Source organism: Acidicapsa borealis, assembly GCF_059115245.1.
The window spans coordinates 3,626,549-4,087,921 of record NZ_JCACNY010000001.1 but is presented as its reverse complement, the minus strand read 5'-3'; the positions used below and the strand labels follow the sequence as shown (position 1 = coordinate 4,087,921).

Annotated in this window: 379 protein-coding genes, 3 tRNA genes, 4 pseudogenes and 1 riboswitch (2 of these 387 only partly in view); of the genes and pseudogenes, 204 read left to right on the top strand and 182 right to left on the bottom strand. The window is 57.5% G+C overall.

The window, feature by feature from the left end; all coding sequences use genetic code 11:
• The 7 genes from AC5S27_RS16775 to acpS all read right to left on the bottom strand — a co-directional run.
• Positions 1 to 885, bottom strand: partial view of a lactonase family protein gene (locus AC5S27_RS16775; protein WP_493935714.1) — the 5' portion only. 315 nt of this gene lie to the left of the window's left edge; 885 of the gene's 1,200 nt are visible here — the first part of the coding sequence; its start codon is at positions 883 to 885; its stop codon lies beyond the left edge, outside the window.
• Between the two features lie 209 nt (positions 886 to 1,094).
• Positions 1,095 to 2,297: a lactonase family protein gene (locus AC5S27_RS16770; protein ID WP_493935713.1), complete on the bottom strand. Its 1,203-nt coding sequence runs from the start codon at positions 2,295 to 2,297 to the stop codon at positions 1,095 to 1,097.
• Positions 2,298 to 2,439: 142 nt separating this feature from the next.
• The gene (locus AC5S27_RS16765) at positions 2,440 to 3,789 is read right to left on the bottom strand and encodes a beta-propeller fold lactonase family protein (RefSeq protein WP_493935712.1); all 1,350 of its coding nucleotides are present in this window, start codon (positions 3,787 to 3,789) and stop codon (positions 2,440 to 2,442) included.
• A gap of 309 nt (positions 3,790 to 4,098) precedes the next feature.
• Positions 4,099 to 6,231 (bottom strand): M13 family metallopeptidase, encoded by a 2,133-nt coding sequence (locus AC5S27_RS16760; protein ID WP_493935711.1) that lies wholly within the window; start codon positions 6,229 to 6,231, stop codon positions 4,099 to 4,101.
• Positions 6,232 to 6,329: 98 nt separating this feature from the next.
• Entirely contained in the window at positions 6,330 to 8,519 is a 2,190-nt protein-coding gene (locus AC5S27_RS16755) for a M13 family metallopeptidase (RefSeq protein WP_493935710.1), read from the bottom strand.
• Positions 8,520 to 8,643: 124 nt separating this feature from the next.
• Complete coding sequence (locus AC5S27_RS16750; protein WP_493935709.1) at positions 8,644 to 9,720, bottom strand: MlaD family protein; 1,077 nt, start codon at positions 9,718 to 9,720, stop codon at positions 8,644 to 8,646.
• Between the two features lie 160 nt (positions 9,721 to 9,880).
• Positions 9,881 to 10,270: a holo-ACP synthase gene (acpS, locus tag AC5S27_RS16745; RefSeq protein WP_493935708.1), complete on the bottom strand. Its 390-nt coding sequence runs from the start codon at positions 10,268 to 10,270 to the stop codon at positions 9,881 to 9,883.
• Between the two features lie 187 nt (positions 10,271 to 10,457).
• Here acpS and AC5S27_RS16740 point away from each other — a divergent pair, with 187 nt between their 5' ends.
• Positions 10,458 to 10,853 (top strand): hypothetical protein, encoded by a 396-nt coding sequence (locus AC5S27_RS16740; RefSeq protein WP_493935707.1) that lies wholly within the window; start codon positions 10,458 to 10,460, stop codon positions 10,851 to 10,853.
• Between the two features lie 15 nt (positions 10,854 to 10,868).
• Here AC5S27_RS16740 and recG read toward each other — a convergent pair whose 3' ends face one another.
• The gene (gene recG / locus AC5S27_RS16735; protein ID WP_493935706.1) at positions 10,869 to 13,145 is read right to left on the bottom strand and encodes an ATP-dependent DNA helicase RecG; all 2,277 of its coding nucleotides are present in this window, start codon (positions 13,143 to 13,145) and stop codon (positions 10,869 to 10,871) included.
• Positions 13,146 to 13,255: 110 nt separating this feature from the next.
• On the opposite strand from recG, the gene AC5S27_RS16730 reads away from it, so the two are divergent.
• Entirely contained in the window at positions 13,256 to 13,816 is a 561-nt protein-coding gene (locus AC5S27_RS16730; protein ID WP_493935705.1) for an SRPBCC family protein, read from the top strand.
• A gap of 25 nt (positions 13,817 to 13,841) precedes the next feature.
• Here the strand turns inward: AC5S27_RS16730 and AC5S27_RS16725 are convergent, their stop codons facing one another.
• On the bottom strand, positions 13,842 to 14,468 hold the full coding sequence (locus AC5S27_RS16725; protein ID WP_493935704.1) for a TetR/AcrR family transcriptional regulator: 627 nt from the start codon (positions 14,466 to 14,468) through the stop codon (positions 13,842 to 13,844).
• 94 nt (positions 14,469 to 14,562) lie between these two features.
• The gene (locus tag AC5S27_RS16720) at positions 14,563 to 15,366 is read right to left on the bottom strand and encodes an SDR family NAD(P)-dependent oxidoreductase (protein WP_493935703.1); all 804 of its coding nucleotides are present in this window, start codon (positions 15,364 to 15,366) and stop codon (positions 14,563 to 14,565) included.
• A 174-nt stretch (positions 15,367 to 15,540) separates the two neighbouring features.
• Between AC5S27_RS16720 and AC5S27_RS16715 the strand changes: the two genes are divergently transcribed.
• From AC5S27_RS16715 to AC5S27_RS16705, 3 genes are all read left to right on the top strand, one after another.
• Positions 15,541 to 16,854, top strand: a complete 1,314-nt coding sequence (locus tag AC5S27_RS16715; protein WP_493935702.1) for a metal-dependent hydrolase family protein — start codon at positions 15,541 to 15,543, stop codon at positions 16,852 to 16,854.
• A gap of 72 nt (positions 16,855 to 16,926) precedes the next feature.
• Positions 16,927 to 17,310, top strand: coding sequence for a type II toxin-antitoxin system RelE/ParE family toxin (locus tag AC5S27_RS16710; protein ID WP_493935701.1), 384 nt, complete (start codon positions 16,927 to 16,929; stop codon positions 17,308 to 17,310).
• A 1-nt stretch (position 17,311) separates the two neighbouring features.
• Complete coding sequence (locus AC5S27_RS16705; RefSeq protein ID WP_493935700.1) at positions 17,312 to 17,629, top strand: helix-turn-helix domain-containing protein; 318 nt, start codon at positions 17,312 to 17,314, stop codon at positions 17,627 to 17,629.
• Between the two features lie 74 nt (positions 17,630 to 17,703).
• Here the strand turns inward: AC5S27_RS16705 and AC5S27_RS16700 are convergent, their stop codons facing one another.
• The 5 genes from AC5S27_RS16700 to smpB all read right to left on the bottom strand — a co-directional run bounded on the left by AC5S27_RS16700 (position 17,704) and on the right by smpB (position 24,435).
• Positions 17,704 to 19,245, bottom strand: a complete 1,542-nt coding sequence (locus AC5S27_RS16700; RefSeq protein ID WP_493935699.1) for a leucyl aminopeptidase — start codon at positions 19,243 to 19,245, stop codon at positions 17,704 to 17,706.
• A 62-nt stretch (positions 19,246 to 19,307) separates the two neighbouring features.
• Positions 19,308 to 20,486: a glycoside hydrolase family 18 protein gene (locus AC5S27_RS16695; protein ID WP_493935698.1), complete on the bottom strand. Its 1,179-nt coding sequence runs from the start codon at positions 20,484 to 20,486 to the stop codon at positions 19,308 to 19,310.
• 165 nt (positions 20,487 to 20,651) lie between these two features.
• Positions 20,652 to 23,381 (bottom strand): ABC transporter permease, encoded by a 2,730-nt coding sequence (locus tag AC5S27_RS16690; RefSeq protein ID WP_493935697.1) that lies wholly within the window; start codon positions 23,379 to 23,381, stop codon positions 20,652 to 20,654.
• Positions 23,382 to 23,383: 2 nt separating this feature from the next.
• Entirely contained in the window at positions 23,384 to 23,728 is a 345-nt protein-coding gene (locus AC5S27_RS16685; RefSeq protein ID WP_493935696.1) for a PadR family transcriptional regulator, read from the bottom strand.
• A gap of 158 nt (positions 23,729 to 23,886) precedes the next feature.
• The gene (gene smpB / locus AC5S27_RS16680; RefSeq protein WP_493935695.1) at positions 23,887 to 24,435 is read right to left on the bottom strand and encodes an SsrA-binding protein SmpB; all 549 of its coding nucleotides are present in this window, start codon (positions 24,433 to 24,435) and stop codon (positions 23,887 to 23,889) included.
• A 109-nt stretch (positions 24,436 to 24,544) separates the two neighbouring features.
• Here smpB and AC5S27_RS16675 point away from each other — a divergent pair, with 109 nt between their 5' ends.
• Genes AC5S27_RS16675 through AC5S27_RS16660 form a run of 4 tightly spaced genes read left to right on the top strand, consistent with a single transcriptional unit; the run spans position 24,545 to position 28,819 of the window.
• On the top strand, positions 24,545 to 27,055 hold the full coding sequence (locus AC5S27_RS16675; RefSeq protein WP_493935694.1) for a secretin GspD/PilQ domain-containing protein: 2,511 nt from the start codon (positions 24,545 to 24,547) through the stop codon (positions 27,053 to 27,055).
• 16 nt (positions 27,056 to 27,071) lie between these two features.
• On the top strand, positions 27,072 to 27,569 hold the full coding sequence (locus AC5S27_RS16670; RefSeq protein ID WP_493935693.1) for a type II secretion system protein: 498 nt from the start codon (positions 27,072 to 27,074) through the stop codon (positions 27,567 to 27,569).
• Positions 27,570 to 27,571: 2 nt separating this feature from the next.
• Entirely contained in the window at positions 27,572 to 27,991 is a 420-nt protein-coding gene (locus AC5S27_RS16665; protein ID WP_493935692.1) for a type II secretion system protein, read from the top strand.
• A gap of 54 nt (positions 27,992 to 28,045) precedes the next feature.
• The gene (locus AC5S27_RS16660; RefSeq protein WP_493935691.1) at positions 28,046 to 28,819 is read left to right on the top strand and encodes a hypothetical protein; all 774 of its coding nucleotides are present in this window, start codon (positions 28,046 to 28,048) and stop codon (positions 28,817 to 28,819) included.
• On the opposite strand, the gene yihA is transcribed toward AC5S27_RS16660, so the two are convergent.
• The 13 genes from yihA to AC5S27_RS16595 all read right to left on the bottom strand — a co-directional run bounded on the left by yihA (position 28,816) and on the right by AC5S27_RS16595 (position 41,744).
• Positions 28,816 to 29,409, bottom strand: a complete 594-nt coding sequence (yihA, locus tag AC5S27_RS16655) for a ribosome biogenesis GTP-binding protein YihA/YsxC (protein ID WP_493935690.1) — start codon at positions 29,407 to 29,409, stop codon at positions 28,816 to 28,818. The genes AC5S27_RS16660 and yihA overlap by 4 nt on opposite strands.
• A 43-nt stretch (positions 29,410 to 29,452) precedes the next feature.
• Positions 29,453 to 30,793: an MATE family efflux transporter gene (locus AC5S27_RS16650; RefSeq protein ID WP_493935689.1), complete on the bottom strand. Its 1,341-nt coding sequence runs from the start codon at positions 30,791 to 30,793 to the stop codon at positions 29,453 to 29,455.
• Positions 30,794 to 30,834: 41 nt separating this feature from the next.
• A complete protein-coding gene (locus AC5S27_RS16645; RefSeq protein ID WP_493935688.1) occupies positions 30,835 to 31,557 on the bottom strand; it encodes a hypothetical protein in 723 nt (240 codons plus the stop codon).
• 18 nt (positions 31,558 to 31,575) lie between these two features.
• Complete coding sequence (locus tag AC5S27_RS16640; RefSeq protein ID WP_493935687.1) at positions 31,576 to 32,385, bottom strand: hypothetical protein; 810 nt, start codon at positions 32,383 to 32,385, stop codon at positions 31,576 to 31,578.
• A gap of 101 nt (positions 32,386 to 32,486) precedes the next feature.
• Positions 32,487 to 34,898 carry an endopeptidase La gene (gene lon / locus AC5S27_RS16635; RefSeq protein ID WP_493935686.1) on the bottom strand — a complete coding sequence of 804 codons (2,412 nt, stop codon included), beginning with the start codon at positions 34,896 to 34,898 and terminating at the stop codon, positions 32,487 to 32,489.
• A gap of 154 nt (positions 34,899 to 35,052) precedes the next feature.
• Entirely contained in the window at positions 35,053 to 35,472 is a 420-nt protein-coding gene (locus tag AC5S27_RS16630; protein WP_493935685.1) for a type II toxin-antitoxin system VapC family toxin, read from the bottom strand.
• Positions 35,472 to 35,729, bottom strand: coding sequence for a hypothetical protein (locus tag AC5S27_RS16625; RefSeq protein ID WP_493935684.1), 258 nt, complete (start codon positions 35,727 to 35,729; stop codon positions 35,472 to 35,474). The genes AC5S27_RS16630 and AC5S27_RS16625 overlap by 1 nt, the downstream gene beginning before the upstream one ends.
• Positions 35,730 to 35,776: 47 nt before the next feature.
• Positions 35,777 to 37,057: an ATP-dependent Clp protease ATP-binding subunit ClpX gene (gene clpX / locus AC5S27_RS16620; protein ID WP_493935683.1), complete on the bottom strand. Its 1,281-nt coding sequence runs from the start codon at positions 37,055 to 37,057 to the stop codon at positions 35,777 to 35,779.
• Positions 37,058 to 37,089: 32 nt separating this feature from the next.
• Positions 37,090 to 37,680, bottom strand: a complete 591-nt coding sequence (gene clpP, locus AC5S27_RS16615) for an ATP-dependent Clp endopeptidase proteolytic subunit ClpP (RefSeq protein WP_493935682.1) — start codon at positions 37,678 to 37,680, stop codon at positions 37,090 to 37,092.
• A 142-nt stretch (positions 37,681 to 37,822) separates the two neighbouring features.
• Positions 37,823 to 39,256 carry a trigger factor gene (gene tig, locus AC5S27_RS16610; protein ID WP_493935681.1) on the bottom strand — a complete coding sequence of 478 codons (1,434 nt, stop codon included), beginning with the start codon at positions 39,254 to 39,256 and terminating at the stop codon, positions 37,823 to 37,825.
• A 275-nt stretch (positions 39,257 to 39,531) separates the two neighbouring features.
• A complete protein-coding gene (locus AC5S27_RS16605; RefSeq protein WP_493935680.1) occupies positions 39,532 to 39,780 on the bottom strand; it encodes a CPCC family cysteine-rich protein in 249 nt (82 codons plus the stop codon).
• Between the two features lie 151 nt (positions 39,781 to 39,931).
• Positions 39,932 to 40,438 (bottom strand): hypothetical protein, encoded by a 507-nt coding sequence (locus AC5S27_RS16600; RefSeq protein WP_493935679.1) that lies wholly within the window; start codon positions 40,436 to 40,438, stop codon positions 39,932 to 39,934.
• Between the two features lie 112 nt (positions 40,439 to 40,550).
• Positions 40,551 to 41,744: an aldose 1-epimerase gene (locus AC5S27_RS16595; protein ID WP_493935678.1), complete on the bottom strand. Its 1,194-nt coding sequence runs from the start codon at positions 41,742 to 41,744 to the stop codon at positions 40,551 to 40,553.
• A 172-nt stretch (positions 41,745 to 41,916) separates the two neighbouring features.
• Here AC5S27_RS16595 and AC5S27_RS16590 point away from each other — a divergent pair, with 172 nt between their 5' ends.
• The 5 genes from AC5S27_RS16590 (at position 41,917) to AC5S27_RS16570 (ending at position 46,146) form a co-directional block, all read left to right on the top strand.
• Complete coding sequence (locus AC5S27_RS16590) at positions 41,917 to 42,615, top strand: uracil-DNA glycosylase (RefSeq protein ID WP_493935677.1); 699 nt, start codon at positions 41,917 to 41,919, stop codon at positions 42,613 to 42,615.
• 81 nt (positions 42,616 to 42,696) lie between these two features.
• Positions 42,697 to 43,977, top strand: a complete 1,281-nt coding sequence (locus AC5S27_RS16585) for a metal-dependent hydrolase family protein (RefSeq protein WP_493935676.1) — start codon at positions 42,697 to 42,699, stop codon at positions 43,975 to 43,977.
• Positions 43,978 to 44,077: 100 nt separating this feature from the next.
• Positions 44,078 to 44,770 carry a hypothetical protein gene (locus AC5S27_RS16580; protein ID WP_493935675.1) on the top strand — a complete coding sequence of 231 codons (693 nt, stop codon included), beginning with the start codon at positions 44,078 to 44,080 and terminating at the stop codon, positions 44,768 to 44,770.
• A 2-nt stretch (positions 44,771 to 44,772) separates the two neighbouring features.
• Positions 44,773 to 44,973 carry a hypothetical protein gene (locus AC5S27_RS16575; RefSeq protein WP_493935674.1) on the top strand — a complete coding sequence of 67 codons (201 nt, stop codon included), beginning with the start codon at positions 44,773 to 44,775 and terminating at the stop codon, positions 44,971 to 44,973.
• 99 nt (positions 44,974 to 45,072) lie between these two features.
• The gene (locus AC5S27_RS16570; protein ID WP_493935673.1) at positions 45,073 to 46,146 is read left to right on the top strand and encodes an isoaspartyl peptidase/L-asparaginase family protein; all 1,074 of its coding nucleotides are present in this window, start codon (positions 45,073 to 45,075) and stop codon (positions 46,144 to 46,146) included.
• A gap of 362 nt (positions 46,147 to 46,508) precedes the next feature.
• Here the strand turns inward: AC5S27_RS16570 and AC5S27_RS16565 are convergent, their stop codons facing one another.
• The gene (locus tag AC5S27_RS16565; RefSeq protein ID WP_493935672.1) at positions 46,509 to 46,895 is read right to left on the bottom strand and encodes a TonB family protein; all 387 of its coding nucleotides are present in this window, start codon (positions 46,893 to 46,895) and stop codon (positions 46,509 to 46,511) included.
• 412 nt (positions 46,896 to 47,307) lie between these two features.
• Here AC5S27_RS16565 and AC5S27_RS16560 point away from each other — a divergent pair, with 412 nt between their 5' ends.
• The 12 genes from AC5S27_RS16560 to AC5S27_RS16505 all read left to right on the top strand — a co-directional run bounded on the left by AC5S27_RS16560 (position 47,308) and on the right by AC5S27_RS16505 (position 70,135).
• Positions 47,308 to 48,573, top strand: coding sequence for an efflux RND transporter periplasmic adaptor subunit (locus tag AC5S27_RS16560; RefSeq protein ID WP_493935671.1), 1,266 nt, complete (start codon positions 47,308 to 47,310; stop codon positions 48,571 to 48,573).
• 22 nt (positions 48,574 to 48,595) lie between these two features.
• A complete protein-coding gene (locus AC5S27_RS16555) occupies positions 48,596 to 49,306 on the top strand; it encodes an ABC transporter ATP-binding protein (RefSeq protein WP_493935670.1) in 711 nt (236 codons plus the stop codon).
• Positions 49,307 to 49,404: 98 nt separating this feature from the next.
• Complete coding sequence (locus AC5S27_RS16550) at positions 49,405 to 51,882, top strand: ABC transporter permease (protein WP_493935669.1); 2,478 nt, start codon at positions 49,405 to 49,407, stop codon at positions 51,880 to 51,882.
• A gap of 50 nt (positions 51,883 to 51,932) precedes the next feature.
• Positions 51,933 to 54,413 (top strand): ABC transporter permease, encoded by a 2,481-nt coding sequence (locus tag AC5S27_RS16545; protein ID WP_493935668.1) that lies wholly within the window; start codon positions 51,933 to 51,935, stop codon positions 54,411 to 54,413.
• Between the two features lie 13 nt (positions 54,414 to 54,426).
• Entirely contained in the window at positions 54,427 to 56,919 is a 2,493-nt protein-coding gene (locus AC5S27_RS16540) for an ABC transporter permease (RefSeq protein WP_493935667.1), read from the top strand.
• Positions 56,920 to 56,934: 15 nt separating this feature from the next.
• The gene (locus AC5S27_RS16535; RefSeq protein WP_493935666.1) at positions 56,935 to 59,388 is read left to right on the top strand and encodes an ABC transporter permease; all 2,454 of its coding nucleotides are present in this window, start codon (positions 56,935 to 56,937) and stop codon (positions 59,386 to 59,388) included.
• A gap of 29 nt (positions 59,389 to 59,417) precedes the next feature.
• On the top strand, positions 59,418 to 61,952 hold the full coding sequence (locus tag AC5S27_RS16530; protein ID WP_493935665.1) for an ABC transporter permease: 2,535 nt from the start codon (positions 59,418 to 59,420) through the stop codon (positions 61,950 to 61,952).
• A gap of 26 nt (positions 61,953 to 61,978) precedes the next feature.
• Positions 61,979 to 62,686 carry an ABC transporter ATP-binding protein gene (locus AC5S27_RS16525; RefSeq protein WP_493935664.1) on the top strand — a complete coding sequence of 236 codons (708 nt, stop codon included), beginning with the start codon at positions 61,979 to 61,981 and terminating at the stop codon, positions 62,684 to 62,686.
• Positions 62,683 to 64,713 (top strand): TolC family protein, encoded by a 2,031-nt coding sequence (locus AC5S27_RS16520; protein WP_493935663.1) that lies wholly within the window; start codon positions 62,683 to 62,685, stop codon positions 64,711 to 64,713. Before AC5S27_RS16525 ends, AC5S27_RS16520 begins: the two co-directional genes overlap by 4 nt.
• A 30-nt stretch (positions 64,714 to 64,743) precedes the next feature.
• Positions 64,744 to 66,135 (top strand): sigma-54-dependent transcriptional regulator, encoded by a 1,392-nt coding sequence (locus AC5S27_RS16515; protein ID WP_493935662.1) that lies wholly within the window; start codon positions 64,744 to 64,746, stop codon positions 66,133 to 66,135.
• The gene (locus AC5S27_RS16510; RefSeq protein WP_493935661.1) at positions 66,125 to 67,582 is read left to right on the top strand and encodes a sensor histidine kinase; all 1,458 of its coding nucleotides are present in this window, start codon (positions 66,125 to 66,127) and stop codon (positions 67,580 to 67,582) included. Before AC5S27_RS16515 ends, AC5S27_RS16510 begins: the two co-directional genes overlap by 11 nt.
• A 102-nt stretch (positions 67,583 to 67,684) precedes the next feature.
• Positions 67,685 to 70,135: an ABC transporter permease gene (locus AC5S27_RS16505; RefSeq protein WP_493935660.1), complete on the top strand. Its 2,451-nt coding sequence runs from the start codon at positions 67,685 to 67,687 to the stop codon at positions 70,133 to 70,135.
• Between the two features lie 47 nt (positions 70,136 to 70,182).
• Here AC5S27_RS16505 and AC5S27_RS16500 read toward each other — a convergent pair whose 3' ends face one another.
• Both AC5S27_RS16500 and AC5S27_RS16495 read right to left on the bottom strand, forming a co-directional pair.
• Entirely contained in the window at positions 70,183 to 72,840 is a 2,658-nt protein-coding gene (locus AC5S27_RS16500) for an ABC transporter permease (RefSeq protein WP_493935659.1), read from the bottom strand.
• Positions 72,837 to 73,181: a PadR family transcriptional regulator gene (locus AC5S27_RS16495; RefSeq protein ID WP_493935658.1), complete on the bottom strand. Its 345-nt coding sequence runs from the start codon at positions 73,179 to 73,181 to the stop codon at positions 72,837 to 72,839. The genes AC5S27_RS16500 and AC5S27_RS16495 overlap by 4 nt, the downstream gene beginning before the upstream one ends.
• Positions 73,182 to 73,371: 190 nt before the next feature.
• Between AC5S27_RS16495 and AC5S27_RS16490 the strand changes: the two genes are divergently transcribed.
• Positions 73,372 to 73,902, top strand: coding sequence for a DUF1003 domain-containing protein (locus tag AC5S27_RS16490; protein WP_493935657.1), 531 nt, complete (start codon positions 73,372 to 73,374; stop codon positions 73,900 to 73,902).
• Positions 73,903 to 73,969: 67 nt separating this feature from the next.
• Here the strand turns inward: AC5S27_RS16490 and AC5S27_RS16485 are convergent, their stop codons facing one another.
• Together AC5S27_RS16485 and AC5S27_RS16480 are read right to left on the bottom strand one after the other, a co-directional pair.
• Positions 73,970 to 74,623, bottom strand: coding sequence for an alpha/beta hydrolase (locus AC5S27_RS16485; RefSeq protein WP_493935656.1), 654 nt, complete (start codon positions 74,621 to 74,623; stop codon positions 73,970 to 73,972).
• Positions 74,620 to 75,582, bottom strand: a complete 963-nt coding sequence (locus AC5S27_RS16480) for a ring-cleaving dioxygenase (RefSeq protein ID WP_493935655.1) — start codon at positions 75,580 to 75,582, stop codon at positions 74,620 to 74,622. The genes AC5S27_RS16485 and AC5S27_RS16480 overlap by 4 nt, the downstream gene beginning before the upstream one ends.
• A gap of 61 nt (positions 75,583 to 75,643) precedes the next feature.
• On the opposite strand from AC5S27_RS16480, the gene AC5S27_RS16475 reads away from it, so the two are divergent.
• From AC5S27_RS16475 to AC5S27_RS16465, 3 genes are all read left to right on the top strand, one after another.
• A complete protein-coding gene (locus AC5S27_RS16475; RefSeq protein WP_493935654.1) occupies positions 75,644 to 76,105 on the top strand; it encodes a hypothetical protein in 462 nt (153 codons plus the stop codon).
• A gap of 88 nt (positions 76,106 to 76,193) precedes the next feature.
• Positions 76,194 to 76,676, top strand: coding sequence for a MarR family winged helix-turn-helix transcriptional regulator (locus AC5S27_RS16470; protein ID WP_493935653.1), 483 nt, complete (start codon positions 76,194 to 76,196; stop codon positions 76,674 to 76,676).
• Entirely contained in the window at positions 76,673 to 77,377 is a 705-nt protein-coding gene (locus AC5S27_RS16465; RefSeq protein WP_493935652.1) for a pirin family protein, read from the top strand. The genes AC5S27_RS16470 and AC5S27_RS16465 overlap by 4 nt, the downstream gene beginning before the upstream one ends.
• A gap of 159 nt (positions 77,378 to 77,536) precedes the next feature.
• On the opposite strand, the gene AC5S27_RS16460 is transcribed toward AC5S27_RS16465, so the two are convergent.
• The 4 genes from AC5S27_RS16460 to AC5S27_RS16445 all read right to left on the bottom strand — a co-directional run bounded on the left by AC5S27_RS16460 (position 77,537) and on the right by AC5S27_RS16445 (position 82,087).
• A complete protein-coding gene (locus tag AC5S27_RS16460) occupies positions 77,537 to 78,442 on the bottom strand; it encodes an alpha/beta fold hydrolase (protein WP_493935651.1) in 906 nt (301 codons plus the stop codon).
• A complete protein-coding gene (locus AC5S27_RS16455; protein WP_493935650.1) occupies positions 78,426 to 79,826 on the bottom strand; it encodes an NAD(P)/FAD-dependent oxidoreductase in 1,401 nt (466 codons plus the stop codon). The genes AC5S27_RS16460 and AC5S27_RS16455 overlap by 17 nt, the downstream gene beginning before the upstream one ends.
• Before the next feature lie 144 nt (positions 79,827 to 79,970).
• The gene (locus AC5S27_RS16450; protein WP_493935649.1) at positions 79,971 to 81,044 is read right to left on the bottom strand and encodes a sulfite exporter TauE/SafE family protein; all 1,074 of its coding nucleotides are present in this window, start codon (positions 81,042 to 81,044) and stop codon (positions 79,971 to 79,973) included.
• A 461-nt stretch (positions 81,045 to 81,505) separates the two neighbouring features.
• Positions 81,506 to 82,087, bottom strand: a complete 582-nt coding sequence (locus AC5S27_RS16445) for a beta-class carbonic anhydrase (RefSeq protein ID WP_493935648.1) — start codon at positions 82,085 to 82,087, stop codon at positions 81,506 to 81,508.
• 134 nt (positions 82,088 to 82,221) lie between these two features.
• On the opposite strand from AC5S27_RS16445, the gene AC5S27_RS16440 reads away from it, so the two are divergent.
• Entirely contained in the window at positions 82,222 to 82,491 is a 270-nt protein-coding gene (locus AC5S27_RS16440; RefSeq protein ID WP_493935647.1) for a DUF6644 family protein, read from the top strand.
• Between the two features lie 180 nt (positions 82,492 to 82,671).
• Here the strand turns inward: AC5S27_RS16440 and AC5S27_RS16435 are convergent, their stop codons facing one another.
• Positions 82,672 to 83,670 carry an aldo/keto reductase gene (locus AC5S27_RS16435; RefSeq protein WP_493935646.1) on the bottom strand — a complete coding sequence of 333 codons (999 nt, stop codon included), beginning with the start codon at positions 83,668 to 83,670 and terminating at the stop codon, positions 82,672 to 82,674.
• 174 nt (positions 83,671 to 83,844) lie between these two features.
• Here AC5S27_RS16435 and AC5S27_RS16430 point away from each other — a divergent pair, with 174 nt between their 5' ends.
• Together AC5S27_RS16430 and AC5S27_RS16425 are read left to right on the top strand one after the other, a co-directional pair.
• Positions 83,845 to 84,726 (top strand): DUF305 domain-containing protein, encoded by an 882-nt coding sequence (locus AC5S27_RS16430; protein WP_493935645.1) that lies wholly within the window; start codon positions 83,845 to 83,847, stop codon positions 84,724 to 84,726.
• Entirely contained in the window at positions 84,723 to 86,753 is a 2,031-nt protein-coding gene (locus AC5S27_RS16425) for an LVIVD repeat-containing protein (RefSeq protein ID WP_493935644.1), read from the top strand. Before AC5S27_RS16430 ends, AC5S27_RS16425 begins: the two co-directional genes overlap by 4 nt.
• A gap of 163 nt (positions 86,754 to 86,916) precedes the next feature.
• Here AC5S27_RS16425 and AC5S27_RS16420 read toward each other — a convergent pair.
• Positions 86,917 to 87,165 (bottom strand): annotated as a pseudogene (locus AC5S27_RS16420) (PQQ-dependent sugar dehydrogenase); the annotation flags it as partial.
• Between the two features lie 174 nt (positions 87,166 to 87,339).
• Between AC5S27_RS16420 and AC5S27_RS16415 the strand changes: the two are divergent.
• The 3 genes and pseudogenes from AC5S27_RS16415 to AC5S27_RS16405 all read left to right on the top strand — a co-directional run bounded on the left by AC5S27_RS16415 (position 87,340) and on the right by AC5S27_RS16405 (position 92,214).
• On the top strand, positions 87,340 to 88,374 hold the full coding sequence (locus AC5S27_RS16415) for a uroporphyrinogen decarboxylase family protein (RefSeq protein ID WP_493935643.1): 1,035 nt from the start codon (positions 87,340 to 87,342) through the stop codon (positions 88,372 to 88,374).
• A 219-nt stretch (positions 88,375 to 88,593) separates the two neighbouring features.
• Positions 88,594 to 89,154, top strand: a pseudogene (locus AC5S27_RS16410) (LamG-like jellyroll fold domain-containing protein); the annotation flags it as partial.
• Positions 89,155 to 89,280: 126 nt separating this feature from the next.
• On the top strand, positions 89,281 to 92,214 hold the full coding sequence (locus AC5S27_RS16405; protein WP_493937327.1) for a glycoside hydrolase family 2 protein: 2,934 nt from the start codon (positions 89,281 to 89,283) through the stop codon (positions 92,212 to 92,214).
• Positions 92,215 to 92,346: 132 nt separating this feature from the next.
• Here AC5S27_RS16405 and AC5S27_RS16400 read toward each other — a convergent pair whose 3' ends face one another.
• Positions 92,347 to 94,221, bottom strand: coding sequence for a glycoside hydrolase family 2 protein (locus AC5S27_RS16400; RefSeq protein WP_493935642.1), 1,875 nt, complete (start codon positions 94,219 to 94,221; stop codon positions 92,347 to 92,349).
• A gap of 179 nt (positions 94,222 to 94,400) precedes the next feature.
• Here AC5S27_RS16400 and AC5S27_RS16395 point away from each other — a divergent pair, with 179 nt between their 5' ends.
• The gene (locus tag AC5S27_RS16395) at positions 94,401 to 96,266 is read left to right on the top strand and encodes a PQQ-binding-like beta-propeller repeat protein (RefSeq protein ID WP_493935641.1); all 1,866 of its coding nucleotides are present in this window, start codon (positions 94,401 to 94,403) and stop codon (positions 96,264 to 96,266) included.
• Between the two features lie 131 nt (positions 96,267 to 96,397).
• Here the strand turns inward: AC5S27_RS16395 and AC5S27_RS16390 are convergent, their stop codons facing one another.
• From AC5S27_RS16390 to AC5S27_RS16380, 3 genes are read right to left on the bottom strand one after another with little or no spacing between them, the layout of a single operon-like run.
• Positions 96,398 to 97,156, bottom strand: a complete 759-nt coding sequence (locus AC5S27_RS16390; RefSeq protein WP_493935640.1) for a PIG-L deacetylase family protein — start codon at positions 97,154 to 97,156, stop codon at positions 96,398 to 96,400.
• 7 nt (positions 97,157 to 97,163) lie between these two features.
• Entirely contained in the window at positions 97,164 to 98,606 is a 1,443-nt protein-coding gene (locus AC5S27_RS16385; protein WP_493935639.1) for a PIG-L deacetylase family protein, read from the bottom strand.
• Between the two features lie 57 nt (positions 98,607 to 98,663).
• Positions 98,664 to 102,080, bottom strand: a complete 3,417-nt coding sequence (locus AC5S27_RS16380) for a TonB-dependent receptor (RefSeq protein WP_493935638.1) — start codon at positions 102,078 to 102,080, stop codon at positions 98,664 to 98,666.
• A gap of 468 nt (positions 102,081 to 102,548) precedes the next feature.
• Between AC5S27_RS16380 and AC5S27_RS16375 the strand changes: the two genes are divergently transcribed.
• The 8 genes and pseudogenes from AC5S27_RS16375 (at position 102,549) to AC5S27_RS16340 (ending at position 110,614) form a co-directional block, all read left to right on the top strand.
• Complete coding sequence (locus AC5S27_RS16375; protein WP_493935637.1) at positions 102,549 to 103,835, top strand: MFS transporter; 1,287 nt, start codon at positions 102,549 to 102,551, stop codon at positions 103,833 to 103,835.
• Positions 103,836 to 103,844: 9 nt separating this feature from the next.
• Complete coding sequence (locus tag AC5S27_RS16370) at positions 103,845 to 105,488, top strand: Gfo/Idh/MocA family protein (protein ID WP_493935636.1); 1,644 nt, start codon at positions 103,845 to 103,847, stop codon at positions 105,486 to 105,488.
• Between the two features lie 57 nt (positions 105,489 to 105,545).
• Positions 105,546 to 106,142, top strand: a complete 597-nt coding sequence (locus AC5S27_RS16365) for a hypothetical protein (protein WP_493935635.1) — start codon at positions 105,546 to 105,548, stop codon at positions 106,140 to 106,142.
• Positions 106,136 to 106,210: pseudogene (locus AC5S27_RS16360) on the top strand (twin-arginine translocation signal domain-containing protein); the annotation flags it as partial. The gene AC5S27_RS16365 and the pseudogene AC5S27_RS16360, both read left to right, overlap by 7 nt.
• A 51-nt stretch (positions 106,211 to 106,261) precedes the next feature.
• The gene (locus AC5S27_RS16355; RefSeq protein WP_493937326.1) at positions 106,262 to 107,476 is read left to right on the top strand and encodes a Gfo/Idh/MocA family protein; all 1,215 of its coding nucleotides are present in this window, start codon (positions 106,262 to 106,264) and stop codon (positions 107,474 to 107,476) included.
• 4 nt (positions 107,477 to 107,480) lie between these two features.
• A complete protein-coding gene (locus AC5S27_RS16350; RefSeq protein ID WP_493935634.1) occupies positions 107,481 to 108,149 on the top strand; it encodes a discoidin domain-containing protein in 669 nt (222 codons plus the stop codon).
• 52 nt (positions 108,150 to 108,201) lie between these two features.
• Positions 108,202 to 109,791, top strand: coding sequence for a flippase activity-associated protein Agl23 (locus AC5S27_RS16345; RefSeq protein ID WP_493935633.1), 1,590 nt, complete (start codon positions 108,202 to 108,204; stop codon positions 109,789 to 109,791).
• Positions 109,784 to 110,614, top strand: a complete 831-nt coding sequence (locus AC5S27_RS16340) for an FAD:protein FMN transferase (protein ID WP_493935632.1) — start codon at positions 109,784 to 109,786, stop codon at positions 110,612 to 110,614. The genes AC5S27_RS16345 and AC5S27_RS16340 overlap by 8 nt, the downstream gene beginning before the upstream one ends.
• Before the next feature lie 189 nt (positions 110,615 to 110,803).
• Here AC5S27_RS16340 and AC5S27_RS16335 read toward each other — a convergent pair.
• A tRNA-Gly gene (locus AC5S27_RS16335) sits at positions 110,804 to 110,878 on the bottom strand.
• Positions 110,879 to 111,256: 378 nt separating this feature from the next.
• On the opposite strand from AC5S27_RS16335, the gene pabB reads away from it, so the two are divergent.
• Complete coding sequence (gene pabB, locus AC5S27_RS16330; protein WP_493935631.1) at positions 111,257 to 113,212, top strand: aminodeoxychorismate synthase component I; 1,956 nt, start codon at positions 111,257 to 111,259, stop codon at positions 113,210 to 113,212.
• A 36-nt stretch (positions 113,213 to 113,248) separates the two neighbouring features.
• On the opposite strand, the gene AC5S27_RS16325 is transcribed toward pabB, so the two are convergent.
• The 3 genes from AC5S27_RS16325 to AC5S27_RS16315 form a co-directional block, all read right to left on the bottom strand.
• Complete coding sequence (locus AC5S27_RS16325; protein ID WP_493935630.1) at positions 113,249 to 114,334, bottom strand: YeiH family protein; 1,086 nt, start codon at positions 114,332 to 114,334, stop codon at positions 113,249 to 113,251.
• Between the two features lie 15 nt (positions 114,335 to 114,349).
• Complete coding sequence (locus tag AC5S27_RS16320; protein ID WP_493935629.1) at positions 114,350 to 114,484, bottom strand: hypothetical protein; 135 nt, start codon at positions 114,482 to 114,484, stop codon at positions 114,350 to 114,352.
• A 266-nt stretch (positions 114,485 to 114,750) separates the two neighbouring features.
• Positions 114,751 to 115,719: a deoxyhypusine synthase family protein gene (locus AC5S27_RS16315; protein WP_493935628.1), complete on the bottom strand. Its 969-nt coding sequence runs from the start codon at positions 115,717 to 115,719 to the stop codon at positions 114,751 to 114,753.
• 148 nt (positions 115,720 to 115,867) lie between these two features.
• Between AC5S27_RS16315 and AC5S27_RS16310 the strand changes: the two genes are divergently transcribed.
• Positions 115,868 to 116,839, top strand: a complete 972-nt coding sequence (locus AC5S27_RS16310) for an aldo/keto reductase (RefSeq protein ID WP_493935627.1) — start codon at positions 115,868 to 115,870, stop codon at positions 116,837 to 116,839.
• A gap of 57 nt (positions 116,840 to 116,896) precedes the next feature.
• On the opposite strand, the gene AC5S27_RS16305 is transcribed toward AC5S27_RS16310, so the two are convergent.
• From AC5S27_RS16305 to AC5S27_RS16285, 5 genes are all read right to left on the bottom strand, one after another.
• On the bottom strand, positions 116,897 to 119,293 hold the full coding sequence (locus AC5S27_RS16305) for a GH92 family glycosyl hydrolase (protein WP_493935626.1): 2,397 nt from the start codon (positions 119,291 to 119,293) through the stop codon (positions 116,897 to 116,899).
• A 66-nt stretch (positions 119,294 to 119,359) separates the two neighbouring features.
• The gene (locus tag AC5S27_RS16300) at positions 119,360 to 120,259 is read right to left on the bottom strand and encodes a DNA-3-methyladenine glycosylase family protein (RefSeq protein WP_493935625.1); all 900 of its coding nucleotides are present in this window, start codon (positions 120,257 to 120,259) and stop codon (positions 119,360 to 119,362) included.
• On the bottom strand, positions 120,256 to 120,870 hold the full coding sequence (gene pnuC / locus AC5S27_RS16295; RefSeq protein ID WP_493935624.1) for a nicotinamide riboside transporter PnuC: 615 nt from the start codon (positions 120,868 to 120,870) through the stop codon (positions 120,256 to 120,258). The genes AC5S27_RS16300 and pnuC overlap by 4 nt, the downstream gene beginning before the upstream one ends.
• Positions 120,867 to 121,976 (bottom strand): phosphotransferase enzyme family protein, encoded by a 1,110-nt coding sequence (locus tag AC5S27_RS16290; RefSeq protein ID WP_493935623.1) that lies wholly within the window; start codon positions 121,974 to 121,976, stop codon positions 120,867 to 120,869. The genes pnuC and AC5S27_RS16290 overlap by 4 nt, the downstream gene beginning before the upstream one ends.
• Positions 121,977 to 122,310: 334 nt before the next feature.
• Positions 122,311 to 125,937: an Ig-like domain repeat protein gene (locus AC5S27_RS16285; protein ID WP_493935622.1), complete on the bottom strand. Its 3,627-nt coding sequence runs from the start codon at positions 125,935 to 125,937 to the stop codon at positions 122,311 to 122,313.
• Positions 125,938 to 126,101: 164 nt separating this feature from the next.
• Between AC5S27_RS16285 and AC5S27_RS16280 the strand changes: the two genes are divergently transcribed.
• Entirely contained in the window at positions 126,102 to 127,166 is a 1,065-nt protein-coding gene (locus tag AC5S27_RS16280; RefSeq protein WP_493935621.1) for an acyltransferase family protein, read from the top strand.
• A gap of 30 nt (positions 127,167 to 127,196) precedes the next feature.
• Here AC5S27_RS16280 and AC5S27_RS16275 read toward each other — a convergent pair whose 3' ends face one another.
• The 5 genes from AC5S27_RS16275 to AC5S27_RS16255 form a co-directional block, all read right to left on the bottom strand.
• Complete coding sequence (locus AC5S27_RS16275) at positions 127,197 to 129,194, bottom strand: M1 family aminopeptidase (RefSeq protein WP_493935620.1); 1,998 nt, start codon at positions 129,192 to 129,194, stop codon at positions 127,197 to 127,199.
• Between the two features lie 195 nt (positions 129,195 to 129,389).
• Positions 129,390 to 130,613: a lipid-A-disaccharide synthase gene (gene lpxB / locus AC5S27_RS16270; RefSeq protein WP_493935619.1), complete on the bottom strand. Its 1,224-nt coding sequence runs from the start codon at positions 130,611 to 130,613 to the stop codon at positions 129,390 to 129,392.
• A complete protein-coding gene (locus tag AC5S27_RS16265; RefSeq protein WP_493935618.1) occupies positions 130,610 to 131,101 on the bottom strand; it encodes a PIN domain-containing protein in 492 nt (163 codons plus the stop codon). The genes lpxB and AC5S27_RS16265 overlap by 4 nt, the downstream gene beginning before the upstream one ends.
• 6 nt (positions 131,102 to 131,107) lie before the next feature.
• Positions 131,108 to 131,407, bottom strand: coding sequence for a UPF0175 family protein (locus AC5S27_RS16260; RefSeq protein ID WP_493935617.1), 300 nt, complete (start codon positions 131,405 to 131,407; stop codon positions 131,108 to 131,110).
• A gap of 45 nt (positions 131,408 to 131,452) precedes the next feature.
• Positions 131,453 to 133,441: an ABC transporter ATP-binding protein gene (locus tag AC5S27_RS16255; RefSeq protein WP_493935616.1), complete on the bottom strand. Its 1,989-nt coding sequence runs from the start codon at positions 133,439 to 133,441 to the stop codon at positions 131,453 to 131,455.
• Positions 133,442 to 133,633: 192 nt separating this feature from the next.
• On the opposite strand from AC5S27_RS16255, the gene AC5S27_RS16250 reads away from it, so the two are divergent.
• Positions 133,634 to 134,215: a hypothetical protein gene (locus AC5S27_RS16250; protein WP_493935615.1), complete on the top strand. Its 582-nt coding sequence runs from the start codon at positions 133,634 to 133,636 to the stop codon at positions 134,213 to 134,215.
• 337 nt (positions 134,216 to 134,552) lie between these two features.
• Here AC5S27_RS16250 and AC5S27_RS16245 read toward each other — a convergent pair whose 3' ends face one another.
• From AC5S27_RS16245 to AC5S27_RS16235, 3 genes are all read right to left on the bottom strand, one after another.
• Positions 134,553 to 135,074 carry a GNAT family N-acetyltransferase gene (locus AC5S27_RS16245; RefSeq protein WP_493935614.1) on the bottom strand — a complete coding sequence of 174 codons (522 nt, stop codon included), beginning with the start codon at positions 135,072 to 135,074 and terminating at the stop codon, positions 134,553 to 134,555.
• Complete coding sequence (locus tag AC5S27_RS16240; RefSeq protein WP_493935613.1) at positions 135,062 to 135,349, bottom strand: type II toxin-antitoxin system TacA family antitoxin; 288 nt, start codon at positions 135,347 to 135,349, stop codon at positions 135,062 to 135,064. Before AC5S27_RS16240 ends, AC5S27_RS16245 begins: the two co-directional genes overlap by 13 nt.
• Positions 135,350 to 135,413: 64 nt before the next feature.
• Positions 135,414 to 136,064 (bottom strand): hypothetical protein, encoded by a 651-nt coding sequence (locus tag AC5S27_RS16235; RefSeq protein ID WP_493935612.1) that lies wholly within the window; start codon positions 136,062 to 136,064, stop codon positions 135,414 to 135,416.
• Between the two features lie 320 nt (positions 136,065 to 136,384).
• Here AC5S27_RS16235 and AC5S27_RS16230 point away from each other — a divergent pair, with 320 nt between their 5' ends.
• Positions 136,385 to 138,043 carry a PAS domain-containing protein gene (locus AC5S27_RS16230; RefSeq protein WP_493935611.1) on the top strand — a complete coding sequence of 553 codons (1,659 nt, stop codon included), beginning with the start codon at positions 136,385 to 136,387 and terminating at the stop codon, positions 138,041 to 138,043.
• 9 nt (positions 138,044 to 138,052) lie between these two features.
• Here AC5S27_RS16230 and AC5S27_RS16225 read toward each other — a convergent pair whose 3' ends face one another.
• Positions 138,053 to 138,295: a helix-turn-helix transcriptional regulator gene (locus AC5S27_RS16225; protein WP_493935610.1), complete on the bottom strand. Its 243-nt coding sequence runs from the start codon at positions 138,293 to 138,295 to the stop codon at positions 138,053 to 138,055.
• A 261-nt stretch (positions 138,296 to 138,556) separates the two neighbouring features.
• Positions 138,557 to 138,952 carry a hypothetical protein gene (locus tag AC5S27_RS16220; RefSeq protein ID WP_493935609.1) on the bottom strand — a complete coding sequence of 132 codons (396 nt, stop codon included), beginning with the start codon at positions 138,950 to 138,952 and terminating at the stop codon, positions 138,557 to 138,559.
• A gap of 105 nt (positions 138,953 to 139,057) precedes the next feature.
• Here AC5S27_RS16220 and hemW point away from each other — a divergent pair, with 105 nt between their 5' ends.
• From hemW to AC5S27_RS16200, 4 genes are all read left to right on the top strand, one after another.
• Complete coding sequence (gene hemW, locus AC5S27_RS16215) at positions 139,058 to 140,290, top strand: radical SAM family heme chaperone HemW (RefSeq protein ID WP_493935608.1); 1,233 nt, start codon at positions 139,058 to 139,060, stop codon at positions 140,288 to 140,290.
• 184 nt (positions 140,291 to 140,474) lie between these two features.
• Positions 140,475 to 140,822: a hypothetical protein gene (locus AC5S27_RS16210; RefSeq protein ID WP_493935607.1), complete on the top strand. Its 348-nt coding sequence runs from the start codon at positions 140,475 to 140,477 to the stop codon at positions 140,820 to 140,822.
• 334 nt (positions 140,823 to 141,156) lie between these two features.
• Positions 141,157 to 142,227: a threonine aldolase family protein gene (locus AC5S27_RS16205; RefSeq protein WP_493935606.1), complete on the top strand. Its 1,071-nt coding sequence runs from the start codon at positions 141,157 to 141,159 to the stop codon at positions 142,225 to 142,227.
• Between the two features lie 139 nt (positions 142,228 to 142,366).
• Positions 142,367 to 142,657 carry a YXWGXW repeat-containing protein gene (locus tag AC5S27_RS16200; protein WP_493935605.1) on the top strand — a complete coding sequence of 97 codons (291 nt, stop codon included), beginning with the start codon at positions 142,367 to 142,369 and terminating at the stop codon, positions 142,655 to 142,657.
• A 155-nt stretch (positions 142,658 to 142,812) separates the two neighbouring features.
• On the opposite strand, the gene AC5S27_RS16195 is transcribed toward AC5S27_RS16200, so the two are convergent.
• From AC5S27_RS16195 to AC5S27_RS16185, 3 genes are all read right to left on the bottom strand, one after another.
• Positions 142,813 to 144,276 carry a hypothetical protein gene (locus AC5S27_RS16195; RefSeq protein ID WP_493935604.1) on the bottom strand — a complete coding sequence of 488 codons (1,464 nt, stop codon included), beginning with the start codon at positions 144,274 to 144,276 and terminating at the stop codon, positions 142,813 to 142,815.
• Between the two features lie 85 nt (positions 144,277 to 144,361).
• Positions 144,362 to 145,144 (bottom strand): helix-turn-helix transcriptional regulator, encoded by a 783-nt coding sequence (locus tag AC5S27_RS16190; protein WP_493935603.1) that lies wholly within the window; start codon positions 145,142 to 145,144, stop codon positions 144,362 to 144,364.
• Positions 145,145 to 145,169: 25 nt separating this feature from the next.
• Positions 145,170 to 145,736: a VOC family protein gene (locus AC5S27_RS16185; RefSeq protein ID WP_493935602.1), complete on the bottom strand. Its 567-nt coding sequence runs from the start codon at positions 145,734 to 145,736 to the stop codon at positions 145,170 to 145,172.
• A 72-nt stretch (positions 145,737 to 145,808) separates the two neighbouring features.
• On the opposite strand from AC5S27_RS16185, the gene AC5S27_RS16180 reads away from it, so the two are divergent.
• Positions 145,809 to 146,798 carry a glycosyltransferase family 2 protein gene (locus tag AC5S27_RS16180; protein WP_493935601.1) on the top strand — a complete coding sequence of 330 codons (990 nt, stop codon included), beginning with the start codon at positions 145,809 to 145,811 and terminating at the stop codon, positions 146,796 to 146,798.
• 109 nt (positions 146,799 to 146,907) lie between these two features.
• Here AC5S27_RS16180 and AC5S27_RS16175 read toward each other — a convergent pair whose 3' ends face one another.
• The gene (locus tag AC5S27_RS16175) at positions 146,908 to 147,858 is read right to left on the bottom strand and encodes an AraC family transcriptional regulator (protein WP_493935600.1); all 951 of its coding nucleotides are present in this window, start codon (positions 147,856 to 147,858) and stop codon (positions 146,908 to 146,910) included.
• Positions 147,859 to 148,006: 148 nt separating this feature from the next.
• Between AC5S27_RS16175 and AC5S27_RS16170 the strand changes: the two genes are divergently transcribed.
• Genes AC5S27_RS16170 through AC5S27_RS16155 form a run of 4 tightly spaced genes read left to right on the top strand, consistent with a single transcriptional unit; the run spans position 148,007 to position 150,513 of the window.
• The gene (locus tag AC5S27_RS16170) at positions 148,007 to 148,771 is read left to right on the top strand and encodes an SDR family NAD(P)-dependent oxidoreductase (RefSeq protein ID WP_493935599.1); all 765 of its coding nucleotides are present in this window, start codon (positions 148,007 to 148,009) and stop codon (positions 148,769 to 148,771) included.
• A gap of 37 nt (positions 148,772 to 148,808) precedes the next feature.
• Positions 148,809 to 149,657, top strand: coding sequence for a carboxymuconolactone decarboxylase family protein (locus AC5S27_RS16165; RefSeq protein WP_493935598.1), 849 nt, complete (start codon positions 148,809 to 148,811; stop codon positions 149,655 to 149,657).
• A 33-nt stretch (positions 149,658 to 149,690) separates the two neighbouring features.
• Entirely contained in the window at positions 149,691 to 150,080 is a 390-nt protein-coding gene (locus AC5S27_RS16160; RefSeq protein WP_493935597.1) for a DUF2255 family protein, read from the top strand.
• 34 nt (positions 150,081 to 150,114) lie between these two features.
• Positions 150,115 to 150,513 carry a (R)-mandelonitrile lyase gene (locus tag AC5S27_RS16155; protein WP_493935596.1) on the top strand — a complete coding sequence of 133 codons (399 nt, stop codon included), beginning with the start codon at positions 150,115 to 150,117 and terminating at the stop codon, positions 150,511 to 150,513.
• A gap of 106 nt (positions 150,514 to 150,619) precedes the next feature.
• Here AC5S27_RS16155 and AC5S27_RS16150 read toward each other — a convergent pair whose 3' ends face one another.
• Both AC5S27_RS16150 and AC5S27_RS16145 read right to left on the bottom strand, forming a co-directional pair.
• Positions 150,620 to 150,955, bottom strand: coding sequence for an RcnB family protein (locus tag AC5S27_RS16150; protein WP_493935595.1), 336 nt, complete (start codon positions 150,953 to 150,955; stop codon positions 150,620 to 150,622).
• Positions 150,956 to 151,150: 195 nt separating this feature from the next.
• Positions 151,151 to 152,584 carry an MFS transporter gene (locus AC5S27_RS16145; RefSeq protein WP_493935594.1) on the bottom strand — a complete coding sequence of 478 codons (1,434 nt, stop codon included), beginning with the start codon at positions 152,582 to 152,584 and terminating at the stop codon, positions 151,151 to 151,153.
• A 362-nt stretch (positions 152,585 to 152,946) separates the two neighbouring features.
• On the opposite strand from AC5S27_RS16145, the gene AC5S27_RS16140 reads away from it, so the two are divergent.
• The 4 genes from AC5S27_RS16140 to AC5S27_RS16125 are packed head-to-tail and all read left to right on the top strand — an operon-like array spanning position 152,947 to position 156,768.
• Complete coding sequence (locus AC5S27_RS16140) at positions 152,947 to 154,398, top strand: alpha-L-fucosidase (protein ID WP_493935593.1); 1,452 nt, start codon at positions 152,947 to 152,949, stop codon at positions 154,396 to 154,398.
• A gap of 59 nt (positions 154,399 to 154,457) precedes the next feature.
• Complete coding sequence (locus AC5S27_RS16135; protein ID WP_493935592.1) at positions 154,458 to 155,024, top strand: methyltransferase family protein; 567 nt, start codon at positions 154,458 to 154,460, stop codon at positions 155,022 to 155,024.
• A 36-nt stretch (positions 155,025 to 155,060) separates the two neighbouring features.
• Positions 155,061 to 156,029 (top strand): quinone oxidoreductase family protein, encoded by a 969-nt coding sequence (locus AC5S27_RS16130; protein ID WP_493935591.1) that lies wholly within the window; start codon positions 155,061 to 155,063, stop codon positions 156,027 to 156,029.
• 19 nt (positions 156,030 to 156,048) lie between these two features.
• Positions 156,049 to 156,768 carry a Sir2 family NAD-dependent protein deacetylase gene (locus tag AC5S27_RS16125; protein WP_493935590.1) on the top strand — a complete coding sequence of 240 codons (720 nt, stop codon included), beginning with the start codon at positions 156,049 to 156,051 and terminating at the stop codon, positions 156,766 to 156,768.
• 40 nt (positions 156,769 to 156,808) lie between these two features.
• Here the strand turns inward: AC5S27_RS16125 and aqpZ are convergent, their stop codons facing one another.
• The 3 genes from aqpZ to AC5S27_RS16110 form a co-directional block, all read right to left on the bottom strand.
• On the bottom strand, positions 156,809 to 157,507 hold the full coding sequence (gene aqpZ, locus AC5S27_RS16120; protein WP_493935589.1) for an aquaporin Z: 699 nt from the start codon (positions 157,505 to 157,507) through the stop codon (positions 156,809 to 156,811).
• 110 nt (positions 157,508 to 157,617) lie between these two features.
• Positions 157,618 to 159,912, bottom strand: coding sequence for a TonB-dependent receptor (locus tag AC5S27_RS16115; protein WP_493935588.1), 2,295 nt, complete (start codon positions 159,910 to 159,912; stop codon positions 157,618 to 157,620).
• Between the two features lie 107 nt (positions 159,913 to 160,019).
• The gene (locus AC5S27_RS16110) at positions 160,020 to 160,457 is read right to left on the bottom strand and encodes a hypothetical protein (RefSeq protein WP_493935587.1); all 438 of its coding nucleotides are present in this window, start codon (positions 160,455 to 160,457) and stop codon (positions 160,020 to 160,022) included.
• A 156-nt stretch (positions 160,458 to 160,613) separates the two neighbouring features.
• Between AC5S27_RS16110 and AC5S27_RS16105 the strand changes: the two genes are divergently transcribed.
• Positions 160,614 to 161,906 (top strand): homoserine dehydrogenase, encoded by a 1,293-nt coding sequence (locus AC5S27_RS16105; RefSeq protein ID WP_493935586.1) that lies wholly within the window; start codon positions 160,614 to 160,616, stop codon positions 161,904 to 161,906.
• Between the two features lie 118 nt (positions 161,907 to 162,024).
• Positions 162,025 to 162,528 carry a hypothetical protein gene (locus AC5S27_RS16100; RefSeq protein WP_493935585.1) on the top strand — a complete coding sequence of 168 codons (504 nt, stop codon included), beginning with the start codon at positions 162,025 to 162,027 and terminating at the stop codon, positions 162,526 to 162,528.
• An 18-nt stretch (positions 162,529 to 162,546) separates the two neighbouring features.
• On the opposite strand, the gene AC5S27_RS16095 is transcribed toward AC5S27_RS16100, so the two are convergent.
• Genes AC5S27_RS16095 through AC5S27_RS16080 form a run of 4 tightly spaced genes read right to left on the bottom strand, consistent with a single transcriptional unit; the run spans position 162,547 to position 165,754 of the window.
• The gene (locus AC5S27_RS16095; protein ID WP_493935584.1) at positions 162,547 to 163,458 is read right to left on the bottom strand and encodes a DMT family transporter; all 912 of its coding nucleotides are present in this window, start codon (positions 163,456 to 163,458) and stop codon (positions 162,547 to 162,549) included.
• Positions 163,458 to 163,724 carry a BrnA antitoxin family protein gene (locus AC5S27_RS16090; RefSeq protein WP_493935583.1) on the bottom strand — a complete coding sequence of 89 codons (267 nt, stop codon included), beginning with the start codon at positions 163,722 to 163,724 and terminating at the stop codon, positions 163,458 to 163,460. Before AC5S27_RS16090 ends, AC5S27_RS16095 begins: the two co-directional genes overlap by 1 nt.
• Complete coding sequence (locus AC5S27_RS16085; protein ID WP_493935582.1) at positions 163,721 to 163,996, bottom strand: BrnT family toxin; 276 nt, start codon at positions 163,994 to 163,996, stop codon at positions 163,721 to 163,723. The genes AC5S27_RS16090 and AC5S27_RS16085 overlap by 4 nt, the downstream gene beginning before the upstream one ends.
• 48 nt (positions 163,997 to 164,044) lie before the next feature.
• Entirely contained in the window at positions 164,045 to 165,754 is a 1,710-nt protein-coding gene (locus AC5S27_RS16080; RefSeq protein WP_493935581.1) for an amidohydrolase, read from the bottom strand.
• A gap of 137 nt (positions 165,755 to 165,891) precedes the next feature.
• On the opposite strand from AC5S27_RS16080, the gene AC5S27_RS16075 reads away from it, so the two are divergent.
• The gene (locus tag AC5S27_RS16075) at positions 165,892 to 166,863 is read left to right on the top strand and encodes an amidohydrolase family protein (protein ID WP_493935580.1); all 972 of its coding nucleotides are present in this window, start codon (positions 165,892 to 165,894) and stop codon (positions 166,861 to 166,863) included.
• An 18-nt stretch (positions 166,864 to 166,881) separates the two neighbouring features.
• Here AC5S27_RS16075 and AC5S27_RS16070 read toward each other — a convergent pair whose 3' ends face one another.
• Together AC5S27_RS16070 and AC5S27_RS16065 are read right to left on the bottom strand one after the other, a co-directional pair.
• Positions 166,882 to 167,349, bottom strand: coding sequence for a metallophosphoesterase family protein (locus tag AC5S27_RS16070; protein ID WP_493937325.1), 468 nt, complete (start codon positions 167,347 to 167,349; stop codon positions 166,882 to 166,884).
• A gap of 2 nt (positions 167,350 to 167,351) precedes the next feature.
• Positions 167,352 to 168,176, bottom strand: a complete 825-nt coding sequence (locus AC5S27_RS16065) for an ABC transporter permease (RefSeq protein WP_493935579.1) — start codon at positions 168,174 to 168,176, stop codon at positions 167,352 to 167,354.
• 120 nt (positions 168,177 to 168,296) lie between these two features.
• On the opposite strand from AC5S27_RS16065, the gene AC5S27_RS16060 reads away from it, so the two are divergent.
• The 3 genes from AC5S27_RS16060 (at position 168,297) to AC5S27_RS16050 (ending at position 171,044) form a co-directional block, all read left to right on the top strand.
• Complete coding sequence (locus AC5S27_RS16060; protein WP_493935578.1) at positions 168,297 to 169,097, top strand: CAP domain-containing protein; 801 nt, start codon at positions 168,297 to 168,299, stop codon at positions 169,095 to 169,097.
• A 340-nt stretch (positions 169,098 to 169,437) separates the two neighbouring features.
• Positions 169,438 to 170,829, top strand: a complete 1,392-nt coding sequence (locus AC5S27_RS16055; protein ID WP_493935577.1) for an NAD(P)/FAD-dependent oxidoreductase — start codon at positions 169,438 to 169,440, stop codon at positions 170,827 to 170,829.
• 140 nt (positions 170,830 to 170,969) lie between these two features.
• Positions 170,970 to 171,044: transfer RNA gene (locus AC5S27_RS16050), tRNA-Asn, on the top strand.
• A gap of 146 nt (positions 171,045 to 171,190) precedes the next feature.
• Here the strand turns inward: AC5S27_RS16050 and AC5S27_RS16045 are convergent.
• Positions 171,191 to 172,375 (bottom strand): alpha/beta hydrolase-fold protein, encoded by a 1,185-nt coding sequence (locus AC5S27_RS16045; protein ID WP_493935576.1) that lies wholly within the window; start codon positions 172,373 to 172,375, stop codon positions 171,191 to 171,193.
• Positions 172,376 to 172,980: 605 nt separating this feature from the next.
• Here AC5S27_RS16045 and AC5S27_RS16040 point away from each other — a divergent pair.
• Together AC5S27_RS16040 and AC5S27_RS16035 are read left to right on the top strand one after the other, a co-directional pair.
• On the top strand, positions 172,981 to 173,490 hold the full coding sequence (locus AC5S27_RS16040) for a hypothetical protein (RefSeq protein WP_493935575.1): 510 nt from the start codon (positions 172,981 to 172,983) through the stop codon (positions 173,488 to 173,490).
• A gap of 85 nt (positions 173,491 to 173,575) precedes the next feature.
• Positions 173,576 to 174,250, top strand: coding sequence for an RNA polymerase sigma factor (locus tag AC5S27_RS16035; protein WP_493935574.1), 675 nt, complete (start codon positions 173,576 to 173,578; stop codon positions 174,248 to 174,250).
• A 56-nt stretch (positions 174,251 to 174,306) separates the two neighbouring features.
• Here the strand turns inward: AC5S27_RS16035 and AC5S27_RS16030 are convergent, their stop codons facing one another.
• The 3 genes from AC5S27_RS16030 to AC5S27_RS16020 are packed head-to-tail and all read right to left on the bottom strand — an operon-like array spanning position 174,307 to position 176,970.
• Positions 174,307 to 175,149 carry a cytochrome c oxidase assembly protein gene (locus tag AC5S27_RS16030; RefSeq protein WP_493935573.1) on the bottom strand — a complete coding sequence of 281 codons (843 nt, stop codon included), beginning with the start codon at positions 175,147 to 175,149 and terminating at the stop codon, positions 174,307 to 174,309.
• 4 nt (positions 175,150 to 175,153) lie between these two features.
• On the bottom strand, positions 175,154 to 176,692 hold the full coding sequence (locus AC5S27_RS16025) for a cytochrome b N-terminal domain-containing protein (RefSeq protein WP_493935572.1): 1,539 nt from the start codon (positions 176,690 to 176,692) through the stop codon (positions 175,154 to 175,156).
• Positions 176,680 to 176,970, bottom strand: a complete 291-nt coding sequence (locus AC5S27_RS16020) for a QcrA and Rieske domain-containing protein (RefSeq protein ID WP_493937324.1) — start codon at positions 176,968 to 176,970, stop codon at positions 176,680 to 176,682. Before AC5S27_RS16020 ends, AC5S27_RS16025 begins: the two co-directional genes overlap by 13 nt.
• On the opposite strand from AC5S27_RS16020, the gene AC5S27_RS16015 reads away from it, so the two are divergent.
• Positions 176,917 to 177,117, top strand: coding sequence for a hypothetical protein (locus AC5S27_RS16015; RefSeq protein ID WP_493937362.1), 201 nt, complete (start codon positions 176,917 to 176,919; stop codon positions 177,115 to 177,117). The genes AC5S27_RS16020 and AC5S27_RS16015 overlap by 54 nt on opposite strands.
• A gap of 272 nt (positions 177,118 to 177,389) precedes the next feature.
• Here the strand turns inward: AC5S27_RS16015 and AC5S27_RS16010 are convergent, their stop codons facing one another.
• From AC5S27_RS16010 to coxB, 5 genes are all read right to left on the bottom strand, one after another.
• A complete protein-coding gene (locus tag AC5S27_RS16010; RefSeq protein WP_493935571.1) occupies positions 177,390 to 178,076 on the bottom strand; it encodes a c-type cytochrome in 687 nt (228 codons plus the stop codon).
• 62 nt (positions 178,077 to 178,138) lie between these two features.
• Complete coding sequence (locus tag AC5S27_RS16005) at positions 178,139 to 178,945, bottom strand: hypothetical protein (RefSeq protein WP_493935570.1); 807 nt, start codon at positions 178,943 to 178,945, stop codon at positions 178,139 to 178,141.
• Between the two features lie 97 nt (positions 178,946 to 179,042).
• A complete protein-coding gene (locus AC5S27_RS16000) occupies positions 179,043 to 179,639 on the bottom strand; it encodes a cytochrome c oxidase subunit 3 (protein WP_493935569.1) in 597 nt (198 codons plus the stop codon).
• A 29-nt stretch (positions 179,640 to 179,668) separates the two neighbouring features.
• Positions 179,669 to 181,327 carry a cytochrome c oxidase subunit I gene (gene ctaD, locus AC5S27_RS15995; protein WP_493937323.1) on the bottom strand — a complete coding sequence of 553 codons (1,659 nt, stop codon included), beginning with the start codon at positions 181,325 to 181,327 and terminating at the stop codon, positions 179,669 to 179,671.
• Positions 181,328 to 181,405: 78 nt separating this feature from the next.
• The gene (gene coxB / locus AC5S27_RS15990; protein ID WP_493935568.1) at positions 181,406 to 182,410 is read right to left on the bottom strand and encodes a cytochrome c oxidase subunit II; all 1,005 of its coding nucleotides are present in this window, start codon (positions 182,408 to 182,410) and stop codon (positions 181,406 to 181,408) included.
• 572 nt (positions 182,411 to 182,982) lie between these two features.
• On the opposite strand from coxB, the gene AC5S27_RS15985 reads away from it, so the two are divergent.
• Both AC5S27_RS15985 and AC5S27_RS15980 read left to right on the top strand, forming a co-directional pair.
• Positions 182,983 to 183,432 carry a MauE/DoxX family redox-associated membrane protein gene (locus tag AC5S27_RS15985; protein WP_493935567.1) on the top strand — a complete coding sequence of 150 codons (450 nt, stop codon included), beginning with the start codon at positions 182,983 to 182,985 and terminating at the stop codon, positions 183,430 to 183,432.
• Positions 183,429 to 184,412, top strand: coding sequence for an NAD-dependent epimerase/dehydratase family protein (locus tag AC5S27_RS15980; RefSeq protein ID WP_493935566.1), 984 nt, complete (start codon positions 183,429 to 183,431; stop codon positions 184,410 to 184,412). Before AC5S27_RS15985 ends, AC5S27_RS15980 begins: the two co-directional genes overlap by 4 nt.
• Positions 184,413 to 184,576: 164 nt before the next feature.
• Here AC5S27_RS15980 and AC5S27_RS15975 read toward each other — a convergent pair whose 3' ends face one another.
• The 5 genes from AC5S27_RS15975 to AC5S27_RS15955 all read right to left on the bottom strand — a co-directional run bounded on the left by AC5S27_RS15975 (position 184,577) and on the right by AC5S27_RS15955 (position 191,087).
• Positions 184,577 to 185,542 carry an NADP-dependent oxidoreductase gene (locus AC5S27_RS15975; protein ID WP_493935565.1) on the bottom strand — a complete coding sequence of 322 codons (966 nt, stop codon included), beginning with the start codon at positions 185,540 to 185,542 and terminating at the stop codon, positions 184,577 to 184,579.
• Positions 185,543 to 185,583: 41 nt separating this feature from the next.
• Positions 185,584 to 187,191: a DHA2 family efflux MFS transporter permease subunit gene (locus AC5S27_RS15970; protein WP_493935564.1), complete on the bottom strand. Its 1,608-nt coding sequence runs from the start codon at positions 187,189 to 187,191 to the stop codon at positions 185,584 to 185,586.
• A gap of 11 nt (positions 187,192 to 187,202) precedes the next feature.
• Complete coding sequence (locus AC5S27_RS15965) at positions 187,203 to 188,492, bottom strand: HlyD family secretion protein (RefSeq protein ID WP_493935563.1); 1,290 nt, start codon at positions 188,490 to 188,492, stop codon at positions 187,203 to 187,205.
• A 34-nt stretch (positions 188,493 to 188,526) separates the two neighbouring features.
• Positions 188,527 to 189,870 carry a TolC family protein gene (locus AC5S27_RS15960; protein ID WP_493935562.1) on the bottom strand — a complete coding sequence of 448 codons (1,344 nt, stop codon included), beginning with the start codon at positions 189,868 to 189,870 and terminating at the stop codon, positions 188,527 to 188,529.
• A 746-nt stretch (positions 189,871 to 190,616) separates the two neighbouring features.
• Positions 190,617 to 191,087: an Rrf2 family transcriptional regulator gene (locus AC5S27_RS15955; protein ID WP_493935561.1), complete on the bottom strand. Its 471-nt coding sequence runs from the start codon at positions 191,085 to 191,087 to the stop codon at positions 190,617 to 190,619.
• 124 nt (positions 191,088 to 191,211) lie between these two features.
• On the opposite strand from AC5S27_RS15955, the gene hmpA reads away from it, so the two are divergent.
• Complete coding sequence (gene hmpA / locus AC5S27_RS15950; RefSeq protein ID WP_493935560.1) at positions 191,212 to 192,471, top strand: NO-inducible flavohemoprotein; 1,260 nt, start codon at positions 191,212 to 191,214, stop codon at positions 192,469 to 192,471.
• 177 nt (positions 192,472 to 192,648) lie between these two features.
• Here the strand turns inward: hmpA and AC5S27_RS15945 are convergent, their stop codons facing one another.
• Complete coding sequence (locus tag AC5S27_RS15945; RefSeq protein ID WP_493935559.1) at positions 192,649 to 194,334, bottom strand: GMC family oxidoreductase; 1,686 nt, start codon at positions 194,332 to 194,334, stop codon at positions 192,649 to 192,651.
• A gap of 1,085 nt (positions 194,335 to 195,419) precedes the next feature.
• On the opposite strand from AC5S27_RS15945, the gene AC5S27_RS15940 reads away from it, so the two are divergent.
• Positions 195,420 to 195,890, top strand: a complete 471-nt coding sequence (locus tag AC5S27_RS15940) for a cupin domain-containing protein (protein ID WP_493935558.1) — start codon at positions 195,420 to 195,422, stop codon at positions 195,888 to 195,890.
• A 275-nt stretch (positions 195,891 to 196,165) separates the two neighbouring features.
• On the opposite strand, the gene AC5S27_RS15935 is transcribed toward AC5S27_RS15940, so the two are convergent.
• The gene (locus AC5S27_RS15935) at positions 196,166 to 196,633 is read right to left on the bottom strand and encodes a DUF4126 family protein (protein WP_493935557.1); all 468 of its coding nucleotides are present in this window, start codon (positions 196,631 to 196,633) and stop codon (positions 196,166 to 196,168) included.
• Positions 196,634 to 196,820: 187 nt separating this feature from the next.
• On the opposite strand from AC5S27_RS15935, the gene AC5S27_RS15930 reads away from it, so the two are divergent.
• The 3 genes from AC5S27_RS15930 (at position 196,821) to AC5S27_RS15920 (ending at position 201,554) form a co-directional block, all read left to right on the top strand.
• Positions 196,821 to 197,450: a response regulator gene (locus tag AC5S27_RS15930; RefSeq protein ID WP_493935556.1), complete on the top strand. Its 630-nt coding sequence runs from the start codon at positions 196,821 to 196,823 to the stop codon at positions 197,448 to 197,450.
• Positions 197,451 to 197,526: 76 nt separating this feature from the next.
• Positions 197,527 to 198,627, top strand: a complete 1,101-nt coding sequence (locus AC5S27_RS15925; RefSeq protein ID WP_493935555.1) for a LamG domain-containing protein — start codon at positions 197,527 to 197,529, stop codon at positions 198,625 to 198,627.
• Entirely contained in the window at positions 198,624 to 201,554 is a 2,931-nt protein-coding gene (locus AC5S27_RS15920; protein WP_493935554.1) for a sensor histidine kinase, read from the top strand. The genes AC5S27_RS15925 and AC5S27_RS15920 overlap by 4 nt, the downstream gene beginning before the upstream one ends.
• On the opposite strand, the gene AC5S27_RS15915 is transcribed toward AC5S27_RS15920, so the two are convergent.
• The gene (locus AC5S27_RS15915; RefSeq protein WP_493935553.1) at positions 201,520 to 201,972 is read right to left on the bottom strand and encodes a hypothetical protein; all 453 of its coding nucleotides are present in this window, start codon (positions 201,970 to 201,972) and stop codon (positions 201,520 to 201,522) included. The genes AC5S27_RS15920 and AC5S27_RS15915 overlap by 35 nt on opposite strands.
• A gap of 872 nt (positions 201,973 to 202,844) precedes the next feature.
• Here AC5S27_RS15915 and AC5S27_RS15910 point away from each other — a divergent pair.
• Complete coding sequence (locus AC5S27_RS15910) at positions 202,845 to 202,994, top strand: universal stress protein (protein ID WP_493937322.1); 150 nt, start codon at positions 202,845 to 202,847, stop codon at positions 202,992 to 202,994.
• Here AC5S27_RS15910 and AC5S27_RS15905 read toward each other — a convergent pair.
• Positions 202,963 to 203,580 (bottom strand): hypothetical protein, encoded by a 618-nt coding sequence (locus AC5S27_RS15905; RefSeq protein ID WP_493935552.1) that lies wholly within the window; start codon positions 203,578 to 203,580, stop codon positions 202,963 to 202,965. The genes AC5S27_RS15910 and AC5S27_RS15905 overlap by 32 nt on opposite strands.
• A 230-nt stretch (positions 203,581 to 203,810) precedes the next feature.
• Positions 203,811 to 204,269, bottom strand: coding sequence for an RpiB/LacA/LacB family sugar-phosphate isomerase (locus AC5S27_RS15900; protein ID WP_493935551.1), 459 nt, complete (start codon positions 204,267 to 204,269; stop codon positions 203,811 to 203,813).
• A gap of 322 nt (positions 204,270 to 204,591) precedes the next feature.
• Between AC5S27_RS15900 and atpD the strand changes: the two genes are divergently transcribed.
• The 14 genes from atpD (at position 204,592) to glgX (ending at position 217,710) form a co-directional block, all read left to right on the top strand.
• Positions 204,592 to 206,067, top strand: a complete 1,476-nt coding sequence (atpD, locus tag AC5S27_RS15895) for a F0F1 ATP synthase subunit beta (RefSeq protein WP_493935550.1) — start codon at positions 204,592 to 204,594, stop codon at positions 206,065 to 206,067.
• Positions 206,064 to 206,456 (top strand): F0F1 ATP synthase subunit epsilon, encoded by a 393-nt coding sequence (locus tag AC5S27_RS15890; protein ID WP_493935549.1) that lies wholly within the window; start codon positions 206,064 to 206,066, stop codon positions 206,454 to 206,456. Before atpD ends, AC5S27_RS15890 begins: the two co-directional genes overlap by 4 nt.
• Positions 206,446 to 206,790, top strand: coding sequence for an AtpZ/AtpI family protein (locus tag AC5S27_RS15885; protein ID WP_493935548.1), 345 nt, complete (start codon positions 206,446 to 206,448; stop codon positions 206,788 to 206,790). Before AC5S27_RS15890 ends, AC5S27_RS15885 begins: the two co-directional genes overlap by 11 nt.
• Complete coding sequence (locus tag AC5S27_RS15880) at positions 206,783 to 207,091, top strand: N-ATPase subunit AtpR (protein ID WP_493935547.1); 309 nt, start codon at positions 206,783 to 206,785, stop codon at positions 207,089 to 207,091. The genes AC5S27_RS15885 and AC5S27_RS15880 overlap by 8 nt, the downstream gene beginning before the upstream one ends.
• Positions 207,088 to 207,804: a F0F1 ATP synthase subunit A gene (locus AC5S27_RS15875; protein ID WP_493935546.1), complete on the top strand. Its 717-nt coding sequence runs from the start codon at positions 207,088 to 207,090 to the stop codon at positions 207,802 to 207,804. Before AC5S27_RS15880 ends, AC5S27_RS15875 begins: the two co-directional genes overlap by 4 nt.
• Before the next feature lie 16 nt (positions 207,805 to 207,820).
• Positions 207,821 to 208,102, top strand: coding sequence for a F0F1 ATP synthase subunit C (locus AC5S27_RS15870; protein WP_493935545.1), 282 nt, complete (start codon positions 207,821 to 207,823; stop codon positions 208,100 to 208,102).
• Between the two features lie 3 nt (positions 208,103 to 208,105).
• Positions 208,106 to 208,951 carry a F0F1 ATP synthase subunit delta gene (locus tag AC5S27_RS15865; RefSeq protein ID WP_493935544.1) on the top strand — a complete coding sequence of 282 codons (846 nt, stop codon included), beginning with the start codon at positions 208,106 to 208,108 and terminating at the stop codon, positions 208,949 to 208,951.
• Positions 208,948 to 210,513, top strand: coding sequence for an alternate F1F0 ATPase, F1 subunit alpha (locus AC5S27_RS15860; RefSeq protein WP_493935543.1), 1,566 nt, complete (start codon positions 208,948 to 208,950; stop codon positions 210,511 to 210,513). Before AC5S27_RS15865 ends, AC5S27_RS15860 begins: the two co-directional genes overlap by 4 nt.
• On the top strand, positions 210,510 to 211,406 hold the full coding sequence (locus AC5S27_RS15855) for a F0F1 ATP synthase subunit gamma (protein ID WP_493935542.1): 897 nt from the start codon (positions 210,510 to 210,512) through the stop codon (positions 211,404 to 211,406). The genes AC5S27_RS15860 and AC5S27_RS15855 overlap by 4 nt, the downstream gene beginning before the upstream one ends.
• A gap of 275 nt (positions 211,407 to 211,681) precedes the next feature.
• The gene (locus AC5S27_RS15850) at positions 211,682 to 212,305 is read left to right on the top strand and encodes a phosphoketolase family protein (protein WP_493935541.1); all 624 of its coding nucleotides are present in this window, start codon (positions 211,682 to 211,684) and stop codon (positions 212,303 to 212,305) included.
• A complete protein-coding gene (locus AC5S27_RS15845; protein ID WP_493935540.1) occupies positions 212,223 to 212,543 on the top strand; it encodes a hypothetical protein in 321 nt (106 codons plus the stop codon). Before AC5S27_RS15850 ends, AC5S27_RS15845 begins: the two co-directional genes overlap by 83 nt.
• Positions 212,536 to 215,064, top strand: coding sequence for an alpha-glucan family phosphorylase (glgP, locus tag AC5S27_RS15840; protein WP_493935539.1), 2,529 nt, complete (start codon positions 212,536 to 212,538; stop codon positions 215,062 to 215,064). Before AC5S27_RS15845 ends, glgP begins: the two co-directional genes overlap by 8 nt.
• A gap of 36 nt (positions 215,065 to 215,100) precedes the next feature.
• Entirely contained in the window at positions 215,101 to 215,502 is a 402-nt protein-coding gene (locus tag AC5S27_RS15835) for a hypothetical protein (RefSeq protein WP_493935538.1), read from the top strand.
• Positions 215,503 to 215,586: 84 nt separating this feature from the next.
• Positions 215,587 to 217,710 (top strand): glycogen debranching protein GlgX, encoded by a 2,124-nt coding sequence (gene glgX / locus AC5S27_RS15830; protein ID WP_493935537.1) that lies wholly within the window; start codon positions 215,587 to 215,589, stop codon positions 217,708 to 217,710.
• A gap of 256 nt (positions 217,711 to 217,966) precedes the next feature.
• On the opposite strand, the pseudogene AC5S27_RS15825 reads toward glgX, so the two are convergent.
• Positions 217,967 to 218,746 (bottom strand): annotated as a pseudogene (locus AC5S27_RS15825) (class I fructose-bisphosphate aldolase); the annotation flags it as partial.
• A 124-nt stretch (positions 218,747 to 218,870) separates the two neighbouring features.
• On the bottom strand, positions 218,871 to 219,422 hold the full coding sequence (locus AC5S27_RS15820) for a general stress protein (protein WP_493935536.1): 552 nt from the start codon (positions 219,420 to 219,422) through the stop codon (positions 218,871 to 218,873).
• Positions 219,423 to 219,788: 366 nt separating this feature from the next.
• Between AC5S27_RS15820 and AC5S27_RS15815 the strand changes: the two genes are divergently transcribed.
• The 3 genes from AC5S27_RS15815 (at position 219,789) to AC5S27_RS15805 (ending at position 221,807) form a co-directional block, all read left to right on the top strand.
• Positions 219,789 to 220,406 (top strand): hypothetical protein, encoded by a 618-nt coding sequence (locus AC5S27_RS15815; protein WP_493935535.1) that lies wholly within the window; start codon positions 219,789 to 219,791, stop codon positions 220,404 to 220,406.
• A gap of 236 nt (positions 220,407 to 220,642) precedes the next feature.
• The gene (locus AC5S27_RS15810) at positions 220,643 to 221,245 is read left to right on the top strand and encodes a BON domain-containing protein (protein WP_493935534.1); all 603 of its coding nucleotides are present in this window, start codon (positions 220,643 to 220,645) and stop codon (positions 221,243 to 221,245) included.
• Positions 221,246 to 221,411: 166 nt separating this feature from the next.
• Positions 221,412 to 221,807 (top strand): carboxypeptidase-like regulatory domain-containing protein, encoded by a 396-nt coding sequence (locus AC5S27_RS15805; protein WP_493935533.1) that lies wholly within the window; start codon positions 221,412 to 221,414, stop codon positions 221,805 to 221,807.
• A gap of 131 nt (positions 221,808 to 221,938) precedes the next feature.
• On the opposite strand, the gene AC5S27_RS15800 is transcribed toward AC5S27_RS15805, so the two are convergent.
• From AC5S27_RS15800 to AC5S27_RS15780, 5 genes are all read right to left on the bottom strand, one after another.
• Complete coding sequence (locus AC5S27_RS15800; RefSeq protein ID WP_493935532.1) at positions 221,939 to 222,685, bottom strand: Crp/Fnr family transcriptional regulator; 747 nt, start codon at positions 222,683 to 222,685, stop codon at positions 221,939 to 221,941.
• Between the two features lie 358 nt (positions 222,686 to 223,043).
• Positions 223,044 to 223,478, bottom strand: a complete 435-nt coding sequence (locus AC5S27_RS15795; protein WP_493935531.1) for a VIT1/CCC1 transporter family protein — start codon at positions 223,476 to 223,478, stop codon at positions 223,044 to 223,046.
• 40 nt (positions 223,479 to 223,518) lie between these two features.
• Entirely contained in the window at positions 223,519 to 224,439 is a 921-nt protein-coding gene (locus AC5S27_RS15790; RefSeq protein WP_493935530.1) for an NADP-dependent oxidoreductase, read from the bottom strand.
• A gap of 70 nt (positions 224,440 to 224,509) precedes the next feature.
• Positions 224,510 to 225,079, bottom strand: a complete 570-nt coding sequence (locus AC5S27_RS15785; RefSeq protein ID WP_493935529.1) for a thiol-disulfide oxidoreductase DCC family protein — start codon at positions 225,077 to 225,079, stop codon at positions 224,510 to 224,512.
• A 20-nt stretch (positions 225,080 to 225,099) separates the two neighbouring features.
• Positions 225,100 to 225,420, bottom strand: a complete 321-nt coding sequence (locus AC5S27_RS15780; RefSeq protein WP_493935528.1) for a thioredoxin family protein — start codon at positions 225,418 to 225,420, stop codon at positions 225,100 to 225,102.
• A 367-nt stretch (positions 225,421 to 225,787) separates the two neighbouring features.
• Between AC5S27_RS15780 and AC5S27_RS15775 the strand changes: the two genes are divergently transcribed.
• Complete coding sequence (locus tag AC5S27_RS15775) at positions 225,788 to 226,060, top strand: hypothetical protein (protein ID WP_493935527.1); 273 nt, start codon at positions 225,788 to 225,790, stop codon at positions 226,058 to 226,060.
• Positions 226,061 to 226,409: 349 nt separating this feature from the next.
• On the opposite strand, the gene AC5S27_RS15770 is transcribed toward AC5S27_RS15775, so the two are convergent.
• The 4 genes from AC5S27_RS15770 to AC5S27_RS15755 form a co-directional block, all read right to left on the bottom strand.
• A complete protein-coding gene (locus AC5S27_RS15770; protein ID WP_493935526.1) occupies positions 226,410 to 227,240 on the bottom strand; it encodes a PRC-barrel domain-containing protein in 831 nt (276 codons plus the stop codon).
• A 130-nt stretch (positions 227,241 to 227,370) separates the two neighbouring features.
• Complete coding sequence (locus AC5S27_RS15765) at positions 227,371 to 227,631, bottom strand: hypothetical protein (RefSeq protein WP_493935525.1); 261 nt, start codon at positions 227,629 to 227,631, stop codon at positions 227,371 to 227,373.
• A gap of 52 nt (positions 227,632 to 227,683) precedes the next feature.
• Positions 227,684 to 228,133, bottom strand: a complete 450-nt coding sequence (locus AC5S27_RS15760; RefSeq protein ID WP_493935524.1) for an ATP-binding cassette domain-containing protein — start codon at positions 228,131 to 228,133, stop codon at positions 227,684 to 227,686.
• Positions 228,134 to 228,668: 535 nt separating this feature from the next.
• Positions 228,669 to 234,668 carry a choice-of-anchor D domain-containing protein gene (locus AC5S27_RS15755; protein ID WP_493935523.1) on the bottom strand — a complete coding sequence of 2,000 codons (6,000 nt, stop codon included), beginning with the start codon at positions 234,666 to 234,668 and terminating at the stop codon, positions 228,669 to 228,671.
• Positions 234,669 to 235,234: 566 nt separating this feature from the next.
• On the opposite strand from AC5S27_RS15755, the gene AC5S27_RS15750 reads away from it, so the two are divergent.
• The 4 genes from AC5S27_RS15750 to AC5S27_RS15735 all read left to right on the top strand — a co-directional run bounded on the left by AC5S27_RS15750 (position 235,235) and on the right by AC5S27_RS15735 (position 238,833).
• A complete protein-coding gene (locus AC5S27_RS15750) occupies positions 235,235 to 235,555 on the top strand; it encodes a hypothetical protein (protein ID WP_493935522.1) in 321 nt (106 codons plus the stop codon).
• A 152-nt stretch (positions 235,556 to 235,707) separates the two neighbouring features.
• The gene (locus AC5S27_RS15745) at positions 235,708 to 235,923 is read left to right on the top strand and encodes an NAD-binding protein (protein WP_493937321.1); all 216 of its coding nucleotides are present in this window, start codon (positions 235,708 to 235,710) and stop codon (positions 235,921 to 235,923) included.
• Positions 235,924 to 236,029: 106 nt separating this feature from the next.
• A complete protein-coding gene (locus tag AC5S27_RS15740; RefSeq protein ID WP_493935521.1) occupies positions 236,030 to 237,379 on the top strand; it encodes a M16 family metallopeptidase in 1,350 nt (449 codons plus the stop codon).
• Between the two features lie 11 nt (positions 237,380 to 237,390).
• Positions 237,391 to 238,833 carry a M16 family metallopeptidase gene (locus AC5S27_RS15735; protein ID WP_493935520.1) on the top strand — a complete coding sequence of 481 codons (1,443 nt, stop codon included), beginning with the start codon at positions 237,391 to 237,393 and terminating at the stop codon, positions 238,831 to 238,833.
• Positions 238,834 to 239,004: 171 nt separating this feature from the next.
• Here AC5S27_RS15735 and AC5S27_RS15730 read toward each other — a convergent pair whose 3' ends face one another.
• The gene (locus AC5S27_RS15730) at positions 239,005 to 240,780 is read right to left on the bottom strand and encodes a tetratricopeptide repeat protein (protein WP_493935519.1); all 1,776 of its coding nucleotides are present in this window, start codon (positions 240,778 to 240,780) and stop codon (positions 239,005 to 239,007) included.
• Between the two features lie 267 nt (positions 240,781 to 241,047).
• Here AC5S27_RS15730 and AC5S27_RS15725 point away from each other — a divergent pair, with 267 nt between their 5' ends.
• The 4 genes from AC5S27_RS15725 to AC5S27_RS15710 all read left to right on the top strand — a co-directional run bounded on the left by AC5S27_RS15725 (position 241,048) and on the right by AC5S27_RS15710 (position 245,396).
• Positions 241,048 to 241,758, top strand: coding sequence for a PASTA domain-containing protein (locus AC5S27_RS15725; protein WP_493935518.1), 711 nt, complete (start codon positions 241,048 to 241,050; stop codon positions 241,756 to 241,758).
• A 63-nt stretch (positions 241,759 to 241,821) separates the two neighbouring features.
• Positions 241,822 to 242,451, top strand: coding sequence for a hypothetical protein (locus tag AC5S27_RS15720; RefSeq protein ID WP_493935517.1), 630 nt, complete (start codon positions 241,822 to 241,824; stop codon positions 242,449 to 242,451).
• Between the two features lie 187 nt (positions 242,452 to 242,638).
• Positions 242,639 to 243,382 (top strand): hypothetical protein, encoded by a 744-nt coding sequence (locus AC5S27_RS15715; protein ID WP_493935516.1) that lies wholly within the window; start codon positions 242,639 to 242,641, stop codon positions 243,380 to 243,382.
• A 553-nt stretch (positions 243,383 to 243,935) separates the two neighbouring features.
• Positions 243,936 to 245,396 carry a glycoside hydrolase family 27 protein gene (locus AC5S27_RS15710; protein ID WP_493935515.1) on the top strand — a complete coding sequence of 487 codons (1,461 nt, stop codon included), beginning with the start codon at positions 243,936 to 243,938 and terminating at the stop codon, positions 245,394 to 245,396.
• A 141-nt stretch (positions 245,397 to 245,537) separates the two neighbouring features.
• On the opposite strand, the gene AC5S27_RS15705 is transcribed toward AC5S27_RS15710, so the two are convergent.
• Positions 245,538 to 246,998: a hypothetical protein gene (locus tag AC5S27_RS15705; protein ID WP_493935514.1), complete on the bottom strand. Its 1,461-nt coding sequence runs from the start codon at positions 246,996 to 246,998 to the stop codon at positions 245,538 to 245,540.
• Positions 246,999 to 247,140: 142 nt separating this feature from the next.
• On the opposite strand from AC5S27_RS15705, the gene AC5S27_RS15700 reads away from it, so the two are divergent.
• The 9 genes from AC5S27_RS15700 (at position 247,141) to AC5S27_RS15660 (ending at position 259,023) form a co-directional block, all read left to right on the top strand.
• The gene (locus AC5S27_RS15700) at positions 247,141 to 250,755 is read left to right on the top strand and encodes a choice-of-anchor tandem repeat GloVer-containing protein (protein ID WP_493935513.1); all 3,615 of its coding nucleotides are present in this window, start codon (positions 247,141 to 247,143) and stop codon (positions 250,753 to 250,755) included.
• A gap of 676 nt (positions 250,756 to 251,431) precedes the next feature.
• Positions 251,432 to 252,184: a bacteriorhodopsin-like gene (locus tag AC5S27_RS15695; RefSeq protein WP_493935512.1), complete on the top strand. Its 753-nt coding sequence runs from the start codon at positions 251,432 to 251,434 to the stop codon at positions 252,182 to 252,184.
• A gap of 113 nt (positions 252,185 to 252,297) precedes the next feature.
• Positions 252,298 to 253,176, top strand: coding sequence for a polyprenyl synthetase family protein (locus AC5S27_RS15690; protein WP_493935511.1), 879 nt, complete (start codon positions 252,298 to 252,300; stop codon positions 253,174 to 253,176).
• The gene (gene crtI, locus AC5S27_RS15685) at positions 253,177 to 254,655 is read left to right on the top strand and encodes a phytoene desaturase family protein (RefSeq protein WP_493935510.1); all 1,479 of its coding nucleotides are present in this window, start codon (positions 253,177 to 253,179) and stop codon (positions 254,653 to 254,655) included. It abuts the gene before it with no gap.
• The gene (locus AC5S27_RS15680; RefSeq protein ID WP_493935509.1) at positions 254,652 to 255,569 is read left to right on the top strand and encodes a phytoene/squalene synthase family protein; all 918 of its coding nucleotides are present in this window, start codon (positions 254,652 to 254,654) and stop codon (positions 255,567 to 255,569) included. Before crtI ends, AC5S27_RS15680 begins: the two co-directional genes overlap by 4 nt.
• Positions 255,500 to 256,723: a lycopene cyclase family protein gene (locus AC5S27_RS15675; RefSeq protein ID WP_493935508.1), complete on the top strand. Its 1,224-nt coding sequence runs from the start codon at positions 255,500 to 255,502 to the stop codon at positions 256,721 to 256,723. Before AC5S27_RS15680 ends, AC5S27_RS15675 begins: the two co-directional genes overlap by 70 nt.
• A complete protein-coding gene (locus tag AC5S27_RS15670) occupies positions 256,720 to 257,604 on the top strand; it encodes a Brp/Blh family beta-carotene 15,15'-dioxygenase (protein WP_493935507.1) in 885 nt (294 codons plus the stop codon). The genes AC5S27_RS15675 and AC5S27_RS15670 overlap by 4 nt, the downstream gene beginning before the upstream one ends.
• Before the next feature lie 127 nt (positions 257,605 to 257,731).
• A complete protein-coding gene (locus AC5S27_RS15665) occupies positions 257,732 to 257,986 on the top strand; it encodes a hypothetical protein (protein WP_493935506.1) in 255 nt (84 codons plus the stop codon).
• Positions 257,987 to 258,078: 92 nt separating this feature from the next.
• Positions 258,079 to 259,023, top strand: coding sequence for a cupin (locus AC5S27_RS15660; protein WP_493935505.1), 945 nt, complete (start codon positions 258,079 to 258,081; stop codon positions 259,021 to 259,023).
• Here the strand turns inward: AC5S27_RS15660 and AC5S27_RS15655 are convergent.
• Genes AC5S27_RS15655 through AC5S27_RS15635 form a run of 5 tightly spaced genes read right to left on the bottom strand, consistent with a single transcriptional unit; the run spans position 259,020 to position 263,520 of the window.
• The gene (locus AC5S27_RS15655) at positions 259,020 to 260,024 is read right to left on the bottom strand and encodes an ROK family protein (protein ID WP_493935504.1); all 1,005 of its coding nucleotides are present in this window, start codon (positions 260,022 to 260,024) and stop codon (positions 259,020 to 259,022) included. The genes AC5S27_RS15660 and AC5S27_RS15655 overlap by 4 nt on opposite strands.
• A 28-nt stretch (positions 260,025 to 260,052) precedes the next feature.
• Positions 260,053 to 260,760, bottom strand: a complete 708-nt coding sequence (locus tag AC5S27_RS15650) for a ribulose-phosphate 3-epimerase (RefSeq protein WP_493935503.1) — start codon at positions 260,758 to 260,760, stop codon at positions 260,053 to 260,055.
• Positions 260,760 to 261,587: an alpha/beta fold hydrolase gene (locus AC5S27_RS15645; RefSeq protein ID WP_493935502.1), complete on the bottom strand. Its 828-nt coding sequence runs from the start codon at positions 261,585 to 261,587 to the stop codon at positions 260,760 to 260,762. Before AC5S27_RS15645 ends, AC5S27_RS15650 begins: the two co-directional genes overlap by 1 nt.
• Positions 261,572 to 262,444, bottom strand: coding sequence for a sugar phosphate isomerase/epimerase family protein (locus tag AC5S27_RS15640; RefSeq protein ID WP_493935501.1), 873 nt, complete (start codon positions 262,442 to 262,444; stop codon positions 261,572 to 261,574). Before AC5S27_RS15640 ends, AC5S27_RS15645 begins: the two co-directional genes overlap by 16 nt.
• Positions 262,444 to 263,520, bottom strand: coding sequence for a Gfo/Idh/MocA family protein (locus AC5S27_RS15635; RefSeq protein ID WP_493935500.1), 1,077 nt, complete (start codon positions 263,518 to 263,520; stop codon positions 262,444 to 262,446). Before AC5S27_RS15635 ends, AC5S27_RS15640 begins: the two co-directional genes overlap by 1 nt.
• Positions 263,521 to 263,684: 164 nt before the next feature.
• Between AC5S27_RS15635 and AC5S27_RS15630 the strand changes: the two genes are divergently transcribed.
• Positions 263,685 to 264,902, top strand: coding sequence for an ROK family protein (locus AC5S27_RS15630; RefSeq protein WP_493935499.1), 1,218 nt, complete (start codon positions 263,685 to 263,687; stop codon positions 264,900 to 264,902).
• Positions 264,903 to 265,107: 205 nt separating this feature from the next.
• Here AC5S27_RS15630 and AC5S27_RS15625 read toward each other — a convergent pair whose 3' ends face one another.
• A complete protein-coding gene (locus tag AC5S27_RS15625) occupies positions 265,108 to 266,733 on the bottom strand; it encodes a putative N-acetylmannosamine-6-phosphate 2-epimerase (RefSeq protein WP_493935498.1) in 1,626 nt (541 codons plus the stop codon).
• A 160-nt stretch (positions 266,734 to 266,893) separates the two neighbouring features.
• On the opposite strand from AC5S27_RS15625, the gene AC5S27_RS15620 reads away from it, so the two are divergent.
• The 3 genes from AC5S27_RS15620 to AC5S27_RS15610 all read left to right on the top strand — a co-directional run bounded on the left by AC5S27_RS15620 (position 266,894) and on the right by AC5S27_RS15610 (position 271,192).
• Positions 266,894 to 267,928, top strand: coding sequence for an L-rhamnose/proton symporter RhaT (locus AC5S27_RS15620; RefSeq protein WP_493935497.1), 1,035 nt, complete (start codon positions 266,894 to 266,896; stop codon positions 267,926 to 267,928).
• A 37-nt stretch (positions 267,929 to 267,965) separates the two neighbouring features.
• Positions 267,966 to 270,062: an FAD-dependent oxidoreductase gene (locus AC5S27_RS15615; RefSeq protein WP_493935496.1), complete on the top strand. Its 2,097-nt coding sequence runs from the start codon at positions 267,966 to 267,968 to the stop codon at positions 270,060 to 270,062.
• 83 nt (positions 270,063 to 270,145) lie between these two features.
• Positions 270,146 to 271,192 (top strand): aldo/keto reductase, encoded by a 1,047-nt coding sequence (locus AC5S27_RS15610; RefSeq protein ID WP_493935495.1) that lies wholly within the window; start codon positions 270,146 to 270,148, stop codon positions 271,190 to 271,192.
• A 35-nt stretch (positions 271,193 to 271,227) separates the two neighbouring features.
• On the opposite strand, the gene AC5S27_RS15605 is transcribed toward AC5S27_RS15610, so the two are convergent.
• The 8 genes from AC5S27_RS15605 to larE form a co-directional block, all read right to left on the bottom strand.
• On the bottom strand, positions 271,228 to 272,028 hold the full coding sequence (locus AC5S27_RS15605) for a class II aldolase/adducin family protein (RefSeq protein WP_493935494.1): 801 nt from the start codon (positions 272,026 to 272,028) through the stop codon (positions 271,228 to 271,230).
• Between the two features lie 128 nt (positions 272,029 to 272,156).
• Positions 272,157 to 273,485 carry an MFS transporter gene (locus AC5S27_RS15600; RefSeq protein WP_493935493.1) on the bottom strand — a complete coding sequence of 443 codons (1,329 nt, stop codon included), beginning with the start codon at positions 273,483 to 273,485 and terminating at the stop codon, positions 272,157 to 272,159.
• Between the two features lie 36 nt (positions 273,486 to 273,521).
• The gene (locus tag AC5S27_RS15595) at positions 273,522 to 274,499 is read right to left on the bottom strand and encodes a molybdopterin-dependent oxidoreductase (RefSeq protein ID WP_493935492.1); all 978 of its coding nucleotides are present in this window, start codon (positions 274,497 to 274,499) and stop codon (positions 273,522 to 273,524) included.
• Positions 274,496 to 275,263 (bottom strand): cytochrome b/b6 domain-containing protein, encoded by a 768-nt coding sequence (locus AC5S27_RS15590; RefSeq protein ID WP_493935491.1) that lies wholly within the window; start codon positions 275,261 to 275,263, stop codon positions 274,496 to 274,498. Before AC5S27_RS15590 ends, AC5S27_RS15595 begins: the two co-directional genes overlap by 4 nt.
• A 33-nt stretch (positions 275,264 to 275,296) precedes the next feature.
• Complete coding sequence (locus AC5S27_RS15585; protein ID WP_493935490.1) at positions 275,297 to 276,415, bottom strand: SMP-30/gluconolactonase/LRE family protein; 1,119 nt, start codon at positions 276,413 to 276,415, stop codon at positions 275,297 to 275,299.
• Between the two features lie 15 nt (positions 276,416 to 276,430).
• Positions 276,431 to 277,186: a nickel pincer cofactor biosynthesis protein LarB gene (larB, locus tag AC5S27_RS15580; RefSeq protein WP_493935489.1), complete on the bottom strand. Its 756-nt coding sequence runs from the start codon at positions 277,184 to 277,186 to the stop codon at positions 276,431 to 276,433.
• A complete protein-coding gene (gene larC / locus AC5S27_RS15575; RefSeq protein ID WP_493935488.1) occupies positions 277,183 to 278,580 on the bottom strand; it encodes a nickel pincer cofactor biosynthesis protein LarC in 1,398 nt (465 codons plus the stop codon). Before larC ends, larB begins: the two co-directional genes overlap by 4 nt.
• A complete protein-coding gene (larE, locus tag AC5S27_RS15570) occupies positions 278,577 to 279,515 on the bottom strand; it encodes an ATP-dependent sacrificial sulfur transferase LarE (protein WP_493935487.1) in 939 nt (312 codons plus the stop codon). The genes larC and larE overlap by 4 nt, the downstream gene beginning before the upstream one ends.
• A gap of 146 nt (positions 279,516 to 279,661) precedes the next feature.
• On the opposite strand from larE, the gene AC5S27_RS15565 reads away from it, so the two are divergent.
• The 10 genes from AC5S27_RS15565 (at position 279,662) to AC5S27_RS15520 (ending at position 290,376) form a co-directional block, all read left to right on the top strand.
• On the top strand, positions 279,662 to 280,459 hold the full coding sequence (locus tag AC5S27_RS15565; protein WP_493935486.1) for a sulfite exporter TauE/SafE family protein: 798 nt from the start codon (positions 279,662 to 279,664) through the stop codon (positions 280,457 to 280,459).
• A gap of 199 nt (positions 280,460 to 280,658) precedes the next feature.
• The gene (locus AC5S27_RS15560) at positions 280,659 to 281,336 is read left to right on the top strand and encodes a response regulator transcription factor (RefSeq protein WP_493935485.1); all 678 of its coding nucleotides are present in this window, start codon (positions 280,659 to 280,661) and stop codon (positions 281,334 to 281,336) included.
• Entirely contained in the window at positions 281,317 to 282,786 is a 1,470-nt protein-coding gene (locus AC5S27_RS15555; protein ID WP_493935484.1) for a sensor histidine kinase, read from the top strand. Before AC5S27_RS15560 ends, AC5S27_RS15555 begins: the two co-directional genes overlap by 20 nt.
• Before the next feature lie 84 nt (positions 282,787 to 282,870).
• Positions 282,871 to 283,569 carry a VIT1/CCC1 transporter family protein gene (locus AC5S27_RS15550; protein ID WP_493935483.1) on the top strand — a complete coding sequence of 233 codons (699 nt, stop codon included), beginning with the start codon at positions 282,871 to 282,873 and terminating at the stop codon, positions 283,567 to 283,569.
• A gap of 72 nt (positions 283,570 to 283,641) precedes the next feature.
• Entirely contained in the window at positions 283,642 to 285,528 is a 1,887-nt protein-coding gene (locus tag AC5S27_RS15545) for a hypothetical protein (protein ID WP_493935482.1), read from the top strand.
• A 364-nt stretch (positions 285,529 to 285,892) separates the two neighbouring features.
• Positions 285,893 to 286,975: a type III polyketide synthase gene (locus AC5S27_RS15540; RefSeq protein ID WP_493935481.1), complete on the top strand. Its 1,083-nt coding sequence runs from the start codon at positions 285,893 to 285,895 to the stop codon at positions 286,973 to 286,975.
• Positions 286,965 to 287,690, top strand: coding sequence for a methyltransferase domain-containing protein (locus AC5S27_RS15535; protein WP_493935480.1), 726 nt, complete (start codon positions 286,965 to 286,967; stop codon positions 287,688 to 287,690). The genes AC5S27_RS15540 and AC5S27_RS15535 overlap by 11 nt, the downstream gene beginning before the upstream one ends.
• Before the next feature lie 100 nt (positions 287,691 to 287,790).
• The gene (locus tag AC5S27_RS15530) at positions 287,791 to 288,426 is read left to right on the top strand and encodes a DUF2306 domain-containing protein (RefSeq protein WP_493935479.1); all 636 of its coding nucleotides are present in this window, start codon (positions 287,791 to 287,793) and stop codon (positions 288,424 to 288,426) included.
• 200 nt (positions 288,427 to 288,626) lie between these two features.
• The gene (locus AC5S27_RS15525; RefSeq protein ID WP_493935478.1) at positions 288,627 to 289,757 is read left to right on the top strand and encodes an NAD(P)/FAD-dependent oxidoreductase; all 1,131 of its coding nucleotides are present in this window, start codon (positions 288,627 to 288,629) and stop codon (positions 289,755 to 289,757) included.
• 55 nt (positions 289,758 to 289,812) lie between these two features.
• Entirely contained in the window at positions 289,813 to 290,376 is a 564-nt protein-coding gene (locus AC5S27_RS15520; RefSeq protein ID WP_493935477.1) for a YceI family protein, read from the top strand.
• 647 nt (positions 290,377 to 291,023) lie between these two features.
• Here the strand turns inward: AC5S27_RS15520 and AC5S27_RS15515 are convergent.
• A complete protein-coding gene (locus tag AC5S27_RS15515; protein WP_493935476.1) occupies positions 291,024 to 291,374 on the bottom strand; it encodes a hypothetical protein in 351 nt (116 codons plus the stop codon).
• A gap of 22 nt (positions 291,375 to 291,396) precedes the next feature.
• On the opposite strand from AC5S27_RS15515, the gene AC5S27_RS15510 reads away from it, so the two are divergent.
• From AC5S27_RS15510 to AC5S27_RS15495, 4 genes are all read left to right on the top strand, one after another.
• Positions 291,397 to 293,040, top strand: a complete 1,644-nt coding sequence (locus AC5S27_RS15510) for an outer membrane beta-barrel protein (RefSeq protein ID WP_493935475.1) — start codon at positions 291,397 to 291,399, stop codon at positions 293,038 to 293,040.
• Positions 293,041 to 293,331: 291 nt separating this feature from the next.
• Positions 293,332 to 294,411 carry an efflux RND transporter periplasmic adaptor subunit gene (locus AC5S27_RS15505; RefSeq protein ID WP_493935474.1) on the top strand — a complete coding sequence of 360 codons (1,080 nt, stop codon included), beginning with the start codon at positions 293,332 to 293,334 and terminating at the stop codon, positions 294,409 to 294,411.
• A gap of 99 nt (positions 294,412 to 294,510) precedes the next feature.
• Positions 294,511 to 297,687, top strand: a complete 3,177-nt coding sequence (locus AC5S27_RS15500; RefSeq protein WP_493935473.1) for an efflux RND transporter permease subunit — start codon at positions 294,511 to 294,513, stop codon at positions 297,685 to 297,687.
• Positions 297,677 to 298,975 carry a TolC family protein gene (locus tag AC5S27_RS15495; RefSeq protein ID WP_493935472.1) on the top strand — a complete coding sequence of 433 codons (1,299 nt, stop codon included), beginning with the start codon at positions 297,677 to 297,679 and terminating at the stop codon, positions 298,973 to 298,975. The genes AC5S27_RS15500 and AC5S27_RS15495 overlap by 11 nt, the downstream gene beginning before the upstream one ends.
• 78 nt (positions 298,976 to 299,053) lie before the next feature.
• Here AC5S27_RS15495 and AC5S27_RS15490 read toward each other — a convergent pair whose 3' ends face one another.
• Together AC5S27_RS15490 and AC5S27_RS15485 are read right to left on the bottom strand one after the other, a co-directional pair.
• Positions 299,054 to 299,761: a response regulator transcription factor gene (locus AC5S27_RS15490; RefSeq protein ID WP_493935471.1), complete on the bottom strand. Its 708-nt coding sequence runs from the start codon at positions 299,759 to 299,761 to the stop codon at positions 299,054 to 299,056.
• A 451-nt stretch (positions 299,762 to 300,212) separates the two neighbouring features.
• Complete coding sequence (locus AC5S27_RS15485; RefSeq protein WP_493935470.1) at positions 300,213 to 300,575, bottom strand: hypothetical protein; 363 nt, start codon at positions 300,573 to 300,575, stop codon at positions 300,213 to 300,215.
• Between the two features lie 284 nt (positions 300,576 to 300,859).
• Here AC5S27_RS15485 and AC5S27_RS15480 point away from each other — a divergent pair, with 284 nt between their 5' ends.
• Positions 300,860 to 302,314, top strand: a complete 1,455-nt coding sequence (locus tag AC5S27_RS15480; RefSeq protein ID WP_493935469.1) for an ammonium transporter — start codon at positions 300,860 to 300,862, stop codon at positions 302,312 to 302,314.
• A gap of 9 nt (positions 302,315 to 302,323) precedes the next feature.
• Here AC5S27_RS15480 and AC5S27_RS15475 read toward each other — a convergent pair whose 3' ends face one another.
• The 6 genes from AC5S27_RS15475 to AC5S27_RS15450 all read right to left on the bottom strand — a co-directional run bounded on the left by AC5S27_RS15475 (position 302,324) and on the right by AC5S27_RS15450 (position 309,882).
• On the bottom strand, positions 302,324 to 303,307 hold the full coding sequence (locus tag AC5S27_RS15475) for a serine/threonine protein kinase (RefSeq protein WP_493935468.1): 984 nt from the start codon (positions 303,305 to 303,307) through the stop codon (positions 302,324 to 302,326).
• Positions 303,307 to 304,107: a PP2C family protein-serine/threonine phosphatase gene (locus AC5S27_RS15470; protein WP_493935467.1), complete on the bottom strand. Its 801-nt coding sequence runs from the start codon at positions 304,105 to 304,107 to the stop codon at positions 303,307 to 303,309. The genes AC5S27_RS15475 and AC5S27_RS15470 overlap by 1 nt, the downstream gene beginning before the upstream one ends.
• Positions 304,108 to 304,162: 55 nt before the next feature.
• Positions 304,163 to 305,941 carry an APC family permease gene (locus AC5S27_RS15465; RefSeq protein WP_493937320.1) on the bottom strand — a complete coding sequence of 593 codons (1,779 nt, stop codon included), beginning with the start codon at positions 305,939 to 305,941 and terminating at the stop codon, positions 304,163 to 304,165.
• Between the two features lie 867 nt (positions 305,942 to 306,808).
• The gene (locus AC5S27_RS15460) at positions 306,809 to 307,912 is read right to left on the bottom strand and encodes a phosphotransferase enzyme family protein (protein ID WP_493935466.1); all 1,104 of its coding nucleotides are present in this window, start codon (positions 307,910 to 307,912) and stop codon (positions 306,809 to 306,811) included.
• Complete coding sequence (locus tag AC5S27_RS15455) at positions 307,909 to 308,826, bottom strand: nucleotidyltransferase family protein (RefSeq protein WP_493935465.1); 918 nt, start codon at positions 308,824 to 308,826, stop codon at positions 307,909 to 307,911. Before AC5S27_RS15455 ends, AC5S27_RS15460 begins: the two co-directional genes overlap by 4 nt.
• Positions 308,827 to 308,955: 129 nt before the next feature.
• Positions 308,956 to 309,882 (bottom strand): EamA family transporter, encoded by a 927-nt coding sequence (locus AC5S27_RS15450; RefSeq protein ID WP_493935464.1) that lies wholly within the window; start codon positions 309,880 to 309,882, stop codon positions 308,956 to 308,958.
• Between the two features lie 77 nt (positions 309,883 to 309,959).
• Between AC5S27_RS15450 and AC5S27_RS15445 the strand changes: the two genes are divergently transcribed.
• From AC5S27_RS15445 to AC5S27_RS15430, 4 genes are all read left to right on the top strand, one after another.
• A complete protein-coding gene (locus AC5S27_RS15445) occupies positions 309,960 to 310,820 on the top strand; it encodes an SMP-30/gluconolactonase/LRE family protein (protein WP_493935463.1) in 861 nt (286 codons plus the stop codon).
• Between the two features lie 100 nt (positions 310,821 to 310,920).
• Complete coding sequence (locus AC5S27_RS15440; RefSeq protein ID WP_493935462.1) at positions 310,921 to 311,772, top strand: fumarylacetoacetate hydrolase family protein; 852 nt, start codon at positions 310,921 to 310,923, stop codon at positions 311,770 to 311,772.
• Between the two features lie 53 nt (positions 311,773 to 311,825).
• Positions 311,826 to 312,674, top strand: coding sequence for an N-acyl homoserine lactonase family protein (locus AC5S27_RS15435; RefSeq protein ID WP_493935461.1), 849 nt, complete (start codon positions 311,826 to 311,828; stop codon positions 312,672 to 312,674).
• 107 nt (positions 312,675 to 312,781) lie between these two features.
• Complete coding sequence (locus AC5S27_RS15430) at positions 312,782 to 314,542, top strand: alpha-L-fucosidase (RefSeq protein ID WP_493935460.1); 1,761 nt, start codon at positions 312,782 to 312,784, stop codon at positions 314,540 to 314,542.
• A gap of 114 nt (positions 314,543 to 314,656) precedes the next feature.
• On the opposite strand, the gene ispG is transcribed toward AC5S27_RS15430, so the two are convergent.
• Complete coding sequence (ispG, locus tag AC5S27_RS15425; protein ID WP_493935459.1) at positions 314,657 to 315,919, bottom strand: flavodoxin-dependent (E)-4-hydroxy-3-methylbut-2-enyl-diphosphate synthase; 1,263 nt, start codon at positions 315,917 to 315,919, stop codon at positions 314,657 to 314,659.
• Between the two features lie 139 nt (positions 315,920 to 316,058).
• On the opposite strand from ispG, the gene AC5S27_RS15420 reads away from it, so the two are divergent.
• The 5 genes from AC5S27_RS15420 (at position 316,059) to AC5S27_RS15400 (ending at position 328,326) form a co-directional block, all read left to right on the top strand.
• Positions 316,059 to 316,382, top strand: a complete 324-nt coding sequence (locus AC5S27_RS15420; RefSeq protein WP_493935458.1) for a hypothetical protein — start codon at positions 316,059 to 316,061, stop codon at positions 316,380 to 316,382.
• 174 nt (positions 316,383 to 316,556) lie between these two features.
• Positions 316,557 to 316,633 (top strand) — tRNA-Arg (locus AC5S27_RS15415).
• Positions 316,634 to 319,131: 2,498 nt separating this feature from the next.
• Complete coding sequence (locus AC5S27_RS15410) at positions 319,132 to 320,823, top strand: hypothetical protein (RefSeq protein WP_493935457.1); 1,692 nt, start codon at positions 319,132 to 319,134, stop codon at positions 320,821 to 320,823.
• 281 nt (positions 320,824 to 321,104) lie between these two features.
• Positions 321,105 to 321,311, top strand: a riboswitch (cobalamin riboswitch).
• A 39-nt stretch (positions 321,312 to 321,350) separates the two neighbouring features.
• Positions 321,351 to 323,891, top strand: a complete 2,541-nt coding sequence (locus AC5S27_RS15405; RefSeq protein ID WP_493935456.1) for a TonB-dependent receptor — start codon at positions 321,351 to 321,353, stop codon at positions 323,889 to 323,891.
• A gap of 289 nt (positions 323,892 to 324,180) precedes the next feature.
• A complete protein-coding gene (locus AC5S27_RS15400; protein WP_493935455.1) occupies positions 324,181 to 328,326 on the top strand; it encodes a carboxypeptidase-like regulatory domain-containing protein in 4,146 nt (1,381 codons plus the stop codon).
• 369 nt (positions 328,327 to 328,695) lie between these two features.
• Here the strand turns inward: AC5S27_RS15400 and groL are convergent, their stop codons facing one another.
• A complete protein-coding gene (groL, locus tag AC5S27_RS15395) occupies positions 328,696 to 330,369 on the bottom strand; it encodes a chaperonin GroEL (RefSeq protein ID WP_493935454.1) in 1,674 nt (557 codons plus the stop codon).
• A gap of 93 nt (positions 330,370 to 330,462) precedes the next feature.
• Positions 330,463 to 330,771 carry a co-chaperone GroES gene (locus tag AC5S27_RS15390; protein WP_493935453.1) on the bottom strand — a complete coding sequence of 103 codons (309 nt, stop codon included), beginning with the start codon at positions 330,769 to 330,771 and terminating at the stop codon, positions 330,463 to 330,465.
• Between the two features lie 420 nt (positions 330,772 to 331,191).
• Between AC5S27_RS15390 and AC5S27_RS15385 the strand changes: the two genes are divergently transcribed.
• The 3 genes from AC5S27_RS15385 to AC5S27_RS15375 all read left to right on the top strand — a co-directional run bounded on the left by AC5S27_RS15385 (position 331,192) and on the right by AC5S27_RS15375 (position 334,927).
• Positions 331,192 to 331,791 (top strand): carboxypeptidase-like regulatory domain-containing protein, encoded by a 600-nt coding sequence (locus AC5S27_RS15385; protein ID WP_493935452.1) that lies wholly within the window; start codon positions 331,192 to 331,194, stop codon positions 331,789 to 331,791.
• Positions 331,792 to 331,828: 37 nt separating this feature from the next.
• Positions 331,829 to 332,575 (top strand): SDR family NAD(P)-dependent oxidoreductase, encoded by a 747-nt coding sequence (locus AC5S27_RS15380; protein ID WP_493935451.1) that lies wholly within the window; start codon positions 331,829 to 331,831, stop codon positions 332,573 to 332,575.
• A gap of 177 nt (positions 332,576 to 332,752) precedes the next feature.
• Complete coding sequence (locus tag AC5S27_RS15375) at positions 332,753 to 334,927, top strand: hypothetical protein (RefSeq protein ID WP_493935450.1); 2,175 nt, start codon at positions 332,753 to 332,755, stop codon at positions 334,925 to 334,927.
• Between the two features lie 35 nt (positions 334,928 to 334,962).
• On the opposite strand, the gene AC5S27_RS15370 is transcribed toward AC5S27_RS15375, so the two are convergent.
• From AC5S27_RS15370 to AC5S27_RS15355, 4 genes are read right to left on the bottom strand one after another with little or no spacing between them, the layout of a single operon-like run.
• Positions 334,963 to 335,814 carry a tyrosine-protein phosphatase gene (locus AC5S27_RS15370; protein ID WP_493935449.1) on the bottom strand — a complete coding sequence of 284 codons (852 nt, stop codon included), beginning with the start codon at positions 335,812 to 335,814 and terminating at the stop codon, positions 334,963 to 334,965.
• Positions 335,815 to 335,829: 15 nt separating this feature from the next.
• The gene (gene purQ, locus AC5S27_RS15365; RefSeq protein ID WP_493935448.1) at positions 335,830 to 336,525 is read right to left on the bottom strand and encodes a phosphoribosylformylglycinamidine synthase subunit PurQ; all 696 of its coding nucleotides are present in this window, start codon (positions 336,523 to 336,525) and stop codon (positions 335,830 to 335,832) included.
• Positions 336,526 to 336,567: 42 nt separating this feature from the next.
• Positions 336,568 to 337,152 (bottom strand): DUF1990 domain-containing protein, encoded by a 585-nt coding sequence (locus tag AC5S27_RS15360; RefSeq protein WP_493935447.1) that lies wholly within the window; start codon positions 337,150 to 337,152, stop codon positions 336,568 to 336,570.
• A gap of 21 nt (positions 337,153 to 337,173) precedes the next feature.
• Entirely contained in the window at positions 337,174 to 338,181 is a 1,008-nt protein-coding gene (locus tag AC5S27_RS15355) for a hypothetical protein (protein WP_493935446.1), read from the bottom strand.
• Between the two features lie 224 nt (positions 338,182 to 338,405).
• Between AC5S27_RS15355 and AC5S27_RS15350 the strand changes: the two genes are divergently transcribed.
• The 5 genes from AC5S27_RS15350 (at position 338,406) to AC5S27_RS15330 (ending at position 343,681) form a co-directional block, all read left to right on the top strand.
• Positions 338,406 to 339,968, top strand: coding sequence for a histidine kinase N-terminal 7TM domain-containing diguanylate cyclase (locus AC5S27_RS15350; protein WP_493935445.1), 1,563 nt, complete (start codon positions 338,406 to 338,408; stop codon positions 339,966 to 339,968).
• Between the two features lie 123 nt (positions 339,969 to 340,091).
• Complete coding sequence (locus AC5S27_RS15345; RefSeq protein ID WP_493935444.1) at positions 340,092 to 340,841, top strand: YebC/PmpR family DNA-binding transcriptional regulator; 750 nt, start codon at positions 340,092 to 340,094, stop codon at positions 340,839 to 340,841.
• Positions 340,842 to 341,013: 172 nt separating this feature from the next.
• Positions 341,014 to 341,640, top strand: a complete 627-nt coding sequence (locus tag AC5S27_RS15340; RefSeq protein WP_493935443.1) for an acyloxyacyl hydrolase — start codon at positions 341,014 to 341,016, stop codon at positions 341,638 to 341,640.
• Between the two features lie 29 nt (positions 341,641 to 341,669).
• Positions 341,670 to 342,587 (top strand): glutamate formimidoyltransferase, encoded by a 918-nt coding sequence (gene ftcD, locus AC5S27_RS15335; RefSeq protein WP_493935442.1) that lies wholly within the window; start codon positions 341,670 to 341,672, stop codon positions 342,585 to 342,587.
• A 137-nt stretch (positions 342,588 to 342,724) separates the two neighbouring features.
• Positions 342,725 to 343,681, top strand: a complete 957-nt coding sequence (locus AC5S27_RS15330; protein ID WP_493935441.1) for a hypothetical protein — start codon at positions 342,725 to 342,727, stop codon at positions 343,679 to 343,681.
• 73 nt (positions 343,682 to 343,754) lie between these two features.
• On the opposite strand, the gene AC5S27_RS15325 is transcribed toward AC5S27_RS15330, so the two are convergent.
• The 4 genes from AC5S27_RS15325 to AC5S27_RS15310 form a co-directional block, all read right to left on the bottom strand.
• Positions 343,755 to 345,623 carry a sensor domain-containing diguanylate cyclase gene (locus AC5S27_RS15325; protein WP_493935440.1) on the bottom strand — a complete coding sequence of 623 codons (1,869 nt, stop codon included), beginning with the start codon at positions 345,621 to 345,623 and terminating at the stop codon, positions 343,755 to 343,757.
• 124 nt (positions 345,624 to 345,747) lie between these two features.
• Positions 345,748 to 346,116 (bottom strand): hypothetical protein, encoded by a 369-nt coding sequence (locus AC5S27_RS15320; protein WP_493935439.1) that lies wholly within the window; start codon positions 346,114 to 346,116, stop codon positions 345,748 to 345,750.
• Positions 346,113 to 347,138 (bottom strand): UDP-3-O-(3-hydroxymyristoyl)glucosamine N-acyltransferase, encoded by a 1,026-nt coding sequence (lpxD, locus tag AC5S27_RS15315; protein ID WP_493935438.1) that lies wholly within the window; start codon positions 347,136 to 347,138, stop codon positions 346,113 to 346,115. The genes AC5S27_RS15320 and lpxD overlap by 4 nt, the downstream gene beginning before the upstream one ends.
• A 46-nt stretch (positions 347,139 to 347,184) precedes the next feature.
• Positions 347,185 to 347,739 carry a DUF6982 domain-containing protein gene (locus tag AC5S27_RS15310; protein ID WP_493935437.1) on the bottom strand — a complete coding sequence of 185 codons (555 nt, stop codon included), beginning with the start codon at positions 347,737 to 347,739 and terminating at the stop codon, positions 347,185 to 347,187.
• A gap of 212 nt (positions 347,740 to 347,951) precedes the next feature.
• Between AC5S27_RS15310 and AC5S27_RS15305 the strand changes: the two genes are divergently transcribed.
• Positions 347,952 to 349,841 (top strand): tRNA nucleotidyltransferase/poly(A) polymerase family protein, encoded by a 1,890-nt coding sequence (locus tag AC5S27_RS15305; RefSeq protein WP_493935436.1) that lies wholly within the window; start codon positions 347,952 to 347,954, stop codon positions 349,839 to 349,841.
• A gap of 828 nt (positions 349,842 to 350,669) precedes the next feature.
• Positions 350,670 to 354,191 (top strand): DNA polymerase III subunit alpha, encoded by a 3,522-nt coding sequence (gene dnaE / locus AC5S27_RS15300; protein WP_493935435.1) that lies wholly within the window; start codon positions 350,670 to 350,672, stop codon positions 354,189 to 354,191.
• 84 nt (positions 354,192 to 354,275) lie between these two features.
• On the opposite strand, the gene AC5S27_RS15295 is transcribed toward dnaE, so the two are convergent.
• Positions 354,276 to 356,357 carry an alkaline phosphatase family protein gene (locus AC5S27_RS15295; RefSeq protein WP_493935434.1) on the bottom strand — a complete coding sequence of 694 codons (2,082 nt, stop codon included), beginning with the start codon at positions 356,355 to 356,357 and terminating at the stop codon, positions 354,276 to 354,278.
• Between the two features lie 474 nt (positions 356,358 to 356,831).
• Between AC5S27_RS15295 and AC5S27_RS15290 the strand changes: the two genes are divergently transcribed.
• The 4 genes from AC5S27_RS15290 (at position 356,832) to AC5S27_RS15275 (ending at position 361,417) form a co-directional block, all read left to right on the top strand.
• Entirely contained in the window at positions 356,832 to 358,373 is a 1,542-nt protein-coding gene (locus AC5S27_RS15290) for a hypothetical protein (protein WP_493935433.1), read from the top strand.
• Between the two features lie 18 nt (positions 358,374 to 358,391).
• Positions 358,392 to 359,426: an aldo/keto reductase gene (locus AC5S27_RS15285; RefSeq protein ID WP_493935432.1), complete on the top strand. Its 1,035-nt coding sequence runs from the start codon at positions 358,392 to 358,394 to the stop codon at positions 359,424 to 359,426.
• Between the two features lie 95 nt (positions 359,427 to 359,521).
• Positions 359,522 to 360,370 (top strand): acetyl-CoA carboxylase carboxyltransferase subunit alpha, encoded by an 849-nt coding sequence (locus AC5S27_RS15280; RefSeq protein ID WP_493935431.1) that lies wholly within the window; start codon positions 359,522 to 359,524, stop codon positions 360,368 to 360,370.
• Between the two features lie 3 nt (positions 360,371 to 360,373).
• A complete protein-coding gene (locus tag AC5S27_RS15275) occupies positions 360,374 to 361,417 on the top strand; it encodes a CPBP family glutamic-type intramembrane protease (protein WP_493935430.1) in 1,044 nt (347 codons plus the stop codon).
• Between the two features lie 95 nt (positions 361,418 to 361,512).
• On the opposite strand, the gene AC5S27_RS15270 is transcribed toward AC5S27_RS15275, so the two are convergent.
• Positions 361,513 to 363,435, bottom strand: a complete 1,923-nt coding sequence (locus AC5S27_RS15270; protein WP_493935429.1) for a CocE/NonD family hydrolase — start codon at positions 363,433 to 363,435, stop codon at positions 361,513 to 361,515.
• Positions 363,436 to 363,664: 229 nt separating this feature from the next.
• On the opposite strand from AC5S27_RS15270, the gene AC5S27_RS15265 reads away from it, so the two are divergent.
• Together AC5S27_RS15265 and AC5S27_RS15260 are read left to right on the top strand one after the other, a co-directional pair.
• Complete coding sequence (locus AC5S27_RS15265) at positions 363,665 to 365,029, top strand: hypothetical protein (protein ID WP_493935428.1); 1,365 nt, start codon at positions 363,665 to 363,667, stop codon at positions 365,027 to 365,029.
• Between the two features lie 230 nt (positions 365,030 to 365,259).
• Positions 365,260 to 365,439: an Rcat domain-containing protein gene (locus tag AC5S27_RS15260; protein ID WP_493935427.1), complete on the top strand. Its 180-nt coding sequence runs from the start codon at positions 365,260 to 365,262 to the stop codon at positions 365,437 to 365,439.
• Between the two features lie 66 nt (positions 365,440 to 365,505).
• Here AC5S27_RS15260 and AC5S27_RS15255 read toward each other — a convergent pair whose 3' ends face one another.
• From AC5S27_RS15255 to lysS, 4 genes are all read right to left on the bottom strand, one after another.
• Positions 365,506 to 366,051 carry a DinB family protein gene (locus AC5S27_RS15255; protein ID WP_493935426.1) on the bottom strand — a complete coding sequence of 182 codons (546 nt, stop codon included), beginning with the start codon at positions 366,049 to 366,051 and terminating at the stop codon, positions 365,506 to 365,508.
• Positions 366,052 to 366,094: 43 nt separating this feature from the next.
• Positions 366,095 to 366,916: a TIGR00282 family metallophosphoesterase gene (locus AC5S27_RS15250; protein WP_493935425.1), complete on the bottom strand. Its 822-nt coding sequence runs from the start codon at positions 366,914 to 366,916 to the stop codon at positions 366,095 to 366,097.
• A gap of 372 nt (positions 366,917 to 367,288) precedes the next feature.
• Positions 367,289 to 367,585, bottom strand: coding sequence for a CPCC family cysteine-rich protein (locus AC5S27_RS15245; protein ID WP_493935424.1), 297 nt, complete (start codon positions 367,583 to 367,585; stop codon positions 367,289 to 367,291).
• Positions 367,586 to 367,619: 34 nt separating this feature from the next.
• Positions 367,620 to 369,110 (bottom strand): lysine--tRNA ligase, encoded by a 1,491-nt coding sequence (gene lysS / locus AC5S27_RS15240; RefSeq protein WP_493937319.1) that lies wholly within the window; start codon positions 369,108 to 369,110, stop codon positions 367,620 to 367,622.
• A gap of 515 nt (positions 369,111 to 369,625) precedes the next feature.
• On the opposite strand from lysS, the gene AC5S27_RS15235 reads away from it, so the two are divergent.
• The 9 genes from AC5S27_RS15235 to AC5S27_RS15195 all read left to right on the top strand — a co-directional run bounded on the left by AC5S27_RS15235 (position 369,626) and on the right by AC5S27_RS15195 (position 378,332).
• Positions 369,626 to 369,904 carry an AtpZ/AtpI family protein gene (locus AC5S27_RS15235; RefSeq protein ID WP_493935423.1) on the top strand — a complete coding sequence of 93 codons (279 nt, stop codon included), beginning with the start codon at positions 369,626 to 369,628 and terminating at the stop codon, positions 369,902 to 369,904.
• Positions 369,901 to 370,329 carry a hypothetical protein gene (locus tag AC5S27_RS15230; protein ID WP_493935422.1) on the top strand — a complete coding sequence of 143 codons (429 nt, stop codon included), beginning with the start codon at positions 369,901 to 369,903 and terminating at the stop codon, positions 370,327 to 370,329. The genes AC5S27_RS15235 and AC5S27_RS15230 overlap by 4 nt, the downstream gene beginning before the upstream one ends.
• A 93-nt stretch (positions 370,330 to 370,422) precedes the next feature.
• The gene (gene atpB, locus AC5S27_RS15225) at positions 370,423 to 371,130 is read left to right on the top strand and encodes a F0F1 ATP synthase subunit A (protein WP_493935421.1); all 708 of its coding nucleotides are present in this window, start codon (positions 370,423 to 370,425) and stop codon (positions 371,128 to 371,130) included.
• Between the two features lie 143 nt (positions 371,131 to 371,273).
• Complete coding sequence (locus AC5S27_RS15220) at positions 371,274 to 371,573, top strand: ATP synthase F0 subunit C (protein ID WP_493935420.1); 300 nt, start codon at positions 371,274 to 371,276, stop codon at positions 371,571 to 371,573.
• Between the two features lie 315 nt (positions 371,574 to 371,888).
• Positions 371,889 to 372,830, top strand: coding sequence for a sugar transferase (locus AC5S27_RS15215; RefSeq protein WP_493935419.1), 942 nt, complete (start codon positions 371,889 to 371,891; stop codon positions 372,828 to 372,830).
• Between the two features lie 44 nt (positions 372,831 to 372,874).
• The gene (locus AC5S27_RS15210; RefSeq protein ID WP_493935418.1) at positions 372,875 to 374,293 is read left to right on the top strand and encodes a formimidoylglutamate deiminase; all 1,419 of its coding nucleotides are present in this window, start codon (positions 372,875 to 372,877) and stop codon (positions 374,291 to 374,293) included.
• Between the two features lie 15 nt (positions 374,294 to 374,308).
• Positions 374,309 to 375,970, top strand: a complete 1,662-nt coding sequence (gene hutU, locus AC5S27_RS15205; protein WP_493935417.1) for a urocanate hydratase — start codon at positions 374,309 to 374,311, stop codon at positions 375,968 to 375,970.
• 2 nt (positions 375,971 to 375,972) lie between these two features.
• Positions 375,973 to 377,220, top strand: coding sequence for an imidazolonepropionase (gene hutI / locus AC5S27_RS15200; RefSeq protein ID WP_493935416.1), 1,248 nt, complete (start codon positions 375,973 to 375,975; stop codon positions 377,218 to 377,220).
• Positions 377,217 to 378,332, top strand: a complete 1,116-nt coding sequence (locus AC5S27_RS15195; protein ID WP_493935415.1) for a M20/M25/M40 family metallo-hydrolase — start codon at positions 377,217 to 377,219, stop codon at positions 378,330 to 378,332. Before hutI ends, AC5S27_RS15195 begins: the two co-directional genes overlap by 4 nt.
• Before the next feature lie 6 nt (positions 378,333 to 378,338).
• Here the strand turns inward: AC5S27_RS15195 and AC5S27_RS15190 are convergent, their stop codons facing one another.
• From AC5S27_RS15190 to AC5S27_RS15180, 3 genes are all read right to left on the bottom strand, one after another.
• On the bottom strand, positions 378,339 to 379,730 hold the full coding sequence (locus AC5S27_RS15190; protein WP_493935414.1) for an NAD(P)/FAD-dependent oxidoreductase: 1,392 nt from the start codon (positions 379,728 to 379,730) through the stop codon (positions 378,339 to 378,341).
• Between the two features lie 30 nt (positions 379,731 to 379,760).
• Positions 379,761 to 380,171 (bottom strand): EamA family transporter, encoded by a 411-nt coding sequence (locus AC5S27_RS15185; RefSeq protein ID WP_493935413.1) that lies wholly within the window; start codon positions 380,169 to 380,171, stop codon positions 379,761 to 379,763.
• An 89-nt stretch (positions 380,172 to 380,260) separates the two neighbouring features.
• Positions 380,261 to 381,730 (bottom strand): aldehyde dehydrogenase family protein, encoded by a 1,470-nt coding sequence (locus tag AC5S27_RS15180; protein WP_493935412.1) that lies wholly within the window; start codon positions 381,728 to 381,730, stop codon positions 380,261 to 380,263.
• A gap of 502 nt (positions 381,731 to 382,232) precedes the next feature.
• On the opposite strand from AC5S27_RS15180, the gene AC5S27_RS15175 reads away from it, so the two are divergent.
• Entirely contained in the window at positions 382,233 to 385,430 is a 3,198-nt protein-coding gene (locus tag AC5S27_RS15175) for a choice-of-anchor D domain-containing protein (protein WP_493935411.1), read from the top strand.
• Positions 385,431 to 385,614: 184 nt separating this feature from the next.
• Here the strand turns inward: AC5S27_RS15175 and pucL are convergent, their stop codons facing one another.
• Genes pucL through AC5S27_RS15150 form a run of 5 tightly spaced genes read right to left on the bottom strand, consistent with a single transcriptional unit; the run spans position 385,615 to position 390,972 of the window.
• Positions 385,615 to 386,457, bottom strand: a complete 843-nt coding sequence (gene pucL, locus AC5S27_RS15170; protein WP_493935410.1) for a factor-independent urate hydroxylase — start codon at positions 386,455 to 386,457, stop codon at positions 385,615 to 385,617.
• A gap of 19 nt (positions 386,458 to 386,476) precedes the next feature.
• Positions 386,477 to 386,806: a hydroxyisourate hydrolase gene (uraH, locus tag AC5S27_RS15165; protein ID WP_493935409.1), complete on the bottom strand. Its 330-nt coding sequence runs from the start codon at positions 386,804 to 386,806 to the stop codon at positions 386,477 to 386,479.
• Positions 386,803 to 388,188 carry a 2-oxo-4-hydroxy-4-carboxy-5-ureidoimidazoline decarboxylase gene (uraD, locus tag AC5S27_RS15160; RefSeq protein WP_493935408.1) on the bottom strand — a complete coding sequence of 462 codons (1,386 nt, stop codon included), beginning with the start codon at positions 388,186 to 388,188 and terminating at the stop codon, positions 386,803 to 386,805. The genes uraH and uraD overlap by 4 nt, the downstream gene beginning before the upstream one ends.
• On the bottom strand, positions 388,178 to 388,669 hold the full coding sequence (locus AC5S27_RS15155; protein ID WP_493935407.1) for a (2Fe-2S)-binding protein: 492 nt from the start codon (positions 388,667 to 388,669) through the stop codon (positions 388,178 to 388,180). Before AC5S27_RS15155 ends, uraD begins: the two co-directional genes overlap by 11 nt.
• Positions 388,666 to 390,972, bottom strand: coding sequence for a xanthine dehydrogenase family protein molybdopterin-binding subunit (locus AC5S27_RS15150; protein ID WP_493935406.1), 2,307 nt, complete (start codon positions 390,970 to 390,972; stop codon positions 388,666 to 388,668). Before AC5S27_RS15150 ends, AC5S27_RS15155 begins: the two co-directional genes overlap by 4 nt.
• Before the next feature lie 191 nt (positions 390,973 to 391,163).
• Between AC5S27_RS15150 and AC5S27_RS15145 the strand changes: the two genes are divergently transcribed.
• The 5 genes from AC5S27_RS15145 to AC5S27_RS15125 all read left to right on the top strand — a co-directional run bounded on the left by AC5S27_RS15145 (position 391,164) and on the right by AC5S27_RS15125 (position 394,632).
• Positions 391,164 to 391,877: a molybdenum cofactor biosynthesis protein gene (locus tag AC5S27_RS15145; protein WP_493935405.1), complete on the top strand. Its 714-nt coding sequence runs from the start codon at positions 391,164 to 391,166 to the stop codon at positions 391,875 to 391,877.
• Positions 391,874 to 392,863 (top strand): VWA domain-containing protein, encoded by a 990-nt coding sequence (locus AC5S27_RS15140; protein WP_493935404.1) that lies wholly within the window; start codon positions 391,874 to 391,876, stop codon positions 392,861 to 392,863. Before AC5S27_RS15145 ends, AC5S27_RS15140 begins: the two co-directional genes overlap by 4 nt.
• 77 nt (positions 392,864 to 392,940) lie before the next feature.
• Entirely contained in the window at positions 392,941 to 393,234 is a 294-nt protein-coding gene (locus AC5S27_RS15135; RefSeq protein ID WP_493935403.1) for an RNA chaperone Hfq, read from the top strand.
• Positions 393,231 to 394,133: an inositol monophosphatase family protein gene (locus AC5S27_RS15130; protein ID WP_493935402.1), complete on the top strand. Its 903-nt coding sequence runs from the start codon at positions 393,231 to 393,233 to the stop codon at positions 394,131 to 394,133. The genes AC5S27_RS15135 and AC5S27_RS15130 overlap by 4 nt, the downstream gene beginning before the upstream one ends.
• 238 nt (positions 394,134 to 394,371) lie before the next feature.
• Positions 394,372 to 394,632, top strand: coding sequence for a 4Fe-4S dicluster domain-containing protein (locus AC5S27_RS15125; protein WP_493935401.1), 261 nt, complete (start codon positions 394,372 to 394,374; stop codon positions 394,630 to 394,632).
• Positions 394,633 to 394,701: 69 nt separating this feature from the next.
• On the opposite strand, the gene AC5S27_RS15120 is transcribed toward AC5S27_RS15125, so the two are convergent.
• On the bottom strand, positions 394,702 to 395,097 hold the full coding sequence (locus tag AC5S27_RS15120) for a type II toxin-antitoxin system VapC family toxin (RefSeq protein WP_493935400.1): 396 nt from the start codon (positions 395,095 to 395,097) through the stop codon (positions 394,702 to 394,704).
• Entirely contained in the window at positions 395,094 to 395,402 is a 309-nt protein-coding gene (locus AC5S27_RS15115; RefSeq protein WP_493935399.1) for an AbrB/MazE/SpoVT family DNA-binding domain-containing protein, read from the bottom strand. The genes AC5S27_RS15120 and AC5S27_RS15115 overlap by 4 nt, the downstream gene beginning before the upstream one ends.
• 91 nt (positions 395,403 to 395,493) lie before the next feature.
• Between AC5S27_RS15115 and recO the strand changes: the two genes are divergently transcribed.
• The 3 genes from recO (at position 395,494) to glyS (ending at position 399,448) form a co-directional block, all read left to right on the top strand.
• Positions 395,494 to 396,231, top strand: a complete 738-nt coding sequence (gene recO / locus AC5S27_RS15110) for a DNA repair protein RecO (RefSeq protein ID WP_493935398.1) — start codon at positions 395,494 to 395,496, stop codon at positions 396,229 to 396,231.
• An 85-nt stretch (positions 396,232 to 396,316) separates the two neighbouring features.
• The gene (locus tag AC5S27_RS15105) at positions 396,317 to 397,288 is read left to right on the top strand and encodes a glycine--tRNA ligase subunit alpha (RefSeq protein WP_493935397.1); all 972 of its coding nucleotides are present in this window, start codon (positions 396,317 to 396,319) and stop codon (positions 397,286 to 397,288) included.
• Between the two features lie 63 nt (positions 397,289 to 397,351).
• Complete coding sequence (gene glyS / locus AC5S27_RS15100) at positions 397,352 to 399,448, top strand: glycine--tRNA ligase subunit beta (RefSeq protein WP_493935396.1); 2,097 nt, start codon at positions 397,352 to 397,354, stop codon at positions 399,446 to 399,448.
• A gap of 25 nt (positions 399,449 to 399,473) precedes the next feature.
• Here glyS and AC5S27_RS15095 read toward each other — a convergent pair whose 3' ends face one another.
• The gene (locus tag AC5S27_RS15095; protein WP_493935395.1) at positions 399,474 to 400,538 is read right to left on the bottom strand and encodes an alpha/beta fold hydrolase; all 1,065 of its coding nucleotides are present in this window, start codon (positions 400,536 to 400,538) and stop codon (positions 399,474 to 399,476) included.
• Between the two features lie 104 nt (positions 400,539 to 400,642).
• Between AC5S27_RS15095 and AC5S27_RS15090 the strand changes: the two genes are divergently transcribed.
• From AC5S27_RS15090 to AC5S27_RS15070, 5 genes are all read left to right on the top strand, one after another.
• Positions 400,643 to 401,266, top strand: coding sequence for a hypothetical protein (locus AC5S27_RS15090; RefSeq protein ID WP_493935394.1), 624 nt, complete (start codon positions 400,643 to 400,645; stop codon positions 401,264 to 401,266).
• Positions 401,267 to 401,324: 58 nt separating this feature from the next.
• The gene (locus AC5S27_RS15085; RefSeq protein WP_493935393.1) at positions 401,325 to 403,934 is read left to right on the top strand and encodes a hypothetical protein; all 2,610 of its coding nucleotides are present in this window, start codon (positions 401,325 to 401,327) and stop codon (positions 403,932 to 403,934) included.
• 57 nt (positions 403,935 to 403,991) lie between these two features.
• Positions 403,992 to 404,720: an LPS export ABC transporter ATP-binding protein gene (lptB, locus tag AC5S27_RS15080; RefSeq protein ID WP_493935392.1), complete on the top strand. Its 729-nt coding sequence runs from the start codon at positions 403,992 to 403,994 to the stop codon at positions 404,718 to 404,720.
• 132 nt (positions 404,721 to 404,852) lie between these two features.
• On the top strand, positions 404,853 to 406,565 hold the full coding sequence (locus AC5S27_RS15075; RefSeq protein WP_493935391.1) for an RNA polymerase factor sigma-54: 1,713 nt from the start codon (positions 404,853 to 404,855) through the stop codon (positions 406,563 to 406,565).
• A 141-nt stretch (positions 406,566 to 406,706) separates the two neighbouring features.
• Positions 406,707 to 409,136 carry a M1 family metallopeptidase gene (locus tag AC5S27_RS15070; RefSeq protein ID WP_493935390.1) on the top strand — a complete coding sequence of 810 codons (2,430 nt, stop codon included), beginning with the start codon at positions 406,707 to 406,709 and terminating at the stop codon, positions 409,134 to 409,136.
• A gap of 17 nt (positions 409,137 to 409,153) precedes the next feature.
• Here the strand turns inward: AC5S27_RS15070 and AC5S27_RS15065 are convergent, their stop codons facing one another.
• Entirely contained in the window at positions 409,154 to 410,647 is a 1,494-nt protein-coding gene (locus tag AC5S27_RS15065) for a retropepsin-like aspartic protease (protein ID WP_493935389.1), read from the bottom strand.
• Between the two features lie 208 nt (positions 410,648 to 410,855).
• Between AC5S27_RS15065 and AC5S27_RS15060 the strand changes: the two genes are divergently transcribed.
• Positions 410,856 to 413,345 carry a protein kinase domain-containing protein gene (locus AC5S27_RS15060; protein WP_493935388.1) on the top strand — a complete coding sequence of 830 codons (2,490 nt, stop codon included), beginning with the start codon at positions 410,856 to 410,858 and terminating at the stop codon, positions 413,343 to 413,345.
• A gap of 18 nt (positions 413,346 to 413,363) precedes the next feature.
• Here the strand turns inward: AC5S27_RS15060 and AC5S27_RS15055 are convergent, their stop codons facing one another.
• Positions 413,364 to 414,263, bottom strand: a complete 900-nt coding sequence (locus tag AC5S27_RS15055) for a DUF92 domain-containing protein (RefSeq protein ID WP_493935387.1) — start codon at positions 414,261 to 414,263, stop codon at positions 413,364 to 413,366.
• A gap of 228 nt (positions 414,264 to 414,491) precedes the next feature.
• Between AC5S27_RS15055 and AC5S27_RS15050 the strand changes: the two genes are divergently transcribed.
• Complete coding sequence (locus tag AC5S27_RS15050; protein WP_493935386.1) at positions 414,492 to 416,012, top strand: YncE family protein; 1,521 nt, start codon at positions 414,492 to 414,494, stop codon at positions 416,010 to 416,012.
• A gap of 184 nt (positions 416,013 to 416,196) precedes the next feature.
• On the opposite strand, the gene AC5S27_RS15045 is transcribed toward AC5S27_RS15050, so the two are convergent.
• Positions 416,197 to 417,012 (bottom strand): anti-sigma factor domain-containing protein, encoded by an 816-nt coding sequence (locus AC5S27_RS15045; protein ID WP_493935385.1) that lies wholly within the window; start codon positions 417,010 to 417,012, stop codon positions 416,197 to 416,199.
• A 2-nt stretch (positions 417,013 to 417,014) separates the two neighbouring features.
• A complete protein-coding gene (locus tag AC5S27_RS15040; protein ID WP_493935384.1) occupies positions 417,015 to 417,542 on the bottom strand; it encodes an RNA polymerase sigma factor in 528 nt (175 codons plus the stop codon).
• Between the two features lie 165 nt (positions 417,543 to 417,707).
• Here AC5S27_RS15040 and AC5S27_RS15035 point away from each other — a divergent pair, with 165 nt between their 5' ends.
• Positions 417,708 to 418,505 carry a TlyA family RNA methyltransferase gene (locus tag AC5S27_RS15035; protein ID WP_493935383.1) on the top strand — a complete coding sequence of 266 codons (798 nt, stop codon included), beginning with the start codon at positions 417,708 to 417,710 and terminating at the stop codon, positions 418,503 to 418,505.
• A 39-nt stretch (positions 418,506 to 418,544) separates the two neighbouring features.
• Positions 418,545 to 419,474 (top strand): NAD(+)/NADH kinase, encoded by a 930-nt coding sequence (locus tag AC5S27_RS15030; RefSeq protein WP_493935382.1) that lies wholly within the window; start codon positions 418,545 to 418,547, stop codon positions 419,472 to 419,474.
• A 1-nt stretch (position 419,475) separates the two neighbouring features.
• Here the strand turns inward: AC5S27_RS15030 and AC5S27_RS15025 are convergent, their stop codons facing one another.
• The gene (locus tag AC5S27_RS15025) at positions 419,476 to 420,429 is read right to left on the bottom strand and encodes a S1/P1 nuclease (protein WP_493935381.1); all 954 of its coding nucleotides are present in this window, start codon (positions 420,427 to 420,429) and stop codon (positions 419,476 to 419,478) included.
• Positions 420,430 to 420,725: 296 nt separating this feature from the next.
• Between AC5S27_RS15025 and AC5S27_RS15020 the strand changes: the two genes are divergently transcribed.
• Positions 420,726 to 422,300, top strand: coding sequence for a S10 family peptidase (locus AC5S27_RS15020; RefSeq protein WP_493935380.1), 1,575 nt, complete (start codon positions 420,726 to 420,728; stop codon positions 422,298 to 422,300).
• 552 nt (positions 422,301 to 422,852) lie between these two features.
• Positions 422,853 to 424,205, top strand: coding sequence for an amidohydrolase (locus tag AC5S27_RS15015; RefSeq protein ID WP_493935379.1), 1,353 nt, complete (start codon positions 422,853 to 422,855; stop codon positions 424,203 to 424,205).
• Between the two features lie 9 nt (positions 424,206 to 424,214).
• Here the strand turns inward: AC5S27_RS15015 and AC5S27_RS15010 are convergent, their stop codons facing one another.
• The 3 genes from AC5S27_RS15010 to AC5S27_RS15000 are packed head-to-tail and all read right to left on the bottom strand — an operon-like array spanning position 424,215 to position 428,082.
• Positions 424,215 to 424,796 carry a hypothetical protein gene (locus AC5S27_RS15010; protein ID WP_493935378.1) on the bottom strand — a complete coding sequence of 194 codons (582 nt, stop codon included), beginning with the start codon at positions 424,794 to 424,796 and terminating at the stop codon, positions 424,215 to 424,217.
• A complete protein-coding gene (locus tag AC5S27_RS15005) occupies positions 424,793 to 426,685 on the bottom strand; it encodes a two-component system sensor histidine kinase NtrB (protein ID WP_493935377.1) in 1,893 nt (630 codons plus the stop codon). The genes AC5S27_RS15010 and AC5S27_RS15005 overlap by 4 nt, the downstream gene beginning before the upstream one ends.
• Positions 426,682 to 428,082: a sigma-54-dependent transcriptional regulator gene (locus AC5S27_RS15000; RefSeq protein WP_493935376.1), complete on the bottom strand. Its 1,401-nt coding sequence runs from the start codon at positions 428,080 to 428,082 to the stop codon at positions 426,682 to 426,684. Before AC5S27_RS15000 ends, AC5S27_RS15005 begins: the two co-directional genes overlap by 4 nt.
• 191 nt (positions 428,083 to 428,273) lie before the next feature.
• On the opposite strand from AC5S27_RS15000, the gene AC5S27_RS14995 reads away from it, so the two are divergent.
• Positions 428,274 to 428,597 carry a rhodanese-like domain-containing protein gene (locus tag AC5S27_RS14995; protein ID WP_493935375.1) on the top strand — a complete coding sequence of 108 codons (324 nt, stop codon included), beginning with the start codon at positions 428,274 to 428,276 and terminating at the stop codon, positions 428,595 to 428,597.
• A 27-nt stretch (positions 428,598 to 428,624) separates the two neighbouring features.
• Here AC5S27_RS14995 and AC5S27_RS14990 read toward each other — a convergent pair whose 3' ends face one another.
• The gene (locus AC5S27_RS14990) at positions 428,625 to 429,314 is read right to left on the bottom strand and encodes an acyloxyacyl hydrolase (RefSeq protein ID WP_493935374.1); all 690 of its coding nucleotides are present in this window, start codon (positions 429,312 to 429,314) and stop codon (positions 428,625 to 428,627) included.
• Positions 429,315 to 429,591: 277 nt separating this feature from the next.
• Between AC5S27_RS14990 and AC5S27_RS14985 the strand changes: the two genes are divergently transcribed.
• From AC5S27_RS14985 to ribB, 9 genes are all read left to right on the top strand, one after another.
• Positions 429,592 to 430,968: a dipeptidase gene (locus tag AC5S27_RS14985; RefSeq protein WP_493935373.1), complete on the top strand. Its 1,377-nt coding sequence runs from the start codon at positions 429,592 to 429,594 to the stop codon at positions 430,966 to 430,968.
• A 3-nt stretch (positions 430,969 to 430,971) separates the two neighbouring features.
• The gene (gene mobA, locus AC5S27_RS14980) at positions 430,972 to 431,670 is read left to right on the top strand and encodes a molybdenum cofactor guanylyltransferase (protein ID WP_493935372.1); all 699 of its coding nucleotides are present in this window, start codon (positions 430,972 to 430,974) and stop codon (positions 431,668 to 431,670) included.
• A 4-nt stretch (positions 431,671 to 431,674) separates the two neighbouring features.
• The gene (locus AC5S27_RS14975) at positions 431,675 to 432,643 is read left to right on the top strand and encodes an ABC transporter ATP-binding protein (protein WP_493935371.1); all 969 of its coding nucleotides are present in this window, start codon (positions 431,675 to 431,677) and stop codon (positions 432,641 to 432,643) included.
• Between the two features lie 565 nt (positions 432,644 to 433,208).
• Positions 433,209 to 434,729: a sugar transferase gene (locus AC5S27_RS14970; RefSeq protein ID WP_493935370.1), complete on the top strand. Its 1,521-nt coding sequence runs from the start codon at positions 433,209 to 433,211 to the stop codon at positions 434,727 to 434,729.
• 91 nt (positions 434,730 to 434,820) lie between these two features.
• Entirely contained in the window at positions 434,821 to 436,473 is a 1,653-nt protein-coding gene (locus tag AC5S27_RS14965) for an NAD+ synthase (protein ID WP_493935369.1), read from the top strand.
• Between the two features lie 79 nt (positions 436,474 to 436,552).
• A complete protein-coding gene (locus AC5S27_RS14960) occupies positions 436,553 to 437,536 on the top strand; it encodes a DsbA family protein (protein WP_493935368.1) in 984 nt (327 codons plus the stop codon).
• A 147-nt stretch (positions 437,537 to 437,683) separates the two neighbouring features.
• Positions 437,684 to 438,481, top strand: coding sequence for an ABC transporter ATP-binding protein (locus AC5S27_RS14955; protein ID WP_493935367.1), 798 nt, complete (start codon positions 437,684 to 437,686; stop codon positions 438,479 to 438,481).
• Positions 438,478 to 441,174, top strand: a complete 2,697-nt coding sequence (locus AC5S27_RS14950; RefSeq protein ID WP_493935366.1) for a CPBP family intramembrane glutamic endopeptidase — start codon at positions 438,478 to 438,480, stop codon at positions 441,172 to 441,174. Before AC5S27_RS14955 ends, AC5S27_RS14950 begins: the two co-directional genes overlap by 4 nt.
• A gap of 79 nt (positions 441,175 to 441,253) precedes the next feature.
• Positions 441,254 to 442,468, top strand: coding sequence for a 3,4-dihydroxy-2-butanone-4-phosphate synthase (ribB, locus tag AC5S27_RS14945; RefSeq protein ID WP_493935365.1), 1,215 nt, complete (start codon positions 441,254 to 441,256; stop codon positions 442,466 to 442,468).
• Positions 442,469 to 442,569: 101 nt separating this feature from the next.
• Here ribB and AC5S27_RS14940 read toward each other — a convergent pair whose 3' ends face one another.
• From AC5S27_RS14940 to AC5S27_RS14915, 6 genes are all read right to left on the bottom strand, one after another.
• A complete protein-coding gene (locus AC5S27_RS14940) occupies positions 442,570 to 443,733 on the bottom strand; it encodes an acyltransferase family protein (protein WP_493935364.1) in 1,164 nt (387 codons plus the stop codon).
• Positions 443,734 to 443,850: 117 nt separating this feature from the next.
• Positions 443,851 to 444,474, bottom strand: coding sequence for a M48 family metalloprotease (locus AC5S27_RS14935; RefSeq protein ID WP_493937318.1), 624 nt, complete (start codon positions 444,472 to 444,474; stop codon positions 443,851 to 443,853).
• Between the two features lie 166 nt (positions 444,475 to 444,640).
• Positions 444,641 to 445,027, bottom strand: coding sequence for a tetratricopeptide repeat protein (locus AC5S27_RS14930; RefSeq protein ID WP_493935363.1), 387 nt, complete (start codon positions 445,025 to 445,027; stop codon positions 444,641 to 444,643).
• Between the two features lie 42 nt (positions 445,028 to 445,069).
• Positions 445,070 to 445,888, bottom strand: coding sequence for a flagellar motor protein MotB (locus tag AC5S27_RS14925; protein WP_493935362.1), 819 nt, complete (start codon positions 445,886 to 445,888; stop codon positions 445,070 to 445,072).
• Positions 445,885 to 446,655, bottom strand: a complete 771-nt coding sequence (locus AC5S27_RS14920; RefSeq protein ID WP_493935361.1) for a flagellar motor protein — start codon at positions 446,653 to 446,655, stop codon at positions 445,885 to 445,887. The genes AC5S27_RS14925 and AC5S27_RS14920 overlap by 4 nt, the downstream gene beginning before the upstream one ends.
• Positions 446,656 to 446,708: 53 nt before the next feature.
• Positions 446,709 to 447,284: a flagellar FlbD family protein gene (locus AC5S27_RS14915; protein ID WP_493935360.1), complete on the bottom strand. Its 576-nt coding sequence runs from the start codon at positions 447,282 to 447,284 to the stop codon at positions 446,709 to 446,711.
• A gap of 45 nt (positions 447,285 to 447,329) precedes the next feature.
• Here AC5S27_RS14915 and AC5S27_RS14910 point away from each other — a divergent pair, with 45 nt between their 5' ends.
• The 3 genes from AC5S27_RS14910 (at position 447,330) to fliS (ending at position 450,918) form a co-directional block, all read left to right on the top strand.
• The gene (locus AC5S27_RS14910) at positions 447,330 to 448,598 is read left to right on the top strand and encodes a flagellin N-terminal helical domain-containing protein (protein ID WP_493935359.1); all 1,269 of its coding nucleotides are present in this window, start codon (positions 447,330 to 447,332) and stop codon (positions 448,596 to 448,598) included.
• A gap of 154 nt (positions 448,599 to 448,752) precedes the next feature.
• On the top strand, positions 448,753 to 450,435 hold the full coding sequence (fliD, locus tag AC5S27_RS14905) for a flagellar filament capping protein FliD (RefSeq protein ID WP_493935358.1): 1,683 nt from the start codon (positions 448,753 to 448,755) through the stop codon (positions 450,433 to 450,435).
• 33 nt (positions 450,436 to 450,468) lie between these two features.
• Positions 450,469 to 450,918 (top strand): flagellar export chaperone FliS, encoded by a 450-nt coding sequence (gene fliS, locus AC5S27_RS14900; RefSeq protein ID WP_493935357.1) that lies wholly within the window; start codon positions 450,469 to 450,471, stop codon positions 450,916 to 450,918.
• Positions 450,919 to 450,943: 25 nt separating this feature from the next.
• Here fliS and AC5S27_RS14895 read toward each other — a convergent pair whose 3' ends face one another.
• On the bottom strand, positions 450,944 to 451,432 hold the full coding sequence (locus AC5S27_RS14895; RefSeq protein ID WP_493935356.1) for a hypothetical protein: 489 nt from the start codon (positions 451,430 to 451,432) through the stop codon (positions 450,944 to 450,946).
• A gap of 655 nt (positions 451,433 to 452,087) precedes the next feature.
• Between AC5S27_RS14895 and AC5S27_RS14890 the strand changes: the two genes are divergently transcribed.
• Positions 452,088 to 452,306, top strand: a complete 219-nt coding sequence (locus AC5S27_RS14890; RefSeq protein WP_493935355.1) for a hypothetical protein — start codon at positions 452,088 to 452,090, stop codon at positions 452,304 to 452,306.
• Between the two features lie 85 nt (positions 452,307 to 452,391).
• On the opposite strand, the gene AC5S27_RS14885 is transcribed toward AC5S27_RS14890, so the two are convergent.
• The 5 genes from AC5S27_RS14885 to AC5S27_RS14865 form a co-directional block, all read right to left on the bottom strand.
• A complete protein-coding gene (locus AC5S27_RS14885) occupies positions 452,392 to 455,034 on the bottom strand; it encodes a TonB-dependent receptor (protein ID WP_493935354.1) in 2,643 nt (880 codons plus the stop codon).
• A gap of 183 nt (positions 455,035 to 455,217) precedes the next feature.
• Positions 455,218 to 455,949 carry an HAD family hydrolase gene (locus AC5S27_RS14880; RefSeq protein ID WP_493935353.1) on the bottom strand — a complete coding sequence of 244 codons (732 nt, stop codon included), beginning with the start codon at positions 455,947 to 455,949 and terminating at the stop codon, positions 455,218 to 455,220.
• Positions 455,950 to 455,969: 20 nt separating this feature from the next.
• Positions 455,970 to 456,482 (bottom strand): hypothetical protein, encoded by a 513-nt coding sequence (locus tag AC5S27_RS14875; protein WP_493935352.1) that lies wholly within the window; start codon positions 456,480 to 456,482, stop codon positions 455,970 to 455,972.
• 24 nt (positions 456,483 to 456,506) lie between these two features.
• Positions 456,507 to 457,133 (bottom strand): cupin domain-containing protein, encoded by a 627-nt coding sequence (locus tag AC5S27_RS14870; protein ID WP_493935351.1) that lies wholly within the window; start codon positions 457,131 to 457,133, stop codon positions 456,507 to 456,509.
• A gap of 311 nt (positions 457,134 to 457,444) precedes the next feature.
• Entirely contained in the window at positions 457,445 to 459,019 is a 1,575-nt protein-coding gene (locus tag AC5S27_RS14865; RefSeq protein WP_493935350.1) for an OmpA family protein, read from the bottom strand.
• A 397-nt stretch (positions 459,020 to 459,416) separates the two neighbouring features.
• Between AC5S27_RS14865 and AC5S27_RS14860 the strand changes: the two genes are divergently transcribed.
• Both AC5S27_RS14860 and AC5S27_RS14855 read left to right on the top strand, forming a co-directional pair.
• Positions 459,417 to 459,797, top strand: coding sequence for a BlaI/MecI/CopY family transcriptional regulator (locus tag AC5S27_RS14860; protein WP_493935349.1), 381 nt, complete (start codon positions 459,417 to 459,419; stop codon positions 459,795 to 459,797).
• Positions 459,794 to 461,137, top strand: a complete 1,344-nt coding sequence (locus AC5S27_RS14855; protein WP_493935348.1) for a M56 family metallopeptidase — start codon at positions 459,794 to 459,796, stop codon at positions 461,135 to 461,137. Before AC5S27_RS14860 ends, AC5S27_RS14855 begins: the two co-directional genes overlap by 4 nt.
• Positions 461,138 to 461,340: 203 nt before the next feature.
• On the opposite strand, the gene AC5S27_RS14850 is transcribed toward AC5S27_RS14855, so the two are convergent.
• Positions 461,341 to 461,373: the 3' end of a DUF4097 family beta strand repeat-containing protein gene (locus AC5S27_RS14850; protein WP_493935347.1), read on the bottom strand. The gene runs 801 nt beyond the window's last position; 33 of the gene's 834 nt are visible here — the last part of the coding sequence; the start codon falls outside the window, past its right edge; its stop codon occupies positions 461,341 to 461,343.

The window sequence follows — 461,373 nt, the reverse complement described above, 5'->3', positions numbered from 1 at the left end:
GGCCAAGTAGATGTAGAGGCCGCGGGGGTCGATCTGGATGCCGGTGGGCTGGTTGCCGGTCTTGAAGGGTCCGTTGATCAGCGGGTGAAGAACGCCCTGGTCGATGATGGCGTAGGCGATCAGTTGGTTCTGAGCGAAGTCGGTGACGTAGACGAAACGGCTGGTCGGATCGCTGGCGAGAGAAACTGGCTTGACGCCGGCGGCGAAGGGACTGCCGGCGAGGGCAGTGAGAGTGCCTGAGCTGGAAGCGTAGCCGTACACGTAGCCGTTGCCCTTGGTGGAGTCATACGAAGTGACGTAGGCGGCGATGCCGCTGGCCAGGGCATTGACCGCGGTGGGATTGACACCGACGGGAACGTAGTTGAGAGAACCCTGGGCGATAGACGCACCGAGGGAACCGTCGGAACCTACGGGGAAGACCGCCAGAGCCCCGCCACAGGGGGTCTCGCTGGCGCTGGAGCAGCCGGGCTGGTACTTGTTGGCGACGTACAGAAGCTTGCCGTCTCCGCTCATGGAGATGGAGACAGGGGTGTTGCCTTCGGCGCTGAGGGTGGTGGTCTTGGCCGAGGTGAGCACGCCACTACCGGAAATATTGAATTCTACGATGGTGCTGTCGCCCTGGTTGGCTACGTAGAGATGCTGGAAATCCGTTGAAACGGCTTCCGCGACGGGGTCCACACCGCCGGAGGAGATGGCTTTGCCGACAGGGCTGAGAGCGCCGGAGACGCGGTCGGCAACGAATGTCTGGATCTGACCGGGGTTGGCCTTGTTACCGGTGACGAACACGTAGTCGATCGTGACAGGGCTGCAAGCGGTAAATGCGCAGGCCAGTATAAGTGCGGTGGCGGAGACCAGAGAAACTTGGCCGGCTTTGCTGAACTTCATCTGTTTCCTTCATTGTGGGCCACGAGCGCGGGACCCAATTCGAACTGGTTTAGGTTGTCCATCTTGATTGTATGAGGTCAAGATGGCCTTCGGCTAGGATGCAGTGCGACTGCTGGAACTGGTTTCACTGGAAGCGCGCCTTGCAACATGTACGAGAAGCTGGTGTAACTTGGACGCGCTTTTCCAGTGAGGGTCATCCGTCGTTGGCTTTACTTGGGTGCAGTTCCGGAGTGCGGAATGCCTGCAACGGCGGTCGGCTGGACACTCGAAACGAAGGGGGAGCGCTTGGTGTTGATGAGCGTTCCGCTGTTCGGATCGATCTTGTAACCGCTGAGCGAGTTGCCCAGGAAGTTGACGGTGTAGAGGAAACCGAGGTGGCGCGGGTCGACGGTGACGGCGACGGGCTGTGTATCGGTTGCGTTGGATGCGATCGAGGTGAGCGTGCCGGCGTTGATGGCGTAGCCCGTCACGGTGGAATCGCCTGAATTGGAAACGTAGAGGAACTTGTCCTGGTCGATGGTCAGCGCGGTGGGCAGGCTGCCAGAGGCAACGGTGCTCTGCAGAGTGACGTCGCCGGTGGCCCCGATGGCGTATGTGGAGATTTGACCTTTCAACTTGTCGGCAACGTAAAGGAACGAGCCGACCGAGTCCGTGGCGAGAGCGACCGGGGATGCGCCGGCTGGGATGGGGGTGCCGCCGTTCAGCAAGGTGAGCGTGCCGTCGGAGTTGGCCGCATAGGCGAAGAGGTAGCCGATGCCGGTGACCGCATTGTACGCGGTCACGTAGAGGCTGTTGCCGGTCGGCGAGGTGACAATGGCGGTCGGGGTGAGCACTGTCTTCGTGTTTGAAGCGGACAGTGTAAGGGGCCAGTAATTCGGGTAGGCGCTGGAGTTGGCAACCGGTGTGCCCAGGACTCCTGTTTTGGGATCGATCGGGTAGACGGCTACGTCCCCAGGGCAGGTGTTGGTCTGGCTGCATCCGGGCAAGGGCTGGAGGAGATCGACGACGTACAGGAATGTTCCGGCGGCGTTCACAGAGACGGCCAGCGGGAAGGATCCGGGGGTATTGACCGTGCTCTGGGGATAGAGCTTACCGTCGGTGCCGATCACAAAATGCGTGACGTTATTGTCGTCTTCGTTGACGACGTAGAGATACTTGAAATCGGGCGAAGTGGCCTCGGCGACGGGATTGCGGCCGCCGGAAGGGAAGGGCGAGGTGGGAATGGTCCGAAGGGATCCGGATTCCGAGTTGACCTCGTAGACTTCGATCTGGCCGGGTGTCTGCTTATTGGTAGCGACAAAGAGAAATCCGACCGTCAGGGTGCCGCAGGCGGTGAATAAGGTAGCCAATACGAGTGCGATGGCGGAAACCAGGGTTACTTTCCCGATTGTGCCGACTTTGCCGAACTTCATGCGTTTCCTTCGTGATCAACTTGGGCGCATCCGCTGCGGCCATTGTGGCTTGTTGCAGGAGGATTTGCCGGGTTCGGGGTTTAGCAGAAAGGCCCGCAGTTGAGGCGGGCCCTTCTGTGAGGGTGAGACGCGTACAGACCGGTTAGTTGGTACGGCCGGTGGCAACGCACCAGGTAGCCGGTCCGGTGAGTGGGAAGGTTCCAGAGCTGCCCTGCAGCTGACGAAGCGCGCCGGAGTTGGGATCGAGCAGACGGCCGGTGATGGTGGAGTCGGTCGCGTTTGCTGTGTAGATGTACTGGTTCGAGGGATCTTCTAGCAGGCACTGTGGACCAGAGCCAGTTCCCCACGGCGAACCGGGATCGACGCTGAGCTCAGAATCCTGCGGGCTGATCGAGTAGCCGGCGATGCCTGCGCCGGTGCTGCTGCTGGCTCCAACCTGGTTGACGACGTAGAGGAACTTACCCTTGCTCTCGACGATCAGGTAGATGGGGCTGGCCAAGGTCGGATCTCCGGGGACCGCGCCGCCGGTCAGGGACTGGAGGGCGCCGTTGGTGCCAACGGTGTAGGGGAGGATCTGCGAAGGGCTGGTTGTGGTGGTGCCGCTGGCAGTGACAGTGATGGGCTCGTTGTCCAGGATGTAGACCTTGGCGCCGGCATATACGATCGCCGTGCCTTGACCCATGGGCTGACCGGAACCATTGGTGATCACCTGAGGGGTGCTCTGGCTGACGGTCAACTGTCCACTGGAGGAGCTGTAGGAATAGGGATAAACGGTCTGTCCGGATGGGGCTCCCGGTTCGCCGCTGAGAGTCATCACGTAGCTGGATGCCGCGAGCGCGAAGTCGATCGGGTTGGCCGGAACTGGGAAGTAGGTGACCTGGGTGCCGGTCGAGGCGGTCAGCTGAGAGTTGGTGACCAGCGTGAGGCGGCCAGTGGTCTGGTTGATCGCGAAGACCGAGATATCACCGCAGGAGGTAGCGCCGGGAACGACTGTGGAGCAGTAGGCACTGCTCGGAGCGTCATGATCCAAGGCCAGCAGGAAGTTGCCGGAGGCATCCGCGAGGAGGCGGAAGGGATTCAGCCCCTGCGTGTAAAACGTCTGCTGCGGGGTGAGGATGCCATTGCCGCCGACGACGAACTGGGTAATGTTGGCGGTGGTGCAGGGATCAGCCGCGGTGCAGGTGCTGCCGCCGGCTGCGTTGGTCCCCTTGTTGAGCACGTAAACGAAGCGTCCGCCGGTCGGGAGCACGATGCGGACCGGATTGGCACCGCCGCTCGCAACCGGGAGACCGTGCATTGCGATCAGTTTGCCGTTGTTGTTGTCGATTTTGAAGCCGCTGATAATGCCGTTACCGTTGGGCGTCGCTGTTACCGTACCCGTGACATACAGATAGCCTGAGGTAAAACTTCTGACGCAAGAGCTGAGGCTGAATACGATTGCCGAGCTGAGGGCAGCGGTCAGCACTGTCTTGCCGAATTTCCTGAACTTCATGCTTTTCCTTCGTCCTGATCCAGCCTTTAGCCGGCAGGTTTCATGTTCCGCAGCAGAGCTGGGTTGGGATGGGGTCCCTCGCTGCATTGTAGAAGGTGCGGGGTCATTGTGCATAGTTTCTGGCGCGGTGGAAAGCATACGCACTCGTTACCCCGTGTGGTTGCTGGTGTTTGGACGCAGGGGAGGCTGATCCGGTATCGGGGAAAATTGCGAATCGGGAGGGAGTTGTGAGAGTGGATTTGAGACGGTGAGATGAGGCCACCCTGGCGGAAAAGTTCTTGCCAGGGTGGCTGGTGGTGAGGGTAGTTTTTACCAGACGCGGCAGGAGTGGGCCGGGTACATGGGCTGGCCTTTCTTGCAGCCGAAGGCTTTGCCGAACTCTTCGAAGTTCTGCACGACGCCGTTGGTGCGCCAGCGGCCGGGAGAATGCTCGTCGGTGAGGGCGGACTGGCGGGCGGACTCATCAGTGTTGTTTTCGCACCAGGTCTGGGCGAAGCTGATGAAGAAGCGCTGGGACGACGTGAAATTATCGATTTTTTCGTCGACGGACTTGTGTTCGGCGGCGAGCGTGTCGAGCAGGGCCATGTAGGCGATGCGGAGGCCGCCGTTGTCGGCGGTGTTTTCGCCGAGGGTGAGGGCGCCCTTGAGGTGAACTTCGGGTTGACCGTCGTGTGCGGGTGAGGCGACGAAGCCGTCGTACTCCTTGACTTCGCAGTCGGTTCGCTCGGTGAACTTCTTGCGGTCATCGGCGGTCTGCCATTCGCGGAGGTTGCCCTTGCCGTCGAACTTGGAGCCCTGATCATCGAAGCCGTGGGTCATTTCGTGGCCGATGACCATGCCGATGGAGCCGAAGTTTACGGCGGGGTCGGCCTTGGGATCGAAGAACGGCGGCTGGAGGATGCCAGCGGGGAAGTTGATGTCGTTCATGGAGGGGTTGTAGTAGGCGTTGACGGTGGGCGGGGTCATGCCCCACTCCTTTTCGTCGACGGGCTTGCCGAGCTTGTTGAGGTCGTAGTTGCGCTCGAAGACCTGCTGGCGGGCGAGGTTGCCCATGAGGTCGTCGCGCTGGACTTTGAGAGCGGAGTAGTCGCGCCACTTTTCCGGGTAGCCGATTTTATTGCGGAACTGGGCGAGTTTGGCTTCGGCTTCTTTCTTGGTGGCTTCGCTCATCCAGGGGAGGGTCTTGATGTCGTCGGCGAGGCTCTTTTCGAGGGCGGCGACGAGTTTGTCCATGCTGGCTTTGGAGGTGGGCGGGAAGTTCTGCTTGACCCAGTCCTGGCCTACGGCTTCGCCGAGGGCGGCGTCGGTGTAGTAGGTGCATTCTTTCCAGCGCGGGGTCTGTTCGAGCTGGCCGCCGAGGGTCTTGCTGAAGAAGGCGAAGTTTTCGTCGTAGAAGGTTCTGGGTAGCGAGAAGGCTTCGCGGTGGAGGAGACGCCAGCGGAGGTAGGACTTCCAGGTGTCGACTGGCTCGGAGGCCATGAGGTCGCTCAGGCCTTTGAAGAAGCCGGGGTCGGTGACGTCCAGGGTGTCGATTGGGCGGAGTTGGATGGCGGCCAGGTAGAGCGGAAGGTCCAGGGCCGGGGCGGCGGTGTGGAATTCGGCGAGGGTCTGGATGTGGTAGGTGTTTTCGGGGTCGCGCTGGGCGGTGCGATCCATGGAGACTTTGGCGAGCGCGGTTTCAATCTTGATCACTGCGGCTGCTTCCTGGGCGGCTTTTTCAGGGGTGTCGCCGGCGAGGGTGAACATCTTTGTGATGTGGGCGAGGTACTGCTTGCGGATTTCGCCGAAGTGCTGGTCATCGACGAGGTAGTAATCGCGATCGGGGAGCGAGGTGCCGCCCTGGTAGATGGCGAAGATCTGCTTGGATGAGTCCTTGAGGTCCTGGGTGATGCCGCTGCCGAAGGGGGTTACAGAGTAGCCTTTGGCAGCCAGCTCGCCGAGGAGGGCGGTCAATTCGTGGGTGTTATTGAGGGCTGCGACGCGGGCGAGGATGGGTTCGAGCGGGGTGAGGCCTTTCTGGTCGAGCAGGGCGGTATTCATGCAGGCACCGTAGAAGTCGCCGTACTGCTTCTGCAGGGGGCTGGTGGGCTTGGCGGCGGCGGTGTCGAGCTCTTTCCAGAGGAGATAGATATTGGCTTCGCTGAGGACGGAGAAGGAGCGTCCCCAGGCGACCTGATCGGCGGGGATGGGGTTGTTCTTCATCCAGTTGCCGCAGGCGTATTGGTAGAAGTCGTTGCAGGGGTCGACGGACTTGTCGATGGCGGCGGTGTCGAAGCTCTTGGATGGGGAGACTGGGGCTGGCTTCGAGTTGGCGTCGGCGGCGGCGCTTACGGATAGGGATTGTGCCTCTACCCGGCCCGGGGCCGTGATCGCGGCGGTGAGGATAGCGACAGCGCTGATGGCGGTTGCGAGGCGGGCGTTACGAGAGCGAAGGAAGTGCATGGGAGCCTTTCAAGATGAAGCCGAGACGAATCGGGATAACGGTAGCATGGGGGCGCATCCGTTGTGTTGCTATGCGCCCCATGGCTTAGGAAAAACCTCTACCAGACGCGGCAGGAGTGTTCCGGGTACATGGGTGTGCCTTTCTTGCAGCCGAAGGCTTTGCCGAACTCTTCGAAGTTCTGGACGGAGCCGTTGGTGCGCCAGCGTCCGGGGGAGTGCGGATCGGTCAGGGCGGCCTGACGGGCGTACTGGTCGGTCGAGGTCTGGCACCAGATCTGGCCGAAGCTGAGGAAGTAGCGTTGGGCTTCCGTATAGCCGTCGATCTTGTCTTCGATCGACTTGTGTTCCGCGGCGAGGGTGTCGAGCAGGGCCAGCCAGGCGATGCGCAGGCCTCCGTTGTCGGCGGTGTTTTCGCCCAGGGTCAGCTTGCCTTTGAGGTTCTGGGCGGGCAGGCCGTCATGGGCGGGTGAGGCTTCAAAGCCGTCGTATTCGGCTACTTCGCAGTCGGTGCGTTCGACAAACTTCTTGCGGTCCTCGTCGGTCTGCCATTCGCGGAGATTGCCTTTGCCGTCGTACTTGGAGCCCTGGTCGTCGAACCCGTGGGTCATCTCGTGGCCGATGACGACGCCGATGCCGCCGAAGTTTACGGCGGGGTCCGTCTTGAAGTCGAAGAACGGCGGCTGAAGGATGCCGGCAGGGAAGTTGATGTCGTTGTTGGAGGGGTTGTAGTAGGCGTTGACGGTGGGCGGAGTCATGCCCCATTCCTTCTCATCGACCGGCTTGCCGAGCTTGGCGAGCTGGTAGTTGCGGCGGAAGACGGCGGTGCGTTCGACGTTACCGATGAGGTCGTCGCGCTTGATGACGAGCCTGGAGTAGTCGCGCCACTTTTCGGGGTAGCCGATCTTGTTGCGGATCAGGTCCAGCTTGGCCTGGGCTTCCTTCTTGGTGGCGTCGCTCATCCAGTCGAGGGTCTTGATGTCGTCGCCGAGAGACTTTTCGAGTGCGGCTACGAGCTTGTCCATGCTGGCCTTGGCTTCGGGGGGAAAGTTCTGCTTGACCCAGTCCTGTCCGACGGCCTCGCCGAGTTCCTGGTCGACCAGGGAGGTGCACTGCTTCCAGCGCGGAGTGGGTTCTTTCTGTCCGGCCAGCGTCTTGCCGAAGAAGGCGAAGTTCTCGTCGAAGAAGGCTTTGGGCAGTTCGGTGGCTGCGCCGTGCAGGGTGTGCCAGCGGAAATAGGCTTTCCAGGCGTCGGCGGGCTCGGTTTCGACGAGGGTATTGACGGTCTTGAAGAAGTCGGGTGTGGCGACGTTGAGCGTATCGAAGTGGCCGATCCCGATGGCCTTCCAGTAGGTGGGCCAGTTGAAGCTGGGTGAGAGCTGCTCGAGCTCGGCGACGGTCTTGATGTGGTAGCGGTTTTCGGCCTGACGCATTTCGATGCGGCTCATGGAGCCCTTGGCGAGAGCGGTTTCAATGCGCAGCACGGAGGCGGCTTCTTTCGCGGCGAGTTCGGGGGCGTCGCCGGCGAGGGTGAACATTTTGGTGAGGTGGGCGAGGTACTGCTCGCGGATGTCGGCGAAGCGCTTGGCGTCGCTGAGGTAGTAGTCGCGGTCGGGGAGCGAGAGGCCGCCCTGACCAGTTTGCGCGATCTGCTTCGTGGAGTCCTTATCGTCCTGGCCGACGCTGAACTGGAAGAGTGGCGCTGGGTTGCCTTCGGCCAGGAGCGTTCCCATCAGGGTGGCGAGCTGCTTTGGGTCGGAGAAGGCGGCGATCTTGCTGAGCGCCGGGGTGACGGGCGCGAGACCTTTGCTCTCGACCAGGTCGGTGTTCATGCAGGCTGCGTAGGCGTCGCCGTACTTCTTCTGGAGCGGGGTCTTCGGCGACTTCGACGCTGCGTCGAGCTCTTGCCAGAGGAGGTAGCGGTTGCGCTCGCCCAGCAGGGAGAAGGATCGCGCCCAGCGGGTCTGGTCGCTGGGGACGGGGTTGTCCTTGACCCAGTTGCCGCAGGCGTATTGGTAGAAGTCGGTGCAGGGGTCGGCGGTCTTGTCGATGGCGGTGAGGTCCAGGCTGTGGACGTCTTTGGGTGGAGCGGGGGCAGCTGCGTCGCCGGCGGAGGAGACGAGACCGGAGGCGGCGAAGTTCAAATTGGGCTGACCGGATTGGGAATGGGCCGTAAGGGAGAGGGTTGCGGCGGCGGCGAGTGCGAGGGCGGTGTGCCGACAGGCTGTAGCAAGTACGGGAGCGGTGTGCCGACGGGCGGCACTGGCGCAGAGACTACGCAAAGAGTTCATCTGGATTCCTTGAGCCGGGAATGGCCGCAGCCGAACGGGCCTTCCGCGTAAGATATGCAGCCTTTCGAACGAGGTTGCTGCATAGAAACGTATCACGCGGAGCACGGCCCGGGACTGACTGGAATCAGAAGACTTTGACGCGGACGGTGAGGTAGGTCTTGGGGTCTTTGCGAATGGCGGAGATGAGCTGGCCGGTGTCGTTGAGGGTCTTGTCGAGGTTGTCGTAGAGAGACCGGTTGACGAACATCTGTCCGATGCTGCCTTTGCCTTCGTTCAGCCCCTGCAGCAGGGCGTTCAAGTTGGTGACGGAGACTTCGAGCTTGTTGGCCAGGGCAGGATCCTTGGCGAGTTTGCCGAGGGAGCCTTTGCCGGAGTTGATGTCATTAAGCAGCTCATTGGTGTTGTTGATGGCGGCGGTCAGGTTGGTATAGAGCTTATCGTCGGTGAGCAGCTTGCCGGCGGTGCCTTCGCCTTTATCGAGCTTGGTCGCAATGGAGTCGAGCTTGGCGATGGTGGAATTGGCATGATTGTAGAGCTCATCGTCCTTGAGGAGCTTGCCAATGCTGCCTTTTCCGCTGGAAATCTCGGTGGTGAGCGCCTGGATCTGGTTGATGGTGAGGACGAGCTTGTGGGCGACCTCGGGATCGTTGAGCAGCATGCCGGCTGTTCCCTGACCGGAGTTGATCGTATCCATCAACGTGCCGACCTTGTGGATGACGTCGGTGATGGCTTTGATCGATTCCTGGCTGGAGCCGACAACGTCCTGAATGCTGGCTCTGGACTGGACCTGCAGCGTGGCGCCGTCCTGGATTTCGGGGCCGTGGGCGTGGGTGGAAGAGATTTCCAGGAAAGAGTCACCGAGGACGCCGGCCTGGTTAATGGCGATGGTGGAGTCCGCGTGGAGTGCGCTCTGATAGGTTGCTCCGACCTTGGAAATGACTTCAACCGCTGCCGGTTCATGGCTGGGGATGATGCGCACGCTGGTCACGTTGCCAATGGTGACGCCGTCCAGGCTGACGGGAGCACCGATTTTGAGACCGTTGGCATTTTCAAAGAAGGCGCGCACGGTGAGCTTGCGGGTGAAGAGGCCGCCCGTCGAGCCGGACATCAGGAAAATGAGTACGGTGAGAGCGGCGATGGCGGCGAGCGCGAGAATGCCGACCTTGAGCTGGGACCATCGGAGTTCTTTTTGGCTTGGCATCGTAACCTTCCCCTGATGGAGTGAGAATACCAGAACGAAAAACGTCGACACGATCGATGAGCTGCGTCCCAAGGGGCGCAAACGTGAGATGCGGGATCACCGCCGGAGACTCATCTTCGTGACTGCAAAATGTGCCGGCCGACGGGAAGCCTGGGATGGGTCAGGTGGAGGTTGCGCCTTCGAGGGCCACGCTGGCCATGGCGAGATCGTTGGTATGAGTGAGCGAGAGCGCTGCGTGGACGACACCGAGGCGTTTCGCGAGCTGGGCCGCTCGGCCGTGGAACGTGAGACCGGGACGACCGCTGGGGGCGCGTGTGACTTCGATTTCAAGCCAGGTGACGCCGTAGCTGATGCCGGTGCCGAGGGCTTTGGCTGCGGCCTCCTTGGCGGCGAAGCGGGCCGCGAAGCTTTCGGCGGCGTTGCGTTTGCGCAGGCAGTACGCCTTTTCGCGAGGCGTGTAGATGCGGTCCAGAAAACGGTCGCCGAAGCGGGCGATCGACTTCTGGATGCGGTGAATTTCCGTGAGGTCGATTCCGGTTCCTACCAGCATCCTGAAGGGAGGCTACCACACTGTCAGGGCTGGCTTTTGGGCAAATCGGACAGTTTTGGAGATTTGAAAGCGTGGAGCGGCGGGAAAGAGCTGGTAAGACTGTGCCGGATTGAGGCATCACCGTCGCAGTCCGGAACACTCATCAAGTTCATGGCTGGGATCTCCGATGAAAGGAGGAATGAACCCGATGACTTTACCACCCACACCGATGCAATTTGAGTCTTCCTGGGCATTGCAGATGCGTGCGACGGCGATGGAAGATTCCATGCGGCTGATCCAGAACCTGACGAGCGCGATTCTGGCCCATGGCGGCTGGGTCTTGAGCCGGGGCGCGAACGATGATGGGCTGGTCAACATGCTCTTCGAGTTCGAGCGGCCGCAGTGCGTGGAGATCTATACGATGCTGGTCGGGGTCGGCGTGGAACTGAGCCAGCTGGCGCATATGCGGTTTACGGAGCTTTGCCAGTGTACGAAGAGTACGTGCGAGGACGTGGCGGGAGAGATTGTCAGCGTGGATCTGGAGATTCACGGCTTTCCGGCGGAGCTTTCATTGCGCACCGAGGCCTCATCGGAGGCCGCTTGAGCGCAGGTAAGGGTTTCAGCCAGCTTCCATGAAGCCGTAGTGGCGTTGCCAGGCTTTTTTCAGGTGCTCCCAGACGCGCTGGCGTTCGGCTTCTGTGGCGGATTTGTCGGGGGCGGCGGCGAAGCGAGTGGCTTCCTGCTTGGCGAGTTCGAGGAGTTCGCGGTCGCGGACTAAATTCGCCACGCGGAAGCCAGGGAGGCCAGCCTGGCGGGTGCCGAAGACTTCGCCGGGGCCACGCATGGCTAGATCCAGTTCGGCCAGTTCAAAACCATTCTGGGTGCGGACCATGGCGGCGAGGCGTTCTTCGCCCTGAGGGGAGACGCGGTCGCCGGTCATGAGGATGCAGTAGCTCTTGGCTGCTCCGCGACCGACGCGGCCACGAAGCTGGTGGAGCTGGGCCATGCCGAAGCGTTCAGCGTGATCGACGACCATAACGGTGGCGTTGGGGACGTCGACGCCGACTTCGATGACCGTTGTGGCGACGAGAACATCGATTTCGCCGCGGGTGAAACGCTGCATGATGACGTCTTTTTCGTCGGCGTCGAGGCGGCCGTGGAGCAGGCCTACGCGCAGGTCGCGGAGGGCGCCGTTGCGGAGCTGATCGTACATTTCTGTGGCGGAGCGGAGTTCTGGCTTGGTGGCTGCGGGTTCGGGCGCGGCGAAGAGCTTGGGTTTGCGAGACGTGCTCTTGCGGGCTTTCTTGGCCGGGGCTGGTGGAGCTTGCGTTGAGGCGTCGGCGGTCGTTGCTTCGTCGTGGGAGAAGTCGAGTTCGGGCTGGTCGTCTTTGGCGCCTTCGATGACGGGGTAGACGATGTAGGCCTGGCGCTTCTGGGCGACTTGTTTGCGGACGAAATCCCAGACTTCCTGCTGGCGTTCTCCGGCGACGCGGCGGGTGACGATGGGGGTGCGGCCGGGGGGTAGCTCGTCGAGGATGCTGGTGTCGAGGTCGCCGTAGACGGTGAGGGCGAGGGTTCGCGGGATGGGGGTTGCGGTCATGACGAGGACGTCGGGTTCAGCCTCGTTTGGCTTCTTCATCAGGTCGAAGCGCTGCTTGACGCCGAAGCGGTGCTGCTCGTCGATGATGACGAGGCCGAGGCGGGCGAATTCGACTTTGTCTTCGATGAGGGCGTGGGTGCCGATGACGAGCTGGGCTTCTCCGCGGAAGATCTGGCTGCGGACGCGGCGCTTCTGGTCGTTGTCGAGTGAGCCGGTGAGGAGAACGACTTTGTAGGTCTTGCTGGAGCGGCTGAGGAGCTTGCGCGCGGCGAGGTAATGTTGCGTGGCCAGGATTTCTGTCGGGGCCATCATGGCGGCCTGGTAGCCGTTCTCGATGGCGACGAGCATGGCCTGCAGCGCAACGATGGTCTTGCCGGAGCCGACGTCGCCTTGCAGGAGGCGGCGCATGGGGTGGGGCTGGCGCATGTCGGTGACGATTTCGCCGAGGGCTTTTTTCTGCGCGGCGGTGGGGTGGAAGGGCAGGACTTCGCGGAGGGCGGCGCGGACCTTGTCGCCGGTGGTGAAGGCTACGCCGAGCTGCTTGTGGCCCTTGCGGCGCTTGAGTTCGAGGCCGAGTTCCAGGTAGAAGAGCTCTTCGAAGATGAGGCGGCGCAGGGCGGGGGTGCGCGACTCCATGAGTGCTATCTGTTGTGTGCCTTCGGGAGGGAAGTGAGCTTCGTTGAGAGCCTGTTCGCGGCTGGGCATTTTGAGCCGGGTCAGCATGGACTCTGGCAGACATTCGGGGACGTTGCCGGAGACGGATTCGAGCAGGTGGAAGATGACCTTACGCTGCCAGCGGGAGGCGAAGGCTGTGCCGCCGAGGGATTCGTAGACGGGGGTGATGCGGCCTACTTCGAGGAGGCGGGTTTCTTCGTCTTCGCCGATACCAGGCAACAGCTCGAACTGCGGCTGGATCATCTTCATGTTGCGCGTGGTGCGGGAGGGCTCGACTTTACCGAAGAGGGCGATGGTTTGGCCGGCGCGGAAGCGACCTTGCAGGTAGGTGCCGTTGAACCACATGCACTTCATCGCGAGGTTGCCTTGGCCGACGGTCATTTCGAAGATGGGGGAGCGGCGAGTTGAAAGAAGCGCGGTGCCGCGGATTTCGGCGATGACAGAGGCCATCTCGCCGGCTTTCAGCTCGTCGAGGCTGCGCGGGTTCTGGCGGTCCTCGTAGCGGAACGGGAGATGGTAGAGGAGGTCTTCGGCGACTGCGATGCCTTTGCCGGCGATCATCTCCGCGACCTTGGGGCCAACGCCGCGAACGTACATGACAGGAGTGTCGAGACTGGCCACATTCTGGATGCTACAACCCGGCGGGCAGCGGCTGCCAATGGTGGTCCATTTCGGGGAGAGCGTTGAGGGAACTCTGTGGTTATGATGGGAGCGAGTGCGAGGAGAGATGGATGGCGGATGGCAGCGAAGAGTTGAGTGGTGTGGAAGCTGGGTTGCCAGCGGCGCCAGAGCCGGGGACGCGGGAGTTTGTGACGACGGGAATCTTCGATGCGCCGCGGGAGCTGGTCTTCAGCGCGTGGACGGAGGCGGAGCATTTGAAGAAGTGGTTTGGGCCGAAGGGATTCACCATTCCTGTGGCCAAACTGAACCTGGTGCCGGGCGGGACGTTTCACTACTGCATGCGGGCTGCGACCGGAACGGAGATGTGGGGGAAGTGGACGTTTCGCGAGATCGTCGCGCCGGAGCGGTTGGTGCTGGTGAATATCTTCTCGAATAAACACGGTAACCCGATCCGGCATCCGTTTGTGGAGAACTGGCCGCTGGAGATGCTTTCGACGGCGACTTTTTCCGAGATCGATGGGATGACGCTGGTGCGGATTGCGTGGATTCCGATCCATGCTTCGCTGACCGAGCGGCAGGCTTTTGAGGATGCGCGCGAAGGGATGCAGGAGGGGTGGTCGGGGACGTTTGAGCAACTTCGGGAGTATCTCAAGACGATCACGGGCCGTTGAGGACTGCGGCAGCAGACTGATATGCCTACTGCGCCAGCAAGCCTTCGAAGATGTAGCGTAGAAAATCCTTCAGCGGAGCATCGCTCTTGTCTGCCTGCGAGCGGAGCAAGGCGCCTTCCCAGCTGTTGAGCACGAAACCGGCGAGAGGACCGGGCTTGATCGACTTCGGCAAGTCTCCTGCCTCGACGGCCTTCTGCAGTACAGTCTCGACGCTGGCTTGCCATTCGGCGAAGCTGGAGCTGAGGCAACCCTGCAGCATGGGGCTCGCGCCGGCGACCTCAAGGCTGAGATCGCCGAGAAGGCATCCTTGGATTGGGGAAGACTGCCCGGCGGACCGGATGAGTTCCTCGAAGTAGCGCCGCAGCCGCCTGAGCGGTGCCTGGCGTGTATTGCCAAGAATCTCCTGGCAATGCTCGGCGGCGATGTTGAAGTAGCGGTCGATTACGGCTGCGGCGAATTCCTCTTTGCTGCCGAAGTGGTGATAGAACGAGCCTTTGGGGACGCCTGCGGATTGCAGGATCTCCTGGAGACCTGTGGCTCCGTAGCCGTGCCGGCGCATCAGGTCGAGCCCAACCTTGATGAGGTTTTCCTTCGTCGACGCTGTGGGTGCTTCGGGCTCGGGTTTCGATGGAATCTCCGCTTTGGACTGCATTGTGGGCTTCTCTTTCCAGTGCAGGAACGCGGCCTCCGCGTGGAAGCGCGAAGGCCCATGTCCCTATCGTACTGTTTGCTCTTGCGGAACTCGCTTACTTCGCTGCTACTGCTGTGTAACGCGGAGCCGGGACTCTGCGCGAGAGGTTTGGAGCAAGCGCGAGACGCGCCTTCTCGTACGCTTCGAAGTCGGCAACGTTGGGTAGCGCGGGAATGGTGGCGAACTCACCCTGATCGAGACCGGCAAGCGAGGCGTCGACCATGTCTTCTGTGCTCATGACCCATTCTGCAGGGAGATCCGTGTGGACGTTTACGCCGGCCTTACCCCAGAGAGGAGTTGCGGTGGCGCCGGGCAGTACGACCTGGACGGTGACGCCTTTGTCTTTCAGCTCGTTCTTAAGTGAGGTGCTGAAGTTCTGCACATAGGCTTTGGTGCCGCTGTAGACGCCGTTCAGCATTTCTGGTGCCAGGGCGACGACAGAGCCGATGTTGATAATGAGGCCGCTGGCCTGCTGAGCGAAATTAGAGGCTACTGCGATTGCGAGGCGGGTGAAGGCGGTGACGTTGATTTGGATCATCTGCTCGAGGTAATCCTGGTCTGAGTCGAGCAGCTTGCTGGCGGAGGCTATGCCGGCGTTGTTCACGAATGCCGTGATCGAACTGTCTGAGGCTAGACGGTCGGCGACGCGCTTCACATCAGCGGGGATGGACAGGTCTGCCTGGAGGGTTTCGGCTTTGCGTCCGGTGGTGGACTGGATTTGCTTCGCGACTTCGTCGAGTTTGTCTTTGCTGCGAGCGACGAGGATGAGGTCGTATCCGCGCCTGGCGAGGCGGTCGGCGTAGACGGCGCCGATTCCCGTGGAAGCCCCGGTGATAAGAGCAATACCTTTGTTGGACATGAAAATCTCCTTCTTGAATGGCAACCCTTGGGGTGGCTCGCTTGATAAGAGTAGACCAGTCGGTCTAAAGGTTCAGAAAAATCATCCGTCGTAAAGACGGCGACCGAAAGGCTGGGTGCCGGGGTCGCTGCTACACTGTTGGCATTCCTGCCGAACCTGTTTGAAGGAGCCTGTATGCGATTTCGCCCTGTGTCTTTCTTGCCTGTTTTATCTGTGATGTGCGGATTGTTCTGCCTTGGCTGTGCTGTGCAGGCCCAAACGCCTAAAGCGGGTGGCCGAACACTGGTGCGAGCCGGGCATCTGCTGGATGTGCATACGGGTAAGACGCTGGATGCGCAGACGATTGTGGTGACGGGCGAGACGATTACCGCGATTGCGCCGACGGCTTCAACGCCTGCTCAGGCCGGCGACAAGGTGGTCGATCTTGGGTCGATGACAGTCTTGCCGGGGCTGATCGATGTGCATACGCACATCACGGGCAATCCGGAATTTGATCCGTACAAGGAGCTCACCAACACCGACGCGAAGGAAGCCATCAATGGCGTTGTGAATGCGAAGACGACGCTGCTGGCGGGGTTTACTTCGATTCGTAATGTGGGCGCTGGTGGGTATGTCGATGTGGATCTGCGCGATGCGGTGAATGCGGGGCAGGTGATTGGGCCGCACATGCAGGTTTCCGGGCCGCCGCTGGGCATTACCGGTGGGCATTGCGATGAGAATCTGCTGCCGATCAGCTATCACCTCAAGAGCGAGGGTGTGGCGGACGGCATTGCCGCGGTCCAGCAGAAGGTGCGGCAGAACATCAAGTACGGTGTGGATGTGATCAAGATTTGCGCTACGGGTGGAGTGCTGTCGAAGGGTGACAGTCTGCAGGCTTCGCAGTACACGCTGGAGGAAATGAAGGCGATTGCCGCGGATGCGCACCGGTTGGGGCTGAAGGTGGCGGCGCATGCGCATGGGGCGCAAGGAATTCTGTGGGCTTCCGAGGCAGGCATCGATTCGATCGAGCATGGGAGCTTTGTGGATGCGGCGGGGATTGCGGAGATGAAGAAGAACGGGACGTACATGGTGCCGACGCTCTATCTCGAAGACTGGATGATCGAGTCCGGGCATCTGCCGCCGTTTTACCAGCAGAAGATGAAGGACACGATTGCCGTGGCCAAGCCGAACATTCGCAAGGCGTATGAGGCTGGGGTAAAGTTTGCGCTGGGCACGGATGCTGCTGTTTACCCGCATGGGCTGAACGGGCATGAGTTAGAAGTCTATGTGCGCGATATTGGCATGACGCCGCTGGCGGCGATCCAGACGGCTACTGTGAATGCTGCGGACCTGATGAACTGGACGGATAAGACTGGGTCGATCGATGCGGGGAAGTGGGCAGATATCATCGCCGTCGATGGCGATCCGCTGAAGGACATCAGGCTGGTGCAGGACGTGAAGTTTGTGATGAAGGCTGGGGTGGTTTACAAGGGGGTTGGCGTGAAGTAGGCCAGACTTGAAGCATCACTTCAACGTCATCATGTATGGCACTCAGTGCTATAGTAAAGCGGAGCGGACGGGATGCTCGCTGTCTTCAAGACCAAGCCTTTTTCGCGTTTTGCACGCAAGGCTCGACTCTCCGATGAGGAACTCTGGGCGGCTGCAAGTTTGGCCGACGTGGGTCTGGTGGATGCCGATCTTGGTGGCGGAGTGATCAAGCTGCGTGTCGCTCGGGCTGGCGAAGGGAAGTCTGGTGGATTTCGGACGATCCTGCTTTTCCGGCAACATGAGCGTGCGGTGTTTGTGTTCGGCTTCGAGAAGAAAGATCAGGCAAACATAAACTCGAACGAACTGGCCGCATTCCGGGAGCTCGCAAGAGTTGTGCTGGCTTACAACGAAAAGGAATTGGCACTGCGTATTGCTGATGGAGCTTTGATTCAGGTTCACTCAGCGAGGAGAGATTGAGATGGCAAAGACATACCGCAGCAAGATCATGGCTGCCATTCATGAAACGGCTACTGATCTTTATAAATCCGGTGGGATGGACAAAAAGACGATGCGCAATTTCGATGCGCTGTGCCTGACTCCAGTGCCGGAGATGACGCCGGATCAGATTCGTGCTCTTCGGACTCGCGAGAATGCTAGCCAGACGGTCTTTGCTGCTTATCTGAACGTGACGCCAAGTTTAGTCAGCAAGTGGGAGCGCGGCGAGAAGCATCCTCAGGGTGCTTCTCTAAAACTATTGTCTCTAGTAGAGAAGATCGGATTGGAAAAGATCGCCTGACTTTTGCGCAAAGTAGAAATGAAAACGAGCTATCCGCTGGGGATAGCTCGTTTGTTTTGAAGAGAAGAGTCTTACTAGTTCTCGTAGCTGCGGACCCATTCCAGGATGCTGCGGACGCCGAAGCCGCTGGGGCCTTTGGCGATGAAGGGTTTGGTGTCTTCGTACCAGGCCATGCCGGCGATGTCGAGGTGGATCCAGGGGGTTTCGCCTGCGAAGACCTGCAGGAACTGGGCTGCGGTTGAGGCTCCGCCCCAGCGGCCGCCGGTGTTTTTGATGTCGGCGATGTCGGAGCGGATGGCGTCGTAGTACTCGTCGCCGAGGGGGAGACGCCAGATTTTTTCGCCGGAGATGGTGAGGGCCTGGTTGAGCCTGGCGTAGGTTTCTTCGTCGTTAGAGAAGCCGCCGGCGCTGACTGGGCCGAGGGCGACGACGCATGCGCCGGTGAGGGTGGCAGCGTCGATCAGATGGGTGCAGCCGAGCTGGCGGGCATAGGTCAGGCCATCGGCGAGGACCAGGCGGCCCTCGGCATCAGTGTTGATGATTTCGATGGACTTGCCGGGTTCGCCGTCCTTGAAGGGCATGGCGATCTGGACGTCGCCGGGCTTCTGGGCTTTGCCATCGGGCATGTTTTCGGCTGAGCAGACGACGCTAATGACTTTGACCTTGGGCTTGATCTGGGCGATGGCGCACATGGCGCCGAGCATCGCAGCGGAGCCGCCCATGTCGTATTTCATCAGCTCCATCTTGTCGGCGGGCTTGAGGGAGATGCCGCCGGTGTCGAAGGTGATGCCTTTGCCGACCAGGCCTAGGACGGGGCCGGAGTAGGTGGCGGCGTCGTAGCCTTCGGGCTCATAGGTGAGGACGATGAGGGCGGGTGGTTCCGCGGAGCCCTGGGAGACGCTCCAGAATGCGCCCATCTTGAGTTCATGCAGTTTTTCGGTGGAGTAGACCTCGGACTTGAGGCCGACTTTTTCTGCCATGGCGGCGGCGCGCTGGCCGAGGATGGTGGGGGTGAGCTTGTTGCCGGGCTCGTTGACGAGCTCGCGGGCGAAGTTCTGGCTTTCAGCGACGATGACGCCTTCGGCGTATCCGACGTTGATGGCTGCCGCGTCAGTGCCGGCCGGGGCGACGAGTTTGAAGTCGTAGACGGAGAGGTCTTTGCGGTCGGAACGGTAGGTGTCCGGGTCGTAGTCGGCGAGCAGGGCGCCTTCAACGGCGGCGCGGGAGCTGGGTCCGACGGGTAGCTCGGCTGCCTCGGGCAGGGCGAAGGCGACGGCGCGGATGCCGCGGGGCTTCACGGAGCGGATGGCAGTGCCGACGGCGCTGCGGACGGAGTGCACGGTGGCCTTATCGGTCTTGCCGACGCCGACGATGAGGAGGCGCTTGGCGGCGAGGCCAGCGGGGGTGTGGAGCAGGAGCGTTTCGTTGGCGCCGGCTTTGAATTCTCCGGTGGCGAGCACGGCGGCTGCGGCGGACTGGATGGTGGCGTCCGTGGTCAGCAGGACCGGCTGGGGCTTGGCTTCAGGGCCTTTTTCGGTTTGCGCATCGCCGGCCAGGACGACCAGCACTTCGGTTTCAATTCCCGCAGGAGTGGCAAAAACCAGTTCAGTCTTCATGCAGCTATTATTTCACCGCGCGGCGGCCCTATTTCACCGGATTGGCCGCCGTAGCTGGCTGGCTACCACTTTGCTGGCGGGAGCAGGTGGGTGGCGCGGTACATGGCATCGAGCAGATCCTGCGAATGGCCGTCGTAGTCGGCGTCGAGCGACCAGAGGAAGGTGCCGCCGAGGCCGTTGACGTAGTCGGTATAGAGAACGCGGGTATAGGTGGATTGGGGGTCGTCGTAGGTGACGAAGCCTGGGGAGCCATCTTTACGCAGCAGGTAGGGAACGAGCGCGGCCTTGTCGCGGTGAACTGCCCACTTGCCGGAGGCGAGCATGGGCTTGATGTCCGGGCCGTAGTTCACGGTCTGGACGGTGTCATCGCAGAAGCCGTCATCCGTGGTCGCGGCATTGGGGCAGATGCCGAAGAGTTTGTTGATGTTGGTGTACCAGTAGCCGTAGAAGGGCGTGCCCTGATTCAGCTGCGAGGCGGGCGCGTCGGCGAGGAAGATCTTGGCTGATTCGGCATCGCTGGCACCGGGTTCGCATTCGTCGGGTTCGGGGTCGTTGTTGTCCCAGAAGATGGAGGCGTTGAGGTGTCCCATGGAGGTCCAGGGGCCGGCGCAGTCGTAGGTCATGATGTTGAACCAGTCGATGACCTTCCTCAAATGGGGGACGTCGTAGGTGGATTCCTGGAATGGCGCTGCGTCGATCGACAGCAGGTAGCGCGGGCTGGGGAAGGTTTCGCGGAGGGCGGTCATGAGCTTGAGCAGGGTTGCTGTGTCTTCAGGCGATTCCGGATATTCCCAGTCGAGGTCGATGCCGTCATAGTCGTTTTCGGTGACGAACTTCTTCAGATTCTTGAGCAGTGGCTGGAGGATGGCGGGGTTGGTTTCGAGTGAAGGAACATCGCCACCGATCAGGAGCAGGACCTTGACGCCGGCTTTGTGGGCCTTGGGGATCAGTTCCGGTTCGATGAAGCCGCCGGGAACCTGGAGGTTGCCGTTGGAGTCAAAGGGAACGCCGGCGTGAATGATGTGTGTGAGTTTGCTGTATGGGATTTGCGCAGCGGAGTATGGCGGGTTGAGATATTTGCTGCCGGAGTCGTAATCGGCGACGATGCGCTTCTTTGGAAGGGAATACGGAGCGTGTGCGATAGCTGCTGCTTGCGCCTGTACGTCCTGGGCTAAGGCAGTTGTTGCGGTGATGCCAACGCAGAATACGAAACCAACAACAAGAAGAGGATAGGGTCGCAAGCCTGACTCCTTGGATAGGGCGGATATTTGCTTAACTGCGCCATCGTCGGCAAGAGACTGGGTTTGTGTCAAGAAAGAAATTTCAGGCTAGAGCCCTTGCAGGGTAAGACGATCTTTGGAAGGGCAACTGACAAAGGCCTGCGCCCTTCCAAAGGAAACGTGCTCCTACTCTGTGCGCAAAGCCCGCAGCGGGTCAACGCTGGCTGCCCGGCCTGCGGGCACGGCGCTCGCGAGCAAGGCCACTATGACCACTCCGGCAACTGCTAAGGCGTAGCTCGTCACATCGAGAGCCTTCATCCCATACAGTGAGCTTTCGAGCTCCTGACCAGCCGCAATTGCCAGGAGAATGCCTATGGTGATGCCACCTGCACACAACAGAAGGCTCCCACGCAGGACCATCCACACGACCTGCGAGCGTTGCGCGCCGAGGGCGATGCGTACGCCGATCTCCGCGCTGCGCCGGCCCATCCGGTAGGACAGGGTTCCGTACAGACCTGTTGCGATGAGCACGACAGCCAGTACGCCAAAACAAGTGGCAAGCCTTGCAAAGAGGATCTGCTGCGAGATAGATCGCTCAAAGACAGCGACCTGTGTCATGGGTTCCAGCAACGGCATGTCGGGGTCGATTTGTGCGACGATCCGGCGCACCTGGGGCAAGATTGCCATTGGGTCGCCGGGCACGCGCATCTCCACATTGAGCTGATTGGAAGTTCTCTCCTGGGTGAAGACGGTCCACAACATGGGCCTGGAATCTTCGGTGATGCCCGTGTATTTGTGATCCTGGACCAGCCCCACAATTCGGACTGGAGGGTCTTTGGGTGAGCCGCTCAGGAAATGCCCTACGACATGCAATGAGCCCGCGTATTTCTTCGCAAAAGTCTCGTTCACGATCGTAACCGGCGGTGCGCTCTCAGTATCGGCATCGGAAAAATCCCTGCCATCCAGGATCTGCACGCCCATGGTGCGAAAGTAGTCCGCTCCGACTGTGTTCTGTCGATAGGTCACCTGTCCCGGCTCGAGTCCATTGGGATTATGCCCGTCGAGCAGCAGGCCGCCCTGGTTGCTCGACCATCCCGAGCCGGGCCGGTTCGCAGCGAATGAGACACTCTTCACGCCTGGAATCGCTCGCAGCTTTTGCTGTAACGACGTGAAGAAGGCGATGCTTTCTTCCTTGCTATGGACGTGCTGGGGATGGATGCCGAAGACCACCAATCCTTCCGGATTTTGTCCCATGGGGGTCTGCAACAGGTTCCGGAGTGTCTTGAGCAGCAGGCCGGCACCAACCAGCAATACAAGGCACATGGCAATCTGCATTACGATCACCGCGTTACCCGCGCGGGTCTTCTGCACGCTTGTCTGCGATGCGGTTGCGGAACTACGCAGCGAGCTCTGCGAGCTGTTCGACATGGCCGATTGCAGTGGCGCGAGGCCAAAGACAATCGCCATCAGAACGAGGACACCGAGCGTCAATCCAAGCACTTCGAGGTCCGGTTGCAGATTCGACTCGATCTGCGCCCATGCTCCCAGCGCACGGGTCGCTCCGAGCGCAAACGCCCAGGCCACAATGCCGCCCAGCGTTACGAGCAGCGTGCTTTCCGTGAGCAGCTGCCGCGCAATTGCCCCTCGTCCTGCGCCCAGCGCAAAGCGCACGCCGAACTCCCGCTGCCGGTTCGCGTTGCGAGCCATCAACAGCATCACTACGTTGCTCATGGCGATCAGCAGCACCATGCCGACCATTGCCATCAGGACCTTCAGCGACTTGGCGAAGCTGTCGTCACCACTGCCATCGAACTGTTTGGCTTCGTTCAACGAAAGCTTGTATGTCTCCTCTCCGCTCTTTTTGGCGGGGATGCCGATGTAGGCTGCTCGTTCAAAGAGTGCCTGCATCTGGGCCAGCGCTTGTTCGCGGCTGACGCCAGGCGCTGTGCGCACCATCAGCTTCATCATCCATAAGCGCGGCTCAGTCAGGTACATTCCATTTTCCGCAGGCGAGCCCCACGCATTGAATTCCGGACGGCTTTGCAGCGGAATCCAGAAATCAAGTGGGAGCGCGCCTTCCGTTCCTTCGAAGCCTTTCTTCGCAACGCCTACAATTGTGAACGGTATGGACTTGATATAGAGAGCCTTGCCGATGACGTCCCGGCTGCGCTGGTAGTGAGAGGACCAGAATTTCTCACTGATCACGGTTACCTGGGTGTGATCCTGCTCATCCTTCTGTATAAAGCCCCGGCCGAGCTCCGTTCCTACTCCCAGGGCGCTGAAATAGTTGCCGCTGACCATGTCGCCCGCGGCTTCTTCCGGGACTGAGCCAACTCGCACAGGCGCCTTGCCGCTGCCAGACATAGGAATGAAAGTCATCACGTCCTGCAATGCACTTATCCCATGCAAAGCCTGGTAAAAGGGGTATGCGAACGAGGTGGCTGAATCGCCCGTCTGCGAGGCTCCATCCGGCCAGCCGGTCGTATGAACGTAGAAGACCTGCGAGGCATCCTTCACCGGCAGCATCTTTTGAAGCACGGCATGCATGACGCTGAAGACGGCAGTGTTTGCGCCTACGCCGAGGGCGAGCGTAAGGACGCAGACGATGGTGAAAACCGGCGTCTTGATGAGTTGCCGCATGCCGTAGCGCAGATCCCGCCATACATTTTCAAAGAACATGGTTGTCCTCGATTCCCGTTGCCGCTGTTGTAGCAGGGTGGTGTTGCCGAACTGACGCCTTGCCGCGAGACGGGCGGCGCGGGGGCTCATGCTCTGGCGCTCGTACTTTTCGGCGAGCATCTCCAGGTGGGTGCGCATCTCGTCGTCAAAGAGCGAGTCCTCTTTTCTCTGCGAGAACAGAGCTCGAAGTTTCGCGAGGAAGATGTAGGCTCGGTCAGACATGGATGGGTCGGGCATGGCTAGGCCTTGGCTTCCAGAGCGAGGACGCGGCCTATGACGCCTGCAATCCGCTCCCAGTTCTCGGTCTCAACGGCGAGTCGCTCGGTGCCGCGCCTGGTGATGCTGTAGAAGCGGGCGCGGCGGTTGTTTTCAGAGACGCCCCACTCGCTCGCGATCCAGAGCTTCTGCTGTAGACGCAGGAGCGAGGTATAGACCGTACCCTCATTCAACGTGAGTACATCCTCGCTCAACTGCTCGATGCGCCGTGCGATTCCAAAGCCATGCAACGGGCCCAGGGCCTGCAGCGTTTTCAGGATCATCAAATCCAGCGTTCCCTGTAAGACTTCAGATTTTTCGTCGGCCATGCCTGCTCCTTTGGACAATGCAAAGGTAACACAAATTCCTTTGGAATGACCACAGGAGATTTTGCGGATGGCGTGGAAAATTTATCGTCGGATTCGAGTTATCGCTCTTTGGAGGGGAAGAATGGGGATGAGAGCGGACTTAGGGGGCCGGAAAGGGTCTAGCGGCCCATTTTGTGTTTGCTGGCGTTGATGGCGGCTCGGGATTCGCGGTCGGCTTCGCGGCGTTTTTCGGTTTCGCGCTTGTCCCACTCCTGCTTGCCCTTGCCGATGGCCAGTTCGCATTTCACACGGCCGTGTCGAAAATAGAGGCGCACCGGGATGAGCGTATTTCCCTTGATCTGCGTCTTGATCTGTAGCTTGCGGACCTCTTCTTTGTGCAGCAATAGTTTTCGGGTCCGGAGTGCGTCATGATTCGCAATATTTCCATGGGAGTAGGGACCGATATGCACGTTGAGCAGGAAAGCCTCGCCGTCCTTGATGAGCCCGTAGGCGTCTTTCAGGTTGGCCTGGCCTTCGCGGATCGACTTGACCTCGGTGCCGCGCAGGGAGATGCCGGCTTCTACCTTGTCGTCGAGGAAGTAGTTGAAGCTGGCGCTGCGGTTGTAGGCAGCGTCGCGCTCACCGCTGGCGACGGGGTCGCGCGGCTTGGCCGCTTTGGCGGCTGGCTTGGCGGTTTGCACGATGGTGTGGGTGGTCTGGCGGGGCATGGTGAAACTTCCTCGAATCTGTATTTTACCACCGGTTCTGTTCCCGGTTTGAACCTCGACCGCGAGACTCCAGTGGGTGGTAATCCTTCCGGAATGGAGCTTTGCTAGAATGGGGCATCGCTGGAGCAGTGTTTTCAACGGCCTGGATCGGCTCACGTCAGGCCTGACCGGCACGTATTGGAGTTTGATGAACCGCCTCGCAATTCCGCTCAAAACTGGCAGGAACACCGTTGCCCTGCTGCTCAGTGTCCTGCTTCCGATAGGGACCCTGACAACCGGTTCCATTCCGGCTCATGCCGAGGACTCTGCAAAGAAGCTTTATACGAAGGGCCAAGCCGCCGAAGCGCGTGAGGACTACGACCTTGCGTATGAGAGCTATCGCAAGGCTTACGCCAAGAGCCCGTCCGATCTGCGCATGCGTGCTTCCTACTACCGCGTTCGGCAGACGGCATCGTCGGCGCATGTGTCGCAGGGCCGCAAGCTGCTGCAGATGGGCGACGAGCAGGGGGCGCTGGTGCAGTTCATGCGCGCGGCCGAGATCGACGCAGGCAATGAGGCGGCAACGCAGGAGATTGCACGGTTGAAGGTGCATATGGCTCCTCCGCCGGTGCGGAATGAGACCAGTGTCTCGGATACTTCTTCCAATGCAATGGAGGATGCCGGTTCGCCGGTGACGCTGAGGCCGGTTTCGAATGAGCCGCTGACGCTGCACTATGCCGAAGACTCGAAGAATGTCTACCAGGCGATTGGCAAGGCAGCGGGCATCAATGTGCTCTTCGATCCGGACTACAACGGCAAGCGAATTCAGGTCGATCTGAACAACGTTTCGCTGATGGATGCTCTACGGATCGTGGGCACGCTTTCGACGACGTTCTGGCGTCCTGTGACGGAGAACACGATCTTTGTGGCGCAGAACAGCCGCGCCAAGCGGACCGAGCTGGACGAGCAGGCGGTACAGACCTTTTATCTGTCAAATGCATGGCAACAGAATGATTTGAATGACGTACAGACGGCGCTGCGCAACGTGCTGCCGAATGCCAAGGTGTACGGGGTGCCGAGCCAGAATGCCATCGTGATGCGCGCGACTCCGGATGAGTTGACGCTGGCGCAGAAGGTAATCAACGATCTCGACAAGGCACGGCCTGAGGTTGTGGTCGATATTGCAGTGATGGAAGTGAACAAGGACAAGCTGCGTAATATCGGCCTGAGCTGGCCGGGCAGCATCAGCTTCGCTTTGCAACCGCCGAATTCGACGACTTCTACCAGCAGTTCGACGACGGACACCGGCACTTCCTCCACGACTTCCGGGCTGACGCTGAATAACCTGGCAAACCTGAATGCCAACAATTTCGCGGTAACGGTGAGCGCGGCAACGGCGAATCTGCTGATGTCGGATTCGGATACGAAGATCTTGCAGAATCCTCGGATTCGTTCGACGGATTCGCAGAAGTCGGTGATGAAGATTGGTTCGAAGATCCCGATCGCAACCGGTTCGTACCAGACCGGTGCGGCGACAGCGATTACCAGTTCGCTGGTGAACACGCAGTTCCAGTACATTGACGTGGGCGTAAATATCGAAATGACGCCTACGGTGCATTTCGATCACGACGTGACGCTGAAGATGAAGATCGAAGTCAGCTCGGAGAGCGGCACTTCAACGATCAGCGGTGTTACAGAACCAATTCTCGCGACCAAATCGACGGATGGCGTAATCCGGCTGAAGGAAGGCGAGGCGACCATTCTGGCCGGCATCCTGAACAAGCAGGATCTCGTCAGCGCCAGCGGTATTCCGGGGCTGGGCGAGTTGCCACTGCTGAAGTACATTTTCGGTTCGAAGTCGCATGAGGTGATCGACAACGAGATTGTCTTTGTGCTGATTCCGCACGTGGTTCGCGGACAGGAGTTGTCGCCGTTGAATCTACGACCGATTGATACCGGCGTGGGACAGGCTATCGAGTTGCGGCATTCGTCTGCGGGTGGTCTGAAGCCAGCAGCTTTGACCGTACCGCAAGCTGGGCAGCCGGGGCCAGGCGCGACGAGTCGTCCTACTGCTCCGCCGGGTGTGGGACCTTTGAAGGGGCAGACCGCTGAGGCTGCCTTACCCTCGGCGATGCAACAACTGCGCCAGCAGAATGCCTCGGATGTGCCGGTTATTTCTCCGCCGGCAACGCCGGGCGTGGCTGTTCCCAATGCAGTGGGACCGAGCGGTTCGGTGAACTTCAGCGTAGTACCGCCTACGTCGGTTCCGGCGGTTGGGAGCACGTTTGCGCTGAAGGTGAACCTGGATGGTGCGAACGATATTGCATCCGTTCCGCTGCAGGTACAGTACGACGCAACTAAGCTGACGCTGGTCAATGTAGACAGTGGCGACATGCTGGGCAAGGATGGGCAGGCGGTGGCGCTGGTGCATCGCGACGATGGGCCGGGCATGATTACGATTGCTGCTTCGCGTCCTCCGGGCACGGCTGGAGTGAGCGGTTCGGGCACGGTCTGCGTCTTGACGTTTCAGGCGAAGGCTGCCGGGCCGAGCGATGTCAACATAGTTCGGCCGGGAGCGCTCGATTCGGCTCAGCATCCGGTGCCGGCAAGCGCGCAGAATGCTCATGTGATCGTCCAATAGGCAGGGTCGATTTTCCATGTTGAAGCGAAACTCAAACCGATTTCCGGGGCAGTCAGGATCGCGGCGGCGTTCCGGGGAAGCCGGGCTGACGCTGGTGGAGCTGATCGTGACAGTCGCGATCCTCGGAATCCTCGCCTCGGCGGCGGTGCCAATTGCGCGCTTCCGGGTGCAACGGGAGAAAGAACGCGAGCTGCGGCGCGACCTGTGGGAGATGCGCGACGCGATCGATCACTACAAGGATGCGGCGGACAAAGGCGCATTCCAGACGAAGGTGGACAGCCAGAACTACCCGCCAGATCTCGAAGAGTTGGTCAAGGGTGTGGATGTGCAGGGCAAGAAGGTACGTTTCCTGCGCAAGATTCCTACGGATCCGATGACCGGCAAGGCGGAGTGGGGATTGCACTCCATGCAGGACGATCCGAAGAGCGATTCGTACGGCGGGCAGAGCGTGTTTGATGTGTACTCGAAGTCAACCGGGACGGCGCTGGACGGAACGAAGTACTCGGAGTGGTAGGAATGGGGAAGTCGATGGTGATTCGCCGGAAGAGACAAAACGAATCAGGATTCACGCTGATGGAGCTGATGGTTGTCATGCTCATCATTGGCGTGCTGCTGGCCATTGCCGTGCCCAATTATGCTGCCGCGGTGAAGGCAGCGCATGAAGCGGTCCTGAAAGAGGATCTACATATCATGCGGCAGGCCATCGATTCCTACACGATGGATAAGCAGAAGGCTCCGCAGTCGCTGCAGGATCTGGTTGAGGCGGGGTACCTGCGCGACATTCCCAAGGACCCGATGACGCAGACGACGGAGAGCTGGGTCGTGGATCAGAGCGATGCTCTGCACTCGGTTGACCAGACGGAACCGGGCATCGACAATGTGCACTCCGGCAGCCAGACGCAGGGCAGTGATGGACAGCCGTATTCAACCTGGTAAAGTCTGATTTCGCGTCCAATGTCCTTTGTGGGACGCAGGCGGTAGACTTTGAAAATGGCCTCTTCTCTCATCCCCTCGATCGCTGAATCTCAAGATCGTATCGAGCAAATCCGCTCTATCTATGGCACGTACCGGGATCTAGTCCGGACGGCATCTCCACACCGGGAGTTGGCCGGGGCGGGGCTTGGCGGGAAGCTGCTTTACGCCGGTGGAATGGCTGCTGGCGGACGAAATCTTCTGTATGCGGGAAATATTGGCGGGCTGGCGTCCCTGGCTGCGTCAAGCGATGTGACGGTGCAGCGGCTGGCGATTCGCGATGGCGTAGTGGATTTCCTGGTCACTTCGCTGGAAGAGGCGCTGCGCATCCTGAAGAACGAGATCCGCAAGAAGCAGGCTGTATCCGTAGGGGTCACTGTCGATCCGCAGACGCTGGTGACGCAGATGCTGGATCGTGGTGTGATGCCGGATGTTGTGCCTGTTGCGCCTGGGATGGATGCGTTTATCGCACAGGGCGCGCGGGCGATTGCGCCTGGCGGAGATGGCTCGGGAAACTTTGTGACGTGGCAGGTGGATCGTGAGTTTGCGCGCTGGATGCCGCGGCTGGACTTGCTGGTTCAAACTGTCGTGCCTGCTGAGGATCAGCTGCGCCAGCGCTGGTTGAGCTTCGCTCCGCGGTATCTGGGGCGGATGGCGCAGAAGCTGCATGGGGTTGCGCTCAGCGCCGGCGAGACGGCGGAGTTTCGAGCCGCGGCTACTGAGCTGATTGCGGAGTCGAAGCGCTCTGGTGAGCTGGCAATAGACATCACCATCGAAAATTCGTTGGGCTAAAGGCCAGCTGCCTCTTCGACGCGTGCCCAGAGCTCTTTGAGCCCGTAGCCGGTCTTGGATGAGAGGAACATCAGGTCGTCGATGCCGAGGTCGCGCTTGAGGGCGGCCAGGCTCTTGGTGCGCTGGTTGCCGGACTGTTTGTCGACCTTCGTGCCGACGACGACGAAATCGCGTCCGACGTGGCGGAGCCATTCGATGAGCTGCTTGTCGCTCTGCTGGGCGGGGATGTTCGAGTCTACGAGGCAGACGCAGAGCTTGAGCTGTTCACGCTCGGCCAGATACGGGTCGATGAAGTCGGGCCAGGTTTCTGAAATCGACTTCGAAATCTTGGCGTAGCCGTAGCCGGGCAAATCGGCGAAGACGATCTTGTTGCGGCCTGTCTGGCCTTCTTCACCGAGGGCGAAGAAGTTGATGGCGCGGGTGCGGCCGGGGGTCGAGGAGACCTTCGCGGCTTTGTCGCCGACGAGCGCGTTGAGCAGGCTCGATTTGCCGACGTTCGACCGGCCGAGGAAAGCGATCTCCGGTGTGGTGGAGTTGGGAAAGTGCTCGGGGGCCATGGCCGAGAGCAGAAATTGTGTCTGGTAGCGCATTAAGGGAAACTCATCTCCGGGAACACCGGAGTCCGGGCCTATCTCAGGATACAGGAGTTGCGGTTTCCGGGATTGGGAGTGCGCCGAAGGCGATGCGTTCGAGGCGAGGCAGGCGCATGGCTAAGGTGATGCCGCGCAGGATCATGAAGCTGAGCATGGCTGCCCACAGGCCGTGGTTGCCGAAGTAGTGGCCGAGGACGAGCGACAGGCCGAAGAAGCCGAGGAAGGAGACGATCATGCTGTCGCGCAGTTCCGGGGCGCGGGTGGCGCCGATGAAGACGCCGTCGAAGAGGAAGCTCCAGACGGAGACGATGGGCATGATTACGATCCAGGGGAGATAGTGGGCTGCAAGGTCGCGAATGGGCAGCTGGTTGGTGAAGAAGGCGATGATCTGGCGGCCAAAGGCGAGGTAGATCAGCGAGATGGCGCCTGAAACAACGAAGGCTGAGACGGCTGTGGCTTTGAGGACGGAGCGGTAGTCGCTGCGGCGCCTGGCTCCGATGCTCTCGCCGACGAGGGCTTCCGTGGCGTTGGCAAAGCCGTCAAGACCGTAGGACGCGATCATGTGGAAGTTGAGCAGGACGGCGTTGGCGGCTAGGATGGCGTCTCCGGCGCGGGCTCCGGTGCGGGTGAACCACGCGTATGCTGCGACCAGGCTGAGCGTTCGCAGGAAGATGTCGCGATTCAGCCCAAAGAGGCGGAGCAGGGCTTGCGGGTGGATTAGCTCGCTGACGCGGACGCGGAAGAGGTGGACTCCGCCTGCGGCGAGGATGCTGAGGCCGAGCAGGCATCCGGACCATTCGGCGATGAGGGTGGCGGTGGCGATTCCAGCGACTCCCCAGTGGAGCTGCATGACGAGGAAGAGTGCGACGGCGACGTTGACGGCGTTGATGACGGCCTGGAGGACGAGGGCGGTGCGGGCGCGCTGGCGGCCGAGCAGGTAGCCGAGGATGGTGTAGTTGGCGAGCGCTGCTGGGGCCGACCAGATGCGGATGCCGCAGTAGATGTGCGCGTTAGCCTGGACTTCCGGGCTGGCTCCGAGCAGGCTGAGGGAGAGCGAAATCAGCGGGCTTTGGACGAGTAGGATGGCTGCTCCGATGAGCATGGCCGTCACGAGTGCGCGCCCGAAGTGGTGCAGCAGCTCGCCGTGCTCGCCTGCTCCGTGGGCCTGGGCGACGAGGCCTGTGGTGGCCATGCGGAGGAAGCCGAAAGTCCAGAAGATGGTGTTGAAAAAGGTGCCGCCCAGGGCCACGCCGCCGAGCGCTGCCGGGCCGGGGAGATGGCCGGACAGGATGGTGTCCACTGTGGAGAGCAGCGGCTGGGTCAGGTTCGAGAGGATGAGGGGGATGGCGAGCAGGAAGACGCGCCGGTACCAGTAAGGCATTGCGTTGATTTTAAGGCCAACGACTGGTGTCGTATTGAGAACTATGGGTGTTCGAGATGAGTGGACGGGTTGCCATCTTCATCACGGTCATAATCTGCTTGAGGCTGAATCGTGTAGCTATCCACGATCTTGTCAAGAAATACGTCAGAATGCCAGGGATTGTTGGCAAGTTGTTCTTTAGGAATGACTTGGGCGTCGATCTTTGGGCTGCCCTCGATCATCCAAAAGTATTCGCTGACCAGATTTGGATAGCAGACCGAGGGGAAATCCACGGTCAGAGTCCAGTTGCCTTCTGGCCCGTCCATTCGTTCATGCACCTGCAGGTTCAAGGCCTTTGCCTTGGCAAGCACAGATCGAAAAGTGTCTTTTCCGAGGACGATTCCATCCGTGGTTTCAACCGTATGGCCTTTGTTTGCCGTGAGGATCATGCCCGGTATCAATCCATCCTGAGGGATGGGAAGTGTTTGCAGCCTAAAGTCGGTATATTTCCAGAGATAAGAGCCATCATCTTGCTTGGATGATTCTGTTCCGTAGGCTGCACGCAGGTTATCGAGTGACGCTCCAGGCATAACTTTCGGTTGTTGATGGCCTGCAGGCTGAAGAGATTGGCAGCCGGTCGGCGTTTTATTTTCAATTGCTGATATCCCTGGCGATTTTGTTGTAACCGCTGCGGCAGGCGCTGGATGTAGATGGTTGACAGCGAAATACACAACAATCGCTAACGCAGTGAACAGAACGATGACGATCGATGATTTTGCATGCATCTGTAAACCTACTGCTTGCTAGCGGTGGTTTGTGTGACTTTTGGGAGACGGCTCGGGTGGAGGTGCTAGAGGAACCCGAGGGCCAGGGGCGACATCTGTGCCGTTAGCCGGAACAAGGGCGAAGTCGCTGGCAACTTTGGTGCCGAAGATTACGGTGCGGAGCGGACCGGTGCCGGGCTGGGTCTTGCCGTCAACAACGAAGTCTTTCGGGGCGATCATCTTGTCGAGGTCGGGGTCGCTGGGGATGGTGCGGGAGTACTCGCTGCGAAAGGCTTTTCCGCACATGGAGTAGAAGCTGACGGTGTAGACCCAGTTGCTGCCGACGCGGTCGAGCCGCTCGTGAACCTGGCGCTCGTGGTCTTCCTGCATCTTGCGGTAGATGATGGCGAAGGAGTCTATACCTAGCTCAATGTCGTCCAGCGTTTCGAGGGCGTGGCCTTCGTTAAGGTGGATCTGGATGGCGTTGTCCTTGCCCTTTGGTGAGCCGTTCGAGCCGAGGTAGGTGTCGCTGAGGGAATAGGCCCACTTGTCGTAAACGAAGGTAGATGGCTTTTGGAGCCGCGATTCTTTGCCGTAGATGGCGCGGAACTGGTCCGGAGTGGCACCGGGGGCTATACGCGGTTCGACGAACTGCGTGGGCTTGACGAGGAAGTCCAGCTCGCAGCCGTCGACGTGGAGCTTTTTCGTTTCGGACTTTTTGGATTGAGGCGCGGCAGAGAGAGAGCGGCCTTCGAACTTGGTCCGGGTGCGGTGAATCCACACGGCGATGGATACCGCGATCAGGAGGAAGATAGCTCCGGTGATAATCCAGGCGCGGCGGTCAAGCATTCAGCGATGACTCGGGAAGGGAAGTGAGACGCTTCTAGAAACTTAGACACCGCGCAGGGCATTTCCGGATGATCTCGGAAATACCCCACGCGGCGTCGGGTTTACTGACGGGTGGTCTGGCCTGAAGGCAGCTCGGTAGGCGGGATGTTGGGGATATTTCCGGCTTCCGGCTCGGTGAAGGCGATCAGCGGGGATTGCAGGGCGATCTTCAGGACCTCATCCATTTGATCGACGAAGTGGAGCTTCATCGCGGACTTCAGGGCTGGCGGCAGATCCACCGTGTCCTTCTCGTTGGCTTTGCAGAGGATCACTTCAAAGATGCCGGCGCGTTGGGCTGCGAGGAGCTTCTCTTTGAGGCCGCCGATGGGCAGAACCTTGCCGCGGAGGGTGATTTCGCCGGTCATGGCGATATCGCGCCGGACGGGGATCTTGGCCAACGCTGAGGCCAGAGCCGTCGCGATGGTGATGCCTGCCGAAGGGCCGTCCTTGGGGATTGCGCCCTCGGGGACGTGGAGGTGGATGTCGATGTTGCGGTAGAAGTCGCGCGGGAGGCCGAGAGCGTTGGCGCGGCCACGGATGTAGCTGAGCGCGGCTTGTGCCGACTCCTGCATGACGTCGCCGAGCTGGCCGGTGATGGTGAGCTTGCCCTTGCCGTCGAGCACCTGTACTTCGGTGGTGAGGATGCTGCCGCCGACTTCGGTCCAGGCGAGGCCGGTGACGAGGCCGACTTCCGGGCTGTCGTGAACTTCGGAATCGCGGAAGCGGGCGACGCCGAGGAACTCGTTGATATTGGCTGCTGTGATTTCTTCCTTGTGCTTGGCGCCGTGCTTGACCACGCGGCGGGCGACCTTACGGCAGACGTTGCCGATCTCGCGCTCGAGGTTGCGGACGCCTGCCTCGCGAGTGTAGTCGCGGATGACGGCGACGATGGCGTCGTCGTTGAAGGTGATGTTGGCTTCGGTCAGGCCGGTCGCTTCGCGCTGTTTTTTGAGCAGGTAGTTGCGGGCGATTTCGAGCTTTTCGACCTCGGTGTAGCCGCTGAGGCGCAGGATTTCCATGCGGTCCTGGAGCGGGGCCGGGATGGTATGCAGGACGTTGGCGGTGGCGACGAACAGAACCTCGGAAAGGTCGTAATCGACGTCCAGGTAGTGATCCTGGAAGGTGGTGTTCTGCTCGGGGTCGAGGACTTCAAGCAGGGCCGAAGCTGGGTCGCCGCGGAAATCATTGGCCATCTTGTCGACTTCGTCGAGCAGGAAGACAGGATTCTTGGTGCCGGCCTTTTTCATGGCCTGGATGATCTGGCCGGGCAGGGCGCCGATGTAGGTGCGGCGGTGGCCGCGAATTTCAGCTTCGTCACGGACGCCGCCAAGCGACAGACGGACGAACTTGCGGCCGGTGGCCTTGGCGATCGACATGCCAAGCGAAGTTTTGCCAACGCCCGGAGGTCCGGCGAAGCAGAGGATGGAGCCTTTCGGATTCTTGACCAATTGGCGTACGGCGAGGAATTCAAGGATGCGCTCCTTGATCTTTTCGAGGCCATAGTGGTCTTCGTTGAGCACCTTTTCGGCGCGGTCAACGCTGCGGGTTTCCTTGCTGCGCTTTTTCCACGGCACTGCGAGAAGCCAGTCGAGGTAGTTGCGGCTGACGGTGGACTCGGCGGACATGGGCGGCATGGCTTCGAGCTTGGCCAGCTCCTGCGTCGCCTTTTCCATTACATCCTTGGGCATGCCGGAGGTTTCTATCTTCTTGCGGAGCTCGTCGAACTCGTTCTTTTCGCCGCGGCCGAGCTCCTTCTGGATGGCCTTGATCTTCTCGTTGAGGTAGTACTCTTTCTGGGCGCGCTCCATCTGCCGCTTGACGCGGGACTGGACGTTGCGGTCTAGGTCGAGCTTTTCGATTTCGACGTCGAGCACGTCAGCGATGCGGGCAAGACGGGCTGCGGGATCGAAGATCCCGAGGAGTTCCTGCTTCTCTTCAATGCCGAGCTGCAGGTTCGCGGCGATGACGTCGGAGAGTTTGGCCGGCTCATCCATGCGGACGCTGGCGATCATGGTTTCGTAGTTCAGCGACTGCTGCAGCTTCACATAGCTCTCGAAGAGAGTGGTCACGCGCTGCATGAGGGCTTCGACCCCCGGCGTCATCTCGAAGTTGTTCTTGCCCTTGCGGACCGTGGCGACGAAGAAGCCATCCGTGTCGGTCACTTCGGTGGACTTGGCGCGTTCTACGCCTTCGACCAGGACCTTGATGTTGCCGTCGGGCATTTTGACCGACTGCACGATGTTGCAGATGGTCCCAACCTGGTAGATTTCCTTGGCTTTCGGCTCGTCCACGCTGGCGTCATGCTGGGTGGCGAGAAAGATCTTGCGGTCCCCGGTGAGTGCTTCTTCAAGCGACCGAACGCTGGACTCGCGGCCCACGACGAACGGCGTCACCATGTGCGGGAAGATCACCATGTCCCGGATTGGCATCATGGGTAGTTTGCGTGGTTCGTTTTTTTCCCGCGGTGTTGTCATGTAATTCCCCTCAGGTAACAGATGCTGCAGGGAGCGAATCGTTGCGGGCTCCTGCAGGATTGCCTTATTGAGATTGTAATCCTGATGGACGCGGAAAAGGCGGCGGGGTCACACGGAATGGTTATTCGGGATTGGTGGCGTAGCCGAAGTGATGCTAGGGAGTGGGGAGTATGAGCTGGATGCCTTCCAATTGTGCTGCTGCGATCAGCTCGCGGTCGAGAGTGGCGAGCGCATATTGCTTGCGCTTTGCAAGCTCGAGATAAGCCGCATCGTATGCGGTCAGTCCATATTGAAGGACGAGCGGGAGTAGGTTGTTTCCATCAATTGGTTTTATGCGATCTTCGACCTGGATCCGGCTCTTGTCCAGGGTTCGGAGAAAATCTCCCGCTTCAACCAGGGAAATACGCTTTTTACGTATAGAGGTTGCGAGGATGTTGGCGACTTCAAAATACCAGAGTGCAGGGACGACCGCACCAACCAAGGGAAGTTCGTGCAGCAACGCTTGGGTTTCCGGTGTCGCTTCGTCCGCGAAACACCATGTCATGGTCGCGGAAGCGTCAAGAACAAAGGGCATCAGTACTTATGGCCTTCGTGGACCAAGTCCTTGATTTTCAGGCCGCCAAGTGTAAGTTGGGTTCTCTCTTGAAAAGCCAACATGTCTTCAACTGCACGCAGCTGATCTTCGGTGGGGCCGTACTGAAATTCATCCCGGTGTGCAGCCGCGTCGGCTTCGACAATTTCTGCGATGAAGTCTTTGAGGGATACGCCGTGAACTTCGGCTCTTTGGGCAAGCGCAGATTCGACTTCGGGCCGCAATTCGATTTCAATCATGACTTGCCTCCATTCCACCGAGTGTAGCAAAACTCAAAACTCCAGCATTATCCAGCCTTTTCAAGAAGCGAGAGCGACAGATCGCGGCGCTCTACCATGTCTTTGGTGATTTCGAGGTCGCGGACTCGCTTGTTGCTGGGCAGGTGATACATCAGGTCCAGCATCAGCTCTTCGAGGATCATACGCAGGCCACGGGCTCCGACCTTGCGATGCAGGGCTTCGCGGGCGACTGCATTGGCGGCATCCGGGGTGAAGTGCAGGTGGACGTTCTCGTACTCGAAGAGGCGCTGGTACTGCTTGAGGATGGCGTTCTTTGGCTTGGTGAGAATTTCGACCAGGGCGGCTTCGTCGAGTTCATCGAGGATGCCCATGACGGGCAGGCGGCCGACGAACTCGGGGATCAGGCCGAACTTGATCAGGTCCTGAGGCTCGGTCTGGCGAAGCAGTTCGGTGTCGCGCTGCGTGCGGATGGCGATGGCGCCTTCGGCTGCATCGTTGTCCGTAATTGCCTTGAAGCCGAGAGCCTTCTTGCCGACGCGGCGGCCTACGACCTTCTCAATACCGACAAATGCTCCGCCGCAGATGAAGAGGATGTTCGTGGTGTCAATGGCAGTAAATTCCTGGTGCGGATGCTTGCGCCCGCCCTGGGGTGGAACGTTGGCAACTGTGCCTTCGAGGATCTTGAGCAGGGCCTGCTGGACGCCTTCGCCGGAGACATCGCGGGTGATCGAAGGGTTCTCATCCTTGCGGCCGATCTTGTCGATTTCGTCGATATAGATGATGCCGGTCTGGGCGCGGGCTACGTCGCCGTCGGCTGCCTGGAGAAGCTTGAGGATGATGTTTTCGACATCTTCGCCAACGTATCCGGCTTCGGTCAGCGTGGTTGCGTCCACGATGGCGAAGGGCACGTCGAGCATCTTGGCTAGGGTCTGAGCGAGAAGAGTCTTGCCGGAGCCGGTCGGTCCGATGAGCAGGATGTTCGACTTCGACAGCTCGATCTCGTTGTTGCGCGCGTGGTTCATCTGGATGCGCTTGTAGTGGTTGTAGACGGCGACCGCGAGTTTTTTCTTGGTCTGGTCCTGGCCGATGACGTATTCATCGAGGAATTTCTTAACGTCCTGCGGTTTAGGCAGGTGTGCTGGGGAAGTAGTGGGATGAGCCTCGCCGCGATCGTCTTCGAGAATCGAGTTGCAAACTCCGACGCATTCATCGCAGATGTAGGCGCGCGGGTAATCACTCGGTGACGAGATGAGCTTGGCTACCGCGTCCTGCGATTTATGGCAGAACGAGCAACGCAGTGTGTCTTCCGGTCCTGTGCGCGTTTTCATCGGAACTACTTCCTCCAGGGAAATGCTTCTACTTATGTGCGGGGCCGGTCAATGATTTCGTCGATAATGCCATATTCTTTGGCCTGGTGAGCGGTCATGATGAAGTCGCGCTCAACATCGCGTTCGATCCGGTCGAGGCTTTGGCCAGTGTGCTTGGCCATCAGCGTGTTGGTGATTTCGCGAATGCGCAGAATCTCACGGGCATGAATATCGATGTCCGTGGCCTGCCCACTCAAACCACCCATGGAAGGCTGGTGGATGAGGATGCGCGAGTTAGGCAAAGCAAACCGCTTGCCTTTGGTGCCGGAAAGCAGCAGGAATGCGCCCATGCTGGCCGCCTGCCCGATGCAGTAGGTCACGACGTTGTTCTTGATGAACTGCATCGTGTCATAGATAGCGAGACCGGCAGTGATGGAGCCGCCCGGCGAGTTGATGTAGAGCTGGATGTCTTTTTCTGGGTCTTCGCCGGAGAGAAACAGCATTTGCGCAACGATGAGGTTGGCAATCTGGTCGTCAATCGGGGTTCCAAGAAAGATGATGTTATCGCGGAGCAGACGCGAATAGATGTCGTAGGCGCGTTCGCCTCGGCTCGTCTGCTCGACCACCATGGGGACTAATGCCATTGCGCTATTCTCTCACTTTTGCCTGGGGGCCGGGATTGCGCTCCCTGTGAATGTGTTTCCGGGCCGTGTTCGAGGTCTCCTTCGTAACCCGGCCCGGTCGTACTTGAGTGGTCGTTGGCGATGAAATGAGTTGGCGGCTGCCTTACGCTGCGGGCAGACGTTGATAGAGCAAGCTGGCTGTTTTCTCGCGCCGTAGTTGTTCCCGGATTCTAGCTAGGCTGCCGTCTTCCGTCAAACGGGCGCGGAGGGTTTCGACCGGCTCACGCTGCTGCAGAGCGGCCATGTAGATCTCGTGATCCACTTCTTCGTCGGTCACGGAAAGCTGTTCCGCGTCGGCAATCTTGTCGAGCAGGAGCGAGGTTTTCACTTCGCTGATGGCCGAATCACGCTGTGCGGCGCGTAGGCGGGTGAAGTCCAGCTTGCGCATCATGTCGGCGTTCATGCCCTGCTGGGCGAGAGCGCGGAGGCCGCGGTCAAGCCGTGCATCGACCTGCTGCTGGACGAGCGATTCGGGAACAGGGAAGGGGAACCGTTCGTTGAGCGCGGCGAAAAGGGCTTCGCGCACTTCCTGCTCGGACTGGCGCTGCTTGCTCGCCTGCAGATGCTCGCGAATGCGGGCTTCAAGGGCGGCGAGGTTTTCGTAGTCGCCCAGCTCGGTTGCGAATTCATCGTTCAGCTCAGGCAGGATACGCTTCTTGATCGCCTTGACTTCGATGGTGTAGGCAACGGTCTTTCCGGCGAGGTTGTTCTCGGTGTATTCCGCCGGGTAGACAGTCTCGACCTGCAGCTCCTGGCCGACCTTGGCGCCGCGCAGCGCTTCGGTGAAGGCTGCTAGGGTTTCCGCGCCGCCGATTTCAACCAGGGCATCCTGGCCTTCGAGCGGAGGAGCGTTCTCTTCCATCTGAACCTGACCGGAGTAGCTGATCTGCGCCCAGTCGCCATCGACCAGCGGACGATCTTCGTCAACCGGCTCAACGGTGGCGCGGGACTCGCGAAGCTGCTTCAACTCCTGCTGGAACTCTTCTTCCGTAGCTTCGACGGTCGGCTTGGGAACGTGAACGTCCGCATAACCTTCGATGGCGAAGGCAGGGACAACCTCAAAAACTGCCGTTCCGTCGAGCGGCTTGCCCTCTTCGAGGGTCAGGCTGGTGAGTTGCGGCTGCGAGACGGGAACGAGTCCGGCGTCCTTGATGGCGGCCTGGAAGCGTTCGGGCAGCAGGGCCTCGACGACGTCCTTCTTGATCTGCTCCTCGAAGCGGCGCTTGACGACGGTCTCCGGCACCTTGCCGGCGCGGAAGCCGGGGATGCGGGCGTGCTTCTTGTATTCCTTCAGAACGCGGGCGAAGGTCTTGTTGACTTCTTCGACAGGCGCTTCAATCTTCACTTCGCGGACGCATTCGGGGTTCAGAACTGGGCCGGGAGCATGATTGTGGCCGCTGTGGTCGTGACCTTCATGGTCGTGCCCAGAATGATCGTGGCCCTCGTGATCGTGATGATCGTGTTCGCCTTCCACAGTTTGGAGGGAGGTTTCAGCTTCGACTACGGGTGTTGTTTCGATGGTTTCTGAGGTGCTCAAGGGTATGCCTTCCACAAATCGGATGCCGCTACGCGCCCGTCAACCCATGGATTCTGCCGGAGGGAAGGCCGTCTGTCAGGAGAAGGCGATCCGCAGGCGAGGGCTGCGGGCGAAGGACGTTCTCTTTCATGGTATGAGGGTTGGCTAGCCCGGTCAAACCAGCCGCCGAGCCGGGTGAGCTTTAGGGGACGTTTATGACAGAAATGTAGGGAATTTGTTGCCCAGAGAAGGTCTGTCTTCTCGGGTATCGCCGGGGCACACAGCGAGGCTCCGGGCTAACCTTCCTCGGCGGTTGCGGGGCGCACGTAGCGGACGAATCGTGGGTGGGCGGCGCCGAATTGCCGGTAATTCAGCCTGGCTTCATGGAGGCTGAGCTCGCCGTTGACTGTTCCTCGGACTTCAAACGCATCGTCCGAGTCCTGCCCGTCGTCTTCCCACCAGCAAACGGGGCAAAGCTCCATGGAGCCAGGAATGGAGAGTGTTTGTGCTGCGCAGCAGGGGCAGCGAAATTGGGTAACAAGCATTTTCCAATCAGACGGAAATCTAGGCCTCAGGTTTACGTTGTTTTCTCTTTGAGCGCGAATTTGCAAAGGGAAATTGCTCGGTATTCCGTTCAAGCTTCAAAAACGGAAGAGCAGCGACTTGGAGACCTTGTCGGATCTCGAAGGAGTTGGGCTAAAAGCGAAGTACTGGGCCTGTGGAAAAGCGGCCTGTGTCCGGCTTGACGTGGTTTCCGCCGGGTACGCCGAGATAGTCCGCGCTGACACGCCATCTGAGACGGGAAAAGACGGGCAAATCCGCGCCTCCACCGAGGCCGTAAAGGAAAGCGCCGGAGGGGGAGCCTGAGCCGCCTACCGGCTCGACTCGACCAACGAGGGCGTGGGCAAAGAACTTTAGGCGGAATGCGCCTACGGTCACGCGCGGGCCAACGAGGAACGTGTAGGCCTTGGGAGTGGTTGAGGGCAGGTCGTAATCATATCCGCCAACTTCGCCTTCGACACCAACAAAGGGAAGCAATTTGACATGCGCGGCGGCTGCCCAGCCAAGGTGTCCATCGGTGCTGAATCCGGCGAAGACGTCGCCGTGAGGACCAATTGCATTCGCGGGCAGGGAAAACAGGGAGGCAGACAGGAGCAGGAAAACTAGGGTGCGGACGCCATGAAGCCAGCGGCTTGTGAGCATTGCTGTCTCTCCCTGAAGCTTGTGAGGTTGGCTGTCAGGGAGAGCATAGCATGGAGCTATCGAGTGTCTCGCAGCTTCCGGTTGGGCTGCGCGTCCGGAAGCTACGACGAGATTACGGGACGAAGACCTTCAGCCGAACGTGCCAGCTGGTGCTCTTGCCCGGCTCGAGCGTGATCATCTGGGTGTCCATCTTGCCCCACTCCTTGCCGAAGGGGTCGGCGAAGTTGGTCTGGTGCTCGACGGCGATGAAGGACTTCGCCGGGGGCGCGTAGACCTGAATGGTCTTGATGTTGGGGGTCAGGCCGTCGATTTCGACGCCGTACTTGGCTGCCGGATCGATGATGGTGACCTTGACTGGGCTGCCCTTGCCGCCGGCCAGTTTGCTGAAGTTGTCATCGAGGAACTGGTCGCCCAGCGCCCTGCCGCCCGGAGCCTGGAAGTCGTACTTGGTGCCGGCAACGGGCAGGATCTTGCCGGTGGGGAAGACATTGTCGTAGTTGTCAACCTCCGCCATCTCAGCACCGGGTACGTAGAGCTTGACCTGCTTGCGATCGCCGCTGGGCAGGTTGAAGTAGGGGTGCCAGGCGAAGGCTACCGGCTCGGCCTCCGTGCCGACGTTGTGGGCAACGATCGATGCGTCCACGCTGTCAGCGGTGAGGGTGATGGTCACGACAAGGTCGGTCTTCGAGAGCCAGTGGCCGTTGAAGTTGCCGCCGTGGATGACGCCGGTGATGGTGCCGCCTGCGGGGGTCTGCTTGACCTTAAGGTCTTCGACCTTGGCCTTCAGGATGAGGCCGTGCATGGCGTGGCGCTCGGCGGTAGGCTTCGTTCCGATGTTGTTGGCCGGGAGCGTGATCGTCTTGCCACGCCACTCGGTGGTCAGGGTCTTACCGTCGGCGGAGAGCGGTCCGCGGATGCGGTTGGGGTAGGGGAAGAGGAACGCGGCTCCCAGGCGGTAGGCGAGGTCGCCGTTGGGCGTGTCCTTGTCGTTGAGCATGGAGACGGATTCAGCGAGGCTGGGCGAGGCAAGCACGTCGACTTCGCCTTTGCCGGGGAAATTTGCTGTGACCTGCTGCAACATCAGCGCGCGTCCGGGGAAGACGGTGACCGAGGTGAATTCAGGCTTGGTGGCGCCGGGAGTGGCTTTGCGCGTGAGGGTGACGGCCTTTTCGCCGTTGACTTCCGGGCCTGTGCCTTGTGCGTAGCTCATCGTGGTGAATGCTCCTCCAGTGAGCGTCAGTGCGACAGCGAATCCTGCGGCTAGTCCGCGAAATGGCCCTGTTGACGGGCGTTTGGTGAGCTTCATCTGTGTGTCCTCGTCTTCCGATTGCTTGGTAAGGTGCGGAATCCAGCCGCTTCGGGCAGAGCCGTTTGCCAGGCAGGAAAGGTTTTCTCAAAACGCTGCAATTCTACGACAAATGGTCACCCTTCGGCGCTTGTTCTTTGCGCACCTATGCCAGGATCGTAAGATTAGGCTCATGCCGGATGTTTCTCCCGCTCCAAATCTTGACATGCTCAACGCGCGGATCGTTGCCTGCGAGGCCTGCCCGCGTCTGCGGGAATACTGCGCCGAGATTGCCCGCGTTCGCCGGAAGCAGTGGCGGGACTGGAGCTACTGGGGGCGGCCGGTGCCTTCGTTCGGCGATCCGAAGGCGCGGGTGCTGTTGTTTGGCCTGGCACCCGGTGCGCACGGATCGAACCGGACGGGCAGGCCATTTACCGGCGACGGGTCGGGCAACTTCATGTTTCCAATCCTGTACGAGGCGGGCTTCGCTTCGCAGCCAAACTCGGAAAGCCGCGACGACGGTATGAAGATGCGTGATATGTGGATCAGCGCGTCGGTCCGCTGCGCTCCGCCGGGCAACAAGCCTCTGCCGGAAGAGCAGCGCAACTGCGCCCACTGGCTGGATGAGGAAGTTGCGCTCCTGCCGAAGCTCAAAGTGGTGGTGTGCCTGGGCAAGATCGGCTTCGATGCTTTCGTGGCATACCTGCTGCGGACCGGAGTTTTGCAGACGCGCAAAGGCATTGAGTTCCGGCACGGAGCCGAGTATGTACTGCCGAACGGGATCGTGCTGATAGCGACCTACCATCCGTCGCTACAGAACACGAATACCGGGGTGCTAACCGAGGCGATGTTTCTGAAGATCTTTCAGCGGGCGCGGGAGTGGATCAGCTAGATTACCGCGTCGGGAAAAAGAGGTGCCCTCGCAGCCATAAGCCCCGCCGTTACGCCAAAGGGCCATGCTAGTATCGGGTCCATGATTCGCCCGATCCTTTCCCTTCTTATGATTCTCATTCCTGCCAGACTTGCGGCTCAGGTGACTTCCGCAGCCCCGGAAACGGCAATTGTCCTGCATGCTGCGCATCTGCTCGATGTTGCGGCTGGCAAGCTGATCAGTCCTGGCGAGGTTTTGGTTCGCGGAAACAGGATTGTCGAGGCTGGGGCTTCGGTTACGCATCCGGCAGGGGTGCAGGTGATTGACCTCGGGGCGAGCACGCTGATGCCGGGGCTGATCGATGCGCATGTCCATCTGTTTCTGCATCCGGGGGCGGAGGATTCGCAGGCCATTGTGGAGTCCGTGCCGGAGCGGACGATCTATGCGGAGTTGGCGGCGAAGGATGATCTGATGGCCGGGTATACGGCTGAGCGCGACATGGGCACCGAGGGCGCCGGGTCTGCGGATTCTGCGGTGCGGAATGCGATCGATCATGGGCTGATTCCGGGGCCGCGGATGCGGGTGAGCGGCAATGCGATCAGCATCCTGGGCGGGCATGAGGACGCGATCCACTACAACCCGGCAGCGCGTGTGCCTTCGAATGCCGATTATGCGAACAACGCGGCGGAGCTGGTGGAGACGATCCGGCGGCAGTTGAAGGAGGGCGCGGACTTCATCAAGATCTACCAGACTGGCAAGGACACGATGAAGGATGGCAAGCTGTCCACGCCCTACCAATATACCCAGGCAGAGCTGGAAGCAGCGGTGACGGAGACGGCGCGAGTCGGTACGCGGGTGGGGGTTCACTGCACGGGCGAGCCGGGAGCTCTGTTTGCAGCGAAGGCTGGTGTGGCTTCGATCGACCATGCGGATTATCTGAGCGATGAAACGATGCGCCTCATGAAAGAAAAGCAGATTTATGCGGTGCCGACCTTCACTATTACGGAGTACTTCGGCAAACATGCGGATCCTTCGGTGGGCGACTGGGGCGATGAGTCACAGAAGTTCCATGCTGCGCAGTTCAAACGTCAGCTGGCGGCAGGCGTGCCGATGGCGGTGGGCTCGGATGTGGGGCCGTTTCCGCATGGGACGCAGGCGCGCGAGATGGAGCTGATGGTGCAGTTCGGGATGTCTCCCGCAGAGGTGCTGAAGGCGGACCTGATTCACGGCGCGCGGTTGCTGGACTGGGAAGGGCAGATCGGGCAGTTGAAGGCTGGCTTTCTGGCGGATGTGATTGCTGTGCCGGGTGATCCGTTGGCGGATATTTCGGTATTGAAGAAGGTGAAGTTTGTTATGAAAGACGGGGTTGTGTTTAAGGAGTGATTCTTAGCATGAGTGGGTAATACGCGGTTCCCCCGGTACTGGCCGGTGTGGTTGAATAGGGAGACACGGACGATCTGGTGTCGGATGAAGGAGCGATTTTTTGAAACATTATCTGGTAGCTTTGATCCTGATTTTATGTCCTCTTACCTCTTTTGGTCAGGTCGATTGTTCTCTCTACAACGAGAGCAAGGAAGCTACAAAAGCTCTTCCAGAAGAATCCCTCATGAAAGGGTGTAAGTCTTTTAATGAACTCGTAGCTGCTAGAGGAATCGAAATCTTAGATGCACCAATTGTTAAGTCATATGGTTGCTTTGCTGTTGACCTTCCTCATGAGTCCGAAGATCTGTTCATCTTTGTACAGATAGGAGAGGATATTGACAACGACGATAAAACAAAAGCTAACGGTTTTGGTTCTTTAAAAACCTTCCATAAAGGGTTGAAAATCAACGAGGGTTTCGCTGAATTTAATTGGAGACAATACCCTAAAGATCACTCAGCTTTATGGACTCCCGGCATCTGGTTGGGTGACGGAAAGGCTCAAACGGTGTCGCTTGGTTCTGATGGGACAATGACTCCTGATCCAAATTCCGATGACATCATGCGTAAGGGCCATTTGCCACAACTGGAAGTAAGTGTTGATAACGACACCGTTCGATTTACCCTCGCTTTGAACAACGAGAAAAACACATTGGAAATGCTCTCCTTCAACAGATTTACAGGTAAAGCAATTACTAGCATTAACTCGGGCGCTTGGCGCTGCATTCAGGCCGTTGTTCCATCCTCAAAGAGGTGATAATGACAAAAGATGAAAAAGAAGTAATTCAAGACGTAATCAATGGGCTGGAGAACCTATCTCTTACGGTGGACTCTCTCGAATCGGTCTTAATCCGTAAAGGGATATTGATAAGTGGTGAACTCGATCTGGAAAAGCCCGTGCACTTTCAAAATGTTTCGGCGGACCTTCTGGCGCTGAGGAGGGCGATAGAAAGACTTTAGGTTTAGACGCGGCCTTGAAAATCCATCCGTATAAAATTTTGTAATGTCTGCGATGTCAAGGCTACTTTTAGGTGCCGATTGTATGAGGGAGGATTTTCGATGCGATTGTTTCTAGTATTGGCCACAGGTTTTATTTCAGTGGCTAACAGCTTAACTGCAGCGCAGACGGTTTCTTCTGAACGAACAACCCATAAGTGGGCGGTGGTTTTGCATGGTGGGGCTGGGGTGATTGAGCGGTCTTCGATGACTGCGGAGGCGGAGAAGCAGTATCGGGCGGGGATTCGCGAGGCTCTGGATGCTGCTGCGAAGGTGCTTGATTCTGGCGGGTCTTCGCTCGATGCGGTGCAGGCGGCGATTCAGTTGCTTGAGGACAATCCGATGTTCAATGCCGGGCGTGGGGCGGTCTTTGCTGCGGACGGGACCAACCAGCTCGATGCGGCGATTATGGATGGGAAGACGCTTTCGGCTGGAGCGGTGGCGGATGTTCAGAAGACGCGGCATCCGATTGCGCTGGCGCGGGCGGTGATGGAGAAGTCTCCGCATGTGTTTCTGATTGGCGCGGGTGCGGATGCCTTTGCGGCGAGCCAGGGGCTGGAGCAGGTGCCGCCGAGTTTCTTCTTTACGGAGCGGCGCTGGCAGCAGCTTGTGGATCAGTTAAAGAAGGATGGGAAGCCGGTGCCCGCGAGGCCTGCTGGGGTTCCTGAGCCGCCGGTGAAGCCGATGGCGTTCCTGGAAACGCCGCAGAATCATAAGTTTGGGACGGTCGGTGTGGTGGCGCTGGACAAGGCAGGGAACCTGGCTGCCGGGACTTCGACCGGTGGGACTACGGCCAAGCGCTGGAACCGGGTGGGGGATACGCCGGTGATTGGGGCTGGGACTTACGCTTCGAACCAGTCCTGCGCGGTCTCGGGGACGGGGGTTGGCGAGTACTTTATCCGTCTTACTGTGGCGCGGACGATCTGCGTGCTGGTGCAATACAAGGGGTTATCGCTCCAGGCGGCTGCGGATGAGGTGGTGCAGAGGCAACTGGTGGCGCTGCATGGCGATGGCGGGGTGATTGCGCTGACTCCGGATGGGCAGATGGCGTGGAGCTTCAATACGCCGGGGATGTTTCGGGCGAAGCTCAGCGAGGGTGGGACGGCGCAGATTGGGATCTATCGGGATGAGCCGTGAAGGGCAGGGAACAGGGAATAGCGGGCAGAGAACAGTGGACAGTTGGTTCTGTGTGTGACGCAGGTCGCGCTCCTGGGCTGGAGCAACTTTTGACGATGCGCAATCCCTGTCCTGCAATGCGCAATCGATGTGGTACGTTGCGCAATACTCGTGACGACGATGCGCAATCGCTGATGGACGGTTCGCATTCCAACTGCTGAAATTGGGCACTACCGGCCGTGGGTTGGCGAACGCGCCTGATGTGAGCGGGCAAAAAGAAATCCTCCCTTGCGGGAGGATTTCTTTTGGGCGGGAACTCAACGATTCGAACGGGATGCGCCCTGGGGAGGGTAGCTCTGCGACTGACGCTTAGCGCTGGACGTTTAGCGCTGGACGACGATGGTGAGGTTCATTTCCATCGGGACTGCGGTGTTGTCGAGCGAGGCGGGGCGGAAGCGGGATTTGAGGACGCCTTCGACAGCGGCGGCATCGACCGTGGGGTTGACGGACTTGACGACGCGAACGGCCTGGGCGTTGCCCTTTTCATCGACCTGGAAGCTGAGGACGACTTTGGCCTGGGACGGGCCGTAGAGTCCGAGCGAGCCGGAGGGGATGCGGAGGTTTTCGTTGCTGATGATTTCGGGAGCGACGACGCCGGTGCTGATGCGGACGTTCTTAGGAGTTGCGGCGTCTGACTTTGGGATGCTGGCGACTGCCGATGCGGTGAGCACCGGGGAAAGCAGAAGGGCGGCAATAAGGGTAGGACGCATGATTGTTCTCCTTAAGTTTAAAAGTACCCATCACCATTATGATCTGACTTATATACGATTGTCAATTTTATAAATATCTCTCTTATTTATGAATGAGTTAAAGATGGTTTTGGATTGTTTTTGCTCAAACCCGTGTCTCGTGATGCAGGATGCTTTTCGACTGTTGGGAGCAGAGGCCCGCGGCAGATTCCAGGCGGGAATGACAAGAAGGAGAGGAAGAACAACGACCAGTCCAAGGAAACCAGTCCAAGGACCAGGTGAAACGGCAAGAGGGGTGTGGGGCTTGCGGGGTTTGTTGTCCGGAAATGGACAGTTGAATCCGGTGGCGGACAAGTGCTGGGTTTGTGGGGCTTGTAAGTGACTGAAAGCAGGTGACCTGTATTGGCCACTGAAGTGCAAATAGAATGGCGCGATGGATATCTCACGGCCTGACATCAAGAAGAAGAAGCAGCGGAAACAATGGATCTGGATCGCGGTCGCGGTTGTTGTCGTGGCCGCGCTGGCGTGGTTTGTGACGCGGTTGAAACCGGCGTCGCCGACTGTGGACAAGGCAACGATCTGGACTGACACGGTCAAGCGGGGTCCGCTGATCCTGCAGGTGCGCGGGCCGGGCACACTGGTGCCGCGCGAAGAGGGCATTGAGCTCATCCCGGCGCAGACAGACGCGACGGTGGTGAAGATTCGTGTGCTGCCAGGCGCGAAGGTGACGCCGGACACGATTCTGCTGGATCTGGCGGATCCGCTTCTACAGCAGAAGCTGCTGGACGCGCAGTTGCAGCTGAAGGCGGCTCGGGCGGATTACAAGACGATGCAGGCGACCTTGCAGAGCACGCTGATGGACAAGAAGGCGGCTTCGGCGGCGATCAATTCGGATTACACGCAGGATCAGCTGCAGGCGCAGATTGATAAGCAGCTGTTTGAGCTGGGCGTGAAGTCGGGGATTGAGTACAACGCGAGCAAGAACAAGGCCGATCAACTCACGACGCAGCACCAGATCAGTCTGCAGCAGATTGACATGAACACCAAGGCGATTGAGGTACAGCTGGCTTCTTCGCAGGCGAAGATCGATCAGGCGCAGGCGCTGCTGGACCTCTACCAGAAGCAGGAAGCTGCGTTACAGGTTCGCGCTGGAATTGCGGGGACGCTGGTAGCGCTGCCGGTGCCATTGCAGGTGGGCCAGCATGTGGCTGTGGGTACTTCGGTGGCGCAGGTGGAGCAGACGGACAAGCTGAAGGCGAGCCTGAAAATTGCCGAGACGCAGGCGCGCGACATCCTGATTGGCCAACCGGCTGAGATCGATACGCATAACGGCGTGATTCCGGGCAAAGTCAGCAGAATCGATCCGGGTGTATTGAACGGAACGGTCACGGTTGACGTAGAGCTTACAGGCGAGTTGCCGCAGGGTGCTCGTCCTGACCTGAGCGTGGATGGCGTGATCGACCTCGATCATATCCAGGACACGTTGCAGGTTGGGCGTCCGGCCTTTGGCAATATCAACAGCACGCTCAGCCTGTTCAAGGTGAGCCCGGATGGAAAGACAGCGACACGGGTTGCGGTGAAGATGGGCCGCGCTTCGGTCAACAGTATGCAGATTCTTGAAGGATTGCAGGTTGGCGACACCGTCATCCTGTCTGACATGAGCAAGCAGGACGGCGTAGACAAGATTCGACTGGAATAGTCACGAGAGAGAGGACGGGAAGATGAGCCAAAACATCATTGAAATTGAGCAGATGACGAAGGTCTTCTATACGGACGAGATTGAGACGCACGCATTGTCCGGAGTGCATTTGACGATTGGCCGCGGCGAGTATGTCGCGATGAGCGGCCCTTCGGGTTGCGGTAAGTCAACGCTGCTGTCGATCATTGGATTGCTCGACACGCCGACGGGCGGCCGCTACACGTTGAATGGCAAGGAAGTGGCGAATTTGAACTTCGCTGACCGCTCGCGCATCCGCAACCAGGAGATTGGGTTCATCTTTCAGAGCTTCAACCTGATTGGCGATCTGACTGTTGCTGAGAATGTGGAGCTGCCGTTGACGTATCGCACGGGCATGCCTTCGGCGGAGCGCAAGAAGAAGGTGCAGGAGTCGCTGGAGCGCGTGAACATGGCGCATCGTATGCGGCACTATCCGGCGCAGCTCTCGGGCGGTCAACAGCAGCGTGTGGCTGTGGCGCGCGCATTGGCTGGTTCGCCTTCGATCCTGCTGGCTGACGAACCGACGGGTAACCTCGATTCGAAAAACGGCGAAGCGGTGATGAAGCTGTTGCAGGAGCTGCATCAAGAGGGTGCGACTATCTGCATGGTGACGCACGATCCGCGTTTTGCGGCTCATGCGGAGCGCCAGGTGCACTTGTTCGACGGCAAGGTTGTGGCCGAGGGCGAGCTGAACCAATTACTGGCTGAGGTCTAGGCCTAGATTCGCAGTTGGTAAGACAGAACGTGGGTCCGGTGGGCGGATTTGCCGTACGCGCCGGGCTCGCCTGTTCTTTTTTCTCATGAGGATTTGCCATGTTTGCTTCCGTGACTTACGACATTCGGTACGCGTTGCGCCAGTTGCGTAAGTCGCCGGGCTTTGCGCTTACCGCGATCCTCACACTGGCGTTCGGCATTGCGGCGACGACGGCGATCTTCTCGATCGTGGAGGGCGTGCTGTTGCGGCCGCTGCCATTTCCAGGGCAGCAGTCGCTGTACATTCTGGGCGATGAGCTGAAGGGCGTGGATCTGCCGAGCCCTTCGGTGGCAGCGAGCGAGATACCCAAGTACGAGCGCGATGCGCAGGGATTTTCGAATCTTGGCGGCTACATCTCGACATACTACGAGTTCACGGATGGGAATGCCCCGGCGCAGATTAACGCGTCGAGGCTCACTGCCGGAGTGTTTCCTACGCTGGGGGTTGCGCCGCTGATTGGCCGCGCCTTTACGGCGCAGGAGGACGAGAGCAAGCAGCGCGTAACGGTGCTGAGCTATGACATGTGGCGCAGCCGCTTTCATGGCGACGAGCAGGTGCTGGGCAAGAAGATTCTGCTGGACCGGGTGAGTTACGAGATTATTGGCGTGATGCCGCGGGAGTTTGAGTTTCCGCTGGTGCCGGGACAGTTGAATCGTAGCGAGCTTTGGGTGCCGATGAGCATTTCGCCAGAAGAACTGGCGAATCAGGGCAGCTGGAACTATCACATGGTGGGGCGGCTGAAGCCGGGCGTGAGTGCTACGCAGGCGCAACAGCAGGCGGCACGCGTGTCGCAGGAGATCATGCGCGGCTTTCCGCCGGCGATGAGCAGCTTGAAGATTACGCCAACGCTTCAGCGGCTGGATGAGAACACGGTGTCGCAGGCCAAGCCGCTGGTACGGACACTGTTTCTCGCTGTGGTCGTTGTGTTGTTTATTGCTTGCGCGAACCTTGCGGGGTTGCTGCTGGTGCGCGTGATTCGTAGGCGGCGCGAGATTGCGGTGCGCTTGGCGCTTGGTGCGAGCGCATCGACGATTCTGCGGCAGAATCTGATTGAGACACTGACGCTGAGTGCCGCGGGTGGTTTGCTCGGGCTTGGGTTTGCTTCGGTGGCGTTGCGGATCGGTGTGAGCTTTTTGCCGGAGACGCTGCCGCGTGTGAGTTCGATTGGGCTTGATTGGGAAGTGGTTGCGTTTGCGCTGGGACTGGCTGTGTTGACGGGTGTGCTCTGCGGGTTGATTCCTGCGTTTGCCGCCTCGCGTACCGGTATCAACGAAGGGTTGAAAGAAGGCGGGCGGACGGGAAGTTCTGGCAGCGGACATGCGCGTTTGCGGTCGGGCCTGGTGATTGCTGAAGTGGCCGTGGCGCTGGTACTGCTGGTGGCTTCTGGCCTGTTGCTGAGAAGCTTTGAGAAGCTGCGCGCGGTGGACCTCGGATTCAAGCCAGATCATACGCTCACGGCGGCCTACAGTTTGCCACGCAGAGAGTATTCGACGCAGGCTGCTGTGGACTCATTCAATCGCCAGCTGATCAGTAAGTTGCAGCAGATTCCGGGCGCCAATGTTGTTGGCATCACGTCGCAGTTGCCAGCCGCCAATCAGGTCAGCAATACGACTTTCATTGCGGAAGGTTATGTTGCACCGAAGGGCGCTGCAATGAACTCGGCGTGGATTTCGCAGGTGATGGGCGACTACTTCCATGCTGCCGGAATTCGCCTGCTGCGCGGTCGTGCTTTCACGGATGCAGATCGCGCTGGATCGCCCTTGGTTGTGATTGTGAATCACACGATGGCCGAGCATTACTGGCCAGGTCAGGATCCGGTTGGACGGCGTATTCATTGGGGATTGCAGGACACACCGATGCCATGGCTGACTGTTGTGGGTGAGATTGCGGACCTCAAGCAGAGCTCTGCGGAACAGGCAACTCTTGAGCAGGTGTATCAGCCTGCCACTCAGGCTTCTGCTACCTATGGCAGCTTTGCGGGTGACATGTTGAATGCCACGAACGGTTCCATTGTGCTGCATACCAGCCTTGCGCCGGAGCAGATGACAGAAGCTCTGCTGTCCGCGGTCCGGTCTCTCGATCCGCGTCTGCCGTTGACGCAGGTGGAATCGATGGAGCGCGTGGTGGGCGAGGGTGAGGCTCCGCGGCGGTTCAACACGGCGCTGATCTCAGCTTTCGCTGGGGCGGCGGTGTTGCTGGCGCTGCTGGGAATCTATAGCGTGATTGCGTTCTCTGCCGCGTTGCGTACGCAGGAGATGGCCATCCGGCTGGCGCTTGGTTCGCAGCGCTCGGGAGTGCTGGGCATCATTGTTGCTTCGGGCGCGAAGCTCGGACTTGCAGGATGCGGCATCGGCGCTGTTGTTGCGTTTTTTGCGACGAAGTTATTGCGGTCTTTCCTGTTCCAGGTAGACCCGCTCGATCCTGTGGTGATGATTGTTGCGGTGGCCTCGATCTTTCTGCTTGCCGTGGCTGCGTCCCTGATTCCGGCGCGTCGGGCTGCGATGGTGGAACCAGTGCAGGCTTTGCGCGGGGAGTAGTTTTTCGCAATACGACGTGGATGGAAGCAGGAACTTTTGTACCGGAGCTGATGATGAACAGCCTGAGCAATCTCATCCAGGACATTCGCTACGCGGCACGGCAACTGCGTAAGTCGCCGGGCTTTGCCGTCACAGCTGTGACGGTACTGGCGCTGGGTTTAGGTGCGAATATCGCTGTGTTTACGCTGATTGAGGGCATTCTGCTGAGGCCGTTGCCGTATGGGCATCCAGAGCGAATTGTTGCGGTCGATGGTCCTGTTAAAGATGGCTTTCGCATGTCGCTCAACTACGCGAACATGAAGCAGCTCAACGATGCGCTGGGCTCGACCGTTGCGATGGGCATGTCTCTGGATCAGTCGACGGCGAGTGTGGTGGGGCCGGGCGGGCGTGTCCAGGTGGGGAAGGAAGATATTACCTCGGGAATGTTCGATGTGCTTGGGGTACAGCCAATGCTCGGCCGTGGTTTCCGGGCGGACGAGAATGAGCCGGGGCGCGGAAATGTGGTGGTGCTGTCGGAAGAGGTCTGGCGTCAGCTTTATGCAGGCGACCGAAATGCGATTGGCAAGGTGCTGACGATCAAAGGCAAGCCTTACACGATTGTGGGCGTGATGCCGAAGGGTTTCTGGTTTCCCTTTGACGACAGGATGCAGATCTGGTCCCCGGCTTCTCTCGATGCGGTGCAAAGGACGTCGCTGGGTGGCGATCACCAGGGCTGGGGCAATGTGTATGCGCGTATGCCCGAGGGCATGAGCGTGGCGCAACTGACGGCCAGCATCAATCGAACGCAGGCTGTGATTGCGAAGGAGTTGCCGGAAGGCGGTCCTCCGGCGACGGTGGAAGTGTCGGGATATCAGAAACAGTTGACGGACGATGCTCGCAAGCCGCTGGGTCTTTTGTACGCGGTGGTGGCGGGCATCTGGGCTCTGGCTTGTTTGAATGTCACGAGCCTGATGCTGGCGCGGGCCGTCTCCCGAACTCGCGAGCAGGCAGTACGTGCTGCGCTGGGCGCCAGCCGTTCACGACTGCTGCAGCAGGCGGTGGTTGAAAGCCTGCTATTGAGCGCGATAGGCAGCCTCGTTGGACTGCTGGCTGGTCAGATAACGATCAAGCTGCTGTGGAGACAGATACAGCGCAGCTTGCCGCTGACGAGCGCGGTGCATGTGGAATGGCGCGTGATCGCCGCGCTGGTCGTGCTGACCGTGGTCACGGCTCTGCTGGTTGGGCTTTTTCCGGCGCTGCGGGCTTCACGCCGCGATGTGCAGGACGGACTGCATGGAGTGAACACGACCTCATCCGCCAGCCACAACCGTACGCGCGAGATCCTCGTAGTCACCCAGCTGGCTTTGACGCTTGTCTTCCTCGTAGGCGCGGGACTGTTCCTTCGCACGATTCAGGCATTACGGAGCGTACCTCTTGGATTCGCCGAGCAGAACGTGCTGACGGGCGGAGTGATCCTCAACCCCACGCGCGATGCGGAAGAAGTGAAGGCGCTGGCGGTGCAGCCGAACATAGTTCAGACTGCTTACCTGCCGCTGCTGGAAAAGCTGAGAGCGATTCCGGGCGTGAGGACTGCTGCGTTGAGTTCGGTGCTGCCGATGCGATCGGAGTTCATGGTGACGTTTGGATTTGATCTCGATCACAAGAAAGCTCCTAAAGGTGAGAATCAGCAGGCGCAGGGCAGGCTCTCTTCCGCGGGGCTGGTCGAAGCGATGGGGATCCCGATGGTGCGCGGGCGGTTCTTTACAGAGGACGATTCTGCAACCGCGCCCGTGGTTGTGGTTGTCAACCAGGCTTTTGTGAACAAGTATCTTCCCGGACAGGATGCTCTCGGTCACGTTGTGGGGATGGGCAAAGGGCGCTTTGAATCGGCGCGCATCGTGGGAGTGATCGGCAATGTGAAGCAGATGAGCGTGACGAAGGACACTGAGCCGGAGATGTATTTCTGCCTGGCGCAGATGGCGCCTGGCGCTCCGCTTTACAACATTGCTACGGCGTTTGTTGAAGTCGCAATTCGTGGAAACGTGCCTGCGGACGCGCTGCGAGCGCAGTTTGACAAGGCGCTGCATGAGGTGGCTCCGGATGCGACGACTACGGATGTGAAGACGATTCATGAAGCGGTCGAGGACTCGTTCGGCAGCCAGACTTTGATTTCGTATCTACTGGAAGGATTTGCTGGACTGGCGCTGTTGATTGCGTCGGTCGGCTTGTATGGATTGCTCTCCTTTGCTGTTGCTCAACGGACTCGCGAAATCGGATTGCGCATTGCGCTGGGTGCGCAGAAAACGAATATTCTCGGGCTCGTACTCCGGCGCGCGCTGTCATTAGTTTGCGCTGGGCTTGTATGCGGCACGGTGGCTGCGTGGTTTGCTGTATCGATGGCGCGCAGCTACATCTACGGAGTGAAAGCGCATGACGCGTTGACCTTCATTACGGTGGCATTGGTATTGGCTGCAGCTGCATTCGCAGCGGCATGGATACCAGCGCGTCATGCGGCTTCGATTGAACCGATGCAGGCGCTTCGCGCGGAGTAGAGAGGAGATTTGGATGCTGACACTCTGGAATGATCTTCGTTATGCGCTGCGCCAGTTGCGCAAGTCGCCGGGCTTCACGATCACTGCTGTGCTCACGCTTGCGCTTGGAGTTGGCGCGACTGCGGCGATGTATAGCGTGGTCTCATCTGTGCTGTTGCAGCCGCTTCCTTATGTCGATGCGGATCGCATGGTTGGAGTCGCCTTTACCTTTGCTGAGGAGAAGCCGAACGCAGAGCAGACGGGTGCTGCAGCTGATTTTCTTCGCGAGAACACCACCAGCTTCTCCTCCTTTGCGGTGATGAACGATTCGGGCCCATCTGTGAATCTTTCGGTCAACGGAGGGCATGCTGTCCAGGTGACGGCGCTGCAGGTCTCCGAAGGATACTTTCGTACGTTTGCAGTTACACCCGCACAGGGGCGTGGGTTTCTTGCGGATGAGGATCGTCCCGGAGGCGGCAAGGCTGTCGTGATGAGTGATGGTCTGTGGGCGCGTTTGTTCAATCGCGATGCGTCGATTGTAGGTAAGACTATCCGGGTGAATGAAGAGCCGTACACGGTAGTTGGCGTGATGCCTGCGAACTTTGCGGTGACGGCGCAGACTGCGCCCGGTGTGCTCGGTACGCCGGATTTGTGGCAGCCCTTGCAGCTAAGTCCGAATGATCCCGGCTATGATGGCGACAACTATGAGATGGTTGGCCGCCTGAAGCCTGGTGTCACGATGGCACAGGCGCAGCAGGAGTTGAGCGCGCTGGAGCAACCGTTCTATCAGCGCTTTCCTGGGTATAAGCGTTGGGCGACCCCTGCGCATGAGCTGCATCAGTTTCGCGCGTGGAAGCTGCAGGATGTGATGGTAAGCGATGTGCGCCGCAGCCTGCTTACGCTGCTGGGTGCAGTGGTCGCCGTGCTGCTGGTGGCCTGCCTGAACCTCGCCGGATTGATGACAGCGCGTGCAATGCGGCGCTCGCGGGAGATGGCGCTACGTACGGCTCTGGGCGCCACGGGTGGACAACTTCTCCGCTTGATCGTGTGTGAGGGACTGGTGCTTGCATTGGCTGGATCGGCGCTCGCGCTGGTTGTGGCGGCCACCTCTGTGCAGATCCTGTTGCACTCTTCCCCGCTGGGTATCCCGGTGCTGGGCGCGGATCGCAACCTTTTATCGATGGCGGGCGCCGTGCTGCTGATTGCACTCACAGCGAGTGGGATATTTTCGGTACTACCTGCGTGGGCGATCCTGCGGCGGAAGACGCGCGAGATGCGACTGGGTGGTCCATCCGTTGGAGATTCGCTTTCGCATGCCCGCTTGTCGCGTTTCCTGATGGTGACGCAGGTAGCTCTGGCGATGGTGTTAGTTTCGACGGCATCGTCTTTGCTGGGGACGTTCGTGAAGTTGCGTTCGCTGCCTTCAGGAGTTGAGGCGAAGCAGTTGAGCGTTTTTCAAGTAGCGCTGAAGGGGCAGCGCTATGCGACGACTCAACCCACTTCGCAGTTTGTAGAGAAGGTTGTGGAGCAGCTGCGCAGTCAACCGGGAGTCGAACATGCGGCGGCGATCAATGGGCTTCCGCTTGATCGTGGATTGAATATCGGCGGGTATCCTACGGGACGGAAAGAACTCGCGCGCAGCGTCGAGTTTCGTGCGATATCTCCGGATTACTTCAAGACCATGGGCATCGCTCTTCTCAACGGGCGCGGTGTCTTGGAGAGCGACCGCGCAGGGAGCGATCTTGTGGTCCTGGTGGGCGCGACGGCGGCGAAGAAGTGGTGGCCGGGCCGCTCGCCGATTGGCGAATCGATTCGCATGGGGGATGATCGCGACTGGCGTGTCGTGGGCGTTGTTGCCGATGTGCAGCAGCACTCTCTGCAGGAGAGTCAGGGTGTAGTGATCTACGGGTCCTTTGCCCAGATGAGCGATGAATTCACAAGCATGGTCAATGGCTGGTTCTCGACAAGCTTTGTCATTAAGACGGCTGCCCATCTCGATGTAGCCTCGATGGCGCGGCAGGCCGTGGAACAGGCCGACTCCGAAATCCCGATTGCCAGGTTGACCACGATGCAATCAGTCATCGATCACACAGTGGAAGAGCCTCGTTTCTTCTCTCTGTTGGCCAGTGCATTCTCGGGCTTTGCGGTGGTGCTTACGGTCATCGGTCTTTTCGGATTATTGAGCTATCAGGTATCGCAGCGGACACGGGAGATTGGCGTGCGTATGGCGCTCGGAGCGAATCGGACGAGCATTCTTCGCACATTCCTATTGCATGGGATCACAGTTGCATCACTAGGTGTGGTATCAGGAATCTTCGCCAACTGGCTCCTTCATCCGGCGGTAACCCGTTTGCTGGCAGATGCTGGTGTTGAGCTCGTATCGGGCTCTTCGAGCGTAGCTGTAAGCGCGACGCAAGCTGCGTTGACGTCAGCCTTTGCAATTCTTGGTGCGACACTGCTGGCGAGTTGGCTGCCTGCGCGTCGAGCGGCTGCAGTAGAACCAATGGATGCGTTGCGATCAGAGTAAGAAAAGGATAAGAGAATGCAGACACTGATGCAGGATATTCGTTACGCATGGCGGCAGTTGCGGAAGTCATGGGGATTCACGATCGTTGTGGTGCTCACGCTTGCGCTCGGCATAGGCGCGAATACGGCTGTGTTTAGTGTGATGAATGCTGTGCTCATGCAAATGCTTCCTGTGAGCCGCCCCGAGGGGCTGACCTATGTGCGTATGGCCAACGGATTAGGGCAGGCGCCGGGCGGCAGTAATACCGGCGACTCCTCGACCTCATTCACTGAGTCTACTTTTGAAATGCTGCGTCAGCATAAGGATGTCTTTGAGGATCTGGTTGCGTACGTGCCGTTGAGTTTCACGGGAAGCGTGGCTGTTCGCTACGGCGAGGTGCCTGAAGAGAGCGAAGGCGAAGAAGTTAGCGGCAACTTCTTCTCAGGGATTGGGGCGCACATCGCGGCTGGCCGCGGCTTCACGCTTGACGATGAGAAGAGCCATGCACCGATTGTCGTATTGAGCTACGACTACTGGATGCGGCGCTTTGCAGGTGAGCCGAACATCCTTGGCCAGACTCTGTATGTGAAGGGCGTGCCACTGACAGTGGTTGGCATTGCTGGCCGCGGCTTCAAGGGGATTGAGCCGGCGACATCGACGGACTTCTGGATACCCTTGCAGACAAGTGCGGAACTAAATGCCTGGGGTAGCACATTTGCGAAGTTGTACGACTCCCCGAACTGGTGGGCTCTCCGGATGATGGCTAGGCTTAAGCCTGGAGTGACACCGCTGCAGGCGTCGCAGGCTCTCGCAGGTCCGTTCAATGAATTGGTAGTCAAGGTCAATGGCAAGTACGACACAAAGGCATGGCAGCCTTTGCTTGATTTTGTTCCGGCGCGCGGTATCGCCGGATACAACGAGGAGTATCGCGAGCCCGTGCAGATATTGATGGGTCTGGTGGCGCTGGTGCTGCTGATCGCGTGCACGAACGTTGCGATGATGGTGCAGGCGCGTAACGCTGTGCGGCAACGCGAATTCAGTCTGCGGTTGGCTCTCGGTGCGCGCAAGATGAGCATCTTCCGTCAACTCCTGTGCGAAAGTCTTATGCTGGTCACGGCCGGTGCTGGACTGGGATGGCTCTTTGCTCTCTCGGCTACGCGCGCGCTCACCGCTTGGTCCGGTATCGAGACCGGATTGAGTCCGGATGGAACGGTACTGCTGTTTACGCTGCTGATCTCTGCTGCTGCAGCGCTGATCTTTGGATTGGTGCCACTGTGGACCGCGCTCAGCGCTCCTGTTGCCGGGGTGCTACGTTCGACAGCTGCAAACACTACGGCGAACCGAGGCCGCGTGCTGAGTGGGCGCATTGTGCTTGCTGTCCAGTTGGCGATTTGCCTGGTGTTGCTGATGGCTGGCGGCCTCCTGCTGCGAACGCTCGGCAACTACGCCAAGCAGAACCTGGGCATTGACACCGATGGGCTGCTGGTCTTTGGCGTCACACCTCAGGGCAAGACGGATGGGCATGTGTTCTACCGCACGCTGATTGATCGCCTGCGCGCTACGCCTTCGGTGAAGTTGGTGTCGATGGCAAGCAATCGTCCGGGCTCTGGATGGAGCAATAACAACAGCCTCACTTTGGACGGGGTGGAGCAGCGCGATGTACAACTGCGCTCGAATGACGTGGGTTCGGACTTCTTTCATACCATGGGCATTCCGATCCTGGAAGGCCGAGACTTCCTCGACAGCGATACGCAGACTTCGCAGAAAGTTGCTGTGGTGAATCAGACCCTGGCGAAGCGGTTCTATCCTAATCGCAGTCCCATCGGCCACATGCTCGGCGGCAATCCTGCATTCTCCATCATCGGTGTCGTCGCTGACAGCAAGTACTCAAGCGTCAGTGAGGCCAGCCAGCCTATGGCCTACTTCGCCAATATGCAGGCACCGGAAATCGGCACGATGCATATGGAAGTGCGCACCCGGGGCGATGCCAGCGCCATGTTGCCGGTGCTGCGAAGGATCGTGGCACAGGCGTACCCGAACGTGCCGCTCGAAAAGCCAATGACACAGCAGGCGCAGTTCGAGGAGTCCTATCAGCAACAGCGTATGTTCGCGGCCATGGGCGGATTCTTCGGCGTGTTGGCTGCGGTACTGGTGGCTACGGGGTTGTACGGGACGCATTCGTTCCGCGTGAGCCGCCGGACTACTGAAATTGGCGTACGTATGGCTTTAGGGGCGAGGCGTGGGCAGATTCTTGCGATGGTAATGCGTGAGAGCCTTTGGATCCTGCTGACAGGACTCATCGTCGGACTGCCGCTGACCTATATCTCGATCCGACCGCTGAAGTCGATGCTGTATCAGATGTCGCCATTTGACCCAATGAGTTTTGCGATCGCAGTTGCCGCGATGGTTATGGTTGCGACCTTTGCGGCGCTGCTTCCGGCGCGGCGGGCTGCTCGCCTTGAACCAATGCAGGCACTTCGCACCGAATAGTAACTCTATCGGAGATAAGGGATTCAATCATGCATACATTTCTTCAGGATTTTCGTTACGCAGTGCGGCAGTTGTTACGCGCGCCGGGCTTTGCTGCCACCGTCATTGTCACGCTGGCGCTTGGAATTGGCGCGAATTCGGCGATCTTCACAATCTTCGATCAGGTATTGCTGCGCATGTTGCCGGTGCAGAATCCCAAGGAGCTTGTACGCTTCGAGTGGACCGGAGCCTTTAGTGGTTCAATGAGCAGCTTTGGCGGCGAATCCGGGAATACGCACAACTACTTCTCCTACCCGATGTACAAGGATTTGCGCGAGAAGAACTCTGTGTTTACGGGCATCCTGGCAGCGGACCGATGCAGCCTTGGCATCTCCTGGCATGACCAGGCAGAGAACAAGGACGCTGAGGTTGTGTCCGGAAATTACTTCGAGCTGCTGGGCCTGCGGCCGACTGTTGGCCGCCTGTTTTCAGCGAACGATGAGACGGCCAGGAATGCCAATCCTGTCGCTGTGCTTAGCTACGACTATTGGAAGTCCCGCTTCAACGCACAGCCGGATATCGCCGGCAAGACGGTTCTCATCAACGGGCATGAGTTCACCATTACGGGTGTAGCTCCACAGGGCTTCAACAGCGCTATTGATGGTTATAAGCCTGTTGTCTTTCTGCCGCTGACGATGAGCGATATTGCGATGCCGTGGAGAGCGCCGATCGAGGATCTGACCAATCATCATTCGACCTGGATCACGCTGGTGGCGCGGTTGAAGCCGGGAGTGACTCGCCAGCAGGCTGAGTCGGCGATGGGACCACTGTGGTACTCGCTGCGCGCGGAAGAGTTGACGAGCTACGGTTCCATGTCAGCACGGTTCAAGGACAAGTTTCTCAATCACTCGCATCTGTCTGTGGTCGAAGATTCGACCGGATTCATGCCCGAGCGCAGTGAGTTGAAGACGCCTCTCCTGGTACTGATGGGCATGGTTGCTGTGCTCGCCGCGATGTGCGCGGTCAACGTGGCAACGCTGCTATTGCTGCGCGCTGCGGGGCGTGTGCGCGAGATATCCATGCGCTATGCGTTGGGTGCGGCGCGTTCGCGGATTATCGTGCAACTACTTGTCGAGGGCGGAGTTCTTGGGTTGTGCGGAGCTGTAGCCGGAGTGGCGCTTTCGCCGGTCATTGCCAGCGCGCTGGTCCGCATGATCAGCAATTCCGATGAGGTGGCCGATGCGCCGTACTCGGCCAGTGTCGACGCGCGTATCCTTGGTTTCACCCTGCTGTTGTCGGTTGCCGTAACGATTGCTTTCAGCATCGTTCCTGCATTGCAGTTCCTGCGGCCGCGATTGGCTGAGACGCTGCGACAAAACACTGGGACGGCATCCAAGGGCTCGCAGCGTTTCCGTAAAGTGGCTGTTGGCTTGCAGATTGCGCTCACGGTTCTTCTGCTGGGTGGCGCGGGTCTCTTCCTGCGGACGCTGAGCAACTTGCGCGGACAGAGTGTTGGCTTTCAGCCTGCGCATGTCGTGAGTTTCGATGTCGATCCAACGCTTGCCGGCTATGGAGACGACCGGACGCCGCAGGTTGAGACGAGTGTGCTTGAGGCGGTGCGAGCTATTCCTGGCGTACAGCTCGCTGGAGGAACAACCGATGCGGAGATTGCGGGCAACTCGAGCAACTCGAACTTCACGGTTGAGGGACATACCGCTACAGAAGATGAAAATATGGACTTTGAGGTTCCGTTCATTACTTCTTCTTTCTTCGCGACGCTGCGGCAGCCGCTGCTTGTGGGTCGTGAATTTGGCCAGGGTGATGTGAAGGACAGCCCCAAGGTTGCAGTCGTTAATCTCGCTTTTGCCAAGCGTTTTTATGGCTCGCCGCAGAATGCGATCGGGCGGCGTATTGCGGAGGGAGCGGGGAACAAGATTGTGCTGAATACGACGATCGTCGGCGTGGTAGGTGATGTGCGACATCGCTCCATGCGCGCTGAGCCCAAAGGAACGGTGTATCGGCCTTATCTGCAGGAGGAGCATCCCGGCGGTTTGCGCATGTATGCGCTGACTTCACAGGACCCCAAGTTTGTTGAGGCCGCGATTCGCGATCGGATTCGGCGGCTTGATCCCAAGCTGGTGGCCGACAATCTGATCACGATGGATGAGCAGTTGGATCGCAGTGTGTCCAGCGAGCGGACGCTTGCCACCTTGGCCATGAGCTTCTCCGGGCTTGCGCTGTTGATGACTGCGGTGGGACTGTATGGAGTACTTGCGTTCGCCACGGCCCAGCGTACTCGCGAAATCGGTGTGCGCATGGCGCTTGGGGCGCAACGGATTAGCGTTGTGCTGCTGGTGATGCGCGAGATGGCATTGACTGCGATTATTGGTGTAGCAGTTGCGCTGCCCGCGGCATTTGCGCTTTCGCGATTGTTGACGACTCAGTTGTACGGTGTACAGCCGGGCGATCCATTGACCCTGATCGGGTGCGTGCTGGTGAGCGCTGTGATGGTCGTGCTTGCTGCAGCTATCCCGGCGCGCCGCGCCGCATCCATTGATCCCATGAAGGCACTCAGGTCTGAGTAGCAGAGAGTTTGGAGTTAGACACAGTCATGATTGAATTGAACAAAATCGAGCGCAGTTACAAGACCGGCCACACAGAGACATGGGTGTTGCGCCATGTGAACCTCACGATCCGTCAAGGTGAGTTTGTTACCGTGATGGGGCCGTCCGGGGCAGGGAAGTCTTCGTTGTTGAATGTACTCGCCATGCTGGATGATCAGTGGCACGGCGAGTTCTTCTTCGAAGATGAAGCCGTGCATCGTATGAATCGCAAGCAGCGGGCTGAACTCGCGCGCAGGCGCATCGGTATGGTCTTCCAGAGCTATCATCTGCTGGACGATCTGAGCGTGGCTGAAAATATCGATCTGCCTCTGTCTTACAAGGACATTCCACGCCAGGAGCGTCAGGCGCTGGTGGCTGACACTCTCGATAAATTCAACATCGTAGGCAAAAAAGATCTGTTCCCGAGTCAGCTCTCGGGTGGACAGCAGCAGCTTGTAGGCATCGCTCGCGCGGTCATTCATAAGCCGAGCCTGCTGCTTGCCGATGAGCCTACGGGCAATCTGCATTCCGGTCAGGCAAAGGAGATTATGGAGCTGTTCAAGAGGCTGAATGACGAGGGAACGACGATCGTGCAGGTGACGCATTCCGAGGAGAACGCCAAGTATGGATCGCGCGTGATCGAGCTGCGCGATGGATGGCTTTATTCGGATACTGCTGGACTTCCGGATGTAGCCGCCGCCGGGGTGCAAGCATGAAGCTCATTGGGAATGAAATGACGGGCCGCACCACTGCGGCGCGTGTATTAGCAGCATTGTGCAGTGTAAGTCTTGTCCTGCAGGGGCCGTTCGCAGCGATGGCGCAGAGCGCGCAGAATCAGGCGCCTGATGCGCCCGCGCCACGGACCGAGAACGCTCCATCGCCGAGTGCACCGTCGGGACGTATCCCATTCAACTTGTTCTTGAAGACGTCGCACAATCCTCTGGATTGGTATCGAGGCAAGAGCGTTCCTCCGGTGGATCTGGCGAACTCGGCGCGACTATCGTCGTTTATCCGCGACGGCAAGCTGTACCTGACGCTGCGTGACGCGATTGATCTGGCTCTGCAGGATAACCTGGATATGGTAATTGCACGTTACAACCTGCCAATCGCGCAGATGGACGTATTGCGTACGTCTGCGGGCGGTTCGGTGCGCGGCGTGAATACCGGTGTGGTGTCGGGAACGCCGGGCGGAGCAAGTTCGTCGGTGGGCGGCAGCGGTTCGGGCGCCGGTTCGGGTGGTACGACAAGCGGCGCAGGTGGTGCTGGTGCGGGTGCTGGCGGCCTTGTTCAGAACACGATCGGCGGCGGCACTTCCGTCAGTAACTACGACCCTTATTTTCAATTCACCTCATATGTGGATCACACGTCGCAGCTCTTGCCGAACAAGATTGTTTATGGCGTTCCGGTGATTCATTTGAATACGATACAGGCCAATTTCTCTTTCTCCGAGGCCTTTGCAACGGGCGGCAGTATTCAGGCGACCTGGAACAACAATCGCGAGACGACGAACAGTCCGAATAACAGCTTCAATCCGCAATTCTTCTCGAATGCGCAAATCTATGCGCAGCAGCCGCTGCTTGCGGGCTTTGGTTTTGGCCCCAATCTTCGCTATCTTCACATTGCCAGGACCAATAAGAAAGTGACAGACATCGCGTTCAAGGCGCAGGTGATCGCGACTGTTACGCAGATCAGCAATCTGTACTGGAATCTGGTTGCGGCGTACGATACGGCGCAGGTGAATCAGCGTTCCGTCGACTTTGCGAACCAGACTCTGGAGAAGAGCAGGAAGCAGGTTGAACTTCAGGCGATTCCAGAGATGGATGTATTGAAAGCTCAGGGCGAACTCGCGACGCGCAAGCAGGAACTGACTGTGGCCCGGACCAATCTGGAGCTGCAGGAGCTATACATGAAGAATGCGATCACGCGCAGTCTTGAGGATCCGATTCTGGAAGAGATGGCCGTGGTGCCCCTCGACCATATCGCGGGTAATACGGATGCACCGACTGAGACTGTGCAGGAACTCATTGATGAGGCTTTGAAGAACCGGCCTGAAGTTCAGGAATCGACCTTGCAGCTCAAGAACAGTGAGTTGAGTCGCAAGTCAGAGCGCAATGCCTTGCTACCTTCGCTCAATCTGTATGGATTTCTTGCCGGAACCGGGTACTCGGGTCCTCTGAATCCGCTTGACGGCTCGGGAACTGGGAACACTACGCCATCGAATGGATTGGGTGGAGCGGTGGGAAATGCCTTCAACTATTCTTCCCCGGAATATCAGGTCGGTATTCAGCTTGGCATTCCGATTCGCAATCGCATTGCGAAGGCGGATCAGTACCGCACCGAGCTTGAGTTCCGACAGTCGCAGCTTTATCTCGAAGAGCAGAAGAAGAGCGTTCGCATCGAAGTAAGGAATGCACGCTTTGCTCTCGAGCAGCAGACGAGCCGCGTAGACGCTGCTCGTGAAGCGCGCGATCTGGCATCGAAGACTCTGGATATTTATCAGAAGGAGCAGAAGCTTGGCGCTGGATCGAATCAGCAGACGTTGTCCGCGGAGCACGATCTGGCAGTTGCAGAGAATGCTCTGGTGACGGCACAGACTGACTACGCCAAAGCGCGGATCGAGCTGATGCGTGCTACCGGTTCCATCCTGGAAAACTATGGGATCTCCGTGGAATTGAACCACAAAGGGGATGCAACGGGAAATGTGACCCAGGCGACGACGCCGGCTGGTCCGGGTGGACAGTAGGCGCTGCTTGCTGACACACTGGCAAAAGGTATGACGACGAATCCTAAGACGACTTCGGCGAGCGAGCGGCCGTACAGGCTGCTTGTTGCCGATGACCAGCCGCAGATCCTCGAGGCTCTTCGGCTGTTGCTTAAGCCTGAGGGCTATCACCTGGAGATGGTACGCACTCCTGCGCTCGTGTTGGAGGCGCTGGCACACGATACCTTTGATGGGGTCCTGATTGATCTGAATTACACGCGCGACACCACTTCCGGCAAGGAAGGGATGGAGCTGGTAGGGCGTATCAAAGAAGCCGATCCGCAATTACCGGTTGTGGTGATGACGGCGTGGGGCAACATCGATCTTGCTGTGGAAGCGATGCGCCGCGGAGCCAGTGATTTTATTCAGAAGCCATGGGAAAATCCGCGGCTGCTCAGCATCCTTCGCACGCAAATGGAACTGCATCGCAGCCAACGCCGCACGCAATGGCTAGAGGCGGAGAATCGTATCCTGCGTGCGCCCGGTGCCCCCGACTTTATTGCCTCTGCTCCTTCGATGCGCCTGGTGCTTGAGACGATGTCGCGCGTTGGTCCATCGGATGCGAATGTTCTCATCACCGGCGAGCATGGGACAGGCAAAGAGGTTGTGGCGCAGATGCTGCATCGTCTGTCGGGCCGCGCTCAACGCACGCTGGTCGCGGTAAACACTGGCGCACTGCCGGATGGCACGTTCGAGAGCGAGCTGTTTGGCCATGTGAAAGGCGCATTTACCGATGCGCGTACAGATCGCATCGGACGCTTTGAGCTTGCTAGTGGGGGCACACTTTTTCTCGATGAGATTGCGAACATTCCTATTCGCCAGCAGGCCAAGATTCTTCGCGTGCTGGAGACGGGTGAGTTGGAGCGTGTCGGTTCTTCGCGCACACAGCAGGTGGATGTTCGCATCCTTTCTGCGACGAATGCCAATCTGCGGCAGGATTGTGCGGAAGGGCGATTTCGCGAGGATCTTCTGTTTCGATTGAACACGGTTGAGATTTGCCTGCCGCCGCTGCGAGAGCGCCGTGAAGATATTCCTGCACTGGCTGGGCATTTTCTCGCGCGGCATGCGACTCGCTATCGCCGGCAGATTCAGGGGCTGGAGCCTGCGGCTCTGCAGGTGATGTTGCAATATGCGTGGCCGGGTAATGTGCGTGAGCTTGATCACACCATTGAGCGCGCTGTGTTGATGGCGCGCGGAGAGCGCATTGATGCTGCCGACCTTGCGCTACATGCACAGCGATCGGCAGCAGCTCCTACGATGGATGATCTGAGCCTGGAAGCTGTGGAGGCCATACTGATCCGCAAGGCTCTGTCGCGCGTGGGCGGCAATGTGAGCCAGGCTGCGGATGCGCTTGGCCTGAGTCGTGGAGCGCTTTACCGGCGCATTGAAAAGTATGGTCTCTAGCGAACAAGAGGAGCGGCTCACTAGAGCGACCAAGGTCAAGCGTCTGCCTTTGGGCAGGACACGGCAGCGGCTTAGCTTCGAACTCTGGCTTCGACTGTCGCTTTATCTCCTCGGTTTGCCAACGTTTCTTCTCGTTGCTTACGTGATGCATGTGCGGAATGTGGATGCATCGATCCAGTGGATTGCGCTGCCTGCGCTCGTTCTGACGTGGCTCTTTCTGGTCTCGCTGATGGTGGAGCAGATTTTGCGGCCGCTGCAAACGCTGGCTAATGTGGTCGCAGCGTTGCGTGAGGATGATTATTCGTTTCGTGCGCGGGGCGGAAGGCGTAACGATGCGCTGGGAGATCTGGCCCTTGAGATCAACGCTCTTGCCAGCATGCTGCAGGTGCAGCGCGTCGGCGCGATGGAAGCAATGGCGCTGGTCGAGCGGGTGATGAAGTCCATGCAGTCGCCTGTGCTTGCCTTCGATCCTGAGGGCCGGTTGAAGCTGCTCAATGCTGCGGCGGAGCGGGCTTTCAGCCTACATTCGGCTCCTGCCTCTCAGCGTCCGGCGGGTACAACCAATCAGAGCAAGTTTGACCTTGACCGACTGTTGCGGGCTGAAGATAACGATCTGCTTTCGCTCAGTAACTCGCAGCAATCGGCACGATGGGTGGTCAAGCGAACGAGCTTTCGTCTGCGCGGCGTGCCGCATACTCTCTTTGTCTTGTCCGATGTGAGCGAGGCGCTGCGGGAAGAGGAGCGTCTGGCATGGGAGCGACTCATTCGCGTGCTGGGCCATGAGATCAATAACTCACTGACTCCAATCAAATCGATTGCCGGCAGTCTTCGTGGGCGGCTTGTATCTTCTGCGGATTCTTCCGAAGAGAGTGAGGACTTTGCACGCGGGCTTGAGGTAATTGAAGATCGCGCTGAGTCTCTGAATCGCTTTCTTCAGGCTTACCGCGAACTGATGGGATTGCCTGCGCCCAAGCTGCGATCTGTTTCCCTCGCATCTGTGGTGAAGGGTGTTGCGAAGCTGGAGACGCGGCTTCCGGTTGCGATAGGCACGACTGAGGACGTGTTGATACTCGCAGATCCCGACCAGCTGGCGCAGGCGTTGATCAACCTCGTTCGTAATGCTGCGGAGGCATCGCTGAGTCCGGAGGCGCGAAAGTCCGTCGGGCAGGCTCCGTGTGTGGAGGTTACATGGGAGGTTGGGCAGAGCGAGGTTCTTATCAACATTGTTGATAATGGCCTTGGTCTGACGAACTCTGACAATCTCTTTGTTCCCTTCTACACCACGAAACCGGGTGGAACAGGCATCGGTCTTGTGCTGGCGCAGCAGATCGCGATGGCGCACTCCGGATCTGTGCAATTAGCCAACCGGACGGACGGTCAGGGATGCAGGGCTTGCATGCAGTTGCCCATCACCAACCCCGCGCGTTCCGACTCCAAGGCTGATTGATCGCAGGATTGTTCTTGCTCCACACATATTGTTGAACTCGTTGGTATATCAGGGAACAATTAAGTTATAGAGGCCGTACATCCCATCATCAGGGAGTGCTCTATGTCCATTTTCCAGCAGGACCTTGCCTATACTGTTCGGCGCCTCACGCGTGCGCCTGGATTTGCCATCGCAGTGATTGTCTCAATCGCGCTTGGGATTGCGGCCAACGCCACTATCTTTTCGATGGTGAGCCGGTTCGTCCTGAAGCCTGCGCCGGTCGGCGATCCTTCCACGCTGCTGGCGCTGCAGACACTGCATGATGGAGACCGGTGCTGCAACAACTTTCCGCAGCCGGTCTTTGAAGATGTGCGCGATCAGACGAAGTCTTTCAGTGGAGTGTCTGCCTATGACGAGCTTATACCGGCTTCGATTGGTGGTCATGGTGAACCGGAGCGCGTTTGGGGACAAGCGACGTCGGCGAACTTCTTCAGCGTTTTGCAGATTCCGATGGCGGCGGGGAGAGGCTTTCTTCGCGAAGAGGAGAATCAGCAGAGCATTGTTCTCGGCTATCGCCTGTGGCAGCGGCGCTTTGCCGGCGACCCTGCCGTTGTGGGTAAGGCCATCACAGTCTCAGGGCGTCCTTACACTGTGGTAGGTATCGCGCCTGCGGAGTTTCGAGGGCTGGATCTTATTCTCGATTCAGAATTCTGGGTTCCGCTCGGAAATGCAACGTCTCTCGCTCCGAATCTCGATCATGTTACTTCTCGCGATATGCACTGGTTGCGGGTGGTCGCGCGTCTTAAGCCCGGAGTGAATCAGGTCCAGGCAGACGCTGAACTGGATGCACTCGCGAAGCGTCTCGCACAAGCCTATCCGGCTACGGACAAGGGCAATGGCTTCGTGTCCGACCTTGCCGGCTCATTGCCAAGGAGTATGCGGAGTCAGATCCTGCTTTTCCTCGGTGTGCTCTCGATCGTTGTGCTGCTCGTTCTTTGCATCGCCTGTGCTAATGTGGCCAACCTTGTGCTGTCGCGTACCGCGAGCCGCCAACGTGAGATTGCTGTAAGGCTAGCGCTCGGGGCGACGCGTGCACGCATCATTCGACAGATGATTCTGGAGTCCGTAATCCTTGCTCTCTGTGGCGGCCTGCTCGGGATGCTGATCTCTCTCTGGGCGACGCAGGGGTTCGCGCTGTTCCATTTCCCCGCGCCCGTTCCGATCAATCTTTCTCTGAAAATCGATTGGCGCGTCATCGCTTATGTCTTTGGACTGAGTGTGGGAGCGGGCCTTGTCTTCGGATTCATTCCGGCGTGGGCGGCTTCTCATCCGAAGATAGCGAACGCGCTCAAGGGAGAAGATGTACTCGCGCGGCCGGGCCGCAAGGTGACACTGCGAAGCATGCTTATCGTAGGCCAGATCGCGATGTGTCTCGTGCTTCTGACTGCCACGGGCCTCTTCCTCAGGAGCCTGCAGGAGGCTGCCAACATTGACATTGGCTTCCGGACAAACGGCATCGTGAGCGCTCAGGTTGACCCCCGCGTGAACGGTTATACCGCCGAGCGCACTGTGCAGTTCCTCACGCAACTGCGGCAGAACATTGCTGCGCAGCCGGGCGTTCTCTCGGCCGTTGTCACGGATAGTGTGCCGCTCAATGGAGGCAATCGAAGCGATGGTTTCCGCGCACAGATCAAGCCGAAATCCAGCGCGGTCGAACCCTCTGATCCAGAGCCCATCGTCGATATGTTCATGGCTACTCCTGGCTACTTTGAAGCGATGGGCATACCTCGGATCGCAGGGCGCGACTTCGGTCACGAGTCGCCAACTGGTCCTAAGGTCGCTATCGTCAATCAACTCTTTGTGGACAAGATCTTTGGCAGGGAAAACCCGATCGGTCAAAACGTCGTTGACGGGGATGTGACGTATCAAATCATCGGTGTCGTTGGAAACATCAAGTCGCGTACTCTTGGCGAGGAGCCGCGCGCGGTCCTGTTTCGCTCGCTCGATCAGGCTGTGGCTGGAGACCCTGCTTTCATGGGTTATACGGTGATGGTGCGTTCCGCGGGCAGTCCTGCGGACATCGTCACGATGACGCGCAACCAGATCCGCGCTCTCGATCCAGCGATTGCGATTTATAACGTTGAGACCATGCAGCAGCACCTTCGTGATGCATTCTTTTTTCCCCGTCTTGCTGCCATTCTGTTCGGAGCTTTCGGTACGATTGGCCTGGTGCTGGCGGCAGTTGGGCTTTATGGAGTGATGAGTTATTCCGTCAGCCGCAGGACGCGTGAGATCGGCATCCGTATGGCTCTTGGAGCGCAGGCAGCAGCCGTTCAGAGGCTCTTCATCCGCCAGGGAATGGTGCTCACTGTGATAGCGGCTGCAATCGGACTGCCGGCCTCATTTGCGCTTGCGAGGCTCTTCGGCAGTGTTCTCTACGGAGTGCATTCGAATGATCCGGCAACGTTTGCCGTTGTGCCGCTCTTACTTGTGGCGATTGCTCTGACGGCATGCTGGATTCCAGCGCGGCGTGCGGCACGCGTAGATCCGCAGATTGTTCTGCGCTGTGAATAGTGAAGAGGTGATGTGGCCCTTACGGAAAAGGCCCACATCACCTCGAACTATTCAGCGCGCAGAGCGTCAATTGGATTGACCGAAGCTGCGCGATGAGCTGGAATATAGCTCGCGACGAGTGCGGAGATTCCGAGCACTGCGGCAACGGAAGCGAGCGTAGGAACGTCCCACGCGGCAGTGCCGAAGAGCAACTTGCGCATCAGCGTTGCTGCACCTACGGAACATGCCAGGCCGAGGCCAATCCCCAGAAGAGCAAGCTTTCCAGCCTCGCGCATCACGAGACTCTGGACTGAGCCTCGTTGCGCACCGAGCGCCATACGCACGCCAATCTCACGCGTACGCTGGCTGACTGAATAGGCAATTACGCCATAGAGGCCGACTACACCGAGCAGTAGGGCGAGCACTGCGAATCCGCTCACCAGCCATGCAGAAGCGCGATGGAGATAGGCGGTGGGCCCTTGCGAGATACGATCTTCTAACGTAATTGGGTCAACGGTGCCGAGGTCCGGATCGATCCCATGAACGGTGCTCACAAGGGCTGGCAGGATTGACCCTTCCGATTGTCTTGTTCGGACCATGAGAGCGAAGTAATTATCTTCATTCTGGTAGATGGGATAGTAGACCGCAGGCCATATCTCTGAGTCCAATGGGCCCTCCTTGATATCATCCACGACGCCAACGATCTCCTTGATGCTGTTGGGGTCAAGTGCGCCGTTCCCAAAGTGCTGACCGATTGGGTCTTGATTCGGGAAGTACATTTTCGCCAGTGTCTGATTGATGATGGCCACCTTCGGCTTTGTTCCATCTTCCGCATCGGTGAATAGGCGACCGCGAAGCAGCTTCGCTTTTAGCATTGGCAGATAGCCGGAACTGACGTCCCGATCATTCACTTCATTGTGCTCTCCGTTATACGGGCGGCCGACGAAACGGATCCAATCGGTGTTTCCATTGAAGCTGACCGGAGGCACACTGGCCATGCCCACGGAATCGACTCCGGGCAAGGCGGCGACGCGTGCCAGGATCTGCCGCTGTACGCGAATATTGTCCTCGTCCTTCGGATATTGGATATTTGGAATCACCACGCCGACCATCGCTAGATGATCGGGCTGGAAGTGAACATCGACGTGTAGCAGTTGGTAGAAGCTCTTGCCAAGCAGGCCAGCGCCGACGAGCAGTACGACGGCGATTGTAAGCTCCAGCACGACAAGATTCGCGCCAAATTTCCGCCATAGCGTGCCTGCGCTTCCCCGGCTGCCGTCGGCCAGGCCATCGCGCATTCCTCGCAAGGGTAAACGCAACAGCGGTGTGAGCGCGAAAAGAATCAGTGAAGCGAGAGCGATGATGGCACAGAACAGAAGAACATGCGCATTGAGTCGAAGTCCTTTGAGGAAGGGTAGCCGCGATATCATGAAAACAGGGATCGATGCAGTCAAGCCCCGCATGGCAAGATATGCAAGCGATAGGCCCAGAGCAGAACTGAATCCAACCAGCAACAAACCTTCTGTGAGAAACTGGCGCATCAACCGCGTGCGGGAAGCGCCCAGCGCTCCACGTACGGCGATCTCTTTTCTGCGGCTTTCCGAACGCACCAGGAGCAGACTTGCGACATTGACGCACGCAATCATGAGGAGCAGTCCCGCACCGGCAAGTAGAGTGAGCAGGATGGGGCGCACGTCGCCTACGATGATTTCCGACAAGGGATCGACGGCAGCGCCCTGACCGCGATTGTCGCCGGGATATTGCTTCTCAAGCTGCGCGGCGATTGACTGCATTTCAGCCAGCGCAGCTTGCATGGTCACTCCATCTTTGAGCCTGGCAACGCCCTCCAATCCGTGGCAACTGCGGCGTAGATCGCATTCGCCCTTCGCTTGATATGGCATGAAGAATTCCACTCCGCCGCGCGGTGCAAAATCGAAGTCTTCCTTCATTACGCCAATTATGGTGTAAGGGATGCCATTGATGATCGCCTTTTGGCCAATGATATCGGGTCTGGCATTGAACCACTTGTGCCATGCGTCATAGCTCAGTATGGTGATAGCCGCCGTGCCCGGCAGGTCTTCGCCCTTGCGGAAATCGCGGCCCAGCATTGGTGTGACACCCAGGGTTTGAAAGAATCCGTCGGTCACGCGGACGCCTGATATCGGCAATGCTCCCGACGGAGTATTCATCAGTCCTCCACCACCTCCGTAGATATCGAAGGAGCTGAACACGGTGTTCATGCGCTTCCAATCGAGATAATCAGGGTAGGAGAGGTTGGCGCGGCCCATGAGCTTGACACGTTCCGTCACAGACGCGAGTCGCGTCGGGTCGCGATAGGGTAAGGGCTTTAGCAGTGCGGCATCAACAAACGCAAACATGGCCACGCTTGCAGCGATGCCCAACGTGAGCATGATGGTGGCTGTCACGGCAAAACCTGGGCTTCGTCGCAACTGCCTGAATGCAAATTGCAGATCCTGCAACAAATCGCTCACCCATGGTAGCGTTGCTCGTTCGCGATAGATCTGTCGTGTCATTTCCACGCCTCCCAGCTTTTGAATTGCCTGCCGGCGCGCCTCTGCAGGGCTCATGCCTAGCCGCATGTTGTCGTCCATATGCATCTGCAAATGCGATTCAATCTCTTCTGAGAAAGATTGTTCGTGCAGGGTATCGCCGGGAATTGCGCGGAGGCGCAGGATGAGTGCTCGTAGTTGTCGGCCAAGATTCATGCTTCCTCCTTCGCGGGATTGAGAAACCGGTCAAGGATTGCGGTGGTCTGCTGCCAGTTACGTTCTTCCTTTTCCAATTGCTTGCGTCCCGCGCGCGTGAGCTTGTAGAACTTCGCCTTGCGATTGTTATCGGAGAGTCCCCATTCGGAGGCGATGGCGCCCTCCTGCTCGAGTTTGAGGAGCGCAGGGTAAAGCGTTCCGTAGTTCAGGCTGAGCTGATCGCCGCTCGTTTGCTCAATGCGCCGGGCAATGCCGTAGCCATGCAGCGGTCCCAATGCCTGGATTGTCTTTAGAATCATCAATGCCAGTGTGCCCTGCCAGATATCCGCGCGTTCTGCCATGTTTCACCTTTTGCCTGCTGTTCTATGGCCAAGCAATAGGAGTATTGCACTGGTACCTATTGGCAAGCAATAGGAAAATTACAACATTTGCGCGGACGACATGGATCTCAGCAATGTGCGAGATGGAGCGGCGGGCAAAAAGGAACTGTCCTATGATGAAAGGTAAGATTGGTGGAAGGAATCCCGAACGATGGCGAAAAACACTAGCCCCGCACGAAGACAGGCACATGTCCAGGAGCACATTGACCTGATTGCTCGCCATGAAGAAGAGTTTCTCGCCCAAAGGACTACAAGCGAACGCCTGGGTGACCGCATGGCTTCCCTGATCGGGAGTCTGGCATACATCGCAGCTCATGTCATCGTTGTCGCATTGTGGGTTCTTTGGAATACCGTGAAGATCGGTCCGCTTCCGCATTTCGATCCGGTTCCATTTCCACTGCTCGATGTCATTCTTTCACTTGAGGCAATTCTCGTAGCGAGCTTTATTTTGATGCGGCAGTCACGGATGAGTCGAAGGTCTGAGGAGCGCGATCAACTCATGCTGCAGATGCTGCTGCTCGCCGAGCGGGAGAGCACAGCGAGCCTCAACATGCAGCAGCAGATGGCCAAGCGGATGGGTTTACAAGGCATTGCGGAGGACGAAGAGATCACGCAGTTGAGTCAGCAGACTTCAGTCGATGAGGTAGCTTCCATCATCAAGCAAAGTCTGCCAAATGAATAAGTGACCAACGCTGTGAAACAACGTCAGATTTGGTCGGATTAATGATCTGCACGGCTATGGCATGACTTCAGCGTGCGAGCGCCTTGGCGAGCAGAGTGCGGCCGAGGGCGACCTCATCTGCCGTGATGGTGTGCGGCCGTCCCGGGTAACGCTTTGTCGTCACCGACGCGCCCATGGCACGCAACACATTCGCAGATTCCTCCACTCGCTGCCAGGGCACATGCGGGTCCGGATCGCCGCTGCTGAGCAGAGCAGGAGTGCCGGATAACTCTGCTCCAGTGGCTGCTTCGGTAAGTTGAAGGGAGCCCGGAGGCCCGATCAATCCACCCGTAAAGGCGATCAGGCCGCCGTAGCGCGCGGGGTGGCTGGCGACAAACTCCGTCGACAGACATGCTCCCTGAGAAAAGCCCGCGATGACGATGCGGCTGCGTTCGACTCCGGCCTGCTCAATCGAATTCACAACATCCTCAACCTTCGCCAGCGCCGAGCTCAAGTAGGGCTCATTCGCTTGGCGGGGTGAGAGGAAGGAAAGCGGGTACCATGTATGTCCTGCTGCCTGCGGTGCGAGATAGGCAATGCCGGGTAGATTGAACGCAGTGCTAAGCCCGAGGATGTCTTCGGCTGACGCTCCGCGCCCGTGCAGAAGCACAACCGCGAGCTCTGCTTCGCGTAACGGGACACCGGCGTGCAATACTGAACCGCTTCCATGTGGATTCATCATGACTGTACCTCGACATTTGCTTTGTGCAGCGTGACCGGTGGTAAGTGCTTCGTCATCACAGCGATGTTTTTCTCCATCCAATCCGGAACACATAGCTGCTCTCCCAACGACTCCAGAGGCTCATCGATCGCGAAGCCCGGAATATCCGTAGCTAACTCAAAGAGCACGCCGCCTGGCTCGCGGAAATAGATCGACCGGAAATAGTCGCGTTCCATCACCGGCGAAGAGTGCAGATATTGCCCGATCTTCGCAAGCCACAGCTTCTGATCCTCATAATCCGCAGAGCGGAAAGCGATGTGATGTACCGATCCCGCACCGGGACGACCTCGACTCGCCGTAGGGTCCAAAACGATATCCAGATGATTGCCCAAGGCATCTCCTTCTGCCGAGAAGCGCAGACGATTGCCCTCTTCCGCAACGAGTTGGAAGCCAAGCAGAGCCAGTGCAGACTCCGTTCCTTTCCGGTCCCGCTGAAGCATCGTCACGCCAAAGAAGCCGCGAATCGCATACTCTTTAGGCACATCGGAAAATCGCGGAGCCTTCAGTTCTGTCACTTCCGCATGTTCCACCAATTCGATGCCCATTCCATCTGGATCCTGAAATGACAGCACCGTCTCGCCCATGCGTGTGTCCTTGCTTTCGACACGAACGTTCGCTGTCGCCAGCCTCTGTTGCCAATACGCCACGGTGCCCGGCGGAATACTAAAAGCCGTGTGCGTCACTTCGCCAGCCCCCGCAGTGCCGCGGTTGGCATGTGGCCAGGGAAAGAATGTCAAAATGGTTCCAGGGGATCCGGCATCGTCTCCAAAGTAAAAGTGGTATGTGCCTGGATCGTCAAAGTTTACAGTCTTCTTAACGAAGCGCAGTCCGAGCACGCTTGTATAGAAGTCCAGGTTGCGTTGCGGGTTGCTGGCGATAGCGGTTACATGGTGTAACCCGACGATCGGTTTGGTTGGCATGGTGTACAACTCCTTCGCTATAATATGATTCGATATCGAAAGAAACGATTCAGGGGGCAACGTGCGAAACATCGTCGTGATCTTTCAGGCGGCCGGTCAGCACACGGAAGGGCTTGCCCTGGCGCTTGGCCTTGGAGCCGTACAAGCAGGGGCCAACATTCGGCTTCGTCACCTTGATCCTGCGCCCTCAGCGGAGCTGGCTCATGCCGGGTACGGTGTTCTGCGAGCCGACGACCTACGCTGGGCGGGAGGCATTGCGGTCATTCTGGAATCAGCCTTTCTTATTGCTATAGAGGGACTTGAAGCTTCACTCAGTGAACTGAAGGGTCTGGGAGAGGCCGCCGACAAATGGGCTTATCTTTTTCATGAAGATCCAGCTTCGGAATCACTTCTGCTGGTCCAGTCACTCCTGCTTGGCGCGGGTCTGCGGCTACTCGAAGACAGCGCTGACAGATCTGCGACTCTTGCATACATGACGAACACCGGTCAGCGCCTGGCCGAGCGCTCCGAAATCATTCCCTGAATCTACTTCGATAGCGAAGCATCTTATTCGTATGTCATCTCGCGCTCGTGTTCATTTCGGCGACCCAACAACCGGCCCCAAGCTTTGGGTGGTCCTGGCTCGCGCTCATGGCGCGCTCGCCGCCTATGTGGAAAGCTGCATCGTCAATGAAGGGCTCTGCCTGAGCGATTTCATGGTCCTTGAGGTGCTGCTGCATAAAGGCCCAATGACGATCTCCGAGATCGGTGAGAAAGTACTTCTCGCGAATGCATCCATGACTTCCGCCGTCGATCGATTAGAGCGAAAGTCATTTGTGGTTCGCCAGACGTCAGATGCTGACCGCCGCATCCGGATTATCGCACTGACCCGAAAGGGGGCCAGCTTCATCTCTGCTCTCTATGCGCGTCATGCCCGGGACATTGAGATGGTGACAAGAGCACTCACGGAAGACGAACAAGACCAGCTACGTTATCTGTTGAAGAAGCTGGGGAGGTCTGCTGTGGAGGCAGGGAACGCACGCGAGACTGATCCGGTCGGGATACCTGCTCTCGAGAGTTCAAAATCTGAGCAAAGAAAGTTGCCAGCCCAATGATTACGATTCGCAAGAGCGACGACCGAGGCCACGCCGACCACGGCTGGCTGAAATCACACCATACATTCTCCTTCGCCAATCACAGAGATCCAGCGCAAATGGGTTTCAGGTCACTGCGTGTGATCAACGACGACTGGGTTGCGCCCGGCAGGGGCTTCGGTGCACATGCACATCGCGACATGGAGATCCTCAGCTACGTACTCGAAGGCAAGCTGGCACACAAGGACAGCATGGGGCATACCGAGGTGCTTGGGCCCAACGAAATTCAGAAGATGTCTGCCGGCAGCGGTGTGATTCACAGCGAGTTCAATGGTTCTGATTCCGAGCCTGTCCACTTTCTACAAATATGGATCGAGCCGGCAACCCAAGGTGAGGCACCAGCTTATGAGCAGATCAAATTCGACCCTGAGGAGAAGCGGAATGCTTTCAAGATTCTTGCCTCTTCTGAGCCGGTAGAGGGTGCCGTGCGGATCAACCAGGATGCGCAAGTCGCCGTCGCGGAACTGACTCCTGAATCGCGACTTACCTATGACCTTGCTCCCGGCCGAGCGGCCTGGCTGCATGTTGTCGCTGGCAGTGCCGCGGTGAATGGGCAGATGCTTCACGAGGGGGATTCTGCCGCGGTGCAGGCTGAGGATACGATTGAAGTGATTGGCGCAAGTCCAGCCAACGCAGAAGTGCTTCTCTTTGATCTGGCATGATTCGAAAGAATGAGCAGTCGGAGTCGATCCACGGTGGCGGGAGTCTTGGCCTAAGCGGAATCTTTCGATCAGGTCTTTCGCATATTGCCTGCAACAAACGTGTGAGGCATTCCAAAGTACATAGAAGTTACATACAGATATGTTTGCCACAGAAAAGGTTCAAGCGAGAGTAGCAGCGACACTCGCGACTGCCCGGTCTTCTTCGAGGCGGTGCGGCTCAGCGACAAAAACGCGTGCCGGTGCCCTTCGCTGCCTGGGCTTTGTGGGCCTGATTGGTAACTCCAGTGGGACTCGATTGTCCGCAAAGAAAGTCTGCAAGAGCGCGGCGACGTCGCCTGGCCGTTCGATGGGGAGAAAGTGTCCCGCGTCGAGCGTGACGACACTTGAGTTCCGGATCAGCGAAGCTGCCCGTTCCGCAAACGCTGCCGGCAAGACGTCCCGCGAGCCGTGGAAGAGCAGCGCCGGCATCACCAGCTGGGTGAGTTTTCCTGGAATATCCCCGAGCATCTCCTCGGGCCTTCCCCAGCGCACCAGACGCATGAGTTGCCAGGCACCGGTTCGTCCTGAGAATCCCTCGTAAAACGCCTTGTATGCGGTGCCTTTCTTATCGCCTGCCAAAGCGCGGCGCATGGCTACTTTCCAGAAAACGAAATGCAGCAGCGGAGCGAGAATCTCCCCGACGACGGGTTTGCGCAATGGATTCAGCAGGAAGAACGGTTTGAGGTCGGGAAAAATGGCGGGGGATAGGAGCGCGAGGCAGCCCACATGCTTCTGGAATCGTGAGGCATATTCAACGGCAATGGCAGCGCCGGCATCATGCCCTACAACATGCCACTTCGTGATGCCGTGCTGAATTCTCAAGGACTCGATGCGCTCGGCCATGCGATGCAGATAGTCGGGACTATACGGAACGAATGGGGTCTTGCCCATGCCCGGAAGATCTACGGCGAAGCATCGAAAATCAGCCGAGAGTTGGCCGATGATCTCGTCCCAGAGCATGCGGTTGGTCGGCATGCCGTGGATGAAGAGGATCGCTTCGCCTTTGCCCTTATGAGTACAGTGCATGGCTGTGCTCCTTTCTCTCTTCGACGGGCTGAGGAGCAGGTAGTTCGCGTGGGACCGCCTGGTGCGGCTTGCTGGATCGCCGGTCAAACAAACGGCAGATTTGAAACAGGCACCATGCCGCGCCGCGAATCGCGAATAATGCGGAACAAAGCAGCAGCGTTCCAAAAAGCCGCTTGGGCCGCGTGCGAGTATAGATGAGATTGGTGAGCCAGGCGGGGATTGTGTAAGCTTCCGCGGTGCCGAACAGGCCCAGCCGCACGCGGATCGGTGACAGGTAGTAAAACTTCTCAATCAGGCTGTTGAAGTAGCGACCCATACCGTTCACCCGCAGGTTATAGGCCGCTCTCGCCAGTACTGGAATACTGTCGCGATTCTGATAGTTGCGGATCAGGTCGCTTCCCTCGGTAGCGTGCCGCAGAGCAGCGGTAACGCCGTTGCCGGTGATCGGGTCTGATTGGGAGGCAGCTTCGCCGACGATGAGCCAGTTGGGTCCGGAAACACCCTTGTAGGTGCGGCAAAGGAACGACGTGGACGCTACGCGTTCTGGAGGGGACTGTTGGAGGATCTCGTTCAGGCGCGTGAACTTCCCCATCTTTTTCGATAGGATGTCCACGTTACTCAGTCCTCGAGCACGTTCCAGCTTGACCTTGGAACCTGGCGCAATGTATCCGATGCTGCTGACGCCGGGGCTAATCGGAATTTCCCAGATCCACTCCATGTATTCGCCATCGCAGATGAGGGTGTAGAGGGTAGTTCCTTCCACCCAGGCGTCGGTCGGGAAATGAGCCCAGAGGGCAACCTTCCGCGGTCCATATACGGCTGACTGGAGGTTTAATTCGCGTCCCAACACGCTGGCCGCAGCACCGGATGCATCGACGGTCCATGAGGCGCGAATGCGCTGGCCGCCTGAAGTCTCCACGGACACGATTCGCCTGTCGTAGATCTCGAACCCGACAGCTCTTTCGTGCACAAACTCGACGTCTTTACTGCGGGCCGATTCCAGCATGAGCGCGTGAATCTGCTGGCGATCCAGATGGAGCGTGCGAACCTCGACGTTCCAAGGGCTTTTGGTCAGCCACGCGCCGGGAAGATATTCCTTTTGCGAGCCATCGGCTGAGGTGACGGTGATGTGGCGTTTGAACGTAGCGGCGCCTGACTGAACGAGGCGTTCCATGGTCAGGCCCATCTCTGAGAACAACGGCGGGGCTGACCAGTCGAGGGATTCACCGACAATGTTTTGGAAGGACGTTCGGGGTTCCAGGCAGATCACCCGCAATCCCCCAGAGGCGAGGTGGTTCGCTGCAGCCAGACCTGCCAGACCGCCGCCAATGACGACAACGTCCGTCTGGAGCACCGTTTTGTCGTCTCGACTCGTATCGACCATGGGCGATTGAATGGCCTAGCTACGCACCGAGGAAAGGGTGTAGACGGCCGCAGAAGCAAAACTACCGCAGCGCGATGGAGACGAGCATCCATCGAATGGTTGAGACGGGAGAAAACTATGGCGGTCCTGTCTGTTTTCGGAATTTCAGGTGAGACTAGCGCTCTCAATGACGTTCCGGGAAGGAAGGCTTTGCGGGCGATACCGCGTTGCGCGGCTCATTGCCCAGTCGATTGATCCGCAGATTACCAGCGTGGCAAGCGACACCCAAACAACCGAACCGGCCATTGGAACCAGGAGAATGGTGCTCAGGAACTCCAGTGCGATCAGAAAGAGCAGAAGGTAGACGATGGAATGCCGATTCATGTACGAACAGATCAGCGCTCCCAAGGGTGCACCCACCACGGCAACCGGCAGGGCTGCGAGCCAATACCCCATGACGGCCGGCGTGAAGTCTTTCAGCAGGAAGAGATGCAGGAGGAAGCCGGGGATGGTCACCATCGTCATGAGGATCACGGTGGTAGGCGTGACGATCTTTTCGCTGACCCGGAAGAGCAGCACCATCACCATGAAGACGACTGAGTTTTCACCGGTACCGACGAGGGCGCTCACCGCTCCTCCGATAAGCCCAGCGAGCATGAGGATATTCTTCTCCCTCGATCCGAAGATCGGCACCCTGTCGTTTCGCAGAACGCTCTTCTCCCGGTTCACGAGCAACAACGCCACTCCCATACTGCTGACGAGCACTGTGAACGAAGTGCGCACAAAGACCGGCGGAATGTGCGGCGCGAGGAAACAGGAACCGAGAATGACGCCGAGAATTCCTGGAATGCCTGCCCAGAGCAGCACGCGGCGCTCGATCGGGATACGAAGGTACAGAATGCTCAAAGTTGCTGCGCCCATTCCGATGCTCTGAATGGCCAGCGAGAAGTTGCGGGCGTCGCGTGGTGCAATGTGCAGAACCTTGGTGAAGATCGGAAACGCAATCGCACCCCCGCCCTCGCTGGTGCCGCCGCCGACCAGCGAGCCAAAGACCATGGTGAGCGCGACTTTCCAGTCCGCGATCAGATGCTGGATCGCAAACCGGCCTCCGAAGATCAGCCATGCCGCCCACACGAATAACGCGATCAATAGATTGAAGGCGAGCGCACGCCTGCGGGACCTCTGTTGATTTGGGACAGCGGTCGGTGCTGGCAATGGTTTGTAGAGGGGAGTCGACATGCGGCGTGGAGTCTCCGATAGGTGGCCAGGGCTGGATGAAACGAGTTCTCCATCTTCTCGTGCTGAGCGCTGTTGCACATCCGCCCAGGGTGGTAAAGTTTGCTCAATCGAAAGGCTGATTTGCGCCCGCAAACCTTATCCCGGAAGAATTGCTCGAAACCGGCTCAGAGATGAAGGGAATTCACTCGGGGGTTGCATCTCCTGCCAGAGGAATTCACTACAAAGACTGAGAAGCTCCTCGCCGATAGACCTAACCAGGTTGTAACAACCGCCGTGAATGGCCGGGCGAGTAGGCGCAGGCACCGCAGTCAGTGCGACGTTCATCCGCCCGGAGCGTCCCGGTGCGGGTTAACTTCAAAGGTCCGCCGGACCTGAAGCGTCCCGGCGGACTATTAAGATTTGTTCGTAAATAGCCAGACTCTTACACGAACATTACAGCGAAACTTCCGGCTACCCCTCCGCTAGCTTGCAGCACCAGCAGCGGCGGCGCCTTCCACCTCGATCAATCTTCCACTCCTGACATCGTAGACATAGCCGTAGATAGGAATTGATTTCGGCACAAGCGGATGGGTTCGAATCCGCAGCACGTCATCAATGACGGCCTGCTTCTGATCAGCGATGGTGAGCCACTCAATAAACTCGCCAGCCCGCGAACCTGGCCCGTGACCAACGTCTTTGAAACCCTCTTCCGTCAACGCCGCCGTCTCAAGGCTATTGTTCAACAGTCCGCGAATAACATCGTTGGTGAAGAACTCCATGCCGCAATCCGTATGATGGACGACGAAAAATTCCTTTGTCCCAAGCAACTTGTAACTGATCACCAGTGAGCGGATAGCGTCATCGCTCGCGCGCCCGCCGGCGTTACGAATCACATGGGCATCGCCTTCAGCTAGACCGGCGAACTTGGCAGGATCAAGACGTGCATCCATGCAGGTGAGTACCGTGAAGTGACGGGCGGGGGGAATAGTGAGCTTTGCCTTATCACCGAAGGTTTCGCTGTACTTCTGGTTTGCTGCCAGGACTTCATCGAGAATGATGCTCATACATGGCTCCTTTGTTTCGTTGGATTGTGCTCTTGCACGAACTGCTCATTCGGACGCTCCAGGCTGCACAACATGAATCGGTAGATCCCAATGATTGGTTGTCAGCTCCCATCGACGATTCTCTTCCTTCTTGAATGTCTCCTGATCAGGGAAGAGCTTCTTCGATTCTTTCCGGCATAGGCCTGCTGTCAGAAGAGGCGCTTAAATGCTATTTCAGTCCGGCGTTTCGATGGAAGATGGCGCTGCTTGCCGCTGCCATACTCTTCTACTTCACTCTTCATCGCCGTGCAGTGTTGCGGACTGGCAGCGAAGCCCCTGACTGGCTGTCACGTGTTGTCGCTATAGTCTCCATTTCGCTGTGGCTTGGCGTAGGCATTGCCGGGCGAGCAATCGGACTACTCTAACCCTTGCACCCAGCCCCAGCGCCGCAGCGAACCCTTTATGGCATTCATGGCAATTGAGGTAGCGTGTGCGGCTTTGAGGACTGAGCCCGAAACGTACGAATGTGGCTTCGAAAACGCGCCAGCCACATTCGATTGATTCACTAGTTCTGGAAGGCGTCATAGGTCAAGACCGCGACCATCTCAGCTAAAACCTACGACAGGATGCGGCACATACGGCTCTTCCAACGAGCGTATCTCCTCCTCTGTCAGCTTCACATCCAGCGCCGCGACTGCATCGGTCAGATGGTTTTGCTTTGTAGCGCCAACAATCGGTGACGTAATTCCCGGCTTACTCAGCAACCATGCCAGTCCAAGCGTAGCCATCTTAACTCCTCGTTTATCCGCGAGTTCACTGAGCCGGTCAACCACCTTCTTATCTGCTTCTTCGGTCTTCGTGTAAATGGCCTTGCTGAACTGGTCTGTCTCTGCCCGCTGCGTCGTCTCTGATCCCCACGGTCTCGCCAGCCTTCCACGGGCCAACGGACTCCATGGAATAACTCCGATACTCTCTGCCCGGCAGAGCCCAATCATCTCCCGCTCTTCTTCACGATAGATCAGGTTATAGTGGTTCTGCATTGAGACGAATCTTGTCCAACCATGCAGATCCGCCACGTACAGAGCCTTGGCGAACTGCCAGGAATACATCGAAGAAGCCCCGATGTATCGCGCCTTACCTGCCTTGACCACGTCGTGAAGGGCTTCCATCGTCTCCTCGATGGGGGTCTCGTAATCCCACCGATGAATCTGGTAGAGGTCGACGTAATCCGTGCCAAGCCGCCTCAAGCTCTGGTCAATCTCAAACATGATTTCTTTCCTCGACAACCCTTTGCCGTTCGGATCGTCGCGCATCACGCCATTCAGCTTGGTCGCGATCACCATGTTTTCGCGCTTGGCATTCGCTTTCAGGAATCGCCCGACGAACTCCTCGCTTGACCCGGTTGAGTAGACATTCGCCGTATCCCAGAAATTGATGCCCAGTTCAAGAGCCTGTTGGAAGAACGGCTGGCTCTGCTCTTCGTCCAACGCCCACGCATGGCTTCCGGGTCGCAGTGGACCAGCAGGCGGAACCCCATAGGACATGCATCCCAGGCAGATACGAGAGACCTTCAACCCGGTCTTTCCCAGATTTACGTATTCCATAACTATTCCTCCGAATCGCGTTGTGAGAAGACCTGCCTTACAGCCAATTGGTGTTGGACGTCCCGGCCGTCATGAAAGATTCACACCCTACCGCTCCCTTAGCAACCAGGCTTAGCAGTGAGGCTCGCTTGTTTTGATTGTCCTCCAATCGCCGACGTGTTTATATTCAGATAAATGCATTTCGGGCATAACCAAGGCCCGTATCGTCCTCTCCGCAACACGAATTCCGATCGCTACAGACCCGAACGCAAACAGATCAGTGGAAGTTCTCAGAAGGACTCTCCTCCACTGATTGATCGGCGAATTGTTTCTTGTGAATGCCCGCATCTCGGCATGATGTTGGAGGAGCGTTTGTCTCATAAGTGGCCCGCAATTCGTTTCGGTGCACGGCTCACCGTCATCCTCTGCTCTGTGGCTGCTTGGTCGCAGCAGCCCCCACCTGTACCTCAGGTAGCTCCGGCAATCGTTCAACCGGGTGCTCCCGGCAGCGGCAACAAGACTCTTTCCAAAGAGGCCGCCACAGCTGGCGAAGTGCCACGGCCGCCCTCCAAGGCTGATGTCGACTTTATGCAGGGTATGATCATGCACCATAACCAGGCGGTCGAAATGACCGAGATGCTTAAGTCGCGTACCAAGGACCCCGCGGTTATGGAACTCGGCAAGAAGATCGATGTCTCCCAGAGCGACGAGATGCGGTGGATGAAACAATGGCTTACTGACCGTGGCTTTCCTTTGTCGTCCGGTTCCATGGGTGGCATGGACATGAAGGACATGAAGGACGGGAAAGGTATGGACATGAGCATGCCTATGATGCCAGGCATGCTCACAGCTGCCCAGATGGAAGCACTGGGAAAGGCAAGCGGCCCAGAGTTCGACCACCTCTTTCTTACCGGAATGATTCAGCATCACACGGGAGCTCTGCAGATGGTGAAAGACCTGTTCGCCAATCCTGGAGCAGGCCAGGATCCACAGTTGTTCGATTTTGCAAGCGACGTCGACAACACACAACAGGCTGAGATTGACATCATGCGTCACATGTTGAAGGAGAGACAATGAACTCGAGTTTTGTCCCGCGCTCCGCTCGCATTATTTTCGCTCTATTTGTCATTCCGTTAGTGGCCGCCACCTTCTGCGCTGCCCAGGCTACATCTCAACAGTCGCCGCCATCTCCCGCAGTCAAGACTCCGCCAAAGCCGCCCACGGTCTACGTTAATGCACGCGCCGGTTCGGATGATCCTCGCGTTGGGCTCAAAGGCGGCCTTTATGACGCCGCCACCGCCATCTCCGGCATGCAATTGGTCATGACCACTCCCAAGCCTGCCGGCTTTGCGCCTGATTTAGATTCCATCAAGGCTGTTGATGCCACGCCTCCTCCACCTCCGGTCGACCCTGACGCTCCTCGTCAGCCGAATGCCCCGCGACCCACCGGCCCGCGCGCCAATTACGGCGGAACGAACTCCGATCTTGCCTTCAATGCAAAGTACCTGTTTAACGGCAACTACAGCGGCGTCAATATCTACGACATCTCGGACCCAACCCATATGTCGCTGGTTACATCGATGGTTTGTCCGGGAGGCCAGGGCGATGTCTCGGTTTATAAGAACCTCCTGTTCATGTCCGTCGAAGCCGCCAATGGACGGATGGATTGCGGTACGCAGGGCTTTCCCAGTGCCAGTCCCGAGCCACAGCCACCAACTCCCACAGGCGACGCTGCTGCCGATGCCGCAGCCATGAGGGCCTTCCGGATGCGTCAGCCTCCGCCCAGTCCGGACCGCGTCAAGGGAGTTCGGATCTTCGATATCTCCGATATCCATAACCCCAAGCAGGTGGCTGACGTCCAGACCTGCCGCGGCTCCCACACCCACACCCTTGTCGTCGATCCCAATGACAAGGACAATGTCTACATCTATGTCTCCGGCTCTGCGGGTGTACGTCCGTCCGCTGAGCTCGGCGGATGCTCCGGTGCCGATCCTGACAAGGATCCCAATACAGCGCTCTTTACCATCGTGATCATCAAGGTTCCGGTCGCACATCCTGAGCTGGCCAAAGTCATCGCCAGCCCGCGCATCTTTTCCGATCCTGAAACTGGCAAGATGGATGCCCTATGGAAAGGCGGCAACCACGGCGATGGTACACAGACCACCTCAGCCACTCGCGGATGCCACGACATTACTGCGTACTCATGGCTCGGCATGGCTGGCGGCGCCTGCTCCGGAAACGGCATCCTGATCGATATCAAGGATCCAGCACATCCCAAGCGCTTGGATGCCGTTACAGATCCCAACTATGCGTTCTGGCATTCGGCCAATTTTTCCAACGACGGTAAGACCGTTCTCTTCACGGATGAATGGGGTGGTGGTGGCCAGCCGCGCTGCCGCGTCTCCGATCCCATGGCCTGGGGCGCTGACGCTATCTTCTCCATCACGGCGGATAAAAAGCTGAAGCTGGATGCCTACTACAAAATGCCCGCGCCACAGACCGATAAGGAGAATTGTGTTGCACACAACGGTTCGATGATCCCGGTCCCTGGACGCGACATTGAAGTCCAATCTTGGTATCAAGGGGGCGTTTCCATCGTGGATTACACAGATCCGACGCATCCCTTTGAGATCGGATACTTCGATCGTGGCCCGGTCGACGATAGCCGTCCTGCGATGGGCGGTCAGTGGTCCACCTACTACTACAACGGCTACATCTACGGTTCAGAGATTGCCCGCGGAACGGATGTTCTGAAACTCGTCCCAACGAAGGATCTCACACAGAATGAAATCGACGCCGCCGCGCAGATCTACCTTCCCGAATTGAATGTTCAGAATCAGCCTCACATCGACTACCCGCTAACGTTCATAACCGCGAAAGCCTATCTCGACCAGCTCGCCCGCGGCACCAGCCTCTCCGCAAGCAAGGTCGCGGCGATCAAGGCAGACATCGACGCGAAGAATACCAAAAAGCTCCACGCAGATGCCAAGGTAGCTGAAAAAGCCGCCGCCAAAGCCACGACAACCGCGGACGGCGAACGCCTGCGTGCATTGTCGAAGATTCTCGTGAGTGACGGTGCGGGCACTGTCAAGACAGGCGAGTGATCGGACAAAGCGCCGTTCATCTAAGTTCGTATAAGTCGTTGGCACGAGCGCGGCCGCAGTTGATGCGACCGCGTTAGTCCCCATCGTGCTGTGCTGCAAGAGGATTGCTTGTTCTCCGCATGCCTAAGTGCTCATCAGGCGATGCTGCGACTGATCAGGCCCGCTACTTTCCTGTGTATGTGACGTGCCAGACGGAGCGTGAACCATCATCGGTCACGAACAGGCTGCCGTCTTTTGCTACGGCAACCCCCACTGGGCGCCCCCACACCTGACCGTCTTTGGTCACAAAGCCAGTCAGGAAGTCTTCATAGCTGCCGTCGGCGTGACCGTCGTGCATTGGAATGTGGATGACCTCGTAGCCGGCGCGGTTGGCCCGGTTCCAGGAGCCGTGTTCCGCAGCAAAGGCGTCGCCGTTATCGCAGGCGGTCTGGTAGCATCGTAAGCTATCTTCGGCCCAAATTCGAGAGACCATTCAATTGTCAGATCGAAGGAAGATTTCTCTGTGTCGTGTGGATCAATGTCATTCCAGGCTTCTATCAATCGATTGGCTATACTTAGCTCCGAACGCTTATGAAGGAAAACACAAATGAATCGTCGTGATTTTGTATCCGCAGCTGCAGCCTCCGCAGGCCTTGCTTTCGCAACATCAGGTTTCGGGAAGACGAAAGGCTCCTCTGCCTTGACTCACAAGGAGCGTGTTGACCGTGCCTTGCGCGGACAAGATCTTGACCGCCCGCCGTTTACTTTCTATTACCATTACAAGAGGCCAACAGCACAACTGGAGGCGCAGGATCATCTGGCTTTCCACCGGACTTATCGTACTGACATCGTCAAGGTGATGAACGATTTCGACTATCCGCAGTCGACCACGGGCAAGTGGTACGAGCTGAAGCCATTGGATTCGCCTTACCCCAATCAACTGGCGACGTTGAAGCTGGTTCGCGATGGGCTCAAGGGGGACGCTTACTTTCTCGACACAATCTATGGTCCATATATGACTGCGATGATCCTCTTCCAATCACAGCCGCAGTTTGCAAGCCTGGGAAAGTCGGAGGAAGTACAGGATGAACAGATCAAGCGTCTTCATGAATTTCAACAGAGCAACCCCGATGGCTGGCACGATGCTCTGGAGGCGATCACCCAGTCAACGATTAATCACATCCGGCACGCCAAGGAGATTGGAGCATCTGGCTCTCTGGTCAGCATCTTTAACGCAGAAAGTAAATTCGGCACGGTTGCTGACTATGAGCGGTTCACGCGTCCCTATGACAAGCGCGTTTTTGAAGCTCTCTCCGATACGAAGCTCACCGTTCTCCATTTGCATTATCTTGAGAGGCCGTTCTTGAGTCAGTTCAAGGATTTCAACGCGCCGGTCCTTCAGTACTCAGTGAAGTCCAGCGGCATCGCCATATCTGAGTTTCGGAAGGAATACGCACAGCCGATCCTTGGAGGAGTCGATGAGTTTGATTTCCAAAAACTAACGGTCGCGGAGATGCGAAAGCAGTGGACCGATGCAAGGGATCAGGCTGGGGCTAAGTACATCGCCGCCCCAGGTTGCTCTGTTCCCAACGGCTCAACTCCGGAAGAGTTGGCACGCTTTCCTCAGTCACTTGGAGTCTAGTTGAGGCGTCGATGCAAAGGCTTGAGGTGTGGCCATCTCCTCTTGAGTCGTGCTACGGCAAGAATGATTTTCAAGAAGCGGGTTAATCCTCTACGGTTATGCTCGCCCCCAAGACCGTTCGTTCCGCAGCGGTAAGCGAGAGACCGCTTGCGTTAGAGTGAAGTGTCGCAGCTCTATCTATGCGCCATGGCATCCCGGTACTCGCTATACTGAAGCTCTGTGAAACCCAACGATCAAGCATCGAAATGTCGAGAGATTCGTCAGGTTCGTACGAACCGTTTGAAGTGGACTGATCGCCATAGAGCGAAGTTGCTGCTCTTTACAAGCATCTTGCTTTCCGCGGCCGGAAGCGCTCAGCAACCTGCGCCCATCACGGTTCCAACATTACATCTGCCAGAGCCTGTTTCACCCCTGCAGCATTACGGACCTTACAACGCCCACATCCTTGCCGGAGGGCTCGGTCTGACAAAATCTCTGCCTGCAAACGATCCGATACTTGAGACCAGAGCACCCTGGACGCTATCCACATGGGTAGAATTCGCACCAGTCTCTCCGAACTCCGCCTTGATCGCAGGAGTTGGCGATCCGACGAACAAAAGCTTTCGCTTCTTTGCGCTTCTGGATGGAAAGCCCGCTTTGCTACTGGGGGGCTCTGAAAGGCTAATATCCGGTCAGATAATTGCCGCAAAGGGCTGGCATTTTTTGGCGGGGAGTTCGGATCGTAGTACGGTTCATTTCTATGTCGATGGAGTGGAGGTTGCGCAGCTTGGCTTATCCGACGAGCCGCCAGCACATCCACAGATATCTCCCCTGCTGGCAATGGCTCCAGTCGAGCCCAGTTGTGCGAAGCTGCCGTGCCCCCACTTCGGGGGGCGCATCGCGGGCTTCACGCTTGCTCGAGGGGCAGTGTCGAAGGAAACCATCGCAGCCTCAGCGCAAGAGATGCCCGATCCTGAACTGATCGAGTTCGAAGAAGGCTCAAAGCCGTGGCCCATACAGGTAGTGCAGTTCGCCGGCAATACAGCGCCGCAGGAGCCGTGGACGATGCCGCAGGTCAAAGCCGCGTTCAGTAAACCTGTAGCTGCTCCGCTGCCGCCAGCCGATACGACGCTTGTGGAGAACTCTTCGGAAGACTGGACGTTGACGGGCGGCTGGAGACTCATTGAGGCTCCTAACCTGTCGGCTTCTCCAAAAGCGATCTCTACGGCCGGATTTGACGCGGCAAACTGGATGCCCGCGACGGTTCCTGGAACCGTACTGACAACCATGATTGATCGCGGACGCTATCCCGACCCAGACTATGGTCTCAACAATCTTGCCATCCCTGAGAAGCTGAACCGGCAGGATTATTGGTATCGTTCGGAGTTCGTCACGCCCAATACGGAAGGGCGCTCACAATTCTCTCTTCGCCTGGACGGTATTAACTATCAAGCAGAAGTATGGCTCAACGGCCAAATGCTTGGGCAAATAAAAGGCGCTTTTACGCGCGGAATCTTTGATGTAAGCCACACGCTGCTCGTGCACGGAAGAAATGCCCTGGCCATTCGCATTTCTCCTGTTCCGCATCCGGGTATTCCCAACGTGCAGTCCATCGCCTTGGGGTCTGGACTGAATGGCGGAGCCATGGAGCTCGACGGGCCTACATTTGTCGCCTCGGAGGGTTGGGACTGGAATCCTCCTATGCGGGACCGCGATGCAGGTCTCTGGCAGGATGTACATCTGATCGCCACCGGACCGGTGTCAATCGGCGATCAGCAGGTGATCACGCATCTGCCTCTGCCCGATACGGAGACGGCCGATGTAACGCTGAATGTACCGTTGAGCAATTCCTCCGGTAAACCTGTGAAAGGTAAGTTATCCGTCACATTTGAAGGCGTACAAATCCACAAGCTGGTAACCGTTCCAGTCGGGGGCGAGTCTGTCCAACTTTCGCCAGCGGAGTTCGCGGCTCTGCATCTCGAGCATCCACGGCTTTGGTGGCCCAACGGTTATGGATCCCCCGAACTTTACCATCTGACCACGACTTTTGCCGCCGAGGGCTCTGCCCCGGTTGAGAAGAAGCTGACGTTTGGCGTGCGTACCATCAGCTATGAGATCAGCCTGCTCGACAACGAAGGCGAACTTCGTCGCGTGGATTACGATCCAACGGCAGGACGCCTGGAGGCAATGCCGCAGGTCGACGTAACGCACGAGGGCATGAGGCAAGTGCCTGGCGGTTGGGCTGCTTCGATTGCGGCGGGTGAAGATACCTCGCCAGTGTTCCATCGCGTAGACGATACCCGCGCCACCCCATTCCTGACGATCAAGGTCAACGGCGTACGCATTGCCATCCGAGGTGGGAGCTGGGGGATGGACGACTCCCGCAAGCGAGTCTCACGAGAGCATCTGGAGCCCTTCTTTCGCTACGACCAGGAAGCGAATCTCAACACGATCCGCAACTGGCAAGGACAGAACACGGAAGAGGTGTTTTTCGATCTCGCGGACAAGTACGGCATGTTGGTTTGGAACGACTTCTGGGAAGTTACTACGAACTCGAATGCCGAAGCGGAGGATCCAGCACTCTTTTTGGCCAATGCCAGAGATACGATCCTGCGCTACCGTAACCATCCTTCGATCGTGATGTGGTGTGGAAGAAATGAGGGCGTTCCGCAGCCGATCGTAAACCGGGGCCTGATCGCGCTTACGCATTCGCTGGACGGCACACGATACTATTCCCCTTCTTCAAACGAAGTGAACCTATTGCCCAGCGGACCCTACTCCTATGAGGAGCCGGCTGATTACTACAGCAAGATCGATCGCGGGTTTGCTGTCGAGGTCGGCACATCCTCATTGCCAACGCTGGAATGGTTCGACCGCTGGCTCCCGGCTGAGGATCGTTGGCCTATTTCAGATGATTGGGCGTACCACAACTGGCACCCAAACGATTCCTTTCGTGACCATCGAGAGGCGCAGTTCGGCCGCGCAGGAAGTCTCGAAGAATACGAGCGGCAGGCGCAGATGATGAACTACGTCGACTATCGCGCCATCTTCGAGGGGTTCAATGCTCACCTGTGGGCGCCAAATACCGGGCGACTGTTGTGGATGACGCAGCCCTCGTGGCCAAGCATGCTCTGGGGCATCCTCAGCTCCGACTATGACACCCAGGCATCCTACTACGGCACCAAGAAGGCATGTGAGCCACTCCATGTGCAACTCGATCTCGCGACAGACGACGTACAGGTGATCAATACCACCCGCAACGGTTTACAAAAGGCCAAGATTGATGCCGATATCTATGCTTTGGATGGCAAGCTATTGCTGCACCGCCAAATGACTGTCGATGCCGCGGCAGATGATGTGACTCAAGGAATGCATCTCGATCTAGCTCCGCTCCTTGGAGACACCACAGTTCTTGTATACCTTGCCATGCACGGTCAGGACGGCGCACTGGTTTCCCAGAACTTCTATTGGCGCGCAGCGTCGGATGCAGGCTATCGCGCACTCGATTCAATAGCACATGCCAAGGTAACTCTCACGGTTGACAATGCTCTTCCAAACGGTTCGTCCCGCCGTTCAGAAAGCGGCAAGCAGGTCAGCATACATCTAAAGAACGTGAGTGCCGTTGCGGCGCTCAATACCAAGCTGACTGCGTACTACGTCGCCAATGGTGTGCACGACTCCGAAGTGCTGCCCGCGTTCTACAGTGACAACTATATTTCGCTGTTGCCGGGGGAAGAGCGTACGGTCATTGTCGACTTACCGGGGACAAAGAGCACTCAGGCGATACAAATCAAGGTTCGCGGCTGGAATGTCAGTCCTGCGTTTGCCGGGGTTAGCTTGGATCCATTGCTGCGTCCATGACTAGCGTGAAGCGATCGTTTTGATCCCCCATAATGCAGGTGATGACTTCGTTAGAGAAGCGTGATTAGATCAACCGTTCATGGCAATGCGATGGCCGTAACGCCTGAGCATTTCTTCTGCGGCGATAGGGTACTACTCTGCTTTTCCTACCGCATGTTCTCGATAGAGATTTTGAAAGTACGTAAAAGCTTGTTTCTTTTCACCAGCTTCAGAGACAAGGCCCTTGCGATTGAATCCATCCTGAAGCTTTGGAATATTCCGAGTTGTTGATCGGAAGTCCATCAGCACCCATGGCGTTATCCCACGGAGTTGGGGGATTTTCTTGAGCATGATGAGTTGATGCTTGAAGACATCGACTTGCTGTTCTTCTGTCCATCGCTGGTTGACAGCTCCGTGATTGCCAAATTTTGCCTCAGCGCCGAATTCGCTCATAATCACTGGCTTCTGCGGAAAGATCCATTGAATCTTGTCGGCATCCCCGGGAGTAAGTTCATACCAGCCGATATATTCGTTCTGGCCAATGACGTCGAGCGCATCGCAAAGTGGATCGTTGACAACTCTCTCATTGCCGTTGGGTTTTGGCCCGAGCACTGCTGAAGTGATAAGGCGTGTCGGGTCGAGTCTGCGCGCTTCATTGGCGAGGTCGGTGAGAAACCTGGTGCGAGTTGGATTGTTCGATGTTTCATTGGAGACAGACCAGAGAATGACGGATGCTTTGTTACGATCGCGGCGGATCATTTCTCTGAGCATAGTGAGATCCTTGGCATACACTTCAGGCTTGTCGAAGGATATGTTCTGCCAATTGGGTATCTCAGACCAGATCATGATGCCGTCACGATCGGCGGCACGTTCCATGCGTTCATCGTGGGGATAGTGCGCGAGGCGAGCGAAGTTGGCGTTCAGGTCTTTGAGGTAGCTGAAGAGCGTTGCGACATCCTCATCAGTATTGGCGCGTCCTCCTCGAATAGGAGCCTCAGCGTGTACGTTGATACCCTGAAGGAACACGGCCTTGCCGTTGAGTAGGATGCGGGTGCCTTCGACGCGGATATCGCGGAAGCCGATGTCATCGGTCAACTTGTCTTCGCCGCTCGTGATGCTGACTTTGTAGAGCTTCGGCGTCTCTGGCGACCAGAGTATGAGCTTCGCCGCCTTAACGCTGAAGGCGGCGTCGCCATTCGCATCCGTTTTAGCGGTAGTCTTAGCACCCGCTTCGGGAATGTCGATTGTTACGGATGTATCCGCAGGCGGGCCGAGCACATGAACATACCCTGTAAGTTCAGTATTGTCAGGTTCGAACTTCGCTCTGTGGGCTAGATGAATATCATAGTCGTCGATGAAGGCCATAGGCACCGTGACGAGTGAAACATCCCGAGTGATACCGCCGTAGTTGAACCAGTCGTATCCTACGGAGGGGATGCCGTCGACAAGCCGCGTAGCATCGACTGCAATGACGACAAAGTTCGATCCAGTGTGGAGAACGGCTGTGACCTCGCAGTCATATGGGGTAAACCCACCTTCGTGATCGCAGACTCGTTTCTGATTGACCCAGACATGCGACCGGTAATTGGCGGCTCCAACATGAATGAACGTTCGCGTGCCCGGCTTGGGCTGGGCATCGAAGTCCCTCTGATACCAGAGCACACCCTCATAGTTGAAGAGCTGAGGCACTTGAGTGTTCCAATCACCCGGAACCTTGATGGTGGGCGCGGTAGCGAAGTCGTATTCCTCATTATGATTGCCAACGATGCGGGGGTGCTCGTTCATCGCGTAGGATTTATCGTTGATCGCGCCATTTCCGGTATACAACGCACGTCCCGGGGCCTGATCCACCAGGTAGTGCCAGTCTCCGTTGAGACTTGTGACGGGTCTGTGGTCGATGCCGACAAGAAGCGTTTGAAGCGGCTGCTGGCTTGAAGCAGACATTGTCAGTCCAAAGCAGAATAGCAAGGCGGCAATGCTGCGAGAAACCAGGAAGATCAAGGCGGAGCGGTGCGACAGCTGAGTCATTGCCGTTAGTCCTCGCAAGCGAGCATATAGGCTCCTGGCAGAGCTACGCGAGGATTAATTATCATGATTGCGTCCGCGGATAGGAGTGCCCGATGCCTCGTAAGCTCTTCCTTTCCGAAACTTGAGTGCATCCTCCTCACAGAGGCCCAAAATATCAGCTCAGAATTAGGAGTATGCAATTGTCAGTCAACACCCTGAAACATGTTTTGGTCGCTGTTCTGCCCTGTCTGTCCGTTTTGATGGTGAGCGTCTGCGCACATTCGCAGGTAGACGTGTTGACGCAGCACAATGACAATTCCCGGACCGGTGTGAATCTCCGCGAAACGATACTGACCCCGGCCAATGTAAATCAGAGCCAGTTTGGGATGCTGTTCAAGCGGGTCGTGGACGACCAGATCTATACACAGCCATTGGTCGTTACTGGAGTGCAGGTAGATGGAGGTGTGCGCGACCTTGTCTATGTGACCACGGTGAACAACAGCGTATATGCTTTCGATGCTAATGATGCTGAGGCCACGCAGCCGGTATGGCACGTCAACTTCGGAACGCCGGCCAACCTGCACAGCGAAAATTTTGGCTGCCTCGACATCAATGGGAAGATGGGCATCATTGGTACGCCCGTGATCGATAAGGAGCGCGGAGTTCTATACGTGGTTGCGCTGACGCGCGCGGGCGCGGTAAATGGTACTCGGACCGGATTCACGCAGAGACTTCATGCACTCGACCTGGCAACAGGCGCCGATATGCCGGAGAGTCCCGTGACCATCCGTGCGCCTGATTTCAATGCGCTCATGGAGAACCAGAGGCCTGCGCTGATGCTGGCGAACGGTATGGTGTACATCGGCTACGCATCGCATTGCGACAAAGATCCGTATCACGGATTTCTGATGGCGTACGATGCCAAGACCCTGGCACAAATCAGTGTTTTCAATACATCGCCGGCTGGCTCTGAGGCGAGCATCTGGCAATCTGGCCAGGGACCCGTGGCGGATGCCGAAGGATACGTATACGTTGTGACAGGCAATGGCAGTTGGGATGGCATCAGGAACTTCAGCGAGAGCTTTCTCAAATTGGACCCTCGCCTCAAATTGGTCGATTGGTTTACACCCACGAACCACCTCACACTGGACAAGGAAGACGCTGACCTCAATTCGTCCGGCGCGACTCTTATTCCCGGCACGCACCTGGTTCTCGGAGGCGGCAAGCAGGGAGTGCTCTACACCCTGGATACCAGAAACTTCGGACATCTCGGCGATGATCATGCCCTGCAACACTTTCAGGCCACAGCGTCGCATCTTCACAGCCTTGTTTACTGGCAAAGCGCTCACGCAGGCAACTTGCTGTACGTATGGGGGCAAAGAGACAAAGCGAAAGTTTACAAGCTTGAAGGAGAGAAACTCGGACAGACACCGTTGATGATGCGCGATGTACCGAATGAAGGTCACCCCGGCGCGATGCTATCACTGTCGGCAAATGGAAACAAAGATGGCATCCTGTGGGCAGCAATTCACGCAACCGGCGACTCATGGCACGAGTCGCGACCGGGAGTTCTGCATGCCTACGATGGAGATGACATACGTCACGAACTATGGAACTCGTTGCAGCTTCCGGCGCGCGACGACTGCGGAGAATACTCCAAAATGGCTCCGCCTACGATCGCCAACGGGATGGTTTATCTCGCGAGTTTTGGCACTGAAAATGTTGGGACAGGTCAGTTCTGCGTGTACGGGTTGCTGCCGGCAAAGGATGCGGTCAAAACGCCTGTTCCTACTGGCGTAAGAGCAGCAATCCTTGACGGCCTTCTGACGCTGACATGGGAAACCGCACCCTCTGCCAGGATCTACCGCGTCTTGAGGACAAGCACACTCGAGCCGGAGCCGAAGGTGGTGGCGGTAGGGTTGACTAGCGGCAAGTTCACAGAACCTGCGCCCGAGAGAGGCGAATCAGTGACGTACAGGATCATCGCGGTCGGAACGAATGGCGTAAGTGAGCAGTCGGATGCCGTGAAAGTAACGTCGCCCAAGCCGAAACAGATGGAGGATTGAGCAACGATGTTCAATCGCAAGAGGCGGTAGCTGATTTGGTAGAAAGGAAAGAATCGTGGCCGTCATCCGCTGCGGTTGGGAGAAGTTTAGGTTCAGCGCAGAAAGGAGCTGCGTATGCCCCAACGGAGAGTTCAAGGGAGTGTACTGAAAATATCAAATGGGTTTTGCTGCTGGTAAATGAAGGCTTCGGCGCGTTGTGAGCCACTTTCCGCTCCGCGAAAGAGTGCGACCTGGTCCTGTAAGGCGTAATAGCGGTCCGGTGTTTGACTTGCATGCGCATAACAGGCGGCTTTCTTCACAGCCTCAAATTTCGAGATATCCGAGTAGCGGTTAGGCGAAAACTGCAACGTATCCTCGCCATCGGACACTTCAAAATAGTAGAGGGCAAACTTCTTGTTGGAACTCAGCCATGCGTCATACGACAGCATGGCTATGGCGCGGTGATCGCGATGGTTGTCGATCATCCAATGAGTGAAGACCGCATCAGGAGCTTCTGCTCGGAGAATCGAGGCAAAATGTTCATAGTGCGTTTTATCCACAATGGCGTTTCCATTCTGCTGGCCAGCATAGAGAGGACGCGCGTTGAGAATGCTGCATGCATGCTTGGCTTCGGCGACACGCGTCGCAGCATCCGTGGGCGGCCAGGCACCGTCATTCAGGTAAAGCATCACAACTTCGTGGCCCTGCTGCGTGAGCTTTGTGATGGTTCCACCGCATGCGTATTCCGGATCGCCCGGATGGCCGCCGGTTACGACGATCTTCAGCTTACGGTGGTCGAGGGGCGGCGCTGCCGCTGCATTTGCAACTGCTAAAGCGTGAGACGTCCGGGCAGCGATTGCACCGGTGAAAAGTGATCCAGCAGCGAGCAGTGAACGCCTGGTTATCGACACATGATCCTCACTGTGGAACTCCGTTGAATTCTAGATAAACTGTCAGGCTTGTTTCCCCAACCGGTTTCCCATTCTCTGAAAGTTTCCAATGCAGGTCTTGGGTAGGAGTGACGGGCATCACTGAGGTTGGCGTTTGGGTGATCGCGGCAGACGGTGGCAGAGGCGCTGTCCGCGTCAGAAAGAGCTGCACCGGGTAACTGCTGTGAGCTTCTACGTGGTACAACGTATCGTTCACCGGTACCCAGCCGTCACCGAGAATGGACTTGAGAACAAGGTCACGCGGCCGGTCCGTGTCGTTGTGGATCAGCAGCGGAACCCAAAGCTCACTGTTGTAACTGAATGCTGTTTGTGGCTTGACGAAGCTGAGTGCCTCAGCGATGCCATGCGCGAGCTGGAACTGTTTGTAGAATGCCCAAGGGCCGCCCAACTCGATGCTAACCTCCGGCCTCGTGCTCGCGCGATATCCAGGTGCAGGCACGAAGGCAATTGGCTTGTCATCGATACCATCCCACACATCGGCCTCAGTCGATGTTGTCTTTACATACGACTTACCGAGGATGAGATAGTCGGGCATGTTGGCGTAGTAATCAAGCAGGGGATCGATCTGAGTTGCGTAGAGCTCCCAGGCTTTCTTGTTCAGTACTCCGTAGCTAACCCCTTTCGACTTCGAAATATCACTGGCCAGGTAAGCAGGGCCGTGATGCGCGAGGAACTCCTGATGGCTTGCATCGGAGAAGAAATAGAGTTTCTTAGCTTGCCATGGATGCAGTCCTTCGCCGTAGTTATTGATGCTGTAATAGCGCCTCGGCGCATTGACCTGTTCAGGAAAAACGGTCGGATCGCCGGCGAGATCAAATGCTTCTGTAGCCACAACGCATGAGGCTTGGTGATCGCCATGATTTTCACCAGCAACGTAAGCAGGCATCCAGGTGATGATGACCTCGGGACGCGTAAGCCGGATAAGGCGAACGGTCTGATCCAGAGCTTCTCCATGGCCGAGTGTTTCCAGTGAGTGAAGCACGTCCTGCGTGGCCGTGTCCAGGCCGCGCAGGAACCAAACATTGTCTATGCCGCTGGCTGCAAGGGATCGACGAGCTTCCATCTCACGCTCGTCTGCCATGGCTTTACTCTGTTCCATGCCGGCTGCATTCCCGCCTGCGTTGCCGCGAGTCGAGAAGATAACGGCGATGCGTTTGTGCTCATCCAGGGAGGCACGCGTGATGTAGTTGAGGATGCCGGTATCGTCATCCGGGTGAGCGACTACGAGCAGGATATCGGCCTTATAACGATCATCTGGCTTGGGTAGCTTTGGCGCAACCTGGATATTGGACGATGGCTGGGTTGTCTGTGCAGTCTGCCCATGCGCCAAGTAGCCGGACAGCGCGAGAACAGCCGCTGCTGTCAAGGCGAATACCGTCACAGCAGTGCGCATCGGTTGAATCAGGTTCAAGTTTTTTCCCTCTATCGAGCCATGCGACATCGGTGATTTGCTCCTCTCCCTCAGACCCTAGAAGCGTATGTGGAGGCCAAACTGCATTTCGCGCATATCGGCCCGGATTGACGTGATTGTACCCGCGCTAGGACCATCATCGATGTAGTTGTCCGGTGTGTTGAGATTCACATGGTTGAGGGCATTATAGTTTTCCCAGCGGAACTGAATAGTCTTGCCTTCAGTAATTGTGAATACCTTGGCTAGAGACAGATTCATCAGGAACACGCGCGGACCGACGAGGGAATTGCGTGACACGTTGCCATCACGATAGAGCCCTTGCGGGGCGGTGTAAGCCGCCGGGTTGTACCACTGATTGCGATTTGGGTTCGAAACGTGTGGATCACCGATCTTGTCGGGTCGCACACTGTTGAAGTCAGCATTGAGCAGAGGAGCGTTGCCTACGTTCGGCGTGAACGGGACGCCTGATGTAGCGGTGGTGATGCCATTAAACTCCCAACCACCGGCAATCAGATCCAGCAGGCGGTTTATGTTGGCGCCGAAGTGTTGACCGCGGCCATAAGGGATGTGCCAGACATTGGATACAGCAAGTTCGTGTCGCCGGTCAAAGCTGGATGGTCCATAGTCTGCCTTGTAGTCGAGATTATTGTCGGCAACTCCTCCGAGCTCGGTGTCATCAAGTGCTTTGGAGTATGAGTAGGCGACGATGAAATCGAGTCCTTTGGACTGGTGCTCAACCCACTTCATTTGGAGAGCATGGTAGTTCGAGTTGTCGCAATTGCAAAGACTGTACAACCCTTGTTCCAGACCAAACTGCGGATAAAAGCGCCGGCGCGGATCATAGTCTCCCGGACCAGGTACAGCCTGATTCAGATTGGCGTTCACGAAGATGTGACGTCCCACGTTGCCGACATAGGCAGCCTCAATCGACATGGATGGCGTGATCTGGTGCTGCACCGCTGCATTCCAGAACTGCGTCGAAGGCACACGATATTTGTTTGGTGGATCGAGGAAGTAGTAGACCGAGATATTGTCCGGCAGCGGATACCGGCCCGAAGATGCTACCGCGGGAATGGTAGGAACAGGTGGCCCGCTGAACAGGTCATATGAGTAGCCGTAGCTGTTGTCTGCGCCAATGTATTGCGGCAGGATCACCGGCGGATCGTAGTCAGGAGCTTGCCCAAAGACCGCTCCCAGACCAGCGGGAGTGAAGCTGCTGCCATAACCTGCACGCAGTACGGTCTTCGCGGCGATCTGGTATGCGACTCCGATACGCGGAACGAATCCAGTCTTGTAGGCGGTCACGTTCATGCTCTTCGAAACGCTTCCTACGCCAGCGATTAACACTTCTCCAGTAGCAGGATCAAAACTTCCCGCACCGCCCGGAGAGGCCGCGTTTTGCGGCAGGTAGTTCTCATAGCGAATTCCGTAGCTCAGAGTGAGCTTTGAGGTCGCACGCCAGGTGTCCTGGGCGTAGAAGAACATGCGCGTCTGGCGAAGTCCGGGGTGCAGGTTAGCACCCGTGAAATATCTCGCAAAGCCATCGGGTACCCCGAAAATCAAAGAGGCAATGCCGGCGCCCGTCGTCTGGCCCGTTGCCTGACCCGCACTGTCGGCATCAAAGTTGCCGGTGGTTGAGGGATCGAATGAGAGCTCGCCTGAACGATGGCTGTCGCTGGGAATTCGCTGTTGTTGCGCGCGCCTTAAATCGGCTCCCCAGCCAAACGTGTGAGTGCCTGAAATTTTGGTCCAGTTATTGACCCATTGAAAGTGGTTTTCGGTTTCAAAGAGCGGGCAGTTGCAGGAGTTGATACCTAACGAATAGCCAAAGGCAAAGCCATACTCACCATTGATGGAAAATGCAGGCATGCCGCTGGTTTCAGGTGTTCCGAGATTCAACCCTGGAATGCCAGCATCTGTAGCCGGAGTGGTATTGAGTCCGCCAGGCTGTACACGCACCTTGTACCGGTAAGTTCCAAAGCGAGCTTCAAGGATCAAGGTCGGGCTGAAAGTCCGTGTGAATCCGAGCGCAAGGCTCTGATTGGTCGTATCCGAAATACCTGCGAAGTTGGTGCCTTGCAGCGAAGGACCTCCGGCGACTGATCCAAACGCGCCGGGTGCGATATTGGAAAATTCGCTGATGGTATAACGGCCAAAAACGCGGGTCTTGGGATTGACGGCGTAGTCAATGCGCCCGTCTTCCTGATCGTCCTGGAAGGTCTGCTTGCCAACAGCCACGTAATTGTTGGTGAGAGCCCCGGGCCCTCCAGTATTGGGCAGCGGTAGATTGTTGAGCAGCTTGGTGATCGCTGCAGGCACGGAAGGGAATACATTCACCTGGCCGTTGTGAGAGACCGCCTTGCGCCCGCTTCCGTCCGAGTTTCCGGAGTTGGGATCGAAGACCATGCCGGCCCGCGGTGTGACGAAGTTGCCCTCAGTCGTCTGGACAGGATCCGCTCCTGGGATCGTGTCGCCCAGCAATGCCGAGAGGTCGCCTGCTCGCTCAGCGGCGGTGGGCACGGTCACAATTGCGGGAGCTCCGGTCGAGCGTCGCGTTCCTTGATAGTCGGCGAAGAAGAAGAGCTTGTCCTTCCAGATGGGACCACCCACCGAACCGCCAAACTGTTGCCAGTGCAGCGGAAGTGCGCCGGGCGCAAACGGATTTTGTGCATTGAAGTAGCCGTTGCGCAAGTAGTCAAATGCCGAGCCGTGAAACGTGTTCGTGCCGGATTTGGTCGTGCCCTGCAGCAGCGCACCGCCCACCGATCCGAACTGAGCGTCATAATTGCTCGTCGTCACTTTCAGCTCTTCCAGCGAATCGATATTGGGGTTGATCACCGCAATGCCCAGGATGGCGCTGTCGTTCTCCGTACCATCGAGCAGAAAGCCGTTGGCGAAAAACTGCTGTCCGTTGGCCGCAAACTGATAGCCGCCCTGAGGATTTTCGGCCGCTGAATGCTGAAAGCTCGTGAGTTGCGTACCCGGAACAGTGAACACCAACCCGGTTGCATTACGGTCGATCACGGGAAGATTCTCAACTTCCGTCGTCTGCAAAGTGGTACTGACCTCGGCGCGATCTACCTGCAGGAGCGGTGTCTCATCCGTAACCTCGACAGTGCCGGCCTGCGCTCCAATCCTGAGCTTCGCATTGACTTCAACGGTCGAGTCGACATGCACCTGTACGGTGCTGGTGAAGCTTCCAAATCCAGGGGCATTCACTATGACCGAATAAGAGCCGGCCAGCAGTTGACCTTGCGCGTATTCTCCCTGACTGCCACTTGTAGTGTGATACTCAGTGCCGCGATCAACGTCTCGAATCACGACCTCTGCACCCGGTATGACAGCGCCCGAAGGGTCTGTAACGTTTCCGGCAATCTTGCCAAAGACTGCCTGGGCAAAGGCTCCCTTTGTGGAAAGCGGAGCAGCGATCAAGAAACTTAAGAGTGCGATAAGGATCAACCGTTGACGCATCATTCAGAACTCCAGGTGAGCAGAATCAGCATGGCTTGGAATACCGGTTCAAAATGTAGGGCTGCTACCGCTTTGAGCGACTTGGATCGGACAACATCTCGAGCTGTTGATGGCGGGCTCTGCAGAAATATCAGAGCTGCTCTTAAATCCAGAGACAGTAAGTCGACGAGCCTTGAAACTGAGAAGAGATTTAAAGCAGACGAAACGGTGTACAACATGGGCAGACAATGTCGAAGTCTCCAGATGTGTTTGCGTACAGAAAAGCCTGTGTGCAAAATCTCATGTCGACTCCCTCCATCGAGCAACACGCGTGAGGCCGGAGCCTGCCTTCGCGTACGTTGAGCCTCGAACATACCCGAATGCTTCCGAATGGATCAACAAAAATATGCGCTGCGATCTGATCTCAATGTTTGAATCGTCAAATCGATGGTTTGCTGCTGCCAACTCCTGAAGCGCAGGTATAAAAGGAAGATGCTGGCTCGTGTATCCTCATCGCCGCACTTCCGCTGGGTCATCGTTGCTATGCTCTTCGGCCTGAGCTTTGCCAGCTATGTTGAGCGGGTGAATATCTCCGTCGCCGCAGAATTGATGATGCCGTCCTTGGCGCTATCGAGGAGCGACATGGCGTTGGTCTTCAATGGATTTCTCATTGGCTACGCGCTGTTTCAGGTTCCAGTAGGTTGGCTGGGAGATAAGTATGGCGCGCGGCTCGTCCTTGGCATCTCAGCGATCGTGTGGGGACTTTGTACAGTAGCGACAGGATTCGCCCCTGGCGTCCTTTTCAGGAGTACGGCAGGAACCTTGGCTGTACTCTGGGCATGTCGCTTTGTACTTGGCCTCGCCGAAGCGTCCACGTATCCGGTGGCGTCCCGCGCCGTTCATCAATGGATGGAGCCGGCCCTGCGCGGTACCGGCAGTTCCATGATGTTGATGGGAAGCTCGGTCGCGTCGGCGCTATCTGCACCTGTTGTTGCGTTTTGCATGATGCGCTACGGATGGAGAGCCTCCTTCTACATCACATCCCTGGTCGCATTTGCGGTGGGCTTGATATGGGTTGCATTCACGCGCGGAGTGTCATCGCCGGCAAAGATCGATGCACCTCTCATCCACGCCCCGGAGATTGACCCGGCGAATCCCAGGCTCTTGAATTTGAACGTCGCTCTGCTCGCGCTAAGCTATGCCTCTGAGGGCTATCTGTTGTTCATGTTCCTCTCGTGGCTATATGTGTATCTCGTTGAGGTGCGAGGATTTAGCCTTCTCGGCGGTGGACTGATGACAAGTTTGCCGTGGATTGCAGCAATCATTGCGACCCCTCTTGGTGGAGTTCTTTCGGATCGTTTGACGAAACGATGTGGCAGATTCAAGAGCTCTCAAATCATCATCTCGGCAGGCTATTCCCTGTCGGGGATTTTGCTCCTGGTCGCAGCAGAAGTCGACGGCCGTATGCTTGCTGTACTTGCGCTCTCGATTAGTCTGGGCGCGATGTATCTAGCTGAGTCGTCGTTTTGGACGACCGCGACGGCGATTGCCGGACCGCATGCAGCGGTGGTGGCGGGCTTCATGAACACGGTTGGCATCATCGGCGGTATTGCTTCGACTTCCCTCGTGCCATTCCTCGTAAAACACTATGGACACACCGGATGGATCATGGCATTTGGCTCGGGCACAGCCATGGGCATCATGACAGCGCTGGTATGGCTTGTTTTGAGCGATCGGCTACAGAAGTCAGAAGGAGTCTGCAAGATCGAGAGCATTTGAAGGGTTCCGATGGATCTCCCATCAGGTCAGACTGGGCGAGTGCCGGCCTCGCAACTCCTGATGTTGGGTACTCGTCTCCGCAAGGTCGGCAAGAAGCGTCTCCAGCAACATCAACAAGTGTTCTCACACCAGCCTGATCGCTGCTCCGAAACTGCCACTTTGGAGGACACCTGGCGCGTCTTCCAATATGCGGTTGCCACAGTACTCGAGAAGATGATATTCAAGTGGATCATGTCTAAACTGCATCGCTCTGAAGAGACGCTTTTGCCTCGTTCCCTCAATCGCCGCAATTTCCTCAAAGCTGCCGGATCGGCCGTCATTCTCCCTACGGTCTTTCCCGCCTTCGGCGCGCAGAGTTCGAAACCCTCGGCCAACAACACGATCAATCTTGGTGTGATCGGCATGGGCTGGCAGGGGCCGAGCAATACGGAGGCTTTCCTGGCATCGCCGGATTGTCAGGTGGTCGCGGCCTGCGATATCGATACGAACCATCTGAATGCCGCAGTCAAGATGATTAACGACGCGTATGGAACCGAGGATTGCAAAGGCTACCACGATTACCGGGAACTGCTTGCCCGCGAAGACATTGATGCCGTGATGATTGCCGTACCCGATCATTGGCATGAAATCGTCGCCACCGAGGCCGCGCGCCGCAAAAAGGATATCTACGGCGAGAAGCCCCTTGCGCATACCATCGCCGAACAGCAATCCATCGTGCGTGCAGCTCAGCAGAACGGCATCATCTGGCAGATGGGCTCATGGCAGCGCTCGGTTCCGACCTTTCATAAGGCAGCGGAAATCGTCCGAAACGGACTCATCGGGACGGTGACCCATGTGGAAGTTGGCCTGCCGGCCGGTTTATCGGATTTTGACGGCGTAGAAAAGGATGCGCTCGCAAAACTGGCCGCTGAGGGGGAAACTTTCACAAGCCTGGATCAGGTGAAGGCTGGCACCAAGGCCTGGAATCTGCTGGTCACCGATCCTCCACCGCAATTGGATTATGAGATGTGGATTGGTCCATCCAAGATGGAACCTTACATCAAGGCGCGCTCCCATAAATCATGGCGCTGGAATTACAACACGGGTGGCGGGCAGCTGCTGGACTGGATCGGCCATCATTGCGATATCGCGCACTGGGGCTTGGACTTCGACAACTCAGGTCCGTCGGAAGTGGAAGGTAGCGGCGAGCTCCCACCAGCCACGGCGGTATGGAATACCGCACCGAAGTACCGGTTTGAATTGAAATATCCGCGGGGCGTCACCATGACCATCGCTGGCGGTTATCCCGACATCAGGAGCGGTGTGAAATGGATTGGCACCGAGGGCTGGGTGTGGGTCGATCGTGGAGGGTTTGAGACCTCGAATCCCGCATGGACAAAGGGCAAATATCTGCCCAGAGAGCTGCGCAAGGTCAAACTTTACACCTCTTCCAATCACCAACAAAATTTTCTGGATTGCATCAAGACGCGCGAAGCGACCATAACCCCTGTCGAAGTAGGACACCACTCGGCGATCCCCGGACATCTCTGTCTGATCTCCATGCACACCGGAAGAAAAATCCGCTGGGACGTGAAAGAAGAAAAGATCATCGGCGATGCTGAAGCCAGCAAGCTGATGACTCGCGAATACCGGGGCCCATGGAAAATGAGCTAAGCGCGCCTTAGCGACAACCGCTTTTCCTAGTTTCCGCCGACCGACTGCGGAAACGATTTGAAACGTTTGCCATTCAATCTCGGCATCGACCGGGGAGACAAGACGAATTCAATGGAAACAAAAGTAGATCCTGGCCGTCAGTCTGACCAGAAAGTGAATCTGGATTTTACCTGGGCATTTCTGGCGCTGCGCCTTTGGCTCGGCGTGCGCGCACTTCTCGTTGGCATCGAGAAGTTTAGCTCCTATCGATCTGTGGCTATGCCACTGATCGATCCATCGACCGGTCAGCCAGATGCGAGCGGAGTGATGGTCAATGTGAACGTCAAGTCCTACGCGCTGGCCAACTACGCGGGAATTCCGGCAGCGCTCCGGGACAAGTTCGCCCACGAGCCCTTGTTACCGAAATTCGCATTGGTGGCTGTCGACAAGATGCTAGGCCCGGCATTTATTCTGACCGGAATCATGCTTCTGATAGGGCTGGGCACGCGACTGTCGCTTCTCGCCCAGGCGTTGCTTTTCGTCCTACTTACGATTGGCCTGGTGCTGATCAATCAGCCAGACGGAGTGGCCTATCTGGGCATTCATATCGGCCTGGTCGCGGGAGCATTGCTGCTCGCCAAATACAACAGATTCGCGGTTCTCAAAAAATGGTAAATCCGCTCTTGAATCGTCGAGATTTCGTTACCACAACCGCAGTCGCGGGCGCTGGCCTCTTGTTAAGCGGGTGCAAGTCCGACCCTGGTCAACAGGCAGCGGCTGTTCACAAATCTTCGTTGAACACCCTGAATGTTGCCCTCATCGGTTATGGCGAGGAAGGCAAAGTGTTGCTGGAGTCTCTTCTCAATATCGAAGGCATCCGGCTTGTGGCGCTGTGCGATATCTGGGATTACCACCTTCAGGAAGGTGCTCGCTACCTCGGAAAACTTGGCAATGAGGTTCGCTCATACCAGGATTATGAGGACATGCTCTCCAAGGAAAAAGACCTGCAGGCCGTCTTGATCGCTACGCCGGACTTCTGGCATGCGCCAATGACGAATACATGCCTGAAGGCCGGCCTGCATGTCTATTGCGAAAAGATGATGAGCAACACGATCGACGGAGCCCGCTCCATGGTGAAGACCATGCGCGAGACCGGAAAGCTGCTGCAGATCGGTCATCAGCGGCGCAGCAACCCGCGCTACCTTTTCACCAAGAACCGCCTGCTGCAGGAGGCAAAGTTCTGCGGTCGCGTGACAGCAGCACAAGGGCAATGGAACCGTGCAGTGAAAGAAGACTTCGGCTGGCCCAAGAAGTACGAGATACCCGCGAGCACACTCTCCAAATACGGTTATAAAGACATGCACCAATACCGTAACTGGCGCTGGTACAAGGGACTCGGTGGCGGACCGTTATCCGATCTTGGCGCACATCAGATCGACATTTTCAACTGGTGGCTGGGTTCGCCGAAGTCGGTCATCGGCAGCGGCGGTCTGGATTACTACAAGAATCACGACTGGTATGACAACGCGATCGTGATTTATGAGTATCCGCTGGCCCAGGGCGTGGCGCGTGCGTCCTATCAGGTGCAGACGACCACCAGCGCAGGCGGCGGCTACTATGAGATGTTCATGGGGGACGAGGGCACCATCAAGATGTCGGAGGACCCGTCCATCTGCGCAATTTATCGCGAGGCTCGCGCCACTGACGTTTCATGGGACGATCTGCTTCAAAAGGGCTACGTCCGCGCCAAAGCTGCCCCCGCCGAGGATGCCGCGAAAGTGGACGTGCGCGAAACCGCGCAACTGGCGGAGTACGAGATTCCGGTCTTCTTCAACAAACCCCCGCATCAGCCGCACCTGGAGAACTTTTTCAACGCCATCCGCGGTACCGCAAAACTGAATTGCCCCGGCGATGAAGCGTTCACCAGTGAATACGTGATTCATAAAGCAAATGAAGCCATTGCCGCACAAACGAGAATTGCCATCAGTGCCGAAGAAGTGAGAGCTTGAGAAGATGATGAAATTCCTTACCAAGAGTTTTCCCCTTGTGTGCGTATTGCCGGTCGCAATCATGGCGATTGCGCAGAACCAGGTTGTTCTAAAAACCCAATTGCCGCCGCCACTCTTTGTAGGTACGCCCGCGCCTTTGAACGTACCCAACCTTGAGCCCGCAACAAAGGGCAAGCGTCCCGATTTTTACGTTCCCGCCGGTACGATAAATCTGGCAAAGAACAAGAAGGTCACATCCAGCGACAACAATCCCAATGTCGGAACGCTGGATATGGTCGTGGACGGAGATAAGGACGGGAACGAAGGGTCATGGGTCGAACTCGGTCCCGGCAAGCAATGGGTGCAGATTGATCTAGCGAAGAAAGCGGACATCTACGCGGTGCTCATTTGGCATTTTCATTCCCAGGCTCGTGTGTATCGCGACGTTGTGGTGCAGGTGTCGGATGACCCCACGTTCAAGTCCGGCGTCACGACCATCTTCAGCAATGACTTTGCCAACAGCTTCGGCTTTGGTGCAGGCAAGAACCTGAATTACATCGAAACCTATCAAGGCAAGCTGATCGATGCCAAGGGCGTGAAGGGGCGCTATGTACGTCTCTACAGCAACGGAAACACGTCCAACAAATTGAACCACTACATCGAGGTCGAAGTGTGGGGCAAGCCTGCGGCCTAAAATCGCATGCTTGCACCTCTGAAGACCCAGGGCCGCAACCTGCTGAATGGCTATGGCCAGGCGTATCGATCCGATGAGTTCTGATCTGCATAACGATCCATCGCCACTTGTTGCCGATGATCCCGACAAGTCGGCTGCAGTGCAGACGATCGCCTTTCCTTCGCGGTGGACTCGATGGGCGGTTTTTCTTCTTGTCGCCTTTCTCGGACTTCTCCTGCGCCTGCCGCAATTGGGTGAGCGGCCCATGCACACAGATGAAGCTGTGAACGCGTTCATCGTTGGACAAGTACTGGCTGGCAAACCATTCCTCTACGATCCGCACGACCGTCACGGTCCCACGCTGACTGCACTTGCCCTCCCGCTGGCCAGAATGCAGGGTGCAAAGGCATTTTCCGACCTCACAGAATCGGAACTGCGTTTGACAACAGTCCTCGCCGGAAGTGTCACGATTCTGCTCTTTGGAGCGGCTGTCGAAGCGTTCGGCTTCACACCCTGCTTGATCGCGGCGATGCTCTTTGCCGCCGGCCCTCTGCCCGTCTACTACGATCGATATTTCATTCACGAGTCCATTTTTGTAGCCGCCACGTTTGGCTTGATTTTGGCCGGATGGCGCGCTTGGCAAAGAAGTTCCATCGGCAAGGCGGCGCTGGCTGGCGCTTGCGCTGCGCTGATGCTGGCAAGCAAGGAGACCGCTGTTCTTCACTTCCTCGCGATCGCGCTCGCCATCTTCGTCTTCTGGATCTGGAACCTCCGAGGAAAATATCCAGGTGCTTTGTGGCAACCCAAATTGATGTTGGTTGCGACGACTGCGTTTCTGTTGCTGAGCGTGCTTCTGTTCACCTGGTTTGGCAGCAACTGGAAAGCGCTCGGCGACTTACTGGAGGCAGTGCCGAATTTTCTTGCACGTGCACAGGGCGCAGGGCACCAGGAACCCGTCTCGTATTATTTCGGGCTCATAACCGCAGGCTGGTCAGGCGGATTGGTATTAATCCTGGCCTCCATAGGCCTCCTCCAGTCCCTGAGACAGCGCAGCCCTTCTCCGTACGGGTGGCTGGCGTTCTACGCCCTCTTCATCATCGTCATCTACAGCTTGATTCCATACAAGACACCCTGGCTCGCTTTGAATTTCTGGCTGCCTATCGCCCTGTTCGCTGGTCGAGCAGTCGTGTCGCTCTGGCGCATGCCAGCGAAGTATCCCGCTCTCGGCATCCCCGTCCGCACCGTTTGCATTCTCCTGGCAGCTGTAGCTTCCGTGCTGATCGCCCACGATACGCGGCTGCGTGTCTTTGTTGCTCCTGCGGATGAAACGAATCCTTACGCTTATGCCCACACCTCTGAGGATTTGCTTGGACTACCCGTGGAGATCGAAAGACTGGCGCACGATAATGCGCTCGCAGCGCCGCGTATCGCCGTAATTGCCTCCGATCCCTGGCCGTTGCCGTGGTATCTCAGGCACTATAGCGAAGTGGGATTCTGGCAGCCTGGCCAGCAGCCGGGAAAGGCGGATTTTTACATCACCTCCACCGAAGCTGCCGAGCAATACGGCGACCTCCTGAAGGATTTTCGCCCGCAATTCTTTGGAGTTCGGCCCGGTGTGCTAACCCTCTTGTGGTCGCCGCACCGCGAGGAACCACATGACTGACATCTTCCAACTTAATCACCGCGCAATGGCCACCTACTTCGAGGTGCGTATCGCCGGTGAAGAGAGAATCTATGCCGCGCAGGCTGCGCAGGCCGCAGTCGATCTTCTGGATAAGTTGGAATCCTGTCTAAGCCGCTTTCGCGCCAACAGCGACATAGCTCAGATCGCTCGACTCGAGCCGGGCGAAAAGATGCGCCTGAGTCAACCGGCCTTCGAATGCCTGGAAATTGCGAAAAAAATGGAGCTGGCTACATCGGGCGCGTTTTCTGCCACGGCCGCTGCCATGCAAACCCAAACATCGATGCCGCAATGGCATTTGTTGCCCGAGGAACTCGCCATTCTGTGCGATAGCGGCCGATTGCAATTTGACCTGGGAGCCGTCGGCAAGGGATTTGCACTCGACCAGATGGCGGAGTTGCTGCGTAGCTGGGAATGCCTGTCGTTCTTACTCATAGCGGGCGGAAGCAGTATCCTGGCGGGCGCTCCGCCGCAGGACACCCCCGGTTGGTCCTGTGGTCTCGGGGATGACAATGCACCGCAGCGGTTCTACCTGGCTCACGCTTCCTTGAGCGGTTCGGGGCTGGCGGTGAAGGGGAACCATATTCTCGATCCACGCACTGGCCAACCGGCAGCGCGGCAAAACCGTGTCTGGGCCCTGGCCGATACCGCGGCTGAATCGGACGCGCTCTCCACCGCGTGCATGGTCTTGAGCGAGCCCGAAATGGAAGAAGTGCTCACCCAGAATCACGCATGGCTGTGTCTTCTTGAGACCGACGGAGCCGCCCGACCCATAGGGAACCGCACCCTGCCGCCACAAGCCTGATCTCTGACGACGGATCCCATGTTGTGCAAGGAATATCAGGAATGGTTTTTGCTTGCACGTCTGGGTTGAAACGGCACTTTCGTTTCGTCTCCGGACGTCGAGCCAAAGCTGGAAGAGATCGGAATAGGGCGGCCCAATCCAACAGCTATGCGCAAATTGAAATCCGGAACTATAAACTAGAGATTCTATTGGAGCGGGAGACCGGGATCGAACCGGCGACATTCAGCTTGGGAAGCTGACGTTCTGCCACTGAACTACTCCCGCAACTTACGTTTCATCATAGACTTACGAATTTCGACTCCCAACTCAACCGCAGTACCATTACACTCCGCGAGCGAATCTGAAGCCGAACTCACGAAGTAGCCACAACGGCCCGATTCGAGAGATAACAGTCAATCTCCTGCCGTCGACCGCACCGGAGTTCAGGTACTACTCTAACAACGATACGTAGATGCGTAAAGTGAGCGCTGTGCTGCTGGTCGCGGCACCCTGTCACGGCGATATGTCTTCCCGCCCAGGACCGTGGCTCGGACGAGCCGGGCATCCCTCCGTGTCCGGGCTGAAATGGTAACGTCGATGATGTCGACTGTTTTGCGGTACCGTCGGCCTGCATCATCCCCTGATCAACGAGGAGCATCATCGATGTTTGCGGTTGCAGAAGAGGTACGATCAGAAGCCGATGTGCTGAGACCTCCTACTTGGCACGGTCTTCCGCGAGCCTTCCGCATTTGCGCGGCAAGTGCCGTGAATTCTGTGCTGCTGGAAACCGCAAAGCGAGACGGATCGCAGGATAGGAGCCTGCTCTTTCTTCATCCCTCAAGCGAACTGATCGCGTGGAACAATCGCGACCTCCATCCTCTTCTTGAAGAGCTTGACAACCATCTCGCCAAGGGCGCATTCGTTGCTGGATACTTCGCCTATGAGTGCGGTGGGAGTTTTGTCGGACTCGCATCCGCATACACCGAAGGCACTCGTCCGTCGGAACCCCTGGCCTGGCTCGGAGTCTACGAGGCACCAATTGAGTTCGATCATGCCACCGGAGTAATACATGGATCGCTCCCAGACTACTGCGACGTTCCACGCAATGAAGCCATCATCCACGCAGATGGCCTGCAAATATCGCGGGAAGACTACGGGGCGGCACTGGCTCGCATCAAGGAACATTTAGAAGCAGGCCACACCTACCAGGTGAACTTCACCGATAGAATCACGGGCCGTACCGATGCTCACGCGCTTGCCGTCTATGAGACGTTATTGCGACAGCAACCAGTCCCGTTCGCCGCGTTCATCAATCGAGCGGAAGCACCGCTGCTATCCTTCTCGCCAGAGCTGTTCTATCGCACGAAGCAAGGGCGAATCAGTGTCCGCCCAATGAAGGGCACATGGGCTCGAGGAAGCGATCTGGAAGAGGATCTCAAAGCAGCCTGGCAATTGCAGAACGATGAAAAGAATCGCAGCGAACACGTGATGATCGTTGACCTGCTGCGCAACGATCTCGGACGCATCTGCCAATACGGATCGGTCAACGTCGACGACCTCTTTCACGTGGAACCCTACAACACTTTGCTGCAAATGACCTCGACCTGCTCCGGACTCCTGAACGATGGAATCTCCCCATCCCAGGTATTCGCCAGTCTGTTTCCATCGGGGTCGATCACCGGTGCGCCCAAGCGCAAGACGATGGAGATCATTCGAGAGCTCGAAAAGAACCGCCGCGGAATTTACACAGGGGCTATCGGATATTTCGCGCCAGGAGGAGAGGCCTGTTTCAACGTCGCGATTCGCACCGTCCAGCTCAAGAGCGGGAAGATATCAATGGGCGTTGGCGGCGGAATTACCGCAGGTTCCAATCCAGACGACGAGTTCGAAGAATGCAAACTGAAGGCCAGCTTCCTCACCACCAGACGACCCAGATTCGCGCTGATCGAAACGATGCGTTGTGCCGGCGCTATACCGCTCCTGCCTCTGCACATGGAAAGGCTCGCCAGGTCAGCGCAGTTTTTCGATATCCGCTACGACCAACAGAAATTGCTGCATGAGTTGGCATCTGCGGTTTCTGGTTGCGGCGACATCGAATGCAGACTACGCCTCGAACTCGACGAGACCGGAGCATGGCGCATCGATACAGCACCCCTCGAGCCCGTTTCGTGGAATGGCCGCCTGCTGCTGGCAGAGGAGCGCACCCGGTCGAGAGATGTATTCCTACGCCACAAAACAACGAACCGAAAGCTGTACGAGCAGAGCCTGATAGACGCGCGCAAGTTAGGCTTCGACGAAGTCCTGTTCCTCAACGAACAATCTGTATTGACTGAGGGTTGCATCAGTAATGTTCTAGTCTTGATGGATCAAAAATGGCTGACGCCAACCCTGTCCTCCGGAGTGTTACCGGGCGTTCAGCGAGCGCACTTGCTACATTCCCTTCCAGGCCTGGAAGAGCGAGACATTAGCCTCGCAATGCTGGGCAATGCAGACAGTATCTGCGTGTGCAGCGCATTGCGAGGCATTCGCCCGGTGAAGTCCATTGCACGGATCAATGGCGACGTTCTCTGGACAGCAAGGCACAGCATCGCCCCGGACGAAAGTCGTATCGCGAAGTAGCAGCCTCACTCCTGCATCAGGAACAGGTAGGCGTTATTAGAGCGTCCAGATGCGGTTCGCGCCAATCACCAGGCCCAGCGTCAACACGGCAATCAACACTTCGCCTACAATCCCCACAACGAATGGTTTGATGCCTTGCTTTGACAGTGCACCGAAGTTCGTCTTCAGTCCCACACCGGCAAAGGTCAGCAGAAACGCCCACCGCGAAAGATTCGCCAGGCTTTTCACCTGGTCTGCGTTAAACGCGCCAAACGAAACAGCCGCGGAGATCAGCAAAAATCCCAGCACAAACTTGGGAAACTTCTGCCAGAGAAACGCCGCCTTGTTGCCGATGACGTTCGCCTGTCCCTTGCGCGCCCAGTAGATCGCGTAGCCCAGCACCACAAAGCCGATCATCGCATTGCGGCAGGTCTTCGCCAGCACCGCAACTTTGCCCGCCGCGTCCGAATAGATGGCGCCCGCAGCCGTTGCCTCAGCGGTATTGTCGACAGCCAGCCCGGTCCACAAGCCATAAGCGTTGTTGCTCATGTGCAATGCATGCCCGATCGCAGGGAAGGCCACCAGCGAAATCGCCCCCAGCGCCAGAATCGCGGCGATGGCAAACGAAGAATCCTCATCATCCGCATCAATCGCGCCCTTCGTCGCAATGATCGCCGAAACACCGCAGACCGCGGACCCGATGGCCAGCAGGTTGATCAGCTTCGGCCGCAGCCCAAAGGCCTTGCCCAGCGCCGTCATCAGCAGCAGTGCCCCGCCAATCTCCACAAATACCAGCAGCAAACTGATCCCGCCCAGCTTGCGAATATCAGCCACAAGAAAGCGCGACCCCAGCAGCACAATGCCCGTCTTCAGCCAGAACTCATAGGTATCAACGCCAGCCTGAAAGATCGCCGGCAGCTTCACCAGGTTGCCGATAATCAGCCCAATCACAATCGCCCAAAGCACATACTCAATGTTGGGAAAAATGATGTGGTGCGCCTTCGTATACCCGTTTAGCGACTGCTCAATCCACTTCGCCGCCAGTCCAATCACCGCCAGCAGCGCAATGCCCGGCAGCAGCCCCACCGCCGCCAGCAGCGGGTTCTTCTTCGTGTTCTCAACTCGAACTGCAGCGCTCGCCATGTCGATCTCTTTCACTTACCAGGGAATATGTTGCAGAACACCAAACCGCACCAGCACAGCCAGCACCACGGCCAGCAGCACCGCCCACCAATCCACCGACAGCCCACCTTTGGGCCTCGCCGCAACAGCTTCTTCTGAACCTGACGCCATACCATCTCCTCGCCTGCAAACAGCAAAAAGCCCACACGCAGCATGTGCTGGTGTGGGCCGGATGCGAACAATCGCGTGTGGTGTAAACCTAGTTCAAACCACATCCCCCGGAACGCCAGCGCAACCTAGCCCGCAACAACAGTTGCAGCAACAGGCCATCCCGGAAGCGCAGCATTCCAAAGTCATAAAGCGGTTATATCCGCCAGCGGAGAGCGAGTCAACGCGTCTCCGCGAATAACAGGCGAACGTTTGATGAATTTAGCAACTTACCAGCCGAGCACGTAAGCAAACACCAGCGGCGCCACAATCGTAGCGTCCGATTCGATGATGTAGCTCGGCGTATCGATCCCCAGTTTGCCCCACGTGATCTTCTCGTTCGGCACTGCACCCGAATACGAACCATAGCTCGTCGTCGAGTCCGAGATCTGGCAGAAGTAAGCCCACAGCGGCACTTCAGGCCTTTGCAGATCCTGGTGCAACATCGGCACTACGCAGATCGGGAAATCACCCGCAATGCCGCCGGCAATCTGGAAGAAGCCCAGCGGAGTCTCCGCCGTCGTCTTCGTGTAGAACTCGGCCAGCTCCATCATGTACTCAATGCCGGTGCGCACCGTGTGTACCTTCTTCACGTCGCCCGAGATGCAGTGCCCGGCATACATATTGCCCAGCGTCGAATCTTCCCAGCCCGGCACAAACATCGGCAGATTGCGCTCCGCCGCCGCCAGCAGCCAGCTGTTCTTCGGGTCAATCTGGTAAGACTCCTTCAAGTCGCCCGACAGCAGAATCTTGTACATGAACTGGTGCGGGAAGAAGCTCTCACCGGCCTGGTCAGCCTTCATCCACTCCTTCAGCACCACCTTCTCAATCCGCCGCATCGCCTCCATCTCGGGGATGCACGTATCGGTCACGCGGTTCATGTGGCGGTCCAGCAGGGCAACTTCGTCAGCACGCGTCAGATCGCGGTAGTTCGGCACGCGCTCATAAAAATCATGCGCAACGAGGTTGAACACATCCTCTTCCAGGTTCGCGCCCGTGCAGGTAATTGCATGCACTTTGCCCTGGCGAATCATCTCCGCCAACGACAGGCCCAACTCAGCCGTGCTCATCGCTCCGCCCATGGTCAGGAACATCTTCCCGCCCGCATCGATGAGCTTGATATAACCCTCAGCCGCATCCACCAGAGACGCCGCATTAAAGTGGCGATAATGGTGCTTGATAAATTCCTTGATAGCCAAAAAACTCTCCTAAACGGCAGCAACTGCCATCCTCGAAAATACCACATTTGCATCAATTCTTTATGTATCCGGCACCCCGCCCAGTCCCATCTCCAATGGCTCGAACGGTTTCCGCGCAGCCTGCATCCAATACGCAGGAGCAACAAAAATGACTCAAAAAACACTCGGGAGCCTCGGGCTCAAAGTTTCCTCCATCATGCTGGGCGGAAATGTTTTCGGCTGGACCATCGATCAGAAACAGTCGTTTGCCGTACTGGACCGCTTCGCAGACCGCGGCTTCAACTTCATCGATACCGCCGATATGTACTCCACCTGGGTCCCCGGCCACCAGGGCGGCGAGAGCGAGACCATCCTCGGCAACTGGTTCAAGCAGAGCGGCAAGCGCGACCAGATCGTACTCGCCACCAAGCTCGGCAACCCCATGGGCGAAGGCAAGAAAGGTCTGAGCGCCGCTTACATGAAGCAGGCGGTAGAAGGCTCTCTCACGCGCCTCCAGACCGACTACATCGACCTCTATCAGGCCCACATCGACGACAAGGAAACCGGCCTCCAGGAAACCCTGCGCGCCTTCACCGACCTCGTGCAAGAGGGCAAAGTGCGGATCATCGGAGCCTCCAACTACGGCGGCGACCGCCTCCAGCAGGCCGAGAATATCTCCCGCAAAGAAGGCCTCGCGCGCTACGAAACGCTTCAGCCCGAGTACAACCTCTACACCCGCGAAAAGTACGAGAGGGAACTCGCCTCAGTCGTGGCAGAATTCAACCTTGGCGTCATCCCCTACTTCTCCCTTGCCAGCGGCTTCCTCACCGGCAAGTACAAGACCGCGGCTGATACGGAGAAGGCCAAGCGCGCCGGAGCCCTCGGCAAATACTTCGACGAGCGCGGCCTGCGCATCCTGAAGGCTCTCGAAGAAGTCAGCAAGCAGACCGGCGCCAAGCAGGCCTCAATCGCTCTCGCATGGCTGCTCTCACGCCCCCACATTCTCGCCCCCATCGCCAGCGCCACGACTGTGGAGCAACTGGACGATCTCTTCGCCGCAGTCGATCTGACGCTGACCCCAGCACAGCTAAAGACACTCAGCGAAGCCAGCGCATACACCGCCGAATCAACTTATAGCTGATAAGAAACGAGGCCGGATGGGATCATCCCATCCGGCCACCTAACTCCGCGTCGACCATCACACTGTCGCGATTGGCCTATCCTCCGCAGCACTACCCCAGCCCTCATTCGGCTCAGGCCCCATCACCAGCTCCAGCGTCCCTCCACCCACAATCTCGCTGTGCTTAATCCACGCCCGCTGCAAAGGCTTCCCATGCAAAGTCGCGCTCTGGATATAGCAATTCGCCGCGGAATTATTCTTCGCCACAATCGTAAAACTCCCCCCAGCATGCCACTTAGGATCAAGCCGAATCGTAGCCCTCTTGAACAGCGGACTCCCCAGGATATATATCCCATCCCCCGGACAAACCGGATAGAACCCCATCGCCCCCAGCACATACCACGCCGACATCTGCCCCACGTCATCATTGCCCGGAATACCATTCACATCGTCATGGTAAGCATGATCCAGAATGCGCCTAACCCACTTCTGCGTAAGCCAAGGCTTGCCCGCATACGTAAACAAATAAGGGATATGGTGCACCGGCTCATTGGAATGGTTGTAGTAAGCATTCCACGCGAACGTATCCGGCGTCTTCTCAAACATCTCCTCAAGGGCTGCCACAAACTTAGCCTCGCCCATGACCTCAATCAAACCCTTCACATCATGCGGCACAAACCAGCTCTGCTGCAGCGGATTGCTCTCCGTGCATCCCTGTCCAAACTCCGTCCGTCCCTTCCACGCAATCCACTTGCCATCGCGATCCTTAGCCCGCATGCTAGCAACTTCAGGGTCATAAATCTTGCGATAGTTCTGCCCGCGCTCGCGAAACGTCTTCGCATCATCGGCCTTACCAAGCTCATGCGCAAACTGCCCGACACACCAGTCGAAGTACACATTGTCCAGCGTCCAGGAAACCTGCTCCGGCACCCACCCATGCTCAAGATAAAAGTCGTTCATGGGCCGGTTCGTCTTTTCCCCAACGCCCGCTGCCGTCTGCCGGCAAGCCGCATAAGCCTTCTCAACATCGAACTTGCGAATGCCCTTCACATAAGCATCCAGAATCACCGAAGTAGCCGGGTCGCCATCCATGCACCCGCTATAAGCACCCATAATCTCCCACCGCTCCAGATAACCCTTACCGCTCAACTCAGCAATTTCCAGCAAAGTATTGATCTGATCGTTGACCAGCTCAGGCTTGAGAATCGTCATCAGCGGCAGCTCACCGCGAAACACATCCCATCCACTGAAGATTGTCCGCGGAGTAAACGCGCCAGCCGTGCGAACCTTCCCATCCGCCGCGGTGTAGCGCCCATCAACATCCGTAATGACGCGGGGATCCAACATCGAGTGATACATCGCCGTAGCAAAGATCGCGCGCTGCGTATCCGTAGCTCCCTCAATCTCGACAAGCGACAATGCATCGTTCCACTGGCGCACGGCCTCACGACGCACGGCCTCGAAACTCTTCGTCCCAATCTCTTCTTGCAGATTCCGCCGCGCCCCATCCACATCGACAAACGAGATGCCCACCTTCATCAGCACCTGCTCCTCGTTCGCCGTAGCAAACTCGGTAAAAAAACCGAGGTGATCGCCCTCCATCTCCTTGCATCCGTCGATCACCCGCGCCTTCTTCACGCGGTCATAGAACTCCTGTGATTGAAAACGATCCGAAATCATCCCATCGCCAACATGCAGAGCAAACCCATCCATGTCCACTGACCACACACCAAACTTCGTAAGCGGCTTCGAAAACTCCACGCGGTAGTAGAGCGTGTAGTTCACCTTGCCCGCACCATTGCCCCATCCGCCACCCTCCTGCGGACAGCGCATCCATCCTTCAATCGCGTTCTCGCCAACCACCTTCACATACTGCCGCGTTGAAGTGCCGCCAATCCTCCGCGCCAGGTCAATCTGAATCCGCGCCGTCTCCGCCTTCGGGTATGTGAACCGCAACATCCCCGCACGAGGCGCGGCCGTCAGCTCCACGCGAACGTCATACTTCTCCAGCGTCACCGCGTAATAGCCAGCCTCCATCACTTCCACATCATGGGTGAACGGCGACCGCCATCCCTCGCCAGCATGATCCTCGCGTCCACTCGCAAGCTGAAGTGGCCCGGTCGTAGGCATCGTCAGCAGATTGCCAAAGTCGCCATACCAGCCCACCCCGCTCATGCGCGTAAAGCTGAATCCCTCGATCGTGGTGTGCTCATATGAGTAGCCCGGAGCATTGTCCCCACCCGTGCGCGTATCCGGCCCAAGCTGCACCATCCCAAACGGCACCACAGGCCCAGGAAAAGTCTTCCCCTCGCCCAGCTTCTCGCTCGTACTCGCCCCAATCACCGGATGAATCCACCCGGCAGCATCTTTCGGCGCAGCAAGTTGCGTGCGAGCAAATACAGGCTTCAGACAAAGTGAAGCAGCCCCGGCAGAAGAGCCCAGCAGAAAGTTACGGCGAGAGACAGAAGATCGCAAAAGAGCTCCTTACCAATCTGGTTTCAACGCATGCTATCGAGAAGGCAGCACAGTCAAAGCGCTGATCTACAAAGACGCTTCACGGGGATTGTATCGTGCGGGCTCTGACACTCTGGGCCGCCCAATCCCCGAAGCATACAGCAGCCGAATGATTCGAAACCGGTGCCCGCGAAACGGCTCCAGCAACTCCATCATCCGTTCGTCCGAACCCCACGTCTCCCCAGCCAGCGCGTAGCAAACCACATGCGGCAGATGCAGATCCCCCGGGATCGCCGCATCCGCATCGCCAGCTCCATAGCCCAGCACAGTTTCCGTAGTCCAAGGCCCAATGCCAACAACGCGTAACAACCTCTGCCGTAGCCCCGCAAAATCAAGGTGCGGCTTCAACGGCACAAACTGCGACTCGCGCGCGAAGCGCAGCAACGTCTGTGCCCGCTGCAGGTCGATATCCATCGCCCGCAACTCAAACGCCGGAATCATCGCGAGCACCTCAGCCTTCGGGAAAGCCATCAGCCCCAGCGGTGCCTGCGATCCCCAGCGTTTCGTGATACGCCGCCAGTCCCGCATCGCATCCACCGTGCGAATCCGCTGCTGCAGGATCGCCGAGCAAGTCATGTCATACAGCCACGGAAACCGGAACAGCCGCAAGCCAGGGAGACTCCGGTGCAGCCGCAACACCCCGGAGTCTTCGGTAGCAAAGCTCGTATACAAATCATCCTGCGCCAGCCCAGCCAGCGTCTCCGCCAGCAGCGCGTCAGCCTCTGCGCCGTATGCCGTCACACGCAGCCCATCGCCATCGCGGCAAAACTCCAAAGCCGCAGGCTCCCCGCGATAGAAGAACGCCTTGCGAAAGCAGTCATGCGAGGACTCCGCCGTAGGGTCATACGTGCCCAGCCGCTGCATCGAAAACGTGCGCTCAAAGTGCAGCGGGAAAATCTCAACTCGCTCGGAAGCAAACCCAATCATGCGCTCAACTCCACGGCCGTCAGCTGAACCCGCTGCGCCCGCCGCCAATCCCGCAAACCCAGCGCCGCCAACCCCACAAACACCGCATACAACACCGAAGTCAGCCACAGATCCTTGTACGCATACTCCCACACATAGATCACATCCACCACAATCCAAAGCCACCAGTTGGCAATGTACTTCTGCGTCCCCCACCACGTTCCCACCAGGCTGAAGCCAGTCAGGGTCGCATCCAGCCAGGGCAGGGAAGCATCCGTATGTCCTCGCATCCACCAGCCCAGCAGCACACTCGCCACCACGCCAAGCAGCACATCACGCATCAGCGTGGCAATGCTCGGGCGCACCACCCGCACCGATCCCTCAGCCTTCAACCCACGCTGCCAGTGCCACCACCCATAGATGGCGAACACCACAAAGATCACCTGCAGCAGCATGTCGGAATACAAACGGCTCTCCCGAAACTGCTCGCCATACAGCAGACTGGCAAAGATCGTCACCGGCCATGAGATCATGCTCCGCTTGGTCGCAAGCCAGACATCCAGCGCGCTTACCGCCGCCGCCACCAGCTCAAACCAGTGCAGTGCAAGCCACGCCCCAACCATCGCCATCATGAGCGAACCACCTTCGACTCAGCCCACTCCCGCAACCGTCCCAGCAACCGTTCACCCTGAGCCGAATGAAACCACTCCGCATGCGCCAGAAAGTACCCCTCATAGCCGAGATAAGCCTTCTCCGGCGAATGCAGGACGCTAAGAAAGTAGTCCGTCTCCGAGAGCGCAAACTCGCAATGCACCAACGGCATCATCGCCGCTAAGGCCCGAGCCTCCTCGTAACTGAACGAAGATACATCCTCGTATCCGGCCAGCAAAGCATCCAGATGATCGAAATGAACTAAGTCTGCACCCGGCTCATCCATTCGCAGCCACTCCACGATATTGCGCTCAATCGCAGTAGCCAGATCATGCACACGATTCGTCAAGTCACACAGCCCGAAATCGACAATGCCGGTTACGAAAGCTTCCTCGCCAGCCTCACTCCACATCAGGTTCGAAGCATGGAAATCATTATGCGTCCAAAGCGGAGTAAGATATTCCGACCATAGCTCTAACTCTAGATACCAGGGCATAAGTATGTTAACGAGCGAATCCCGCCACTTACGCCCAGCTAAATACCGTTCTAACTCAGGCCGGTAGCCAAGATACCCTCGGAGCCGTTCTTCGGGCGAATCGTCCCCACCCTCCGACGCGTCCCCGGCAAAGATCGTAAAGCTAGAAACCAGCTGCTGCACCTTACGCGCCGGAGCAGCATAACCCTCCGCCGCCAGATGCATCTGCGCCATCGCCCGCCCTGCAGCCTGTGCATGCTCCGCGTGCAGAAAGGGCGTCCATGAGAGCGCCTGCTCATACACGTCCACGCCCTGCGCCAGCGGATGCACTTCGTAGGTCCACTCATCCCGCGTGACCACAGTCTCGCCGGAATCATCCGCCATCGGAGCGAGCACCAGACGCCCCGCACCACCCCAATCAGCCGCTGCCAGATGCGCAATCAGCCGATGTTCCTCCATCAGCCCCTCGCGGTCCCGCACCGATCGGTGATGCCGCTTCACAAACACAAATTCGCCCGCACGCGTCTCCACCACGCTCGCCGCGGAAAACGGCCGCGGGCTCACGCTCATCAGCCGCTCAGCCCCACCCGCCGCCGGATATCCACGCAGCACCGCATCCACCTCGGCCAGCGTCAGCGGAGCCCAGTCCGGCTCCTCCGTCCTTCCAAGAAGCCCATGCGCGGCATGTTGTGTCGCAGAAATCGAAGTACCCTCAACCTCCAGTCTATCCCCGCTCTTGGTCGCCGCTTTCCACCTGAACCATCCCTGTCAAGCCCGATCAAATCCAGCCCAAAGAAAAGAGGCCACCCCACTCGGGATGGCCTCCGCTCCGCTGGAAAAGTTTAGTTGTGCACCGACACCAGAATCTGCGCCGTATGCACATGCCCTCCGCCAGTTACCGTCACCACCGCCGCATACGTTCCAGCCGCGACAGTTCCGGCCGCTTTCAAGGTGAGCCCGTCTGCCACCCCGGAGCCAACGGCTGGCGCAGCCGATACGGAGTGCAGGTAATCCCGGCAGGCACGGTGCAAGCCACCGTCACAGCCCCTGGCAACACGCCAATCGGCGTAATCACCGCCATGCCAGTCCCCGAAGCGCCTATCTTCACAGAAACCGTCTGGGTCGTCGTAGTCAACGAGAAGTCGCTCCCCGTCTGCACAATCGTCAGCGGCGGCGAAGCCTGCGAAGAGTAGTTTGCGTCGCCCTTGTACGTTGCCACAAACAGATTGCTCCCATTCGCCAGCTGGTTCGCCGGAAACGTCAGCGTAAACGCAGAAGTCGTCGCGCTCGTCGCCTGCACCAAATTCGCATACCCGGCGCCCCCATCCTCCCAAGTAAAGGCAAGCGTCCCCGTCGGAGCGCCCAGCGCCGCAGTGCCCGTCACCGTTCCCGTCATCGTCACAATGCCGTTCGGAGCATAGCTCGTGGTCGCCGCCGTCAGCGTTACCGCAGGCGCTGGCTTCGTCGCAAGCGAATTGACTGAGCCGTATAAGGCTGACGATCCTAGCCAATTCGTATCCCCGGCATACGCCGCAGAGAGTGGCAGCACGCCAGCCGGAACATTGGTAAACACGACCACGGCCTCCTGCACCGGCTTTCCCGCCACACTGCCTGCAGCCCCATACATCCAGCTCTTCATCGCCGTGACGATCGTCTGGTTTCCAAGAGTCACAGACACATTCCCCGTCGGCAGCGTCCCCACCAGCGGCAGGTAGCCGGAGAACATCTCCACATCCACCGTCACCGTGCTGCCCGCCTTCACGCTCGTCACCAGCGGCGTTACAGACAGGCTCGTATTCCCCCGAAAGATCGTGACAGAAGCTGCGCTAGCCTGCGTAGAAGCCGCGAAACTCGCATCCCCCGCAAAGCTCGCGCTCACCACATGCGACCCCACCGTCAGCGTCCCCGGCGTCCACTCCGCAATGCCGACGCTGTTCAGCGGCGCCTGCGTCGTCTTGAGCACTGTCGTTCCCACCTTATCGGAGAAGGCAATCGCTCCCGTTGCCGGCGCTTTCTGGCCGAGCGGAGAATTCGCCTCATTCACCCCCACCGGCTGCGCCTCCAGAAAAATCTCCGACCCGTACGGCAGATACATCCCCGCCTCCAGCGGATAGAGGTTGTTGTCCGTCGGATTCAGCACCCACCCCGTCGTGTTCAGCGTGTCGCTCTCCGGAGTCACCGTAATCGTCACCGGCGCCGAAGCACTCGCCCCGTAGGCGGAATCACCGGAATAATCAGCAACCACCTGGTACGTCCCGCCCGGCAGGTTGTCCACCGAGGCAGAAACCGTCCCCGTCGCCAGCGAAAACACCCCCAGCCCGTTCGCATAAGCCACCGCATCGTCGCTTACCAGGCCAACACTCCCCGTCGGTACGCCACTGCCGGTCGCCGGAGCCACCGTGGCCTTGAGGGCCACCGCCGCGCCATGCGCAAACGTCGCCGGAGAGATGCTCAAAGTTGTCGTCGTCGGACGAAAAGTCATTGACGACCAGCCCTTGATCAGATTCGCCACATCCACCGAACCAAGCCCGGTCGCGCGGTCATACCCCTTCGTCGTCGTGTAATACGGATCGTAGTAGTAACCCTTCGCGGAGCCCGCAGTTCCCAGCACACACACAGCCGTGCCCTGGTAACAGGGAACCTGATTGCCTCCATAGATCACATCGTTGAACGGCTTGGCCGTTGCCGCTGCGGTCTTCGTCGCCAGCGGGTAATACACACTGTTCGCTTGCCCCTGGCGGCTCTTGGTCGCCTGGTCTACAAGCGCCTGGATCGCGGCCATTGCCGGGGCAGACGCCGAAGTCCCACCCACGCTCGTGATGTAAACAGCCCCGCCCGCCGCCGTGTTCACGCAATCTCCCGGCAAGGCGCAAATCGGGTAGTACACAAAATTCTCTCCATTCGCGCCAAACAGCGCCACATCCGGCACATGCCTCGCCGTGTCTGCCGGAACCCCGGTCCCCGCCTGCCACGCCGGTTTCGCATAACCTGACGCCAATCCCGCGGAAGAATAAAGCGCCGCCCCGCTCGCCCCGCCGCCCGTAGCCAGAATCGTCGAGTCATACACGTCATACACGCCGCCCGAACTCGCATTCATCCCAAACGGGTTGTTCCACGCCTGCTCCGGCGCCACCTGCAGCAGGGAAGTTGTCGCGGTGGTGCTTGCCGCTCCGCTCCAGTACGAATTCACCTGCGTCGTCAGCGCGCTCCCGCCCGTCGCATAGTTGCTGTAGTAAAAGTCCGTCGCGCCGACCGAAACGTTATACGGCGTTGAGCCAATCCCGTTCACTGCCAGCCCGCCCATCGCAAACTGCTGCGAACCCGCATCGTCGCACCCGTCCGTACCGCTGTCGCCGGCCGCCACAAATCCCGTAATCCCCTGTGCCGCAGCCTCCTGCCAAAGCGCAGCCCAGGCGGCATTTCCACCCGCCCCCAACGCCGCCTCGCAGCTCCCATAACTTACACTCAGCACCGAAACCTGATTGTCCTCCAGCGCCCGCAAACCCGCCGTCAGCAGAGGATCCGTCAGGATCGTTCCCGCCGACGTATACAGAATCACGTTGGCTGCCGGAGCGACTGAACCCGCCAGCTCCACGTCGAGATAAGCCTCTGTCGCCGCATCCGTCAGCCCTGGATCGTTCCCATCCACCACCACCGTCGGCAGATTCGCCGCCAGGCCAAACAGCGCCTGGTATGACTGCACCATCTCCAGATCGATATTGGAAGCGCTCAGAATCCCAATGCTCTGTCCCGCGCCCTTCGTTCCCGCCGCGTACACCGGTCCCAGGTCATACTGCACCGCAAAATCCCCGGGCGTCAGCTCAAAGACCGCCTGCGTGCTCGCCACCGGATATGTCCATGCCGGTCGCGCCTTATGCGTTTTCACTTCGAACAAAGTCTTTCCCGCCACCGTCACCAGAGGCCGCGCATGAAAGCTGTGCATCGGTGAAATCCCGCTCACCACTCCCGCCAGGGCTGCCGGAATCTGCGGATCGCGCACATTCGCATAGCTCTCCGAGTCAGCCGCTCCCGCGCCCTGAAACCGGTGAATCTCCGTTTGAAACGCCGCACTGACCTTACCCACATTCCCCGAAAACTCAACCGCAATCCGCCCCGGATGCACCTTCCCAACCGTCAATCCCTGCGACTCCAGCCACGCCTTCACCGCCGCAAGATCCGAATCCGCCGCGCCAAACCTCGCACCAAACTCCTGCGGAGTCATCCACTTGTGATATCCCGCGGCCCCCGGCGTGTGCGCCTCCTGAATGAACTTCGCCAGCGCCTGCTCCCGCTCAGCCGGTCGCTTCAGCACCAGGATCATCCGCTCCAGGGCCATCGCATCGTCCACCCGCCCACGATCCAGCCCCGCCCGCATCATCGGAGCCACCAGCGGATGCACATTCCCCGCCAGGATCACCCTCGCCCTACCGTCTACCACCCCAGTCACCAGGGGTCGAGCCTCGGAAACCGGCCCATTCTGAGCCCGTACGAGCCCAGCATGGAAGAAAGCAGACAAAGCGACCGCAAGCCCAACAAAAGCACGCGAGGAAACAATACCGGGAACAAGACCCATGCAACCCACTCTCCAGCCGCCCCCTACGAATTCCAGGCCGCTAGAGAAGATATCGGTTCTAATGAGCAGATTCTTGAGGTCTACCCCGCACTTTATAATCCCCCTATCTCAAGAGGTCCACTTTCCTGATCACGAACAAAGACACCCCAACCGCGCAAACACTCATGCCAGGCAAACGACACTTTGCCGCTCTCGACGGGTTGCGGGGCGTAGCTGCTTTGGTCGTCGTCATTTTCCACTTCATGGAGATGGTCATCTGGGATTACAGCAAGCTCTTCATTGGCCACGGCTGGTTGGCCGTAGACTTCTTTTTCTGTCTATCCGGCTTTGTAATCGGGTACGCCTACGACGATCGCGTCCGGGAGATGGGCATCTGGGCATTCCTCAAGGTTCGGTTGATCCGCCTTCATCCCATGGTGGTCTTCGGATCCGTGCTTGGCCTGATTACCCTGTTCTTAGATCCGTTTCGCATTGGACCTCTCGGATATAGTGCAGGCCGGGTTGCCCTCATATTCCTGTCTTCGATCTTCCTCATCCCCTATCCAACGATGCAGGAGCGCGGGCTCAGTCTCTTCAGCCTGAACTCGCCCGCCTGGTCCTTGTTCTGGGAGTATGTCGCCAACATCTTCTACGCGATTGTCGTCTTCCGACTCAGACGCCACTGGTTGAGCATCGCCACCATCCTCGCGGCCATCGTCCTCTGCATCGTAGGCTACAGAGCGGGCAATCTTTGGGCGGGCTTCAACGGACCTACCTTCTGGACCGGCGGCGCTCGTATCAGCTTTTCGTTTCTGGCGGGCCTGCTCGTGTACCGGTCCAAATGGATCATTCGCACCAAGCTCGGCTTTACGGCCCTGGCAGTGCTATTGCTGGTGGCTTTTGTATTTCCCTATGCCAAGGGAGGATGGATACGGGAAGCAGCGATCATCATCGTCTATTTCCCGCTACTCGTGGCATTGGGAGCAGGAGTTACGCTCGGTTCCCGCGCAGAAAAATTCTGCAAGTTTGCAGGCAACATCTCCTACCCGCTCTACATGACGCACTACGCTGTCATCTGGGCCTTTGGAAACTACTACTCCAGCCAAAAGCCGGACGCACCTCACCTGGCCCTGGTAGTCACCTGCGGTGTCCTCATCCTGGTAGGCTTCGCTTACCTCGTAATGGTGTTCTATGACATGCCGATAAGGAGTTATCTGAGCGCGAAAACGCGTTCACGCGCATCCCGGTAAGCCCGTAGAATTCCCTGGCTCAATCGGCGTCTACTCGCTCTCCGGCTTCACATAAGGCTTCTGCAGATACAGCCGCGCCTCATTCACCGCGCCCTGCGTATTGTCATTCGTCTGCACAGCCTGGCGATACTCGTTCACCGCGCGATCCCGCTGCCCGGTCACGTCGAAGATCTTGCCCAGCTGAATATGGCTCCAGACCTCCGTCCACCGCGGATCGCCATCCCCACGCAGCGCGTCACGATACGCATTCGCGCTCGCTTGGTAGTTCCTCTGCGAAAACAGCACTTCGCCAATCCGGTAATTCGCCAGAGAGCTCTGCGCATTCGCCTCCAGCGCCTTCTGGAACTCGGTCAGCCCGCCCGCCAGGTCGCCCTGCGCCACCAGCTGCTGCCCCTTCAGAATCGCCACCCGCACCTGCAAATCCGGCGTAGCCTTCAGCAGCCAGTTATCGGGATCAATGGCAATGTGTCGCGGCCGGCCAAACGTGTCGATCACGAACTGCGAATTTGATCCGACCACATCGACCTTCTTGATCTCCGTCTTACCATCCGTCTCCACGCGCAACTCCACCGGCATCCGGAACAGGTCAAGATCCTGCTGCACTTCGCCAATCGTCCGGAAACCCTTGTTGTTTCCCAACCGGTAGACAGCGTATTTATTCACGAACACCGGCGCGCCGGTCCCATCCACCCACTGCGCAAAGAACGGAGTCAGCTCCATCTGCGTCTGCGCCTCAGCCACTTTCTCAAAGTCGCTCGACCGCATTGGTTTGTCCGTATACTGCGAGAGCGCGCCGGTCAGCACCTGCTTGAACAGCTTGTCGCCGACCTCCCACCGCAGCATGTGGAAGACCATCGCGCCCTTCTCCAGCGTCATCGACTGAAACTGCGGCGAAAACGGATTCAGCCGCCCGGCGCTCGACAGCGGCGTCGTGTCATACGCCAGCGCACCAGCCGAAACATCCTGCACCGCCGTCTTCATCGCCGTCTTACCGTTCTCATCCTCGACATACATCAGCTCGCCGTAGCGCGCCATGCCATTCGTGATCCACGCATCGTTCAAGGTCGCCGGGCTCACTTCTGAACCCCACCACTGGTGCGCAATCGTATTCGCCAGCAACCGGATCCCCGACTTATCCCCGGTCCGCGAACCCGAAATCGCCGCAAGCTCAGGAGCCCACACCGAAGGCAGCGTGTCATCCGGCAACTCCACCACACTCAGCCGACCGCTCTCCGCCCCGCCAAAAAGATCCGTGAAGAAACCAAACTCCTTCGCCGCCGTCTCTCCCAGTTCGGTCGCCGATCCCTGATGCGCCGGCGTGAGATAAACCTTGATATTCGCCCCGCCGCCACCCACCGAAATAGGAGCCACAAACCGGCCCGCAATCACCGTCCCCGGAAATCCCGGCTTGGTCCACGAAAAGTTGTACTGGCTGCCAGCCTTGCCATCAGAAAGCTTCGCGTCCACTGAGCCTTGACTTCCGCTCGCCAGCACGCGAAAACCCTGCGGCACCTTGATGTGCATTTCCGCCGTGAACCGGTTCGTCAGGTATCCGGTCATCGGAAACCACCGCCCCGGATAGAGCAGATACGAGATCGAATCCTGGATCGCTGCCAGCTTCAACCCCTCTTCCGGCCCATCCTCATCCCCGGTAATCGTTCCCTCGTAAACGAAGGTCCAGTGCGCCGGCACACCCTTCACGAATGGAGTCGCCGGCGTCACCCGGATTGCCCCATCCGCCGACCGGTCCCCCTGCAGCAGCTTTCCCGCATCGTCTGTGATCTTTGAAAGCTTCAGCGCCGGATGAAATCCAAAGTTCACCACATCCGCATTTTCGGGTGCGGTAAAGGTGACAACCGCCGTAGCCTTCAAATGATGAGCGGCAGGCTGCAGCTCCGCGTCAATCACATAACCCTGGATCGCCAGCCGGTTCGCAGAAGTCGCAGACTGGGCCAGCCCGCAAAACGGCGTCAAAGCAAGGCCGGCCAGAGCCAGCAGAGAAGGGAACCGCAACCCACGTAGTTTCATGAAAACCGTCATCCTATCCCCGCTCCCTGACACACTGGAATCTCGCCCAATTCCGTACTCCGTTGAGCCTTAAAAGAATGTGGGTACCCCACCTTCGCCATGCCGCCGTCTTTGTGGCTAAGGTGGGCTTCTCAAATGCCGTCCCTAATCTGAACGCTCAAACCCATCCAATAGTTGTATGAAGCCTGAAGGGAACTACCGAGCCAATCCTAACGTCTCCACCACCACCGACGCCACAGCCCCAATCGTAGACTCACTGCCATCCCGGCCCGCCCGCAACTTAGTCCCAACTCGGGCCAAGCCAGCCATCATTTCCGAACGCGGAAAACCGTCAACCAGCAGCGGTTCAAGTTCTTGGACGATACGACCCGCAGTAAAGTCATCCTGAATTAACTCCGGCACAATACGTTTATCGGCAACCAGATTCACCATAGCAACATGCGGCACCGTCACCACCCGTTTCGCGATCCAGTAGGTCACCGGCGATACCCGGTACACCACCACAAACGGATTCCCGATCAACGCCGCCTCAACCGTCGCCGTCCCGCTGGCCACAATCGACCCCCGCGCATGAAATAGCGCCGCCCGCGCGTCCCGCACCAGTTCCAAGGGCAGTCCAGACCCGTGTTCCGTCAGCAGCGCCGAAATCATCTTGATGTGAGCACCAGTCAGTGTCGGCGCAATCGGCAGCAGAAACTCAGTCCCCGGTTCCCGTGCCAACAACAGCCGAGCCGCCGCCAGCATCTCCGGCAGATTCAGCCGAATCTCTTTAGCCCGGCTCCCCGGCAGCAAGCCCACCCATCGCTTCGCCGGATCCAGCCCATTCGCCGCCGCAAACTCCGCGCGCGTCACCGAAGGCGGCGGTAAATCCGCCAGCGGATGCCCGACATACTTCGCATCCACCCCGTGCTCCCGGTAAAACGGCTCTTCAAACGGAAAGATCACCAGCATCCGGTCCACAAACCGCTGCACCCGCTTGATCCGCCCCTTCTTCCAGGCCCAAAGCTGCGGACTCACAAAGAAAATCACCGGAATCCCCAGCCGGTGAAACTCCTCAGCCAGCTTCAAATGAATATCCGGAAAGTCGATCAGCACCGCCACATCCGGCCGCCGCGCCGGATCAGCCACCGCAGCCTTCAGCTTCCGGTACTCTGCATAAATCCGAGGCAGATGCCGGATCACCTCAGTAATCCCCATCACCGCCACATCCTCAGACCGAACCACACGCTCCAGCCCCAGCGCCGCCATCCGCTCTCCACCCATCCCCACAAACCGCGGCGCAGCCCCAAGCTCCCCCAGCCGCACCTTCAACTCCGCCAGCAGCAAAGCCCCATAAGCCTCACCACTAGCCTCCCCAGCCGAAAGAAAGATTGTCGTAGTCTTGCCGCGATCCGCAGGGCGGAGCTCACTTCCAGTCATTGAATACCTCTGCGAGCCATGCTGCGATCGATCATTGTCTTCACCAACTGCGAACCCGCCCGAAAATTGGTCGCCAGCAATCGCTCGATTGCATCACGCGAATCCAGGAAACCAAGCTCATCGCCGAGATCGAGAATACCCAATGTCCCTAACGTCGATATGCTAAGCGCTTCAGCCGCGCGTCTGGCTGCCCAATCATCCACCAGCAGTAGATCGGCGCCCACCTCCACTACCAGTGCGATGGCCTCGCATTCCCCCGGGCCTAGATTCTGGGGTAGCTCACTCAAGGACAGTTCAGGTTTACGTATCTCCAGCCACGCCGGAGGGTGAGCGATCCACTCTCGTACAGCTGACGGAGTTTCGCTCTGCGAAAGCTCCAAAGCCACAGCTTCGGGCATCAGAATGCTTCCGTAAAGGCTAGCCAAAACATCGATCTGTCCGATCAGCACCAGATATCGGATCGGGCTTGTATCGGCAATAACGATCATCGTGTCTTATGTATTGGAAATAGTCGCGTCGGACTCATTGCGGTGCTGCATGGCCAGGCTGCGCGCAGTCGCTAGCTCGCGCTCAATCTCCCCAGCCTCGTACTCCAGCCAAACGCCACGCTGCTTCAGCCATCCATCCAGCTCGTAGCGTCCCACTCCAAGCAATCGCGACAGCTGGTGCTCGCTCAGACGGTGAGCACGATAAGCCTCAAGCGCCAGCGACTCTATCGCAACGCGCGAAGGATCACTCCCGGCAGGGATAATCTGCCCAGCAAGTTCGTCCGGAAGCTCGAGAGTAAGTCGCATAGCTTCAGCATACACCTATGTAAAACGCCCTTGGAAAGCTTAAAACTAATCCGCCCCAGCCATCCCAGCCGCCATCCCCGGCCCAAGCTCAGGCAAAAGCTCCCCGGAAGCCACCAGCTCCTGATCCTTATATTGCAACTGGTAAAGCTTCCAATAAATCCCCCGCTGCACTAGGAGCTGCTGGTGCGAACCAAACTCCCGCAGCTGCCCCTTGTGCATCACCAGAATCACATCCGCCCGCTGCACCGTGGACAGCCGGTGGGCAATCAGCACCGAAGTCCGCCCCTCCACCATCCGCTCCAGCGCCAGCCGGATCTTCAGCTCCGTCTCCGTATCCACACTCGAAGTAGCCTCATCCAGAATCAAAATCCGCGGATCATACGCCAGCGCCCGCGCAAAATTAATCAGCTGCTTCTGCCCCGTCGACAGCGAAGCCCCGCGCTCCAGCACCGGCTCGTCAAACCCCTTCGCCAGCCCCTGCACAAACTCCAGCACATTCACATCCCGCGCAGCCTCAACCATCCGCGCATCGGTGATCTCGTCCGCCCCCAGCCGGATGTTCTCCGCAATCGTCCCCGTAAACAGGAACGGATCCTGCAGCACCACCGCAAAGTGCCGCCGCAGTTCGCCCAGTTCAAGCTCCCGCAGGTCAACTCCATCCAGCAGCACCGCCCCGCGCGTCACGTCATAGAAGCGCATCATGAGGCCCGTCAGCGTCGTCTTGCCCGCCCCCGTGTGGCCCACAATCGCCACCGTCTGTCCCGGCTCCACAGTGAACGAAACATCCTTCAAAATCCACTCAATATCAGCAACTGCCGCCAGCTCCGCCGAATCCGCACGCGCAACAATCTCCTGCTGCTCCGGCGTCAGCGTTTGATACGTAAACCAGACATTGCGAAATTCAATCCGGTTCGACCCATCGCCCACCCGCGTCACAGAAGGCGAAACAATCTCACTCGGCGTGTCCAGGAGTTTAAAGATGCGCTCACAAGCCGCCATCGCCGCCTGCAGAATATTGAACTTCTCGCTCAAGTCGTTGATCGGCCGGAAGAACCGCTGCGAATACTGAATAAACGCCGCCAGCACGCCAATCGTCACCAGCCCGCCCATCACCCCAAACCCGCCGCGCCAGAGAATCAGCGCAATCGCAATCGAAGACAGCAGCTCCACCGCCGGGTAATACAGCGCATACGCAAACACCGTGTCCTTGAACGCAATCATGTGCTGCTCATTGACCGCGTGAAAGTCCTTGTAAGCCCTCTCTTCGCGGTTGAAAAGCTGCACCACGCTCATCCCACTCACATGCTCCTGCGTGAACGAGTTAATCCGCGCAATCGCCCCACGCACCCGCCTGTAGCTCTCCCGCACACTCTTGCGGAACAGATGCGTCACCACGATAATTCCGGGCAGCACGGCAAAGGTCAAGAGCGCCAGCCGCCAGTTCATCGCCAGCATCACCGCGACCATCACCGTAAGCGCAAACACGTCGTCAATCATCGACAACACGCCTGCCGTAAACATCTCGTTGATCGCGTCTACATCCGAAGTCAGCCGCGTCACCAGCCGCCCCACCGCATGCTGGTCAAAGAACCCGATATGCATCCGCTGCATGTGCCGGAAGATCTCGCGGCGCAGGTCAAACATCACCTTCTGCCCCGTCCACTGCATCAGGTACGTCTGCGTAAACTCAAACCCGTAAGCGATCACCAGCGCTGCCAGGTACATCGCCGAAAGCTGCCCCAGTCCGGTATACGGATCGTCAGAAAGGTGCCGTCCCAGCCAGTTCGTCGAAGTCCCGCTACCGGCAATCCCAAACGTAGCCTTCGCCGTCAGATACCGGTCCAGCCCTACCTTCACCAGATAAGGCCCCACCACATCCGAAGCCGCCTTCAAAATCACGGCAATCACAGAAACAGTAGCCTGCCACCGGTAAGGCCCCAGGTACCCAGCCAGACGCCGCATCAGCCGGCCATCATAGGCCTTCCCGCTAACCTCGTCCTCAGCCTTCTTCGGCTTCTTCGCGTCGTCTGCCATAGAGAATAATCCGCTCTACCCCATTGTATCGGCCCACGCCCTGGCCCCTCTTGTTGTCATTCCCGCAGGGAATCTGCTGTTGCCCTTGCTTTTGCTTTCTTTCTGTCATTTCCGCAGGGAATCTGCTGTTGCCGTCGCCCGTTCCACCGAAGCCATCAGCAAAGGACTATCATTCCCCATCAAGAGGCCGCCATGCCGAAGACGCTCATCGCAATCCTCCTCCTCATCGCCACTCCCATCCTCGCCCAGGACAAAAAGCGCCACCCCTACGTCCCCGAACAATTCGCCACAGCCAAATCGATCTACGTAGAAACCCGCGACGGTGGCATCGATAACCTCAAGCTCTCCCGCGAAGACCGCAACGCCATCCTCGACACACAGGACGCCATCCAGGATTGGGGCCGCTACACACTCGCGCCCTCCCGCATCGACGCCGATCTCATCCTCGTCGTCTCCAAGGGCAAACTCACCCGCGACCCTCTCAAAGGGCCCAACGCTACCCAACGCAACGCCCCCGGACGCCCTCCCCTCTCCAACCCCAGCGACGCCTCACAGCCTTCCCTCAGCTCCACCACCCCTGATGGCTCAACCCAGGAGAAGGACGAACTACGCGTCTACACCCTAGACAGCAAGGGGAAACTGCAAGGGCCGCTCTGGCGCAGCGAACAGGAAAACGGCCTGCTGGGCGCAAACGGCCCACTTATGAGAAGACTCAAAGACGACGTAGAAAGAGCCTACCCCGCCAACCCGTCAACCAAACAATCCACTCCCTGAAGCTCAACCGCATGTCTGAAGCTCCAACCGAATCGTTGTATTTTTTTCTTGTTTGTCATTCCCGCAGGGAATCTGCTGTTACTTTTTCCAACGAACCAAACCACAGGGGCTCCCCATCCTTCCCAAGATGTATCTGGCCTTGAGCTTTTGCGGTTCGCCACCACCGACCACCCTCCCCGCTTTTAACGAATCTGACCGAACTGGGTAAGTTATCTATCATTCCAACTAGGCATCAAAAGTAGTGTAGGGAAGAGTAGAACGTGTCACCTTCAGCGAGTCGCTTTGCTCACCTCTGGGCATAGGCCAATCGAACAGGTGGCCAACAACTTGAACAATCCTACAGCCCCAGTCCAGCCCGCAAATCCCCCAGCGTAACCATCAGCATCATAGGCTCCAGTGGACTCACATCAAACCCCAGCGCAAGATAAAACGCCTTAGCTTGCTCAGAGATCGCGTGGACCACAATCCCACGAATCCCAATCGCGTCCGCCGCCTGCGTCACCCGCATCGCTGCATCTCGGAACAGGGCTCGTCCAATGCCCTGACCATGGCAGCCCCGGTCGACAGCCAACCTGGCCAGCACCACCACCGGAATCGGGTTTGGCATGTTCCGCCGGAACTTGCCGACAGCAGCTTCCACCACCACCGCGCCGGAGGCGAGCGCATAGTAAGCAACCACTCGTTTTATGCCTGCAGCATCCTCGCACACCACATACGTTCGTGAAGCCCCGCTCGCATGATTCGCCCGCGCGCGACGTTTCAGCCAGTCGTCCAGCGCGGCCTCGCCGGAGGCAAAATCTCCAAAGTCATGATCCTCCGCCAGAGCCTCCGGAGGCAGCAGACGGCCTATTTCTCCCATGGTGCGGCAGTCTCCAGTGTCTTGCGCAGCCGCGCATTCGGGCTAGGCTGAGCATCGAGTCGCTTCACAAACTCCGCGTACGCCTTAGATTTCACTTTGAACAAAGTGCGGTCCAGCAGAGCATCTTCCGCCGCATTCCGCGCAGCGCTGAGCACAAATTCCGTCCGATTCTTGCCCGTCAAAGCCGCTGCCCGGTCAATCATTCCCCGCAATTCCGGCTTTATCCGCAGATTCAGCGTGTCTCGCCTACTCGTCTCTATCTCAGGTACAGGCATTGAAGTTCTCCAATGTCACAATCCTATCAAAGCGTAATGACATAGTCATTACGAATTTCGTGCCTCACTTCTGCACCGCCCGATCCCCCGCCGCCGTCTGCCTCTGCATCTCCGTATCCGCGTTGAACCAAAGAACCCTCTCCTTCCCATCCGTATCCTTCACCGCCACCACATCGTAGTAATGCCCGTCCTGCAACCACGTGCGATGCTGCACAAACTGCACGTTCAACACAGCCTGCATATACAGATACGTCTCACGAATCGTCGTCGCGAACCACGCAGTCTTCACGCTCTTCCCATCGCCGGAGTCGGTAATGGACTGCAATAGAGCCGCCAGCAGCGCCCGCTCCTTCTCAGCTTCGCCTTCCCGGTTCAGCCCAACGAGCGCCCGCCAAGCCACATAATGCGCATCCTCGTCCGCGATATTGCGATCCTCCACCTCGCGAACAAGCTTGAGCGCATCGTCAAATTTCCCTTCATTCAGCGCAGCGTAGGCATTCTCAACAGCCTGAAATCCTCCCGGCACATCCCCAACTTCACCAATCGCTGCCGCCACGCGCAACGCCTTCCAGTCGATGCCTAAATCGCCGGCAGGCACCTTCGCCGCAAGCTCTGCATACCTGGCGCGCGCAGCCGGACGTTCGTCTGCCGCCAGTGCGCAGGAAACGACGATGAAAGCAAGCATGGCGAAAGCGGCGATTCGAATCATCTTCATGGCGCAATGGACCTCATTCGTGGGATTGTCTCCCCTTCTTCTATCAGAACCGCGGCTGTCGTCATGCAAAATCGCGCCCGCATATCCCCGCCATGCAGGAAGGTGCTAGCATTCAGTCCAGACTCCAGTTCCACCCCAGGTCCTGCGCCCTTTTTGTCGCCAACTTTCGACTGGCCCTGAGGTTACGTTTTCATCAGGCCTGGCATTCTCTGGAAACACCCATTGCCCTGAAACAGAACAACCGGGCGAGTCAAGACTCCGGTATTCTTATAAGAGAAATCCAATCACAGCATGGAAATCCTCGAACCCAGCGGCACCATTTGACCATCGATCAACAACAATTCACCCGGATCAACGACACCGCGCTCCGCCAGAGCGAAGAGCGTGCTGCGCGTAGTGAAGAACAGCTCCGGCTCATCACCAACATCGTCCCCGCCTACATCGCTTACATCGATCGCGATTTCCGCTACGTGCGCGTCAACCGCACCTACGAAATAGCTTTTGGCCGCAAGTACGACGACATTGCCGGCATGCCGGTTGCCGAGGTTCTGGGCAAATCCTTCGAAAACATCCGATGCCCGCTCGAAAAAGCCATGCGTGGCGAGGAGCAGCACTTTGAAACCCGCATGGGGACCGTGCGGGCGGAGCGGATCCTCAGCGTCTCCCACATCCCCGACTTCGACGAGTCCGGCCATGTACGCGGCGTCGTCATCTACGGCCACGACATTACCGAGCGCCGCGCTTTCGAACAGGAACTTCGCGACAACCAGGAGCGACTCCACGCCGCCCAGCAGGTCGCCAGCGTCGCCAGCTGGCAGTGGGATGCTGCCACCCAGGAAATCCATTGGAATGAGGGTAGTGCGCGCGTCTACGGCCGCCCCTTCACGGAACTCAGGACCACTGCGAAGTTCATCCAGTTCGTCCACGAGGAAGACCGCCAGCTCGTCCGCGACGCTATCCAGAAGGTTTACGAAGGCGAAGCTCACTTCAAGATCGAGTTTCGCGTCCTCTGGCCCGACGGTTCCGTACACTGGCTCTCCTCCAGCGGACAGGTGGAACACTCCCCCGAGGGCAAACCGCTGAAGCTCGTCGGAGTCAACCTGGATATCACCGACCGCAAGCGCTCCGAGATGGCCCTCGTCCAGACCGAAAAGCTCGCCGCCGTAGGCCGCCTCGCCGCCAGCATCGCCCACGAAATCAACAATCCCCTTGAATCGGTGACGAATCTCATCTATCTCGCCTCGCTCAACCCCAACCTCGACCAGCAGACCCATGCCTACCTCGAGATGGCCGATGCTGAACTGAGACGCGTTTCGAGCATTACCGCCCAGACCCTCCGCTTTCATCGTCAGACCGTAAAGCCGGTCGCGACCGATATTGCAGAGCTTCTCAAGCTGGTCCTCACCCTCCACGCCCATCGCTTCACCCATCCAGGCGTGAGGATTGAGACGGATGGCCTGCGCAGCGCGGTGGTCCGCTGCAAGGAAGGCGACATCCGCCAAGTCCTCAATAACCTGATCAGCAACGCTCTCGATGCGCTTGTGCCTCCCGTGCCATATCCAGTTGCGACAGCAGACGCGGGTTCTTCGCCGGATATGCTCTCGCCAGACTCGTCCGAGACAGACCTGTTTTCGCCCGCCATCACTGCCGCTCCCACCCTCCGAGGCACTCCCGGCACAGCGGGCCGTCTTCTGCTGCGCAGCCGCCGCGCAACCGATTGGAAGACCGGCCGCAGCGGCGTCCGCGTAACAGTCGCCGACAATGGCGAAGGCATGTCTGCAGCCACCCAGGCCAGCGCATTCGACGCCTTCTACACCACCAAAGGCCCCGACGGGAACGGCCTCGGATTGTGGGTTTCCATCGGAATTATCAAGAATCACGGCGGCCAGATTCACGTCCGCAGCCGCCAGGGCGCTGAGCATCACGGCACAGTTTTCGCCCTCTTCCTGCCCGATTCCAGCCCGCTCCCAGCCCGATAAATCAGTAACTTACGAGGGAATCTCGTCCAGCCGCAGCACCAGGCGGCTGCCAGTTGCAATCGCCAGTTTTTCCAGAGTTTCCAGGCTGGGCGCAAATTTCCCAGTCTCCAGCCGCGCAATCGCCGACTGCGTCGTACCCATGCGCAGCGCCAGTTGCGCCTGTGTCAGCCCCGCGCGCACCCTGGCTGAGATCATCTCCTGCTGCACGGCGGAGCCGGTTTTCAGCGAGGACAGCAGTTTTCCAAAATTCACTTCATTTCCGCGGGCGCGCTGCTTTTTGGGCGTTTCTGGCATGCGTAAATATAGCATTACTGCTATTCAGGTTTTCGTGCGGAAATTGCTATGCACAAAAGGGGTAAATGGAACGCAAATGGATCTTCATGAAACCACTGCACTTCGAACAAATTTCCTTGACAGCTTTGGACCGGACGGAACTCGGGAAATTGTTCCACGCGGAACAATTGTGGAACAACGCGTGGAACATTCGAATGTTCCACGTAGAAGACCAGGTTTCTAGTGCAGCGAAGTCACCGTAGCCACAGCCTTGGTCAGGCGAGCTTCCCGCGGCCGCATGACCTTCAAATTGGCCGGAGTATAGATGTGCTCGAGCCGCTCGATGCGGTAAGCGCCAGGCGCAAAACGGCTATCCCCACCTATTCCATCTCCCGGCAGCAGCACAATATCACCCGGCTTGGGCAGCGTATGGAGCGTTTCCAGTGGAATCAGGTTCACGCAACTGCCGTCTTCCGTGACGAATTCCAGGCAATTCTTGCTATGCAGTCCATTGCGGAATTCGCGAGCCTCCTGCCGCGCTTTGAACGATTGGTAGTAGGTCGCCGCGACCGTCGGCAGGATCACGACAGAGCACAGGATTCCCAGGTAGGCGTTCCATTGGATAGCGGTGGGCATGATCACGAGTGGTTCTCCTGGCAAGAGTGCGTAAAAATTGGTCAGAACGGGGCCTGCCCAGTATGCCATTCTGCACGCTGGCGTATGAATGAGAAAATAAAAGCCATGGCCGCTTCGATTCACGACGCGCTGGGCTTGTACTTCAGCATTCCGTTCTGCCGGTCCAAGTGCACCTATTGCAACTTCGCCTCGGGCGTGTATCCGGCCAGCGAGCATGAGCGCTACGTGGAACGCCTGATCGAAGATATGGCGAAGACCGCGTCCTGGGCGCGGTCGATGGATGTGAATTTATCCACGAAAGTAGACACGATCTATTTTGGCGGTGGCACTCCTGTGCTGCTGGCGCCTGAGCTGTTCACGAAGATTTTTGCGGCGGTTCGCCAGATGTTCGCCGTCGATGCTGACGCCGAAATCACCATCGAATGCGCACCTGCGCAGCTTCCCGATGCAACACTGGCGGCAATGGTGGCCGCCGGTGTGAATCGCGTCTCGCTCGGCGTGCAGTCGTTCAACGATCGCGAAGCAAGCCTGAGCGGGCGGCTCCATACGCGGGCCGATGTGCTGAACGATCTGAAGCGGCTGCGGGCTGCGGGAATTACCAATCTCAATCTGGACTTGCTGGCTGGGCTTGGCGAGCAGACTCTGGCGTCATGGCGGGAATCGCTGGCTGTGCTGCTCGAAACCGGTGTGCCGCATGCCTCGGTATACATGCTTGAGATTGACGAAGATTCGCGGCTGGGAAGGGAACTGATCTCTGGCGGCGCGCGCTATAGCGCTGGCCTTGTGCCTTCGGACGATGCGATTGCTCAGATGTACGAGAATGCTGTGGCTGTCTATGCTGCCGCGGGGTTGGCGCAATACGAAATCTCGAATTTTAGCCATCCTGGTGCGGAGTCAAAGCACAATCTTCGTTACTGGCAGAGGCGTCCTTATCTAGGACTTGGGCTGGATGCAAGTTCGATGCTGTGTGCAGCCGATGGCACTGTCCTGCGTGCCACGACGACCGATGATCTGAAGGAATATCTCGATGGGGATACCTCGCGCGAGACAAGCTGGCTGGGGCCGGTGCAGCAGCTCGAAGAGGCGTGGTTCCTCGGCCTGCGGCGCAATGCCGGTGTTTCGTTGAAGGCGCTGCGCAAGGAGTTCGGCACGGCGGCGGTCGCTCCTTGCGAGGCTGTTGCGCAACGGCTGGCGGGGGATAAGTTGCTGGAGATTCAGGCCGATGTGGTGCGCCTTACGGATCGCGGAAGGCTTATCTCGAACGACGTGTTCGCGGAGTTTTTGGGGCTCGGCATAGCAGCGGATGTGCATGAAGAGACAGTCGCCTTTCATCGCTAGGCAATCGCCACGTTCAGCCGTATCACATTGTCTTCCCTGTATGTTCCCTGATAGAAAATCGAGAAAAGTTCAGCCACTCCGCAACTAACTGCAGCGTGCGGGGGTTACAGAGAGCGTGCTTGGACGATAACGATCGAAGAGGTCGAAGTTATCCGGCAATATTCTGATAAGGAGCCGTCCCCCGATGCGATTCAGAAATCTTGCCAATATGGCCTTGCTTGCAGCACTTTTTGTTGCGCCTGCGGTTACATTTGCGCAGACTCCCACGCCGGGCCGAAACGACCACAACATCAACCAGCGCAAAGGCGACCAGCAAAGGCGCATAGGCAATGGCGTTCGCAGCGGTCAGTTGACTGCAGGGGAGACGGGCCGGCTGGAGCGCCAGGAGCGCGGGATCAATCGCGAAGAGCGCGGTATGCGTGCGCAGGACAATGGTCACCTGACGCACCAGGATCGTGCAACGCTACACCGGCAGCAGAACCAGGAGTCGCGCCGCATTTATCGCGACAAGCATAATGGACAGGTTCGATAAGTAGCCTGAGTTATTGAGTTCGGTAAGTAAGTTATAGTCGCTCGCGCCCTCCCCCGGCTCCGGAGAGATTTGACTTACATTGCCGTTGGATAGATGGCCACATTGGGATATCTCCTGGATATTCTGATGTGGCCATTTGTCTTTCTTGCTGTGGACCAGGCAACAGCAGATTCCCTTCGGGAATGACAAACAAAAGAGCAACGGAAACAACAGATTCTCTTCGGGAATGACAACAAGAAAGGCAAGCACAAAGGCGAAGCATCCTTTGTGTTGCGATGGAGAGCCGGGCGAGGGGCGATAGACTTGAGAGACGTTGCAATTTTGGGAGAGCACTTTGGCCTATTCGTTTTTGCCGGGAAATTCTGCTGGTTTGATTGATTTACGGAGCGACACACTGACCAAGCCTACTGCCGAGATGCGTGCTGCCATGGCTGCGGCTGAAGTGGGCGATGACGTGTACGGCGAAGACCCGACGATCAATCGTCTGGAGGCTCGCGCTGCGGAGTTGCTGGGCCGCGAGGCTGCGCTGTTTGTGCCTACGGGGACGATGGGAAACCAGATTGCGATCCGGCTGCATACGCGCTCCGGGCAGGAGATTATCTGCGAGTCGCGTTCGCACATTCTTGACTGGGAAATGGCAATGGCGGCGAGCTTTTCGGGCTGCCTGATCCGGCCGGTGGTGGCGGAGCGCGGGGTCTTGACATGGGACGGAATCGAACCGGTGATCTATGCCAAGGGCTCGACGTTTCGCGCGGCGACCGGGCTGATTGAGATTGAGAACACCGCGAATCTGGCGGGGGGGACGGTGACTCCGCTGCCGGTGCTCGAAGAGATCTGGGCGGGAGCGAAGAGGCACAAGCTGCCTGTGCATCTGGATGGTGCGCGCATCTTCAATGCTGCCACGACGCTGGGTGGCGACGTCTTTGCGGATGCCCGGACGCTGACCAGCGGCTTCGATACAGTGATGTTCTGCTTGTCGAAGGGATTGTGCGCGCCGGTGGGCTCGATGCTGGTGGGCAGCAAGGATGCGATAGACGAAGCGCGGATGTATCGCAAGGCGCTTGGCGGCGGCATGCGGCAGGCTGGCATCCTGGCGGCTGCGGGGTTGATTGCGCTGGAGAAGATGCCGCTGCGGCTGCACGAAGACCACGCCAATGCCCGCATGCTGGCGGAGACACTGGCCGGACTGGCCGAGGTTGACATCGATCTGGAAGGTGTTCAGACGAACATTGTTGTCTTCCGGTTGAAGACGAAGAAGGCCGCGGATGTGACGACTGCTTTACGGGAAAAGGGCGTGCTGATGAGTTCAGTGGGCCCGCAGGCGGTGCGGTTGGTGACGCATCATGATGCCGATGCTGCCGCCTGCGCAACGGCTGCGGAGAAGCTCAAGGAAGTGCTCGGCTGAGCGGTTTTTAAGGTGGCATCAACGCAACTTTTTGCTTCCGGTTGACGTTCTAAACGGTAGAACGCACGATGCTGGCCCGTTCGATTTCATTCGATTTGGCAAGTTGTTCTAAGAGACCAAACAGGAGGAAAGAGTTCTCGTGAAGAAGATTCTTTTGGCTTTTCTGCTTGCAGTTTCGCTGATGCCTGCCGCTTCCTTTGCGCAGGTCGTGGTTCGTGTTGGACCGCCGGCTCCGATTGTGGAGCGCCGCCCGCCGCCGCCGGGTGCCGGGTATGAATGGATCGGTGGCTATCACCGCTGGGACGGGGGCCGCTACGTTTGGGTGCCGGGACGCTGGGATCGCCCGCCCCGTCCTCACGCGCACTGGGTTGCGCATCGCTGGGTGCATCGCGGCGGTGGCTGGGTGCTGGTGGAAGGCCACTGGCGGTAAGGGATTGAGGAACGAAAGGGCGGGGACTTCGGTCTCCGCCCTTTCCATTTGGAGACGTGGCTCCGGGGCTCAAGCCCCTTTCCTTCTTGCGGAATTGTCAGGGGCATGAATGCCCCTGCTCCCTCCGCCTTTCCCCTTGAGTCAGCTAGTACCAGCTAATAGTCGATACCTTTGAGCAGGTCCTGCGTTCCTGCGTATTGGAAGCGGTCGGGGGCGGCCTGGACGAGGAATTCCGCGGTGGGGTAGGTGGCCCGGCCCCAGGAGCCGCCATCGCTCGGGTCGTGCAGGACGGCATAGTCGAGAGTGTAGTTTTCGAAGGCTTTGTTCTGGCGGGCCTGCTGGTCCCATTGTGCATCAACCGCCGCGTTGTGGACGTCGTTGGCGTGGCTGCGTGCGTCGGCTAATTGGCGGTTGGCGGCGGCGCGGGCGTTGATCTGGTCAATGACCTGACGGGTCTGCTGCTGGATGACGGCGGAGTTTTGCCGGTAGCTCATGATCATGGCCTGGAGGGTGGGCCATTCCTGGTCGGCGAGGCTGCGCGGAACGTTGGCCTGGCCGACGGTCATCATCCAGTTGCCGGGACCCATGCGCTGCGCGCCGAGGCGGAGGCTGGTCATCATGGGGCCTTTGCCGTCGTTGAAGTCGGTCTCAAGAAGGAACGCGCCCTGCATGCGGTCGTTGGGCATGAATTTGCTGCTGACGACGTGCAGGGTGATGGGCGGCAGGTGCATGCGCTGGCGGTTCTGGCTGGAGACGCACTGGAAGTCGGCGATGAGGTCGTTGGTCATGGGGCAGGCGGTGAAGGGAGTGCTGCCGCGGCGCATGTAGGCGATCATGCTGGCGCCCTGCTGGGTTTGCGGGTCGTAGTTGTTGCCGAAGATGACGCCCATGTGCAGCGATTCGCCCTTAGGCCCGGCTGCATGGAGGCTGCCGCCGCCTCCGCTGGTGATGGTCCAGCCCTCGGGGAGGCCGATGGTTGCGCTGTTGTCTGAGACCGCGGCGAGGTGGAGCGGCTGGGAGAGTGATTTGTCCGGCTCGATGTTGACGCCGAAGACGCCGCCAGGGCCGTTGCCGACTGCTGCGAAGGCCGCGTTACTACCTGCCGGGGAGGAAGATCGGGGGCTTTCCTTGTGCCAGGCGGCGTTGAGGGACTTCATCAGGGCTGGCTGGGATTTGCGGAAGTGGGCTGCGTCGTCGTAGAGGACGGCGGCTGAGCCGGACTTTGCGCCAGCGGGCAGGTCGACGATGACCATACCGGCGATGGGGCCGGTGTAGGGCTTGCTATTCGGGTTTTTGGCGGTGAGCTGGAAGAAGGTGGCGATGGAGTCGCTGCCCTTGGCCTGGAAGAATTTTCCGATCACGGGGCGGTCACCGAAGTGGCTGTGGACGTTGCGGAGCATGGCGGCCATGGCGTCGCGCTGGGAGGTGACGTTGGTCAGCGAGCCGTAGACGACCTGGCCGCCGCCGGGGTTGTCGATGGTTTTCAGGCCGCCGGAATCGGATTGCGGGGCGGCGTGGGCGTGCATTGCAAAGGCTAGTGCGGCGGTCGCGACTACGGCGCAGAGGCAGTGGCGAATTGCGGTGAGGAGTGGGTTCTGGGAGGTTGGGATGATGACCATGGGGCTACCTCTTTTACTGCTTTCCCGGAGCTGAAACTTGCCTGCTGTTTCTGCCTAAGACTGCGCGGAGTCCGGGGAAAGTGACTCAGAGGATTTTGCTTGCCTTGCTGGCTTGGCCAGTTTGTCCGGTTTTGGGATTGGCGGCTTCGAGATCGCGGCGGACGCGGGCGAGGAAGTCTTCGTACTGCTGACCCTGCTGCGGGGTGAAGGTTTCTTCGAGGATTTCTACGGAGTGGAAGCGGTCGGCGCGGAAGCTGCGGAAGTCGTTGCGGAGCTCGCACCAGGCGGCTAGGGTCCAGACGTTGCCCCAGAAGAGCAGGGCCATGGGGCGGACGCGGCGTTCGGTGAGCTGGGCTTTTTCGTCGCCGTATTTGGCTGCGACGATATGGCGGGTTTCGATGGCGTTGCGGAGCTTTTCGAGGGTCTGGCGGGTTTCCCGGTCGGCTTCGGCGCGGGGATTGTCGAGGTCGGCCCAGCCGCTGTTCTGGAAGGATGGGGCGTAGAGGCGGACGGCGTCGATTTTGTCACGGAGGGTGGGGGTAAGGACGGCTTCGATCTTGCGCAGGGCGTCATTGGCGGCGGAGGCAAGATCGTCGTCTCCCCAGGCGGCGACCATGCGGCTGCCGAGGACTAAAGCCGTGATTTCGCGGAGGTTGAACATGAGCGGCGGCAGATCGTAGTCGCGGCGAAGGGTGTAGCCGACGCCGGCCTCGCCTTCGATGGGGACGCCGGAGAGCTGCAGGTCCTGGACGTCGCGGTAGATGGTGCGGTCCGAGACCTGGAGCTTTTCGGCCAGGCTGTGCGCGGTCTGCATGCGGCCCGCGCGCAGGAACTGGACGATTCGAAAGAGGCGGTCGGCTCGACGCATGGGTGCAATCGTATCGCAGCGCCTGCTAGAACGCTGCGTGGAGGCCGACGCGGTTGCCGTCGAGGTCGCGGATCTGGGCGATGAAGCCCATGCTGCCGGGGAGCTGCGCGACTTCTTCGAGGACCTTGCCGCCGAGGGACTGGGCGCGCTTGAGCACCATATCCAGCTGGCCGTCGCAGTTGAGGTAGACGATCGCTCCGTCGGTGGAGCTTTTACCGGTCAGATTGCTGCCAGCGGTGATCTCGATCAGGGCGCCGGTGACGGCGTCGTCAACGGGGCGGGGGAAGATGGCGAGGCCGGGGAAGCGGGCGTCGGTCTTGAGCTGGGTCGAGAAAATGGCTTCGTAGAAGCTGACGGCGCGGGGCAGGTCGGTCACCGGGAGTTCGAACCAGACGGCGTTGTGGGGGCGTCGGGTGGGGGCGGACTTGGCGGCAGAGTTGGGGATGACGGCTTCGGCGGTGGCGGTGGGCATCGGGATTCTCCTGGGTCTTGTTTTCGTTCCCGAGCCGATCAAACTTGGGCTGCTTGCGATCGGTCCGGCTTGAAAACCATCCTGCGCCACCCCTGCTGACAGCATTGTGTCAGTAGTCATTTGCAGATTGTTGTTGTCGGAATGAATTCCTTTTGATGCCTTTTTCATCTGCCGCGCATCTATACTAGACATATGCCGAAGTATTCAATCGTTGTTCCCTTCCACAACGAGGAAGAGAACGTCACCCAGCTTTATGCCCGACTCAAATCCGTAATGGAGCAGGTTGGGGACAGTTTCGAGTTGATCCTGGTCGACGATGGTTCAAACGACAGGACTTACAAGCTTCTCGAAGAGATTGCAGCCGTCGATAGCCGTGTCCTGGTGGTCAAGCTGCGCCGCAACTTTGGCCAGACCTCTGCCCTCGCTGCCGGCTTTGACAATGCCAATGGCGAATTCATCATTGCCATGGACGGCGATTTGCAGCACGACCCGAACGAGATTCCGGCCTTCATTGAGAAGCTCGAAGAGGGCTACGACGTCGTTTCCGGCTGGCGCAAGGAGCGGATTGACAATTTTGTCATGCGCCGCATCCCGTCGCGTTGCGCGAACTGGTTGATGGCCAAGCTTTCGGAAGTGGACATTCACGATTTCGGCACCACGTACAAGGCGTACCGCCGCGAGATCATCCACAATATTCCGCTGTACGGCGAAATGCACAGGTTCATTCCGGCGCTGGCGGCCTGGTATGGCGCGTCGATTTGCGAGATCCCGATCAAGAACGTGATGCGCGAGCGCGGCAAGAGCCACTACGGCATTGGCCGCACCTTCCGCGTCTTCTTCGATCTCCTGACGATCCGCTTCCTGCTCAAGCACATGAGCCGTCCGCTGCACTTCTTTGGCGGCTTCGGCGCACTGGGTATCGTGGCCGGCGGGCTGCTTTCGACGATCCTTTTTGGGTTGAAGCTGGCCAACTGGCACCAGAACATCATGGACGAGCATGGTCCTCTGTTCGTGGTGGCGGCGGTGCTGATCGTGGCAGGTATCCAGATGCTGGCTATCGGGCTGCTAGGCGAGTTGCAGGTGCGGCATTATCACACCAGCAGCCATCGCGCTCCCTATGCGATCGACCGGCTGGTCCGGCTGCGCGCTCCTGAGGAGCCGAGCCTTTTGTCGGGCAACTAGCTCCGGGCGTTCGCAAATCAAAGCCCCACTCCGGATCTTCCGGCGTGGGGCTTTTTGTTGGCTGCGGGATCGATCCGGGTTGACGCCAGCTTGACGCCAAGTGGACGAGCTACGCGGCGCCAGCCTCCGCTGTTCCGCTGTCCCGAATTGCTTTGATATCTCGGATGGGTGGCTGGCCGTAGAAGCGGCTGTATTCGCGGCTGAACTGGCTGACGCTTTCGTAGCCCACCTCGTAGGCGGCGCTGGTGGCGTCGAGGCCGTCTATCAACATTCGCTGGCGCGCTGTCTGCAGCCGCAGCTGTTTCTGGTATTGCAGCGGGCTCATGGCGGTGAGGGCGCGGAACTGATGGTGCAGCGTGGAAACGCCCATGCGCGCCGTGGAGGCGAGCTCTTCCATATGGAGCGGTTTGGAAAAGTTCGCTCGCAGCCAGGAGATGGCTCGTGCTGTCCGTTGCGTGAGGTCTCCGCTGGTGGCAATGGCCCGGAGCCGCTCCGCCTGCGGTGTGCGGAGGATGCGGTAAAGAATTTCGCGCTGCATCAACGGGGCCAGGAAGGGAATGTCCTCGGGCGTGTCCACGAGTTCGAGCAAGCGAGTGCATGCGCCCAGCAGGCCGATGGTGGTTTCGCCAACGGCCAGGCCCTGGCGGTGCGGTGAGTCTTCGGCCACAGGCACGTCGTCCCGGCTCAGGACTTCGCGAACCGTGGGCATGTCGAGCCTGAGAAACATGCAGAGCAAAGGGACTTTCTCTGAGGCCGCGACGATCTGGCTTTGTGCAGGCACGTCAATCGACGAAACAAGAAACGATGAGTCGTCGCACAGGTATTCCGTGTTCCCGAGGAGGATGCGTTTCCGCCCTTGCACGAAGACGGTGATGCTGGGCTCATAGGAGGCGCGATAGCACGGGGTCGGGGTGGTTCTGTAGTAGAGGAAAAGCCCGGGAATTGCTGTTGCATGCTCTCCCGCTTTGCCCGCAAGCGAAGCGATGCGCTGGGCAAGTGAGCGTCTCATGGCGATTACTGCCGGATCAACGAACGCTACCCTCTTTGGTTTCGGTGCCATGGGCATTCCTTCCTTTGGACTATCCTACTGCCGCGCGATTCCGAGTATGCACGAAATTTGGGTGCCAGACAGGATCAGGCAAAGAATTGGCAGGATCGGGAGAGCGCGGATCACTCGATTCTTTCTATGGTTGTGCCAGGAGTTGAGGATGAACATATTGTTCGAGAACAAAGTTGCACTCATTACCGGGGCGGCATCTGGACTTGGGCTGGCGACGGCAACAGCCTTTGCTGAGGCTGGTGCTGCGGTTGCATTGGCGGATTGGAATGAAGACGCAGTTCGGACAGCGGCTGAGAATCTTGCCGCCAAGGGACACCGAACGCTGGCGATTCGCTGCGACGTGTCCGATGACGCCCAGGTGGAGGCAATGGTGCAACAGACGGTTGCTGCCTTTGGACAACTGGATGCGGCTTATAACAATGCCGGAGTACAGAACGTGCTTGCGGAGACGGCTGATACGACGGGAGAAGACTACGATCGCGTGATGGGGATCAATCTGCGCGGCGTGTGGAGTTCGATGAAGTTTGAGCTGCAGCAGATGCGCAGGCAGGGCAGCGGCGCGATTGTGAATTGCTCTTCGCTGGGCGGGCTGATCGGCGGCGCAGAGCGCGGCATTTATCACGCTGCGAAGCATGGCGTCATCGGCTTCACGAAAAGCGCTGCGCTCGAATACGGCACGCGCGGCATCCGGGTCAACGCGGTATGCCCGGGCCTGATCAAGACACCCATGTCCGATCAGATGATTGCAAGCGGTCAAGAGGAAGCCTTGAAGGGGATGGAGAAGATGATTCCCATGGGACGTGTCGGGCAGCCTGAAGAGATCGCCAATGCTGTGCTGTGGCTTTGCAGTTCCGCAGCCAGCTATGTCACGGGTCAGTCGATCTCGGTCGATGGCGGGTTCGTGATGCGCTAGCGCGCTTTGAGAAAGGCATGGAGTGACAAGCTAGAAAATGCATTCCCTGTTCAACTTGGAAGAGCACGTCGGTACTCGACGTGACATGATCAAGACCGGGGCAGCCTTCACGATGGCTGCGCTTTGGGATGTTCCGAATGCATGTGCCAAGGAGAAGACAATGTCGGATACGAAGAAGCCGGGTGTGCTTCCATCTGTGCTGAGTTATGACGATGTGCGATCCGTCTCGCCTGCACTGGAACACTACACAAAGGAAGCGCTCCTCAATGGCGTATGGAAGCGCCCTGCGTTATCGCCGCGCGATCGCAGCGTGGTCACGGTGGCTGCGCTGATTGCACGGATGCAGACGATCGAGATGCCGTTTCACTTTGCGTTTGCGCTGGACAATGGTGTGGAGCCGGGTGAGCTTTCGGAGATCATCACGCATCTGGCTTTCTATGCGGGATGGCCGAATGCGATGTCGGCTGTTGCGGTGGCGAAGGATCTCTTTCACCAGCGCGGCATTGGCGTGGATCAACTGCCGCCGGTGAAAGACAAGCTGCTGCCGTTGAATGAAGTAGAAGAGGCCCAGCGACTGGAGCGCGTTGGCAACAACTTCGGGCAGGTCGCGCCTGGACTTCTTGAGGACACGACGAACCTCCTGTTTCGCGATCTATGGCTGCGGCCTGCGCTTGCGCCGCGGGATCGAAGCCTGGTGACGGTGAGCTCTTTGATGGCGTCGGGGCACACGGCGCAGATCACGTATCACCTGGGCCGCGCCATGGACAACGGTCTCACGAAAGAACAGGCTTCCGAAGTCCTGCACCAGGTAGCTTTCTACGCTGGATGGCCCAATGCTTTTTCTGCATTGCCCGTGGTCAAGGATGTCTTTGAGAAGCGGCAATAGCAGTAATCGCTGTAAGCATGGAGATGATGCAACATGGGTGCATGGGCGAGCGAGGAATTAGAGAGGATCGGCGATAGCGATGACCTGCATATATCGCCTTTTCGCGAGGATGGAGTGACGTACGGTACGCCGACGTGGATCTGGTCGGTGGTAGTGAACGGTGAGCTGTATGTGCGTGCCTATCATGGAGTATCTTCGCGATGGTATGGGGCGGCGATGCAGCAGCGGAAGGGACGCATCACGGCAGCTGGGATTTCGAAGGAGGTAAGCTTTGAACGAGTTGATCATCTCGTTGATGAAGAGATTACAAAGGAAATCGACGAGGCTTACCGCGACAAGTACAGGAGCAGTTCGTATCTCAAGCCGATGATCGGTGCAACCGCTCGCGCAGCGACGGTGCGGATCGTTCCTCTCGCGTCTTGAGTAGCGGCGCATCACACTAGAACAGGAGCGATGGATGAACATCATACGAGTTGGTACGCAGGCGTCGACAAAGGGTCCTGCCGATTGGTTTACGGGAACGGTGCGCGTGGATCCCTTGTTTCAGGCGCCGGATCCTGCGCTGGTCTCTGGAGCGACTGTGACCTTCGAGCCGGGAGCACGCACGGCGTGGCACACGCATCCGCTTGGTCAGACGCTGATTGTGACTGCGGGTTCGGGCTGGGTGCAGCGGGTTGGCGGACCCATTGAGTCGATCAAGCCGGGCGATGTTGTCTGGTTTGAACCGGGCGAGAAGCATTGGCACGGCGCAACCACGACCACGGCGATGACGCACATTGCCATTCAGGAGAGGCTCGACGGTAGGGCGGTTGACTGGCTGGAGCATGTGACGGACGAGCAATACAATCCGGGCTGACAAGCGGTGTTCTGTTCGTGTGCTGCCCTCATCAACCAATAGAAAAAGCCCATACCGGAGGTTTCGGTATGGGCTTTTTCTGAGCTGACTGGTATTCGGTTTTCGACTAGCGAACTGAGTCCGCAATCACGTTTGCGATGACGCCAGTCGCCACAGCGGCAAGTACAAAGTTTCCGTCTACTTCGCGCCATTCGTAGCCGCGGGGAGGAGCGTTCAGATGGTGAGCGTGGTAGTCGATGCGCTCGCCACGGCTCCAGTCTTCCTGCCTCATTTTGGCACCCTTGTGCCATTCCTTGTGCTCCACGTACCTGTGGGGTTGAGCGTGCTCATCGCGCGGACGATTTTTATCGTCGTCGTGGTGATCCTGAGCCACAGCGGCGGCAGCAGCGCCAAAGAGAAGCGCAGAAACAACAAGGTTTGCAGCGGTTTTCCTGATTTTCATGGGATTGTCTCCTGTAATTTTTGAAAAGCGCCGTCGTTCAACACGCACGGACTAGGATCTTGCTGTCAGCGTGATATCGCCACAGTTCAAAGGCTTAGATTCTTGCTTTGCAGGAAAAGATGTGTGCTGCGGATATCCGGCGGCACGACCACCGGCGCAGTTCAACCGATCGCGATCCAGAACATGGCCAGAAGATTACTTCGACGCTGGTGCGGCGTTGCCAAACAAGGCAGCCACGTGTTGCACGCTCTCGCGGGCCCAGGCTGTGGTCGATATCCAGCCTACAAGTAGTACGCAGGTGCCGGAGGCCGTCATCAGCCACCAGATGGGGTGCGTGGCCCGCGTGAAGTCCGTCCCGCTTGCCCGGCTGGTGCTGACCACTGTGCCGGCGATCGCCACGCCCATCGCCGCGCCAACCTGCCGGCTGGTGGAGGCGATGGCAGCGGCCACTCCGGCCTGCGAGAGGGGCATGCCTGCAACTGCATTGTTGGTGATTGCCGGGTTGACCATGCCGAGCCCGACGCCGAAGAGCCCATAGGCCAGCAGCAGGAGATACAGGGGCGTGTTTGCGCTGAGGCGCGTGAGGATCAGTGTGCTCAGCATGAATCCAACGCCTGACAGCACCAGGGAGGGGCGGGTGCCGTAGCTGGCGACCATGCGGCCGGAGAGCGGGGAAGAGAAGAACATCGCCACGGCGAGCGGCAGCGTGCTGAGGCCGGTGTGAAAGGCGGAGAGTCCGCGCGCCTGCTGCAGGTAGAGGGCGTTGAGAAAGAGGAAGCCGGCGAAGGAGGAGAACGCCAGGACTCCGAGCAGGGATGCGCTGCTGAAGGGGACGCTGCGGAAGAAGCGCAGATCGACGAGCGGGTCGGTGCGGCGCGGCTCGTAGTAGAGGAAGAATCCGAGCGAAAGCAGTGCGGCGAGAAACAGGGCGAGGATGCGAGGCGACGTCCATCCGGCCATCGGGCCTTCGATGACGGCATAGGTGAGCGATACCAGGCCAATAAACACGAGTGCCTGGCCGACGGGGTCGAATGCCCTGGCTCGTGGTGCTTTCGATTCCGGCACGAACCATGTCGTTAGCAAGACGGCGGCAAGACCGATGGGCAGGTTGATCCAGAAGATGGCGCGCCAGCCGACGGTCTGCGTGAGTGCGCCGCCGATGAGCGGGCCGAGCGCGAGCGATATGCCGGCCACTGCTCCCCAGATGCCGACCGCTCGGGCGCGATCTTTCGCTTCCGGAAAGACGTTGGCGATGATCGAGAGCGCTACCGGATTGAGCATGGATGCGCCGAGGCCCTGCATGGCTCGAAAGAGAATCAGGCCGCCGATGCTGTGCGCGACGCTGCACAGCAGGGAACCAGCGCAGAAAAGGCTCAGACCGATCTGAAAGACCAGTCTCCGGCCAAACCGGTCCGACATGGAACCGGAGAACATGAGCAGGCTGGCAACGACCAGAGTGTAGGCGTCAACGACCCACTGAAGACCGGAGAGGCTCGCGTGCAGGTCCTTCTGAATGGCGGGGAGCGCTACGTTCACGATGGTGACGTCCATTCCAACCAGCAGCAGGCTCATGCAACAGATGGCAAGGACAAGGTTGGGCCGGACGGACTTGGCGGTGATGGCGGGCATTGCTGAACTCCAGATTGTGACTTGTCCTCGATCGAGGTCAAACTCGTTGCGACGGTTCCGGGATGGCAGGCGTGCGGCGGTGAATGCGATCGTCTACCCGATGGCGAAATGGCGAAGCTGCCGTATGCGATAGATGCCTGGTTGCCGCGGGAGGGTGCGTCCCGGGAGCAATTGAAGGCTGGGTACAGAGATTGCGGTGACTGTCAGATCGATAGTGTAGACCGGTCAGCCCTCGGTTCACCTTGCCGATCGACGATGGGAACCTGCGACTTTTTCGCAAGAGTTGCCGCTAACTGGGTTTGGGTGTGTACACTTTCTGCGTAGTTGGAAACGATCCCTGCTGCGCTTGAAAGGTGTGTCCCTTGTCTCCCAAATTGTCTTTGAAATTCTCGTCTGCTGCCCTTGCCCTGGCTCCGCTTGCCCTCGCTGCTGGCCTCACCCTGCCTGCTCTGGCGCAGGCGCCTACGCACTATGAACCGACGATTGAGTCGTTGGACAAGCATCCGCTGCCGGAGTGGTATGACGATGCGAAGCTGGGCATCTTCATTCACTGGGGGCTGTACACCGTGCCGGGCTGGGCGGAGCCGCAGGATCCGAAGCACGAAACAAAATGGCCCAAAGAAAACCCCTATGCCGAGTGGTATTACAACACTGTGCGCATTCCGGGCTCGGCGACGGAGAAGTACGACCGCGAGAAGTACGGCGAGCACCACAATTACTACGATTTCGCGAAGGAGTTCAACGAGGGCGCGAAGAAGTGGAATCCGGATGCGATGGCGGCGATCTTCAAGGATGCCGGGGCGAAGTACGTGGTGCTGACGACCAAGCATCATGAGGGATTCATGCTGTGGCCGAGCAAGGTTCCGAACCCGAACCAGCAGGGACTGACGGCGGAGCGCAACATCACCGGCGAACTGACCGAAGCGGTGCGCAAGACCGGGCTGAAGATGGGGCTCTACTACTCGGGCGGGTATGACTGGACCTTTGACCGAGGGCCGCTCATGTCGGTGCACGATTTTGAGGCGGTGCAGCCGCAGAGCACGGCGTATGGCATCTATGCCGACGCGCAGCTGGAAGAGCTGATTGCGCTGTATCATCCGTCCGTTCTGTGGAACGACATCAACTGGCCGAAGTCGGGCAATGCGCTGAAGGACCAGGCGGATTATTACAACGCTGTTCCGGATGGCGTGGTGGATGACCGCTACGGGATTTCGCATCACGACTTCACGTCGCCGGAGTACTCGAAGCTGGACCGGATCAGCCCGACGAAGTGGGAGGAGTGCCGCGGGATCGGGCTTTCCTTTGGCATCAACCGCGCTGAGACCGACCTGCAGACACTGTCGCCCTACGAAGTGATTACTTCGCTGGTGGACATTGTGAGCAAGAACGGCAATCTGCTGCTGGACGTGGGGCCTGATGTTGACGGCACGATTCCGGAGCTGCAACTGAGCCGTCTGCGCGCTCTGGGCGCGTGGCTGAAGCAGAATGGTGACGCGATCTACGGAACGCATCCATGGACGCGCGCTGACGGGACGACCAACCAGGTCGACGCGAAGGGCGAGCCGGTGACGGTGCGGTTTACGCAGAAGCCGGGCCAGCTCTACGCGACGCTGCTGGCGAAGCCAGTGAATTCCACAGTCCTGCTGCACAACGTGACGGCTGCGCCAGGTTCGCAGGTGACGCTCCTCGGGGCCTCATCGCCGCTCAAGTGGACGCAGCAGGGGGCAGACCTGTCGGTCACGCTGCCATCGACCCTACCCGGCAGCTATGCGTGGGTGTTGCACCTGACGCCGAGTTTGCCTACAGCTCAGTAGCGGTTTCTCCGGCCGCGACAGGTTAGTATCAAAGGGAACAATTCTTTCGCGGAGCTGGCGTGTCCCTTTCTATTGTCTGGAGTGTGTTCTTTTACGGGTGGCTGGCGACTGAGATCTATGTCGCCGTGGCCACCCGTACTCGCAAGGGCGCGGGCAAGGTGAGCGATCGCGGGACGATGCTGCTGCTGTGGGTGGTAGTCTTCGGGTCGATCACGGCGGGCATCTGGATCAGCAAGTCTCAGGGGCCGGATATGCCGCATGGCGGTGCGCTCAAGTTGGCTGCGCTGGGCGTCCTCATTCTGGCACTTTTGCTTCGCTGGACGGCGATTCTGAGCCTGGGCAAGTCTTTCAGCGCGAACGTGGCGGTGCGGGATAAGCAGACGGTATACAAGAGTGGACTGTATCGCTGGATGCGGCATCCTTCCTATACCGGGCTGGTGCTTTGCTTTGTGGCGACGGGCCTGAACACGCTGAACTGGCTTTCTCTTCTGATCGTTGTTGTGCTTCCAACCGCGGCGGTCCTGTACCGGATACGTGTGGAAGAAGCAGCGCTCCAGGAGGCTTTCGGCGAGGAATATGTGAGCTATAGCCGTGATACGAAGCGGCTGATTCCGGGTATCTTCTAGAGTTTCAATTGCCAAGTCGGTTATTCTGAGAGAGTTATGAGAGCCATCCAGATCCTGCAAACCGGCGGTCCCGAAGTTCTGAATCTCGTGGAGCTGCCTGTTCCTGTGCCCGGTCCCGGTCAGGTGCTGATCAAGGTAGCTGCGACTGGCGTTAATTTCATCGAGATTTACTTTCGCGAGGGACGCTACAAGGCGCCACTGCCGCTGGTTCCGGGGAGCGAGTGCTCAGGAATCGTGGAGCAGGTTGGCGAAGGTGTTACGGATTTTGCTGTCGGCGACGCGGTGGCTACGACTGCCGCGCTGGGTAGCTACGCGGAGTACGCGCTGGTTCCGGCGGCGATGCTGGTGCATGTGCCTGCCGGCATGGATTTAAAGCTGGCGGCTGCGGTGATCCTGCAGGGTATGACGGCGCACTACCTGGCCTGCGCTGCCTGGGTTCTGGTCCCGGGCGAGACGGCGCTGGTTCACGCTGCGGCGGGCGGCACTGGGTTGCTGCTGACGCAGATCGCCAAGGCTTGCGGCGCGCGGGTGATTGCCACGGTTTCGACCGAAGCGAAGGCCGAGCTGGCTCGCGAGGCTGGGGCGGACGAAGTGATCCTCTACACTGAGCAGGATTTTGTTGCCGAATCCAGGCGGCTCACGGACGGTAAAGGCGTCGATGTGGTCTACGACTCGGTGGGCAAGGATACTTTTGCCAAGTCGCTGGAGTGTTTGCGGCCCCGGGGTGCGGTGATCCTGTTTGGCGGGTCGAGCGGGGCGGTGCCGCCGTTCGATTTGATTACACTTTCGACCAAGGGCTCTCTCTTCGTGACTCGGCCTACGCTCAAGGACTACATTGCGACGCGCGAGGAACTGGAAGAGCGCGCCGGTGCCGTGCTGGGCTGGGTGGCCGAAGGCAAGCTGAAGGTCCGCATGGAATATACGTACGCGCTCGGCGATGCGGCACAGGCGCAGACCGACATTGCTTCGCGCAAGACGACCGGCAAGCTGCTGCTGATCCCGTAGAGCTCGTAAAGGTTGATCAGTGGCTACACTTTCACTCACCGATACGGACAGGGTTTTTGTGCTGACTGGCGCCGGCATCAGCGCGGAGAGCGGCCTGGCGACCTTTCGCGATTCGGACGGGCTGTGGGCCGGCCACGCCATCGAGGATGTTTGCACTCCGGAGGCGTGGGAGCGCAATCCTGAGCTGGTCTGGCAGTTCTACTCGGCGCGTCGCGAGGCGGCGGCGAAAGCAGTGCCGAATGCGGCGCATCGCACGCTGGCGGCGCTTGAGGAAAAGCTCGGCGACCGCTTCTTTCTCTGTACGCAGAATGTCGATGATCTGCATGAGAAGGCCGGTTCGGTGCGGCTGGTGCACATGCATGGGGAGCTATTCCAGTCGCGATGCAGCGACGAGTGCCGCTTGCCTGCGGAGCGGCCGCGTGGGGATGTGGCCCTCTATCCAACCCTTCTCGACGTGGCCCACTGCGAGTGCGGTGCTCTGCTGAGGCCGCATATCGTCTGGTTTGGCGAGACGCCGCTGGAGATGGACCAGATTGGGGCGGAGATTTCGCGCGCGACGGTGATGCTGGTGGTGGGCACTTCGGGGTCCGTATACCCGGCGGCGAACTTCGTGCGGCTGGCGCGGCAGGTTGGGACCAGAACGGTCTATGTCGGGCCGGAGCCGCCGCTGAATGCTTCGGCATTTACGCAGGTGGTGCTGGGCAAGGCCGGGGCGGTGCTGCCCGGCCTGCTGGCATAGAAAGCGCGCCGGGAATTGCTTCCCAACGCGCTTTCAGCGGCTAATCTTCTTTGCCGAAAAGTGTGTTGTAAAGCAGGCCTCCGAGGATGCCGCCAACGATGGGCGCAACCCAGAAAAGCCAGAGCTGCTGGATCGCCCAACCCTGCACAAAGAGGGCCTGCCCTGTGCTGCGTGCCGGGTTCACCGATGTATTGGTGATGGGGATGCTGATGAGGTGAATCAGCGTGAGGCAGAGGCCGATGGCGATCGGCGCTAGGCCCTTTGGTGCGCGGGCATCGGTCGATCCCATGATCACGATCAGGAAGAATGCGGTCAGCACAACTTCAGCGACCAGGCAGGCGACCAGCGAGTAGTGATCGGGCGAGTGGTCGGCGTAGCCGTTTGAGGCGAATCCGTTGGTAAGGCTGAAGCCCGCCTTGCCGCTGGCGATGGTGTAGAGGACGCCGGCCGCGGCGATGGCTCCGACGACCTGCGCGATGATGTACGGAACTGCTTCCGAAATTGGGAAGCGCTTGCCTGCGACCAGGCCGGCAGTGACGGCGGGGTTGAGGTGGCAGCCGGAGATGTGTCCGATAGCGAAGGCCATGGTGAGTACGGTCAAGCCGAAGGCGAGGGCGACGCCGGCAAAGCCGATGCCCAGCGTGGGATAGGCCGCCGCGAAAATTGCGCTGCCGCAGCCCCCGAAGACGAGCCAGAAAGTGCCGAAAGATTCAGCAAGGGAACGTTTTACGAGACTCAAGGATTGCCTCCTTACAGGCAAGTACGCAGCTACGCCGGGTTTGGTTTTGGTTGGGTAGCTGCGCGAAACCTTAAACTACGTTCCCTTGTCTGAGCAAGATGAATCGTTTTTCAAAAATGGAAGCGGTAGCGGAGTTCTCCTGAGATCAGCCGTGGGTCGTTGTAATGAAAGCCGCCGATGGTGAGCGAGTTATCTTCGAGCACGCGGTGATTGGTTACGTTGACGACGTTGACCGAGAGCTTCCAGTTTTCGCCAATGGCGGTTCCCGCTGCCGCGTCAAAGGTGGTGTGCGCGGGCAGGTACGCGCCCTGATACGGGCTGCCGTCGGTGGGGTCGCCGCCGAGTCCGTTCGTGAAACCGGAGCCGTAGTAGACGTTGCTCGAGAACCAGCTTCGATAGGGCAGGCGAGCGGTGAAGCCGGTATTGAGGGTGTTGCGCTGGTCGTGATCCACCGGCTCGTAATCGAAGCCGGCATCGCACTCCGGTGAGCCTGCAGGGGCGCAGATGAGGCCGCCGGTGAGGTTGCCGCGCTGCTCGGCGATCTGGTTGGAGTAGGCGAGGTGGAAGCGGCCGAGGTCGTGGCCGCTGACTGAGACTTCAGGCGAGCGCAGCGTCATCTCCCAGGCACGGACGAGCGCTCCATCGACGGTGACAGGGAAGTAGATGTTCGACTCGCCGAGGTTGGAGTGGTCGAGGAAGTTGTTGATGCGCGTCTTGAAGGTGTCGACATCGAGCACCCAGCCTTTGTAAGGAATCTGGATGCCGAACTGGTGCTCTTCGTCGCGTTCGCCGCGCAGCGGAGCAAAGGCGGTGTTGGTCTCGTTGGCGTATTGCAGGATGGGCCCGGAAACAGTGAGCAGCGGCGGCGCCTGGTAGAAGCGGCCGTAGAATCCGCGCAGCACCCAGTGCAGTTTGGGGATGGTCACCGATGCGCCAAAGCGCGGGTCGGCGTGATTTTCTGAGACATCCCCCTGGAAGCTCTGAAAGCGCAGCCCGGCGAGCAGTGTAAGCCAGCTGGTCGCCTGCCAGTTATCCGAGACGTAGGCTTCCATCAGCCCGGCGGCGGCTGAGGCGGGCTTGCGGAAATCGGTGCCACTGCCGTCGTTGAAGACCGCTCCGAAGATGTTCGCGTCATGCTGCCCCCAGGTGTAGATGCCGCCGGCGAGATTATGGTGCTGGAGCTGCGCGTGAAGATCGCCCTGCAGGCCGCCGTAGTTGCTGGTGCGGTCCCAGGTGGTGGCGACAGGGAAGTCGGAGGCCTTCGAATCGTAGTTCGAGGTGTTCAAGTGATAGAAGGGCGAGAGCTCAAAACTGGCCCTCGGGCTGAGCGTGCGCGCCCAGGTGGCGAGCAGAAATCCGTCCCGCTCGGTCTGCCCATCGCGAAGCTGACTTGAGTTGTAGTTCTGGTTTTCCCAGCTCTCCGGGTTCGGGTCGTACGGAACCTGGAAGTAGTCCTGGCGCATCTGGCCGACGATGCGGAACTGGTCGCGGGAGCCGTGGTTGACGATGACCGAGCCGAATCCGCTCTCGCTGTTGGTCCCGTCGTGCAGCACCTCGGCGATAGGCGGCTGCAAGCCGTAGGTCGAGCGCGATCCGGCGGCGCTGGCGTACCATGCCGCGTTGGTCGAGTGATTGCCGAGGCTGAGCTGCGCGCTGCCCGTCTGGAAGTTGCCGCCGGTCAGGATCAGCTCGGCTTCGCGGTCGCGCTCGAAGCCGTTGCGCGGCAGAACATTAAAAATTCCATAGGTTCGGTCGCCTTCATCGGCAGCGTAACTGCCTCTTTGCGTCTCGAGCGCTTCCATATCCTTGGGATCGATCTGGGGGCCGACGTTGGAGCCGATGTTGGTATTCGGAATCGACACGCCGTCGATGAGCCAGCTGGTCTGGTGGCCTCCACGCATGTGCAGCATGTCGTGGGTGATGTAGGCGCCGGGAACATAGTCGGTCACGACGGCGAAGGAGTTGGGGCGGAGCGCGCCGGGGGTTTCGTCGATCTCGGCGCGGCTGAGCAGCGTGGTGGGGGTGACGGAGTCGACCTGAGCGAGTGGCTCGTTGACCGTCACGGTGGAGTTGACGGTGGCCGGGGCGAGGGCGATGTGCAGGACCGGGTGGGTGCCGGAGAGGAGGTTGAGTTGCTGTTGCGTAAGCGCGAAGCCGGCGGCCTGCACTTCGACGCGATAGCTGCCGAGGGGGATCTTGGGGATGTCGAACTCGCCTTTGGCGTCGGTCCGGGTGTGGAGTTCGAAGGCGGAGTCGGCGGCGTGCAGGGTGACGGTGGCGTTGGCGATGGGGAAATGCTGCTGGTCGTGGATGACGCCGTGGAGATTGGCGAAGACGGTGGCCAGGGCAGGAATGGAGGCTAGGACGACGAGAATAAGGGCGTAAAGATGAGTGCGCGAGCGCATTACGAAACTCCAATTCAGATGAGAAAGCCGGGAAGTGTGTAGCCGGAAGCTCCATGCATGCACGGGTTCAAAGAGGGTGCAGGCAGTGCGTCCAGATGGGATGGGCTTTAGAGGGTCTGAGAAGGAGGGCCACGCTTAGGCCAGGTGCGCCGGTCGCTGATGCCTGCGGCAATCTCTGCTTGGGGTGCAGAGCGCAATTCGACGGTAAAGGTGAGTTCGGTAGAGTGCGTGAAAATGGTCGCGAAGGGATCGGTCGACGACGCCTGTAGGCCCGGCCAGCAGGGGCAGCAGCAGTTGGCGGAGATGGTGGTTTCGTGGGTGTGGCCGGCGAGCGAGAATCCTGCGCCTGCGTCCATGTTGCAGTGGTGTACGCCGTGACGGCGGCAGCAGGCGGGTAGATGCGATTCTTCGGCGTTTGCCGACCACCCATTGACCCAGCCGCTGGCTATGGCCGGAGCAGCGGTCACCAGCGGTCCGAAGCCCAGGAGCAGGGCAAGGATTAGACCGATGGGTGCTCTGGACAGAATGGAGAGAAGTCGTCGCATTCGCCTTTATCGTATACCACCGCTGTCGCCTGGCAGGTCTCGCTAAAGATGATGGTGGTCCATCGGTGTCAGGTATCATCGGAGAATCGCCGAGCCAGTCCGTGCTCGCCGCGATCGCGGAATACCTGAACGGATTTAAAGGAAAAGGAATCTGCCGTGCCTTATAGCTCGCCTGAAGCCACTCTGCCCGTATCGTCTACGTCCCGCACACTGAAGGTTGCCCTGTTTGGTTTTGGAACGGTGGGCAGCTCGGTCGCCCGCATCCTCGTCGAGTCCGCCCCGGCTGGGCTGGAGTTGACGCACATCATCAACCGCAACGTTGGGCGCAAGCGGGTGGACTGGGTGCCGAAGTCGGTGAGCTGGACCGAGGATGCTGCTGCTCTGCTCGCGGCGAAAGACGGCCCGGACGTGTTTGTGGAGCTGGCCGGCGGGCTCGATCCTGCTGGTGAACTGGTTCGCACAGCGCTGAACGCAGGCAAGAGCGTGGTGACGGCGAACAAGAAACTGATCGCCTTCCAGGGGCTTGAGCTGGAACAGCTGGCGGCGTCTAAGGGCGCGCATCTGCTGTATGGCGCGGCCGTCGCGGGCGGAATTCCGGTGATTCCGGGCCTTGAACACGGCCTGGCGGGCGATCGTGTCGAGCGCATTGAAGGCATTCTGAACGGGACCTGCAACTTCATCCTGAGCAACATGGAAGCCGGCGTGGATTATGCTCCGGCGCTGGCCGAGGCGCAGAGGCTGGGCTATGCCGAGGCGGATCCGACCGAGGACGTGGCTGGGTACGATGCGCGCGCCAAACTGGCGATCCTGATTCGTCTCGCGCTGCGGGCGCAGGTGCATCCGGAGGACATTGAGGCCTGCCCGATCACTGAGGTGAATGCGATCGATTTCTCGTATGCCAAGGATCTGAACTGTACGATTCGCCAGATTGCCCGCGCCGAGCGCGTCGATGGCCGGTTGGCGGCGACGGTGCGTCCCATGCTGGTGCCGCTGGCTTCGCCGCTGGCGTGGTCGCGCGGAACCGAGAACATGGTGGTGACGACCGGTCACTATGGTGGCGATGTGGTTTTCTCCGGTCATGGCGCGGGCGGTCATCCCACGGCTGTGGCGGTGGTCAGTGACCTGGTTGGACTGGCGCAGGGCTCGTGCCGCATCGCGATTCCTTCCGTTCCGGCCAAGGTTGGCACGGAGTTGGAAGTGCCGCACTACATTCGCTTCCTGGTCAATGACCGGCCGGGAATTGTGGCCAGTATCGCTGGCGCCCTTGCCAAGGAAAACATCAACCTGAACGCGATCCTGCAGAAGCCAGGCTTCCCGCTGGACCGGCTGCCCTTTGTGGTCACCGTCGAACCTTGCAGGACTTCGGCGCTGAAGCGGGCGCTGGCGGAAATCGCCAAGCTGCCCGCGCTGCTTGAGAAGCCGCTCGACCTGCAGATGCTCGAGAAATAGCTTCTCGCGCTGAGATTTTGATTCGCAGTGAAATCCTTCGTCCTGTTTTCCGCATTGTTGCGCAGGCAGGCGAAGGATTTTCGCTTTCAGGTGCAGAGCCAAGTCTCAGGGAGAAACTATGCCGACCGGTAGATCCATCGCTTCGATACTCATCTTCGTGGGGAGCCTGTTGTGCTTCTTCCTGCCTTTTGCCACCGTCTCCTGCTCCGACGAAAAGCTGATTACTCTGACTGGCCAGCAGATGGCGACAGGCACGACCATTCAATCGCCGGCCATGCTGGGAGAGTCGCAGAAACGGAAGACGGATGCGAATCCGTTTGCGCTGACCGCGATGATCTGTGCGGCGGCGGGCATTGGACTGACTTTGCTGGGACGCAGGCTGGCGGCGGCTCCGGCGGTTGCTGGTGCGGTCGGCGCGGTGAGCCTGTTCCTGATGCGCGCCACGATGGATTCCGAGATACAGCGGCAGAGCCTGGGCATGGTGATCTCCGTGAGCTACGAGTATGGATATATCGTGGCGCTGGTGCTCCTGCTTGCCGGCGCGGGATGGAACGTCTTCCTCCTCGCGCAGAAACGCCCGGTCTTTGTGCCGGTGATGCCGCCTCCGCCGTATCCACGATGATTGCCTCGCGGGCGAAGGCTACGCTTCGTGCGCGGTCGGTACGTGCGGCTGCGGGATCAGTTCGGTGATCGCGATGCCGCAGAGAATGAGAATCGCTCCGGAGGCCGGGCGAAGGCCAAGCTTCTCATGCAGGATCAGGAACGACGTGATCCATGCGAAGACCGGCTCCATGGTCATCAGGAGCGCGGTGTGCGTGGTGGGCAGGATGGACTGTGCCCAGCTCTGGATCGAGAAGGCAGCCGCAGTGGCCAGCACTGCTGCGATAGCGACTGCGATGGCGAGCCGAGGGGTCAGGTTCAGGTGCGGGTGTTCGAGCAGCGGCATGCTCAGCGCCATGAAGACGGTGCAGAAGCCGATCTGCAGCAGCGCCAGCGGCTGAAACGGAATCCGCGGCGAAGCATGCCCGAGCGTGAGGCAGTGGAAGGCAAAACCGATCGTGCAGCCGAAGGTCAGCACGTCGCCGACGTTGACGCTGGTGAAGTCGGGCAGCAGTCCGGCGGAGGTGGCCGGAAGCGTCAGCAACAGGATGCCGCCAAAGGCCAGAATGGCTCCGATGAAGGCATTCCAGCGCGGAGCTTTCGCGCCGGGTGGGCGAATGATCCGAATCGCGGATAGCAAAGGCACAAGCACTACAACCATGCCGGTGATGAATGCGGATTTCGAGGGCGTCGTCTTGACCAGGCCAGCGGTTTGAAACTGGTACCCTGCAGCGAGGAAGAAGCCGACCACGGCTCCTGCAATGAGCTGGCCGCGCGTGATCTGCCGCCAGTGGCTGCGGTAGGCCACCGCGAGGATGGCAAAAGCCAGCGCCATGCGCACCAGGTTGAAGGCCAGCGGCGTGGCGTCCGCAAGCGCGTCCTTGATCAGAACAAAGGTCGATCCCCAAACGAAAACGACCATGAGCATAAGCAGGTACGCGCGCAGTTTCATCAGCTGGCGGCACTCAACTCTTCCCGCAGAATTCGGCGCAATGTGTCTTCAAGCTTTGGAGCCTTGCCTTCGATGTGCTGGCGCAGGGCATTGTTGATCAGCGTCTGATATCCCACTTCGCCGCCCGATTGCTGGGACTCTTTCAGGAAGGCGTCAACGATATCTTCATCGAGCCGGATGGTGATGCGGGTCTTGCCTGCAGGTTCAGGGGCTGGCGGCGTGATGCGGCCGCGTTTGCCTTTACTGAAATCGTAAGCGCTCTTCATCTTTCTTCCTCGTAGAGATTCCGTTCATGGGGCTCTGCCAATCTTGCCGAAATGATTCTGATGTTTGCTCCGCGAAAACAGTAGACCGCCACGAGAACCCGATTCTTTGCGCCCGTCCCGATCGACACGAAGCGCGGCTCGGCGGGATCCGATTCGTCATCTGAAATCGTGATGGCAAAGTCATCATCGAAGACTGGCTCAGCTTCCGGAAACCGGACACCATGCTTCTTGAAATTTGCTTCCGCCTTTAGCTCGTCCCACTCAAAGGCCATCCAATCTCCGTTGATTGTATGCACAAAATGTACATTGAGCAAGAAGTCCTAAGATTTGGCGGAATATACCGTCTTGCCATTGACGATGGTTTCGAGGACTTTGGTCTTGAGGATCTCCGGAGCAGGGATGGTCAGCAGGTTACGGTCGAGCAGGATGAGATCGGCGTCATAGCCGGGCACCAGCTTGCCCTTGGTCTTCTCCGCGAATTCAGCGTAGGCCGAGCCCTGCGTGTAGGCGCAGAGCGCTTGCGCGCGGGTGAGCTTGCCTTCGGGGAAGTAAGTCTTTGTCCCCGCCTCATTCGCTCGCGTAACCGCAGCGTAGAGGCCGCGAAACGGCGTGACCGGCTCGACCGGATAGTCGGTGCCGAAGGCGAGCACTACTCCCTGGTCAAGATAGGCCTTCCACGCATAGGAGTAGGCGGCGCGATCATGGCCGAGGCGATCCTCAGCCCAGTTCATGTCGGTGAGCAGGTGGTTGGGCTGCATGGAGGCGATGACGCCAAGCTTCCTGAAGCGCGGAATGTCCGCCGGATCGACAACCTGCGCATGCTCGATGCGGTCGCGATGGCCTCGTGCCACCGTCGGCCAGCAGCGCTCCACCTTGTAGGGATTCTTGTCCTGCGCGGGTAGCTCCGGGCAGGCGTCGTAAGTCTGCGCAAAGGCCTCGAGCGCCATCGCGGCAGCCTGGTCGCCGATGGCATGAAACCCGATCTGGAATCCTGCCCTGGCGCGCTCGATGGCCATGGCATTCAACTTCGGCTGGTCGTAGCGCGCGAGGCCGGAGTTCTTCGCATCATCTGCATACGGAGCTTTGAGCGCAGCCGTGCGTGAGCCCAGCGACCCGTCCATGAAGCCCTTGAGCATGCCTGTGTGGAGCATCGGATCGTTCTGATCGTGATGGGCGCGGTGAGCGATCAGCTCGTCGACCGGCTCGGCGAAGGCTAGCCACTCGCTGACACGAAGGCCCAGCTTGCCCTCTTTTTCCAACTCCTCCATGACAAGAAAGTCTTCCCACTCGGAGTTGTCCTGCACGCTGGTGAGACCGTGAGCGAGCGCATCCTGAATAGCGAGCGTAAGCCCCTGCACGCGGTCCTCATGCGTAGGCGGCGGAATCACTTTTTCGAACTCCTCCATGGCCGTGTCGCGCAGGATGCCGGTCGGTTCTCCAGCCGCGTCAAGATCGATGCTGCCGCCCTGCGGAGCCTTCGTTGCGCCAGTAATCTTCGCAGCCTTGAGCGCAGCGGTGTTGGCGACGGCGATGTGCCCGTCGATGCGCTCCAGTAGCGCAGGATGATCGCCGGTGACTTTGTCGAGGTCCTGGCGTGTGGGCAGCGTCTTGTTAGTCCAGAGCGTGTGATCCCACCCGCCGCCGGTCAGCCAATGCCCCGCGGGGCTGGTGGCTGCTTTGGCGCGAATGCGCTCCAGCATTTCGGCGAGCGACGCGGAGCCGGTCAGGTCCACGTTCAGCTTGGTCTGGCCCGCGCCGCCGAGATGCACGTGTGCATCGTTCAGCCCCGGCATGACGTACCCGCCACTGAGATCGCGCAGCACTGTCTTTGGGGCTGCCAGGCGCTTCACTTCCTGGTCCGTTCCCACCGCGATAACTTTCCCATCCGTGATGGCGAGGGCGGAGACGAGCTGCGGCTTCCCGTCTTTCAGTCCTTCGCCGGTAAGGATGATGCCGTGGAAGTAGATGACATCCGCCTTCGTTTGAGCCAGGGCGGCGGACACAAGCGCAGAGGCAGCAAGAGCGGCCACGAATGCGGATCGAAAATAGCGCATGGGCGGAGTGTAGCAGAGCGAGTGTTGACACTCGTTCCGGCCGGTCGCTAGCATCGGACTTCCGGAAAGTATTTCTCTATGGAAATTGATTCCAGCGGCGAGGCGTGAAGAGGATGAACAGGCGGGAAGTATTGAAGGCGGCAGCGAGTCTGGCGGCTGCTCATGCGGTCGATGGTTTCGGCTCGGCGGCGCGGCCCGGGTATCCGATTCTCGACGCGCACATCCACCTCTTCGATCCGACGCGGCCGGGCGGGGTGGTGTGGCCGCTGAAGGACGATGCCGTGCTCTACGAGCCCGCGCTGCCCGCGCGCCATGCGCAGGTGACACGCGGCGTGGGCGTGGTGGGCGCGATTGCCATCGAAGCCAGCCCGCTCCAAAGCGATAACGATTGGGTGCTGGCGCAGTGTGCTGCCAACGATCGCATGGTGGGCATGATTGGCAACCTTGTGCCGGGTGCGAGTACATTTGCGGCAGAGTTGGCACGGCTGCACGGCAATCCGCTGTTTCTTGGCATACGGTATGGGAATCTTTGGGACCATGATCTCTACGCTGACCTGAAGAAGCCGGGGTTTGTGGAGGATGTGCGTCGGGTCGCTGCTGCGGAGTTGATCTTCGAAAGCGCCAATCCCGATTCACGTCTCGTCGAGGGTCTGCTGAGTCTTTCGCAGCAGATTCCGGAGCTTCGCATCCTTGTGGATCATCTGCCGAATGCGAAGATTCCTGAGGATGCCGAGGCGCGAAAGCAGTTCTGGGCCAATCTCAAAGAGCTTGGGCAGAATGAGCGAGTGGTGATCAAGATTTCGGAAGTGCCGGTCGTTGAGAACGGCAAGCTGATCACGAACCCAGCCTATTACCGCGAAAAGCTCGATCCGCTCTGGGAGATCTTCGGCGAGAATCGCGTCATCTTCGGCAGCGATTGGCCGAATAGCGACCATGTCGCGGGATACGCAGAGACGCTGGGGATTGTTCGCACCTACGTGACGGCGAAAGGCCCCGACGCGGTCAGCAAATACTTCTTTCGGAACTCACTCAAGGTCTACCGCTGGAAAGCTCGGCGGCCGGATCAGAAACTGGGCCTTGTTTGATCCTGATCTGATCCTGACCTAATCGGGAATCGCTACCGGCAGGATTTCTGCAGTGAGTTCACCTGCGTCGCTGATCGTGATCTGCGCGATGGTCACAGGCAGGCTGAACCGGCGCGGTCCGCATGATCCGGGGTTCAGATAGAGCCCGCCGCGCTTCCACTCGATCAGCGGCTTGTGGCTGTGTCCGTAGAGGACCGCAGCGAAGCCAGCGGCAACCGGGTCGAGATCGAGATCCTGCAAATTATGCAGCATGTAGAAGTCTTTGCTACCGAGGGGGATGACTTCGGTCTCAGGCAGGCGCGCGCATGGGCCATGCGTGTCGACGTTGCCGCGAATGGCCGAGATTGGTGCGGTGCGGGTGAGGAAGTTGAGGATCTCCATATCGCCCACGTCGCCCAGATGCAGGATGTGATCGCAGCCCTTCAGCAGCGGCAAAATCTGCGGGCGAAAGAGTCCGTGTGTGTCCGAGATGACGCCGATGCGCATGATCAAAGTCCCATCTGAATGCGTGTATGCGGATCGAGATAGTCGCGCAGCGCATCGCCAAGAAAATTGAAGCTGAGAACGGCAAGCGCCATGGCCAGGGCAGGGAAGAGAACCAGATGCGGCGAGTCGAACAAGTGCGAGCGCGAATCGTTCAGCATCGACCCCCAGCTGGGCGCGGGCGCCGGGACGCCGAGGCCAAGGAACGAGAGCGTTGCTTCGGCGAGGATGACGCCGCCCATGCCGATGGCCGCCTGCACCATCAGCGGCTGCATCATGTTCGGCAGGATGTGGCGAAAGAAGATGCGCATGCCGCCTGCTCCGAGGGCACGCGCAGCTTCGACGTATTCGCGCTCCTTTACGGAGAGCACTTGCGCGCGTACCAGCCGTGCATATCCGGCCCAGCCGCCGATGGCCAGCGCCAGTGCCAGATTCTGGAAGCCGGGGCCGAGGAACGCAGCGAATGCAATGGCTAGCAGGATGCCAGGCAGGGCAAGAAACGTGTTCATGGCGAAGATGGTCAGGCCGTGGTCGATCCATCCGCCTTTGTATCCGGCCAGGCCTCCGATCGCCAGGCCAAGGGCGAGCGAGACGCTGACGACGGAAACGGAAATCGTCAATGACAGCCTGGCGCCCCACAGCAGGCGGCTGAGCGTGTCGCGGCCTAACTCATCGGTTCCGCACCAGTGAGCTACAGAGGGACCTTCAAGGCGGTGTAGCAGGTCAATGTGCGCTGGATTTGCGGGTGCGAGAATGGGCGCAAAGAGCCCGGCGATGACAAATACAAAAAGCAGAACGAGACCGATGGCCGCGAGGGGCTGACGGCGCATCCAAGTTTGTATTGTCGACGCTATTGCCATGGGCTATGGTCAGGATATCGTGATCTGGCGGTGTGGCTTGATGCGTTCGGGAGGACTGTTCCAATGGAGTCATTTCGCTCGGAAGTAGAGATGCAAAAAAGACCGCACCGAATCCTGAAACCCATCGCCGGCGTTTTGCTGCTATTGCTGGCGGTGATGGCCTTTGTCACCTATGCCAGCGCGCAGGATGAGAAGGAGAAGGCGCTCATCGAGCTGACCAACATGGCGCGTGAAGAAGCCGGCCTAAAGCCGCTCACCTGGGATCCGGGACTGGCCGCTGCGGCCAGGGCGCATGCTGAGTGGATGGTCAAGGAGGGCGGAGCGATTGCGCATCGCTACGGCGGGGAAGACGATCTCCCCGAGCGCGCGGCCAAGGCTGGGGCGCGCTTCAGCCTGATCGAGGAAAACATCGCCGTAGCTGACTCTGGCGCGCACGTCCATCAGGGCTGGATGAAGTCGCAGGCGCACCACGACAACATGCTTAATCCGAAGATCGACCACATTGGTGTGGCGCTCGTACCTTCGCATGGATTGATCTACGCCGTAGCGGATTATTCGATTGGCGTGACGGCGATGAGCCCGGAGGATGTGGAGAAGGCGGTTGGCAAGGAGCTGACCGATAAGGGAGTCACTCTGACCGGCGATCCATCCGCCGCGCGAACCTACTGCGCGCAGGAGGATACGTCCGACAAATCGACTGGTCCGGGAATGAAGCCGCGTTTTCTCATGCGCTGGCAGAGCGCGGATATCACCACACTGCCGCCGCAACTGCAGCAGCAGCTGAGCAGCGGGGTCTTCAAGCAGGGGACCGTGGGCGCTTGCGCTCCTCAGGGCAGCGGCGGCAGCGGGCCGGTCTTCAGCGGCTATCGCGTCGCTGTGCTGCTGTATTAATGTTGCTCAACTCAAACCGGCCTTGCGCCGCCCCGCAGTAGCTTGATTGTTGCCAGTCAGGAAGCGAAGGGCGAGGGTAGGGCCGGAAGGGTGCATCGTCCCGAGGGCGCAAATGATTTCGGCGGAAGTTGCGTATATTTATTATCCAAAAGCGCATAATAGAAAAAACCAAAGTTTCAGGCGAAATCGAGACGATTCCCCGGAGTGGAAAGAAAAATAAATACCCCTCCCCCCCCCTTTATTTCATTCTCTTTGTCTTCGCCTCTAAAATCCATTGCATGGCCGTCGCGATGTTGCGGTTTGCGCAAATCGCGATCGGTGAGAGCCGTATACTCAAGCGGTGACGATCGAAACGAAAACGGAAACGGCGGCAGCGGAGCCAGTGGTGGTCCCTGCCGAGTTGGATGTGGTTGTGATCGGCGCAGGGCTGGCTGGATTAGCCTGTGCGCGTGACCTTACAGCCGCTGGACTGAAAGTAAAGGTTCTGGAGGCGTCAGACGCTCCCGGCGGGCGCATACGAACCGATGTCATCGACGGCTTCCGGTTGGATCGCGGATTCCAAGTGCTGCTGACGGGATATCCCGAGGCGCAGCGGGTGCTGGATTACGAGGCGCTGAGCCTGAGGAACTTTATGCCCGGAGCGCTGGTGCGGCAGGCGGGCAGCTTTCATCGCTTTGCTGATCCAAATCGAGAACTGCAAAAGGCGATTTCGTTTGCTTTTGACACGATTATCCCGCTGGGCGACAAGCTGCGCGTCGCAAAGCTTCGTAAAGACTGCCTGAAGGGTTCGGACGCAGACATTTTCAATCTGCCGGAACAGACCACGCGGGAGTTTCTGCGGCGGTCGGGATTCTCGCAGTCGATTATCGAGCGGTTCTTTGAGCCGTTCTTTGGCGGAATTTTTCTTGAGAAAAACCTGACCAGTTCGGCGCGGTGGTTTCGCTGGCTGTTTGGGATCTTCGCAACCGGCTTTGCCGCGGTGCCAGAACTGGGCATGGAGCAGATTCCGATACAGATGGCTGCAGCGCTGCCAAAGGACGTAGTCCAGTGCAACGCTCCAGTGACTGCGATGGAGAAGACGGCGACGGGCTGGCTTATCCAGATCGGCGATATCGGCGAGGGCAGGACGATCCGGGCTCCGCAGCTGGTGATGGCCGCGCGCGAACCGGAGGCGAAGGCGTTGCTGGCAGGTGTCCGCAAGCCAGGAGCTGCCCCGGCGCGCATCTGGAACCGGACCACGACGATCTATTACGCGGCGACTGCATCTCCGGTCGATGAGCCGGTGATCGTGCTGAACGGTGACGGGCCGACAGCCGGGCCGGTAAACCATCTGGCAGTGATGAGCATGGTTTCGCCATCGTACGCGCCGCCCGGAGCGCATCTGATCTGCGCCAACATCGTCGGCTCCGCTCCGGAGACGGACGAGGCGATGGCTGTGCTCGAAAGCGAAGTACGGACGCAGATGCGGCGGTGGTTCGGCAACCAGGTGAATGGCTGGGGAGTGCTGGCGGGCTACCCGATCGCCCACGCGTTGCCCATGCAGTCAAGCCACGTTGCTGCGAGGCCAGCGCCGGTCGACAACGGGATAGTCCTAGCCGGCGATTATGTGACCACAGCGTCTATCCAGGGGGCGCTATTGTCCGGTGCGAGCGCTGCGACGGCCGCCCGGGCAGCATTGGCCGCCGAAGCGAAGGAAACAAAGGCTGTGAAGTCTGTGGGGACGAAAGCGTAGGTTTTACGGTCGAGGGGCAGACGGATCATCAACCGGACCGGTTCAGATCGTCTCCAGCAGCGACGCTTTGACGCAAGTCACGGATTTTGATATTTTTAGAAGGTCGCCGGGTCTTGCCAGAGACCGTTCAAGCGAGTCACTCCTCAGTAGCTCAATGGCAGAGCATTCGGCTGTTAACCGAAGGGTTGTAGGTTCGAGTCCTACCTGAGGAGCCAGAAAGTAAAGGACTTAAAAGCTAAGTCCGAAATTCCAACCCCACAAAACTCTACGATACGAATCAGACTGCCACCGCCTGTCCCTCAGACTGCGGATTTTCCTGCCTCATTTTCGACGTACTGCGTGGTCCCGTCCATGGCTCGCGCTAGAACAGTCGCGGTGCGAAGTCCTTCAAGTCACGGCGCCAGGTTTGCCATTCATGGTCAGTACCGGGAGACTCGTAAAAGACGTGTTGAATCTTTCCTTCCTCGAGCGAGCCATGCAGTTTCTCGAGCCCTGCCTTCATACGCTCCGGCTCGTTGGTCCCAACGCCGATCCATAGCAGGTGAACTCGTTTGGCGAAAGCAGCGGGATCGGCCATCGCTCCATGGAACGCCGTCTTCGTATCCAGCTTGTTATCGCCCATCGCAAATGGGTTGGCTGCTCCGCTGAATCCGCCGATGTATGAGAACAAGTCGAGGTGGTCGAAGGTCACTTGAAACGTCTGCATCCCACCCATGGAGAGGCCAGCCATGGCACGATGCTCACGATCGGCGACTGTCCTGAAGTTTGAGTCGATGAAGGGAATGAGCGCCTGCGTGACATCGTCTTCGAACGCGCCCATGCGCTCTTGCATCACCTTCATAAATTCCGGAGAGCCAAAAGACGACCCGGTAAGGTCGGGAACCACGTATCCGGCGCGAGTGGCGTACCCGTTGGCCATCACGACGATCATTGGCTTCGCGCTTCCGGCGGCGATCAGGTTGTCAAGAATGAAATTCGCTTTGCCTTGCCTGACCCATCCGCTTTCATCCTCTCCGCCACCATGCTGCAGATACAGGACCGGATAGCGGGTCTTGGCCGTGTCATAGGCGGGAGGCAGATACACCAGCGCGTGCCGCCAGGTTGCCGTCACGTTGGAGTGGTACCAGATCTCGCGGACCTGTCCATGGGGAACGTCTCTGGGCAGGTAATAGTCTGCTCCGGCTTCTGGCACCTCGACGGCGCTGGCCCATTTGCTTCCGCCAAAGTAGGCCGTACTGCCAGGATCATTGACGTCGGCGCCATCCACGTTGATTGCATAGTAGTGAAGCCCCGGAGCCATAGGAAGCGTTGTGACGGTCCAAAATCCGTCTGCCTGTTTTTCCATGTCGACCTTAGGACCGCTCCAGAAATTTAGCTTCACCTTGGTGGCATCCGGCGCTTTAAACCGAATCTGCACGCGCGACGTAGTGCCCACTTTCGGATACTCCGCATCCAGCACATTTGAGGCTGCCGGCTTGAAGTTAGCCGGATCCTGTGCAAAACAGAAGCTGCTTCCCAATAGCAGCACAATTCCAATTACCTTCATGACGCACCTCTAGAAACAGGTCCGCGTGGCTGGGCCGGCTTGGTGCCGGAAGTCCCTGCCCGCGTTAACCATAGGAATAGTAATCCTTCATCCGACAAGGAATAAAGCGATTTATTTAAAGTGGACGAAAACCTAACTCGAGGGATGCGGAACCTGGTCGCGATGCTATGAGGTGGGTATACGTCCATTCTTCGCGCCTTCTGGCGGCTCTTTAGTATCGGCGCAGCGTCATGCGGAATAGGCTCTTATGAGCGGCTGATCCCTCCAGCCGCTGCATTGCGCACATTCCATTGACATTTTGACGGTCTCTGAGAGTGCTGGAGGTTGAAGTATTTCCTACATATATTTGAGGGCACGTCCACCGTTTACACGCTGGCTCCCATTGAGATTAGAGAATTGCCGGTATGGCTCGGCAAAGGGAGTGCCTGAGAATGACCCGAACGAGGGGTCTTCCTGGCGTTCGAATGAGGCTATCTCTTTTCAGATTGCCCACTGAAACTGACATTAGCCGAAATACCGATGGGGTAATGCACCTGGTCATGGAGATTGACCGTGTATCGCTTCCTCCGTAGTTCCCTAGATTTCAAATTGGTGAGGCGATCGTCATGGAAGCTAATGATTTGAACGAAGTGGACCGGTCATTTGCCCCTCAGTACAACCGCTTCCGGCTGGCAGCCACAGTCTTGCTCTGTTGTGAGAAATGTGCGGAGGCCGTGCTTATGGAGGCACTTAGAGAGGTGGAGAACGCACACATAGCGGCAGGTTTTGAGTTTGCTTTCACGATGCGAACCGTCGCCGGAAGTGCGATTGCTCATGCTCAGAAGTGTCCTCAATCGAGCACTAGCGACTCGGCTATCCTCAGTCCGCCGGACAGCGATCCCGTCGCAGTAGTTATAAGGCTTCCTTGGCCAGAGAGGACGGCATTCTTCTTGAGAGAGGTACTCAACTATTCAAAGCGAGATAGCTCTTTGCTTATGGGTATGACCGACTCAAACGTAGAACAGATGGTCGACATGGCACACAAACGCCTTGCGGCCATGAATGTAGTTTGCCTCGACTCGCTGAAAGCGTGGTACCGGCACGAGATTTTCGAGTATGCCGCCTTCACTGCCTGATCACTTCGAGTTCCAGATGTTGAAAATTCGTCATTTTATGACTTCGCGTATCTCAACCATTCCAGCCATTTCCAGGAGTTATCCCATGAATCTGAAGACGACTGAACCAGATCTTACAACGGTCGAGCCAATCCGCATTTTGAACCGGGATGAGAAGCTTGTTGAAGCAGCCAAGGCGGGTTCTGCTTCTGCTTTTGCCGAATTGCGCAGCCTATATGCAAGAAGAGTCTACAGGACGGTCCTCTCAATTACTCGGAACAGAGAAGATGCCGAGGACGCACTTCAAGAATCGTTTCTGAAGGCTTACATGGCACTCTCCAGATTTGAAGGCAGAGCCAATTTTTATTCCTGGCTGACACGTATTGCCATCAATTCCTCGCTCATGATTCTACGGAAGAGGCGAGCACGCCCAGAGACTCCACTTCACTTGGTCACAGAAGAGGAGGGGGAGATCCCCCTGTTCGAGATGCGCGATTCGAAGCCCAATCCCGAGCAGTCTTATGAGCAAAGGGAGAAGTATCAGACACTCGCACAAGCGATCGGGAAGCTCCCTCCGAATCTGAGGGAAGTAGTGGAGATCAGAGTTATGAGGGAGTGTTCCGTCCTTGAGATAGCTGGCATTCTTGACATCTCAACCGCTGCCACTAAATCCCGACTTTACCGAGCAAGAACGAAGCTTGCCACCTCCCGAGCCATCGGTAATCGATCAGGAAAGCGATTCGTCCGACCAGGCGCTGCCGAACTGAAGGGTGTGGTTTGAACGCATCCTCATTTGGAACGCCCAAGCCGAAGCGCTGGGTTAATCTGCGCGTGACGTTACACTGAACCTTCGGGTTGAAGGAGTCGACTTGGATGCAAGAGGCGCACTGTAATTGCAATGGCAGGGATCAGAAAAGCCAGCGATCCGAGTACCCACATAATCACCGCTCCTAGCACCTGATCCTGCAAAAGCGATACTTGAAACGCGTTCGGATGATCGATGTAGTAGCGATAGACTGGTCGATCACAAAAGGCGAGAAAAGCTGATAGTAAAGTGTTAACTATGTCCGACGACACAAGGTACAAAATGATTTTCCAATCCCGTCGGCCTCTCCTGTACGGCCAAGGTTGCAGGATGTGCCACCAGAAGAGTAGAGAAGCCGCAAGGAAGCATAAATGCTCGAAAGCGTGCCATACCTCATGTTCCAGGGCAAAGTCGTAGGCCGCGGGAATATGCCATATGAGGAATGTGAGATTCATCCCCAGCCAGGCGAGCACAGGGGCTGCAATCCAATGTCGGCATTGCTGCACAGTTTTCAAACGGATCACAGGCGCGAATACTCGCTTGAGAACGCCCGCGGGCAGACCGCGCAGGAGAGGAACAACCGGTGTCCCTAGTAGCAACAACGGAGGCACCACTGACATGATCAGGAGATGTTCGATCATATGCGCGCTCAGCAAGGCGTCTGCAAAACCATCCATCGGTGACCCGATAGCCAGCCAAAGCACAGCCAAGCCTGAAAGGAAGAAACACAACTGCGCTCCGGAGAACTGGTTGGCACGAGTCTTGCGGATCTCAATCCAGCCTCGCAGATACACAACTGCAGCCATAACGATGCATAGGGTCAGTAGGACGGGAAACTCCCAGTCCGCGAAGATGTCACGGATAGCGTCGGACAATGGATTACCGCTCCTTCCGGAGAGGAGCTGCATCGGCGCCGGGGATATTGGGATCGATCATAGTTAGGTTACGAGAAGCATCCACGGCGGGTGCCTGGTAGTTGCTTCGCATGGTGACAAGGAAACGAACCAAGGCCGTTGTTTCCGCTGGGCTCAGTGCATTGCCGTAGGCTGGCATATTGCCGCCCCCCTGGAGCACCTGACGAATGATCTGGTCTTCCGTGAGCCTTGTCGCGACGTTGTCGAGCGCGGGACCGCGTAAGCCTCCAACTCCGTCGAGAGCGTGGCAATTTCGACACTGTTTGTATTGCAGAACGATTGCACCCTGGCCCTCGAGGGGAGTTCGATTGTGTAGATACCTGACTGGGACCGGATCACTGGCCCACGCTTCCATCACCGGGCTCCATGGCGCATATGTCCCGAGGTGGGTGAAGATACCCAAGGTGACTGCTATGACTGCGAGTGTGAGCACGGCGACAGGGCGCCGAGCCCAATGACGTTCACCCTGGGCAGCAAATACCGGAAGTAACAGCATCGCAGCGATGAAGAGGATGGGGGCAGTCAGGATGATGGGTGTTTCCAGGGAGGGCGGTAGCAGCGAGAGGATGGCGAATATCCATAGGAACGCTATATCTGGCTTCGGTGCGGTTTGAATGATCGTCGGATCTGGTGGACCTCCGGGTCCGAACGGGCCAAAGAAGAAAGCGCATGCCATTACCGATAGCAGGATGGCGACAGCGAAGACTGCATCTTTCCAGGCAGCGTCTGGAACAAACGGGATACCTGTTTTGCTGGTCAATTCCCGATACTCGCGTTCATAAGTTGCCTTACTCACAATCCGACCTGGCATCGGCCAGTCGCTGACACCGTGACGTAACACCATCCAGATGTGGGCGCCAACGCCAGCAAGCAAAATGCCTGGAATGACAAAGACATGGAGAGCAAAGAATCGCGATAGCGTTGCAGCGCCAAGGATCGGGCCACCGAGCAGAAGATGTACCAAAGGCTCCCCGACTATGGGGATACGGCTTGCTATCGACGCACCGATGCCAAGACCCCAGTACGCATTCTGATCGAAGCGGAGGACTTGGCCCGTGAAAGCCATGCCCAAGGTGAGCAACAGAAGCACGACACCCACCATCCAAGTGAGTTCGCGAGGGAATTTGTACGCTCCAAACAGAAAGACCTGAGCCAGATGGAGCAGCACGATTGCCACCATGAATTCAGATCCCCAACCGTGCAGCGCACGAAGATACCATCCAAGTGGGGCGTAGTGATTCAGGAGTTGCAGGCTATCCCAGGCTTCGCTGGCTGACGGGCTGTAGACGAGTCCGAGAAGAATCCCCGTCATCACTTGCAGAATAAGGAGCACGGTCGCGGCGCTGCCAAACACATACAGCCAACTCGCATTGTTGGATGGCGTTGGATGAGCAGCGGCATCGCTTAATGGTTTTATGAGGCCGAGTCGATGCTCGATCCAATTCAAGACCTTGATGTATGGACTTGCGGGATCTCGCTCTGCTGATTGTTTCAAGCTTGCCATGGTGTCGTCCTCCGTTTGGTTAGGACCGGCTCAATCTGGATTAAGGGTTCTTGACCGCAGGATGCCTGAGTCGCCAATGTCGGCATATTGCCGGCGTGAATGAGGAGCGAATCACCGTTGACTCGAACTCTATATTCAAAGAGGCCGCGCTCCGGAGGGCCAGAGGCGCGAGTTCCATCCTCGTAATATGCTCCTCCGTGGCAAGGACAAAGGAAGAGTCGAGATTGAGCAAACCATCGCACGGGACAGCCGAGATGTGCGCAATTGATTGCGAACACCTGAAATCGCTGATCGGAGGCCCGCCGCACCCAGCATGCTGCCTTGCCGGTTTCTCCGTCGCCAAGACGTTGAAGAGGGCTCTGGAATTCAACGAGTCGAGTCTCGCCTACCGGAAAGGCATCAAGGGAACCAATGTCGATCCATGAGCCTGGGTCTGAGCTCTTCCTGACGGCTGGACCAAGCAGGTAGCCTACAAGGGGTATCGCAAGAACCGTTCCGACCGCTGCATTGAGGACCAGAGATATCTTGAATAGAAAAACTCTGCGCGAGTGCGCTAGGTTTTTTGTGTCGCCTGATGCCTCCATGTTTGCTGAATCACTTGAAGTTGGTTCCGTTGGACCTAGAGTCCCTGAGTTAGCTGAAGATTCGCTCATGACTGTCTCCCTTGCTTCCCGTCAATCCGTAGTTGTTGAATTCCCTATCGATGATTTGGATAAGGTTGACCTGGCGAGTCGGTGCGGTGGGAAACTATCCAGGCAACCACGTCGGTAATCTCGAGGTCCGTCATCGGACGCGCATTTGCCCCTTGCAGATCGTTACGCCAATCAGGCATGCCTCGCTCTGGACGACCGGCAATGATGAGGCTTCGAAGCCCCTGGTCGCTTATGAGGGCTAGGTAGGTGGGATCAATGATGGTCCCTGCCGCACTTGGACGCAATCCCTCGCTTGGAGTCTTTTTGTCAGCATCGACACCGTGGCAGCGACCACAAAATAGGGAAAATGCTTGCTTACCACGGATTGGGTCGCCTTGACTCGATGCCGCGTATTCGGGGGGCTTCTGTCCGGCAAACAGGCTGGGATTGGCCCATTCCTGAAGCATTCCTTCGGTCAGGCGATCAATCTGCTCATCCGTGAGTAATCCTCCGGAACTTTTACCGAATGCCGGCATCATCGTACCCTGGACGCCGTTCTTTGTAATCCGACGAAGAGTTTCAGAGCCAGCAGTCTGCAGGTAGACGGGGTTCGCCAGCGAAATGGCCGCTCCGTTCCGTCCATTCTCGCCATGACAGGCTGCGCAGTTTTCTTGGTAGAGCACCTTTGCATCGAGAACCTGTCCTGGCCGAGCGGTTTCGTTTCCCGGCTTCGGTTTGCCGGGGGCTTCCAAACATCCTGTACTAGCAAGAGCCATGCTGAATGTAAGAGCGGAGAGTGCGACTGCAAAGAGTCTCATTTGGCAGGGTTCTCCTCTTCACGGGAACCTGAGTCGTTTCCATGTAGCGCTGCCTGATCCGAGTGAATCCCCGCGCGGATAGCGAAGGGAAGCGCTTGGTATTGCGGGGTACGGATCTTCGCGTGAAGATTCACCACGAAACCGCACACCAATCCGAAGGCAAGTTGCGAGAGCACGAACCAGAACCAGTCAATGCGTTCGTTCAGGATTGGGCTGACGATTCCCAATACCGAATACAAAATCCCGGTAAATAGGACTGGAACCATAAAGCCGGCTGTAATGATCGGGTAGCGAGGAAACATCGGTAGAAGCGCGCCATAAAGAAGGCCCACCAACAACGACACCATTACGTGGATGGCAAGTCCTGCCAACAGTCCCTGCGTGTGGAATTCGCTCAGAAAACCGTCACTTGCACCGACCCAACTCACGAAGCCACCGGCAGCAAGAAGATTGGGAGCGTACCAGACACTGTGATAGCGAAGAATGCCAAAGACCGCGGCTGGGAGAGTCATAGCCATACCGCCTGCAATGCCCCCGCGAAGCCCTGTCGTGAATCGAAATCGCTCGGTCGGAAGGATCTTGCGATGCGATCCGCTATCCGAAGCGCGTCTTGTCAAGGTGCGAGTGCTGAAGACGGCAACCCGTTCAGGACGCACTGCGATCGCTTCATGCAACTCATGTGGGAAAACCTGAAAGAACCAACCTATGCTCGCCGCAAAAGCCAGTACCAAGCCAAGTATCCCTATGACCGCATTGGTAACAAGCCCGGTAAGCATCAGCGCCACACCAAGAGCCAATACCATTGGCCACGGTGTCGGGGATGGAACCTGCAGAATTCTCACTTCGGATGACCCCGTGTGTCTGTGCATGATCTCTCCTAATAGGACGTCCGACTGCTATTTATCTGCCGAGCACATAGACGATCAGAAAGACAACGACCCAGACTGCATCTACGAAGTGCCAATAGAGAGACAACACTTCCAATCTGTCCGCGTGTCTGACATTCAACGAGCCAGTGAGTGAAAAGAACAATGCAAGGCTCAGCATTCCCAGGCCTACAGCGACATGGGTAGCGTGCAAACCAACAAGCGAGTAGAACGTTGTGCCAAAAAGATTGGTTTGAATCGTGAGTCCATCCCGATAGATCAGCCGATACCATTCCTGCGCCGTACCTGCCATGAAGATGCCGCCAAGGGCAACAGTAGCGGCAAGCCAAATCGACGTATTGGTTCGTCGTTCCTGCCTGGCGGCGATGACAGAGAGATGAACTGTGAGGCTGCTCGACAACAGGCAGATCGTTGTGAAGATGGGGAGCTCAAGAACTTGTCGAGGCGTCGGTCCGCTGAGACTCTTGCCAAGGTAGTAGACGTAGGCCACTACGAAGATCAGAAAGATGGCAGCTTCCGCGAGGATGAGACACAGCATGCCGACAACGCCGCGCGATGGCAACTCCCAGTCTTCGGTCGAATTTTGGGCCAAAACGGCTACTTCACTCATACGAAGTGCTCCCAACTGTCGGATTTGGTCTATTCGTAGAATCGGTCGGAGTCGTCTGGATGCTTCAGATCCCAAAGGGGACGGCGACTCTCGACAACTGGCGTCTCGGCAAAGTTGTATGACGGTGGCGGAGAGGTGGTTGACCACTCCAACGTCCAGGCATCCCAAGGGTCGGGGCCCGCGACTTGCCCTCGAAAGTAAGACCATACGAGATTGAAAACAAAGACCAGGGTGCCTGCAGTCTGGACCAGAGCTCCACTCGAGACGATCAGGTTCCAGAACATCCAGCCTCGGTCGGCTTCATAGGTATAGATCCGGCGAGGCATTCCCAGAATCCCGGGAATGTGCATGAAATCGAAGGTTAGATGGAAACCAATAATGAAGAGCCAGAAGTGCCATTTACCAAGACTTTCACTTAACATACGACCGGTAACTTTTGGATACCAGTAGTAGAAAGCGGAAAAGAGCATGAAGAGAATTGCGCCGACAAGGACATAGTGGAAATGGGCTACAACGAAGTAAGAACCGCTTAACTGCCAGTCAAATGGGGCGGATCCCACCATGATCCCGGTCAGTCCTGCGATGAGGAATTGAAAGAGAAAGCCAATGGCAAAAAGCATCGGCGTAGCGAATTGAACTTTGCCTCCCCAGATAGTCGCCAGCCAATTAAAGATCTTGATCCCGGTTGGGACTGCAATGGTCATCGTGGCGAGCACGAAGAAGGTGTTCGCACCAGCACTCATTCCGACCGTGAACATGTGATGGGCCCACACGCTGAGGCTGACAAAGCCAATGCCCACCGAAGCCGCAACCATCGCTGGATAGCCAAAGATTGCCTTTCGCGAAAAGACCGGGATGATTTCGTTCGCGAAAGCAAAGGCTGGCAGGATGAGTATGTAAACCTCGGGATGGCCGAATATCCAGAAGAAGTGCATCCAAAGAGTCGCAGAACCACCAGCCTGAGTATCGAAGAAGTGTGAGCCAAGATAGCGATCAAACATCAGCATTATCTGCGCCGCAGTCAGCGGACTCACCGTTACAAACGCCATCATGGACATAACCAGGTAAAGCCACACGAGCAGCGGCATACGGGAGAGCTTCATCCCTGGGCAGCGCATGCAAATCGTGGTGGTCACAATATTCACGGCCGACGCTATGCTGCTCAGGCCGCTCAAAAGTATTGCGAGAGTCCAATAGTCGGTGCTGTGTCCAGGTGAGAAGGGCCTGGCCGTCAAAGGAGCATAGGCCCACCAGCCGACGTCGGGTGCGCTGCCGACGCCAGACAGTCCATTGCCGCCCAGGTAGCTGAAGTAGAGCAGCAAGCCGCCAAAGAAAGACACCCAGAAGCTGAAGGCATTGAGACGAGGAAACGCCATGTCTCGCGCACCGATCATCAACGGGATCAAGTAGTTGCCGAACCCGAATAGGATGCTCATCCCGACAAAGAACACCATTGTCGTGCCATGCATGGTGAACAGCCGATTGAATGCTTGCGGCGACACGAACGAGTTATTGGGAAGGGCGAGTTGAATGCGCATCAAGATCGCTTCGAACCCGGCAATGACAAGGAATAGCAGCGAACTCGCGATGTACATGATGCCGATCTTCTTATGATCTACGGTGGTAACCCATTCATGGACGATTTGGAGGACTGTAACTGCCGGTGCCGTTACCTCTGCTTCAACCAAGGATGTATTCAGTGACGTAGGGGTGGCCATTCGCTCTCATCCTTCCCTTCTTGAATTCTTCAGACCTGAGTGCAAGTTCTACTTCAGCGTTGTCAGGTAGGCTGTGACGGCATCGAGGTCGTGGTCATTTAGGTGCATCGACGGCATCAGCGCTCCTGGTTTGAAGTGCGCGGGATTGTCGACAAAGGCGCGTAGATTGGGGGGATTATTCGGAACTGAGCCGGATGCAATCGTTTCCCGAGACGCCAAATGCGTAAGATCGGGTCCGAATCTACCCGTAGCCACTGTACCGGCGACACTGTGGCAGCTAATGCAGGCGTTGTGCTGAAAGACCGTCCTGCCGTCCTGCGCACTTGCTGCATCCGTAGCAACCTGTTGCTGGTGGCCGACCCACTTCGAAAACTGCTCCGGCGTGTCCGCATAGACCCGCAGCAACATCTTGGCATGTTGCGCGCCACAGAACTGGGCACACTGCCCAAGATAGAGTCCAGGCGACGCGGGGTCTATCCACATGGTGTTGACGCGGTTGGGAATCAAATCGACCTTCCCAGCGAGCCGCGGAATCCAGAAGCTGTGATCGGTGTCCGCCGAGGAGAGAGTAAGGTATGTGGGAGTCGGGTGCTTCGGATCGCTGATCGGTACGTGCAACTCGTTGGCAGTGACGACGCCTAACTTTGGATAGCGGAACTCCCACCAGAACTGGTGCCCGATTACCGTCACATCGATGGCTTCCCGAGGCTTCACCGCCAACTGCGTGGAAAAGATGACACGCGCAGTTGCGAGGAAGAGCATGACGACGATCAGGATTGGAATGACAGTCCATGACAGCTCGATCTGGTTACTGCCGTAAATCTGCACAGGTTCCTCATTCGCGGCAGGGGCAGCAGGACGGTGGCGAAAGCGAACGATGGCGTACAGCAAGAGGCCGGCAACGATGAGAAATACAACCAGTGAAACGCCTAGAACCAGCATCGACAGTCCAAATATGGAATGTGCCGGGGTTCCATTTGGAGAGAAGATGCTGGTGGGACCGTGCACAATATTTGGTACCTTCATCGCAGCGAAATGGCCGTTCAGCGGCATTTGCAGATGTCTCTCCTCTCAGGCCGTTATTCCGAAAGCAGGAGTTGGCGGCTTCAAATCTGGCTCCATTGTCGGACGGGAAATGAATGCACAAAAGCGCAGAAAGGAGCGACCTGCGCCAATCCATTCGGACTATCCCCGGATGGGGAAAGGACAGGATCATCCTCTGCGTGCTAACGCCTCGGCCATCCTGGGTTCTGAATTGTTCGGTAAAAGGAATTGCATGGAAGGCAACGACGTAAGGTGATTGTGAATCTCGAGCTACGCCTCACAAATCAGATTGGGACGTGGTCTTTGGTTTCTTAGCGCTGGACGTGACCGACATCCAATCATCCAGAAATCTTCGCAGGGCCGCTCAGAGTGCCCATTCAAAATGGCAAGTGGACCCCGAAACTATTGCTGTCGGCCGTGATTTCTGTCGACAAGAATCACGGCCCGGAGACTGAGGGGGCATAGCCCTCAGCAGCCCGAATGGATTGGCTTCGTATCATCCAAATGTGCCTGTTCATCAAACAGAACCAGACCCACAATATGGATAGCAATGGCTTCGTTCGAATGGAGAGGAAACAGGGGTGCCGTTTATTCTTTCGAACAAAATCGATGAGGGCAGCAGGATATTTCTAAGACTTGCGTTGGGAGCTTCGTTTCTTTCTGCAGTTGCAGATCGTTTCGGCCTCTGGGGACCGCCCGGTGCCGCCCACGTCGCCTGGGGTGACTTCGCGCATTTTGTGACATACACGGGAAAGTTGAACTGGTTTCTTCCTCATGCCCTTGTCCCTGCAATCGCCTGGGCCGCAACCATCGCGGAGATAGTGCTCGGTCTAGCTCTGATTTCAGGACGCTTCCCGCGCATCATCGCGCTCTTGAGTGGGCTCCTGCTCGCTGCATTCGCACTCGCGATGGCAGCTACTTCATCCATAAAAGCGCCACTCGACTATTCGGTTTTTACAGCTTCTGCGGCGGCATTCACTCTCGCCAGTCTTTATCGAGCCCCAGCACATACCGAAGGAGGAAATCTGTGAAAGTGTTTGTCGCGGGAGCAACGGGAGCGATCGGTGTCCCGCTGGTCGCGGAATTGATACGTCGCGGTCACCGTGTGATTGGCATGTCACGTTCACAAGGCAGTAGGCAGAGTCTCATCGACGCTGGCGCAGAGGTCGCAGACGTGAACGCCTTCGATGGATTTGCCATGGCAACGGCTCTACGGGAGTTCCGTCCGGAGGTTGTAATCGATCAACTCACATCCTTACCGAAGGATCCAACGCACTACGCAGAGGCATTCCCTACGGATCGGAGACTACGCGTCGAAGGCGGAGGCAATCTCTTTCGGGCTGCGAAGGCCATCGGGGTCCGCCGCTACATCCAACAATCCAGCGGATTTCTTCTTAAAGCGACCAACGGTCTGGCGGACGAATCTTCAGGATTTGCGTTGGTCGCCAGCGCTGGGATCGCCGCTACCTCACAGATGTACGCCGAGATCGAGTCGCGCCTCCAGCTAGCTGGGGAAATGGAAACAGTTGCTCTCCGTTACGGCTTCTTCTACGGCCCCAATACATGGTATGCACGCAATGGCGCGGCTGCGGATCATCTTCGACGTCAAGAATCTGCCATCATCGGGCGAGGAGAAGGCACTTGGTCGTTCGTGCACATACAGGACGCTGCGATCGCCACTGTAGCTGCATTGTCATCTCCGCCCGGGATCTACAACATCGTCGACAATGATCCAACTCCAGCCAACGCGTGGCTTCCCGCCTTCGCCAAGTACGTCGGAGCTCCGCAGCCGGATCAGTTTACCGAGCAAGAGGCCCGCGTCAAGGTCGGCGAAGATGCTATTTACTACGGAACTCGGCTTCAAGGTTCATCCAATCGAAAAGCCCGTTCGATTCTAGGTTTCAAACCTCGCCAATTGGAATGGCTTCTAGACTCTGCTGGGCTCTACCCCAGCAAAGGAGTAATTTCGCAAATTAAGCCCCTGGCAAACACCGCTCGAACTGGAAGGTGAGAACGAGCCTTACCCCTTCTTTCAGAAAGTCTTGCGCCGTGGCCAGACCGATACCGGTCGTTCCTCCAGTAACTAACGTGCCCTTCCCTTAAAGCCTCTTCATAACATCGTTGTGATCATATTTTTGCACTTACACCAGGTTGGCAATGGATCTCCCACGAGTCTCATTGCTCCTGATCACTCTCATCCTCGTTGGGAGTGCGAATGATCGAGACAATGACTTTCCCGATTCCAGACTTCTTTTCAGATTTTCCCTCGTAGGCCGCAGAAGCACAGTCGAACGGGAAGGCTGCTTTTAAGAAAGTCTTGATTCGTCCTCCTTCCAATTGCTTTGCCAGTACAGCCAATTGCTGGTGATTGGGTTCCACAATGAAGAACGCGTCTTTAACTCGCTGGTCAGTCGTACCTTCGGCATCAGCCGCAATTGTGATCATCCTGCCGCCGGGCACAAGGACATTCCATGATTTTGTGAGAATGTCCCCACCCACGGTATCGAAGACCACATCGATATCTGTCAGCATCGTCTCGAACTGAGATGCCCTGTAATCTAGCACCCAATCCGCGCCCAGCCGGCGAACCGATTCGACATTCTGGGCTGAAGCTGTTGCGACCACTTGAGCACCGTGATTATGGGCAAGTTGAACGGCGAAATGACCCACTGCGCCGGATCCGCCGTGGACAAGTACGCGCTCACCCGGCTGCAACCTGGCGCGGTCAAATAGCCCCTGCCAAGCGGTCAGCGCTCCTATCGGGACCGTCGCTGCCAGCTCATGGGTCAGGTTGCGCGGCTTGTTTGCGATATGTTGCGGTTCCGTGAGGCAATACTCGGCGGTCGCCCCTTCGGCGAACCAGTCGTTCATGCCGAATACTTCTTCACCAACTTTGAAGTCCATAACGCTGTCGCCCAAGGCTGAAATGATCCCAGAAAACTCGTGACCTGGGATGGCATTGCTTCGGCTCTCTCCTCCCGAAGTATGAGTTGTCGGATACCACTTAAGCTCGGAAGGCGTTACTCCAGCGGCGTGGACCCGAACAAGGATTTGCCCAGACGTAGGCACAGGATTTCTGGCTTCTCTCTTGACCAACACCGGACCTTCGACAGAACTGTTCACTTGCATCGATTTCATCATTCCCTCCATTGTTGTTTTCCTTTGCTTTGGGACAAGTTTTGTCAGTGCCCCCCAACAGGCCCGTCTGTGAATTTGGTTGTCTTCATGAAGAACAGTGCAATCACGCTCGCGAGTAAAACACAACCCAGCAGAAGAAAGCAGTCACTAAAGGCAAGCAGGTAGGCTTCACGACGCACAATCGATCCGACCAACCCAACAGATCGCATGTGGGAGGAGTAAGGATCTCCGCCTTGGCTCATAAGGTGGGATGTTGCCTGATCTATCCTTATCTGAGTTGCCGATGTGTACGCAGATACTGATTCTCCCAATCGCTCGGAATGAAACCTCTCACGGACGGATAAGAGGGTTGAAAGGCCCGCGATCCCCAGTGACCCCCCGATATTCCTCATCATGTTGAAGAGCGCGGAAGCTGCTCCACTTTCTCGTCCCTTAGCCATTCCCGCAGTTGAGACCGCAGAAAGAGGGACCATAATCAGTGGCTGTCCGAGAGCTCGAATCAGCAAAGGAAGATGAAACTGAGGTCCGGAAAAGTCCGTGCTAAGGTGACAAGTCAAAAATGAACTCCCGCCGAAGAGCAAGACACCAATACCGATGAGGATGCGCGTATCAATGAGCTTCATCAGTTTTGGTACAAGAGGTATTACGACGAGCTGGGGTATACCCAACCAGATGATGACCGTGCCGATCTGGGTCGCATTGTAGCCTTGGATCTGTCCCAGATACACAGGAAGGATGTACACAACACCGTACAATCCGACGCCTAGAATCACATTGACAATGCTACCTAGCGCGAAGTTTCGCCGAGTGAACAGCTTTAGATCAACTAAAGGCTCCTTGGTTCGGAACTCAATGATGATGAAGGCAATAATCCCAATTGCAGCAGTCCAGGCTAACTTTACAATCCCGGGATCTCCGAACCAATCCTTGCGATTTCCATCTTCGAGGACGATCTCGAAGGCCGCCAAGCCAATGGCCATGGTTGCAATTCCCCACCAGTCACCCTTCTTGAGCAGGCCGAGATTCATTGGCTGCTTTTCCATCGTGAACCATACGGAAGCGATGAGGGCGAGACCTGGAACGAGATTGATGAAAAAGATGAAGGGCCAGCCATAGTTGTCTGTCAACCAGCCGCCCACCAATGGGCCTATCGCCGGCGCGAATGTTGCAGTCACGCTGAATAGGGCCATGCCGATCGGTTGTTTCGACGTTGGCAAATACTGCAGGATGACGACGAATGAAAGCGGTATCAGAACGCCTCCAGTGAATCCCTGCAATACCCGGAAGGCAATCATCAAGTCCAGCGAGCGGGCTTCTCCGCAACAAACCGAAAAAAACACAAAGAGAATCGAGTTCACGAGCAGGTAGTTCTTGAGGGAGAATGCTGCCGATAGCCACGCAGTCAGAGGAATGACCACGATTTCCGCTACGAGATAGGCCGTCGGAACCCAGGAGATTTCGTCGTAGCTTGCCCCAAGGGTGCCGGCTATATCACGCAATGAGGAGTTCGTGACGATAATGTTCAGAACCGCCATGAAGCAGCCCAGAAGAACGCCGAGAACACAGACCCATGTCTTGACTGAAACGTAGTCTGCCGGTCTCGCAGACATTGCCAGATGCTCTGGGTTTGCTGCGACTGAGTTAGTTGCCATTGTGTTCTCCATCAGCGCGTGGTGACTGTCACTACGGACGACATGCCGGGCGAAAGCAGGTTCTCAAATCCCTTAACGCTTTCCGAATCAAGCACAATCTTGACGGGGATGCGCTGCACGATCTTGGTGAAATTGCCCGTTGCGTTGTCGGGCGGAAGCAGCGCAAATTCATTCCCCGAACCCGGAGCGAGACTGTCCACATGCCCATGAAATGTGTGTCCAGAGAAGCTGTCAATCTCCACGTCCACCGGCTGGTTGTCCCGCATTTTTTCTAACTGTGTCTCTTTAAAGTTCGCGACAACCCATAGTCGATCTTCCACAATCGCCATGAGCGGTTGCCCGGTTTGCACTCTCTGTCCCACCTCCACCGACTTGCGTCCGATGCGGCCGTTTGCAGGTGCCTTAATGACGGTGTAGGAGAGTTGTAGCTTCGCGTCCTCCAGCGACGCCATGGCCTGGCTCACACTCGCTTGCGCGGCTGCAAACTGGCTCTCCCTTACATGGGTTTCCAGTCGCGTCGCTTGAGCGGATTCCAGACTGCCCTGCGAGCTGACAAGGAGGGACTTCGTTCGCGCCACTCCCTGCTGCGCCTGGACCAGTAGTGCCTCTGCCTGTCGAACCTGTTCCTGAGCGGCTTGTTTAGCAGCCTGAGCTACCTGATAACTTGCGCGCGCATGGTCTAGGGTTTGTCGTGAAACTTGTTCTTTCGCGACTAGGTCTTCGTAGCGATGAAAGTCTGCCTCTTCACGGATCAAGGTGGCGTCGGCCTCAAGTAGTTGAGCCTCTGCTCGGGGAACTCCTGCCTCTGCAGCTTTAACTGCAGCTTGAGATGCTGCAATCGAAGCTGTTGCTTCGCCTATGGACCCGCGTGCCGCGGTCGTCTGTGCCGTAGCGGACTGGGAAGTTGCGAGGATTGCTGCCTTCGCAGTCGCAGCCTGCTTGGAAGCAGCTTCCAACGCGGCAGATGCTTGATCCAGGCGAACCTTGTAATCGGTCGGGTCTAGGATCACCAGCGATTGTCCCTCAACGACATGTTGGTTGTCGTCGATAAGTACCTGTTGCACCGTATCCGTGATTCGGGCACTGATCGGATGTAAATGTCCAGTTAGGTACGCATCGTCGGTTCTTTCATGTCCAGACGCCCAGACCAGGTAACGGATTCCAAGAATCACGATGAGCAACCCTACAATTACAGATGAATAGAGCAGTATCTTCCGTTTTCGTTCGGGCGGCGGAGTCGATGGAATCGGAGCCAATTCCTGCGGATGCTCAGGAGAATCGTTTTCAATGAGAGTCGTCATGGCCAAGTGTCCCTTCTGATACCGAATCTCGGTGCTATTTTGCGTAAATCTGCTCAATGACGCCGACAGCGCGCGCCAGTTGCGCACGAGCGACGTTGTAGCGGAAGAGTGCTCCGATCTCAGCATCGTTTGCACGTGCGAGTGCGTCCTGTGCCGCAATAACTTCGATGTTGTCCGTAACACCGGCTTTGAATCGTCCTTCCGAGAGTGAGACTTCTTCGTTTGCGAGCGCTACCTCTTCTTTGCCGAGCTCTGCATCGTTCAGCGCAGCCTTGAGTTCAACTTCGCCATCACGAGTCTGCTCGACGACACGATTTCGCGCGCCCTGAAACTGGCGCCTCTCCCTTTCTTCATAGAGAGCAGTGCTCTTGCGTTCCGCTCGAATCTGGCCTCCTTCGAACAGAGGGAGTTTTGCTTCAAAGCGGTATTCATAGCCAGGTGTAATCGTGTTGAAGGTCTGACCTTGTTCATTCCAATGTCCGGTCAAGCGCACCTTCGGGATTACCTGTTCCACTGCGGCTTGGTGCAGCGACTGGGACGCCTTGATGCTCTCAGCAAGAGCCTGTAATTCGGGTCGCTTAGCAACCGCTGTACCTGCCGGATCGGTGATGTCCAGTGGAGGAGTTGAGAAAAAGTCACCAGAATCGACAAACTCAAGTTGGGTTTCATCCTTGAGATTGAGAATTCGCTTCAAAGCAAAGACAGTAGTGTCGGAGTCTCGCTGCGCATCAATCAGCCTTTGCTGCTCTTCCCGTAGCCTTACCTCTGCTCGTGATACGTCAATCTTGGAGGCGACGCCATCGTCTCGCAGATCTTGGGATTGACGCAAAAGCCTTGTCGCAAGCTGCACTCGAGATTCTGCCGCAGTAGTGTTGGCAAGTGCGCGCAGGTGCGCCATGTATTCACTGACGGTCAGCAAAACTGTCTCCTCGCGCACCGATCGTTCATCCGCTTTGCCCGCCAGTAACCGATGACCGCTAGCCTGGTAGCGCCGGATCAGTGTGAGATCAAATACTGGCGAAGAAAACGCCGGTCCAGTCGTGATCGATTGATACGGACCGATGCTATGAGGAAAGCCGGGGAAATCAACTCCGATTTGCGCCTTAAGATTGAATCGAGTCACTGTCTCGCTGGTTTCCAGGTCTATGTGCGGAAGCAGCTCGGCAAGGGCGAGTTGTTTGTCCTGCTGTTTCGTTGCTGCTTCAATGGTTGCGATCTGAAGCTCAATGTTTTGCTTCAGCGCTTGGTCAACGGCGCCGCGTAGGTCGAGCCGTAATGGCTGATTCGTCTCTTCCTGCGGAAAGCCTACCCTTAAAAATCCCAGTGACAGGGAAATCACGAGCAATGGTGTGATCCAATGTCCCGAACGTTTACACATAGACCCTTCCTCAGTCTTGCGTTACGACTCGATGTCACGAACGCAGAATTGCTTTCATCATTAGCTCTGAAGATAGGGGTGGGCCGCGCTTCCTTGAAGCCCTCTTTGGCTTAGGACGAACCGGCTCTTTAGGACTGTTGATTGCTGAGCCGCATTGCTAAAAGCGGAACTGCCCACCTACGCCCCAATCAGCGGGCGGCCCCATCATTTTTACGACTTCGCCTAATGACCCGCGTGGACCGTCATCGAGGCCACAGACGGCATAATGGGAGTGTGTAACACTCGTTCTAAACAGAAAGGCTGAAAACCGTGATTCAGTCTTTTGCCAACTAAGCCTGGCGTTCAGGAATCCTTATAGAGCTTGCTCGAAATATGGAGAGTTTTCACAGTCATACCAAGCCCTGGTTTTCTAGATGTAGTCGATCTGACCTATGAATTCCCCTGCTGGTCCCAAGTTGGTGGAGGGCTTCGCACCTACCTTGAAAATAACCTTTGGAATATTGAGGAATTGGCCCTTCGTAGTCAGTGGGGATCGAGAAGAAAAGGTGACACACCTGCCATCGATGACACGAAGACCTGCCGATAACATGAGGCTTGCTATCGACAAAACTGTGACGGCAAGCTCCTCTTCTTTGAGCGTTACCTTCGGCATATTGCCAACATAGCTGAAGGCCACAGCACTCAGATAACTGAATCAGTCATTGGAGATGAATCTGGGTTTGAAAATCCTTGTACCGCATGCGAAATTATGTAGCGGCCAAGGAATCATCGTTGGGGCTCGCGGGTACTATGTGGAGGAGTGACCTCAGTTCATCCCGGTCAGCCGCGAAGTCGGCGAGGGTGTAGGTGTCGAGAACTGCGAGAAAAGCCGAACGAGCCTTTTCGATCGCACTGCGAAGCGCACAATTCGGCTCGATGGGACAGAAAGCATCGACGGGTGAAAGGCACGGAACGAGAGCCATGTCCGGTTCCATCCGGCGCACGACATCACCAATGCGGATCTCAGCGGCAGGTCTTGCCAATCGAATTCCACCCCTCATTCCACGCAGCGTCACGATGAACCCATTCACCCCAAGTTGGTGCCCGACCTTGACGAGATGGTTCCGGGAAATCCCAAAGCTTTCCGCAATTTCGGGGATGGTGGCGAGTCGCTCACCGCGCACTGCCAGGTAAATGAGCATCCGGAACGAATAGTCAGCGTAGACGGTTAAGCGCATTGGCAAAGCCTCCACAAAAAGCTGTAAATCGAATATATCTTTTATGCTACCTTTTGCCATAAGATGTATCCAATATACATGTTTGTTATTCGAACGCCTGAACACCATCTGGAGACCCAGCATAATGCTCACGAATACGCAGAAAGCCCTTGTAAGAGCAACCGTCCAACCCCTTCGCCAGCACGGCGAAACTATTACCCGTGTTTTCTACCGGAATCTGTTTGAAGCGCATCCCGAGCTTTACAACGTCTTCAACCCGGCCAATCAGAGAGATGGGGGCCAGGCGCGCAGTCTCGCCGCCTCGGTCCTCGCTTACGCTGAACACATAGACAATCCAGGTGTGCTTGGCGCAATGCTAAAGAGGCTCAATGGCAAGCACGCGAGCCTGGACGTAAGGCCAGATCAGTATCCGATTGTTGGTGAGTTCCTGCTCGGCGCGATCAAAGACGTTCTAGGGGCTGCAGCCACTCCAGAGATCCTTGATGCATGGGGGGCAGCTTACGCCCAACTAGCGGACATCATGATCTCTGCAGAAGCTGATCTCTACAGAGAGAGTTCCGCTCAACCTGGGGGCTGGCGTGGGTTCAAGCCATTCCGTGTAGACCGTAAGGTACAGGAAAGTCAGTTCATGACTTCCTTTTATCTGACTCCGAAGGATGGGATGCCGCTACCGACTTTCCAGCCTGGTCAGTACCTGTCAATCAAAGTTCACCCAGTCGGCTTCGAGTACGACCAGATACGCCAGTACAGCCTTTCCTGCGCTTCCAATGGCCATCACTATCGGATTAGCGTTCAGCGGGAACTAGCTCCCGTCGACACCAAAGATGTGCCCGCAGGGTTGGTCTCCAATTTTCTGCACGACACGATCATGCAAGGGGATGAGTTGGATGTACACATGCCCTCCGGTGACTTCATCCTCCAAGAGAGCGACCGGCCAGTGGTGTTGTTGAGTGGCGGTTCGGGTATAACGGCCGTGCTGACTATGTTGCAGCACCTTGTCAGCCCCCGGGGAGGTGGTCGCGATGTGCTATTCATCCATTCCGTGCGCGGACGAGAGCGTCATGCTTTTAACCATGAGATCCGTGCCATGATTTGCCAACATCCGAATGTGCGCGCAATTACGCTCTATGGAAAGGCGGCACCTGACGATCACGCAGGCCAGGATCACGATGGGGTCGGGCGAATCACCACCGAACTGCTTCAGCAACATCTACCGAAGCGAGGAGCTGATTTTTACTACTGTGGACCCATTCGTTTTATGGACGCAATGGAAAGTGTACTCAACGAGCTCCACGTTCCTCTTGAGCATCGGCATAGCGAAGCCTTCGGACCAGACCGCTCTTTCGCTATACCGGCGGAGAGCCAACAAGCCTGCTCTGTGTAAAGCAATACCCATTCCAACTAATACCCGTGTGGCACGATCATGCAGGAAGGAAATTCGCCAGGAGCTAGGCTCTCTTGACAAACCATGTTGAGGGCGGTTGTGCTCAAGAACTAAGAACTACCTGCATCATCGTGCTCTCTTGAAGTGCGCACGCCACTACAAATCTTCAGAAAATGGCTATGAATTCAAGTTGTCTGCTGAACTCTGCTCATGCGTCGACTTTAGGAAAAGACCGAGCTGCTCCCCGATCACCACGCAAGGCGCCATCGTGTTTCCAGTCGTCACCCGGGGCATTATGGAAGCGTCCGCGATTCGAAGTCTGTCTATGCCGTAAACGCGAAGCTTGGAATCGACGACTGACATATCGTCCAGACCCATCTTGGCAGTGCAGGACTGATGCCAGTAGGTGACGAGTGAATCTCGAACAAATGACTCCAGAGCCGGTCCAGTCAGGTTGCCCGGCATCACTTCGCGCTTACGAAATGGGCTCAGGGCAACGTTGTTACCGATCTCGCGGCAGAGCATGACAGCTTTCACTGCAGCCGCCAAATCGTCGGGATCCGAGAACGTGTTTGCATGGATCCTAACTGGGTCATCTGGATTCGGGCCCGTGAGGGTAATCTCGCCGCGGCTCTTAGGTCGCACGACTCCGGGTGCGAGTGTCCATGACGCCGCCGGCGGTTGAAATCGGGACGCTGTTTCCGGTGTGGCGATAGGCATCTCGATTAGGCAAGGCTGCAGATCGGGCGTATCCAAGTCCCCGTCGCTTTTCCAAAAAATGGTTGCTTCAATCCCATTACCTTGGGACTGTTGAGGTTGGTTATATTCCCAAACGCAACCAGCAACGAGGACATGATCCTGAAAGTTCTGTCCGACGCCAGGAAGATGTTCGATGCACGTTATTCCATGAGTCGCTAGTCGCTCCGCGTCGCCTATCCCTGACAGCATCAAGAGCTTCGGGGTATGGATTGCCCCTAACGATATAACCGTCTCCACATCGGCTTCGAAGCGCCTTATTTCGCCGTTTACGATGACTTCAACTCCCAGAGCTCGTTTGTCTTGGATCAAGAGCCGAATGACTGTGGCGTGCGTGAGCACCGTCAAATTGGGTCGCGCCAGGAGCGGATAGACATAGCTTCGAAAAATCGATTGGCGCCTGCCGTTTCGAATCCGAAGATTAGTCAAGGCGACGCCCCCCGCCCCTTCCATCATGACTCCATTCTGGTCGTCAAAATAAGGGATACCCGCGCCCGCTGCGGAGCAAATCACGGCGGGAACCAGGGGATTCGGATTAGGCGATGTTTCGACGTACAGGAGCCCACCTTTGCCCCGACGAATTGGATCGGACTTGCCCTTCCAATCCTCTATCTTCTTGTAGATATTCAAGACTGATTCGTAATTCCAGGATGCATCCTTGGTCTCGGCGCTGAAGAATTCCCAATCGTTACGATGACCTCGCGACCAAATCATGGCATTTATCGATGAACCGCCGCCAAGTACCTTTCCCATTGATAAGGGCATCGCTCTGCCATTCAGGTTGGGATTCGCATCGGCGGCGAACCCCCAGTCCCGATCGGTCCCGAGGTTGGCGAACCAGCTACTAGCTTCGTTAATACTGGGAACGTCGTCGCTTCCCCCAGCTTCGAGCAAGAGCACACTCACACTCTCGTCTTCTGCCAGCCTTCTGGCTACGACGGATCCAGACGACCCCGATCCGCAAACGATGTAGTCATATCGGGCTTTGAGATTCTCAGCCAACTTCAGCTGATTGGCGGCTGCCTTGACGGCGAATTCGTCCGCCTCATGATTTGGTTCAGGGGCTTCAGCTTGGTGTTGCTTCTCCCGGATTGACCTCAGAGACATTTGAGTTGTCCTCGTCTGGTAAATTGTCGAAACTGCGTATCCGGGACGCGACGCTCTGGACACCCAGGTTTCCTGAATCTGCCAGTATCTTGCTTCAAAGAGTTGAAGCACCGCAGACCCATATGGCAGAGTTTGTGACCCCTAAATCGAGGGGTGTTTGACCAGGTGCCGTGTTACATCGCCGATGCGGAAGGGATAGCGATCTGGATATCGATGTCATCCACCGTGATTGGATGAGTCGCAAGACAAGTTCTGGAGCTCGGACTAGCGGCATGATGACAGGTACTGTGCCGGGGTCTTTAGCTACGCAAGCAATCCGTGACGGATGGTCGCTATACCTCTCTTTTTCAAAGCAGGTTTCCGTCGCGTCCGTTCGTCTTCGTTGTTGGACGATACGGCGAGAGAGGACTCAACAATCCTAAAGAGCCGTTTGCTAGACGTTCGATTGAGGCTTTATGCCGGGAACGGGGCTCTTTATAGTTGGCTCACGCTGCAACCGCGGCTATGCAGGGCTTATGTACCAAGAGGATGCACCAATGGCGCTAGTAACTCACATCCGGCATATGTTGCCGTGTCTCAGCCTCGTCCCGGCGATCATTATTGGGATGTCTGTTCAACATCAGGCTTGGAGCAAGGATACTAAGCCGTCCGGCCGCCAAGTGGTAGACGCGCTTCACTCGGCTTTTGGTGAGCACCGTGAACGCGCCTTGCACGCCAAAGAAACGATCGTTACTGGGTCCTTCATTGCCTCGCGACAACCGAGCAAATATACCAGTGCGCTGCACCTTCAACACTCGGTCCGCAATAATCTCTGTCATTGCCCGCTTTTCAGACTTTACAGGGATCCCTGATATTTCGGAAGACCGCCAGCTGATCGAGCTTGGAGTGGTGACGTTCAATCCCATTGTCCCAGGTGAGTAGGCAAGTAAGAATCTTCAGTTCGAACCTGGTGCAGTAACGGCGGGAAGTGAGACCGCCGATCCTTTGCTTGATGTTCGCTTCACCTGCTGGGTCTTAGCTTAATGAAGACGAATAACAACAGACTTTCGCCATAACTATGAAACTGATGACAGGAGAAGACAGCTATGATGCACCTTTCCCTAAGACGATTAAGGGTTGTGTCCACGCTCGGTCACCGGATTCTCGGTCGGACCCGGCTCACGGTGACTATGCTAAGCCTCTCAGCAGGTTGCGCGATCGTTGCCTTAGCAGTACTACCAAAACGCGAGGCTCAAGTAACTACTGTTTTCACGACCAAACTGCCTAACGTTTCAGGAAGCAGCATAACAATGCAGCGGGTGTATTACGCGCCAGGCGGCAGGAGCCAGGCGCATCGTCATGCTGGAAGTGTACTGGTATATGTCCTGAGCGGTTCCATTCGGTCGCAAAACTCTGCGACCGGGCCGGCCCGTATTTACAAAACCGGAGAGTCCTTTTTCGAGCCGCCCATGAGTCAACACTTGATTAGTGAGAACGCCAGCCAGCGAGAGTCAGCGAGTTTGCTGGCAGTCTTCGTAGCAGAAGATGGAGCCGAGCTGACAAAGCCGCTCAATTGATAGATCAATGCTTTCCAAAGTGTGAGGCATCCGACTGGTAAAAGCCGATTGCTGTCTAGGCAGTAATCGGCTGAATCATGTCTCTTCTCTTGGGTGTTGTCATATAGGAATACTTCGTCTTGTCAAGCGTCTCCTCGCTTTGTGGTTTGCCAGAGAGGAACGGCCTGCGGATTGACGAGGGAGTTGAAGTCGCTTACGCATTGCATACTGACAATGCTCAGCTTGGGTTAGACCGGTCCGCCCTCCTCCAACGACTATCAAATCGAAGGCGTCGTTTATGAAAATTGCCTTACGATCAGGAGAGCACCGACCACAGCGATCGCGTCCTCGAGGAGAGCGATGGGTAGGTCTTTGCCTCCGATCGCCTTGACGAGCCTAGTGCGAACTTCAGCTCCCACAAGGGTTCCAACTACAGCGCCTGTGCCGCCCACGATGAGTCCGGAGGCGATGCCGCCATGGGCAGTCGTCAGGGCCGCACCTGAGAGGGCTCCGGTGGAAACCCGTGTGATGAACTGCATAGGAACCTTTCGACTTGGGGTTTGAGGAAGCTTGTCATTGATCAGCTCGCCGAGCGCCGCAAGAGAGAAGATCCACGGTGTCCAACGATAGCCGAGAAACGCAAGCAAAGTGCCGTCCAGGGGCAGCAAGCCAAACCGAGCGGCCCAACTGACGAGCGTCGGTGCTGTAAGGGCGCGAAGGCCGGCGACGATTCCGATAAGAAATGCAAGACAGGCATAGACCATGAATTCACCTCGATTTGCGTGTAATAAACCCAAGCTATAGGGGAATTGCCAAGACTCAAACCGCGAAAAGAGGTTTTGAGCGCAGTCCTTTCGAGGGATTAAAATTGTGCGGACCCATACTTTCGAGCTGTTCGGAGGCGGATTCTTAAGTGTAAGCTCATCGAGACTGGGCGTTTCGGAGGCAAATATGACTAGCCCGCATACGATCCGTGTATTAGCAGTGGATGATCATCCGTTGCTTCGCGCCGGCATTACCGCAGCGGTGAACGCTCAGCCTGGAATGTCGGTCGTTGCAGAAGCTGCAAGCGGGGAGGAGGCGATCGAGCTATTCCGGCAACACAGGCCTGACATCACGCTTATGGATCTCCGTCTTCCCAAGATGAGCGGGATTGACGCTATTGCCGCCATACGCAAGCAAAATCCCGGAGCCCGCATCATCGTCCTTACAACATTTAGTGGAGACGTGCAGGCTTTGCGGGCTTTCAAGGCTGGTGCATCAGGATACCTGCTCAAAGGTATGATGCGGACAGAATTGACCGACACAGTCCGGCTCGTCCACTCTGGGTGCCGCAGAATTCCACCTGAAATCGCTTCAGTTATGGCGGAGCACGCTGCGGAAGAGGTTCTCTCGGGTCGTGAACTTGATGTCTTACGTTCTGTAGCCGAGGGGAACTCAAATAAGCTGATTGCCTCAGACCTGTACGTTTCGGAGCATACGGTGAAGGGTCACGTTCGGAACATACTGTCCAAGCTTGGGGCTAGTGATCGCACCCACGCCGTCATGATCGCGCTGAAACGCGGGTTCCTGGATTTGTGAATATTCACCGTACGGTGACTCGCGATTCAAAAGTCCCAGTCGCTGATCCCCGGGGCGTTGAGAATGCTCAGGAAGGTTGAAAGCTGTGCAGGCTAATTCGAGGAATTTCAAAACGTCGGGAAACAAGATTCAAAGGTGGTTAGCCGTCACTGGAATGATAGCCCTGTTTGTTCTTCTCTTTGGTTGTAAACCGCCGCGCCCTCAGATCATTTTCACAAATGTCCCTGAAGTCAGTCCTGGTGGACCGGACACGCAGGGCATCATATCGGGCCGTGTATTTGGAACGAGCGCTGGGGATCGCTTGGTACTTGTTGCTCGCGCAGGAAAATGGTGGGTACAGCCCGACGTGCATACTCCGTTCACACCGATAGCCCCCGATGGAAGTTGGACATCCAGAATTCATCTCGGAGAGGCATACGGTGCATTGGTGGTGTCCCCTTCCTTTCAAATCAGCGAAAAGATGTCCAGCCTTCCGTCAGTCGGTGGGGATGTAATGTCCGTCGCCACCGTTCCGGGCGCACCGAGCCCGATAGACAAGGTAGATCACGCGGCAAGGCCGCTTCGCTTCGGAGGATATGATTGGCGCAACGAGTTTCGTCTCGGGAGCCTTGATTACATTCATCGCTACTACCTCCCAGAGAATGCCGAGACAGATCAACATGGAGCATTGCACCTTCGCATCCGAACACTCGGCAATCAAAGGACGTGCGCTCAGATCAGTCTTGTACAGACCTTAGGCTATGGCAGCTATAGGTTCAAACTCGTCGTTCCTGCACAAATTGATCCTGCCGCGGAACTCAACATCTTCACGTCAAATGATGTCGACCGTCCAGGTGAGCATCGTGAACTTGAATTTCACCTCAGTCGTTGGGGAAACACGCATAATGAGAATGCAGAGTACGTTATCCAGCCGTATCACCTAGCAACTAACGTTCATCACTTCGAACTGGAGCCGGGCCCAGTGACGACTCTCTTACGCTGGTCACCTGGACGAGCCGAGTATGTAAGCAAGGACGGAAGCAGCGGTAAGGAAATCACTCGCTGGAGCTTCACGTCTGGAATACCTACATACAAGAATCAACGCATGTACCTTAACTTTTGCCCTTTCGCATATCCGAAGGTCCCCTTCTCTCAGGATTCTGAGATCATTCTTGAAGATTTTGAGTACTTGCCGTGAGCCGTAGGTTTCGTCAACTGCTTACGTGTTTGCTTGCGCTGATGTTGGTCGACGCCGCGACGAGTTCGCTTGCACAGGATGGTCGGTTAGCTGGACGCTTCGATTCGAGAGTCTGGAGCGCTGAACAGGGACTCTCGGCCGGTCAAATTTCGAGCATCGCTCAGGGCGTTGACGGCTACCTGTGGCTCGGTACTGAAAAGGGTCTACTGCGCTTTGACGGACTCTATTTTCAACCTTTCCCATTACCGGATCGTACAGCACACTCACCTGTGATAGAAGTCGTTGTCGATCACGAAGGTACTTTGTGGTTGCGGACGCGCGAAGCCAAGTTGCTGCGGATCGTGGCAAATGAACGGGCAGAATTGGTTCAATCTATTTCCCAAGATACCGACGTTGTCTACGCTATCGCGCCGGCTTGGGGCAAGGGACTGCTTGCTTCGGCGGCATCCCGCGGACTAGTACGGCTGCAGGGCGACCGGGTGGAGGACTTTCACACTCGAGGGCCCTCAATGGTAGCCGCTGTCGCGCAGACACAGCCGCAGAGCGTGTGGTTCGGTACCCGAGGGCATGGCCTCAACCGTTGGTCGAATGGCGAGTCCAAGCAGGTTCCTGGGACAATTGATACCAAATCGATCGATTGCCTGTTCGCGGGTTCTGACGGGCGACTCTGGATCGGAACAGAACATGGTTTGTACCATTTGGATAGGGATGCGAACTATATCGATAAGCCAACTCCTGGAACCGAAAATCTTCAAGTGCTGGCCCTGACGCAGGATAACGAAGGCTCTGTTTGGGTAGGTACTTCTGCAGGTTTGTTGCGAGTCTCAGACGGAAGAGCAGAGTGGATACAACGCACCGCGCTAGCGGTCACAGCGCTCCTCGCGGATAGAGAGGGAGACATTTGGTTCGGAGACGGGCAGAAGCTGGAGCAATTGCGTGAGCCAACGATTCTGACCTACGAACTCCCTGCAGCGATCGCTGCAAAAGGCATTGGAGCCGTGGCTGTAGATGAACTCGGGCACGTATGGTTTGCGGGTCTAGAGGGTGGACTGTATTGGATGAGCGGACTCAGTCCACACAAAGTCTCCATCGATGGTCTTGACTGGGACACCGTATATTCCATCGATTGCGTGGGCCAGGACGTCTGGCTGGGGCGTCGGGGAGGAGGTCTGACGCGGCTTCGCTCGGAGCATGACCACATGTCAGTTCGCACTTGGACCACAAAGGAGGGACTAGCGCAAAACAGCGTGTATGCTGTGCGTGCTCTGTCTGATGGCAGCGTTTGGGCGGGGGGGCTAACAAAAGGACTGAGCCATTTGGAGAGTGGACATTTTCAGAGCTTTGAAGCAAACAGCATAGGCTCAAATTCCGTAACGGCCATCGAGCGGGCAGACGATGGCTCTGTCTATGTGGCCACGCCGGCTGGCCTCTCTAAATTCCGCTCCGGCGCGTGGCACCGCGAGATCCAGAGCGGCAATACACAGCCAGAGATCCTTAGTCTACTTTCTGCCGGGAATTTTCTTCTCCTGGGAACGGAACAAGGTCTCGCCTACATGGATCGCAGAGACCAACATGTGAACAAATTCACAAACCCGACTTTACGAGAGCCGATCCTCGGCATAGCGAAAGAAGGTGACAAACTCTGGCTCTCAACAACGGATCAACTCTTGAGCGCAACGCTGGAAAGCACGCCGACGGGGCTTGCTCTGTCCTCACTCCGAAGTTATGGCAGGACAGATGGGCTGATAACTTCAGCTGGCGTGCAGCGCACAAGGTCGATTGTTGCTGACGGACAGGGACGCATTTACGTGGCCACTGATGCAGGACTTTCAGTAATAGACTCTCATCGCAAGCAGGTTCCTGTACTTGCACTAGCACATACCTCGGCTGTGCTAGCTGACGAAACGCCTTTGTCGCTCGCATCTGAGGTTCGCATACCCCCGGGCACCCGGCGCACTACGCTCTATTTCGATGGGCTTGACTTCCGGGCGCCTGAACAAGTCCGGCTCCGGTACAAGCTGGACGGGTTCGATCAACGATGGAGTGAAGTAACGAAGTCTCGTCAAGCTGCTTATACGAATCTTCGTCCCGGCCCTTACACGTTTCGAGTCATGGCTCAGAACAGTCAAGGGGAGTGGTCTTCGCAAAGCGCGGTGCTCCCAATCGTCGTAGAGCCCACCTTCATGCAACGAATGTCTGTCCGTCTTGCGATTGTCGCGCTTTTTCTCTCTCTTGCCATCTGGATATATCAAGCACGTATCAAGTTTGTGATCGCTCGGGCAAATGCTTTCGCGGATGAGCGGATTTCGGAAAGGAACCGCATCGCGCGAGAATTGCACGACACTCTCCTGCAAGGCTTCATCAGCGTTCTCATGCATCTCCACATCATTTCAGAGCAGAAAACTGAACAGTTCCGTGCATCCCAGGATTTGAAACCAATTCTCGAAATGATGGAGCAGGTAATTGAAGAGGGCCGACTTGCAGTTCAGGGGTTGCGAGGTACGGATGGCGAGACGAGGGACTTAGAGTCTTGTTTTTCATCGCCAAAAGAGGCGCTTGATCCGACGTTCTCCACTACCTATGAATTCATTGTCGTAGGGAAGAAGCGGCTTGTACACCCGGTCGTCAGCGAGGAAATTGGCAGGATCGGGAAAGAAGCAATAACCAACGCCTTTCGTCATGCCGACGCTGTTGGAATAACTGTATCCTTGGAATATTCCAGAACTGCTCTTGCTCTACGAATCAAAGACGACGGCATTGGGATCGACGCGGACGTGCTTTCCGCAGGCAAGGCGGGCCACTGGGGATTACTGGGAATGCGCGAACGCGCTAAGCACATCGGTGCTCGACTCGAAATTAGCAGCCATGCGGGAGAAGGAAGCACCATCACCGTTACAGTTCCAGCTCGTGTGGCCTTTCGCGACTGATCTTTGCGTACGCACGAAGGGTCTTAACCGACCGATGGGTTTTGATCTCCAAGATGTAGGCTGCCGCGAAGTCTTGGATAGAGCGTCCAGGCGCCTTAGATTCAAGCTTCGAGTCGTCCGCCTTTTTCGGTGCAGGGTCTGCCTTGACCATGCCAGCGGAAAGGCCGTTTAGCTCCGCAGTTTTGCGTGCCAGAGCCGTGGTGGCAACATCAAGGTCAATCCCGACGTTTACCCACTGGCGCTTTCCGCCCTCGCGGTCGCGAAGGTGGTAGGAACCTTCGGGACAACGCCGCGGTACACCATCGACAATGCCCCATAGCGGCTTGATCTTGTGGTTGGGTGATTTGGCGGGCGGAACGTAGATCCATTTGCCGGCGGCCGAACGGACCCGAAGGTAGAGTAATACTGGTTTGCGCATGTATTCCCCTGAGGGGTAATACCGAGCAAATGCCTCCGACATAGCTTATTCTTTCGCCTCGGGTAGCAAGCTGGCTAGCAAGCTATCAAACCTTACTCTAAACCAGTGAATGTAATAGGAATGGCGGAGAGAAGGGGATTCGAAGCCCAATAGAGCTCTTAACCACAGGCAGAAATAGACGGACCCCGTCTCAAGGGATGACTGGTCCTCCTCCGAGATCAGTGGGAACGGGTGATATGGATTTTCAAATCTGGTATCCGACATGCCGTTGATAGGCATAATCGCGTCTGAAATCAAGCAACGCTTAGAGGGGCACACGTCCAGTAAGTAAGCACGTTTCACCCCACAATCCCCCCACATTAAGCCTTGCTTATCGTTACTTACCATGACTTTAGGTTGCCAGCCGTTCCGCGTAAGTCGTTGATAATACATCGAAAATTGTTCAGTTAACCGAAGGGTTGTAGCTTCGAGTCCTACCTGAGGAGCCAATCAAATCAATTAGTTATCGCTATTGATCTTGCGCGCAATTTCTTAAACCGGGGACACCGGTTCAATTCCGTTCCCGCTGATGCTTTCCACACCTCCCCATCGTCCGGCGCCGCGTTGGAAACTGCCATCGATCTCGCTTTACACTAGCGAGCGCAAATCTACCTGCTGCATGCTGTCCCTGTCTTGACTATGATTCCGGGTACAGGATATCCGACCGACTATTTCCCAGAGGGCGATTTCCTAAAAGACGCAAAAGAACATACCGGGACGCGGTTGACTAAGGTTGCAGCCGGATCGGTAACTAGCGGAGTTAGTGCCCAATCTGGGATTGAAAGCGGACACGATGTCGTTGGAAACATCATGTTGGTGATTGAACGCGAAAGATAGACTTCGTCGTGGTCTCAACGCATGGCATTTCTGGATGGCGTGCAATGGTGTTTGGATCGATCGCAGAGAAATTGGTCAAGCTTGTCCAGTGCTCCTTACTCCTTCTCAGATCTGTCAAGGATGCATCGGTATCCGTGACTGACTGACGCACCCATGGCTCAATCGGCTGCCGTCATCATTCCAAAGATGCCTTTGGGCAATCACCTCGATCTCTGCCTGTGTGAGCGCAGAAAGATCCACGATCTCCGTAGCTCTAACCAGCTTGAATAGATCAGGATGATGAGTAGTCAAGAACTCAGTCAGGTAGCCCATGGCGCTGCTCTTGCCCTTGGCGTGCCCGACGAGGATGATCTCGTCTGAACCCACCATGTCTTTCGCGATCTCCTCGTAATAGGATTTCTCCTCAGGAACCCGATCCCCGCTGTAGTGGGATTCTTTGCGGTGAATCAGATGATGGTGAAACCGAAAAGGATCATAGGGCTTGACTACCTTTTCGTCCGCTTCCGCACTCTCAACATTCTGATAGATATGCGCGACATGATGATCGATCACGACGATCGTTCGTTTGGCCTGATGTGAATCATCTGGGCCTACTGCGAGTGCCGCCTCTTTGATGAATCTGCGGCGCTTTGAGATCTCTTCCACTTCAAACTCGTCGCGATTTGGGTGATTGAAAAGCGCTCGCTCATTTCCCACGACGAACGTGAGTTCGACACCATCGTGGGGCAGCACCTCTCCAATTTGAGAAATGAGTCCGATCACCTGGTCCCAAGCAGGTTGCGTGGCAGCTTGCCACTCAACAGACTCTCAAGAAGCAACTCATGATCGTGGCGAACGTATGTAGTCATTCGGCCAGTATCGATCCTATTCAGAAGAACAACTGGTCTCGTCTGCCCAGAGTGGATTGGGGAAGGGCATGCAAGTGGATCATGAAGGGCGGACGATGGAATTGCGCGGCGCTTTTAGCTAAGGCTTTCTGCGGCTTCTAGGTCCCGGACCTTGTTCACGCGGCGAAGGTGACGTTCTTCGCCGCTGAAATGAGATTTCAGGAAAGTGAATATTAACTCCTCGGCAAGCGCAGCTCCAATCACATTGCCACCGAGGCAAAATACATTCATGTCATCATCTTCCACACCCTGATGAGCCGAGAAGACATCATGAATGAGGCCAGCCCTCACACCGTAAATCTTGTTCGCAGCAATGGAAGCGCCCACGCCACTGCCGCAGAGTGCAATTCCGCGATCTACCTCTCCAGTTGCAACCGCTCGCACCATGGGGACAATGTAGTCGGGGTAGTCGTCAGTGGGGTCGAGTTGGTGAGCGCCGTAGTCAACCACATCAAAGCTTGCCTGCTTGAGCGAAGATGCAATGTTGCGCTTCAGATCAAATCCGCCGTGATCCGAGGCAATTCCTATACGCATTGGGGTTCTCCTTAAAGGCATTTGCTCACCTGGGAAGAAAAGCAGGCAGAATAGTGCGATCACGCGGCGCTCAGCTACCAATAGCATCACACTGATCGAGACAGAGAATCAGGTTCCAATTGCTCTATCCGTGAGAGCGCCGCTCCAGTCTGATCTCGGGCGGACAGTGCATGTGTCGAACTGCTCAGATTGTTCGGATACCCAATAACCATACTGACGGAGGGTAGTGAACCGCCAGAAGGCCATCGCGATTGGGTTGGCTCAATGAGGTTCGTTACACAAATGACCCCTGCGGAGCGTGCATAATCCACGATGGCCACCGATGAGCGGTTTGGACAGCGCCAAGAACTGCGGCACAGTTGTGTCTGTGCGCGGGAGTGTTGTGGATGTGCGCTTTGACCAAAGACTGCCTGCCATCTTCTCAGTCCTGCGCGCTGGTGAGCATAGGGAGATCATCGCTGAGGTATTGGAGCAGTTGGACGAGGGCAGGGTTCGGGCAATCGCTTTGACGCCTACTCAAGGCCTGGCTCGTGGATCGCGGGTTGAGGATACGGGTGTTCCTCTTCAGGCTCCGGTGGGCAAAACAATTGTATCGAGAATGTTCGATGTATTCGGCAATGCAATCGATCGCGGACCAGCGCCAGCGGAAGTTGAATGGCGCAACATCCATCAGGCTCCGCCACGGTTGTCTCAGCGCTCTACCAAGTCCGAGATATTCGAAACCGGAATTAAGGCTATCGACGTCCTGGTTCCATTGGAGCGTGGAGGCAAAGCAGGTCTGTTTGGCGGTGCAGGCGTGGGTAAGACTGTTCTGCTGACAGAAATGATTCACAACATGATCGGTCATCAGAAGGGTGTGAGTATCTTCTGCGGAATCGGTGAGCGTTGCCGTGAGGGCGCGGAGCTCTACAGCGCCATGAAGGAAGCGGGCGTGCTTAAGAGCATGGTCATGGTGTACGGCCAGATGAATGAGCCACCGGGAAGCCGCGCACGGGTAGGCGCAACGGCTCTTACGATGGCTGAGTATTTTCGCGACGATGAGCATCGTGATGTCCTACTGCTGATCGACAATATTTTTCGCTTCATTCAGGCCGGCATGGAAGTATCTGGATTGATGGGAGAGATGCCTTCCCGTCTCGGTTATCAATCGACGATGAGCACCGAACTTGCAGGCCTCGAAGAGCGCATAGCCAATACTCAGGCTGGTGCAATTACGTCTATCCAGGCTGTGTATGTACCAGCCGATGATCTTACGGACCCGGCAGCCGTACATGTCTTCTCCCATCTCTCCGCTTCGATCGTGCTCTCGCGAAAGCGAGCCAGTGAGGGACTCTACCCTGCAATCGACCTTCTTCAATCCAATTCAAATATGGCGACACCGGGTATTGTAGGTGCGCGGCACTACAAGGTGGCGCAGGACATTCGAAGCACGTTGGCACAATACGAGGCCCTCAAGGATATCGTCGCGATGCTGGGCCTTGAACAGCTATCTCCGGAGGATCGCAATGCAGTTGCCCGTGCGCGCAGACTGGAACGATTTTTGACGCAGCCATTTTTCACCACCGAGCAATTCAGTGGGATTGGTGGAAAGCTGGTGAGTCTTGAAGACTCCCTGGATGGCTGCGAGCGAATTCTCAAGGATGAATTCAAGGACTATCCCGAAAGCGCGCTTTACATGATTGGAGCCATTGGTGAGGCAAAGAAGCCGGACTCGCAAACTGCTGCTAAGCCAAGCGCTTCATCAGTCCCGCCGACACAGAGCAAGCCGCAACTCATCGGCGCGGAGCACGGCAAATGAACATGAGAATTCTATTGCCCTTCTGTGTATTTGGAGAGCTGACTGATGTGTTGCGGATCGTTGCCGAAACGCAGGAAGGCTCCTTTGGTTTGCTACCTAATCGCCTGGACTGCGTGGCTGCGCTATCGCCTGGGATTTTGACGTATGAAACGCACAAGGAGGGAACGGTCTATCTTGCGCTCGATGAAGGTGTACTCGTTAAGGCCGGCCCCAACGTACTAGTTTCGGTGCGCCATGCGATCGGGGGTGCCGATTTAGGCCAGTTGCATGAGACGGTGAAGCAGCAATTCATGACGATCAATCAACAGGAGCGCGACGTACGGCTCGTCATCGCAAAAATGGAAAGCGGCCTTCTTGCCCGCCTTGCGGAGTTTCAACATGAGCAATGAGCGCTCCGTTGCCAAATCAGAGGACACCGAAGCGGAGTTTCTTCGCCGGGTGGAATCGAGAGCCTCGCGTAAACTCCGAATGCAACGGGATACGACGCAAGGCGTGTGGTTTGGGCTGGGGATGTCGGGGTTGATTGGATGGTCAGTGGCCGCTCCAACACTTCTGGGAGCGATGCTGGGTCTCTGGTGGGACCGTCATCATCCGGGAGTTCACTCATGGACGTTGATGCTCATGGTGATTGGGTTAGTGGTTGGCTGTGTCAATGCGTGGCACTGGCTTTCGCAGCAGAGGTCGGCCATGAGTGAGGAAGAGAAGGAGAAGACGGATGCATAGTGCATGGGCGCTCATCGCAGCTTTGCTTGAGGGAATCCTGATCGGGCTTTTCTTCTTCGGCGGTCTCTGGTGGACGGTAAGAAAGGGTGTGATTTCGGAACACCCAGCTTCGCTGTTCTTTGGAAGTCTTCTCATTCGGACCACGATTACGGTGGGTACCTTCTACTTTGTCTCCATGAGAGGATGGCAACCCTTGATTCTTTGTTTGATCGGTTTCGTCATCGGACGGTTGCTAGTTGTAAAGCTCACTCTTCATTGGACTCATGTTTCGACGTCGAGTGCGGATGGAGCTGGCGTATGAACCTTACTTCCGATCAGTGGATTCTATGGCAGTATGGATTTCTCAGACTCAACGGGACGATCTTTACGACATGGGCGATGATGTTTGCGATGACGCTGGGAGCCGTGCTGATCACCCGACGCCTAGCGACGGAGGGAGCTATTTCTGGATGGCAGAGTGCTCTTGAAATTATCGTTACTACTCTGGAGCAGCAGATTAAAGAGGTGGGCCTTGGGGAGCCTCGCAGGTATCTGCCGTTCCTTGGGACACTTTTCCTTTTCGTAGTGACATGTAGTCTGTGCACGGTGATTCCAGGGTACACGTCGCCAACTGGATCCCTGTCCACTACGGCAGCCCTGGCGCTGAGTGTCTTTGTTGCCGTGCCTGTCTTTGGGATTGATAAACAGGGCTGGCTTGGATACATCAAGACGTACACGCAGCCGACACCAATCATGCTGCCGTTCAATATCATCAGTGAACTCTCTCGCACTCTGGCTCTGGCTGTACGTCTCTTCGGCAACATGATGAGCGGGGCGATGATCGTTGGCATTCTATTGACGATCGTACCGCTGGTGTTTCCTATCGTGATGACAGCGCTCGGACTGCTCACTGGAATGGTTCAGGCCTACATTTTCACCGTGCTGGCTGGAGTCTATATCGCGGCCGCAACGCTTGTAACCAAGCCTAAAGTATCTCCTCAAGCGCCGACGGTAGGTTCTAAGACAACGCACTAGCCAAGAAGGAGCAATTATGGATAGCAACACATTGATCGCGGTAGCATCGATCGTCACAGCGGGTTTGACTATTGGAATCGGTTGCATGTGTCCGGCGCTCGGCGAGGGTCGAGCGGTGGCTACAGCTCTGACGTCGCTGGCCCAGCAGCCGGACGCCTCGCCAACCATCACTCGCACGTTGTTTGTTGGCTTGGCGATGATCGAATCGCTGGCTATCTACTGCTTCGTGGTTTCCATGATTCTGATCTTTGCGAACCCGTTCTGGAATCATGCGATCGCAACCGCCGGGGGGAAGTGAACGATGCTGATCGATTGGTTCACTGTAGGAGCACAAGCGGTCAACTTCCTGATTCTAGTCTGGCTATTGAAGCATTTCTTGTACAAGCCGATTCTCGATGCGATCGACTCTCGCGAAAAGCGTATTGCGGGTGCCATCGCAGACGCCGAGTCAAAGAAGGCTGAGGCAAAAAAAGAGCAGGACGATTTCAGTAATAAAAACAAGGCTTTCGATGAGCAACGCAGCGCACTCTTCAGCAAGGCCGAAGGTGAAGTAAAGACCGAGCGCGATGGATTGCTGAAAGCCGCTAGAGAAGACGCTGAGAACTTACGCGCGGCACAGGCAACGGCGCTGCGCGACGATCAAACGCGACTCAGCATAGAAATCACTCGACTCGCGACAGTGGAAGTGATGGGGATTGCTCGCAAAGCTCTCGCAGATTTAGCAACTACCTCGCTAGAAGCGCAAGTGGAAGGGGTGTTCGTCCGACGTTTGCGGGATATGCAGGGAGACCCGAAACAGTTGATGGGGGATGCACTCAAGTCGGCTGGAGGATCTGGAGTTGTCCGCAGCGCATTCGATCTTTCCGATGAGCAGAAGACTTCGATACAGAAGGCTCTGAATGAGTGCTTTTCGGCAGAGATTCACGTCGGCTTCGAGGTCGATACGAAGCTGGTCTGTGGCATTGAAGTGACTGGCAACGGGCAAAAGCTCGATTGGAATATATCGGCCTATCTGAGCGCGCTTGACCGCAGCTTGAGTGCACTGGTCGATTCCCAGGCGAAGACCGGTGTCGTATCGACTCCAGCGACAGAAGCTACTCCGAAGTCCGGGCAAGATGTGACTGCTGCTCATGCCGGAGCCAATTGAGCACCGCGCTGGGTCTTTTAGAGGGAGCGCTGGACCGCGCGCTTACTGATCTAAGAATGGGCCGTGATGCGTTCGAGCCACAGTTGCTCCCTCGTGAAGTCGGTGTGGTCAAGAGTGTTGCTACTGGAATCGCCAAGATCTCTGGCCTTCCAGGTGTCGGCTACGAAGAATTGGTGAGATTCTCCGGGGGGATGCTCGGCATGGCTTTCAATCTTGACGAGGATGAAGTTGGTGTCATTCTTTTGGGAGACTACCAGGAATTGCAAGCAGGCGATGAAGTCGAACGTACGGGCCGGGTGATGGATGTCTCGGTCGGGGTGGGCTTGCTGGGGCGCGTGGTGGATCCCTTAGGAAATGCGCTGGACAACCAGGGAGCAATCGTGTCCGACGAACGTCTTCCCGTTGAGCGCCCTGCTCCCTCGATCATGGACAGGGCACCTGTCTCTGTGCCTTTGCAGACAGGTCTCAAAGTCATTGACGCCCTTGTGCCTATCGGGCGAGGACAGCGTGAATTGATCCTGGGTGACCGCCAGACAGGTAAGACGTCCATTGCCATCGACGCCATTCTGAATCAACGCGGACAGAATGTGGTCTGCGTCTATTGTGCGATTGGCCAGCGAGCGTCCGCAGTGGCGAAGGCCGTGGCTACCCTTCGGAAAGAAGGCGCACTGGAATATACCGTTGTCGTCGTTGCAGAAGGCAACGATGCCCCTGGACTCGTCTACATCACGCCCTATGCGGCCACCAGCATTGCGGAGCACTTCATGGAGTCCGGACGAGATGTTCTCATCGTCTACGATGATCTTACTAACCATGCCCGTGCCTATCGAGAGCTTTCTCTTTTGCTGCGGCGCCCTCCTGGTCGCGAAGCGTTTCCCGGCGATATTTTTTATATTCATTCACGCATGCTTGAACGCTCCACGCATCTTAGCCAGGACTTGGGAGGAGGCTCGCTTACCGCGCTGCCGATCATTGAAACGGAGGGGCAAGATATATCCGCGTACATCCCAACCAATCTCATTTCAATCACGGACGGGCAAGTTTATCTTTCGCCAACTCTCTTTCAATTGGGCATTCTTCCCGCGGTCGACGTTGGTAAATCTGTTTCTCGTGTTGGTGGTGCAGCTCAACTGGCCGCCTACCGAGCGGTGGCCGGCAACCTGAAGCTGGCGTACTCGCAGTTCGAGGAATTGGAGTCGTTCGCGAAATTCGGAACGCATCTCGATGAGTCCACACGCAAGATCATTGACCATGGTCAGCGGATCCGATCGTGTCTCAAACAAAACAATTCGCAACCGGTCCCGACGATCAATCAGATCATGGTTCTTCTTGCGCTAGCCGAAGGGCTCTTCGACTCTGTCCCGCTTGAGAAGATGCCCGACGCGGAGCAGAGCATTGAGAAAGCTACATCCAATGTTTCGCACGATATAGCGATGCGTCTGACCTCCAACACCAAGTTGTGTGCTGACGATCGAAAGGTCCTCCTGCAAGTCGCGATTGAAGCTCTCAAATCCTTCCACGCGGACACTCAAGCCAAGCAGACGACAGGCTCAACCTCATGAGTGGAACGACGGAGGGTCTCAGTCGGAAAATTGGAGGTGCGGAAGACCTCCAGTCTGTGGTTCGTTCGATGAAGGCGTTGGCAGCATCCAGTATCGGGCAGTATGAGCGGGCGGTCGTGTCCCTGGAGGACTATTACCGGACGGTGAAGATGGGATTGTCCGCTTGCATCCGAGAAAGCGGACAAGAGCCGATCGCAGACCTCACAATAGCCAATAAGCCGGGCGGTTATGGAGCCGTGGTCTTTGGATCGGATCAGGGGCTTGTTGGCGGCTTCAACGAGGTCATCGTCGATACCTTTCGAGACACAGCTAAGAATGTGTCGGGTAGCATAAGCAAGATTTGGGCAATCGGTGAACGGGCGCGCGGGCTCTTACTTGAGTCGGCTTCATGCCCAGTCCTATCGCTCTCGGTTCCAACATCAGTCGATTCGATTACGTCAATCGTCGGGCAGATTCTCATCGAGATCGAAACGGCTCGCGAGAAGGGTGAGTTGTGGGAAGTGTATGTCTTTCATAACAAGTCAAAATCTGGTGCCTTGTATGATCCCGTCTGCAAGAGACTTCTGCCCCTGGACCTTTCATGGCAGGAAAAGCTGCTTGCTTCGCCTTGGCCAACCCACATGTTACCGGAGGTGGTAGATGGTGCAGCCGCGGCACTGCCCGCCTTCCTACGCGGATACCTGTTTGTAGTTCTGTTCCAAGCTTGTGCTGAGTCGCTGGCAAGCGAGAATGCAAGCCGACTGGCTGCTATGCAGCGTGCAGAGAAGAATATTGAAGATATCCTTGAGGACCTGAATCGTACGCTGCGACGCATTCGCCAGCAATCAATCGACGAAGAACTCTTTGATGTGATTTCAGGCTTCAACGCACTCACTAGTCATCAAGGGAGCTAGAGCGGTCGTACCTAAAATCCTTTATCCGAGCCGGTCATCGAGACGCGCTGAAGGAACTCGACCACCAGCGCCATGAGCTACAGAGCACAGATTCTTCAGTCCACTGGCAACATACTCACAGATGAGCGATTTGGGTGGACGCAGCCGTCTCGTTTAAAAGGACTCATCACCGGGTTCGGCCACTATCTGAGGTGGTCACAATTTCAAGTAAATCGTCATTAACCAGATCAGGAGTGTTGAACAGTGGCGCTGATGACTCGATTTGAAGGCAAACTGTGACTGTTGAACTGGATAGCAGTCCAGTCTCTGAAAGTCAATGTTTCGACAATCCACTGGACAATAAGAAATTCATTCTTGATGCAGCGCTCTCGACTGCCATCGCAGCGAACGGCTATGTTGAAGTAGATGTCCCTGTTCCGGACGGACCTCTGGCACCTGATCTGCTCGACAAGATGAATCGCCATTGGCGAACTGCGAATTATCTCTGCATAGGGCAGATTTACCTCTTTGAAAATCCTCTTCTTCGTGAGCCGCTTAAGGCAGAGCAAATTAAGCCGCGACTCCTCGGCCATTGGGGAACTTCGCCCGGCCAGAACTTGATCTACATCCATCTCAACAGACTGATCAAACAACACAACTCAGAGATCATCTATGTCGCCGGTCCTGGGCATGGTGGCCCTTCGCTCGATGCAAGCTATTATCTCGAAGGTTCTTATACGGAAGTCCATCCAGAGATCACTCCAGACGAAAACGGTCTGCGCCTCCTGTTCAGGAAATTCTCCACTCCTGGTGGAGTACCTAGTCATTGCGGACCACATGTCCCGAATTCCTTACACGAGGGAAGAGAGCTCGGATATCGCGGTTTCAAGCCTAGCGGGAGTACGCATTTGTTCCATTGAAACCGATGCGCCAGGAGATGGCAATGCTATAGGCGGCGTCAAGGTTATTGCTGCGAATGGATGGTTTGCCGCCCGTCCTTCCGGTACCGAAGAGATCTACAAAATCTATGCGGAAAGCTTCCAGAGCGAGCAACATTTGCGTCAGATCCAGGCTGAGGCTGAAAGCATCGTGAGGCAGGCATTGTCGACTTCGGGAAGCGCTCCAGCATCCCAGAAAGGGGAACAACAGAGTGATTGATCCCAAATCTATAACTGTATGGTCGAAGATCGACGGAGTTGAAGATCTGGCAGAACTCGCCCTCAATCTGCACTGGTCCTGGAACCATGCATCGGACGAACTCTGGCAAATTCTCGATCAGGAGACATGGGAGTCGACTCAAAATCCCTGGGTGATTCTGCAAACCGTTTCGAAAGAAAAGATCGAAGCAGCACTTGCTTTGCCTGCCTTCCGAAAACGATTGGATGATGTGATTGGTAGAAATCGGGAGTCTTACACAACTGACCAATGGTTCCAGAGGAAGCACTCCAATTCAGACCTATCTATTGCTGCTTACTTCAGTATGGAGTTCATGTTGAGTGAGGCTTTGCCGATCTACTCTGGCGGACTTGGCAATGTTGCTGGCGACCAGATGAAAGCGGCAAGCGATCTTGGGATTCCCGTCGTGGGCATCGGTTTGTTGTACGGACAAGGCTACTTTCGTCAGGAGTTTGATTCGAATGGCGATCAGCAGGCTCTGTACCCGGTCAATGATCCGGGCCAGATGCCCATTCGACCTCTCCGCCATCCAAATGGCGAGTGGCTTAGGCTATCGATTCATATGCCGGGATCCAAGGTATGGGTCCGATGCTGGGAAGTTTCAGTAGGAAGGACGATGTTATATCTATTGGACACGAATGACTTTGCAAACAGCGCAGCCCATCGTGGAATTACAAGCCAGCTCTACGGTGGCGACGCGGACATGAGGCTTAAGCAGGAGATTGTTCTCGGCATCGGCGGCTGGCGCCTGTTGGACGCACTGGGTTTAAAGCCGGACGTTTGTCACCTCAATGAGGGGCACGCAGCGTTTGCAGTACTTGAGCGCGCTCGATCCTACATGGAGAGCCATGAGGTGTCCTTTGAACTCGCGCTGACCGTGACAAGGGTCGGAAATCTGTTTACTACCCACACAGCCGTCACGGCTGGGTTTGATCGATTCAGTCCGGACCTTATGCGTAACTACTTGAGTCATTATGCGCAGGAGGAACTGAAAATTCCCGTTAAGACTTTACTCGCGATGGGACGAGAGAATGGGGAAGACAACTCAGAGCCATTCAATATGGCCTATCTCGCTGTTCGCGGCAGTGGTGGAGTCAACGGCGTGAGTAGACTTCATGGGCAGGTAAGCAGGCAGATCTTCCAGCGACTGTTTCCGCGTTGGCCGCAGCAGGAAGTGCCGATCGGTCACGTTACCAACGGCATCCATGTGCCAAGCTGGGATTCGGCAGATGCGGACGAATTGTGGACAACAGCTTGCGGTCAGAAGCGCTGGCATGAGGATCGTCCCGTAGACGAAGCAATCCGCAAACTCACTGACGAACAGATTTGGCAGATGCGCAGTCTGGGGCGAAGAGCGCTTCTCGATTCCGTGCGCAAGCGTTATGCCGTGCAACTCACCTCCCAAGGCGAGAGTGCAGAACTAGCGAAGGCTCTCTTCGATGACAGTGTGCTGACAGTAGGTTTTGCGCGCAGATTTGCGACCTACAAGCGTCCCAATCTCCTGTTACATGATCCTGAGCGCCTCATTCGCCTCCTCTCGAATTCAGAGCGCCCTTTTCAACTTATTCTCGCAGGAAAAGCTCATCCTCAGGATCAGCCCGGCCAGGCGTTAATTCGAGAATGGAATGACTTCATCAAGCGTCCACAGGTGCGTTCGCACGTGATCTTTCTGAGCGATTACGACATGTCCCTGGCTCAGGAACTTGTCCACGGTGTCGATCTCTGGATCAATACTCCTCGGCGTCCCTGGGAGGCTTGCGGGACGAGCGGGATGAAGGTGTTGGTAAACGGCGGTCTCAATTTCTCCGAGCTCGACGGTTGGTGGGCGGAGGCCTATGCACCAGAGGTTGGTTGGGCTATCGGTGATGGAGCCGAGCACGCAGAAGACCCAGGCTGGGACGCCACAGAGGCAGAGGCAATGTACAACTTGCTTGAACGCGAAGTCGTCCCAGAGTTTTATGAGCGATCGGTCTCGTCGCAAGGCGTAACGCCGTTACCAACAAAATGGCTTGGACGCATACGCGAGAGCATGGCTCGGCTCACGCCCCAGTTTTCTGCTGGCCGGGCCATTCGCGAGTACACCGAAGATCACTACATTCCTGCTGCCACCGCCTACAAGCAAAGGGCGGCCAACAAGAGTGAACTCGGGATGGACCTACTCTCTTGGCGGCAGAAGGTGAACACGCATTGGAGTAGTGTGCGGATCCTCGACGTTATTTCAAGCTTGGATGAAGGTTTTCTCTGCTTCAGGATTGAGATCTGGCCAGGCGAGTTAGCCCCTGAGGACTTTGATGTGGAGCTCTATGCCACTCCCGTTGCGGGGCATGACTTGTACCTGGTGAAGGCACAGCGTACGCCAAACTTGGATCATGATGGTGTCCTTCACTATTCAATTCGCGTTGATTCAAGCAGGCAAACCAGCGACTACACAGTGAGGATCGTCCCTCAGCATCATAATTTGTGTGTTCCTCTTGAGTCTGGTCAGATTCTTTGGCAGCACTGAGGTTTTTGGACCCGTAGGGAGAGAAGTGAGGGAACAATGAAATGGAATGTCCAGGCGATAGTAGAAGAAGCCGCAAATCCCTTGCCGTTTGCCAAACCCTCTTATCCATGGATGGAGACCGAGGCCAAGGTTGTTTCCTGTCACTTTGAGTTTGCCCGGATGCACACATTGAGCCTGGGAATGTTCTCGTCATCAGAGCAATTTCTCATCTCGTTTTCTTACTACGCCCATGGCAAGACCTTCAGCGATCAGTTCAATTCCCCGGTTGCCGTAGAACAGAACGAAACCTTTAGCATCCTCTACAACCCGTTGGATCCCCAACAGAACAATAAGGCCTCAACCGGATACAGTCGAAGGGGCCCAATCGCAGCCTATGGAATTGCTACTTCCATAGCTTGCTCACTATTCTTTCTCCTGTTGGTTCGAGGTTGCTTGTAGTCAGGGCGAATTCTCCGGTAACTTCGCACAGGTCAAAACTACTCGGAGTAGCGGTTCACAACCACGCGTTCAAACAGGATCGAAATGGCCAAATCTCCAGCATCGCCGAACATAACCACTTCGGCCACTCCGTCGCAATATGTGAGCCTTCCTTATCCACTCGGTCCTACGGTCATCTGTGGCGGGACGAACTTTAGTCTCTTCTCAGCTCACGCGACGAAGGTGACGATAATCCTGTTTGATGATGTAGACAATGCGCTTACAACCCGCGTGATTCCATTCAATTCGAATCTCAATAAAACGTCGCATTATTGGCACATATTCGTCCCGGGAGTAGAGTCTGGACAGATCTATGGATATCGTGTCGACGGGCCACAAGATCCTCGAAACGGGATGCGATTCGATCCTGAGAAGATCCTGCTTGATCCCTACGCGAAGAGTATTCATGTTGGTCCGGAATACAGTCGAGCAAGAGCGTCACAGCCAGGCGACAATGCTGCCACGTCGATGAAGAGTGTGGTAGCCAGGCTGGATAGATTCGACTGGGAAGGAGATAAGCCACTTGATCATTCTTTCCGCAAGACAATCATTTATGAAATGCACGTTGCTGGTTTTACGCGGCACCCTTCATCCGGCGTCAAAGAAGAGAACCGCGGGACGTATCTGGGAGTGATCGAGAAAATTCCCTATCTGCAGGAGTTAGGTATAACCGCTGTCGAACTGATGCCGGTCTTTCAGTTCGATACACAGGATGCTCCGATCGGTTTAAGCAATTATTGGGGGTACAGTCCGGTGTCGTTCTTTGCCCCGCACCTCGGATACGGTACCCGACCGGACTCGCTCGCATGCCTCGACGAATTCAGGACCATGGTCAAGGCATTGCATCGAGCTGGCATTGAGGTCATTCTCGATGTTGTTTATAACCATACTGCCGAGGGAGATGAACATGGACCCACGTTCTGCTTTCGTGGAGTGGAGAACAGCTACTACTACATTCTGAACCGAAACAAGGCCACCTACGCCAACTATGCCGGCGCTGGCAATACTCTCAAGGCTAATCACTCCATCGTGAAGCGATTGATTCTCGACAGCCTTAGATATTGGGTTTCAGAGATGCATGTAGACGGATTTCGCTTCGATCTTGCGTCGATCTTCTCCCGGAACGAAAGCGGCGAGCCAATGGCAAATCCGCCCATCCTGTGGGATATAGATTCCGACCCAACTCTGGCATCCACCAAACTCTTGGCAGAGGCATGGGATGTAGGCGGATTGTATCAAGTTGGCAGCTTCGGAGGGGATAGGTGGAAGGAATGGAATGGGCAATTTCGCGACGACATACGAGCCTTTGTCAAGGGAGATCGCGATACTGTAACCAAGCTACACGAACGAATTTCGGGGAGCCTTGATCTCTACGGTTCTGGTAACCGGCCAGCTGGACAGAGCATCAATTTTGCCACCTGTCATGATGGGTTCACGCTCAACGACCTTGTGTCCTACGACTTCAAGCACAACGAGGCTAACCATGAACTCAACAGTGATGGTACAAATGCCAATCTTAGTTGGAACTGCGGGTCGGAAGGTGTCTCTACTGATTCTGAAGTAAACGAGCTTAGAAAACGGCAGATAAAGAATCTTCTCGCTCTTACGCTGCTTTCCATCGGGACGCCCATGCTCCTTATGGGAGATGAAATGCGCCGAACACAGATGGGGAACAACAATGCGTATTGCCAGGACAATGAAATGAGTTGGCTTGACTGGGGGCTTTGCGATGTGAATGCAGATTTACTTCGGTTTGTACAGAAGCTCAATCGACATCGTCTGAATTTCGATGAGGGTTCAGAGCCTGGAGGCCTTAGCCTTGAGGAGTATTTAATCAGGGCCCGAATTGAATGGCATGGAGTCGAACTCGGTAAACCAGATTGGAGTCAGGACTCGCACAGTATCGCCCTTACGTTACAGAGTCCACAACTAAATCAGGTTCGATATGTCGCGATTAACTCCTATTGGCAGATGTTGGCGTTTACTCTGCCACCTGTCACGGAAGATTCGGGCCGAGGATGGCTTCGTCTCATGGATACTTCCATCCAATCTCCAAACGATCTCGTGACGCAAGATGAAGGAGTGCCGGTGCAGGGCGCTAGATACCTGGTGAACCCGAGGTCGATTATCATGTTGCACTACGACAACTCGAATGCATCGAAGGCGTAGTCAAACTCCAGGAGTGATCGCATGGAGTCTTTATGCATGAGGCAGGAATGCTAGATTATCGCTCATCACATAAATGGCAAGCGCTAAAGACACAAGCAGAACACCAACCCAAAACCGCCAATCACGGTGAGCGCGTTTCCAGTACGGACCAAGATCATTGTGACAGCTCTCGTGCAAGTAACCCCCTCTGGAGGATCGGGTATTTGAATGTTCGTGGACTTGCTCTGCCGAGTCACTCCATTCAGGAGACTAATTTCTAGTGGTTCTCTAAATATTGCGTATAGTTGCCGTGAAGCGCGGCTTTGTTGCAGAGAGCCCGATGATTCAGACTCATTTGTGCAGCCGGTACATTGGCCTCAATCCCTCTCCAGATTTCTAGAGCTGGCTGCTGTATCGCGCGTGCGAAAGAAGACACCAGCGGCCAAGGCAAGTCTGCCCTATATAGGAAATTCATCGTGTTGAGCCGTTCTGATGCCAGCCTGCTCGACTGACCGCCAGATAGAAATGCGACTCCCGCAACATTGAGTGGAACTACTTTCTTAAGACAAGTGACCGTTGCTTCGGCCACCTGATCAAGGCTCGGTTGTTCGGCGCAGCTGATTCCTGGTAAGACCATGTTTGGCTTGAGAAGCATCCCATCCAGCGCCACTCTCTGCGTATCCAGACTTGCAAAAGCTGCTCTGAGAACCTCCTCTGTCACTACCGAACAACGCTCCATCGAATGGTCGCCGTCCATGATCACTTCAGGTTCGACTATCGGCACCAGGCCCGCCTCCTGGCACAAGGAGGCATACAGCGCCAGAGGGAGAGCGTTGCTCTCGATGCAGGCCCTGCTGGGAATTTGATTGTCGATCGCATTGACGGCGCGCCATTTGGCAAAGCGAAATCCCATGTACGCATATTCAATCAGGCGTTCTCTCAGGCCATCCAGTCCTTCTGTAACTCTCCCTCCCAAGTGACATGCTAATGGCTTGGCACCAAGATCGACCTTGATCCCCGGGATGATTCCTGCGTCTGTGACCAGTTGCACAAAGGACTTTCCGCCCGATACTAGCTTGGGAAAGGGCGAACGATGTAGCTCTTGCCTCGATTGCCGACTTAGGCAGCAGCACTAGAAAGTGGCGCCTCTTCAAAGACCACTCTTGACGCAACACTCAACCTTAGTAGTTGCCGTAGCGGTTTTGTCCAGCGAGGACCGGTTCATGATGCACGGTGTACGAAGAGTGACTAGTATCCGCAATGATATTCTTCGCCTTTTCCACTTCCTCCGGAGTTCCATGAACAACAAGCAAGTACTTGTCTGTCGTCAATGCCGTCTCATACTTGATGACGCTGTCTTTTGGGATTCCAATGCTCATCAGTCCGGCTCCGAGTGCGCTTACGCCACCCACCACTACGGCACCTTCAAGGCCAGCCACAATCCATGCAACCAGTGGACCAGCGGCGAGGATTGGGCCGATTCCGGGAATGGCAAATGCCGCCGATCCAAAGAGAAGTCCCCAGATTCCACCCCAGAAAGCACCTTCTTTGCCCCAGAACCTAACCCGGTCTCCGGCATTGTAATAACCAACGACATGTTCGTCGGTGTGTGTATTTTTGCCAGCGACAGAGAGGCTCTTCATATCAATGCCATCATTCTGGAGTTCCTTGATGGCCTGTTCCGCCTGCTCATGAGTGTCAAATGTTGCTACAACTGAATCCATTATCGACATTTATGACTCCGGTCTACTTGAAGTGAATCGGTTGCGGCTACTTGACTGGTTTGAAACACAGTTCGTTCAGCAGTGAAAAATGAAGGAGGCAAGGCTAGTTCGACGACTCGCCACGCTCTTGCTCCGTTGACTTCTACACCAGAGTTCCACCCGGCAGGGATATATTCTGAGCAATCGGATACGTCACTCGTCCCCCAGCTTGGGTGAGAGTGTGGGCCTTGGCAGCATCAAATCATCGCCACTGCTTCGCAGGTTGTCTTCCTCGCCGGATCTCGCCGAAACAGTGGTCCCAAGGACACATATTTGTATCGTGGTTAAGGATAAATATGTAGCGAGATTCAAAGCTATCTCACGAGGGTCGCAACTATGCCGAATGCATCTCAGCAACTGCACATGGATCATCTGCTTCCAAACTTTCCGAGGCAGTTGACTATTGTCCCCAACCGTCCTCAAAGGACGCGTCTGCTTCTGGCTGAGGCTGATGCTGAGCCACTGTCGACGCGGAACCTCCAACTGGCTAATTCCGGATATCAAGTTGCGACGGCCAGCACTCGTAAACAAGTTTTCGACTTGAGATTCGTGGCAATGCATCTGGCCGTTTTGAGCGATAGCCTCGGTTCAATAGGCCTTCGCAACGTGGCTGAGGACGTACGTCGACAATGGCCCCTAGCTCGAGTTCTGATCATCGGATCAGCTCAAGTTGTTCTGGAGGATCCTTTATATGACGAGGCGGTTGAGCGGCGCATTTCCACCTCAGATCTCTTGGCAGCCCTCACCAAGCTCTCCGCCTATTCATCCAACCAGCGAGTAGGAGGGATTCGCCAGGCTCTTGGGGGCATTGATTACGAAAAAGATTTCGAACGTGCTCGCAAGCCTGTTCCAGTAGAGAGTGATCCTACCAAAGCTCAAGGCTATTATTCGGAGGCTCAAGAAGAACCACAGGACCTACCGGCAGATGAACGCAAGGATTGGCGAGCAGTTTAGAAGGGAAGAGGTATCTCTGTTGGTAAGGGTGTGATCCTCCGCCAGTCTCCTCTATCATTCTCGGATTCTCAGTGTATTGAAGGAACCAGATTAACCTCACGCTGAATGAGAGGCTTTATCCATGATCCTGCGGTTTGGGAAACCGAACGTTCAACTACCAAGAACGGCTCAGTGAAAGGTAGACCAAGAATGACAGCGACACGTGAATTGAAGAATGATGTTGAACAAGAACTGCGTTGGGACCAAGTGTTTGTGCAGACAAGATCGGTGTCTCAGTGAACAAGGGAGTCGTTGAGCTTGACGGGCATGTGGGAAGCTTCTACGAGAAGTGGGCTGCGGAACGCGCTGCGCTTCGAGTCTTCAACGTCACGGCAGTTGCAAGTGAAATCGTTGTAGACCTGCCATTGGAAAGTAATCGTTCAGACGAGGATATTGCTCTGGCTGCCTTAAATCAATTGACTTGGAATTGTCAAACACCGAAGACGATCAAGGCTATGGTCGCGAATGGTTGGGTAACTCTTACAGGGACAGCAGAGTGGCAGTATCAACGTGTAGAGGCTGAGCGTGTTGTCCGATCCTTGCTCGGTGTCAAGAATGTCGTGAACGAGATTGTTTTGACTCCCAAGGCGACGGCGGTTGAGGTAAAGCTCAAGATAGAGAACGCCCTCAAACGAGATGCCCAGATCGACTCTGACAAGATCAGTGTTGAAGCTGTGGGCAATATCGTAACCTTGCGTGGGAAGGTCCATTCATGGACCGAGCGCGAGGATGCTGAACATGCAGCATTCGCAGCCCCAGGTGTGGCATCTGTGACCAACCTCATTGAGGTCAACTACTAAGCTTCGAGTGTGCTCGTCAGTCGACGACTTGAGTTAGCCACCGGAGGAAGGCGCTTCCGTCATCCGGCGGTTGATATCTGCTATAGAGTATGAACTCACCCCATCTATGTAGTTGTTATGAGTTGCCCGTGACAGGTTTACCAAACACCCAAGCTTCTCCGAAAGAATGGTCAAAGAAAGTACAATGACAGGATATTTGTTTTCACCAAAATCATCAAAAGTGAGCAAGGCTGCTCTGATTTGCACTTGTACTTTTAGTATGGCTTTCCTTAGCTCGTCTCTGCCAGCTCAAAGTGCAACGCGCGATGTAAGAGGGATTGTTACCGACCAGCACGGGGAACCTCTACGAAGAGCTGTTGTGCAGATTGACGACGAGGAGACGAAGGTGGTTTTCTCATATATTACAGATCGGGGTGGTAAATTTACGTTCAAGCGAGTGAACGGTTCAGACGATTATAGGATCTGGGCAACTCGCAAGGGTCACAGATCTAAGGCAACCCATCTGAGTCCGTTTGACAATCATCAGTCGAGGGCTATAACTCTTATCGTCAGATTCCAATAGTGTGAAAATCTGGAAGTGGGCCTGGGCCCAACTAGGATAAATGGTGGGTATAGGCGAAACGATCTTCAGGCATCTTGTCAATAAGGCGCTCATACACGCACTCATCCGCTAAGGTCGGTGTATCTATCGTCTTAGGCGGTTGTCTTGTTTCGTTTCTTTCTTGCTGTAGGTGTGGGTTTGGATCCAAGCTCGACTGGCCTTCTGGCCGATTGCTCAGGTAGCTGATCGTGCAGAACTACATTTAGCAGGGACTTGTGGACGTGGATTCTACCGTTGTAGTCGATAAATCCCATCTTGCGAAATCGATTCATAAAGCGGCTGACGCGAGACCGGGTAGTGCCGATCATGTTTGCCAGTGCCTCTTGAGTGATCGGCGGAATCATGGTTTCCGGCTCTCCAGGTTTGCCAAACTCCGCCATCAATAAGAGCGTCCGCGCTAGACGCTTCTCACTATTGTTAAAAAGCTGATCGATGAGATCTTCCTGGGTCCGGACCCCTCGAAGCAGAACGAACTTCAAAAACAGGTCGGAGAATTCGTGCTTCTCATGCAAAAGCCGTACCATGTCCTCCCGGTCCAATTTCAAGGCAGTACAGGGTGTCATCGCAACTGCCGTCGCTATTCGGAGTCCGGATACCCCCGCAAGACATTCCTCGCCAATAAAGTCTCCAGCGGTGAGCATCGTGACGGTTGCTTCTTTTCCGCGCTTTGAGACGACAGTGAGTTTTGCGCGCCCCGATTCAAGATAGAAGATGGTGTTCGCGTGGCCCCCCTGTGTAAAGAAGACGTGTTTCGCCTTGACCTGGATGGCTTTTCGGACAACACCTGCGGCCGCTAGATAACTTGCAGGATCGAATTGGTTTCTCTTAGTTCCCGCCAATGGGTATTACCTCATGCCTTGGGGCTCTATGGCTAACAAAGAACCGCGACGGCACTCTTCTCATTGAGTTCAAAAATTGCATCGAGTTGTCTGCAAGTCTGTGCTCTATAGCTCTAAGAAAGGGATCCTGGCGAATCAAAGGGGAAACCGCGTCGACTTGCCACGAGAGGTTAACGGAGTGGTATGGACATGTAGTAGGCACACAGGTGACCATTGGAGAACACAGTGTGGCAAAGCACCCCGAAATGGAATCGGAGTGTCTTTTTCGGTTTTATCGAGGTGGTCTCTAATTCCAACACTCATTTCCCGTTTCCTTGGATCCGGAAGCTCATTGATCGGAGAAAAGCTCACTTACCCGTCATGTGAGAAGTGGTAGTGAAGGATGTTTATGGTAAGTATCTCTGGCAAGACGGGAAGGCTTGTAACGCGGGCAGTAATTTGCAGTAGAAGCAGCAATGAGCGCCCAGCGTGCGCCTACACAGTGTCCAAGAACGATACCAGTGCCATACGTAACGGCACCCTCAATCGCTCCGATAGCTGTCGATTCCAGGCCACCATTCCAGCGTGGGCAAATTGTCATACTGGACCTCGCTGAGCCAGCAGCGAAGTGTGCGGCAAGCGAAATGATCGTTGCAGTGATGAAAGCCTGAATCCCAGCCATAAAAGAGAATGGAATCATCCGCACAACCGCTCCCAGAGCAATGGCAAGTGTTCCCAAAATCACTGATAACCACGGATCGCTCAAATCTTCTACCGTCATATTCAGTCTGGCGCGGGTAAGTGCCCTACTCAAATGCTGCTGCCCGTCAAGAGCGGCAACGCGAGAGGGATTTCTACGGTGTAAGTAAAATTTTGCCGACTCCGCCTTTTTCAGCCAACTGTTGTGCCTCGTGAATCTGCGATAGCCTGAACTTCCTGTCGATCGGAATGGAGAAAGCTCCCCGAGCGACTTCTCGACCAAGGACCGCCAAACGTGATGAGTCGGAGTGTGCCCAGATCTCTACCACACGCAGATCTCGACCGTCCGCGGATGCTGGTCTACCTACCACTGTTGCCAGGGTGCCGTTCTTCCGGATGTGAGGCAAAATGCGGTCGATAGTTGCATGGCCCACCATGTCGGCGACTCCATCCAATTCTGGCAGGCCGGCCATCTCTTTGTCGTTGTCCAAAGCAACCACCCTAGCCGCTCCCAGACGCTCGGCTTCTTTACGTTGACTCGTGCGCACTCCCGCAATCGTATATGCACCTTGCTGCTTTGCGACATAGACCGCAGTTCGACCGACTCCGCCAATCGCCCCCGTCACGAGAATCGTTTCCCCTGCACGTGGCCTGATGCCTTCTTCGATCACCTGGGAGCCGGTTAACAGGACAAGAGGCAATGCAGCTGCATCGACGCTATCGAGGGTGTCAGGGATAAGGGCGATATCGTCAGGCTTGCACACAACATACTCGGCGTAAGCATGATTCACCAAGCCGAAGATGCGTTCCCCGACCTTGAAGCTTGTCACTCCTTCGCCCAGGGCAATGATTTCACCCGAAAGGTCGCGGCCAAGAATTGCAGGGAAAGTCAAAGGCATACGATCCTTCAAATCTCCTCGCCGTAACTTCCAGTCGATCGGGTTAATGCTCACAGCTATCATTTTCACTAGTACTTCTCCGGACGCTGGCTGGGGTACAGGCGCATCTTCGTACACCAGACGATCGACACTTCCGTATCCCAACATCAAAACTGCTTTCATGCGAGTGTTCTTCATCCGATTATTCCTTCTTCTGCCAAGCTCTTACGCTGAAATCGTTGTTCCAGCAGCGAGTATGTTCGCCGATCTACACGAGCCTTGAAGCTTTCGATTGAGATACCGGGAAAGTAGTTCGAGACTTTTGTGAAAGCACTGTGAAGTGCGGGATGGTGCTTGATTTGCGATGCACCCCGAACACAGCACCGATACTGTCAATCATCCATCGGATCGGTCTCGCCCAGACAACTGGCGAACCACAACTCTCGCAGCCGAAGATTGGACGCACATCTGCGAGGATGGCGTAAGCCAGATTCAGTATTACCTGGAACGGCCTGAATCCGAAGATGCTCAATGCAAATATCCAGGTGAACCAACGGGTTTCAGGCAGCCTCCTTAGAACCTCCGCGACAGCCTCTCCACCCAGCTTCATTGAACCGTCCGGCATCACCACATGGATCGTTGCGTACGCATCCCAGATGTCGAGGGTTGAATTCAGCTTGCGGAGGATCTCAGGATCGCTGCCAATCGGTCGGTCACAGATGGTACTCTGACCCGATCTATTCTTTGCCAACTTACGCACCCAGTAAGCGATGTGACGACAAACGCCACACTCATCGTCAAAGAGCAGGATTGGCTTCGTGTGATTCTCTATCTGCAAGACTCTACCCCTCTGCCTGACTATTCGAATGGCTGAGTAACCGCAGCCAGGACACTTGATAGGTCGGGCTGTAGTCCTTCCACGATTCCAATTCCCTTACCGTTGAGAAACATGATGAAGGTGGGTGTTCCCTGAATCTCGTATCGTTCTGCAAGCTCCTGATCCACCGCTATATTCACCATGAAGATCTGCTCTTTCGACTCAACCATCTTCGCCACTTGCTCCAGGATTGGCGCTATCGCCCGGCAATGCGAACAGCCGTAAGACATAAACTCTACAACGATTGGTCCTTCGCCTTCGAGGACCAGTGAAGTGAATTTGCTGCCTGTGACGGTTCGCACGCTTTCCTTTAAGGGAGTTTTAGGCATTTGTTCCTTACTTCTTGCGTGCTTTCGTGCGACTAGTCCTCATTCTTGCCTGAATCCCAGTATGCGTATGTACCTAAGGGTACAGATGAGCCTCTCACCTAGGTGTGAGGATGACAATCGATATTGCTTTCATTGCTACTTGAAGACTGAGGCGAAGATTTGGCAGCCTCACAATTCTCAAGCGAACGTGAATTGTTGCCAACAGATTTCCCACAATCTTTGGTCACGTAGGATATTCGCTGTTCCAGCTGGCATAGAAACAGAGGTCTCTTTCTGCCAGACAGATTAAATAAGATCGAACTGGATCAGCCTCAATTAACGTAACGAGAAAGGAATAAGAATGGACGCCCAAGTTGATTGGACGAATGCGGCGTTGATCAAGAAAGCATTGAAAAATCTTACCTACGAGCAACTCGCCTATGCACTCGACACTGGTGTTCGCCTTCTCGATGCATGGCATGTCCCCGTGTCCATAAACACGCTATCTAGTGGGGAATCTCAAGGCAATGTCTATGCGGCGCAAGTCTGGTCAAACTCGGTGCGTCTGATCGCCCCATTCGAAATAGCCGTAAGCGACCATTGCAGAAGTGAATGTGACGTTGTGATTCTGTAACCCTTATGGAAACACCGTTCGACAAACAACTAAGGGCAGGCTCATGACGCGGAGTGCATACGACCGTATCGCTGAGATTCACCGTCTGGCGTCGCACGCCCACTCGGCCACGTAGCTCGCGCAAAAGGCGACCACCTCACAGCGCACGAACTCTCAAGGCAGGCTTTGGAGGATTTCAAGGAGGCTTACCGTTATTCTCAGCAAGCAAGAAGTGGATCGGGCCATCCCGTCACGGTCGTGGCGATGAAGGCCAGATAGTATCGATCGCACTGGCACGGTTACAGTTGAGCAGATCGAAGGTCGAGGGCATCTGCTGATCAGCAAATGCCCTCAAAACAAACATCTTCTACTACCTTGTGTGAGTGTTGGCGAGTTCTTCCTGCCAATATTCTTCGAGATCATAGTGCCTGTGGAGCTTCGCCTCATAGTCGCGTGAGAGGAGCAATTCCTCAATGTACTCAGGGCTACTCTTGATCGTCTCTCGCTTCAGGCGCAGGTAGACTTTCGACTCTTCCCAACTGATGTGCTGGACTGACCGTGTTGCGATCAAGACCTTCTTGCCTGGCAACCAATTGCGAGTAGCAACGATTAGATACCGGATGACCCAGCTTTCGTCATCGATCACAAAGTCCACTACATGGCCAACATCGCCATCCAGAGCCTGAATCGAATGACCGTCTACATCCTTAGAGCTTCGCAAATGAGGATCGTCGTCTTCGTGCTTGCTGGCTGCACCCCTCTCATCTTTAACACCAAGCGGAAGTTCCAGCGCTTGAGGATAGGCAGCATTGCCCCACAAAGATGAACCGCCCCAATACGACGGGAATCCGTAGTAGGGGTAGTACATCAGTTCGTATTGGCGCGACACTGGCTTATTGGTTTCAATCGCCGGGCTCTTCTCGATTTGGAGCTTTGTCAGCTCGACACGAATGAGTTTCTCTTCAGCCTGCACACGGCCCAAAGCGTAGGGCGAGATTAGAACACTCCGATCGGCAAGCCAGTGTCCTGTATCTGCAACGAGGTAGCGAATCGTCCAGGTCTTGTCGTCAAAGTAGAACTCCTTGACCTTTCCAATCTCGCCGTCAATTGCTCCAAGTGTGAAACCATTCAGATCTTTCGCTAATCTCAACATATCAATGTCTCTCTTCTTTTGTGGTGAAGTGTCTGGTATCGGTGCCATATCTGATCGCCGATGGCGATCGAAATATGGACTGTAGCTGACACTATGAGCATCCCTCTTTCCGGTCTGGTCACAAGTGCCCATCCAATCCGCAATTCGGATCGTCAGTTACTGATCGCGCCGGCTTTGACTATTCCAGAAAGGACACGATGAAACGATCCTTGGGTCGAACAAGATCGAGCGCTGAGCCGTCAAAACAGATATTCCTCTCATTCATGACGAGAAACGTTGTGTTGATGTGTTCTTCGCCATCCGGCCGCTTGATCAAATTCTCTGTCTTCTCGTCGCAATAATTAGTTGCGCAAGTGAATGCATCTATAAAGCGCTCGGTCACCAACAGGCAACTGGAGCCGTGTACATCTCTTTGCTTGATGACGAGTTCGATAATCATTTCCCAAGTTACCGGATCAAGTCCACCCGTGGAGGAGTCATACAGGAGCAACTCAGGATTGCCTATCAGAGCGCGAGCCTCCGCCCTTGGCTTTGCATCCCCCCGGATAATTCAGGAGAAAGTTGCCAATCGTGCCGTCAAGAGCGACCCAGCGCAACACTTCAAGCACTCGAGTGTCTATTTTGGCTTTGGATATATGATTCTCTTCTAGTTGACAGGCGACGTTATCGCGAACGGACATCGAATCGAACAAAGCACCTTTCTGGAATACCGTTTCAATGTCTTGCCTCGGTGCAAATAGATCCTCTCCGCAAAGACATTTGAGCTCTTTGCCAAACGCGCGGATAGTTCCTTCCTCAGGTGTGAGAAGGCCATTCGCTAATGTCATGATGAGGCTCTTGCCAGTTCCATTACGCCCCAATAGAATCCAAGTGTCGCCCACGTTCAGCGTGAATGAGATGTTATCCAGGCGCCCCCGCTGTGCATATTCTGCAAAATGCACTGCGAACTAGATCTGAATCGTGAGAATCAAAAACACGGCCCAGCGGCGAGCTTCCTCGATTGCAAACTTGTCATCGAACGCAGAAAAAGTCTTCTTTGTCGGGAGTCTCCTTTAACTGCATATATTTCTGGAGGTCGGAGAGAGGCAAATCTTCTCTGTCCACTGCGACATTTCTAAGTTCTGAAAAGTCTTGACTCTAGGCTTCTTCGTCTCGCCCTTCAAGACGAAGCAGTGTCAAGCCAGAGCAAGCCGCGATTATGTGGAACCTGCTCTTGATCATCTTCGTTTATTAACCGAAGCGATAACATGTCTGGAGTTGACTTCATTGGCTAAAGGGGTGAAGAAGCAGCAATGATACGACCGGTCATTTGCACCTGATTGCAACGGATTCTAGGGCGCTGTATTCTCGCCGAAAGGGTGCGGCTGTTCGGCAGCAACCTTATGCTTCGTGAACTATTGTTAGGCTTGGAACCTGAATCCGCCCATCCCTCGGCTGTGACTTGGAGAGAGATAATTGAGGGTGCGCCACCCGCCCTCATTGAACGATCAAAGTGACAGTGGTGCTGTGGGTTGTTGAACCGCTGATGCCAGTAATGGTAACGGTTGAGGTGCTTGACGCTCTCATCGAACTGCTCCCGCCGCAGCCTACCAGACAGGTCCCCAATCCCAGCAGCACGGCGCACAGGGCCACCACCATTCCGTAGCGTCCATATCTGTGTTTGCCAAAGAGCAGGAAGAGAGACCCGGCCGGGAAGAGCAATCCCGCAATCATGAGGCCTCTATTGCCTGATTCGGGCCGTGGCGGAACGCTGTTGCTCGCAGTTGCCTGGGGCAGAACAATCGTCAGTGTTGAACTGCCGTCTGCCGAGCCCGGTGTCACTATGGCTGGGGAGAAGGTGATCTTCGATCCGGCAGGCGCTCCGGTAGCGGAAAGCGTAACTTTGTCTGGGAAAGGGCCTACGCTGGTAGGGGCGACGGTGACGGTGTAGGTAGCGCTGCCCCCCGCCGTGGTGATGACAGAGGCGGGAGCAGCCGCAACCGTAAAGTCAACCGGCAGCGAGACAGCGGTTGCAGACCCAGTCAGGTTGGAGCTTTGCGTGCCCACGGCATCGGTGACGGAAAGCGTAGCCACGAAATCTCCAACGGCAGTCGGGTTAAAGGCGACGGTGATGGTGCAGGAACCACCCGCCGCCAGAGGATTGGGGCATCTGTTGGCTGTGATTGCGAAGGCGGAAGCATTCGCGCCGCCGAGCGTAGTCGAACTGATGGCGAGCGCAGCATTCCCGGCGTTGGTTAGCGTAAATGCCTTGCTGCCGCCTGGCGTTCCCACCGTGACACTGTCGAAGGCGACGCTGGCCGGCGTTAATGCGGCCTGCGGCGCTGGGAGAGCCGTGCCGGTTCCGGAGAGAGTTGCAGCCTGCGTTCCAACACTATCGACGACTGTCAGGCTGGCGGAGAAGCTGCCGGTAGCGTTCGGCGTGAAGGCGACCGTGAGCGTGCACGAACCTCCTGCTGCAAGCGAAGTTCCGCAAGTGTTAGCGGAGAGCGCGAAAACTGAGGGATTTGTGCCCGTAAGGGAGACGGCAGTGATGGGGAGCGGAGCATTGCCGGCGTTCTTGAGCGTGAATGTTTGAGCAGCGGAGGTAGTGCCTGAGGTTACGTTGCCGAAGCTGGCGCTGGTTGGTGTCAGTGCTGCCTGGGGTGCTGGCGGAGCGGTTCCGGTTCCGGAGAGAGTCGCAGCCTGAGTTCCGACAGCATCCACCACCGTCAAGCTGGCGGAGAAGCTTCCCGTAGCGTTCGGCGTGAAGGCTGCCGAAATCGTGCACGACCCGCCAGCTGCAAGCGAGCTTCCGCAGGCGTTCGCAGAGAGCGTGAAGGCGGAGGGATTTGCGCCGGTAAGGGAGACCGAAGTGACGCGGAGCGGGGCGTTCCCGGCGTTCTTGAGTGTGAATGTTTGAGCAGGCGAGGTTGTACCCGAGGTTACATTGCCAAAGCTGGCGCTGTTCGGCGTGAGTGCGGCCTGGGGCGCTGGCGGAGCGGTTCCGGTTCCGGAGAGAGTCGCAGTCTGAGTTCCGACAGCATCCACCACCGTCAAGCTGGCGGAGAAGCTTCCCGTAGCGTTCGGCGTGAAGGCTGCCGAAATCGTGCACGACCCGCCAGCTGCAAGCGAGCTTCCGCAGGCGTTCGCAGAGAGCGTGAAGGCGGAGGGATTTGCGCCGGTAAGGGAGACCGAAGTTACGGGGAGCGGGGCGTTCCCGGCATTCTTAAGCGTGAATATTTGAGCAATCGAGGTTGTGCCTGAGGTCACATTGCCGAAGCTGGCGCTTGTCGGCGTAAGCGCAGCCTGGGGCGCTGGCGGTGCGGTTCCGGTTCCGGAGAGAGTCGCCGCCTGCGTTCCAACACTATCCACGACCGTCAGGCTCGCGGAGAAGCTTCCCGCAGTGCTGGGCGTAAAGGCTACCGAAATAGTGCATGAACCGCCCGCAGCGAGCGAAGTTCCGCAGGCGTTCGCAGGGAGCCCGAATGCTGAGGGATTTGTGCCGGCAAGGGTCACCGAGGTTATCATCAACGCGGCATTGCCTGCATTTTTCAGCGTGAATGTTTGAGCAGGGGATGTTGTGCCTGAAGTCACGCTGCCGAAGCTGGCGCTGTTCGGCGTCAGCGCAGCCTGGGGCGCCGGCACTGGCGTTGCCGATCCTGCGAGGGAGACAGTCTGCGTCCCGACGGTGTCAACGACGGTCAGGCTGGCGGTGTCGTCCGCCACGGCTGTGGGAGAGAACGCGATGGAGATGTTGCACATGGCGCCTGCGGCGAGCGACGTTCCGCAGGCATTAGAAGCGATGGTGAAAGCCGAGGCATTCGTGCCGGTCAGCAAGACCGAAGAGATCGCCAGAGCGGCGTTACCGGCATTGCTCAACACGACGGTCTGCGCGGCGGTGGTGGTGTTCACGGTGATACTGCCGAAAGAGAGGCTGGTCGGGCTCAGGGCTGCTTTCGGCGCAAGCACCGCGCCGACCGTCGTGGAAGTATCCGCGGCGGTCTTGACCTCAGTGTTACCCAGGTTGTCGACAGCGTCGCTCAAGAAACCGTAGGTGTGTCCCAGTATTCCTGTATAGGTTGCCGTGGTGGCCGTCGTGCTTTGCCACAGGGTAAACGGGCCGCCATTGTCGGACACGTAGATGTAGTAGCCGGCAATGCCCGAGCCCGCATCCGTTCCGGACCACGAAACGGCAAAGGAAGTCGTCGCTTGCGACGGTGTGAGCGCGGCCACACTGCTGACAGGCGCAGCTGTGTCTTTGGTGTTGCAGAAAGGCGCAGTTTGAATCGGCGCATTGGTGTCGAAAACTACGCTGGCGGTATTGCATATCTGCGCCCCGCTGGCGACAGACGCAAGCGGCTGCACGGTGAAGTTGACGTGTCCAATGCCGGCGGGTGGAGTCGTGTCCGGAGGAAGAAAACCTGCCAAGGGGTCCGTGGTGAACTTCATTGTGCCCGGGTCGAGCGAGGTGAATGACCAGCTTGCGACGCCGGTGGATATGTCGAGGCCGCCTTTGATGGCAACGATGACATTCTCGTCGGGACGCAGGTCGAGGGCGAAGGTGTATTCCTTCAATCCTGGCGAAGGGGTCAACAGATACTTGCCGAAGGAAATAGGCCCAAGCTGAAACGTCGACAGATCGAGCTTGGACGTATCCAGTTGATCGGTCACCGTCACGGTTTGCGCTGCGGCGGTCGCGGTAGCCTCATTTTCGAACTCGATCTGGTACGCCGAAGAATCGGCAGCAAGCGCGAAGTGAGCGCTTCCGAAGCCCAGAGGCCCGTCCTTTTCATTAGGGTCGATAGCTGTGGCGATCGGATAGGTGCCACAGAATGGGTCGGAGTAAAAAATATCGTGGAAGAACCCACAGCCCTTGGGGTTAGTCGGTATGCAGCGTTCTCCGTCTGCCGAAACGTGATGATGCGGCATATCGATGCAAGCTTGCTTGCTGATGGTGCCATCCCTTGGGCCCTTTGGGTCTGGCGTGGGCGCAGGTGTCGCGTTGGCATCGCAACTGCTCCCGGGCGCCATCACCTGCCCCTTATGACACGGAGGAAGCGGCGCGCCTGCGTCAGAACCTCCCTCCTGCGGCCTGGGCCTTTGCATGATCGTCGATTGCAGGCGCAATGCGGGTGCCGAACTACCGTTTGCAAGACTCGCTCCGTAAGCCGCGATATCGGTCGACAACTGAGGAATGCTGAAAAAAACTGGCTCCCCCTGCGCTGACTGCAAAAGCGCCTGCTTGCCTTCACTGAGCTCCTGTAGCAGTTGTGCCGTAGCGTAGGTATTCATCTGGGCAAGATTCTGCGCGGAAAGCTTCACACCGAGATTGGCCTCTGCAAATGTCTGCGCACCGCTGACCAGGTCAGTGACCACCGACGCTAAAGGCGATCCGTCGGTCATTTGTCCGTATGGATCACCTAGGTTCGCGGTATAGCTGTAAGTCGATGCTCCATGAAAACCCAGCGGAGGCGTAATCGAAAACATAAGCACACCCTGAGACCCTGCCCGGATAACCGGCACAATCAGAGGCACATTCGTAAACCCTGTCGGCGAATAAGGGCCTACTTCGACAGGTACATAAGTAAAGTCATGGATCGCCTGGCCGGTGGCAGCAGGAGGCGCCAAAACGGGACTCAAAATCGATCCGGCATATCCGCCTGGGATTGAAAGGGTGAGAGGCACAAGATAGGCATCCACATTCCCTCTATTCCCATAGATGAAGGAGTAGAAAGCTGGACGCCCCGAACGAGCGGCCTCGGGGCCGATCGCATACCCGTAGAGATCGGGAGCAGCCGGGGTTTCTACTGTGAACGCGGCGGGCAAGGTCACGGGCTTACCGCCCGGAGTGGTCACGATCACGTCATACTTACCTATAGCGGCCCCGGTAAGATTCAACACTACGGTGATGGCATTGGCGCTCGGGTCAACCAGCGTCTGTGTGGGCGCAAGGGTCGGCTCGCCGGCTAACTGAAACGAGACCGTGCTGTTGGTGTTGAAGCCGCCTCCATAGATAACCGCCGTGATGGTTCCGCTGGCGCCATGAGTGTTGGGTAGAATCGCGGGCGTCTGCGAACCGTGATCCACTTCCACTGCGCCAATGGTGCACGCGCCGCTTACACCTCGAACGAATCCGAGTTGATCGAGCGCAGTGCAGGAGCTGGTTGAATTGCTTCCGGGAGTGGCGCTGGAGCCAGCGCCGATAGCAGGGCTGCCCGCCAAGGGCATCTGGGTCGGTGTGATCCCGCTCTGAAGAGTGAGCGGCCCAATCTTCGGGTCGACGCCAGTGAGCGTTGTGGCGTTCTGGCCGCCTTTGCACAGGCTAGTGAAATTGGCCTTGCCGATAATGTTGTTGCCGTAGTTGACCAGGCTGACCACGGTGCAATCGGTGTCGCTATTCCCGGCCAGGATCGTATTGGCAATGCTGGCATTATCCGCAACCAGGCCGGCCTGGCTGAGCGCTTCGCCAGTCCTCGCGATATTGCCTGACACCGTATCATTATTCAGAACCATGCTGCTTCCATTGCCGCCGGAGACGAGCGTTCCTGAGTTCTGGATGGTGTTATTGCTGATCGTCGAGTTGGTAATCGTGGCCACTCCGTTGTAGGCGAAGATGACTCCATTTCCTTCAACGGTGTTATTCGCAAAAGTGCTGTTGCTGATCTGTACATTTCCAATGAATGTACTCACCGCAGCCCCCTGGAATGCAGTGTTCTGGGTGAAGTACGACTGATTGATGCTGGTGCTGGTGGCATAGTTGGCGGTGATCGCCGAGTCGGCGTTCTTGATGAACGTGCATTGCTGCACGACCAGCGTGCCAGCGTTGTAAACAGCGCCGCCACCTTGATGCGAGGGGTTGTTGTCGTTGTTCAGGGTGAAGATGTCGTTGGCCAGCGTCAGCGTGCCCTGGTTATTGATGCCGCCGCCCGCCCCATCAAAGGTGCCGGGAACAGCCAGGGTTCCATTCTGAATGGTCACGTTGTTAATAGCGACCGTTGCCCCAACGCTTACAAAGAACATGCGATCGATCTGGCCGCCATCGATGATGGTTCTGGCCGGGTCGGCGCCGTTCAGCGTGAGGTTACCGGAGATGCAAAGTGTGATCGCATTTCTGGAGAGCTGATTCGGATTGCCCGCGTCGTAGTACGGGCAGACCTCCACCACCGTCAGGTAATAAGTGCCGGCAGGCACTGAAACTGTGTAAGCCGTACCCGGATTTGCCTTGGCCAGTCCATTCACTTCGTCGACGGCGGCGCGGAGGGTACATTCCGCCTCACCGTTGACTTTCTGGCCGGTGTCGCAAGCTTGGTCGCCCGGAGCCGCATCGACCCTGTCGGCCGTGCTGTTCACCACGAAGCCCTGCGCATGCATCTTCGTCGTCCCAGCAAACGTCAGGGCTATCACCAGCAGAAGCCAGGTCGGAACGGACTGTAAATTCAACCGCCGCATTGAGCGGAAGAAAAACGAAGATATGGAAGATGGAGAAGCAAAGAGCAAGGGAAACCTCCAGGAACTGGAGCAAAGAGTGCAGATTCACTTTACTAACAACACCTCAAATTGAACACAAGATAGTCATTTTTTTAGCTGATTCAGGATTATTGTCGATTTTGTGTCGAGTGCCCGAAGTTTTTCGTACCAGTTGAGTTGCGAGAAACTGGTATGAAAAGGACATCGCATGGCAAGAGGGAAGAGACCTCGATCACCGAGCGGACGTACTGTCGATGGCGCAAGGAGTACAGCGGGTTTGTGAAGCAGGTTGCCGAGTGGTTCCGTCGTAGATGAGAGAAAAGTCGACAACAGCCTCTCCCTGATATTGGGCAATGCGGCAGCCAAACCAGGCGCACTCACCTGGACACAGTCTCCGACCTGAAACCCGTGTACATAGTAAGCTCCATCGGAGGAAAGCTCTTCCCCACTCAATTTGCGGTTTCCGACTGAAAATTGGGCACCGCAACTGAGGCCGAAACCCTAAAGATCGAAACATTGCTACCAGTCTGGCCAAAGGCGCATGATGATGTGAATACAGGGGTTGCAATGAACATGACGAAGCAAAGCGTCCTTGCATGATTGGCTCGCCTCGTTGGTCGCTGGAAGCTGCTGGCTTTCATAACACCGCAGGGAACATTCCCATTCAGCAGCCATCCAGCTTCAACAACAACTTAGACCAGCAACTTGTCGGCACATGGTTTAAAGAAGTTTTTGATGGGCATGCCCGTTACACGACAACTCTCGCATTGCGTAGTGACGGAACGTACACGAAGGCTCTGATCGGCACTGAACACTCGGGAACCTGGACGGTGTTTGGCAGATTCGTGCACCTGTCGGGCGACGGGCATTATCCGCCGACGAACGAAGATCTATCTTTGTTTCGCAAGATAGGTTGAAGGTCAATCATGCTGGCCGCAAGCAGGCCAGCCGTCCCGGTCTTTTCTTACTTTCGTACGCACCCTCGGCCAACTTCTGATTGTGAGTGTCCGTCAAGCTGCCGATCCATCTCTCAACCTGGCCGCCGTCGCTCTCCGCAGGACAAGCGGCCATGTTCTTCTCAAGTTACGCGGCACGGGTGACGCTAGTGGTTCGAGGTGATTCACTCGAAAAGAGCATGTCGCAACATCTCATAGATCAACTTAGTACAAAAGCAAATATCACCGTCGAACTTGAAACAGAAGTAGTCAATATTTCAGGTGAACGTTGTTTAGAAGCAATCTTCACTCATAATAGGGGCACGGAGATGTTCGAGGGTTCGAACTGAAGTTCACGAAAACAGCCGAATCTTCCCCGTGGACGACATGCCTACCGTTTCGTCCCCTCCCTGTTGTAGCATCGAATTCACGGAATATATCCATGAGAGGCTCCGCATGATACGACGTTTGCTGCCTGTGGCCATGGCGCTAGTTCTGACGCTCACCACTCCAGCGGTGTTCGCGGCAGTCGACGTGCAAACTAAAACCCTGGCCAATGGAATGACGATTCTCGTCCAGGAAGACGCTTCCATTCCCAACATTGCGTTCTACACCTTCTACCGCGTCGGATCACGCAACGAGCATGAAGGTATCACGGGCCTTTCCCATTTTTTTGAGCACATGATGTTCAACGGCGCAAAGAAGTACGGCAAGGGCGAGTTCGACTCTGCTATGGATGACGCGGGCGGCAGCAACAATGCTTCGACGTCGAATGACTTCACGGTCTATACGGATTGGGCGCCGGCTTCCGCGCTGGAGCTGATGTTTGATCTCGAGGCCGATCGCATTCAGAATCTTGCGTTTGATCCAAAGATCATCGAGAGCGAGCGGCAGGTTGTCTATTCCGAGCGCAGGTTGTCGGTGGATAACAACAACGGCGGCCTGCTGAACGAACTGCTGGAGGCTACCGCTTATGAGAGTTCACCGTATCACTGGCCCGTGGTGGGCTGGCCGAGCGATATCGAGAACTGGACGATCGACGACCTCAAAGAGTACCACGCGATGGCTTACTCCCCGACCAATGCGACTGTGGTGGTGGTGGGCGATATCAAAGCTGCAGACGTCTTCCGGCTTGCGGACCAGTACTTCGCGCCGATCCCCGCGCATACGCCGCCACCACCCATCCGCACTAAGGAAATGCCGCAGACCGGCGAACGCCGCGTGACTGTGCATAAGTTTGCGCAGCTGCCGCTGCTGGATATCGCGTATCACGCAGTCGAGAAGACAAGCCCCGATTCCGACGCCTTCGACTTGGTTGGAACGATCCTGAGCGGCGGCCAGAGCTCGCGTCTTTACCGCAACCTGGTCGACACGCAGATGGCGCTTTCTGTTCGTGCTAATTATGGTGACAGCCTGTTACCGGGTCTCTTCGAAATATCGGCACAACCGCGCGCTGGCGTTGCACCGGAGAAAGTCGAAGCGGCAATCTACGCTGAGCTCGAAAAGCTGCAGACAACGCCGTTGGATGAGCACGAGTTGCAGAAGGTCAAGAATCAGCGGATCGCCGCATACTATCGTGGGCTGCAATCCATTGCTACGCGGGCGCGCGTGATTGGTTATGCGCAAGAGTTCTATGGTGACTGGCACGAGGTAAACAAGGCGGTGGATCGTATCAACGCGGTCACAGCAGCGGACATACAGCGTGTGGCGAAGCAATATCTGGTAGCCAACCAGCGCACGGTCGCCACCCTCATCCCCGATGCTGCACCGTCAAATGGCAATGCCGAAACGAAGGATGGCCAATAATGCAAAGGCTGATGAAGACCCTCCTCCTCTCCGCTGCCTGTGGAGTGCCGTACGCTCAGGCTCAGGCGCCTGCGAACAAGGTTATCGCGCCGCCGCCAACAGCGTTTGTACTGCCCACGTATACGAAGACCGTGTTGCCCAACGGGCTGGTCGTCTTGATGCTCGAGAAGCACGAGTTTCCCATCATCAGCATGAACCTCACCCTTCGTTCCGGCGCGGTCGCGGATCCAGAAGGCAAGGAAGGCGTCGCGGTACTCACTGCGGGCTTGCTGCGTCGCGGTACGACCAATCGCACGGCGGAACAGATCGCCAATGAACTTGACTTCATGGGCATGACCTTCGGTGGAGGGATGAGCTTTGGCGGAGCGATCAGCAGTGGCGTGACGCTGGATGCAACCACGGTCTCAGTTGAGTTTCTGAAAAAGGATGAAGCTACCGCGCTACCACTGGCCTCCGACATCCTGCTGCATCCCTCGTTTCCGGCAGACGAAGTATCGAAGGCTTTAGCGCGCGCTCAAGACTCTGCCCGCTCCGCCAAGGACAATCCGCAGCAAGTGATTCGTTCCTACTTCCTAAAGTTCCTGTATGGCTCGCACCCGTACGGCCGTCCAACTGCAGGCGACGAGAACTCCGTCAAGAAGATCACTCGTGACGATATTCTCGCCTTCTACAAGACGAACTACACGCCCGGGAATGCAATCCTCGCGGTCGTGGGAGACTTCGACGCAAATGCAATGAAGGCCGAGTTGGAGAAGAGCTTTGGAAGTTGGAGCGGCAAAGCACCCGCTTTGTCAACACTGGCGCCTACAAAGCCAGTCATGGGCCGCCGCCTGCTCTTCGTCGACAAGCCCGACGCCACCCAGACATACTTCTATATGGGCAATGTTGGCGTCGACGCGACGAATCCAGACCGCGGTGAAATTGGTGTCGTAAACGAGCTGTACGGTGGCCGCTTCACCTCGCTGTTCAACACCGAGCTGCGCATCAAGAGCGGCTACAGCTACGGAGCCAATTCGACTTACACCGATGGCCGCGTGGCCGGTCCATTCGTCATGGCCACCTACACCAAAAACGCGACCACGGCGCAGGCTATGGACAAGACTCTGGAGGTAGTGAACACCGCACACGCGCAGGGCTTCACCGAGCAGCAGCTCACCTCATCCAAAAACTCCATTGCGGGTTCGCTGCCTCCCAGCCTCGAGACTTCAGCGCAACTCGCGAATGTACTGGCGCGCAATGAGCTGTACGGCATCACCCGCGAGCAGTTTAATGCCAACCTGGTATCGGCCCAGAAGACGACGGTTGCCGACGAGAAGCGCATCCTCAACACCTACTTCCCGACAGCCGAAAACCTGGTGATCGTCGTGGTGGGCAAAGCGTCGGAGATAGAACCGCTGATGAAGAAGTACACCACGAACATCACCGAGAAGAAGATCAGCGATCCGGGATATTAATCTGCATCTCCCTGGATCGGCTTTTGTCGAGGAATGGATGAGCGATGAGTGCTTTGGCGATTTTGCACTCGTTGGAATGAATTTCTGCCTGATTTTAAGTAGTGGCTATGCATCAGAGCGCCCAAATCCTATGATTCCATCACTCCATACTGACTTTTCGATTATGCGGCATTAGAGGAATCCGACTCGGCGTACCAAGTCTGCGAATCGTGGATCACTACGGATCGGGTCGAAATATGGGTGGCTTTTCAGGAACTGCAGGATATTCGATTTTTCCCGGTAAGCCTGCTCGAGCCAGTAGAACGTCTGTTCTTTGTCGCCAAGGCCCAGGTACGCGTTCACAAACGCACCTGCAGGAATGTAGCCTGCCTCCCTGCGCCGCTTCAGTTCCGCAAGAAGCCGGAGCGCATCGCTACGTCGCCCTCCATGGGCATACGCGCGAATGAGAATGCCCGTCGCTGCAGGACTTCCCGAAAGAGACAAGGCCTTTTCCAATGGTGGGATTGCGTCTGCCGGCTGATTTTTGGCGATTAGTGCAAATCCAAGGCCTGTGAGATTGCCCACATTGTCCGGTTGGGTAGCTAATGCGCTGCGCTCCTCGCGAATGGCTTCATCGAAATGATGCGCCTGAAACAGAATCCAAGCTACGCTGCCACCTGAAACGGCGACGGGGTCCAACGCCCGGGCGCGCAGGATTGAAGTCACAGCTTCGTCGGTCCGTCCCTGGCACACCAGCCACAGGGCGAACCATTGATAAGCTTCTGCGTTGTTCGGATTGAGTGCGAGGGCACGCTTGTATTCCCCCTCCGCTTCAGCCCAGTGCCATTCCTCCTGGAGGACGTTTGCCAGCACGACGTGAGCTTCTACCAGACCTGGGTCAATTGCCAGGGCTTTTCTGGCGAAGCTGGCGACTTTGGGCCGCGTTTCTTCCGGAGAAACTCCGGCTGAAACCGTCCCGAGCATCGTATAGGCCTCAGCCAGACCCAGGTAGGCAGGTGCGTATGTCGCATCCCTGTGGAGTGCCTCCTCGAAATAAGGAATGCTCTCCTCAAGCTGAGCCCGATTGCCTTGCTTTAAAACAAACCGGCCCTTCAAATAGCTTTCGTAGACTTCAGGCTCGACAGATTTCGAAGAACTGAGGCGCTGGCGTTCCTCTCCTGTCAGCGTCACCTGCACCTTTTCGGCGATGGTTTGCGCCAGTTCGCTCTCTAGGGTAAGTGCGTCGCGCATTTGACGGTCATAAGTCTCGGACCAGAAATGCGTTTCTGGTGAGGCTCGAATTAATTGTGCGGTCACGCGGATGTGGTCGCCTTCTTTGATGACCGAGCCTTCGACCACGGAGTCGACGCCCAGCGTCCGGGCGATATCCGGGATGGACATCTGGGGATTCTTGAAGCGTATTACGGATGTGTGCGAAATCACCCGCAGCTTACGGATGCCCGCCAGGCGCCCGATGAGGGCTTCGGTCATTCCGTCGGCAAGATACTCCTGTCCCGGATCATTCGACAGGTTTCGCAGTGGGAGCACGGCTATCGAAGGAATTCTGGTCTCACCAACTTCTGTTGCCGGACGTCGAAGTGCGAGCCAGGCAGCGACCGACAGGCAGATACCGAGGACCACAGCGAGAGCAAGCCACAGGCGAACTGTTGACTTAGCCTTGGGATGACTATCGGGGATGGCTGGGAGCGATTCTTCGGCCGGTGCACCTTCGGGTTCGGGGGTACCAGCCTTTCGGCTCCGAATCCATTCATCCAACTCTTCCGGCACGGCATAGACCGAGCCTCGCTTGTCGTGCAGATGCCGGTGGACGGGCATCGCCTCCCGCTTCTCCCAGCGCTGGACTGTGGTCACGTCTCGTTTGAGGTATGCCGCAATCTCCTTCCACGAATCCAGACGGTCTTCCATCGGTTTCCCAGCAGGCGGTGCGCCGGTAGATAGTTCGCCCATCACGCTCTCCAGAGTGGTCCGCAGCTGAACGAACCGGGGAATCAAATTGTACCGCTGCCCTGTGACCGCACAGCAAAAGACGGCATTTGACTGTAAATCGAGAAATCATACCGACTCAGTCTCTTACCGCTTGAGTTCGTCCGCCAAGGTGACCGATGGTGTTTTCGGACGACGAGCAGTCCTCAGAGTATGGGCTCGCAACGCAACAACACCCCACCACCAGCCGGCGCTGGCACTTCATTTCAGGACAAGCAAAGAGAGGCACACATGGGAAAGTTCAATGTGACATTCGATTCATTCGGCATCACTCAGACCCGCTCCAAACATGAAGACACAAACTACATCGGCTTAACCGTCAAGCTCAGGAACATGACACCGATGACGAAGGTTCTGCCTCTGGGCAATGTGAAAAACGGTACCCATCCCGTCAATTTTTCATTCCTCGGAATTGACTTTGGCCAGGACGACACCCTCGTTTTCAACTACGTGATCATGAATGCGGGCTCTACCAACATCGACCAGGTAAATGCCGTATGGGAGTCTGTCGGGCCCGCGTGGGCAAACGGAGGCGGCCCGCCTGCTCCTCATCTGGCGTCGGCGAACGGGATCGATACCGATTATCTTGTGGCGCAACTGGTGGGCATTTTCCGGTCTACCTGCGACGGCATTGTGGCGGCAGAACAGAACCAGCTCGTCTATGGTCAGTTGCCCATTTCTCATCTGACGCCGCAACCCGGGACGCACTCTCCCTCCGGTTGCGGAAACAACTCCCAGTACACGGTTCAGTGGCATATTGCGCCAGCTATCCCGATGCCTGATTTGAAGACCAAGGACGATGCGGACAAATTGAAGACCGCTGGCTATAACGTCCACGAGTCAGGGAGCGGAAGTTTGGTACAAAGCCAGTCTCCGGATGCCGGTGTCTACGTTGACACCACAACCAAAATCTTGGTCACTCTTGTCAACCAGCTCAAGTAAACCGGCGTGATGCGCAATTGCGTCTATGGTCCACACATCAACCTCAAGATTGGAGATCTTTTCATGAAAACCAAAGCCCTTGCCGCAACAATAAGTATGCTCTCTCTCCTTCTGTTGACTGCAACCGTTCCTGTCCTTGCCCAGGAGCACAAACCACTCCACTTCAGCGGTCTCATCAACGATTACTCACCGCTGAATGCTACCGTCAAAGGCAGCCCATGGGAAATGCACGGTCAATGGTCGATGGATGTCTACCCGGAGCGGGGAACCGCAGATTTCTCTGCCGATATGACGATGTCAGGCTATGGAAAAACTTCGACGGGTGCCGTCGATCCGGCCCAGCCTCTCGTGAATCCTCACACCCATCACATCCGGTTGCAGAATGCCAGAATTTCCTGGGACATAAGTGGCTGCCCGGCATACCTGCCCCCCGCGACCAAGATCGGCTTTAAGTTGAACGACGTGGTCAAACTCCTGACCGGAAATGGAAGCATCGCGCCCTTCGAGACGGATCCGCCTTCGTCGAAGCTACAGGTCTGCGTCAGCGGAGGAGAAGACGTCCAATACTCGCTTCCGATTTCGAATATAACGCTCGTTTTTGGGGGGCCGGCGGCAACACATTTTGGGTCGCAGGCCATCCATGGCGTCGTACGTCCTTTCAAGGAAGAAGATGGCGAGGATCACGGGCGGTAAGCAGAAGCATGAACAGCTTTCGGACAATTCGCCGGAAAGCATCGCATGTTCGCTCAACTCAATAGAGGAAGCGCCAACCGCGAGTCAGGAAACCGTCAGGGCCAGCTAAATGCCTTGACGGTTCAGCCTGCTAACCCCAGGGAGAAATCCAGTGAGACTTTATTGCCTATTGCTAGCTGGAATGTTCATGTGCACGAGTGCGTTCGCTGCAAATGATCCATTCGTAGGAACATGGGTTTACAACTCTCAAAAGAGCCCGAAGCCCACCATCAAGTACACAATCAAGTCGCTCGGTGGCGGACGCTACTCCCTGACTGGAAGTACGGGGGTCACGATCGACATCAAAGCCGATGGCGTTCCCATCAAGACAACCACTGGAGCCACTGTCTCCTTCAGGAAGCTCGACGACCATGACTGGGAAATGGGAAGAGACGATGGTCAAAAGATGGTGCGCACGTACAACATTTCTCCGGACGATAAGACGCTCACGCTTCATGATGTCATTTCGGGTAATCCGGGGGATAACTATGAGACAACCGCGAAATATGCGCGCATCGGTCCAGGCAAGGAGATTTTGGGTGAGTGGCAATCGACTTCGATAGAAGAGACCATACACGGGGAAGCCCTGAAGCTGGTGATTACGCCCTATGCGCAAGATGGACTCAGTTTCAGCATGCCCGCTCGCAGGCACCTGAGTCAGATAAAGTTTGATGGCAAACTATATGCCGATAGTGGCGCCGGTGATGCGAAGAGCAATTCGTCGTCGGGAAAGCGCGTGAGTGATTATGTGCTTGAAATCGACAGTCAGGTCAATGGCAGACTGGAATTCCGCGAAGAGTTCAAGGTTTCGAACGACGGCAAGACACTGACCATCGTCAGTAGAGCCGCGAATTCGACAACGGTGTTTACGGAGGTTTGGGATAAGCAGTGAATGAGATGGTGCGATATGAGTGATCGCTCTTGATCGTTATAAACCGGAGTGGACCTATTTTCGATGGCCTACTTCGGCGAACTCAAATCGTCCGCTAGTGCTGATGTCATCTTTGAGAAGATGACCTTTTGACGAGGCGGCAGTGAAGTTGCTACCAATAGTGGTAGTTTTACCTTCCCATTCGTAGTAAGTCTCGCGGAACTCCTTCATGCGGGTAAAGGACTCCGTGTAATGCCTTGACCCCAATTCGTAATTTGTTGTTCGTAACGATGACGAGGGTACAACGGGTAATCTGCCTGAGCGCATTTGCAATCTGCCGCTACTTGAACTTCCGCAAGAGAGCGCGGGCTGCGACTAACTTAAATGCTCGGTATAACGCCATCCTGCGCAGGCTCCTAAGGTTTCTTGACAGCCTGCCCAATCTCGCGCGGAAGAAGAGATCAGAATGTTTCTGGTTGCTGAAATCCTCGAGCCAGCTTAGTGATATGTTGTTTGGATGCGTTCTTCGTGGCTATTTTTCGCATTCGCAACTGCGTGCTTCGGCGCTGCACCGATGGGCTGGAATTCCTGGAATAGTTTCGCCAACATCGTGAATTCGCAGATCGTTCAACAGCAAGCCCAAACTCTGGCCTCGAACGGCATGAAGAAGGCCGGCTACGAGTATGTCGTGATCGACGAAGGATGGTGGCTCGGAGAACGCGATGCCGCAGGCAATATCATAGTCAATGCCAAGCAGTGGCCTGCCATTCAGCCCGGCCAGACGGATGGCGACATGGCCAACATTGCCGCCTACATCCACAGCCTGGGTCTTAAGGCCGGAATCTACACCGATGCTGGTAAGGACGGGTGCAGCATGTACCCCGACTCTGGCCCAAAGTATATGAACACTGGCAGCGAAAGCCATTACGACCAGGACTTTCTGCAGTTTTCAAAGTGGGGCTTCGACTACGTCAAGGTAGATTGGTGCGGCGGTGCCAAGAAGAAGCGTTCAGGCGCAGTCCAATATGCGCAGATTGCCCACGCCATTCAGAAGGCGGAAAAGACGACCGGGCGCAAGTTGTACTTCTCCATCTGCGAGTGGGGCAGTCAGAATCCCTGGTTCTGGGGCCCAGGGATCGGGGAAATTGAAAGCACCATATGGCGTACGGGAGGCGACATCATTCCTCCTGTCGTAGAAAGCCTGCATGATGTCGAACACGATAAACGCATCGTCACCGCGGGAAACGTACTTGCATCCTTCGAGACCGGGTTGCATCCCGAGGCGCAGCATACCGGCTACTTTAACGACCTCGACATGATGGTGATGGGCATGCGCGGCATGAACGATGCTCTCGATCGAACCCATATGGGACTGTGGGCAATTTCGAGCGCGCCGCTCATGGTTGGCTCCGACTTGACACGGCTTTCTCCGGCTACTATATCCCTCTTAACGAATGAAGAAGCGCTGGCGATTCATAACGACATATACGGATTGCAACCGATTCAAGTAGACGAACCCGCCCCCGGTATCCAGATATGGGCAAAGCCTATGGCGGTCGCTGGACGGCGTGCGGTTGCTATCTTGAATCGAACGGACGCCTCCGCGCGGGTGAAAGTCGATTGGAAGAAGCTTGGGCTGAAAGGTGCTCCGAAATCATTGCGGGACGTCTGGAACAAGCGAGATTTGGAGTCAGCCGGCGCCTCAGTGAGTGTTCCTGCGCATGATCTTGAGCTCATGCTCGTCGATGGCGAAGATAGAGCGCCGGCAGAGTATACGGCGAATCAAACCAGCATCGGCGGGATCGAGGCGCCCAGCGGGCCGGTATTTGCCCGACTTCACTACTCAAATACCAGCCGGCATGTTGTTGTGTTGCGGATGAAAAGCATGTCCGGTCTTTCGACAGCGATTGCTCTTGCACCGACGGCCGGATCGGAGACTGGCGCGGTTGGCCTCATCTTACCTAAGGGAACCGCCGACCTTTCGTTTGAGGGTCGATCGGCGATAATCCGCAAGCTGGATGTTTACGCCTGGTGATGAGTGTTTGCGGGGGAAATCATATTTGGGCACAAGCAAGTTTCGGGTATCCAACAGCCACTGGTTCTACTTGTTGTAATTTTGGGTCCATAGCTCGCATGCCCGTCCTCGCTTATCAGAATTGCATGGTCGGGGACAACACTATTGGTCGATGGAGGGAGGATCGGGATAGTTGAGCCGGTCGATCAATCGCTGATATTGAGGGTTGCTTGCCATCGTTCGCAAATCTGGGTTGGTAAGAATCGCAGGCAAGCCGCTGAGGTGATGATCGAAGTCGTACTGAAGCACTTGCAATGCTTCCCCTTGTCTTCCTAAGCGCACACAGACCTCGGCTAGACTCGCGCCCGGAAGCTGCCCGGCCAAGTACTCTGTCTTTCTGGTAAGGTACAGGGCATCGAGCAGGCCGCGTTCACCGCTCTTTTCAAACCCTGCGCGCGCAGTGGCGGTGTTTTTTTTCAGGACAGGATCGTGCATGAGATCGGCGGTCTTCTCGCTTTCGATCAGAAAGTCAGGGTAGTCCCGACGAAGCCAGTACATCGCGGCTAGATAACGGTGCGGAGCAGGGAAGTCTGGTTCGGCACGTTCTACCTGGTGCGCCAGGTCAAGGCCGGCTTGCTGTTGTCCGGTTTCGAAAAGCCAGATGCTCTTGTTGGTAAGAATCACTGCGGAGGAGGGGTCGAGCTCCTGGGCGAGCGCGAATTCCCGGCTGGTGACTGCGTACCAAGAGGGTGCCTTGAAGGCAGTGGCGTACCAGAGGTGCGTCAGCGGATCGCGCGGATTGAGCTCAATGGCGCGACGGAATTCCTGGTCGGCGGAGCGAAAATCCAATCTTCCCCAAACCTCAGCGAAAGCCAGAGAGCGATGGGCTTCAGCCAGGGAGTCATCCAGCTCAACCGCCTTGGTTGCGGCTGCGATCGCGCGGGTGTATGCCCCGGACTCAGGCATGAGAGCGTATTCGCGCAGGAGGATGTAGGTATCGGCGAGGCCGGCATAAGTGCGAGCACTGGTGGGATCATGGACGATGGATTGGTTGAAGTCGTCCAGTGCCCGGTTCAGACTCTCCGGCGTGCGCTTGTTCCATTCGAAGCGGCCTCTTAGGTAGAGATCGCTGGCAATCACTTTTTCTGCTTCAGATACCTGGACCGAGCTTGCGTGGGCGGCATGATGCCGAGTCACGTAAAGCCGAAAGGCGATCAGCAGCGCCAGCCCTGCCAAAAGGAATACTCCCGCAAAGACGAGCCTTCCTGCCGGGCGCAAAGGTCTCGCTGGCGCAGACTGAGAAAGGGTCGACGTTGCGATATCTTCAGGCGAAAGAAGCTCAAGAAGGGGATCAGCTGTCTGGATTTCATTCTGGGTTTCTGAGCGGTCGATCTCTGCGGCCCGGGTGGACTTGAGCCATTCGTCGAGCTCGGGCTTAAAAGCATGAACGGCGGCTCGCCCTCCGCCTGGAATGCGATGGATCGGAAGACTCCGATCGGACTCCCAACGCTTGACTGTCCGCTCACCCCGAGCAAGGTAGGCTGCAATTTCTTTCCAACCATTGAGTCGTGGCTCGGGGCTGAAAGCTTCCAGTCGAGCGCGGTCTGTGGCTGGTTTAGGCATGGTCCTGGCCTGTTTTCAGCATCGTGGCATGAAATGACCCAATCCGGCCCGAAAGGACATTTGCACCGGGGAGAGAGTTGCCTGATTATCGCACTTGTCTAAGTCCGCTTCAACACAGGAAACAAGGCCTGGAGGCCTCGCCATGCCTTTTGCTCGCACTCGCTCATCGGCAGTCATCATTGCTTTTCGTTATTTAACAATATGGATCTCAGGACTGTTGTTCGCGATTGGGACGAGCTTGGTGGCGCAGGCGCCGGTAGCGACCCAAAAGACGATCGCCATCGGGACAGATCTTTACAGCGGGTTACTGCTGGCCAGCGACGGGAACTTCTACACCAAAAACCAGGGTGTAGCTACCGAGGGTTGCGCAGACAATCAGAACAACAATTGCTCGACCATTTATAAGGTATCGCCGAACGGGACGACGACCGTCTTTCATCAATTTCAAGAAACGTCGACGCTGAACAACGTGGATGGTCTTCAGCCTACGTCACTGATTCAAGGCAGCGACGGGAACTTCTACGGGACATGCGCAGGCGGAGGGTCGCTGGGGTACGGGACGATTTTCAAGATTGCTCCCGACGGGACGTTCCACCTGCTCTACGACTTCCCTGGGACGCCCGGATCGGCGACGAGCAATCCAATGCCCACCGTCGGAGACTCGCCGATGGCCTTGGTCGAGGGCACGGATGGAAGTCTTTACGGCGTTGCAAGGGATGGCTATCCTCCTGCGCCCGCCGGCGATTTTGGGCCGGGATTGTTTTTTCGTATCGAGAAGGATGGATCGGGATTCACCCAGGTGCATATTTTTTCTCTCTTCACGGCACACGTTTTTGAAGGGGGCGGGCCGTCCTCGCTCATGCAGGCAGACGACGGCAATTTCTACCTAACCATGGGGTATGGGCAATTGAGCGACGGTACTGCTATCCCCGGCGCTATCGATCGCGTCACTCCCGATGGTGCTGTTACGGTGATCGCCAACTTTGCCAGCGACGGCAGCCAGGGCAGTGGGCCCATGGGTCCGTTGGTGGAAGGAAGCGACGGAACCCTATACGGAGTCAGCAACGGATCCTTGCCAGACGGAAAGGGCTACGTTTTCAAAATGTCTCAGTCGGGGGTGCTGCAAACCATTTACCACTTCACCGGCGGAGATGCGGGCTTGCTGCCGCATGGACCCCTCTTTTTGGGCAGTGACGGCAATCTTTACGGAGACACGGCAGATGGAGGCGACACGACCAATCCCAACTGCCTTCCTCCCTATGGTTGCGGGCTCTTCTTCCAAATGACAACTTCGGGAGGGTTTACTGACCTGCACAACTTTGAAGGCGGCATCGCAACCTCAACCTCGGTGACGGCAAACCCGAAGGTGGACGGAGCCACGCCAACAGCGCATATTGTTCAGGGGCCGGATGGTATCTTTTACGGTGCTACAGCAGGCAACAACAACTCAGCCACGGTATTCAGTCTCTCGTTGACGAAAGCGATCCCGTCGCCGATCCAGCTGTCGGTCTCGCCTACGACTGTCGACTATGGAAAGCCGGTGACGATCTCGTGGACGGTTGCGAGTGCCTTCTCTCAGACGGCCCAGCTCTGTTTTGGCGGTGTGCAGGGCAATTATGCCGATGTGGCCGACAGCGAGGGGACATGGGTCGGAATCCAGAAGGGTAAGCTTTCCAACGGGGTGTACAAAGGCAGCGCCACGGTAACGCCGTCGAAGGGCGGGACATATACCTACGGGCTTACGTGCGGTGGTGGGAGCGTGAGCGGATTTGCAAAGCTGGTGGTCAACGGCATTGAGGCTCTCAAGATTGTTACAACCGCCATCCCCGGTGCGAGTGTCAGTCAGGATTATCAGGCCATCTTCTCAGCGCAGGGTGGAGTTTCGCCCTACAGCTGGGCGCTTGCCGGCGATTTGCCCAAAGGGCTCAGCTTTGCCAACGGCGTTCTGAGCGGAAAGCCGCTTCAATTTGGTACCTTTCCGATCGCGATCGGCGTACAGGATAGCCAGACCGTTCCAGATAAGGCGTCGGCCTCCTACGAGCTGGTTGTACAAAGCAGCTTGAAGCTGCCGGTGAATCTGCTGCCTGCCGACTATCAGAAGCCCTATACGGGAACGATCACCGCTTCCGGTGGAGTGCAGCCGTACACCTACTCCATTGCCTCGGGGGAGCTACCAAAGGGGCTCACACTCAACGCGACTACCGGTGTGATCAGCGGTACGGTGAACTCAAGTTACGGCGATTCCCCACTTACCTTCCAGGTAACGGACGCGGAAGACCCGAAGGCGCAGGTGCAAACCGCGTTTACTTTCAAAACCACGCCTCCTGACCTGCAGATAACCAACAAAGGAGCCTTGCCAGAGGCGACGCGAGGAACACCGTATTCCTACACATTCCAGGCAAAGGGTGGAACTCCGCCGTATACCTGGTCTCTAGGGCCCACTGACTCCTTCTACTATTTACCTCCCGGGTTGTCTATCTCCTCTTCAGGACAACTCACCGGGACCCCAATGGAGTGGAGTGGTGGTCCGGGTACGCACTATTCCTTTGAAATCAAGGTTACGGATTCTGGAGATCCTAAGGTTTCGGTACAAGGTCTGGCAACGCTGGAGGTTTTGTCCGATCTCAAGGTCACGGTGGACAACCTTCCCGTTGCCAAGGTTGGCCAGTTCTATCAAGTCGTTCTGACTGCCACTGGGGGAGTTCCACCCTATCAATGGTCGGCGGCCAGCCAGCCACCCCCGGACATATTAGGTCTCTATATATACACGCCAACCGATGCCCAACCAACCTGGCGCATCGGAGGTCTGTTGACTCTGGCGACGACCGCAACCGTGACACTTCAAGTGCAGGACAGCGAGAAAAAAGTGGCGTCGGATAACGTGACGCTCCCGCTGGTCATTCTGCCGGAAAATCTGGCTTCGACAACGACGCTCGCGGCCTCGTCAACATCGGCGGGAACGAAGGAGAACGTGACGTTCACCGCAACGGTTTCGGGAGGACAGGGCTCGACGCCGAGCGGCACGGTTACTTTCTACAATGCGGGCGCCAGCATCGGGAATGTGCCGCTCGATAAGACCGGGAAAGCTGCACTGACCACATCGTTTGCCGAGGCTGGCGTCTATATGGTCACGGCGGTTTACAGCGGCGATTCCACGTATGTCTCCAGCACTTCAGCAGCGGTGACAGAGATCGTGGTGACGCCGGGGGTCTCGGCAGCCGTCAATCCTGACAATCTGACGATTCAGCCCGGAGCTTCGGGGCGATTGACGATCACGCTCACTCCGAAGGGAGATTACACAGGCACGGTGCAGTTCTCCTGTGGTACTTTGCCCGCTCACGTCTCCTGCACGTTTGCGCCGCCGAGTTTGACGATCGCTGCTGGTAGTGGGCCGGTCACGGACACGCTGACGATAAGTACAGACGCTCCGCGGACGCAAGCGATGGCGGCCGCAGGGAACGGCGGGGGGCCGACTGCGCTCCTTGTTGCCGGAACGCTTTGGCTGCCCAGCCTTGCTCTTCCCGGTGCACTGGCGGTGCTCTTTCGGGTAGTACTGAGAAGACGAAGATTGCCTTCTCAGGCTCCTCTACGCAGTTTGGGGGTCTTTGCGATTCTCGGTTTGATTGCCTGTGGACTTCTCAGCAGTTGTAGTGGATCGAGCAACAATGCGAAAGCGGGTACATATACGATTCCCATTTCGGTGTCGGTAGGTGGTGAAGCTACACAGAGCATCAGCGTTTCTGTTGTCGTCAAATAGTGATCTCGTTGCAATGACATTTGAAGAACAGATGCACCAAGCCGTGCGATGAAGAGAGTGGGCAGCCAAACGACCTTGCCCCGGTCAAGTTGCCAGGGGCCGGAGAAGACCTTCCGGCTTGTCCGGCGTCTTGTAAACTTCCGCCCCTCGAAGACGGCGGATGTGCGCTTGCGCGGACCAAGGCGCGTGGACTTACATGTGTGCGATTCAGAGCTTGAGGCACACCGCGGGTACCAGCAGAGAGACGACTACTATGTTCGCGTCCTCACCCTCAAAGAGCCGCCAATCGATACACGGCCTTTGTAACTGAACGGTCTACTCGACATTCGAGCCAATTTTCATATGTTGTCGGAGTGGCATTCCGTCGATGGAGCGAAAACCGGCAACGACTGCATCATTCTTGCATTACTCATACACAAAGGCCACTGGTTCAATTTGGGGCGTCCGTTCGTAGCCCACCTTCCAAAACGTTTGGCGATCCGTCAATCCCAGCGGACAAGCGAACCTTTGGTCGGGTACGCATACGCTTCGAAAAGTGCTCTTGCGTTAGGGAAATAAATATCGAGTATTTGTTCATCAGGCTGTTGACCGCCAAGACAATGCAATGTTGATGCGCGTAAGGTTGGGCTCTGACTGAGTGGCTCATTTACGAAGCCCCAGCTTATGAGGAGTCTCCATGGAGCAAATTTCTTTCGGGCAGTACAGTCTCGTCTACAACTCTTTTTCGTTCGTCCTCGCGGCGATGGGAGCAGCGACGGTCTTTCTGTTTCTCAACCGCTCACAGGTAGCGCCGAAGTACAAAGCGGCAATCACAATCTCCGGGCTCGTCACGATGATCGCGCTGTACCACTACTACCGAATCTTCAACAGCTGGGATGCCGCCTACTCCGTCCTGAACGGTGTGGTTACTTCAACTGGTCACCCGTTCAACGACGCTTATCGGTATGTCGATTGGCTTCTGACTGTTCCGCTCCTCGTCACCGAGCTTATCCTCGTCATGCGCCTGCCTGGCAATGAAGGGCCGAAGAAAGCTGCTCGTCTGGCGTTCCTCGCCGCCGTCATGGTGATCCTTGGATACCCCGGTGAAATCTCTACCGTAGCCTCGACGCGCTGGCTGTGGTGGTGCCTCTCAATGATCCCGTTCCTGATCATCCAGTTTGAACTTTTCGTTGGGCTTAAGGCTTCGATCGCAGCTCAGCCGGCGAGTGTCCGAGGTCTGGTAAGCTCTGCACGATACATCACCGTAGTTACCTGGTTGTTCTACCCGATCGTATTCACGCTGCCTATGTTGGGTCTTTCCGGCGGCGGCGCCATTGTTGGCGTTCAGGTCGGTTACAGCATTGCGGACGTGCTTGCGAAGGCAGCTTTCGGCATCTTCATCTACAGCATTGCGGTAAAGAAGTCGGAGTATGAGCTAGCAGCAGCCTAAAGTCTCGATGGGGGACGCAGCTTCATGCTGCGTCCCTCTTCGATACTCTCAAAAATTTCATTTGAATCCGATCTGCTTAATAAGTCTTTTTCAAACAATCGCAGGACAAAGACATGATGACAATCGATCTGCGAGCTGTTGATGACCTCATACTGCAACTCTGCTCCCCGCATCCCGCGGAATGTACTTCTCTTGACATTGCGATCATGTCTCACATGCGCGCTGGTGGTGGAAGGCTGCGTGCGTCGATCTGTCTCGATGCTTCGGTGCGCATTGGGGTGGATGCAGCCGATGCCATTCGGCTCGCAGCGATCTGTGAGCTTCTTCATAATGCCTCTCTGGTTCAGGACGACATGCTGGACAGGAGCACTCTACGACGCGGTTCCCCCAGTGTTTGGTGTGAATACTCGCCCACGATTGCCGTCTGCGCCGGGGATCTGATGCTGTCTGCCGCCTACGGCGCTGTACAGGGTCTTTCCTGTCAGTCGGATCGAGGCTCTCTCACATCGCTGATCCACCAGCGGGTGTGTGAGGTGATCCGCGGACAGGTCGTGGAACAGCAGGCGATGCAATACAACGAGAATGCACAAGCCGAATATGAGAGCCGAGCGCGCGGCAAGTCTGCATCACTCTTGAGCCTGGCTCTGGAGATGCCTTTGTTATACAAAGGCCGCACAGACTTGCTCGCCGTGACACACGAGCTCGTCAGCAACTTCGCAACAGCCTATCAGATTGCCGACGATCTACTGGATGAGGAAGCCGATGCCTCCGAGGGGCTGTTGAATATCGTGCTTGTGATTGAGAGGGCAAGGAACGTCGGTCGGGACTTCGCACGGGCTCAGGCTGCAAAGCGAGGTCTCGCACTCCTCGCCCAAGCGGTTCAGGGCGCGGCACAACTACCATTGAACTGCGCCGATCTGCTGATTCGCCACGCGAAGACGCTGCAGACTGCCCTGGAAGGGCATTGCATGACTTCCGTTGGGACATCTTAGATGAGTTCACAGAAGCTCGCTGTCGTCATCGGCGCCGGATTTGGCGGATTGGCTGCAGCGATAAGAGCAAGAGCGAAAGGCTATTCGGTACTGGTGATCGATCGCTGCCCGCAACCTGGCGGCAGGGCACAAGTGTTTGAACGCGAAGGGTACCGTCACGATGCCGGTCCGACGGTGATCACTGCGCCGCTGCTGCTCGAAGAGCTATTTACGCTACACGGCCGCTCTCTGAGCGATTACCTGACGCTGGTCGATCTCCGGCCCTGGTACAGGTTTCGTTTCCCCGATGGAACCTATTTTGATTACGGCGGTTCGGTCGAAGACACGCTTACTGAGATTCGCAGGATCTCTCCGACCGACTGTGAGGGGTATCTGGCACTCGTCGAGGAATCCAAACGCATCTTCGCCATCGGGTTTGAGCAGTTGGCCGACAGGCCTTTCCATGACCTCCGAACCATGCTTGCGTTGATGCCGCAACTCATCTCCCTCGGCGGCTACCGATCCGTCTGGACTCTTGTCACCAAGTACATTCGGCACCCGTGGCTGCGGCGGGCGTTCTCCGTATCGCCTCTGCTCGTGGGTGGCAATCCCTTTGATACAACCTGCATTTACTCGCTCATTCACTATCTCGAGCGTAAGTGGGGCATCCAGTTTGCGATGGGTGGTACGGGAGCTCTGGTGGCGGCCCTGGTGCGGCTGGCCGATGAAGTTGGGATTGAGTTCCGCATGAATACGACCGTCGATAAGATCCTCGTGCGCAATGGGCGGGCGGAAGCTGTCCGGCTCGAAGGCGGCGAAATCCTTCAAGCGGATGTTGTCATCTCTGATGCCGACCCGTGTCACCTCTATGGCCACATGATCGAACCGGCGCCGCTCATTCCAAAGCTAAAGCTAGCCGTCGCACAATTCTCGATGGGTCTGTTCGTACTCTACTTTGGAACCACTCGCAAGTACGAAGACGTAGCGCACCACACGATCTGGTTCGGTGACAGCTATAGAGAACTGCTGAGAGATATCTTTCACCGGCAGAAGTTAGGCAAGGACTTCTCGCTTTACGTTCATCGGCCTACTGCTACCGATGCAAGCTTTGCCCCAGAAGGTTGCGACTCCTTCTATGTGCTTGCCCCCGTTCCCACGCTAAAAGCAGGCATCGACTGGCTCAGCACGGCACAGGGGTATGGAGATTGCATCGTCAAAGCGCTGAGTGAAACGATGCTACCTGAGCTCGAGCGACATATCACGGCGCGGTTTCACATGACACCGCTCGATTTTCAAGAGCGATACCTGAGTGCCCATGGTGCAGGCTTTTCGGTTGCGCCGATCTTGAGACAATCCGCGTGGTTCAGGTTCCATAACAAGTCGGAAGGTATACGTGATCTTTACCTGGTTGGCGCAGGTACTCATCCAGGTGCCGGCTTACCCGGCGTGTTGAGCAGCGCGAAAGTGGTGGATCATCTGCTCCCCGAGGCCAAGGCATGACGGCACGATTGAAGATTGGTCGAGACGCTCACAGCATGCGCAGGAACGGCAAGTCCTTCTGGCTTGCCAGCCTCATTCTGCCGCGCGATGTCGCTGCCAATGCTGGGCGACTGTATAGATTTTGCCGGGCCATGGATGATCTGGCGGACGAAAGTACACCGGCTTCGGGTTTGGATGCGCTCTCGTCGATGGTGCGCGATCTTCAGGCAGCTTCATCGGATGATCCGGTTGTTGCGGACTTTTTGGATATGGCGGCGAAATATCAGCTTCCGCTCGAACCCGCCATCTATTTGGTGGAAACGCTTCTGTGGGATGCGCATGGAGTCGTCGCCATTGAGACCGAGGAGCAGTTGCTGCGTTATTGTTTCGGCGCCGCAGGAACCGTCGGCATGCTCATGTGTCCTCTACTCCATTGCAGAAGGGGGGAAGCCACAGAGTACGCCGTGCATCTTGGCATAGCCATGCAACTGACGAACATTGCACGGGACGTGCTTGAGGACGCGGGCAATGGACGCCGCTATCTCCCGGCAGAGTGGGGATGCGCTTATACCCCCGCCGAAATTGCGACCGCCAAGGATGCCGCAACGATTGCCAATATCGCAAATAGCCTCGACCGCATTCTACGGATCGCGGATGCCTATTATGCGAGCGCTGCCGACGGATTCACCATGATTCCGCAGGCATCGCGAGGTGCGATTCGCGTCGCGGCTGCAGTGTACCGGGAGATCGGCCAAAGGCTGCGTGCCCGCGGAATGCAATGGAAACAAGGCCGTACCGTTGTGCCCATCCAGCGGCGGATTGCAATTGCCGTTCGCGTTTGGATGGGGGGCCGGAGTGTGGAGGGGTGCTCGAATCTGCGGCCAGCCCTCATCTCACTGGATCGGCCGGCTTCGCTGACGAGGATGACAACGTGAAGGATGAATACGAGGAGTTCGATCTGGTGATACTCGGCGCGGGTTGCGCTGGATTGAGTCTGGCGGCGCGCCTGGCGGCGGCAGGCTCCGCGCTGCGTGTCGCCCTCGTTGAAGCGCGCGATCGTTATACCGAAGACCGGACCTGGTGCGGCTGGCGTCTTCAACCGCACTTTTTTGAAGACTGTAGAGTTGCTGAGTGGAAGCAGTGGCAGTTATCCAGGGCCGGGCAAATCCTCGGGCTCAGCAGCGAGTTGTATCCATACGAGATGCTAAGTGCGCAGATGGTTTACGACAAGGCTTTGCGCACGATTGGGGGGAGCCGCTCGACTGTATTGATGCTCGGTGTTCAAGCAACAGAGCTTCGAGAGGGCGCAGACAGCGTCGTGATCGAACTCGCCAACAGGGAACGTCTGGAGACGCGTTGGGTCGTGGATACGAGGCCTAGCCTCGCCGCGATCAGGCATCCCTGGCTCTGGCAGAGCTTTGTTGGAATCGTCGCCCAGTTGAGAGGCCCGGAGACTGCCTTTGAACGAAGCGTGCCAATGCTTATGGACTTCCAATCGAATACACCTGGGCTCATCGACTTCATGTATATCCTACCCTTGGGTGATCGAAGCTATCTCTTCGAGTACACCCGGTTTTCGAAAGAAAAGGCGATCCCATTCGATTTAGAGAGCCGATTGCGTGCATGGCTCGCAGGGCATGTTGGGAATGGCTGGCAAGAGGTACGTCGCGAATCAGGAGACCTACCCATGGCCAAGGTAGAACCGCCCAGGACTAGGCGTATTGTTCACGCCGGCGCAAGAGGAGGATCCATGCGCATCGCGACCGGTTACGCTTTTCATAACATCCAGCGATGGGCAGACGAATGCACTGCCGAGCTGCTTGAGCACGGCGGGCCCCTAAGTCCGCGTAAGAACACGTTCCTCGATTGGATGGACGAGCTTTTCCTGCGCGTCCTGCAACGACCGGATGTGGTGGCTGAGCAAGTGATGTGGAGTCTGTTTGCGGAATCAGAACCCGACGCACTGGTGCGCTTCCTCAGTGGACAACCAAAGGTCGCGGACTACTGGCCGGTCGTGCGTGGACTGCCCTGGAGCAAATTCGTCGGAACCGCCGCCGGCAATCTCTTACCGCTGAATAGTGCCCGATGAAGAACGCGACGCGCAGCTTCAGCAACGCATTCCTGATCGTCACACCACTGTTGTCGTTGGCCGTGATTCTGGGCCTGCATCCAGATCCAAGGGCGGGACTTTTGGCTCTCGTACTGACGGTAATTGTCCTCGGCCTACCTCACGGAGCACTCGACCCACTTGTCGCACAATCCATATTTCCCGGGTCGAAGAAAGCGAAATTTTATGTGCTCTATCTTTCCGCTTCAGCTTTGGTAGTTCTCGCTTGGATCGCTTGGCCGAAAGTGACATTGGGTTGCTTCCTCCTAATCGCGGCTTTTCACTTTGGTAGCGATCTGGGAAACGAGAGTCATGTGTGGCTTCGAATGTGTTACGGCTTTACGATTGTCACTTTGCCCTGCCTCCTACATGGACGTGATGTTGCGACCATCTATGGAATGCTTGCTCTTCAGTCCACTGACGACTACGTCGCACTCTCACACTGGATTTCATATTTTGCCGGTGCCGCTACTTTGATTAGCGTGAGTTCGAAGATGCAGTCGGAGCCGCGCAGAGCCTCGGAAGTTGCCGTGATTCTTCTCGCGGGAATCTGTCTTCCGCCGCTCTTGTTCTTCACTTGCTACTTCGGGCTATTACACAGTCCGCGGCATTTGATTGAGACTGCCCGCTCACTTGGACTGAAAACATTACAGCGCTTATTTACAACGACCTCCCCGATCGTCGTCTCGACTCTATTCCTCGCAGCCATCGGCTGGTGGGTACTCTCCCGATACTCTGTGCAACAGCGAATGCTTATGACTGTATTCGTCGGATTGGCAGCATTGACAGTACCTCACATGTTGCTGGAAGCTTGCGCTCAGTCCAGGAGAAACCATGATGCTGCCGTCGAGTTGTCTCGGTAGTAAGACCATTTCTAGAAATCGGTCTGCGGCAACCTCTTCGCGCTCGATGGAATCTGTACCCATGGAAACGTGCATCTCTCTTGCCAAAGGGCGTAAGTGAGTTGGAGGGGATCCAGGTGGCTTGCACGTGGGCTCTCTCAAGGCCGATGGTGACATGGGCGCATCCGTGCAAATGCTGCCGCCAGAAACTGGCGGGCCGCTCGGCAGCATAGATCGAGTAGTCGTCTATCTCGCACCAGATGCGTTGGGGCGGAAGTACGTCGTCGGCTACGACCAGGATCAAGCGTTGCTCGTCCGGGTTGCAGATGCCGGAAGTTTTTCCGTGCTGTGTAACTGTTTCATGGGGCATCGTGTGAGCCTGAAGAATTCAGAATTATTCTGAGGATCTGGAATACATTGTGACGGCTAGCGGAGATACTAAGTCAAGGTTGAGCTGCTTCCGAGCGGCAATTAGGAAATTCAGGAGGGTATCTGATGGCTACTTCTACGGCAGCACCTCTGATTTCGGCGTCCACTCTGACACAAGATGTTCAGATATTTGAGTACAGCAAGGCGGCGAATCCGATCGAGTCGGGTGCAACGCCCAGCATTCCGATCAAGGGTTTTTCGGCGGACCTCTATGCAAGCGGGGAGAGCCGGTTTATTCCGTTGGATCTGAGCAAGGAACTGCGTACGCCGTATCCCGCTACGGGTCCTAGTCTGCTGGCGAACTTTGTCAGGATCCAAGCCGGGGAAAAGCTGACGAGCGCGCCGATCGCCAGCAGTGAATTCTTCTACGTGATCGCTGGCAGCGGGCGTACGGAGACGGCGGATGGATCGATTGTCTGGAAAACCGGTGACTTTGTTGTACTGCCCGGGCTTGAGGTGATTCATTACGCGGATAGCGATTCGGCGTTTTACCTGGTGAACGATTCTCCTTTGTTTGCCTACCTTGGAGCGCAAAAGGGAGCACCTCGATTCTCGCCAACGGTTTACACACGCGAAGCGGTGATGGCGGAGTTGGAAGCGGCCAAGAACGATCCCCTGGCGGCCACGCGCAGCCGGGTTAGCGTGCTGCTGGCGAACAAGAACTTTGAGCAGACCATGACGATCACACACACGCTTTGGACCATGTTTGGCGTTGTTGCCCCTGGAACCCGGCAGTTGCCGCATCGGCATCAGTCGGTTGCCCTCGATTTCGTGGTGGATGCCGAGCCGGGCGCTTACACGCTGCTGGGGCTGGAGCTAAACTCTGACGGAACGATTAAGGATCCTGTGCGGGTGGATTGGGTGAAGGGTGAAGCGTTCGTGACGCCTCCGGGCTACTGGCATGAGCATGTGAACGCGTCCGGCGCGGAAGCTTATGTGATGCCTATCCAGGACGCCGGCCTGCACACCTACCTGCGGACTCTGGATATTCAGTTCTTCGAAGAAGACTAACTGGTGGCTGTCCGGGTTGAGGAGACCAAGACTGAGTGACTGGATTCGACGCTGTCGGCGGGGACAGCGTCGAAGACGAGGGCTCCAGCTCCTACTAATCCCGAATTGTCGCCGAGAGCAGCCCTTACGATTGGGACCTCGCTGAAGCCGTTCATGGCAGCCTGCTGTACTTTGCTTTGGATCACAGGATGCAGGACTTCGAAATTGGAGGCCATGCCGCCGCCGACAATCACTACCTCTGGGCTATAGAGGTGAAGCAGGTTGGTGATGCCGAGGCCGAGGAATTCGGCTACTTCGGAGACAAGTTCCAAGGCGAGAGGATCACCCTGAGCGGCGGCTGCGAAGACGTCTCTTGCTTCGATCAACGAACTGCTTTCACTGAGCACACCTTGCTCGTGTTGAGCGGCGCGCTCGCGGGCTCTCCTGATGAAAGCTGTTCCGGAGGCATACGCTTCCCAGCAGCCTTGATTGCCGCATGCGCAGCGTTCTCCGTTGTGAATGATCGTCATGTGGCCAACCTCTCCAGCCATGCCCAGTCGGCCACGGAGGAGGCGATTGTCGGCGACGATCCCGCCACCGATGCCAGTGCTGATGGTGATGTAGACCAGGTTCTTGAGGCCTGTGCCAGCGCCGAAACGCCACTCACCAAGAGCGGCGGCTGTGCCGTCGTTCTCAATCCAGACGGGCAGGTGCAGCGATGCTTCGAGACGCTCGCGGAGGCGAATGTTCTGAAAGCCGCGAATGCTCGGCATAGAGATAGCGATGCCTTCCAGGGTGTTGAGTGGTCCTGGTGCAGACAAGCCGACGCCCGCCAGGCGGCGAGAGTCGATGCCGTCGGTCATTGCCAGGGCGGCGTCACTCAATTGCTGGATCACGACCTCGGGGCCTTCGCTGGCCGCCGTCAAGACTGAGATGCGCTTAAGCACCTGTCCCCGTCGGTTGACCAGGGCCGCTCTTAGCTGTGTGCCGCCAAGGTCGAGAGCGATTGCGAAGCTGTCCATGCGTTGATTGCTCCGGGTTTGCGATCGCTTAGAGGTTATAGAGCCAGGTCATGCGTTCGGCAAGATCAGGCGCGCCGAAAGCGAGCGAACCGAGGACGACGGTCTCAGCACCCGCCAAGCGAAGCAGAGGTACGGTATTTTCACGAATTCCGCCGTCCGCTGCGAGAACGATTCGCTGCGGCGACTTGGCTTCGTCGATCAAGGTCTTGGCCTCTTGCAGGCGTGAACAGGCATTGGCATTCAACCCCTGTCCTTTGACGCCGATGGCCGTCCCGAGAAGAGTGATGAAGCGAAGTCGAGGTAGGAACGAAGTCAGGAGTTCAACTGGAGATTCAACTTTGAGGACCATGCCGGCGGCAATGCCGAGTTTTTCGATCAAATCCAGAGCCTCGAGTGCGTTGGCATTCTCCGCGTGGATGCTGATCAGCGATGCGCCGGCCTCCGCGAACTGCTCGATCTGGGAGAGAAGGATGGAGTCGCTGGTCATCAGGTGGACGTGGATGGGAATGGGTGACGATTTCTTGAGAGCAGCAACCAGGTCTGGAAAGAAGAGCAATGCTGGCGCGAAGTGGCCGTCGGCGACATCGACATGCAGGATGTCGGCGTGACCGGCAATGCGCTTCAAGTCAGCGGCCAGGTTGACCAGGTCTGCGGACCAGATGGAAAACTCGCCGATGAGACGGCTGGAGGGTAGCTTATCGATCCAGAGTTGGGATGGGGCGATGGTTTCGGGCATTACGGGTGCTCCTCCAGGAATTGAGTGATGGCGCTGTGAAAGCCGGCCAGGTATTGTGCCTTGCTTACAGCTTTGGCTGGAATGATTTTCAGACTAGCCTTGGGAATAAGTTCGGCCAGATATTTTGCGTAAGCAACCGGGTGAATGAAGTCATGCTCGGTGCCGATGACAAGCGTTGGGATAGTGAGTGCGCGAATCTCAGGTTCGGTGACGCCAGGGCCGTCGACCGAGATCTGGGAGAGCAGAGCAGCCGTAATTGCGTGCGGCTCGCGTTGGAAGAAGCTTTGGAGAGATGTCAGGTTATCCGGGGCTACCTGGGCAAGATGCTTTGCGACGTTCGAAGCGTTGAATATCTCAAGCGCTTCGTCTGGCGTGTGCATGGATAAGAGCCTGCCGACCAGCGCGTTAGGCGCCATGTTGGCGGGAGCGGACGTGGCGACCCACGCGGGCCTAGCAAGAATTAGGGCCTTGACAATTCCTGGCTTAGTGACCGCAAGCCTCAGCGCAATTGCGGCGCCCATGGAGATGCCGCCGACAATAACGGGGCTTGCGTTTAATGACTCGATTCGATCCACCAGGTCATCGGTAAAGATGGCGATCGAGAGCTCTTTGGTGTCTCCGGCTTCGGACTCGCCGTGACCGCGGCACTCCATAGTGATGCGACGGAAGCGGCGATCGAGGATAGGGGACCTGGGGAAAGCCTCCCGGGTTTGATTCGCGTCGCCGCAGAGCCCATGCTGGAAGACGACTGGTTGGCCGGAGCCGCCCGTATCATCCACGTGAATGGAGGGTCCGCCGCGCGCGAAGTGAGTTATTGATTGAGGCATGCCGTCTCGACTTTCAGACCAGCCCGTTCTATGGCGGCGGTCAGAAATGACGCTACACCAGGAGCGTCCTCAGCAGACAGCCCGTGAGTGACTAGAGATCCACCGAAGTGAGCGGATTTGAGGCAAGCGAGATAGTGATGATAATCGAGTACCCCCTGACCGGCGGCTGTGAATGTGCCCGAAGCGGTGCGGTCTTTGGCGTGGCCCATGATGATGCTGTCGGCGAGTAAATCGATCGCCTGGCTGACGATCTTTCTTTGGTTCTCAAGCGTGGCGATCTCAAAGAGATTGGCGGGGTCGAGGACTATCTTGAGGCGTGGACTTCTGATCTCGTCCAGTAATTGTCTCGCGCTGAGGGCTGAGTTGATGACATTTGCTAACTCAGGTTCAATGCCGAGGTAGAGATCGTACTGATCGGCGATACCAATGGCGATTTCAATTGAAGCGAGCAGATCTTTCCAGGCGGCGGCGCTCCGGTTGTCCGGATGATCGTGCCATTGATCGATAGGATCGCGAGTACCGGTACAGAGCGTGATGAGCTTGGTGTCCATCCCGGCTGCTGCGGATGCTAGTGTTGCTAAGCGCCGGTGGCCTTGGGACCGGATGGAAGGATCGGGGTGGATCATGTTGTAGGTGCCGGATAGCGCGCTGATTAAAAGATGATTCGAGATAGCCGCCTGGGCGATTGCCTTGATGACTTCGGCTGGGATCTCATCGGGCATCGAAGAGAGGCCGGAACAGGTCATGTTGTATTGAACGGTGGCGTATCCTGCTCCTACCGCGGAGGACAGGACTCGGTCCGGAGTTTGGCCTTCGAAGGTTTTCGCAAATATGCCGAGCTGAATATTGGGCTGCATCACACACCTCCGGTCACATCGGCGAGAGCGACCCTGTCTCCGGTTTCGACCGAGCGGGCGATGGCGACCATCCCGCGCACGGAGGCGATGCCGTCGTCGATGGTGGCCCCGGTTTGCGGTACACCGTTCAGGATGGTGTCGGCGAAGCCCTCTAATTGACGACGATAGAAGTGGCCATCTGCGCCGAGAATACGGTGGGTTGAGCCGTCGGATTCGTGGAAGATGTCCACTTCGCTGCTCTTGTAGTACCAGGGGTTGTAGGTCTTGCCTAAGATGCTGCCGTTCTTGCCGTAGATCTGGAAGCCCTCATGCCAATCCATACGGACGGCGACGGTGAGGTCCAGATGGCCGAGAGCGCCACTCGAGAACTCCACCTCGACGAACCAACACCAGATGCCGGAGCGTTCCGAGAGACGAGCACGGACGGCCGTGATATCGCCCGCCAAGTAACGGGCAGTGTCGATGAGATGGCATCCGTGGGCGAGCATGTAGTACTGGCGGAGGTTCGCCTTCGGATTGGTGGTGGGCTTTTTCGCGTTGGCGCTGGTAATGACCAGAGGCTGCACAGCATCGGTCATGGCGTAGCGATGGGTGTTATCGCAGTACCATGCCTTGATGGCGATGAGGTCGCCCATCTCGTCGTCAATGAAGGCTTTGGCGGATTGAATGCCTGCGTCGAAACGCTTCATGTGACCGACCTGCAGGATCTTGCCCGACGCAACGACAGCTGCCTTGAGCTTTTCTGATTCTTCGATGGTGACGCCGATCGGTTTTTCGCAGAGAACGTGTTTTCCAGCAGCCAACGCACGCAAGGAGGCGGGTACGTGGAAGGCGTCTGAGGTAGCGATGATGACGGCGTCGATGTCAGGATCGGCCAGCATTTGATCGTAATCGGCAAAGGTCTTGCTAACGCCATGGATTATGGCCATGCGCTCGCGGAGATCGTCAGCGACGTCGCAGATGGCCGCCAGATCGGCGTTCCGCGCCTTGGTGCAGCTCTCGAAGTGGGCTGCCTGGGCGATTTGTCCCGCACCCAGGACGCCTACTCTCACGCGGTTCTTATCTTTTTGCAGCATGACCGGGATCCTCGACTAAATCGCGACTAGCAAACTGTAAAAGCCTCACGCAGTTTGTTTGTTTAGTATACAAACAAATCTGTGATAAAAGTCAAGAGAGAGTTAATTCGTATTTATTTCGGCATCAATGGCTGTTTCCTTGAATAAGGTGGAGTTGTAAACCGATGACCATGCCCAGCACAGTTCGACGCATGAATGAGACTCGCCTTGTGGAGGCGCTGTTTCACCGCGGAGCCATGAGTCGGGCAGATTTGGCGCGGATCCTGGGGTTGACCAGGGCGACTGCGGGGAACCTGGTTTCCGGGTTGGTGCGCGAGCGGATGCTGCTGGAGGGAGAAAAGACCACGCCTCAAAGGGAAGCTCGCACTGGGCGCCCTGGCGGGGCAGTGCGTCTGAATCCGGACTACGCGATTTTTCTGGGAGCGGAGATTGGTGTTGGCCAGATCACGGTGGTTGCCCTGAATGCAATTGCGGAGCCTCTGGTTCGGCTCACATCTGATATGCCGGCCAGACGGAAAGAGCCAGAGGGGGTAATTCAGAAATTACAGACTCTGCTTCAAGACGCAATCTCCAAATTAAGATCGGACCAGATTGTGAGGGGGCTGGCGGTTACCATTCCGGGGCTGATGAACCATGAGGGGATGGTATTGCGAGCCCCCATTTTGGGTTGGGAACAAGTTCCACTGCGCGCCCTGTTGGCAACGGCTCTGCCGCAGTTCGACTCGATTCGAGTTGAGAACGACGGCAACGCATCTGCATTTGCGGAAATCTATCGCACTCCGGAGGCCGGTTCGCGCAGGTTGGGAGACGCGGTTTATCTGTTCATGGACTCAGGGGTGGGTGGGGCAATCCTCGCTAATGGCGAACTTGTCACTGGATCCAATGGCTATGCCGGGGAACTTGGGCACATTCTGGTTGGCGAGTCGGGATTTGGGCCGTTGCTTACCCTCAAGGGATCTCTGGAGAGCTATGTGGGAAGAGAAGCGATTCTGAGCAGATATCAGCAGCATGCTGGAACCGTTCTGAGTTTCGAGGCGCTCATCGCAGCGACGCAAGAGAGAGACGAGGCTGCGCTTGCGACTTTCGCCGATTGCTTACCTTACCTGGCGCGAGGCTTGGCGACACTTACAAGCGTGCTCAACCCCGGGAAGTTCGTGCTTGGTGGAGCGGTTGCAGCTTTCTTTGCGAGTGATCCGGAGCGAATCCAAAATGCAATACGTGAGAATCTGCTGCCGGATCATCCGCTCCCCGAATTGCAGTTTTCTTCGCTGGGTTCAGACGGACCGGCAGTTGGAGCAGCCTGCTTGATGCACCAGGCATTTTTTGCAATGCCAAAGGCACTGGATTCGGCTGCTCCGTCGCGTCCTGATCGTCAATATTAACGAATGAGCCATCTCCGATGATTGGACGCAGTCCGCTCAATCCACTCTACTCCGTTGAAGACATGCGCTTCCCAAGCATGATGATTGCTATGTTTACCGACAGGTTCCAGGTTCGAGTTCTACCTGGAGGAGCCAATGCATCAGTGACTTAGGTTTAACTTGCTGTTTCTTTCGGGCGGTCAACCCCGACTGAGATTGTTGCAAGTTACAGTAGGCCATTGGCTTCTGCTTCAAAAATTGAAGCTGCAGCGCCGCTGATACCGGCAAAAAGCCCTGAGGATGAGTGTTGTACACGAGGCTTTCTCTGCACCCCAAAATGCAGGAGAGCAGAGACTCTGTCCTCGATTTCGGGGGCAAAATGGGTGTGTCCTTCTATTAGGCCCCCAGAAAGAATGACTGCCTGTGGGTCAAAGAGGTTGAAAAGATTGGCAACGCCTTCGGCGAGGTACGAAGCGATGGAGCTGTAGGCAGCCTCGGCTGCCCGATCTCCGTTCAGGGCCAGTTGACTGATCTGCTGGGCCATTGCGGACTGTTCTTGGTTTGGCTCCAACAGCTTTGCGTTTGGATGGGATTTGTAGGCATTGATGAGAGCTGCCGTTGACACAAAGGCCTCGAGGCAGCCCCGGCGACCGCAGTTGCAGAGAGGTCCGTCGACACGAATGGTTTGGTGACCGACGGAGCCGGCGAATCCGTACTGACCAAGGATGAGTTTGCTGGACGAAACGATGCCGCCGCCGAGTCCAGTACCAAGAGTCAGCGCGATGAAATCCGAAAGGTGACGACCGATGCCGAAGTGCAGTTCCGAGAGTACGGCGGCGTGAGCATCGTTGTGCACGCTGACGGGGAGTTGGAAACGTTCTTCCGCGAAGGCGCGCAACTGGAACCCAGCCCATCCCGGGAGATTGTCGGTTGCGGCAAAGACGGAACCTGTACTGGCATCGATAGCGCCGGCGCTGGCTATGCCCAAGCCGACGGGGGTGATTTGGTCCTTTCGTGCATTCGTCAGAACGCGCTGGATCGCTTCTTCAAGAGCCGCAGCTATCGCGTCTCTGCCCTGGCTAGCAACCGTCGGTATCCGTTCGGCACATGAGACGACACCCTGGCGGTTGACCAATCCGGCTTTCACCGAGGTTCCGCCGATATCAACCCCAATTGCCTGAGAATCTGACTTGGGAGGTTGGAGGGCGCGAACAAAACTTTCCGTAATGATCCCGGGACGGGTGATTGCTGAACCGACGACGATACTCCATGCGCCGCGATCGATGGCCCTTCTTGCTTCTGACGGGGTGGTAATTCGACCCTCAGCGACGATCGGTTTTCCGGTTTGCTGTACTAACCCATCAAGCAGGCTCCAGTTGAAGCTTTTGATGTGCTTCGTCTCTTCGGTGTAACCGTTGAGCGTCATTCCGATTAGGTCGGCGCCAGCCTGGGCTGCCGCCAAGCCCTCATTGAGAGTTGCGATATCCGCCATGACTGGTAAGCGCAACTCGCGATGGATGCGTTCTACGATTTGGCGCCACGGTTCGCCAAAGAGCCACGCACGGTCTGTGCAATCGAGCGCGATGATGGTGGCTCCCGCAGCTGCCAGGCTGGCAGCGGAGGCAAAGTCGGGTGTGATGCGCATCTGTCCATTGCTGTACCGCTTTTCTATGCCGATGATGGGAAGACTGGTGTCATTTCGAATGAGGGTGATCTGCTCTGCGCTGTGCAGACGCAATCCAGCGGCTCCGTTCAGAACGGCAGCTTGCGCCATACGACGGAGGACATTCGGATCGTCGAGTGGATCGCCGGACCAGGCCTGACAAGACACGATCAGTTTGCCACGGATCAAGTGAAGACTTTCGAATGATGTTGGCATGTTGGCGGACCGCTGGTTGATAGTTGGACTTCTTTTAGGATAAATCCTTTTGCAGTTGTTCATCCTTCGCGATGTCTTATAGATTTCAGGCAGGCGCCGGCAAAACGTAATGCGGTGAGCGGAGTAGGCGGAGATGTCAAGCGTGATTGTGGCCGGCGCGATGCTGGCAATTCTTTCTGGGGTGATGAATGGGAGCTTTACCCTGCCGATGCGCTATCTGGGACGCTGGGAATGGGAGAATGTCTGGAGCCTGTTCATTATCAGCGCCTGTCTTCTGCTGCCTGCGGTGCTGATCACAGCTACTGCACCGCAAAGCTGGTCGATCCTTCTTCGTGCTCCGGCGGGATCGATTTGGGTTGCAATCGGCACCGGCTTTCTGTGGGGTTTCGGTTCGATCATGTTTGGACAGAGTGTGAGTGCGATTGGTATTTCGCTGGCAAACACATTTGTTCTGGCTATCTCTTCGGCACTGGGGTCTCTGCTGCCACTTGTCCTCTTATCTCCTGGCAAGCTTTTCCAGCGGACTGGTCAGATGATCCTTCTTGGCGTATCGATCGAAATCGTGGGAATCGTCCTGTGCGGTATGGCCGGAGCGAAACGCGAGAAGGCGGTCGGCGCGGGGTCGCAAGCAGAGCGCGGTGAGTTGGTGGGTCGTGCGCGGCCGCTTGGAGTTGCACTCCTGCTGGTGATTGGGGCGGGATTGCTTTCTGCCGTTTTCAATGTGGGCTTTGCGCTTGCGCAGCCGATTGCAGACTTCGGCCGGTCTGCCCATCTGGACCAGTTTGCCAGTACTAACCTGATCTGGGTGGTCATGCTGACCGCAGGCTCCGTTGCCAATCTTGGTTTTTGTGTCTATCTTATGATTCGGAATCGAACCTTTTCCAAATTTACTCAGCGCGGAGGCGCAAGGCTTTATTGGCTGGCTCTGTTGATGGGGCTGCTTTGGGGAGGAAGTATCTTCGTATACGGGATGGCTGTACCTCGCCTCGGTCCATTGGGCACCTCGATTGGCTGGCCTTTGAGTCTTGCGACGGGCCTACTTTTGGCAAACGCGATAGGGCTGGTGCTAGGCGAGTGGAAGCGAGCACCGAAACAGGCGCGAGGCTTTTTGTTCGCAGGCGTCGGCGTTCTGCTGGTTGCGATTTTGCTGCTCAGCCAGGCTGGCTGAGGGTCCACCACACGGGGAATTGAGGTCGTTAAACAAGATGCAATCTGGGATCCCAAGGCGTGTAGGAACCTACTTCGTTTTGATGGGAATTCTTGCCCGCGTATCGATTTGTGCTGCCTCTTCGTGGAAAACGGAAGCGACGCAGCCTGGCGCGAAGATGGCGGCTGCCTATTCCGTATTGGACGTGATGCAAGTGGAAGCCGACGGTGATGCGGCCAGGGCCGTTGTCCAACTACGGAGGGGCCGTGAGCAGTTTCACGCTTGCGATCTGGTGATCCTTGGTGGTGGCATGGGAGGAGTGAGTGCAGCCTATGAGGCATCCAAGGGGCGCCTAAGCGTTTGCATGATTGAACCCACGCTGTGGCTTGGTGGGCAGATGACATCAGAAGGCGTATCGGCGTTCGATGACAACCAGTGGATTGACACAACAGGCGCTACAGAGACATATCGCGAACTCAGTCATCGAATCCGTGCTCACTACGAGTCAGAGATGCCTGCGAGCAGGGACACAGGCAAACCCAATGACTCCAAACTGAACCCTGGCAACTGCTGGGTGAGCAGCTTGTGCTTTGAACCGCGCGTGGGGGCGCAGGTCCTTGATGAGATGCTGCGTCCGTTTGTTGCATCACACCGGCTCATGATTTGGCGCCACACAGTGGCGGTGCGAGTGGAGCGGCGCGGAAGGCGGATTGAGGGCGTTCTGGCCTACGACTTTGAACATCGCCAATGGCTTCGTCTGGTTGGAAAGTTCTTTATCGACGCATCCGAAACTGGAGACGGAATTCGTCTGAGCGGACTCAAGTTTCGGGTGGGCGCTGAATCGAAGAGCGAAACGGGTGAAAGAGACGCGCCTGAGCTGGAAGACCCATTGGCAGTTCAGAGTTTTACGTACCCCTTCCTGCTGCTGAATTCGCAAAGACCTTTGTCTGCACTATCGCGAAGTGAGCCGCCACACTACGCTGACAACAGGAGGGCATTCACTCTGTCTCTTCCTTCCACAGGCGGGAGGACTCTCCGATACGGCATGTTCGCGGATCTCCAGGGGACTCCCGGTGCGTTCTGGACGTACAGGCGCGTTGTCGATGCTAGCCAGTTCCGTGCCGGGCTCTTTGCCGGGGACCAGAGCATGATCAATTGGGAAAGTAACGACTACTGCGATAGCCGTTTGTTATCCGACGACCCCGTGGAACAGGCCAGAGCATTGCAGCGGGCAAAACAGCTCTCGCTGGGGTTTGCCTGGTGGTTGCAGCATGAAGCACCGCGTGACGATGACAGCGGCGCAGGCTATCCCATGATTGGATTGCAATTCGATGGGATGGGGAGCCGGGACGGACTCTCCCAGCAACCTTATATCCGTGAGTCACGCAGGGTTCTGGCGCTGCGTACGGTCGTTGAGGAAGATATCTCGGTTGATTTTCAGACGGGGGCGCGTGCGGCGCACTATGACGATACGGTGGGCATCGGTCAGTATCCGATTGACATTCATAGTTGTGGAAAGAGGCAGTTTACGTCGCAGACGAAGCCATATGAAATCCCTTTAGGGGCGCTGATTCCTCTCGATATGGATAATCTGCTGGCGGCGTCAAAGAACATTGGCACGACGCATATCACCAATGGCGCTTACCGTTTGCATCCGACGGAGTGGTCGATTGGAGAGGCGGCCGGAGCGGTCATAGCATGGTCCGTTCGGCACGGGACGACCCCAACGGAGGTCGATGGTGATCCGCGGGCACTCGCCGGGTTGCAGCGCTGGCTTGTGGAACAAGGACATCCAATCTTCTGGTTCGATGATGTCCCGCAAGACAGTGCCTTGTTCAAGGCGGCGCAAATGGTGAGTACTCTTGGGTGGCTACGGGCAGACGATGCGACACTCCATTTTGCCTCAGAGAAACCGATGCGCGGGGACGAAGTGACTGCGTCAATGCAAAGGGCTGGAGTTGAGGATTTACTCGTGTCCAGAGCAATTTTGAACATTCACGGGCTCAACTCCCCGACCTGGGAAGAACTCAGTCGGGCGGGCCTCCGTGTTTTAAAAACAGATGGGAACGTAACCCGCGGAGATTTTGCAGTTTGGCTATTAGCTGCCGCGTTCAGAAAATATGCCCGCTCCCCAAAAGCGAGCTATGCAGGCTAAGCAGGCAACCTGAATGGAGTAATGTAGGTTACAAGAGGTCGAATCTGCACTTCGATCTATCCTTGTGTCTTAGGGAGATTCCCATGAAACGACGAAAGTTCTTGAAAGATGTTGCGGTCACAGCAGCGCTTGCCGGCATCAAGAGTGCTGGCGGGCAAGAAATTGCATCAAGTTCCTTGCAGGGAGCTGCAGCTCACGTGCCCGCGCCTTTCGTGAGCAGCGTCAACGGCATCGGCCGACGCAAGTTGGGAAAATCCGATGCGGAAGTTTCGATCATCGGGGTTGGCGGGTACCATCTTGGGCTGTCGCATGTCACGGAGCAGGATGCAATTCTGATCATTCGAAGAGCTCTTGACGAGGGCATCAACTTTCTCGACAACTGCTGGGACTATAACGCGGGCGTGAGCGAAGAGCGCATGGGGAAAGCTCTCCAGGATGGCTATCGCAAGAAGGCCTTTCTGATGACCAAGATTGATGGACGCACCGGACCCGAGGCCCGCAAACAGATTGAGCAGTCCCTGCAGCGGCTCAAGACCGACCATGTCGACTTGCTGCAGATCCATGAAGTGATTCGCATCACCGATCCTGAGCAGGCTTTTCAGCCCGGAAACGTCATCGACGTTCTGCAGCAGGCCCGCAAGGAAGGCAAGATTCGGCATATCGGTTTCACCGGGCACAAGAGTCCGGAGATGCACATGCATATGATCGAGACCGCGGTTCAGCATGGATTTCAGTTCGACACGGTACAAATGCCAGTCAATGCGCTCGACCATCACTATGACAGCTTTGGGCAAAAGGTCATTCCGCTCGCGCAGAAGCATGGTATCGCTGTCCTGGGCATGAAGCCGCTCAGCAATGGTGCAATTCTCAAGACCAAAACGATCACGGCCGCAGAAGCGTTACATTATGCGATGAGCGTGCCGGTGACCATGACCATTACCGGTTGCGAATCCATGGCTAACCTGGAGCAGGCCCTGAGCGTTGCTCGAAACTTCAAACCGATGAGCGATCAGCAGAAGATTGCCGTTCTGCAAAAAACAGCGCCGTTTTCTCCGGCAGGGAAGTTTGAGGACTACAAGTCATCCCATATGTACGATGGGACGTACAACAATCCCCAATGGCTGGGCTAAAAATGCGACTCAGTCAGCTAAATAACTGAGCCCGATCAGTCGAGCAGGTCGGGCTGCTCCTTCACAATCAAATCCCATAACGGTTGATACTGGAACCATCCAACGCGCGGGTTGCCGACTTGCTTCTGCGCTACCACAGCGCTCTCATGCGAGATCGGAATCGGTTTTCCGACCGACTCCGCCAACATCTGCGATTGGCAAGAGCGATCCATGGTGATGAAGAACCAGGCAGCTTCGTCGACGGTGCTGCCAACGGTAAGGATTCCGTGGTTCTGCAGAATGACAGCCTTGCGTGGTCCCAGAGCCTCAGCGATACGGTCTCCCTCGGAAGACTCATAGACAACGCCTGTGTAATCGGCGAAGAGGCTGTGATCCTGATAGAAGGCACATGCATCCTGCGTAAGGGGATCGAGCAGGCGTCCCAGCGACGACCAGGTTTTTCCGTAGAGGGAGTGCGCGTGCGCCGCTGCCACGACGTCCGGCCTTGCCATATGGAGGCGTGAATGGATTGCGAAAGCCGCTTCATTCACCGGTTTATCGCCCTCGACGACCTCTCCGTGTTCATTGACGAGGATGAGATCAGAGACGCGAATGTGCGCGAAGTGCATTCCGAAGGGGTTCACCCAGAAATGGTCCAGCAGTTCGGGGTCGCGCGCTGTGATGTGGCCGGCTACGCCCTCGCTGAATCCGAACTTGGCAAAGAGTCGAAATGCCGATGCCAGACGCTGTTTGCGATGGAGGCGCTCCTCCGCGTGGGTCGCAAACCTTGGCGGCTCCGGCGTCTTGGCGATCTTTACCTCAGTGGGCTGGATAATCGGGAGTGTGGTAGTTGCCATCGTTTCACGTGTCCTTTTCCTGATTTTGCGTACAATCTCGGATGCACTGTTCGAATCCCGCGCGGGCGAGACTTCCTCCCTGATTTTAGTCCTGCCGTGTCTATGTCGAGAATTACCCGGGATCGACCTTACTTTGAGGCCGAATTCGGTGCGACTGCCGGGAGCGTTCTGGAGCGATAGCCGAGCATGAGCAGGCCCGAACCGATGAGTGCTCCTGACATCAGTAGAAATCCTGCACGGGAATCTCCGGTGCGTGCCTGAAGCACTCCTACCAGCCACGCTCCGGCAAAGGCGCCGAGGGCTCCGCTGGAGTTGATCAGTCCGAGCACTTCATCCAACACGTTCCTTGGGATCGATTCGGAAATCAGGGCGAAGAATGAGCCGTAAGGTGCGTACATGGCTCCGCCTGCGAGGATGAGCGCAGCATACGCCATCCAGAAGTTGTGCCCAGCCGCGAGAAAGGATCCAAACAGGGCCACACCAGCGAGGACGAGGAATGGCCAGATCGTTCGCCTGCGTTGCAGCGACCGATCGGAAATGTAACTGGCAAGAAGCATCAGAATCACCGCCAGGAGATACGGGATGGATGCGAGCAGTCCCGTTCTCTCGATACCCATGGCATTGCCGGCACGCAGGATGGTCGGAAGCCAGAGTACAAAACCATAAACGCCCACGCTCCAGCAGAAGTAGACGACGCTCAGGAGCAGCACGTCTTTGCGTGCGAAGGCCTGATTCCAGCTACGGATTGGGGTTAGTCCAACCTGTTCCTGGGCAAGTCTCTGCTCAAGTGCTAGGCTACTGTCGGTACTCATCCACGGAGCTTCGCTTGGCTTATCCCGCATGATTGCGAGCCACCCGAATGCCCAGACGATCGACGGCAGGCCCTCGACGACAAATGTCATCTGCCAGCCGAGGGAGTGGATCAGGTAGCCGGTGGCGATCGACATCCAGAGGACCGTGATGGGATTGCCGAGCATCAACAGGGTGTTGGCGCGGGATCGCTCCTGGCGTGTGAACCACCGCGTAATCAAGACAAGCATAGCGGGGAAGATGACACTCTCTGCAACTCCCAACAGCAACCGGTCAAGAGCGAGGAGCCAGAACTGATGGATCACTCCGGTGAGCGCGGCCAATGCACCCCATAGCACCAGAGCGGAAAATATGATGCGGGTGCTGCTGTGATGCCGCGCATAGACCATTCCGGGGACTTGAAAGGCGAAGTAGCCGAGAAAGAAAAGAGCGCCAAGAAGCGCTGATTGGGAGTCGGTTATGTGGAGCGTGGCCGCCAGTCCGGCAGCGGCTCCGAGACCATAGTTGGCGCGATCAAGGTAAGCCAGACTGTAGGTGATGAAGACCGCAGACAGCACGTACACCCATCGCTTGCGGCTATCCCGATCGCTCATCGCGACCTGCGGGCTCCCTTCCATGTCTGTGCGACCTTCCTCTCGTTTTGTCATGCATCCATCTGGCAGCCTGGTTGAAAGGCGAAAATCTCAGAGTCCTGCGTACCAATCGTAACCGAGCTTGGTCCAGTAATCGTCCGGCTTGAGGTCGGTGTAGGCGATGAGGCCGATCCGTTTGATCTGCTTATAGCCATACTTGGTGGGTGCATGTAAACGAAGCGGCGCCCCGTGGCGCTGGGTGAGGGGTTTACCCGCCATTTCCGTGACGAGAAGCGTCTGCGGATGGCGGCACACCTGTAAGTCGTAACCAACGTAGTAGTCCCCGTTGGGAGTTTCCATGTAGACGTAGCGGGGAAGGCTGCCGTCCGGCTTTTTCGCTGGCGGATACGCATCGATAAAGTCCGCCATGCGAACGCCACCCCAGTGGATAATCTGGCTCCAACCCTCGATGCATTTGAACTCTGTCACCAACTCATGTCGCGGCAGCTTGAGGATATCGTCGATCGTCAAGAGCAGGCCCGGAGTGCCGGCGGCGAGGGTGGAGCGGCTCAGGCCAGCTTCTTCCAGACCGCGGTTGAGTTTTCCGGCGCGCTCTCGCAGGGGCTCGGTACTTCCGGATCCATGCTTTGAGTCAGGCTCCGCATCCGGATCGGGCGTATAGGCATACTCCCAGGAGGTCACATCGGAGACGTACCGTGGGGATTTCGTTTCGTGCTCACTACCCACCAGTTGCAGCCGCCATGAATCTGCGACGAGATCCTGCTTGATGCCGATGACGCCATTCGTGCGTGGTTTCTCTGCCAGGCTGACGGGATAGGTGGGCGCGAGGGCGCGCTCGTCAAAAATCATCTGCGAGAGTTTCGCATTCGCCTGGTAGGCACGGCGGCGCGGTAATGGTTGATCGCCGTCTGCAGTGCTGTAAAACACCCAGCGGCAGAATCCATACCCAGCGGCTGCGGCTAAAGCCGCGACAGCGAAACTCCTGCGCGTATATTTGCGGGACTTCGCAAGTACTTCTGCGTTACGTGCTTTGATCTCATTGAGCGATTTGTTTTCTGGATCATTCATCGCCAGCTGTTCCTCTCTGCATCAAGCGTCGGCTCGCTGGCAGTTCTGATCTCATAGCCGCTGACCATGCCGCGGAAGTTGTTCCATCCGGCGAAGGCTACCTGGAGGACATGGACGAGAAAAAATCCGCAAAAACCCATGGTCAGCCAGAAGTGCTCCCAGCGCGCCCATTCATACCCGCCGAGAAGTGTCGTCAGCGGATGAAGCTGTGTCGGTTTGTAAATGGCGAGTCCCGTCAATAGACTTCCCGCGCCCATTGCAATCACGATGCAGTAAGCGATCCTTTGTGCGCCGTTATATTTCTTCTGCGTCGGCCGCTGCTTGCGGAGATGCAGGGATACAAGGACTACCTGCACAGCTTCCTTCAAGCTTTCGCGGCGCGGAAGTAGGAACCGCCATTCCCCGGAGAGCAGCGTGTAAAGCACGTAGGCGATGCCGTTGATGGCGAAAATCCACATGAAGAAGAAGTGGTCGCCAAGGCCCTGGGTCACATGCCAGGGAATGTCCAGTTTTTTCCACACCGATTCGGGGAAGAGTTGGATCAGAGTGTGCGAGCCGAAACCGATGCGGTATACCGCGTGAGGATGCAAATGCGCGTTGTCCGTCGTGTTCCAGTAGATCCTTATTCCGCTCAAGATCATGATGAACAGAACCGGAAAATTGATCCAGTGCATCCAGCGGATCGCCAGCGGGTGTTTCAGTTCGAGCCGCAGTCTTGCTGCTGTGGCAGTATCGCGCGTCTTGACGAAATTTTGGATTGCCAAGCCAAACCTCACCTACGAAAAATCCTACACCTGTCAACGAATGTGCGGACGTGCCCCTGCCACCGCAAGGCGGATTCTGTAAATGTTAGGACCGGCTGTTATGTAGAGAGTCTTGTAGTCGTCATCGCCCCACGCCAGGTTTCCCACGATTCCGAGCTTGATTGTGCCGAGATGCTTAAGTTCCGGCGAAAATATCCAGACCCCGCCCGGCCCTGCACTGTAGATATTTCCCAATTGATCAACCTTCATGCCATCAGGAGCTCCCTTGTGAGCGTAGATACCCGCGTCGCCGAACCGCTTGCCTTCGGCGAGAGACCCATCGGGCCTGACGGTGTAACGCATCCAGTACATCTCTGGCTCGGAATTAGAGACATAGAGGTATTTCTCATCGGGAGAAAATGCAATGCCATTCGGTCGAGACAGATCTTTCACCAACAACTGCAGCCGGGCGCGGTCGGGTGTCGTGCCGGGTTTCTGCCGAAGGGCATACGGAATACGATAGACCCCATCGAACTGCAGTTCCTTCTCAGTATCCTTGTCGTTTTGTGTTTGTAGCCCATAGGGCGGATCGGTGAAATACAGTGAGCCATCTGACTTGTAGACGAGGTCGTTTGGGCTATTGAGCCGCTTGCCTTGGTACGAGTCCGCAAGTACTGTCTCTGGAGCATTGGGGGACATGCCCTCCAGTCTCCAAACATCGCGTTGTGCGTGGCCTGCGACGGTGAGACGGCCTGCTGCATCAAGCGTCATGGCATTGGAGCCAGGCTCCGGGCCGCCGTAAGGTTTGGATCCTTTGTAGCCGCTAGGTTGCATGAAGATGCTGGTACCGCTGCTTTGATTCCATGTGCGAATGCTGTTGCTGGGGATGTCTGCGAAGATCAGTTTGCCGGACGGCAACCAGAGCGGTCCCTCTGTCCACTTCAGGCCATTTACGATCTCAGATCCTTTTGCAGCGGGTGGAATTAATCGATCCAGCGACGGATCCAGGCGCTCCACATCGAGAGGCATCGCGGCTTCTGAGGACTGTCCAGATTGAGCCTGCACATTCACGCTCAGCCTGAAAGAGGTTGCGACCAACACTGAACAGCAGGTGATTGTGACGAAGCAAGCTAAAACATGAAATTTTCTAACTTGGATCACCAAAAACCTCACTCAATTGAATTGCCATCAGCTCTGGCGGGTACGATTGATCAGCGTGGCAATGTAGGCGGCGCCGAATCCATTGTCGATGTTGACAACGCTGACGTTTGGAGAACAGGAGTTGAGCATGCCGAGCAGGGCAGCTAAGCCGCCAAACGACGCCCCGTAGCCGATGCTGGTGGGCACAGCGATCACCGGCGCAGCGACCAGACCACCAACCACCGAGGGAAGCGCCCCCTCCATCCCAGCGCAGACGATGAGTACGGCTGCTTCCTGCAAGCGGGTGCGTTGCGCAAGCAGGCGATGCAGTCCAGCAACGCCGACGTCCGCGATGAGCTCGACTTTGTTTCCCATAAGCTCAGCTGTGACTTGCGCCTCCTGGGCAACGGGCAGATCGCTTGTACCGGCACAAACGACGGCAATGAAGCCAGTCTGAGGACGGGATTCGGTTTGCTGGAGGGTGATGCAACGGCTTAGTTCGTGATAGAGGGCGCGTGGCTCAACGGACTGAACGGCCTCGAATTGCTCTTGTGTACTGCGGGTCGAAAGTACATTGACGCCTGAAGCCGCCAGGCTGACAAAGATGCCTGCGACTTGCTCGGTGGTTTTTCCTTCTGCATAGATCACCTCCGGCATACCCGAGCGGATGGAGCGATGGTGATCGATTTTGGCATAGCCGAGATCTTCAAAGGGCAATGACTTGAGGCGGTCGCAGGCGTCATCCGGCATGACGTCGCCTGCCTGAACGGCCTGCATCAATTGGCGGAGTGCGTCGCGGTTCATCGTGGCGCTTCCTGGTTGTGATACGCGGACATGGCCGCCTGCATCACCTGCTTAAGTGGAAGCGAATGCTGCTCCGCAATGACTCTGCAGTCTTCGTACTCGGGCGCGGCATTGATGAGCTCACCATCGCGCGTGCCTAACTTGACCCGGATTTCCCCCCACTCCGTGTTTACCGTGACGACAGTGCGCGCGAGAGTGAATTTCTGTTCTTCTCGGTAGCGCAAGCCGAGTGTGGTGCTTTCAGCGAAAAGAATCTGCTGCAGAGCTTCAGCTCGAGAGGGGGTGCAGAGGATGGTAAGCAGGGTGCCGATGCGACCCTTCTTCATTTGCACCTGGGTGCGATGAACATCAGAAGCTCCGGCGGCGAGGAGTCGATCGGCCACGTAGGAGAGAAGCTCGGGAGTGGCATCGTCGATTGTTGTCTCGATGATGCCGATCTTATCGCCTGACGGCAACTGGCTTTGCTGAGCAAGGAGCGGCGTAGATTCGCCAACGACCAGACGCAGGACGTTTGGCTGGCCGGGAAGGTCGCGAGTGCCAGCACCGTAGCCAGTGGAGTGCATGCGCATCGCTGGGAAATTTCCGGAAGTCACTTCGAGTGCGCGGAGCAGTGCTGCTCCTGTGGGCGTCACGAGCTCCTTCTGCACTCCAGAGGAGTAGATAGGCAACTCGCGCAGCAGTTCGAGGGTTGCGGGCGCAGGAACGGGAAACTTCCCGTGGGCACAATGGACATGTCCGCCGCCGACATTGAGCGGAGAGCAAAACCATTGTTCTACCTGCAGCCAGTGGCAGCCTGCCACCGTGGCGACGATGTCTGCGATGGCATCGAGTGCGCCGACTTCATGGAAGTGGATTGTTTCAACGGGAACGTTGTGGATCTTGGCTTCGGCATTGCCCAGGAGTTGGAAAGCTGCAAGGGCGCGATCCTTCACGGGCTGAGGAAGAGATGAAGCGCCGATGATCTTCTGGATGGTTGAAAGCGACCTGCCATGGCTGTGGCTGTGCTCGTGATGGTCGTCGTGTCCATGGGTATGGTCATGGGAGTGACCGTCCTCGTGCCTGGCTTGGTGGCTGTGAGAGTGACCCGGTTCATCCGCGTGTTCGTGAGTGTGGTCATGCGGCTGGCCGTGCCCGTCATCGTCGGCGGTGGAATGAGTATGCTGCCCGGTATCCGGTGGTGTTTTGTCCGCAGCCTTTCCTTCGGCGGTGAGGACGTCAACTTTTGCGGAGTCGATGCCACTGCGATTGACGCGACGCATGTCCAGACGAAGACCCAGTCCTAGGGCGGAGACTGCATCCTGCAAGACGGGGAGGGGAACGCCGGCGTCCACCAAAGCACCGAGGAACATGTCGCCACTGATACCGGAGAAACAATCAAGATAGGCTATCTTCACCGTGCCGCCTCTTCTACAACGGGGTTGATAGCCGCTGGTTTCCAGCCAAGTTCAGAAGCGGGCAAGAACGAGCCGGGCAACAGGGCGTTCATTGAGCCGCTGCGGAAGCCCTCCAGGTCGAGAGTCACAAACTTGTAACCAAGGCGCTTGAATGCAGCGGTGATCTCGTCAAAGATTGACAGCGAAAAAGTTCGGTCAAGCTCCTCACGGGCGATCTCGATGCGAGCAATTTCGCCATGATGGCGTACGCGGAACTGGCAAAAGCCGAGGGTAGATAGGAACGCTTCGCCATCCTCGATGCGCTGCAATGTTTCTTGCGTTACCGGCAGGCCATAGGCGATGCGTGAAGAGAGACAGGCAGACGCGGGCCGGTCCCAAATAGAGAGGCCAGCTTCGCGTGCGAGTTGACGAACTTCGGCTTTTGAAAGTCCTGCGTCTGCGAGTGGGGCGAGGATATTGTGCTGGGCGGCGGCTTTCTGGCCGGGGCGAAAGTCACCGATGTCATCGAGGTTCATGCCGTAGGCGACGGCAGGGAATTCCTGGATGCTCGACATAACATCAAACAACTCGTCCTTGCAGTGGAAGCAGCGTGTGCTGTCGTTACGGACGTAGTCCGGATCAGCAAGTTCGTTGGTCTTAATGACGCGAAGTGGGATAGAACAGCTGGACGCAAAGGCAATCGCAGATCTGAGGTCGGCGCGCGCGAGGCTAGGGGAGTCGGCAATGACAGCCATCATCTGGTCCCCCAGGACAAGATGAGCCGCATAGGCCAGGTAGGCGGAGTCTGTACCGCCGGAATACGCGATCATCAAGGGTCCTGTACTGCACAGCCGTTCATAGAGCGCTTGACGCTTTTTGTCGAGTCCGGGGTTGGTTCCGGGTTCGAAAGTGAGAGTGGGACTTGCGTCGTCTAGCCCACGGGAGATCGTGTTCATGGTCACTCTGCCTCTTAGACATCTGAATTTTATGGTAACGCGCACGAGACGTGTGAAGCTGTAATAGCGGCCTTAAGTCCCAGGGCTACTCTGATCGGGATTCGTTTTGACGGCGTCATATTGGAAGCTGTTCCATCAGCTCTTCGATGATTTATGAATATAACGGAAGAATTGACGGTGCAATTGAGCGAGATAGAGGGTGGAAATTGACTTCGTTCGCATTTGTTGCGGCAATGGGATTCCTTCTCGGGATGCGGCACGCTACAGACGCCGATCACGTAATTGCGGTTTCGACCATCGTGAGCAGGGAGCGGGGACTTTTGCGCGCATCCCTGATCGGCGCAATCTGGGGCATCGGTCACACGCTCACGATTTTTGCGGTCGGAATTGCAATCATCATTTTTAAGATCGCAATCCCGACGCGGATAGGGCTTGGGATGGAATTCTTTGTCGGACTGATGCTGATCTTTCTAGGTGTGCTGAATTTGACCGGAGTTCTGCAGCGGCTGATGTCGAAAGCTGATCACTTGCACGATGCTGTTGGAATACATGCTGGAACGAATCAGAGGTTGGAATTGGAAGGTAGTAGTGGCCGGACGCAGATGGGAGTCTGGATGCTACTTCGTCCACTGTTTGTAGGTATCGCTCACGGACTTGCGGGATCCGCGGCGATCGCCCTGTTTGTTATGACGACGATTTCTCAGCCTCGTTGGGAGGTGCTCTATATCTTAATTTTTGGAGTGGGCACAATCGCCGGGATGGCGCTCATTACGACTTGCACTGCCCTACCGATGGCCTACGCGGCGCGCCGTTTTTCGGCGTGGAACCGTCGTCTCGTTTATGCCTCAGGTCTGTTAAGCGTGAGCTTTGGACTATTTGTGGCTTATCAAACTGGCGTTGTCGGTGGACTTTTCAGCGCACATCCTCACTGGATACCCCAGTAAGCGTTGGAATGGCACGACGAAATCGCAGGCCGCTAAGACAGCACAGCGCACTTTCATCTTATGTTGTGGCGAATAGCCTCGGTTAAGACTGATTACGATTTGGTCAGATTGGTCGAAAACGTTGGTTTTGCGTCACGATCCTGGATTTTGTCGTTCCGGACTCCTATGCGGGGGACCATCAGTTCGCTTACGATGCTCTATGCGATTGCTGTTGGTCGAGGACGAATTAGAGATTCAGAGCTTCGTGGAGCAGTCCTTGATCGACGCAGGATATGAGGTCCTCATCGCAAGTGACGCCAGGTCTGCTTTTGAGCTCGTAGACGCGAACCCATTCGACGGGCTCATCGTCGATCTGGGACTGCCGGATCTTGACGGGATCGACCTAATCCTTCAAATGCGCAAGTCAGGGGTCACCGCTCCTGTCCTTATCCTCTCCGCCCGACGTTCCGTTGACGAGCGTGTGAAAGGTCTGGAACTTGGCGGGGACGATTACCTGACCAAGCCATTCGCTGTCGCGGAACTGATCGCACGGATGCGAAATTTACTGCGCCGCAGTTCGTCGAAGGGCGAGGAAGTCAATCACATCCGCATCCACGACCTGGAACTCGACGTGGTGAGGCGGAGAGCCGTCCGAAGTGGCCACGTTCTCAACCTCACTCCGCAAGAGTTTCTGCTGCTCGAGTACCTGTGTCGAAATGCGGGACGAGTTGTAACGCGTTCCATGTTGTTGGCTGAGGTCTGGGGCATGCAGTTTCAACCAGATACGAATATGGTCGACGTTCACATCTATCGCCTTCGAGGAAAGATCGATTCTGAGGGTCGCGAGTCGCGTATCAGAACGTTACGAGGTGTCGGTTATGTCTTTGAAGCGAACTAGTCCGATTCTGCGAAGCGAAGCCTGGGGCATCTCTCTCTGGGCGACCCTGGCGTTTGCGATTGGAGCACTTTTCGTCTTCTGGATGCTTCACCGTTTCGTCGCCAGAGATATCCAGCAAAGGAGTGATGCCTGGCTCTCCGGAGAAGTGGAGGTGCTAGGCGACGTCGCTGGAAGGACTCCTAAAGATCGGCTCTACCAAGACATCGTTGGCGAAGTGGCCGAGCTTGCCAGCCGCGAAGTACCAAATCGAGAGCGATCGAGTACGAATGAGAGCGATGCCGTGTTCTTCTTGCAAATCGGCAATGACGGCCAGAAAAATCTATGGGTCGGTACAGGAGATCAAGCCCAAACTCTTGCCGCGATTCGCTCCACGAAGGCGGCCTCCGACGTTCCTTACGATCTGCATATCGATGGCTTTGCGGTTCCATTTCGGGTCGCCACCGTACAGATAAAGGATGGCAGCCATATTTTTCTGGGGTTGTCAGAAAGAGATGAGTTGCGTGTCTTAAGGAATCTGCGCGTGCGCTTTTTGACGCTCTGGCTGGTTATCGTTCTGCTCGGTTTTCTGCTCGTTTTCTATGCGACTGCGCGGATGCTTCGCCGTGTCGAAAGAATCGCTGAAACCGCATCTCGCATAGGTCAGTCCGATCTCAGCAGCAGGATCCCCAATCCCAGAGGAGAGGGCGAGATAGGCCGACTTGCCCGCACTCTCAATCAGATGCTCGACCGTGTTGAAAATACGGTTGGGCAACTTCACACCATCACAGACTCTCTCGCCCATGATCTGCGGAGCCCGCTTACGGCTATTCGCGGCAAGATGGAGGCGGCCCTATCGCCGAGCGCGAGAACAGACCCCACGGAGCGCATCGTATCGGCGATTGATGAATTGGATCGTCTGAGCAATTTTCTCAATACGACTCTCGATGTATCAGAGGCCAGGGCTGATGCGCTGAGGCTTTCGCGGACAGAGATCGACCTTGCGGAGCTGGTTCGCGCCATTGCGGACTTCTTTGAGCCGAGCATCAGCGAGAGGGGAATTGCCCTGCACATGCGCATTGCAGATCCGGTGGTTATCTCCGCGGATGCCGCGCTGCTTCATCGAGTAATTGCAAATCTGCTGGACAATGAGCTCAAGCACTTGCCTCCGTCGAGCACGGTCTGGTTATCCGTTCACTCGGACAATGACATGGCGCATCTTACGATCGAGGATGACGGTCCCGGATTCGATCCGAAAGTTGCACGACATCTCTTTGAGCCTAGGGCGAAGGGCCGCGAATCCCGCGGACATGGTCTCGGTCTGGCGTTCGTTCAGGCGGTCATACGAGTGCACGGAGGAAGTGTTTCAGCCGCAAACCGGGTTGGAAACGGTGCGAGGATTGTAATCGCCCTGCCCTTGCTTACCTTTCACAATCATGCGGTGGCGGAATCTGCGGCGCTCGTGAGTCGATAGTCGACACTTTAAACTTGCGTCCCCGATGACGCGGATGAAGATTTGATCAGCCAGTGAAGCTGCAACGTATGAGAAGGAGCAAGCATGGCTCGACGGCACCGGGAACACCATAAACAGGACCGGATTGGATGGCTTCGTGCGGCAGTGCTTGGCGCGAACGATGGCATCATTTCCGTTTCGAGCATCATGCTGGGAGTAGCTACGGCGAATGCGCTCCGCGCAAACGTCATTCTCTCCGGAATTGCCGGTCTTACTGCAGGAGCTATGTCGATGGCCGCGGGTGAGTATGTTTCCGTCTACTCCCAGGCCGATACCGAGACTGCAGAGGAATCGAGGGAGAAGTCGGAATTGGCCAGCGACCCGGCAGGAGAGACGGAGGAACTCGCCAACATTTATATGAAGCGAGGGCTGAACCGTGACCTGGCAGCGCAAGTTGCACGGGAACTTATGAGTCACGATGCGCTGGGAGCTCACATGAGAGATGAACTCGGAATCACCGAAACGAGCCTGGCTCAACCGCTCCAGGCGGCGCTCGCTTCGGCAGCGAGCTTCACGGCTGGTGCAGCTCTGCCGTTGGCGATAGCTCTGCTGGCACCGCAACTTCACGCAGTCTGGTTTATCAGTGTCGGATCGCTGGTATGCCTTGCGATCCTGGGGGCGGTCGCGGCTCAGGTCGGCGGTGCTCCGATCTGGAAAGGTTCCGCGCGAGTGGCATTCTGGGGCGCGTTCGCGATGGCGGTAACAGCTGCAATAGGTGCCGCGATCGGTAAAGTCGGACTCTAGTCCGATCAGAACTACGAGGTTAACTGACACTACCATCCTCTCAAATGCGACCCGCTCGATCGAAGAGGTACTATGACGAACACAAAAGTTTATCTCGGCATCGCGTTTCTCGTAACGTCAATTGCTGGTTGTGGCGGCGGCTCGGGTGGGGGATCAACTCCTCCGCCCGCCACCTACACGGTAGGCGGCTTCGTCAACGATCTGCTCAACTCGCCCGTGACCCTGGTGAATAACGGAAAAGACAAAGTCACTATCCCCACGTTTGGCTTCTTCACCTTTCCCACTCCTGTCAGCAGCGGTTCTACCTACAATGTCACTGTCGGTACTCAGCCCACCAACGGCCAAAACTGCATCGTCCAGAATCCCACGGGCCTTGTCACAGCCAACGTCACCAGCATCCTGGTTTTTTGCCTGAGTCCGTTCACTATTGGAGGCAATGTATACGGCCTGCAGGGCTCAGGTCTCGCCCTTCAGCTCAACGGCGCGGATACGCTGCCCATTTCCTCCAATGGCGCTTTTCAGTTCACCTCGACCATCAAGTACGGTTACTCGTACGTCGTCACCATTGCTACGCAACCCACAAACCCGGCACAGCGCTGCACCCTGACAGGCGATACGGGCACTCCTCAGAGCAATGTTGCAAACATTCTCGTGAGCTGCGGAAGCGCAGAAGCCAGGTGGACCTGGAGGGGTGGATCGCAACTGGCCGGTCTCACAGGCGTGTACGGTCAGCAAGGCGTAGCCTCGCCGAACAACAATCCGGGGGCGCGGGGAATTGGATCGAGCTGGACCGATCCAACCGGGAAATTCTGGCTTTTTGGCGGAACCATCGAAGTCGCTGCCGGCTCTCTCAACGATCTCTGGAGTTATTCGGGTGGCGAGTGGACATGGGTCAACGGCTCCAGTCTCGGCAACAATCCCGCCGGCATCTATGGAATTCTGGGCACTCCAGGTCCCACGAACGATCCCGGCGCGCGGAGCGACGCAGCCAGTTGGACCGACTCCGCAGGCAATCTCTGGCTCTTCGGCGGCTTCGGAACGGACACCAACGGGTACGCCCGGTTCAACGATCTGTGGCGTTTCGACGGTAAGCAATGGACCTGGATCAGCGGCTCCGACCAGCCCAATCAGCCACCGGTTTATGGAACTCTCGGCGTCGCCTCGGCTGCGAATGTTCCCGGCGCTCGCTCCGGATCCATGACATGGATCGACCATCAAAACAACCTCTGGCTTTTTGGCGGTAACGACGTCCTTACCTTCAGCAACGGCGGAAGCTCCCGCAACCAGAATGATCTCTGGGTGTTCAACGGCAAAGAATGGATCTGGGTCGGCGGACCCAATGATCCCTCTACCGCCGCCCCCGGTGTTTACGGAACTCTGGGTAAACCATCCGCTTCCAATGTCCCGGGTGCTCGCACCGATGGCAGCACCTGGACGGATGCCTCCGGCGCCTTCTGGCTCTTCGGCGGTCTCGGGCAGGACGCTGCAGGGACCTACGGCTACCTCAACGATCTTTGGCGTTACAAAGACGGCGAATGGACGTGGATGGGCGGACCCAATGTCGCAAACGATCTCGGTAGATACGGCACCATGGGCGTCGCTGATTCTGCCAACATTCCTCCCTCTCGCGAAGGCGCCTCTTCCTGGACCGATGCGTCCGGCAATTTCTGGCTGTTTGGCGGCGGCGGTAATGACCAGGCCGGAAGTAGTGGGAGTTTCAACGATCTATGGAAGTACAGCGCTGGCGAGTGGACCTATATGAGCGGCTCGGAACTCACGCGCCAACCCGCAAGCTATGGCCCACTTGGTGTAGCTTCCCCACAATCCCTGCCCGGCGGCTGCCCAGGTCCGATGCAGTGGATCGACAAGTCCGGAAGACTCTGGGTCTATTGCCTCAACGACAATACGCAGAGCGGTCAGATCACAAACGCCAACGATCTCTGGAGCTATCAACCCTAGACTCAGTTGAGCGATTTTGCGGAGGTTATTTTAAGGATGTCAGGCTATCGGATTTAACGTTCCGATTGGCGTCGAATGTTGGTTCAGGAGAAAGCTCGTAGCTGTCGCTGTTGCCTCACAGTTCCGAAATCTGGGATGTAAAGGGCCGAAGTTCACGGTGTGCGTATACGATTATGCTTTCCATGAACAAATTGTCATCCTATTACTGTCCTGTCGAGTGCTATCAAAAGACCGAAGGGCTCGTCTCAACGAGTAGCTGTTTTACTGAAATGGCGTCGCCCGTCCCTTCCGCGAGTCGACTGTATCAGGAACCATTGCGTTTATTGAGTCAGCTTCACTCCGAACACTCTACATTGCATCCAATATGGCTGAGGGCCTATTTCGTTTGACTACGGCTTACCTGAACCGCATCGCAACTGCCGTACCAGAGCACGATGTGCACGACACTTTCGTCATCTTCGCGGAGCAGATGCTCGCCGACCCGCGTTTGCGCAGCGTCTTCCGTCGCATGGCGAGCCGCGCCAACATTGCGCATCGCTACTCCTTCCTCGATGCGAAAAACGGGTCCGGCACATTCTCGACAAACGACGCGCATGACTTTTATCAGTCCGGCAACTTCCCTAGTACGGCGCGACGAATGAAGCTGTTTGAACAGAGCGCTCCAGTGCTGATGCGGAAGGCCGTAGACCGGCTCGCGCTGAGTGAAGGGGAACGCACGGGTATATCACACGTCCTGGTAACCTGCTGCACGGGGCTCTATGCGCCGGGGCTGGACTTTGAGATCGTCGACCACCTTGGGCTTTCGCCAGACGTGGAGCGCACGATGGTCGGATTCATGGGATGCTATGCCGCCATCAATGCGCTCAAGTTGGCGCGGCACATTGTGCGTTCCGATCCGAAGGCCGGTGTGCTCATGTTGAATCTTGAGCTGTGTACGCTCCATTTCCAGGAGACGCAGGATCTGGAGCAGGTGCTTTCGTTTCTTGTCTTTGCAGACGGCGCAGCGGCGAGTCTGATTACTGCGGATGAGCACGGCCTCGCGCTGGACAGTTTCAAAGCGGTCTCAGTGCCAGAAACCCGCGGACTGATTACCTGGAAGATTGGCGGGCTGGGCTTTGATATGCAGCTCTCCGGACAGGTGCCCGGAGAGCTGAGCCGTTCGCTGCATGAGGGAGAACTGAGAACGAAGCGTGATGAGATCGACCTATGGGCGGTCCATCCGGGCGGACGGTCCATCCTGGACGCAGTCGAAAAGGCGCTGGAACTGCCGGAGGACGCGCTGGCGGCTTCGCGCGAAGTGTTGTCGAGCTTTGGCAATATGTCTTCAGCAACGGTCATGTTTGTGTTGCAGCGAATCATGGAGCAGGCGCGCCCTGGGCAGCGCGGGTGTGCGATGTCGTTTGGGCCGGGGCTGACAGCGGAGACAATGCTCTTTCATGCCGTCTAGTTCAAGAATCGACTTCAGTCAGCGGGTTTCACCGCGCGAGTTGCCGGAGCTGATGGATGGCGACTGCAGCTATGACGATTTCCGTAAGTGCCTGCGCAGTCTGCAGCAGGTCAACCGCTGGCTTCGTGGCTACCGGCCGACGCTGGCATGGCTAACCCGGTTGCCGCGCGGGCTACGTGAACCGATTCATATTGTCGACGTAGGCAGTGGCGGCGGCGACCTTCTGCGCCAGATAGCAACTTGGGCACGACGGCGTGGGATTGCCGTGCAATTGACCGGCATTGACATGAACCCCTATGCGGCGCGTGCCGCAGCGGAGTTTACACCAAAGGAAATCGGAATCACGTTTGTGACCGAGGATGCTCTGGAATACCGGACGGAGAAACCGATCGATATTGTCGTGAGCTCGCTCATGGCGCATCATCTGGAGGACGAACAAATCGTCGCCCTACTGCGGTGGATGGAAGCGACCGCACGGGTAGGATGGTTCATCAACGATCTGGAGCGGTCGGAGCGGAGTAGCCGGCTGTTTGGGGTGTTGAGTGGGATCGTGCGATGGCACCCGTTTGTACGGCATGATGGGCCTGTGTCGTTCCGGCGTGCTTTCCGCAAAGGGGATTGGGTACGGCTGCTCGCTACGGCTGAGATCCCGCAAGAAGCAGTAACGGTGGAGCCTTGGCGACCTGGACGGCTGTGCGTGGGGCGGTGGAGGTGAAGCCGATGATTCTGAGGTATCTCGTCGTGAGACTAAAGGACAGCAAGACTATCGCGCATGCGGCGCCCCTCATGCTGTCCAAGCATTTGAGAGGAGGATTATGCCAACTTCCACGCTGCTAGCGCCGCGCTCCTCCCCCTCCAGGTTTAAGACGATTCTTTGGACCTCGCTGGGTCTCACCGTACTCTTCGTCTTCATTACCTCGGAAGTTCTCCTCATCACCGACTATCCGATGTACCATACCTATCGTCTACAGGTCATCGCCGACCGCAATCTCCTCATCCCTCACACGCTTGCCGGAACATTGGCCCTGCTGATCGGCCCCATCCAATTCTCCTCGCGGATCCGCCAGCGGTATCTCCAACTCCACCGGATCCTCGGCCGGATTTACGTCGTCTCGGTGTTCGTTGGTTCGTTCACGGGGATCGCTCTCGCTGCCGGCCGTCCGGGTCTTCCTGGAACTTCCATGCAGGCAGCAGCCTGGATGGTTTGCACGACTGCCGCCTTTATCACCGCGCGCAACCGCCAAATTACCCAGCACCGCCAATGGATGGCCCGCTCTTACGCCGTTACTTTCACCTTTGTTTCCAGCCGTGTTCTCAACCTCGTACCTGCATACTGGAGCCATCTAGGAGACGTGTTATCAGCAGTCGGCGTGATTGCCTTCACGCTTGCCTCGCTGCTGATCGTCGATCTCGGCCTCAACTGGCACGAGCTCACCACCCGTCGTGACTGATTTGTTTGCCAGTGACGCATGCAATTGTCGCTACTGCGTCTTGAAGAAAGTCAGCGACATTCATCATGAACCAACTTCTTGCCTGCTCTAAGATGACGATTCGTACAGAATGTTTCGCCAAACTGCTTTCCGAACGTCTACTAAACACATGCATTCCCGCTACAACTTGATTGATCGTCCGGTGAATTAGGAGCAATACATTGCAAGACGAGATTTTGATCCTCGGTGGTGGAGTGGCAGGGTGTGCCGCTTCGATCGCACTCGCCCGCAAGGGAAGAAGCGTCACGTTGATTGAGCGCGAACTCACACCGCGCCATAAAGTCTGCGGAGAATTCTTGAGCGGTGAGGCCCTGGAAGACCTGCACGCGCTCGGCATCGATGTCGCCTCGCTCGGCGCCGTGCCTATCCATAACGTGCGCCTCGCCGCTGCCCGGCGTGCCGCGGAAGCTCCCTTGCCATTTCCCGCAGCCTCGCTCACGCGCAAGGCGCTGGATACGGCGCTGATCGCAGAGGCCATCGCCGCAGGGGTCCGTGTGGAGCGCGGCCGCAGCGTGCAGGCGCTCGCGCGTACAGCTGGCAATCATTGGCGGGTTACGCTGGACGACGGCACCACCCGCGAAGCTCCCACAGCCTTTCTGGCAACTGGCAAGCACGATCTTCGCGGCCACGCACGTCCGCAAGACCCGCAGCGATGGGTGGCCTTCAAGATGTATTTTCGTCTCGCACCACGGCAGACCGCTGAGCTCTCGCGGGCTTCGGAGCTAATGCTATATCCCGGGGGCTACGGTGGTATCCAACCAGTGGAAGGTGGCCTGGCGAATCTGTGCTGCGTGGTGCAACAGCGGTACCTGCCAAGGGGAGGGAATCGCTGGGAAAATTTCCTCACCAAGATGCAGCAGGACTGTCCACATCTCGCGATGAGGCTTGCCGGGGCCGAACCGGTCCTCGACAAGCCGATCGCCATCACCCATATTCCGTATGGATACGTCCGCCGCACAACGGCTGAAGGTCTTTATTGCATCGGCGATCAAGCTGCTGTGATTCCCTCGTTCACGGGCGATGGTATCTCGATCGCGCTGCATACCGCCCGTTGTGCCTCCGCTGCTTATCTGGCAGCCGAGCCGGCTCAGGTCTTCCAAGCAAAACTTCGTTCCGCATTGCTGGCCCAGATGCGTCTTGCCGAGATCGCCGCTGATGGCCTGAATAACTCACTCGCGCGCGCCATTTTGCCGTTTTGCCTCAGGGTCTGGCCGGGCGTGATGCGCGTGACGGCAAGGCTGACACGCGTAGCCCAGAACGCAACAGTGACTCCGCAAACAGCCACAAGCTGAAATCAAGCCACGCCGCAGCAACTCTCTTTCGCCCAAGCCCTCCAGGGGAGATGGAATGAAATCCTTCGCAGCATTTGCCTTCGCGGTCCTCTTTGTTCCAGCCGCAATCGCCCAGCATCAAATATTTGCTGTCAACACCGACGCCAGCGAAGTCAATATGACGCTCAACACCACTCACGAAGTCGTGAACGGCGCGTTTCACATTCAAACTGGATCGATTGAATTTGATCGCAGCAACCCGAGAATGTCGGGTTCGATCGTCGTCGTTGCTGGTAGTGGGAAAACCGGTAACGACAGCCGAGACAAGAAAATGTACAAGGACATCCTCAAGGTGGATCAATACACCACCGTCTCCTTTGTACCCAAGACTTATACCGGAAAAATTATTCCCTCTGGGGACTCAACAATTCAAGTAAGTGGAGTATTCACCCTGCTCGGCATGCCTCACGACCTGACGATTCCGATGCAGATTCACCTGGACGGCTCAAAGGCAATAGCGAAAGCTCAGTTCGTTATCCCTTATGTTCAGTGGGGCCTCAAGAACCCGAGCTTCTTGTTTTGGAAAGCTGAGAATGACGTAGTGATTAATCTCAAGCTCGTGGGCCAGGTATCTAATTAGCTTTTTTGATCTGTTGCTGCAATGCTACATGATCTTTCTGATCTAAATGAAGCACACCTTTTTGAAGTCGATTGAATTTATAGCTCGCTACCTATGATTGAGTTTCTTATCTAAGTATAGGTTTATTTGGTTTGGCCGGCTTGGTCTGCGTCATCCTGATAGTGCGGTGGTCTCTTATCGTGCACGAAGTCACCAATCGTTCTTAGTTCAGTTCGGTGATTCGCCGGTTTGGATGGCATTGAACGTCGGGCATATTCATTGGTACTGGAATGATGATCCGGCCCGAAGTCCAGAAGGTTGAACTTCCGCGTCAAAGTGGCGGATCCCAGCGGCGCAATTTGGCGAAGTAGGCTGGGCAGAGTTTATAAGCAAGTTGTAAAACTACAAAAACTTTACTGTATTACCATGGAATCCTTATCCTCCATTCCATTACATTTCAGGAACCGTACAGTCCTAACTCGGTTCCTGGCGCGGTGGGCCTCGACCCATATCGCTACGGGCATTTTCTGGCTGTAGGAATAAAACCTTGCCTTATGAAACCCTTACTCGGGTTTTATATGTCCCCTGTGAATACCCGGAATCGTTTCGATACAGTCAGAGGTCAGTGATATCCGTTTGGCGGGATTAAATACGACCAAGCGGTCGAGTCAATCTGAATCATCATTTCGAGTGAGAGGCCTAATGAACATAAAAGTTTGGACAACGAGTGCGTTCTTAGTTGCATGCGCCAGCTTTTCAGTCTTCGCGGTTTCTGGAGTTGCGCAAAGCGAGGTCACGAAGGTAGAGAGACCGGTCTTGGCAAGTCTTCTTCCACTTCCTGTTGATGGGCCTTCCGGCTCAACTACGAAGGATTCCACGAACAAAGAGTCGGCAACTAAAGATTCCAGCACGAAGGATTCAGCTGCGTCGTCTGCAGCAAAGAGTCCTGATTCCTCAACCGGTAGTCCAGCTGTTCCTTCTGCGTCCGCAGCCACTCCAGTACCGATTAAAGCCGACATGATCGTCAAGGAACTAGCAGAAATGAAGGCTCGAATTGCGCAACTCGAAGCTGAGTTGAAGGAAAGCAAAGCTGGGGAAGATTCGAAGGCGGCGGATAAGGACGCAACTGCACTGCGGGCTGCGGAAGCTGAGTCCGTGGCTGCAGCCGGGAGCAGCTCATCCACCGCCGGAATTCAAGACGCGGCGGCTCCCGCGCCGCCTGCAACGCCTGAGATCAGCGCGCAAACAACTACGAAGGGAGAGCCTTTCCCTGGCGACTGGACATGGCTCAACAGCAATGGCCACGCGTCCGATAGTCCGATGGCCACCAAATACTTCACCCCCGAGTTTCGCGCGGATGCAAACTACATCCTCGACTACAACCATCCGAAAGACGATACGATGGGCGGCGCGACGGAGAGCTTTCGTTCAGACGAATGGCAACTTGAGCAGATCAGCATCGGCGGCGACATTCACATCCAGAATGTGCGCGGACGCATCCTGACGATGAATGGCCTGTTTGCAACTACCACTCCCCGCAACGACGCCAGCTACAGTCGTGGTCAGTGGGATCTTTCAGGCGCTTACAAGTATGTCTCTGAGGCGTGGGGGGGATATCATTGGGACGTATCGAACGGCTTGAACGTGGATGCTGGCATCTTCGTCTCTTACATCGGTTTGTTCAGCTATTACAACGCAGATAACTGGACATACCAGCCGTCATTCGTATCATCGAACACACCGTGGTTCTTCAATGGACTCAGGATTCAATACTTCCCAACAAAGAAGCTAAAGATTGAGCCTTGGATCATCAATGGGTGGCAGTCTTACGCGCGTGCGAACGGCAAGCCTGGCCTCGGCGGACAGATTCTCTGGCGCCCCACAAACTACCTTGACTTCGTCTTCAACAACTACGGTCTCGGTGAAGATGCAGTAGGATTCCCCGGTCGCTCGCGCGTTCACGCTGACTACAGCGCGCAGGTCAAGTTCTATGACAAACCGGCCAATTTTCTCGACAAGATGGCCTTCACAATAACTGGAGACGCGGGTTGCGAGTATGGCGGTGGTCCATCAAGCGGCCCTTACAACACAAAGGGTCTATCTCCTGAGAACGGGTCGAGTTCCACTTACTCTGGCGGCGTGAATTGCCACAACAGCAGGAATGGCCGGCCCAAGCAGATGTTCATCGGCACTATGGCATATGCTCGCGCATGGTTCCAAAAAGATGTGTACGCTGTGACTCTCGGCGGCGGATTAATGAACAACCCCGGACGCTACCTTACGCTGTTGCCTCCGATCAACGGCGCAACGGCAACGTCGGGCACGCCGTATTTTACTGAGAATGGCGGAGACCGTTCGCAGATGAAGGATGGCACCATCACCTTTGACTACATGCCAAGCCAGTTCATTACCTTCCGGCTCGAAGAGGGCTATCGGTACTCCGACGTTCCTTATTGGTCAGGTCGTGGTGGCATCACACCGCCCGGTGGTAACAACGGTTCACCGTCGCAGTATGCCTGCGCGAATGGCGCTGCCTCCGGCTTCGGATACGGCAATCTAGCTTCGGCTGAGAGCGCCTGCTATACGTTGGGGAACGGAACGGGGCCCGATGCCAGTTCAGTCTGGTTCCCCGATCTGCGGACCAACCAGACGAATACAACCGTTGCGATCATGGTCCGGTTCTAGACGACAGAACAGTGCAGTCGCGCACGTCAAATCTGACGTGCGCGGTCGCTCCATGAGCAGCAATTGGACCCGCGTAACCCCGGTACTGACCACATCTCAGGAATTCTCTACTGGCATGACCGTCTCAAGCACCGTACAGGTGCTACTCAAGAAGTGCGGCCCCAAAAGGGTGGAGTTAATGAAATGGAATCGGCGAGCATAAAGCTTGGGCGAAACAGACGGAATTGCTTGTCCAACGGCGTGACACTCCGATTGGCAGTATCGATCATGTCTCTGGGAAGCGTACTTGCGTTGAGCAGCTGTAAGAAGGATGCTGCGGACCCAGCGGCGGAAGCTCCTCCGCAAGGCACGGGGATCATCAAAGACTTTGATGTCGTCTCCTTTTCCGTTGACCATCCCGAACAGTTCCCCCTGGTTACGGCTGTGGAGCATCGGGCGCCTGCCTCCCTTGCCGTAACTGGGACGGTAAATCCAGATATCGAGCGGACGGTTCCTGTTATTTCGCTAGCCTCCGGCCGGGTTGTTGGGCTGTTCGCCAAACTGGGCGATACGGTAAAGAAGGGACAGCTTCTTTTGAAAGTGAGAAGCGACGATATTTCGGGGGCATTCGCCAACTATCAGATGGCGGTGGCGGACGAAGTACTCGCAAAGGCTCAATTGGAGCGCACCAGAGATATCTATGAGCATGGCGGCATGGCTCTCAATGATCTACAGGTGGCGCAGGATACTGAAGATAAGGCAAGAGTCACTGTCAATACAGCGGAAGAACACCTGCATCTGCTCGGCAGTACTACGGATCATCCGAGCGGTATCGTCGATATCACTGCTCCGGTGTCTGGGGTCATCACCGACCAGGAAGTGACCAACGCCGCCGGTGTACAGAGCCTGGGAACGAGTCCCTTTACGATCTCCGATCTCTCCATTGTGTGGATCGTATGCGATGTCTACGAAAACGATCTGGGCAGTGTGCATATCGGCGATCCGGCGGATATTGTCTTGAATGCCTATCCCGTCAGGGTGCTGAAAGGAAGAGTGAGCAATATCCTACCCGTACTCGATCCCAACATTCGTACCGGTAAGGTGCGAATTGAAGTAGCCAATCCTGGAGTGATGAAAGTGGGAATGTTTGTGACCGCTACCTTCCGGGGTCAGAAGGATGAGGTCTATACGGCTGTTCCCGCTCCAGCGATTCTTCATCTTCACGATCGCGACTACGTGTACGTGCCTGCGCCTGACAAGAAGTTCAGGCGGATCGAAGTGGTGAGTGGAGAAACGCTGCCGAACAATATGCAGGAGATTAAGTCGGGAATCAAACCTGGTCAGCAGATGGTCTCAAATGCTTTGGTGATGCAGAACACTGTGGAGCAGTGATGCCTCAGCAACGGCCAGATCGGTAAGAGCGCCCGTACCTCATGGAATAGCAGCAAGAGCGCATGACAACAGGCCGTCATCGGGCCGGGGGACAATGGAATGATTCGCAAGCTTGTAGATTTAGCGCTGAATAACCGGCTGATTGTGCTGGCAATGGCGCTCTTATTGCTTGCCGGCGGCGCGGTTGCCTTTCACGATCTTCCAGTCGAGGCTTATCCGGACATCGCGGATAACTACGTAACCGTCATAACACAGTGGCCGGGTAGGGCTGCGGAAGAAGTGGAGCAGCAGGTAACGGTTCCCATCGAAATTCAGATGAACGGAATTCCGCACCTTTCGCACGTCCGTTCCGAGTCGCTGTTTGGATTGTCATTCGTCCTTATGATTTTCGACGACGAATCAGTCAATGATTGGAATCGTCAGAAGGTCATGGAACGGCTAGCCGGGGCTACGCTCCCAACTGGTCTCCAGCCATCTATGGGAACTGATTGGAGTACTGTCGGCCAAATCTACTGGTACACGATGCACAGCACCAATCCGGCGTATGACTTGATGGCCATGCGGTCGATTGAAGACTGGACACTGGAGAAGGAATTCAAATCCGTTCCCAATGTTGTCGACGTGTCCGACTTCGGAGGGACGGTACGCGAGTACCAGATACGGATCGATCCCAACAAGCTAATCTCCTACGGAATCACGATCGGTCAGGTTGAGCAGCAACTTACGAACAACAACGTAAACGCGGGCGGCGGCTTCATTGAAACGGGGTTGCAGCAGGAAAACGTGCGGGCCATTGGTCTCTTCAAGAATGTACATGACATCGAAGACACCGTTCTGAAGACACAGACCGGAACCGCAATTCGCATCAAAGATATCGCAATCGTTGAGCAGGGCGAAAAAGTTCGACTGGGCCACATGGCCAGGGCTATTCATCGGGCAGATGGCAAGATTCTGGATAACCCCGATGTGATTCAGGGCGTGGTGCTAATGCGTAAAGGCGCAGATGCGGGGCCGACGCTGGATGCGATTCATGCGAAAGTAGATCAGCTCAACAATGTACTGCTGCCGCCAGGCGTAAAGATCGTCCCGATGCTGGATCGCAGCGATCTGCTGCACTACACACTGGATACTGTGCTGCACAATCTTGCCGAAGGAATGGTGTTGGTGACCATCATTCTTTTTCTCTTCATTGGCAATGCGCGGGCAGCCTTAATCGTCGCACTCACGATTCCGTTTGCCTTATTGTTCGCATCGATCTGGCTTGATCTAAGCCATATCCCGGCTAACCTTCTATCGCTGGGAGCGCTCGATTTTGGCATGGTTGTGGATGGCTCGGTGGTCATGGTCGAAAACATCGTCCGCCGCATCGGTGATCGCCAGAGGGCAGTGAGGGAAGCAGCTGAACAGGGTAAGCGACCAACCATCGTCAAGGGTCCCAAGGAGATCATTAAGGAGGCCGTTCACGAAGTGCAGCGTCCAGTCTTCTACGCCATCGCCATCATCATCACGGCTTATATGCCGATCTTTACGCTGCAACGAGTCGAGGGTAGGCTCTTCAAGCCGATGGCCTGGACAGTGGCCTTCGCTTTGCTGGGAGCACTCGTCTATTCCATGGTGATTGCGCCGGTACTTTCCGGCTACTTCTTCAAGAACGGTGTGAAGGAGTGGCGCAATCCGGTGATGGAATTTTTGATCAAGCATTACCGCAACGGAGTCCTCTGGGCGATTCAACATCGTTGGGTGCCGGTGGGTGTTGGTCTGACAAGCTTGGCCTTCGCAATTTATCTAACGTACGGCGGCGTCATCGGCTCAGAGTTTCTGCCCCATCTCGATGAAGGCGCCATCTGGGCTCGCGGCTCGCTGGCATCAAGTACCAGTCTCACTGAGGGGTCGCGTTTTACCGAGCAATGCAGGTTAATCTTCGCTTCCTTCCCCGAGGTCACCAACGTTGTTTCGCAGGCGGGACGGCCTGACGATGGTACGGATACAGGAGGCTTCGGCAACACGGAATACTTTGTCGATTTGAAGCCGAAGGATCAGTGGAGACCAGTCTTCCATAAAAACAAGGATGAGTTGATTGCAGCGATGAACCGTGAAGTAGCAAAACTACCCGGCGCGGTATGGAATTTTTCGCAGCCGATTGAAGACAATGTAGGTGAGACGGTGAGCGGAGTCAAAGGCCAGCTTGCAGCGAAGATATTTGGAAATGATCTGAAGACGCTCGAGGAAAAAGGCGAGCAGGTCACGGAAGTGATGTCGGGGGTCAACGGTGTCAAGGATCTGGGACTCTTCCGCGTGTTTGGCCAACCCAATCTCGACTTCACTGTAGACCGCAAAGCGGCGGCTCGCTTCGGCATCAACGTAGCCGACATTCAGGATGCAGTCCAGACTGCAGTGGGCGGAAATGCGGTGAGCCAGGTCCTGCAAGGAGAAGAGCGTTACGATGTGGTTATCCGATATCAGGCTCAGTATCGGACCGTCAAGGAAGCGATCGCAAACATTCGCCTGGTGTCGCCAACGGGAGAGCGCGTATCGCTCCAACAATTGACGAACGTCGAGGTCAAAGACGGTGCATATGACATTTTTCGAGAAGGCAACACGCGCTATGTGGGTGTGAGGTTCAGCGTGCGTGGCCGCGATCTGGGCAGCACAGTTGAAGAGTGCATTGCCAAGATCAAAGAGAAGGTAAAGTTGCCGCCTGGATACCACATTGAATGGGCGGGTGAATACGAGAGCCAGAAGCGATCAGAGGCAAGACTGCTCTTCATTCTGCCGCTGACGGTCCTGATTATTTTCATCATCCTTTACAGCATGTTCCGGTCGGTGAAGTGGGCTTTACTCATTCTCGGTACGGTAGCCATGGCGCGTATCGGTGGAGTTCTCGCGCTTCTGATTACGGGAACGCATTTTAGCGTGTCCTCCGGTGTCGGATTCCTTGCATTGTTTGGCGTGTCGGTTCAGACCGGCGTCATCATGCTGGAATACATTAACCAATTGCGGGCGCGCGGGCGCACGATCGTAGACTCCGCCGTTGAAGGTGCAGTGCTTAGGCTGCGTCCCATCATGATGACCATGCTGGTGGCTACGTTTGGATTGGTGCCAGCTGCGATGTCGCACGCAATCGGGTCTGACTCGCAGCGTCCCTTTGCCATCGTAATCGTGGGTGGCTTGATATCAGATCTTGTATTGAGTATCTTCCTGCTGCCAACCCTGTACGTATGGATTGCGCGCGAAGGGGACAAGCTCCCCGAACTGGAGACGGCGCATGAAATTTAGTCGAAGAGAAACAGACATTTGCGCGATGCGCATTAGCCGTGTGACTCTGGTTTTCATTGTATTGGCGAGCTCCGGGATGGCGCAGCAGGCGCTCACCTGGGAGCAGGTGAAGGCGAAGTTCGAGGCAGCCAACCCAACGCTCCAGGCTGATCAGATAAGCGTACAGGAGATGAAGGACCAGGAGATTACCGCCTACCTTCGTCCTAATCCGCAACTCACAATGTCAACAGATGGCACTCAGGTAGCGCCGCATAAAGGAGTCTGGCAGCCCCTGGCTGGAACGCAGTACTCTCCGAATTTCAGCTACCTCCATGAGCGACAGCATAAGCGAGAACTACGACTGGAGAGCGCAAAGCAAGGCACTCAAATCGCTGGTTCGCAGCATGAAGATTTGGAACGTAATCTCATCTTCGATCTCCGCTCAATTTTTGTCCAGACTCTGCAGGCCAAGGCTGTGCTGGCACTTGCGAAGGCGGACCTCGAGTATTACGACAAGATCATCGAGATTAGCCGCGTACGCTACAAGGACGGAGCTATTGGACGGATCGATCTGGATCGCATCGAACTCTTGCGAGTGCAATACGAATCTGAGATTCAGAATGCAATCGTAAATCTGCGAACATCGAAAATCCAGTTGCTACAGTTGCTGGATGAGCGGATTCCTCTGGATCAATTCGATGTGAATGGACCGTTTGAGTTCTCGGACGAGCTTCAGCCGCTGGATCACTTTCATCAGGTTGCCCTTGATAACAGGCCCGATTTGAGGGCTGCTATCGAATCCGTTGATCAAGCAATCACAAACCATAAGTTAGCTGAGGCCAACGGTTCAACTGATCCCACGTTTGGCACATGGTATACGTACAATGGTTCGTTCAACAATCCCAACTCCAATCAGACACTGGGTCTGAACGTGAGCATCCCGCTGCGGATCTTCGATCGGAATCAAGGCGAGAAGAAGCGCACCCTGAACGATATCGACCGGAACAAGAAGCTGACAGATGCAGCGCGGACACAGGTTTTCAGTGATGTTGATTCGGCCTACGAGCAGGTTCAGAGCAACATCGCCTTGTTGAAGCCTTATCGCGATCAGTACAAGGATCAAGCAACACGAGTACGCGATACCGTGACCTACACGTACCAGCGGGGAGGAGCCTCCCTCATGGACTTTCTGAATGCCCAGAGCGATTATCGTGTGGTTCAGTTGGCCTATCTACAACTCGTGGGTACTTATTTGACTTCAGCAGGTCAATTGAACCTTGCCATTGGGCATGAAGAAATCCAGCCATAAGTACACTTGTACGCGTAGAAGCTGCTGTCGAAGAAAGGGCGTATCAGTATTTCAGCGAAGATCCGGCTCCTGTTGACTTTAATTTGCACGCTTCGTAGTCCCCTCGGCAATGAACCTGTATCCGACCCAGGGTTCCGTCTCGATGTATTGCTTCCCCGTAACAGCCTCCAGCTTCTTCCTCAATTGACCGATAAATACACGCAGGTACTCAGGTTGGTGGGCCGAATCTTTTCCCCATGCGGCGGTAAGGAGAGCTCGATGCGAGGTCATCTTGCCTGAATTGCGCGCCAAGTGTAATAGCAGGTCGAACTCTTTTGGGGTAAGCCGAACTTTAACGCTATTCAATGTAACAGTGTGGGCATTCGCATCTATCAGGAAATCACCCTGTGCAATGATCGGAGCCGCCCGCTCTGGAACGCGGCGAAGGTGAGCGCGAATCCTCGCAATGAGTTCGGGAGTACTGAATGGTTTCGTCACATAGTCATCAGCACCTGCTTCTAAAGCCTCTACTTTTTCCAATTCATGATTGCGAACCGAGAGAATAAGAACTGGAGTTGCCGAGGTTGAACGGATAGCGCGACATACCTCGACACCCGTCACGCCTGGCATCATTAGGTCAGTAACAACCAGGTCTGGCATCCATTCGCAATAAATTCGAAGGCCTTCTTCCGAGTCATTTGCGGTTCGCACATCAAAGGCCTTAGCGGTAAGCGCGCCGCGCAACACACGCGTAATCTGGGGTTCGTCGTCGATGACCAGAATCCTTGCAGCCATACTTTTCATCATTTCTCCTGAAACTAGGACCCGCCGCCTTCGAATTCTTCCTTGTAAAACACATACATTTCGAATGATTAAGTGATGATGCGGTATGTATCGCGGCTACGAATCTCATCCACAGAGGCTGAGTCATCTAAACTTTTGCGATATCGTGGTGGAGCGAAAGAAAACGAGGATACTGCAACGTCAAGATTCGGGCAGCGTCAGTGTCTCTAAGCGATAGTAGCGAGACTTTTGCTAGGAATACGTAAAGGCTGCGCATGATTTTCATAAGTACGGCTTAAAATATCGATTCTTGAAAGCTCAGTCGCCCACCTGTCTTATCGCAGTTCGATCTGGCTGAAGGGAGCTTCACTAAGGTGGCCACAGTGCGCTGATACACGACGTTGAGAGTTGTCTACGTTTATAGTTGGTAAGCGATGAGTGTTGAAGTGATCTTTGCATCGAGGGGGATGCGAGACTACACTTTCCAAAAAGTGATGATGAGACCGCCAGCTACAATCAAGGCACCACCCGCAAGGATGGGCGGCGTGGGGGACTGTTGGAAGCGCACCTTGGCTATGATTTGAGCGATCACGAAGAAGAGTACGACGTACACTCCGAGTAGTTTGCCAAAGTCCCATTGAGGGAGATTGACGAAGAGTCCGTAGCTGAAAAGCACTAGGCCCCCCACAAGGAACCAAAGTCCGCGTTCAACACCGTTTGCCTTGTACAGTCCCGATTGAAAGCAGGCGTCGCCGGTGACTTCAAGGAATGCTGCTGTAGAGAGTACGACAAATACTCCAAGTGGAGACGCAATGAGTTGACTGAGAATATGTTTCATCCTTGATTGCCTCTTTCATGTACTTGGGATGCAAGTTTAGGGACGATATTGCAAAGATTATACGAAAAGCGTTAGACAAATCATATCGAATCAAGCAACTGTTGCCCGTACACTAAATCTGATCAGTAATACACTGTGTTTGAGTAGCCCAGCGCTGCATCGGCGATGTGATGGGCTTCACCGCAACGATGTTGTTGCTACCAGGTTGCTACCAATATGTCGTATGAGGGCAGATACGTTGTTGCCGTGCGAACGAGCAAAGGAGAGATCTTGAAGCTAATCGGATGCTTGCTCTTACTCTCTGGATGGCTGATTGTAGTGGCTACTTTAAACATGCTCACCGACTCTCGAGTGAGAGTAGCGTTCCTGTTCGCGGGAATTATGGTTCAGGTACTTGGATTGGCGTCAGTCACCTTTGGATACGCCGACGCTCAGAGGGGATTGAAGTGAATCCGGTCAATTTGCTGCTATGCCTATTCTGCATCCTCCTCACTCCTCTCGCGGTAGCGGGTATGGCGCTCATCCATCAAGGGCTAGGACGGTCACGCAGCGCAGCTCACGCGATGCTGGGGACACTCTTGGCATTAGCCATTTCGGCGATGGCGATTGTGCTCTGCGGAGCCGCGTTTGCAGGTTTTGACGGTGGCGCGTTCCACTCGTTTCATGCTGGAGGAGTACTGTGGAACTGGTTGGGCAATGAACCCCTAGTGGGTCGCAATAATCATATGGACGGTACTGCTGGATCAATTGCTTCTGTTGTGATGTGCTTTTATATGTTTGCTGCAGGACTGGCAGCCATCATTCCTCTGAGCGCAGGCACTGACCGTTGGAGACTTGCACCGATCTGTCTTGTCACCGCAGTTTTCTCCGCGTTTACGTATCCCCTGATAGCCCATTGGGTCTGGGGCGGCGGGTGGTTGGCGCAGATTGCGGTGACATTCCACATTGCGCCGTTTGTCGACGTTGGCGGAGCAGGCGTGATTCAGGTAACAGGAGGCCTTATGGCGCTCTCAGTTGTTTGGATCTTGGGGCCTCGACGAGGTAAGTACACAAGGGATGCCATCTCAACAGCTATACCAGGGCACAACGTTGTACTGGTCCTCTTTGGGTGTCTTATTGCACTGGTTGGATGGATCGGGCTTGAGTCTGCTACGTCAGTTCTGTTCTACAAAGCTGGCTCGATGCAAATCGTTGGTGTCATTGTCAATGCAACTTTGTCTGCCTCTGCCGGGTGCCTTGCTGCGGTTGCAGCGACGCGGCTACGTTACCACAAACCTGACGCATCACTGAGTGCCAACGGATGGACAGCAGGACTTGTCGCAGGAAGCGCCGGATGCCACTTCGTCTCCCCTCTGGCGGCCATCGCAACGGGCGTGGCCGCAGGGCTGATGCTCATCTTTCTGGTTGAATTGCTCGAGATCAGGCTGCTCATCGATGATCCCGGGGGAGCTATAGCCGTTCACGCCGGAGCCGGTATTCTTGGCCTGATCGGGACAGGAATGTTTGTACCGCTTACCGTAGGGTCACGCGGCGATCAGATGATTGCCCAGTTCGTCGGTATCTCAACTCTGCTGGGCTTCATGCTTCCCATGATGCATGGTGTCAATCTACTTCTCAATCGCATTCTGCCTTTTCGTGTGGACCGCGACGGCGACTGGCAGGGGATGGACATTCGTGAGCTTGGTGCGGGTGCCTATCCCGAATTTGTCATTCATCCTGACGAATCTATGCCACATTGATGCGATGAGCTAAGAGTGGTGCCGCGCGACAAGTAGGAGCAACCCGAAAACCAGGAGCGGCAGAAGAGTAAGTGCAACGTAGAACACTATCCTTCGCCGCTTCTGTGACTGGCTTCTTTGCCAACGCCCTTCTTCAACGCGTGCAGCGACGCCTACTTCTTCCTGATGTTCCAGATCGAATGCCAACTCTCTTGCGCTGTGATATCGATTCTTTGGTTCCCGTTCGAGCGCGCGATAAAGTATCTCCTGCAGTTGCGGAGAAATAGAAGAGCGTAGACTCCTTGGCGGCCGGGGTGGATTGAGGAGCCGTTCATTCATTGCCGCAAATGGATTAGAGCCGGTGAACGGAACCTGCCCGGTCAGCATCTCATACAGCATTACGCCGAGCGAATACACGTCACTTCTGCCATCGCCGCGCTTTCCGCGCACCTGCTCAGGAGAGATGTAGTCCGGCGTTCCCATGTTGCGCGAGAAGTTGCCAAAAGTGAGGCGTCTAGAACCGGCATTGGACGCTATGCCGAAGTCGATCAGGTGAATGTGATCGTCGGCATCAACCATGATGTTTTCCGGCTTCAAGTCACGGTGTACGACTCCGTTGGTGTGTATTGTCTCAAGTGCCTCGCAGATGCGGATCGTCAGAGTCACGGCGCGGTCAACTGGAAGCGGCTTCTCCTCGTTCAAAATCTGGCGCAAAAGGCGTCCTTCAAGCCACTCCATCACCATGTACACATGGGAGCGATCGGGGTTTGCGAAAACTTTCATTACGCTGGGATGATTGATCTTTCTGCCGATCTCTTCCTCACGCTGAAATCGATCGAACAATGCCGGATCAGCTTCAATCTCCGGATGCGGAACCTTGATCGCGACCTGCATTCCATTGTTGATATCACGAGCTCTAAAAACCGTCGCCATACCGCTTGTGGCAACCACACTATCAATGCTGAAGTGGTCGAGAATATCGCCGGGTTGGATGGTGAGGTTGGGAGCAGGCATCAGAGCAACCGATAAGGACGACCGCGATAGAGACCCATGCGTTCTACTGCCCGGATACGAATGATCTGGACACTAACGTTATCGTGTCCGCCACTATCGTTTGCTGCCGCCACGAGTGCCGCTGCAGTCTCCTGCAAGTCAGAATTCGTCTTCACAATCTGTCCGATCGTTTCGTCCGGCACATACCCGTGCAGACCATCGGAGCATAGCAGCAGTACGTCACCTGGGATGATATTCACCGTAATCGTATCAGCGGCAACAAAGAGCTCAGTACCGAGGCTCCGCGTTAGGATATTCCGATTGCCCGCAACTGAAGCTTCCGCCTGCGAGATGATTCCCATGCGCATCTGTTCTGCAACCATGGAGTGGTCATGGGTGAGTTGAATGATTGCGCCACTTCGGAAAAGATAACAACGTGAATCACCTACATGCGACAAAACTGCGGAGTCGAAACGCAATGCGCACAACACGAGTGTCGTTCCCATGGATGCTGCGCGGGACGTGCTAGCACGTCCCGCGTCGTAGATAGCTACATTTGCTTCCTGAACCAGCTTGGGAAGAAGAGAAACGTGCATCACCCCTTTGGGCATGCTGCGAAATCCCGCCAGCACTGTATCGACTGCAAGCTGTGAAGCAATTTCACCCTTCTCGTGCCCGCCGAGGCCATCGGCGACCGCAAATAGCCAGCCTTGCGATCGGGCCTGGGCCCCCGATGATGGGACCACATGCCCGATACAATCTTCATTCAGCTCGCGGCTTGACCCGCGATCTGAGAGTTCAGCGAATTCGACATCCAGCATAGAAAATTAACCAGTATCAGGTCACGCTGATAAGCGGAAACTGAATGGGATAAGTCTACGCCGAAGGAGCGCGGGTTTGAAGTAGCGAAGTTTTGCCTGCGGCTTTGCCGGCGCTCAGGAAATAGAAGCCGCCGTAGATACCCCATATGGCTGCAATGCCGAGTGCAAGCAATGGCTCATGAGGAGTGCCATATCCCGCGAATGGTCCGAAGACATAAAAGCCCATGCAGATCAGATTGGCCAGTAAACTGAAGATGGGGATGGCGAGGTGGCGAATGAAACTGAACTTCGGATGCTTGTGATAAGCCACCATGCACAGGGTACTGCTCAGTGCATACAGAATGAACGTGCCAAAGTTGGAGGCCAACGTGACTGTAAGCAAGCTATTTGGCAACGCTGCCATTTTTTCGTGGGTGGTATAGCCAAAGCTGGACCAGAAACCATGTGGGATGGATGCGATCGACGCATCAGACGGTGCGCTTCCGTCTCCGAATGCAAGCACCACGGCCGCGCAACCGATAAGTGCTGAAATCGCAGCCAACGTCCAGATGGCGTTGTGCGGAGTCAGGTTCTTACCGTGCAGCAATCCGAAGTGACCGCGTACTTCCTTATCCTTACCCATGGCGTAGGTGACACGAGCTCCAGTGTTAATGCATGAGAGCGTTGTTCCGACAAGCGCCAGAAAGACAGTTGCGCCCTCGATGAGCATGAAGAGACGTCCGTTGCCGGGGCCCAATAGGGCATCGCCCACCACAACCATCATGTCACCGATCGGTGCAGCCGACCCTGCTGCATTTTGTAGCGTATATCCGTTATTAAAGAAGAAATTGGCAGAGAAATACTCGAAGAAATAAAACAGAACCCCTTGAATCAGCAGCGAAGCGATGACGGCAATTGGTACGTCCCGTTTGGCATTTTTGGCCTCGTCGCCCATCGTGGTTACCGATTCAAACCCCACCAGGATTAGGATCGCCACAGTCATTTGAACGAATACCCAATTCCAGTTGTGTGGCTTGACGACAGACAATGCGTTGGGATGAGCAAGAAAATTTCCGCTTGCATCTCGTTCTGCATAGCTGATGTGGAACGGAACAACTTTTCCTGCTGCATCGGTCTTTGGTAGAGGAACATTGTTGGCATCGCGCACGATCGTTTCCGTTGTCACTCCACCAACAACAGTTGTAGCAGTCTTGAATTCATACTTATATGCCTCGCCTGAAGTTGAATCGAATTGCCAAGCTTCAGACCCCGGGGCGTGATTCAGACGGTAGCCGAGCGCCAACACGGCAAAGGTTAGGAGCGCAGCGATCTGAATGACGTTGATGCCCATATTCACCATCGTGGAGCTGTTGATTCCACGGTGAGCGATGTAAGCGATACTGAAAGAGAAAACGATAGCTACAGCCATCATGAAAAAGATGCCCGGATTTGAGGCACTCATCAAGTTTGGCCAGATCGTCCCCACGATGTAGCCGCACAAGGTGCCCATGAGCCCGACCATCACTCCCGGATATATCCAGTAGTACAGATGAGATGCCCAGCCCACGATGAACTTGGAGATTCGTGCATAGCGCCATGCTTTCTCTCGATTGAGAAAAGCCTGCTCAGCAAAGTAATAGGAACTGCCGGCGCCGGGATACAACTTCGCCATTTCCGCGTAGCAGATTGCGGTGGAGATACACAGGACCAGCGCGCCGACAATTCCCATCCACATCGCAGGCGCAGTGTCTTTTTCGGTGGCCTGGACCAGGAATGTAAGCCAAAGCAAAGCTCCAGGGGCGATTAGCGCCATTGCGTTGCTGGTGAGTCCCGTAAGGCCCAAAGTGGGCTTCATTCCGCCATTAGTTGCCTCTGCCATGTATGCTCCTGGGACAAAATATTCCACACAAAGTCGCCGGACTCATGAGACCTGCGTCTCAGGGAATTTACGTAGAAACCATTCAGGCGTTTGCTTGTGTCTGGAATGTTCAGAATGACACGAGATCGATGTAGGGGAAAGAAAATAGTTAAGCAGCGTAAGGATTTCATATTGACACATAAATAAATAGTAAAGACTCATCTGTTGTATCGTTCACCCACAGATGAAATCAACAAGGCTAAATCAAATTAAGAAAAGTGCTGTTCAATCAGATGACCATGCTTGAAGCAATTCGGTATCCTCCCTCTTCGGTCTGTTCACAACGATCTCCCTGGTTCTCCATGCATCCTGGATTCGGATTCCAAATATGTACACGCACTGAGGGCGGACGTTATCGTCGCAAGAGCTGCTTCCAGATAATTCAATTTCACTTTTCATCCCTGAAAGTAAAGTTAAGCGAAAATGATATCGACTGGAGCTATGCAGTCACTGAGCGCCAGAACAAGAGCACACTCTCAACCACGTTACTCCCTTTCAATCTAGAGCAGCTTAATCTGGCTGGTAACGTTTCTGAGAATCTTCTGCTTTAGCCAAATGACATCATAACGATCTTCTCCAAGGCGGATATCCGTGTTCCCCAATCACAGGAACGAGACTCAGCGTAGGTCTGAAGACCACTAGGGCAGAGTTACTGGAGTGGTGTCGTCAGTATTTCGCTGGATACAGGTGCGCTCGTAGCATCTGGATGGTGGACGCCGACACCATATTTGAGATCCACAACGGCAAAGTCGTGCCCCAGGTTTGCGTGAGGACTTCTTCGCGGAGCCGGATCTGGCAAACTGACTATAAGGCGATCGAGCGAACGAGATCATCCATAGCCGCTTCCTGCGCTTCAATTGACTCCACCAGCCTAAACTGCGTACGGCAGCGATCGAGGTTATGCCCATCACGATGCACCTTGAAATACGTATCCCCTGAAAGAAAATCAGTGAGGAAGCGAATACCAATTTCAAACGTAATCAGCTTGCCGCTGAAGGCAAGATACTTCTTTTCGATTGACGTCAGAAAGTCTCCAGCAGTTGAAAGATAACCCCGCACGAGAGCCTCAAACATCGGGAACTGCATCGTGACCAGCGAAAGATCGCGCTCATCCTCTCGCACGGCGCAGGTCGATGTCCTCACCATGTCGCCAAAGTCATACAGCACCAGGCCCGGCATAACTGTGTCCAAATCGATGACGCATACACCTTCGCCCGTCGCTTCATCCAACAGCACATTACCCAGCTTGGTATCGTTATGCGTCACGCGCTCAGGCAAATCGGCCTCGAGCAAAACCCGCGTCATCGGCTCACGCCGCAGCGCAAAAGCGATCTCAGGCTGCACCAGCTTAGCGCGGTCCGCGATGTCAGCAGCAATCGCCAGCTCCAGCGCCTGAAAACGCTTGGCCGTGTGATGAAAGTCAGGAATCGTGTAGTGAAGTCGCGGCTGCGGTAGATCTATCAGCAACTTCTGAAACTCCCCATAAGACCGCGCCGCGCTGTACGCCTGTTGCGGAGACTCGATTGCGTCATAACACCGCGTGCCTTCGACAAAGTAGTACAGACGCCAATGATTTCCGGCTTCATCGATGTACCACGGCGGTCCCCCACGCATCGGTACAAGTGTCAACACATTACGGCTTACCTGAGCCGGATCGGGCAGCTTCGATTGCAGATGCTCCGAAACGCGCCGGATATTTTCCATCACGCCAACAGGGTTCTTGAAGACATTATGGTTGATGCGCTGCAAGATATAACGCACTGTCGCGCCACCCTGATGCACGCGCACGCAGAACGTATCGTTGATGTGCCCAGTGCCATACGGAATCGCGTCAACATACTCGCCGCTTACCTGGAACTGCCCTACCACCCCGCGCAGATCGTAGCTTGGCTTGCCCGCTGTACTCATGCCCAGAGTTTTTCCGGGTAGCGGTCATCACCAACCAGCTTGCGAATGCTCTCCACCACACCAGGACGATCTTCGCGGTACGTCACACCAAACCACGCATCGCCCGTACGCAGCACTTTCACGCGCGCATCGCCTGATGCCACCAGTGAATTCACCGCGTTAGGTATGTAGCACTCCGACTTCAGCTCACTGCCGCTCGTCTTTAGAAAGTCCTCAAAGATGCCTTCCAACTGCGCAAAGATCGCCGGAGTAAATCCCCACATATTCATCGACACTAACGAATCGACCGCCAGCGTAGTCTTGTTGCCCTGCGGGTCTGTATTCACCGCCCCATCGCCATCACGCGTGATGCTGGTCAACTCCACAACGCTCTCAAGATACCCATCCGCATTACGCTGGCAAACGCCCCGCGCCACACTGCCAAAATCGGACAGAGTATTGCGCAGCTCAAAACCCACCATCGCATAGTCCTGCTTCGTCACATCGGCTGCCTGCAGCTGCTCTGAGAGCACGCGGTACCCTTCAGCACCGTAGAAGTCGTCCGCGTTGATCACGGCAAAAGGCTCGTGGATCACATCCTTAGCCATCAGGATTGCGTGCGTCGTTCCCCACGGCTTGGTGCGCCCCTCAGGCAAGCTAAAACCCGCAGGCAGCTTGTCCAGCTCCTGGAACACATACTCAATGGGAATATGCTCGGCAAACCGCGTTCCAAAGCCATCTTTGAACGCCTGCTCGATATCCTGTCGCAGCACAAAAACAATCTTGCCAAACCCAGCCCGCAGCGCGTCATAGACCGAATAATCCATGATCGTTTCGCCGCTGGGCCCAACCGGATCAAGCTGTTTCAAACCGCCATATCGGCTGCCCATGCCGGCCGCAAGTACAAGAAGAGTCGGTGCAGTTACTGCGCTCATGCGAAGTCCCATCTCATGTTTAGGAGTTGCCCGGCCTCAAGCCTACAGTGCCTTGCAGCCAGTACGAAATCGTAGGTTATCACTCCGGCATCGCTATCCGGCAAGCCCGCTTCGAACACGACCATACTCTCACGCCTGCGGATTCTTCCGGGTCGTCGTAATCAGCACCACGCTCACCAGCACAGATAGCGTGCCGAGAACAGCCCGCACCCCTAGCGCCTCCCCACCGAAGAAGTAGCCAATCACCACCGCAACCACTGGATTCACATACGCGTAGGTCCCAACCTTCGTAGGCGACTGATGATGAATCAGCCACACATATGCCGTAAATCCTATGATCGACCCCGCCACAATCAGGTAAAGCAGCGCAATCCATGCTTTCAGTGAAACCGCAGCCGGATCGAAACGGTGATATTCACCAAACCCACCCGACGCGATCGTCAGCAGCAGACCGCCTGCCAGCATCTGCGTTCCGGAGCTCATTACCTTCGACTCCGGCAACGGTAGCCTGCGTGTGAGCGACGAAGCCACAGCCCAACTCATCGCAGCGACGATCAGCGCCGTAGCGCCCAGGCCGTCCAGCGCAGAACCTCCAATCCCCTTGACTGATCGCAGCGTCAAAACAACCACGCCAAGCATTCCCACGGCCAGTGCGACGCCGAGCCGAACAGTGAGCTTCTGCGTCCGCAGAATCACAATCTCAGCAAGCGCCATGAACACAGGAATCGTAGCCAGCATCACCGCTGCAATGCCCGAAGGCACACGCTGCTGCGCCCAGAACAACAGTCCATAATCGATGAGGAAAATAAGCGTACCCAGCAGCACTACGGAAAGCCACTGCCGCCGCGTAGGCCAACGCTCTCCGCGCACAGCCGTCCACCCCACCAGCACTGCGCCAGCAACCAGGAAGCGCATCGCCGCAAACAGCAACGGCGGCACCTCGGCCACGCCCACCCGGATTGCCAGAAACGTCGAACCCCAGACAAGGTAAATGATCGCAAAAGCAACCAGCGTCATCCATTTATGCTTAGCAACGGTCATGTCAGCTGGCGTCAAATCATCATTCTCTCTCTGCAATGTAGCAAAAGATTCCGCTATCCTCTCATCACCAGGAGCCAACGAGGGAATCAACCATGGACATACCTCAACTCATTGCCGACTACGCCTGCGAAACCGGCGAAAACCCGCTCTGGCATCCATTCCAAAAGTGCCTCTACTGGTGCGACATTCCGCAAGGCCGCATCTTTCGATACGATCCGGCCACCAGCAAACATGAGCAGTGCTACCAGGGTCGTCCCGTCGGCGGCTTCACCATCCAAAGCGACGGCTCCCTTCTGCTCTTTATGGACCGCGGCACGATTGCCACTTGGTGTGACGGCCAGCTCACCGAACTCGTCTCCGAAATTCCAGCAGAGCGGGATTCCCGCTTCAACGATGTAATCGCCGACCCGCTCGGTCGTGTCCTCTGCGGCACCATGTCCAGCACGGATTGCAAAGGCCGCCTCTACCGCCTCGATACCGACGGGTCCCTTCACGTCCTGCTCGAAGAGATCGGCTGCTCCAATGGTCTGGCCCTCACGCCAGACGGTGCAATTCTCTACTACACCGATTCCTTCGCATACACCATCTACCGCTTCGACTACGACCTCGCCACCGGCTCGCTCTCCAACCGCCAAATCCACATACATCTCACACCCGAAGACGGCTTCCCTGACGGAATGACGCTCGACTCGCAAGGCTGCCTCTGGTCAGCACTCTGGGGCGGCTACAGCCTCGTCCGCTTCGATGCGGCCGGAACAATCGCTGAGCGAATTAGCTTCCCAACCAGGAAAGTCTCCAGCCTGACCTTCGGTGGCGACGATTACTCCGACATTTACGTCACTACCGCCGGAGGTCTAAGCAGGGAAGAGGACGGCCCATTAGCAGGAGCGCTCTTTCGACTGAAGTCTGAAATCCCCGGCGTCCCCGAATTCCTCTCCCGCGTCCAAATTTGATACGAAATTGCATTCCGGCTGACACAGTGCATATTGAGTGGGGTCAGTCCAGCCAGTTAGTCTTGATGCTGCCGTAAATTCCGAACACAGGACCCGATCAATGAAACTGCTCCGCTACGGTCTCCCCGGTGAAGAACGCCCGGGCCTGCTCGACGCTGCAGGAACCATCCGCGACCTCTCCGGCGTCGTCCCCGACATCGCCGGCGCCACCCTTTCGCCCGCCGTCCTCGAAAAGCTGCGCTCAGTCGACCCCGAACAACTCCCGCCCGTAGACGGTAACCCCCGCATTGGCCCCTGCGTCGGCTCGGTAGGCAAATTCATCTGCATCGGCCTCAACTACTCCGACCACGCCGCCGAATCCAACATGGCCGTTCCCGCCGAGCCGGTCGTCTTCATGAAGGCAACCTCCTCGATCATGGGCCCCGATGACAACGTCATCATCCCTCCCGGTTCCGAAAAATCAGACTGGGAAGTAGAACTCGGCGTCGTCATCGGCAAAGAAGCCAAGTACGTCAAGGAAGCCGATGCCCTCTCCTACGTAGCCGGCTATTGCGTCGTCAACGACCTCTCCGAACGTGCCTACCAGCTCGAAGGCACTGGACAGTGGGTTAAGGGCAAGAGCGCCGACACCTTCGGCCCCATCGGCCCCTGGCTCGTCACCACCGATGAAATCACCGACCCGCAAGCTCTCCACCTCTGGCTCAAGGTCGACGATCACCAATATCAGAACGGCACCACCAGCACTATGGTCTTCGGCGTTGCCCATCTTGTCAGCTACCTCAGCAAGTTCATGAGCCTCCAGCCAGGCGACATCATCTCCACCGGTACCCCTCCCGGAGTAGGCCTCGGCCAGAAGCCCCCCGTCTACCTCAAGCCTGGGAATATCATCACCCTCGGCATCGACGGCCTCGGCAACCAGCGCCAGGAAGTCATCGCTCACCCCGGCGTCTAGCTCAAAATAAGGAAAAAGAGGTCATCACGAAAGCCCGTTTAGAATCGAGGCCTATGCCGAAACGATCTTTTCTGGTGACCGCCGTCCTTTATCTGCTCGCCTCCACCAGCGCCCTTTGCGCCACGCCCGAATATTCCATCCAAGCCGTCCGCTACGCCACCTCACCCGGTGTAAAACTCTCCGATCTGGTCGTGGACGTTCCGAAAGACAGTGCGAACAAAAAGCTCGACCTCGCCATGGTCGTCTGGTTAGTCCGCGGCGGCGGCCACACAATCCTCTTCGACAGCGGCTTCCATCGAGACACCTATCTCAAAGAGTTCCCGATGAAGGACTACCTGCGCCCCGACGAAGCCGTCAAAACCGCAGGAGTCCAGCCCTTCGATGTGACAGATATCGTCATCAGCCACGCCCACTGGGATCACATGGGCGGCATCGACCTCTTCCCCAAAGCGCAAATCTGGATTCAGAAAGCCGAGTACACCTACTACACCGGCGCAGCTTGGGAAAAAGACGGTGACAACGACGGTATTGACCCCGAAGATGTTGAGCAGCTAAAAAAGCTCAACGCCGAAGGCCGCGTCCACCTCGTTGACGGCGACAACGTGGAAATCTTCCCCGGCATCCGCGCCTACACCGGCGCCCGCCACACGTACGCGTCCCAGTATCTCCTCGTCGAAGGCCACCCCAACTACGTTCTCGCCTCAGACAATGCCTACTTCTATCTCAACCTGCAGCAGCACCTCGCCAGCGCCACCTTCAGCGACGCCGACCACCCTGCCAACATCGCCAATCAGGCGCGGATGATCAAGCTGGCAGGCTCTGCAGACCGTATCGTCCCTGGCCACGACATACTCCAATTTCAGAAATTCCCAACCACCGGTCGGGTAGCGAAAATTAAGTAGCTCAGCCGGTAACAAGCAGAGGAATGCCAGCGTTACCATCGCTGTGATATCAAGGTTAGGCCAAGTTAGCGGTTGCTCAACCGCATACAAGCCAGGAGAGTAAGCACATGTCAGTAGCACGCCAACCGGGCACCGCAGCACTCCTAACAGCACTTTTACTCGGTATGGCAATACAGCCATCGGCATACCTGCAAGCCCAGACCTCGAAAGAAAAAGCCACTCAGCCTCTTGACCGCCCCCAGCCCCTATCGCAGCCCCGCCCTAGCCCAGCCGACGTCCAAGCCTGGGGCGACCGCAAATTCGGCATGTTCATCCACTTCGGCCTCTACTCCCAACTCGGCGGCGTCTGGCAGGGCAAGCAGATCGACAACGGCTACAGCGAACAGATCATGGCTAACGCGCCCATCCCGCTCGACCAGTACGCCGCCACCGCTGCCCAGTTCAATCCCACAAACTTCGACCCCGACTCCATCGTCGCACTCGCCAAGGCCGCAGGCATGAAGTTCATCGTCATCACTTCCAAACATCACGATGGCTTCAACATGTTCCACACCGCGCAGACCAAATACAACATCGTAGACGCCACCCCCTATAAGAAGGACGTCGTCAAGCTGCTCTCCGAAGCCTGCGCTCGCGCCGGCATGAAGTTCGGCGTCTACTACTCCACTATCGATTGGCATCTTCCCGGCGGCAGCACCTACATCGAAGGCAACAGCAACCCCATCACCCCCGCCCACGCCGCCTTTAACGTAGCCCAGCTGAAAGAGCTCCTCTCCAACTACGGCCCCATCTCCGAAATCTGGTTCGACATGGGCAAACCCACCGCCGAGCAAAGCAAAGCCTTCGTCCAGACCGTCCACCGCCTCCAGCCCGCCACCATGGTCAGCGGCCGCGTCTTCAACTACGAAGGCGACTTCACTGTCATGGGTGACAACGAAGTCCCAGCCTTCCAGATCGACGAACCCTGGCAGACCCCCGCCTCAATCTTCGGAGAAACCTGGGGCTACCGCTCCTGGCAAAAGCGCGAAGACCTCCCCGGCAAGATCAACGAAAACATCCTCCGCCTGATTGAAGTCGTCAGCCGCGGCGGCAACTACATCCTCAACATCGGTCCGGAAGGCGACGGCTCCGTCGTCCCCTATGAAGCCGACGTCCTCCGCGGCGTAGGCCGGTGGATCAAGGGCAGGGAAGAGGCAATCTATGCAACCACCGGCCAGCCCTTCCGCAAACTCGACTTCGGCTACGCAACGGTCGGCAAAGACAAGCTCTATCTCTTCGTAAGAGACATTCCCGCAGACGGAAAACTAGTCCTCCCCGGCCTGCACCAGACAGGCGCCAATGAAGCGAAGCTGCTCAAAACAAGCACCAGCTTCACCGTCTCAGAAAACTCCGAAGGCACCACGGTCCAGCTCACCCCCGACGCACTCAAAGGCGCAGGCTACCTTCCCGTGATCACCCTGCCCTTCGCAGGCAAACTGGCAGTCAAACAACCAGCCTTCGCCCCCGAATCAGACGGCAGCTTCGCCCTGACCGCCAAGGACGCCGACAAGTTCTACAACTACAACGGCGGCGACTACGGAGTCCGCCCGACGCTCTACAAACTTCGCTGGTTCATCGAAGCCAAACCTGGGACCTACAACCTCGACCTCACCGTAAGCGGCACAGAAAAACCCTCCACCATCGACCTGGTCGTAAACGGCACCCGCAAACAACTGACTATCGCTGCCGGCGCAACGTCCGTCAAAGGCTCAATCCAGCTTCCCCAATCATTGAGCGCCGCCAACATAGAGCTAACCCCACTAGAACCTTTCGTAAAAGGCACGCCACTCCCAGTAAAGGTAGAAGACCTAAAACTCTCGAAGAAATAGGCAAAAGATACAAACGCACAAAAAAGCGGCGAGACCAAGAATCTCGCCGCTCTTGCATGTCTTTGTTTTTCTTGTTGTCATTCCCAAAGGGCATCTGCTGTTGAACCCAGGCGGCTAAAGAACCTCCACCAACTCCGGCTCCTTCTGCCCCTGACCATAATGGCTGACCACATAGTTATCCAGGATCCCCTGGAACTCCGCCACAATATTGTCCCCGCGCAGGGTAGTAAACAGCTTCCCATCCACATACACCGGGGCAACCGGATCCTCAAACGTGCCGGGCAGACTGATCCCAAGGTTGGCATGCTTGCTCTCGCCAGGCCCATTCACAATGCAGCCCATCACAGCCAGCTTCAGCTCCTCAACCCCCGGATACTCCTGCCGCCAAACCGGCATCGAAGTCCTCAAATACCCCTGGATCTGCTCCGCCAGCTCTTGGAAATACGTGCTCGTTGTCCGCCCACACCCAGGGCAACTTGTCACCTGCGGCATAAAGCTGCGAATCGAAAGCGACTGCAGAATCTGCTGCGCCACATGCACTTCTTCCGTCCGCGCCCCACCCGGAGCAGGTGTCAAACTCACCCGAATCGTATCGCCAATCCCCGCCAGCAGCAGCGGCGACAACCCAGCTGCGGAAGCCACAATCCCCTTGGCTCCCATGCCCGCCTCGGTCAGCCCCAGATGCAGCGCATAATCGCACCGGGCAGCCAGACTCGTATAAACATCAATCAGGTCCCGAACCCCCGAAACCTTCGCCGAAAGAATAATCTGATCCCGCCGCAGTCCATACCGCTCCGCCGCCGCTGCATTGTCCAGAGCGGAGACAACCATCGCCTCCATCATCACATCACGCGCGGGCAGGGGATTGAGCAACTTGCTGTTCGCGTCCATCATCTTCGTCAGCAGCGCCTGGTCCAGCGAACCCCAGTTCACCCCAATGCGAACCGGCTTCTGGTGCTCTACAGCCACTTCCACCATCGTCCGGAAATTGTCATCGTCCTTGCGCCCGATCGAAACATTGCCCGGATTGATGCGGTACTTCGCCAGCGCCGTAGCACAGTCCGGATACTTCTTCAGCAGCAGATGGCCGTTGTAGTGAAAATCGCCCACAATCGGCGTATGAATCCCGCGCTTGGCCAGCCCCTCGACAATGTACGGCACACCCTTCGCCGCATCGTCATTGTTCACCGTCACCCGTACCATCTCGGAGCCGGCCAGCGCCAGCGCCTCCACCTGCTCAATGGTTGAAGCAACGTCCGCCGTGTCCGTGTTGGTCATCGACTGCACCACCACTGGAGCTTCCCAGCCCACGCGAACTGTATTGGCTCCCGAGCCAATCTTGACCGTAACCGACTTCCTGCGCTCAATATCCGCCATATTCCCAGTTTACTCGCAAGTCACCCCGCAGCCAATAGCTCGCGCACATGCCCTCAGCTGGAAAAGTCTGGAGCGAACGCCGTCACTGAAGCGTCTACAACTTGTCGAATTGCCGAGTTCTCAAATGGAGACCCATCACATGCAGATCAAACCCTCAGCCTTGGTAAATCTAGCCGCAATCGCCGCCACAGGCGCCATCGGAGTTTTCGTAGGCCAGGCATACCACCCCAGGCAGGAAGTTCACGCCGACGAATACCAGTCTGACCGCTTTACCGGCGTCACCAACTGTGTCACCGCCGTCCCCAAATCGTGGGGCGACTTCAAAGGCGGCTCCACCTACGGCCTGGCCTTTCAGGACAGCAACGGCGTAGTCCGCTTCATCCTTCACCCCTCCTGCGGTAGCATCAATTCCCCAGCACAACCACCTGTCTCCGCCATTGACTTGAAAATTGACCGGGAGTAGCTGAAAATCAGCTCTTCGGCAATCTGAAAAAGTGGTGCCTTAGCTCTGACGAGTTGCAGTAAACTAGGAGTGAAACACTAACGTGGCCCTGTAGCTCACCAGGCCGCCTGCCCGAAAGGGCAGGCTAGATTGAGTCCAGCGATTTCCTGGAAACCGTTGCGAGTAGCAAAAAGTGGCCCTGTAGCTCAGCTGGATAGAGCAGCGGTTTCCTAAACCGGAGGTCGGAAGTTCGAATCTTCCCAGGGTCACCATAGAATCGATAGCACACAATCGGACGCAGAAAATCGTATGAGACAGTTTGGAGCAAGATTCTCGCAGGATCGGTGTCCAACTTGCTCAGCAAGCCAACGTAAGCTCTACAAGCTATCTCATAAACACGCAAGCGCCTGAAACGTGGCGGATGAGAGCCGCAATCAACGCTGGTCTCATGATGTCTACCGAAACCGCAAAGGTATGTATGAGATAGCTTCTAGTTCCGTCAGATCCGCAAGATCTAAACCGTTTCGAAGTTCGGTGGTGACTCCGCAGCGATCGAGCCGTCCTTTATGCCGTCAATAACGGAAGGGTAATGCTTCATTAAAGATATCGCCCCCAGAGAAATCACTTGATTGCTTTAAACTAAGCAATGTCATCGATACAGTCTTGCGTATTACAGAAGAATATGTGGTGGTAGCGATACATTAACCGTGTGAAGCCGAGCCGGCCGCAAGCAATACATTGCGGTGTGCGATCATCGGTCTTGCTGCTCTCGTTGGGGGTGCTGACCGCCTGGTCTTTCTCTTCCGCACGCTTCTTTCGCTTCCACTTTCGGCTATACGCCAGTATCGCAGGGTTGCCGTTGCGCTTTGCCTTAATGTTAAGACAGTAAGCCTTGGGATACTTCGCGTATATCCGGCGCACACTTGGCGCATAGGTACATCGTTTCCAGTTCACCGATCCCGCAACGAGCAAACCGGCCCTTCAATGTAGGGAGCTGGCATCGCAACTTTGAAGGTGATGTCCAGCACTCTAGCCGAATCGTTGATCCCCTCGAAGACTACCAAGTGCGAGCCGCGCATCTCTCTTCTTCGGTCTGTTCCTTCGTGTGCTGTCTTTCCAAGAAGTAAATAGCAGCTTCAACAGTCGCTTCAATAACCTCATCTATTCAGTCGATACCTTTCTTACTTGGTTGTTCCGTTAAGTACCTTCGATCATAATTGGTCATCCCACCAAGACATCTTCGCTAGGTCTGCGTCGTGACGCGCCTTCAATTTCTTCAACCAGCACAACAACCGCTTCAGAAGCCTCATTCGTATAGTAGTTACCTTTCTATGTGGGTTATAGACGACACGTTAGGGCGTAGCTTGCACTCAGGCAACACGGATTCCGCGGCCGCATGTGAGCTATGGGCGTATCAAATGCAGCAAGACGTTCAAAAAGCGCAGTTGTGAGGCCACGCTGGAGGCTTCGAGTTGATGAAGCATTAACTCACTCTTACCCCGCTCTGGAGTTAAAGAAAACTGCGACTACACCCCCTGATAGTGGCGAATTGAATTGTCGTATACCCGACAGGCTACGCAAACGAGGTCAGGTAGAAATGGTCCGCATCAACGCGCCATCAGCTAGGTTAAGATTCGCTTTAGCGCCATCTTTGTAGGTGTATGTTTGCCTCTTGCAGGATCAACTCTATCCACACGCAAGTATTAGGTAAAATGTAAAGTAATCAACTATTTTTCCTCGATTGGGATGTACTTACGCTCTACATGAAAACCTCCGAAACTAAGAGGTTTCGAGGAATACTGAGCTATATGTCGTGTGTAACTGTCACTAGTATACCAAAGCTCTGTTGATTTTCAATGACTGGAGGCCGATGCATGAAGTTAAATTGTCAAACACTGCTTCTCGATCCAAGACAATGACATGGAAGTGCTGCTCTGTTGAGTCGAATTGCATCGTCATTCGGTCTTAGAAGTTCCTGGCACCAAATTTCTTCAATTCGATTTATACAAACCGCGATCGAGTCTTCGACAGACACAGAAAAATGTGCCTGGTGTATGGCCTTCGACTTCATTTTCAATTTTCCAATAGTGATTGCGCCTCTCATACCGTCGTTTGAGATCATGCGAAAATGGAGGCCGAAGGTCGGAGACTCCGTTCTCTGTCTGGTCTGCAAATGTCACATCAGTCCGAGAGAGATGTTTGCCCTTAGCGACAGAGAAGCGTTCAGATTCGTAGTTGAAGATGGCCACTCTGGGGTAAGGGCGCTTATCTTGCATTGCGGAACTGCGACACGGGACTTCGAACCTGTGAAACGAAGTAGTATGAACGCGCGTTTACAGCACTCTTAACTTCATATTGACTCCCACCGCAAGCAGCAGATAACGTTAAGGCCCACGGTCGTCGATCCAGATTCACAGGTATACAAGACCACCACTATAGCATTCACGCCTCCATGCAACCGATGCTAGGTGGCTCTGCTGGGAGCATCTCCTCTGACTTCGCGCGAATTGTTTGCAAGAGGTTTCAATATGCGTCCCCCCTCAACCTCAGAAGTCCAGCGAGCCTCATGAAGAAAAGCGTCTACACAGTTCTATGTCTCATCGTGACCTCAGTGGCGTCCGCACAGCAGATGCAACCCTGGCTTACTCGAGCTGGCGACAACGCACGGTCCGGGTGGAACAGCAACGAAACTGTTCTTAGCCAGGAAAGCGTAAGGACAAAGGGAGTACTTTTCAAAACCGTCATCCCGGTCTTTGGAGATGCTCGCGGCATGGAAGCTCAACCTCTGATCCTGCCCGGCGTGCATACTGCGCGCGGCAAGCGGGACGTGATGGTCCTTCCCAGCATGGCGAACGTCGTCCGCGGCGTCGACGCACACGATGGCTCCGACATCTGGCAAGTAACCCTCGGCACCCCAATCCAGGGCAGCGCCGCCATCGACTTCCACGTAATCAACGATAAGTGGGGCTGCCTCAGCACCGGCGTCATCGACCCCGACACGGCCCTCGACTACCAGGTCTGCTGGGTATCGCAGGATGGCAGCGGGAACCCGAAGACTGCGCGCTACTTCATGTTTGTGCTGAACGTCGCTGACGGAACAAAGGCAGTCGCGCCCGTACTCATCGACGGCCTCGATTTCAACACCGCCATGCGCAAAGCGCGAAGCTCCGCCGTGCTAATCCACCCGCAGGGAGTGAAGACCGTCCTGCAATGCACCGGATCGGTGAACGAAACCGCAAACGGATCGTCCGGCTATTGTTTCGCCTTCGAAACCGTCACGAACAAAGTAACCGCAATGTTAGCCACCACCATTGGCAAGGGCGCTGGAATTTGGATGGCCGGTGCCGGATTGGCCTGTGACAGTAATCAGGATTGCTACGCAATGACCGGCAACGGCGCCTTCGACGGCGTAAGCCAGTGGGGCGAAAGCTTCATCAAAATCCGCTACACGCCCGCCACAACTGCTGATGCAGCATCTCTCAAGGTGGTCGATCACTGGACACCTTGGACAGATGACGCGCGCGCGGGCGCCGCCAACACTGGACCCACCAGCAGACTAGCCGGCATGTCCATGGAAACCGAAGCGGTCCGCCCCGTCGGTGGGGGAATGTCCATGCCAATGGCGAATGCACGCATGGTAGCAAAACGAAATGAACGAGGACAGCCCGTCCTTCTTGTCTATCCACAGCTCTCTCCCGGTGCTCGAACCGATCAGGATCTTGGCTCGGGCGGTCTCACTTACATTGCGGAGCTGAATATTGTCTGCGGCGGTGGAAAGGACGGCTTACTCTACTGCATGCACGCAGAGAAGATGGGCGGAACGAAACCAGCGGATCTGGCAAAGGCCCACGCTAACTGCGGCAAACTCGTAGGCGGATCCCCAGTCTGGGCCACCATGAGCCCCGGCAACGACATCGATCCCTGCCCACAGGATCCGCGTGCTCTGAACTTCCTTCCCTTTGGCGATAGCGCTCACCTGCACGCCACACCGGTAACCATGTGGGACCCTCTGCTGAATGCCTGGACCCTGTTCGTCTGGGGCGAGAACCAGCAATTGCATAAATGGCAGCTAAGCTCATCCGCAGTTCCAAAATATCTAGCAGAAAGCCGCGAATACGCATCGCCGGATGTCCGCGGCAATCCCCCCGGCGGCATGCCCGGGGGCTTCTGCTCGGGTTCCAGCAACGGAAAGGACCCCAACTCGTACCTGCTGGTCTGTGCCGTTCCCCGCGGCGATGCCAACGCCAACAAAGTGCAGGGTCACATCCTCATCTTCGATCCAGTCCACGTAGGCGCCGACGGCATCCTGCAAAAACTCTGGGACTCAGACGATTGGGGCTGGTCTGGCGCACAGGATGGCGCCAAGTACAATCTCTTCAATAAGTTCATGCCACCTGTCATCGACGGTGGCGAGATCATCTTGCCCAACTACTCGGGCGGCGTATTGCTGATCGGACAGTAGATTGATCCGAGCAACGGGGTAAATATCACGATTCCCCGTGCCTTGATCGCCTTGCTCCGCAGGCTTCAGCGTCTGGCCACGGTCCCGTAACTGATTGAGCGGCGGCGTATAATCCTGTTAAATCGGTTCGAAGAGCGCGAAAGAATCGGCCTCGAGCCAGAGCTTAAGAATCACACAAAGGCAGGTTTCCCAAGCCGCCGCCAGCAGGATCAATTCCTGCATGGCCGCTACCATTTCGCACCCTTTCCTGCGCTGAAGCCGTCAGGCACCGCGCGAAACCCATAACGGAGACTCACCAGGATGTTCGGGAAGACGGTGCGAATCCGTCGCTGCCCCGCAACTGTGAGCGCACCCCTACCCAACGCCGTCTCTCAGGCAGCGGGGCAGGGAATCCGGCCATCAGCCACTGGGACCACTCCGCAAGGAGCCCTGGGAAGGCGGCCCGGAAAGGCGCAAGTCAGGAGACCGGTCCTCAGGTGCCAATCACCCGCTTCTAGTCCCGAGGGGGACGGAGGATATGAATGTTGTTGTCTAAATTGCTTAAGTTTTCTGACAGCCGCAAAGGCTCACGTTTCCAGGCCATAACGAGCATCGCCTTTCGCACTATCTGCACACTCTTCCTGCTTATCCCCGCAATCGCCTATGCCGGAGTCATCCGCGGTACCGTCACCGACACTTCAGGCGCAACGGTCACCGGCGCAACCGTGGTCCTGATGAACGGAACGAAGCTCGTCTCCTCCACGACCTCAACCTCCGACGGCAGCTTCCAATTCACCACCGGCCAGACCGGACGCTTCGCTCTCATCATCACCGCTCCCGGCTTCCGCCAACTCAACCCGCCGGCCTTCTACGCCGGTGCCGGCGACAGCGTCGAGCGCACGCTGGTTATGGAGCCCGAATGGGTCCGGCAGTCCATCGTCGTCACCCCCACCGGCACCCCTACCCCCCAGCAGCAAACCAGCGAAGCCACCAGCGTGATCGGCCCCCTCGACCTGAACTTCCGCGTTGACGTTGTCAGCGGCCTCCGCCTCATGCCCGGCACCGCCGTCTACCAGACCGGCCAACTCGGTGCGCAGACTTCTCTCTTCGTCCGCGGCGGCCCATCCGACTCCAACAAAGTCCTGCTCGACGGCGTCTCAGCCGGCGACCTGGGCGGCCGATTCGACTTCGGTCCCATGTCCACCACTGGCGTCGAAAGCGTAGAAGTCTACCGCGGTCCTAACTCCACCCTCTACGGCGCGGACGCTGGCAGCGGCGTCGTCAGCTTCAACACCCCGCGGGGCTTCAAGTCCACTCCATCCCTCCGTCTCGGCGGTGAATTCGGCGACTTCCACACCTTCCGCACCGATGCCGAACTCGCCGGCGCCCGCAAGAAGCTCGACTACTACAGCGCCTACTCCTGGCTCCAGACCTCGAACTCCATCCCCCGCGACCAGTTCCATGTCGGCACCGCCGCAGCCAACCTCGGCTACCAGGTCACCGGCAGCACCACCCTTCGCGGCACCATCCATTACGGCGTCGACGCCACCGGAGTCCCTAACGCCTACCAGTTCTACCGTGTAGCGGACGACGCCACACAAAAAGATCAAGACCTCTACATCAGCGGTTCCATCGACAATCAGACAACCCTCGACTTCCACAACGTCGTCCGTTACGGCGCCTCCCGCAAGCGCGAACAGTACGCCCTCTGGCAGCCTGAAGGCCAGCTCATCGACTACTACGATGATCCCGTCTACGGACCCACCTACGCCTACTTCGGCAACTCCGTCACCTTCAAAGGCGCCAACGGCTACGTAGCCTCCGGTCGCGCCATGCTCGATTATCCAGAGACCTATCCATACAAATCCGAACTCGCCTCCAACCGCGACGAGCTCGTCTATCAAGGCGACTACCGCTTCACCCCTCACATTACGGGCCTGATCGGCTTTCGCTTTGAAAATGAACGTGGCCTCGAAAACATCCCCTCGTATACGACCCACGAGTCTACCGAGCGCACCAACTACGACTACATCGCCTCTGTCCACGGCGACTTCAAAAACCGCTTCTTCTACACCCTCGGCGGCAGCCTAGAACACTACTCTCAGTTCGGCACCCAGACCTCACCCCGCGCCGGCCTGTCCTATTACCTGATCAAGCCCCGTCGCGGCATCTTCAACGGGACCCGCCTGCTCTTCAACTACGGCGACGCAGTCCGCGAACCAGCCCTCACCGACCAGTTCGGCTCGCTCTACCAGTTTCTCGCGACCAACGGTTACACCGATGTCGCCCAGCAACTCCACATCGGAAAGCTCACCGCCCCCACCACCCGCACATACGAGGGCGGCCTCGAACAAGCCTTCCTCGGCGACCGCATCATCTTCCGCTCCACCTACTTCCACAACCAGTTCGGCCGTCAAATTGAGTCGGTCGGCGGACGTCTTCTGCCCAACCTCATCCCCGGCCTGTCCGACCAGCAGAAAGCCGATCTGATAGCCGCCCTCGGCTACTACTACACCGATGACTACGGCCTCTACGTCAACTCGGAAGCCTACCGAGCCCAGGGCATCGAAACCACGGTAGAAGGCGGCATCGGACGCAGCCTCTTCCTCCGAGGCGGCTATACCTACCTCGACGCCGTAGTCCAGCGCTCCTTCAGCAGCGACAACGAAGCCCTCGCCGGAGGTTACGAGCCGACCTATGATGGCATCCCGATCGGGTCGTACTCTCCGCTGAAGGGCGCACGGCCCTTCCGCCGCCCGCCCCACAGCGGCTTCATCTCCGCCAGCTACACCGGCCAGAAGTGGACAATGATCTTCAACTCCGCCTTCTCCAGCCGCAGCGACGACTCCACCTACCTCGCTTACTCCGACCTCAACGGCGGAAACAGCCTCCTGCTGCCCAACCGTAACCTCGACTACGGCTTCGCCAAAGTAGATCTAGGCGGCAGCTACCAGTTCTGGCCCCGGGTCAGCATCTACGGACAGACAGAAAACCTGCTCAGCAACCAGCACATAGCCCCCATCGGCTACCTCAGCCTGCCGTTCACCTACCGTGTCGGCCTCCGACTCACACTAGGCAAATCCAGGTAATCCAACCTACCAATCCCGCATTTCAGTAGGGGGTAGTTTTCGCGATCCAGTAGACCGGATCGTGGAAACTGCCCCCGTTTTCCACCATCTTGTTGAATTTGCAGGAGATTATTGTTGCCCTAAAGCTGATCTGTGTTAATCAATAAATACCCCGGATCTAGTTGCTCGCCGTTGTCGCTTCTCGCTCAACAACGGACTAGAGAAGAGCACGTTATGCCCAAGGACAGGCATGCGATCTGTCCGCAAGACAATCAAAAACAATTCATAACGAAGTATCTGTGAGGAGACTATGTCTACAACTTACTGGAGGCGTTTCGCCTGTCGTGGCATGCTGGCAATTCTCGTTGCCTTGACTTCCACGGCATCGGCTATGGCCCAGCAAACCCTCGGCTCCATCAACGGAACAGTTCTCGACAGTTCTGAAGCCTCAGTCCCAGACGCCGTCGTCACCGTGACCAACACCCAGATCGATCTCAGCCGCTCCGCCAAAACCCAGGGAAATGGCTTCTTCCAGATATTCAATCTACCCATCGGCACCTACTCTGTGAAGATCACCCGGGACGGGTTCCAGACCACGACGTTGAATGGCATCACTGTCCAGGAAGCGCGTGCGACTACTATCAACGCCACCCTCAAGGTAGGCCAGGTCGCCGAGTCGGTTGAAGTCACTGCTAATCCGCTTCTCAATGCTACCGACGCAACCAACGGCTACACTCTCGACGCATCGCAGATCGCGCTCACCCCGCTCGCCACCGGCAGCTTTACCCAGCTCGCCGTGCTCTCTCCCGGTGTGAACGCGGAACTCCTCAGCGGACTCGATTCCAACAGCGGTCTCGGCAACCAGCCCATCTGGGCCAACGGCCAGCGCGACACTTCCAACACTTTCCAGGTGAACGGCGTCGACGTCACCAACCTCTTCAACGGCAAGAGCTCCAGCGGATCTACCTCGCAGCGCTATAACTTCAACATCGGCGCGGGCAGTACTTCGGGCTCGTCGGCAGCCGGTAGCGGAACAATCGGCGGCGCCAACCCCACCGGCACCTCGGTCTATGGCTCGAATGGCAACAGCCTGCCTTCCCCTCCACCCGAGTTCACTCAGGAAATCCGCGTCAACACCTCGATGTATGACGCCCAGCAGGGCGCAACCTCAGGCGCCCAGATCGACGTCAACACTGCCAGTGGCACAAACGCCTGGCACGGCCAGATCTATGGCACTTTCGCCAACAACTCGCTCAACGCCGCACCCTATTTCTTCAACCAGCAGTACCAGCTCTCCACCGAAGGTGTAGGCGCGTTTCCCCGCTCCCTGGTCAATCCGGCCCTGCATCGCTGGTCCACAGGCGCTACCGCTGGCGGACCCATTTATAATGACAAGCTGTTCGTCTTTGTCGCATACCAGCATCGCTACAATTCAGATCAATCCACCGGTCTCACGCAATTCAACGTACCCGTCGGCCTGACCGACGATCGCTCGATCGCTGGTCTCACATCTGCTGCCACGTCATGGGCCGGCGGTAAGACCTACACAGGAGCCATCGGTCCCATCGCCACTTCGCTGCTCAACGCCAAGCTCCCCAACGGCCAGTACCTTATTCCCTCCGCTCAATCCAACGAGCCCTACCAATATGGTGTCCCCAACGTCACCCTTCAGGGCACTTCGATCCTGACCGCCGATCAGGGCGTCGGCGACGTGGATTACGATGTCAACGCCAAGGATCGCCTCTCGCTCAAGTACTACTATCAGACCGATCCGGTCTCAAAGCCGTATGGCTACTCTCAAACCGGCGGCTTCCCCGTAACCCAGCAGAACGATGCGCAGGTCGGCGCACTGGACAACACCATCTCCATCGGTTCGCGTTTCAACTGGGAGCAGCGCCTCGGGTTTACCCGCACCAAGTCCTACAGTTCCTTCGATCAGACCGTGACCAACCCCGGTGGCTCCCCGAACTTCGGCGTTGGCGCAGGCGGCACCATCCCCGGCCTCGTCAATGGCACTGGTCTGCCTGGTCTTTTGATTTCGTCCTTTGCTAGCAGCCAGGTGGATTCGCCCGGCCTGAAGGTCGGCCCATACAGCTCTTTCGCCAACATGGGCTACACCCAGAACCGCGTCAATCCTTCGACGAACGTGATCTTTGCGCTCGGTAAGCACACCATCGTCGCCGGCGGCGGCTACAGCTACACCCAGCTGAATATCGACAACAACCGCACCGGACTAGCCCAGATCAAAGCCAAGAACTTTCAAACTTTCCTTGCAGATAAGTCCAACGGCTCCTCCGTGTTGGACAGCATCGATCCGAATACCAACCGCAACAATGCTGACCGCTACTACCGGTCCAACGAAATCTCAGCCTATGTGCAGGACAAGTGGCAGGTCCTCTCCAATCTCACCATCACCGCCGGCGTCCGTTATGACTACCACGGCGGCCTGACCGAGAAGTATGGCAACATGTTCAACTTCGACCCATCCCGCTACGACGTCACTGGAGACACAACGCAGGGCTTTATCGTCAACAACGCAGGCTTTGAAATCGCCCGCAACAACAAAGCCAACTCCGATACAGCTGACTTCGCTTCCAACGATTCAACATTGACCGGCCGCCAGTGGGGCATCTCGCCTCGTGTCGGGTTTGCCTGGTCTCCCAAGCAAAACCACGGCAAGGTCGTCTTTCGCGGTGGCGCGGGCCTCTATTACGACCGCGGTGAACTTTTCAGCTACCTCTCGCAGCCGGCGGGCAGCGGCAACGGTGGTCCGTTTGGTGTGACCGAGTCTGCACCGCTGGCCAGCTATATCGTCGGCACAGGCAAGACGCTCGCTAACCCCATCGGTTCGCCAATCTACTCCAGCCCCAGTTCCGACCCAAGCACCATCAAGCCCTCCTTGCAGGCAGTGCTCAACAACCTCACCGGCGATAGCGCGGAATTCGGCAAGAAGTGCGGCGCCATCGATAACCAGGAAGGCTACACCGATTGCCCGGACGTGCTGAATTTCGGCGCCTACGGTAAGAACAACGTGTTGCCTTACACAATCAACTTCAGCTTCAACTTCCAGTACCAGCCCACCAATGACGTGGCTATCACGATCGGCTACACCGGCAACCTCGGTCGCCACGCAGTCGTTCCCGTACCCCTGAACGAGCCGGGCATCGCGACAGCCAGCAACCCCATCCATGGGGAAACCGCCACCTATGGCTTCCAGGTTCTCAACCAGAACTCCTTCAGCGGCTACGATTACAACAGCATCGCCGGCGAACCATGGAATACCGAAGACGGCGGCAACACCGACTTCCGGGTTCCCTATGTCGGCTACAGCCCCAACGCAGCCATCTTCCGGACCTCCGGCAACTCCTCCTACAACGCCCTCGAAGCGCATCTCGAGAAGCGTCTCTCGCACCACGTACAGGCTGGCATCAGCTACACCTTTAGCCACACGTTGGACGAGCAGAGCGACATCGGCCTGTTCTTCACCGGCAACAACCCCAACAACCTGCGTTCTTCCTATGCGTCTTCGGACTTCGACCGTACCCATGTCTTCAGCGCCAACTTCCAGCTGATTGCTCCGAACGTAGCCCGCGAGCACTCCGCACTGGCGTATGTCACCAACGACTGGCACCTCACCGGCGTAGGCATCTTGCAGAGCGGCGAACCCTATTCGCTCTACGAGTTCTACGGCGCAGTCGGTAGCGTTTACTTCGGAGACTACCCAACACTTGCCAACCCCATCCTGCCCGTCAAGGATCCGCAGAATGTGAAGAGGTCGCTCACCGGCAACTCGGGTAAGGTTCGCGGTACTGGCGGCAACTACATCCCCTACATCGACCCAACCCAGATCGCCATCAACTACCTCCAACCCGGCCAAAAGGGCGTACCTGTCTCAACCGGCAACGATCCGCAGGACATCTACGAGACTGACTTCGCGCCCACCAACCAGCGCAACATCTTCCGTCAGGCAGCCCAGAAGCGCTTCGACCTCTCGTTGCGCAAGAGCTTCCACCCCAAGGAAAAGCTGGCGATCCAGTACGAATTCAATGTCTTCAACGTCACCAACACCACCAGCCTGGACGTGCCCCAGGATCAGGCTCAGATTCGCCAGAACTCAGCCTGCTCCACCTCCGCGACCAAGGAGGGCAACAACTGCGAGCCTGGCACCTACTACTATGTCAACTATGGCCAGATCGTCACCAGCGCTGCCCCAACGGATCAGCAGAGCGCCAAGGCCAACCTTGACCAGATCCCCTATTCCACCGGCAGCGGCAAAGGCCTCCAGAACCCAACCATCATCCCGCTTGGCGTAGGCACCTGTAACAGCACCAACGCCATCCCAGCCAGCGGTGTCAACATAGCAGGCTGCCCCAACAATGCAGCCAACTTCGGGTCCGTCACCGGCACCATCGGCGGCTCCCGAGCTGTCACCATGGGCGTCCACGTAACTTTCTGATCTGCCACGAACGTCCAACAAAGGCAAATGCCCCCAGCATCCGATTCGGACTGCTGGGGGCATTTTCGCTTGCTCACGCAACCACTCACGCGCGCCGACTTACCGTTCGCTGCAACAATGCACAAAACACCTTAATTCAACGCAAATGTAAGTCTATGAAGAGAAAGCACTTCCAACAAAGTTTTCCAGAGCCGTCCCATTCACCGAAAATTGCTCCGCGTGGAACAATTTTGTGGGACATTCTCAGAGATTGATCGCGGCGTGACTGGCACAAACATCGGTGATAAAACAAAAGGCCCCCAGCTTGAAGCTGGAGGCCTTTGCAGTTGCTTTTTGCGCCGAAAGGCGCGGTTCGCCGGACGCGTAGTTCTAGTACATGCCGTCCATACCGCCACCGTGGTTGTGACCGCCGGCTGGGGCTGCCTTGGGCTCCGGAATTTCGGAGATCAGGGCTTCGGTGGTGAGCAGCAGGCCAGCGATCGAGGCCGCGTTCTGCAGAGCAGTGCGCGTTACCTTGGTCGGGTCGATGACGCCGGCCGCAACCAGGTCTTCGAACTTGCCGGTTGCCGCGTTGTAGCCGTAGTGCGCATCGGTGGACTCGAGGATCTTGCCCACAACCACTGCGCCCTCTTCACCGGCATTGGCAACGATCTGCCGAAGCGGCTCTTCGAGCGAACGACGGACGATCTGTGCACCGATCTTCTCATCGCCTTCCAGGGTCTTGATCAGCGCGTCAACCGCAGTGGTCGAACGAACCAGGGCCACGCCGCCGCCGGGGACAATGCCTTCTTCAACGGCCGCACGGGTTGCGTGCAGAGCATCTTCAACGCGAGCCTTCTTTTCCTTCAGCTCGGTCTCGGTTGCCGCACCGACCTTGATGACTGCAACGCCGCCAACCAGCTTGGCCAGACGCTCCTGCAGCTTCTCACGATCGTAATCCGAGGTGGTCTTTTCGATCTGCGAGCGAATTTCCTTCACGCGGCCCGAGATAGCGGCTGCGTCGCCGGAACCGTCGACGATGGTGGTGTTGTCCTTGTCGATGGTGATGCGCTTCGCACGGCCGAGCTGTTCCAGCTTGACGCCGTCCAGCTTGATGCCGAGGTCTTCGGTGATGGCTTCGCCACCGGTGAGGATCGCGATATCGCCGAGCATCGCCTTGCGACGGTCGCCAAAGCCAGGAGCCTTGACGGCGGCCACGTTCAGCGTGCCGCGCAGCTTGTTCACCACGAGGGTCGCGAGCGCTTCGCCTTCGACATCCTCAGCAATGATCAGCAGGGGCTTGCCTTGACGTGCAACCTGCTCGAGCAGCGGCAAAAGGTCCTTCATGTTGCTGATCTTCTTTTCGTAGATCAGGATGTAGGGATCTTCGAGGGCCACTTCCATGCGGTCGGCATCGGTCACGAAGTAGGGGCTCAGGTAGCCGCGATCGAACTGCATGCCTTCCACGGTCTCGAGGTAGGTCTGCATCGTCTTCGACTCTTCGATGGTGATAACGCCGTCCTTGCCTACGGTCTTCATCGCACCGGCAATAATTTCGCCGATCTCGACATCGCCGTTGGCGGAGATGGTGCCCACCTGGGCCACGGAATCATCGGTCACCGGCTTGGACATTGAGCCCAGGGCGCCGCCGTCCGACCAGTTGTTTTCCTTGTCCTTTGCGCCGATCACGGCAATGACAGCCTTGTCGATGCCGCGCTTGAGGGCGGTCGGGTTAGCGCCGGCGGCAACGGTCTTCACGCCTTCGCGGAAGATGGCCTGGGCCAGAACGGTCGCGGTCGTGGTGCCGTCACCGGCAACGTCGGAGGTCTTCGAAGCAACTTCCTTCACCAGCTGGGCGCCGACGTTCTCGAGCGCGTTGGATAGCTCGATTTCCTTGGCGACGGTCACGCCGTCCTTGGTGATGGTCGGCGAACCGAACTTCTTCTCAATGACCACATTGCGGCCCTTGGGGCCGAGGGTCACCTTGACGGCGTCCGCGAGGATGTTCACTCCGCGCAAAATCGCCTGACGGGAATCTTCTCCGTGCAAAATCTGCTTTGCCATTTCTCAAATCTCCTTGGAACAGTGGTTAGTGTTCAGTGGTCAGTGATCAAAGGCATTTCGCTTCGATGTTCACTGACCCGGCTTACGTCAGCACTACTTGCTGAGGATGCCGAGGACTTCTTCTTCGCGCATGATCAGCAGCTCTTCGCCGTCGATCTTGATCTCGGTGCCGGAATACTTACCGAAGAGAACGCGGTCGCCAGCCTTCACGTCGAGGGGGAAAACCTTGCCTTCGTCGTTCGACTTGCCCTTGCCGACGGAGATGACTTCGCCTTCCTGGGGCTTCTCTTTGGCGCTGTCAGGAATAATGATGCCGCCACGGATGGTTTCGCCCTCTTCTACGCGACGAACCAGGATGCGATCATGCAGCGGAGTAAAGGTGGTAGCTACGGATGTTGCCATACTGTTGCATCTCCTTGTTTACAAATTACTTACGAGTGATTTGCAAGTGAGCCTCAGCCCGCCTCGCGAAGGTGTTGCCAGAAGTCTCAGGACGGATACCGTCCGAATCGGCCGGAAACCGAAGTTTCCTTCAGGAGCTTTAGCAGTCTCCCTAGCCAAGTGCTAGAGTAGGGAAGTCGCGTAGGGGTTGTCAAGGGTCTTCGGTGGAAAATGTGAGTGACTTGCGCTAATAAATATTGCGTTAACAATTCGCGGACGCCTCGGGTAAGCAAAAAACAGCATCAGTTTCCCTCCGGGAATGACAGCCCAAGAAAACAAGTGACGGCTAGCAGCCTGGGCTGTCTAAGGAAACAAGACTCATTCGGAAAGGAAGCGCTCGTTCGCCCGCAGGGTCGCGGGAGCAGCCTGAGAAGGAATACAATGAACGCTATGTTGCAAAGGCTATTTTCGTCACGTCGTCTGATCGTTGCAGCACTCCTGCTCACCGCTTTGACAGCGGTCACCGCCAGCCAAGCCCAGGACGCCAGCAAGCGCGGTCGCAAATATAAGGCTCCGCCGCCAACCGCAAAGATTGCGATCACCGTGATCCGCGCCAGCAGCGGCAGGCCGATCGAGAATGCTTCGGTGATCTTCCATCCGCTCGAAGACGGCAAGAACGCGGGAAACATGGAGCTGAAGACCAACGACGAAGGCAAGGCCATGATGGACTTGCTGGACGTGGGTTCGAATGTACGCCTGCAGATCATCGCTCCCGGCTTCCAGACCTACGGCGAGGATTTCAAGATCGACAAGGACACCATGGCGCTCGAAATCAAGATGAAGCGTCCGGGTGAGCAGTACTCGATCTACAAGAAGCACGAAGAGAAATCGGATGATAAGTCGGCGGATCCGAAGGCTGATTCAAAGGCCGATCCTAAGGCAGACCCGAAGCCAGACACTCCGTCCGAGACCAAACCTGAAGCACCTAAGAGTGAGGCCAAACCAACGCCTCCAAATCAGGGCGCGGTGCTACAGAACTAAGCTCCACACCCTTAGTGGACTGCCAGTTGAGGACCGCATGAGCCGCCATGAACTGCTGTCGTCCTCCGTGCGCAAGACCGCTCTTGTAACGGGCGGAGCGAAGCGTGTCGGCAGGGAACTGGCGCTGGCCCTGGCGCGGTCGGGCATGAACGTGGCCATCACGTATCGCGAGTCTTCGCAAGAGGCTGCGCAGACTGTTGGCGCAGTCGAGGCGCTTGGCGTTCGATGTGAAGCGGTCGAACTCGATGTCCGCAGCGAAGATAGCATTCGACGGGTAGTTGCTGCGACCGTGACGAAGTTCGGCGGAATCGATCTGCTCGTCAATAATGCAGCGGTCTTTGAATCAGCTCAACTTAGCAACATCACCCTAGAGCAGTGGGACCGCGTCTTCGAGACGAACACTCGTGGGCCATTTCTCATGGCTCGCGAGGCGCTGCCTTATTTGAAAGCAGCGCATGGCCGCATCGTGAATCTCGGCTCACTCGGTGGAACGCATCCGTGGGCGACGCATGCTCACTACTGCTCGTCAAAGGCTGCGCTGCATATGTTGACGCAGACGATGGCCAAGGCTTTTGCGCCTGAGGTCAGCGTCAACTGCGTTGCTCCGGGTTATATCGAACTGGAAGGCGCAGGCGCTGAAGCCGCCCACTTCGCAGCCAAGACTCCCATGGGCCGCAACGGATCTGCTGCCGCTGTTGCCGAGGCAGTGCTCTTTTTCGCTCATGGCCCGCATTTCATCATAGGGCAGATTCTGGCTGTCGATGGCGGCCTGGGCTTGAGTTAGCCAATCGTAGAGTGTTCATTCGAATCGTCGGTTCGTAAATCTTTCCCAGACAAGCGAATTGACCTCAGTCACCCGTCCGTCGTTGTTAGGATTTTGCATGAACCATCCTGGCTGGGTGTCGGAAGGAGACGTGTGACGATGCGGCGGAGAGCTTTCATTCAAGTTTTGGGAAGTGGGTTGTACTCGCTTTCATTTGTGGGCATCCGAAGAGCAGTTGCAGCTGCGTATGGGACTGGAACGGCAAGCTCTCCGATCTCTCTGGCGCAAGGTGCGCGAGCTGCTGAACTGCTGGCGCTAAAAACTCATTCGGCCACCTTCCGTATCAACGCAACGGGAGCCCTCGCTGCAATCGAGGGTAGTGGCGGGCGAAATTACCTCGCGCCCGCAGAGCCCGCTCCAGTCTTGAGCTTGCGCGTCGCCGGCAATCTGCATGCGCCCAGCCGCGCTGCGTGGATTGCGGCGCGGAATACCTTAACTCTCGATTACGACGATATTGAGGCGAAGGCAGTGTTAGCGGTAAGGGAGAAGGCCACGCATGTGACCTTCGAGTTGATGGGTCTGCGCAGCACGCACCCTGTGGAACTAGTTGTATGGGGTCCTTATCCCACCATCATTGGCGATCTGGTTGGTGAAGTTGTCGGCGTAGTTCGGGATTCCGAATTTGCAGTGAGCATTCAGGCTTTGAACGTCAAGACGTTGGGAGGATATCCATCTCAAGAAAGCGATGTCGAACCGGAGGGTGTCGTGGCCGACGACCCAGGGATCTACCCGGGCTTGCCAGATGCCTTGAGGACGCAGCAGCGATGGCTGGGCGACACAGCCAAGCACATGCCCTATGGCAGTGCGCTACAGGCATATTGCCGCAACCGCGGCGAGGCGCGTTCTATCAGCAACTGGGGCAATGACAAATTTCCTGCGCTCCCGTTTGCCGATGGAGGCGTGGTTGGCAGCAAGATTGCACTCTTCGCGGTACCAGCGGCGGAGGCGCTGCCGGCAATTGGTGAAATCGAAGTAGCCGAGGGGCTGCCGCATCCGATGCTGAACGGGACGTGGGCAAAGATGGCGCCGGGTGCCACTGCATCGTACCTTATCGTCGACTTTGGCGAGAGCACGATCGACCAAGCAATTGAGATGACGCAGCGCGCTGGCCTCAAGTATCTCTATCAGAGCTCGCCATTTGAGACCTGGGGACACTTCAAGCTGAAGCCTGACCTATTCCCGAACGGTTGGGATGGCTTTCGAGAGTGCGTACTGAAGGCGCGCAAAGCTGGCATTGCTGTGGGTTTTCATACTCTCTCGAATTTCATTACGCCGAATGATCCGTATGTCACTCCGAAGCCGGATCCGCGCCTGGCCGTCACCGGCATGAGTGCGCTGGTCAGCGATCTCGATGCGGTACAAACAATAATCGATGTGGCCGACCCAGCCTTCTTTCAGAAGAAAACAGCAATGCAGACTGTCATGATCGGCCAGGAACTTATCCGATACGGCGCGGTCTCAACGGAGACTCCGTTGAGGCTGCTGGAATGCCAGCGGGGAGCGTGGGGAACGACAGCGAGTTCTCACCGGAAAGGTGACTCTGTCGCCAAGCTCATGGATCACGACTATAAAGTCTTTTTGACCGACATCCAACTTGGCGAAGAGGTCGCGCGGTCTCTAGCGGCCTTTTGCAATCACACTGGCGCGAAACAACTATCGCTCGATGGTCTCGAGGGCAATTGGTCCAGCGGCATGGGCCAATATGGATGCGATTTGTTCACGAAGGCATGGTACGACGCGCTGAAGCCCGGACTGCGTGGACATATCATCAACGATGCCAGCAATGCCCACCATTTCACCTGGCATATTGCCACCCGCTACAACTGGGGTGAACCCTGGTATGCCGGATTTCGCGAGAGCCAGACGTTGTATCGGCTTAAGAATCAGCTCTACTTCACGCGTAACCTGATGCCGCGCATGCTGGGCTGGTTCTCTGTGCGACCAGAAACATCCGTAGAAGACGCTGAGTGGCTTTGCGCACGGGCTGCCGGCTACGATGCAGGGTTTGCTTTGGCCACGAGCTTCGACAGCCAGGCGAGACAGGGCTCCGCAAGTGTGGATCCGAAGCAGGGTAGAATTCGCGCGGTTCTGGATGTGATCCATCAGTGGGAAACCGCCCGGCAATCGGGCGCATTTCCTGAGAGCGTGAAGCAGGATCTGCGCGAGGTCGATCGAGAATTTCATTTAGCCGCTATCGGGCCAGGAGAGTGGCAACTCACCCCTACCAAGCCTTCCGGGCCTTCCGTGCGCATCCTCGCACGTGCCGACCGCATCAAGGCCTGGTCAGAGTTCAATCCCGGAGCAACCGAGTAGGCGCTCGGGATCAAGTGAAGGCTGGTGTATCGAGTTTACTTGCCGAAGAGCTTGCCGAAGAAGCCCTTGCTAGGCTTGGCAGGTTCGGAGCTGTAGCTTTGCCGCTTTGGCGCTGATTTCACGGTGTCGCCGAACTTGATCGGGCCGCTGTCCCAGATGCCGAGGGCTTCCGGCTGGTGGGGCATTTTCGCGCCGGTGATAGCGGCCTTCGGGTTCTCGTAGCACAGGCGGCGGGCGGTTTCTTCGCCTGCGCGGTTGGCGACATATTCGTAGCCCTTCTTCATGTGCGGGGGACGCCAGTCAAGATTGTGGGCGTCGGTAGCCAGGAAGTGGATCCAGTTGCGGTCCAGCATCTCGTTGGCGAAGGCTTCCGCCGAGTTGCCGAACCGGCCGTAGAGGGCCGACGCAGTGACCTGCGTGACGCAGCCCATGCGAATCCATTCAGCGAGCATTTCAGGGTGCTTAACGATGACCGGGTTGCGCTCCGGATGGGTGATGACGTTGGTATAACCGGCGGCCTGCAGGCGGTGCAGCGAGGCTCCGAGCTGTGGCGGGATGGCCATTTCGGGGAACTCGACCATCAGGTAGCCTTTGCCGCCGATTGAGTACTTCAGCGGGTTGGCGATGGCGTCCTGGATATTGTCGGCGTTGAGATGGAAGTCGCAGGCGAGGACGAGTTCGAGGCGTCCTTCGAGCTTTGACTGAATCTCAGCCATGCGTTCTGCGTTCAGTTCAGCCTGATAGGGGTAGGCATCACTTGAGTGCGGTGTACAGGCAATGTGAGTGACGCCCTCGTCGATGGCGACTTCCGCCATGGCGAGAGACATTTCGAGATCCTTGGAGCCGTCGTCCACGCCGTAAATCAGGTGATGATGGATATCGATCATGCTTGGGAGTCGATTCTAGCGCGTAGCCAGGGCAGAAATCATGGAAGCGAAGATCTTAAGTCCATCCGATGAACCGAGCAACTGTTCGCTGGAACGGTCGGGGTGGGGCATCATACCGAGTACGTTTCGCCCCGCGTTCAGGATGCCGGCGATGTTGCCGAGCGACCCATTCGGATTGGCTTCAGCAGTGATTTCGCCTGCAGGGGAGCTGTAGCGGAAGGCGATGCGATCTTCGGCTTCGAGTTCTCGCAGCGTCTCGGCGTCGCAATAATAGTTGCCTTCCATGTGGCCGATGGGGATCTGCAGCACTTCGCCGGGGGTGAGCTGGCTGGTGAAGACGCTATTGGCGGTTTCCGTGCGCAGATGGACCTGCTTGCAGATGTACTTGAGGCCGGCATTGCGCATGAGCGCGCCCGGCAGCAGGCCGGATTCGGCGAGGATCTGGAAGCCGTTGCAGATGCCGAGCACCAGCCCGCCGTCGGCGGCGAACTTCTTGACCGACTGCATGACGGGCGAGAAGCGAGCGATGGCGCCGGTGCGAAGGTAGTCGCCGTAGGCGAATCCGCCGGGAACGAGCACGGCGTCCACGCCGCCCAGATCCTCGGAATCATGCCAAAGGAAGCTGACTGGCTGGTGGGCGATCTCGGCGATCACGTTGTAGGTGTCGTGGTCGCAGTTCGACCCGGGAAAGACAAGTACACCGAATTTCATATCTCTAGATTATCAGTGATTGATGAAACGGAACGATTCCGCTCAGCTTCCGCTGATTGCTTCCCGCATGCGACGATGCGATTCCCGTGCAAAACGCCGCTGCTGGCTGCGCGTGTAGGGATAGCCGAGCTTTGCCATCCAGTGCGCAGGCTGCGAGATGGCAAGCAGGTCATAGTTGACGATGCCGGAGACCGGATCGAATTCGATGAGAAAGCGCTCTTCGCCACGCTCGACATGCAGCGGCGTTGTACCGTAACCGAATCCAAACCGGTCGTCTTCGTCGATGACGTAGAGGATGCGGCTGATATTGATAGACCAGATGCCGAGGGTATGCGCTTCGACCGCGACAGTCTGGTCAGGGGCAATCGGTACATTGAGATTGGCGACGCGCACCCAACCTAGATCAAATTGTGTCCAACGCCGGAAAGCCACTTTTGCGGCCGTAAAAGCTTCTTTGCCGCGACCGATCCCGGTTCGGGTGTGGTCGCGAACGAAGCCTTTTGGCGTCGCGGAGACATCCAGACCCTTCTCGGTCATTCGCACGGGACGATAGTTGAGCGGCATTTCCCATGCATCTTCCAGCCACTGGTGAATGGAAGATTCGGCCGGCCTTTGGAGGGAAAACATTGCCCTCAGTATGGCACGGTCTTAGCGATGGTTCTGAGATTCGCACCGGTTGCGCACGACGACCAGAATTTCGTTTTGGATGGATCGCATCACTGCGTCCGTCCAGAAGGAGGCGTAGGAATTCATGTGCGTGGACAGACGCTCGTGGCTGGCCAGATGAAGCAGGACGCCGCCGGGGCGCTGTTCGAGGCGATATTCGCCGTCGAGGACGTCGAAGAACTCTCCGCCGATCTTGAGATGTTCATCAAGCGTAGTGGCCGGGATCGCGTCTGTGTTGGCGCGGATGGAAAACTGCAGGTCGTTTTCAGGGGCCCAGTGGTTGACAGTCTCGGTGAAGAGAAGTCCGCCGGTAAAACTGGCCTGGCGGACACCACCGACGCCTTCGTGAGATAGGGTGGCTGCAATTGGCCGTGGGAAGCCGATGGTACTGACCCAGGAGGCGGGTAGTTCGGCTGGCTGGATCGCCGACACGCTCTTGATGTTGTCCCACACAGTGCTGGCTGGAGCGTGGATGAGGATCTCGGTGTTCACGGTGCGGATCTGCCATGGCGATGGGATCTGTGTTTCCAGCATCAGGATGAGCAGGGGGAGCGCGAATGCGCTCATGGTACCCGGCGAGCGTTTGCGGAACCTGCCCCAGGCAACGCGGGCGGCGATGCCGCCAAGCAGTGAAAACAGGAGCATGATGGGAGCGGCGAAGATAAGACAGACCACGCCTTCCCACGCCACGACGATGAAGAACGCCATGGATGCCAGTACGGAAGCCCAGGGCAGAAAGAGCCACTTGTACCAGACAGGGCTTTGTGGGGAAATGCCCGCCAAATACCTGCGGACGCCGAGGTATCCGATGGCCAGCGGGACCATGGCAAGAAACGCAAACGATACGACCGCATCGGCATAGCCGGACCATCCCCACTTATCCCAGCGAGGATTGAAGATCAAGCGCAGAAAGCAGCCCAGCAAAGCTCCGTTCAGGGCGCTGAGGAGCCACACATCCACTCGCTTCCACTGTCGGGCTAGCTTTTCCATAAGTCTCCTATGACGATGAACGATCAGTATGTCATGGCCAATACGAGTGCTTTAGCATCGGACGAGGGACGAGAGTTGCAAATTGCCGCTCGTTATCCTGATCAGGGGGATGACCAATTGAGGCAACGCAAATCAAGAGGGTTTCCCCTTCAGCTGATGGTCCTGTATTCTTCCTGCAGTAAAACTAACTCTATTTGCCCGGTTTCTACGCGTTATAGGTGTTCATGGGTACCGAGATCGTCGTCCTTGCCCGGTTTCTGCTGACAGGAATCGCATTGCTGCTGGCTTTTCTGGCGACGATAACCTGGAACCGACGTAAGGAGGCGCCAGAAGCCACCGCTTTTGCTGTCCTTGTCGCCTCGATGGCCGTGTACACGTTCGGTTACGCCGGAGAGATGGCCCAGAGCACCGTTCCGAATGCGCTTTTCTGGCTTCATATTGAATACCTCGCGCTCCCCTGGGCAGGTGCGCTCTGGGTGCTGGCCGCATGTAAGCATAACGGGCTGAAACTTAGTACGCCGCTTCTCTTCATCATTCCAGTGATCACTCTGGTCGGTCACTTTACCAATTACCACAACCTCTTCTACAGCGGTCCCATGTCCATGGTGGCGCGGTCGCCTTTCTGGATTCTTGAGGTGCAGCGCGGTCCGCTTTCCATGCTGGACAATGCCTATCTGCTGGTGGCGTTTCTGGCGGGCTCGTGGGTGTACATTTCAGCCTTGCGCCATGCCTCTCCGCTTTACCGCAGGCAGGCGCTCATCCTGGTATGCAGTTCGTTTGTGCCGTTTGTGGGTTACTTCATCTACCTCGCCAACCTGAGTCCCTGGGGCTTGGATATTACGCCGATCACTCTTGGCGTTACGTGCGTGCTGATCTACTACGGCATTTTCAGGTACGGCATCTTCAACCTTGCGCCTCTTGCGCGCAATCTCATCTTCAACAGCATTCGCGACGCGGTGTTGATTCTGGATACCCATGACCGGCTCCTGGACTTCAATCCGGCGGCAATGGCTCTGCTGCCTGAGCTGAACGAGAGGAGCATCGGGACCGGCATCACAGAGATGCTGGCGAAGACGCCAGGGCTCGCGAGTGCGCTCGGCCAGGCAGAGGGAGTACGGGTGGAGGGCGCGCATGCCGATCTCCACAGCGAGGTGAGCGTGGGCGGAGAAGTGGACGGCAAATCCTACGAGGTTCAGTACTGGCCGCTCTACGCCGGTGCCCGGCAGCTTGGCCGTGCCGTGATTTTTGCCGATGTGACTGCCCAGGTTCGCCTCCGTGAGGAACTGCGCCAGCGCGCCGACACCGATCCGCTGACCGGTGTAGCTAACCGCAGGCTGTTTCAGAAGGCACTTGAGATGGAGTGCTTCCGCTTCAGTCGCACCAGTGCTCCGCTTGCCGTCATGATGATCGATCTCGACTACTTCAAGACGGTCAATGACCGCTACGGTCATCCAGTCGGAGACGCGGTACTGTGCTGTATCGCTAATCGCCTGCTGGGCAGTCTGCGCAAGACGGATCTGCTCGCCCGTTTCGGCGGAGAGGAGTTCTCTATCCTGCTGCCGGAAACTCCTCCGGAAGGTGCAAGCATCATCGCCGAACGCGTGCGCCTGGCGATCTGCCAGAGCCCTATTGAAGTGGATGGAACTCTCATCCCCCTCACGATCAGCATCGGCGTCACCAGCCATAACGCAGATGTCGAAGCTGTTCCTGAACTGCTTCTGAAAAAGTCGGACCTCGCCCTCTATCGCGCCAAAGCAGCCGGACGCAACCGGGTCGAAGTGGTCTAAGGCTTAGCCTGCCCCCGACGACGCGCGAAAACCCCGCAGAATGCTATACTCTGTTGGGTCAGGCGCGGCGAATCATCTCTGCTAACCGCGCCAACATATCGTTATCTGCACTGAGGTCTCCCAATGTCCGGCCATTCCAAATGGGCCACAATCAAGCACAAAAAGGGCGCGCTGGATGCCAAGCGCGGCAAGATTTTCACTCGCCTGATCAAGGAAATCACCGTAGCCGCCAAGACCGGCGGTGGAGATCCTGACGGCAACCCCCGCCTTCGCTCGGCCATTCTCGCCGCGAAGGCCGAGAACATGCCCCAGGACAATATCAAGCGCGCCATCCAGCGCGGTACGGGTGAGCTTGAAGGCGCAAACTACGAAGAGATCTCCTTCGAAGGCTACGGCCCCGGCGGCGTTGCGGTGATCGTCGATACCCTGACTGACAATCGCAACCGCACCGTGAGCGAAGTTCGCTTTGCCTTCTCCAAAAATGGTGGCAACCTCGGCGAGACCGGTTCGGTGCGCTTCATGTTTTCGAAGAAGGGCGTCATTGCCATCGAGAAGACCGAGGCCGAAGAAGATCAGCTCATGGAGATCATTCTCGAAGCGGGCGGCGAAGATTTGAAGGACGAGGGCGAAAGCTGGGAGATCCTAACCGACCCGCACTCCTACGAATCGGTTCTGAACGCTGTCAAGGCAGCCAAGATTCCTACGGTTATGAGCGAAGTCACCATGGTGGCCTCCACTTATACGAAGCTCGAAGGTAGCGCTGCGAACCAGATGCTGCGGATGCTCGATGTCCTCGAAGACCTGGACGACGTGCAGAATGTCTACTCCAACTTCGACATGGACGAAGCAGCGATGGAAGCGGCCACGAAATAGCCGGGAGATTCCGGAATCCTGCGAAGGCCGCCTGATCGAGGCGGCCTTTGTTGTGCGGCGAGATTCTGCCACAATGACTGATAGCGATACAGCGTAGAGAAGAGGGAATATCTTGTTGCGATTTCTTACCAGAAGCTTGACCATTGCGGTGTTGTTTGGAACCGCAGCTCTAATGTCCGCGCAGACCGCGAATGGTAATTCGTTGGCGCCGCGTAAATGGGAGTTCGGACCCTTTGTGAATTACGGCAATGGCGTCGGCGACCGTACTGATTTCCACTTTTTCGCCGCTGGCTTTCAGGCTGGGCGGGTCATGACGCCGATGGCCCACGCTGGACCGTTCTCCGGCCGATTCGAACTTGGCGTAAATGTCATGCCACTCTTCCAGGCCTACACCCCAGCCGCGCACAACGTGATTGTGGCATCCGGCGATGGAACGTTGACCGAACGCATTGGCGGCGGTACATTCACCGGTGCGAGCGTGACGCCTGTGGTCTTTCGCTGGAATTTCGGGCAGGAACAGAAACGGGTCCTTCCGTGGTTTCAGGCGCAGGCCGGGGTGCTCTATACGAGTCACAAATTTCCTCCGACAGTCGAAGTTCCGGAGGGAACGCCCGGTGGAACGTCCGTTTGGAATTTTCGTTCCGGAGCAGGCGCAGGTTTTCATTACTTCGTGCGACCGGCGCGTTCCGTGGACTTTGCTTTGAACCTCGAACACATATCGTCGGCATCCCTGGGTGACAAGAATCCCGGCGTGAACGCCAGCGTGCAGTTTCAGCTCGGCTACACCTGGTGGAAATAGTACGAACTAGATAAATGGGCGGAGCTTTGATGGACGGACCAGTCGTAGCGTGTGTACCCAACTTCTCCGAAGGTGTCGATGAAGGCTGCATCCGGGCCATCGTCTCAGCCATGCGGGTCGATGGCATCCGTCTCCTGGACTGGTCCATGGACACTGACCATAATCGCTCCGTGATCACCGTCGCCGGACCGCCGGCGGCCATCGTCGAGTCGGCTGTGCGGGCGGTTGGTCAGGCAGCGGAACTGATCGACCTGACCCGGCAGACAGGCGTCCACCCCCGCATCGGCGCTGCGGACGTGATCCCCTTCGTTCCCGTCTTGAAAGTCTCGCTCGACCAGTGCGCCTTGCTCGCCCGCCAGGCGGGGGCAGAAATTTGGAAGCGTTTTGGCATTCCGGTCTATTTCTACGAGGCGGCCGCAGCACGCCCGGATCGGGCGAATCTTGAAGACGTCCGCCGAGGTCAGTTTGAAGAGCTGCGTGAGGCCGTCAGAACGCAGCCCAGGCGCCGCCCCGACGTCGGAGGCCCCGGGCTCCATCCCACAGCTGGAGCCTGCGCTGTCGGAGCGCGCAAATTCCTTGTCGCCTACAACATCTATTTCGATTCGACGGACGTTTCCCTGGTGAGGTCCATTGCGAAAGACCTCCGTGCTTCCTCTGGGGGCCTGAAGGGCGTCAAAGCGTTAGGAGTGCTGGCGCATGGCCGGGCACAGTTGACGATGAATGTAACCGATTTGCAGGCCACGCCGGTCTCCAAGGTCTATGCGCAGGTGTGCCGCCTCGCCGACAAGCTGAAGGCTGAGCCGGTCGAAGCGGAAATTATCGGTTTGCTTCCACAGGTCGCCTATGAGCAGGATAGCGATTGGATGCGTCTATTAAATGGGTTTGATCCGGCGACTAAAGTGCTGGAACGCCGGCTTGAAAGCCCGCAGGAGTGGCCGGAAGAGTAGTTTTGGGGACTGGGATGGAGCTTTCGGGCGAAATTCCGCGGATCGCACTCAATTCTGGCGCAAAATAGGATCAACAGGTTCAAAAAAGGAACCGAAGCATGGCACTCGGTTCGAAAGGGAATACTGGAATGATTGGAATGAAACACTGTTTTCTGGGTATGACTGCCGCGGCTCTTGTGGCGCTTGGGTCTGTTTCTGCGTCGGCAGCTCAGCTATCTTCGGATGCCCGTTCGGCGATTCCGCATGACGTGCAGCAGTTGGTCGTCATCGACTATCGCATCATGCAGAACTCATCGGCTGCCATGGAACTGCGCGGTCAGGTGATGCCGCCCGAACTCACCCAGCTCGAAGATGCTCTTCGCAAGTCCGGCCTGAACGACAACCAGGACCTGGAGCAGCTTGCTTTCGTTCTCTATCGCTCCGGTACGGGAACCGATGACGTGCGAACCATCGGCATCGCCCAGGGTCAGTTTCCCGTCGATGACGTGGTTGGCAACTTCAAGAAGAAAAAGCTCAAGTCGACTCTCGTCCGCGGCAGCCGTATCTATCCGCTGGGTAGCTCAGGCATGAGCGTTGTCTTCCTCGATGAGTCTACGATGGTCTTCGGCGCACTTTCCGCAGTGAAGCAGGCGCTTGACGCACGTGACGGAGTCATGCCGAACCTGCTGACCAACAACGGCGTTATGGATTCCATGCGCACCGTTGACACCGAGCCTCTTTGGAGCGTCCTCGATCAGAAGGGAACCCAGACCATGATGAAGCAGGTTCTCGGCGAAGCCGGTTCGGTTGCCGATTTCGATGCCGTCAAGAAGCGCATGTCGGCCAGCTACTATTCGATGAACTTCCAGCATGGCGTGAAATTCGACATGTCAGTTGTGACTGGCGACAACTTTGCCGCTGCTTCGGTTTCCTCGCTCCTGAACGCCGCTGTTCTCTACAAGAAGATGAGCGGAACGGAAACAGAAAAGGCCGCGCTCGACGAAACAGTCATCCGCTCCAACGCAGGCCGGCTCGACGTGCACTTTGCCAGCACCGACGCGCAGTTCAACACTCTGCTGAAGTCGCCCATGTTCCAGAGCATGGTCTCGCGATAGATCCAGCAGCAAAGCAGGATGACAATACAAAAGAGGCAGGATCTTGGATCCTGCCTCTTTATATTGCCCGCCGCTACTTCTTGGGCACTTCTAGAACCACCGGCGTTCCTTCCGGCCGGAAGGGAACGCCCGCAACGATCACCCGGTTGCGTCCGCGGCCTTTTGCCCGATAAAGCGCCTGGTCGGCAGATTCGATCAGGTCCTGGGCTGTCTTGCCGCGCTGGGGAACGATCGTCGCACAGCCAATCGACACAGTCACAATGCCCGGAGCATTGCCCTCATGCGGCAAACGTCGGTTGCGTACCGCCTGACAGATATCCTCGGCAACGCCCTTGGCTCCCGACTCATCCGTTCCCGGCAGCACTACCGCAAACTCCTCACCGCCGTACCGAGCCACCAGGTCGCCCGGCCGCAGCACAATGTCCAACGCTGCCTCGGCAATCTGCTTGAGGCAACTGTCCCCTCGCACGTGGCCGTAGGTGTCGTTGTAGCGTTTGAAGTGGTCCGCATCGATCAGCAGCAGGGACAACTTGCTGCCCTCGCGCAGGGCCCGCCGCCACTCCGTCGCCAGCGCGTCGTCAAATCGACGCCGGTTGGCGATGCCTGTCAGCGCATCGACGACCACCAGCGTCTCCATTGCCCGGTAGGCGGATTGCAAATGTTCTTCGGTGCGCTTGCGCTCCGAGATGTCGCGGACGAGGTTCAGAAATCCGATGGGTCGCCCAGTCGCCGGATCGCGGTAGACGCGCAGGCTGCCCTCCGCCCAGAAATATTCGCCATCGCGTTTGCGTTCCCGGTATTCGAGGGTTCCGCCCTCTGAGCCGGCTCGCAGCGCTCGCAGAGCCATTTCAACTTCCGCCACATCTGCCGGGTGGATGATTTCCTTGATAAGCCGGCCAACCAGGTCCTGTGGCTCCCAGCCGGTCAGGGCGCGAATTCCCGGAGAAACATAGGTATGCCGCCCGTCAAGATCGCCGAGGACGATGGCGTCGCGGGAATTGTCCATTACCAGCTTGTGCAGAGCGGCAATCTGGCGCAGTTCCCCCTGGATCGAGCGCAGATTGCCAAAGACGATGGAGATCGCGTACAGCGTGAACATGGCCGCCGCAACATAAAGCTGGAGGATGATCGCGCGCGACTCCAGGCTGACGTTCGTCGCAAGCGCCAGCGGTCCGTTGCCGCGTACCGTGTAGGCACCGCCGATCAGCGCCATCACCAGCGTCGAGAGCGCCGCCCAGCCCAGGTCGATCTGTGTAATCACCAGTACCAGGAAGGGGAATACCAGGAACAACAGCGGCGCCCGGGTCTGGTTGAAAACTATCACCGTGACTACCACGACCATCGCCGGGTAGATCCACCGTCGCCGCAGCAGATGCGAGTTCCTCATCCGGCTCTGCAGGATTGCTGCAAATGTTGGCGTGACCACGGCGATGCCTAGCCCGTCGCTAACCGTCCAGTTCAACAGAACGTCGAGCAGGTCTTTGTGATCAACCAGGTGCTTGTAAATACCAAAAGGCACGCCTGCCACTGCAGGTCCAAGCAGGCAAGCGAACCCGATGAAGCGGATCAGGTATCGTGCGTTCGTGAAAAAGGGCAGGGAAGTCGACTTGCGCTTAAGTAGCAGCGCCCCAATCAAGATCTCCACTACATTCAGGCAGTTGTAGAACAGGCTCATTTGCGGCGACTCGCCGATCAGCACGCTGCCTACGAACATCGCTACAAACGCAACAGAAACATAAACAGGCCAGCGCCATCGTGGAACCAGTAGCAGGAACGCAAGGACCAAGCCATTGGCCAGCCAGATGATGTTCGACCCGCTCGAAGTCCGCTCTAAACTGCCGACGCAAAGAATAGACAACATGACGCTGACGAAAAGCCCTGCCAGCCGCAGCATGGAGCCATACGTTCGCCACCAATGCGATCTGTCAGTGTCCGTTGGCACGTAAGTCCTCCAGTGGTCAGGCCATTGCTGAAAGCCCTGCCTCTTGATGCCAATTGAACCGGCAAAGCTTCCGCAAACTAGTTCGCGGCGTACAAGAAAGCCAATTGAATCACGTTGAAATCCATTATGAGGCAGGTTCGAGTTTTGGAGAGAACTCAACTTTGCCTGCAGGAAGCAGCCGGATCAATAATTGCCCCTGCTGATGCTCCGTCAGCGTCAGTCCCTGGACGTGAGCAGTCTTTCCGGCCTCGGTCGTATATTCCACCTTCACCGGTCCCGAGCCCCTCACCTGAAAGCGATAGTGCATCGAGGCGCCCACAGCCAGTTTGTTGGTGCCGAAGCTGGCCGTCGGGTAATCCACCTCCAACTCGTGGATTGCCTCACCTGTCTGATTTTCGATGCTGCTGTCGATCCAGTAGCTCTTGCACCCCGAGGTTGTCAGTAACGCTAGTCCGGCAACCCAGAGACCCATCGTTCGTACAACGTGCTTCACCCTTCTACCTCGTTTCCACTGGCCACCGCTTTTTCCAGGCGGCTCAGGCGTTTCAGCATCTCTGGCAGTCGTTGCAGCGTCGCCATGGCTCTCAGCCATGTGCGATTGTCGAAGGCTGGCGATCCGGAGAGCATCTTGCCCGCCGGCACATCATGCGAAACACCGGATTGCGCCGTCAGAATCACTCCGTCTCCAAGAGTGCAGTGTCCCGCAACGCCCGCCTGCCCGGCGAGAATCGCGTTCGCACCCACGACAGAAGATCCCGCTAAACCGGCCTGCGCGCAGACGAGTGTGTTCTTTCCCACACTGGAACCATGCCCGATCTGGACAAGATTGTCGATCTTCGCGCCGTCGGCAATCTCCGTCGCCCCAACTGTGGCTCGGTCGATGCAGGCGTTAGCTTGAATATCGACATGATTTCCGATGCGCACAGGCCCCGACTGAGGAATTTTCTGCCAGCTTCCTGCGTTGTCCTTCGCAAATCCAAAGCCGTCCGAGCCCACAATCGCACCATTTTCGAGGGTCACGTGGTCGCCAAGAACGCAACCCTCTCGCACCACTACATGCGCATGGGCAAAGAAGTGATCGCCAATTTCGACTCCGGAATACAGAACCACATGTGGGAGGATCGTCGCGTGATCACCCACCCGCACCTCAGGTCCGATGACTGCGTAGGCTCCCACATGCGCTCCTTTGCCAATCTTCGCCGACGGGTCAATCACCGCAGTCGGGTGAATCCCCGGCTCATAGCGAGGTGGCTGATAGAAGATGCCCAGCGCCTGGGAGAAGGCCAGATAGGGATTCTTGAGCCTCAGGGTTGCCGTCGGAATCTCGGGAAAATCCGGTGCTACCAGCACTGCCGCTGCCTGGGTTGTCCGCGCCAGTGCGGCATATTTGGGATTGGCGACGAATGTCACTTCGCTGGACCTGGCCTCTTCAATCCCCCGCACGCCGGTCACTTCCACATCGCCGTTGCCACGCAACTCCGCGCCCAGCCGCGCCGCTAATTCCGCCAGTTTCATGGATGCGATTGTAACGGAATTGGCGGTCGGTCATTGCCTGCGAGGGTCAGGCGCCAGTCTGCTCGTCCTCGGGCTCCGTTGCAAAGAGGCTGGGCTGTTCCTGCGAGGCGACGCCAGCCTGGGCCGTGTCCCTCTGGCGGCGCCGCGCTCCAGGTCCGATGACTCCCAGTACAGTGAGTTCGCGGATCGCGGCGCGCGGCACAAACACCCGCTGTGTGTTCGACCGGGTGTCGGGCGGGGTCAGCAGCACACCGGCGGGCGCAATCAGCGAACGGTCATTGGCTGCAATTCCCTCCAGCTCATCCCCGTCCTCTAGCGTCAGGCGCACCCATAATCCGGACATACGGGGCCGCCCGCTGAATTCCTTTCGCAGCAGCCGCTCCGGCTGGGAAGCGGCGCCGTTGGCCGATTCCGCAATCTCACGCACATAACAGACCCATTTCACCTGCTCCCAGTCAATCCGAATCAGCTTCCCGGCCGTATCCAGTAGTTCCAGATGTTCCTGGCCAGCGTCTAACGAATCGAATGAGGCAGCAGCGTACCCGGCGATCCAGTCCCGGCTCAACTTGCGCACGATCACGGGTTTACGGGCAGCACTCACAGGGTGGATTGTCGCATGAGCTGGGACGTTTCCTCGCTTCGGACGCGAGATTTGGTCCTTGCGCTGTAGCCAAGCTGGTTACGGTGTGTTAACGTACTTTGGTCGCAGCCTGCCTTGTGAACTTTTCTAAGCGTTGCTGCATCAGATACTTGTACCTAAGCGAGCGGGCAACGGGCCCGCCGGAGCCGTGAAATAGGAGTAGTGAACGAAGAATGCCTGACTATATTTATTTGCTGGAAAACAGATTGTCCGTCCTCCAGCAAAACGCACTGCGGACGGTAAGGGATCTGGCCCGCGAAGCCCAGAAGACAGTTTTTCTCACCGGCGATGCTGTGCGCGATCTCACCTGCGGCAATCCGGTCCGCGATCTGGAAGTGGTCGTTCACGGCAACGTACTGGATCTGAAGTCCGCCATCACTGCTGCCGGCGGCAAGATCTGGGGTGAGGATGCCGCTTCGCGTATCCTCTACCTTTGTTTTCCGGGGAATGTACGTCTCGACCTCCGCAGCGGCCGCCGCGTCGAATACCCAAAGTCCGGCAAACCGGTGTACCACTGGTCCAGCATTCAGGATGATTTGCGTTCGCGCGATTTCACCGTCAATGCGATGGCCATCTCTCTCAACGAGGGTTCCTACGGCCTCTTGATGGACCCATCCAATGGAGTTGCCGACATCGAAGCTCGCCTGCTGCGTCTGGTGACGAATTACGGCTTCCTCGACAATCCCGCACTCCTCATTCGAGCCACCCGGCTTAAGGCCCGGCTCGGCTTCGAGCTCGAAGAGCGAACCCAGATTCGCTACGAGAATGCCAAGGGCGAAGATGTCATCGAGCATCTCCCTGCCGATGAGCGCGCACGCGAGCTGGAACAAATAGGCCACGAAGAAGAGCCGTTGAAAGTTCTTGCTGCCCTCGAAGCCGAAGGCTGGATGCAGCATCTCTTCGCTGCTTGGACCGCCGCCAAGGCTGATGTTGATAAGCTCACCGCGCTCCATGATCTGTCGATCGAGCTGCAGGTGCAGGGGGTCCATCCCGACGTTTCAGCAGCACAGATGCAGTTGCTTACGGCCAAGCTGGCCGCCAAGGACCTCGCTGATCTGAAGAAGCACCTGCTCCGCCCCGGTTTCGTTGAAGAGTGGGACCACCTCGATGCTTCCGCTGCGGAATTCGCCAAGGTGCTGCTTTCGAAGGAAAACGCTACCCCGTCGGCGACCTACAACCTCTTCACCACCTATGCTGCGGAAGCCGTCCTCTGGCTCGGCTTCACCAGCAAGCAGGCTGCGGTCAAGGAAAGGTACGAGAACTTCCTCAAGGTATGGCCTCAGGCTCGCCAGAAGGTTCCGTATGCGCTCATGCTCGAAATGCGCATTACTCCCGAGCTACCCGGATACGCGGAACTGGTCAAGACAATCTTCCTGCAACTCATCGATGGTGGCCTGACCACGACCGATGAGATGAAGGCGCTGCTCGAACCGCATTCCCCACCCGCACCTCCGCCGCCTGTCACCATCAAGCGTACCCGCGCCAAGAAGGGAGCAGAGGCTAAGTCCAAAGCCCGCGCCTCCGAGGATGACGATGAGGACGCCGATGACCTTGGAGGCGACGACGAGGACGAGGATGAGGACGAGGAAGACGACGATCTCGACAGTCTTGACCTCGGCGGCGACGATCTTGATCTGGCTATTGACGATCCCCGTACATCCATCGCAGTCGCTGATGGGGATGATGACGACGTCTTCGCACCTGGCATGGTTGAAGACGAACTGGACGCGGACGATGACGAGGATGAGGAGAACGACGATTCAGACGATGAGTCACCCGCCCGTCGTAAGGCTGTGAAGGGTAAGGCAGGCAAGGGACGTTCCGACGAGTCCAAGCGGGACTCGTCCACCGCCCTGGGCGCTGGTCTGAAAGCTCTGGCTCTGAAGCTCGACCTTGATGAGCCCAGCGATCCCGCCGACCTTGACGAGTCCGATCCTATCGTCGAAATCGACGACTCGGATGCCGATTCAGATTTTGATGAGGCGCCGCCAAAGCCAGCCAAGAAGGCAGCCGCGAAAAAGTCGGCCAAGGCTCAGCCCGCCAAGGCACCAAAGAAGAAGTAAGTCAGTCCACATCCAAAAATACAAAATCCGGAGCCGGCGCTCCGGATTTCGTGTTTTCGACGTAGACCGACTCTGTAGTGCAACGGTTATTGTGAATGACTCTCTTCAGAACCGGGCTTAACAACATGTTTGGTGTCCGGTCCCGTGTAGACCTCACCGAGGGGATTGCGTCTCGATCGCGAATGGCGGGTGCTGCTGAAGAAGTGTTTTTGGCACGTCAGGCATTCCCATGGGAACAGCCCGAAAAAGTACATCAACCTGTGCCCGAGAGATTTAGCTCGTGCTCTTCGACGGGTGGAAGTCGAGTCGCACTTAGGACAAGCGGGATTCATTCATCGCCCCTAGAGGTTAGGTGGCAGCTCTCTGCCTGAGTTTCCCAAGGCGCGTGCGGAGTGCTGAGTCTAACTTGATGAGAACATAAGTGCGATGGAATCAGAAGAAAAAAGGTTGCCTGGCCATCCGGATCTGCCTGTAGGTCCCTTATCGGGAACGTGCCCGTAATGAAAAAAGAAACAAACCCAAACCTACAAGGGCGGTAAACCCACCCCGGTAGGCCCACTGAATCTGCCCGGTCATGAAGCTTCCTGGCAGAACGTTGATGCCCTGCAGAATCCACACGGCACCCATTCCGATCAGCAGTATGGCTACGACTCGCAATGCTATCCGCATCGATCTCCTCCAATTGACGTATGCGCGAATCATACTCGAATTCACCGGGATTCGATCAGAGAGCAATTCCGTGCCGCGTTTTCCTCAGCCGCCCTTCCGCAGGCCCCGGTCAGCGATATCGTCAAGCGCCTAAAATGGGTTCAGAGCGATACCAAAATCATGGCCGAATTTACCCATCTTCACCTCCATACGGACTACTCTCTCCTCGACGGCGCCTGCGACGTCGACAAACTCGTCGACCGCGTCGCCTCCATCGGCCAGAAATCTGTCGCCATCACCGACCACGGCAATATCTACGGTGCCGTGCACTTCTTTGACGCCGCCAAGAAGAAGGGCATCAAGCCCATCCTCGGCTGCGAGCTCTACGTCTGCAAAAAGGAAGACCACCGCGGCGACCCCAGCGGCGACAAGTACAACCACCTGCTCGTCCTCGCGCAAAATGAAGAAGGCTACCGCAACCTGATCCGCATCACGTCGGAAGCGTCCGTCCATGGCTTCTACAAGAAGCCGCGCATCAGCAAGCAGTACCTCGCATCGCATGCCAATGGCCTCATCGGCTTCTCCGGTTGCCTCTCTGGCGAGTTCAGCGAACACCTGCTCAAGGGCGACTACGATGCCGCCAAGGCCAGCGCGCTGCAATACCAAGACATCTTCGGTCGCGGCAACTTCTTTCTCGAGATCCAGGACCAGGGTCTCGAAATGGAAAAGCGCATCCATGCCGACATGTTCAAGATCGAGCGCGAGCTCGATATCCCCCTCGTCGCCACCAACGATTCCCACTACCTTTGCGAAGACGACCACACCGCCCATGACACCATGCTCTGTGTCCAGACCGGCTCGAAGGTTCAGGACAAGGAGCGTTTTCGCTTTGACGGCGACCAGTTCTTCGTCAAATCCGCCGACCAGATGGAGCGGCTTTTCCCTGACCGCACTGACATCATCCAGCGGACGCAGGCCATCGCAGAGCGCTGCAATCTCAAGCTGAACAAGGTCGATAATCCCTTCCCGGAATTTGCTGTTCCGGATGGTCATACCATCGACAGCTTCTTTGAAGAGATCTGCCGCGAAGGCTACCGCAAGCGCCTGGCCACCGGCATCGCCCATCTGCAGTCTCGCGGCCAACTGCGCCACCCGATCCACGAGTACGAAGCTCGCCTGGAACGCGAGATCGGCATCATCAAGCAGATGAAGTACTCGGGCTACTTCCTCATCGTCTGGGACTTCATTCGCTACGCCCGCGAGCAGGGAATTCCCGTCGGCCCAGGCCGTGGATCGGCCGCAGGATCGCTCGTGGCATACGTCATGGAGATCACCAACGTTGATCCGCTTCAGAACGCGCTGCTCTTCGAGCGGTTCCTGAATCCGGAACGCGTTTCCATGCCTGATATCGACGTGGACTTCTGCATGAACCGCCGTGGCGAGGTGATTGAGTACGTCACGCGCAAGTACGGCCGCGAGCAGGTCGCCCAGATCATCACCTTCAACACCATGGCCGCCAAGGCCGCCATCAAAGACTGCGGCCGCGCCATGGATATGCCCTACGGCGACGTGGATCGTATCGCCAAGCTTATCCCGGCGACCATCGGCATCACCATCGATAAGGCTCTTGAAGAGCAGCCCGAGCTGGCAAAGCTATACGACTCGGACCCTGGCATTCGGTCGCTGATCGACACGGCGAAGAAGCTCGAAGGCCTGGTACGCGGCTCCGGTGTTCACGCCGCCGGCGTCGTCATCGCGCCGCGCCCACTGACCGAACTTGTCCCCATCGTCAAGACCAAGAATGACGAAATCGTGACGGCCTACGACATGTTCGCCATCGACAAGATGGGTCTGCTCAAGATGGACTTCCTCGGCCTCACCACGCTCACAGTCATTGATGACGCGTTGAAGCTGATCGAGAAAAATCGTGGCGTCAAGATCGACATTGACCTGATCCCAATCGATGACAAGGCCACCTACGAGAAAATCTTCCATAAGGCGCTGACCTCGGGTGTATTCCAGTTTGAATCAGGCGGCATGCGCGACGTTTTGCGGCGCTATAAACCCGATTCGATCGAAGACCTCACCGCGCTGAACGCCCTCTATCGTCCCGGTCCAATCCAGGGCGGCATGATCGATGACTTCATCGAGCGTAAGTGGGGGCGCAAGAAGGTTGAGTACATGCTTCCGCAACAGGAGCCGCTGCTTAAAGAAACTCTTGGCGTCATCGTCTATCAAGAGCAAGTCATGCAGATAGCCAACGTGCTCGCCAGCTACTCGCTCGGCGAGGCCGATCTCCTGCGCCGCGCCATGGGTAAGAAAGATCCCAATGAAATGGCCAAGCAGCGCAACCGCTTCATGGAAGGCGCCGCCGGCCTAGGCCTGCCCAAAGATCCCGCTGGTGACATCTTCGACCAGATGGAAAAGTTTGCCGGTTACGGCTTCAACAAGTCGCACTCCGCTGCGTACGCTGGTCTTGCCTACCAGACTGCGTATCTCAAGACGCACTATCCCGTCGAGTTCATGTCCGCGCTCCTGAGCTCGGAAATCTCGAAGCCCGAGAATGTCGTTAAGTACATCCAGGAATGCAAGGAAATGGACATCACCGTGGCCCCGCCCGATGTCCGCTACTCCGATGCGCAGTTCACGCCCAGCGGCGACACCATTCGCTTCGGCCTCACCGCCATCAAGAACGTCGGCGGCAACGCCATCGAATCCATCCTCGCCGTTCGCCGCGATCTGGAAGCGGAAGGGAAGACCTTCACCAACTTCTGGGAGTTCTGCGAAAAAGTTGACCTGCGCCTGCTGAACAAGCGCGTTCTGGAGTCGCTGATCAAGGCTGGCGCCTTCGATGCGATGGGCACACGTGCGCAGTTGACCGCTGTCGTCGATCGCGCCATCGAACGTGGCCAGAAAGCGCAGAAGGACTCCGAATCCGGCCAGCACGGCCTCTTCGGCCTCTTCAACGAACTGCCCACCAAGGGCCACAGTCCCGACGCGCTGCCCAATGTCGCCGACTGGGAAGAGAACATTCGCCTCGCCGCAGAAAAGGAAGTTCTGGGATTCTTCGTCAGTGGACACCCGCTGGACAAGTATGCCGAAAAACTGCGCAACCTCTCGAACGTTGTGAGCACTGCAGCAGCCCTCGAAATGAAACCTCCGCCGGCACCGAAGTGGGGCCAGCAGCGCGATCCTTCGGATGAAATTTCCATCGCCGGAGTGCTCGTCGGCATGCGTTCGCAGAAGAGCAAGCGTAACGACAAGATGTACGCGCAGGGCTACATCGAAGACTCATACGGCAAGCTCGAAGTCATCTGCTTTGCCAAGGACTTCGACAAGCTCCAGGACCAGCTCAAGACGGAAGCCGCGGTGCTGCTGCGAGGCACGCTCATCGGCGAAGAAGAGTCAGCCCCCAAGCTCGCTATCAGCGGCCTGCAACCTCTCGATGATGTGCAAATTCGCCTGCCCTCCGCCGTGCGCCTGCGCCTCAACATGGACATCGCCAGCGAACAGCTCTTCAACTCGCTCAAAGGCAAAATCGATGCTGCTCCAGGACCCGGCAAGGTCATGATTCACCTCCAAAAGAAAGGTCAGTACGAAGTCATCCTTGAGCCCTCTGGCAGCAAAGTCGCAGCCGACCGAGGCTGGGTCGAGTCCATTGAAGAACTGCTTGGTAAAGGGGCAGTGCAGGTACTTAGTTAGGGTTCTCCTCGATAAATCTCTCATCGTTCAAGGAATAAGCCTGCGGCGTGAGAGCCGCAGGCTTATGTTTTGGAACTGACCGGACTAGTCGCAGGGATTGTAGGTCAGGCTGACGGTCGAGTCACCACTTCCGTCGCCGGACGCAAGGGGCAGCAGGCAGGCTGAGTCGTAATAGGTGACGTTGTCGAACCACTGGGTGACCAGATAGGTGCGTTCGTTGTCACCGGTAAGCGATTTACGCACTACGTAGTGCGGCGTGGGTGAGGGAGCAGCGCCGCCGACGAGGGCTTCGCTGAGTACGCGTCCTGTGAGTTTGCCAGTTGCGGGCAGGTCGAGGTTGAGAATCTTGGCGATGGTAAGGGCGATATCCGCGTTGCTGATGGGCGCAAAGTCTGTGAACTTCGTCTTGAAGTCGGGACCGTAGGCGGCCATGTTGTTGTAAGTATCGCCACGGCTGAAGCTACCGTGCATGCCCTGGCCTTCCTGCAGGCTGCTATCAGCAATTTCTACGCGAGTCTGGCTGGGATTGGCGGCGTCTAAAGCGAAGTTCTTGAAGTTGATCGCGATGGCCGGCGTGGGCAGCGGTGAGGAGCCTTTGAGACCAATGGAACTGAGTGGCAGAGAGCCCGGGATGGAACCGAAGTCGTCATCGACGAAGATGCCGCCGGTGCAGTTCTGTGTGCGCAGGAAGGCAACCAGATTCTCCACGGTGGCGGGATTGTGGCTGGGCACGTAGATCAGATCGGAACCACCATTGGCGGCGACGATGATCTTGGCGTCCTTCGACTCGCCGCTCGAGGGAATCGAGCCGGTGCCGCCGATGATGCCGTTTCCGCTGACAGGATGCTGCCGCAGAGTGGCGGTCTGATAATTCACGGTCGGATTCACCGGCTCATACATAGGGGTGATGCCGTCGGAGCCAAGGATCTGGTTGTCCGGATCGTAAAGCGGCAGGGCGAAGTGGTGTGCGATATCGATTGCAAGAAAGCCAACCGGGAGGAAGCCGGTGTTCACTTCCTGGCGCTTGGTGGCGTCACGGTAGATCCACTTTGAGGCATAGTCGTTGACGAAGTTAGCGCCTGAAGCATCGACTTCGTGATGGCTGATGGTCGAGAATCCATGGTCGGAGGTAACGAAGACGTCGGTGTTTGCGATCAACTCAGGATGCGCCTGGAAAAACTGAAGAATCTGCAGAAGATTGTTATCGGCGTTCTTGACCGCGGCCTTGGAGGTCGGGCCATTGATTCCAGGGGTCAGGGTGTTGAGACTGTCGCCCTGGTTGTGCTGCGAGCCGTCGGGATCGCGGGACCAGAAAACAACCATGAAGGGCTGGCCATTCTCGAGGAAAGTAGGGAGTACGGCCTTGGTGAGGGTGTCGGCGAAATACTGCTGCTGGGTGAGGTTCGCGGCCAGGGTGCCAGGGGTGACGTTGTTGCCGGAGAAGCCATTGCTCTGCTGGCTGGTGGCTGCTGCGCCGTTGGTGCGGTTGGGAGCGGTCGTGGGTAGGCCTGCAGAGGTCAGCGCTGAAAGAATCGTGGAAGGAAGCGGAACGCCGGCAGCGGTTCCGGTGGCGTCGTCGATGATGACGGTCATGGGCAACTGGAAGTTCTTGCCCGACGGTTCAAGCTGGGAGACGTCGAAGATCGCAACGGGGCCAACCTTGCCGATGGCTGCGGTGTTGTATCCGTTCTTGCGCGCCAGGCCCAGGATGGTCTCTTCGTTCAGGTAGTTGCCATTGAAGTGGTCATCAAGGTCCGCGAGAACCTGGTCGCTCTCCACGAAAGGGGTCAAAGTGCCCGTGGGCTTGCCGAAGTTGCCAGTGTTGAAGATGGCGAAGCCGGGATGCAGCGTGTTGCTAAAGTCGCCAGTGTCGCCGAGCAGGTGGCCCGTTGCCATCACCGACGCATTGGCAGTGGTGAACGTGGGGAAGATGCTGTGGCTATTGATGAAATGAACGCCCATGGTGCGCAGGGCCAGCAGTGTAGGCGCGTCGGTAGCGTTCACAGACCCGTGGCGAAGGCCGTCGGCGATGAACAGGATGACGTTGCGTTTGGCGGGGGCCGGGCTGACAGGCTGCGCGGCGTTGACAGCCAAAGCCGAGAAACAAATGGATGCAACTGCAGAGCTAAGAGCAAGTGCTGCGGACTTTCGGCGGAACACGTTCATACAATCTCCTGGGCCACTAGAAGGCCAGCCCTAACCTTCAACAGTCAGCGGGAAGATTGTATGAAGCAGGCGTAAAAAACGGTCGGCGGACAGATTGCGATTTCACTGGGTGCAAAGAATCTTTGGCCGCAGTGATAATTTCCTGGAATTCGCAATCCTACTTTAGTGTGATCTATCCGCGATTGCTGAATGGAATGTGAGATTTGGGACGGCTTCGCGCTTTACACGGTTGCGAATCTTTACGGATGGCTCTGTTGATGACATGGAGATGTTCCCTCAACCGCGCCTTACACCGGCATTTGGCTTACTCCTCCAGCGTCTGTCTCAGAAGCCAGCCGACATTTGATACGTGATGACGATGGAGGGTATCGCCAGCGTTTAGTGCCTCAGCTGACGCCGCTGTATTCTCTCGAATACCGCCGACACCGGCTACACTGTCGCTGTCACACCGTAAATTTGCCGGGGGGATACTGATTGAGCCGTGCAGATCGCATCTGGAAATGGGTCTTTCTCGTCGCGTGCGTCCTGTCGTTTCTGCTGGAAGTGATCCCTGGCCGCTCGCCCATGATCGACGAGGAGTTCTTCAAGTCCGCGGGGCGCCACTGGGCCGCCACCGGTCAGTTCGCAGCACCAGAGATCGTCGGCCGCGTGGATGTGAAGCCCGGCTTCGAAGAAATCTACTTCGCGCAGCCGCCTATCTACACGTTTGCCTTCGGCGTGTACACGAAGATCATCGGCTTCGGCCCACGCCTCTGCATCCTCTACGACCAGCTGATTCATCTCTTCTTCGTTCTGATGACCATACTGCTCGCGCGCAGGCTCTTTCGCGTGCCGCCGAGCTACACGTATGCCATCGGAACATTTCTGCTGTTCAATGCGATGTTCGGCCGTCCCGATGAGCTTGCCATCAGCATCGGAATCGCCGGCATTCTGTGCTGGACTCTCGATCAACCGCCCAGCCGCCGCGCTACTCTCGCAGGCATCGCTTTCGGACTCTGCGGCTCTACAAGCATCGGTGTGTTCACGTTCTTCGCGCCGATGGCCTTGCTCGTCGCATACCAGCGGCAGGCCCTGCGCATCTCCACTTTCCTAATCGCCGTTGCCACCGGAGCAGCGGTAGCCTGCTGCTGCATCGCGCCAATCCTGATTTTGCATCCCGAGGCGTACCGGCAGCTGATCGTCCACGCACAAGTCCAGTCGCCCGAACTAGGACAGGCTGTCGATGCTGGCCAGAGCCGCTTCGCCAGCATCTTAAAGTCCTACAAAGACGGCGCACACAACGTACTCGCCTATCACCGCGATATCGCCTTCATCATCCTTGCCGCGCTGGCTGTCGTAATCCTCTGCCTGTTTCGAAACACGACCCCTCGCGCACGCATGCTGCGGCAATGCCTGTGGGTTGCCATTGCCGGTCTCATCCTTGAATGGATCTTGCTCCCCGGCAAGGCTCCATACCTGTGGTTCTTCGCTCCGTGGCTACTCTCGCTTGCTGCTGCGTCGTGGATCGCGCTGCCTCGAGATATTCGACAAAGCAGGAAGTTGGTCGCTTCGATCCTCACCTATGCCTGCGTCATTTTCGTCATGCTGGACTATGCACGAGAGCGCACCGCAACGCTTGCCCTTCCACCGGAACAATCCTTCACCACTGCCATGAGTCGCGTCCGCGCGCTCATTCCCGCCGGCGCCACCGTCGTTACTTCGGACTACTGGTGGGCTCTCGCCGACAAGTGCAAAGTGCTCGACCCATACATGAGCAATCCCAAGCCGGTCTACGCTGATTACTTCGTCAAACCGGGCAACGGCAACGACAATCCCGGCGAGGCCAAGAAGTTCTTCGATATCTTCGAGAACTACGGCCGCGATCATCACTTTGTCGTTGTTGCAGACGACGTCAACAAGACTCCGCCGCGCGTCGGCAATGTTCCTCTTTATCCCGGCGTAAAGGGCTTCGGAGCGCTTATCCTGGCGAATCCGGAAACAACCGGCCACACAGCAGCCCCCGACGCGGTACGCTGACTCAAGAGGACACCATCTGTGCAATATCGTCAGCTAGGCAAAGGCCCGCTTACCGTCTCGGAAATCAGCTTCGGCACCTGGCTCACTGTCGGTGGCGCCGTAGAGCGTCAGAAGGCCATCGCCTGCATTCACGCAGCGCTTGATCACGGCATCACCCTCTTCGACACCGCCAACATGTACGGCGCGGGAGAAGCAGAGCGTGTTCTCGGTGAAGCGCTGCGCACACGCGGCCGTTCCCGTGACAGATACCTCATCGCCACCAAGCTCTACAACCCCGTCCCGCCCGAGCCGGACAAGGGACTTTCTGCCGCGCAGGTCGTCAAGCAGCTTGACCGCTCTCTGGAGCGTCTGGGCGTGGACTACATCGATCTCTACCAATGCCATCGTTACGACAACGAGACGCCTTTGGATGAAACCCTGGAAGCCCTCGACCACGCCGTAAAATCCGGCAAAGTTCGAGCCATCGGCTTGAGCGAATGGCCCGTTGACAAAATTGTTGCCGCCGCAAAATCGTCCGAAGCCCACAACTGGACACCGATGACCAGCAGCCAGCCGCAATATTCCATGCTGGTGCGCAAGCCCGAAGCGCAAGTCTTCCCCGCCTGCAACGAGTACGGCCTCGGCAATATCGTCTTCTCGCCGCTCGCGCAAGGTGTGCTCACTGGCAAGTACAAGCCTGGCCAGCCGCCACCTCCCGACAGCCGCGCCGCCAATCCTGACACCAACTTCACCATGGAGACTCTAGGCCGCCGATTCCGCAGCGACTTCCTCCTCGCCGCAGTGGAAAAGCTCAACCCCATCGCCGCCGATCTCGGCCTGACCATGACGCAGATGTCGCTCGCCTGGGTGCTTCGCCGCCCTGAGGTCTCGTCCGCCATCGTTGGCGCATCACGCCCCGAGCAGGTCGCCGCTAACGCCGCAGGAAGCGGAATCACGCTTTCTCAGGAAACCCTCGCCCGGATCGATGAAGTCATCCTGCCCGTCGTCCTCTTCAACGCGCCCAAGCCCCAGCCCACCTGGAAAAAGCTGCTACGCAAAGTTTTGCCAAAGTGAATTGATAAATGGCCGCCCATTTGTCGCTTTGAGGCAGGGAACGTAGAATCATCTAGGACCGGATGGCAGAATCTCCGGATGTGTCTTAACATTTCATGAGCGAATCGTCTTCAGGCAATACACCAGCACAGACGCCGGCAGTTTCGCCCGCGTGGATCAAAGTCGAGCGCGCCCGTCATCCCAAGCGCCCCTATCCCATGGACTTCATCGAGCGGCTCTTTACCGACTTCAGCGAGATCCACGGCGATCGTGCCTACGGCGACGATGAAGCAGTCGCTTGCGGCATGGCTCGCTTCCACGGCCACGAGGTACTGGTTATCGGCAACCGCAAGGGAGGCACTACCAAGGAGCGCGTCCGGCGCAACTTCGGCATGCCCAATCCCGAAGGCTACCGCAAAGCCCTCCGCGCCATGAAGATTGCGGAAAAGTTCAACCGCCCCGTCATCACCTTCATTGACCTGCCCGGCGCCTTTCCCGGCCTCGGTGCAGAAGAGCGTGGCCAGGCGGAAGCCATCGCCCGCAACCTCATCGAGATGGCCAAGCTCAAGGTGCCGACCATCGCCATCATCTCCGGCGAAGGTGGCTCCGGCGGCGCGCTCGCGCTGGCCGTTGCCGACCGTGTCCTGATCCTCGAAAACGCGCTCTATTTCGTCATTACCCCCGAAGCCTGCGCCGCCATCATGTGGCGCGACGCGGCCCACAAGGAGCGCGCGGCCGAATCGATGAAGATCACCGCGCAGGAAGTCAAAGAGCTCGGCTGCGTGGACGACATCATTCCCGAGCCTCCGGTTGGAGCGCACGAAGACCCCGAAGCCGCCTTCGAGCTGATGGATGCAGCACTGCTCAAGCACCTCAAGCAGCTTCTCGCGCTCTCCAAAGACGAACGCCTGTCGCAACGTCAGAAGAAGTTCCGCAACATCGCCCAGTTCTACACGGAAGTCTGAGCGATGCAGCCTGTTCCACCGCCGCCACCGAGAAAACCGAAGCCGCTCACAGCCGCCCAGGCCGCAGGGCGCTTCGTGCTCGTGGCGATTTATTTCCTGCTCGCCCGACTCATCGCCCAGCTGAGCGCCCGCGGCTTCGCCACCGAAGAATGGACCCCGCTGATCTCGGAGATCATGCTGGCGTTCCTCCTGTTGGTCGGCTTCGCCGGCTTTGGATTCGTGCTTGATAACCAGCTTGAACCGGTCAGCAATCAAGGCCTGAAGCTTCGCCCACGCTGGCCCGGAGAAGCCGCTCTCGGAGTAGCCTTCGGCTGGGGCATCGCCGTGGTCTGCGTCCTGCCTATGGTCCTCTTCGGCGGGATTGCAATGCACTTTATCCTGACCAGGAGCGCCTTCGGTTGGCTCGTCGCCGACGCAGCCTACTTCGCCTTTGGAACACTAGCCGTCCAACTCGCCTTCCGCGGATACCCGTTCCAGCTCGCCACCCGAGCTATCGGCGAACTCCCCGCAGCCCTTGCTCTCGCTGTCCTCTACGGCATCCTCCAGGCTTACACCGTCGGCTCAAGCCCTACCAGTATGGCCGTCAACGTCGCGCTGGGCCTCCTGCTGACCCTGGCCTACCTGCGCACCCGCGCCCTCTGGCTTCCCTGGGGACTGCACTTCGCCTGGCTCGCATCCCGCGCGCTTCTCTTTGGCCTCACTGTGAACGGCGTCAGCAGCCACTCGCCTGTCATTCAAGGTGATCCCATCGGCCCGATCTTCCTCACTGGCGGCGGTTACGGTCTCGACGGCAGCTGGGTCTCCTTCATCGTGATACTCGCTGCAATGCCGATCCTCTACCGCGCCACCCGCGACATCAGCTTCGAGCGGAACGCCCCGGTCCTTATTCCCGGCGGCCTCGCCGTCGACCTGGACGCAGCAGCGAAAGCCCAGCATGAAGCCGCCACCCGCGAAGCCGTCCCCGAGCCTAAGCCGCTTGTCCAGATCCTGCCCGCGGCACCACCCCCGCCGCCAGCAGCCGCCGAACTTGACGGTCCTAGGGACTAAGAGCAAAAGCCCCAACGACACAAAGTCATTGAGGCTCTTGCTTTTCCTTTGTCATTCCCGAAGGGAATCTGCTTTTCATCGCCTAGGAAGAACTCCTACTCCACCACCGGCAAGCTGATATAGCTCGCCTTCCCCGGTGCATGAAAGACCTTCTGCGTAGCCGACTTGTAATCCGCCGGCTTCGCATCAAAGATATTCGGCACAAAGGTCTGGGGATTCCGGTCGTACAGCGGGAAGAGACTCGACTGCACCTGCACCATAATCCGGTGACCGGGCTCAATAGTGTGATTCACCGTCGGCAGCCGGAACTTGTAGAGCAGCGGAGTGTCCGGCGAGATCGCCTTGCCCTCGGCAAATCCCTCACGATACCGCCCGCGGAAGATATCCAGCGAAATCGCCAATTCATACCCGCCCATCGCCGGCTGCCCCGGTACCGAGTCCGGGTAAACATCGATCAGCTTCACCACCCAGTCGCTGTCCGTCCCGCTCGTAGCGGCCTGCAGATTCACGATAGGCGCGCCGCTCAACTTCAGCGGAGCGGTCAGCGGCTCGCTCTCGTACGTGAGCACATCCGTCCGCCCGTCGACAAAGCGCTGATCCATCACCAGCCATGTCTGCCAACCGACATGATCTGCCGGATCCACCGGTCGCGGACGATAGGGCACCGGCTTGGCCGGGTCCGATACATAGGCGTCAAATTCAGAGCCGGAAGCAGGAGCGGTGAAGGACAGCCCGCCATTCGCCGTCAGATATAGCGGCTTTTCTTTACCCAGAGGCCACGCCTTCAGCTTGTCCCAGTGGTTCTCGCCCGTGTTGTAGATGAAGACCGGCGGCGTATCAGCTTTTGGCGCGCCATCGACAAGGTACTGGTTGAAGAAGGGAAGCAGAACATCCCGCCGGAACTGTTGCGTGGTGTTGCCATTCCATTGCAGCGCGCCAAGCGAAAATCCGTCATAGTTCACCTGGCTATGCCGCCACGGCCCCATTACGAGGTAATTCTTGTCATTCGCCGTATCCTTCGGCTCCACGGCCTCATAGCTGTGGATCGCGCCCCACATATCTTCCTGGTCCCACAACCCCTGCAGCCACATGGTCGGCACGGTCAGCGGTAGCTTGGCTATAAGCTTGTCCAGCGCCTGTCCTTCCCAATAAGCGTCGTACGCCGGATGCTCTTCGACCTTCTTCCAGAAGGGAAGCTGGTCCAGCCCGCCGTACCTCGCGAAGTCGCCAGCGGAGCCCTTGCGAAGGAAGTTCGTGTAATCATCCAGCCCCTCGCGCGGAATCGATGCTCCATGTCCATGTACTTCCGTCTGCCCCGAGAAGTAGTCCAGATTCGGCTGCCGGAAGGCGCCATAGTGGAACCAGTCATCGCCCATCCAGCCATCGACCATCGGGCTTTCAGGAGCGGCCACCTTGAGCGCCGGATGCGGATGCAGCAGCGCCATCACGACTGTGAATCCCTCGTACGAAGACCCGAGCATACCTACCTTGCCGTTCGTCTCCGGAACGTTCTTTACCAGCCAGTCAATCGTGTCCCAGCCATCCGTCGTGTCGTTGGGCAGGTTTGGATTGAGCGGTCCGGTAGGCGGCGGCACCATCAGATAGTCGCCCTCCGAACCATACTTTCCGCGCACATCCTGAAAGACGCGGATATAGCCCGCTTCCACAAAGTACTCATCCCCCTGCGGTAACTCATCCAGCATGTGTGGAGACTCATTCCGGGCCGCTCGTCCCGCCGCGTTGTACGGCGTCCGCGTCAGCAGAATCGGCGCATGGTGGGCGCCCTTCGGCACCACGATCACTGTGTACAGCTTCACCCCGTCGCGCATCGGCACCATCACCACACGCTTGTCGTAGTCGTAGCCAGTCTTCGGTGCGGTGAACTTAGCTGGCACATCGGGAGTCATTGGCGGCGTCATCGGCGCAACCTGAGCCCGGCAGCAAATTGCGCTGAGCAGCGCCGCCCCGGCAACAGCCCGAACACCCCATCGGTAGGTGAGAGGAAGGAGAGTCATCATGAAAGCTATCCTTTCACGACACTCCGCAGGCCCAAATAGAAGTTTTTCAGCTTCCTCCGCCAGGCGGCTATCCCGTTTCGAATGCTGAAATTGCTTGTGTTGCAATGAAACTCAATCGGCCCATCTTGCCTTTTTTCCTTGAACAGGACTAAGCTTTGGCGCAATGTAATTGCAGAACGCCGCCGGTTCCCTAATCCATATCGAGTCCGGCGCGGTGGGAGGGTCCGGTATGGCGCGACTACGGTCTCTGATCTCAACGATCTCGTGCACGCCCGGCCAGCTTCCTGTCCTCGTTTTGAGTGCCCTCGGGCTGACCATGAGCTTGGTTGTGCCCGAGCCCGCCTTATCGCAGGCCATCACCATCTCGTCCAGGCCCAGCGGTGCCGCCGTTGACCGCCGTTACGCCCAGATCGAGCCCACCAAGGTGGACCTTCCCTCCAATCAGATCGACGCTCGCGGTCATCAGGATTTGCTCCGCACCCTGACCGCTGAGCAGGGCTTCGCCATGCGCCCGCTGCCCAAAGGCAAGAAAGGCCTGATCCTTGCAGCCAACGGCAAGCTCAGTCCGTCCGGGGAAGGCTACCTGACGGCCATCACCGAGCAGGGGCTCTCGGTTAAGCCGGGGGATCGCGTCGTGCTCTCCAACCTCAGGATCGAGAAGGACCGCATCGTTTTCGACATCAACGGCGGCCCGGACCACAAGCACGAGTTCTTGCGTCATATCCAGATCGGCGTGGGCGGTCCGAACCAGACCGCTCCCATCACGCAGGAGGACGCTCAGGAGCCTACCGGCTCGCGCATCACGCTCACCTTCAACAAAGGTCTGCCTGATGTCACAGCCGCGCAGGTGAAGGCTCTACTTGCCCCGCTGATCTCCTTCGACATCAAGACCCCCGCGCAAGCCTATGCCGACACGCTTCCTCCCAAGCTGAAAGAAGCCATCATGAACCACCACGTGATGGTCGGCATGACCACCGACATGGTGCTTTTCGCGCTGGGCCAGCCGGAATCCAAATCGCGCGAAATGGAAGGGCAGATGCCCTTTGAGGAGTGGATCTACGGGCACCCGCCACAGGACGTGAACTTCGTGCGCGTCAACGGTAACCGCGTCATTCGGGTTGAGGTCGCCAAACTTGGTCAGCCGCTTCAGATCTTTACCATCGACGAAGTCGATCCGCTGATGATGACCAGCCAACCCGCACTGGCGGATGTGTCTGGCGCTGAGAGCCGCTCGACCGTCAAGCTCGGCGATGTACGACGCAACCCGGACACGCAGTCCGCCGACGCTCCCCCGACTCTGCGCGCCCCCGGCGAAAAAATACCTGCAATCGACGACCCTAGCCGGCGTGACCCGGCGCTTAGCCGCGAAGGTCCGATGAAACCCGTCGTTTTCCCCAAAGACACTACCAAGGATCCGGCACATACTGTGCCTGCCCACCCGAAACCGGCCGCACCTCCGGATGAAACTCCCGCTCCTGTCTCAGCGGATGGAAGCCCAGCCCAGCCTGACCCCGCGAAATCTGCTGCGCCTTCCACGCCAGAAACCCCAGCGCCGGCTCCGAAGCCGCAGCAATTCGTTCCCGCAGAGAACTAGCCGGGGCACTCTGCACCTGCAGTCGCTCTCGTGTAAACTTGTGAGAGCGAGTCGAACGTTCCTTCCCGCCTTGTCGCCTTCCGGCACACCTCAGACCAATTGCAGCTTTGCATTGATGCTGATCGTAGATCCGGTGCGCGCGCTGGCAAGGGAACCTTGGCCGCAACGTTGAAGCCGCGCCGAATGGTGTGTGAGCAGAGACAATCTTCAAGGAGAGAAATCAGGATCCCATGGCCAAGATTGCAAAAACAGGCGACCGTAAGAAAGCAATGGACACGACCAAGTCAACGGACTGTCCCAAGTGCAGCAAACCCACCCGCATCGTAAAGCGGGTCAAAGATCGTGAGCGCGGCATCCCAGGCGGAGTTTACATCTCCTGCTCGGCTTGCGACTTCTACGAAAAGCTTTAAGCAGTACTTTAAGTTTGAAACAGAAACGCCCGGCCTTCGCGCCGGGCGTTTCTGCGTGCGAGGAGCTTAGTTTGAGCTGTGCCCGTTGCAGTGCAGCACGCCCAGGAACTTGCTGTAGGGCCCGACGGTCTCGCGGTACTGGTACGCAAGAATCCGTGTGAGTTGGTGCACATGGGTCAGGTCGTGCATGGCCCAGGTCGAGAGCAGATTGGATAGTGTGACCGGTCCGAAGGTCGGATGCATTCCCCGTCTATCCAAGTCTTCCGGTCGAAGGTTCCATCCGGCGAGTGTCGTCAAATTCTCCTCGCGCAATTTCGAGAAAGTGTCCAGAAGCTGTTCAATCCATTGATCTTGGTTGCTCTTCATATGCGCGAGACGGTCAAAGGGAACGAAAACCTCAGATTCGCCATACTCCAGGATCATCCGTGCTCTCGGAATCCAGTTAACTCGTTCTCCATCAATTAAATGACCAACTACATTGAATGCGTTCCACGAATCTCCGCCTTCGTTCTGGAAAGTCCAGATGTCGGGTTGGTCCCGTAGTAGCGCATCGAGCACTGCTGGTGTGCGGCGGAGAAGGGCCACTGTTTCCTGTAGGTTGTGTTCAGCCATTCGGACTCCTGATCGTTGCTTGGTGCGCCTTCAAATCTTACTTTCATTCTCCGAGCATAAGACGCTGAATCTTATAGGCCTTGCCGGTCATTTGGTCACAGCTGATGAGCGCCGCGCACATCTTTGGGTTGCCGGTGGCGGCTTCAAACTTGCCGGACATGCCGGTGAGGAACCGGGCCAGGACTAATTCTTTTTCAACGCCAATGACTGAGTCATACGGGCCGCTCATACCGACGTCGGTTTGGTAGGCGGTGCCGCCGGGGAGGACTCGTTCGTCGGCGGTTGGGATGTGGGTATGCGTGCCGAGGACGGCGGTGACGCGGCCGTCGAGGTACCAGCCCATGGCGACCTTCTCGCTGGTTGCTTCGGCATGGAAGTCGACCAGGATCGTCTTGGCGCCGTTGCCGGCGGCGATCTGTGCGAGCACTTCGTCGGCGGCGTGGAAGGGGTCATTGGTGGCGTTCATGAAGACGCGGCCCATGAGGTTCACGACGGCGTAGTCGAGGCCCGCATTCGGCCCTTCCTGAATCATGCCCTGGTAGACGCCGTAGCCGGGGAGCTTCGCTTGCAGGTTGGCGGGGCGTAGGACGCGGCGGCCGCGCTCGTGGCTGTCGGCGGGAGCGGACTTCATGTATTCGATCAGCTCGCGCTTGTCCCAGACGTGGTTGCCGGTGGTGATTACGTCGGCGCCGAGATCAAAGAGTTCTTCAGCCAGGTTGGGCGTGATGCCGAAGCCGCCGGCTGCGTTTTCGCCATTGATGACGGTGAGGTCGACCTGGTGGCTCTGGCGGACGTGGCCGAGGTGTTCGCGCACAATTCTGCGCCCTGCCGAACCGAAAACGTCACCAACAAAAAGGATTTTCACAGATGGCTCCGGTCTAGGGCGGCGGCTTTATTTCTGGAGGGGGGGAGGGGTGCGTATTTACTCTGATTTGCCTGGGTAAATTGTTGACCGGATTGGTGTTGCTGACGGTTACTCATGTGCTGATGTGCACTTTTTGCGCTGTTTTGTGCGCTTTTTGTGCTATCCTTCTTGCTCGATGGGGTGCTGTTCTTTTCTGCTTCTTTCTATTGTGCGCTATTTGGGGATAATTCAACGCAAATTGGGCGGCAGATTCTTTTTAGTGATGCAGGAGGAAAAGGAAGGGCAACGGCTCCTCGGCCTTTGTGGTTCCCACCCCTTCGACAAGTTGCCTTGGAAGGATGGGACACACGCACCCAAAATACGTCTACTTCTTCAATTTCGGACCAAATCATCTGGCGAGTCAATTTCATCCGGAAGCGGCTCGCGGCCTGCCCCAATGTATAGCAAGTCGTGGGCACCGAACTCCTTGAAATTGACCCGTGCCGTAGTAAGACTGTCGAAGAGGGGACCGTGGCGTTGTACGTCGGCGTCGTGGTCGCCCTGCCCATCATCTTCCCACAAACAGATCGGACAGGTTTCATTTGCGCCTCTTTGGTCGAGAGTTCGAAATCCGCAACATGGGCAGGCGTGTTTTCTTTCTCTTGCCGGTCGGGTGACATTCACGAACATCTCTTCGATTCTCCCAGAGATAACGCTTCCTTGATTATTGCGCTCCGTTATCGCTGCTGTCCGTGGCCTGTTTCTCGGGTCGCATCAACGGAAACAAAATCACGTCGCGGATGGATCTGGAGCCGGTCAGGAGCATGGTGAGGCGGTCGATCCCGATGCCTTCGCCGCCGGTGGGGGGCAGGCCGTAGGCGAGGGCCTGGACGTAGTCTTCGTCCATCTGGTGGGCTTCGTCGTCGCCGCCTGCTCGCTGGTCCAACTGATCACGGAATCTCTTGTGCTGCTCAACGGGGTCGTTGAGCTCGCTGAAGGCGTTGCCTACTTCGAAGCCGCCGATGAAGAACTCGAAGCGTTCTACCACATCCGGATTCTCAGGGCTTTGCTTCGAGAGCGGCGAGACGGCGGTTGGGTAGTCGTAAATGATCGTGGGCTGGAAGAGATTTGGCTCTACGAAGTGCTCAAACCAGCTATATATGACCTTCCCTAACGGAGTGCTATCTAGCGTCGCGGAGGTGACATAAATCGTGTCGTAATCCAGGAAATGTTCTGACGGCTGTAGACTGCTCCTCTCTTCACCGCGCAAACGCCGGTCAAATTTTTCCTTGTCGGGATTCGAGTCTAAGACGATCTGAAGCCAGCGAGCAAAGTCTTCCTTGCTGTTGAAGCAATCAATTTGAGGGCGAGGCAGAATGTGCTTAGGCAGCCATTCGATGATGGCTTCGACCATCGTAAGGCGCTGCCAGTTGGCAAGGTCGATGACTTTGCCATTGGGATCGAGCCGGTCGATGGAGTTCCCTTGTTCGTCCACTTCGCCCGAGGGTAGAACTGTGGTGCCGTTGACTTCGATGGCGACCTGCTTGATCAGTTCCTCCGTCAGATCCATCAGGTCGGTGAAGTTGGCGTAGGCCTGGTAGAACTCCAGCATGGTGAACTCGGGGTTGTGCTGGGTGCTTACGCCTTCGTTGCGGAAGTTGCGGTTGATCTCGTAGACGCGGTCCAGGCCGCCGACTACCAGCCGCTTGAGGTAGAGCTCGGGCGCGATGCGCAGGTAGAGATCGACGTCGAGAGCGTTGTGGTGGGTCTTGAAGGGGCGCGCGGCGGCGCCGCCGGCGATGGGCTGCATCATCGGGGTTTCGACTTCGAGGTATTCGCGGCTGTCGAAGAATTTACGAATGGCCTTGAGGATCTTCGCGCGCTTGACGAAGACTTCGCGGCTGTCCAGATTCGTGAACAGGTCGACGTAGCGCTGGCGGTAGCGGAGCTCGACGTCGGAGAGGCCGTGGAACTTTTCGGGCAGGGCGAGCATGGCCTTCGACAGGAAGGTCAGCGTTTCTACGTGGATGGTAAGTTCGCCGGTGCGGGTGCGAAAGAGGTAGCCGGTGACGCCGATGTGATCGCCCATGTCGAGCAGTTTGTAGAGGGCGTAGCCTTGTTCGCCGACGGCGTCCTGACGCACATAAACTTGCAACCGCTGACCGCCCTGCTGGAGCGTCGCGAAGCCGGCTTTGCCCTGGGCGCGGATGGCCATGATGCGTCCGGCGACGGTGACATTGTGGCGCTCGGGTGCGATAGCGACTTTGCCGTCTTCGCCGGGGATGCCGTTGAGGACTTCGGCGGGAACGTCGTTCCAGTGGGCGCGAATGGCGGGGATGGTGTCCGCTTTCGTCCCGTCTTCTGCGGGGAAGCGGTTGGGGTACTTCTGCTGGCCGAGCGCCTCGATGGCGTTCAGTTTTTCCTGGCGCAGGGTGAAGAGATTGCGCTCAAATTCCGAATCGAAGTGGAGCTCTGACACTGTGGTTCCTTTGCGGACCTTTGCGGTTCTGTCCAAGGGTCAGTATAGCGTTTGAGATGGTCAGTTCTGGAGGGGGCGCGGATGGATCGGGCCTTCAGCCTCCGGCTTCGCGACCTTCGTCCACCCCGGAGTTGCCCTGGACTGGTATGTCGGTGCGCCTTCGGTGCTTGCCATCGGTTCTGCTCTGAGAATCAATGCCTGCTGTTGCAGGCGGCGTGCTACCGAGGCTTGAGCTTGTATACACTTAAGCGATGCCGTTCAATAATCCACCGCCGAATCCTGAGTCGCCGCGCAAGACATCTGGTGGCCTGGCCAGCCTGGTGCAGGCGGAGAAGCTGGTGCAGATTGCTTTCCTGCTGCCGTGCGCCATGCTCGTGGGCTGGGGCGCGGGCTGGTGGGTGGATCACCATTTCCATGTGGAGTGGGCGACGATCACGGGTCTGGTGCTTGGATTGGTCGCGGGCATGGTGAGCGTGGTACGGATGGCGCTGGGGGCGGGGAATTCGCCGAATTCTAAGGGTACGAAGTGACGCAGGATTCTGGAAATCCACAAGGACATCCGCTGGTCGAGATGACCGATGCCGATCTGGCTGCGCTGCTGAAGCGTGCCGTTTGGATTACGGCTGTTCTGGGCGGCGTGATTTCGCTGGTGCTTTGGCCCATGCTGGGCTGGGGCAGCGGCGCGCTATTCGCGGTAGGGGCGGCCATTTCGGCGGCCAGTTTGTTTGAATGGGGACGGCTGATTCAGCTTTTCAACGCCCGCCTGGACAAGCAGAAGTTGCCTGGCGGTGCAGGGCTGGTGGTGGGTCTGTTTCTGGTGAGGATGATTCTCTTCGCCGGGGCGATTTATGTTAGCCTGAAGTGTTTCCAGGGCTCTCCGATAGTACTACTATGCGGACTGGCGCTGGCTCTTGCCGGGCTGGTCTGGGAAGCACTACGGCTACTGCGCGGGTAATCTGGACGCCGATATTCCTCAACGAAAGATTCGAGACAAATGGTTGAATCGCTTGCACTTACGAAAGCACTGAACGGTGTTCTGGCGGGGCCTGTGGACGCGCTACTGAACCTTGTTCAGGCCGATAAGCTTCTTCATGCCGTTGGCGCGCCACCGATCGATCCGGTGAACCCCATCAGCGACGCGTTCGCGCTGGAACTCCTGGTTGCCGTGTTGCTGATCGGCTTTTTCCTCATTGTGAGACTGACGCTGAGCGTGGAGAAACCGGCTGCGCCGCAGCAGTTTGCCGAGATGATTCACGAGTTCACGGGCGAGCAGGCGGACCAGATTATTGGCCACGGCTACGAACGGTTTCAGGGCTTCGTTACGGTCATCTTCCTGTTCGTGGTGGTTTGTAACCTGATCGGGCTGATTCCGGGCATCCCGGCGCCGACGGAAACGCCGGTTGTGCCGCTGGGCATTGCGCTGCTGACCTTCCTGTATTACAACTTCCACGGATTCCGTGAGCAGGGTGTGAAGGGCTACCTGGGCCACTTTGCCGGGCCGATCTGGTGGATTGCTCCGCTGCTGTTTCCGATCGAGATCATTTCGCACTGCGCTCGCGTCATGTCGCTGACGATTCGTCTTTACGCGAACATGTTTGCCGGCGGGCTGGTGACGCTGGTGTTCTTCTCGCTGGTGCCGATCGGCGTTCCGGTGATTTTCCTGGGACTACATCTGGCGGTGTCGGTGATTCAGGCGTACGTGTTCATGCTGCTGGCGATGATTTATGTGTCGCAGGCTGTCGCGCACGACCACTAGAAGATCGAGTGTGCCTTTAAGATTCCGCCGGGGAGCGCTTCTGCCCTGGGTCAACGGAGGATTCCGAGCGTGAGGGGGCCAGCACGGTGAGCCTCAACCACCCACTGGGAATCAACTTTGTGAAGCCGTTTTAAGGAGATAGCATGCGTAAACTTCAATATGTTCTGATGACTCTCGCGGTCCTGCTCTGCGCCGTTCCGGCGTTTGCAGATTCGGGTTCTGCTCCGATCAACCTGGTGCCGATCGGTGCCGGTATCGGTATGGCGATTGCTGCCGGTCTTTGCGGACTGGGACAGGGCAGGGCGACGGGCAGCGCGGTCGAAGCACTGGCACGCAACCCTGGCGCGCGCGCCGGTATCCAGCTTCTGCTGGTTCTCGGTCTGGCCTTCATCGAATCCCTCACGCTCTTCACCCTGGTTATCATCTTCGCCAAGGTTAAGTAAGCTTTTTCTAACCACAGAGCCGGCCAATCCTGCAGATCGCAGGATTGGCCGGTTTTGTGTTGGGGCAATCTCGTTCCTGCGACTGGACGTGGGTTGAATACTGGCACCCCCAGCGCGATGTCGACGATATGCCGCAGAAGTTGAACGGAAGCGAGGAACGATTGAACCTCCCTGGTTCAAAAAAGGAACGTTCCCGGATCGGGCTTTTGAGCTCGACAAGAATCCTGCATTAGCCCTGAGAAACCTCCTCAAGAGGCGAGAAAGTTCTAGTCTGGCCTGGGCAGTCCCATTTGCTTCGCGTCTTTTGGGGGAACCGTGGTGAAACGTGGCGTGGATGTTCTCATTTCTGCCGTACTGCTTCTGCTTGCCTTGCCGGTGATGTTGCTTGCAGCGGTGATCATCCGGATCAGTTCGCCCGGGCCCGTGCTGTTTCGCCAGGTGCGGATGGGGCGAGACTTCCGGACGTTTGAAATCCTGAAACTGCGGACCATGGCACATGCGCAGCCAGGACTCTCTTTTACGTTAGGGCCGGATCCGCGGATTACCCCGTTTGGCAAGTGGCTCCGGTGGAGCAAGATCGATGAGTTGCCGCAGCTCTGGAACGTGCTTCGAGGGGAGATGAGCCTGGTAGGGCCGCGCCCGGTGTTGCCGGAGTTAACCGCGGAGTTTCGCTTTCATTACCGGCTGCTGCTGCGGGCGCGGCCGGGGCTGACCGATCCTGCGTCCCTCAAATATAGCCAGGAGGCGCGGTTGCTGGCGCGGGCGAGCGACCCGATGCGCTTTTTCAAGCAAGTCGTGACGCCGGATAAGATCCGGCTTTCCCTGGCATACATGGAGGAAGCAAGCCTTTGGTCTGATCTCAAAACGATGGCAATGACTGGACTGATTTGTTGTGTCCCGGCTCTGGGCAAGGTTTTTGGCCCGTTGCCTGATCCGCAGGTGAGGCTGGCGCGGGCGATGCCGGCTTTTCCGCACGCGACGTTGGTTGTAAGCGCGTCGCATCTGCCAATGGATGCATGTGCTTTTTCTCATGAGTTGGCCAGCATTGAGGCGAGCCAGGAGGCGGAACTGGAATCGAGGATCGAAGCGCGATCGCAAAGCCAGGGTGGGATGCATCCCTCTAACCGGGATGGGCATTTGGGATTTTCTCAATCCGGCGCTTTTCGTCGCCGATTACCGTGGAATCCTTTGTATCTTGCTAGATTGAGACGGCAATCCACCACTTCTGACGTCGGAGAAGGGGTAAGTCGTCTTTAGGGAACGCTTCTGAGCAGCTAGGATGATTAGCAGTTCAGGAGCTTATGTCGACCTCTCGCCTTTACCTGCCGGATCTCTTGTATGCGGAGGGCCGCGCCTATGTCGGCCTGGGTTTGCTGGTGGATGGCCAAGGTTGTGTTGCGGGAATCGTTGCGGCGGGTCCGACTCCGGCGGAAGTCGAAATTGTTGAGCTGCGCGGGAAGGCGCTGCTGCCGGGACTAGCCAATGCGCATTCGCATACCTTTCAGCGGCTGTTTCGCGGGCGGTCCGAGGGCCGGACTGGCTCTGGTGCGGGAGGGGATACCTTCTGGACGTGGCGTGAGCAGATGTATCGCGCGGCCGGGTTCGTTTCGCCTGAGGATTTGTATGACGTGGCTCGGGCTACGTTTCTTGAGATGGCGGCGGCAGGGATCACGGCGGTGGGGGAGTTTCATTACCTGCATCGGGACCGGGACGGGAGCGCATATTCTGAGCCGAATCTGCTGAGCGATACGGTGATTGCGGCGGCGCGGTCGGTAGGGCTGCGAATCTGCCTGTTGCGGACGGCTTACTTTCGCGCCGGGTTTGAGCGGGAGCCGCATGAGGGGCAGCGGCGGTTTTACGAGCTGCCGGAGGAATATCGAAGTAATTTAGAGGAACTTGCGGCACGTTACGCCGCGGTGGCGGGCGTTTCCGTCGGTGCCGCTCCGCATAGCATTCGGGCGGTGCCGCTGGAGCAGATGCGGGAGATTGCCGCATATGCGCGGGAGCCCCGGATGCCGCTGCATCTGCATATCTCGGAGCAGGTCGCGGAGAACGCGGCTTGCGTGGCAGAGTACGGAGCGACACCGGTTGAACTGATGGCGGCGAACGGCATTCTGTCGCCGGTAACCACCCTGGTGCATGCGATCCACGTGACAGAAGCTGAATTCAGATCGGTTGCAGAGGCAGGTTCCACGATCTGCTCCTGCCCGACGACCGAGAGAAATCTCGGCGACGGGATTTTCCCGGCGGATGTGGCCTGGCGGATGGGAATTCCCGTGGCGCTGGGGACGGATAGCCAGGCGCAGATTGATCTGCTCGAAGACGCACGGCAGCTTGAGTACCACGTGCGGTTGCGTGATCAGCAACGCGGGATTCTTGATGGAGCGGCGCAGCCTGATTGGGCGCTGCGTGCGCCGATCGGCGATGGGCTTTTGCGGGTGGCGAGCGGGAATGGATACCGTGCGCTTGGACTTGCCGGCGGGCACCTTGCGGTGGGTGAGCCGGCGGATTTCTTTACCGTGGATTGCAATGACCTGTCGATGCTCGGTGTGGATGCGGAGTCGTTGGCTGCGCAGGCAGTTTTCGCGATGGCTCGCGGCGCGATTTGCGATGTTGCGGTACAGGGCGAGTTGATTTTCCAGGATGGGTTGCACCGCGATCAGGATGCGATTCGGGAGCGATACTGCAACGTGCAGCGGCGATTTGTTAGCAGTTCTTGAGATTAGGAGATTGGAATGACTATTTTGGCTGAGACGATTCGGGCACCACGTGGCGCGCAGTTGAACTGCAAGGGTTGGCAGCAGGAGGGCGCGCTGCGCTGCCTGATGAACAACCTCGATCCTGAGGTTGCGGAGCGGCCTTCGGACTTGGTGGTTTACGGAGGTATCGGCAAGGCGGCGCGGAACTGGGAGAGCTACCACGCCATTGTTCGCGAGCTCAAGAATCTCGGTAACGAAGAGACGCTGCTGATCCAGTCGGGCAAGCCGGTGGCTGTCTTTCCTACGCATGACATGGCGCCGCGGGTGATATTGGCGAATTCTAATCTGGTTGGACAGTGGGCTAACTGGGAGCACTTTCATGAGCTCGACCGCAAGGGCCTGATGATGTACGGGCAGATGACAGCGGGCAGCTGGATCTACATCGGTACGCAGGGCATTTTGCAGGGGACGTTTCAGACCTTTGCTTCCTTAGCAGATATTCATTTTGGCGGGACGCTGAAGGGGCGGCTGGTGGTGACAGGCGGTGTCGGCGGAATGGGCGGTGCGCAGCCGCTGGCGGTGACGCTGAATGACGGCGTTGTGCTTGCGATTGATATCGATCGTACGCGGATTGAACGTCGCGTTGAGACGCGCTACTGCGACCTGATTGCCGAAAATCTTGACGAGGCTTTGGCACTTTGCGAGGCAGCAAAGCGGGAAGGCCGTGCGCTCTCAGTCGGGCTTGTCGGCAATTGTGCCGAGGTGCTGCCGGAGCTGGTGCGGCGTGGAACGGTGGTGGATGTGGTTACCGACCAGACGAGCGCGCATGATCCGCTGAACGGGTATGTGCCGCTGGGGTTTTCGATGGCGCAGGCGGCGGAACTGCGGGCGAGCGATGCGGCAGAGTACACGCGGCTTTCGACCGAGTCGATGGCGGTGCACGTGAATGCGATGCTCGACCTGCAGCGGGCAGGCGCCGTGGCGTTCGATTATGGGAATAACATTCGGCGCTTTGCGGCCAATGCCGGGTGTACAGAGGCCTTCAACATTCCTGGGTTTGTGCCGGAGTACATTCGGCCGCTGTTCTGCGAGGGGAATGGGCCGTTTCGCTGGGTGGCTCTGTCGGGCGATCCGGCGGACATTGATCGCACGGACCGGCTGGCGCTGGAGCTGTTTCCGCACAACGAGATACTGACGCGGTGGATGCGGCTGGCGCGCGGCCGGTTTGCGTTCCAGGGACTGCCGGCGCGCATCTGCTGGCTCAACTACGGCGAGCGGGCGGAGATGGGGCTCGCGCTGAATGAGCTTGTTCGCAAGGGCGAGTTGTCGGCCCCGGTTGCCATTGGGCGCGATCATCTGGATACCGGTTCGGTTGCCAGCCCATACCGCGAGACTGAGCGGATGCTGGATGGTTCAGATGCAGTGGCGGACTGGCCGATTTTGAATGCGTTGCTGAATACGGCCAGCGGCGCCAGCTGGGTGAGCTTTCATCATGGCGGAGGCGTGGGGATGGGGTATTCGCTGCACGCCGGACAAGTGACGGTTGCTGATGGTTCAGAGAATGCGCGGCGGCGACTGGAGCGGGTGTTAAACAACGATCCTGGGATCGGCGTCGTGCGTCACGCGGACGCCGGGTACGAAATTGCGCAGCGCACCGCGCGAGAGAAGGGTATTCACATGCCCATGCTGGATAAGTAGTCGTGCAGAAGCTTGCGGTCGTCAATATCGGGCAGTTGGTTACGCTGGCTGGGCCTCGCCGCACTCGTGTCGGCATGGAGATGCGAGAGCTTGGGCTGATTGCCGATGCTGCGCTGCTGGTGGGAGATGGACGCGTTGTTGCGGCTGGTGCTTACTCTAATTTGCGGTCACGGATCGATGCTTCGACTGAGATTGTGGATGCTGAGGGACGGCTGGTTGCGCCGGGGTTTGTGGATGCGCACACGCACCTGGTCTTTGCCGGGAATCGGGCGGCGGAGTATGAGCGTCGGATCGGCGGGGCGACCTATCAGGAGATTGCAGCGGCAGGTGGGGGAATTCAGTCCACGGTTGCGATGACGCGGGCGGCGACGGAGGACGAGCTGCTGGCGCAGGCGCGAAAGCATCGAGACTGGATGCTGCGCGGCGGGACGACGACGATTGAGGCAAAGTCAGGGTATGGGCTCAATCGCGAGACGGAGTTGCGGCAGCTGCGGGTGATTGCGCGGCTTGCTGAGGAAGGGCCGGCGCGACTTGTGCCGACGCTGCTGGCGGCGCATATCGTGCCGCGGGAGATGACGGACCGGCGCAGCGAGTATCTGGAATGGATTGCGGAGGAGCTGATTCCTGAGGTTGCTTCCTTAGGGCTTGCTAAGTATTGCGACGCTTTTTGCGATGACCATGCGTTTACGGTGGATGAGACGCGGCTGGTGTTGGTCGCGGCCAAGCGAGCCGGGCTCGGACTTCGGATTCATGCTGAGCAGTTTCGCCCGGGGACAGGTGCGGCGTTGGGAGCGGAACTCGGCGCGGCTACCGTGGATCATCTGGAGACGGTGAGCGACGAGACGCTGCTGCTGTTGAAGGCTGCGGCAGTGCAGCCGGTGTTGCTGCCGGCGTCGGTGTTTTGTCTGAGCCGGACGCAGTATCCTGCGGCGCGAAGGATGATCGAGCTGCGGTTGCCGGTGGTGCTGGCTACGGACTTTAATCCTGGGTCTTCACCGGCGCCTTCGATGGCGTTTACGATGTCGCTGGCTTGTTTGCAGATGGGGATGCTGCCGGCGGAGGCGCTCGTGGCTTCAACTGTGAACGCGGCTTATAGCCTTGGACTGGGCGATGAGGTTGGGTCGTTGGAGACAGGGAAAGTCGCGGATTTTGTCATACATGAGGCCGAGGATTATCGCGAGCTGGCCTATTATGCGGCAGCTCTGGTGCGGCCTCGCGTGTTCGTGGGTGGCGTTGAGGTTGTTGTATGACGGCTGCGGAGATTCTGCGGGAGCTGGTGGCAATTGCTTCGCCATCTGCGGTTTCGAATCTGCCGGTGCTGCGGTGGGTTGAGGGATTTTTGAGGCCGCTCGGTTGGCGCGTCGAGCTGCTGCCGTATGACGATGAGGCCGGGGTTGCGAAAGCAAATCTGTTGGCTTGGCCGGGCGCGAATGATAAGCCCGATCGGGTTGATCTGGCTTTCATTTGTCATACGGACACCGTGCCGTTTGCTGCGGACTGGGCGGGTGCGCTGCGTCTGACAGAACGGGACGGGATGTTGCATGGGTGTGGCGCTTGCGACGTGAAAGGTGCGCTGGCTTGCTTTCTCGCTGCTGTCTCGGGATCAGGTTCCTCCAAGTTTTCAGAATCTCTTGCAATGATTCTTACTGCGGATGAGGAGATTGGCTGTCGCGGTATGGAATACCTGCTGAAGGGATCTCTGGCCGGACTGCGGATCGGTTCGGCGATTGTGTCGGAGCCGACCTCTCTTTGCGCGGGGATTGCGGGAAAAGGATATGGGTTGGCGCGGGTGACTGTTGAGGGACGCGAGGCGCACTCGGCATTTCCTTCGCAGGGAGTGTCTGCGATTTCTGTCGCGGCTCAGTTGATTACTCAGATTGAAGAGAAATTTCGAGTCGACAAGAATGTGGATGGGCTGTTCGACCCGCCGCGAACAACCGTAAACATCGGTGTGATCGAGGGTGGGACGGCCAAGAATATCATTGCGGGGAAGTGCAGTTTTCTCGTGGAATGGCGTGGCATTCCTGGCGAAGAGCCGGGGCGCGTCTTGGGGGAATTGCGGCGGGTGGCCGCAGGGTGCGTGCGCGAGGGAGTTGCTGTTTCCGTGCAAGGGTTGCGCGACGAGGCTGGGTTTTCTCCTGCGGCTGCCGGGCCCTTACGCGAACAGCTTGCCGTCCTGCTCGAAGGGCAGGCGATCGGTATCAGTTTTGGTTCGGAGGCGAGCCGGCTTGCGCGAGTTGCTGACGAGGTCATTGTCATCGGGCCGGGCGATATGCGGACTGCGCACAGCGATCGCGAGTGTGTGCCGGCAGGGGAGCTTGAGCGGTGGACGGCTGTGCTCCGCGAGCTTCTGCTCAATTAAACAGAGTTAATGCTTGCCGAGGAGTTCTACCAGTTTGGCGTCCCAGGGGCGGGGCTGTCCCGCTTCGGCGGCGAGATCGATTCGTTCGTAGGCCTGCTGCATGTAGCGGACGGTGAACCAGCGGATGGGCTCCGGAATCCAGTTCGGGGATCTGCGGTTGGCGAAGGGCAGGGATTCGAAGCCGGTTGTGTGGCCTCCGATCATGCCTGCGAGCATCTGGCCTGCGAGGTTCGCTGTCGAAACGCCCTGGCCGGTGTAGCCGCCGGCGAAGGCGATCTTGCTGGACGGGTCGAAGCGGACGGCAGGGGTCCAGTCGATGGGCATGCCGACTGGGCCGCCCCAGGCGTGGGTGAATTTGATTCCTCTCAGAGAAGGGAACCAATCGAGCACGGATCGCTGGATGAGTGCGTGGGTTTCAGCGTGTTTGTCGAGCGAATCCTTGATTTGCGATCCGAAGGTATACGGAGCGCCGCGGCTCCCGAAGAGGATGCGGCCGTCTGGGGTTTTCGTCAGGTAGACCACGGTGTTGCGCATGGAGGAGAGGTTTTCGCCGCGCTGCCAGCCGATTTCCGACCACTGCGCCGGGGTTAACGGTTCGGTGAGCGAAATGAGCGAGTAGACGGGCAGCAGGGCGCGGTGGAGTTTGCGCAGGCGCGAGAGGTAGGCTTCTCCGGCTAAGACGATGGCTTTTCGCGCGCGGAGTTCGCCTGCTTCTGTGATGAGGCGTGCGTTGCTGCCGCCTTGGAAATTCTTAACTTTGGTTTGCTCGTAGATGGTACCGCCGCGGGCCTCGACGGCACGGGCGAGGCCGCGAACGAGGCGGCCGGGATGGATGCTGGCGCCGTCGGGGGTGACGAGCGCGCCGTGGACATCGGTGATGCGGATGCGTTCGGCTACTTCTTCCGGGCTTAGAAATTGGTAATGATCGCCGAGGCCGAGGTTTTCATAGGCCTTCAGAGATCCTTTCAGTGCCGTCAACTGGTGCGCGCCTTTGGCAACGGTGATGGTGCCGGCGGGGCGGAAGCAGGTGTCGATGCCTTCGCGATCGGAGACGTCGCGGATCTCGTCGACCGCGCTTTGTAACGCCGTCAGGACCGAGCGCGCGGCGGCGGGCCCCCAGCGTTTTGTCATGGCGGAGGCAGAGACAGGGAAGCGCGGCGAGCACCAGCCCCCGTTGCGCCCTGAGGCTCCGTAGCCGCAGATTTCGCTTTCGACCACTGCGACCTTCAAGCCGGGCTGATTGCGCAGGAGGTAATAGGCGGTCCAAAGACCGGTATAGCCGCCGCCAAGGATGGCTACATCGACCTCTTCCGATCGCTTGAGAGCAGGGCGAGGGAGCAGCGGGTCGTCGGTGTCTTCTAGCCAGAAGCTGACGTTGTTATAGGAACTATCGGTCATACATCGATCCTGAAAAGTTGTTGAGCGCCGCTAACCGGCGAAGAGCCAGCAGGCTGCGAGGGCGCATGCGATGCCGAGGCCTTCGCGGAGGTTGATCTTTTCGCGAAGCACGAGTACGCCGAATCCTATGGTGATTACGGGATAGAGTGCTGATACAGAGATCACGGTGGAGACTTTGCCCTTTTGAATGGCGGCGAAGAAGAACAGGAAACCTACGAAGTTAATGAAGCCTGCGGCGACGGACCACCAGAATCCCGCAGTCGTCTTCTGGATCTGAAACTGTTCAAGGAAGAGGACGACCAGGGCAAAGATGACCACGCCGACGGCCTGGTAGATGAGGGTCTGGCGGGGGCGCGTGTAGTTGGACGCGAACTTGCTGAAAATTCCCCAGAGGCCCCAGCAGAGGAGAGTTAGCAGGGAGTACAAGAGCCACGGCTTCATTAGTCGCCTCCTTTGGTTTTGCTATGTGGTGCTTGTGTTCAACAGCAGATTCCCGTCGGGAATGACAACAAGAAAGGCAACAGCAGACTCTAGTACCAGCCGATGGGGCTTTCGTTGAGGTTGATGTGGACCTGCTTGGTTTCGAGATACTCTTCGATGCCCCATGGACCGAGTTCACGGCCTGTGCCGGACTGCTTGTAGCCGCCCCAGGGCGCTTCAATGCAGGTCGGCTGCATGTGGTTGACCCAGACGATGCCGGCGCGCAGTTTCTTGACGACGCGGAAGGCTTTGTAGATATCGCGAGACCAGACGGCTGCGGCGAGACCGTAGGGTGTGTCGTTGGCGATCTGGATGGCGTCGGCTTCCGCGTCGAAGGGGATGACGGTGGCGACGGGGCCGAAGATTTCTTCGCGAGCGATGCGGGCGGAGTTATCCACGTCATAGAAGATGGTCGGTTCGATGTAATAGCCCTTGTCGAAGGCGGCAGGGCGTCCGCCGCCGGAGGCTAGCTTTGCTTCGGTCCTGCCAATGGCGAGATAAGACTGCACGCGGTCGTACTGGTCTTTACTGACGACGGGTCCCATCTTGGTTTCGCGGTCCATGGGGGCGCCGAGGCGGATGGTTTTTGCTTTCTCTGCCATGGCTTCGACGAAGGGTTTGTAGATCTTCTGCTCGACCAGGATGCGGCTGCCGGCGGAGCAAACTTCGCCCTGGTTGATGAAGATGCCGAAGAGCGCGCCGTCAATGGAGGCTTCCCAATCAGCATCGGCGAAGAAGATGTTGGGGGATTTGCCGCCTAGCTCGAGCGTGACGCGCTTCAGGGTGTGCGAGGCGAGACGAACTATCGACTTGCCGACTTCCGTGCTGCCGGTGAGGGCGATCTTGTCGACCAGCGGATGCTCGACGATGGGTGCGCCGCAGCTTTCACCGAAACCATTGACGATGTTGACCACGCCGGGCGGTATGCCGCACTCATCAAACCATTGCGCGAGCATCAGTGACGTAAGTGGCGTTTGCTCTGCCGGCTTGAGGACGCAGGTGCAGCCTGCGGCGAGGGCCGGGGCAAGCTTCCACGCGGCCATGAGCAGCGGGTAGTTCCACGGAACGATGAGGCCGGCGACGCCGATGGGCTCCTTGATCGAGAGGCTGAGCGCGTTGGCAGAGACGGGGTTGACCTGGCCGGGAATCTTGGTGGCGAGGCCGCCGTAGTATTCAAAGACTTCGGCAACTGCGTCGATATCGCCTTCACCCTCGACGATGGGCTTGCCGGTGTTGCGGGTTTCGACTTCAGCGAGTTCGGCGAGATGTTCGCGAACCTTTGCGGCGAGCTTGAAAAGCACCTGCGCGCGGCTGTAGGGCGTGGAGTCAGCCCATGGGCCGGAGTCGAAGGCGCGGCGTGCAGCCTGCACTGCGAGGTCGACCTCGGCAGCTGAGGCTTCGACAACGTCAGCCATGATGTCTTCGGTTGCAGGCTCGTAGACGGGGAAGGTTTTGCCGGATGCATTGCCGACGAACTTGCCGTCAATGTAGAGCTGATACGCGCCTTGCGCGGATTGCATGCTGCCTGCCATAGGCTCCTTGAGGTTCTCGGCGAGGTTATAGCGCCCTTGCGTCTTAACTGAATACCATTGTCATCAAGGATTTCCAAACCAATTCTGCGAGGTGTGTGGCATGTGGAATCGTGTGAGAATCCGCAGGCAAGGAACGATGAGTACGGCAATCGACGACGACAGCTCGCAGCAAGCTATCCAAGGAAGCACTAAGAAGTTCTAAGTTGAAGGCAATCGTCCATTCAGTAGCTAGAACCTGGACGCAAGCATGCTGGCATAACTTGTCGACAACTCTTTTCTCAAAATACTTGCAATATACCAATCAATTGGGCGTAGAATTCACAGCGGTTTGGAGGGTGTTCCCCGCACGTCTCCGAAATGCTTCATTGTCTACCGCCGAGAGGCATAACTCGTGAACAACGGGCCTCTATCGAAAGAGTATGAGTCCGATCCGAGTGCATGTAGACATTGGGAGCACATGAACTGACTCGGTCAGATTCGGGGGACTTCTATGAAACTGAAGACGCCTTGTCGGCACGCTGCGCATCTGCATGGCCAGCGTGGTTTGCCTTTCCTTGCTGCCTTGGTGATCATGGTCGCCGCATCGGGAACAACGAGCCAGGCTCAGGCCAACTTTGCCGGGACCGAGTCCGTGGTTACGTCTTTGCAGAACGAGATGGTCACTGGATTTACAGTCGATCCGGCAGGAAACATCTATCTCTGCGACGCGTCCGCCAATCAATTAGATGAGGCAGTATATTCCGCTGGCAGGTACGGCGCTTTGACGCCGATTGTGCAGGGGATGTGTTCGCCTAACTCTCCGCAGCCGCCGTTAGCCGTGGATAGTGCGGGCTACTTCTATTACTTCCATGCCGGACAGCTCTTGAAGGCGCAACTGGCGGCAGGCAGTTTTGGTAGTTCGATAGTCGTGGCCAGTGGGTTGAGCAATCCTGCGACCATCGTGCTGGATTGGGCGGGCGATGTATATATCTCCGATAACGGCACGGGCCGGGTGCTGCTGGTCAGGATCAATACGGGAGGCGGCGGCGGTTATATTGCGCCGATTACCGTGATGAGCGGAGTCTCGGGGATATCTTACCTCGCCGTGGATGGCCAGCAAAATGTATACGCCGCCGGAGGTCATGGGCCATCGAATGGGTTCGTCGTGAAGACGACCTTCAACCTGGGCTCCTATTCGGCGCCGCAGGCGCTGTATTCCAGCTTCGATGATCTGAATGGGCTTACGGTGGATACGATTGGGGATGTTTTTGTTTCGAGCGACGACAGTTATCAGTCGCCGATTTCCGGGAACGTGAATGGACCGGGCGCAATCGTCGATCTTTGGGAAATCCCAATCACCGCCGATGGAACCTACGGTCTACCAGTACCCAAGGGCGGCGGCGACTTCTATATTGCGCAGGGTGCTGCCTCGGATGGGGCAGGAGATGTGTTTGTGATGTGGATAAGCGGACCGAAAGGCGGGTTTACCTACTTCGTGGAGAGGGTGACACCCAACGAGCCGCAGTCCTTCGGCTCTGTTTCTGTTGGGTCTACAAGCCAGCAGACTGTTACCTTCTGGGTTACGGGCACTGAGGCTACGCCGCCGACGATCACTGTTTCGGCGCAGGGAGCCGGCGGCAAGGATTTCATCACTGCGGGCGGCACGACTTGTATGCCGGATGCCGGAGTGCCGTTCTATACGGACGGCTATCCGGTAGCGTGTACTGCGACGGTGACGTTTACGCCGCAGACGACGGGTGTGCGCACAGGCGGGGCGTTGCTGATTTCCGGTGATACCGGCAAACCGATAGCGGGAGCAAGCTTGACGGGCGTTGGAGCAGGGCCGCATCTGGCTCTCAATCCGGGCGCTTCCGCACTGTTTTCGACGAGCATCAGTCCTGTGGACGCGACTGCTACCGATGTCCAGGGTAACTTCTATACCTACGACTTTTCGAATCACAGCGTGGTCAAGCTGCCGTGGAATGGCAGCAGCTTTGGCGCGGCGGTAGATGTAGCGACTGGACTGCAATTTGTGGATGGCTTAGCTGTAGATGGCTTCGGCAACGTGTTCATTTCGGACTCGGGAACGGGACAGGTGTCGATCGTGCCGTGGACTGGTTCGGGCTACGGACCGGTGACGGCGATCCTGACACAGACGAGTTTTTACTTTGAGGGTGGGACGGATTCGTTCTTGCCGGCCGGCGTGGTTGTGGATTTTGGCGGGAATGTTTTTGTGCTCGAGTTAGATATCTTCAACACGGGCAATAGCGTGATTGTTGAGTTGCCACGCAGGGGAGACGGATACGGGCCGGCTTTTGAAGTGAGCGGAGATGGGTTCATGGGTGGGCAGAGGATTGCCACGGATGGAACAAATCTTTTCGTTGTCGTTGATGGACCCAGCGGAGGCTTACCGGGCGGCTACGAGCAGGTGGTCGAGTTCCAGCGCCAACCGAATACGTATCCGGGCTTTAATCCTCCAGTCACGGTGGTGGGCGAGTTGGCTACCTACATGTTGAGCGCGGACGGCAATGGCAATCTCTATTTTCTCGATCAGTCGTTCACAGCGTTATCCCCCGACGAGGTAGTCGAAATCTACTTTTCGACAACGGGTATAAGCCACGCTCGCACCGTGTATACATTGGTCAACGGCGAGCTGGAGAACCTTGCTGTTGGAGCTGACGGAACATTGCTGGCGATGAATGGCGGCTCCTACACGGTGGTCGATGGAAACGTCGTGCCGAGCAAAGTGGGTGCTGGGTTGATACGCGTCGATCGCTCGGTTGCTGCTGCGGAGGCGTTCCAGCCGACGAATGTGGGCGCTACGAGTACCGATAGTCCGCGCAAGGTGCTGGTCGAGAATATCGGCAACCAACCGTTGAACTTTGCATCGCTCACCTATCCCGCGGATTTTCCAAAGGCGAGTGGAGATTCCTCTGCGTGTGCAACTGCAGCCACACTTGTTCCGGCGGCAAGTTGCGATCTACCGATTCAATTCACGCCGTTGAGCAGTGGCCCGCATACGGAGAGTGTGAGCTTCACGGACAATAGCCTGAATCACGCTGCAACGCAGTCCATCGCTGTGAACGGTACGGGCAATGGGCCTGTTGCCGACGCGCAGATTCAGTTGTCGCTGTCGAACTACGCGTACACGTATCCTGCGCAGACGGTAGTCATAGTAAAGGTTTTGCCCAACGGAAGTTCAACCCGCGCTGCAACAGGGACGGTGAAACTCTACGGCAATGGCAACAACCTGCTCACGACGCTGACGCTGAGCGGTGCCGGTGGAGGGAATGCGGCTGCTTATTATCAATTACCGGTGTTGCCGGCGGCGACTTACACATTGCAAGGTGTCTATTCGGGAGATGCGCACAATCCTTCCGGTAGTTCTCCGGTCCTGCAGTTTACTGTGGCCCCCAGTCCGGTGACCCTCTCTGTTTCATGCACGAATTCAACGATTGTGTATGGAACGAACCTGGATTGCTCGGTGTACGGTTCACCCATCGCAGCTACCTCCGGCACCTACATATTGCGCGGTTTCGATGACGGACCCACGACGGGTGTAAATTTCTTCAACGGCCGAGCCTTCTTCACGATCTATCAACCCGCCGTGGGTGCTCATACGATCAGCATTTCCTACCCACAGCAGAATCAGAATTACGCCTCTACTGTGCCCCAGACGATTCACTTTACGGTGGTGGCCAAGCATTGAAACATGGTGTGTCTTCCTGATATGGCGAAGGACTTATCGGGAACTCCGGCATGATGTCGAATCTGTGTCCATTAGAAGCTATCTCATATATGCTTTTGCGGTTTCGGTGAACATCATGAGACCCGCTCTGATTGCGGGTCTCATCCGTGACTCTTCAGACACCCGCGCGTCTATGCGATAGCTTCTAGCGCTCGATGACGGCCTCAATGTAGCCGTGAGGTTCGTCGATGGGGACGAAGATCTGGTTTGGATTGTCCTGGCCGAAGCGGCTTAGGTCGACGGGCAGGCAGTGGAGATTGGGCATGGTGAGCTTGATGCTGGCGATCTCTGCGACCGCGTCGATGGCGGCTTTGCCCATGTCAAAGAGCGTGTGCTGCACGCTGAGGCTGTCGTGCTCTGCGAAAGTCTTGAGTAGAGCCGCGAGCGTGGTTTGGCGCGCTGCTTCGTAGCTTGCTGGGGGTGTGCTGTAGGTCCAGCCGATGGTGGCGCGTGTGCCGAAGATGCGGTCTGTGCTTTCGGGGAGCGTGGTGAGCTTGTCTTTGATGTAGCCGGTGAAGGCGGACTTCGTTGTCTTGAGGATAACGATGCCGTCGATGCCTGATGTGATTGAGACAGGAAGACCACGCTCGCCAACCACCTCAGTCGTTTGCAGTTCTTCGCCACCGAGCTTGTAGGTTGTCGCGTGGGGCGCGCCGTCGATGGGAAGCTGCTGCCAGCTCTTCTCTGCGATCTCTACGCTTGCCTTGCTGGCCTGTAGATTGTTGGCGAGCAGGTATTCAACGAACTCGATGGCGAACTCTTCGAGTGTGGCTGCGTTGGACTCTCGCGCCAGATAATAGGTGGTGTTCTTCATCGTGTCGGTGGGCATGATCTTGGTGTTGTCGCCTGCCGTGAAGCAGCTCTCGAAGTCGCCGTGCAGCAGTACGCGGACACTCCACTCTTTCATCGTGTGATGGGTTGCGTGGCGTACTACTTTCATCACGCGAACGCGCGACTTGCCGTAACGATTTTCGCCGAGATGGGCCATGGCTTCTCCTTGCAGAACGCTAACTGCCTCGATAGGTTGTATAGCTGTTGTCGCTGAGTAAGAGAGGTATGTGGTAATGGTGTTCGCCGTCCACCTTGAAGGTAATGGTGATTTCGGGATAGATGCTGGTGCGGGCCTGGCGGTCGAAGTAAGCTGCGACCGCGAAGGTGAGACGGTACTCGCCTGAGCTGGCGTCCGGGCAGATATCGCGGCAGCGGCCATCGCTGTCGGTGATGCTTTCGCCGATGGGCGTCCATGTGCTGGCAATGAATTTCTCAATGCGCAGGGCAACTTCGGATGCTGGTTTGCCGAGGACTGCGTCGAGGACGTGCGTGGTGATGGCGCTCATGATTGCAGCCACTTTCTGAGTCGGATTTGCGTGATCTGGCGTTGCTGTTCGGCGGCTTCGCAGAGCTCTGTTTCACGGTCACTGGAGAGACGGCGTTTCAGGATGGCGAGCATCTCTTCGGCGGACTTGCCAGTAGCGCACACGATGTAAGTGAAGCCAAAGAGTTCTTCGTAGCGCTGGTTACCTTCGGCGAGTTCGGCGAGTATCTGTGCTTCTGCTGTGCTGGTCGACGATTGTTCCTGCTGCGACCATGCCTTCGACTGCGCGGAGGCATGCGCGGGTTTACGGTCGCCGATGCGTGGATGCGCGCGGAAGGCTTGCATCCAGTCAGGCTCCTGCATGGCAGACCAGACTGTATCAGCTGCTGTAAAGAGATCGTTTTCATTGGGAAAAGGCCGCAATGCTGTCACGCCTTCGACCCAGCGTTCTGAAGCGCAGCAACTTAAGAGTGTCCTCTTCGCATCATCTGCGGACGATTGATTCCAATGCGCGAGTGTGATGCTCATCTTTTGCGATTCTCCACCGGCGAGTTGATCGAAGAACTCATCCAGTAGATTGGCGGCAACCTGCTTGCGGTACGCTGCAGTCGAGCGAATGTCATCGATGGGCTTCACCTCGGCGAGGAGGGCAGTGCGAGCGGCTAGTCTGGTCTCAGGCGAAAGCGCTTTGCCGAGGAGTGCGGCTTCGGTTGCGGACATGCATAGAGGACGGTCAGCGAGGCTTGCGGCAGCGATGCGAATCTCTTCAATGCGGCCCTCATGGACGATGGCTGTCGCGGCGAGCGCGACCTTGGTGATGGCCATGGCTTTGCGTGTGCCCACCTTGCGCAGATACTGCTTGTGCCTGGCGAAGCGGCGTGGCAGATGCAGCGCGAGAACCAGTTCCTCCGGTTGAAGGACGCTTTGCTTATACCCGAGATGGAAGTCGGCGTAAGGCATCCGGCGGGTGCCGTTGCGGGAGATGAGTTCTATCTCGGCGTCGTAAACGAGCAATGCTGGCGGGGCATCAGCGGCTGGTGAGCCGTTGACGATGTTGCCGGCGATTGTCGCGCGATTTTGGTTGGCAATGGAGCCGATCCAACCCGCTGCCTGGGCAAGCAGCGGGAAGTCGGCTGCAATGCGTGGATCGCGGCGAAGCTGCCCGAAGGTGACGCCGCCGCCGATCGATAGTGTCTCGTTGGTTTGGCGAATGAAGTTGAGTTCGGGCAGACCCCAGAGGTTGATGAGCTTTGTTGCGCTGAGTCTTCCTGCCGCATGCGCAACCATCAACTCTGTGCCTCCGGCAATCGGAGTCCATTGACCGGGTGCGTCCGCGAGTTGCGAGAGAACGTCGGCAAGAGCCGGCGCCGCGATGATTTGGAGACCTTCGGGGTTACCGCGCATGAGGATCTCGGGCAGGGTTCTGCAGAGCTGCGCCAGCAATCACCGAATCGAAGATTTTGATGAAGCCGGTGCAGCGGCAGAGGTTGCCGGCAAGGCCTTCGCGGATCTCATCCATCGACGGCGTGGGGTTGTGCGTGAGCAGGTGGGTAGCGGCCATGAGCATGCCGGGTGTGCAGATGCCGCATTGGGCTCCGCCGCATTCGAGAAAGGCCTTTTGCAATGGATGCAGTTCCGCATCGATGGCGAGGCCTTCCACGGTTTGAATGCTGGCTCCGTTGACCTGCAGAGCGGGTACAAGACAACTGTTGACGAGTTGGCCGTTCATCCGAACGGAGCACGAGCCGCACTCACCTTCGCCGCAGCCTTCCTTGGTGCCGGTAAGGCCGAGTTCATCGCGGAGCACGTCCAGCAGGCGCATCATCGGGGGCACATCTACGTGCGCATTATGTCCGTTGATCATGAAAGAAATCTGTGCGCTCATGCCGATGCTGGCTCCTCGACATTCTTCATCGCGTATCGTACAAAAATATCTTCGGGCATAAGAGGTATCGAGGTGAAGTTCTCTCCCGTCGCATCCTGAATCGCATTGAGGATAGCCGGTGCGGGGCCGTCGTGCGGTAATTCACCAATCCCCTTGGCGCCATACGCACCATGAGCGAAGGGGATTTCTTCGAAGTAGACATGAATGGGCGGCACATCCTGCGCGGTGGGCATGATGTAGTTGGTCATCTGGTTGTTGACCATGTGCCCGTTCTTGAGCAGAACTTTTTCATAGAGCGCGTAGCCGATACCCTGGGCCACGCCGCCCTCAATCTGGCCTGCAGCCAGCGTTGGGTTCAGCACACGGCCCACTTCCTGCACGGCATGAAAGTCTGTTACTTCGGCAGTGTATGTCGTCGTATCGACTGCCACTTCCGCTACGTAGACTGCCCATGCAAAGGACGGGTACGCTTCGCCGCGATACTGCTGATCATCCCAGAAGATGTTAGGCGGCGCTTCATAGCGGCACATGGATTCAACCTTGCCATGCTGCTCGCGATAGCGATCACACGCGAGGAAGAATTCATCTGCGTTGTAGCTTTGCGTCAGGCCGGCGCGCTCCTGCAACTGCGCGATGAGCTGCTGGCCGCTGCGCTCGATCAACTTGCCGACGACCATCGATGTACGCGAGGCAACAGTCGGGCCGCTATTGGGCACGATGCTGGTGTCGGGCTGCACGATCTCGACGTCGTCATAGCTGAGGCCCAGCGATTCCGCGGCGATCTGCGTGAGGATGGTGTTAGTACCCTGGCCAAATTCGGTGCTTGAAACCAGCACTCTGACCTTGCTGCCCAAAGGCACATCGATGCCGGCGAGTGAGTTCAAATAGCGTTCGCCGGAACCGGTGAAACCGGAGCCGTGATAGAAGGCGGAGATGCCAATGCCTCGCTTGATGATGGCGTGAGCGTTCTCGCGCGCAAAGCGTTCGCGGCGTGCGTGGTAGTCGCTGACTTCTAGCGCGCGAGCGAGCAGCGTATCGAGAATGACGGGCTCGACCATGACCTGATCGGTCGCCGTGGTGTCTCCGTCGCGGAGAAAGTTTCTGCGGCGGACTTCATCGGACGAGATGCCAACGGCGAGCGCGATCTGCTCCATGTGGCGCTCGATGGCGAATATGGACTGCGGCGCGCCGAAGCCGCGAAAGGCTCCGCAAGGAACGGTGTTGGTGGCCCAGGAGTGGGAGCGGATGCGAATGTTTGGGCAGACGTAGGGACCGGTTGCGTGGAGCGTCGCGCGTGAGAGAACTGTGGACGACAGGGTGGAGTACGCGCCGCCATCGGTGGCGACTTCAATCTCCATGGCCAGCAGCTTCCCATCTTTGTCGACGGCCGTGCGATGACGGGTGCGCGAGGGGTGGCGCTTGGTGGTGGCCGCTAGATCTTCCATGCGATCGTAGACCATCTTGATGGGTCGTCCGGCCTTCTTCGCCAGCAGCCCAGCATGGGCGGCGAGCACCGACGGATAGTCTTCCTTGCCGCCAAACGCTCCGCCAGTTTCCACCTGGATGACGCGCACCTTTTCGGCAGGCAGATCGAAGACAGCGACGAGGGACTTGTGTACGTAGAAGGGGCATTGCAACGAGCCCCAGATCGTCACGCCGGCCACGTCGCTGTATTCGGCGATGACGCCGTTGTTCTCAATGTAGAGATGCTCCTGCGCGCCGGTGCGATATTCGCCTTCGACGATGTGCGCGGCGGTGGCCCATACGTCGTCGACATTGCCCTTTTCCAGATGAAAGTGTTTGAAGAGATTGCCGGTCTCTGTGCCGGCGCCCCAGATGATTTCCTGCTGGGTTTCGCTCTCTTCAATACTGAGCACGGCAGGCAGCGGCTCATACTCGACGCGGATAGCGGCAACGGCTTCCGGCAGGCGGCGCTTATCAGGGTGAGCAATCAGCACAATGGCTTCATCGCAGTGATTGACCTGGCCGTCGGCGAGACAGGGCTGGTCGGCGGCAATCATCTGGATGTGGTTCTTGCCGGGGATATCAGCGGCGGTGACAATGACGAACTCCGACCAGTCGATGCGCGGATCATAGTGGATCGCCCGGACGCGGCCTCGCGGAATGCTGCTGCGGACGGTAGCGCCGTACCACATGCCCTCGCGCTCGAGGTCGTCGATGTATTTCGCTCGACCGAGGACCTTATCGACACCTTCTTTGCGGATTTGCGCGGTGCCGACGACGCGCGTAATTCCTGGTTCGCGGATCGAGGTGTTCGCGCCGGATTCGTGGTTTTCACGCATGGTGGCTCGCAAATCAGGTCGGATTAGGCGTTAGCATACACGGCCCCGCCCGGGTTTGAAAGCATCTTGGCAAATTGGCGCCAAATGCCGCCGACCTGCTAGTGCTGTGGTTTTTGGTGGTTGCGCCTCCGGATTCGCACGTACGGATTGTCGTTCGGCGCGTCTAAGCAGAGGGTATTCTTTTGAAGAACATGCGCGTGCAAATCCTCCCCTTCGGTGTTTTGAAAGATGTGTTGAGTCCGGCTCCTGTCGAATTGCCTGACAAGGCCACGGTGGCCGACCTGCTGGCTTTACTGCGGGAACGAGTGCCTCTGGAGTCCAGCGTCCACGGCTTGCTGCCGCGCATTGCCGTAAGCGTCAACGCTGAATACGCCCAATCGGGCCATGTGCTGCGGGAAGGCGACGATGTGGGGCTGCTGCCACCGGTTTCGGGGGGAGTAGATGCTGTGGTCACGTATCTCACCCGCGAGGTCATTCGGGATCAGGAGATTGTGGCCGCGGTGAAGCAGGGGAGCGACGGCGCCGTGGTGGTTTTCGATGGAATCGTCCGCGACAACACGCGCGGCCGCCGAACCCTTTATCTCGACTACGAAGCTTATGAGGAGATGGCCGACAAGCACATGGCCGAGCTCGCTTCTCAGGCAATTGCGCGGTTCGGAGTGCGCGGTGTGACGCTTGTGCATCGGCTTGGACGGCTACAGATTGGCGAAACCAGCGTGTTGATCGTGGTGGCTTCGGCGCATCGGGCTGCGGCTTTTGAAGCGAATCGCTGGCTGATCGACACACTCAAGAAGACGGTCCCCATCTGGAAGAAAGAAACGTTTGTGGATGGCGCGGTGTGGGCCGACGGCGAGCCCTTCCCGCCGGAATTGACTGCCAGCGCAGGCAGCGGAGAGCCGGCGTGAGAGAGAAATTCTTAACGTGCGTCGGCGCGATCATTTTCGCGATGAGTGTCGCCGCCGTTGGCCAGGCGCAGACTGCCAGCCCTGCGCCGTCGACGAACACCGAAGATGCTCCCGCCGCTGATCTCAAGGTGCCGACGCTCAAGATGAATGTGAAGCTGGTCAATGTCTTCACGAATGTGACGGATGCGACTGGCGCGATCGTAGGCGGACTGAGCAAAGAGGATTTTGCAATTACCGAAGACGGCCGACCGCAGCGGATCGCTGTTTTTGAACGCGAGTCCGAACTGCCGCTGAACCTGGTGCTGGCCATCGACACCAGCGGCAGCGTACGCAAGGATCTGCCCCTGGAGCAAGATGCGGCGCGGAAGTTTGTCCATGCGTTGTTGCGCGGGCAGGACCAGATCAGCCTGCTTGAGTTCTCGACCGAAGTCCGGCAGCTCGTGCCATTCACCAATCAGGCGGGCAAGATTGACCGAGGTATTTCCAGCCTGCGCGGCGGTCCTGCGACCGCGCTCTATGACGCGATCTTTCTCGGTTCGCAGAACCTGGCGGCGTTGGGACGAACCGGGAAGCCCGGTCGCAAAGTACTGCTGCTGGTCACAGATGGCGGCGATACGGCCAACACCGTGACCTATGCCGAGGCGCTTGAACAGGCTTTGCGAGGCGAGGTGATGGTTTACAGCATCATTGACGTGCCGATTGAAGCCAGTGCGGGTCGCGATACCGGCGGTGAGCACGCGCTGATCACGCTGGCCGAACAAACTGGCGGCAAGTATTTCTATGCCACTGCGGGTGGGCTGGACAAGGCTTTCGCTCAGGTCTCAGAGGATCTGCGGACGCAATATCTGCTTGGCTACTACCCGGCGAATCAGGCGCCTGGAACGAATTTCCACCGAATACGAGTGACGGTGCCGAGAGCTGCTACAGAGGCATTCGACATTCGTTATCGGACCGGCTACTACGCGGATGCAAAGCCGGATAATTAAGAGCACGGCTCTCGACTACGCGTCAATTGTGCAAAACCGTACGTTCGACCGCCCTTTCGTCCAACTAAAATAAGGTCATGAACCCTTCGGTTTCACATTTGCGGCGCTCTCGCACCCCGCCTCCGGGCGATACCGGCCAGGAAGCGCTCTATCTTCGTTCTCTCAGTGATCGACAAGTCAGCGTGACGGTGCAGCTACGCGATGGCGAAAATATTGATGGCTGGATCGAGTATTTTGACGACGGCATGATCCGCATCACGCGCGACGGCCATCCGAATCTCTTCATTTACAAGCATCAGATTCGCACCATTACAGAACTCACACGCCGCCGGTTAGGACGCAGTGCTACTGTCGCCGGGGTGGGATCATGAGCTCGATCGAAACAGGCGGATTTGAATGGGTTCCGCAGGCGTCGGAGATTGCGCGAACAGCTGGGGCCAAGCTGCGCGAGTTTTACGCGACTGGCGTGGAGACAGAGTACAAGGGCGACGTCGATCTGGTGACCGTGGCCGACCGCACGGTGGAAGCCTACCTGCGCGAGGCCCTTCTCCTCGCTTTTCCGTCGCACGGCATCTACGGCGAAGAGGGAACTCGCGACCGGCTGGATTCGGAATATCGCTGGTACATTGACCCCCTGGACGGCACGACCAACTTTGCCCACGGATTTCCGCATTTCTGCGTCTCGATGGGGCTGGAGCATCGTCCCGAGGGTCTGGATGAAGCGAAGGATGGGCCGATCGTCTGCGGCGTGATTTACGATCCCATGCGCGATGAGCTGTTTGTTGCCGAACGCGGCAAGGGCGCATTCTTAAACGGGAAGACGATCCACGTATCGAATGTTCCGGAGTTGGGCGAGGCCCTCGTCGCGACGGGTTTCCCCAGCCGCAAGCGCCACGAGAATCCGAATATCCATTTCTATAACGAATTCACGCTGCGCTCACACGGTGTGCGCAGGGCCGGCTCGGCGGCGCTCGATCTGGCCTATGTGGCCTGCGGGCGGCTGGAAGCCTTTTGGGAATTCAACCTGAACCCGTGGGATACGGCAGCAGGTTTCTTGTTGGTGGAGGAAGCCGGCGGCATGGTCACCGGTTTCGATGGAGCTTATCGCAAGCTGGAGAGCCGAGAGGTTCTTGCTTCCAACCAGCATATCCATCACGAACTGCTGGGCTTCTTCGCCGCTATTTTCGCTGGACGTGAGTTGTCTCCGCTGCCCTCCGCAGCCGACTATGCTGCTCGTCGCGCAGCCCGCGAACTGGCGCAGACTTCGTAGATTTGAGACCTCCTGCGGGCATCGCATATGAGCCTGCAGGAGTGTCTCGGTGGACGACTTCAACCCGGACCAAATGATTCGTATATTGGGGTTTATCGTTCAAAGTATCGCCCTTTGGGACCACTTTTCTTTTCGAGATTCGGTGAGGATTTTGTTCGTGCCAGAGGCTTCGCCTGTTGTGCTACTATGAGCGAGTTGATCGATCTGTAGCACCCAGACCCTCGCGGAGAAAAACAGTATGGCTTATGTAATTGCAGAACCCTGTATCGGCACCAAGGACAGCGCCTGCGTGGACGCTTGTCCCGTCGATTGCATCCACCCCAAAAAGGATGAAGGCGATCACGACAGCGCCGATCAGCTCTTTATCGACCCGGTCGAATGCATCGATTGCGGCGCCTGTGTCCCGGCCTGCCCCGTCTCGGCCATCTTCGCGCAGGACGATCTGCCGGAAAAGTGGGCCCACTTCACAGAGAAGAACGCAGCTCACTTCGGCCGCTAGTCTTCGCCGTTCTAGGATCAAAACGCGCATCCCAACATTGGGGTGCGCGTTTATGTTTCGGGGTCAAGTTTATTTCGCTAGTGTCATTCCAGCTGTTTTTGCTGCTTTGCGATCGAAGGTCATCGTTTGTGCACAACCGGCAATCTCTCCGGAACAGGCAACTAAGTAGTCAGAGAAATCCGCGGATCCTTGAAGATATCGTGCAGCTGCTCTTCGCACGAGTTCCTGCTGTTCAATCACCAAGTTTGGCTGGATAAAGAGTTTTTGCAGAACGATGTGAATGGCGACTCTATCGATCTTGAATCGCCTCGACAAAACCCAGACGAACTCCGCCAGGGCCGTTAGCGAAATCCAGCCTGGGGATTCTGCTGTCAGTGAATTCATAATAGCGTTCGCTTTTGGTGTGAGTTGAGGATCGTCCTGGGTGACATACCGGATGAGAATATTTGTATCCAGACCTGTCATGCGGCGTGGTCTTCTTCGCGTTGCGGATCACGGGTGCTCAGTGTGGCTTCATCTGATTGAGCAACAGCGTCGGCGATGTCCTCATTCATTTCCTCGACTGTAGGTGCGTACCCGAGCGGCACATAACCCAGCTTTTGCAAGATCCCTTTCAGATCGTTCATCGATCCTGTTTTTGGCTGCATTTCATACTTGCCATCTTCAGACTCGAAAAAATCGATTTTATCCCCGGCCTTGAGGTTCAATTTTCGCCGCATCTCAACAGGAAGAGTGATCTGACCTTTCGACGTTACTGTCGCGCTTGGCATAAGCTCTCCTTACCGTTTCGATCATACCTTACTTCTTTGTAAGGAATTCATGCTGCGCTTTGTAGTCGCTGGATGCGAAGATAGATGCAGGATGACATTGCTCGCCTCAGACGCCTTGATACTGCGCACCTGGCCGGTGAATGAGGCGGACCTGGTGGTCAGCTTCTTTACGCGGGACTACGGCAAGCTCAAGGGCGTGGCGAAGGCGGCACTGAAGAGCCGCAAGCGTTTCGGTGGCGCGCTGGAGCCGATGACGCTGGCTCGCGCTTTCTTCGCCGACCGCCCGCGGCAGGAACTGGTCCGGTTGGATCAGCTTGAAATCCTTCGTTCCCCGCTTTCGGGCGCTGTCGACTATGCGCGGGCGGCGGTGCTCAGCTTTTATGCCGAAGTGCTCGAAGAATCCCTTCCGGAGCAGGATCCCCAGGAGACCGTCTTTCGCCTCATGCTGGCGGTGCTAGAGCAGACGACCGTCTCCCAGACATGGATGCCGGTGACCTACTTTTCACTTTGGATGACCCGCCTGATGGGCTGGTTGCCCGATCTGACTGCCTGTACGCTGTGCGGGGAGCGTTTTGCGCCGGGCGAAGCGAGCTTTCATCCCATGACCGACGGCCTCTTCTGCCCGCTGCACAGGCAGGGGCCGGGCAGCCTGCTTTCGGCGGATTCCTGGCTGCTGGCGCAGCGCATCCTGCGCGAGCCGGTCACGGCGCTGGCCGGGGAGCAATGGCCGCGCCGCCGCGGGCAGGATCTGCGCCGGTTCACGCTGCAGTCGCTGGAGCGGCATCTGGAGCGCCGGCTGCGTTCCGGCGATGCACTGGCGAAGCTGTGATCCTCGCTCGTAAGCACCCCGCTCCGGCGCTCGCGCGCATCGTTCTGTAGAATGAGGGAAGCTTTTTAGCTTGAGAGAGTTCTGCGTGTCTTCAGTTCAACCAGCTTCCTTTGCTCCCACTGTTTCCAGCGCGCCCGTGCCGCTCACCTTTCAGGAACTGCTCTTCCGCCTGCAGAGCTTCTGGGCCGCGCGTGGCTGCGTGTTGCAGCAGCCCTACGATGTCGAAGTCGGCGCCGGCACCATGTCGCCGGAGACGTTTCTCCGCGTGCTCGGGCCGAAGCCGTACCGAGTGGGATATGCGCAGCCTTCGCGCCGTCCTGCCGATGGCCGCTACGGGGAAAACCCCAACCGGCTCTTCAAGCACACGCAGTTTCAGCTCATCCTGAAGCCGCCGCCGGTCAATGTCCAGGAGCTCTATCTTGAGTCGCTGACCGCGATCGGGATCGACCTCAGCCGCCATGATCTCAAGTTCGAAGAAGACAACTGGGAGTGGCCCGCGGGCGGCGCATGGGGCGTTGGCTGGCAGGTGATGCTGGACGGGCTGGAGATCACCCAGTTCACCTATTTCCAGCAGTGCGGCGGGCTGGATCTTGACCCGATGTGCGCCGAGCTGACGTATGGGCTCGAGCGGATCGCAGCTTTCTTGCAGGATGTCGATTCGATCTATGACATTGTCTGGGCGCGTGATCCGGAGACCGGCGCTGAAGTCACGTACGGCGATGTGCGGCTGGCGGAGGAAGTGCAGTTCTCTGTGTATAACTTCGAGTATGCCGAAGTGCCTAAGTTGTGGGAGCATTTCCGGCTCTATGAGGCTGAGGCGCAGTCGCTGCTGGATCAGGCTGAAGCCCTTTTCAAGCAGGAGGGTGCGGATGCTGTTGCAAAGCGGCGTTTCCCCTTGCTGGCAGCCTATGAACTGGCGCTGAAGTGTTCGCACCTTTTCAACCTGCTCGATGCTCGCGGAGCGGTTTCGGTCACAGAACGTGTCGGCGTGATTGGGCGCATTCGCAACCTGGCCGTGGGCGTTGCCCGGGCCTATGCGCTGCAGCAGGCAAGTTAGTTTTTTCAAGTTATGGCCGGCGGCAACTGCGCCGCTTGAGCGTAAGGGAAAGATAGTCGAGTTATGGCGGATTTGTTACTGGAGATAGGCCTCGAAGAGATACCGGCGCGGATGATCGCCGGAGCCGAGGCGGAACTTGGCCGCAGGGTAAGTGAACTGCTCACGCGTGAGCGGCTCCTCGGGGCTGATGGCAAAGTTACCACTTATTCGACGCCGCGCCGCCTGGCTGTGCGCGTGGAGGGACTGGCCACGGCGCAGCCCGATGCGGAAGAGCAGTTGACCGGGCCTTCGTGGAAGATCGCTTTCCCGAACGGCGAGCCTGGTCCCGCTGCGCTTGCCTTTGCCAAGAAAGCTGGAGTTGAGCCTTCCGCTCTGCAGAAGATCACCAACGCCAAGGGCGAGTACGTCGGCGCGACTGCCTATCGCAAGGGCCGTTCTGCGACCGAAGTCCTGACGGCAGAGCTGCCGAAGGAAGTGCTCTCGATCTACTGGGCGAAAAATATGTACTGGCGCGCCAACAAGCCGGAGCGCTTCGTGCGCCCGCTTCGCTGGCTCGTAGCGCTGCTCGATGAAGCTGTCATTCCGCTGGAGATTGCTGGCATCACTGCGGGGAACCAGAGCCGGGGGCATCGCATTCTGCATGGCGCATCTCCGGTCACGATTACTTCGCCTGCTATGTACCTTGATGCACTGCGTAAGGCATTTGTCGACGCTGACGTTGCTGCGCGTCGGCACACGATTCGCAAGGCGCTCGATCATGTGACTCGCGCGATTACTGAGACCCCTGGCGCGCGCTGGCGCGAAGACGAGGCGCTCGTCGAGACAGTGGTCCATCTCACCGAGTGGCCCACGGTGCTCTACGGCAGCTTCGAGGCGGAGTATCTGGCTTTGCCCGAAGAAGTGCTGGTTACCGTGATGCGTGACCATCAGAAGTATTTCGCTTTGGAAGACAAGGCTGGCAAGCTGGCACCGCATTTCCTCACCGTGCTCAACACACAGGTAGACGAAGAAGGCCGTGCGATCATTCGCCACGGCAACGAGCGGGTGCTGCGTTCGCGCTTCAAGGATGCACAGTTCTTCTGGGAGACAGATCAGAAGATTCCGCTGATCGAGCGTGTCGAAATGCTGAAGTCCGTCACTTTTCAGAAGGAGCTGGGCAGCTATGCCTGGAAGACGGAAGGCAATCTCCGCGTGGTTCAATCCCTGGCGGCGCTGGTGCGGGAACGCGGTGGGGTGGTCTTCGATGAGGCCGCGCTGCTCAAGGCGACAGAGCTTGCGAAAACTGATTTGACGGCTGAATTGGTAAAGGAATTCACTGAGCTACAGGGCATCGTCGGTGGCCTTTACGCAAAGGCGCAGGGGCTGGGCGAAACCGCTGCAGCAGCAATCTATTCGCAGTACACGCCAGCCGCAACGGATGATGCGATTCCGCCGACGGTGGAAGGGCAGTTGCTCGGCCTCGCGGATCGTATCCATACGATTGTGGCCATGTTCGGCATCGGCAATGCGCCTACCGGTTCGAAAGATCCTTTCGCGTTGCGTCGTGCAGCAAACGCCATCGTTAAGATTCTGGCCGAGTCGAGTCTGCCTCTCACGCTTTCCGATGTTACAAAAGCAGCGGGCAGTGAAACGGCTGCTGTGCAGAGTTTCCTAGCAGAGCGGCTCAGCTTCTATCTAAAGGATGTGCGCGGCTTTGCTTACGATGTTGTTGCGGCGGTGCTGGCAGCGGGCGCGGATGATGTGCGCGACGCCATCGCTCGTGCTGAAGCACTCACTGCAGTCCGCGGCTCGGAAGACTTCATAGCTATTTCAGCCGCGTTCAAGCGCATCAAGAACATCCTGCGGCAGGCGACGGAAAAAGGCGAACAGTTCAGCGGAGCAAACCTCACTGCTTCATCCCTTGCTTTAGAGGAGGAGTTGGCATTGCTCCATGCTTCCTCGGAGCTTGCGAGCAAAGTCGCCTCTTTGCGCAGGGATCACAACTATGCAGACGCACTTGAAGCAATCGCTACGCTGCGCCCGGCGGTCGATGCATTCTTCGAGAAGGTTATGGTCATGGCGCCGGAGCCGGAATTGCGTGTTGCTCGTCTGGCGCTGATTCAGTCTGTGCTCGACGGCTTCTCCGGGATTGCCGACTTCAGCGAGATCGTGATCGCATAGCTCGTCAGGAACTCGCAAAACGGGCCTACTTGCCGTCGAGGAAAGTCTGGGCGACAGGGCTGATCTTCGCAGCGTCGCAGACGAAGGCGATGTGACCGCAGTTGGAATTAAGAGGGAATGTCTTTGCGTCGAGCAACTTGGCGAACTCGATGGCCGGGCCGGGGTTGACCATGTGGTCCTGCAATGACGGCACGACCAGCACCTTCGCCTTCACCAGCTTTGCCGCGTCTTCCAGTCTGCCGCCTCGGGCAATGTCGTGGTGGATCATCGCTTCGAGCTGGTACAGCTGATCGTTTACGTCGAAGGCATCTGGCTTCATCAGACCGTAACCGACATAGCGGGCCGGGAAGCCCTCACGCTTGACGTCTTCGGCGTAGTGCTCGGGCGTGGTGAGGTTCATGTCATGCAGCAGGTTCGCGAGCGGGATGGCCGGGTTTTTTTCGTAGTTGCCGCCGCGCCAGGCCGGGTCGGCGTGGATGGCGTCTTCTTCGCCGTGCCATAGCAGCAGATCGTATGCTGTCAGCCGCGTCGAGCCAACGATTGGGATCGCCAGATCCATAAAGGTCGGGTAGTCGACAATCCATTCGAAAGTTTGCATGCCGCCCATCGAGATGCCCATCACCGCGCGCAGATGCTTTAGGTGAAGCGTCTCAGTGGCGAGGCGGTATTCCAGCGAGACCATATCGTGGATCGTGAACGCAGGGAACTGCATGCGCGGCTGCGTGGCGCTGTTCGAGGGGGAAGAGGAAACGCCATCACCCAGCGCATCGACACCGATCAGAAAGTACTTTCCCGGATCGACCAAAGCGTTTGGACCGACGAAGGCTGCGATCTGGGCACTGGTGCCGGTGAACCAGGTGGGGAAGAGAATTGCATTCGAACCGTCCGCGTTGAGCTTGCCCCACGTACGGTAGCCAAGGCGGCAGTTCTGGATCTGCTGACCGCTTTCGAGCTTGCAGGTTCCCAATTCAGCAAACTGTTGGGCGGCTTGTTGCCCGGTTGCCGGCTGCGCGAGCCCCAACCGAGCGGCCGGGTGTAATAGGGCAAATCCAAGGAAAATGCTGACGAGAGGTAGGCGGACAGGCTTCATAGTTCCATGAGTTTAGCAATTCGCGGGCATCCTTGATCGTCCTCGCGCAATCCGCGTTTTGAGCCGAATCCCATCGCCGCGTTTCAGCGTCTAAACTTATAACGATGTCTGACGCATTTTCATTAAGTCTTTGGTATCCGCAGTTGCGGCTCGACGCCCTTGGCGAAAAGATCGAGACCGTACTGCAGCAGTTCTCGCTTCATGGCGGCGAACCAGGTGTTTTTTCAGCAACGGCATGGCCGGTCAACTGGCGCGAAGCAGCGGCTTTTCAGGAAATTTATGGCCTGGGCGAGCACGGCGCGAAGATTGACTACGCCGTGAGCGAGGCGATGGAGCTTCTCCACGCCGACTACGCCTATGAATTCCAGATCGGCTGGACGCTCTGGGAACCCGAAATTAACGCGGAAACCAACTCCGGCTTCGGGCCGAACTGGGTGCGAACGCCGCGACTGGTCCGCGTGATCGGCTACGGGCCGGAGTTCGACGAGGGCGCTTACGAGCAGGAGGGGCATATCCGCATCGATTTCGGCACGGACGCACCGTTCCTACAGGAGGAAGTGGCGCTCACACCGGAGGCGATCCGCTGCATTGAAGAGAACGTTCGGCAGTTGATCGATCTCACCAACGCTGTCGAGAAGGAATCCGAAGCAACCGCGCGGCTGATGTGGTCGGAACTGGGCGAGAGCCTCGCGCAGCGTCTTGTGGCGCGCTTGAACCGTCTGCAATAGTGCCGAAACCCTCCATCATGCCGCAACGTCGACAACGAGCGCAGGAACGAGCTAAGCAATGCCAGTGAAGAGACCGCGCATCACGATCGAGCGGTTGCGCACGCTGGTGTTGATCGGCGGCGGACTGCTCATTCTCGCGATTGCCGCGTTCCTGATCTTCGGCCAGTGGAAGCGCCGTTTCGGCCTTGCCGATATTCCCAAACGTCTCGGCATCGACATCCAACAGCAGGCCGACGGGGTTAATATCACTCAGTCGCGCAGGGGCAAGACGCTGTTCAAGCTCCACGCAGCACGCGCCGTGCAGTTGAAGGCGAACGGCAAATCGCAGCTGCATGATGTGAAGATAGATCTCTTCGGCGAGGACGGCAGCAAGACCGATACCATCTCCGGCGCGGAGTTTGATTACGATCCTACGGTGGGACTCGCCCAAGCTGCGGGAGCCGTCGAGATCACGCTGATGCGGCCCGGTGTGCGTCCTGCGATCGCACCCAAGGGGCAGGATCCCAAGCTGCCCGCCATCGCTTCGCAGGCGGAAGATGGCGAGATTCATGTCAAGACCAGCGGCCTCACCTTCAACCAGAAGACCGGCACGGCGACGACTGAGCAGCGGGTAGACTTCACGCTCAAGCAAGGCAGCGGGAATTCCATCGGTGCAACCTACGAGTCAAGCAAAGGACAGCTCGTGCTGGATCACGCGGTCGAGCTGCATGTGCGGCAGGATCCCGCGTCCAACCGCAATGCTCCGGTGACGGTGTATGCAACGCATGCTGATTTCGAGCGCACCGGCCAGCAGTGCCGTCTTACGCAGGCCGACGCGCAATATGCCGGCGGCGAAGCGAAGATCGGCGACGCGCTCCTGCATTTTCGCGATGACGGCTCGGTGATCAAGCTGGACGGCTCCCAGGGCGTTGATCTCCGCACTGCAACCGGAGGACACATCACGGCTCCGCATGGCACGCTCGATTTCGACGAACAGAATCACCCCCGTAACGGACTTCTGACCGGCGGCACGCGCATGGACGTGACGCGCCAGAAACCTGAGGGTGATCAGCAGATTGACGGTTCGGCTCCGACGGCGAAATTGACGTTCAGCGGAGCAGGCGAACTACGCCATGCGCATCTGGAAAAGGGCGTGCTCTTCCACACGCAGCAACACTCCGTTACCGCCAAGGGCAACGCCGTCGAGTTGAAGCGCACCTGGACCTCGCAGATCGCTGACGTGGATTTTGCCCCTTCGCAATCCAAGCCAACGGGAACCGCCGCCAAGACAGCGCAGACGCATGTTGTGCCGCGCACGATTCACGGCAACGGCGGTGTGGTCGTTACATCGGAGGCAACCGGTGTCGGCGCTCCAGGACCATCGAGGCTCGCTGCGGACTCAGTCGTTGCATCGCTGGACGCGACCGGTGCGCTCTCCAGCATGACCGGCTCCGGGCATACCAGCTTTGACCAGCGGACTCCGGAAGGTGCGCACCAGTCGGGCAGTTCCGATCAGCTCGATGTGCGGTTTACCCCCAGCACCGGCAACACGAAGAGCTCAGAGGATTCCGAGATTGCAAGCGTCGTACAGATGGGACGCGTTGTTCTGGTGCAAGAGCCGGCGCCTGCTGGTGCTCCACGATCCGACAACGCCAGGCCCGGCAAATCCAAAGACTCCGCGGCACCGCAATCGCCTGTACAGGCGACCGCAGACCGCTCCGAATACGACGGCGCTACCCGCCAGATGCATCTCTTCGGATCGCCGCGGCTCAAGAGCGGAGGTCTGGACATGACGGCGAACCAGATGATCTTCTCCCGCGCCACGGGCGATGCGACAGCCTTCGGCGATGTGAAGGCCAGCTTCATCGGCAACGGGGCCTCCAATGCGTCTGGCAATGGAACCGGCACCGCAACTCTGCCGGGCGCGTCGCTTCTCGGAGGAAGCGGCGGTGACAACGGTCCGGTGCATGCCGTTGCCCCGATAGCAGAACTCCACCAGGCGTCGCAGGAGGTCATCTTCCGCGAAGGCCCCGGCACTGGCAACCAGCCGCGCCTCTGGCAGGCAGCCAGTTCTGTCTCCGCGCCTCTGATTATCTTGAACCGCCAGAAGCAGACGCTCGTTGCCCAGTCGCACGGCGCAGCAAGCCCGGTTCGGACCGTGCTGCTCGGGAAATCGCCGGCAAAGCCGGGAGGAAAAGCCAAATCCGACGCGCCCTCGCTCATTCGACTGACCAGCGGCGATCTCCACTACTCCGAAGGCGAACGCCTCGCGATCCTCAACGCCGGAGCGGTCGGAAAGGTGACCGCTGAGACCACCGGCAGCACTGGCGCGGCCACCGTCGTTTCGCAGCAGGCCGAAGTGCATCTGCTGCCGGCCGGGGTTCACAGCCAAACCGTGAAGCCGACGCCCCTCTCCAATGCGTCTAATTCCAGTGTGGAGAGCATGACTGCCCACGGCCACGTCACAGTTGATTGGCCCGGAAGGAAGGGAAGCGGCGAAAAGCTGGTCTATCTCAGCGAAACCGGCGACTTCACCCTGACCGGAACAGCGGCCGTACCACCCCGTATCACTGACCAGGTTCGCGGCACGGTAACCGGTAGCGCGTTGATTTTCCACAGTCGCGATGATAGCGTCACTGTCGAGGGCGACGGTGGCAAGACAACCACCGAAACTCGTTCTCCCAAGTAGAGAACAATACAATAGCAAACAGCAGCGTGTGGCCCATACTTGCCACTCTGGATGGGAATGCAGATACTCAGCGCCGAGGGACTCGGCAAGTCATACAGCGGTCGCCAGGTCGTCCGGGACGTCAGCCTCACCATTTCTCGCGGAGAAGTCGTTGGCCTGCTCGGGCCGAATGGCGCTGGCAAGACGACCAGCTTCTACATGATCGTCGGCCTGGTCGCGCCGGACTCCGGCCACGTCAAGGTCGATGAAACCGATATCACCCGCGTCCCTATGTATCTGCGCGCGCGCAATCATGGCATCAGCTATCTGCCCCAGGAGCCGTCGGTCTTCCGCAAGCTTACCGTCGAAGACAACATCATGGCCGTCCTCGAAGCCCAACCGATTCCAGATCAGGAACGCCGTCAGCGCACCGAACGGCTCATCCAGCAGCTCAACCTGCGCCATATTCGCACCACCAAGGGCTATGCGCTTTCGGGAGGCGAGCGGCGCCGCGTTGAAATCGCGCGCTGCCTCTGTATCCAGCCCAGTTTCCTCCTGCTCGACGAGCCCTTCAGCGGCATCGACCCGATCGCCGTCTTAGACCTGCAAAAGATTATTTACGATCTCAAATCCAGTGGAATCGGCATTCTGATTACTGATCACAACGTTCGGGAGACCCTTTCGGTAACTGACCGGGCGTACATTATTGCCGAGGGAAAAATCTTTCGTACTGGAACACCCCACCAGTTGGGTAACGATCCGGAGGTACGGCGGGTCTATTTGGGCGAGGGATTTTCTCTGGATTAACAAATCGGCCGCGAAATTTCCCTCAATGAATCAGGCCCAATACGGAACTACTGTCCTGATCCCAGACAACTTCCTCCACGCATTCTCGCTGAGAGATTTACACTTGTGAGGAACTACCACCGGGGACTCATCATGCCTTTGTTGCAACCGAGATTGAATCTGAAGGTTTCGCAACGCCAGATCCTTACGCCGGGTCTGATGCAGATGGTGAGCGTTCTAGCCCTGAACAAGCTGGAACTGACCGAGATGATCAACGCGGAGATGGTTGAGAATCCGGTCCTCGAAGAGATTGACGAGTCAGTGCCTTCGCTCGATGAGATCGGCGGCCGCGAGGCGGCCCGTGACCGGGTCGTAGAAGAAACGCCCGTAACCCCGCAGGATCCCTTTGAAGAGATCGACTTCGGTTCTTATTTCCAGGAGTATCTCGACCCCGGCTTCAAGACCAGCCAGGAGTATGAGGAGCTCGATAAGCCCTCTTTCGAACAGTTTCTCTCGCAACCGACGACCCTGACCGACCACCTCCTCTGGCAACTCGGAGCGATATCGCTCGAAGAGCACCTGAAGGAGGCTGCCGAGTTCCTTATTGGCAACCTGGATGAGGACGGCTACCTGTGCACCTCGCTTGAAGAACTGGCCGAAGTCTTCGCCGGGGTAGAAGATTCGCGGGAGAGTTCACTGACTCGGATGAAGGCGGCGCTCGAAGTCATTCAGCATCTCGATCCAGCCGGCATCGGCGCGCGGGATCTAAAGGACTGCCTGCGCATCCAGCTTGATGGCCAGTTACGGGAACTTGAACTTGTTTTTGAGAAGCATCCTGCAGACGAGACCGGGCATGAATCCGGGCACGAACCCGAGTCTCTCGCGCATCCTTCGGACGATGCCGCAGAGCCCGAAGCCGTTTCGATCCAAACTCACAATGGAACTAACAACGGAACATCGATTGGACACACCGCGGAAGAGCCGGCCACTCTCGCCGATTTCAGCCCGCACCACAGCCTGCACGCGGAAGCGGAAGCTGTCCTTGAAGACCGCCGCCAGACCTTCAACACCGCCAAACTGATCGTGCAAAATCACCTTCCGCTGCTGCAAAAGCGCGACTTGAAAGAGATTTCCCGCGCCGTGAATCGCCCGGTAGGGCAGGTCAGCACCGCGGTCGATCTCATCCGCACCCTCGATCCTCGACCTGGTCGCCGTTACAACCGCGAGCAGACCCGCCTGATCGAGCCGGATGTCGCTTTCGTCAAGCGCGGCGATACCTGGGTTGTGGCCATGAACGAAGAGGACATGCCTTCGCTCCGCCTGAGCCAGCGCTACCGGCGCATGCTCGTCGCCGAGAATACTGACAAGGAAGTGAAGGACTACGTCAAGGAGCGCTTCCGCTCGGCCATGCAGCTGATGCGCAACATCGCGCAGCGCAAGAGCACCATTCTCCGCACCTGCGAAGTGATCGTGCGCCGCCAGCAGGAGTTTCTCGACGTCGGCATCGAGGCGTTGCGGCCGATGATGATCAAGGAAGTCGCGGAAGAAATCGGCGTGCATCCATCCACCGTTTCCCGCGCCGTTTCCAACAAGTACGCGCATACACCGCAGGGCGTGATTGAACTGCGCTTCTTCTTTTCAGAAGGCGCAAACGGCCCGGAAGGCGCCGATACTCCTCTGGTGGTGCTCAAGCGCATGGTCCGCAAGCTGATCGAGGAAGAGAACCCGCGCCATCCGCTCACGGACGATCAATTGGCCGCGATGCTTCAGGAGAAGGGAATTCAGGTCACGCGCCGCACTGTCGCCAAGTACCGCGAAGACCTGCACATCCCCTCCACCCACCAGCGCCGCCGCCGCGAAGCCTGAGCTGCGAGGCCTAACGTGCGGGACCTGATCCGCAAATTTGCGCTGTTTACTTATCCTTCATTACGCATCGATTTCTGGCGTGTCCGGCGAAACTATGACACACTGACCCCGTCTCCCATCCGTTCAAAAAGGTTCTGTCGCTTGAAACGTTGCTCTTTTCGCGCCCTCGCCATTCTGGCAGCCGCTGCCTTAGCTCTCTGCGTGTCTCCTGCACGAATCCACGCCGAACAGTCTCCGAACACCAACGCCCTGTATCACCAGCTGCGTGGCCTGCTGCCCAACGGCGCAATGATCCCCGCCGAGAATCTGGTGATCAAGCGCGATGCTGCAACCTTCACCTTCACTCATGGGGAGTTCGCGCTTTTTGGCGAAGTGAACGGCCACATCACAGGGGCGGTCTTCGGCGGAACTGGCCATTTCCACCTCACTCCGCCGACACCGACCGAACGGCATAGCCTGGAGATCCTGACCAGACGGAATGAGTACGACGAAGACTTCACCCAGGTTGTCTTCCGATTCACGGACGGTACAGCCGACGAGCTCCGCAAATCCGCCGCAGCCGTAGCCCCGCATGCTGATAGCACACTGACGCAGGCCGCCATGGAATTTCACACCTTCCAGCGCGAACACATGCACGAGAATGTAGATCTGCGCCTGCTCGAAGATGTGCTCAGCCCCGCCGGCCCGCAATCTGGCCCGCAATCCAGCCCGCAAGGGGGCTTCTTCCTGGCCGCGATCAAGGGCAAGTCAAACCCGCATATCCTCTACGAAATCGATCCGCGTGGCGCGCCCCGCGTCGCTCCTGAGGAAGTGAGCCTGAGCGTTTGGTCCGACTGGGGCTGGGTGTTCCCGTGTGCGTTCCATCTCGCCTCGGAATACGCCAACGGCTCTGCCAGCGGCCGCCAGCAGAATGCCGCTTTCCATGTCGATAACGAAGAGCTCGACACGACGATTGAGAAGGGCGGTTTTCTCAGCAGTCTTGCTACGGTGCATCTTCGAGCCCTGCAGGATGGCGTCTCTGTACTTCCTTTTACGCTTTACCCAACGCTTCGTGTAAGCGCCGCCGAGGAGGAACACGGCGAGGTTCTCGACTTTGTGCAGGAGCGTAAGGAAGATGACCCGGACTTTGGCGTGATTCTCCCCAGGCCTCTCAAGAAGGGCGAGTCCGTCACCGTCAAGCTCACGTACGGAGGCAAGGATGCCGTGCGCAGCGCCGGTAATGACAACTACGATCCCGTCGCCCGCGAGAGCTGGTTTCCCAACGGAGGCCACGGCTTCGGCAGCTACTCCACGTATAAGATGCGCTTCCACGTGCCGAAGGAGATTCAACTCTTCGCCACCGGAACCAAGACCAGCGATAAGGTGGATGGAAAATCCCGCGTCACCGAGTGGGACACGAAAATGCCCTTGCCTGTGGTCGGCTTTCAGCTAGGCCGCTTCATGGAGAAGGACGAAAAGACGCCCAGCGGCGTTTCCGTTGCCGCGCTCGGCAATACCGAGTTGCCAGACTGGGCAGCCCGCTTGCCCGGCGGAGCCACTGGCACCATGAGCGTAAGTTCCATGATGCCGGTCATGCTCTCCGAGGGCACCGTGGCCGCCCAAATCTACGAAACCTACTTCGGCAAGCTGCCCTTCGATCACCTTGTCCTCTCCGAACAGCCAGCCTGCAACTTCGGCCAGAGCTGGCCAATGCTGGTGTACCTGCCGATCTGCGGCCTGTGGGATTCGACGGTACAGCACGAACTCGGCCTCAATCCGGCCGATCTCTACTGGAAGACCGTCACTCCGCACGAAGTCGCTCACCAGTGGTGGGGACACACGGTCGGATTTCAGGGCTATCGCGATCAGTGGATGAGCGAAGGTTTCGCCGATGCCTCGGCTGCGATCTTCCTGCAATCCACACGCAAGAACGCCAACGAATACCGCGACTACTGGAAGCAGCTCAAGCTGCAACTGACTGAAAAGAACGCCGACGGATTCCGCCCCATCGACGTTGGTCCAGTCACCATGGGCTTCCGCCTGAGCTCGCCGAAGACCGGCTGGAGCGTCTACCAGAATCTCGTCTATCCCAAGGGCGCCTACATCCTGCACATGATCCGCATGATGATGTACTCGCAGAAGAACGGCGACCAGGCCTTCATCGACATGATGCATGACTTCGTCGATACCTACCGCCTGCAGGTCGCCACCACGGAAGACTTCAAGGCCATGGTCGAAAAGCACATGACGCCTGTCATGGATCTCGACGGCAATCACAAGATGAACTGGTTCTTCAACGAATTCGTCTATGGCACCGACCTGCCGCACTACCATTTCGAGAGCCAGTTCAAGCAGGGAAGCGATGCCGATACGCTCAGCCTCAAGCTCACGCAGTCTGGTGTGCCTGACGGCTTCAAGATGCTTGTGCCCCTCTACACGGAACTCACCGATGGACGCACCAGCAGGCTTGGCCTCGTCACCATCATCGGCAACACAACCATAGAAAAGCAGATCCAGCTGGCCAAGCCGCCCGCCCCGTTCAAGAAAGCCGTCATCAATCTGAATCACGATGTGCTGGCCATCGAGAACTGATGCACGTTGAGACGTTGCTAGTGATCCTGCGTCTTGATCCCGAAGCGCATCGTGCGGTAGTCGAAGGTGTAGCTCTTTAGCTCATCGAGCGCATCCATGCCCAGGGTTCCGTAAGTGTCGTCCACCGCAGCCTGCCCCAGCGGCTCCGGCAAAACCTGCATGAAATGAAACTGCATGGGCGTATCGCCTACAGTCAACGTTACCGAGTCGGCCAGATACGCAGGCGCGGGAGGCTTGTTCTGGGCACCGGGCATCGTCATTAGCCGCATCTTCTGGCTCGCGAAATCGCTCTCATGCTCGGCAAAGTAGCGCGAAGTCAGGAACGTCTGCTGCCCGCCCGCATCGATCGAAAACATACGCTCATCGCCCGGCTTGCCCAAGGCCACAATCACCCTGTCCCCATCGAGAAAGAACGGCGCGCCGGTGGTCAGCTTCTCGCCCTTCTGGCCCGGTTCCACTTCGATGCGCGCGTTCGCCGTCACCGTCAAACTCCCCAGCGCGGAAACTGCCGGATACCCCAGTACTCCGCGCACCTGGTAGCCCGTCTGCGGAAAAAAGTAATCAGCATCCTCAAACACAAACGCGGTCATGTTCCGGTATGTCACCGTGCCAATCGTGAATCGCGGAATCACGGTCGCATGCACCGTCATCGGCTTGCCGGTAATCGTATGCACTACAGCGCTGGCCGTTGAAACGCGCAGCCCGACTTCCCGCGCCGTCGACCGGCAGATCAGGTTGAAAGGCGCCGTCGGGTCCATCATCCAGTCATGCGACTGCGCATCCACAAAGACCGGCACATCGATCAGCCCCAGCAGATCCCTGTCATACGGCAGCGCAAACGAGTCCCCGGCCTCAACCGTCATCGGCGGATTCGCCGCAGCCAGTGGCAACAGCCTTAGCGGCAGCTCCATTTCGTCACGCTCGTCTGCAGTCAGCGTGGACCCAAGCCGCGCCTGCATCGCCTGGTAGGCCTGTGCTGCCTTGGGGAGATTTCCAGCGCGAAGATAATCCTCGGCCAGCGTCTTGCGCAGGATTTTTTCTTCCGAAACAGCAGCCGGATCGGGAGACTTCCCCGCCGCCTCATTTGTGATGGGTTCGGCGGGCAGAGCGCTCACCAGCGGTTCCAAGAGCTTGATCGAGTCGTCCGGCTTGTTCTGCCGGTTGGCCAGCACGCCACGTAGTAATTGCTTCTGCTCCGTGGATAGCTTCCCGCCCTTGCTGCCGTCGGAGCCGTCGCCCTGATCCTGGTCCAGCATCTGCTGCATTTCGAGAAACTGATGATCCCCCAGCAGAGTCGTCAAACGCGTAAAAAGCTCCAGCGCGCTCCCGTCGCCGACCACCGACCCCGTTCTCACTTGTGTGCCAGCGGCGGGCTGCTGCGTGGCTTGCGGGTCCTGCTTCGGAGCTTCAGGAGCCGGGGCTACAGGCACTGGAGCCTGAGCAAAGGCCAGTCCACCCGTCATCAACCACACCGCGCCAAGCTTGAACATCTTTCCCTGCAAACGATCCATCCCAGCGCTTTTACCACGCAAAACCATTGCTACGAACTTACCAGATAGACCTTCTCTGAAGCTGTTTCGAAAGCAGCGCACCACACCGCGGTAGCCGTGCCATTCTGGTGCTGAGAATGTCCATTCCTCCGCGCGACCGATCCAGCCTGCGCTTGAACTCCCGCTTTGAGACTTCCCTTAGGCTATCCCCGGTACACTAGAGACAGCGATGAAGCGAAGAATGATCGAGCATTACGAGATACTTCGCCGCCTGGGCGCAGGCGGAAGCGGAGTCGTGTACCTGGCCAACGACACCCTGCTCACGCGCCCCGTCGTGCTCAAGATTCTCCGCCGCGGCCTGCTCACCCAGGGCCAGATGCGCACCACGGTCATTCGCGAAGCCCGGCTTGCCTCGGCCATCGAGCACCCCAACGTCTGCGCCATCTATGAAGTAGGCGAGACCGGCGATGAGGCCTACATCGTCATGCAGTTCGTCCCCGGCCAGTCTCTGGACACCCTCATCGCCCGCGGTCCGGCCAACGTCCAGCTCATTCTTTCGGTAGGCATCCAGATCGCCGACGGACTCCACGCCGCGCACAGCCTCGGCATCTTCCACCGCGACCTGAAGCCGCAAAACGTCATGCTGACCGATGGTGGCCTAGTCAAGATCCTCGACTTCGGCCTCGCCCGCCGCCTCAATCCAGCGGAAGCCGACTTCGACCCGTCGAAGCCCGCTGTCGCCCGCAGCAGTTCCATGGCGGAGACCTATACGGCTCGCGGCGGCACCATTCGCTACATGGCCCCGGAACAGTTTGTCACCGGCCAGTCCAGCGTGCAGTCCGACATCTGGGCTCTCGGCGTGCTGCTCTACGAACTCACCGCCGGCCGCCACCCCTTCGCCCGTCCCGACGCCGAAGATTTCCAGGTCATCCGCGCCATCCAGTTTTCCGATCCGCCCGATCTCGACGAGATCGTTCCCGGCATCTCGACCGAGCTCAAGAGCGTCATCTACACCTGCCTCGAAAAGAATCCAGCCGTGCGCTATTCCTCGGCGGCCGAGGTCCGCGAAGCCCTCAAGACCATCATGAAGGCGATGCAGCTTGAGACCGGCGGCATCCCTGGCGACGCGGCAGCCAGTCTCGTGACAACCGGGCCGGAAGCGGAAAAGCGATCGACCAGCTTCCTCTCGATGCTCGCCGAGCGTTTCCGTGAATCGTCGAACGACGCGCCCAGGCAGAATTCCGTCGTCGTGCTCCCGTTCAACAATCTCGGCACCACCGAAGTAGCTCCGCTCTACGGATTCGCCCTGGCCGACGCCATCGCTGCGCGCCTTGCCCGCATCCCATCGATTGTCGTTCGCCCATCCAGTTCGCTGATGAGCCTGCACACCGCGCAGATGGACCCACTCGATATCGGCCAGAAGCTGCTGGTTTCGCATGTGCTGGCCGGCAACTTTATTCGATCGGATCAAGGCTTCGATCTCAACTGGCAGCTTCTCGATGTAGCCGCGCAGAGCGTCCGCTCCGGCGGAACCATCAGCGTGGCCTCGTTCGATCTCATCGCGGTCCAGAATGAAATCTCCAACGAAGTCTTCGCCGTCCTGCAAGGGATCGGCGGCGTCGACAACCGCGGCAATCACGCCGAGAACCAGCGCAACGGCGCTCGCGTCAGCGCCAAGGACGGCTCACTGCCGGACGCAGTCTCCGAGGATTACCTGCAGGCCCGCGCCCTGCTCAGCTCCTTCATGACCCGCACCGGCTCAAGATCTGACCTTGACCGCGCTCGCACACTCTTTGAGAACGTCACGATCAGCGATCCCGAGTTCGCCGCCGGATGGGCTGGTCTAGGCATCGCCAATCTGCAGTATGTACGCCACGGCTTCGGCGGCCAGATTCACGTCATGACCGCTCGCCGCGCCTTCGACCTGGCCTACAAACTCGATCCCGGATCGACGGAGGCCAATCTCTACCGCATCTACATGCTGCTCTCACGCGGCGAAAAGGAATCCGCCCGCCACGGCATTGCCAACCTGCTCAGCTCCGCGGCCAACGACTGGAACGTGCACATGGTCGCGGGCATCACGCTGCGCATTGACGGCATGTATGACGAAGCCCTCGCCCAGTTCAGCGCCGCGCTCAAGCTGAACCCGGCCAACGCCGCGCTGCTCTACAACCATCGCGCCCGCGTCTACCAATACCGCAACCAGCTAGAAGTGGCCGGCGACGAATTAGCCAAGGGTCTGGCTCTCGAGCCCCGCCACCCGCTGCTGCGCACTTCGTCCGGCTACCAGCAGATGCGCATGGGCAACCTGCACTCGGCCATCTCCATCCTCGAAGAAGTCATCCACGATGACGACTCGATGCGCATCGCCGTGCCCACGCTGGCGCTTTGTTACGTGCAGGTCGGCGACCGCGCCCAGGCCGCCTCGCTGCTCAAGGACGACACCCTTGCTGCCGCCGAAGCCGACAGCGAAATGGCCTACCGCCTCGCCAGCTATTTCGCCGTTGAAGGCGACTCCAGCGAAGCGCTGCACTGGCTGCGTCGGGCGATTTATCTCGGCAACGAGAACTACCCATGGTTCGCCAAGAACCCGGCGTGGAACAACCTCAAGACCAACTCCGATTTCGAGCGCATTCTCGAAGATTTGAAGAAAGCGTACCGCAAGAACCAGAAGATCTGGCAGCGATTGCTGGAGCAGGTTGAGAGTGAGTCGGAGTAAGTGCTACCGTCGCGTACCCTAATCATACTTTCCAAATACCACCGTCGCTAGCGCCAGGAGGACAGTGAATACCGGGGCGCTAAGAGTCGACAGGAAGTTCACTGCATCATTGTTGAGCCAGCCCTTTCTCTCCAGCGTGGCGCCGAGCAGACTGTCAAAAATTAGGCCCCCAATTCCGCCCGCTGTTAGCCATGAGAAAACAAGCCAGTCTTCTCCCGCCACCCAACATCCGATAGCCGCCACAATCGCCGCAGCCAGAAATCCTGCCAGAGTTCCGAATAGGGTGACTGCGCCGTCAGTACCCGGTTCAACCCGGCGAAACGTTGTGAGCATTCGCGGTTGACCGCCAAAAACCTGACCAATCTCAGAAGAAACGGTGTCTGCTGCGGCTTCCGCTAGTACTGCGACAGCCAGGATTGTCAGAAAGCCGCTATCAGTGTCACGGATTCGCGAGGTGGGCAAAGCTAACATTGCTGGCGTTGCCAAGAGCGCGGCCACCCCTAAATTCGCCGCCACCTGCGCAGCATTCCTCCCCCGCTTGCTCTCGCCCGTCCCAAGCCGTTCCTTCTTCGCCCGGCCTACCTTCGTAGCCGCATATGTCAGCAGAAACACCGCCAGCAGCGGCATCAGCCCGCCATGCAGCCAGCTTGTTTGGTACGGATACTGCGCCGTGGAATACATCAGGCTCGCCGTAATCATCACACCGGTAAAGGCAGCCCCCGGCGTCCCCGCGCGCATCCACCAGACCACGAGCCCAAAGATCGCGCTGATGCCCAGCGTCTCGTAGGCCACCACCGGCACCTGCGTCAGCCACCAGTGGCTCTGCAGGATCACCGACCCCGCCGTCCACGGCAGTACCAGCAGCAGAATCACCTTCGACTGCCAGGCCAGCGGCCCATCTTCGCGGCGCGTTACCAATTCACACCCCCGGTACACATTTCCACCGAATCTTCAAAGTCCAGACTACCAACCAACACCGTTCGAGCGCGTCCAACTGCTACCTACATATCAGGTCAGGATCTCAAGTTGGCATAGGCAGTCCGGGCTAAGTCTTAGCAAATTATGAACACATTCAGGCAAGCTCCCGGTAACTTTCCGGGCGGGGCACGTGATTTACAATCAACCAGTAAGCAGGACACTGACTGAATGAGCAAATTCTCCCAGCAATTTATCCGGGCGCGTTCCATTGCGCAGGCCTCTCTCGCTCTCACGGCAACCACGGGCATCGCAATTGGTCTCGCAGGATGCGGCAGCAACTATCGGCCCACCACGACGCCCATCACGGGTACCGGCCCGGCTTCGCAGCCCAACGCCAATGCTTTTGTCATCTCCTCGCCTTCGCCCAGCGCGCAGGGCGTCGGCACAGTCATCGACTACTCGGGTGACACCATCTCTGCGACGGCGCCAATCGGCCCCGGCCCCGTGACCTTCGCTCTCAGCAGCGGCGGCAGCAGTGCATGGAGCCTGAATGTTGACGGCACGGTCTCGAATATTCCCGTCACCTCTAATCTGCAGGCCAAGCAGATCACGTACAGCACTCTCGCGCCCATTCCCACCAGCGGTCCTTTCACAGGTCTCGATCCCGTGACGAATCTCTTCTCGGGAGCCGCAGGGCTCTATGCGCTGGACGCAAACCTGAACAACGTCGATGTTCTCACCGGTTCGCCTGACGCCTTCAAGCTCGTCGTGCCCGTGGATAAGACGCCTGTCACCATGGTCGGCGTCAGCGCCGCAACCCGCTACTACGCCATCAGCCAAAACATCGATTACGGCACCGCCTGCAACACCAATCCCTCGACGGTTGGCGTCAAAGGGGCCGCAGATGCCATCGAGACTGCGACGTACACCGTCTCCGCGAAGATCCCGGTTGGCGTATGCCCCGTCTACGCCGTCGGCTCGCCGGATACCAAGCGCGTCTTCGTACTCAATCGCGGCAGCGACAACATCACCGTCATCAACAGCCAGAACAACGCCCTCAACAGCTGTGCCCCGGGTGTGAACCAGAATGGGCAGCCGTACACCTGCCATCCCACCCTGCCGCTCACGGCAGCTCCAGGGAAGGCTCACGCTGGACCGGTGTACGCCGAGTACAACCAGACCACCGGTCAGCTTGTTGTCGCCAACTACGACGGAAACACCGTCAGCATCATTGACGTGAGCCTGGACGAGTACGGCAACGACAGCCCCACGTTCGGAACCACCTTCACCGTTCCCGTCGGCAACAACCCAGCCGCGGTGACAGTGCTCTCGAGCGGATCACGCGCGTATGTGGCCAACCAGACCGACGGCACCATCTCCATCGTCGACATGACCAGCCACACGATCGAGAAGACGATCCCGATCCTCGGCCATCCGCGTACGGTGGTATCCACCCAGAACTCGCTCTACGGCAAGGTCTACGCCGCCTCACCCGACAGCCCGTACATCTCCATCATCCGTACTGACCAGGACATTCTCGACACCACCGTCCTGGTGCAGGGCAATGCAATCGACGTACGTACAAGCTCTCCGGATACCACCTCAGCCAATCCCAACACGGTCAGCCGCCTTCCCGGCGCCGGACAGCCCTGCTACCTGCCGCCGAGCGCGTTCACCACTGCCGGGGCGCCAATCACGATTGCCAATTGCAAGGTTCAGGATCCGAGCCTGTTCACGACAGCACCGTAGGGTTCGAATGGGTTCGACCGCAAACCGCTTCAGACAAAATCGCCTGTCTCCTCGGAGACAGGCGATTTTGATTTGCGCTCGCTGTTTGTGGCCAGAGAGGTAAAACCTGAAATCTGACCTAAATTGAGCGGCGTGCAGGGAGCGTTTGCGGCACTCTGCACGTCGCTCATGTAATCCCATCCCATCACTGCCCGCTGAGCACGATAGGCATAGTCGGGGTCGGCGATCCTTCTTCCCGCTCAATCGTCACGGCAAACCCGCTTGCCTGAACGTTGCTTGGGATATCCGGGAAGATCACCGCTGCATTTCCCTGCAAATCAGGCTTGAACACCCCAGCCGGAATCGGCGCGCCCTTACCCGCAGGCAGTACCCAGAGTTCATACGCCTTGCCGGAAGGAGCGATCGGAATATTCGATGCGGTAAATACCAGCTTGCCCGACGACGCCGAATACAGCGTGTGGCCCTCAGGTGCCTTGATGAGGGGAGGCTTCTCATGCAAGCTGACTTGCTGGACATTGCTGCCCTTCAGGAAGCTCTTCAGCTCCTCCAACTCTGCCGCCTCGCGCTCCAGCCGGGCCATCGCTGGACCCGTCTGGCGCAACTGGTGAAGGTGACCCAGGTCGTCATACGCCACAAGCACCAGAGCCGCAGCCAGCGCGCCCGACAAAATCATCATCGGTATGGGTGTCTCCATCCAGTGCTTGAACGATTTTGAAACCACGTACAGACGGCTCTTATTCCGCATTTGGACGAGCTTCGATTCGCCTGCAGCTTCACTGGCCAGCTTCGTGAGGAAACGATCCTTTGCACCCGCAGGCAAATCCGAAACGGGCTCCGCTGCGCCGAAGGCAGCCAGGTCGACGTACGTCTGCGCCAGTGCATCGCGGCACTGGTTGCAGAGCGAAATATGAGCTGTCATCGTACCCAGCTGCGTCTCCTTCAGAGACCCCAGCGCGTACTGGATCAGATCATCTTCGTCGATATGGAATGCTTCTCGCATGCTCATGCTTCCAGCGCCCTTCTCACCGAGGTCAACGCCATGCGTATGCGCGTTTTGACCGTCCCCAACGGTGTTCCGGTTCGCTCCGATATCTCGGTGTGCGTCAATCCTTCAAAGTAGGCCATGTGCAACGGGGCCTGTTGTTCCTTGGGCAGCGTATCCACAACCACCCTCACCTGATCCATCAGATGATTTTCTTCTACCGCCCGCTGCAAATTGCGAGGTTCCGGGAGGATCATGTCCTCGATCGGAGTCAGGTGCGAGCGGCGTCGTATGACGTCGATCGAGCGATTTCGCGCCACCACCGCCAGCCATGCCCCCAGGCTGCCGCGTTGAGACACAAATCCGCCGGGCTGCCTCCAAACCTGCAGCAGAACCTCCTGCATCACGTCCTCCGCGAGATCAGGCTCGTGCAATACGCGCAGGGCAATGGAATACACCAGCCGCGAGTATCGATCGAAAAGCGTAGCCATCGCAGACTGATCCTGCCTGGCTACAGCTTCCAGCAACTCGGCATCTTCCATTTGCATGGTTCCCGTTTCTCTTTGCCGTTTGCTTGCCTGTCTAAAGTACGAGGCAATGCAGGGTTTGGATTGCATTCGTCCGGATCTTCACCGGATTCCAAGAGCAACACTACTATCTGTGCCGCTTCTCGGCAACTCTATAACCCTTAGAAGCATAATAGAGTCAAAAGGATGAAGAACTCCGAGCGAACCCGCATAGACAGTTTAATGGTGCAAAAAGGGCTGGTCCCAAGCCGGGAACGCGCTCGCGCCTTGATTCTTGCCGGACGTGTGCTTGTCTCGGAACAGAAGATTACCAAACCGGGAACTGTGTTTACTGAAGAGGTACCCATCCGCATTCTCGGCGACCAGCAGCGCTACGTCAGCCGCGGCGGCCTCAAGCTCGAAGCAGCCCTCACCCACTGGAACATCTCCACGGAAGGTCGTGCCTGTCTCGATATAGGTACCTCCACCGGCGGATTCACCGACTGCCTTCTCCAGCACGGCGCAAGCCACGTTTCCTGCGTTGACACCGGCTTCGGCCAGATCGCCATGAGCCTGCGCACCCTGAGCTTGCCCAACCCCGACTCGGGCGCAGCGCCCCGCATCCGCCTCTACGAGCGCACCAACGCCCGCCTGCTGCCCCCCTGCTCTCTCGATCCCGGGGCCACAGGCGATGCACCTCTTACACTGCTCGTCATGGACGTCTCCTTCATCTCCGCCACGCTCATCCTGCCTGCCGTCCTCGCCGCGGCTACCACGCTTACCGAAGCCGTCATCCTCGTCAAACCCCAGTTTGAAGCCGGCCGCGAGCACATCGGCAAAGGCGGCATCGTCCGTGACCCAAAGGCCCATCAACTCGCCATCGACCGCGTCACCCAATCCCTCACCACCCTCAACGCCTACAGCATCGAAGTGATCGACTCTCCCATCACCGGCATGGAAGGAAACAAGGAGTTCCTCCTCCACGCCCTGCTAAAGCCCTCATAACCATCGGCATGTGCCTCTGTGCGATACACTAAAGCCCAAATGAACCGTGTCGCCATCGTCTCGAAGCCACTCCGTGAAGAGCTCAATCGTCTCCTGCCGGAGCTGGTCCTGTGGCTGCGCGCGCACAAATTCGAACCAGTCCTTGACCGCGAAAGCGCCACTTACCTGACCGGCTCCTCAGCGGTCTGCGACGTACCGTCCGGCACCCTCGTTTCCGGAGCCACAGTCAAGGACGTAGAAGTCCGCGACCGTATTGACCTGCCCGCCGCCAAACCGCATCTGGTCATCGTCCTTGGCGGCGACGGCACCCTGCTCGCCATCGGGCGCATCTTCGCCAAGTACGACACGCCGATCCTAAGCGTGAACTTAGGTTCTTTGGGATTTCTAACGGAAGTTCGCCTCTCCAGCCTCTATCCCACTCTCGAAGGCTGGTGCGACAACTGTTGCACCATCGACGCCCGCACCATGCTTCACACCGAGCTCTGGCGCGATGGCAAGTGCATCGCCAGCTTTGAAGCAGTCAACGACATTGTGCTTTCGAAAAGCTCCATCGCCCGCATGGCCGAGTTCGCCATCGAGCTGGACACCATGCTGGTCGCCCGCTTCCGCGCGGACGGCGTCATCGTCGCCACCCCGACCGGCTCCACAGCCTACACGCTCGCTGCCAACGGCCCCATCATGGTCCCCGGCGTGGACGCGCTGGTCATCACGCCCATCTGCCCGCACCTGCTCACGCTGCGCCCAATCGTCGTCCCCGGCAACTCTGCGCTCACGCTGCATATCGAGGGGCCCAAGGGCAGCCAGCCCAACCCCACCATCCTCACCGTCGATGGCCAGCAGGCCGTCGATCTACGCCTCGGCGACCAACTCCGCTGCCACCGCTCCGAACACACCGTAAAGCTGGTCCGGCTCGGCGGCCACGGCTTCTTCGACGCCCTGCGTAGCAAGCTCAAGTGGGGTGAGCGCTGAGTCACTTGAGCTCGGCGTTCAGCACATTCGCCAGCCGCGTCCCCGCCAGCGCTACCCGCTTCTGCGCCACTGCCAGAGAGTTCGTGGCATACGTCGAACTCGGCGAAATTGTATAGGGCCCCTTGCCCGTCCCGATCGGCGGATCGACATACACATCGCTCTGCGCCAGCTTGAAGCTTTCCTGTACCCAGTCGTCCGTGTTCAGGTCCGCTGCGTCCGTCGGGTCGGCGTCCGCCAGGGCCTTCGCTGCGGCAAAAGCCTTCGCGTAATTCTTAGTCGAACCAACGCCCAACAGATCATCCCAGTAAGCATGCAACTCGAGATCGGGCGTACTGACGGCGATCGAATTCCCGCCCAGATCGCCCTTTGGAAGCGCCGCAGTCGCCCGAGTCGTGCAATGCAGCGGCTGGTGAACATCCCCTACCAGGTGCATCAGCCACACCAGGTCATACGACTTCAGCGCATCTTCTTCCGTTGAAGCGATGTCCGCCCGCAGGGCAACAATCTGCGTCTCGGCATTCACCGAAGGCACGGCTGGCAGCTTCGTTCCGTCCGGACTGAATGGCTCGTCGATGAAATGCCAGTACTTGTGCATGTACAGATCCGTATAGCCGGTGTTCATCGTAGCTTCCGGCGTCTTCGGAGCATTGTCCCCGTCGTTCTTGTAGCCGCTGTTCATCGCCTTGATCTCATCCGGCCACGTTGCCGCCATCATGAACACGTACATCTGCTGGTCCGCTGCTGAAGTGCCTGCTGGCAGATAACTCAGCCATGTCTTGTAGTTCGGGTTAAGCTGCAACAGCGCATAGGCGCGAGCCTGCTGAGCAGGCGTCAGGTGTTGATAGGCAACGTAGGCCACAGCCATGTGTCCAATGGAATTCCATCCCCACGCGCTCTGCAGCGGCAGGAACAAACACACGGCAAGCACAACATACAACCGGACACGATTTCGCACGGATCTATCACCTCATGAACCAGCCGAAGCGAGCTGGTTGGATTGAGCAGGTCACATTGAGCAACCTGAAATTGTCGGCTGAATTACGATTAACACTCTACTCCGCAGAATCAGCGGCGTGGTGAATATCTCGTAGCATTCTGCTTTCAAACGTGACGGAGGTTTCTCGTCGCGCGTGCTAAACTCGCCAGTATCCGGCCGCACGATCGTCGATCTTCTCCAGCAGATGCCTGAACCCATCGCAAACGCGAAAGGGATCGCCTTCTGGGGAATTCATATCCAGGGAGATAGTTACTTTGCTGAAGCTCATCGTGTCGTTTCCGCGCACCTTCTCGGTTCTGGCCACAGCTGCCATACTGGCCGCTAGCTCTGCCGCATTCGTCTCCGCACAGGAGCGCCGCGCTACCACTGAGGTGAAAGAAGAACCCTCCAAAGACATTCCAATCCCCAAGGAAGAGCCGTCGGTCACACAGCACCAGATCACGGTAGGCGGCAAGGAACTCCACTACACGGCAACGGCCGGCAACCTGCTCATCAGCAAGGAAGACCACGACGAAAGCCTGAAGCCGTACCATAGCGTCTTTTACGTTGCCTACACACTCGACGGCGCGGACACCAAGACCCGCCCCGTAACCTTCCTCTATAACGGCGGACCTGGCTCAGCCACCATCTGGCTGGAAATGGGTTCAGTTGGCCCGATGCGTGTTGTGACCGACAGCCCCGCGCCCACCCACGGAGCACCCTACAACGTCGTGCCCAACGAGTACACGCTGCTCGACAAGTCCGACCTTGTCTTCATCGACGCGCCCGGCACCGGCTACTCGCACCCCGTCGGGAAGGGAACCATCAAGGACATCGCTGGCGTCGATCAGGATCTCACCGCCTTCACCAGGTTCATCATCCGCTACATCACAGTCAATCACCGCTGGAACTCGCCCAAGTTCCTCTTCGGCGAGTCATACGGCACCACCCGCTCCGCCGGGCTTTCGGCCACGCTCAACGAGGCAGGCGTGCAATTGAATGGCATCGTGCTCCTGTCATCGATCCTCAATTACAACGCGCGTTCGGCTGGCCTCGACAACAACTACCTCACCGACCTGCCGACCTTCGCCGCCATCGCCTGGTACCACAACAAGATTCCCAACAAGCCCGCCGACGTTCTCACCTTTGTCCAGCAGGCAAGGGAATTCGCCGCCGGCCCCTACGCTGCAGCTCTCTACGCCGGTAATGCCCTCAGCGACGCCGATACCGACAAGATCGCGCAGCAGCTCAGCAGCTTCATCGGTCTCAGCCCGGCGTACATCAAGGACGCAAACCTGCGCATCTCCGCCACCCGCTTCCGCAAGGAACTGCTGCGCGACAAGAACATCATCCTCGGCCGCTATGACGGCCGCTTTGAAGGCCCCGACTCCGACGCAGCCGGCGAGTACCCCAGCTTTGATCCCTCGGACACCGGCATCAACGGCGTCTACATCGGCGCCTTCCACGAGTACCTCGAAAAGGAACTCAAGTACACGCCCGACGAGACGTATAACAACACGATTGAGGGTAACGATCCCTGGGACTGGAAGCACCGCGCAGCCGGCGGCGGACGCGGCGGCCAGCAGACCATGCCTTACGTGGCCGGAGATTTGGGCGACACCATCCGCAAGAACCCGCACCTCAAGGTCTTCGCCGCCAACGGCGTCTATGATCTGGCGACACCCTTCTTCTCGACCGAATGGGAACTGTCCCATATGGGCACCAGCCGCGCCCTCCGCGACAACATCACCTGGGGCTACTACCCCTCGGGCCACATGGTTTACCTCAACGTAGACGCTCTCAAATCCTTCCGCCACGACCTCGGCAAGTTCTATGACAGCGCCAAATAAGCCATCAGGCTTTTGGTTATGAATGCTGCAGTCTAGTGAGGAAAGTCAATGCGGCGAGTGCTAAAGGCAGGGATAGCTGGTCTAGCAACAGCTATTCCTGTGTCTGCTCTCATTACCTGGACTACGCTACACTTTGTTTTCGATCCTTCCACCGCGGGTGCTGGCGACACTGCAGGGGTAGTATTGGGTGCTGTCCCTGGTATTGTTTGGAGCGTTTTGGCTGGTTTGACAAGCTTTGTGGTTTGCTTCGTGGTTGCCACATGGCTATTCCATCGCAGGCAAATGAGGACGCAAACTCTTTCTTAATTCTCGAATCGAAGTTGCGTAGAATTAAGTGCCAAAAGCGCATAATGAACTTAAGCAGCAGTGAAGACCACATTCGAGCTCGATTGTTGATTCGCAGTCATGTTGCCTTCTCGCCGTCATTCCCGTAGGGAATCTGCTGTTCCATCGAGCAAAAATTAAATACCCCTCCCCCCATATTGTTTGTCATTTCTTCGCCTTTCCCGAAAGATGCCCGGTCAGCGAGACAGAGTCCGGTACAATCCCGCTATGCCACGCAACCGCATAGCCCTTCTCGCCCTCCTTGTCTGTCCCGCCATCGCCGCTCAAGCCCAGCAGCCCGCTAATCTGAATACTGACCTGAAGCCCTCCGTCGAAGCCCAGCTACCCGCCCTCATCGAAACCTACAAAGACTTCCACCGCACCCCCGAACTCTCCCACCACGAAGATCACACCAGCGCCAAACTCGCCGAAGACCTGCGCAAGCTCGGCTACAAGGTGACCGAGCACATCGGCAAATACATGGACGGCACCCCGGCCTGGGGCATCGTAGCCATCCTCGAAAACGGCCCCGGCCCAAGGCTGCTGATCCGCAGCGAAATGGACGCTCTCCCAGTCGAAGAGAAGACAGGCGTCGATTACGCTTCGACAGTGAAGACGAAGAATCCGGATGGCCAGACAACAGGAGTCATGCACGCCTGCGGCCACGACATCCACATGACGGTGCTGCTCGGCACCGCCAAAGAACTCGTCGAAATGAAGAGCAAGTGGCACGGCACAGTGATGCTGGTCGGCCAGCCCTCAGAGGAGACCATCGACGGCGCCCGGGCCATGCTCGCCGACCATCTTTATGAACGCTTCGGCAAGCCCGATTATGTTCTCTCCGAGCACGACGACGGTGGTTCAGCGGCAGGGGACATCACGATCAAGGGTGGCCCACTCATGGCCAGCTCCACCAGTATCGACGTCACCATGCGAGGCATAGGAACCCACGGTTCGCGACCCGAAGGCGGCAAAGACCCAATTGTGCTGGCAGCGGAATTCATCCTTCTCGCTCAGACCATCGTCAGCCGCCAGGTCGACCCGCAGCAGCCCGCCGTGCTCACCGTGGGTACCATACACGGCGGCCTCAAGCGCAATATCATCTCAGAAGAAGTGAAGATGGGTCTCACCCTGCGGACCTCCAGCGATGCTGTCAGAGACCAGATCATCGCCGCCGTTCGCAAGACCGCTGAGGGCGTCGCAATTGCCTACAACATGCCCGCCGACAGGATGCCCATCGTCACCGTAAGCGAATCTGAAATTACTCCTGCAACCTTCAACGATCCCGGCTTCGCAGATCGCCTGAACAAGATCGCCGTCACAACTCTTGGGGCAGAACACGTCTCTGCTTCGAAATTCAAGATGGGCAGCGAAGATGTAGGACTCTACTCGCTAAACGGCACGATTCCAGCAGTCATGTTCTGGCTGGGTGCCACGGAGCCGGGCAAACTGGCCGAGAGCAGGTCAACCGGCATCTCCGTACCGATGATGCACTCGCCGCTCTTCGCTCCGGTTTACGAACCTACAATCCGGACAGGAGTTACGGCGATGACGGCGATGGCTCTCGACATTCTCAAATGAGAATGTCGATTACTGTTCCAATTCCGCGAGCAGGACCTTAGCCTTCTTGTTCAGGTTCTGCGCACCATCTACATCGCCGGTTGCGAGAGCTTCGCGGGCCTGCTTGAGGAAGTCGCGAATCTGCGCTGCTGTCTTCTGCTCAGCGTCGCTGAGCGGCCGCGTGACGCCAGTCAGACCCTTTTCAGTGGCATTGATCGCGTCTTCCGTCTCCGACTTCCGGTCGCCTGAGGCGCCGCCTGACAACTGACCGATGGCGCTCACGCTGGGCGTAGGTGCGGGAGGAGTATTAGCGGCTTCCTGAGGAGCCGAGGTCGCCGGCGTTGTGGCGGCGGGCTTTTTGGGGTGACGCACAGGCTTCTTCGGTGGCTCGGCAGGCTTGGCGTTCGGATCGACCGCGGGCTTTACCGGCTGCGGCTCACCGACAACAGGCGGAGGCAGTTCTTCTTTGGATACAGTCGCCGGTTTTGGCGGAGGTGTATCCTCAATTGGCGGTGCCAGCACCTGCGGTTGAGCAATGGGCTTGGTTTTGTGGTCGCATCCAGCCAAAAGCAGCGGGAGCAGCCACAGGGCGTACTTGGCCGTAATCCTCATCCTTCGAACCCCTTTACATCTGTCAACATCGCCGGCTGAGGATGCCGTCGTCCCCGGTCCGTGGCGGAGAGAGGTATACGTAATTGAAATACCGAACCACGACCTACTTCTGATTCTACGTCGATACTGCCGTGATGCAACTGGAGAATGCGATACGTCATAGCCAGGCCGATGCCGCTTCCGTCTCGTTTCGTTGTAAAGTACAGGTCAAATATCTTGTCTCGCAATTCCCGCGAGATGCCGCTTCCTTCGTCTCGAACTTCAATCACTGCCGATTTCCCATCCTCTATCAAAACCACCTGGAGCTTTCCTCCATCGGCCATGGCGTGCGCGCCGTTTTGCACGACGTTCAGAACAGCCTGCTTCAGGAGGTCTACATCTACTTTAGCCGTAACAGGGTAGGACGGTAATTCATGAGTCAGGGTTACATTGCGGATGGACATTTCCGCGGCAGAAAGCCGGACCACATCCATCACGACATGACGCAGGTCGTACTCGACCAGTTTGACCTCGACGGGGCGGGAAAAATCCACGAGCGTCTGGACGACGCGGTCGAGGCGGTGAATTTCGGAATCGATGATTTCGAGATGGCTGCTGGCGGGAGCACCGGAGGCCATCTTGGTCTTTAACAGCTCCAGATGCACTACGATCGCGTTGATCGGGTTCTTGACCTCGTGGCCAACGCCGGAGGTCAACCTGCCGATCGCTGCCATTCTGCGCGAGAGTTCCAGCTCGCTTTCGATCACTTCGACGGAGTCCTGATCATGAAGAGTCAGCAGGGCGCCGAGACCCTGGCGGGCGCGATCGTCGTGGATGAAGTCAAGCGAAACTTCGATGCGGTTACCGGCCTCGGTGACGACTTCTTCCTGCACCAGCGTCACGCCTGCATCCCAGGCGTCTCGAACTGCTTTGCCCAACGCGGTGTTTCGATCGAAGATGTCGCGCGCGTGCAATCCCAGCAGCTCATTGCGGTCCATGTGCAGGAATCGCTGCACTGAGCTGGAGACCAGCACTGCGCGGCCGTCGCCCGTGAAGAGGAGGATGCCGTCCTGGAGATTGCCGAGGACCTGGTCGAGGTTTTCCTTGAGGGCCGAGAAGACTTCCTCGACGTTGCGCATACGCTGGCCGATGCGTTCGATCTTGTTGGACACGCGGACGACTGTGTCGGTGCCTGCTTCTTCCGAGGATGAGTCTTCTGCTGTGGGTGTCCAGTAGTCGAGCTGCATGTTCAGTTCTTCCATCGGCCGTAGGGCAAGGTTGCCGAGGAGGAAGGCGACCAGCAACGCAGTCGCCAGTGCAAGTCCCATCAATGTAAAGGCGGCGTTCAACCACGGCGCGTAGAGTGCCTTGAGGAAAGTTGAGCGGACGCCAACGTGAACGGTGGCAAAGGACTCCCCGTTGCGCTGGAGGGGCAGGACCACGTCGTATACCTGCGCTTTGCCGAAGACGGACCTGACCAGTTCAATGGCATTGGCGTCGCGCAGTTGCTGGTAGCTGGGACGAACCGGCAGTGGCTGATCTTCGCCGCCCTGACCGGTCGTGAGCAGCGCCCTTCCGCGATTGTCGCCAATGCTGATGTCATAGACGGTCGGTGAGTAGCGGTTCACCGAATTGATAAAGGCCATCAGCGTGGCGTTGTCGCGAACCGCCAAGGCCGCGAGGGCCCGCAGTTGCACCTGGTCGTTGGGATCGACTTTCTGATCCTTGAGGCCGGTTTCGAGCGCCATTTGCAGCGCGTAGCGAATCTGCTGGGCGACCAGCAGATTTGTGTCGTATGACTGTTGCACGGCGTCGCGCAGGAGCTGGTTCACGTAGACCAGCGAGAGCAAGGCTGTCACAAGGAATACGAGGCTGGTGATGGCAAGCACGAGCTTGGTCTTGAGACTCATTCGCGAACGGCTCCCATTTCACGTGCCATTTCGTACTCTTTCAATTTGTTGTGCAGGGTCTTGAGGCTTACGCCGAGGATTTCCGCGGCACGCGTCTTGTTCTGGCTGGTGTGTTCGAGTGTTCGCAGAATGAGGAGACGTTCTGCCTCGTCGACCGTTGAACCGATCCTGACTGAGATGCTGTTCGCGTCGGTGACTGGCGAGACTGTCGTAGTGGATTTGCCCAGGCCTTGTGGAAGGTGAGCGACCTCGATCAAGCCGTTGTCCGGGGCGAGGATGACGGCGCGCTCCATCAGGTTGCGCAATTCGCGGCCGTTTCCCGGCCAGTCGTGCTGCTGCAGGCGCTCCATGACGGCGGCTGAAACCCCGGCAACGCGGCGGGCATGCTTTGAATTCATGTCTGCCAGCATGACGTCGACCATGTCGGGGATGTCTTCGCGGTGTTCGCGCAGGGCGGGCATATGGATGTGGAAGACGTTGAGGCGGTAGTACAGATCGGATCGAAGTTGACCGGCCGCGACGGCGGCTTCTGGGTCACGGTTTGTGGCGGCAAGCACGCGAACATCGACGTCCTGCTCGCTGCGGGCGCCGAGGCGACGCAGTTTGCGCTCTTCGAGGACGCGGAGCAGCTTGGCCTGCGTGCCGATGGGCATTTCGCCGAGTTCGTCCAGGAGCAGAGTACCTTCTTCGGCGAGTTCGAAGCAGCCGGCACGGCGTTCGACTGCGCCGGTGAAGGCGCCTTTCTCATGGCCAAAAATTTCGCTTTCCATGAGTGTTTCGGGAATGGCGGCGCAATTGACGGCGACGAAGGGGCGGCTCTTGCGCTCGCTCAAGTCGTGCAGGGTGCGGGCGACGAGTTCCTTGCCGGTGCCGCTCTCGCCGGTTACCAGGACGGAGACGTTCGATGGAGCGATGCGTTCAATGAGGCCAAATACCTCCTGCATGGCGCGGGAGTGGCCGACGAGGGCGCCGAGCACGCCGCTCTGGCGGAGCTGGCGGCGCGTAACTTCCAGTTCCAGTTCGGTGTCGAGCTGGCGGCTGGCGTTGGCGAGGATGGTTTTTAAACGGGTGGCGTCGACGGGCTTTTGGATGAAGTCATAGGCGCCAAGCTTCATGGCGTCGACGGCGTTTTCGACGGAACCCTGCGCGGTGAGGACGACGACGGCCATCTTGCTGCCGGAGTCGGTGAGCTTGGTGAGGAGTTCGAGGCCGTCCATACGCGGCATTTTGAGATCGGTGACGACGATGGCCGGATCCCAGGCCAGCACTTTCTCGAAGCCTTCCATGCCATCGCGCGCCGTCTCGGTGCGGTAGCCCCAGCCGGAGATGAGTTCTGCCAGGCCCATGAGTGCGTGGACTTCATCTTCGACGATCAGCACTTTGGTCGGTGTGTGCATGGTCTCCTGTGTCAAATCTGGACAAACTAGACTAGCTTTGGCAACGGCGGCAACAATTTGCTGCCAACCGGCAGAGAACTGCGGCGCAAACAACAGTCTACCCTTGAACTCAGTCCTTGAGCCGAGTCTTACGGATTTTCAACCTTCCTGTCGCGGGTGGAAAGCGGCGGCAAAGGGGTATCCTGAAAGACATGCTTGACTACGAAGTTACTGTCCTCAACGCCTCCGAGCTGCAGCGGGAAGGCAAGATCAAAATTATTGATGTCCGTGAGCCGTGGGAGTATGCGACGGCCCATATTGAAGGATCGGTGCTGATCCCGATGGGGGAGATTCCGGCGCGGGCTCACCAGGAGCTTGATCCAGATGACCGGCTTCTCGTGATGTGCCACCACGGAGCCCGCTCGCTGAGCGTGACCAACTGGCTTCGCCAGCAGGGGTTCGAGTCGGCGCAGTCGATTGCCGGCGGGATTGATGCGTGGTCGCGCGAAGTGGACCCGAAGGTGCCCCGGTACTGAGCAGGTCTTCAGTCGAGATTCGCAGCGCTATCGGCCGAAGGCGTATGTCAGCTGAAACAGCCCATTGTCGATGCCGGGATTCTGGTTTGCTGTGTCGTGGTTAGAGATGTGGTGGTAGCGGTACTCAGCTCGTAGGGACCGGGTTCTGGTCCGGTACAACTCCAGCCCCGCGCCGAAATCGAAGGTGAAGTTGAACGACGCGGAATTATCGACGGGTATCGACTGGGTCGAATACATATAGCCGCCGTGTCCGATCAAGAACGGCTGCAGGGCGTGGCGAGGCCGGAAATTCCATTTGAAGCCTACCGGCGACATTCCTTCGCCAATGGTCCATCTGCGGGAGCACTGGTTGCTGTAGGTGTAGCTGTATGTTGTGCCATCGATGATTTCGCTGCCGCTGCCGGAGTTGGAATGGCATGCGTACGGACCCGTCGAGGTTGCTTTGAAGGTAGACGGCTTTGGCGAGGTCACGGTGAAGGTGTAGTGATCGACCGGGTCGCTCTCGAGTGCAACCGGCAGCACTTCCAGGTCGTACTGCATGGCTACGGCCCGGGTGACGAAGATCCTCCGCTCGTACATGGCGCCGAAGTTGAGCAGCTTCCGGTTTTCCGCAACACCCAGCAGGATATGGCTGGAGTCGTTCGAATATCCGGCGAAGAACCCGAAGGTGTTGACCCGGCTGTAAAAGGGAGTGGCCGGGGCAACCTTTGTGGTCATATCTTGTCTCGTGTCTTGTGCGAGCGCTGAGAGAGAGCAAGCTGTCAGGGCAGCCGAGAGGATCAGAGCAAGTTTGCGCATGTGTGCACTTAGACTAGCGGGAGTTTCAAGGGTTATCCAATGGTATTTGGATGCATACCGGAAGCGCGCAACAGGGCTGAGGTTGGCTTGTCTCTGTGTCCGGCGGGAGGAAGCCTTCCGGTAAAGCGCGGCTCTGGTTGTGGATGCGGTTTTAAGATTGGCGGACCTACGTCCTATACTTGCGCTGGGAGCATTCATGTCATCCGCTATCGCGTTCGCCCGTGAGAATCAGGGGCGCTTTCTTGAAGAACTCAAATCCCTCCTTCGCATCCCCTCCGTTTCCACTGATCCGGCCCATCAGGGTGACGTTCGCCGTGCTGCCGAGGTGCTGGCGGCTGAGTTGACGCGAATTGGCATGGAGAATGTACGCCTTATCGAGACTGCCGGGCATCCGCTGGTGTATGCGGATCATCTGCATGCCGAGGGCAAGCCGACGGCGCTGCTCTATGGGCACTACGATGTTCAGCCTCCGGACCCGCTGGATGAGTGGCTTTCGCCGCCGTTCGAGCCGGAGGAGCGGGATGGCAACATTTATGCTCGCGGTGCTGTGGATGACAAGGGCCAGATGTACATGCATGTGAAGGCGCTGGAGTCGCTGTTGCAGTCGGGGCCGCTGCCGCTGAATGTTCGGGTGATTCTGGAGGGCGAAGAGGAGGTTGGCGGGGAGGGAATTGCAAACTTTGTTGCTAGCAACCCGCCAGAGCTGAAGGCGGATTTTGCGCTGGTTTCGGATACGGAGATGTTTGCGCCGGGGCTGCCGACCTTATGTGTCGGGCTGCGCGGGATGATCTACACCGAGATTGAGGTACGCGGGGCAAAGACGGATCTGCATTCCGGGATGTATGGCGGCGCAGCGCCAAATTCGTTTGTGGCACTGGCGCAGATTATCGCCAAGCTCAAGGATGAGGGCGGCCATATTCTGATTCCGGGACTGTATGACAAGGTGATACCGCCGAGTTCGGAAGAGCTGGACGCCTGGAAGAGCTTGCCCTTCGATGAAGAGGAGTATCGCAAGGCTGAGGTCGGGTCGAAGGCGCTAGTGGGCGAGGCTGGGTATAGCGTGCTGGAACGCACCTGGGCGCGGCCTACGCTGGATGTGCATGGCGTGGTGGGCGGGTTTACCGGGGTGGGCGCGAAGACGGTGATTCCGGCCAAGGCTACAGCCAAGGTTTCGATCCGGCTTGTGCCGGGGATGACGACTGCGGAGGTGTTTGCTCAACTGAGCGGCTATGTCCAGCACATTGCGCCGCCGGGAGTGGATGCTGAGGTGCGGCTGATTCACTCGGGCGAGCCTTGCCTGATTCCGGTGGATAACCCGTATGTGAAGGCGGCGACTACGGCACTCAAGGAGATCTGGGGCAAGGACACGGTGTTTATCCGATCGGGCGGGTCGATCCCCATTGTCGGGGACTTTGCCCGGCATCTGAGCCTGCCCAGCGTGATGATGGGTTTCGGGTTGCCGGACGATAATCTGCATGCGCCGAATGAGAAATTTCATATCGCGAATTTCTACCAAGGGATCGAGTCCATTATTCGATTCCTGGAGCTGGTCGGCGAGTCGGCGGAGAAGTAGCGATTGTCGGGCGACCTGTCCAATGCGGAAGTTTCCGGCTTTGTGCTGGCCGGTGGGCGGTCTTCGCGCATGGGTTCGGACAAGGCTCTGGTTCGCTTTCAGGGGCGTACGCTGCTTGAGAATGCCCTCGAAATCGTCTCGGACGCGGGCGCTGGCAGTGTTCGTATAGCCGGTGCTCGCGGCCAGCTGGGCGGCCGGACTGAGATTGTCTCCGATAGGTTCATGGATGTTGGGCCGATGGGCGGGATTCACGCGGGGCTGGCTGCTTCGGAGACCGAATGGAGCTTGTTTCTGCCGGTTGACATGCCGCTTATGCCGCCGTCGTTGCTGAACGTTCTTATGGAACGAGCATGGATTTCGGGTTGTCCTGTCACTGTGGCGAAGGTAAATGGGCGGATTGAGCCTTTTCCGGTGGTTCTGCGCCGGGACGTCCTTGAGGGGCTCACCGAAAGGCTTCGTGAGGGAAAGACTGCGTGCCATGCGGCATGGCGGTCGATTCCGGAGGATCTAGGGCTGAAGCTTGATGCTGTCTCTGTTGAGTATCTGGCTCAGGCGGGGCAATGCCGGCATTTGTCGGGGTTGCCGCCAACGTTCTGGTTTCAGAGTGCGAATACGCCTCAAAATCTGGAGGATCTTAGCAGAATTGTTATCAAGCTGCCGTTTGCCCTGCCGACTGTTGGACCGACTCCTGAAGTAAGCTAGCAGTGTGAGCGATGAAACACATCCCGCGCCGTTGCCCGAGGAAGCATCTGAGCCGCCCTCTCTGATGGAGCACCTCGACGAGCTTGAGTCTGACAAGACGGTTCAGGATCTGGAGGTTGCGGCGGCTTCGGCACACGCGGTAATTGCCGAGGCGGTCGCAGGGGCCTCAGCGGACCGGGATGCAATCCAGATCCCGCATCCGGAGCCGATTGCGCCGCCCTACATCAGCTTTGAGGATGTCACGATCGCATTCGGAGACAGGAAGATCCTGGACCGGGTGAGCTTTCACGTGGGCCGGGGACAGACACTGTGCATTCTGGGGCGTAGCGGCGTGGGAAAATCCGTTTCGCTGCGGATCTTACTGGGATTCCTGAAGGCGGACTCCGGGTGCATCCGGGTGGATGGCCAGGACATCAGCAGCCTGGATGAAAAGGGCCTGCAGGAGGTTCGCAAGCACGTCACCATGGTTTTCCAGAATGGCGCGCTGTTTGATTCCCTGACGGTGGGCGAGAACATTGCATTTCCGCTCCGGGAAAAGGGTGGTTTGGCGGAAGACCAGGTACAGCAGCTCGTCGCTCGCCTGCTGACGCTGGTGGGCCAGAGCGACACAGTGGATCGGTTGCCGGCCAGCCTCTCGATGGGGCAGAAGCGCTGTATTGCGATTGCGCGGGCTCTGGCGGCTCAGCCGGAGGCGATTTTCTACGATGAGCCGACGACGATGGTGGACCCGATCATGGGACGGAATATCGGTGACCTGATTCAGCGACTCAAGCTGCAGTTAGGGATTACCAGTATTGTCGTGACCCACGATATGCGCTTTGCCATGCGGCTTGCCGATCTGGTGTTGTTTCTGGAGGGCGGGAATGCCCGTTTTTTTGGAACGATCAAGGACTTTCTCGACTGCGGCGACCCCCATGTCCAGCAATTTCTTGCGCTCGACGCGTACGTGCTTCCGACGGCGCCGGTAGTATGAGCGATTGTCGAGACTGTTCGTTCTACGGATGAGTTTTCTCTTGCAATCTGTCTCGTTCCAGTTCACTCTGGGAGCAGATCATTTTCGATTTTGAGCGAGCGACCCGGGCATCCCAAATGCCTTTCACGACTTCTTAACTGTGTATGAGTTAGACTGCAGGTAGTTGGTTCTTCCAGCGGTGTTTGCCGAACCCCTTCGAAATGCCTCGGCAAGCGCTGCAGAATTCGGTAAAAGCCGTTTCCGACGCCGTGCTGATAAGTTCCATGGCACGATGAAAAAAGGAAATCAGTAGCTGGAGTGGCCGCAACCGGGCGCTCCGTTCAAATTCCCTGGAAGCGCTTCAGCGATGTAAGTGAGGGTTAGAAAAGCCCCGATAACGTCGCCCAGCGGACGATTCTTGCACGGTTTTGTGCACCTCTTGAAGCGGGATTGAGCTTCAAAATCCGAATTTGATCGCCGCGCGTTTCTCATGCAGTTCCTTCTCTCTGGTGGTGTCCTCAAGGCGAGATTGCTGCCCGCCTTGCGAACGCCACTGGTGTACTCTTTCGAGGTCTGCGAAACACATATGGCAACATCGGAATTCTGGCAACGAGTCTCCTCCACCCCGCCCTCTTCCCCTCAGGAATGGAATGAAGGAGCCACGGCCAGCCATCAGCGCACCGCCCGCGGCAGCGCTGGCATGTGGATGGTTCTGGATGGGATGACGGTGTTGGGCGCTGCCCTGGTTTCCGCAATCATTCAGCTGCATATGAGCCCTCTTGACAGCGTCCGTGGATTCCTTCATGGCAGCCTGATTCCAGGGCAGTCGATGGGAATCCAGATAGCTTTGCTGGTTGGCTTTACCTTAACGCTAATCGGCGTCAGCCGCAGCCTTCATCTGTACACTCCGGTACGCCTTACGAGTCATCTTCATGAGCAGCGTCTTAGCGTTCAGGCCTGCTTGGTTTCCGGCCTGCTGCTGACGGGCGCGCTGTACCTGATCAAGGCGGAGGCGGTACCGCGCGGCGTGGTGCTACTGACGCTCGGTCTGCTGACGGTCTCCCTAAGTCTGCGCCGATTCGTGTACCGCGCGCTCCTGTATCAGCGATTTGAGCGCGGGATGAATACCCGTAACGTCATCATTGTAGGCACCGGAGCGGAAGCTCACGCCTTGCGCCACCACCTCCAGAGCATCCGGCAGCTTGGCTACATTTTTAAGGGGTTTGTCCACGTCCCTGGGGTGGATACGCAGCTTGCGGGAACGACCGGTGATGTTCTGGGATCACTTGAAACGCTGTTCGATCATGCGCGTAAGCACTTTGTGGATGAGATTTTCTTCACTTCGCCCTGTGAGCGCGGGGTCATCAAGGGTGTGTTGGAGCAGGCGCGTGCGAATGGAATCGATCTTCGTGTGGTGCCTGATATGTACGACGGTCTGGCATGGAACAGCACGATCGAATACATCGGTCAATTTCCGACGATTCCTTTGCACCGTGGACACGTGCCCGAGGTTGGGCTGATCCTGAAGCGACTGCTGGATATTTTCGTTGCAACGACTGCGCTGGTGCTGCTCTCGCCGGTACTGCTGGCGATTGCTATCGCCGTCAAGCTGGATTCACACGGGCCTGTGTTCTATGCATCTGAGCGCATTGGGAAAAAGGCTCGGGTGTTCCGGTGCCTGAAGTTCCGCACGATGGTGAAGGATGCTGATCGCAAGCGTGCCGAGATCATGCACATGAACGAGCGCGAGGGGATTCTCTTCAAGATCTCCGACGATCCGCGTATCACCAAGGTTGGGCGGATTTTGCGCAAATACTCGCTCGATGAGTTGCCGCAGTTCTTCAATGTGCTGTTTGGCGATATGAGCGTGGTCGGGCCGCGGCCTCCGATTGCCAGCGAGGTGAAGCAGTACAACCTGGCTCATCTGCGCAGGCTCGATGTGACGCCGGGAATCACGGGACTCTGGCAGGTTCAGGCACGGCAGGATCCCTCGTTTGACAGCTACATTTCGCTGGACGTGGCTTATATCGAAAACTGGAGCGTCTGGCTGGATATCAAGATCATCCTGCGGACGATCGGCGTTGTGTTTGCCGGGACAGGCTCTTAAAAGACAGGGAACAGGGATTAGGGAACAGGGGTCAGGCGTGATCGACCGAACGCTTGGCCCTATCTGCTTTTCACTGTCTTACACTAGAGATGTGAAGATAGCGCTTGCCCAGATCAATCCTACTGTCGGCGACTTCACCGGCAATCTATCCAAGATCATTACCGCGAGTCAGCGAGCGGCCGGTTTGGGCGCACGCCTGACTGTGTTTCCGGAACTCTCCGTCTGCGGGTATCCGCCGGCGGACCTGCTGGACAAGCCCAGTTTTCTGGCTCGATGCGTTTCAGCTGTAGACGAATTGCGGGAGGCGACTGCGAGCCTTCCCACGGCAATTCTTGTCGGAACGGCATTGCCTGCTCCGGCAGGTTCCGGGAAGCCGGCCGTGAATGCTGCCATCCTCATCGACAAGGGACATGTTTTGCTGGAACAGCACAAGATGCTGCTGCCTTTTTATGACGTTTTCGATGAGCAGCGGTATTTTGCTCCGGCGACCAGCCAGCGGGTCATCGAGTTCGAAGGAGAACGGCTGGCGATCACGATTTGCGAAGATGCGTGGAATGACAAGGACTTCTGGCCGCAGCAACTTTATCCCGTCGATCCGGTGGAAGACCTGATGCGGCAGCATCCTACGATTCTGCTGAATATCTCGGCGTCGCCGTTCTGGCATGGCAAGATCGACGTGCGTCGCCGGATGCTGGCCGCGGTGGCGGAGCGGCACCATATTCCTGTTTTTCTGGCGAACCAGGTGGGCGGAAACGACAGCCTGGTATTTGACGGCTCTTCGTTCGGGCTGGCGGCGGATGGAACGGTGCTGGCGCAGGCTGCATCCTTCTCTGAGGACATGGTGATGGCGGACAGCGCTGCTTCGACTGGCGAGACGCCCGCGCCATTTACGGAGGACTCGGAAATCGGGGCGGCCTACCAAGCGCTGGTACTTGGTACGCGGGATTACGTGCTCAAGACCGGCTTCCGCAAGGTGCTACTGGCGCTCAGTGGCGGGGTTGATTCGGCGCTGGTTGCTGCCATTGCAGTAGATGCGCTCGGGGCTGAGAATCTGCTGGCAGTGGGTATGCCAAGCCAGTATTCCTCGACTGGTTCGATTGACGACAGCCGCAAATTGGCTGAAAACCTTGGCATTCGCTTTGATGTACTGCCGATCGCAGAGCCATTCAAGGCGCTTTCGGAGACGCTTTCGCCGCTTTTTGCAGGTCTGAAACCCGATCTGACCGAAGAAAATCTTCAGTCGCGGATTCGCGGGACGCTGATTATGGCGTTATCGAACAAGTTTTCGGCGCTTGTGCTGACGACGGGGAACAAGTCCGAGATGGCGGTGGGGTATTGCACGCTTTACGGCGACATGGTCGGGGCGCTGGCGGTGATTGGGGATCTGGTGAAGACGAAGGTTTATGCGCTTTGTCATTGGCGCAATCGGAACGGGGAAGTGATTCCCGAGGCGATTTTGACCAAGGCGCCTTCGGCGGAACTGCGGCCGGATCAGAAGGATACGGACTCGCTGCCGCCGTATGACGTGCTCGATCCGATCCTTGAGGCGTATGTCGAGCGCTATGAGACGACAGCGGAAATTGTTGCGCAGTACGGTTTTCCCGCTTCGGTCGTCGAACAGGTAGTGAAGCTGGTTGAGCGTACCGAGTACAAGCGCCAGCAGGCTGCGCCGGTTTTGAAGGTCACTCCCAAATCTTTTGGCATGGGGCGGAGATTTCCCATCGCCGCGCGCGCTCAGGTATAACCACAATCGTGTCCCGACCGGGTGAGTTTTCGGTTTGAGCCGCATTGAGGCACTACAGTAGTAGTAAGGAGATTTCAGCTTGATTCGTTCAACACTTCGTCGCAGCTCAGTTGCTGCTCTTGCGCTGACTGCGCTGCTTTCCGCCTCGCACCGCCTTTCTGCCCAGACCGAGGTTCCTGCCGCTCCGCCGCAGGGAGCCGATGCAGCAGCAGGTCCGACCTTCCCGAAGCCCGATCCGGCCGATTTCACGGCTGATTCTCCGACGAAGGAGCAGATTGCTGGGTTCCTGCAGGCTTCCTGGGGTTATGACGCTAACCGGCTCTACCAGATCCAGCGGATTGCCAAGACGAGCGTGCCGGGCATCACTTCGGTGGTCGTGCTTGTCGGCGAAAAGGGAACCAAGCAGACTGGCGGACTGCAGTTTTTCGTTTTGCCTGACGGCAAGCACCTGATTACTGCTGGCGAAATCCTTCCTTTCAGCGATAAGCCGTATGCCGACAACCGCGCGGCGCTGCTTCAGCGTGCCAATGGTCCTTCGAAGGGCGCTGCCGCCAAGGATCTTGAGCTGGTTGAGTTTGCGGATTTCCAATGCCCGCATTGCAAGGATGCGCAGGCGACGATTGAGAAGCTGACGACTGACTTTCCCAATGCTCATTTCGTTTACCAGAGCTTTCCGCTGGTGAAGATTCACCCTGAGGCGTTCCGCTCGGCTGCTTATGGCGTGTGCGTGGCTAAGGAAGGTGGGAATCCGGCGTTCTTCAAGTTCAGCACCGCGGTTTACGACGGTCAGGCTGGGCTTGCTACGGATGAGGGCGCTACGTTGACGCTGAACAGCGCTGTGACTGCTGCGGGGCTTGCTCCTGAGAAGGTGGCTGCCTGCGCCAGCACGCCGGAGACCAAGGCTGCTGTTGAGGCTGGTATCAAGCTGGCTCAGGATCTGAATGTCAACCAGACGCCTTCGCTGGCGATCAATGGGCGCATCATTCCGCTGGGCGGCGTCGAGTACGACACGCTGAAGCAGATGATCAACTTCCATGCTGCCAATGATGGGGCTGCCAAGTAGCGATTGCTGTTTCGATCCATGAGCAAAGGCCGCTTCGATGAAGCGGCCTTTTGCGTTTTGTGACTGGTGCTGCGAAGTGGCCGGCGTGGCGGTACGTTGTGCTATTCTCCGGCCATCAGCTCCCGGAAATCTGCCGACGCTCCCATAATGACTAACAGCGATTCGCAATTCGATATCAATGCGGCTGGTGCCAACTCTGGCGACCACTCCACTCACATTCTGGTGGAAGTGGATGGTGTTACCAAGACCTTTGGCGACAAGGCTGCGCTTCGCGATATCAGCTTCTCGGTTCCGGCTGGACAGATCTGCGGACTGCTTGGGCCGAATGGTGCGGGTAAGACGACGCTGTTTCGCCTGCTGATGGGCATCCTGAAGGCTACGGATGGTTCGCTTCGCATCGACGGGTTGGATGCGTTTGAGGATCGAGTTGAGGCGATGCGGCGGATTGGGTTTCTTCCGGATGAGCCGGTTTTCTACTCGTACCTGTCGGGGCGAGAGATTCTGCAGTTGAGTGCTGCCATGCATGGGCTGAATGTGCCGGAGACCATGGACCGGATCGGACCGATCATCGCCAGACTGCGCCTGGCAGAAGACATCGACAACTTTGCGGAGGACTATTCCCGCGGTATGAAGAAGAAGCTCGGTCTGCTGCTGGCGCTGCTGCATGAGCCGAAGCTTCTGGTGCTCGACGAGCCTACGAATGGTCTGGATGTTGAGTCAACGCATCTGTTTTACGAGCTGATTCTTGAGGTTGCCAGCCGCGGGACTACGGTGCTGTTTTCGACCCACCTGATGGATCATGTGGCGCGGCTCTGCTCCCATGTGGTGATCGTCAATGAGGGGCGGCTCGTGGCGAATAGCTCGCTCGACCAGCTTCGGGCGAGTCACGGAGAAGCGCCGCTCGAAGAGATCTTTCTACAACTGACGGACCGGCCTCAGCAGTGACCACCGAACGCGCAACACCCCCAACCTTCTGGAAGACGGTCTCGCTGCTGCTTGGGGTTTCGCGGCGGCGCGCCGTGAACCGGGCGCGCCGGCAGCAGGAGTTGCTGAACAGCCGCACGGGTCGGCAGGCCACGAACTGGAACCCGGTCTTTTTCCTGATGGGCATCGTGCTCATGGCGGCGATCAATCTGCTGGCTGCTCTGGTGCTAAAGAATGCGGTGGAAGCCAGCCATACTGAGGAGACGATTCAACGCGTTGCGCGACTTTCAGAAGCCGGGGGCGGCGGTGGCAACACGATTCTGGTGTCACAGCAGTTCCTGGATGCAGTCATTGCGCACGAGAACAATCAGCGGCTTGGCTGGAAGGGCGTGGAGCGATTTCCACCCGACTACATTTCTGAAGCAAAGCGTATTGCTCAGGAGACAGGTGGTTCTCAAGCGTTGCTTGAGCAAAGGCTGCGTGAAATCGTCCGAAACCATCGGTTGAACGATTTGATCACGCAGGATGAGCTTCGTTCGGGGCGGCAGGTTCGACTGCTGGTTACACCGAATCCAAGAGGCGACGCCTTCGCAGGTGCATCGGGGCAATCCAGTTTCAAAGTCCCTGCTGCAACCGGGCGATTTCCTGCCTTTGTGGGATCGCTGATTCTGTTTCTATGGGTCTCGATGCTGGTTTGTCAGGGCGAGGGGTTGGAGCTGGATATGCAGCGGCGGCGCCATCCCATGTGGGAGTGGCTCTACTCACATCCGGTGCCGACGCGGGCGATCTTCTTTGCGGAAATGCTTTCGCCGATTGCGGCCAATCCGCTGTACTGGGGTGCGCCGCTGTTTGCTGGATTTACCTACGGATTCAACTATGTTCCGGGGATCGGATTGCTGGCTACGTTTGCTGTTGGTGTGCCGGTTTCGGTTGCAGCGGCGTGCCTTGGCAAGGCCCTCGAAATTGGTATTATTCTGCGGTTTTCTCCGCGGGCGCGGGGCGGGATCGTCGGGCTGATGAACTGGGTCGGCTACGCTACGATGATGTTGTTCCTGGCTGGACTCGCGTTTATGCCCAATCTCGTTGGAGCCTTGGGCAAGCTGTATGACGTTGTTGTCGCGATTCCGTGGCCGTGGTTCGGGTTGTTCCTGGGGATGCGTGTCGACGGATCACTTTCCTTTGTCTTGGGGTTTCTGGTGTGCTGGGTTGCGGCCATGGTCACGACCGCTGGGGCGGTGTGGTTCAGCGTTTGGGGAGCGCAAAGGGGCCTGAGCGGGAGCTACGCGCAGACCAGTTCAAGGCCGTCGTCTGGGAAGCGGGTTCCGCGTTTTGGCAAGGAGCCGCTGTATCGCAAGGAGTTTCTGTGGTTCATTCGCGACCGGAGTGCGATTGTTCAGACGATTCTGATACCGCTGACGGTGGCCGGGTATCAGGCTTTCAACTTCCGTTTTCTGCTGGTTCACGCACAGGGGGCCTGGAACTACCTTTGCGGCACGGCGATTTTGTTTGGGACGTATTTTCTCTGGGTGCTAGGGCCGAAGTCGCTTGCTTCGGAAGGGCAGGCGCTGTGGATTGCGCTTACCTGGCCGCGCGGGCTTGAGAATCTGCTGAAGGCGAAGGCCTGGCTCTGGTCGATGATCTCGTCGGGGCTGGTGGCGATCATTCTTGGCTACGCTGTGTTTCTGTTTCCGCACTCGGCGTGGAGGATTGCGCTGGTGGGGGTTGGCTGGTTTTTCTTTGGCCGCAGCATGGCGGAGAAGTCGGTGACGCTGGTGACGGTGACTTCGGAGTCCGGGGAGGTGCAGAAGGTTCCGCGCGGACGCTACTGGGCTACACAGCTGGGCATGCTGACGTTCGCGATTGGCATTCTCACCCAGCAGTGGAGTCTGGCGATTGTGGGCATTGTTTACTCCTACATCACGGCGGCGGCGATGTGGCAGAACTTCCGCGCGCGGCTGCCTTATCTGTATGACCCATGGTCGGAGCGTGTGCCGCCTCCGCCGACGCTGATGCACAGCATGATTGGCATCAGCATCCTGGTTGAGGGTGTGGCGGTCTTTACAGCGGCCTTTGTTGGTTTCCTGGGGATGCACAATCTTGGAATTGCTCAGGCGTTCGCATATGGGGTGTGCGCTATTGCTGTCTCGATCGGGATGTCGAGCTTCCTGGATGGGCGGAGTGTCTCACCGCAGCAGATCTGGTGCTGGGAGCCGGGCAAGATCACTTCGGATACGGACCCTTACGAGGCGCCGCAACCGTTCTGGCGCAGTCAGCGGCTCTTCGATGCCCGTTTTCTGCCGTGGCTGGCGGCGGGCGCGGCAGGTGGATTGCTGCTTGGAGGCTTTGCTCTCGGCTACGTGGCAGTGCTGATGCATATTTCCGGCATTGCGGAGTCTTTGCGGAAGGCAAGGGAATTGATGGTTTCGCAGCCTTCCCTGCGTATTTCCTACGCGATCATGGCTGTTTTTTTCGCGCCGTTTGCCGAGGAGTATCTGTTTCGCGGGCTGCTCTACCGGGCGCTGGACCGGGAGTGGGGTGGGTGGCGCGCTGTTTTGGGCAGTGCGGCGTTTTTCGCGATCTATCATCCGCCGACTTCTTGGCTGCCGGTGGGACTGCTGGGGGCGGCGAATGCGATCCTCTTCAAGAAGAGTGGCAGGCTGGCTCCGGCGATCCTTTTGCACATGCTCTATAACGCTGTTGTGTCTATTGGATGAACAACCTGTCCCCGCGGCTTTGTCCTTTGGCCCGTAGTTGGTAGACAATGAGAGCGTGCCCGTAATCGACAAACAAATCATGCCCGATCGAACGATTGCCTCTCCTTTTGTAGATGTGCCTACTGCTCTGGCTGAATTTCGCGCCGGGCGCATGCTTGTGGTTGTGGATGACGAAGACCGCGAGAATGAGGGGGATCTGACGCTTGCGGCGGAGTTCGTCACGCCGGAAGCGATCAACTTTATGGCTAAGTTCGGCCGCGGGCTGATCTGCCTTACGCTGACGGAAGAGCGCGCCGATCACCTGAACCTGCCGCCGATGACGCAACACAACTCGTCGCGCTTCGGTACTGCGTTTACGGAGACAATTGAGGCTCGCGAGGGTGTGACTACGGGGATTTCGGCTGCCGATCGCAGTCACACGATTCGGACCGCGATTGCTGCGGAATCGACTGCGTCGGATCTGGCGCGGCCGGGGCACATTTTTCCGCTTCGCGCGCGCAAAGGTGGGGTGCTGGTTCGGGCCGGGCAGACGGAGGCTTCCGTAGATCTGGCACGGCTTGCCGGATTGAACCCGAGCGGCGTTATTTGCGAAATCATGAACGACGACGGGACGATGGCTCGTGTTCCGGACCTCGTCCAGTTCTGCGCCGAACATGATCTCAAGATGCTGACGGTCGCGGAACTGATCCGCTACCGGCTGCAGCATGAACGCTACATTACGCGTGCCGCGGAGACACAGATTCAGACTCGGTATGGCAGTTTTAAGATGATTGCCTATGAGTCGGAAGTGAACGGTGGGGAAAGTCACATTGCGCTGGTGAAGGGGGATTTGTGCAGCAGTGATTCGCCCGATCATGCCGCGAAACCTGTGCTCGTTCGAGTGCACACGAAATGCACAGCGGGTGATTTATTTGCTGCCGACTGCCAATGCCGCGAGATTCTGGACGAGTCGTTACGCATGATTGCCGAGGCTGGTTGCGGAGCGTTGCTGTACCTGCACAACACGGGTCGCGGGTTTGAGATCGATTCGTCGGCGAAAGCAGCAAACTCTGCCGGTGCGGCTAAGCTGCTGCTCCATAGCGACCTTCGCGCTCTCGAGTCGAATCCCGCGAGCGAAGAGCACCATCGCAGGACGTTGCGTGCGGTAGGCCTTGGCGGGCAGATTCTCTTCGATTTGGGAATTCGGCGGATCCGGCTGCTGAGCAACACGCCTACGCATATTCCGGCGCTGGAGGGCTTCGGTCTGGAGATCGTGGAGCAGGTGCCCATCCAGATTCGCGGCAACGCTTCCTGACCAAAGTCGCTGGTCAGGAAGGCGATTCAATAATGCGCAATCGGAGAACAGGTGCATGCTGGCCGGCGGATCTTTGATCCTGCTGGCCAGCGTTTTTTGGCTTATGCAGCGTGTTCTTCGATCAGTCTCTTGGTTTGGCTGGAGGAGATGAAGTGGCGTTCTACGAGCCAGTAGAAGAGCCGTCCGACGCCGATGGCGATTAGCAGTTGAACCCAGAAAGTGACCCAGTAGCGACTTCCATCAAAGCCAGCCTTCCGGCAAGCGACGTCGATAAATGGCAGGATGACCGGATGGATGAGGTAAAGGCTATAGGAGGAAGATCCCACCCAGAGCAAAGGGCGTAGCAGGCGGCTCCCGGCTAACTTTCCGTCGAAGGGTTTAATCAATGCGAGCAAGAGACAAAAGACGAGGCAGCTGGCGGTGCGTACCTTGCTTGTAGGATGTGAGATATTGACAGTGCCGACCTGGCGTAAAAGGATGAAAACGACGCACAGGACGGTGGTGATTGCTGCTGCGCCATAGAGAATCGATTTGAGCTTCGGCGAGTAGCCTGCAACGGTTTCCTTACGCGATTCCAGGAGGTAGAAGAGGATACTGCCGAGTGAGAACTGGTGCCACATGCGGAAGGGAAAAATGACGTCTCCCAGGACGATCATCGTTAGAAGGGAGGCGCATGTGGTGAGCGCAAGACCAAGGATGAAGGTGAGTTGACCCTCGGCCATTCCGCGGCGGTTGGCGACTTGTTTCGTGATCCACAGGAGCCCACCAATCAGCACGTAGAAGGCGACTTCGTAACAAAGGCTCCAGAAGACGATGTTGGCAAAGTCAGTGTTGAACTCGTACTGGGTGAGAGTGAGGTTGGACAGCCAGTAGAGCGGGGAAGTTTCTAGCGCCTGCGGATGATTGATTTTGCCGATCCAATGATGAGAATCAGCAACGAGAAGAGCGATGGTGGCCAGGACTCCGATGACCAGAGCAATCCAGTATGGCGGAAAGATGCGGCGTCCTCGCTCAAAGAAGTAGCGATTGAGAGTCTTTCCGCTGTAGAGGGCTCCGTGGGCTGCTGCGGTGATGCAATATCCGGAGATGATAAAGAAGATAATGACACCGAACTGACCGCGAATGGCGAAGGCATAAAGAGGGCTGTCAAGATAGCGTAGATTGTCGCCACCCAGGAAGCGGTCGCAGCAGTGCATCATAACTACCCAGATCGCAGCAAATCCGCGGAGAGCGTCCAATGTGCGAAACGGGGGTATACGCTGCAAAAGTAACCTCCAAAACAGAAATCAGTCACTATGAACGTACCATGCGACCCGTCTTCGATAAATAAGATGAGTGAATTGGACTGCCTGGTGAAATCAGCGACGTTGGCGAAGTTGTTGTCAGAGTCGCTTTAGGAATCGGAGAGCCTCGTCCAGCTGAGGAAAGATGCGCTCGTCTGCTTTGAAGGCGGCCGAATGAACACAGCGCCGCGTGCCGCGTACGCTGACAGGATGCTTGAGATGCAACATCTCGTGGTAGAGCAAATATTCGATGGCGTAGCGGGGGCTTGAGGGGCGGTCGAAGACTTTGCTGACGACGATGGTGTTATGTGCGGCATCATAGTGGCCCAGCAGGCGCTTGGCGTGGTGTTCGCTCCAAGTCAGCTGTGGGCGGCCCAGAAGACCGTGGAAGAAACGCTCATTGAGTGTGTCGAAGACTTCGTCAAGGTGGTAATAGCGGCCCTCGGGGCCGAGGATGCGCTTGGCTCCGCGAGAACTGCGGATCTGTTCTGTCTGACGTGCGACTGCTTCGCTGTACTGAAAGCGCTTGTAGCGATGATTGTGCGCGGGGCTGATGGGCTTCTTGTAAATCTTGGCAATCAGAATGTGGGCGATAGCGCGGAGGACCGACTCTGGGGCGCCCTCGAGCAGGTCGGACAGGCTGACGTGAAGCTGACCTTCGCGGAGACGAATGGTTGTATTCAGCGAAACGAAGCGTCGGAAACGGATATGGAACGGCGGCATGGGGGCGCGCGGGCGCAGCTCCCGATACTCCTGCTCGAAGATCAGAACGACTTCGGCCGCAGCGAGTTTTGTCCCAGAGGGTTTGCGCTTAGCCAAAGTAGCTGCCGGAATCGTCGGGTGCTGCAGACTCGCTGGAAGATGAGAGGGCGGAAAGGGGAAGGATGGCTCACCCATCGGATTTACCCTCCATCTCCTGGTCAGGGGCCGCCAACTGCTGCTTCCACTCCAGGATACGTGCGCGTCCGGCTGCTGCTTCAGCTTCAGGAATGTGCCCGGCTTGCTGGAGAGCGATCGACAGGCTGGTGTGAGCGAGCGGATCGCCGGGCGTGAGGTTGGTCAAAGCGATGGCTGCGGCTACGGCTGCTTCAAATTGTCCCGCATCCCGCAGTGCGCGAATCAGGCCATGGTGGGCTTCCAGATGATCTGCGTCCGTTGCAATGGCGCTGCGAAAGGCCTGAGCTGCACCGACAGGATCCCCCGCTGCGAGCAGATCGACACCCTGCTGCGAGAGAGAATCGGCGGTTGCTAAACCGGTCTGGGGGTAAGGGGACACATCTACATCCTAACAAGCCGGGGGAGAGAGGCAGTACCGGAATCAATCTGTAATCTTTTTCCAGGTTGCATTCGTGCTGTCGCCTTCTGGCATGGCCAGGTTAACCCTTGTTTGCGGCCTCACTACTAGGTCGACACGGCGGTTTTCGGCGCGCCCCTCGGCGGTTGCGTTGCTGGCTACGGGGTGGAATTCGGCATAGCCTGAGGCGGATACTCGCTCTGGCCTGATGTCGTGGGTGGCGAGAAAGATCCGCGCGATCCGGGTGGCTCGAGCGGCGGAGAGTTCCCAGTTGGAGTCGAACTCATCGTTGTGGATGGGCAAATTATCGGTGTGACCCTCGATCCGCAGGTCGTACGGAGTTTGACCGAGACGTGATGCGATCTCTCGCAGCACGGGCAAAGCTCCCGGCTGAGGGGTGGCCGAGCCAGAGCTGAAAAAGCCTGCTTCGCGCAGGCTGATGACGAGTCCATCCTTGCCCATCTGCACAGAGACGGTATGCTCCTCGATCTGATTCGAAAGCATTTTTTCCAAGTCTCTTTGGACTTTATCGAGATCCTGCTTGACGCGCGCCGGAGCCATCAGCTCTTCGCCCATTACAACGTTAAGGGGAGAAATGGGCTGATCCTGACTGATGGCCGAGACGTTCTTGAGGTTCGTCGGCCTCTTTGCTGAGTCGGGGAAGAGGCCGAGCATGTGGAAGGCGGAGTCGATGGCCTGCGAGACCTGTTGCTGTTTTTTCTGATCGGCTTTCGATGAGGCGTAAAGGACGACAAAGAAAGCGAAGAGCAGGGTGATGAAGTCCGCGTACGAGACAAGCCAGCGGTCATGGCTGCCGTAGCTGTGCCTGCGGTTGCGTCTCATGCTGCTTTTTCTCGCGCGTTGGGTTGTTCTTCAAGGAAGCCGCTGAGCTTCACCTCGAGCATGCGTGGATTGATTCCTTCGAGGATGGAGATCACACCTTCGAGCATCATCTCGCGTCGCTGGTGCTCGTCGCGGATGCGGATGCGTAACTTGCCCGCGGCTGGAAGAAAGAAGAGATTGGCCGCGCCCACGCCGTAGATTGTTGCCACGAAGGCTACGGCGATGCCTTTGCCCACTTCTTCGATCTTGTCCAGATGCTGCATCACCTGGATGAGTCCGAGTACGGCGCCGAGGATGCCGATGGTGGGCGAGAAACCGCCTGCGGACTCAAACACTGCTGGCTGGCGCTCGTCGCTTTCGCCGCGGGAATCGAGGCTGAGGCACATGATCTTGCGCAACTCTGCGGGCTCGGTGCCGTCGATTGCCAGCGTAAGGGCCTGGCGCAGGAAGGGTTCGTCGATGGATTTCAGGTCGGCGTCGAGCGAGACGACGCCGGAGCGGCGGGCCTTGTTGGCAAAGCTGACGAGAGTTTCGATCAGCTTTTTATTTTCGTCCCGAGGCGTAAAGAACACCTGCGCCAGCCGCCGGACGGCATTGATGACCGTGCGTAGTGGAAACTGCAGAAGGACCGCGCCAAGCGTGCCGCCAAAGACGATCATTGCTGCCGTCGGCTGAAAGATCTGCCCGAGATTGCCGCCCTCGAGCAGAAGTCCGGCCACGATGCCCACGATCGCAAGAATTACGCCGCCAATGCTTGACTTATCCATAGAGAGCCCTCAGAGAACGCTGGCTAATCTGTTGTAGGTGACCGGATGAAAGCTCAGGAGTTAGGTTCTGCGTGCGTTGCGCCTGGTTGCGAGACGGCCAGTACCGGGCCACTTCGGCTGCCCCTGACTGAGGCTCCATAGGCATCCGGATTGTGGCTGGCGAGCGCAACCAGACGCTGCAGGTCGCCGGGGGCCTTAGAATGTGCGGCCACCGCAGCCAGCAGTAAAGCTCTGTACGCCAGCACCTTTTCCAGGATCTCGGCGCAGCTCTCGCGGACGATGAGTTTTTCCCCGTGGATCAGGGTGAGCATGGTGTCTGGAGAGGCTTCGGCGATCTTGATCAGGTCGCTGTTGACCAGCATCTGAGTTCCGTTGAGTCGAGTCACTTCAATCATTGCGCGCGAGTCTCCTGACTGGCTTATCGGCGGCGGTGTGAAAAGCCATAGGAGAGAAGTCCGGCAATGCGCATGCAGTTCGTGATCGGGAAGAAACAACTCGCGGAAGAGGTCCACAATCCTGAATTGATACTCACTAAAGTCGCTGCGAAGTCCGCCGATACAACTCCCAGATGCGATGGCTGTTGTCCCGGTAGCTGCGTAAAAAATCAGCGCAACGGAGCATTCAGCCATAAATCAACGCATCCATCAGGAGCAATCCTGACCAGGAGCGATCCCATGGGATTGGGCGTACTGAATAACATTTCGGCGCTGTATGCAGAGAACAGCCTGAATAACACCAACAGCAGCCTGCAGAATGTGCTGACTCAACTTTCTTCGGGTTCCAAGATCAACTCCGGCTCGGATGATGCCGCTGGACTGTCGCTGGTGAACGGTCTGCAGGCGAATTCGACAGCGCTTACCCAGTCCGCCACCAATGCAACGGAAGGCGTGGGCCTGTTGCAGGTGGCCGATGGCGCTCTCTCGCAAGTGACGAACCTGCTCAACCGTGCTGTTACGCTGGCCACCGAGACAGCGAACGGCACCCTCAACTCGACCCAGGAAGCTGCGGCGAACCAGGAATATCAGTCGATTCTGTCGGAGATCAATAACATTGGTTCGACGACCACGTATAACTCGAACCAGATCTTCACCGGTGCAGCAGCGGGAACGAACATCTATACCGGTGATTCTTCGACCACCGGTGCTTCGGTCGACAATCTCTACTTTGCTCCACTGTCTTCGACCACGGTTGGCGACTCGGGCGGCACGGTTGTACAGAGTTCGGCTGGCCAGTTCGTTGACCTTGCCAAGTTCACCGGCACGGCAACGACAACCCAGGCGCTTGCGTCTGACGCTGTCAGCGGCGGACTCAAGTTCACCTTGACCAATGCCGACGGCACTACGACCAACTTCACGACAACTGCCACCACGGTTGGCGGCCTGATCTCGGAGATCAACAAGGACGGAATACCCGGAGTCACGGCGAGTCTTTCGACTGTTTCCGCGACCGGCGTAGGCACGGGCGCGGCCACCGACGTGGGTTTGCTGCTCTCGAACACCAATTCGAGCGTGGTCATCGCCGACGCTACCCTGCTCGATACAACCAGCGGTGAAGCCGCAACGTCTCTCCAGGCATCTACGAAGTCGGTCGAGACGATCAGCTATCAGAAGGGCACCAACGAAGCCACAACCGATCTGGCCACGACGGATCTGACTACCCAGGGGAACGCGCAGTCGGCACTCACAACCATCAATGCCGCGATTAGTAACGTCGCCGCCCAGCGCGGGTATCTTGGCGCGCAGGTCAACACGCTGAATGCGGTTTCGCAGGTTGCGAGCACCCAGCAGGAGAACATCACCTCGGCACAGAATGCGGTGCAAGCGACCGACTACGCTGCGGCGACGACCCAGTTGTCGAAGTACGAGATCCTGTCCCAGACCGGCATTTCGGCACTGGCTCAGGCGAATAGCCTGCAGCAGGAAGTTACCAAGCTGTTGCAGTAGTCTCGTTTGCAGGACGAAGAGATGGGAAGGCGCGAAGTTGCGTCTTCCCGGCTTTCTGACAGACAAACGCTGGAATTGCGTGCGGGTCAAAATTCTCTAATCTTGTCCATGCGAAATTGGCTATTGGGCTGCGTTCTGTTGCATTGAGGTAGAGATGGGTACAGTAGGAATTAGTTTCGGATCGCCCACCGCCGGCACTGGCTTTAATGTGAGCGCCACCGTGAGCCAGATTGTTGCAAATCTACAGAATATCGAGGCGCCATGGAAGTCGCAGCTTTCCAGCTATCAGGGCCAGGACATGGTCATATCGAGCTTGGGAAGTCTACTGTCTACACTTTCCAATGATGTTGGGCAGCTCACCGATTTCCAGGGGGTGCTGGCAGAGAAGCAGGGCTCTAGTTCGGATCCCGGGGTGTTGGCACTGACCTCAGCATCATCCGCCGCTGTAGCCGGGACGCATACAATTGTCGTCAATTCGCTGGCAGCGACCTCTTCCGGATACCTGGACGCGATCACCAATGCTTCGGATACCGTTTCCGGCTCGATCTCGATTCAGGTTGGATCGGGTACGACGCAGACCATCACTGTCGGGTCTAGCGACAATACGCTTTCCGGTCTTGCGGCGGCCATCAACAATGCTGGAATTGGCGTGACGGCATCGGTGCTGACGGACACGAATGGATCGCGACTTTCGCTGGTGTCCGGGACGTCCGGCAGCGGCGGTGATCTAACGATCGGTTCGTCGATCACAGATGTAAGCACCAACAAGGCCCTGGCTTACAACAAGGCTACCGATGGCGTGAATGCGAGCCTTACAGTCGATGGTGTGGCTATCTCTGCCGCGTCGAATACTGTCAGCACTGTCATTCCGGGTGTCACGTTTCAATTGCTCGCACCGTCTCCGGTAGCGAGCGGAACGGCAGAGTCGGTGCAAGTGCAGATACTCAATGACAACACTGCGGTCGTGTCATCGGTGAACCAGTTCGTCTCGGACTACAACGCAGTCATCAGTGCCGTCAATTCGCAGGAAACGACAACGTCTGGCACGCCCGCCCCGCTGTTCGGTACACCCACGCTGACGCTTCTCCAGGAGCAGCTTCTCAGTGCGATCAATACGGCTACGCCTGCCGGTTACCTGACTGCTATTCCCAAGGCAAATGCCTCCGATACGCTCACTGGATCGCTGTCGATTGCAGTTGGTTCCGGGAACCCAACTGTCTTTAACCTGAGTTTGTTGCCAGCTGCCAACCAAAATCTAGCGGGACTTGCCTCAGCGGTCAATGCCGCGAGCATCGGCATCACGGCCAGCGTGCTGACAGACGCGACCGGAGCTCGTTTATCCCTGGTTGCGAATGCGGGCATCACGTCGGGAGTTACAGTGACTTCGACGGTGGCCGATGGCTCGACGGCTCTGGCATATAACTCGCAGTCTGGCGTCAACAACCTTACGCAGCTTGGGGTGAGCGTGAATAATGACGGAACGCTGAGTCTCGATACCAATGCTCTGAACAGCGAACTCAACACCAATTACTCAGGCATTGTCAGTTTCTTTCAAAACAGCTACAGCTGGGGTGTGGACTTTTCCAACACATTGAACAATCTAGGTACGACGAGCACGACGGGAACTCTCGCCCTGGCTCTCAGCTCCAATAGCAGCAGCGAGTCCGCTCTCAATACAGATATTTCGAATGAAGAGCGTCTCATTTCGGCGCAGCAGGTGAGTCTCACGCTGGAGTTGACGAGCGCCAACGAGATTCTTCAGTCCATTCCCTCAAACTTGAACAATGTCAGTGAGCTCTATTCGGCGATCACAGGCTACCAGGCACCAAAATTCTAAGCCAAGTCAATTGGATCAGGAGTAGCCGAAGTCATGGCAAGTTATCAGGAACATTCGCTCGATGGAGCCTCGCCGGTCGATCTGGTAGTGGCACTCTATGACGGCATTATTCGCTTCCTGCACGCCGCGATTGCTGCAGCCGAGCGCGGCGATGTAACTGGGCGCAGGGTCGCTGTGAAGCGTGCACTGGCAATCCTGATTCATTTACAGGCGCGGCTGCGCATGGATATCGGTGGACGTCCGGCGCAAGTGCTCAGCGAGTATTACGCCTCGATGTTCGCATTGATTCTGCAGGCTTCAGTCGCTGCTTCAACGGAACGATTTGAGGAAGTTATTGACTGTGTGCGGAATGTGCGAGATGCGTGGCGCCAGGTCGCTGCGGATCCCACGATAGCATCGCCTGGCGCCAGCAATGCCCCCCCTAAGGTCAAGCACATCAGTACAGCCCCTGAGCCGGACGAGCGTTCTCGCTGGACCGCGTGACCTGATTCAACGAATCCGTCTGATTTCAATAGCCGCGCAATATTCTTCGGTGCCGGCGCCCTCGGAGTTCTCGAATCAACAACGACAGGCCGATGACAATTGTCAGGAACGGTCCCCAGAAGAGCCACCCTGGTTGAACCACTCGGTCGCCTCCAAAGTTCGCCGATGATGGGGCATGAAGGCTGCCGAACATGACGACAGTATCTTTGCCGACGCTGACGCGTTCGCCGAGACGAACTGATCCAAAGAAGTTGACGAGGCTTCCTCCGACGCTGGTGTCGTCGCCAGCTTCGACGCTGCCAAAAAAGTTGACGACATCATGGTCTGCGCGCCCGTCCGGCGCGTGAATTTTGACGTTTCCGAAAAAGACGACGATATCGCCGTTCACTGTCCCTTCCGCGTTGAGACTGCAGAAGAAGCAGACTGCGTCGTGGATTGAGCTGTCCTTCGGCACCTGAATGGTGTTGCCAAACTCAACCACGTCCTGGGTTGCGTGGACGGGGAGCGTTGCCATCGCGCCTACAGCAAGAAGAACAGCTAGTCCCAATCCGCGCCCGGAAGCAAGGCTTTTCTCGTGCAACCACTGAAGCATACGCACCGTCCTGAAAGTGGAGTACGCGCCTTTGACACTCAAGGTTCCGTTCTGGATACGCGTTTCGCATGACGATTCGATGTTCTGCGCACCGTCATTTCCTTAAGACATTCCAAGATTTTTCCGCGCAGAATGGACCCGCGACTGCAATTGGCAGGAGCGCGAACGGCAAGGAGGTAACCCATGCATGTACATCCTGGACAGTTGAATGCAAGCCAGACAATTCAAGGTACTCATCCATCAGCAGCGTCGGCACAGCAACGCGCTGAGGAAACTCGGAGGAAGCTTGTTTCTTCCGCGGTCAAGTTGGAGCAGCCTGCGTTGCTTGATTCGCCTTGGGCCATTTCGCTGGCCGGTGCGTGGAGCGGGGATACTCCGAGCGGTCGCGCGGATCCGAGCCCAACTGACGCATCAACGGACGATCGCATGCCAGAGCTATCGCCGGCATTGCCCATCGGAATGGTTTCGTTCTGGGCATGATCCTTGATTCTTAGGGCCAGCAGGAACTCCCCGAACAGGTTTGATCGAGCCTCAGTATGGAGGTCTCCACGGAAATTGAGAAAGATGAGGTGAAAGCATGCAGGTCACGAATCCATCCACAGTTGCAGTGAGTTCAACTCAGGCGCAGAACAACCTTGGCCTCCTCTCCCAAAGTACGCTGTACTCCGCGGACGCTGGAGGGAAGACTTACGCGGCCGATATCACACTCTCGTCCGGGGAATATGTAGCATTCGTGCCGCAGTTACCGGGAGTTCGCGCCAATGGCAATACATTGCTTGGAGCGGAAACAGCCTGAACACGCGGCTCAGTGTTCTGGTCTGATCCAGGTGTTCAGGTTGCTTGGAACGGGAAATAGCGGGTGAAAATCCTTGGCGTGAGGCTTAGAACTCGAAGCGCATTGCCAGTTGGATACGCCGCGGCGGACCAACGGAAGTTGTCTCTCCAAAGGAAGTCGAGCTCTCGATCTGGTCCACAGACGTCGTGTTTTCGTGATTGAGCACGTTGAACGCGCCGGCAGAAAAACCTAATTTGGGCGATTCTTCGTCCTTGCTACTGGTGAGATGGAAATCGTGACCCCAGCGGACGTCGAGATCGACGTAGCTAGGAAGGTTTTCCGAATTCCGTGCAACGCCATCTGGGCGTGCGTTGAAGAGGTTGTCGCCGTAGGGGTCGGTGCCGGTTAGTACGGTCCAGGGCTGACCGCTATTGGCAAATACGCCGATCGACAGGTTGGCTACGCTTTCGTGGTTGAAGATGGCGTACATGCCGAGACGGTTGCGGCGATCCCAGCTGGAGTTTGCCCATTCGTCGTTGGGGTTGTACTGGTTTTGAGGAAACCAGGTGATGCCCTCCTGGTTCGACTCGAAGCGCGACCAGGTATAACGACCAAAACCAGTGAAGTACTTATTCAATTCGCCGTGGAAAGACACATCGACTCCGTTGCCCCAGAAAGTGCCTTCGGGCTGCATCTGGCGAATTCGGCCAAATTCCGGATCGGGACGAACGGTGAATCCTGACTGTGGCGTCGGTGCGTTGATATCGACCGAGCGGAAACGGTCAACTCCGCGGATCGAATAGGCGCTGACGGATGCAGTCGCGCTCTTGCCGAAACCGCGTTCGACGGAAAGACCATACTGGACCTGGTAGGGGACTTTGGCGTCCTTCTGCAGCTTGACCAGTGATGTTGGCAGATCGGCGACGTCGACGCAATCGGTGATGATTGCGCAGCCACCGGGCTCATCCTCGGGGTTGAGGGAAGTTGTAACTGAGCGGCGGGCGCCGTTCTCATAGCGAACCAGATCGGCAAGCGGTCCGGAACCGAAGCGGTCGTAATAGAGGCCACCGCCGCCGCGCACGACCGTTTTCGACTCGGGCGAAAGCACCCAGGCGAAGGAAACGCGCGGCGAGAAGGTTAGCTTGTCGTCAGCTAGAAAATTCTGCCAGTCGTAGCGTATGCCGGGGGTCAGCGAGAAGCGTTCGTTGATTTTCCACTGATCCTGGATAAAGGTGCCGAGTTCCTGCTGGTGGTAAATGAAACGCTCTTTCTCGGAGTTTTGCGAGAAACCTGAGGGTTTGTTAGCCGCGTAGTTGTCGAGCGCGGAGTCGATCACGGTGATACCGTCGGCCGCCACAGTGGGCGCGTAGGTGAGGCTTCCCAATGCATTGGTCTGATCATCGAGGGCGCGGCGGCTCATGTGGGGCACGTTGATGCCGACCTTGACTGTGTGCTTGCCATACGTCCAGCTGACCGTGTCGTTCAGGCGGAAGTTGTATTCGCTGGAAACGGAATCATTCTGCGCCGACCCGCCGGAGAAGTAGCCCTGCACGCTGACGTGAGGTGCTTCGACTGCATTCAGATTCTGGTTGCGGTCGCGCTCGAGAACGGCCGAGAACTGGTTAAGGAGGATCGGCGTCAGGGTTGAGTCGGCGTGGAAGATGAGGTCATCTTCGCGATAGTGTGCGCCGTAACCGCCCGAGGCAAGAGTTTGTCCACCGACGCCCTGGTTCAGGGCGTTCCAGTCTTCATAGGTGTACTGAACATAGGCTGAATGCTTGTTGCCAAACTGGTGTGCTGCCCGGGTGCTGAAATCGGTCTCGCGAGTTGGGGCGGGCACGTTTGCCTGGAAAATTCCTGTAGGGTTGTCGGCTGTGGGTGCCAGAGTGGCGACGACGATTGCGTCGAGGTCTTCTTCTGCTCGATTGAAGGACGCGAGGAAACTGCTGTTTTTCGCCTTCGGGATCGGCCCGGTGACGTGGCCTTCGTAGACACGGCGCTGTTCCGCAGGCTTGATGTTGGCCAGAGCGTTCTGCGCGTTGAGAGCCGAATCGCGGAACATGAAGTTGAACTGGCCGTGGTAGTGCTCGGCTGCCGAGCGGGTGATGATCTCCATCTGTCCGCGACCTGGCCAATAGTACTGGGCGGAATAGGGATCCTGGTTGATGCGAACTTCCTGCACGGCACTGGCCGAGACTGTCGCGTGATTGGATTCAACGCCGTCCACGAGCAGCCCTGCTCCCCCGGTCGCTCCTGCTCCGGAGTCCATGAAGGCGCTCATTGCGGTGCTGTAATCGTTATCAAAAATGGGCAGCGACTTGAGTTCGCTGGCGCTCATGACGGACGTATCGGAGTTGGCGTCTGGCGCGGTCAGATCTACGCCGCTTCCGCCATTGACGTTGATTGTCGTCGAAAGCGAGGAGATCGGCAGAACGATGTGCAACATCGGGCCAGCGAGCGGAGCTGTGCCCGGTACTCCCAATTTGACGATGGTGCGAACGGTATCGAAGCCTGCTTCTGAAACGACGAGGGTGTAATCGCCGATCGCAGGCGCGGTGAAGGTGAAGTTTCCCTCACCGTCGGAATGCAGGGTCGCGGTGACAGCGCCGCTGGCGTCCACCACGTCGACCTCCGCATTGGGTACGATCGCTCCACTGGGGTCGGCCACCACACCGCGGACGACGGGAGTTGGTTTCGTTCCAGGTCCCGCGTCTGCGGAAGTTTTTGCCGTGGGTCCAGCGGCGGCCAAGGCAGGTAAGCTCATCAAAAAACAGGAGAAAGTAGCTGGTAACAGGGCGGAACGAATGAGAGCAAGGCGAGGCAAAGCAAAGGACACAGGCAACTCCTCAACGAAGATCATAACCCGGATCGAAAAGGGCTAATACAGTTTTGTGTAGACATTGTTGATAGACGTACAGGATGTGGAATTTGTTTAGGTTCGGGCTGATATTTCTCGGGCGGTCAGAGCGGTCGTCCAAGCCGAGGCGTGGCCTGCTACGGCGTCCGGTTCGGCTGCTTCGAGTGTTTCCGGCGCCAGTCCGAAGCTGCAGCCCAAGGACCATGTTCCCGCATTCTTAGCCGTCCGCACATCGACATCGGAGTCACCGACCATGACTGTCTCCTCCGGTCTTGCGCCGGCTTCCGCCATCAGCGTGGTAAGACCTAGCGGGTCTGGCTTCTTGGTGGCGAAGCTGTCGCCGCCGTAGATTTGGAAGAAATACGGGCTTAGCCCAAGCCCCTCGCAGATCGCAAGGGCCGGTCCGACCGGTTTGTTGGTCAGGACTGCCATGGCTCGCTTTTGACCGTTTGGCCTGGTTCGCAGTGCCTCCAGCGATTCGAAGACGCCGGGGTAGACGGTGGTGTAGTCCAGCTTGTGGGCCCGGTAGTAGGTCAGAAAGTAGGCGAAAGCCTCGTCGAAGATGGCAGTGTCGTGGCCCGGCGGCAATTCGCCCGGAACCGCCAATGCGCGCCGGATCAGCATGGCCGCGCCGTCGCCGATGTAGCTGGCGATCACCGAATCCGGTAATTCCTTCAGCCCAAAGTTCGTTAGGGTAGCATTCACGGAGTTGCAGAGGTCCTGGCGGGAGTCAATCAGGGTTCCATCCAGATCGAATACGAGCAACTTGAGGGAGTCTACGGGAAAAGGGCGAACAATGCGCAGCATTTATCTAGTTTACGGGATGACTACTCACAGCCCTCGATGTAAGAGATTGAGGTCCTGCGTCCAGCATAGATCACCCGGATCTTACCGTCGGCCATGATGAATCGGATTCCCAATTTTTGGTGAACTGGCGCAAAAGTCAAGATGTGGTCGCGGGGTTCGTAGGCGTTTGGCTCGATCTTCAGCTTGTTGGCGTACAACGCGATCAGATGCGCTTCTGAGTCGTCTACATGAGCTCCGGTTGCAGTGGCAAAATGTTTTTCGTCGATGTCTATTCGTGTAAGACGATTTTCTTCGATCATAAAACTCATACCCGGATGTTTAACGGAGTCGACGTAAAAGCAACCTTGTTCATCCTTGTCTTCAGGCCTCTGGAAGGTTTCGCCAAGAACGGCATCCAACTCTGACAAATTCATGCCGATCCTTACTGGCCCAATCCCGTCAGGTCGTATTAAGTTCCAACTCTTCTGCGTCGATGCAGAAACACTTTCATCAGCTCCGATGGCGAAAAGAATTAGGAGAGTTCGCACCAGCATGGCGCTATCGTAACTCAGAGCCGTTCACTTGACCCAGTTCGGCCCAATCAGATCGCGCAGGAATTCTGGAGTGGCCCAGGGTGCAGCGCCTGTATAGCGTTTCACCCATTCCGCTCCTTCGCCGATGCGGACCCGATCTGTGGTGAACTCCGGCGATAGCGCGTTTGCCATCAGCGCGTACTTTGCACCCTTGTGTAGTCTCAGCGCCTTCCAGGATCCGCCTGGAACCGCAATAATTGGGCGCTCGCCATGCGCAACGTCCGTTCCCAGCGTCCGCATTTCGGCGTGACCGTCGGGGTGGAAGATGTAGTAATCGACCGGGCCGCCTTCGATCAGAATATGGGTATCGTCGGGGGCCAGCCAGTGCAGGTAATTGACCGGTAACTGTTCAGTCATCATGTAATACACCTGGCTCTGCACTGCCAAGTCGCGCCCATCAATCTTCGTCTTCTGGGACGATGTGCCTACGAGGGCCAGGTAGCCTGATTCTTTGGGCAGGACTGTCAACTTGAGTTCGCGGATCAGTTCCTTCTCGCGCTCTTCGGAGCCAGCCTTATACCGCGGAGCCGCAGCTTGTACCGGCAACATGACGAGTGCGAAGACTGTCGCAAGAACCACAATATTTCGGAGCAGGGAACTGAGGGATGCCATGCGCACAGCCTATCAAAAGGACTCCGTTCGTATTCGAAACGCAAAAAGAGAGCGAGACCCGTCCCGATTGGGCCCCGCTCGAAATTCGGAGGTTACGAAGCCTCATGAGTTTTGCGATGAAGCCAGAGCGGTGGAGACATGTTGCATGCATCCGCGGCTTCGGCACACCGTGAACTCGATGCGCTCACTTTCGATAGCGGACTTTCTTGCGGAAGTGCGCCAGGAAAACTATTTCTCAAGACAGCAAGGGCCGCTCCGAAGAGCAGCCCTTACCGACATTCCACACTGAGTTACAGGGACCAACCCCGGGGTTACTGCGCTCCCGGCCCGGTTTCCTCGTGAAGGCCAATCGCGTCGCCGGAAACAACGAGCTGGACGCGACGGTTTTGCGCGCGGCCCGTGTTGGTGGAATTGTCTGCGATGGGATTGCTCTTGCCGTAGCCGGCGGCGGTAATGTTCGCGTCCTGTACGCTCTGCGAGATCAGATAGTCGCGAACGGCGTTAGCGCGCTGTTCCGAAAGCTTCTGGTTATAGTCATCCGAACCGATGTTGTCGGTGTAGCCTTCCACCTGCAACTTGAGGCCAGGATATGCGAGGAGGATGCCGGATACCTTGGCCAGCTTTTCGCGGGCTTCACTCTTCAGGGTGTACTTGTTGAAGTCGAAGAGAACGTCCGACATGTTGACGATCAGTCCACGGGCTGATTCCTTGGTCTGCAGAACCTGGTTCAACTGATCACGAAGCTTGGTACGCATCTGCTCGGCTTGTTGTGTCGCTTGCTGAGCGCTCGCTTCTGCCTGCTTCTGCGCATCACGAGCCTTTTGCGCCCGTGCTTCAGCTTCGGCTGCTGCCGCTTCTGCCTGCGCTCGCTGGGCCGCTTCTGCTGCCTGAGCCTGCTTGGCCTTTTCGGCGTCCGCCTGCGACTCTGCAGCGGCCTGCTCTGCGTCCTGCTTGGCCTTCAACTGAGCCGCTTCATCTTCCGCCTTGATCTTGCGGATGGTGATGATGCGTGCATCTTCTGCTGACTGCACTGCTTCTCGCGCGTAGGTGATGGATTGCTTACGGTTGTCTTTGCTGAGGTTCAGATCCTGGGCATTCTTGAGCGCAGTGTGCGCGGTGGCCATCGTGTCAGCCGCGTACTTGTCGGCGCCTGCTGCAGTGGCGATCTGCACCGCGTTCATAGCTTCGTATACTTCAAGAGGCGTGCGCTCATCTCGACGGATCGGATTGATGACAGTGTGCCGGCCCGCCGTCTCAGTGTAAGCACCGCGCGGCAGCAGGGAATAGTGCGCGTTCACCTGCTCAATCACGCCTTCGGTCTTATCTTCCAGTACAACGTTCTGCATTACGACGACGTCGCTGGGCATTGTGACCGCATAGTAAGGCTCGGCGGTGACGATCAAGCCAAATGCCTGCAGGTTTGCAGTCACGGTAATCTCGGTCTTGTCTTTCGAACCTGTCGGCAGAATCTCGCCCAGGTTTACCGGACGGCCCTCAGGCGTAATTGCCCACAAGACATAAGTCAAATATTCCGGTCCAAATCCGTTGGCCGGTGTGAGACCTTCAAGTTCTGCATGGATGGATGTGCGACCTGCCAACCCATCGACCTTAGCCGTACCCTCGGCCTGGGGAAGTAAAGCTGTTCCCTGAAAACCGATTTTCGTTGAGCCTTTGCGATGGAAATAATTGATCGCTGGAATGTCGCGCCCGACGACGGTGACTTTGTATACCAGCACGCCATCACGGACTTCACGTTCCGGTGTTTGCTGCGCGCCCGGCTGTGCTGTTGGATTTGGCTCCTGCGCGTGTGCCAGACCAAAACCGGCCAATACCACTCCCAAAACTGCAGTCGCGCTGCGTCCAGAAATCTTTTGTTTCTTGATCATTCTTCTCTCCTTGGGTGTTGCGCTTTCTACTCTCGGTTGCTTGTAGGAACACAATTCGATTTTGGAGCGCAGCCTAACCCCTAAAAGTAGAAACCTTTTACTCCGGATAAGTTGTTCCAATTAGCACATGAGTGTCAGAAAGATAAGTTAAGTAGAATTGTAAATCATTCTAAATAATAAACTTAAGTGTGATCGCAAGTGATCATGAAAGGCTGCCCTTGAGTGATCCAAAAGAAACATTCATGTTCGGGTGCAATTGCGTCCTGTTCCGTGAACATCTGAATTGTGCCGACTTTCGTGAGCGGCCCTTGGCTGGTAATCCGTCTGCGAGTCCTAAAAACTTAGTTGACAACGCCGCGAAGACGAGGCTAATGTCCTAAGTGTTTAGGAGATGACGATGGCGGAAAAGAAGAAGCAGACCCTGACCAAGCTCGAACTGCAGATCATGCAGGTGATCTGGAAGCAGGGTGCGAGCGGGGTTGCGGCAGTGCAGGCCGGGCTTGAACAGGAGCTGGCATACACAACCGTCCAGACAATGCTGAATATTCTCCTGAAAAAGGGGAAGCTCAAACGCAAATTGCGCGGTCGGGCTTACGAGTACTCCGCGGCGGAGACAGAGGCGAACGCGTCGGGGCACGCTGTGCGCGACCTGATCAACCGGATGTTTGGCGGGTCGAGCGAGGAGTTGGTCATGAGCCTGATCAAGACACGTCAGATTGACGCGAAGAAGATTGCCGAGCTTACAAAACGTCTCGAAAAGGAAGGAGCAGACCAATGAACGGGATGCAATCCTGGGTTGAAGTCTATCTGTTGAACTCGCTGTGGCAGATTCCGCTGTTCTTTGCTGCTGCCTGGATAGCTGCTCGTCTGTTGCGTCCCGTAAGTTCGCATGCAGAGCACCGTATATGGGTTTGCGCAATTCTGGCAGAAGTCATTCTGCCTGCCTGTCAATTCGACGGCAACTCGATTGGCCGTAATGTCTGGGCATTTGTCTCTTCGGCATGGGCTAGATCTGGGCCGAGTGGTTCGGTTCAGGTGGTTTTCATGCCCGGCGCCGTTGCAGATCCAGCAGCGTTTCACCTGTCCGCAGCGCTGTTGAATGGCATCTTCATCGCATACGCCATATCGATTATCTATTTCGCACTCCGGCTTGGCTGGGGCTGCTGGAAAACTAGCGTGATGCTCCGCGATTCGGAACCAGTGGAGGCGGTCGAAGATCTCGCACGGTTGAACGATGTGGCGCAGCGGCTTTTTGTAGTTGGGGAGGCACTGCATTATGCGGAGTCGCCTGCTGCTGCCGGCCCTGTCACCCTCGGCATCGGCCGGGCTGTGCTGCTTTTTCCAAAGGGATTTCTAAGAGGTGTGGCTGCGACTGATCTCGAGGTGGTGCTTGCACACGAACTGGCTCATGTGCGGAGACGAGACTTCGCCAAGAATCTGTTTTACAGCTTTGCTTCACTTCCAGTTGCCTATCATCGGCTGCTCTGGCTGACGGCCTCAAGCCTTGCAGCCACGCGAGAAATGGTGTGCGACGCGACGGCAGCGGATTGCGTGCATACGAGAGAGCGTTACGCACAATCCCTGCTACGACTGGCCGCCATGCTTTCCGATCGCATGCCGGTCCAGACCCTTCACGCCATCGGGATTTTCGATGCCAACATTTTCGAGAGGAGAATTATGCGACTCACTGAGAAACGGCAAAAGGTTGGAAGCGCACGACGGATGGCATCGGTTACGATCGCCACAATCATTGGTCTCGTGGCCTGTACGTCTGCTATCGCACTTGGCATTCATGTATCGCCAGTTTCGGCGACTGCAGTCGCGGCCGACGCGAAGACAATTCACGTCAACATAAACGATTTGAAGCTGACCACGAAAGTTCAACCTGAATATCCGAAGGAGGCCAAACTCGCTGGAATTCAAGGTACGGTAGTGCTGCAGGCAATTATTAATAAAGAGGGAGTGACAGAACAGCTGAAAGTTCAGTCCGGCCCGAAAGAGTTGCAGCGGAGCGCTCTCGATGCCGTCCGTCAATGGCGATGGGAACCCTATTTATCGAACGGTGATCCCGTTGAAGTGGAAACGAGCATCAACGTTATTTTCTCGCTCGGGAAGTAGGCGAAAAACAGATGGGCGGAGCCTGAAGCTTCGCCCATCGTTACTCTGTATCGCGGATCACTTGAAAGCAGAATCGCGCGGATACGCATCCCAGTTCATCCAAGATTGTTAAAAAAAGGCGAGGCCCGTCCCATGGAGCCTTCAGACCTCGCCGAGGAACACCGTTGTACTAAATTCGTTTCGAAGATTGGCTCACATTCCACTTAGTGAATGCGGATGTCGCCAGATCCCGTCTC

What these genes read in the sequence shown, in the direction of transcription:
- AC5S27_RS16770 (WP_493935713.1), bottom strand. Translation starts at nt 2,297, where the DNA reads ATGAAGTTCGGCAAAGTCGGCACAATCGGGAAAGTAACCCTGGTTTCC.
- AC5S27_RS16765 (WP_493935712.1), bottom strand. Translation starts at nt 3,789, where the DNA reads ATGAAGTTCAGGAAATTCGGCAAGACAGTGCTGACCGCTGCCCTCAGC.
- AC5S27_RS16760 (WP_493935711.1), bottom strand. Translation starts at nt 6,231, where the DNA reads ATGCACTTCCTTCGCTCTCGTAACGCCCGCCTCGCAACCGCCATCAGC.
- AC5S27_RS16755 (WP_493935710.1), bottom strand. Translation starts at nt 8,519, where the DNA reads ATGAACTCTTTGCGTAGTCTCTGCGCCAGTGCCGCCCGTCGGCACACC.
- AC5S27_RS16750 (WP_493935709.1), bottom strand. Translation starts at nt 9,720, where the DNA reads ATGCCAAGCCAAAAAGAACTCCGATGGTCCCAGCTCAAGGTCGGCATT.
- acpS (WP_493935708.1), bottom strand. Translation starts at nt 10,270, where the DNA reads ATGCTGGTAGGAACCGGAATCGACCTCACGGAAATTCACCGCATCCAG.
- AC5S27_RS16740 (WP_493935707.1), top strand. Translation starts at nt 10,458, where the DNA reads ATGACTTTACCACCCACACCGATGCAATTTGAGTCTTCCTGGGCATTG.
- AC5S27_RS16730 (WP_493935705.1), top strand. Translation starts at nt 13,256, where the DNA reads ATGGCGGATGGCAGCGAAGAGTTGAGTGGTGTGGAAGCTGGGTTGCCA.
- AC5S27_RS16725 (WP_493935704.1), bottom strand. Translation starts at nt 14,468, where the DNA reads ATGCAGTCCAAAGCGGAGATTCCATCGAAACCCGAGCCCGAAGCACCC.
- AC5S27_RS16720 (WP_493935703.1), bottom strand. Translation starts at nt 15,366, where the DNA reads ATGTCCAACAAAGGTATTGCTCTTATCACCGGGGCTTCCACGGGAATC.
- AC5S27_RS16715 (WP_493935702.1), top strand. Translation starts at nt 15,541, where the DNA reads ATGCGATTTCGCCCTGTGTCTTTCTTGCCTGTTTTATCTGTGATGTGC.
- AC5S27_RS16710 (WP_493935701.1), top strand. Translation starts at nt 16,927, where the DNA reads ATGCTCGCTGTCTTCAAGACCAAGCCTTTTTCGCGTTTTGCACGCAAG.
- AC5S27_RS16705 (WP_493935700.1), top strand. Translation starts at nt 17,312, where the DNA reads ATGGCAAAGACATACCGCAGCAAGATCATGGCTGCCATTCATGAAACG.
- AC5S27_RS16700 (WP_493935699.1), bottom strand. Translation starts at nt 19,245, where the DNA reads ATGAAGACTGAACTGGTTTTTGCCACTCCTGCGGGAATTGAAACCGAA.
- AC5S27_RS16690 (WP_493935697.1), bottom strand. Translation starts at nt 23,381, where the DNA reads ATGCCCGACCCATCCATGTCTGACCGAGCCTACATCTTCCTCGCGAAA.
- AC5S27_RS16685 (WP_493935696.1), bottom strand. Translation starts at nt 23,728, where the DNA reads ATGGCCGACGAAAAATCTGAAGTCTTACAGGGAACGCTGGATTTGATG.
- smpB (WP_493935695.1), bottom strand. Translation starts at nt 24,435, where the DNA reads ATGCCCCGCCAGACCACCCACACCATCGTGCAAACCGCCAAGCCAGCC.
- AC5S27_RS16675 (WP_493935694.1), top strand. Translation starts at nt 24,545, where the DNA reads ATGGGGCATCGCTGGAGCAGTGTTTTCAACGGCCTGGATCGGCTCACG.
- AC5S27_RS16670 (WP_493935693.1), top strand. Translation starts at nt 27,072, where the DNA reads ATGTTGAAGCGAAACTCAAACCGATTTCCGGGGCAGTCAGGATCGCGG.
- AC5S27_RS16665 (WP_493935692.1), top strand. Translation starts at nt 27,572, where the DNA reads ATGGGGAAGTCGATGGTGATTCGCCGGAAGAGACAAAACGAATCAGGA.
- AC5S27_RS16660 (WP_493935691.1), top strand. Translation starts at nt 28,046, where the DNA reads ATGGCCTCTTCTCTCATCCCCTCGATCGCTGAATCTCAAGATCGTATC.
- yihA (WP_493935690.1), bottom strand. Translation starts at nt 29,409, where the DNA reads ATGCGCTACCAGACACAATTTCTGCTCTCGGCCATGGCCCCCGAGCAC.
- AC5S27_RS16650 (WP_493935689.1), bottom strand. Translation starts at nt 30,793, where the DNA reads ATGCCTTACTGGTACCGGCGCGTCTTCCTGCTCGCCATCCCCCTCATC.
- AC5S27_RS16645 (WP_493935688.1), bottom strand. Translation starts at nt 31,557, where the DNA reads ATGCATGCAAAATCATCGATCGTCATCGTTCTGTTCACTGCGTTAGCG.
- AC5S27_RS16640 (WP_493935687.1), bottom strand. Translation starts at nt 32,385, where the DNA reads ATGCTTGACCGCCGCGCCTGGATTATCACCGGAGCTATCTTCCTCCTG.
- lon (WP_493935686.1), bottom strand. Translation starts at nt 34,898, where the DNA reads ATGACAACACCGCGGGAAAAAAACGAACCACGCAAACTACCCATGATG.
- AC5S27_RS16630 (WP_493935685.1), bottom strand. Translation starts at nt 35,472, where the DNA reads ATGCCCTTTGTTCTTGACGCTTCCGCGACCATGACATGGTGTTTCGCG.
- AC5S27_RS16625 (WP_493935684.1), bottom strand. Translation starts at nt 35,729, where the DNA reads ATGATTGAAATCGAATTGCGGCCCGAAGTCGAATCTGCGCTTGCCCAA.
- clpX (WP_493935683.1), bottom strand. Translation starts at nt 37,057, where the DNA reads ATGAAAACGCGCACAGGACCGGAAGACACACTGCGTTGCTCGTTCTGC.
- clpP (WP_493935682.1), bottom strand. Translation starts at nt 37,680, where the DNA reads ATGGCATTAGTCCCCATGGTGGTCGAGCAGACGAGCCGAGGCGAACGC.
- AC5S27_RS16605 (WP_493935680.1), bottom strand. Translation starts at nt 39,780, where the DNA reads ATGCTTGTTACCCAATTTCGCTGCCCCTGCTGCGCAGCACAAACACTC.
- AC5S27_RS16600 (WP_493935679.1), bottom strand. Translation starts at nt 40,438, where the DNA reads ATGCTCACAAGCCGCTGGCTTCATGGCGTCCGCACCCTAGTTTTCCTG.
- AC5S27_RS16595 (WP_493935678.1), bottom strand. Translation starts at nt 41,744, where the DNA reads ATGAAGCTCACCAAACGCCCGTCAACAGGGCCATTTCGCGGACTAGCC.
- AC5S27_RS16590 (WP_493935677.1), top strand. Translation starts at nt 41,917, where the DNA reads ATGCCGGATGTTTCTCCCGCTCCAAATCTTGACATGCTCAACGCGCGG.
- AC5S27_RS16585 (WP_493935676.1), top strand. Translation starts at nt 42,697, where the DNA reads ATGATTCGCCCGATCCTTTCCCTTCTTATGATTCTCATTCCTGCCAGA.
- AC5S27_RS16575 (WP_493935674.1), top strand. Translation starts at nt 44,773, where the DNA reads ATGACAAAAGATGAAAAAGAAGTAATTCAAGACGTAATCAATGGGCTG.
- AC5S27_RS16570 (WP_493935673.1), top strand. Translation starts at nt 45,073, where the DNA reads ATGCGATTGTTTCTAGTATTGGCCACAGGTTTTATTTCAGTGGCTAAC.
- AC5S27_RS16565 (WP_493935672.1), bottom strand. Translation starts at nt 46,895, where the DNA reads ATGCGTCCTACCCTTATTGCCGCCCTTCTGCTTTCCCCGGTGCTCACC.
- AC5S27_RS16560 (WP_493935671.1), top strand. Translation starts at nt 47,308, where the DNA reads ATGGATATCTCACGGCCTGACATCAAGAAGAAGAAGCAGCGGAAACAA.
- AC5S27_RS16555 (WP_493935670.1), top strand. Translation starts at nt 48,596, where the DNA reads ATGAGCCAAAACATCATTGAAATTGAGCAGATGACGAAGGTCTTCTAT.
- AC5S27_RS16550 (WP_493935669.1), top strand. Translation starts at nt 49,405, where the DNA reads ATGTTTGCTTCCGTGACTTACGACATTCGGTACGCGTTGCGCCAGTTG.
- AC5S27_RS16545 (WP_493935668.1), top strand. Translation starts at nt 51,933, where the DNA reads ATGATGAACAGCCTGAGCAATCTCATCCAGGACATTCGCTACGCGGCA.
- AC5S27_RS16540 (WP_493935667.1), top strand. Translation starts at nt 54,427, where the DNA reads ATGCTGACACTCTGGAATGATCTTCGTTATGCGCTGCGCCAGTTGCGC.
- AC5S27_RS16535 (WP_493935666.1), top strand. Translation starts at nt 56,935, where the DNA reads ATGCAGACACTGATGCAGGATATTCGTTACGCATGGCGGCAGTTGCGG.
- AC5S27_RS16530 (WP_493935665.1), top strand. Translation starts at nt 59,418, where the DNA reads ATGCATACATTTCTTCAGGATTTTCGTTACGCAGTGCGGCAGTTGTTA.
- AC5S27_RS16525 (WP_493935664.1), top strand. Translation starts at nt 61,979, where the DNA reads ATGATTGAATTGAACAAAATCGAGCGCAGTTACAAGACCGGCCACACA.
- AC5S27_RS16520 (WP_493935663.1), top strand. Translation starts at nt 62,683, where the DNA reads ATGAAGCTCATTGGGAATGAAATGACGGGCCGCACCACTGCGGCGCGT.
- AC5S27_RS16515 (WP_493935662.1), top strand. Translation starts at nt 64,744, where the DNA reads ATGACGACGAATCCTAAGACGACTTCGGCGAGCGAGCGGCCGTACAGG.
- AC5S27_RS16510 (WP_493935661.1), top strand. Translation starts at nt 66,125, where the DNA reads ATGGTCTCTAGCGAACAAGAGGAGCGGCTCACTAGAGCGACCAAGGTC.
- AC5S27_RS16505 (WP_493935660.1), top strand. Translation starts at nt 67,685, where the DNA reads ATGTCCATTTTCCAGCAGGACCTTGCCTATACTGTTCGGCGCCTCACG.
- AC5S27_RS16500 (WP_493935659.1), bottom strand. Translation starts at nt 72,840, where the DNA reads ATGAATCTTGGCCGACAACTACGAGCACTCATCCTGCGCCTCCGCGCA.
- AC5S27_RS16495 (WP_493935658.1), bottom strand. Translation starts at nt 73,181, where the DNA reads ATGGCAGAACGCGCGGATATCTGGCAGGGCACACTGGCATTGATGATT.
- AC5S27_RS16490 (WP_493935657.1), top strand. Translation starts at nt 73,372, where the DNA reads ATGGCGAAAAACACTAGCCCCGCACGAAGACAGGCACATGTCCAGGAG.
- AC5S27_RS16485 (WP_493935656.1), bottom strand. Translation starts at nt 74,623, where the DNA reads ATGATGAATCCACATGGAAGCGGTTCAGTATTGCACGCCGGTGTCCCG.
- AC5S27_RS16480 (WP_493935655.1), bottom strand. Translation starts at nt 75,582, where the DNA reads ATGCCAACCAAACCGATCGTCGGGTTACACCATGTAACCGCTATCGCC.
- AC5S27_RS16465 (WP_493935652.1), top strand. Translation starts at nt 76,673, where the DNA reads ATGATTACGATTCGCAAGAGCGACGACCGAGGCCACGCCGACCACGGC.
- AC5S27_RS16460 (WP_493935651.1), bottom strand. Translation starts at nt 78,442, where the DNA reads ATGCACTGTACTCATAAGGGCAAAGGCGAAGCGATCCTCTTCATCCAC.
- AC5S27_RS16455 (WP_493935650.1), bottom strand. Translation starts at nt 79,826, where the DNA reads ATGGTCGATACGAGTCGAGACGACAAAACGGTGCTCCAGACGGACGTT.
- AC5S27_RS16450 (WP_493935649.1), bottom strand. Translation starts at nt 81,044, where the DNA reads ATGTCGACTCCCCTCTACAAACCATTGCCAGCACCGACCGCTGTCCCA.
- AC5S27_RS16445 (WP_493935648.1), bottom strand. Translation starts at nt 82,087, where the DNA reads ATGAGCATCATTCTCGATGAAGTCCTGGCAGCAAACCAGAAGTACAGC.
- AC5S27_RS16440 (WP_493935647.1), top strand. Translation starts at nt 82,222, where the DNA reads ATGTCTCCTGATCAGGGAAGAGCTTCTTCGATTCTTTCCGGCATAGGC.
- AC5S27_RS16435 (WP_493935646.1), bottom strand. Translation starts at nt 83,670, where the DNA reads ATGGAATACGTAAATCTGGGAAAGACCGGGTTGAAGGTCTCTCGTATC.
- AC5S27_RS16430 (WP_493935645.1), top strand. Translation starts at nt 83,845, where the DNA reads ATGCATTTCGGGCATAACCAAGGCCCGTATCGTCCTCTCCGCAACACG.
- AC5S27_RS16425 (WP_493935644.1), top strand. Translation starts at nt 84,723, where the DNA reads ATGAACTCGAGTTTTGTCCCGCGCTCCGCTCGCATTATTTTCGCTCTA.
- AC5S27_RS16415 (WP_493935643.1), top strand. Translation starts at nt 87,340, where the DNA reads ATGAATCGTCGTGATTTTGTATCCGCAGCTGCAGCCTCCGCAGGCCTT.
- AC5S27_RS16400 (WP_493935642.1), bottom strand. Translation starts at nt 94,221, where the DNA reads ATGACTCAGCTGTCGCACCGCTCCGCCTTGATCTTCCTGGTTTCTCGC.
- AC5S27_RS16380 (WP_493935638.1), bottom strand. Translation starts at nt 102,080, where the DNA reads ATGATGCGTCAACGGTTGATCCTTATCGCACTCTTAAGTTTCTTGATC.
- AC5S27_RS16375 (WP_493935637.1), top strand. Translation starts at nt 102,549, where the DNA reads ATGCTGGCTCGTGTATCCTCATCGCCGCACTTCCGCTGGGTCATCGTT.
- AC5S27_RS16370 (WP_493935636.1), top strand. Translation starts at nt 103,845, where the DNA reads ATGGATCTCCCATCAGGTCAGACTGGGCGAGTGCCGGCCTCGCAACTC.
- AC5S27_RS16350 (WP_493935634.1), top strand. Translation starts at nt 107,481, where the DNA reads ATGATGAAATTCCTTACCAAGAGTTTTCCCCTTGTGTGCGTATTGCCG.
- AC5S27_RS16345 (WP_493935633.1), top strand. Translation starts at nt 108,202, where the DNA reads ATGGCCAGGCGTATCGATCCGATGAGTTCTGATCTGCATAACGATCCA.
- AC5S27_RS16340 (WP_493935632.1), top strand. Translation starts at nt 109,784, where the DNA reads ATGACTGACATCTTCCAACTTAATCACCGCGCAATGGCCACCTACTTC.
- pabB (WP_493935631.1), top strand. Translation starts at nt 111,257, where the DNA reads ATGTTTGCGGTTGCAGAAGAGGTACGATCAGAAGCCGATGTGCTGAGA.
- AC5S27_RS16325 (WP_493935630.1), bottom strand. Translation starts at nt 114,334, where the DNA reads ATGGCGAGCGCTGCAGTTCGAGTTGAGAACACGAAGAAGAACCCGCTG.
- AC5S27_RS16320 (WP_493935629.1), bottom strand. Translation starts at nt 114,484, where the DNA reads ATGGCGTCAGGTTCAGAAGAAGCTGTTGCGGCGAGGCCCAAAGGTGGG.
- AC5S27_RS16310 (WP_493935627.1), top strand. Translation starts at nt 115,868, where the DNA reads ATGACTCAAAAAACACTCGGGAGCCTCGGGCTCAAAGTTTCCTCCATC.
- AC5S27_RS16300 (WP_493935625.1), bottom strand. Translation starts at nt 120,259, where the DNA reads ATGATTGGGTTTGCTTCCGAGCGAGTTGAGATTTTCCCGCTGCACTTT.
- pnuC (WP_493935624.1), bottom strand. Translation starts at nt 120,870, where the DNA reads ATGATGGCGATGGTTGGGGCGTGGCTTGCACTGCACTGGTTTGAGCTG.
- AC5S27_RS16285 (WP_493935622.1), bottom strand. Translation starts at nt 125,937, where the DNA reads ATGGGTCTTGTTCCCGGTATTGTTTCCTCGCGTGCTTTTGTTGGGCTT.
- AC5S27_RS16280 (WP_493935621.1), top strand. Translation starts at nt 126,102, where the DNA reads ATGCCAGGCAAACGACACTTTGCCGCTCTCGACGGGTTGCGGGGCGTA.
- AC5S27_RS16275 (WP_493935620.1), bottom strand. Translation starts at nt 129,194, where the DNA reads ATGAAACTACGTGGGTTGCGGTTCCCTTCTCTGCTGGCTCTGGCCGGC.
- lpxB (WP_493935619.1), bottom strand. Translation starts at nt 130,613, where the DNA reads ATGACTGGAAGTGAGCTCCGCCCTGCGGATCGCGGCAAGACTACGACA.
- AC5S27_RS16265 (WP_493935618.1), bottom strand. Translation starts at nt 131,101, where the DNA reads ATGATCGTTATTGCCGATACAAGCCCGATCCGATATCTGGTGCTGATC.
- AC5S27_RS16260 (WP_493935617.1), bottom strand. Translation starts at nt 131,407, where the DNA reads ATGCGACTTACTCTCGAGCTTCCGGACGAACTTGCTGGGCAGATTATC.
- AC5S27_RS16255 (WP_493935616.1), bottom strand. Translation starts at nt 133,441, where the DNA reads ATGGCAGACGACGCGAAGAAGCCGAAGAAGGCTGAGGACGAGGTTAGC.
- AC5S27_RS16250 (WP_493935615.1), top strand. Translation starts at nt 133,634, where the DNA reads ATGCCGAAGACGCTCATCGCAATCCTCCTCCTCATCGCCACTCCCATC.
- AC5S27_RS16245 (WP_493935614.1), bottom strand. Translation starts at nt 135,074, where the DNA reads ATGGGAGAAATAGGCCGTCTGCTGCCTCCGGAGGCTCTGGCGGAGGAT.
- AC5S27_RS16240 (WP_493935613.1), bottom strand. Translation starts at nt 135,349, where the DNA reads ATGCCTGTACCTGAGATAGAGACGAGTAGGCGAGACACGCTGAATCTG.
- AC5S27_RS16235 (WP_493935612.1), bottom strand. Translation starts at nt 136,064, where the DNA reads ATGAAGATGATTCGAATCGCCGCTTTCGCCATGCTTGCTTTCATCGTC.
- AC5S27_RS16220 (WP_493935609.1), bottom strand. Translation starts at nt 138,952, where the DNA reads ATGCCCACCGCTATCCAATGGAACGCCTACCTGGGAATCCTGTGCTCT.
- hemW (WP_493935608.1), top strand. Translation starts at nt 139,058, where the DNA reads ATGGCCGCTTCGATTCACGACGCGCTGGGCTTGTACTTCAGCATTCCG.
- AC5S27_RS16210 (WP_493935607.1), top strand. Translation starts at nt 140,475, where the DNA reads ATGCGATTCAGAAATCTTGCCAATATGGCCTTGCTTGCAGCACTTTTT.
- AC5S27_RS16195 (WP_493935604.1), bottom strand. Translation starts at nt 144,276, where the DNA reads ATGGTCATCATCCCAACCTCCCAGAACCCACTCCTCACCGCAATTCGC.
- AC5S27_RS16190 (WP_493935603.1), bottom strand. Translation starts at nt 145,144, where the DNA reads ATGCGTCGAGCCGACCGCCTCTTTCGAATCGTCCAGTTCCTGCGCGCG.
- AC5S27_RS16185 (WP_493935602.1), bottom strand. Translation starts at nt 145,736, where the DNA reads ATGACTACTGACACAATGCTGTCAGCAGGGGTGGCGCAGGATGGTTTT.
- AC5S27_RS16180 (WP_493935601.1), top strand. Translation starts at nt 145,809, where the DNA reads ATGCCGAAGTATTCAATCGTTGTTCCCTTCCACAACGAGGAAGAGAAC.
- AC5S27_RS16175 (WP_493935600.1), bottom strand. Translation starts at nt 147,858, where the DNA reads ATGGCACCGAAACCAAAGAGGGTAGCGTTCGTTGATCCGGCAGTAATC.
- AC5S27_RS16170 (WP_493935599.1), top strand. Translation starts at nt 148,007, where the DNA reads ATGAACATATTGTTCGAGAACAAAGTTGCACTCATTACCGGGGCGGCA.
- AC5S27_RS16165 (WP_493935598.1), top strand. Translation starts at nt 148,809, where the DNA reads ATGCATTCCCTGTTCAACTTGGAAGAGCACGTCGGTACTCGACGTGAC.
- AC5S27_RS16160 (WP_493935597.1), top strand. Translation starts at nt 149,691, where the DNA reads ATGGGTGCATGGGCGAGCGAGGAATTAGAGAGGATCGGCGATAGCGAT.
- AC5S27_RS16155 (WP_493935596.1), top strand. Translation starts at nt 150,115, where the DNA reads ATGAACATCATACGAGTTGGTACGCAGGCGTCGACAAAGGGTCCTGCC.
- AC5S27_RS16150 (WP_493935595.1), bottom strand. Translation starts at nt 150,955, where the DNA reads ATGAAAATCAGGAAAACCGCTGCAAACCTTGTTGTTTCTGCGCTTCTC.
- AC5S27_RS16145 (WP_493935594.1), bottom strand. Translation starts at nt 152,584, where the DNA reads ATGCCCGCCATCACCGCCAAGTCCGTCCGGCCCAACCTTGTCCTTGCC.
- AC5S27_RS16130 (WP_493935591.1), top strand. Translation starts at nt 155,061, where the DNA reads ATGAGAGCCATCCAGATCCTGCAAACCGGCGGTCCCGAAGTTCTGAAT.
- AC5S27_RS16115 (WP_493935588.1), bottom strand. Translation starts at nt 159,912, where the DNA reads ATGCGCTCGCGCACTCATCTTTACGCCCTTATTCTCGTCGTCCTAGCC.
- AC5S27_RS16110 (WP_493935587.1), bottom strand. Translation starts at nt 160,457, where the DNA reads ATGCGACGACTTCTCTCCATTCTGTCCAGAGCACCCATCGGTCTAATC.
- AC5S27_RS16100 (WP_493935585.1), top strand. Translation starts at nt 162,025, where the DNA reads ATGCCGACCGGTAGATCCATCGCTTCGATACTCATCTTCGTGGGGAGC.
- AC5S27_RS16095 (WP_493935584.1), bottom strand. Translation starts at nt 163,458, where the DNA reads ATGAAACTGCGCGCGTACCTGCTTATGCTCATGGTCGTTTTCGTTTGG.
- AC5S27_RS16090 (WP_493935583.1), bottom strand. Translation starts at nt 163,724, where the DNA reads ATGAAGAGCGCTTACGATTTCAGTAAAGGCAAACGCGGCCGCATCACG.
- AC5S27_RS16085 (WP_493935582.1), bottom strand. Translation starts at nt 163,996, where the DNA reads ATGGCCTTTGAGTGGGACGAGCTAAAGGCGGAAGCAAATTTCAAGAAG.
- AC5S27_RS16075 (WP_493935580.1), top strand. Translation starts at nt 165,892, where the DNA reads ATGAACAGGCGGGAAGTATTGAAGGCGGCAGCGAGTCTGGCGGCTGCT.
- AC5S27_RS16070 (WP_493937325.1), bottom strand. Translation starts at nt 167,349, where the DNA reads ATGCGCATCGGCGTCATCTCGGACACACACGGACTCTTTCGCCCGCAG.
- AC5S27_RS16065 (WP_493935579.1), bottom strand. Translation starts at nt 168,176, where the DNA reads ATGCGCCGTCAGCCCCTCGCGGCCATCGGTCTCGTTCTGCTTTTTGTA.
- AC5S27_RS16060 (WP_493935578.1), top strand. Translation starts at nt 168,297, where the DNA reads ATGCAAAAAAGACCGCACCGAATCCTGAAACCCATCGCCGGCGTTTTG.
- AC5S27_RS16045 (WP_493935576.1), bottom strand. Translation starts at nt 172,375, where the DNA reads ATGAAGGTAATTGGAATTGTGCTGCTATTGGGAAGCAGCTTCTGTTTT.
- AC5S27_RS16040 (WP_493935575.1), top strand. Translation starts at nt 172,981, where the DNA reads ATGGAAGCTAATGATTTGAACGAAGTGGACCGGTCATTTGCCCCTCAG.
- AC5S27_RS16035 (WP_493935574.1), top strand. Translation starts at nt 173,576, where the DNA reads ATGAATCTGAAGACGACTGAACCAGATCTTACAACGGTCGAGCCAATC.
- AC5S27_RS16025 (WP_493935572.1), bottom strand. Translation starts at nt 176,692, where the DNA reads ATGGCAAGCTTGAAACAATCAGCAGAGCGAGATCCCGCAAGTCCATAC.
- AC5S27_RS16005 (WP_493935570.1), bottom strand. Translation starts at nt 178,945, where the DNA reads ATGGTATTGGCTCTTGGTGTGGCGCTGATGCTTACCGGGCTTGTTACC.
- AC5S27_RS16000 (WP_493935569.1), bottom strand. Translation starts at nt 179,639, where the DNA reads ATGAGTGAAGTAGCCGTTTTGGCCCAAAATTCGACCGAAGACTGGGAG.
- coxB (WP_493935568.1), bottom strand. Translation starts at nt 182,410, where the DNA reads ATGCCGCTGAACGGCCATTTCGCTGCGATGAAGGTACCAAATATTGTG.
- AC5S27_RS15975 (WP_493935565.1), bottom strand. Translation starts at nt 185,542, where the DNA reads ATGATGAAATCGATGCAAGTGAACAGTTCTGTCGAAGGTCCGGTGTTG.
- AC5S27_RS15970 (WP_493935564.1), bottom strand. Translation starts at nt 187,191, where the DNA reads ATGGCAACTAACTCAGTCGCAGCAAACCCAGAGCATCTGGCAATGTCT.
- AC5S27_RS15965 (WP_493935563.1), bottom strand. Translation starts at nt 188,492, where the DNA reads ATGACGACTCTCATTGAAAACGATTCTCCTGAGCATCCGCAGGAATTG.
- AC5S27_RS15960 (WP_493935562.1), bottom strand. Translation starts at nt 189,870, where the DNA reads ATGTGTAAACGTTCGGGACATTGGATCACACCATTGCTCGTGATTTCC.
- AC5S27_RS15955 (WP_493935561.1), bottom strand. Translation starts at nt 191,087, where the DNA reads ATGCGCTTAACCGTCTACGCTGACTATTCGTTCCGGATGCTCATTTAC.
- hmpA (WP_493935560.1), top strand. Translation starts at nt 191,212, where the DNA reads ATGCTCACGAATACGCAGAAAGCCCTTGTAAGAGCAACCGTCCAACCC.
- AC5S27_RS15945 (WP_493935559.1), bottom strand. Translation starts at nt 194,334, where the DNA reads ATGTCTCTGAGGTCAATCCGGGAGAAGCAACACCAAGCTGAAGCCCCT.
- AC5S27_RS15940 (WP_493935558.1), top strand. Translation starts at nt 195,420, where the DNA reads ATGATGCACCTTTCCCTAAGACGATTAAGGGTTGTGTCCACGCTCGGT.
- AC5S27_RS15935 (WP_493935557.1), bottom strand. Translation starts at nt 196,633, where the DNA reads ATGGTCTATGCCTGTCTTGCATTTCTTATCGGAATCGTCGCCGGCCTT.
- AC5S27_RS15930 (WP_493935556.1), top strand. Translation starts at nt 196,821, where the DNA reads ATGACTAGCCCGCATACGATCCGTGTATTAGCAGTGGATGATCATCCG.
- AC5S27_RS15915 (WP_493935553.1), bottom strand. Translation starts at nt 201,972, where the DNA reads ATGCGCAAACCAGTATTACTCTACCTTCGGGTCCGTTCGGCCGCCGGC.
- AC5S27_RS15900 (WP_493935551.1), bottom strand. Translation starts at nt 204,269, where the DNA reads ATGCGTATAGGAATTGCCTCGGATCACGGCGGATTTGATCTGAAGCGC.
- atpD (WP_493935550.1), top strand. Translation starts at nt 204,592, where the DNA reads ATGAGCGGTTTGGACAGCGCCAAGAACTGCGGCACAGTTGTGTCTGTG.
- AC5S27_RS15890 (WP_493935549.1), top strand. Translation starts at nt 206,064, where the DNA reads ATGAACATGAGAATTCTATTGCCCTTCTGTGTATTTGGAGAGCTGACT.
- AC5S27_RS15885 (WP_493935548.1), top strand. Translation starts at nt 206,446, where the DNA reads ATGAGCAATGAGCGCTCCGTTGCCAAATCAGAGGACACCGAAGCGGAG.
- AC5S27_RS15880 (WP_493935547.1), top strand. Translation starts at nt 206,783, where the DNA reads ATGCATAGTGCATGGGCGCTCATCGCAGCTTTGCTTGAGGGAATCCTG.
- AC5S27_RS15875 (WP_493935546.1), top strand. Translation starts at nt 207,088, where the DNA reads ATGAACCTTACTTCCGATCAGTGGATTCTATGGCAGTATGGATTTCTC.
- AC5S27_RS15870 (WP_493935545.1), top strand. Translation starts at nt 207,821, where the DNA reads ATGGATAGCAACACATTGATCGCGGTAGCATCGATCGTCACAGCGGGT.
- AC5S27_RS15865 (WP_493935544.1), top strand. Translation starts at nt 208,106, where the DNA reads ATGCTGATCGATTGGTTCACTGTAGGAGCACAAGCGGTCAACTTCCTG.
- AC5S27_RS15855 (WP_493935542.1), top strand. Translation starts at nt 210,510, where the DNA reads ATGAGTGGAACGACGGAGGGTCTCAGTCGGAAAATTGGAGGTGCGGAA.
- AC5S27_RS15845 (WP_493935540.1), top strand. Translation starts at nt 212,223, where the DNA reads ATGTCCCGAATTCCTTACACGAGGGAAGAGAGCTCGGATATCGCGGTT.
- AC5S27_RS15835 (WP_493935538.1), top strand. Translation starts at nt 215,101, where the DNA reads ATGAAATGGAATGTCCAGGCGATAGTAGAAGAAGCCGCAAATCCCTTG.
- glgX (WP_493935537.1), top strand. Translation starts at nt 215,587, where the DNA reads ATGGCCAAATCTCCAGCATCGCCGAACATAACCACTTCGGCCACTCCG.
- AC5S27_RS15820 (WP_493935536.1), bottom strand. Translation starts at nt 219,422, where the DNA reads ATGTCGATAATGGATTCAGTTGTAGCAACATTTGACACTCATGAGCAG.
- AC5S27_RS15815 (WP_493935535.1), top strand. Translation starts at nt 219,789, where the DNA reads ATGCCGAATGCATCTCAGCAACTGCACATGGATCATCTGCTTCCAAAC.
- AC5S27_RS15805 (WP_493935533.1), top strand. Translation starts at nt 221,412, where the DNA reads ATGGTCAAAGAAAGTACAATGACAGGATATTTGTTTTCACCAAAATCA.
- AC5S27_RS15790 (WP_493935530.1), bottom strand. Translation starts at nt 224,439, where the DNA reads ATGAAGAACACTCGCATGAAAGCAGTTTTGATGTTGGGATACGGAAGT.
- AC5S27_RS15775 (WP_493935527.1), top strand. Translation starts at nt 225,788, where the DNA reads ATGGACGCCCAAGTTGATTGGACGAATGCGGCGTTGATCAAGAAAGCA.
- AC5S27_RS15770 (WP_493935526.1), bottom strand. Translation starts at nt 227,240, where the DNA reads ATGGCACCGATACCAGACACTTCACCACAAAAGAAGAGAGACATTGAT.
- AC5S27_RS15765 (WP_493935525.1), bottom strand. Translation starts at nt 227,631, where the DNA reads ATGATTATCGAACTCGTCATCAAGCAAAGAGATGTACACGGCTCCAGT.
- AC5S27_RS15750 (WP_493935522.1), top strand. Translation starts at nt 235,235, where the DNA reads ATGATTGGCTCGCCTCGTTGGTCGCTGGAAGCTGCTGGCTTTCATAAC.
- AC5S27_RS15745 (WP_493937321.1), top strand. Translation starts at nt 235,708, where the DNA reads ATGTTCTTCTCAAGTTACGCGGCACGGGTGACGCTAGTGGTTCGAGGT.
- AC5S27_RS15740 (WP_493935521.1), top strand. Translation starts at nt 236,030, where the DNA reads ATGATACGACGTTTGCTGCCTGTGGCCATGGCGCTAGTTCTGACGCTC.
- AC5S27_RS15735 (WP_493935520.1), top strand. Translation starts at nt 237,391, where the DNA reads ATGAAGACCCTCCTCCTCTCCGCTGCCTGTGGAGTGCCGTACGCTCAG.
- AC5S27_RS15730 (WP_493935519.1), bottom strand. Translation starts at nt 240,780, where the DNA reads ATGGGCGAACTATCTACCGGCGCACCGCCTGCTGGGAAACCGATGGAA.
- AC5S27_RS15725 (WP_493935518.1), top strand. Translation starts at nt 241,048, where the DNA reads ATGGGAAAGTTCAATGTGACATTCGATTCATTCGGCATCACTCAGACC.
- AC5S27_RS15720 (WP_493935517.1), top strand. Translation starts at nt 241,822, where the DNA reads ATGAAAACCAAAGCCCTTGCCGCAACAATAAGTATGCTCTCTCTCCTT.
- AC5S27_RS15715 (WP_493935516.1), top strand. Translation starts at nt 242,639, where the DNA reads ATGTGCACGAGTGCGTTCGCTGCAAATGATCCATTCGTAGGAACATGG.
- AC5S27_RS15710 (WP_493935515.1), top strand. Translation starts at nt 243,936, where the DNA reads ATGGGCTGGAATTCCTGGAATAGTTTCGCCAACATCGTGAATTCGCAG.
- AC5S27_RS15705 (WP_493935514.1), bottom strand. Translation starts at nt 246,998, where the DNA reads ATGCCTAAACCAGCCACAGACCGCGCTCGACTGGAAGCTTTCAGCCCC.
- AC5S27_RS15700 (WP_493935513.1), top strand. Translation starts at nt 247,141, where the DNA reads ATGCCTTTTGCTCGCACTCGCTCATCGGCAGTCATCATTGCTTTTCGT.
- AC5S27_RS15695 (WP_493935512.1), top strand. Translation starts at nt 251,432, where the DNA reads ATGGAGCAAATTTCTTTCGGGCAGTACAGTCTCGTCTACAACTCTTTT.
- AC5S27_RS15690 (WP_493935511.1), top strand. Translation starts at nt 252,298, where the DNA reads ATGATGACAATCGATCTGCGAGCTGTTGATGACCTCATACTGCAACTC.
- crtI (WP_493935510.1), top strand. Translation starts at nt 253,177, where the DNA reads ATGAGTTCACAGAAGCTCGCTGTCGTCATCGGCGCCGGATTTGGCGGA.
- AC5S27_RS15680 (WP_493935509.1), top strand. Translation starts at nt 254,652, where the DNA reads ATGACGGCACGATTGAAGATTGGTCGAGACGCTCACAGCATGCGCAGG.
- AC5S27_RS15670 (WP_493935507.1), top strand. Translation starts at nt 256,720, where the DNA reads ATGAAGAACGCGACGCGCAGCTTCAGCAACGCATTCCTGATCGTCACA.
- AC5S27_RS15660 (WP_493935505.1), top strand. Translation starts at nt 258,079, where the DNA reads ATGGCTACTTCTACGGCAGCACCTCTGATTTCGGCGTCCACTCTGACA.
- AC5S27_RS15655 (WP_493935504.1), bottom strand. Translation starts at nt 260,024, where the DNA reads ATGGACAGCTTCGCAATCGCTCTCGACCTTGGCGGCACACAGCTAAGA.
- AC5S27_RS15650 (WP_493935503.1), bottom strand. Translation starts at nt 260,760, where the DNA reads ATGCCCGAAACCATCGCCCCATCCCAACTCTGGATCGATAAGCTACCC.
- AC5S27_RS15645 (WP_493935502.1), bottom strand. Translation starts at nt 261,587, where the DNA reads ATGCCTCAATCAATAACTCACTTCGCGCGCGGCGGACCCTCCATTCAC.
- AC5S27_RS15640 (WP_493935501.1), bottom strand. Translation starts at nt 262,444, where the DNA reads ATGCAGCCCAATATTCAGCTCGGCATATTTGCGAAAACCTTCGAAGGC.
- AC5S27_RS15635 (WP_493935500.1), bottom strand. Translation starts at nt 263,520, where the DNA reads ATGCTGCAAAAAGATAAGAACCGCGTGAGAGTAGGCGTCCTGGGTGCG.
- AC5S27_RS15630 (WP_493935499.1), top strand. Translation starts at nt 263,685, where the DNA reads ATGACCATGCCCAGCACAGTTCGACGCATGAATGAGACTCGCCTTGTG.
- AC5S27_RS15620 (WP_493935497.1), top strand. Translation starts at nt 266,894, where the DNA reads ATGTCAAGCGTGATTGTGGCCGGCGCGATGCTGGCAATTCTTTCTGGG.
- AC5S27_RS15615 (WP_493935496.1), top strand. Translation starts at nt 267,966, where the DNA reads ATGCAATCTGGGATCCCAAGGCGTGTAGGAACCTACTTCGTTTTGATG.
- AC5S27_RS15610 (WP_493935495.1), top strand. Translation starts at nt 270,146, where the DNA reads ATGAAACGACGAAAGTTCTTGAAAGATGTTGCGGTCACAGCAGCGCTT.
- AC5S27_RS15605 (WP_493935494.1), bottom strand. Translation starts at nt 272,028, where the DNA reads ATGGCAACTACCACACTCCCGATTATCCAGCCCACTGAGGTAAAGATC.
- AC5S27_RS15600 (WP_493935493.1), bottom strand. Translation starts at nt 273,485, where the DNA reads ATGACAAAACGAGAGGAAGGTCGCACAGACATGGAAGGGAGCCCGCAG.
- AC5S27_RS15595 (WP_493935492.1), bottom strand. Translation starts at nt 274,499, where the DNA reads ATGAATGATCCAGAAAACAAATCGCTCAATGAGATCAAAGCACGTAAC.
- larB (WP_493935489.1), bottom strand. Translation starts at nt 277,186, where the DNA reads ATGAACCGCGACGCACTCCGCCAATTGATGCAGGCCGTTCAGGCAGGC.
- larE (WP_493935487.1), bottom strand. Translation starts at nt 279,515, where the DNA reads ATGAACACGATCTCCCGTGGGCTAGACGACGCAAGTCCCACTCTCACT.
- AC5S27_RS15565 (WP_493935486.1), top strand. Translation starts at nt 279,662, where the DNA reads ATGATTTATGAATATAACGGAAGAATTGACGGTGCAATTGAGCGAGAT.
- AC5S27_RS15560 (WP_493935485.1), top strand. Translation starts at nt 280,659, where the DNA reads ATGCGATTGCTGTTGGTCGAGGACGAATTAGAGATTCAGAGCTTCGTG.
- AC5S27_RS15555 (WP_493935484.1), top strand. Translation starts at nt 281,317, where the DNA reads ATGTCTTTGAAGCGAACTAGTCCGATTCTGCGAAGCGAAGCCTGGGGC.
- AC5S27_RS15550 (WP_493935483.1), top strand. Translation starts at nt 282,871, where the DNA reads ATGGCTCGACGGCACCGGGAACACCATAAACAGGACCGGATTGGATGG.
- AC5S27_RS15545 (WP_493935482.1), top strand. Translation starts at nt 283,642, where the DNA reads ATGACGAACACAAAAGTTTATCTCGGCATCGCGTTTCTCGTAACGTCA.
- AC5S27_RS15540 (WP_493935481.1), top strand. Translation starts at nt 285,893, where the DNA reads ATGGCTGAGGGCCTATTTCGTTTGACTACGGCTTACCTGAACCGCATC.
- AC5S27_RS15535 (WP_493935480.1), top strand. Translation starts at nt 286,965, where the DNA reads ATGCCGTCTAGTTCAAGAATCGACTTCAGTCAGCGGGTTTCACCGCGC.
- AC5S27_RS15530 (WP_493935479.1), top strand. Translation starts at nt 287,791, where the DNA reads ATGCCAACTTCCACGCTGCTAGCGCCGCGCTCCTCCCCCTCCAGGTTT.
- AC5S27_RS15520 (WP_493935477.1), top strand. Translation starts at nt 289,813, where the DNA reads ATGAAATCCTTCGCAGCATTTGCCTTCGCGGTCCTCTTTGTTCCAGCC.
- AC5S27_RS15515 (WP_493935476.1), bottom strand. Translation starts at nt 291,374, where the DNA reads ATGTCGGCTTTAATCGGTACTGGAGTGGCTGCGGACGCAGAAGGAACA.
- AC5S27_RS15510 (WP_493935475.1), top strand. Translation starts at nt 291,397, where the DNA reads ATGAAGGCTCGAATTGCGCAACTCGAAGCTGAGTTGAAGGAAAGCAAA.
- AC5S27_RS15500 (WP_493935473.1), top strand. Translation starts at nt 294,511, where the DNA reads ATGATTCGCAAGCTTGTAGATTTAGCGCTGAATAACCGGCTGATTGTG.
- AC5S27_RS15495 (WP_493935472.1), top strand. Translation starts at nt 297,677, where the DNA reads ATGAAATTTAGTCGAAGAGAAACAGACATTTGCGCGATGCGCATTAGC.
- AC5S27_RS15490 (WP_493935471.1), bottom strand. Translation starts at nt 299,761, where the DNA reads ATGATGAAAAGTATGGCTGCAAGGATTCTGGTCATCGACGACGAACCC.
- AC5S27_RS15485 (WP_493935470.1), bottom strand. Translation starts at nt 300,575, where the DNA reads ATGAAACATATTCTCAGTCAACTCATTGCGTCTCCACTTGGAGTATTT.
- AC5S27_RS15480 (WP_493935469.1), top strand. Translation starts at nt 300,860, where the DNA reads ATGCTTGCTCTTACTCTCTGGATGGCTGATTGTAGTGGCTACTTTAAA.
- AC5S27_RS15475 (WP_493935468.1), bottom strand. Translation starts at nt 303,307, where the DNA reads ATGCCTGCTCCCAACCTCACCATCCAACCCGGCGATATTCTCGACCAC.
- AC5S27_RS15470 (WP_493935467.1), bottom strand. Translation starts at nt 304,107, where the DNA reads ATGCTGGATGTCGAATTCGCTGAACTCTCAGATCGCGGGTCAAGCCGC.
- AC5S27_RS15465 (WP_493937320.1), bottom strand. Translation starts at nt 305,941, where the DNA reads ATGAAGCCCACTTTGGGCCTTACGGGACTCACCAGCAACGCAATGGCG.
- AC5S27_RS15460 (WP_493935466.1), bottom strand. Translation starts at nt 307,912, where the DNA reads ATGAGTACAGCGGGCAAGCCAAGCTACGATCTGCGCGGGGTGGTAGGG.
- AC5S27_RS15455 (WP_493935465.1), bottom strand. Translation starts at nt 308,826, where the DNA reads ATGAGCGCAGTAACTGCACCGACTCTTCTTGTACTTGCGGCCGGCATG.
- AC5S27_RS15445 (WP_493935463.1), top strand. Translation starts at nt 309,960, where the DNA reads ATGGACATACCTCAACTCATTGCCGACTACGCCTGCGAAACCGGCGAA.
- AC5S27_RS15440 (WP_493935462.1), top strand. Translation starts at nt 310,921, where the DNA reads ATGAAACTGCTCCGCTACGGTCTCCCCGGTGAAGAACGCCCGGGCCTG.
- AC5S27_RS15435 (WP_493935461.1), top strand. Translation starts at nt 311,826, where the DNA reads ATGCCGAAACGATCTTTTCTGGTGACCGCCGTCCTTTATCTGCTCGCC.
- AC5S27_RS15430 (WP_493935460.1), top strand. Translation starts at nt 312,782, where the DNA reads ATGTCAGTAGCACGCCAACCGGGCACCGCAGCACTCCTAACAGCACTT.
- ispG (WP_493935459.1), bottom strand. Translation starts at nt 315,919, where the DNA reads ATGGCGGATATTGAGCGCAGGAAGTCGGTTACGGTCAAGATTGGCTCG.
- AC5S27_RS15420 (WP_493935458.1), top strand. Translation starts at nt 316,059, where the DNA reads ATGCAGATCAAACCCTCAGCCTTGGTAAATCTAGCCGCAATCGCCGCC.
- AC5S27_RS15410 (WP_493935457.1), top strand. Translation starts at nt 319,132, where the DNA reads ATGGAAGCTCAACCTCTGATCCTGCCCGGCGTGCATACTGCGCGCGGC.
- AC5S27_RS15400 (WP_493935455.1), top strand. Translation starts at nt 324,181, where the DNA reads ATGTCTACAACTTACTGGAGGCGTTTCGCCTGTCGTGGCATGCTGGCA.
- groL (WP_493935454.1), bottom strand. Translation starts at nt 330,369, where the DNA reads ATGGCAAAGCAGATTTTGCACGGAGAAGATTCCCGTCAGGCGATTTTG.
- AC5S27_RS15390 (WP_493935453.1), bottom strand. Translation starts at nt 330,771, where the DNA reads ATGGCAACATCCGTAGCTACCACCTTTACTCCGCTGCATGATCGCATC.
- AC5S27_RS15385 (WP_493935452.1), top strand. Translation starts at nt 331,192, where the DNA reads ATGAACGCTATGTTGCAAAGGCTATTTTCGTCACGTCGTCTGATCGTT.
- AC5S27_RS15380 (WP_493935451.1), top strand. Translation starts at nt 331,829, where the DNA reads ATGAGCCGCCATGAACTGCTGTCGTCCTCCGTGCGCAAGACCGCTCTT.
- AC5S27_RS15370 (WP_493935449.1), bottom strand. Translation starts at nt 335,814, where the DNA reads ATGATCGATATCCATCATCACCTGATTTACGGCGTGGACGACGGCTCC.
- purQ (WP_493935448.1), bottom strand. Translation starts at nt 336,525, where the DNA reads ATGAAATTCGGTGTACTTGTCTTTCCCGGGTCGAACTGCGACCACGAC.
- AC5S27_RS15360 (WP_493935447.1), bottom strand. Translation starts at nt 337,152, where the DNA reads ATGTTTTCCCTCCAAAGGCCGGCCGAATCTTCCATTCACCAGTGGCTG.
- AC5S27_RS15355 (WP_493935446.1), bottom strand. Translation starts at nt 338,181, where the DNA reads ATGGAAAAGCTAGCCCGACAGTGGAAGCGAGTGGATGTGTGGCTCCTC.
- AC5S27_RS15350 (WP_493935445.1), top strand. Translation starts at nt 338,406, where the DNA reads ATGGGTACCGAGATCGTCGTCCTTGCCCGGTTTCTGCTGACAGGAATC.
- AC5S27_RS15345 (WP_493935444.1), top strand. Translation starts at nt 340,092, where the DNA reads ATGTCCGGCCATTCCAAATGGGCCACAATCAAGCACAAAAAGGGCGCG.
- AC5S27_RS15340 (WP_493935443.1), top strand. Translation starts at nt 341,014, where the DNA reads ATGTCCGCGCAGACCGCGAATGGTAATTCGTTGGCGCCGCGTAAATGG.
- ftcD (WP_493935442.1), top strand. Translation starts at nt 341,670, where the DNA reads ATGGACGGACCAGTCGTAGCGTGTGTACCCAACTTCTCCGAAGGTGTC.
- AC5S27_RS15330 (WP_493935441.1), top strand. Translation starts at nt 342,725, where the DNA reads ATGAAACACTGTTTTCTGGGTATGACTGCCGCGGCTCTTGTGGCGCTT.
- lpxD (WP_493935438.1), bottom strand. Translation starts at nt 347,138, where the DNA reads ATGAAACTGGCGGAATTAGCGGCGCGGCTGGGCGCGGAGTTGCGTGGC.
- AC5S27_RS15305 (WP_493935436.1), top strand. Translation starts at nt 347,952, where the DNA reads ATGCCTGACTATATTTATTTGCTGGAAAACAGATTGTCCGTCCTCCAG.
- dnaE (WP_493935435.1), top strand. Translation starts at nt 350,670, where the DNA reads ATGGCCGAATTTACCCATCTTCACCTCCATACGGACTACTCTCTCCTC.
- AC5S27_RS15295 (WP_493935434.1), bottom strand. Translation starts at nt 356,357, where the DNA reads ATGAACGTGTTCCGCCGAAAGTCCGCAGCACTTGCTCTTAGCTCTGCA.
- AC5S27_RS15280 (WP_493935431.1), top strand. Translation starts at nt 359,522, where the DNA reads ATGAGCGAATCGTCTTCAGGCAATACACCAGCACAGACGCCGGCAGTT.
- AC5S27_RS15275 (WP_493935430.1), top strand. Translation starts at nt 360,374, where the DNA reads ATGCAGCCTGTTCCACCGCCGCCACCGAGAAAACCGAAGCCGCTCACA.
- AC5S27_RS15270 (WP_493935429.1), bottom strand. Translation starts at nt 363,435, where the DNA reads ATGATGACTCTCCTTCCTCTCACCTACCGATGGGGTGTTCGGGCTGTT.
- AC5S27_RS15265 (WP_493935428.1), top strand. Translation starts at nt 363,665, where the DNA reads ATGGCGCGACTACGGTCTCTGATCTCAACGATCTCGTGCACGCCCGGC.
- AC5S27_RS15260 (WP_493935427.1), top strand. Translation starts at nt 365,260, where the DNA reads ATGGCCAAGATTGCAAAAACAGGCGACCGTAAGAAAGCAATGGACACG.
- AC5S27_RS15255 (WP_493935426.1), bottom strand. Translation starts at nt 366,051, where the DNA reads ATGGCTGAACACAACCTACAGGAAACAGTGGCCCTTCTCCGCCGCACA.
- AC5S27_RS15245 (WP_493935424.1), bottom strand. Translation starts at nt 367,585, where the DNA reads ATGTTCGTGAATGTCACCCGACCGGCAAGAGAAAGAAAACACGCCTGC.
- lysS (WP_493937319.1), bottom strand. Translation starts at nt 369,110, where the DNA reads ATGGCCATCCGCGCCCAGGGCAAAGCCGGCTTCGCGACGCTCCAGCAG.
- AC5S27_RS15235 (WP_493935423.1), top strand. Translation starts at nt 369,626, where the DNA reads ATGCCGTTCAATAATCCACCGCCGAATCCTGAGTCGCCGCGCAAGACA.
- AC5S27_RS15220 (WP_493935420.1), top strand. Translation starts at nt 371,274, where the DNA reads ATGCGTAAACTTCAATATGTTCTGATGACTCTCGCGGTCCTGCTCTGC.
- AC5S27_RS15210 (WP_493935418.1), top strand. Translation starts at nt 372,875, where the DNA reads ATGTCGACCTCTCGCCTTTACCTGCCGGATCTCTTGTATGCGGAGGGC.
- hutU (WP_493935417.1), top strand. Translation starts at nt 374,309, where the DNA reads ATGACTATTTTGGCTGAGACGATTCGGGCACCACGTGGCGCGCAGTTG.
- AC5S27_RS15195 (WP_493935415.1), top strand. Translation starts at nt 377,217, where the DNA reads ATGACGGCTGCGGAGATTCTGCGGGAGCTGGTGGCAATTGCTTCGCCA.
- AC5S27_RS15190 (WP_493935414.1), bottom strand. Translation starts at nt 379,730, where the DNA reads ATGACCGATAGTTCCTATAACAACGTCAGCTTCTGGCTAGAAGACACC.
- AC5S27_RS15185 (WP_493935413.1), bottom strand. Translation starts at nt 380,171, where the DNA reads ATGAAGCCGTGGCTCTTGTACTCCCTGCTAACTCTCCTCTGCTGGGGC.
- AC5S27_RS15180 (WP_493935412.1), bottom strand. Translation starts at nt 381,730, where the DNA reads ATGCAATCCGCGCAAGGCGCGTATCAGCTCTACATTGACGGCAAGTTC.
- AC5S27_RS15175 (WP_493935411.1), top strand. Translation starts at nt 382,233, where the DNA reads ATGAAACTGAAGACGCCTTGTCGGCACGCTGCGCATCTGCATGGCCAG.
- pucL (WP_493935410.1), bottom strand. Translation starts at nt 386,457, where the DNA reads ATGGCCCATCTCGGCGAAAATCGTTACGGCAAGTCGCGCGTTCGCGTG.
- uraH (WP_493935409.1), bottom strand. Translation starts at nt 386,806, where the DNA reads ATGAGCGCCATCACCACGCACGTCCTCGACGCAGTCCTCGGCAAACCA.
- uraD (WP_493935408.1), bottom strand. Translation starts at nt 388,188, where the DNA reads ATGCGCGGTAACCCCGAAGGTCTCCAAATCATCGCGGCGCCGGCTCTT.
- AC5S27_RS15155 (WP_493935407.1), bottom strand. Translation starts at nt 388,669, where the DNA reads ATGAGCGCACAGATTTCTTTCATGATCAACGGACATAATGCGCACGTA.
- AC5S27_RS15150 (WP_493935406.1), bottom strand. Translation starts at nt 390,972, where the DNA reads ATGCGTGAAAACCACGAATCCGGCGCGAACACCTCGATCCGCGAACCA.
- AC5S27_RS15145 (WP_493935405.1), top strand. Translation starts at nt 391,164, where the DNA reads ATGCGCGTGCAAATCCTCCCCTTCGGTGTTTTGAAAGATGTGTTGAGT.
- AC5S27_RS15135 (WP_493935403.1), top strand. Translation starts at nt 392,941, where the DNA reads ATGAACCCTTCGGTTTCACATTTGCGGCGCTCTCGCACCCCGCCTCCG.
- AC5S27_RS15130 (WP_493935402.1), top strand. Translation starts at nt 393,231, where the DNA reads ATGAGCTCGATCGAAACAGGCGGATTTGAATGGGTTCCGCAGGCGTCG.
- AC5S27_RS15125 (WP_493935401.1), top strand. Translation starts at nt 394,372, where the DNA reads ATGGCTTATGTAATTGCAGAACCCTGTATCGGCACCAAGGACAGCGCC.
- AC5S27_RS15120 (WP_493935400.1), bottom strand. Translation starts at nt 395,097, where the DNA reads ATGACAGGTCTGGATACAAATATTCTCATCCGGTATGTCACCCAGGAC.
- AC5S27_RS15115 (WP_493935399.1), bottom strand. Translation starts at nt 395,402, where the DNA reads ATGCCAAGCGCGACAGTAACGTCGAAAGGTCAGATCACTCTTCCTGTT.
- recO (WP_493935398.1), top strand. Translation starts at nt 395,494, where the DNA reads ATGACATTGCTCGCCTCAGACGCCTTGATACTGCGCACCTGGCCGGTG.
- glyS (WP_493935396.1), top strand. Translation starts at nt 397,352, where the DNA reads ATGGCGGATTTGTTACTGGAGATAGGCCTCGAAGAGATACCGGCGCGG.
- AC5S27_RS15095 (WP_493935395.1), bottom strand. Translation starts at nt 400,538, where the DNA reads ATGAAGCCTGTCCGCCTACCTCTCGTCAGCATTTTCCTTGGATTTGCC.
- AC5S27_RS15090 (WP_493935394.1), top strand. Translation starts at nt 400,643, where the DNA reads ATGTCTGACGCATTTTCATTAAGTCTTTGGTATCCGCAGTTGCGGCTC.
- AC5S27_RS15085 (WP_493935393.1), top strand. Translation starts at nt 401,325, where the DNA reads ATGCCAGTGAAGAGACCGCGCATCACGATCGAGCGGTTGCGCACGCTG.
- lptB (WP_493935392.1), top strand. Translation starts at nt 403,992, where the DNA reads ATGCAGATACTCAGCGCCGAGGGACTCGGCAAGTCATACAGCGGTCGC.
- AC5S27_RS15075 (WP_493935391.1), top strand. Translation starts at nt 404,853, where the DNA reads ATGCCTTTGTTGCAACCGAGATTGAATCTGAAGGTTTCGCAACGCCAG.
- AC5S27_RS15065 (WP_493935389.1), bottom strand. Translation starts at nt 410,647, where the DNA reads ATGGATCGTTTGCAGGGAAAGATGTTCAAGCTTGGCGCGGTGTGGTTG.
- AC5S27_RS15060 (WP_493935388.1), top strand. Translation starts at nt 410,856, where the DNA reads ATGAAGCGAAGAATGATCGAGCATTACGAGATACTTCGCCGCCTGGGC.
- AC5S27_RS15050 (WP_493935386.1), top strand. Translation starts at nt 414,492, where the DNA reads ATGAGCAAATTCTCCCAGCAATTTATCCGGGCGCGTTCCATTGCGCAG.
- AC5S27_RS15045 (WP_493935385.1), bottom strand. Translation starts at nt 417,012, where the DNA reads ATGCGAGAAGCATTCCATATCGACGAAGATGATCTGATCCAGTACGCG.
- AC5S27_RS15040 (WP_493935384.1), bottom strand. Translation starts at nt 417,542, where the DNA reads ATGCAAATGGAAGATGCCGAGTTGCTGGAAGCTGTAGCCAGGCAGGAT.
- AC5S27_RS15035 (WP_493935383.1), top strand. Translation starts at nt 417,708, where the DNA reads ATGAAGAACTCCGAGCGAACCCGCATAGACAGTTTAATGGTGCAAAAA.
- AC5S27_RS15030 (WP_493935382.1), top strand. Translation starts at nt 418,545, where the DNA reads ATGAACCGTGTCGCCATCGTCTCGAAGCCACTCCGTGAAGAGCTCAAT.
- AC5S27_RS15015 (WP_493935379.1), top strand. Translation starts at nt 422,853, where the DNA reads ATGCCACGCAACCGCATAGCCCTTCTCGCCCTCCTTGTCTGTCCCGCC.
- AC5S27_RS15010 (WP_493935378.1), bottom strand. Translation starts at nt 424,796, where the DNA reads ATGAGGATTACGGCCAAGTACGCCCTGTGGCTGCTCCCGCTGCTTTTG.
- AC5S27_RS15005 (WP_493935377.1), bottom strand. Translation starts at nt 426,685, where the DNA reads ATGAGTCTCAAGACCAAGCTCGTGCTTGCCATCACCAGCCTCGTATTC.
- AC5S27_RS15000 (WP_493935376.1), bottom strand. Translation starts at nt 428,082, where the DNA reads ATGCACACACCGACCAAAGTGCTGATCGTCGAAGATGAAGTCCACGCA.
- AC5S27_RS14995 (WP_493935375.1), top strand. Translation starts at nt 428,274, where the DNA reads ATGCTTGACTACGAAGTTACTGTCCTCAACGCCTCCGAGCTGCAGCGG.
- AC5S27_RS14990 (WP_493935374.1), bottom strand. Translation starts at nt 429,314, where the DNA reads ATGACCACAAAGGTTGCCCCGGCCACTCCCTTTTACAGCCGGGTCAAC.
- AC5S27_RS14985 (WP_493935373.1), top strand. Translation starts at nt 429,592, where the DNA reads ATGTCATCCGCTATCGCGTTCGCCCGTGAGAATCAGGGGCGCTTTCTT.
- AC5S27_RS14970 (WP_493935370.1), top strand. Translation starts at nt 433,209, where the DNA reads ATGGCAACATCGGAATTCTGGCAACGAGTCTCCTCCACCCCGCCCTCT.
- AC5S27_RS14955 (WP_493935367.1), top strand. Translation starts at nt 437,684, where the DNA reads ATGACTAACAGCGATTCGCAATTCGATATCAATGCGGCTGGTGCCAAC.
- ribB (WP_493935365.1), top strand. Translation starts at nt 441,254, where the DNA reads ATGCCCGATCGAACGATTGCCTCTCCTTTTGTAGATGTGCCTACTGCT.
- AC5S27_RS14935 (WP_493937318.1), bottom strand. Translation starts at nt 444,474, where the DNA reads ATGCCGCCGTTCCATATCCGTTTCCGACGCTTCGTTTCGCTGAATACA.
- AC5S27_RS14925 (WP_493935362.1), bottom strand. Translation starts at nt 445,888, where the DNA reads ATGAGACGCAACCGCAGGCACAGCTACGGCAGCCATGACCGCTGGCTT.
- AC5S27_RS14920 (WP_493935361.1), bottom strand. Translation starts at nt 446,655, where the DNA reads ATGGATAAGTCAAGCATTGGCGGCGTAATTCTTGCGATCGTGGGCATC.
- AC5S27_RS14915 (WP_493935360.1), bottom strand. Translation starts at nt 447,284, where the DNA reads ATGGCTGAATGCTCCGTTGCGCTGATTTTTTACGCAGCTACCGGGACA.
- AC5S27_RS14910 (WP_493935359.1), top strand. Translation starts at nt 447,330, where the DNA reads ATGGGATTGGGCGTACTGAATAACATTTCGGCGCTGTATGCAGAGAAC.
- fliD (WP_493935358.1), top strand. Translation starts at nt 448,753, where the DNA reads ATGGGTACAGTAGGAATTAGTTTCGGATCGCCCACCGCCGGCACTGGC.
- fliS (WP_493935357.1), top strand. Translation starts at nt 450,469, where the DNA reads ATGGCAAGTTATCAGGAACATTCGCTCGATGGAGCCTCGCCGGTCGAT.
- AC5S27_RS14895 (WP_493935356.1), bottom strand. Translation starts at nt 451,432, where the DNA reads ATGGCAACGCTCCCCGTCCACGCAACCCAGGACGTGGTTGAGTTTGGC.
- AC5S27_RS14890 (WP_493935355.1), top strand. Translation starts at nt 452,088, where the DNA reads ATGCAGGTCACGAATCCATCCACAGTTGCAGTGAGTTCAACTCAGGCG.
- AC5S27_RS14880 (WP_493935353.1), bottom strand. Translation starts at nt 455,949, where the DNA reads ATGCTGCGCATTGTTCGCCCTTTTCCCGTAGACTCCCTCAAGTTGCTC.
- AC5S27_RS14875 (WP_493935352.1), bottom strand. Translation starts at nt 456,482, where the DNA reads ATGCTGGTGCGAACTCTCCTAATTCTTTTCGCCATCGGAGCTGATGAA.
- AC5S27_RS14870 (WP_493935351.1), bottom strand. Translation starts at nt 457,133, where the DNA reads ATGGCATCCCTCAGTTCCCTGCTCCGAAATATTGTGGTTCTTGCGACA.
- AC5S27_RS14865 (WP_493935350.1), bottom strand. Translation starts at nt 459,019, where the DNA reads ATGATCAAGAAACAAAAGATTTCTGGACGCAGCGCGACTGCAGTTTTG.
- AC5S27_RS14860 (WP_493935349.1), top strand. Translation starts at nt 459,417, where the DNA reads ATGGCGGAAAAGAAGAAGCAGACCCTGACCAAGCTCGAACTGCAGATC.
- AC5S27_RS14855 (WP_493935348.1), top strand. Translation starts at nt 459,794, where the DNA reads ATGAACGGGATGCAATCCTGGGTTGAAGTCTATCTGTTGAACTCGCTG.